We start from the raw sequence: 461,373 nt of genomic DNA on the forward strand, positions 1-461,373 counted from the left end.
AAAGCCCTTGAGAAAGAAGTAAGCCAACGCCTTAAAGCTGAATGGCAAGAGCAAAATGCTGAAGCTATCAATGCTTGCAACGAGCTCACTGAAAAGCATGGTCTATTTTCTGACTCTTACCGAGTATTCTAATGTCACAATTTGCGCTATACCAAAACAACGATAAGGGCACTGCAACTGCTTACCCTTACTTTGTTGATGTTCAGAGCGAATTACTCGATACACTGAACACCCGACTAGTCATCCCACTAACACCTGTTGAATTGTTAGAAAAGAAAGCACCTAGTCACCTATGCCCTGTGATACATATTGATGAAGGTGACTTCGTTATTTTGACTCACCAAATGGCAAGTGTACCAACTAAAATCCTACGTGAGCCTGTCAATGAACTCAGCACATTTAGAGACGAGATCATTGCCGCTATCGACTTTCTGATTACTGGCATATAGCGCCTTGCTCATGAGCGCGTTATGCGAAGCTACTTTTGGTGTAATAATGGGAGCTTGCGACCTTGCACCAAAAGTCGCTTAGAAAAATGAGTCTGCGTGCAGCAACTTAAACACTAAACGCAACGCATAACAAATCGGCTCGTGACAATTATCAATTTCGTCATATCACCCATGAACTTCGATGCTATCTTTAGGGGCTTCAGAGCGATGGTTTATACCATAGTCCCTCATAACACCTGCGACCCTCAGTCGATAGTCTTTAAATACTCCACCACGCCCTTTAGATTGTGCGTACCTGTGCGACTCTAATGCACGCCACTCTTGAATTGACTCTTCATTTTCCCAAAATGAAAGAGACAGGACTTTGCCTTCATTGGTAAGGCTTTGAAAACGCTCAACGGAAATAAACCCTTCTATCTCAAACAATTGTGACTTTATCTCATTGGCGATATCTAAGTATTCTGCCGTTTTACCCTCAGCAATTTGAACTTCAAAAATAACAGCTATCATATTTTATTCTCTTTGATCTGCTTGAATTGATATGAGCATTCTAACAAACTGATTTATTGATACTTGGTTCTAGGTCGAAGTGTGGTGGTATATAGGTTTAAATTCTGGTCTAGCTTGGAAATGCTGGGGAGCGCCATTCGCTCAAAGCGCACCGATAGAGGCTGGCGTATTGATGATCTCGCTTCAAAAGCTAATTTATCTCGTAGGACGATCATGAAGATTGAAAAAGGCGATACCAGTGTCACCTTTACCAATGTACTTGTCCTCATGGATATCTTAGGACTGTCGTTACGCCTTATCGACTTAAACTTATTTGTTCATCCACATAACCAAATAACCTCCCAAGGTGAAAACAGTGTGAGAAGCAATTCGGAACCGAAACAGAGTTCTCGTTCATCTATGAAGATGAATGGAAACACACTGGTGTCCCTATTTCACCACACATCCCTTTTGATGATCAGGCTTCGCCACGAAGTATCGAGAACTATCTCAGGGTCAGGTCTTGAATTTTGCTTTTGAAGGTTTTTGTGCAAAAGGAAAGACCTGACCCCATTTATTGCTTATTTGGCTTAAGCTAGTAGTTCAATCAAACTAAATTAACGTATTACCTTATCGCGACATGCCTCATCAGCCATGTGGTAGGTTGCAGTGAATCCAGAGAGATCAAATTTCGCTCCGTAGAGACTCACTCCACCAGTGAAGTTTTGTAGGTTGTCAATATCAACTCTTACACTGCTTTGGTGTTTAAATACTGAGATTAGATTATCTGGGATTGGATAAATTGAATACTCAACTTGTTGACCATATTGACCTTGGGATAGGGACTTTATTAAATCGATTTTGGCAGGAGCGGACGCTATTACACCTTTTTCACTAGTAAAGCGTAGCTGAACACTTTTTCTATAGATGTCTACATGGTCGGCCAGGTTTGCTTTGAGGGTTAACATAACAGTTCGGCTGTCACAATCGTCAAGTCGTCGCAGAACACCAAGAAAACTACCGTTGTTTGAGTTTGTCGCATTCATCATGACGTAGTTGTTAACAGAGGCTACACGCCACGCTTTGTATTCCCAAATTGGGACTGAGAGTTTTCCGGTATTTTCAGTTTTCTTGGTGGCTACAACTTTTGTTTCTGTTGCTGTCTCTGTTTGTATTTGCGGCTGGTTATCCCAAATTAAACTTACCTGATACCCAAAAGTACCGATAAGGATGATGATAAAATACCACTTTACTCGGCGCTTACTGGCTTCAATTCTTTTGGCTTTCTTGATAGCTTTGAGTTCGACCTTTCGCTGTTTTTCTTGTCTTTTCAGTTCGGCCTTTTGTTGTTTTTCTTGCCTTTTTTGTTCATGTATTGCGTTATACTGCTCAAGGCTCATGAAACTAGGCCTACCAAAAACCTTATTGGCAATAGCAAACCCTATGGTTATTTCGATAACCGCAGCACCCGCAAATATAATCCCAAAGCTGGCAGATGAAATAATGAACGCGATAGCGAACAGAGCTAGTATCCCTACTAAGAAGGGGTGATTTTCTACATTTGAATCTATTTTTTCTTCGCGCAGAAAACACCAAAGGACCACACCAAGTGTGATCCCAAATAAAACGCGTTCTATCATTTTGGATTACTCTTATCTTTTGCTATTCATGACTTTTTGTGAATCAAAGTCATGGTGTTAATTTTTTTTTGGGGGGTAAAGGTCATATGATTTCAAAAGCCATACATTCCATATACTCATCATTAACGATAACCTTACCAAACCCAATTTTATAAAGCTGTGTGGTAGTCAACAAATTCCGAACATCGTTTTAATCCAATGGCACATAAATAAGTTTTCCAATACACCCTGATTACAAATTAAAAGTGCAAACTTTAAACCTCAGCAGCATAAAAATGAGATTGATGAGCTCGTTCAGTATTAGCACGACTAAAGCGCAATACCTTGGCAGAACTACTCTCTTTTTATTTACTCGCTATTAAAAATAAAAAATGAGGCTTATTAATCAATAATAAGCCTCAAGTCTTATACGCTAATTTGCATTAAGCTGTGTTAGCTCAGCACTCTTAGTTTAAAGGAGTGAAGTTTTGTACAGACATTTCAGACGCTTCAGGGATTTCTAAAGACTGACCGTTTGCTTCTAGTTTCTTGATGTAGTTAATCAAAGAATCTGTGTATAGAAGACCAGTATCTTCACGACGGTCTGCATCTTCATATACTTGAACAAATGAGTCATAACTATCACCACCAGCGGCGATGAAGTCGTTTGTTACTACCACGTACTCATTATCTAGTTCAATGTCATGCCACTCACCAAATGTACCATCAGCGTTTTTACGACGAGCTTCTACATTGCTCAGACGTTCACCTTTGGTAGCGTTCATATCGACATCAAAACGCAAGTTCGCTGCCACAGGGAATGCGCCACTTGAGTTGTTTACCGCTACGTTATCAATCGCGTCTTCTAACGTGTTGATAATCTCTTGGCCTGTCATGTCTAAGTTCACTAGAAAGTTAGTAAATGGTACAACGTTGAATGCGTGACCAACAGAAACATCACCTGGTACGATATTCGTACGTACACCGCCACTGTTTTGAATAGCAAGGTCAGAACGCAAAGACATGTCAACAAATGCTTCTGCAACTACGTTAGCTATGATGCTACCGTGCTTGTTCATAAAGTCACGCTCAGTGGTGCCTTCAGGACACAAAGTACTACCAGAAGAGTGATAAGAACCAGGCGTACGCTCATGACATAGTAAGCCGTTGCTGTTGCCGATAATTTCAAGCATTTTTTCTTCAACTTGGTCAGCAAAATGCGCCAGTTTTTCAGAAGTGACTTCGTCTTTGTCAACAATACTTAGCTGTGGAGTATCTGCAATGTACGTTTCGATTGTTTCAATCTGCTCTGCAGTTAGAGTCCCGTCGCTCTCCTCGTCTGGGTTAGTGAACTCATCGCCTAGTAATAGGTGTGGAGTACCCGCACATTGGGTCACGTTACCAGCTTCATCAAAGCTGATGTTTAGCTCGCCAAGTACTTGCGCGTTATCCCAAGCAGTAACAATACATACATCTTCACCAGAAGCATTTGATACTACTGTTGGGTATTCACCTAATGGTTCACCGTAGTCAATTGCATCATAGAATGCTTCATCGCCCAGCAATGTGTGGCTGTCACCACCCACAATCACGTCAACACCAGTTAACTGCCTGGCCATTGCAACGTCATTATCGTATGTGTAGTGCGTAAGCAATACGATCTTGTCTACGCCTTTCTCTTGTAGGGTATCGATGTATTGTTGAGAAGTTTCTACTTCGTCTAGGAAAGTAGTGTCTTCTGAAGGAGAAGATGACACCTGAGTTTTAGCCGCGATATCAATACCGATAACGCCTACTTTCTGTCCTGCTACGTCAAAAATTTTGTACGGCGCATACATATCGTAAATAGGGTTAGTTGGAGGTACATCGATGTTAGCAGCAAGTACTTCTGTACCACATCCGTCAGTGCCATTTTGTAAAGTATCGATGAAGTGAGCCAGTTGCTCGTTACCATCATCAAATTCATGGTTACCTAATGCGAATGCATCAAAACACACTTGGTTCATCATTAGTGCATCAGGAAGCTCTTCACGGAACAAGCTGTAGTACATAGTACCTGTGATTGCATCACCCGCATGCAAACGAAGCGTGTTGTCGTTTTGCAGTTCGTTAAACTTAGTTACAAGGCGTGGGAAACCACCTACTTCAACTTCAGCATCAACACCACCAAGAGTCAACTCAACTGGACCTGTTGCATCTAGTTTTGAGTGATGATCGTTGATGTGCAAAATACGAAGGTCAAATGATTCACCGCTTTGCGCTTCATTATCTGAGCTAGAAGAATTACAACCTACTAAGCCAGCTACAACAGCTAAAGCTAATATTTTCTTGTTCATTTCAATTCCTATTTTTTCAATTTCAGTCTTGTGATGTTGAATATGCGATGCATCCTAAAGTTTATAAATTAAGGAATTATGACAATGATTAATTTGTCATGAATAATTACTTATTGGGGTTTAAATTGAGAACTAAAATATTAACTTACTATGACAGTTACACTTTAATTACATTGCAAAAGAGCATTTATTAGGCGTAATTAACTATAAATTACAGTAAGTTGAGTATTTATAATGTAGAAATGAATATATATATACTTATAAATAAACTCACTATTTTTATAAATTTATCAAAAAATATAAATGTAATATTTAATAATTAAGATTCCGGCCAAGCAAAACAACCTATATCAAGGAAAACAATGAACAAGATAAAAATGGCTTGGACTCTACCCTGCTTATTAGCAGCTGGCGGTGCAAATGCCAATATTATAATTTCAGAAGTGGTTGAAGGATCAGGTAATAATAAAGCCATTGAAATTGCCAACATTGGCGATAGTGCAGTTACTCTAGACGGCTATCTTTTGCAAAAAGAGCTCAACCTTGACGGCGTTTGGGGATCGAGCTTTTCACTTGACGGAATCACTCTACAGCCTTTCGAAACTTACGTTGTTGGAAATTCTAGTGCTGTAGCGGACTTAAAAGCACTATTTGATGACGTAGATAACACCCTTGTAAGCTTCAACGGTAATGACCCACTTCGTCTCGTATTGAACGGTGAAGTGATTGATTTATTTGGACCAAGTGGTGAGTCTGATCATAATTTTAATGATGAGAGGACTATGGTTCGCTGTGACTACTCAGCGAATGGCACTTGGAATGAATCACAGTGGCTAACATTCCCTCAAAATGACTGGAGCGACATAGGTAATATCGCAGCCAGTTGTGATTCGGGAGAAGCGCCTGAAGCACCCGTTGGTGAAGAAGCCACTATTGCACAGCTGCAAGGCGAAGGTCAGTGGTCACCGTACACAGATCCTGCAAACTATCAGTTTGAATCAGAAGAAACGTTTGTTGTAAAAGGCGTTGTCACTCACGTACAAAGTTCAAATCTAGATAACGATCTTCTTACTGGATTCTTTATGCAAGATCCAGCAGACACGACTACCAATGCTTCAAACGGCATTTTTGTTAGCGCTGCTGTTAGCAACATCAAGGTCGGTGACGAAGTTGCGGTTACCGCAAAAGTGCAAGAGCACTACTCTTGGACTCAGCTAGGTTCTACTTCAGCGCGCGCATTTGTTGAAGTGCTTGGCGAAGGTGAAAACATTGAGCCAACGACAATTACCGCCCTTGAAAGCGATGAAAACTTCGAACAAACGCTAGAGCGTTACGAAGGTATGTTGGTGCGTGTAAACGCTGAAACTGACATGCACGTTGCACGTACTTTTGGTTTTGATTACAGCGCATACCGCAACAACATGGTACTGGCTCATCAATCAGTTAACTACCATCCAAACCAACTTAACACGCCACTAACGGATGGCGCAGCTGAGCAAGATGCAAGCAACGCTGATCGTCGTCTATTTGTTGAATCATCAATGGATGCAGCAGATGGCGTTGTACCTTGGTACCCTAACTTTGCAAAAGACAACGGCACAGGCACTAGTGATGACTACATCCGTGTTGGCGCGCAACTTAGCGAAGAAGGTTTAACAGGCGTACTAGGTTACTCATATTCTGAATACCGCCTATACGTACACAACACAGCTGACAACAGCACTTTTGTTGAGAACGAACGTTCACAAGCACCTAACCTAGAAGAGGGAGACTTAGTGGTTTCTAGCTTCAACGTGCTTAACTTCTTCAACTCTCCATTTGGTGGTCGCGATAACCCAACCAACAGCAACCGTGGCGCAGAAAGCGTTGCTGAATTTGATATGCAATTAGAGAAAATCGTTAGTGCATTGGTTGCTATCGACGCTGACATCTACGGTCTAATTGAAATTGAAAACAACGGTTTTGACGAAAACTCTGCTATCCATGTTCTGGTTGAAGCGCTAAACAGTCGTCTAGACGAAGCTGACCAATACCAAATTGCTATGCCTAACGACCTTGAAGGTGAAGGCTTTGTCGGTACAGATGCAATCACTAACAAAATCATTTATCGCCCTAGCACTGCTACGCTAAATGACACTTACGTGATTGAACTGCCACAGCAGCACGTAACAGAAAATGGCAGCACTAAGAGCGCGTATCAGCGTGATGCATTCACTGCTTCTTTCGCTGTTGAAAATGCAGAAAAAGATCTGGTGATCTCGACCAACCACTTCAAATCAAAAGGTTCGACGTGTTGGGAAGATGAAGCAACGGCTGATCAAGAAGACGATGTGAACCTGCAAGGTAGCTGTGAGCACTTCCGTGTATCAGCGGCTTACCAACTGGCTCAAGAGTTGAACAAGATCGACGGCTACAAAGTGGTTATGGGTGACCTTAACAGCTACGGTCAAGAAGATGCTATCTTGGTATTGACCAACCGCGACAATGCACCAGCAGACTATGAAATCCACGCAGCGCGTAACACTTACATTGGTGGCGATGCAACAAACGGTACTCTACTGCACGGTGAAGAAGGCGCGTTAATCGAAGAATCATTTGATTACCTAGACATTGTTGAAGAGCTTAAGCCAAAGACTTACAGCTATTCATACAACGACACTATGGGTACGCTAGATTACGTGCTAGTTGATAATGAGCTTAAAGATTTCGTTGTTGATGCTGAAGTATGGTCAATTAACGCTGTTGAATCGACGTTATTTGAATACGCTAACCAGTACACTGGCGATCTAGTGAAGTTTAACGACGCATACCGCTCTTCTGACCACGATCCAACAATTGTTGTATTCGCATTCAACAACAATGACGAAGGTTCTGAAGACGGCGATGACAACCTACCTGAAGGTGATGACGGTTCTGAAGATGGAGACAACAATACTCCTGAAGGCGATAACGGTAACGACAACGATTCACAAGAAGGTGGCGATGTGCAAGGTTCAAGCGGTGGTAGCTTTGATTTCTTGACCTTAATGCTGATTCTATCTGGATTCTTTGTCCGCGGTCGCGCTAGAAGAAACGTCTAATCTAAAAGCAGCGCTTATGGCTACGAATTGCAATAGCCCGGCAATGTAAACTAGATAGATAAAAAGATAAAAGTAAGCCGACAAATTAAGATTTGTCGGCTTTTTTCATTCTCTGATGCAACAGATCTGTTCATTAAGATCCATTGATTTAAGCCCCATTTATTTAAGGTCTATTCATTCAAGAGCAACTCGATAAAGTGACTTAACGTTTTGACACGTCTGATTGGCCAAATAGTCGAGCAAATAAATTGATATTTAAATACTGAGCGCCATCATCTGCAGTTAACGGTGGTGTTTGCGTAGTAGGATCTGCATCTAATGCATTTGAATTACAATTAGAAACCCACACACCGTTTTGCAATTGGCCGTTGTTCAGCAAAATATCACAGTTGATATCGTTCATACCGCCTTCAGAAGTAATCGCTTGAACGTAATAAGGAATGTTGTTCGGCGTTGATGTATCTAGCGCGCCATCATGCGCATAACCAACAGTGTGAGTTAATTCACGCAGCAGCTGCGCCGCATTTTTGTGCAAATCAGCCGTTTTTTGCGCGGCACTTAAACTTACGTACAGCTTAGGCTCGCCTTGCACACTGTCAAACTGACCATTATTTGCCGTTCCTTTGTTCGATGCAGAAACATTAAATGCCACCATTTGATAAGTGGCATCGCTCCAAGACTGGATGCGATCATTCACAACATCTTTAAATGCCACGTAATTAGATGGGATAGTTCTCGCATCGCCACTACCTGAATGAAATGCACTCGCATCCATTTTTTCTAAACCTGCACTATCAAAGCGATCTGCAAATTCTTTTGTATTCACAATAAAGGCAATTTGCCCAAGCATACGACGAACGTTATTTTCGGCTTGGGTATCCCATTGCTGTGGCGTTTGAAGTGTGTTTCCCCAATCAGCAACAATTGCAGTAGTGGCAAAGTTAAACTTTACATCGGTAAAGATAGGGCTAGCAACTTTGGATACGTATTTAGCTTGCTCAAAATGGTGTTCAGTGACATAAACCGCATCATCGTGGCTAAGATGAAAAGTTTTTTCTAGTTTCGCTTCGACCTTCAGATTATTCAGTTCCTGCCCCGCATGATCTAGCGTCGTTTGCAGTTTATCTTGAATGTGATCCACTGTAGCGACGTCACAGCCGTTTAATACCAAAGCTGAAATACCCACTAATACGACACTTTTCATCTTCAAACTCATTACACACCCCTACTCATAAATGTATTCACAGGCACATTAATATGATTAATAACAAATCTAATGCGCTCAGTTGAATAATGGGGTGGAGTATGAACTAAGATAGCCAAACCCCAAAACCAAACTATGTTTTCAGTTATGGGTTTGCAAATATGGGTTTTCAGTTATGAGGTTTCAGTTATGAGGTTTCAGTTATGGATATTGCAAACATAGGGGACAGTTTTGGGTTTTCCCATTTTGCTTTTCAGAGATAAGTACCCAGATATGGGGCTTGCTGCCAAAAATATGGCAATGCAAGCCACTTGTAATGCAGTAAACCCTAGCGAATTAACTTAAGAATATTACGGACCGCTAAAACAATTCCGGAAATAACCGTAATTTTGAAGCAAATTTCAGACGCTTTATGAATCGATGAAAATGCCGCGCTTTGTGTAACCAAAGGGCCTCTTTCTTGCATATGAACGATTGCAGGTACGAAATAGAAAACGAATAATAATCCCGTCACCACCATCAAAATCATGCTGATCAAAGCCAACCAATCTGCACTTTTTTTCAGATATTGGAACAATTCATAAACCAGTGACACCAAACAAACCACAACTAAGGGGTAAGATAAGCGGACAAATACCGATGTCATCAACAAGCCTTCTTGGAAGCGGTTGAGTATGGGCTCCCCTAGGGATGTAATCGAGTTAAACAGTACAGGTGCCACAACAACACCGGAGAAAAGCGCAAAGCCCATAATGACTGACAGTAAAACAACATAAGAGATAGCAACAGTTTTCGTTATTAGGTTCATGATCCAATCGCATGCTTATACCAATCGTACTAAATAACGGGTCATTCTAGCTTGTGAAAATGCTCGATAACGGCGCTAGTTCTGATCACTTACTTAGTGTGATTGGTGTTAAAAGTTAATACCAAGCCCAACAGTCCTATTGGGCTATATCCATTGTTTACCCTCTATTAAACTACAAAATAGCCTTAACTAAATAGCTTTAAAATTCAAATTCGTCTGCAATATCAATACCTTTTGTCGCAAGATAGGCAAACAATGAATCAACGGTATTGTTCACCACACGCTGCGCTGGATAACCTACTTCTGTGATCAATGCTTTTGCGACATCAAAACGCCCTAAATCCCATGCATTGTGCGCGTCTGAGCCAACACTGATTGGCGCATCGTATTGTTTGGCTAGCGTCGCCAATATTTTACAGTTGCTATAACTGGCTTTTCTTGAATATAAAAAAGAGCTGTTATTTATTTCAAGGGCGACATTTTCTTTTGCGGCCAGTTTAACTATCTCTTCGATATGAATTGGGAAATTCGGGTTGCCGGGGTGCGTCACCACATGCACCTTGCCACTTTTAATGACGTTACTCATCGCCTCAGTGTTTGAATCGATATCTCGAGGGGCAAACACAGGTGGATGAAAGCCAGTAAGGATAATATCTAGGTTGCTACGGATAGACTCATCAATATCGATATTGCCTTGCAGATCTTTAATATTGCTCTCTATGCCACGTAAAATACCGACCCCGTCCACAACTCGAGGGAACGTCAGACTGTTTACGAAATGCCACTTATGAGGCGCATCTTCCATATCAGGGCCATGATCGGTATTGGCAAATAAACGTATGCCGCGCTTTGGCGCTTCACGCACATAATCATGTATGGTGCTGTAAGCATGATCACTTGCTAAGGTGTGAGTATGTAAATCCACTTCTAACTTGTAACTCATTGTAAAACCTCTTTTAAAACCCTATAGCTACCGAAATATCACAGGCTGTATGCAAACTTTGAACTGCCTACCATATACGACTTTGTTTAAACTTTCATGGCATAAATCAGTGCACTTTACACCTGCTAACAGTGTCAGTTGCAATATAAGGTTTGTATAAAACTGCCGTCATTTACGATGACTATACAATTCGTTACCCTCAGCAAAGCACTATTCAAAAATTATGAATAAAATGAATTTAATTCCTCTTTCATTAAGTGAATAAACTTCCTTCAATTATTTAAATTTATTCTTCTCTTATTATTAATAATAATGAAAATCCATTTATTGAAAATAAAGTAAAACATACTGAATTTAATAACACTTTTTATTTTAACCACTAAAAATGAAATATTACTTCCCATTCAAACACAAAGTTGATTGCGACCTAAGTCACGGATTCACAAGCACTTTACCCATAATTTAAATAGCAACCAATCAGCACAACAATAATATCACCGACAAAAATAAGACCTAGTTAATTATTGTATTATTTAATGCGTTAATATTTAAATAATGAAACAACCATTATTGTTGTTTCATTAACATGTCTACTGATTAGTAAATTCAATACAGGTGATTAATTGTATTACCTTATTAATAATAAAAAGAACATCTCCCCTACAAATTAATAAAAGGAAGTTACTGTGAAACATAATTTAAGTTTACTTTCGCTATCCATCATCGTTGCTTTAGGTGGTTTAACTGCGTGTAACGATAGCAGTGATAACACTACAGCGAAGGTTGAAAAAGCGGCGCCAACGGTAGCAGCAGAAATAACACCCGCCATTGAGCAGCAAACCCTATTGACACAAGCTCAGCCTAGACAGCTTGATGATTTAACCCAATATGTCGACCCCTTCATCGGTACAGGTGGCACAGGCCATACTCATCCGGGGGCTGTAGCGCCAAGTGGCATGGTGCAAATGACACCGATTGTCTACGATACTGGCACGGAAAAATGGAAAGTGTGTTCCGGTTACCATGATGACGAAACTGAGCTTATCGGCTTTGGGCACACAGCATTTAGTGGTACTGGGATCAGCGGTTTAAATGAGTTCCAAATGTTGCCATTTACCACTGAAACTATGCCAAAAGATGCGGATATCACTTCCTACCATCCGCATATTGATAAATCCACCGAAGAAGCGTCTCCGGGCTACTATCATGTGAAAATTAAAGAAAGCAATATTGATGTTCAACTCACCGCTACCGAGCGTGTGGGCTACCACAAATACACCTATCCTGATGGTGCCAAACCTAAGATCAACTTAGTGTTTACTGACTTCAATAAGCAAACAAACAAGGTCGACTACTCTATTGTCGATGATCACACCATACGTGTGACGCAGACCATTTCTTCATTCTACACACTGCGACAAGATACCTACTTCTATGTGCAGTTTGACCATAAATTTAAAGCCAACCCAGAGTTCCACCAAATCAAAGGATGGTGGGGACCAACTGAGTCTGGCACTTTAGTGCTCGACTTTAGTGGCGATGGTGATGTGCATCAAATCAATGCCAAAGTCGGTATTTCGTACACTAGCTTACAAGGTGCAGAGCAAAACTTTGATGTCGAAGGGACTCGCACATTTGAACAAGCCCATGCCTACACCAAAGGTTTGTGGAACAAAGAGCTAAACGAAGTCAAAGTGGAAGGTGGTACACCTGAAGATCTCACCACTTTCTATACCGCGCTTTATCATACAGAGCTAGCGCCGCATCTATTCCAAGACGTTGACGGACAATACCGCACCATGCGCCGCGGCGATTACACCATAGTCAAACACGCCGATGATCCTAACTCTAAAGTATTTAGTGTGTACTCACTATGGGATACATTCCGTGCCTTGCACCCACTTAAAACTATCATCGAGCCTAAACACGCCGTTGAATTAGCCAAAGACCTTATTCGAAAATATGAAGAAGGTGGCATTCTACCGAAATGGGAACTGCACGGTGACTATACCGGCACTATGGTGGGCTACCCTGCTGTTGCCGTTATTGCCGATTCTATTACCAAATTCCCTGACCAATTCACCGCTCAAGAAAAACAAACCGCATTGGCTGCTGCACTGCGCTCTGCTGTTTACAAAAGCGGTAACGAAGTGATGAAATTTGACCCAGGATGGAGAGTGTATGACGGCGTACAAAAAGAGAACTTAAAATTTGTTGATGGTTCTCGCAATAGCCTAGATGAACCAATGAGCACTGAATGTGATCCATTGGCACCGGCTAAAGATTCATTGTGTGGCTTTGTTCCAGCGCTAGGCCATGACCATGGTCAAAACGAATCGGTATCCTACGGCTTAGAAATGGCTAACTTTGACCATGCAGTGGTGATGATTGCTAATGCTGCAAACCGTGATGATGTTGCGAAAACATTTGAGCGCCGCTCCGAATACTGGCACAAATACTGGGATGCCTCTAACCCTGACAACCCAAGTGAAAACTGGAAAGAAAAATACAACATGACCGGCTTTATGCGCCCTGTATGGTCTGACGGTAGTTGGTTCACTTCTGATGATGGTGAATTCCACCCTTACAAAACCAACAGCGGTTCGGGTAACTACACTGAAGGGACTGCATGGCAATGGACATGGTTTGTGCCACAAGATGTGGAAGGCTTAAAAACTATCATGGGTGGCAATGACGCCTTCTTAAGCAACCTAAATGAAGTGTTCTCAAATGTGTGTGACAGTGCTAAGGATTCGACCTGTGCAACCACACCAGATATGACCGGTATGTTGGGACAAGTAGCGTTTGGTAATGAACCATCACAACACATTCCATTCCTATACAACTGGACGAGTGAACCTTGGCATACTCAAGAAGTGGTTGACCAAATTCAGCACACTATGTACGGCACAGATCGTGGTGACATAGTCGGTAACGAAGATGAAGGTCAAATGTCGGCATGGTATGTGATGTCTGCACTTGGGCTATACCAAGTCAGTGGTTCAGATCCTGTCTTGACGGTTGCACGTCCTCTGTTTGAGAAAGTGCAAATCCCTATGCAAGATGGCGTATTTACCATTACCGCAGAAAACAACAGCACAGCGAATAAATACATTCAATCTGTGACTATTAACGGCAAACCACTCAACAAAAACTTCACTTTTGATTTTGCAGATTTGAAGGCCGGTGGTGAACTGCACTTTGTGATGACTAATGACGTTAATCAAGCAATGAAAGCGGATCAACTAGCCAAAAGCTAAGCTCCCTTTTCATCCATCGCTAGGTAAATAAAAACGTTAGCTTGGTTCTTCGGAGCCAAGCTATTTTTTATATCTATACATAATGAAAAACAGTGACAATAAGTATTAAAAATCATTCCTTAACGGTAATTTCTTGGTTATTTACACAATAAGACATTATTAATTTTAAAGTGATTCAGACTCATTATTCATACACGTAAAAGTGCAATGTTAATTTTCATTTGGTGACGCGAGTCATTGCGATATAAGTCACGGATTCATAAGCACTTTAGCAATACTTTAGACAGCAATAAATCAACAAAAACATTATTCAAACTTGCTTCTAGATATATACTTACTTGTAGTATTTAAGGTTAAAAAATACTACTTCCCTTTCAGGACGCAATAATTAAAGCAACAGAATTAATTTGTAAAATTTATATTAAAAATAAAAACAAACATACCCTACAATTATTAATAAAAGGAAGTTACTGTGAAACATAACTTTAGTTTACTCTCACTATCCATCATTGTGGCACTCGGTGGCTTAACTGCATGTAACGATAACAGTGATAACACTCCGGCGAAGACGGCAAAAACAACTCCAGCAGCAAAAACTGCTGCGCATAAAGCACCCGTAGTAGAACAGCAGCAGCTACTGACCGCCTCTCAGCCTAGACAACTGGATGACTTAACTCAATATGTTGACCCTTTCATCGGTACAGGTGGAACAGGGCATACTCATCCTGGCGCCGTCGCACCCAATGGTATGGTACAAATGACGCCAATTGTTCATGACAAAGGTGGCAATGGATGGAAAGTCTGCTCTGGATACCATACCGACTTTACTGAACTACTTGGTTTTGGTCATACCGCACTAAGCGGCACCGGTATTGGTGGTTTAAACGAGTTCCAAATGCTGCCATTTACCAGTGAAAGTAAGCCAGCAGATATCGATATTACCGCTTATCATCCGCACATTGATAAATCTACCGAAGAAGCGTCTCCGGGCTACTACCATGTGAAAATCAAGGAAAGTAATATTGATGTTCAGCTCACCGCAACCGAGCGTGTCGGCTACCATAAATACACATTCCCTGAAGGTACCTCACCTAAAGTCGCCTTATCATTTAGTGACTTTAACAAGTTCATGAGCACCTTTGCCTACACCATTGTCGATGATCAAACCATACGCATTACGCAGACAATTTCTTCATTCAATACCATGCAACAATCCACTTACTTCTACGTGAAGTTTGACCATAAATTTAAAACAGGGCCACTTTATCACCCTGTCTCAGCATGGTATGGATACCAAGGTTCACTGGTGTTAGATTTCAGCGAAGATCCAAATGTACATGAAGTTAATGCAGAAGTTGCCTTGTCTTATACCAGTCGTCAGGGCGCTGAACAAAACTACGATGTAGAGGGTAATCGTACCTTTGACGAGGCTTATGCGTACACTAAAGGCTTATGGAATAAAGAATTAAACGAAGTCAAAGTAGAAGGTGGCACACCTGAAGATCTCACCACTTTCTATACCGCGCTCTACCATACCAATATTGCACCGCATATCTTCCAAGATGTGGACGGCCAATATCGTTCCATGCGTCGCGGTAATTTTGCTGTGACTAAAACAGCCACCGACCCAGACTCTAAAGTGTATAGTGTGTACTCAATATGGGATACATTCCGCGCCTTGCACCCACTTAAAACCATCATTGAGCCTAAACATGCGGTTGAATTGGCTAAAGATTTGCTCAGAAAATACACCGAAGGTGGCATCTTACCAAAATGGGAATTGCACGGTGACTATACTGGTGTGATGGTGGGATACCCAGCGGTGTCAGTAATTGCCGATGCCATCACTAAGTTCCCTGACCAATTTACCGAACAAGAAAAACAAACCGCGCTAGCTGCTGCACTTCGCTCTGCTGTGTATAAAAGTCAAAGTGCGGTGGCAGAATTTGACCCAGGCTGGAAAGTCTACGGCGGCGTACAAAAAGAGAACTTAAAATACGTCGATGGCTCTTACAACACCCAAAATGAACAAATGACCAGCGAATGTGACCCATTAGCTTCAGCCAAAGATTCGTTATGTGGTTTTGTACCTGCGTTAGGCCGTGACAATGGTCAAAATGAATCTGTTTCTTACGGCTTAGAAATGGCCAACTTTGACCATGCCGTAGTAATGATTGCCAACGCTGTTGGTCGTGATGACGTTGCCCAAACATTTGAGCACCGCTCCCAATACTGGCACAAATACTGGAACGCCTCAAACCCAGACAACCCAAGTGAAAACTGGAAAGAAAAATACAACATGACCGGCTTTATGCGTCCAGTATGGTCTGATGGTGAATGGTCTACCTCTGATGATGGTGAATTCCACCCTTACCTCATTAACCATGGTTCTGGTAACTATACCGAAGGGACTGCATGGCAATGGACTTGGTTTGTACCGCAAGATGTTGAAGGCTTGAAAACCATCATGGGGGGTAACGATGCCTTCTTGAGCAACCTAAACGAAGTGTTCTCTAATGTGTGTGACAGTGCTAATGATTCTACCTGTGACACCACCGATGATATGACGGGTATGTTAGGGCAAGTGGCATTTGGTAACGAGCCATCGCACCATATTCCATTCCTATATAACTGGACATCAGAACCTTGGCACACACAAGAAGTGGTGGATAAAATTCAGCACACCTTATACGGAACTGACCGTGATGACATAGTAGGGAACGAAGATGAAGGTCAAATGTCAGCATGGTATGTCATGTCAGCATTAGGTTTCTATCAAGTCAGTGGTTCCGACCCTGTACTTACTGTCGCACGACCTCTGTTTGAGAAAGTGCAGATTCCGATGCAAGACGGCGTATTTACCATTACGGCTGATAACAACAGCACAGCCAACAAATACATTGAGTCTGTCACTATTAACGGCAAACCGCTTGATAAAAACTTCACCTTTGATTTCTCAGAATTCAAAGCAGGTGGCGAATTGCACTTTGTTATGACTGATGATGTCAACAAAGCGATGAAATCTGTTCAGCTAGCAAACGGCTAATAGCAATCACAATAATTTAGTGAATATGCATAAATAAAAGCTTGGTTCTTTTGAATCAAGCTTTTTTATGCGCCCTATTAATTATATATTCAGGATAATTAATATCTCTAAATATATTAGAAAACTGGAATTTTACATTTCATTTAAAGTGAAGCCCCGTTGCGACCTAACTCACTAAAAACAAAGATATTTTAAGTTAATTTATGTACGCCAATTATTCTTAATATATAGATAATTATTACTTTCGCAATTGTATTATTTAACGTTATAAAACGCAGTTAAAATACATTTTCGAACAGCTGAAAATAATAAAAACACCCTACAATTAATAAAAGGAAGTTACAGTGAAACATAACTTTAGTTTACTCTCATTGTCCATTATTGTGGCACTAGGTGGCTTAACCGCATGTAATGATAATAGTGATAACACCGCAGCCAGCGTTGATAAAAATGCACCAGCAGTAGAAAAAACAACGCCAACTCCGACACCAACCCAGACACAAAACGTCGAGCAACAACTTCTTACCGCAGCTCAACCTCGACAACTTGAAGACTTGACTCAATATGTTGATCCTTTCATTGGTACCGGTGGCACCGGACATACTCACCCTGGCGCTGTGACACCCAATGGGATGATACAAATGACACCGATTGTTGACGATGAAGGCGTTGATTGGTGGACTAGATGCTCTGGTTATCATACTGATTTCACCGCGATTCTAGGCTTTGGTCATACCGCACTTAGTGGTACAGGTATTGGCGGTTTAAACGAATTCCAAATGCTGCCGTATACCACCGAAAGTATGCCTAGTGGTTCTAAAATTGAGACTTATCGCCCCCATATAGATAAATCGACTGAAGAAGCCACTCCGGGTTATTACCACGTGAAAATTCAAGAAGGTAATATCGATGTACAACTTACCGCCACCGAGCGTGTCGGTTATCATAAATACACCTTCCCTGATAGCGCTAAGCCAAAAATCAGTTTTGTTTTTGACCGATACAATAAGCAATTCAACTCTGTTGACTATCAAATTGTGGATAATCAAACCATACGCATCAAACAAACTATTGCCTCGTTCTTTACTCTGCACCAATCAACGTACTTCTATGTGAAGTTTGACCATAGCTTCAAAATGCCCCCAGAGTTTATTGAAATCCCGTCAACATCATCTTGGAGCCAAGATAAAAATGGCGTGCTAGAGCTTGATTTTAGTGGCGATCCTAGTGTCCACCAAATCAATGCCAAAGTGGGAATTTCATATACTGGCCCGCAAGGTGCAGAGCAAAACTTCGATATAGAAGGTACTCGTACTTTCGATGAAGCTCGCGCTTATAACAAAGGCTTATGGAATAAAAAACTGAATGAAATCAAGATTGAAGGTGGTACACCAGAGAATCTAACAACCTTCTATACTGCGCTGTACCACACCAATATGGCGCCGCACATCTTCCAAGATGCTGATGGTCAATATCGCAGTATGACTCGCGGTGATTACTCGTTTGTGAAAACCGCCACAGACCCTAACTCTAAAGTGTATAGCGTCTACTCATTGTGGGATACATTCCGTGCATTGCATCCGCTAAAAACCATTATTGAGCCACAACACGCGGTTGAATTAGCCAAAGATCTTCTTAGAAAATACCAAGAAGGTGGTCTGCTACCAAAATGGGAACTTCATGGTGACTACAGCGGCACTATGGTGGGCTACCCTGCGGTTGCAGTAATTGCCGATGCCATCACTAAATTCCCAGACCAATTTACCGATAAAGAAAAACAAACAGCATTAGCGGCGGCGCTGCGCTCTACGCACTATAAGAGCTACGCCGAAATATCTAACACTGATCCGGGCTGGAAAGTCTATGATGGCGTGCAAAAAGAAAACTTAAAATACGTCGATGGCTCGCACAACAGCTTAGGCGAACCAAGCAATACTCAATGTGACCCATTAGCGCCAGCAAAAGAGTCTTTATGTGGCTTTGTGCCTGCGAAAGGTCAGCAAAATGGTCAAAATGAGTCTGTCTCATACGGCTTAGAAATGGCCAATTTCGACCATGCTGTAGTAATGATAGCTAATGCTCTACATCGTGATGATATTGCGAAAACCTTCGAGCTACGCTCTCAGTACTGGCATAAATATTGGAACGCCTCTAACCCTGATAATCCAAGTGAAAACTGGAAAGAAAAATACAACATGACGGGCTTTATGCGTCCAGTATGGTCTAACGGCGAATGGTCTACCTCTGATGACGGGGAATTCCACCCATATAAAACCAACCACGGCACCGGCGATTACACCGAAGGTACGGCATGGCAATGGACTTGGTTTGTACCGCAAGATGTTGAAGGCCTAAAAGCCACTATGGGGGGTAATGACGCCTTCTTGAGTAACCTAAACGAAGTCTTCACCAATAAATGTGCAAGTGACGACCCTGCGCAATGTACGACAACCGCCGATATGACCGGGATGTTAGGACAAGTTGCGTTTGGTAACGAGCCTTCGCATCACATTCCATTCCTATACAACTGGACATCTGAACCTTGGCACACTCAAGAAGTGGTTGATAATATTCAGCACACCTTGTATGGCACGGCTCGTGATGACATGGCGGGTAACGAAGATGAAGGTCAAATGTCAGCGTGGTATATCATGTCTGCGATGGGCTTCTATCAAGTCAGTGGCTCTGATCCTGTATTTACCCTAGCGCGACCTCTGTTCGACAAAGTACAAATCCCAATGCAAGATGGGGTATTTACCATTACCGCAGACAACAACAGCGACACCAATAAATACATTAAATCAGCGACTATCAACGGTAAGCCATTAAATAAAGACTTTACCTTCGATTTTACTGAGTTCAAAGCAGGTGGCGAACTTCACTTTGTAATGACAGATGATGTAAGCCAAGCAATGAAACCGGATCAATTAGCGAAAAGCTAATACCCATTAAGGTTATCAATGCCTATATAGCTTGGCTCTTCGGAGCCAAGCTTTTTTATTTGCAGGCCATTTAAATACCATCCCAGCCACAACCACCCCATACTCCCGACAGACTGACTCTTCACTGTGATTGACGATAGAACGTCAGACAGTTTCCTTACAGCTTAAGGAGAGGCAACTTAAGACAAAGGCAGCTTAAGCTCAGCAAAAGTATTAACGCGATATCGATAGATAAACCACCAGCAAGCTTTCCCTTTGCATGGCCTTTTTATTGCCTAGCAGGAAAACACTTTAAAACTATCAGGCTGAATGACGATTGATTGCTCTTTAGAATACTTTAATCAACATCTATAGCCTTAAATATCCATGCCAAGAAATTAACTTGCACAGTGACACTTTCAAATACCAGAAAGTAAAACATCATGCGCTAAGAAGTGTGTCTTCTAAAAAACAAATCAATAAACGATATAGCACTAAAACGCGATGCATATTTAATAAATCTATTTACTAGAAGCTAGCCACACTTAAAGCAATCCTAACAATATAACTTACTCAGTAATATTAAAAGAGTATGGCTTACCTAGGGTGAGTTCTATTAGGATAAATTATCTATATAACGAGAAATATTATTCAATGAAATGATAAGGACTGACTAGCACTTTTCTATATGAGATTTGCACAGCGTCCATATTAACTTATATGAATACACTATTAAGACATCATTAATTGCGCAGAAACGAGTGTTTCATATACAGATATAGCCAATGAATAACGGCTATTAGTATTACTATTGTGGATATTAAGAAAGGAAAATAAAAAATGGGAAGAGAGCTCCGGCTATCTTCCCATGAGAACAATGCAGATTTTAAATAATAATCTTCAATATTGGACGCGTAATTTGAAGACTATTAAGGTCAAAACCTAAGCAAATAAACCTGCAGCGTTCTTAATAGCGTCTTTAGTTGAACATTCTACTGTTTCTAAGCTTGCAAAACGTTCAGGCTCTTTCACTTGGATATCGTGGGCTAAAATTACTTTCTTAGCATGTTTAATATCGTCAGCAGTAATACGGTTTTGAATGCCATCTTGGCCTTGAGTTTCAACTTTAATATTAATGCCCGCCGCTTTAGCCGCTTTTTCTAGAGCAGCCGCAGCCATAAAGGTATGCGCTACACCTGATGGGCAACAAGATACTGCTACGATATCAGGGTGGCCTGAGTTACCTGCTGGGATAGCTACGCTTGGAGCCGCTGTAGAATCTTTAACAGTTTCATCATCTTCAGTAACCACTGGTTTCCACAAACCAACAATTAACGCAGTCGTTAGTGAGCCGGCAATAATACCGATTAGGTACGAGGTACGGCCTTCAACAACAGGTAGTACAATCAATCCACCCCAAGGAGCATGACACAATACATCGGCCATGAAACCTATCACGTTACCTACGATACCACCGGCGACGATTGCTGGTAGCACGCGCAATGGATCGTTGGCAGCAAATGGAATCGCACCTTCAGAGATACCAATTGAGCCCATGATGACAGCCGCTTTACCCGCTTCTTTTTCATCAGAGTTGAATTTTTTAGGAAACAAGAAAGTCGCAAGAGCCATACCTAGTGGTGGAGTACAGATAGCGATTGCAACGCCACCCATCAACCATGGTTGAGTACCTACTTGAGTTTGTGCAAATAGAGTTGCCACTTTGTTTACTGGACCGCCCATATCAAATGCAGTCATACCACCAAGCAACGCACCAAGAGCCACTTTACCTGCGCCAGCCATGCTAGTAAGGCCTGCGTTCATCGCGCCCATACCCAGTTTGATTGGCTCACCAATACCCCACAATACGATACCTGAGGTGATTAACGTACCGACTAGAGGGTATAGGAAGAAACCACCTAATGCCTTCATATTGGCCGGTATTGGGATCTTTTTAAGCTGTCTTACTACATAACCGGCAATGAAGCCTGTCACGATACACCCTAAGAAACCACCACCAATATCAGACATTAAACCAGACGCAATCATCGCTGGAGCAAGAGCAGGTTTGTCCGCTAAAGAGTAAGCAATGTAACCACCAAGAATAATAGGGAATAGAACTAATCCTTTAATACCTATCGTCGATATATCGGCCAAAATACCACTGTCAGGCACAGCCCCTTTACCAGATAACATTACCGCGATGGATAATAACACCCCACCTGCCACAATGAATGGAAGCATGTGGGAGGTACCAAATAATAAGTGTCCTTTCAGACGGGAAAAAGTTTGAGTAGTCACGATATTAGTCCTTTTTTATTATATTTAGTGCATCTTGTGCAGAGTTTGCATTACACAAGTTAGTTACAAATTCTGGGTCAAACTTAACGAATAGGGCCTTCAGTATTTCAATGTGATAATCACTATCTGCCGGAGAAGCAATCATAAAGAAGACTTTGGGTTGAGGCTCATCATCGTCTTGATCGTATTCAATACCGTCTGGTGCTATACCGACTGATATAGCAGGCGAAATAACGGTTTCACTTTTACAATGTGGGTACGCAATTCCATCAGTTGTCGTTGTACACTGTGCTTCTCGAGTTTCAATTCCTTTAAGAAATACATCCAAATCTTTAATTCTCGACTCTTTCAGTAGCGGTGCAGCGAGTTCCTTGAAGAGGTCTTGTTTATTTTTAGAGACAATATTTACATTGATTAGCTCTACATTTATTAACTCTTCGAGCATAGGGTAGTCCTTATTATTTTTTCATGTAGGTAGGAATTGCTTTTTAAATTATTGGAAAATAGAGAATTAAAATGGCGAACAAGTCACATAATTAAATTTGAACGAGATCATAAAAATGGAATGTTACATTTCACGATAAATTAAATTTCCATGCGATATTAATCACAGAATAATTAGTAAATGAAAAATACTGTAAAGTAAGATTTGGAATTATATAAATAGCAGATATCAAAATATAAACTATTGATTTGTAAGACCATTATTATGTCATACAATTTGTATGTAATATTGCATTTAATGATGGCTAATATATTTTATATATCCATTAAGCAGCAATATTAAGAATAAATATCCATTTGTATTATCTTATTAACGACAGCACTATGAATATAAAATCAACAAAGGAAATACAGTGAAGCATAACCTCTATTTGCATTCATTATCCATCGTAGTAGTTCTTCGTTGTAATGGGGTCAGGTCTTGAAATTTGCATACCTTATGTAGAGCTAATCACGAAGATGTTGGTCAAATGTCGGCTTGGTATGTCATGTCAGCAATGGGATTGTATCAAGTCAGTGGTTCAGACCCTGTATTAACGGTCGCACGCCCGATCTTTGATGAGGTACAAGTACCAATGGGTGATGGTGTGTTCACCATTACTGCTGAAAATAACAGTGCGCAAAACAAATACATCAAGACAGTTACCATCAACGGTAAACCTCTGCATAAAAACTTCACCTTTGATTTCTCTCAGATGAAAGCAGGTGGTGAATTGCATTTCGTAATGACCAACGATGTGAATCAGGCCATGAAACCTGAGCAATTAACCAAAGGATAAGCTGCTCTCCCCCACAGCTAAACCAAAGACAAGCATGATTCTTTGAGCCACGCTTGTCTTTTTTATTAGAGGGGGTCAGTATGAGAGGGGGTCAGTATGAGAGGGGGTCAGTATGAGAGGGGGTCAGTATGAGAGGGGGTCAGTATGAGAGGGGGTCAGGTCTTGAAATTTGCATGGCTTGCGTGAGCAAGCCATGCAAATTTCAAGACCTGACCCCCAGAGAAGATTATTTAAGCCAAGATAAGTTGACCGTTACTTTCGCCGTTTTTAATGGATTCACTATCTGAGACACACCTAAGTCCGCACCCACACTCATCCAGCGACACGCAACATGCTCATCCAGTTGATGTTCAGAAATAAGATATTGGTGAGTCTTTTCAACCGCTGCCGTCGCCGCTTTATCAAGATCGGGATCAGATGCAATAAAGGTAAACAGCTCCCCATTTAATACCGAAGGAGTAGGCAATTGCGATTGCTTTAATACCTCAACAGAAAGGGTGACTTTACCTGAAATCTCAACACCCGTTCCAGAAAGCTCGCCATCCCCCATTGCCGCATGCAAATCACCAAGCGATAGCAGTCCACCAGCATGATTTACAGGCAAATACACGATAGATCCTTTTTTGATCTCTTTAGTATCCATGTTGCCACCATGCTCACCTGGGCTACCACAGGCAATCGCACCCTCTGCTGGCGCTGTGCCGATCACACCTACCATAGGAGACAATGGCACAGAAAGATTTGGCGCAATCTGTGCGCTTTCACCGATGATCTCAACAGGTTGTACAATCGAACCAGAAAGCTTATGTGAAAGGCTACCAAATAGATCTGAGGACACCATAGAGCCTATTGCTGCCAACTCAATATCATGAATAGTAATGGCAAGCACATCCCCTACTTCTGCACCTTCAATAAATACTGGGCCTGTAGCTGGGTTTACCTTTGCAAAATCAATCTCTTCGAGAATATAACCAGCCCCTTCCATTTGGTTACGAAAGCAATCGAAGGTATCAACAGAGAATGTTTGATTTTGTTGTACATGTGCAACGGCAGCGTTGTCTTTACTCATGGCGTACACATAATCTTTGGTGGTGATGTGAGTCATTGTTTTATCCTGTCTGCAGCGCCTCTCAAAACAATTAGAAACGCGGTGATAAATTAGTAATGTGAACCTAATATTTGAAAAATAGAAATTCCAAGCGGAATTATACCAATCGTACTAAATAACTGGTCATTCTAGCTTGTTAAAATACTTAATAATGGATTTGCAATTTTTGATTGTAAAATAAAGGCTTATTAACAAAATGGCATATCGTCAAGCATTGTTCAGAGCAACTTCTGAACCTTTCATTTCTGTGATAGGTATAAGCGATAACGAAGATAAGAAGGCTTGATCAAGCTTGCTTCTACTTTCTATAAGCTAACAGAGCTGTAGAGTGATGTGAGCGAAAAGAAAAAAGCAGAACTCAATATTCTGCTTTTCAGTGCATAGAAATGCCTCGCTATCTAGGCATCTAAGCCATCTAGGTGCGCCAAAGCACCTTCACGATGTGCCAGCCGAATTTTGTCTTCACCAAATGCGGTGTAATGGTTTCAGCGGTGAAAACCACTTTATCAAACTGAGGTACCATCTGACCTTTCTTAAACTCACCCAGATCCCCCCCTTTTTTCCCCGAAGGACAAGTGGAGTACTTGCGAGCTAATTCAGCAAATTTCTTGCCTTTTTTAAGCTGAGCCATGATGTCATCAGCTTTATCTTTATGCTTCACCAATATATGAAGCGCGTGCGCTGTTCTTGCCATTGTTGTTCCCTAGGGGTCAGGTCTTGAAATTTGCATGGCTAGATTTTATCTAGCCATGCAAATTTCAAGACCTGACCCCGATTAGATTAGTGACGTGTTGGACCTCTTCTTACAAGATCTTGCCCGTTCTGGAATACATCTTCTGTGACCCAACGAGAAAGTAGAAGCTGATGATTATCATCAAGTACCGCAACAAAGCGGCGACCGTCTTTATTGCTAGTGGCTAAAGCCAGTCCAGCCACATTGGTTAGGCTAAAGCCGCCATTTTCAACCGCAACTAAAAATGCTTCAAGCTCTTCTAACGTGGTAATAATGTCTGCATCATTGTTCATGGATATTTTCTCTAGTGAGCAAAGTGATAATGGCAGAATGGTGCGATATTTTATTCTAGAATGCAAATTTCAAGACCTGACCCCATTCAGTTTCATTAAATAGATTCTGCAAATTGAGGTACTTTTGAATCAGCATCGACAGATTGACCTAAGCGTATAGCTTCTTTCATCTCAGCTTGTTTTAGAATCGCTTTGGTTTCGTGGTAATCCTGAGCTACCGCTGTTTCAATAAACTCTACCTTTTCACTAGCAAATTCTTCAACCGCCTGTTTTATTTTTGTTAATTCGACATTAAAAAACTCCTTGCGTCGATTAACCATATTAAGACGTTTGTGATCAAACTGACGATGTAACTCTTTCTCCAATGAAGGGGCGTCTGAAGTATGAATCATGGCATGTACATCAAAACTAAAGGGGACAGAAGCATCACCTAACTCTTTCACTCTATCCAAGGGCTCTAATCGACGTGTCATACCAATTTTATACACATCCTCACCAAACGAACCTATGTTACTAATGACATATACATGTCCTTGCTTGGTCTGCTCGGCCATACTTTGTGCACGCTGATGCTTTTGTTCTGCTTGCTCTAAGTCTGATTGAAGTTGTGCTATTTGCGCCTCAAGGTTCGCTCTCGCTTCCTCGCTAGCCGATTCAAGTTGTGTTTGTGCAACTTTTAGGGCTTTCTGATATCTCGCTTCTTCTTTAATTGCTTCCTGCTCAGCCTTTTTAATTTCGGCTTCAATTTTAGCCTCTTCGCGCATCTGAGCTTTTATTTCAGCTTGTTCTTCTTTTTCTCGCTGCTTTTTCTCTTTATATTCATAAGTTAATCGAAGCTCTTTGAGTTTTAGCTCCAAGTATTGCTCTGAAATAACGATTCGATTAGATTCGTTGAGATTATTTATAGCCTCAAACGCTTTGGCAATACGCGCTTCCATTTTAACTGCATTTTTCCAAGTACAGTTTGCAATGGCTGCTTCACACTCATTATTAAACGCTCTAGCCGTTAATCGAATACCTCGATTAGTCATTTTACGGCCTTCCACTTTCGAATCACCAAGCGTCCACTGAGTGGTACAGTAGATAGCACCTGTAATATCCTTATCACGAACCAGACGCTTTTGATCTTCTTTGCATCTACGGATTTCATCTTTAAATTCTTCCGATGTTGCAAAATCAAAGTGAGATTCATAAAACCCTAGTTCAAGCAACTCTACGTCATCATTGTAAATGCCCACTTGATAGATAAGAGAGTCAAAAACCGTTTTCTTTTGTTTATACTGATTTCGAAGCTGTTCAATATCATCATTCACTTGTGAACGCTTATGTTCAGCCTCTGTTTGATAGGCTGCTAACTGACTTTCCCGTTCATCAACTTCTTTGTCAATATCAATAATATCAACATATTTTTCCTCATAGTCCGCTATAGCTTTATGGCTATGAGTTAACTCGTCTTTAACGGATAAAAGCTGTTTCTTGACTGAGCTGAGTTTTGCAACAACCACAATTATAATGACAAAAAGCAAGCCAGTAGCAACGATGAAAGGCATTGATGGTAATGATTGAAAGAGCGTTTCAGGCTAACTCCAAATGATTAATGATATACGAACAACTTATACTTCGTTTTTTGCTTATAGAAACACTCTGAGAGTAACCCACACCTAAGCTAGAATAAGGCTCGTTTTCACTCTCAAAACGCTAGATGGTTCTACCGCACTGTACAACAGTGCAAATTTCAAGACCTGACCCCGCTTAATTGAGTTAAGTATTTAACCCAATTGATTGTTGAGGGGGTCGAGTTTATTTGGTTTGCTTTTTGGGCGTGGCGTAGGGCGTTGGGGATGTCGCCTAGGCGGTAGTAGGCCTCAACGCTGGTGAGCTCGGTTCTTGAGCTGGTTTTTTGTTTTTTCAGTTGGGTTAATGCAGTTTTGTATTGCTTGTTTTGCATTAATAATTGGATATATGACCAGCGATATTTACTCTCTTTTTCGGTGGCTCTGGCCCAAGCTTTTAATGATTTGTCCCACTCTCTGGCTTGTTGCCAATATTGTGCTTCTATGGCGAGATCTTTTGCTTGAGTGTTGTCGGCTTTGTTTAATGCATGAAAGACTTCGGCTGCTTTGAAAGGGACATTTTGCTTAGAGTACAGTTGCGCCATCATGCGGCGTTGAGTTTCTGTTAAGGTAAAGCCTGCTCGCTGATACTGCTTCAATGCTGCCAACGCTTGCGGGTAGTCTTGTAGCTGCAAATAGAGATTAATGGTCTGTAGCCACCAACGCGTAATGTCAGGCTCGTATCCGCGCAGGGCTAAGGTGGTTTTTAAGGCGCTATGCCATTTTTGCAGCGACAGCTCTGCCCCTAAACGTAGGTTTAATACGGACACTTGAGGGGCTCCGCCCAATGCCACATATTTGTTGGTTGCATCAATCACTGGTTGCCACTGCTGCAACTGATAGTTGCCTTGTGCGATACGTAACCACACTTGTTGGATGGCGTTGATGGCAATAATTTTGTGCGTATTATTTTGCGCGATGATCTCATGATAAGTCTTGATTGCAGAGCGAGTGTGACCATTAGATAGCTGAATATCCGCAAGCATACGCAAGGTTTCAAGATGCTGTTCCACTGGTAAGCCATTGGCTTCTACGGCTTTAGAAAGTGCCGTTTCTGCCAGGTGCGTTTGCTTTTGTTGCCAATACAAAATACCCAACATTCTTTGTACGACAGAGGTATCGTAGACGCGGCTTGTTGAGATATTCTGTAAAATTTTAATCGCTTTGTCATTGTGATCATTGCTTTGCAATTCATAAGCTTGATACACGCGAGTAGCCACATTACGACTTAACGTTTGTGCTTGAGCTGTGCCCGCTATTAGGCTAATCATTAGGGCTAGAGCCAATAGTAAGTGCTTCATTTTTGCAGTCTAAACTCCAACTTCAAGGTTTGCCCTTTTTGCGCTGTGGCTTTGCCGTTAACCACCAGCGGTTGATACTTCCAGCGCTGTAATGCACGCATCGCTTCTCGGTCAAAAATACGTTTTGGTTTACTATCAACAATCTTAATATCTGTCGGTCGGCCGCGATCATTAATGGTAAAGCTCATCACCACATAACCTTCTATTTTACGGCTCAATGCACGGATGGGATAACGAGGTTCAATTCGTTGTAATGGCATGACTTGTTGATTTTGTCCAATACTGACCGGACCCGGATTAGCAATCGCCAAACCAGACACTGCGGTATCTACCGTCACTAAAGGCAAGTCAAATTTTTGCATGGTAAAAGGCGTATCCGATAGCTGGCTTGAGCTACTGGTTTGCATCTCTGGCGGCTTAGTCGGCGTTTGCGGAGGCTCTGGCAACTGGCGCTGGCGCCTTTGGGCGTGGCTATCTTGCTCTACTTGTAAGATATCAAAACGCACGATTGACTGCTGTTCAGGCAAAGGGCTTTTGCCTAAATTGACCAACCAAGTCATAAAGCCAAACACAAAAAATGTCAGTAATAGCGCAATCGGCAAAGCGATAAGTAATCGTTTCATCAACAGTCTCTATTTCGCCACAGTGGCAAGGGCAATTTTCTCGATACCTGCACCTTTTACGCCGTCCATCACTTCCACCACAGTGCCATTAAAGGCAAATTTATCGGCCTGAATCACCACGGATGCATCGGGTTTATCGATAAGTAAGTTCTCTAGCGTTGCTTGCACGCGCTCTATATCGATTAAACGTTTGTCGATATAAACCAAGTTATTGTCGGTAATTGCGATAAAAATGCCGGCATCTTGCTGACTAGTGGCATTGGCCGCTTGCGGGCGGTTCACTTCCACCCCTGACTCACGCACAAAAGAACTAGTCACAATAAAGAAGATCAACATGATAAATACGATGTCTAGCATCGAAGTCATATCCACTTGCGCTTCATCATTGCGCTGGCGACGTCGTCCTAATCTCATTTTAATAAACCTTTAAAAACTGGGTTAGCATTTGGCTAACCGGTGTGGGTGCGCAACAAGCGTTCTAAATGCAATTGCTTACGCTCTGCAAGCCCACACAATCTGGAATAAATAAACATGCTCACTAGCGCGGCCACCATGCCCGCCATAGTAGGGATGGTCGCCATTGAGATGCCAGCGGCCATTAAGCGTGGCTCACTATTGCCTTGCGCGGCCATCACATCAAAGACGGAAATCATGCCGGTCACTGTCCCTAATAATCCAAGCATAGGGAATAAAGAGATCAACACTTTCATCAGCGACAATGACTTATTTAAATTAAGTTCTGATTCCGATAGCCAAGCTTCTCGTTGCGACAGAGCAAACCATGAATGGCGGTCACTGCGCTGTTGCCACTTTGAGACCCACTGCTGTTGATACTTGGGAAACACCCACACAAAGTACATCACCCTATCGAGCACCAACACCCAAAAAAACAGCATCACAAAGGCAAGCCACCATAAAACGGGCCCACCTCGAAACATCAACTGCTCAATAGAGCCGTAAATGGGGAGATCCGTTAAGGTAGTCCAAAATGCCAATACGTCGCTCATTACGCACGAACCTCTTGACTAGCATCTTGCGCGTCAGATTTAGTAAGTTTTCTTAGCTGGGCATGCTCTGCTCTTTGGGCAACTAAGCCCACACCTTGCTTCTCAATGATATTGCGAATACCTTCTGACAAGCTAGACAGCATGTTGTGCACCAATAGTAATGGCATAGCCGCAATAAGGCCAAGTACCGTCGTGATCAATGCCATAGAAATACCGCCTGCCATAATACGAGGATCGGCGTTGCCAAATTGAGTGATGGTTTGGAAGGTATCAATCATGCCCGTTACCGTACCCAATAGCCCTAGCATTGGCGCAATGGCGGCCAATAACTTAACTGTGGAAATGCCTTTTTCTAAGTTTTCTTGCTCATCCATAACCGCTTCCAGCAGACGCAGTTCAAGAGCTTCAATAGTGGGGCTTTTATCCTCTTGATGGACCAAGATAACGCGACCTAGAGGGTTATTTGAGGTTGGATTATCTGTATGTTTTAGCTGTTTTGAAATCTTCGATTTAATAGAAATCAAAACAAGTGCGCGGTACAAACCAATAAGCAAACCAATCAATAGCAAACCGATAATGATTTTACCGACAATGCCGCCCTGCTCAATGCGCTGTAATAAAGTGGGATTGTTGGCAAGTTGCTCGAGTAACGCCCCGCGAGTAGCATCAACGGCAATCATTGGCGTGCCACTGCTAATGTCCATGCTCGACAGGAGCGGATGCTCAGGCTGAACGCTGTAACTGGTCGCCATCTGCTTAGCGGCATCCCAAGCCAAATAGCCATTTTCATCCGCCAACGCAAATGCGCCCATGCGCAGCACTTGTTTTTGGGTAATTTCACCCGCTTGGTTCACATAAGAGATCGTCACCCGTGTTGCCTGCGAGCTAACTTGTATTTGGCGAGCATAAGCGCGCCACAAACCATACAGCTCATCTTTTGCCGGAATGGATTTCGCATCGATAATGCCAGACACCAAAGCAAGATCGCTCTCTAAGCCAATCGAGGCCACTGAGCGCTGCTGTTCCATTTGTACATCTTTGGCCGCTTGACGTACCACGCCAAAGATCTCACCTAAACTGCCGGTGGCTAAGGTCAGTTGCTTCTCTTTATCGGCCAGTGTTTGCTCATTACTTTGGAAAGTATCGCTGAGCGTTTCAATCTCTTTATTAAGTTGAGTGCGCTTGGCTTGCAAGGCTTTTAACTCACGTTTCAGCTTGGCTTCTGTGGCTGCAAACTCACCTTCTCGCTGCTTATTGGCTTTTTGCTCAGCCGCTTTAGCTTGCGTGGTTTGATTAAGCAGGTTTTGGTTGGCATAACTTGGCGCCGCGCCCAATAGCATCGCCACGCTCAGTGTCATTATGGCTAGGTAGTGTTTCATTGATTACTTCTCCTGGCCTTGGGTTAACGATACAGGTAATTCAAGCAGCGACGGCGAGGCCTGCTTGGCGGCAATATCAAAGGCTTTATCAATGTCATGTCCGACACTGCTATTTTGCTCAAGCCACACTTTTTGATTGGCGTCCCATGCCCAATATCTTTGACGATCGTTAGAACGTGCCACCAAAGAGATGCGCCCTAGGTATAACTGCTCAACAATCATGGATTTACCTGCAAATTGAATCGCGCCTGTATAGGCCCCCATCTTAGTGCCGTAATCCATTTCAATTTGGTAGGCTTCCAAAATACGGCGATATTTTTCTGCGTCACTGATGTCTGCTTGCGTCATCATATGTTGCAGGCTAGTTAGTCGCTTCGCGCGCGCTTCTGTTCGGATAGGACGATCATTGGCACTGATGCCTTCAAGGCCCGCCAACATTTCATACATCAAAGGCACAATGCTCTGGCGCGTATCGTCAATTTTTGAGATTTGAGAATCGTAACTGGCTAACTCTTCGGTTTGGCTAGCAATCAAACCATTAAGATGCTGATGGTAGACCTCTAGGTTATGCACTTCACGTTTAAGAGCGGCAATGTCAGCTTCTAACTGAATGGCTTGTTGGCTGCTTTTAAGCACCTTTTTTTGACTGTTTGCCGCACTATTAGTGATTTGAGTCTCAATTTTTTGCGACTTTTGTAATGTGGCCTGCGAAGAGGCGAAAACGAGCGAGCTGAGCATAGATAAGCCCGCGACGACCAGAATTCGCACTGTATTGTGGTTCATAAGGTTCTCATTAAATCTTTGATTTAGCTTGCATTGAATACGGAAATACACTTTGAGACAAACGCTCAGTACTATTATTTAGTGGAGTTATATAATAATACCTGTCGTACAAACACTTTGATCTCACCCCATTGTTTACGAAAATATGTCTTCAACTCAGTCTAAAAAGTCAAAATTGTGACACAAACGCAAATGAGAAGCGGTATTGTTTACGATAAGTGGCCGCTATCTTAGAGATTGCCATCATTTGATGCAATAGAGATTTCACCTATCTGCTTATTTACACTACAAAATTTTCATATAAAGCCAACAAAACTATTTCTCTAGACCCAAAGTTGTCATCTTTAAGATTGTAGATAAATATCATTTTTTCTGTACGAACAAATTACGCTTTTATTAATTCAGTGATTTTCTTGACCCAATCCGTCGAAACAGTGTTTAATTGCGCCCCTTTCTAAAAAATAGACCTTTGGAGAACATTATGGCAATCGGCTTTGACTACGGCACAGCAAACTGCTCCGTCGCACACATTATCGATAACCAAGCCGTTCATATTCCATTGGACAACAATCAGAAATACATTTCATCAACTCTATGTGCACCCACCTCAGAATCCATATCTGAGTACCTGTTTCGTCGCAAAAATATCCGTCCAATCACCGAGCATGGTGAAGCTATCTTAAAGCGTGCTATCCGTAGCAACCAAGAAGAAGGGATAGACGTGATGGAAGAAGATATCTTGTTTGGTCAGGCTGCGCTCGACCTCTATTTGCAAGAGCCAAAAGATGTTTACTACATCAAATCACCAAAATCCTTTCTTGGCGCTCGTGGTTTAAAAGAGGTGCAACTCGCGTTCTTTGAAGATTTGGTGTGCGCCATGATGGAAAACATCAAATCTCAAGCAGAAACTTCACTTGAGCGCTCCATCACCGATACGGTTATCGGGCGTCCGGTTAACTTTTTGGGGCGAGGCGGAGAAAAATCCAACCAACAGGCTCAAGATATCTTACTGCGCGCCGCAACCCGAGCGGGCTTTAAAAACATTGAGTTTCAATTTGAACCTGTTGCGGCGGGGCTCGATTACGAAAGCACCTTAACCGAGAACAAAAACGTGTTGGTGGTGGATATCGGCGGCGGTACCACCGACTGTTCAATGATTCAAATGGGGCCAGATTGGCTCGGCAAAAGCGATCGCACACAAACCCTGCTTGGGCATACGGGTCAACTTGTGGGTGGCAATGATTTGGATATCCATATTGCCTATAAACAGTTTATGACTGAGCTAGGTAAAGGTGGACGTAAACTTTCTGGACTTGAACTACCTATCAGTCAGTTTTGGCATTCTATCTTGATTAACAACGTGCAAGCTCAGCGAGAATTTTACGCCAAAGAGAATCTACCCGTGCTTAAACAATTACAACGTGAAGCGGTTGATCCTGCCAAACTGGCGCGCATGATTGAAGTCCATCAAGGCGCGCTTGGCTACAGCATTGTCTCTGAGGCAGAAAAAACCAAAATTGCGCTTTCTGAAACCGATAATTATTCAGCGCAAATCAAACTATTATCCGAAATTATTGAAGTGCCGGTGCTACAGCGCGAAATGGAAGAAGCCATCAAGGTGCCACAAGAGAAAATCACTAAACTGGTGCTCGAAGCGGTGAATCAATCTCAAATTACCCCTGATGTGGTATTTATGACGGGCGGCTCTGCGCGCTCTACAACTCTGCAAAACGCCGTGAAATCAGTACTACCGAATATCCCGATTGTCAGTGGGAACTATTTTGGTTCAGTCACCGCAGGCCTCGCTCGTTGGGCAGATGTTTGCTTTAAATAAAAATAATGTTGTGATTTTTGCGTGCTTGCTCATTTGAGTCTACGATTATAGCAATTGTGTTCTGCCAGTTCGTATCAGAATAGGATTAGTAGTAACTGATTAGTAGTAACTGGACGGTTGATATTTGAGGGACGTATGAATATAAAGCCAATACAATTTGTTATCTTAGGTGTAATTGTCGGCTTCTCAATGAATGGTTTGTACGATATGGCGCAAGAAGCACGCTCTACCAGCATGGTACAGCAAAGCGCACAGCAGAAACCAAGTACATTTTCTAACTGTACGGTCGACGCTAAAAATTCATAAGCACGCTGACCTAGCGTGCTTTATCACATTAACCGCGTTGCTTATTTTGTAGCAGTCGTCGGCCAACTATCAGGGTCAGTAACCAAGCCCAAGATAGCGTCCCACCTGACTCTTCTAACAAACTAGAGGTTGAGTCGTCTTCTGGGGTGTAGTTTTCTCGATCAAATTCGGTGACCACGGTTTGCGGCGTTTCTCGCCCAGCTAATACGCTATCAATCCAATCTCGATACTCTGCAACTTCGGTGTACGCTGATGAATAATCCGCGCTTGGATCGCCGCATTGCGAAGGACCAAAACTGGTAATTCCGACTTGAATATACTCACTGCCGTTGTACCAAAACAACGGGCCGCCAGAATCTCCGCCACAGGTGGAATTGCGCAGTTGAGAATCTAGGTCAATATCACCTTGCAAACACAGCTGTTTATCACTGATATTGGCCGAATCACAAGCTGAGCTAGACAGTATCCTTTGCGTCACCCCTTGCAGGATATTATCGTTATCACTATTTGAGCGAGTATAACCGTGCCCAATGGAGAGCATTTCGGTGCCCACTACATTATAAGAACTGGCATCGGCTAGTGAAGCTAACTTTGTGTAGTCGGAAGACGATACCGGCATCGGCTGTTCCAGCTTGATAATAGCGATGTCATCCGGCCAACTTAAAGTCGCACTATCAATGAAAGTGCTAGGGTAATAAAACTCACTGGCTCGAATTAAATCCACCTTGGGCAGTAGACCAACCGCGCTTTTGACTTGCTGCTCATTTTGCAGTTGCGGCGCGACCGAGGTATAGGTGTAGTAATAAGAATCCCCTTCCACACAGTGCGCGGCTGTTAAAATATGATATTGGTCAAGGATAGTGCCGCCACAGTAGTTTTGATACAGACCTGACGTATCGAGCTGATCAAAGTACACACTGGTAAACGATGGGTACATTTGTACGGAAATGGGAGTGCCATTCACAATGTAAGTGCTTGCTTCGCCTTCAGTTGAATGCGCGGCAATAGGGCTCACAGCAAGTGCAGTAGCTATGGATAGTTGAGATAGGGATAATTGAAATAGGGATATTTGAGATATAGATAGGTTCGTTCTAGAGATCCTAGATATAGCAATTTGCAGTGATTTATACATATACGACTCCGTAAAATAGTGCCCCTACCTAATAGCAATCGCAGTAAATATGGTTCATCCGAGCTGATTAAAATGTAGGTCTTGCAAATCAGTCTCACACCAAATAAACATCATCGCAACAAATTTAACAGTTATTCATAAATATAGCGTTGCTCTTGCAGATTTGCACTACAGCTCCTAAGTTGTTTTACCCCTTTCCTCTTTTTTAAGATCAAAAAAACGCAGCGCCTTACAGCCACTGCGTTTTCGGATTATTAAAGCGAATTCTGCTAAACAGAAAGTACCTTTAATAGAGATTTATTTGTCAGCACGACCCATAAATGCTTTATCAGAAGTGTTCACGCGAACCTTCTCACCGCCAGCAATGTACTCAGGAACCTGAATAATAAGGCCTGTAGTCAATGTTGCAGGCTTAGTACGCGCTGCTGCTGATGCACCTTTGATTGAAGGGTCAGTTTCTACAATTTCCAATTCCACTACTGAAGGAAGCTCAAGTGCCACTGGGCTACCGTCAACAAGCAGTACGAACAGACCTTGTGTCTCTTCGTTAACAAATTGCAGTTCTTCTTCAATGCTTTCTTTATTGAAGCTGTATGGGGTGTAATCTTCGCTGTCCATGAACACATATTCATCGCCATCAACGTATGAGAAAGTCGATGGGTGACGGCTGAAATCAGCAAGGTTAATGATTTCATCGGCTTTAAAGCTTTCATCGGCTTTAGCACCTGTCGCTACGTCATACATACGCATGCGGTATAGGCTTGCTCCAGCACGACCACTTGGCGTTAGTTTGTTAATTTCTTTAACGAAGTACACTTTACCGTTGTGCTCAATCGCAGCACTTTTTTTGATTTCACTTGCCTTAGGCATTGTTATTCCCTTGTCTCATTTAAGATCTTTCAAGCCAGAGTATACAAGGTCAAAAAGGGTTGATCATCCTCTACGATCAAATTGTCAGAAATAGCGACAAAACCTGAACCTTGACGGGTATTGACTGGCTTATAGAACGAAAAAACGCTCGAATATCATTCGAGCGTTGATCTATTTATTATCGATGATGAAGCATCACTGATGAAGCAGCGCTCTCGATTAAAGAGTATCTAATCGGATATGGCTGTTTTTCAGATCATCTTGGCGAATGCCTTTGCCTTCATTCATGCTATTGAAGTGACGAAGTAGCTCAGTGATCGCTTCGATAGAGGCTAGCAAATCGCCTGTATGCGCAGATTCTGATGAAGTGTGCATATTACGGATAGGATAACCAATAGTGATTGCCGCGCTGTCTACGCCTGCAAGCGCTGCCGCCATGCCGTCTGTACCCATATCACGGCCAGAGAAGTCTAGTTGGCACGGAATGCCTTTTTCACGACATAGAGCATCCATAGTTTGCACTAAGTATTCAGATGATACTGAGCCGCGTCCAATGGTAAAGCCTGCGCCCATTTTCAATGGGTTCATGTTACGACTGCCAATGCCAGGCGCCGCTTCGTAATCGTGATTAACGTCAGTTGCAATCAGGATGTCAGGTTTTAGCTCGCCCACCACTTGTGTTGAACCAAAGCGACCAATCTCTTCGTGAGTGGCGATAGTGTAAAGAACGCGAACGTTATCTAGACCTTCTGCCGCTAGAGTGCGCGCAATCTCAGTCACAGAGAAACAGCCTAGACCGTTATCAAGGTAAGCGCCGTAAAAAGTGTCTGCCGCTACGCCACGTTTGATAGGACGGTCTAGCAAGATTGGGTCACCCACACGCAGACCTAACGCTTCAACTTGCGCTTTACGTTCTTCACCGTGCATTTGTAGCTCTAGGTAGATAGATTCAGGTTTAATGCCCTGAGTACCGCTACGTTGAGCAGGAGTAGAGAAGTGAATAGCGCCAAGTGCTTCAACGGTTGCGCCTTTGATCGTTTTGTAAGATCCAACATTTTCAGGATCTTGACAGAACACTTGTACTTCATGACCAATCAGTGTGGTTGGCAAGAAAGAATCGGTGTTGATCCACACTTTACCATCCGCATCAATTTTACGAACTTGCATGCGGATTTTATCAGCGTGACCCACGATCATAACGCTAGTTAGATCATCACGACCTGGATGAGAATCGAAAACAATGCTCGCGCTGCCTTTAAATTGATGAACGCCCCAGCCTTGTGGCATGAAAGATTCAAATTCTGGTTTGATCACGCCGTAGCTCATTGCCGCTTCAAAACCGATTGGTGAAGGAGCAGAAAGCACTTTAGACATGAACTCAAATTGTTGTTGTGGCATAGGCTGTGCCCATGGCTGACTTTGATTGTTTTCTGTAGTCATTGGTCATTCTTCTTTGGATTTACTGATGGCAGCTAAATTAATACCTGACGCCAATGAATTCAAGGGATTTACGCATAACTCACGATTTGATAAGCACTGTTATGCTTATAAATGACAATAGGGAATTGTTTGAAATTGGAAATAAACGAGGAGTAGAGCTGAAATATTAACTCAAAGCGTTCTGGATCACGAAAACGGCTTGAGTCCACATTTTTTACTATCAACTAATAACGATTAATTAGCTGACTTTTTTAAATTTTGAGCTAGTTTGAATACGCAGTTTTTGAAACCAAAAACGTTTGCGTCCAATAGAACGAGACATAAAATTTCCTTAAATATTGATTATCCTCTCTTTGCAGACGCAATAATGCCGACTGAAATTGATAGGTTGGGTTTTATTTATATTGATGTAGCGAAGAAAATAACTAACTAGACGAACATTTACAGCTTGCAGATGTGTGACAGGTTTTTACTTGCGGTGTTACGATATAAATGATTAATAGGTGTACAACGAAAAGTTAGCGTAGATGATCACAGACCATCTACGCCGACTAAAACCTAGATAGCTACAACGTCAGCAGCTTGAAGGCCTTTTTGACCTTGCTCAACTGTGAAAGACACTTTTTGGCCTTCAGCTAGAGTTTTGAAACCTTCAGAAGCGATAGCACGGAAGTGAACGAATACGTCCTGGCCGCCATTGTCTTGAGTTAGGAAACCAAAACCTTTCTCTTCGTTAAACCATTTTACGATACCAGTAGTTTTGTTAGACATAATGTGTCCCTTATTTTTAAAATCATATTTATTCGCGAAATTGCGAGACGCTGAAATTTTGAATTATTTAATGCTACGATGAAGCTAAGGAAACACTGAGGATGACTACACAAACGAAGGAATTCTGAGGGTTTTGCTTTTACTTTATATTTCATTAATAACTCTGAATCACAGAGTGAAATTGGATACTACACTAATTTATCAGGCTGTAAAGCCTTTAATTTCATCGTTATCGATGTTTTTTTAACTCATTCACATAAACACTCATTAACGAAGTCGCATTTTAGAATGCGCTATATTTTGCCATTCAAACTAAAAACCGTTCTATAAACAAGTTGTTAGTCGTTGCCCCATAGCATATGCAACTTACCGCTCATCACTAACCAAAATAAACCGATAGTGAATACGAGAAAGGTGTAAATATTTGTGTTTTGTATATCGCAGAAAGGAAAGAGCCTCAGAGAGAGGGTGAGTCACCTGAGGCCTTAGGGGATCAGAACTACTACTGCTCTGAAGTTTCTCTGCTAAAAGAACCGGTATTCCCTTGGTAAGTCTTACGTTCGACTGCTTACATAGGGAGGCCAACCTGTCGGTAAGAGACAACAAGCCAGCCTATTAACTGATACCAACTCAAGAGCGGACTCTCAAGTTGGTATAAATGAGTCCTAGGACTCTTAGTGGCGAGAGTGTGGGCCGGTAAGCTCCACAGCTCGCAACTGGGCAATGGCTTTCGCTAGTTCAAGCTGAGCTTGAGCAAAGTTAGCGTCCATATCGCCTTTATTGATGTTTTCTAATGCAGCTCGTTTTGCTTCTTCTGCGCGAGCACGGTCAATGTCTTTACCATGCAAAGCAGTATCTGCTAGAACTGTGACTACATTTGGTTGCACTTCCACTAAGCCGCCAGAAACATAAAGCACTTGCTCTTCTTGTTTCTCGCCAGTAACAAATACTGTTACCCCTGGCTTAATTTTGCTAAGAAGTGGCGAGTGACCTGGGCGAATACCCAGCTCACCATCAGCGCCTGAAACCGCAAGGGCATGTGCAGGCCCTGAAAACAGCGTACCTTCCGCACTTACGATGTTAAGTTGAAATGTATTCTCTGTAACTCCGATAGCCATAATGCACTCTGCCTCTTAGATAGTTTTCGCTTTTTCAAGCACTTCATCGATAGAACCACAGTACAAGAATGCTTGTTCTGGGATATCGTCGTATTGACCGTCTAGCAAGCCTTTAAAGCCTGACAGTGTTTCGCTTAGAGGTACGAACACACCTTTTTGACCAGTAAATACTTCTGCTACGTGGTAAGGCTGAGTTAGGAAACGTTCAATCTTACGAGCACGAGATACAGTTTGCTTATCTTCTTGAGATAGCTCATCCATACCTAGGATAGCGATGATATCTTTAAGTTCTTTATAACGTTGTAGCGTTGTTTGAACTTTTTGTGCCACGTTGTAGTGCTCTTCACCAACAACTAGAGGATCTAGCTGACGTGAAGTTGAGTCTAGTGGATCGATTGCTGGGTAAAGACCTAGCGCTGCGATGTTACGAGACAATACAACGGTTGCATCCAAGTGAGCAAACGTGGTTGCTGGCGATGGGTCAGTCAAGTCATCCGCAGGTACGTATACCGCTTGGATTGAAGTGATAGAACCTTGGCGAGTTGAAGTGATACGCTCTTGCAGAACACCCATCTCTTCAGCCAGTGTTGGCTGGTAACCTACCGCTGAAGGCATACGGCCTAGCAGTGCTGATACTTCTGTACCCGCAAGTGTGTAACGGTAGATGTTATCGATGAATAGTAGTACGTCACGACCTTCATCACGGAAACGCTCAGCCATTGTAAGACCTGTAAGCGCAACACGTAGACGGTTTCCTGGTGGCTCGTTCATTTGGCCGTAAACCATGGCAACTTTGTCTAGAACGCCTGCTTCTTTCATTTCGTAGTAGAAGTCGTTACCCTCACGAGTACGTTCACCTACACCAGTAAATACTGATAAACCTGAGTGAGCTTTCGCGATGTTGTTGATAAGCTCCATCATGTTTACGGTTTTACCTACACCAGCACCACCGAACAGACCGATTTTACCACCTTTAGCGAATGGACAGATAAGGTCGATAACCTTAACACCAGTCTCTAGTAGCTCAGTGCTGTTTGCTTGATCTTCATAAGAAGGCGCAGCACGGTGAATTTCGTAGTTTTCTTTCTGACCAATCTCACCACATTCATCGATAGGTTCACCTAGTACGTTCATAATACGACCAAGTGTTTCTTCACCTACTGGAACTGTGATTGGAGAGCCAGTGTTCTCAACTTCAAGACCACGACGTAGACCATCAGAGGTACCCATCGCGATACAGCGAACGATACCGCCGCCCATTTGTTGTTGAACTTCTAGTACTAGCGAACCAAGTGCATCGCCTCGTACTGTTAATGCGTCATAAACGCGTGGACCGTTGTTGTGGCTGAATTCGACATCCACCACCGCACCGATCACTTTTACTATTTTACCAACACTCATGTCTAAATCCTCAAATTCTTTTCCGAACCCTATACCGCTTGGGCGCCTGAGACGATTTCACTCAGTTCTTGGGTTATGGCAGCCTGACGCGCTTTGTTGTAAATCAACTGTAGGTTGTCAATCAGTTGACCAGCGTTGTCGGTGGCCGCTTTCATGGCTACCATTCGGGCTGCTTGCTCACACGCGATGCTCTCTACGATGCCTTGGTACACTTGCGACTCTACGTAGCGGTGTAGCAATTCAGAGAGAATGTCTTTTGGTGCTTGCTCGTAGATGTAGTCCCAGCGACGTGCTTGTTTAGCCGTTGCATCTGCTTCTACATCTGACGGGTGTGGCAGCAATTGTACTGTCGTTGGGTCTTGCACCATGGTGTTGACGAACTTGTTGTAAACCAAATACAAACTGTCGATCTTACCTTCATCATAGTGTCCCAACATCGCGTTAACAGTACCTAGGATATCTTCCAATTTTGGAGTATCACCTAGGCCAGCCGTTTGCGCTACGACGTTGCCAGCACGTTGGAAGAAGTTGATAGCTTTCGAACCAATCAAAGTGGTATCGACTTCTACGCCCTTCTCACGCCATTGCTGCATGTCATCCAATACTTTCTTGAACAAGTTGTTGTTCAAGCCGCCACATAAGCCGCGGTCAGATGAAATGATGATGTATGCAACACGTTTTGGTTCACGCTGTTGAAGGTACGGGTGTTGGTATTCCAACGAACCCGACGCGACATGAGAGATAACCTGACGCATGTTCTCAGCATATGGGCGAGTTTGCTCCATATGGTCTTGAACTTTACGCATCTTACTTGCCGCAACCATCTCCATTGCACTGGTGATTTTCTGAGTGTTACTAACACTGCCTATCTTGGTGCGAATCTCTTTAGTATTTGCCATTATCTGCTCCTAATTTGTTTCGATTTCTAGTCAACAAACCAGAGCTTTATAATGACTGAACTGAGATAAAGCCTTTCAGTATTTCGTGTAAACCCGCTTCAGTTTCGTCGTTGTAGTCGCCTGTAGCATTGATAGTAGCCATCAATTCTGGGTTTTGGCTGTTCGCGTATGCCAACAACTCTGTCTCGAAATAACCGATTTTAGAAAGCTCTACATCTGCCAAGTAACCTTTCTCTGCTGAGAAGATAACAACAGCTTGATCAGCCACTGACATTGGCGCGTATTGCTTCTGTTTCATTAGTTCAGTTACACGTTCACCATGGTCAAGCTGTTTACGAGTAGTCTCATCTAGGTCAGAAGAGAACTGTGCAAACGCCGCCAATTCACGGTATTGAGCCAATGCAGTACGGATACCACCAGACAGTTTTTTGATGATCTTACACTGAGCAGCACCACCAACACGTGATACAGAGATACCTGGATCAACCGCTGGACGTAAACCTGAGTTAAACAGTTGAGTCTGAAGGAAAATCTGACCATCTGTGATTGAGATTACGTTAGTTGGTACGAACGCTGATACGTCACCCGCTTGGGTTTCGATGATTGGTAGAGCAGTTAAAGAACCTGTTTTACCTTTCACTTCACCGTTAGTGAATTTCTCAACGTAAGCTTCGTTTACACGAGCCGCACGTTCTAGAAGACGGGAGTGGAGGTAGAATACGTCACCAGGGAATGCTTCACGGCCCGGTGGACGTTTAAGTAGTAGCGAAATTTGACGATAAGCTACTGCTTGTTTTGATAGATCATCATAAATGATAAGTGCATCTTCACCACGGTCGCGGAAGTATTCGCCCATAGTACAACCAGCATAAGGTGCTAGGTATTGAAGTGCAGCTGATTCAGAAGCTGATGCTACTACTACGATAGTGTTTGCAAGAGCGCCGTGCTCTTCAAGCTTACGTACTACGTTAGCAATAGTTGATGCTTTCTGACCAATCGCTACATACACACATTTGATGCCAGAATCTTTCTGGTTAATGATTGCATCGATCGCCATTGCTGTTTTACCAGTTTGACGGTCACCGATGATTAGCTCACGCTGACCACGGCCGATTGGAACCATTGTATCAACGGCTTTATAGCCAGTTTGAATTGGTTGGTCTACAGATTTACGTTCGATTACACCCGGTGCAATAACTTCTACTGGGTTTAGTTGGTCAAAGCTGATTGCGCCTTTACCATCGATTGGCTCACCAAGGGTGTTTACCACACGACCAAGTAGACCGTTACCTACAGGCACTTCCAAGATACGACCAGTACCTTTTACTTTCATGCCTTCAGAAAGGTCTGTGTAAGGGCCCATTACAACGGCACCTACAGAGTATTGCTCAAGGTTAAGTGCAAGTGCGAACTTACCACCTGGCAATTCAATCATCTCGCCTTGCATTACGTCTGCAAGACCGTTGATTGTGATGATGCCATCACGAACAGAGACGATAGTACCTTCATTGCGAGCTTCAGTGCTCACACTAAATTTTGCGATACGCTCTCTGATCAGATCGCTAATTTCGTTTGAATTTAATTGCATATCTGTTACCTATCTCGCGTGAAGTTGACTAGCTAGTCGGCTGATTGATGTGTTCACTGAACCATCGATGATTGTTTCGCCAGCTTGGACGACAATCCCGCCTACCATCGTGTTATCTAGCACTTGCTCTAGTTCAACTCGACGCTCTAATTTTTTCTCAAGCGCGGCAGTTAATGCCGTAACTTGCTCTTGTGTAAGTGATTCTGAGCTTGTGACAGTCACAGGAATAACACGTTCATGTTCATCCTTTAGCTCGGTAAACAGGTCATACAACTCTCTTACAACCGAAAGGCGGCCATTTTCTGCCAGGACTTTAATTAGGTTTACGACATGTTCGTCAACTAGTCCTTGGCAAACCTCAATCATGATATCGGCCAGTGTTTCGGCTTGCTGTGCGCCTGCACCTTGTGCTGAAGAAATTTCACTTGCGATGGTTTCTTCTTCTGCCACAGCTACAAGAATTGACAGCATTTGTTGCCATTCTTGTAACTTGTTTTCGCTCAAAGCAAAGTCAAACGATGCTTTGGCGTAGGGATGAGCAATACTTGTGTACTCTGACATATTGCCTCCGCTTAGATTTCACTTATCAATTGATCAACTAGAGCTCGGTTCGCTTCAGAATCCAGGTTCTTACTAATCAACTTCTGTGCACTTTCAATTACAGCGTCTGCCATTTTCGCCTGAAGTTCTTGACGTAATTTTTGACGCTCGCCTTCTAATTCGGCTCTACCTTGTTCTAAGATGCGTGCTTTTTCTTGTTCAGCTTCTTGCTGAGCTAAGCTAATGATTTCACTACGGCGTTTGTTGCCTTGTTCAACCATTTCAGTCACATTGCGTTTTGCATCTTCGATGAGTTGAGCGCCATTTGCTTTAGCTATTTCTAGCTCTTTAGCTGCATTTTCTGAATGGCGTAGGCCTTCAGCAATTTCTTTTTGGCGCTCGTCTAACATCGCTGTGAGAGGTGGCCATACATATTTCATACATAGCCAAACAAAGATCACGAATGAAATTGCTTGTCCGAGCATGCTTGCATTTAAGTTCATACCTTCACCACTAAACTAAATTTTGAATACTTATAAATCGTTCTTTTTTAAGCTTGTAAAATTTGAGTTAAGCTACTGCGAAGATGATGTATAGACCGATACCAACACCGATCATAGGTACCGCATCCACAAGACCCATCATGATGAAGAATTGAGTACGAAGCATTGGTGTTAGGTCAGGTTGACGTGCTACACCTTCAAGGTATTTACCTGCTAGGTTACCGATACCAGATGCTGCACCTGCCGCACCAAGACCGATCAGTAATGCACCTGCTACATATAAAACTGCGCTTACGATATCCATTTGTATCTCCGATATATAAATTTGTTAATTAAATCTGGTTAATAATTAGTGTTCTTCAGTTGCCATGCCTAAGTAGACGATGGTTAGAACCATAAAAATAAATGCTTGTAAGAAAACGATTAAGATGTGGAATAGAGCCCATGGAACACTTAGTGCCCATTGCATCCACCATGGCATTAATGCAATCAGGATGAAGATCATTTCACCTGCGTACATGTTTCCGAATAATCGTAAACCTAGTGATATTGGTTTTGAGATTAACGTTACTAATTCAAGAACAAGGTTTACTGGGTATAAAAGCGGATTATCAAATGGCTGAGTTGTTAACTCTTTAATAAACCCTTTCAGTCCCTTGTGTTTAAATGTGTAAGTTAAAAGCAGAATAAATACACCTAGTGCCATCGACATTGGGATATTTACATCCGCTGTCGGTAAGTCTCTAAAGTGTGTAAAGCCCATGGCTTGAGTAAGCTGTGAAATTAAATCGATAGGTAGTAAGTCGATTGCATTCATTAACAACACCCATACAAAGGTGGTTAATGCCAAAGGACCAATCAATTTATCTTCTGCCTGGAAAATCTCTTTTACTAGATTATTTACAAATTCAAACGTAACTTCGATTAAACATTGAAAACGTCCAGGAACGCCGCTGGTTCCTTTTGTTACAACATATCGAAAAGCGCCAATGAAAAGTAAACCTGTGATCCAAGACACCAACATAGAATCTATGTTCAATGCCCAGAAACCATCACCTGCAGTAAAGAAAGTTAAGTGGTGCTCTATATAGTCATGAGCAGTAGTAATATGTTCCATACTACGCGTACTCCGATGTATGTGAGCCGATAATAAACGGCGCAAAGAAATATCCAATCATAGTCACTACATACGCTTCTAAAATAACTGGGTTATCTAGTCCGAAGAATCGGAATGCAACGATAAACATTACAAAGGTATATATAAGTTTTACTACACGACTCATTTGCATAAGATCGCGCAAACTATAATTAGGATTTTTTTGAACCTTAAGGCTTGCATATATAAAACCGATTAGCGGTGGGATCATCGCAATAACGACACCCAATGCTGCAGATTCCATATCTACTTTATTACCGAAAATAACTTCAAATAAAACTACACCGACGGCTAATACTACTTGGCAAAGAACAACTCTTTTTGCAGCAACAAGAATGTCACCACTGATTCCATCCAGCCTCATAATAAACCTCGTATTTGGCAGTTAAACTTAATATAAAGAACAGTCGAAAATGACTCGTTATTAATAACTTGATTCTTGGCTGCTCTCTATACATCCCCACGAAATCTCGCCATATAAAACTCATTGGCTATAACTTCGATACCGTTAAGTTACGCCTAAAATTCCGTGATCAAAATACCAAATATCGACATCAATCATTCCATTTATGATAATCGTGTCACTTTATTATGAAACAAAGCATCTGACACTAGATGCGGTTATAAATAAACCAAAGTTATTCAAGCAGTTGCACAATAAGATAAGTTCAGGCTAATTAAGATAAGGATGCTTGCATTATTGAAAGGTAATAATTCATATATGAAAAATAGTAATTGGCGCAATTTAGTAGATATGGTCATCATCTTTGATCAACAAATTAACGTAAATTCAGTGGCTTAATAAGCAATAATAATCCAACAAAACCCACTATTTATCCAACCAGTTAAGGGGGGATAAATATATGCAACACATTGATTACAAATGAAAAATATTTTCTGATTCAGTGATCTTGTTCAAATACCATTTTTCGTTTCAATGTTAGTATCCGCCACAAAATAATTCACTTAATTTAACGCCCTATAAAGGTAGAAGCTCTATGGACACCCTCACATTAAATCGCATTCAAAATAAAGACCGCACTCTCGAAAGCGTATGTAAACAAGTCCTACAAAATAATAGCTTTTATAATCAAAGTGAATTGAGAAAAAGCTTAATTGAACATGGCTTTGAAGGGATCAGTCAGTCTACGGTATCTCGTTTACTGTGCCAGCTTGGTGTTATTAAAGTGGCTAATTCTGTTGGTAAAAAAGTTTACTATTTAGCCCCAGAAAGCAGCCCTATCCGTTTTAACTCCTCGATTGCCTCTCAAATAGAATCCATTGAGCACAACAAAGCGATGGTTGTAGTCAAAACTAAACCAGGTAGTGCACAGCTTATAGCGCGACTGATCGATTTTGACACCGACTCCTCTATCTTAGGCTCAATTGCGGGTGATGATACTGTTGTGGTTATTCCACAAGATGTCGACAATATCGAGATGTGTAAAACGGCGGTATTAAATATATTGGATTTTAACTAATCGTTTCGTTGTTCTTTATATAGTGCCGATTACGCTAGAGCCTGTTTTGTAAGTGCTAATACGATTAAAGTTAGGATAGCGCTTTAAATAGCAACTAAAATAAAGCTAAGTATTGCAGCAGCTTTTAGCAAAAAGGTTCATATACATGCTAAAAAACCGACGGCATTTCATCGGCACACTTATCGTGCTCATTATTGGGGTTGGTTTTTATTGGCAATCCCAGTCTCACGCGCCAGCAAGCTACCGTTCATCCGCCGATATTATTAAGCATACTTACGAGCGAGATCTGTTCACCTTATCGGCGTATAAAAAAGAGCACTATGGATTGCGTATGTTTAGGCAAACGCAAGACCCTAAATACCTGCCACTGGTTCGACAAAACATCGCCGATATTTCGATTAAGCTTAATCAATTGGCAAGCGATCTCACCACTAACCAATCATTAGATAGATACGCAGAGCAAAGATTGAGTGAGTACCGCCAAAGTAACGGCGAGCGCAGTCAAAGACGATTACAAGTCACCCAACACAAACCTGAGTATTTTTACCTAGGGTTAGATCTGCTGCATTACATGGCGCGAATTGACGGTTATGGATTACAGCACAAAGATGATGCGCTGTTTCGTCAGCAGTTAAAGGCCTATCCTTTTCAAGCGCTATTTACCGACCAAGATATGACCAAAGCATGGGCGGCGCAACTCGCCAACCAAGCGTATTGGTTAAAACAGTTACAGCTCGGTGATTATGTAGAGCTATTTACCCAAACTCTGCAGCGTACCTATCCCGATAAAGATGATAGCCAACTCACCACTCAGCAATATGAAAACAAAATCTATGGAATGACACATCTAATAATCGCCGACTCAGGCTACTATCAGCATCAGGTCAATGAGCAAGATCATCCTTGGATTTTTGCCTATTTCAAACAAAACATTGACGATATTATCGCTAACACCAAACAAGACGTGATTTCAGAAGTGGGTATCAGCCTTCTTTTAGCCGGATTAGACAATGATCCGGCAGTAGAAAAGGCGCGTCAGGCTATCCAACACTCTATCGATAAACAAGCAGGCTTAGTCCCTTCCGCCAAAGGCAGCACCGACTACAGCCACGGCGAACACCGCAACCTCCTTGCCATCCTACTCCTCGATTGGCACACCCCAACCCCCGGCCCAAACACCACCACAACCCCAGATCTATTCACCCCCCTCCCCTACGGTTTACAAAAGAAACCATAAAAGCGGGGTCAGGTCTTGAAATTTGCATAACATAAAGCGGGGTCAGGTCTTGAATTTTGCAGTGGCAAGCTTGCCACTGCAAAATTCAAGACCTGACCCCGCAATACCGACCCCGCAATACCGACCCCGCAACAACCCCACACACATTAGAAATCTTCGAATACATCATCAACGTAGCCAAATGCCACTATTGACTGGTTTAAACCGTAGAAAAAGTACTCGGCGATCATCAATACCATTAAAATGATGACCAGTAGCGTTGCACCTTGCTTAAATCCATTTATAAAACCCATTTCATAACGCATAAGCAGTTCAATCCTTTGAATTTGCTAATAATTTTTATGGATACTAATAGTTAATGATTGGTTAAAAAAGAGTTATAAATGAAATGTGTGATATGACCAGTTTGACCTTTATAAAGTCAAATCTGCATCACTTTTTAATGTAATAGATGCAATGAGGGGGTCAGGTCTTGAAATTTGCACGAGGCGCTAAAAGCGCCCCGTGCAAATTTCAAGACCTGACCCCCTTTAGAGGAAAAAATTAAACCAGCTTCATTTCTTGGATGATGTCAGAAGCGATTTCTGGTTTAGTGCTGGTTGGTTTTTCGTGTAGGTCTGATTTTAGTTGGCCTTTACGGTTTCTTAGGCCTACATCGAGTTTTTTAATTGCTGCTGTGATGGCTGGATACATCACATCGTTGGTGGACTTAGCGGAAACTCGGACACCTTCATAATTAGTGAATACTTCAACTTCGTGATGGCCGTGCTCTTTAGTAATAATGATGTCGCAGCTAATCAGTTGAGGAAAGTGGCTTTCTATCTTATCGAATTTGCTTTCTATTTCGACGCGTGAATCTTCGGTAATTGATACATGATGTGTTTGGATATTTACTTTCATTGTCGCTACCTTTGTTATCACTCTATGGTTTAAACTTAGCAAACAACAATGGCTTTCACCAAGAATCCTCGCAGACATCTGTGATTCACTTCTTTGTAATAAAAAATTCTTCTCTTCTACCCTTGAATATCCATTGTCATGACAGCATATTTTGGTCGCGAACAATTTATCTTGTTGCAATAAAGGGGTCAGGTCTTGAAATTTGCATATGCAAATTTCAAGACCTGACCCCTTTGCTAATAAGTGTAACAAAAAATATTCCTCCCTCCGCGTTCTGTGTTTACTATCATATGAAAAGTATTACTTATACTCACTGAATTTACTGATATACGAACGGCATTGCATTATGACTTGTAAGCAATACAAAACTAAGTGCGTATAGAAAATCAATAACATATCGCAGCAAAAACAGAGTTTTTTCAGTATATAGTAGGCAACATATAGACCACACATACTAGGCGCTATCTATTTGAAATAACCAATAGAAGTAGCAGAATAAACGCAATATTCTTTTTATCTTGAGTGGTAAAGAATATTCAGACCTGCGGTAGAGGTCACAAATTTGATCATTTCTTGAAATGGTAATCGAGATCATAACTTAATTGTATTACAATAAGGTTTATCAGATTTTTATTTGTTCCCCCAACACTACGATTTATTCACGGGAGTTCGTATGAGCAACGACAAAGCACTTGATGCTATCAGAAAGATGAAGCTAGAGAATGATACGTCAGCAGGTAACTTAGTAGACCTACTGCCTATCGAAGTACAGAAAAGAGACTTTGATCTATCATTCTTGGATACTCTTTCAGAAGCACGTCCACGTCTTCTAGTTCAAGGTGCTGACCTTGCAGAGTTTAAAGCTAAAGTAAAAGCCGATCCTTCTTTCTGTATGTATGATGATTTCATCAAGAACTCTACTGAAAAGTTCTATGACACTGAACCATACGACGAGCCTCAAGCATACCCACCAGAAACAGTAGGTAAAGCTTCTCTTTGGCGTCCTTACTGGCGTCAAATGTACGTAGATTGCCAAATGGCAATGAACGCGACTCGTAACCTATCTATTGCTGGTATCGTTAACGATGACGACGCTCTAATTGCAAAAGCAAAAGCTTGGACTCTAAAACTTGCTACATACGATCCAGATGGCGTGACATCTCGTGGTTACAATGACGAAGCGGCTTTCCGTGTTATTGCAGCTATGGCTTGGGGTTACGACTGGCTAAACGCACACTTCACTGATGAAGAGCGTGAAATCGTTAAGAACGCACTGATCACTCGTCTAGACGAAATCATGCACCACCTTAAAGTGACAGTTGATCTACTGAACAACCCACTTAACAGCCACGGTGTTCGTTCTATTTCTTCTGCTATTATCCCAACGTGTATCGCGCTTTACCACGATCACCCTAAAGCAGGCGAATACATTGCTTACGCACTAGAATACTACGCAGTACACTACCCACCATGGGGCGGTGAAGACGGCGGTTGGGCTGAAGGTCCTGACTACTGGAACACACAAACTGCATTCCTAGGCGAAGCATTCGACCTATTAAAAGCATACTGTGGCGTAGACATGTTCAACAAAACATTCTACGAAAACACTGGTGACTTCCCACTATACTGCATGCCTGTTCACTCTAAGCGCGCTAGCTTCTGTGACCAGTCTTCAATTGGTGACTTCCCTGGTCTAAAACTGGCTTACAACATCAAGCACTACGCGGGTGTTAACCAAAAACCAGAATACGTTTGGTACTACAACCAACTTAAAGCTCGTGATACTGAAGCGCACACTAAATTCTACAACTTCGGTTGGTGGGACTTTGGCTACGACGATCTTCGTTTCAACATCCTTTGGGATGCACCAGAAGAGAAAGCGCCTTCAAACGATCCATTGTTGAAAGTATTCCCAATCACTGGTTGGGCTGCATTCCACAACAAGATGACTGAGCGCGAAGAACACATCCACATGGTATTCAAGTGTTCTCCATTTGGTTCAATCAGCCACTCTCACGCTGATCAAAACGCATTCACTCTACATGCATTTGGTGAAACTCTTGCTTCTATCACTGGTTACTACGGTGGTTTCGGTGTAGACATGCACACTAAATGGCGTCGTCACACGTTCTCTAAAAACCTTCCACTATTTGGCGGTAAAGGTCAGTACGGCGAGAACAAGAATACTAAGTTTGAAGGTCACCAAGATCGCTACTGTATTGAAGCCGGTGGTAACATCACTGATTACGATACAGAATCTGATATTAAGATGATCGAAGGTGATGCAACTGCATCATACAAATTCTTCGTACCTGAAATCGAATCTTACAAACGTAAAATTTGGTTTGTACAAGGTAAAGTATTCGTAGTTCAAGACAAAGCGACTCTTTCTGAAGAGAAAGATATGACTTGGCTAATGCACACTACTTTCACTAACGAAGTGGCTGATAAATCATTCACTATCCGTGGTGAGAAAGCGCATCTAGACGTGAACTTCATCAACGAATCTGCTGACAACATCACTTCTGTGAAAAATGTTGAAGGCTTCGGTGAAGTTGACCCATACGAATTCAAAGATCTTGAAATCCACCGTCACGTTGAAGTGGAATTCAAACCATCTAAAGAGCACAACATTCTGACTCTTCTTGTTCCTAATAAGAACAACGGTGAGCAAATTGAAGTGTCTCACAAACTCGTTGGCAACACTCTTGAGCTAACAGTTGATGGCGAAACAGCAACTATCGAACTGTAATTATTTCGATAAGCTAAAGTAAATGTGAAAGGCTCTAGATATTGCATCTAGAGCCTTTTTTATTGCATAAGATTTACTAACTGAGTTAACCATCCGTTATGTTTCTATAACAGCCACTTTAAGAGCCCTCAACGAAACCCTTCAATATACATGTATACCTAAACAGGAATTGTATTAAAATTAACCAAAAGCACACATGCTTGCTCTAATACATCAATTTTCATTCGAAACTTGTGTATCTGTGATGTATGTTTAAAAACAGTCTGTTAGAAGAGGATGCAAGGAATCAAATGGCTAAGCACTTCGATAATTTTTATATCTTTTGCCAAGTAGTTAAATTAGGCAGTATGAAAGCCGCAAGTGAGGAGCTAGAAATCCCGCTATCAACTGTAAGTAGACGCATTTCGACCTTAGAAGAAGATGTGAATACGCGCCTTTTCATTCGCTCGAAGACAACGCTTTCGCCAACTAGCACTGGCACTCAATATTATCAACGACTCGCGCCTCACTTTCTTAATCTGGCAGAAGAAATTGATAATATCAATAACGATAAAAATGATATTTCAGGGCGTGTATCTATCGACTGTACTGACTTTGTTTATCAATACTTTATTAAAGACAAAGTGGAAGAACTGCTTCGAAAGTACCCAAAACTGAAACTCAAGTTTATCCCTGCTTCCGACACATCCACGTTAGATTCCGATGCCGATATTGGGGTACTGGTTGGCGATCTTCCAGACAGCAACCTTATTGCTAAAAAGCTAATGTCGATTAATGTCAAAGTGGTCGCATCCCCTGACTTTATTCAAACGCCGCCGACCAAATTAGCACAGTTAAAAGACATAGATTACATTGGGCATCTACAACATCAACTCATCACAGGTTACAACACCAAGACCCACAATCTGGAAACGGTAAAGCTGTACCCTAAAATCTCACTCACCGGCGCCGAATCGGTAGTGCAAATGGCAAAGAACAATTTTGGCTTTGCCTTTATTTCGGAATACATTGCCGAAAACGCCATCAAACGTGGCGAACTCGTAGAGTGGATGACAGACTATGAGTTCCCAAGCCGTGACATCTCTTTGGTGTACCGCTACAGGGCGCGTAAGACCAATGCCCAGCAGGTAGTCATCGACGCCATCGTTGCCGGTTTCAATGAATATAAAGAAACCCTAGCCAATCAAGACTAAGAGTTAGCATAAAATGACGCAGCAATAATTGTTTCATTTTATGCTAACTGTCTGATTTGCGAGCTAAGCTGCACACTTTCTCTTCAAATATAACTATGATTAAAGGGTTATTAATCGAAGGGGGTGACGTTATGAACTACAAACATATTCTAGTCGCACTAGAGCTATCTGAAGACAGTAAACTACTGATAGAAAAGGCTTCCGCTCTGGCAAAAACATTCGAGGCGGATGTTTCATTTGTCCATATTGATGGATCACATGGCGAGATTTATACCGAATTAGTGGATATATGTGTCGATGACCAAGAGCCACCAATCAAACGAGTCGCTATGGAGCAGTTAAAGCACTTAACCAGTGATGTTGATGTACCATTAAAGCACTTCCTTATTGGTACCGGAGATCTTGGCGACAAGCTTCCTAACACCATTGCCGACTATGGTTGTGACCTATTGATCTGTGGTCACCATCATGATTTTTGGAGCACTATCATCTCGTACTCCAAACACCTCATCCATAACTCTCCAATTGATATCTTAGTGGTACCACTAGAAGGCCAGTAATGTCTTTTAGCTTCATCCATTAATATCCGATACCAAGTAGACCAGCACGCTACTTGGTATCATATTCAACTCAGTATAAAACTCTGCTATCTGCATTACTTTCAAGCCCCTACCCACTAGTCAGTTTTCTATAAACCACCTAAGCTAAATAAGTTCCATTTAATTTATACAAACTTAATTTCAGCTTTAGCTAGCTATACCCAATATTGTTATTTCGTGAACATATTGCATAATGCCAACCACAGTAATTGAGCGTTTAGCAATAGCGCCGACAAAACTCGCATCCTTCAGGGGGAACAATGAAAGTACTGGCACGGATGATTACGCCGCAATATAGACTGATATGGGGCTGCGCCTTATTGTTCTCAGCTCTATTCAATTTAAGCTTCTTTAAACATTTTATGGATGCTTTTCCAATTGCAGACGGTAATACCGGCTTTGTGGTAAGTGCAGGCGTACTGTTAGTTGCAGTGCATGCTCTGTTCTTTTCTCTATTAGGCGGGCGATTTTTTACCAAAGCTCTGCTTATATTAGGTTTTTTCATTGGCGCAAGTGCCGCTTATTTCTCTTGGACGTACGGCGTTGTCATCGACAAAACCATGTTGCAAAACATGATACAAACCGACACAGCCGAAGCCTTTGGTTTGCTCTCCACGCAACTTGTCATAGTAATGGTTATCTTTGCGGTTGTGCCAGCATTACTTATTTATAAAGTCTCTTTAAATTACCGCTCTCTCTTTATTGAAAGCAGAGCTAAGCTAATTTCTATTTTACTGTCGGTGGTGATGATCCTGCTGACCTTACTTGCGTATTCAGCAAACTATGCCTCGTTCTTCCGTGAATACAAAAGCGTACGTTACTACTCAGCGCCTCTGTTTCCTATTTACTCAGCGGGTAAATATTTTAAGGGCGATCATAAAGATTTACTTAAACCTGCCGATCAAATGCAAAACGTAGCACCTGATGCCAAGATAGTGCATAAGGTAAAAGATACCCACGAACTGATCGTGCTTATTGTGGGCGAAACAGGACGCGCCGATCACTTTTCATTAAACGGCTACCCTCGCGAAACCAATCCGCTGCTTAGCAAACGCAAAGGTGTGATCAGTTTTTCTAAAATGACCAGTTGTGGCACCTCTACTGCGGTATCTGTGCCTTGTATGTTCTCGTCAGATACCCGTTCACAATTTAGCAGTAAGTCTATTTACAATAAGCTCAATGCGCTCGATACCCTCAAAGATAACAATGTTGCAGTGCTTTGGCGGGATAATAACTCCAGCTCTAAAGGTGTTGCTGAACGTGTTGAGTATCAGTCGTTCAAGTCACCAGACACCAATACCATCTGCGATCCAGAATGTCGTGATACAGGCATGCTTGTTGGGCTTGATGATTATGTTAGTCAGCATCCAAATCAAGACATAGTAGTAGTGTTACATTCAATGGGTAGTCATGGCCCTGAGTATTACAAGCGCTACCCTGCTCGCTTTGAGAAATACACCCCAGTGTGTAAAGGCAACCAGTTAAATAAGTGTTCCAGTGAAGAAATCATTAACGCGTATGATAATACAATGTTATTTACTGACTACTTCATCGACCAAAGTATCGATTGGCTAGACACTTATTCAAAACAGTATCGCACCGCTTTGCTATACATCAGTGACCACGGTGAATCACTAGGGGAAGATGATATTTATCTGCACGGCATGCCTTACGCATTTGCGCCAGAAGTACAAAAACACGTAGCGGCTATCACTTGGTTAAACGACTCCTCGCCCTTTAAATACAAGGATGTGGTGAAAAATAAAGACTTACCATTCTCACAAGATAACTTCTACTGCTCAGTGCTATCACTGCTTGAAGTTCAAACCGAAACTTGCCCACATGAAGCTTCTATTTTCATGAACAAAGGCAATTAAAGATCGAAAACTCAGGGGGTTAGATTTTACATTCTAACCCCTTTTTTCATTCCTCAGCCTTCACTCCATTTTGCATTTTTATTTCTAGTCTTTTAAAAACCCAACGATTTTTTTGCCGTAAGCCACAAATCAATTGTCACATTTCATTACACGCCCGTTCAAAACGTGATCAATCACCGTAAAAATTGAAGAAAAACCGCTCAATCTCACCGTTGCGAGAGTCAGATCCACAAATGGAGTTTATTTGTCATATAAGATTACTTCTGCAGTGCAAACAGACGCATACATTAGTTAATCCTAATAGGTGCATAAAATTCCCAAAAAAGGATATCAGGAATGAAAAAGTCTCTAATAACGCTTATTGCTTCATCAGTTCTATTCACCGTTGGTGCACAGGCAAAAACACTGACTCTTGGTCATGCAATGAACTTAAACAGTGCAGCGCATGCGGGTATGGTCATTTTTGCTGACAAGGTCAAAGAAAAATCCAATGGCGACATCACAGTTAAGATCTTCCCTAATGGCATGTTAGGTTCGGAACGAGATCAAGCTGAGCAAGTAGTGACCGGCGCCTTAGATATGGCAAAAATCAATGGCTCACTTGCTGAGTCTTTTGAACCGACTTATAAAGCGATTTCCATTCCTTATCTGTTCCGCAACTCAGACCACATGCACACTTTCATGCGCAGTGACGCAGCAGAGAAACTGCTAGCATCAAGTAAAGGCAAAGGCTTTATCGGCATCACCTTGTATGATTCTGGTTCTCGAAGCTTCTACAGCTCAAAACCTATCAACTCTCCAGACGATCTTGCAGGTCTTAAAATCCGTGTCCCTGAGTCCCCAACTATGATGGAAATGGTACGTCTACTTGGCGCTAAAGCTACACCAGTACCTTTCACAGAGGTATACACTGCACTACAACAAGGGGTTATCGATGCTGCAGAGAACAACATTTCTAGCCTAGTTGAAATGAAGCACTCAGAAGTGGCTAAGTTCTACGCAATGGATCAACACATGATGACACCTGATTTGATCATGATTTCAGAAGCGACTTGGGCTAGCTTGAACCCTGAACAGCAAAAACTGGTAAAAGAAGCGGCGCTTGAGTCTATGGAAGAAGAGATCAAGATTTGGGCTGCTACCGACGACAAAAACATGAAAATCGCTAAAGAATCTGGCGTAACTTTCATCGAAGTTGATACCAGTAAGTTCCGTGAAAAAGTCCTTCCTATGATCAACGATGCAAAGAAAGACCCTGCATTGAAATACTACATCGACGCAATCGAAGCGATGTAACCTCACCACTAAATAATATCAATCGTTTAATATCAATGCCCTCCCTTCGCGGAGGGCTTAATCAACCGCTGTTGACGTGGAGGAAGGATGTTCTCAGTTTTACGTCAGTTCAAGACTTTTCTAGATAAGGCTATTTTGACATTTTGCGGCATTGCAATTGTCACTTTAGTCATCACCGTAACTTGGCAAGTATTTAGCCGTTATGTACTCAACGACCCTAGCTCATTTACCGATGAACTGGCCCGCTACACCATGATTTGGTTTGGACTTGCCGGCGCCAGTTACTTGTTTGGTAAAAATGGTCACCTTGCCATTACTCTCTTTATTGGTTCTGTTAGAGCCAAACACCGTAAATACTTTCACATCGTCATCAACCTTATTTCAGTGGCTTTCATTAGCCTTGCGATGGTTAAAGGTGGCTTGTTATTGATGAGCCGCACTATGATGCAATTTTCACCGGCATTACAAATCCCTATGGCGTACGTTTATCTCATTTTGCCGCTATCAGGCGTTATCATGCTGACTTATATCCTATTGAGCACCCTTGAGATGTTTGCCCCAGCACAACCTGTTAAGGAAGGTGAATAATATGGATATTTCAATTGGCTTCTGGCTGTTGTGCTTGTTCCTATTTTTAATTGCGTTTAGCGTTCCCATCGCCATTGCGATTGCTATGTCGTCTTTGGTGATCATGTGCTCTATTCTTCCAAGTAACGTCGCCTTTATGACCGCAGGACAAAAGATAGTCACAGGTATAGATAGCTTTAGCTTACTTGCCATCCCCTTCTTTATCTTGGCCGGTAACATAATGAATCGAGGCGGCATTGCCGCGCGACTGGTGCAATTTGCCAAAATTTTAGTGGGTCGTTTGCCCGGCGCACTTTCGCATGTCAACGTATTAGCCAACATGCTATTTGGTTCGGTATCAGGCTCAGCCGTTGCCGCCGCTGCCGCAGTCGGCAAAACCTTAGAGCCAGAGCTAGAAAAAGAGGGATACGATAAATCGTATTCAACTGCGGTAAACGTCGCTTCTTGTCCAGCTGGGCTATTAATCCCACCAAGTAACTCTTTGATCGTATTCTCTGTGGTCAGTGGCGGCACTTCCATTGCTGCGCTATTTATCGCAGGTTACGTGCCGGGAATTCTAATGGGGCTCAGCTGTATGGTGGTGGCTTATATCATTGCCAAAAGACGCGGCTACCGAAGCGCAGCTGTTGAGCTGACAATGCGCGAAAAACTGATTATTACCTGGCGCGCCATCCCAAGTATGGGATTAGTGGTGGTGGTCATTGGCGGTATCATTGGTGGAGTGTTTACTGCAACCGAAGGAGCCTGTATTGCGGTGCTGTATTCGTTTGGTTTATCACTGTGTTATCGAACCTTAGGTTTAAAAGAGCTCAAAACCATTTGTGTTGAAACCGCTGAGATTACCGGCATCATGCTGTTCTTAATTGGCGCATCAACCATTATGTCTTGGGCAATGGCATTTACTGGCCTGCCGAGCATGATAAGTGAGTGGATGTTGTCTATTTCAGACAACCCAATCATCATCTTTATCTTGATGAACATCATCCTGCTCATTGTCGGCATGTTCATGGATTTAACCCCTGCGGTATTAATTTTCACCCCAATATTCATGCCGATTGCTACGCAGCTGGGCATGCACCCAATCCACTTCGCGATGATGATGATCTTCAATCTATGTATTGGTATTGCCACTCCGCCAGTAGGGACGGCATTGTTTGTCGGTTGTAGTGTCAGCGGTGCGAGGATTGAAGGGGTAATTCGCGCTATATTGCCGTTTTGCGCGGTGTTAATTGCGACTCTATTGCTGATTACCTTTATTCCGTCAATCAGCTTGGCATTACCAAGAGCATTTGGTCTGATTAACTAAGCTCGCGTTAGCTAAGTCAGTCTTAACTAGACAAGCAGAAACAACAGCTTAATCAAAACAAAAGGCATGCCGATTTTATCGTGCATGCCTTTTTAATCGATATGAACAGCGATTAGAAATAGCGTCCCTTCTTAACGAGCGCGTTGACCTAGCAACTGCTTACCAAATACATTAATCAATGCCCCAGTCACTATCAATCCGCCACCTAAATAGGTCCAAATTGATGGTATTTCATTAAATATCCATACCCCTAACAGCGCAGAAAAGACGATTTGTACATACGAATAAGCCGACGCTTTACCCGCTTCTTGGGTTTGCATTGCTTTGGTTAAGCCGTATTGACCTATCTGCGTAAATATACCCACCAAAATCAACAGGATAGTCATAAACACACTTGGCCAAACAAAATGATTCCAAATCAACACAATAGATACGGGCAGTGCCACCAGCGGGAAATACATAATAATCACCGAGCTATCCTCGGTTTGGCTTAACTTCCTGACAATTATGTAAGCAATAGAGCTGCCAAATGCTCCGCACAGCGCAATACCAATACTAAATAAAGGCACCTCACTTGTGCCCTCTGCCAAACTCGGTTGCACCATCACCAATAAACCTAATAAGCAAAAGCCAATACAGATCATGGTTGATTTTTGAATGCGCTCTTTAAGAAATAAGACCCCAAGCAACGCGGTCGAAACAGGATGCACATATTGTAAAATCGTCGCTTCCGCCAACGGCAAGGTCGTGACTGCATAGTAGACACACATCAAGGCAGATGTACCCACCACACCGCGCAACAATAGCAGCTGTTTATTGTTACCCCATGCCGAAATGCCTTTACGCTTTACATCGGCATAGCTAATAATCAAAGACACCAACGCCCTTGCCGCCACAATTTCAAATACCGGAATACCGTAATTGCTGATGTATTTCACGCAGGCAGACATAAACGCAAAACCCACCGCAGATAAAAGCATGAAGCGAACCCCAACAGGGATTGATGAGAAAGAAGACGCCGGCATAGTGTTTAGGTACCGTTAAAAAAGAAGACAACGAATCATATATTAATGTGCGCTAGTTCACCATTCTCTGCCAATAAAAGGCGGTAAGTAAAAATGATAGGCGTGAGTAAGAAATAGAAGTTGGAGATATGGAGATTGGGTGGAAAAAGGTCGATGGATTCCTAAACAGAAAAATCGAAATCCATCGACAATTATCATCAGCTTTTAGGCGTCAGCATGCCTTCGGTGATAATAAAATCTATGATGGTATTTAGGCCGACACTCTCTTTTAAATTGGTGAACACATACGGCTTAGTAGGGCGCATGCGCTGGGTGTCTTGTTCCATTACTTCTAGGGACGCGCCTACATATGGGGCTAAGTCGATTTTGTTGATGACTAATAGATCTGAACGGGTAATTCCGGGGCCGCCTTTTCGAGGGATTTTTTCACCCTCGGCGACATCAATCACGTAAATCGTTAAATCCGCCAGTTCAGGGCTAAAGGTGGCACTGAGGTTGTCGCCACCGCTTTCCACAAAAACCACATCGAGGTTTTTGTGCAGTTTTGCTAGCTCTTCCACGGCGGCTAAATTCATGGATGCGTCTTCACGAATAGCAGTATGTGGGCAGCCTCCGGTTTCGACGCCAATGATGCGATCTGGCGCTAGCGCTTCTGCGCGAGTCAGAATTTTTGCGTCTTCTTGGGTGTAGATATCATTGGTGACCACGGCGATATTTAATCTATCTCGGATCGCCTTACACAAGACTTCCAACAGCGCGGTTTTGCCCGAACCCACAGGGCCGCCAATACCTACTCTAAGAGGTTGTTTGTAACTTTCCATTGTCTTATGTCCTATTCATTATGAGCGGAATAACCGCGTGTATTGGGTTTCATGTAAGCTACTTGCCAGCGCAAGCGAAGGGGTAAAACTTGATATCATCCACTCTTCTGTGCGCTTAGCGCGTGCGATGGCGTCAGGAAAACACTCAGTGACCGACAGCAACACTCGCTGACCATCAGTTTGTCCAAGAGGGACTAATTTAACTCCCGCTGTGACCATGTTTTCCAGCCAGCTCCATAAATAGCCTTCGGTTAATTGTTCTAAATTGATCTGCCAGTGGTGAGCGGCAATGCACATACCTATCAGTTGATTGGGTGATTGCGTCATTTTGTCCACCACTGTCATATCCATATTGAGTTGCCTTAATAAGGTATTTAACGCTTTACCTCGCTGCACTTCTTCAGCTCGTAACTCTTTGGATTCACGACTGGCATACAGCACTTCACTCCAGTGATCGATAGATGCAATAGCCTCATCCGTCACCGCTCGGCTAGTGGTGTAATAGAATTTTTCCAGTATCGGCAACTCCAAAGTAGCAATGCTCGACATCACCACATTCATCAGCCAACTTTCAAATTCTTGCCTGTTACTCACCCAGCCTGCTTCTACTGCATATTCCAGCCCTTGAGAGTATGTAAAACCGCCTATCGGCAATGAGGGGCTAAACAACTGAAACAAGCGATAGCAAGCCAGGTTTTTATCTAACGCCATGCTTCACCCCTGCATTCATTGATGGTTCACCAAACAACACTAAGCGGCCACCATAAACAGCACGCTAGCCGAAGCCACACCGATAGAAAGCCACTTTGAACCAATCCAACGACCTGCCATACAACCTGCAGCTAATAGCATGCATGCCATCATGGTCATTCCTAGCGCAAATTGAGAAAGACTGGCGGCCGCTTCCACGCCATGTGCGTATCCGTGGAAAAACAGCAGTCCAATAGCTAGGCTCAGCGCAGCATTGACTTTAGTCGCCGACGGCGTCACCACATGCCACAAACAGACACTCATCACAAACAGTGATGCGATGATCATAGGTTCAATAAACGCGGCATAACCTAAGGCTTTGCCTGCTAGTAATCCCACTACTAACGATGCAACACCTGCCGCCAGCAGGGCAAATGTCTTGCCTTTTTTGAAACTTAACGTGCCGACTAACAAGCCAAACGCCAATAGCATAATCAAGTGGTCAACGCCGGTCAGCGGGTGTGTAAGACCCGAAAAAAAAGAGTGATCGGCATGTCCTGAGTGAGCAAAAGCGCTAATTGGGGTAAGCAGCGTCATGGCTAATGCGGCGGTTATTGATTTTGCAGACTTGTTTGCCGCCGCGCGTATGTTTAATAATGTATTCATTAAGTGATCCTTACTTTTAAACCGATAATTAACTGATAAATAAATGATTAGTGGTGGTGATGACCGCCGCCTGAGCGACCGCCATACGCGCCACTTTCTGGCTCTAATGGCGCAGATTCGACCGTCACTGTTGCGCCAAGCCCTTGTACCATTTCGTCCAATACATGGTCGTGTTGATAGCGAACCCAATCAGCGGTTACTTGCAAAGGAACGTGACGATTACCTAAGTGATACGCCACTCGCATTAGCAATAATGTGTCCGAGCAATGCACCGTTGAGACTGTCTCTGGTGCAGCTTTCACTTCCACTACCATGCCGCACTCACTGAGCAACTGTTCACCACCGCGCAAGATATGACCTCGAGGTAAAAACAGCCCTGCGTCTCGGCCATCTTCTAGGCTGACTTTTAAACGGCTCTTGATACGACTATCTATCGGTAAGCTAAGATAGCCATTGGGGTTGCTGACGGTTTGCGAATTGACTTTGGTCAGTTCAATCATGATTTGTCCTTACTACATGCTTAAAACAAGAAATAACGTTGTGCCATCGGCAATACTTCGGCGGGCTCACACTGTAATAGCTCACCGTCTGCTCGCACCTGATAGGTTTGCGAATCCACTTCAATCTTTGGCATCCAATCATTGAGCTTCATGTCAGCCTTGCTGATGTTGCGACAATCTTTGACCACGCCAATTAAGCTATTTAAGCCAAGTTGCTCAGCTATCTTGTTCTCTTTGGCCGCTTTGGACACAAACAACATAGAGGTGCTTTGACTCGCCTTGCCAGAAGCGCCAAACATAGCGCGGTAATGAACGGGTTGTGGCGTTGGGATAGAGGCATTCGGGTCGCCCATTGGCGCCATTGCAATCATGCCGCCTTTTATAATCACACTTGGTTTCACCCCAAAAAAGGCCGGTTTCCAAAGCACGAGATCTGCCAGTTTACCTTTTTCAATCGAACCGATTTCGTGGGACATGCCGTGAGTAATCGCTGGATTGATGGTGTATTTGGCAATGTAACGTTTTAGGCGAAAGTTATCACTGTAGTCAGAGTCTTGTTGCAAACTGCCACGCTGTACCTTCATCTTATGTGCTGTCTGCCATGTGCGAGTAATGACTTCGCCGACACGCCCCATCGCTTGAGAGTCAGAGGCGATCATAGAAAAGGCGCCTAAGTCGTGCAAAATGTCTTCGGCTGCGATAGTTTCACGGCGAATACGCGACTCTGCAAACGCCACATCTTCGGCAATCGAGGGCGATAAATGGTGGCATACCATCAACATATCGAGATGTTCATCAACCGTATTGACCGTGTAAGGTCGGGTTGGGTTAGTGGAAGATGGCAGTACGTTTGGCTCACCTGCGGCGCGAATAATATCGGGCGCATGACCGCCACCGGCCCCTTCGGTGTGATAGGTATGAATAACGCGATCGCCAATCGCCCCCAAAGTGGATTCGACGAACCCTGATTCATTCAAAGTATCGGTATGAATGGCAACTTGTACGTCCATTTCATCGGCAACGCTCAAGCAAGTATCAATAGAGGCCGGAGTAGTTCCCCAATCTTCATGCAATTTTAGCCCCACAGCGCCTGCCTCTACTTGCTCTCGCAATGCCTGTGGCTGGCTCGCATTCCCCTTACCCAGCAGACCAAAGTTCATCGGGTATTCATCCAGTGCTTCTAACATGCGGTGCATATTCCAAGGGCCCGGCGTACAAGTGGTTGCGTTTGTGCCGGTATTGGGGCCTGTGCCGCCACCAATCATAGTGGTGACGCCCGAGGCGAGGGCCTCTTCGATTTGTTGCGGGCAGATAAAGTGAATATGAGAGTCGATACCACCAGCGGTCAAAATTGAGCCTTCCCCCGCTAAAATCTCAGTGCCGGGACCAATCACAATATCAACCTCAGGCTGAACATCTGGATTGCCCGCTTTGCCTAAAGCGTAAATTCGTCCGTCCTTGATGGCGACATCGGCCTTTACCACTCCCCAATAATCGAGCACCACTGCGTTGGTGATCACTAAATCGGGAGTTTCGGCGCTCGGCCTTTGGCTTTGTCCCATGCCATCACGGATGACCTTGCCACCACCAAACTTGACTTCATCACCGTAAATGGTGAAATCTTTTTCTACTTCTAGCCACAATTCGGTATCAGCAAGACGCATTCGATCCCCAATTGTTGGACCAAACATTTCGGCGTACGCTTGTTTGGATATCTTTGCCATGACCTACTCTACCTTTCTCTATTAACTGCCTGTTTTTATTAGCAAGATTACGCGCTGCTAAGGTGACGGATGCGGTTGTTGCTCGGCACTTTGTTACTCAGCACTTTATTACTCAAGACTGCCCATCACTTTTCCTTGAAATCCATACACCTCAAGTTTGCCGGCGTATTTCACCAGTTCTACCGTTCGAGATTGTCCGGGTTCAAAGCGGGTGGCTGTGCCTGCAGGAATGTTTAAACGGAAACCTTTTGTGGATTCTCGGGGAAAAATTAAGGCGTTATTCGCTTCATAAAAGTGATAATGCGAGCCAATTTGAATTGGTCTGTCGCCGATGTTTTCCACTTTAATAGACAGCGTTTCACGGCCAACATTTAATTCAATGCTTCCTTGGCCTGCCTCTATTTCACCGGGGATTAATGTGCCTGTTTTTACTTTTGCTACTGCCATTTTTCCGTCCCTAAAATTGTGTTGCAGAACTCGTCCCTGAGTATGATGGGGGTGATGCCTTGGCTTATTACAAGCCTGATTTAGACAATGGGATCATGAACAGTGACTAACTTTGTACCGTCAGGAAAGGTCGCTTCCACCTGCACATCAGGGAGCATAGAGGCCACACCTTCCATAACTTGGTCATTGCTTAATATGGTGCGACCATAATCCATCAATTGCGCCACCGTTTTTCCCTCTCGAGCACCTTCTAAAATAGCGCTGCTGATCAAGGCGATAGATTCGGGATAGTTGAGCTTTAAGCCTTTGTCTTTACGTTGTTGCGCCAACATTCCAGCGCAAAAAATCAACAATTTATCTTTTTCTCTTGGTGTTAATTCCATGTCGTTATTCTTCCCTAACTCTTTTTTAGGTCGCCCAAATACGCGGTGGGGTTGGCGTCTCGCCTGTCCAATAATGTCGGACTTGTTGCCATACCAAAGTGAAGGCAGACAAGATATCTTCACTCCACTCACCCAAAGCGCGCACTACCATCAAGCCATCAATCTGAGTCACGCTTAATAGCAAAGGTTGTTGCTGACTAGATTGTTGATGACTAGATCGCTGACTCGTCGCTTGCCTTGCACCGGCGGCATCATTTGAGTTGTTCTCACTTACTATTGATAAAAGCAAACTCCGTACCAACTCCAATAATTCTTGTGAAACTTCACTCACATACAGTGTTCCCAGCATAGAGCGACCTAAAAGCCCCATATTTATCATGAGGTTATCTCCGCCATGGAAATTTATGCCTTCGACTAACAAGCGCTTCCCGTCTTGGAATATTTCAGTTTTCCCAACTAGATGACCCAACTCAAATCCCTCTTTCAGTGCAGGCCGTCCAAAACAGTGCATTTCCCAACCGATAAACTGCGCCCCTGACTCAAGGTGAATTTCAGTATCTAAACGACTGTAAGCATTAGGGAAAAAGATATTTTCTTGAGGAAGCCACTCTAGGCGAGCACCATTTTTGACCGACAGCACCTGCTTTTGGTGCGCATATTTACTGTCTGAGCGATAAAATTTGGTCGCGCCCGGCGTGGTAATTAAGGAGTGAGCACCCGAGTGTAAGGTCACGTTAATATTAAGAGTATCCCCGCCGACCACACCACCCGGAGGGTGCAGTAAATAGGTATGGCAAGGCTTGCCTTCTGGGTATAGAGGTCGCTGAATCGCTAACGGCCCTTGTTGACTGCGGTGCTTAATGACCGTTTTATCGCCTCTATCGACAAAGCTCAAACAGAGCTGAGCTTTCCAGCCCTGCTCTGTTTGATGTTTGATCTCTGCGCCCAAAGGCGATAGCGCATCCGCGCTATCTTGCAAAACAGAAGCCGCGTGCAAAGCAGAAGAAACACTCATACCGTTAGATACTCCTTAATCAAGCCTTCACTCAATTCTTGTATCTCTCCGGTCGCAACTTGCCTGCCTCTGTCTAAGATACAAAAGCAATCTCCGACCTTTCTAGCAAAAGGCAGCTTTTGCTCTACCAGCAATACGGTTAAGCCCATTTTTTCATTGAGCATTCGAATAATATCGCCAATTTCTTGCACGATATTGGGCTGAATACCTTCTGTTGGTTCGTCTAATATAAGTAATTTCGGATTGACCACTAGCGCACGCCCTATGGCGAGCTGTTGCTGTTGTCCTCCCGATAAATCGCCACCTCGTCGATGTAGCATCTCTTTTAATACAGGGAAAAGGTCGAAGATAAACTCAGGTATTTGGCGATCGCCCTTATCACGAATCGGCAGTCCCACCTCTAGGTTTTCTTGCACCGTCAACATAGGGAAAATCTGACGCCCTTGCGGCACATAGCCAATCCCTTTACGTGGTCGCTCTTCTGCATCTAAATCCAGTATCGACTCACCTTTTAGTAAAATATCGCCACTTTTTACCTTAACTAAACCCATCACGCATTCAAGCAAGGTGCTCTTACCCACCCCATTTCGCCCCATCAGCACAGTGCATTTTCCTTCTGGGATAGTGATATCTAAATCCCAAAGGGTATGACTTTCACCATAAAATTGGTTTAGCGATTTAATCTCTAACATCTTATTCTCCCAAATACACTTGCTTCACCTCAGGGTGAGCTTGCACTTGATCCATGGTGCCTTCCGCCAACACATGCCCTTGGTGAAGCACAGTGACGTGACTGGCAATCGAACGTACAAAATCCATGTCGTGCTCAACCACCACCACAGAATGATTGCCCGCCAATGAGTTAAGCAGCTCTGAGGTGCGATCCATCTCTTGATGCGTCATGCCCGCTACCGGCTCATCCACCAATAGCAGTTTGGGATTTTGCATCAGCAACATACCAATTTCTAACCACTGTTTTTGTCCGTGAGATAGGTTGCCTGCTAATAATTTAGCGTTGTCTTTCAAATGGATAAGCTCTAATACCGATTCCAACTTATCACGCTGCTGCGATGACATTTTGGCTCGGTATGTCCCCCATACCGAGCGTACGCCCGCCATAGATAACTCAAGGTTTTGCCACACAGAAATACATTCAATCACGGTCGGTTTTTGGAACTTACGACCGATGCCGGCATTGGCAATTTCAGCTTCGTTCATTTCCAATAAATTGATGTTTGAACCAAGCCAAACCTTGCCAGAATCAGGCTTGGTTTTACCTGTGATGATATCCATCATGGTGGTTTTACCTGCGCCGTTTGGCCCAATAATGCAGCGCAACTCTCCTTCACGGATATAAAGGTTCAGATCATTGATCGCTTTAAAGCCATCAAAGCTTTTGTTCACCCCTTCTGCGTACAGCAAAATGTTATGACTGGTATCAATGAGCGGGTGAGTTTGCGGAATCAAAAAAGGAAACACTTGATCGCGACGAGTAAATGAACGCACATTTTCCTTGAGAGTATTCATATTATCTAACGCACTCATAGATTGGCCTCCGCTGGCTTAGCCTCTGATTGACTCTGTTTGGCACCTTGTTGTTTGTTCGCTCTTTTAGCGTAAGTAAGTGCAAACTTGTCACTGATAAAGCCCATCACACCTTTCGGGAAATACATGGTTGAGAACACAAATAATCCACCCAGTGCGAACAGCCAAATTTCTGGAAATTCCACCGTAAACCAGCTTTTTGCGTAGTTGATGATCAAAGCACCAACGACCGCGCCCACTAAAGTGGCACGTCCACCTAACGCCACCCAAGCCACAATCTCAATCGAGTTAATTGGCGCAAACTCTCCCGGATTGATAATGCCCACTTGAGGTACATATAACGCCCCTGCAATACCTGCGATGACCGCCGATAACACAAAGATCCACAGCTTTACTCCGTCTACGTCATAACCCATAAAGCGAGTACGAGACTCTGTATCTCTTATCGCCAATGCCACTCGCCCTAAGCGACTAGTGACTACGGTTCTGCACAACACATAGCTGATAATGAGCGCAATGCCAGAGCAAACAAACAGCGCGATTTTGGTGCCATCTAGCTGCAAGCTAAAGCCTAAAATATCTTTAAAGTCGGTCAATCCATTATTGCCACCAAAGCCCATTTCATTGCGGAAGAACGACAACATCAGTGCGTAGGTTAAGGCTTGCGTCATAATGGACAGATACACTCCTGAAACCCTTGAGCGAAACGCCAAGTAACCAAACACATACGCCAATGCTCCCGGAATCAACACCACCATCGCCACGGCAAACCAAAACTGATCAAAGCCCTGCCAAAACCAAGGCAGATCGCTCCAATCCAAAAACACCATAAAATCGGGCAACAATGGATCACCATACACGCCGCGATCTCCAATCTGGCGCATCAAATACATGCCCATGGCATAACCGCCGATAGCAAAAAATGCGCCGTGTCCTAGACTCAAAATCCCCAGATATCCCCACACTAAATCCAGTGCCAGCGCCAACATGGCGTAGCATAGATACTTACCCATCAGCGAAATAGTGAAGGTCTCTACATGCAAAGGGTGCCCAGCAGGTAAAAGAGTGTTGGCTAGAGGAATTAACACTACAGCCGCTAGCAAGGCAAGAATGGTAATTTGCCCCGCTCTATCTCCGCTCATGGCGGAAAGTACAAACGATCTTGACTTCATGATGCTCTCCTTAGCTATCAGCGGCGCGGCCACGTTGTGGAAAGAGTCCACGAGGGCGTTTTTGAATGAATAAAATAATAAACACCAACACAATAATCTTCGCCAATACAGCGCCAGCCCAAGGCTCAAGGATCTTGTTGAACAAGCCTAAGCTAAGTCCTGCAACCAATGTGCCCCATAAGTTGCCCACACCGCCAAACACCACCACCATGAACGAATCAATGATGTAAGCTTGCCCCATGTTCGGACCAACATTGGTTAATTGAGAAAGTGCCACCCCAGCAATGCCCGCCACGCCAGAGCCCAAACCAAACGTCATGGCATCAACGCGCTCTGAGCGAATGCCCATTGCCCTTGCCATACCACGGTTTTGTGAAACAGCGCGAACTTGCAAACCTAATGGCGTTTTCTTTAACACCATCAGCAGTCCCATAAACACCAGCACACAAAACATAATGATGTACAGGCGGTTGTAGGTCAGCGATAGCATAGGATTTAACTGTAAAGCTCCCGACATAAAATCAGGTGTGCTTACTGAACGATTTAAAGGAGAAAATACCGAGCGCACGGCTTGTTGCAGGATAAGACTGATACCAAAAGTGGCTAACAGTGTCTCAAGGGGGCGCCCATATAAATGACGAATAACGCTTCTTTCAATAAGCACGCCGACTAGCCCTGACACGATGAAGGCCATTGGAATAGACAGCAACAACGCCAGTGCGGTGTTGTTGGGTAACAGCAGTTGCATCACATAGGTGGTGTAAGCACCTATCATAATCAGCTCACCATGCGCCATATTAATCACGCCCATTACGCCAAAGGTAATGGCTAAGCCTATGCCCGCTAGCACCAGCACTGAGCCCATACTAAGCCCAAAAAACAGCGTCTCGACCCCAGAGTACAAAGCCTGACTCTGTTGATACTGAGCGAGGGTGTAGTTTGCCGCCTCAATAATCTGCTGATTATCCGATGACGCTAAAACGCTTTGCATGGTTTTAAACACAATAGCGTGTTTTTCATCACTCAAAGAGTGGATAGCCGCCACACGTTTATCCGTCGCCGCATTCACATCTAATGCAGTATCAATTGCTAGAGCAAAATGGATCAGCTCAATCACTTGGTTGTCATTCTCAGTAGCTAAACGAGTTTGCAAGGCATTGATTATGTGGTCATCTGTTTGACCTAGCAGGGATTCCACCGCGCTGCGACGTGTAACAGGGTTAGGGTCGTTTAAGCCAAGGGAGGCAAGCTCTGCGCGAATTGCGCCGCGAAAACGGTTATTAACGCGCATTTTTTTAAATAAGGATTTCTTTTCTACAATTCGCTGTTCACCATCCCAAACCGAGGTCGCCGTTGAGCCTACTTTGTGGCTAGAGATTGTGTATAAAGAAAGGTATTTAGAATGCGACTTATCGTTAAAATAATATAAATCACCGTGTAGCCATGCATTCAATATTTGAGTGGAAGTCTCTGGAGTTTGGCTTGATACCAGCCAAGCAATCGCTTCTTGTTTACTTTGCGTATCGCGACCTTTCAGTGCTTGAGTAAAACTGTCTGAATCACTCACACTGGCCATTGCAAAGTTAATGCTAATCAGCAAGAACACGACAACTTTCAACCCATGATAAAAATGTCTCATGAACTGTGTCCTATAAAATAATGAGGCTGATAATCAAAGGTGATCATTCACCAAAAAAATATGCGCTCACTAAAGGTGTTAAAAATCACCTCCTTTTGCTCTTTACCGAACTACTGCTACGAAAAAGAGCAAAAGAAAGCCTCACAGAATGATTAATTTCCGCCAGAGCACTTTTTGGTTTCTACGTTAAATGCGCCACAAGAGAAAGGTTTTGACCAGCTTGAAAATAACTTGGCTGATTCAGGTAAAAAGTCTGACCACGCATCGCCTGCCACTAGACCTTTGGTTTCCCAAACAATGTCAAATTGACCATCGTCTTGGATTTCGCCAATCAATACTGGCTTAGTAATATGGTGGTTTGGCAGCATAGTTGAATAGCCACCAGAAAGGTTCGGCACAGCAACACCAATCAAGGCATCTTGCACCGCTTCAGGGTCTGTTGTGCCTGCGTTAGTTACCGCTTGCACCCACATGTTGAATCCGATGTAGCTTGCTTCCATTGGATCGTTAGTCACGCGTTTATCGTCTTTGATAAATTTATGCCACGCTTCCACAAACTCTTCGTTAGCTTGAGTATCGACACTCATGAAGTAGTTCCATGCGGCAAGGTGTCCCACCAATGCGGAGGTATCCATCCCGGAAAGCTCTTCTTCACCCACTGAGAATGCCACCACTGGAATATCTTCTGATGAGATCCCCTGTGCGCCTAGCTCTTTATAAAACGGCACGTTTGCATCACCGTTGATGGTTGAAACCACCGCAGTTTTCTTGCCTTCTGAGCCAAATTTCTTCACATCTGATACGATAGATTGCCAATCAGAATGACCAAATGGGGTGTAATTGATCATGATGTCTTTATCAGAAACACCTTTGCTTTTCAGGTAGGCTTCCAAAATTTTATTGGTGGTACGCGGATAAACGTAATCCGTTCCCGCCAGCACCCAACGCTCAATGCCAAGTTCATCCATCAAGTAATCCACAGCCGGAATTGCCTGTTGGTTTGGCGCGGCGCCAGTGTAAAAGACGTTTTTAGACGACTCTTCACCTTCGTACTGCACTGGATAGAATAGGATGCTATTGAGCTCTTCAAATACCGGCAGCATTGATTTGCGCGATACCGAAGTCCAACCACCAAACACCACATCAACTTTTTCTTTTTCAATAAGCTCGCGCGCTTTTTCGGCAAACAGAGGCCAGTTAGAAGCCGGATCAACGACCACTGCTTCTAGCTTTTTACCTAGTAGGCCCCCTTTTTTGTTTTGCTCATCAACAAGCATCAAAACCGTATCTTTCAATGTTGTTTCACTGATGGCCATAGTGCCTGACAGTGAGTGCAATACACCCACTTTGATGGTATCTGCGGCTTGCACCACGCCAGAGCCCAAAGTTAGTGCTAAAGATAAAACGGCTAATTTAGTGTTGAACGCCTTGTTCATAGTGAACATCTCCATATTATGATTGTTAACTCATATGAAAATATCCAAGATTGATGCCAAGTTTTGCATCAATAAAACAAGCAAGTTAAACGGTTGATTTTTAAGTAGATAACATATTAACGCACAATAAATGGGCAATAGCAGAATATTTGGATGGGTGATAACGGTGCAAACAAAGAAAGGATTGAACAATAAAAGAGCATACTTATCCACCTAAATGAGAAATAGTTTCACACTCATTGCTAATAGAGAAGTATGCCCAGTTGCATCACGCAGAGCGTTTGCTGATAAAGGTTATACTGTTAACCTGTAAAGACCGGATCTTCTGGATATTTAACTAAGGTTTTTTCAGGTCTTGCCAACATGTAGGCTAAGGTCAAAGGCCCAATACGACCAATAATCATCACCACGATCATGATGAGTTTTCCTGGCTCTGAAAGTTCAGCGGTAAGCCCGGCACTGACGCCGACCGTCGCAAACGCGGAAATGGTTTCAAAGATAATCACTTTAAATGGCGCTTGCTCGGTAATCATGAGTCCAAACATCGCAAAGAACAGCAAAATACCACTGACCACAATAATGGCTAAAGAGCGAGTCACCGTTTGACTGCCGATAGTGCGATGAAATAGCGCCACATGTTTCTTCTGACTCAAAAAGCTCCATGTTGCCAAGGTTGCCACAACAAAGGTCGATACCTTAATACCACCACCGGTAGAGGTTGAACCCGCACCAATTAACATTAACAGCATCATAAAGAGCATTGCAGGAGAAGTCAGCGAGGATAAATCAATGCTGTTGAAACCTGCGGTACGCGCGGTTGCCGATTGGAAAAAAGCGGCAAACCATTGCTCAGACGTAGATAAACTGCCTAAAGTGGCGGCGTTGTTACGCTCTAATAGCCAAAACATCAGCGTACCCACAATAAGTAGAATTGGCGTGCCCAATAACATGATTTTGGTGTGCAGTTGTAGGTGCCTAAAGCCTTTGTGTAAGTTCGCGGATAAATCTCCCACCACGGTAAAGCCCAATCCGCCGAGGATAAACAGCGATGCTAGACAACTGATTACAATCGGGTCGCCCACAAAACCTACTAGGCTATCTGAAAAGAGTGAAAAGCCAGCATTGTTAAAGGCAGAAATAGAATGGAATAAGGCGTAAAACATGCCTGTGCTCCAGCCCATATCCGGCACCCAGCGATAGCTGAGTATTACAAAGCCAACAAACTCAGCGGCTAGAGCAAAAATAATGATCTTTTTCACCAAGCTGTGCAAATTAATGCGTCGGTCTTGTCCTAGCGCTTCTTTGGCTAATGCTTGTTGTTGCAAAGACAGGCGCACACCAAACATATAAAGCAATACAGCAGAAAGTGTCATCTGACCAAGTCCGCCAATCTGCATCAAGATCATCAACAATATCTTGCCGCTGAGAGTGAAATGTTGACCAGTATCCACCACGCCCAAGCCCGTTACACTAATGGCAGAGGTGGCGGTAAACAGGGCATCAGTCATCGACAAACCTGAAACAGAAAACACGGGAAGCGTCAGTAGCACCGCAGATGGAAACAAAATCATAAGAAAGCTGAGAACAATAATTCTCGGCTCACCACCTTTGCCACCCTTTCTTTCAGGCCCTAGGCTATAGACTCGGCTTTGATGAATTCTTGGTATCATAATGTACGTAGTTTTTGTGCAAGTATGGCTTCAGGGCCAACAATAATAATCACATCACCAATCTCTAAGCTTTTTTTATAGCTTGGTGAAGAGATCACTTCTGGCCCACGCTTGAGAGCAATAACACTGACCCCTTCTTCGCGACATAGCGACATATCGGCTAAAGATTTACCCAGCATTTTCGCGCTCACAATCACTTCGGTTAATGCAATACCACTACCCAGAGGATGAAAATCCTTCACCCGCTTATCTATCATTTGGTTTGCAATACGAACGCCCATTTCTCTTTCTGGCATGATGACTCTATCTGCGCCAACCTTGTGCAGTATTCTGGCATGAAACTTATCGTTGGCTTTCACCCACACCGTTTTACAGTGCGCCTCTTTTAATACTAAGGTGGTCAAAATGCTGGCATTGATATCGCTACCGATAGCAATCATGACCATGTCATATTGTTCTAATTTTAATTCTGCGACCGTTTCTTCTTGAGAGCAATTAGCCACAATCACCTCGGTTGAAAACTCAACCGCACTTTTTACTCGGTCTTCATCAACGTCAATCGCCAGCACTTGTGCTCCTGCTCGGCTTAATTCCTTACAGACGGACAAGCCAAATCGTCCCAAACCTATCACTGCATACTGCTTTTTCGTCGATCTCATTTACTTTCTCCAATGACACTGTTCGGTCTAACTACAATCCTTGCGATTTCAGTATAGTAAACATCTGATTTACATAACGAAATATTGAATAATTAAAAGATAGTTATCAAAGTTCTAGCATTTTTAAAATAGAGTCAATTTACACTGTAAAGATGCCCCATGCTCACAGGGCTACAAATGCTGAATAAACCGCCACCAGCACCTTTGTCACCAAGAAAAAAGAAACGTTTTAATAACAAAAAGGTACATGTGTACGCTGAAAATTGCTATGCACGATATTGAATAATATTCCAACACTCAAAGATACATTTGAGTTAAAACCTTTATTCAGCTCTGTGTTTTTCACCCCTGAAAATGCGCCCCGTCACCGCTGGCTAAATGATACAAAATGTTAATAAAATGCACCCAATTGCTGAAAACAACCTGCATTTTAGTGTCTACTCCATCACGATCTTGAACGATAGTTTTCAGTATAGTTTGCTCTTTTTGTATAGATAACATTAATCTAACAAAGAACTCACTAATATGCAGAACGATTCAATGACCCAAACGTCACAACGATTTTTACTTTTAACCAAATATCAACAAGCGGAAGCAAAGAAGCGCCAGCAGTTTATCGAGAAGTACCTGACAGAAACCGAGCCTAAACACTTTCTAGAAGCAAGCCGTTGGGAAGTATTTTGTCAGAGACACTGTGTTGACATGCAGATAGCAAAACCAAAGCGCGAAGAGTTTGCCAAGTGGTGTTTTGATTTTAAAATGTGGCAAGGTGACCTGTTTGTGTTAGCACCGCAGTCAACCAATAATGACTACTACTCAGGAAAATGCGCTAACTCATAGCATTACCCTACATGACCGCTTTACCATAAACCCACCTCATACAACGGCGTAGTAGGCGTCACACCCCTTTTGAAGTTACGGGTAACCACCCCCTCTTCCCAAAAAAGTAAGCCTCATTTCACTCCCTTAAAATACGCACATCTTTTGCGCTACACAGCACTATAAATCCATCAATTTGGTCATTACTTAAATGATCGCAAATGCGGTTGATTTTTATTCAAGAAATCCATACACACCCCGACAGACATAACAAATATCAATAAAAACTTGAACTTAGCATTAATTTGGTGAATGAATGCTTGTTTTTCATTTTTAGGTGTGGATGATGTACATGCTAACGATAATGATTCGCATAACTGTTCAAAAACAATGAAATCTCCTTTTTCTTTAGCGAATAACTACCAATCACTCTGTCTATATCAAAAATTGTAGGATTTATGGATCGTTCTAACAAAATAACCACACTAGTATTAGGGATAATTGCCGCTTTGTATGGCGGATATGCTATCGCACAAACTCAAACTGACTCTGCAACAACAGAAGAAAATGGCGACCAAGAAATCGTCGTAGTTACAGGGACAGCGCTGACCATTGACCGTTTGGAATTAGAGCAATCACCAAAAGATAATCCAACGCTATCTGAAGCCATCAAGCATGAACCTCGAGTAGGTGTTGATGACGCGCAAGGAGCAATGCAAGGTGGCGATCTAACACCAGAAGAAATCTCGTTATCAGGTGCTAGACCTCATCAAACCAAATACACCATTGATGGTGTCGGCGTAAACAACAACACTACCTTTGGCGGTGCTAATGATTTACCTGGAAGCCTAAGTTCTGGACATACTTCTGGATACTTCATTGATACCAACCTCATTGATAGTATTGAAGTTTTCGACCATAACATTAAGGCGGAATACGGCGGCTTCACCGGTGGTGTCGTCAACGCACATGTGCGTAAACCAACCGATGAGTTTGTGATTGATTATAACTATCGTATGAATGATAGTTCTTGGAACTCCAAACAGAAAGTGGGCGTCAACTTCGCAGATGATTATGGTACCCCTATTGATGGTTCAGGTTACTACCAACCTAACTACCAAAAGCGCATGCACGCCTTGCATATTGGCGGGCCTATTAGTGAGACACAAAAGCTAGCGCTTAATATCAGTCATCAGGCATCGGATATTCCAATGGCGAATGGCAAAGATTCTGATCAAACCATGGACAACCTATTCCTTACCCATATTTGGGAATCAGGTGCATGGCAGACAACCACAGATTTTCGCTACACAGGTCATCATAAAAACACTTTCTTAAATGACGCAAACAGCAATGATGCCGTTCAAGAAGGCAGTGATTCAGTTGTTACTCACGCAGGCATGGGCGGTACATTTAAACTGGATTACATGTTTGACAGTGGTCACTGGCAAACCACGCTGGCCTACGATCACTTACTCGACGAACGTGAATCTGATCATGACTATTTTGGCTCGTTCTTTGTTTTCGGAGCGGATGGTCTAGAAATGTACAATCAGGGAAGCTACGGCAACCTGAAACAATCTCAAGACTCATACTTAGTTAAATCAGTCTATTATTCTGATCCAACTTACATCGGTAACTTAGAGCTTCAACCAAGTATCGGTATAGAAGCAACCCACCAGCAAAGTAACGTTGATCGCGCCAATGATTTTGTTGCCTACCAATATCTTGATTTTGGTAGTCCAAGCATTTCGACGTTAACTCGCTACAATGCCTCAAACTACGATGTTGATGCTCAGCAATACGGCCTATTTGCTGACAGTACAATGCAATTGGATCGTTGGAGCCTTTACTTAGGTGCTCGTGTTGATCACATGAGTGTATTTGAGCAAACCGTATTCTCCCCTCGTATTGCTACTAGCTGGGATTTCGATCTTGTTAACACTAACCGCATTACCTTGGGTGCTAACCGTTACTACAGCTCAAATATGCTTGGCTTCGCACTACAAGCGGAACAAGACAACTACCTTTCTCGCTCTAGTAGTTGTACGCCAAACGATGGTGATTGGAACAACCTAGACGAAAGTAACCTGACTTGTGCATCAACTGAAACATTCGATGGCGCAGCACTAAGCTCAGCAGATGTACCTTATTCTGATGAAGTTACTGCATCTTGGGATATCAATGTCAGCAACTTCGCTTTCGATACGACATACATCTACCGTATGCAAAGAGATGGCATCACCTTCTCTGAAGACTCAGACCTAGGCATAGCGACGATCCACAACAATATCGAAAGTGACGACCACATTATTAGCCTAGAAGTTGCCACTCGTAAACCATACGAAGTTGCAGGGGGTTACTTTAGTGCCAACTGGAAAATCGCTTATAACTACCGCCGTGGTCACGGTGACTTAAAAGGCACTTATGGAGCGGGTAATAACCTAAACGGTGGCTACCAAGATGAGTGGGTAATGGTTGACGGTGAGCTAGTTCGCTACAGCGAAATGGATGTGAGCGGTTACCAATCGCCACTAAAAAGTAGCTTAGATCTCAATATGTTCTGGGCGAACGCTGGCGTTGTTTGGAACAACCGCGTGAACTACCAGCAAGGCAAAAAAGACAATGTATATCTAGGTGTTGAATCCGTTGAAATTGATGGACAGCCAGAAACAGTCAATTCTTTGCAGTCTGTCGAGCTCGACGATCTTGTGACATGGGATATGGCCATTAACTGGACTCCAACTCAGCTTAATAACCACCTAATCCTAGGTCTAAGCGTAACCAACATTCTAAATACTCAAGAAGTTATCTCTACTTCAGGTATTCATGTTGATGGTGTCGTTGTCCCAGACGATTACTACAACTCAGGTCGACAAATCTGGCTAAACGTCAACCTGCGTAACTAAACCTAATGCCATTCATTTTCATCTCTTTTGAGCAATATCATCAATAACCAGGAGTTGGCGCGCTTTGCGCGCCACTATCGTATGAAATATATCCCCATTTTGATAGCCGCATGCATTGCTATAGCTGGCTGCCAACAAACTAAAACAGACATTGAAGATCCTCAGTTACCAATACGTCAGGATATGATCCAAGGCGAACTTGATAACGGTATGCGTTATATCTTAGTGGAAAATAACCGCCCGAAAGATCGCGTATCACTTCAGCTGGTTGTTAATGCTGGCTCTTTAGATGAAGACGATGACCAAAAAGGCATTGCTCATTTGGTTGAACATATGGCTTTTAACGGGACTGAGCAGTTTCCTGCCAATACCCTAATTGAACATCAACAAGCACTCGGTATGGTATTTGGGCGTGATGTCAACGCCATGACCGAATATTACACCACCTCTTACTTCCTACACTTACCAAATAGCTCAGAAGAGATGCTAAGTGAAGGTTTTAACATGCTTTCTCAACAAGCGAGCGCTCTGGTCTTCGATCAAGATGAACTAGAACGTGAACGTCCTGTTGTCGAAGAAGAATGGCGCAGCACTTTGAGTATGATGGCGCGTCTAGGCAAAGCCAATCGCCAAATTCTACTTGAAGGTAGTCGCTTTGGCGATCGTGAGCCTATTGGTGATATGGATCTAGTGCGCCATGTGGATGCTAGTCGCATCGAAGCATTTTGGCACGATTGGTACCACCCCAATAATATGACTCTGATTGTGGTCGGTTCAACCAACCAAGCTGAAGTGGAAAAAATGCTTAATCGCTACTTTGCGCCTCTGCCGGCCAAAGAGCTTCCACAACGTCCGCAATTAAACGTACCTTTAGACAATACTCTTGATCTAAAAGTGATTGCCGACAAAGAAATTACCACTGAAGTGCTCTCTTTTAACTTTAGAGATCATGAAGTGACGCCGCATACTGAATCTGAATTGCGCGCCAAACTGGTCAACGATATCACCATGCAAGTGCTCAACAAGCGCCTGCGCGAACAATACCAAGTAGAGAGCGACAACATCAGTAAATTGATGATGATGACGCGTCCAATGGCTGCCGGTTATCGCAACAACCGTCTCATGGTGATTTTGACGGGTAAAAACTACCTAGCGAGCACCGAAGAAGCATTTGAACAGCTCAGTCGTTTTGCCTCACATGGTTTTAATCAAGACGATCTGAATACTGAACGTCAATCCATGATCAATCGCTATTCGCAAATGGCTGACTCACTACGCAGCACAACTAACCGCCGCGAAATGATGTCTATCTTTAACCGTTTGCGCTCACAATCGCCACTGATCGATTCTGATCAATACGCTGTGGTGATTGAAAAACTGTCAAATAGCATCACCCTTGACGAAATCAATGCGCACCTCAAGCGCATGGTACAAACGCTCAATCCATTAGTTATTGCGCAAGTAAAAGTAGACAACCAGGCGCAATTGCCAAGCGTTGCCCAATTACAACAAGCATGGGAATACGCCAAGGCCAATCCTCCTGCCGCCATTGCGCCGGTTACCGTAAGCAAAAAGCTCGTTTCTGATGTGCCTGAAGCTGCCAAAATTGTCGCTTACAAAGAGCAACAAGGCGTAAAAATGTGGACGCTAGAAAATGGCGCTCAAGTTTGGTTTGAATACAGTGATGAGTCGAGCAATGAACTGCGCTTAGATTATCGCGGTTGGGGTGGCAGTCAGCATCTTCCTGCTGAGCAACGCTCAATTGCACTACTACTGCGTCAAATGAGCAAGTTTGGCTACGGCGACTTTAGCACTGACCAACTGGCAATGCTAAATGCTCCTTACTCAAACCGCATCAGCAGTTATGTAAACCAAAGCATGCACGGTTTTTCGGGTACTTCAAACCCGAAATCACTCGAAAACTGGCTACAAAACGTCTACCTACAAATCACACAACCGCAAGTGGATGAGGAGCTGTGGCAAGCCTCTAAACGCTTGATGGAGCGTGGTATTGAGAATCAAAAAACAAGCTCAAATGGTCAATTTAACACTGCCATCGATGCGATTCGTTATGTGAACAACCCTGAGCGCTTGCGTTTAACCAAAGAGCAATTAAGCAAGATTGAGACTAAAGATCTGTTCAACGCATGGAATATGCTGTTTTCCAATGCTAACCAACATCACTTGATTGTGGTCGGTAATGCCGATGCAAAACAGGTGATTGAACTTGCGCAGCGTTATATCGGCTCTTTACCATCAAGTGCAGAAGCTTACTCTCAAATTGAACTTCCGCCTCTAGGCAGCGGCAAGCATGAAGTTAGAATTGCCGCCGGCGAAGAGCCAATGGCAATCACAAGCTTGCTGTTCAATCAGGACTTTGCTTACAGCACGCAACGTGGTGATAAAGCGTATCTATTAAGCCGCATTATTTCTAATCGTTTACGTGAATCTTTGCGTGAAGATGCAGGCGGCGTGTATTCGGTGCGCTTTGCTATTCGACTAGACAGAAACCGCAACCAAGCCTTTGGCATGCTGAGCTATGGACATGATCCACTGCGTGGCGAAGAGCTAAGAACCAAAGTAACGGCTGTGCTAGACAAAGTATTAGAACAGGGCGTTACCCAAAAAGAGCTTTCCGAAATCATTGCTCAAACAAAGAACTCGCTCGCACCGGACAATATCTCAGATCGTCAGCGCCTAAATTATCTTAATGATGCGGCGCAATACGGAGATAGCCTAACCTCGGCCGCTGATTATTTGGCATGGGTAGACAGTGTCACTCCAGCTCAAATGGATGAAATGGCAAAGCAAATATTGGTCACTAACAATTGGATCGATGCCAGCTTAATGCCTGCTGAAAAAGCAGAAGATTAATAATTTTCGACATTAATACAAGCACATACGGCTTATACGCTGTATGTGCTTTAGTCATCTCAGGGAATGTATGTTAATCCTTAAACAATTTTATGCTATTGCAAAACCCTATTGGTCGAGCAAAGCCAGTCTCATGTCATGGTTGCTATTTGCCGCCACTGTAGCCCTATCTTTATTACTTGTTCAGGTGATGGTGAAACTGAACGTTTGGAATAAAGAGTTTTTTGATGCCTTGGCCGCATTAGATGGTCCGCTAATTTACGATCTGCTACTTAAATTTATCGGCTTTGTTGCCATCATCGTAGTGATGAAAGTCTACGCAAAGTGGCTACAACAATGGGTGGAAATACGCTGGCGTACTTGGCTTACTGAGCGCCTTGTCGGTCGCTGGTTGAGCAACCAAAACTTTTATCGACTCACACTTACCGAAGAGCCTGATAACCCAGATCAACGTATTGCTGAAGACATTAAATTACTCACCACCGATACCTTAACCCTGATTTTAGGCTTAATCCAAAGTGTGGCAACTCTATCTGCGTTCAGTATCATTTTGTGGAACCTTTCCAGCGACTTTTTGTTGCCTTTATTTGATGACATCAAAATATCCGGCTATTTGCTGTGGCTGGCGCTCATTTATTCGTTAGCTGGTGCGGGCGTAACTCACTTCTTTGGCCATAAACTGCATAAGCTTTACTACCAACAACAACAGCGAGAAGCGAACTTTCGTGCTCGACTGCTACGTAGCCGCGACAGTGCCGAGCAAATTGCTTTAATGCACGGTCAACAGCGCGAAAAATCCCAGTTAGACTCCACATTTGATGATATTTCATTCAACTGGAAGTCCTTAATGGGGCGCGAAAAAAAACTCGGTATGGTCATCAACACCTACCACCAAATTGCAACTATGGTGCCATACTTTGCCGCTATTCCTGCACTGATGGCAGGCGCAATTACCGTTGGCGGACTCTTCCAAGTGCGTATGGCCTTTATGCGTGTTTACAGCTCACTCAGTTGGTTTATCTTCCGCTATGACGACCTAACGTATTGGAGTGCCACAGTTGTCCGTTTAACCCAATTTATTGAAGCTATGGATAAGTGCGAAGCATTCTCACAAACCACGCCAAACAAAGGGGCTACTACCACTCATTCAGTAACAGAAGACAAACCTTTGGCTACACCTTACGGTTTATCTTGCGAGCAATTGAGCATACAAAAGCCAAACGGTCAGACGCTGCTTTCTAATATTTCATTGCAAGTGAAATCAGGAGAGTCACTGATGATCAAAGGGGCCAGTGGCTTAGGTAAATCGACACTACTGCGCACACTAGCTGGCATTTGGCCGTTTTATCAAGGTCAATTCCGCACCGATGATCACAACGTGTTGCTACTTCCTCAAAAGCCTTATCTGCCCAAAAGCAGTATGCGTGAATGTTTAAGCTACCCACAAGCACCAAACTCAGACGATGCGCCATATCAAACCGCTCTAGAGCAAGTTGGACTTAGCGCACTGGCAGAAGACTTGGACAATGAAACCGAATGGCAAATGAAGCTCTCGGGAGGCGAACAACAAAAGATTGCTCTAGCCCGCGCTTTAGTACAAAAACCTCAACTGCTGATTCTGGATGAAGCCACCAGTAGCCTTGATGAACCAAGTGCCTACGCCCTGATTGAGCAATTGCGTACCCTATTGCCCCACAGCACCATCTTGATGGTCAGTCACCAAAGCCACCTAACTGAGCTGTTTGAACGGGTAATGGAGCTAGGCACAGACAAGCACACCACAAAGCCATTGCTTTCAGCGAGTTAGATCCACTAGCTAAATACAGAAAGTAAACTGGCAAGAAAAAGGCCTGACTCCAATAGTGTATGGGAGTCAGGCCTTAATTTGCCTTTATAACGTCACGTTATTGAGTTATTTAACCTGTTTAAAATCACTAGGTTTCCATGAGTTATCAAACCATGCTTGCGTTGGGCCATAAACACGGAAAATCACGTTATAACCTTTGCCATCCACCGTTTGAACCCAATTTCCTGCAGCGCCTTGTGGTGCTTTAGGTGCAAAGTGGATAGTGGTTGAGCCGTCCGCGTTTTTCTTCACACCTTTGCTTAATCCATCGACCCCAGCCGCTTTTTGATCTGTCTCTAACATAGAGCGGGTTTGGTTGTCGTACACCATAAATGACCAGAACTTAGTTACAGGCACACCTGCTGGTAGCGTGACCGTATAGTGTTTTGAACCATCAAGCAGCTTGTCGTCTTGATCTCGAGTCGCTAGAAGGTAATCAGAGCCTTTACCCTCGGTTTTGGTCACCATATCTGGGGTGATACCTGTCGCCATAAAGTGGAACAATGCTCGATCATCGGCGTTAATCACGCCATTTTCATTGTCGATAAACTCATGACCATTTACCAATGGCGTAAACCACTTTCTATCTTGATAGCGAGTCACCGACTCGTCTGGATGGAAGTAATAACTGCGCGCTTCGGCGGTCGCGATCTTTGAGGCTTCTTTTAAAATGCCTTGCATGCGTGTATCTGGCGTAAATGGCTTGCCTTTTTCAATGCCTAAACGTTTTGCCATAGATAACCACTCTGCATCAAACACTGCTGATGGCTCATATTGGATCAACTCATTGATTTCCGAATAAAAAGACTCATCCATCGCGTGCACTGTGTTGTACTTAACGCCCGAGAAGTTTTTAAAGTTAGTACGTTCTTGCTTGCCGTATGGGTACAACTTCATGGTCTCTTTTAGCTTAGCAATATCACTGTCCATCGTTTGTGGCGTAGTAATCACACGCAGTAATAACCAGTGACGGTAACCCTCTGATTTAATGTGAATATACCCTTCAGGCAGCTCTCCCTGATACGAAGAATGGTAGAAGAAGTATTTTCCGCCGTTACCTTGGTCTTGTGGATGAGTTGCTCCAACACGTGCCACAAACTTAAAGGCTGCGTTATCTACTAAACCGAGGACGGGAGTGCCGACTTCAAGAACGACTGGTCCTTGTTTTAAGTCAATCTCACCTGATACATAAGGAGTGGTTGTGTTGGCGGTTAACCAGATACTTTTTGCATCCAATAAGTCCTCAGAAATACCTATAGTGCGGTTTGCCTCCATACCAATGCTTTGATGACCGGCTAGTAAACCTTGAATAGAAGCAACAGGGATGCCTGAAAGGAAAACACGAACCGCATCGGCTGTATCCACAAAATCACTCGCCTTATTGTGCGTATCAAGAGACGGCGCACCATCTGTGTACGAAAGCTCACCTAAATATTTTGACTCCACTTGATTAGGAGTAATGATTGAAGCGGGTACGTCGGCCTCGTAGGTTGCAGCATTCGCAGATGCAACTAAACCCAGAGTCATGATCGTAGCAATAAGTGTTTTTTTCATATATCCACCTGTAATTTCAACTAAGTCTAAGTATTTGCTGTTGCGTAAAGAATAGGCACTTGCCTTATTTGCGTCTAACGACTTATGCTTATAATTGATTATGACTTAAGTGAATAATAGGCTCGCATTTATGAACCGAAGCTTAGCTAGAGTGGATTTAAACCTGTTGGTGACAATGGATGTGTTGTTAAGGGAAAGAAATGTCTCTCGGGCGTCTGAAGTGTTGTTTGTTTCTCAATCTGCGGTCAGTAGAGCGCTGGCACGCCTACGCGCCACGTTTGATGATCCTTTGTTTACTCGCGTATCAACAGGGTTAGTGCCTACCGAAAAAGCGCTACTTATCGAAAAGCAGCTACTGGTATTGCTCCCTCAACTGCAGCAAGTGTTCGGTTCAGAGCAGTTTGACCCCTATGTTGCAGACAATAGTTTTGCTATCTCTATGCCTGCTTTTTTATCTAGTGCTCTATTTCCCAAATTAGTATTAAGACTGCAAAAAATCGCCCCCAAAGTGACCATCACTGAACACTCTGCCAAAGCTAACCCGTATCCTGCTATTGACCAAGGTTATATTGATTTTGCATTGCACTTTATCCAACCTGCCAATGCAAAATATGTGGCGACACACTTGGGTTCATTGAGACCTCAGTTATTCGTACGCAACTCTCACCCTTTGAGTAAGAATAAAGAGGTGACACTGCAAGATACGATAGCATTTCCTATGATTGGCATGGTCGTCGATGAGGATCAGCACCACTCCTTCAATGCACCCATTTTACAAGTCTACAAAGATATGATGCACGACAATCGCCCTATATTGAGAAGCTCACAGACTCAGGTGTTGGTCGATGTGCTGATTAAAACAGACGCCATATTATTTGGCACTAACAGCATCCAAGCCCTCCCCGATTTCGGCGAGCACTTTATTCAATTACCATCGCCAGAGTTAGATGGAAAAGAGGCGCTTGCGGTTCCGGCATACCTTATTCACCATCAAAGGTGTTCCAGCAGCGCAGCGCACCTATGGATGCAAACGATATTAATAGAAGAGTTGAGTGCATTGCTGCCACACAATAGCAACTTACATGATATTTGATGCTTAATTGTACATTGCTAACTAAAGCCAAATCGTATGAGAGCTCCATATTCTCGAGTTTGGCGATGATATTCCCCAATCACAAAACAATATGCACCAATACGACACTAAAAATAAAAGCATTTAAATTCAGTACCTTAAGTGCTATTTAATTTCCAAACTCATACTGGTAAACATTACATTCCATTTTTGCTAGTTATATCAAACCATTCGCACGACTATCATCAAGCCTACAAATTATGTCAATAACGATAGCAACTTAGCCATTTTCCTTAATTTTCGCTTCGTTGTTTGCTTGGCATCAAATTAAATTTAATCACCGTTAGGATAGATTCCGTATGAAAAAAAGACTTGTTGCCGTAGCCTTTGCTGCTAGCGTTGCTTCTTCATTTGCATGTGCACAAACACCTGTTATGTTTTCAACTATCGACATGAACGCACCACAAGATAATGTGGTTCACGGCGTACGTTTGGCGGTTCTACACGGTAAAGTATCTGAAGTTAAAGGTGTTGATTTCTCTTTAGTTGGTTTGTCTGAATCTGATCGTACTACAGGTGCAAACTTCAGCATCGCCTTTGGTGCAAACAAAGTTAACAAAGAAATGACTGGTGTCTCTCTTGGTTGGTTTAACTGGAACACAGGTAAAGCGACAGGTGCTAACTTAGGTTTAGCGAACATTACTCATGATGTGAATGGTCTTAACTGGGCAGCAGTAAACTACTCAACAGGCACAACAGTAGCCGATGTGGGTCTTGTAAGCCTTTCAAACAAATCTACTGTTCAAGTAGGTTTCTTCAACAAAACTAAACACATTGATGCGGTACAAGTAGGTTTAGTGAACTGTGCAGATAACGGATTTTTTAAATGTTTCCCAATCGTCAACTTCCCTAAATAAGCAAAGATGACGTTATAGCAATTACAACGCTAATATCACCACAGGTCTGAACCACTCAGACCTGTGGTCTCTTTCTACAATACCTTTCCCTCTCGCATTTTCACTGCCTGCTTACGCCTTCTTAGGGCATACACCAGTATTGACCAACCAATCACCTGCGCAATTAATAAGAAATATTGAGGCGTGACTTGAGAAAAGTCAGCCCCCATTTGATTCAGTTTTAAGAAACCTTGAATGGCCGGAGTGCTTGGGAATAAGTTGGACAACCAAATTAATGGAGTTGGGATAGCCTCAAGTGGCCAGATAAAGCCGGCGCTAAAGACTAATGGCATTGAACTCATTAGCACAATCACAGTCACTAACTCACGTCTCGGTACTAGCATGCCTAACAATAGCCCTATCATGCAGCCGGACAATAAAAAGGGCGTGCCGAAGATCAACAATTGCAATGGATGCGCTAAGCGAGCCACCGAATAAAAATCAAAGCTCCAACCAAAATAATAAGCGCCCAATACGTAATAAAACCCGGTAAAGCACACCACTCTCGCCAGTAACCTCTGCCACGACTCGCGCTGTTCTTTAGCATTCTGGGCTATGGTTGGCTGGGTAATGGTTGCCCCTACGATACCAACGCCCATCACTAGGGTTTGTTGCAGAATCAACACAAACACCGCAGGAACTACATAATTAACGTATCCGCCAGTCACGTTAAAGGTGGGCTTCATGTTCACATCAATTGACGCGTGGTGCTTGGCGGCGCTCACTAAAGGCTCCCCTTCCATAACCAGACGCGCCACTTTTGCTTTAGCGGCCAAAGTACCACCAGCTCGGGCTAACCCTTCCACAATGGTGCCGTATACAAGAAAATAGGAAGCATCACCGGCAAAGGATAAGGTCGGACTCTTGCCCAGCAGTAGATCGCGATAGAAATGCTCTGGAATGACTAAAATCCCTCGCACATCGCCATTTAAAAACTGCTGTTTCGCCTGTGCAATGCTGTGTGCTCGCTCCACAATCTGAATTTGCGAGGTAGCATCAACCATGCGTTCCAGATCAAAACTCACCTTGCTTTTATCTAGATTCACCACCGTAATATGTTGCTGATTCGGAATTTGTTTTGCATATGGCAGTGGGTATAAAAACGAATAGAATACAACGCCACCGAAGATAGTAAGTACTACCACCGGATTGGTTAAAATGGCTTTTAATTCAAGCTTAAATATGGACAGCCAATTCATGCTAACGCCCCTTTTATCTTTTTCGGAGCCAGTTTAGCCAGCACCAGTAGCAGAACTAAATACCCCAACATAGGAACGAGAAAACCTAATGTTTGCAAAGTAGAAGCGCCATAAGACACCTGACTCACCTGCGCCTCGATATAATGGCTTATTGGCAACAAACTGCGCCAACCTTGTGCCAGCGTCCCCATATCCGTTACCGGAAAAGTGATCCCCATAAAGGCAAAACCTGGGGCGGTAAATGCACCGGCAAAACTCAAGGCTCTGGCAGCATCAAAGGTCATAAAGAAGAATACTGCGCCGACTAATGTGCACGCCAGCACTGTGGCAAGTTGCGCAAAGATAAGCACCGCATAGCCGCCTTGCATCGGCCACTGCAAGTAGGCATAAAACCAAAGTAAAGAGCCCACACCCAGCGTCCAATAAATCGGAATGTAACAGGCTAATGTTTTCGTCATAGCGCCCACTACGCCCTGCTCAAGCCACTTATCCATAGTGCCTAGTCTCTTATGCATTGCTAACGTCAGCACAGTGCCCACTACAATCACAATTTGCCAAACGGCTGGCACAATCGCTGATACCAAAAACTGTGCGTAGTTGCTGTTTGAGTTAAACAGCGGCGTAATTTGCGTGCGCACCGTAACCGCTTTGCCTAACGCACTTTTAATGGTTGAGTTACCAGAGGCTAGCTTCTTCGCCGTTTGTATCTTCGCATCAAATGTTCCCACTGAGCGCAATACCGATGAATTAACCAGTTTCCCCACCAAAATGTACTGGCTGTTATAAAACACGCTCACTTGCGGTGGATTGGACAAGAAAATATCGCGGTCAAAATCTCTCGGGATCACCACATAGGCATAGATATCACTGCCACTGAGTGCCCTTTTGGCATCGTACTCACTTTGAAAGTGAGTGCTAACATACAAAGTTTCACTGGCATCAAGGTATCGAACTAACTCGTGTGACAAACGGCTTTGCTGATGATCGACGACTGCAATCGGCAGTGCACGCGCGATACCTTGTGAAAAGATCCACCACAGGCTCACTGCCAGCAAAATCGGCACCCAAGTAATGGAGGCCAATAGCCATTTATCTCGCCACAATCGTTGCCATTCGTCCGCTATAAAACGAAACATACGATTACTCTTTTTCGTCTAGCGTTAACACAACACTCATACCAATACGGAATTTATCCAAATCTTGCAGTGGACGAGCTTCCACCTCAAAAGTGCGTAAATCAAAGCCCTGACTGCTGTCTGTTGATCGCCATGTGGCAAAGTCGCCCATTACTGAGATATGCGAAATACGAAAACGAACCGTTTTATCCAACGCGGGAACAAACGCACTGATTTCAGCATCTTTTTGGAAATGTTTAAGCAGATCTTCGCGCACATTAAACACCGCCCAAGAATCTAAGGTATCAATAACGGTCACTACCGGGAATCCTTGCGGAGCAAGCTCACCGCTATGCAGTAGCACTTGTGAGACCTCACCATCAAACCAACTTTCAATATGGGTATCTGCCGCATAGGCTTCGACTTCTGCCACTGCGCCAGCTGCCATACGCGCTTTTTCACTGGCGGCTTTTTTGGTTTCAGAGCGTGCGCCTTCTTTGGCTAACAAGTACATTTGATGAGCAGCATTTTCTGTATATTTAGCCGCTTTCCACTGCGTGTATGCCTCGTCACGTTTTTGCTCGGCGAGTACGCCGTCTTGATATAAATTATCCACGCGGCGATAGGTTTTCTCCATCAACTCAGACGCAGCTTTAGCTTTACTCCATTGGTCGCGAGCGGCAGAAATTTGCTGAGTACGAGCGCCGTTTTCCGCTTCTTGAGCCAATGCACCGGCGGCTTCTTGGCCTGCGCGCGCCTGCTCTAATTTGGCATCAATTTCAGGGCTGTAGATGGTAAAGATAAGGTCGCCTTCCTTAACCTGATCGCCCTTTTTCACATTGATGCTTTCAATGCGACCCGGAACTTTAGAAGAGATGCTGTATTGCTGAGCGGTCATCTGTCCTTGAATGCGAATTGGCTGTGGTTGGTAAGCTTGATAAAAACCGTATCCAACAAGACCAATAAGGACTACTGCGACTAGAGCAATAGGGGTTTTAGCTGACATTGACTTCTCCTTTAGTGCCTACGCTAGCTTCATTGATAGCCTTGTTAGGACGGGTCTCATATTGATTAAAAGTGTTCATTTTGCCACTCAGTGCGAGCAGTTTATTCAGTGATATTAAGTAGTTAAAACGAGCAACATGCTGCTGGGTTTGAATGCTGGCAAGGTATAACTCCGCATCCACCACATCTAACGAGTTAGATAACCCTTGGCTAAACATTTTTCGACGTAAGCGTAGGTTTTCTTCGGCAAGCTCGATACTGGTCTCTAACCCTTTGACCTCTTCCATCGACTGCTCGGCTTCTAAATACGTTTTTTGTACTAACACCGAAAGATCTTGCTTCGCCTGAGCGCGCAAATGAGTGATTTGCAATACCGCGCTATGAGCGGCATCCAGTTGGCTAGAGCGTCCACTGGTTTCAAGTAGCGGAATGCTGACCCCTACCCCGACAAACCAGTCTGGCTTTAATTGCGAAGCTAACGAGTCATCTTCATACAGGTTGTAATCTCCGTATAAATACACATCTGGGTAGTACTTACTTTTTTGCACATCCGTCAGCCCTTTAGCTTGTTTCTCTTTAGCATCCAAAATAGACAGGCCCGGATAGGTCACTAACGTTTCGTTGGTATAGGCACTCAAAGGAGGAAGCGATTTATTGATGAAGAGGGGACTCACAGGGGTCACGGTTTGCGACTGATTTAAAATTTGCGTTAATGCACTGGTGGCAATTTCTAAATCTCGCTCTGCTTTTTTCCTATCTACTTTGGCTTTGGCGAGCGATGCATCCGCTTGTAATCTTTCTACTCGAGCAATCTGCCCTTGCTTTTCTAACTTGGCGGCAAAGCTGGCATGTTGCTCCAAGCCTTTCTCTACATTTTTATAGGTTTCAACCACTTGCTTAGACAGTACAACCCCAAAATAGTATTTGGCTAGGTCTTCGTATCGCGCTTGTCGCTCCATCTCTAGTTGCGCACGAGCTTCGTCCGTTTGTGCAGACGCAATAGATTGTGCCGAAATGATTTTACCCCCGGTGAAGATGGGCCAAATCGCTCGAATAGAAGAGGTAAATACGTCTTTTTCTGCAATAGTTGAATAAGAGCTGGCTAAGATTGGCAGAGAAATAGGCGGCAGTGCGATAGGGGTCGAAATACTATCGGCAATCTGTTGTCCACTGAGCTTAATGTCATCATCCAGACGGGTGTAGTTGGCATTTAAAGTGACCGACGGCAAATTTAAGCTCTGTTTGGCACTTTGCAGGTTTTTGTAACGGTCAACATTAGCTTGGCTAGCCGCCAGTGAATTGTTTTGTTGCTGTAACAACGCCCACGCTTGAGAGAAGGTCACAGGTTGAGCAACAGCAGGTAGCGCAAACCCACACATCAACGCAATGACAATACGTTTAAATTTCACCTTGTTCTATTCCTTGGCGATATCTGTCGATTAAAAATTAGAATATATACTCTATTTTATCTCGAATACTAAAACAATCAGACTACAAGTGTAGTGTGATATCACTGACTTAAAAGATAGATTTTTCATACAATTAGAAAAAATTACACGATTTGGCATACTCAAATACGAATAAGTCGCCTGCTACGATAATACTCTCTATTCAAACAAGATAAATATCAGATGGCATTTAACTGCAAATTTCTCTCCATCATCCCTTAATCCTATTAAGAACAGTGCCTTAACAAAGCGTATTCTCATTAAAACTCGCCACTATGAACCCATATTCTTTGACACAAATTGCAGATGCGACCATCATAAAAGAGTCGCTTTTATTGAGGATATGGATGTTAAATGAAAAAGTACGCACTGATTGCCTTCATCATCGCCTTTACTGGCTGTGGTACCTTCGTAGGATTAAATTTTGAAGCGCTGTTTGGCCCCGAAAAAGTTCAAGATAGAACCATCTCACATGACTTCTCACAAGCTCAGTATTTTATCGATGAGGTGCAGCCTATTCTCGATAAACGCTGCGTTGTCTGCCACGCCTGTTATGACGCTCCCTGCCAACTCAAGCTAACCTCTGCAGAAGGCATAGACAGAGGGGCAACCACAGCAATGGTGTATCAAGGTGCTCGCTTGACCGCCACCACTCCAACTCGATTATATGAAGATGCATTTTCCACCCAAGAATGGCGTAATCATGGCTTTTATCCTGTTTTGAATGAACGCCTACAACGCGCAGACGCCAATATAGAAGCGGGAGTAATGGCGCAGTTGTTAATTCAAAAAGAAGAGTTTCCGCTTCCGCAAGATGTCATTTTAGATGATGACGATTTTGATTTTAGCCTCGACCGCGCCTTTGTCTGTCCCACTTCAGATTCTATTCAAGCCTATAAAGAAGAATACCCGCTCGCCGGAATGCCTTATGGCATGCCCGCGCTTGCGAATGACGAACAACAAACCTTGCTTGCATGGCTACGCCAAGGGGCAAGCATGTCAGAGCCTGTGCCTCTCACCAAAGCGCAACTTGAAGATGTGGCTAAATGGGAGACGTATTTCAACCAAGATAGTCTAAAGCGTCAAATTACTAGTCGCTATATTTACGAGCATCTGTTTCTTTCACATATCTACTTCTCTGAGCATGAACAGACACGCTTCTTTAGTCTAGTGCGCTCGGCAACGCCTCCCGGTGAACCGGTAAAACGTATTGCGACGCGCCGACCTTATGGCGATCCACAGGTTGCACGTGTCTACTACCGCTTAATTGCAGAGCGCGAAACCATTGTCGACAAAACCCACATGCCATACGCGCTAAACCAAGAGCGCATGCAAAAGTGGCTAACATGGTTTGATAAAGCCGATTACACCATCAAAAAACTGCCAAGTTACGACATTGAAGTAGCATCTAACCCCATTCTTGCCTTTGCGGATATTCCTGTCGATTCTCGCTACAACTTCCTTTTAGACGAAGCGCAAAACACCATAATGGCCTTTATTAAAGGGCCTGTTTGTCGCGGACAATTGGCCCTAAACGTAATTAATGACCACTTCTGGGTATTCTTTACCAACCCAGGTCGCATGGACAACAAAGTGGCGACTGATTTCCTTAGATCTCAAGCCGAAAACATGGCATTGCCGGGGCAATTAGACAGCAATACCACACCTCTGTTTAACTGGGTTAAATTCTCTAAATCTCAGTCTATCTATCTGACAGAAAAGATGAACTTCATGAATGACCATTTTAAAAATGGCGAGCATCTAGACATCGATGTCATTTGGAATGGCGACGGCGCCAACCCTAACGCAGCCCTAACAATTTTCCGCCATTTTGACAGCGCAACAGTGGCAAAAGGCTTAGTCGGCAATCAACCCAAAACCGCTTGGGTTATCGACTATTCATTGTTAGAGCGTATTCATTACTTGCTCGTGGCAGGCTTTGATATTTACGGTAACTTCGGCCACCAGCTCATTACTCGTATGTATATGGATTTACTGAGAATTGAAGGGGAAACCAATTTTATCGCACTGCTGCCAAAAGAGTCTCGCCACGATATTTTATCCAGTTGGTATGAAGGACAATCTATTGAATTTACTGATTACCTAACGCGTAACGCCAAACCTTTTGATCAAGAATCAGGCATAGAATATCGCACCAATGACCCTAAGACAGAGCTACTGACACTGCTGACTGAACATGTTTCGGCAATCCTTGAGCCGCGCTATGAAATCGCCAATACACCGCTCAAGCGAGAAAGTGAGTTGTTATTACAGCAAATCAACAGCCTAGTAGGTGGAGGCATCGAAAACTTTCCACAATTGATGACCATCAACATAGAAGCAGATAACGGGCAACAGCACGTATTTACCTTAGTGCACAGCAACGCGCACACCAATATCTCCAGCTTATTTGCCGAAGAAGACAACCGTAAACCCGAAGAAGACACTCTCACCTTAGTAAACGGTATTTTGGGCAGTTATCCAGCGGCTTTCTTGACTCTGCAAGAGCGAGAGATCCCTGAGTTACTAAAACGCATTCGAGAAGTGGATGACGATGATAACTATGAAGAACTGCTGGATCGTTTCGCTATTCGCCGTACCGATCTTAGGTTTTGGCCATTTAGCGACAAGATTCATGAGTGGTATGCCAAAGATCAACCGATAGAAAACGGCCTACTTGACTACAACCGTTTTGAAAATAGATAACTCAGAAAAAGCAAATGCCCAAAGCCAATACCGAAAGTAACGCGCTTTGGGCATTTCTATAATATTGTTCTGAAACAGTCACTTAATCATACATCTCTAATCGATAACCCTTCTTTAGCCGTTCGTGCCAATCTTTCATGTTATAAGCTATATCCATTTCATATACGCAATCGACCACTTGGTACTGGCTTTCAGACGAGGATTTGGCACTATCTATATCATTCGAAAAAGTGAGCAAAGGGAACGCTGTTATGAAACCAATCTATATTTTACATGAGAACGCAGAATGGGTTGCTCCACTTCATGAAGCCTTTAAAAAGCTAAATGTCTCCGCCAAAGAGTGGTTCGTCAATGAAGGTCATATCGAGTTTGATTGCGCTCCAGAAGATGCCATTTACTACAACCGCATGAGCGCCTCTTCACATACCCGCGGGCACCGTTATGCGCCTGAACTGACTCGCGTTATTGATAAATGGCTTGGTTTGCACGACGTGACTGTGGTCAACGGCAGTGGCGTTATCGATTTAGAAGTGTGTAAGATTTCACAATACGCTGCCTTACAAAAAGCCGGCATTGCAACGCCAAAAACTCAAGCGGTAGTAGGTAGCGATTTAATCGTTGCCGCTGCAGAAAAATTCAACACTTGGCCTCTGATCATCAAACCAAACCGTGGTGGTAAAGGGCTTGGAGTTGAAAAATTCAACAGCCTTGATGATGTAAAACTCGGTCTTAGACGACTCAAAGCCGACGCACCTCTTGATGGTATTTGGTTACTGCAAGAATACGTAAAATCAACTCAGCCTTACATCATCCGTTGTGAATATGTCGGTGGTAAGTTCTTATACGCAGTTAAAGTCTCAACCGAAGGTGGATTTGAGCTCTGCCCTGCGGATGGTTGCTCTATTGAGGATGCTTTCTGTCCAGCATTTGCAGACAGTAAGCCTGCTGACAGCCAAGAAAAAGATAAGTTTGAAATCACCACAGCTCTGGATGATTCACCGTTGATAGAGCTGCATGAAAAGTTCTTAGCCAATAATCACATTGATATTGCAGGCATCGAAGTAATCAGTGATGAAAACGGCAACTGGTATTCTTATGATGTGAATACCAACACCAACTATAACTCAAAAGCCGAAATTAAAGGTGGCGTCGCAAAATCTGGCATGCAAGCTATCGCTGAATATCTGGTGCAGTTAGCAGATAATACCAACCGTACTAAATAACGGGTCATTCTAGCTTGTTAAAATGCTCAATAACGGCGTTAGAATTTTTGATTGTAGAATAAAATCTTAATTCACAGCCAAGAGCCCAAAACCAAAAAAGCCATTTTCCTCTTACTTATCAGGAAAATGGCTTTTTTATTGATATTCGTTGTTTCTCTTTAGCTATTTGATGCTTTGCTAGCTTTGATCGGCTCAGCTTTTTTCTCTTTTGATGCAAGCTCTACCACTTGCTCTTTTTCAGCCGGTTTAATGTCACCATTAAACTTACCGCCACGCTCAATGCTCAAGTCATCGGTAAAAATTGTGCCTTTCACCTGACCATTTTCTAAGATCTCTACTGAGGTAGCGTGACAAGTGCCTTCAATAATGCCATTGACGATCACTTTACCGGCAAAGATATCACCCGTAACTCGTCCAGATTGAGTGACCATAAGTGCTTGCTCTACGCTAACTTGCCCAATGACAACGCCATCGACATGCATATCACTTTCTAGTTTAAACACACCTTCAACTTGGCAGCCTTTCGCGATAAGCGTGGTAGCTGAATGTTTACTAGGTTTACCGTTACTTTGACCAAACAATCCCATTATTTACCTCTTGGTTATGCTGTGCAGTGTTAGTTGAAACATTCACCAAACCAATGTGAACGAAGTGCGATATTTTCCTCTATCACTGCCAGATGAACAACTTTTAACGGCATTGGAAGCACCAAAAGGTGACCTAAGATCAAAAACAAAGCGATAGTATGGAATAACACGCAAAACCTTAGCTAAAAACACAGCCAAAGACACACCAAAATAAATAACTTACTTTACAACAACTTAACAATATGTGGTTCACTACTACGAGCTGTGTTTTAACTCTCGCAACACCTCATTTAACGACGGTAAAATTCTATGCCCCAATGCGATGACCTCATCGGTTGGGGTCACTAGATCAGGAATTTGTACCATCTGTAAGTTTGCCGCAACTCCGGCTCTTACGCCGTTATTTGAATCTTCAAACCCTAAACAATACATAGGATCAATATTCAGTCGCTTAGCCGCTAATAAATAAATTTCAGGGTCGGGTTTGCCACACGTCACTTCACAGCCGCAAGTCAGGCTATCAAAATAATCATACAGACCGGCCAGTTTAAGTTTGATTGGGGCGAGGCGCTTATCGGTCGAAGTGGCAACAGCCATTGGGATCTGTTTACTTTTAAGCCACTGTAGAAGCTCAACAACTCCCTCTTTCACCGGAATAGCTTGATGCTCTGACACAGCATGATAATACTGCATCCACTGTTTGCGCAGCTTAGGATAATCAATATCCTTGGGGTATCCCGCTCGAATAGTGCGCTCAATCCCTTGCTCATTTTGCCCAATAATGGCTAAGTATTCCGGTTCTAAAAACTCGATACCTAAGGTATGGCAGGCTTTTTCAAAGGCTTGTAAACAAACGCGCTCTGTATCTAACAACAGCCCATCCATATCAAAAATTACTGCTTTAAACGTCATCGAGCTTTCTCGCCTACCTATTAACTTTATACCAATCGTACTAAATAACTGATCATTCTAGCTTGTTAAAATGCTCGATAACGGCGTTAGAATTTTTGATTGTAGAATAACTACTTATCGAAAAATTCTGCCTTGTTCTCGAGCATTTTTCCTGCGCTAGTTCTGATCACTTACTTAGTGTGATTGGTATTACTCATAAAATGGATGGCTAACTTATCATAAATTGGCGCCATTGCGGCGTTAGAAGAGTGCAATAAGTTTTGTTGTTCTTTTGGCAGAAATCTCAATAGTCACTTACCCGTCACTGAGTCTTTATACATTTTTGGGGTTAAGCCTGACACTCGCTTAAATGCACGAGAGAAGTGCGACAAATTGGCATAACCTAATTGACTGGAAACATAGGTTAAGGAGTGCCCCTCTTCCAATAGCTCACAAGCAACGGACAGCATTAGGTTTTCTTTTAGTTGCCTAAATGTGGTTTTCTCAGCTTTTAATTTTCGTTGCAAGGTTCTAACTGAGTAATCGAGTAACTGTGCCGCGTACTCAACGCTGAGATCTTTCTCTTTTACATAGGGCTTTAATACCTCAAACACATTGTCAGTAAAACTGGTGTGCCATTCCACAACCGCAGGTTTGGCGCTAAATGAGCCTGAAGCAAGATAAATGGGCTGTGCAAGGATATGCTGCGGAATGCGAATGGCTTTGTACTCTTGATCGATAAAGAGCTTGCATCCTGTTGGCAAAATAGACTGGATAATATCCGTCTCTGTGCCCTGAATTTTAATGCTGTCAGGTTGCCAGCGAGAGCGGGTCAGTAAGCTTATTAGCTCAATAATATACAAAATGGCAAACACCTCTGCCCACTGAAAATACTGGCGGTCTTTACCTGCCGAATTGACGCAAAACCAACTCTGTCCGTGCTCTTGTTTAAAGAACACATTACTACTGGGGGTATCGCTAGTAAAAATCGTATTCAAATGAGGTAGCGCCTCACCAATGGTTGAGTACGGCTTAAACTGATGCAGGATATAGGGAAGAATGCGGCGTTTAATCGCCAGCGCAATCACCTCAGTAAACTTGGTCATACCCAGCTGATTTGAACTTAAAAACAGGAGCCGTTTAATGGATTCAGAGGGAATAAAGTCACTTTCAGCCTGAAATAAATCTGCGGGTAGCCCAGATTCCTCCAATAATTTATGCAGATCAATGCCGTATTCAGTGCACACTTCCACCAAAATCTTAGCGTAATTAGTCTGCAGCACAGGCACATTAAATGCAGTCGAACTCATAAAATTCCCTTTTTATATAGTGACTTATACAGCATAGGTTCAATGCATTAAATTACTAGCTAGCCCAATAAGCAATGTGACGCCAAGACGTATCAGCACACTTAACACGAAGCACTTTCTTATCAGTGGCGTAAAGTGGTAAGCACTTTCTTTGCTAGCCATGCATACTTTTTGTTCACCAATCAAGAGGAAAGAAAGATGACCGTACACTCAAAAATCCAAGACATTCAAGAATTACCCGAGCACATCGATTTGGCCACTATGATTCGAGAGCAGCTCCTAGCACTGGATACACAAAAGTAAAATAGAGTATGTCTGACTTACTTTGTAGCGACTCAGCAAAACAAAAATGGAAAGCAAGCTTATTTAGTCTGCTTTTCATTTTGGCTTGCTTGATGATTGGATTAAGCGCGACGACAGAAAAGACGGTAAGCCTTAACTTGGAGGTATTAACAGCCATTACACTTAGTCTAGTGACTGCGCTTATTATCTATCGCCTTGAACGCCACAATCACTGCAAAGCACTGACACTGTCTGTTGCGGATAAGATGATGGGAGTGCTCATTTTAGATCCATCGCTAAAAGTCGAATATGTAAACAAACAGCTTTGTCACATCACCGGCTTCACCGAAAAACAGCTCACCAATATCACATTTAAAGAACTGCCTTTTGTGCAGCACACCGCGCTATTTGACACTGTAGTGGAAAAATTACGGGTAAGTGAACATTGGAGCGGTGATTTCAGTGCCAGTAACCCGTCTGGTGAAGTATTTAGCTGTTTGCTCCATGCGGGTAAACAGCTTGATAAGTGGGGCAAGACTCAGCGCATTGTCATCACTTTCACTGATATCAGTCACCTAAAAAGAGCGCAGCAAAAACTAATGACCTTAGCGGAGAAAGACCCTCTGACTAAGCATTGGAATCGTCGTCGCTTTGATAGTGCACTTAGCAAGCTCAGTAATACAGTGCAACAAGATCCCTCGTTTCATGCATGCTTGATCATTGTTGATATCGATTATTTTAAAGAGATCAACGATCGGCATGGTCACGATGAAGGAGACAGAGTCTTGATTGAAGTTGCCAATACCTTAGCCAATAACAGCCGAGACAGTGATCTAGTGTGCCGAATTGGTGGGGAAGAATTTGCCGTGCTCATGCCCAAAACAAATATGCTTGATGCCATAGAAGCTGCGCATCGATTAAAAGCCAGTATTTATCACAACCGCGACCTAAATGTGACCGTCAGCTGCGGCGTATCTCCTGTGCTTGAACAAGAGCTACAAACCTATCGCGAAGCTGATCAAGCGCTCTACCAAGCCAAACGAGCAGGGCGAAATCGAGTCATGAGTTCAGCCTGTTCAACACAAATATGAGCAGATTCACATAAGTTCTCAACTTATGCAGTGGTGAGATAAGCAATCTGTTTCTACACTTCTATTAATAGACTAAAAGTATCGTAATTTCATTGAGTTAAATGAGGAAAGAATGACTTCCAAACCTATAGTGCTTGTGGTTGATGATACACCAAACAATTTGGATGTGCTGACTGGCGTACTGGAAAATGACTACCAAGTGCGCGTTGCGATCAACGGCCGACTGGCAATCAATATTGCGCAAATGCAGCCGCAGCCGGATATCATTTTACTCGATATTATGATGCCAGAGATGGATGGCTATCAGGTTTGCCAAATTCTCAAATCTCAACCTAATACAGCGCCCATTCCTGTTATTTTTGTCACCGCCAAAATTGCCCCAGAAGATGAAGTAAAAGGGTTAGAGCTAGGCGCTGTCGATTACCTAACTAAACCGGTCACACCTGCGGTTGCACTGCGCCGAATCAAAACTCAATTGGCACTGCACGATCAACAAAAAGCCTTGTTTGAAAAAGTAAAAGAGCAAACTAAAAAGATCAACGAAGGTAAATTAGAAACCATACAAAGCCTTGGCCGCGCCGCTGAATTTAAAGACAACGAAACGGGCATGCATGTGATGCGTATGAGCCATTATTGCTACGTACTGGCATTGGCGGCAGGTATGACAGCAGAAGATGCGGAAACCTTACGTGACGCCGCACCTATGCACGATGTAGGCAAAATTGGCATTCCAGATGAAGTGCTGTTAAAGCCCGGCAAGCTCAATGCCGAAGAGTGGAAGATCATGCAAAGCCACGTCAATATTAGCGTAGAAATTCTAGGGCAATACAGCCACTCTGAGCTACTTAAAGTGGCCATTGATGTGGCGCAAAACCACCATGAAAAATGGGACGGTACAGGTTACCCAAATCAAACCGCAGGCACTGACATCCCTCTAGTGGGTCGCATTGCCGCTATCGCCGACGTCTTTGATGCCCTCACCTCAGCCCGCCCATACAAGCAAGCGTGGAGCGTTGAAAAAGCCATCGAACTGATCCGCAGTGAAAAAGGCAAACATTTTGACCCTATGCTGGTGGATCTGTTCATCGAAAACCTTGATGAGATTTTGCGGTATAAAGAGCAGTATCAAGATCAGTAGTGTGAGTTTTATCTCTTGGGTTAATCATTTCTCTTTGATTGCACTTGGTGTAATCAAAGGAAACCTTCTGATGATATAAAGCCTGCGCATATTAGTTCCTTGATTCGAAAACAGCACATATTCAAATCACAATGTGATTTGTTTAAGGCGTGTATTCATATCATTGACTCAAATTAGACTAAAAATATTGCCTACAGCGCTAAAAAATATACCGCAAATCATAATGCGATTATCGAGTGTTTTAATAAGCTAGGATTGATATAAAGTTGTGCTTTCATTAAAAGCTGGAGATTTAATGTTCACCAACGCAGTGGAACAAGCAATCAACAATATCCGATTAAAGTCTAAGGGAATCGATGAGCATTTGGATTGCGCCGTCACTATCAACTTTCATCCAGACCGAGTGACTGCTGACAACAAACCTCTACTGCAGGCCATTGCTGATGATGGCTTTTTAAAATCCCAATTTGAAACAGGCACCAGTAATGGCGGCTTAACCGCTTATGTTGGTGGAGAACGATGGTTGTGGGAACATAATGTCTTTGATGGAGCGTACGATGAGGCACCAAATAGTTTAAGGCCCAAGTATGGCGCTCTAAATTTCCGAAATTACGCTACAGGCGCTTCGCCTCGTTTCGGTTCTTCTTACTTTCAATTAAAAGCTCATGTCTTAGAGCGAACCACATTTTGTTATCCAGACAGTTTCTTTGCACCTGAAGACTTTGCTATTTTTAGCAAAGTGAAGACACTCATCGAGAAAGCAACTTCATCAAGCGCTGACTTGCTAGATGATTATATCGAAGCCCATATTCATGGGACTATTTCAGTCAAAGACGATATTGAATGTATCGTATTAGATCCCATTTATTCCGAGACTCAGATAGCAGAGCAAGCCTTACTACAGGGAGTGCCAATAAAATGGCACAATGGGTATGAGTTAAGCATTCAAGAAATGGCTCGCCACCCACAATATCGGGGACAAGAATATATTGAACTAGCCCGCAATTTAGCTCAAGAAGGTAAAATTAACGCCAAAATTCTGGGACGAGCCATTGTAGAGCAAGGTTACAGCGAGCAAGAGATAAAGAAAGTTTGGCACTACTTAGCTCGATTTGGATACCAAAAAGCCAAATCAGAATAGGGCTTACAACTGCCAAAACCCCTGCTCAATAGACCCTAGAATATAAATAGCAAACTGGCCTTTAGCTGGAATTTCCAGTGGCGGAACCGCAATTATAGCTCCTTGCATTTCAACCTCAGATACCGCTTTTTCAATGTCATCGACTAGCCAATATGGGCGAACAACTGGCGTTTCTGTTTCACGCAATGGAGCACGAACACCAATAATACTGCCATCAGACAACACACTTGTTCTCGCCCCACCTAGCAGTGCATCTGGAGCGCCAAAGCTGACATTTTGCGATAGTTCATACGCTTTACAAACAGACTCAACATCTGGGGTCACGATTTCGAGGTAATGTATCTTCATTATAATTCCGGTAGGGTCTGGTTAAGCTCAGACTTTGATTCTCGCCATTTGATAAACACTAACGTATTCACCGTTACGAAAAGCAAAAGCCTTAGACTCCCCTTCAATCGTGAAGCCGAACTTTTTGTATAAACTCAGCGCTCGCTCATTATCCACGTACACAGTCAGTTCTATTCTTTTTAAATCTAACCAATTATCAGCAAGATCAATAGCCGTTGCCAGTAGAGCGCTACCAACACCGTAACCTTGCATATGATCTTTCACACCCATACCAAAAGTAGCAACATGCCTACGCCTCGGATTGGTTTCCAACATAAGACCTAAATTACCGACAATTTCACCATCAAGCATAGCGACATAGGAATGAACATGATCCGGAATATTCGAAATGCGCTTTTCCCACAACTCAATTGAAGGGTGTGGTAGTTGCAAGGTGCCACTGTAAGCATTTTCAAATTCATATATTTCTTTGATTGCTCTTGCATCTGTTGCTTCTGAGCGGCGGATTTGTATTTCCATATTAGGTCTTACTCCTAAACGAACACGCCACATTAATAAGCTAACAATTAAGTAACTTATAATTTCACTTCATTGATATATAACAGCTTTCTTCTGTTTTCTCCAGAGAATAGAACATCCTTAAACATATTTACTCTGTAGTTATTTTGCTCTCCAAAGCAATAAAAACAAAAACTCTGCCCGATACACCAAGTGGCATAATATGGTAAAAGCCACCAGCGAATCTGGCCGATACTACACCTGTTCCGACGACAAACACTTTTAATTAAAACAGGTAATGTAATGAAGAAAATCGCTCTTAAAGTAATTGGATTAACAGTTTTGGCATCAGCACTCACGGGTTGTATTGGTAGCAATGCCATTACAGGCAAAGTCATGAAATTTAACGTTGAAGTTGTTGATAACCGATATGCGAGAGCGGGGGTGAACTTTTTACTAGCGCCAGTTTATGGCATTACCACTGCCGCCGATTATGTGGTGTTCAACTCACTAGAATTCTGGACAGGTAAAAACCCGATTAGTGGCTCGCCACACATCTTTGATTCAAAAGTGGAGACTCACTTTGAAATGAACGATGAGCTAGACCCAAGCCTTACTGATGCGCCTATAGGACCAATCTCTAATACTCGAACTATCGAAACAGGCGAGATGGTGCAAATTGACGAGAATACAGTGCAAATGGATATTCTGTACCAAAACGGAGATACGGCAACCCTAACTGGCATCAAGGAAGGGCAAAACGTGCGCTTTTATATGGATGGCACTTTAGTATCACAAACCACGATTTCGGAGCTTGAAAGCTTCCACTCTTAAGCTATTTCGCTCCCCTTTTTAGGGGAGCGTTTGTTATTTCAGCGTCATATACGTTAAGTCTATTCTGATTTCAGTAACTTAATTAGCTCAGCTGCCGAGATAAAGTCATAGCCATTTAGCGCATTATCCACTTCAATCAGTACCTTTCGTACATCGGCAGGTAGGTTCTTCTCGAGTAAGTCTTTACACTGAGTTTTCGCCTCACTACTAAATGCTAACAGCTGTGTTTGCAGTTGTTTTATCCCTTGCGCTACTTCGGCACTATTTTCTATCACCTCTGTTTGTAAATCCTCAGCGATTACCTCTGCTGTCTGCGGCGTTACTAGCAGAGGCTTAATCTCATTCATTACTTTTGCCAGTTCTAAGGTAATTTCATCGAGCTGACTCATTATTCGTTCGCTATCGGCCTTTAACTCAGCCGATGTTTCCAGCTCGGAGGCAAGCTGTTGCAACTGCTGTGCGCCTATATTGGCGGCATTAGCCTTTAGTGTGTGCGCAAGGCGGGTTGAATACTCCCAATCAAGTTCCGACCAAGCATTATTGAACTGATTTAAGAAATCGCTCTGCCCTTGAGTAAAGCGCAATAAAATGCGTCCATATAATTCTTGGTTTCCATTGCAGTAGGCAAGCCCTGCTTGTTGTGAAAGCGTCACATGCTGTTCTTTACTATCAATACGAACGTTATCACAACTATTCTGATTGATATCCGGCTCGACACTGGTGCTATTTCCTTTAGCAAACCAACGCGTGAGCACTTTGAACATCTCTGCGACATCAATAGGCTTAGAGATATAGTCATCCATTCCTGCTTGCAGGGCTTTCTCTCTATCGCCTGACATGGCATTGGCGGTCATCGCAATAATAGGTACAGTCACTCCCATCTCTCGAAGGTGTTTCGTGGCTGAATAACCGTCCATTAAGGGCATTTGTATATCCATTAAAATGCCATCAAAGCTACCCTGTTGCACTTTATCTAAGGCTTGCTTACCGTTAATGGCGACTTCAACTTCTATTGACTCTGCTTCAAGCAAGGTGACGGCGATTTCTTGGTTGAGATCGTTATCTTCAACAAGTAATAACTTAATCCCTGATAATGATACTTTTGCTTGAGACTCGATCGAGGCTTGCTCAAGCGTAGGCAGATCGCTATCGATTTGTGGCAAATCGACAATGGCATCAAATAAACTCGATGCGGTCAGAGGTTTACGCACCACAAAATCAACATAGGGGTTATTTTGCAAAACAGAGCTATCCTCTGTCACACTGGCGGCCACCATCAGGCAGGTATTTAGCTTCTTGTCATTGATTGATTTAAGTTGCTGGCTAGTTTCCACGCCGTCAAGTTGTGGCATGTCATAATCAATAATTGCTAAATCAAACCTGCCACCCTCTTTGTTACAAATATCTAGAGCCTGCGAACCGCTGCTAGCCACCGAAACATTGGCTCCCAAACTTTTGATCAAATCACGAATCACGCCAAGGGCGACGGGGTTATCATCGATCACCAGTACTTTCATGCCATAAAGGCTATAGTGCTCTTTGTTATCCGGTTTGCTTTGGTTGACCCCGACCCAAATATCAAACGTAAAGCAACTGCCTTGATCAGGCTTGCTCGTGGCGCTAATACTCCCTTCCATCAACTCAACTAGCTTACTAGAGATACTTAGCCCAAGCCCTGTGCCGCCATATTTTCTGGTGGTCGATGTATCCGCCTGAGTAAAAGATTGGAACAACTGCGACTGCTGTTTCGGCGTCATGCCAATCCCGGTATCTTGCACCGAAAATTGCAGTTGGCAGCGACTGCCTTGCCAAGTAAGCATTTTCACCGAGATCAAAATCTCGCCTGAGTGGGTAAATTTGACCGCATTTGAGCCTAGATTGAGCAGCACTTGATTTAAGCGTAATGGGTCCCCCTCAAGCTCTTTAGGAATATTAGGATCAACGTCAAACAGCAGTTCCAGTTTCTTCTCTTCCACTTTGAGTGAAAGTACATCCGCTAAGCTCTCTAAGATGTTGTCGAGATTAAAATTAACCCTTTCAACCACCAGCTTACCCGCTTCAATTTTAGAAAAATCAAGAATATCGTTAATGATCCTCAGTAGTGATTCAGCTGCGCCATTGACCTTGCTGATATAGTTTCGCGCTTTATCATTGAGCTCAGTTTGTAAGGCCAGATAAGACATGCCAATAATGGCATTCATCGGCGTTCTTATTTCATGGCTCATATTGGCTAAGAAATTAGATTTGGCATTGCTGGCCTCTTTCATGGCGTTGGCGGCGCTAATGAGCGAGGTAACATCCTGAATCGAGATAAGGGTAAAACGCCCGCTAGATAACAAAATAGGCGTTAACATGACCTTTAAGTAAACCAACTCACCACTAGAGGAATTTAAGGTCAGCTGTTGATCTTTTAGTAGCTCAATAGGTTCGTTTTTTAACCAAAACCTATCCATCGCTTCTTTGACTTTCTTTTCAATATCAGCAGAGAACAACTGCGCAAAACTGCTGTTAAGTAGCTCAGATTCTGATTTTTCCAAGAGCTGACTGGCGGCAAGGTTGACCTGAATGATCTCCCCCTTATCATCCTCCATCAAAATGGCTGACGGGGCTTCTTGCATCATGGCTTTGGTATTTTTCTCGGAAATAGAAAGCAGTTGCTGGTTTTGTTCAAGCTCTGAGGTGCGGGTTTGGACTAACTCTTCAAGCTCTGACTTAGATCGTTGTGAAAGCAGATAGGATCGACGGCCAACAAACATCATAAAAGAGGCAATCGCGATAATCACAATCAGAGCGATGATCAACAACCCCAGCAATACTTCTCGGGTGGCGTAATAATCACTGAACACTTCATCCATATCAATTTGTGCCACTATGCCTATCTCAACATCTGGGATCCAGCGCCATGATCCCATCACTTGTTTTCCTAGGTAATCTTGGTAATTCTCTAAGTTAGTGTCGTTTTCCACATCTAGCGGATGCAGGGCAAAAGTCTGCTCTAACAACTTAGAATCCATAGTAATGGAAAGAATGGAGGTCAGGTTATCACCCAAAATTCCATCTTCTAGTAGCTTAGATTCAAAGCGATTTCGGCTAAGCATGACGCCTTCACGGCTAATAGCAAATTGCTCACCCGTGCGCCCAATATTAGAAATACGAAATAGGTTAGAAAAGCCCGCTCTTGGGTCAATCCCCAATGCAAAGATTGCCACCACTCGCCCCGCACTATTGGCTATCGGACTTAGCAAAAACATCGCGGCATCAGGCGCACCCTCTATGGCTCCAGTCATAGACTGTAACTGTGTATGTACCGGAGGCACTAGCACCACCTCACCATCCCATACTCGCGCAAGTAAATTTGGCGCTTTTTCAAACAGTAAATTTGGCGTGCCTAAGTCGCTATCTCTGTCTGATGCTAGAGTAATGTTACCTTCGCCAATAACATAAAAGCCGGAATTGGATGACAATAAAGCGCGGTCATACACAAACTGACGAACCTTAGCCAACACAGGAGTTTCTCGGAGTAATGCAGCGCGCTCTACTTGATCATCGGTAATGGCTGATAACTGCCCTAAGATTTCAGATAAAATGGAAAACTCAGGGGTCAATATCAACTTAACTAAGGCGCGTTTTTCCGCAACCCATTCATATAACAAGTTTTTAGCGCCGTCTTGGGCAAGATCGAGCTGGATTTGATAATTTTCTATTTCACTTTGCTTTAGAGTATTTAAAGCCAAGGAGATAGAGACGATAAAAGCAATACAGATAGAAATAGTCAGACTGATAAAAATCTTAATTTGGTTTGCTGAGCCAAAGAACTCATGAAATAGTTTTCTTTTTTGTAGCCAAATGGTCCATATCAGAACGAACAGCGCAAGGGAGATGAACATGATAAAGAAAGTCCAACGCATCTTTTCAACGCGCCACAACGACTCATCATGATCAATGGTTTGTTCAAACAGTTGCTCGGAAGCGCCCAGTTTATTCGAGTACCATTTGCTTCTCATTTCTTCGAGTTTTGCTGCGCCTATTTGTTTAAGTCCCCAATTGATCAATTCGACCAACTCAGGAGCATCTTTACGCACGCAAAAAGTACTGACATCGGGAAGCGTATTAGGAAACGGAATGAACTGTACTGAATCTAAGCTACCGACCTTAGCCCAATAATGCATGCTCGATTGGTACGCAAGAAATACATTAATCGTGCCGTTGGCAACTAAGTTTACCGATTGCTCATTATCGACCGTGTAAGTGAGCTGAATTCTATCTAAGGCTGATTTAATGTGATTTTGTAGTGCGCTACCTTGTATGGTGCCAACAATGGTAGAACTGTCCCAATTATTGATATCCGCAAGTTGTGGCGAGTCTTTATTAATCAAAAAACCAGGGGCTTGCATGGCAATGGGTTCCGAGAATAAAAATCGACTCTCACGTTCATGGTTGCGACTACATACGGCTAAGATATCGGTTTGCCCTTGATCTAACGCCGCCAATTGTTGATTCCAATTGCGCGTATTATCGGCAATAAAACGTACTGGAAGTACCCTGTCTAATGCCGCATACAGCTCGCTAGCAAAACCGCTGTGTAGACCCTGCGCATTAATAAAATCATCCGGATGCAGATCAAATGATGGGCTATATCTAACCACTGGGTGTTTTTCGACCCACGGCACTAAGTGTGCAGGCAATTGTTCGCTTTCGCTAGCTCCGCTATCTTTTACCTGAACGTCATTAGCCTGTTTTTCATTAATCTGTTTCTCATGAACTTGTTTCTCATGAACCTGGGCATCAGAAAGCGCAGGAAACGAGCACCCAAACCAAACGACTACAAGAATCCATTGAATATATTTCGCCACGGACAGTCCCTTTCTCTGAGCACTAAAAATACTTGCTCATTTCATCCATAAATCAACTCAATATAGCTTAGTTCAAAATCAGCAAAGTATGAGCTTTCATGTTAATTTTCAAAGCTTTGCTACACTAATAAAACATGGACTGCTGTTGCATATATCAAAGAGGATGATCTGGTGACACCTACGCTAACATTGACCCACACATTAACGTTAACAAGGTTTCAATTTTCGACATTGACGTTGTCGATAGTCGCATTGCTATCGCTGTTTACATTAACCTTCAGTTTTCCTGCTTATTCTGACACAGCCCAGCCCAGCGAACTGTCCACCCAACAGCCACGCATCATACGCATGGCGCCAAAACAATCTGCAGAAGATGTCTCACACAGCTATCTGGTGTCACTGTTAGAAATTGCTATCAAAGAAACTGAACATGATTTTGGCCCTGCGAAATTAGACTTTATGCCAATACAATTGGGGCAAAATTTAGTGCTGCCATTGCTGGATATTGAAGATATTTTAGATACAGTCGCCTCAGCGCCAACCGTCAAACGAGAAGTGCAATTTCGCGCGGCTCGATTTCCCTTATTGATGGGACTGCTTGGTTACCGCATGATGTTGATTCGCCCAGAAGATGAAGCCAAGTTTTTAGCCATAAAACGCCCTGAACAACTCAAAGCACTAAAAGCCTGTCAGGGTTCAGCGTGGCCAGATTCCAAAATTCTCGAAGATCAGGGCTATAACGTCATTCGAGTAGACAAATTTGAAACCATGTTTGATTTTCTGAACAATGAAAGATGTGATTACTTTCCTCGCGCCATTACCGAGGGCTATGGTGAACTCAAAGCCTACAACGCAGCCAATCCTGATAAACCTTTACTGGCATTTGATAAAGTATTGCTGCACTACACTGTGCCGCTATTCTTCTTTACCAGTCATAAAAACTTCTTACTGGCTTATCGCATAGAAACAGGGCTGATCCGAGCCAATGAAAAAGGCTTGGTAGAACAACTGATGCGAACCCATCCAGTCACTAAATCGGCCTATCCTCTAGATAAATGGCAAGAATCCATTGTATTTGAAGTGGAGATCCCTGACTTGCTAAAAACCATCCCGATAGAGAAGAAGCACTACTGGCAACAGCTGCCTGCTCGCAAGCACTAAAAAAGGCCTCACAGGAAAGCCTGTAAGACCTTAAAATACACAATTACATAAGAACGCAGTTTATTGCGCTGCGGTTTCGTCAGTAGCTGCTGAGTTCGCTTTATAGGACTTATTCGAAGAGAGCTTAAGCTGATTGCTAGCTCGACTTTCTATTTTTGCCACCAAAGAATCCCAGCGGATGCCACGTTCTTTTTCAAAAAGCGATTCAAAGTTGTCGGCGCTCCATTCATGAAATGCTAGCGGATCAAGGGCGCGTCCCACAAAGCGAATTTCATAGTGAAGGTGCGGACCGGTTGAAAAACCGGTATTGCCCGAATAAGCGATCAACTGTCCTTTTTCGACAAAATCACCCGATTTCACTTTGAACTTTTGTAGATGAGAGTATGAACTTGAAAAACCGTATGAGTGTTGCAGTCTCAAGAAATTACCCGAGCCCACATCACTTGGCCTAACGACTTCAACCACACCATCAGCGGAGGCATACACAGGCGCCCCAGTATTCACCGCATAATCAATGCCGCGGTGTAAGGTCTTTTTGCCCGTTTTAGGGTGGATACGGTAGCCGTAGTGTGAAGATACTCGCACATCCCCAACAGGTGAGCCGTTAGGAATATTGTTCAACATATTAAGGCGAACAGATGAAGTAACTGCGGCGGCATCTAAACGACTTTCCAGCTCACCGTCTTTATCAGATACCCCAAGTACAACTTCTAAATCCCCTAACCTATCAGACACTTGCTGTAATCGTTCTTCACGAGCCCCCAGATCGCCTTCGAGTTCCAGTTTTAGATTTTGTAAATGTTCGACTTCTTCACTGAGTTTTAAAGAGCGGTTCTGCAACTCTGTTTGTTTAGAAACCGCAAATTCAACTTCGTTATTGAGATAATAAATAGACACACAGGCAGCAATAATTGCTGCCACCATGAAATAACCGAAGGTTTTAAGACAACGCTGTAATATTTTTCCTAGCTGGAAATGACGCGTACCATCCACAGTGGAGACGGTGACTATCACGTGCTCTTTCATTGATACCTTGCTATCTGATTATTTTTTAACCGGAAGCATATTTTACTTGAACCAATGAAATCAGCAAGTTTAAATCTCATTTTTGATAGGTTAAAAGTGATTAAAACTCTTTATCAGCAAAACCGGTTACTTCATCAACACGTAATGCTTTACCCAATTTAGTTAATGGGTGCACGACAACCAGTCCTTTCACACGACGCTTAAGTTGACCCATATCGGCCTGCTCTTGCTTAGTGATAGGGCGAGAAAATGGTTTGTCAGAAAGCTCTTTACGCTCTTTGTTAAGATCGTAGCTTTCTTTGTGCTTAAGCTGAGCAACTTGCTTTTCTAATTTCGCCATCTCTCTTTCAAATTGTTGAATGATAGATTGGTCGCGTCTTTCAATTGCCGCGGCAAGTTTATGTTTGTATTTATCGATTCGGTTGTTCAGGTTTTGGATTTCTTTTTTTGCAGACATTTGCCGCTCCTAGTAAAAAAACGTGCCGTCCTAGGACGGCACGTTAAATTTGATAATGGAAGTAATAGCTGAAGTATATAGTGTTTGCCGATGAAACAACAAATTGATTACTGTGCAATGAAGAATCAGCGCTTAAGATTCAGCTTGTTTACGAATTGCTTTTAGTAAAACTGAAGTGTCCATACGCCCTAGCCCATCTGCAGATAGTGCTTTATAAGCGTCAGTGCTGGCTTGAGTAAGAGGAAGGGTTAAATTATGTTGTTTTGCTTCTTCTAGGCAGAAACCCAGATCTTTGATCATCCAATCAATGGCAAATCCAAAATCAAACTTATCTTGCGCCATGGTTTGCGCTCGGTTTTCCATCTGCCATGAACCTGCCGCGCCATTTTTCAGGCAATCCACCAGCGTTTGCACATCCAAACCTGATTTCTCAGCAAGCAATAAGCCCTCAGATAACCCGGTTAACGCGCCAGCAATGCAGATTTGATTAACCATTTTAGCGCGCTGACCTTGCCCTGCTTTACCCATCAATACCGATGATTTCGCATAAGCCTCAAATACGGGCTGCATCGCATCAAAGTCTGATGCTTCGCCACCACACATCACAGTCAGAACACCATTTTCTGCGCCCGCTTGACCGCCAGATACAGGGGCGTCCATAAATCTTAACTGTGCTTTAGCGCAAGCCTCGAATAACTCTTCAGCAAGGTTGGCGGAAGTGGTGGTGTGATCGACGAGAATGGCGCCAGTTTTCATGTGAGCTAATGCGCCAGTTTCTGAGGTAGTAACACTGCGTACATCGTCATCATTACCGACACAGACTAAAACAACATCCGCGCCATCAACACACTCAGCAACAGTGGCAAATGCTTGCCCTATATAGTCAGTTTCATCAATATAGTCAGCAACCCATTGCTGAGCCTTGCTGGTGGTGCGGTTATAAACGCGCACTTCAAAACCGGCTTTCGCTAAATGACCTGCCATTGGGTATCCCATTACCCCTAAACCTAGAAAACTGACTCTCATAATTTGCTCCTGCTTATCGCTATAGTGTGCTTCTATTCAGGGTACCACGCGTATCAATAAAATTGATGCTAAAAAAAAAGAGCAAGCCAATAGCTTGCTCTACAATTCACAGTCTCCAATCCCATTACATTAGATCAAAGACGATTTACTTAAACTTGAACTATTACAGCTCAGCGTTGTGGTAAACCTGCTGTACATCATCACAGTCATCAAGAAGATCTTGGAACTTCTGGAATTTCTCTGCGTCTTCACCCGCGATTGGGGTTTGAGTTTGAGGTACGAAAGTGATCTCTTCCACATCCATAGTTAGATCTGGGAAAGCGGCATTTAATGCTGTTTTAGTCTTGAAGAACTCAGTATGCGGAGCGAATACAGTGATCACACCGTCTTCTAGCTCAACGTCAGTTACGTCAACGTCTTCCATCATAAGAGCTTCTAGAATCACTTCGTCGTCTTCACCTTTAAACTGGAATACCGCTTGGTGATCAAACATGTGTGAAACAGAACCTTCAACACCGATTTTAGCGCCTACTTTAACAAAACATTGGCGAACGTCTTGGAAAGTACGGTTGCCGTTATCGGTTAGACAGTCAACGATAACGCTTGTGCCGCCTGGGCCAAAGCCTTCGTAGCGTGCTGGTTGGTAGTCTTCACCACCGCCACCACTTGCTTTATCAATAGCTTTATCGATAACGTGTGCAGGAACTTGGTCTTTTTTCGCTTTAGCAATCAAATGCTTTAGCGACAGGTTCATATCTGGATCTGCACCACCGTTCTTAGCACACATGTAAATTTCTTTACCGTACTTAGAATATACTTTAATTTTTGCGCCAGCTGTTTTGGCCATTGAGGCCTTGCGCACTTCAAAACTTCTTCCCATCGGGATCTACTCTCTAATTCTATGTCTCAGAAAAAGTCACAGTCACCAGCACGCAGCTGGTAATCCAAAAAACTACCTTAACCAATCCTAGCAATTAACTGGGTTAAACTGCTGTGATTGGCTTTAAATTCATCATCTGTCGATATTTCGCAACAGACTCATCAAACCAAAGCACGTGTTGTTCGCTTTTAAGCTTGCTGCGTTGCTCTGAAATATCGAGTTCAGTACCCTGCGAGTTTTTGACTTTCCACACCAAATAAGATGCTTGTTTGTCTAACTCAACGCGGTATTTGTCTTCAGCAGGAAGTTTAGAAAGATTTATCGACATGTGAGGTTTTTTATACGAATTCGTGTTGCGTAATATAACACATTTTCAGAGGATGAAAAAACGAGAAAATTTACACTGTAAAGTGGCTGAATTTATAGGCAAAAACAGCATTCAAAAATGGCTTTCTCTCACGTAAAAACCGCAGCGATTTATTCAGTAATACTTTGATATATAAACAAAAATGCATACACTGCTTTCAACATAGTGTATGCATTTCAAGACCGTAATTAATATTGCGTCAATAATCACGGAACGCTTTGTCGCCACTGTGTACTTAATCTAATACGCGTCTAATCAAATTAAGTACCAACCTGGTGACGGGGTAAAATTAATGCAACAGCCCCAACTCTCGAGCTTCTTCCAGTGTCAATCCACTTTCCCTGATTTCACGCATTTGTTCTATTCGGCGTCTTGCCTCTGCAGATTTTAACTGTTTATTCGAAGTAGTTGCGCGGGTTGCGTTCAATTCATCCCACGAACCCGCGAGATCTTGCATCTCTTCTCGGCTTATAGAATTAATAGACATCGCTTTGCTCCTAGAATAACAATAATTTATAGGGTTTCTACCCTACTGCTAAGTAACAGAAACCCTCACTATTTTGCTTATTAGCTGAGTTCTTCTGACATCGACATTGATATCAATCTAGCCCCTTCCTGTTAAGAGTTTTCGAACCAAAATGTGATGCAGTTATCAAGCGCATTTTTGATTTATTGGCATAGACTGCATTTGACTACATTTTAACCGTTTTTGATTTACACTTATTATGAATATAGTCAAAGAGGACGGTTTTCGTGAATCAGCTCGATCAATGGCAACAGCAAGTGTCGCATTGGCATAAAGTACGTAAGCATGATCAAGTGGAAACCCTTGCTCAGCTTATCAATAATGCGCCTCAAGAATTGTGGGGGCCAGAAGTGTCGATAGAGCAAAGTCAGGGATTGGGGTATTGGTTAGACGGCTGTGCACGCATCTATCAGCATCATTTGGAGCAAGGGAACATCGCCGCTGCCTACTCTTATTTATGCTTAGCACAAGCTCGTTTAGAATCGGTGGTATGTCGCGCCGAAGTGGATCAAAACATTCGATGCAGTTGCTGTCGAAAATTAGAACAGGTGATGGTATTGATCTTTGAGTTTTGTAAAAAACAACATGATCAAGAGTGGCAAGTAGAGCTACGAAATCAAATAGAAATGCATATTAAATTTTTAACCCACTACCCTTTCAATGAATCTCCGTTACCAACGCTCAAGCCTTCGTCCAGTTAAACAATCCGCATAGATCTACTCGACATCACGGCGAGGGATTAAGATCTATACGGAAGCATGATCAAGAGCCTGATGCGATCTCTCTCAATACTCGCATAACGGTTTCATCGTAATGACCTTCGAAGATCTGGCGACATACTTTACGTCGCACCGCTAAACCTAAGATCAAACGCTCGATCGAAAGATGCACACCTTCAGAATCTTGATTATATAATTCGATGGTACGACTCAGCGCTTCATAGCTCACCACTTTGTCTTCCACTCTCAGCCAATCTAGCTTCTCTAAAAGCTCCTGACACTCTTCTCGGATAGATACAGGTGAATGACCTGTCATTGCAGACAAAGCCGTTATACTGCGTTCAAGAGCCTCTGGAGAGGTATATTTGGTTAAACTTATGGTGATCTCTTCTGCGTTGATCTCAACTAAGTGCTTACGCAATTTAACGCGACGACCTAAATGCCCTCTTGGAGAGGTTTTCTTGCGTTGAATTGGCTCAAACTCGCCATCGATGATTTCTGCTAATTCATCGAGTTTTTTCTTAGAAACCATTTCGTGGCGCAATGGGTTAGGCAAGGTAGGTGCCATGTTACGCTTACCGGCATTGGTAGTTCTAGCGCGAGCATAACGAATTACCTCTTCCGCGTTGCATTTGATATCAACTTGGTAGTCTTTCACTTTGCCTTTGGTTTCAAGAACGCTCAGAGTTAAGTGATAGCCCCATAGATTCACTACAAACAGTTCATCATTGCCTTTACCGTTGGACAGTTTCTTTAATTCTCGTAGCAAATCCATCGAAAAACGACGCCATTCAATGTTTCTGGCTAATTTTTGATTTAATTCGCTGAGTAACATGCTGTCGTTGGTGCGACGCGACATTCTGCTTCTGAAATACGAGTACAGTTGGAATACCAAAGTGTGCTGACGTAAAATTTCAGGCGGGAACAAGAAGAAATAATCACGCGTTAGCAACTCTTCATAAAACGACGGCTCCCAAACTAAAATATAGAGATTAGGTTTGATTTTTATCTCACCTGCTTCGTTCTCGGTTGGCGCTTCTTCAGAGGCGGTGATTGTTCGAGCTAAGAAACGAAAACGATCACTCTTAAAGCCCTCTGGCATGTTTTCGCTTAGCCACTGCCCCGTTAATTCATGCAGTTGAAAATCGGTGTATTCGATTCTGTCTATGCTGTCACGAATAGAATCACGCGCCGGACCACTGTCTTTTTTGCCCCTAAGAGACAAGATATCCGTGATATACAGTGGCGTTTTATTTGGTGCGATCTGAGCATTGATGTGATAATTATCTTGATGATGATCGTGGTATTGCACCGTTAGGGTAAACAGCGCAAACAAGGTCATGAGATCATCTACCGTCATAATGTGTTTGGAAGATCGAGTTTCGATCACCGCACGCGTTCCAGAGATTGAAACCATTGATTTTTGATAGTTTTTACGAGTTCTTGGTGGCGCTAATGCTTGATCAATAATCCCTGCCCAGTTGGTTGGAGAAACGACAAATTGATCGGCTTCGTCTAACATTGCGGGTGGATTGTTTAATCCATGTTCGCTGAGCAGTTGTTTGTTCACATGAGTTTGAGCAAGCGCTTGGGTTTTCTTTTTCTTGGCCGTTTTCTTACTGGTTTCGGTTTGTAGACTTCCGGTGCCTAAAGTTGTGATAAGCAGAGATGGGTTTACAAACTTGTGCAGCATGGTTTTTCCAGCAAGCCCTGTTTCAAAACGGACTGGAGTTTGTCCAAATAAACCTATGTTTACTGCTGCGCGTAAGCGTTGCTGAATGGCTGCACGGGTAATTTGTCCGTCTGTTGCGTCAATAAGCTCTGTGGTAGAAACTAATCCATCTTTGCTGCTCATGCCACGTAACGAAATGAGGTTAAGCAGTTCAATGATGCTTTTGGTAACACCTTTGAAATGTTGATACTGCTCAATCCATTCGATTGCTGCATCATTGACTTCAAATAAATGGCCATCTTTATGACTTCTAGGCTGTTTAATTAAGATCTTACTGTCTTTGGTCATTTATTATCCGTCTACATTCAATCGTAACTTAATCATTGTTCCGTATAGCTTAAGAAAAATTCTACTAAAAAGAAAGAAAAATTATAGAGGTTTTTTAAAACTGATCTTTCTGTTTAAAACTGATCTTATTGATTATGTGATCTAATGATCCGGGCTTTGATTTGCTTGTAAGTTATTGATTAACTAAGAGTAATTTTTAGAGTGTTTCGGAGCGATGATCAAGGTTACTTCGAAAGAATGATCATACAGAATACGTAAACATGATCAGTGATTTACGGAAGTGTGATCAACATAATGAATGAACCATGATCAAGTAAGCGACGAAAGCATGATCATTGAATGTAAACAACTTATCCACAGTGCTTTAGCGTATTTATTGAGCAGCACCCTAGTTCTAAGGTCTTGCTTGTTCATCATATTCTATTTTGGCTTGTTATAAACCTGCAAAAGCCTGATTTCTGGACGCTTTAATCATTGGAAGCATGATCATGAGTGTCATTGATCCATTGTTTCCCTCAATTCAATTCCGTCCAATTTGTTTCCATTGTTGGTATATCAATTGCCAGTCTGTCTTTGGGCGTTCTTTCTTTAGATTCGATATCGTTTTATTTTTAAAAAATAGAGGGAAGCATGATCAAGTAAATTGGTTTTTCTTGATTTGATTATGCATTGGTAAATGAATTGGGCTATTTTTGTACCTTATTTTCTGTAAATGCCCATTCTACTTGATGTTTCCCGTAATCTAGCGAGGAATTTACATGCTTCCGTGTTGAAATTACACTTGATCATCGATCCGAAAAAGATCCTGTAAAGTATCGGTAAACCTTGATCATATCGAATTGAGACTCTGCTCATCGGTTACCTTGATCATTGTTTCGAGTTTACGCAATTTTGCTGAGTTATCTTTATTTTTGCTTAGGAAGAATGATCAAGGTCTTCACTTGATCATTCTTCCGCTTTTAGTGGCGCACAGTCATTTGCCACTTCGTCAGCGTTGAGTGTAGAGCAAGGTGATTATGATTTGACCGGTTGCTGAATAATGTTAAAAAAGCACTGAGTTTTTAAAATATAACTCAATAATCATCAGCGTAGCTATATTGGGTTGCAAATGACCGTAATTCATACAGCTTTTATCATCGTTCCGATTATTGTGGTAAAAATGGGCTTGTGGGTGGCTATTTATCCTGCCCTACCCTATTTTGCGCTTTTTAGTCTGTTTACATTGTAAATAAGTGACTCCTGTAACTTTTAAAATCTATAAAGTTTTTCGACTAGTTATCGGTGTAAATCTGACGTCACTATGGCAATATTACAGGTTATTTATGTGATTCAACCCATTAATAAATGTTCAGCACTTAATTGAATTATCTCGTATTAGCTGTACAATTAACTTAGTCATACATTTATGGGAAGAATGATGAAAAGAGAATCAACGATAGATAATCTTTATCAATTAGCAGAACAAACAAAACAGGTTCAAGCTGATCGTATTGAAATTGTATTGGAAGAGCGAAACGATGAGCACTTCCCTGCAATGTCTAAAGCATTGATGGAAACTCGCTCTGGCTTGACTCGCAGAAAGCTAGACGACGCTATCAGCAAAATGGAAGCCAAAGGGCATCAATTTACAAAAAACAACGCCAATCACTACTCTATTTCTTTAGAGGAGGCTCATCATTTGATGGAGTCTGCCGGCGTTGAAATGTTTCACGAGCGCAAGCGAAATCAAAACAATAAGCCTTGGGTTGTCAATGTGCAGAACCAAAAGGGTGGCACAGGTAAGTCGATGACTGCGGTTCACCTAGCGGCTTGTTTGGCACTGAATTTAGATAAGCGTTACCGCATTTGTCTTATTGACTTGGATCCGCAAGGGTCACTACGACTGTTTTTAAATCCGCAGATCAGTATTAGCGAGCACGATAATATCTATTCAGCGGTTGATATTATGCTGGATAATGTACCGGAAGATACCGATGTAGATTTAGATTTTCTGCGTAAGAATGTACTACTTCCAACGCAGTATCCAAACCTGAAAACCATTTCAGCTTTTCCTGAAGATGCTATGTTTAACGCAGAAGCGTGGCAATCACTATCGCAAGATCAATCTCTTGATATTGTTAAGCTACTTAAAGAAAAGCTTATCGATAAAATTGCTGATGACTTTGACGTTATCATGATTGATACCGGTCCACACGTTGATCCATTAGTTTGGAATGCCATGTACGCATCAAATGCGTTATTGATTCCGTGTGCCGCTAAGCGATTGGACTGGGCGTCAACGGTTAACTTCTTCCAGCATTTACCGACGGTATATGAGATGTTCCCTGAGGACTGGCACGGATTAGAGTTTGTTCGTATGGTGCCAACCATGTTTGAAGATGATAATAAAAAGCAGGTATCGGTTCTGACTGAAATGAACTACCTGTTACAAGAGCAAGTGATGATGGCGACCATCCCAAGAAGTCGTGCATTTGAAACTTGTGCCGATACATATAGCACTGTGTTTGACTTAACCCCAGGTGATTTTGAAGGGGGCAAAAAGACACTTGCAGTTGCTCAAGATGCGGTTCAAAAAAGCGCATTAGAATTAGAACGTGTGCTTCATAGCCACTGGGCGTCATTAAATCAGGAGGATTAAGGTATGGCGATAAAAACATCCGACTTGAACGCTAAATTATTTGGTAAGGCTAATAAACGTAGAGCAACAACGCCTACAGAAGCGCAAACCGCAGCTAAAGAAAACGCGCAAGTGATTGAACTTGCGGTGGCAGGGCAGGATATGGTCTCCTTCCAGTTACAACGTATTCCTGCAGCGAAGATTGAAGAGCAGACAGTAGTTTTTTCTGACAATGCTCGTGAACAAACGTTTCTTAATGAACACGCGTTGTCGGATATTCTGGATACTCTCAAAGACCGTGGTCAGCAATACCCAGCGGTAGGTAGAAAGAATAGCCAAGGTCAAATCGAAGTTCTTGATGGTAGTCGTCGTAGAAAATCGTGTATTTTGGCGGAGAAAGACTTTCTCATTTACGTTGCTGAAGACATTAATAGCGAACACGCTAAGTTTTTATCTGACGTTGCTAATGCGCACAAGCCACTTTCTTTGTATGAACGTGGCCGTGAAATGCAAGCCAAGCTAGATTCTGCAGAAGTGAGTGACCAAAAAGGGCTCGCATCGCTCTTTAAATGCAGTGAAGCATTGGTGAGTGGGGCATTAAAAGCGGCCTCATTGCCATTACCATTATTGCAAGCGTATCCAAACGTAACCGAGCTTGGGCGTCCAACTATCGTTAAGCTACATAAACAGTTTAATGAGCTTGAGGAAGCCGCACAGCAGGGTATTTTAGATAAGTGTCAGCAAGACGGTGCTTACGTTTGGCAACGTTTTAGCGGTATTAGCGAAGCTAAGATCACCAAGCAAGTATCCTTGTTACTTGAAGGTTGGATTGCTGAGGTCAACGAAACCACGCATAAAGAAGCGAAAAAGCCTGTAGAGCTAGTAAAAGGCAAAGCGACTTACGTTCGTAAAGGTCAGTCTTTAGCGTTAAATTTGAAAAAAATCGATGACTCTTTAGCTCAAGAAATTATTCAGTTTATCGAAGCTAAATTGAAATAATCGCCAGTCGTTTATTTACTACAAAATAGAATGCAAAACGGGTATCAAGAAATTGATACCCGTTTTTTTATGCGTTAATCGAAGCATAAGGTTTGACGGTTTTAAGATCAAACTCTTTTAATATGGAGTAAATATGGTCAAATAAATCGGCTTGGGCGCGTTCATAATCTTTGATACTGGTTTTGTTTACGTAGCAATAGATTTCGATAGGTAGTCCGAAACGATTACTTTCTAGTTGGCGCACAACAATGGTTAAGTCCTGTATGACTGCGGGGTGTGTGGCGAGATAACTAGCAACGTATTCTCGAAAGCAGCCTAAATTTGTTAAACGTCTAAAGTTAATAGGATCGGCATCTTCAGGTAGGGTTTTATTGTATTGCTCGATTTCTTTTTGTTTACGCAATATGTGAGTTTTCAGCAATCTAAATCTTTGCATTCGCTCTAGCATATCAGCGTCTAAAAAATTAATACTCTCAGTATCAATAAACAAGGCTCGCTTTATGCGTCTTGCGCCCGTTTCTTCTACGCCATACCAGTTAATAAAAGGTTCACTGACTAAGGTTTGTGAAGGGATCATGGCAATGGTGTTATCCCAGTTTTTGACTTTAACGGTGGTGAGCGTCACTTCTTGTACTGTGCCATCAACATTGTGATTGTCGAGCTGTATCCATTCGCCTGTGGAAATCATTTTGTTGGCGGCTAGCTGAATGCCGGCAATAAACCCCATTATGGTGTCCTTCATAACAAAGGCTATCATCCCAGCCATTACACTGACTCCAGATATGAGATAAATAGGTGTTCTATCTAAGATATGCGATATGGTTAGCAACACAGCTAATGCAACGAAAGCGAGTTTGAAAAACTGTACTATGCCGTGTAGTGGTAAACGGTGGCCAAATTGCTTGGTGGCTAGAACAATTAAGCTGATATCGAAGATCACAAACAGCGCTCTTAATACGAGAATGGCTGCGCCAATTTCCAGAAAAGCATTGATGGTTTGGCCGAGAATCGTCACCTTAGGAATGATTAATTCAAAGGTCGACATCACCAAATAGTAAGGCAAGATTAAGGAAACCTTTTCTGGAAAGTGTTTTAGTTCAATGGCTCGTTTTATTTTTTCATCATAACTGCGGATACTTTTGCGCACAAAGGTGCGGGTAAACTGACGAACGATGAAGCAGGTAAGGGTTGAAAACAATAACGTGATCAGTATTAGCGATGCGTCAGCGAATAAATCGTACCGGTCAAAGGTAACGCCAAATAATGATAGGAAATCAATCAGTAGATGTCCTAGATGATCGGACACCCAAGTGCCGGATGTTTCGACTTGCTCCATTAGATAAACCTCCGTGTTCTATCTTTTTCTTATACTAAGCCTTTCATTTGGTGAGAGTAAAGCTGCAATGAATCTTACTTATCAGAAACCAAGCATCTTACTGATCTTTGCTGTGATATTCATTCATAGCTAAGCTCCGCTTAGCTTTTTATTCACATCAAATCTTTTCTCTATTCTGCTATTCTATGCCAATACTGGATTTGATAACTAATAACTAGTAATCAAACTTATAATCAAGAAAACAGGTGACTCCCTTGCCATACCATACTCACGCTCAACAGTTGATTGCGTTGCAAAATCAGGCTTTAGAAAGCTCACACCGAATTGCTGTGGTGTTGGCGGGCACTGTGCAGTGGCAACAACAGGTATTGCAGCAGTTGGGGGAATTGCACCACTATCAAGGGGCGTTAATCTTAGGTGAACGCAGCTTAAGTTACGCGCAAACTGTCTCATTTAAACAGGCTCGTCAAAAGTTAGGTCAAGAAAGCGATCTTATTATTGCCGATTTGAATGCCCCTTTTGATGCCAATGGTTTTACTGCTGTCTCAGGCACTTTAAAGGGTGGCAGTTTATTGGTTATTTTGCCAAATACTCAGCCGTCGACTCATTCTCAGTTATGGTTGGAAAAAGCTTGTCAGGCATTTATTCGTATTGAGCAAGCTTCTACGCGCGGCTTTGAGGTAAACGCCATTGAATCCATTGCTTCCTCATTTAGTGATACTAGCGACGGTAGTAATCGTTTCTTACAACAAACACAAGTTATAGACGCAATCCATAAAGTTTTGACTGGTCATCGCAAAAGGCCTTTGGTTATTACCGCGGATAGAGGACGAGGGAAGTCAGCGGCATTAGGGATAGCGGCGGGACAGATCATTAAAGAGTCCAATAAAACAGTATTGGTGACAGCGCCCAGTACACAAGCAGTAAAAACGTTATTCGAGCACGCCGCGAAGCAGTTAGGTACAGCGCCGCAAAAAGGTTATACGCTAAGTACCAACGGTGGCGGCACATTGCGTTTTATTGCGCCTGACGAATTACTTAGGGAAAACCCCAACTGTGATTTGTTGCTGATTGACGAAGCTGCCGCCATTCCTTTGCCTCTGTTGCAATCCATTGTTGAGCGTTATCACCGTACTTGTTTTGCGACTACGGTGCACGGTTATGAAGGTTGCGGACGAGGGTTTTCAATAAAGTTTTCGGCGTGGCTGAATCAACATCGTGTTGGTTGGAAGTCATTAAAGCTGACACAACCTATTCGCTGGAACGCAGAGGATCCAGTGGAAGCATGGTTATTCGACACTTTCTTACTTGATGCGGAGGTTGAATCTTTTGCGCTAAGCGATTATTCGAACGCCACACTGACTCTGATTGAGGTTGACGCAACAACAGAGTGTATCGCAGCACTGCGAAAAGCTTTCGGTTTATTGGTCAATGCTCATTATCAAACATCACCAAACGATGTGTTTCAATTGCTTGATGATCGCAATGTGTGCCTGTATCAGGTGTTACTAGAAGGAGATGTAGCCGGTGTCATTCTTGGCTATCGCGAAGGTGGTTTGAGTGAAGCTCAACTACAAGATATTCAGCTTGGGCGAAGAAGACCAGCGGGCCATTTAGTCCCAGTCTCTATGGTTGCACAACTTGCGAATAACGAACCGGCAACGGATTTAAGCCTTAGAGTGATGAGAATAGCAGTTCATCCGCAACTGCAAGGCAAAGGAATGGGCAGTTGGATGTTGTCGCAACTGGAGTCGTTACAGGGCAATGAGGTGGCATACCTCTCTACCAGTTTCGGTGTGACGGGTGAGCTCTTTAATTTTTGGCGTAGCAATGACTTCGATGCGGTTCGTTTAGGCAGTAAGCAAGACCAAGCCAGTGGCTGTTTTTCGGTGACTATGGTTAAACCATTGTACAGCCGCCTTGCATGGAGAGAAGAGGCCAAGACACAGCTTGTTATCAGCTTGCTTGATACCGCGTCAGATATTCATTTAAACCTTGCGACCGAAGTGTTGGTTGCGCTGTTAGTCGATGCTCCTTCAACGACCGAAGTTTTAAGCGAGCGTCTACAAAAATTAGTCTCGAACTATGTACAGGGCGGTTCTAGCTTTGAAGCGACGCGCGCTATAGTACAGCAGTTATTATTGGCTAAGCTAACTTCTGCAAAGGATTACGTTGCAGGTGATGACTTGAGTCACTTTGGCTTGAGAGAGTATGACTCGATTTATGTTATTGCTGAACTGTCGATCAAGAAGCTAAGTTGGGCGGCGCTTTGTCAGCAATACGGATTTACTGGCCGTAAACAAGCTGAAGCGCATTATCGCCAGGCTATTACAGCTTTAACGCCAATATCGCTTTGATTTACAGTGTAAATTGAGATGTTTTGCTCATTACCGACGATTTACACTGTAAATTCGAGAGCATTAACAGTCAGTCATTAAAAAGGTTCATCGCGGATTAGCGGGTTCTGAAAAACAAAAACGGTAGTTAATGGTATGGTTACATCGCCAAACACAACCTTCCAAAAACTACCGTCTTCATGCCAAATAATACTTTTCTATCTTCCTTCTGGGAAGGCTTTCAGATTATAAAGTCCCATAAAACTGACTCTTTAATTACAATTACCTTAAAGCCTAACGCCACTGCCACATGCCGATGTGGCCGCTCATCTGATTCGATTCATGACTATCAATGGCGAGTGTTCAAGGAAACCATGATGCTTGATATTCCTGTCGAGCTTTGTGTGCAAACTAGGCGGGTAAAATGCCCAGATTGTGGCGTAAAAACAGAGGCAATTTCTTGGATTGCTCCGTATGCGCGAATCACAAATCGACTAAAAAGCTATATCGAGAAGTTACTCCCACTTCTACCAATTAAGCATATCTCTGAGCTAACAAACGTGCATTGGCACACCGTTAAGCAGATTGATAAGCAACGTCTCAAGAGAGTCGTGCCTCCCGTGCATTGGAGTGACTTACGCCAACTGGTCATGGATGAATTTGCTATCTTTAAAGGTCACCGATATGCGACCGTCATTGCTGACGCACAAACTCATCAAGTGCTTTGGGTTGGTATGGGAAGAAGCCGAAAAGACATCCGTCCGTTCTTTTAGGAACTGGGAGAGCATGCGGTTAACATTGAAGCTGTGGCGATGGATATGAACACAGCTTTTGATCTTGAAGTACAAACACACTGCCCAAATGCTCGTATCATCTATGACATGTTTCATGTTGTAGCTAAGTTCGGTCGAGAGGTCATGGACAGAGTTCGCGTCGACCAAGCTAATCAACTAAAAGCTGATAAAAAAGCACGTCGCTGGATAAAACGCTCGCGCTGGGTGTTATTAAAAAACCGAGAGAATTTAAACGCAAAACAGCAGAGCTATCTTGATGAAATATTATCGATTAACCGAGACCTCATGATAACACACTTGCTAGGGGCTCTGCTGAAGGAGCTTTGGTACTGTGAGTCAGAGAAGCAAGCTCAAGGGCTATGGGAAGTATGGTGCCAGCAGGTGAGAGAAAGTGGCATACAACCACTAATCAACTTCGCTAGAAAGCTCAAGCCTTACCTTCACGGAATAGTAGCGTCAGCATCGTATCATCTGAATACTTGTACACTAGAAGGGATCAACAACAAGATAAAACTGATCAAGCGAATGGGGTATGGCTACCGAGACACAGAGTACTTCTTTTTAAAAATCAAAGCGGCCTTCCCCGGAAAACCGCGATGAACCATTAAAAAGGGCCACAACAGCAAATTGTTGTGGCCCTTAAATTTACAGTGTAAATCGTTATTGATTGACACTCTTTAAGTTTCCTTTCTTAAGTTCAGCTAGAACTTTCTCTTTCGGGCCATCCGCCACAATAGCGCCTGCACTCATTACGATTAAGCGATCCACTACTTCGAGCATAGAGGTTTTATGGGTGATAAGCACTAATGTTTCTTGCTGCGATAGATTTTTAAGTTCGGCTTTAATTAGGGCTTCGGAGCGGTTATCCATAGCACTGGTTGGCTCATCAAGCAAAAGTACCGGAGGTCTGCCCAGAAATGCTCGGGCAATAGCAACCGCTTGACGTTGTCCTCCAGAAAGCAGCTGACCACCTTCACCGACTTGTCTTTCTAATCCTGCCGGGTCTTTCATGGTGAAGTCCGTGACGCCAGCGCGTTTAGCCGCAAGTAACACCTCATCATCTTCGGCAAGTTGTTTACCGAGGGTGATGTTGTCGCGAATTGAACCGTAAAATAAGGTGATGTCTTGTGGTACACAACCTATGTTGCTTCTCACGTCAGTATGGTGCAATTGTTGGATGTCGGTATCGTCAACGCGAATATGTCCCTGTGTCGGCTTATACAGGCCCATAATGAGACGTTCGAGAGTGGTTTTACCCGAACCAATACGACCTATAATCGCCACCTTTTCTCCCGGACGAATAGTGACACTGAGATCTCGAATAGAAGAAACCGGAGAATCAGGGTAATTGAAGCTGACTTTATCGAGCTCAATTTTGCCTTGTAACACTGGGCGATGAATGTAGCGCTTATCAGCTTCTTGCTCATCAGGCATACTCATGACTTGTTCGATAATCGTCATTGATGACTTTGCTTGATTGTAGCGAGTCGAAAGCAGGGCCACCTGAACCAAAGGACCAATGGCGCGGCCACTGAGCATGGTGGCGGCAATCAAGCCACCCATGGTCAGTTCTCCTTCTGAGATAAGATAAACCCCCATTATCAACATACCCACATTGGATGCTTGTTGTAGAAATCCTGCTGAGTTTTGCACGCCGTCTGTAATGCGACGACTTTTGATGTTCCAGTTTGCCATGTGCGCCACAGCTTCTTCCCAGCGATATTGGAACTGACTTTGCGCGCCAAATATTTTTAGTGATTCTAATCCTGCTAGACTTTCGATTAAGTTAGCGTATTTTTGCGAAGCGAGGCGAGAGCCTTCTTCGATGCTGTTACGTAGCGGTCGTTGAATAATTAATGAGTGTAAGATCAGCAAAGTCACACAGACGATAGGTACCAGCACTACGTTGCCCGCAATCAACCAAATAACGAGTAAGAACAGCAAAGCAAAAGGCAAATCAATTAAGGCGGCTATTGTGGCTGAAGTAAAAAATTCTCGAATAGATTCAAATTCTTGTAGATGTCTGGCAAACGCCCCAACTGATGGCGGACGTGCTTCCATTCTGATTCCCATGACTTTGCTAAACAGCTTTGAGGAAATCAGAATATCTGATTTTTTACCCGCTACATCAATGAAATAGCTTCGAAGCGATTTAAGTAGTAAGTCAAAGATAAAAATGACCACGATGCCGCTCGCGAGCACCCATAAAGATTCAAAGGCTAAATTGGGAACAACTTTGTCGTATACGATTCGAGTGAATAGGGGAGTGGCAATGGCAAAGATATTGATCAAAATAGAGGCAATTAAAACATCACGATAAATAGAGCGCGATTCTTTCAATGTTCCCCAAAACCAATGCCCTTTGCGGGTTTTGAGTATTTCAGGTGAACGTTGATCAAAGCGGAACTGTTTTTTTATTAAAAAATAACGGCCGCTATAATCTTCCTCTAGTTCGGCAAGAGTCACGGTTGTGGCGACAAATCCTGTTTTAGGGCTGACAATTTCAGCTTGCCCATTGTTCTTGTCTACGCTGAGCAAGACACAGGCTTCGTTTTCTCCTGTCAGTAATATGGCAGGCAGTACTAATGTTGATACTTTCGATAAAGAAGCGGATTGCTCTTTTGCCACCAAACCTGCACGTTGTGCTGCGCGTGAGAACAAAATAGGGGTTAGCTTGCCGTCAGGGAGAGGTAATCCGTTGAGCAGTGCTTCTGGCGAGTTGGAGAGGCCGTAGTAGCGACTGATATAGATCAGTGAATGTAATAGTGAGTCTTTCATGCGTTGTTGTCATCCTTGGCAGCGTTATTGAGCCTTGATCATGCTTTCGTGCATTTACGGGTAAGTGTTTGTTTATTCGCGTAATGCGCGGCCTTTAGCACTTAACACTGGCTTTAGTAGATAGTCGAGCACGGTATGCTTGCCGGTAATAATATCCACCGAAGCTGTCATTCCAGGAATAATCGGTAATTGACCGTTGCTACCAAACTCTGTTTGTTCTGTGCGAACTCGTACTAGGTAAAAGCTATTACCTTCTTCGTCCTGAATGGTATCTGCACTGATATGGTCGAGCTTGCCTTGCAGACCGCCGTACTTAGTGAAGTCATAGGCGCTAAATTTTACGATAGCAGGCAGATCGGGTCGCAAAAATGCGATGTCTTGCGGGGCAATTTTTGCTTCCACGACTAGCGTATCTTCACTCGGCACTATCTCAACTAAATCCATGCCCGGCTGAATAACGCCACCGACCGTATTGGTGTATAGCTTTTTGATGGTGCCAGTGACAGGGGAGGTGACGACGGTACGGCTAACTCTGTCCTCAAGGCCCACGGTGCTTTGAGTCAGCGCCGATAATTCATCTTGGCTTTGATTTAATTTTTCTTGTTGCTCGGAGCGAAAATCAAGAGCGGCATCAACTCGACTGAGCAGTTTTTCTCGAATAGCGGCGTTAAGTACAGGGACTTGCCCACGAGCTGAATCAAGTTCTCTTTTAGTATCAATAACTTGACGTTTTAATTTAATAAATTCTATTTGCGGAACTATGCCTTCTTCTGCCAGAGGCTTCATTAAGTCATATTCTTTTTGTGCAAACTCATACGCTTGTCTAAGGTTAGAAATTCGACCACGGGTCTCATTCATGTCTTGGATTTTTTGAGCGATTCGCTCATCAATCACTTTTAGTTGGTTTTTTAAATTACCGAGATCTTGTCGATATTCTACTCGCTGTCTGGCTGCCAACTTGGGTTGATTCTCTTCAAAGTTAGTCGGATACACCAGTTTATTGGTGCTAATTATTACACTATCGCGCCAATTATTTAGGTTGACGTTATCTTTTACTTCAATGCTGGCGACCGAAGCGGAGAGTTGCAGAACTTTGGCGGTTAAGTTGTAGACTTGCTGTTCACGCTCTCTGAAGTCGGATTGAAAGCGTGTATCATCGATGAGCAATAGTTGCTGACCTTGCGTGACTTGTTGCCCTTCACGTACCAAAATGGCTTTAACCAAGCCACCTTCTAGGTTTTGTACCACTTGCAGTTGGCTTGAAGGAATCACCTTGCCGTTTCCTACTGTGACTTTGTCTATTTCAGCCCAGTGTGCCCATGCGACGGCGCAGCCAAAGAATAGCAACACTAACCACAGTAGCAGTCTGGCATTTGAAGGTGTATTTAACAGTAGCGCTGCGGTTTTATCATCAACGTATTCTAGCTCGGTTCGACCGAGGTTTTTTAGCTTTTCTTGACTCATAGGCCATCCATTTGCGCATTGAGTGATTAACAGTCCGTTGCTAGGGTGAGGGAACAATGACAACCGTTCGCAAAGACATAACCCTATAGTATGCCTGTTTGTTGTAAATGTTAAGTAAATGTACCTTACTATCGCTTGTCATGTAATGATTGGTGGGCATGTAGACGATTGAATTTTAAGTATAATTACCAAACTATGTATAGCGTCATTGGCGGTATGTCTAAATAGCTTAAAAAATGAGAGAAGAGTTAAGCTAAATGAATATACAGGTAAAACCTTCTTGAGATATTTATCTCGAAAGCGCAAAATTTAACAAAAGTCATTTGAGGATGTGAAATGAAGTTAACGGATATTCGTCGCGACTATACGCTGGGCGGTTTACGTAGGAAGAATTTAAAAGAAAACCCAGTAGATCAGTTTAATTTGTGGTTAGAGCAGGCGATTGAAGCAGAGTTGACGGATCCTACCGCAATGACAGTGGCAACCGTTGATGAAAACGGTCAGCCGTATCAACGAATTGTGCTGTTAAAAAGTCTTGATGACCAAGGTTTTGTATTTTATACCAATTTAGGCAGTCGTAAGGCACTTCATCTACAAGATAACAACAAAATCAGCCTGCACTTTCCGTGGCATCCATTAGAGCGACAAGTTCATGTGACGGGTGTGGCTGAAAAGCTGACTGCGGCAGAAAACTTTAAATACTTCACCTCTCGACCAAAAGGAAGTCAACTAGCGGCAATAGCCAGCAAGCAAAGCTCGCGCATTTCAGCGCGTGGAATTTTGGAAGGTAAGTTTTTAGAGCTTAAAAAGAAATTTTCTGATGGTGAAATACCTATGCCGTCATTCTGGGGTGGATATCGTATTAAGGTTGAATCTATCGAATTTTGGCAAGGTGGAGCTAATCGTTTACATGATAGATTTATCTATACTCGTGTGGGTGATGCTCAACAGTGGGAAATTGAGCGTCTTGCGCCATAATTTACACTGTAAATATCATACCAATCACACTAAGTAAGTGATCAGAACTAGCGCAGGAAAAATGCTCGAGAACAAGGCAGAATTTTTCGATAAGTAGTTATTCTACAATCAAAAATTCTAACGCCGTTATCGAGCATTTTAACAAGCTAGAATGACCAGTTATTTAGTACGATTGGTATAACTATTAGCACTAGAAAGGGCCTATGATGTCAGGAATTACAGAGTTAACTCAACTACTCGAATCAATGCAACCAGAGTTGCAAAATGATGAATTTGTATTTTGTACCGTACAAGGTGAGCTGCAAGATTTTGTCGCGTTAAATCCGATTGCCACTTTTATCGAATCTGAAGGGCTGACTTTAGTTGTAGAGAAACAAGCCGCAGAAAAAGCGCAGCTGGCATTTGATGGCAGTTTTAAAAAGATCACGTTAACGGTGCATTCAAGCCTTGAGGCGGTCGGCTTAACGGCGGCGGTTGCGACTAAGCTTGCACAAAAGGGCATTAGCGCGAATGTTATTGCTGCTTTTTACCATGACCATATTTTTGTGCAAAGCGCCAAGGCTGAGCAAGCGTTAGCAGCTTTGCTAGAATTTCAGAAGTAATGGGTAGACTGCTTACCAATCATTATTGAGGAATAAGCTCATTTTGAATTGCTTGCTGATTTATGGGATCTAACTTAGGTTAGATCCCATTTTTATGTCTAAGTAACACAACACCCGCTATGCTTCGGGTACGATTGTCCATTGTTTTACACTTTCTTCTGACTCATCACATTGAGTTAACTGTAGTGCTCTTTTTACCCACGGGCCGGCTTCTTCAGTGGTTGATACAACGGTTAAGCAGTAACTGGTATCGGCTTGCAGTCTAAAAGTTTTATCTTCTTTGTTGTAAACAAATCCCTGATGTTTAGCTTCACTGCATTCTAGTAGCGCCACCTCAGTTTTCCCTTTTGCTAGCAATGCCTGCATACATAAGCCTTCATAAGCGTAGGATTGAACCCTGTTGGTTTGAGCATCGTATTCAAATCTAACATCATGCCCTGAATAGTTTCGGGGTGAGCCTTCTGGCCCTTTAGGTTTACAGGAGTGAGTTTGCATTAGCTCTGATTGCCCTGGTCCATAGGTGTCAATGCAGAATCCATAACCGTTAGGCTCATCTAAATTGTCACTTAGTACAATGTATGGGGGAAGTGTTGGGACCTTGGGTGCAGCGGCAGAAACATGCGCGGCAAATAGGGTAAAGATGGATAAAACCGATACTTTAAAAAACGAACGATTCATTGGTATTCCTTTATTCTATGAATTTATCTTTTTAAAACAGCACAATATAACAATGCCTGCTATGCATAAGTGTAGTTCCTTTTATACGGGTATTGATTAGAAAATTGGTGAGCTTACGCAAAAATTAACTATCTAAATGCAATGCATTCGTTGTTATCTAACGTAAAATTCCAATTGGATGAACGCTAAATCTCACTGACCCTATCGACATGCTTACCCTATGTGAGAAGTTATCTTTACCTTCTGGAGTTGCAATCATTAAGGAGTAAGATGTGCGCCAGATAACATCCGTTCATTTTATAGACGAATGTAACGGATAAATTAGCATAGGAATAGCCATGAAATTTAGTAGTAAAGTTGCCTTGATGTTGGGAGTGGTATCTTCCGCTGCATTAGCAAACGAAATTGTAGCGCCATTGGATGGCGTTGAGGTGGTTACAACCCAATTGCCGACTCTATCGATTCAAAACATATCTAACGAGACGGTTTCAATTAATATTTATGGTGAAACACTGAAGTTAGCTCCGACTTCTGGCGTTCAGTATGCGTGCAAAGGCTACCATGATCTTGAATTGCAAGTGCTGAATAATGATCACGACTACTTTGAAGTGCCTTGTCAGTCCAAAGTGGTGTTTACTGAGCTATTTAAAAATCAAAGAAAGCAGGGCGAATAAGATGAAAAAGATATTTGTGTTATTGGCTGTTTGCTTGCTTTCATCGTGTAATGTGACCAATTCTGATGGTTCTTCAGTATTTACTTACTCTTCTTGTAAAATTACGGATTCTAATGCGCCATTTCGTTATCAACAACAGCATGATGAAAAGCAGTGTTGGAATGCCAAAGCCGATGGTTATACGAGTAAAAGCAGAGCAGTCGATTGGTGTGATGAGAAAGTACATGATTATGTTTCGGAGAAGTACCCGACAAATTACACGGTTGAATTTAAAGTTGAGTCTACTTACTGTAAATAGCCACTCTGTAAATACCTACCTTTGAAATATAAATAAGTGTCGCTGGTTCGGCACTTTTTGATTCTCAATCAATTGGTTTTAGCATAAAAAAAGGATCTGACATTGGTCAGATCCTTTTTTGTTTGGGTAGATTTTATCGCTTAGAAGCGGTAATCAATACCTGCGTAGTAGCTACGCTCTGCGCCTTTAAAGTACTCGTCAGTCATAAACGAGTTAGTATCTTTAGCAACCTCGTAATCTTCATCAAGCAAGTTGTTTACTTTAAATCTAGCATCTAGATTATCCGTGAAGCTATATTTTAGTGCGAAGTCTAACGTGATGTATGCATCCATCATGTTAGCGAATGCAGATGAGCTGTCAGGACGTTCGCCAACGTAGTTTGCGATTAATGACGTTTGCACATCTTGCCAGTTAGCCGTACCAATCCAAGAGTAATTTTGTTTCGCGCGGTTAACTAACTGCGAGTCATCTTCTTTGTTCTTCGGATCTTTCCAATCAGCAGAAACGGTGTGGTGAATTAGCCAAGTATCAAATTCAATGCTGGCTTCAATACCCTTGATTTGAGCTTTATTGATGTTCGCTGGCTGCCATTGACCTGATGCATTTGGAGCCCAAGCAATCATGTCTTTAATGTCAGTGTTGTATAGGGAAATGTTCCAAGAAGCCCAAGAATGGTAACCTTGTACGGTAAATTCAGTAGACTCTGAAGATTCAGGTTTTAGATCTGGGTTGCCACTACCTGGCCAGTAAAGGTCATTAAAGGTAGGCGCACGATAAGCAGTACCATGGCTTAATGATAAGGTGTACGTATCAGCAATAGTTACGCCTGCAGCTAAGTTCCAAGTGGTGTTACTTCCATATGAGCTGTCGTCATCATTTCGGATGCTCGCTTCAAGAATAAATGGATGTAAGTTCAGTGAACTTGTCGCAAAAATACCTCGGTTATCTCGGTCTGTTTTTTCATAGTTGGTTGTGTTTGAACCACTACGATCCACTTCTTCTTTGTAGTAATCAAGACCACCTGTCACATTTAACAGAGAGTTGAAGTTATAAGAGTTAATCCAAGATACTGTGTTTCTTTGAGCTTCTAGGATAGCTTCAGCGCGAGTTTTCGCTGCATCACGCGTACCTTGAGTATCATTACTGTGGCTTACTTGCAAAGAAGACTGGAAGTCATTGATTGTATAGTTAAGGCCGCCAGTTAGAGAGTAAAAATCTTGTGCTGTTTCGTCTTTGGTAGTTGCTTGAAACTCGCTGCTACTGTTTTGGTTGTAGCCAGAGAAGTTAGCGCTCCAGTTATCTGAAATATCGTGCTCTAGAGAGCCAAATACAACTTGAGATTTGTAACCGTAATCTTCACCTTCTGGAGAGTAGGTAGAGATGCTGTAGCCTTTAGAAGCTTCATTATTGACAACAAAAGAACCGCGAGTGCTGTCACTAATTTCGCCAGCGCTACGCCAACCTTCAGAATGGTAGTAGTTACTGCCGCCAGTCAATGACACTTCATGAACATTGTCTTTAGAAGTGGTCGTGATGCTGATAACACCACCTACCGCATCAGCGCCGTAGACAGACGCTTTTGGTCCACGTAGAACTTCAATTTTCTCAATGGCAAATGCAGGAATTAGACCGATTGAACCGCCACCAGATGTTGGTGAATTGATGCGTACACCATCGACTAAGATAAGTGTTTGAGCCGATGCTGTGCCTCGTAGGTAAATACTTGTAGTGTTACCTTTCGTGCCTAGCTGAGTCACTTCAACACCCGGAAGTGTTTTTAGTACATCAATGGCACTGTCCGCTTGGATAGCTTGAATGTCTTCACGTTCAATAACAGTGATATTAGCTAGAGTGGAAGTTTTAGGCTGCTCAAAACGGTTTGCGGTGACAACCATTGTTTCATCAGTTTGGGTTGCGTCAGCTTCTTGAGCGAAAAGAGTGGGTGCGTACAACGAAATGATCGCTGTCGCTAAAATTGTTTTTTTCATGTTAAGTCCTAAATACGCGTAGTGATAAAATGCTTATAGTGCATCTTTTGTTACTGGCAGGTATTCGGACTCATGAGCACTGTAGATACCTCTACAACCTAGCATCTCACTTCCCACAGTATATATTGCAGTGTGTGGGCGTAGTGGCCCATAGATGTTCGTTCTCAATTACCGCTGCGCGTCAGTTTTGGATTTACACCAAATTCCCTTTAAAGCATGAAATCGAAGATATCATGACACCAGCGATTGAGAGTCTATAGGGTGTTGCTGTATGTGTCTAGCACTGCGTAATATTTGTTAAATCCCAAGAAATTGAATGTTAATCACAACTGCTATTATTGTTAAGTGTCTGTAATCACATTTCTTTTATTCTTCCTTTTGTGCTGTTTGTTTTGCTCTGTAGGATTGTCGCCAACTTCATGGTGGTTTTATAGAGCTGAGGAAAAGCAATGTTTACAGCATCTAGTGTTTTAAATCCCGATTTCATCGATCAGCCCAAAGAGACGTTATGGTCTCTAATTTCACCTATGTATATGGTGGATGAATCGACTTGGTTAAAAGAGTTGTTAAAGCTCGCTACGCCGTTAGACGAGGAAAAACAGCGAATTAAACGCCAGACAACCTCACTGATTGAGGCTATTCGAGCGGATAAACGCTCAATTCAAATGATCGATGCGTTATTGTTGGAGTACAGTTTAGACACTCAAGAAGGCATCTTGTTGATGTGTTTAGCTGAAGCACTGATGCGCATCCCTGACTCAGAAACTGCCGATGCGTTAATTAAAGATAAACTGACGGTAGCAGACTGGAAGTCTCATTTAAGTCAGTCTGACTCTGTATTTGTGAATGCATCAACTTGGGGCTTAATGCTGACGGGGAAAGTCGTCGGTATTAACAATCCTGAAAAGACTAGCCCTAGCTCTGCCCTTTCAAAACTGATGAACAAAATGTCTGAACCTATCATTAGAAAGGCAATGCATCAGGCAATGAAAGTGATGGGGCATCAGTTTGTATTAGGGCGCAATATCGCCGAAGCGCAGAAAAATGGCGAGGCATTACGCAAAAAAGGTTTCACTCATTCATATGACATGTTGGGAGAGGCCGCGCTAACCGCTGATGACGGTAAGAAATATTTCAACGACTATATGATGGCAATTGAGTCTGTGGGAGCGAATAGAAAAGGCTCTGATTCTTTGCATGCCCCTTCTATTTCCATCAAGCTTTCTGCATTGCACCCTCGCTACGAGGTGGCAAATCGCGATCGAGTGTTGACTGAGTTGCATGATATTTTGATCAAGTTACTGACTCGCGCTATTGAGCTCGACGTTGCCATCACTATGGACGCTGAGGAAGCGGATCGTTTAGAGCTATCACTGCAGTTATTTGAAAAAGTGTATAGCAACGAAAAAGTGAAAGGTTGGGGTAAATTTGGTTTGGTGGTTCAAACCTACTCCAAACGCTGTTTACCTGTCTTGGTGTGGGTAAATGCACTGGCAAAAGAGCAGGGCGATCTTATTCCTCTGCGCTTGGTGAAAGGTGCTTATTGGGATAGTGAAATAAAGTGGTCTCAACAGGCGGGCTTAGAAAATTACCCAGTATTTACCCGTAAAGAAGCAACGGATATGGCGTACCTTGCTTGCGCTCGTTTTCTTTTAAGCCCAGGCGTTCGTGGCAATATTTTCCCACAATTTGCTAGTCATAACGCCCATACAGTGACTGCTGTTGCTGAAATGGCCGAACATACAGACTATGAATTTCAAAGATTGCACGGCATGGGAGACTCCCTGTATTTTCATCTACTGGAGAGATACGGACAAGCTATTCGCATTTATGCGCCAGTAGGCAATCACAAAGATCTTCTGCCTTATTTGGTGCGTCGTTTACTGGAAAATGGCGCGAACAGTTCATTTGTCCATAGATTGGTGGATGCTCGTTGTCCGGTTGCTGATTTGACTCATCATCCCGTCGATACCTTACTTGCCAACAACACCTTACATAACGATCAAATTCCATTGCCACCCCAGATCTTTGGTGAGCGTAAAAACTCGATCGGCATCAATATTGATATCGAAAGTGAAGCAGCGCTTTTTGAAAAGCAAGTACAGAGCTTTTTAAACAAGCAATGGCAAGGTGCACCGATCATTAATGGATCTCGTGTATCCGAAACGATGATCAAGGCAGAAGATGTGCTTGCGCCTTTTGATAGTGACTGCATTGTTGGCTCGATCTCCTTTGCCAACCTTGATCATGTTTCCGATGCTATTGCGGCCGCACAGTCAGGATTAGAGGATTGGCGAAATGCCCCAGTCGCTCGCCGAGCACAATGCTTGAATACCTTGGCTGATAAGCTGGAAGCGAACTTAGCTGAATTGGTAGCGCTTTGTCATATGGAAGCGGGAAAAACCATCCATGACAGTATTGATGAAGTGCGCGAAGCGGTCGATTTTTGCCGATATTACGCCAACAACGCCAGCGAGCTTGGCCCTGAATCCATTGCCGGCTTTGACGGTAATTTGCAGTGGTGTGAAAGACATGGCAGAGGCGTGTTTGTCTGTATCAGCCCGTGGAATTTCCCATTAGCAATATTCTTGGGGCAAATATCAGCGGCATTGGTAGCGGGTAATACGGTAGTCGCTAAACCTGCGGAGCAAACAAGTTTGATTGCCGCGCGCACGATTGAAATCATGCTGGATTGTGGATTCCCTGCCAATGTCATTCAATTTTTGCCGGGACGCGGCGCAGAAATCGGTGCTGCTTTGACCTCGCATCCAGCAATTGCCGGTGTGGCCTTTACCGGCTCTACAGCAACTGCAAAACGCATTAATTTATCATTGGCTGAGCGCGATAGCGATCCGGTGCCATTTATTGCTGAAACGGGCGGTCAAAATGCGATGATTGTCGATTCAACCGCATTACCAGAGCAAGTGGTACGTGATGTGTTGCGAAGTGCGTTTGCTTCCGCAGGGCAACGTTGTTCAGCGCTTCGCGTTCTGTTTGTACAGCAAGATATTGCTCCGCGCATCATCAATCTGATTCAAGGTGCCATGAAAGAGCTGCGAGTCGGCTTACCTTATTTACATCGCACTGATGTGGGACCGGTTATTGACCGCGCCGCACAGCAAAAATTGCACAAACACATTGAAGAGATGCGAAAAACACAAAAAGTGGTCGCAGAGGTAGAGTTGAGTGACGAATGTGCCAAAGGCATGTTTATTGCGCCAACGGCGATTGAAATTAGTGATATTTCAGTATTAAAAGAGGAGCAGTTTGGTCCGATTCTGCACATTGTCACCTTTAAGGCAAACCAGATGGCAGAGGTGGTTGAGACGATTAATGCCACGGGTTTTGGTTTGACTATGGGGATTCATTCTCGTAATGAGACGACCTATCGCTGGATTGAACACAATGCGCGAGTAGGTAACTGTTATATCAACCGCGATCAGGTTGGCGCTGTGGTTGGCGTACAACCGTTTGGCGGTCAAGGCTTGTCAGGTACCGGCCCTAAAGCGGGTGGACCAAATTATCTATACCGCTTTACCCAATATACCTGTAAAGAGCGCCATCAGTCCGACGTTACACCTGATACAGAGACTTGTGAGCCAACTACTAAAGCCAATGAGCAAGGAGTATAGAAATGAAAAATGCCTCTATTTGTTTCTCAGAAGCGCAACAAGCTTGGTCGTTATGGAATCAAGTACCTTATGCCACTCGTTATGAGTTGATGTTGGCGGCGGCCAATACATTACCGCTAAGTAATCTGAAAGTACCCTTGGAGTTTCATCATAAATATTGTGCTGAGCTGTTAAGCGAGCCTGTACTAATGCCGGGCCCAACGGGAGAAACGAACGAGTTATATACCGCAGGTCGTGGCGTATCGCTAATTATCGCTGATAGTCGTGTTGATGTGCCGGTGAGTAAAGCGTTTTATGCTCAGCTTTGTGTGTCATTGATGGCGGGGAACTGCGTGGTGCTTTGCGTGCAAGATAGTGATCTTGCTGAGCAAGTGCTGGAGTTAATTGAGTGTCTGGCGTTGCCTGTGGGTGTACTCAGCTTGGTTGAATATGACCAGTACGTACAATTGCTACAGAGTGATGTTCGTATTACAACCGTGCTGGGCGATGACGCTTTTGTCAAACAAGTGAACCGTAATCTAGCGCAAAAATCTGGCGCTATTGCCCCCTTAATCGCTGAAGTTGAATTAGCAAAAATGCCCGTAGCTCAAGATCCTAAGCTCGCGCTTCGTTATATTACCGAACGAACTCGCACCATTAATATTACGGCCGTCGGTGGCAATGCTACTTTGCTTGAATTGGGCAGTGCAGAGTATTAATAACAAGTTTTCCTCTTAAAACAGAATGCCGAGTTAAATCCTGAGTTGAATACTTAGTGGTTACTCGGTATTTTTGTTTGAAGTTCACTGAGGGAATAAGAATATGTTAACGGAGTGTACGGGTAAATATTCGTTAGTTGTGCAAGGTGGAGGGCAAAAAGGAGCGTTTGCTGCGGGAGTATTAGATACTTTTATTGCGGCAAACTATGATCCTTTTTCTTTATACATTGGCACATCCGCAGGGGCGTTAAACGTTTCTTCTTTTGTGACGAAACAGCCGGGTTTGGGCTTAGATTTCATCATCAATTACACCACCAAAAATCGCTTTTTCGATTTTCACCGACTGATGCATAAACAACAAGCCGCTATGGATCTTGATTGGGCTTTTCAGTTTGTACACAGCGGCGAGTTTCCACTAGATCTTAAGAAAGGCGCGCAAAATTTAGGTGCGGACAAACAAGCCTTAGCCTGTGTCACCCATGTTGAAGAAATGAAGGACTATTACTTTCCCATATTTTCTGAGCATTGGTACGACGTTTTGCGTGCGACATGCGCCATTCCCATGCTCTATCATCAAGAAATTGAAATCGATGGCGCAAAATGGGTGGATGGCGGTGTGACTGCGACCATTCCAGTGCAAGAGGCGTATCGACGAGGTGCTTGTAATATCGTGGCAATTACCACGGAAGCCATGATTGATGATACGCCAAAATCTCATTTTTCTTTATCCTCCGACAACTTAGATAAATTAAAGTTAGAGCTTTCTAAAGGCATTGAGCCATACATTCAGCGCTTTTCATCTCGAGCCGCCACAGCTGCGCCACATAAAACCACCCAAGGTGCTAATAAGGCAAAACAGATTAGTGAGCAGTTCTTAGCCAGAGTTAATCAACTTCAAGCACAGCATAATTTTCCGAAATTAGATTCGATTCCTAAAAATTGGCTTCCTGATACCGAAAAGCTATCGGAAATGTTGGCTCATCAATCGCAGAAAATTAATTTTAAAGCGCACACCCCGCGCACGGTGGAAATGCTGTTTAATCATTATATGAATCATTCCGCTATTTCTGGGTTTATGAATAAACCACCAGAAGGGGTTAATCTGTGGGAGATCACACCTCACAAGCCGCTTAGCTGTAGCGGTCTATTGAGCCATAAAGATGATATCCTTGCCGATTACGAATCTGGTGTATTAGCGGGAAAAGAGTTTTTATCTAATTCCAACCACACTAAGTAAACGCTCAGAAATAGCGCAGAAAAAATACTCGAAAACAAGGCAGGATTTTTTGATAAGTAGTTATTCTACAGTCAAAATTCTAATGCCGTTATCGAGTATTTTAACAAGCTAGAATGACCAGTTACAGAGTACGGTTAGTATAAGATGCTAGGTTGATGGCTTTTCTTTATTACGGTTTAATTTATGCAGTCCTCATATGACATTAGTTGGTGGAGCCTCTCCGCATTTTCTTCACTTCTTTTAATTCCGCTCGCCATCAATAAGCTTTACCGATTAGAGCTAGGAAAAGAGGTGCTAGTGTCAGTGGTGCGCATGGCTATTCAACTTATGTTGGTGGGCATTTATCTGGAGTTTTTGTTCTCCCTTGATAGCTTGTGGATCAATTTGGCTTGGATAGCCGTGATGCTTGGAGTCGGCGCAAGCACCATTGTGGGCAAGGCTAAACTTCCCCGTAGGCAGCTGTTTTTTCCCGTACTGGGCGGCTTGGTATTTGGCTTAGCGCCAGTGCTACTGTTCTTATTTTGGATGGTGGTGCAGCCAGAGCCGATTCATAGTGCACAATATGTCATTCCTTTAGCAGGAATGTTATTGGGCAATAGCTTGAGCGGCAATATTGTCGCTTTGCAGAACCTTTATAGCGCTTTTGAAGACCGCCGTGAGGAATATGAAGTGGCTATCGCGCTTGGAGCGCCTGCAGAGTACGCCACACTGCCTTTTGTACGTATGGCAATGCAAAAGGCATTTGCACCTATCTTAGCCTCTATGGCGGCCTCTGGGTTGGTGACATTGCCCGGGATGATGACCGGACAGATTTTAGGAGGTGCCTCGCCCATTCTTGCCATCAAATATCAAATCTTAATATTGATTGCCATCTTTGTGGTCATGACTATTTCTGTGACTTTAACGCTAAAGTTTAGCTTGCGCCGTTCGATTAATTCGCAAGGTAGAGTGCTGATTCATACCAATAGTCGGCAATAATGTAGGGTATAGCTTGGAGCTTGCGTGTCATTTTAAGTTCTTTTATATGCGCTCATTAGGTCTTTTTGTTAAAGAGTTTTTGCCCCTGAGTTTCTTGTTTAATAACCCATTTAATTTGTTCAACAAGCCATAAAATAAGCGCTGTATCTTTGTGTTTGGCATGGTAGTAAGCGTAGATGCTGTTTGTGTATGGTTCACCATTAATTAATGGCGTGATAGCCCTTAATGAAGGATAACGTTGGATTGGAAATAGGTCTGAATGGGGCATGAAAAAATCCGTATTTTCGATGACATCAACCACTGCCATAACGAATTCAGTACGAAAACCTATGCTTGGGTTTAAGCCTTCATTTTGCATAAGGACTGCGGCTTCAGTAAAGCCATCGTTATAACCAGGGGTTATCACGGAAGCGATCGGATAAGGTTCTAATTGTTGAGCGGTAACCGTATCACCGGTTAATGGATGATTATTGCGAACAATAACTTTAGCCTCTACCTCGGTGATTAATTCTAAGTGAATACCTTGGTTTGGTGATTGATTTAGGCTGACACCTATCGTGGTGTCATCATTTTGTATTTGATCTATAGAACTTGTTTTCCATGCGACCAATTCTAATGTGCAATAGGGGGCAACTTTAGCAAAATGACGATAGAGTGAGCCTGAAAGACAGGTGAGTACAATCGGCGCTACTGCTATTTTTACCGAAGACTGAAGAGATAAGGGGTCAAATTCTCGACCTCTATTTAATACCGTAGATATGCCATTTAGATGTGGAGTAAGGTCTTTGGCCATCTCTTCTGCAAAAGGCGTTGCCTTTAAACCAGTAGGTACTTTTACAAATAATGGATCATCAAGTTGGCTTCTGAGTTTTTGTAGAGATTGGCTGATTGCGGGTTGTGATACAAATAGGCGTTCTGCCGCTTTTCGTGTATTGAGTTCTTGAGATAGAACAAGAAAGGTTCTCAATAAATTTAAGTCCATACTGAAAAATAAATCTTTAGCCATCTAGTTAATTCCTGTTAATTCTTTTTCTATCCATGCCTCACCCGCCACATACCATGATAGGTATTTTTCCTCGACGCCCCATCTTATGCCTAAATGACAGTTCTTATTGCCTTAGCCTCCGGTAGATCGTTTACCTCTGAATTTTATTGTTAACTGATGTTCTCTTAAAAATAAATAGTAATAAGCTTAGCTTATTGCGATGAGAAGTAATAGTCATTAGAAACTTTAACGCAACATTTTCATAATACCCGCCAACAACAACGAGTTTGCATGGATTTGCAGATAGTAAAGACTCTGATTTTGTGGATTGGTTTTAGTTTTAATCGTACTCACCAAGCCTATGTCATTACGCCAAAGGAGATGGCTAAAGTTTTCCCGCTGACTTGCAATAAAAGTCAGTGAACTTAAATCGACCTTTAGGTAACACACAATGAATAAATGTTTTTTGGCGATAATTATGTCATCGACTCTGGCGTTGACCGGTTGTTCTTCTTCGGGCACTTCAAGCGGTGCTGATTCACAAACTCCTTCAATTCCAGATATGGATAACTCACCTGAGTGGGGGTTAGATATGGGTAGTACACCGGATCGTGACCCAGTTGATCCAAACTTTGGTCTTCCTACGGCATCAGTACCGGATAGATTGCCTCCAGTATGGGGAGGACCGGGCATGCCTGAGATAGATAATGGCCCAGAAGCTAGCTATACCATCTCTGGTAATACCATCACTGATGCTGATGGAAATGCCTACAGCATTACTAATGTTAACTGGCATGGTCAAACGATGACAGTGGAAGACAAAGATGGAAATGAATACTACGTAGAGGTGCTTCGTCAGGGCGAATTTGAGGGTGATTTTGGCATTATAGTTGATGGTGAATCCATAATAATTGGCCGTGATACGGTTCAAGGTGGACCAAGACCCTTGATGGAAAGTAGTGACAGTACGATTGAGCGTAGCGCTGTTCGTGATGCCATTCGCGCCCGTCTAAACTAATTCAATATCATACCAATCGTGGTGATTTTTGTTGGTAGCACAATGAGTTAATGCTATTTCTGAACGTTAATTACTGTGATTGGTATGAGTCCTAGCTCTTGGTTAGCCGATTTTCTTCCCTAGGTAAAACATGAAAACCATTTCACTTACTTGCAGCGCAATGATGCTCTGCACTTCAGCAATAGCTGGAATGGATCTCTCTATTGAAAAGGATGTTGTAGAAATCAGTGTCACCGCTTCGGTCACTGATAACTCGTACTTATATATTGGTGGCGATAGCGACAGTTGGGTCGCGTTAGGCGTGGGATACTATGCATATATTGATCGGAACTGGAAATTAGCCTCTTACTATGAGTATGGTCTAAAAGATGATTGGTTACTGGAAGAACTTGCGGGTATTGATGGTGTTAAAACAAACACTCACTTTGTTGAACTTTCTGCAACCCGATTTTGGGACGGGTATTCAGCCAAGGTTGGTGTGACCAGCGAGTTTGTACGCAATGGCTTCACTTGGATTACCGTTGATGACGCCAATAAATACTCCACCTATTTTGCGGTCGCTAAGTATTTTCAGCACACTTACCTAACTAGTCGCTTTGAATACCATTATGCAAAAGATAAATCCGATATGGTTGATTTTAACCAAGGCCAAGCTGGTGAGTGGGAAATATCATTAGGTACAATGCGTCCCATTTGGCGGGTGTATCCTTATGCAAAAGTGTCTGCTTTTAGCCCTAACGGAACCTACTATGGCATGAACAGCACTGAATATAGCTGGGGTGTGGGGGGAAGGTTATCATTTTAGATGTGAGTTTATGGTTGCCTTTCGCAAGATAGTGAATACCAATCGTACTTAAATAACTGCTCATTCTAGCTTGTTAAAATACTCGATAACTGCGTTAGAATTTTTGATCACTTACTTAGTGCTATTGGTATAAAAGCCCCGCGCATGCTAGTGCAGGGCTTCCTTTTTTTATGACTATTTTTGCTGTTGCGGCGTTAATAGAGGGTCTGGTGTTTGCTCTATTTTCAGCGTTTGAGTTGGGAAGGCGACGTCAGCATCATTGTCTTGGATGATCTGCATGATTTGCATCAGTACATCTTGCTTCACTTCATGGAACCTTGCCCAATTGACGGTTTTGGTAAAGGTATACACAAAAAAGTCTAATGAAGATGGACCAAACGTGGTGAAGTTGACCATCAGAGTTTGATTAGCATCGATATCAGGATGATTTTTTAGCATGTGCTGAACTTCACTGATCACCTTCTCAATTTTACTCGAATCACAATAGCGAAGTCCGATAGTTTCATAGATACGGCGATTGGTCATACGTGAAGGGTTCTCGACCACAATATTGCTAAATACTGAGTTGGGTACATACAAAGGACGTTTATCAAAGGTGCGAATCTTGGTCATGCGCCAACCGATGCGCTCTACTGTACCTTCGATGTTTCTATCTGGGGAGCGAATCCAGTCGCCGACTTTAAATGGGCGGTCGAAGTACAACATCATGCCGCCGAAAAAGTTAGACAGTAGATCTTTTGCCGCTAAACCTGCAATCAAACCACCGACACCACCGAAGGTCAGTAAGCCCGATAGGCTTAGGCCAAGGGTTTGCATGACCGTGAGCACACCAATAATGATCACTAATAGGCGCACCAACTTAGCGACAGCCTGTACTGTCGTTACATCTCGCCCTTGTCTTTCAAGGATTTGATTTTCAAAATTGGTGATGATGCGCGATAGGGCCCACACCACTATAAAGATGACTAAGATGAGCTTTGAAGAATATAGCCAATCAAATCTATGATCAAAATAGCGCTCCAGCACTAAGCCTAGAGATACTGTACCCGGCCATAGCCATATTAAGGTACTGATTGGGGTTTTGATGCCGTGTAATACCGCATCGTCCCACACGATTCGTGTTTTGTTTGCGATTTTTTCTAGGTGTCCGATCAAAATTGTCCAAGCAATCCAAAAGATCAAACTCAAGACGGTGATCAGCAGGATTTCATTAAAAATGGCACTATCGGTGATCTTAAAAAAATTGAGCCACTCGGTATTGGTTTGTTCCATTAGGGATTAGTTTCCTTGAGTTGATTATTTTGTACGGCATCGGTTACTAAAGACTGCAACCACTGTAGTTTATCATCATTTAATGGGTTGTCTTTCCACACCATGCTGATTGTAAAATCATTCACTTTAATGGCAGGCTCTGTGCGTGTTAACCCTTGCGCGATAAATGGAATTAATGACATCAGTTTGGGTACGATACAGATTAAATTACGCCCTTTAATTAACTGCCCAATCGTTAAAAAATTTCGCGAGATCACTTGCACTTGGCGTTGATGATTGAGTGTTGCAAGTTCTGCATCAATCGGGGTTTTCCAGTGACCATCGGCGCTGACTAAGGCGTGTGGCACCTTGCAAAAATCGTCAACACTGAGTGGCGCACTAAGGCCTGTGGTGTTGGCATCAAATAAACAAACATGGCTTTCTTGATATAAAGTCGCAGATCGAAAGCGTTCGTCTAAGTCGGGAAAACTGCCTATCACTAAGTCTAGGCGTTCTTTTTCTATAATTTCTGAGAAGTTATGTCGGTTAACATTAATAAAGCTGACTCGTACATGCGGCGCTTGTTGGGTGAGAGCATCAAATAGCACAGGAGCAAACACAAATTCAGCATAGTCGGTCATGCCGATGCGACAGGTTCCTTGAAAGGTTGCAGCGCAAAAGGCTTCCGGCTGTAAGATGTTGTTTTTAACGATCGCTAAAATCTGCTCAACATTAGAAGCCACAGACAATGCGCGCTCTGTGGGTTGCATGGTATGTCCTCGGCGATGGAACAAGGGGTCGCCCAACAATTTACGTAGTCGTGCAAGGGTATGGCTCATGGCCGACTGGCTAATATGCAGTTCGCTGGCCGCTTGCGATACGCTACGAGTTTTTAATAATACCTGAAAAGCAATCAACAAATTAAGGTCGACACCTTTCCAATTAATTTCGCTCACACACTGCTCCCTGAACCCTTGTTAGTGAATTATCTAATCCTATTTTGTTCATAGTATATATCAATACTATTAATTTGAATCATAGTGGTGGGTCGCATATTGTATGCCTGACTTTAATGGTGAGTGGTTAGGTATGTTGTCAATTTTTAAGATATTTTTTGCTTTAGGCTGGGTCAGTTTTGGCGGGCCTGCGGCTCATATTGGCTATTTTAGGAAAACCTTTGTTGAACAAAAGCAATGGCTAACAGATGCAGAATACGCTCAGCTGGTGGCTTTAAGTCAGTTCCTTCCTGGGCCGGGTTCAAGTCAGGTTGGCTTTGCTTTAGGGTATAAAAAAGGCGGCATCTCAGGCGCTTTTGCTGCATTTTTGGGTTTTACACTGCCTTCTATTTTGTTGATGATTGGACTGGCGTTGTTAAGTAGTAGTTTGTTAGAAACCTCTGTGTTTATCGCCATTATGCATGCCCTAAAACTGCTAGCGGTAGTAGTGGTGGCAGATGCCATCGTTGGCATGTATAAAAATTTCTGCCAAAGCAAACGCGCGATTACGCTGTGTTTGTTTGTGGCGGTTTCTATGTTGCTATTTAGCGGAATAATGGCGCAAGTGGTGACGTTATTGGTATGTGCCGCGTTGGGGTCGCTGTGGTTTAAAGAGCAGCCCCTAGAGAGCGCAACAGCAAGGCTTGATACAGGCAAGCTTTCTATCATGCCATTAGTTGTGTTTGCCACGGTATTGATTGTTGGCCCATTTGTGGCGTCACAAACATCGATATTGCAAATGTTCCATGATTTTTTCTATGCGGGCTCGTTAGTGTTTGGTGGCGGTCATGTGGTACTGCCTTTGTTGCAAAATGTGGCGGGAGAGCAACTGACCACAGATACTTTTCTAACGGGCTATGCGGCGGCGCAAGCGGTGCCGGGGCCTATGTTCACTTTTGCCACCTATTTAGGCTATGAGTTACTTCCGCAGCAACCTATCCTTGGCGCTGTAGTGGCAACTGCTGCGGTATTTTTACCGGGTTTTTTACTGATTTTAACGGTTATCAATAATTGGCAATCTTTAGCGTCAATACCGAGTGTTACGGCTGCGCTAAAAGGGGTGAATGCAGGGGTGGTTGGCTTATTGATAGCTGCGCTGTATCAACCAATATTTGTCAGCGCCGTTGTTGGAGCGCAAGATTTTGCCATTGTATTGATTGGGTATTTTTTGCTGAAGCAACTAAAACTGCCCATCGTTGCTTTGGTGGCAAGCTTTATTGGTTATGGTGTTTTGCTTTCGTTACTGTAGATTTTTAATGGATTAGGGTTTGCGGTTGTAGGTTACAACTGATTAACATCATTGGCTCGCTATTGATCTAGATCATTTTTTTGAATAGATATCTGAACTAAGGTGGAGTTGTTAATAAAGTGTGAACAAAGGAGTATTCGCATGGAACTAAAACAAGACCCTAGATGTTACACGGACGTATGCGTAGATGGACTTTGGTATCACTATGATCATTGCGGCACAAAAGCGTATATCTTAAAAGGTGGCGCAGCACCTGAGGTAGACTTTCATAAAGAGCCTAAAACGGAAGATGAATTAGTTGCACTGATCAAGGCACTGGGTAGCGTGAAATAGAGAATCACGACCACAACAAAGCGTGATAAGTGATAAAACAGAGACTGAATAAACAACGCCCTAGCACTAAGATTATCGTGCTAGGGCGTTTTGTTTTGCTTAAAGGGATTTATTAGTTCTGACGACGCAGAGCTACCGCATCAGCTAATTGATACAGCACTTTTTCAGTGTCTTGCCAGCCAATACAGCCGTCGGTAATAGACTGCCCGTACGTGTCCACTTTACCGTCAACCAGATCTTGTCGGCCTTCAACAAGGTGCGATTCAATCATGACACCGAAGATGGCTTGTTCGCCGCCAGCAATTTGCGCTGAAACGTCCTGACAAACGTTGATTTGGCGTTGGTATTGTTTACTGCTGTTGGCGTGACTAAAGTCGATCATCACCTTCTCACGCAGTTTAGAGGCGTTCAGCTGCCCCTTGATAGAAGCAACATGTTCTGCGCTGTAGTTTGGCTCTTTACCACCGCGTAAAATGATGTGGCAATCAGGGTTACCGGCTGTTTCTACAATTGCAGAATGACCAAACTTAGTCACTGATAAGAAGTGATGCTGGGCTTCTGCGCTACGGATAGCGTCGGTGGCGATTTTAATATTGCCGTCAGTACCATTTTTAAATCCAACTGGGCAAGAGACGCCAGAGGCTAGCTCGCGGTGTACTTGTGATTCTGTGGTACGTGCGCCGATTGCGCCCCAACTGATCAAATCACCCACGTATTGTGGTGTGATCATATCTAAGAATTCACCCGCAGTCGGAAGCCCCATATCTGTAAGATCTAAAAGCAGTTTACGTGCCATTCTTAGGCCGTCATTTAATTTATAAGTGTCATCTAAGTATGGGTCGTTGATCAGGCCTTTCCAACCGACTGTGGTACGCGGCTTTTCAAAATAGACGCGCATAACGATTTCAAGGCGGTCGCCAAGCTCATCACGCAATACTTTTAAACGCTCGCCATATTCCAGTGCCGCTTTAGGATCGTGAATTGAACATGGACCAACAATGACCAGTAAACGGTCATCTTGATCATTAAGAATATTATGAATCGACTGTCTAGACTCATAGGTGGTGCGAGTTGCGGTTTCGGTTGCTGGGAAGCGCTCCAAAATAGCGATAGGGGGTAGCAGTTGTTTTACTCGATTGATGCGAACGTCATCAGTTTGGTACATGTTTAATAATCCTTATTAATTGTCGCTATAGCATCTGTGCTTATTTTATGGGTGACTAAATACAGAAACGACGTCTTTTATTTATTGCTTCCATGCAACTTATCTAAGATAAAAATGACTTTCAACCACTTTTTTCAATGAAAAGCAATATATTGAAAGTAGAAAAAATTTACGAAATGCGTAAATAATTTCGTACATCAGAATGAATGTAGTGCCTTTATGTTTAAAGATAAGGATAAATTCGTTTATTTTTAATGACTTAAAAGCATTTGGTGTTCATTGTGTATGTAAATTTTTAACACCTATCGAACAGATTGTCGAGATTTATTGGTGCCGATATTACGCATTCGATTTTATACTTTCAGAGCTAGAACTTGCGATTACCTCAATAGTATTACGTCCTTTTTGCTTCGCTTGATACAAAGCTTTATCGGCATCACTAATTAATTGCAGTATTGAGCTTTCAATTGAAGGGACCATGCTAGCGATACCGAAGCTAGCAGTGAGGTAAGGACAGACTTCACTATTAGGGTGTTTTATTTTGAGTGATAAGATTTTATTCAGCGCTGTTTCAGCAATATGAGTCGCGCCTTCAATATCGGTATTAGGCAGTAGTAAGACAAACTCTTCACCGCCAAATCTAGCCACTAAATCGGCTGGTCGAGATAATGTTTCATTCAGTGCTTTAGCCACTAAAATTAGGCTTTCATCCCCTTTGATGTGCCCATAGTGATCGTTGTATTGTTTAAAAAAGTCCACATCGCACATGATGATAGACATAGGTTTTCTTTCGCGCTTCATTCTGCGCCATTCAATATCCGATACAGAATCAAATTTTAAGCGGTTGGCAATATTGGTCAAAGAATCCGTCATGGATAATCGCTTCACTTTACTTAATATTTCTTCTAGTTGAAGCTCTCGGTTTTCAATAACGTGCAACATTTCATTGAGTTGTTCAGACAGTTTACCTATCTCATCATTAGATTTTACGTGCGTTCGTTGCTGGTAGTTTTGTGTGTAAGTAATCGAAGTCGCACTGGCGGTTAATTGGGTGATAGGGGCAATAACAATCTTTTTAAGAATAAACCAAACCGCAATTAACAGCAGAATGCCAAGTAGCGCACTGATTATAATCGCGGATTGAATGGCCACTTTACCTTGTTGGCTAATGTCTCTTTGAAAGTAGGATTTCATTAGCATAATGGGAGTACCATCGCTAAAAAGATAACGCGACACTTCGAGTGTGCCGTTATTCAACTCATTAATCATAAACTGATCGTTTACGGGTATCGCTTTATTATCTACAGGGATAATTTGGAATCGAACTCGGGTTTCTTCAATAATATCGGACACAAACTCGGTATCGACATAACGCCCACGAACAATTAACCCTTTTGATGGGCCTTTTTCATTAGAGGTGAGGATGGGGCGTATGGAGTAAGCGATGGGTCTTTGGTTGAGTATAAGAAACCCCTTGTAATTGGCTTGGGGATTGATGGATGGAGAGGTAAAGTTCGTAAATTTAATCTGCAATCTGTCAACGACGCTCTGGGTAAAATTATCGTCAGAGATAAATGAGTTACTGTCGTTATCATAGATGCCATGCCATATAAGGTAGTGGCTTTCATCAAAGAAGAATAGGAAATCAAATTGTCCATTACGAAATGACTCTATGCCTAGATTCGAAGTAATGTATTTTGGGTTTTTTCCCTGAATAAATGAGTAAGTTTCGTCCCACGCTCCCCAATCTTTGTTGAGCAAGTCAAGGCTTTCAATGTCACTATTGAGGCTGGCGGCCACACGTTCAAAGTTGGTGATAGCGTCATTTTGTTCTAGTTGATGAAAGGTAGGTAGGACATATCGCCACTGACCATAAAAGCTAATGGCGATTATGGCGATTAGTAGTGGCAATAAGGTATACGTAATTTTTTTTGATAGTGACATTCGGTTCTTACATACTGAAGAATAGGTATAAAATGACTACGGCTATATACTTGAAAACATTCATCATTCAGTGAATATTAATCATAGTCTAATATGAGTAGTAGCGAATAATAATCACACATATATGCAATAGGGATCACAATGAGTAGAGTGAATGTTTATTCTAGCCAACCTGCTGCTTACAAAGCATTTTTTGCTGTTGAAGCATACTTAAAACAATGTGCCTTTGACCCGATCCTAGAAGAGCTTGTTCGAGTAAGAACATCGCAACTTAATGGTTGTGCATATTGTATTCATATCCATACCCAAGGAGCACTTGATCGTGGAGAATCTCAGCAGCGTATTTTTGCGTTAAGTGTATGGAAAGAATCAGTGTTATTTTCTGAAAAAGAGCGAGCTGTTCTATCCCTTGTAGAAGAAATGGTGCACATATCTGCTCAAGGAGTAACCGATTCTACTTATCTAACATTGCAAAAATATTTTGCTGAGGACGAAATTGCGCAGTTGTTGGTACTTTGCACCATGATGAACGCTTGGAATCGACTTGGAGTGGCCACGCATGCGAATGAGCAGACTAAGTATTAGTTATACCAATCGTACTAAATAACGGATCATTCTAGCTTGTTAAAATATTGGATAACTGCGTTAGAATTTTTGATTGTAGAATAACTACTTATCAAAAAATTTTGCCTTGTTCTCGAGCATTTTTCCTGCGCTAGCTCCGATCACTTACTTAGTGTGATTGGCATTAGTTTGCAGCGATTATTTGCTGTTGCGGTTATCAGTACGCTTTTAGAAGTTGCCCATAAAAAGAAAAACCCAAGCTGGATAGTCTTGGGTATGGAGAGAGGGTCTTAGATGTGTAAGTTTGCCAACTGATACAAAGTAGACCTAATGATATGAGGCTTTAGATAGCCTTTCTCAGAGTTACCAATTATTGATATTTATTATGATTACTCAATAAGCCTACCTGTAAATGCTTATTCATGCCAATAAGAAATAAAAGAATCAGTCTTTTATAACTCTTTTCTCAAGAGTTAATGGGCATTGAGTGGTGACAACAGTTAGGCATTAAAATGGGTGATGTATAAATATATCGTCGATCATACTCTCAAGTACGGCCTTATCATTGTTCATTTTTGCAAAGGTGCGCAGGCCAGTTATCTGAATTTGAATATAAGTGGCGAGATCCGTAGCACTTTTTTCTTTATCCAACTCACCCATTTGCTGGGCTTGTTCGATGAGTTTGATAAATTCATCCACCACTTGACTAAGGTGCGCTTTGGTCTCATCAAGTAATTCTTGATGTTCGCTAGTCAGTTCGCTTAAGGTCTTCGCTAACATACACACCCCATTGGGTGCTCCTTGTGCGGTTTCAATGACTTGCGCTTTTACAAAATCCTTTAAAGCGCCTAATGGAGAAGGGTTATTCTGACGGCATGCCTCAATGCTAGCCAATCCTTGCTGGGTGTAGTTTTTAAGTGCCTCTTTAAATAGGCCATCTTTACTACCAAAAGCGGCATAAATACTACCTGGGCGCATGTCAATTTCATCTTGAAGATTGCGCATCGAGGTCGCATGGTAGCCTTTTTTCCAGTATAGGTTGGTCGCTTTTTCAATCACTTCTTGACGATCGAATTGTGCCGTTTTTGCCATTGATAGTGCCCATTCTTTTGAACGTATGTTCAATCTTAAAGTGAATTTATTAACGGGTAAAGAAAACCTTTTCTAGAAAATAAAACTAAGAAGAAATGAGCTGAATTCAGTCTAGCTTTTTGTCGAAATGATCTGTTCGACGATCTCTAGCATGTTATTACCTTGTATCTCTGGTTTGAGATAGAGCGGATTATAAAAGGCCGCAGAGCGAGCGATATACGCCGCTTTTAGTCCTTGAGACATTGCGCCATGCGTATCCCAATCATGCGTCGCGACTAAACGTAAATTCTCGTTGGCAGCGCCAAGTTGCTCGGCGACAAATTGGTATACTTTGGCATCTGGCTTAAAGCTGCCAGTGCTCTCAACCGAAACCACCTCATCAAAATACTCAGCCAATCCCGCTTGGCTAATCTGCTGATTGATTAATGCCGACGATGAGTTAGAAAAAGCCACGGTTTTAAAGCCGCGCTGTTTTAATTTACTCAGTGCGGGTTTGATGTCTGAGTGGGCCTGTAGGTTAGCAAACCCTTTGAGTAATTCATTTTTTTGTTTATCACTTAAAGTGACTTTGTAATAAGCTGCTAGATTATCCAGTGTTATCGCCGCCAGTGTCGCAAAATCGCTACTGATTCCGGTGGCAATGCATACCGTAGAGGTGTGCAGTAGGCGTGAAAACCACAGTGGCAGAGCGTCTTGCTGAGCAAAAGCTTGTGTAAAACTGGGCTTAAGTGAGCTCAGATCCAAAACAGTTTCATTGATATCAAATAGAATAATTTCGGAATTCATGCTGTCTACTCGCTCTGTTTGGTTGTTATAACCATTTCGGTTTATTTTATAAGTTGTTGCAGTGCTTGCTTAAATGATTGCTGTGGGTGTGCGCCCGTTAACGCACTTTCTCGGTTAAATACTACGGTAGGAACGCCACTTACGCCCATTTGATGCCACTGCTCTTCAATAGCTTGAATGGATTTTTTGAGCTCTCTATCGTCAAGTGCCAAGCTTGCTCCTTGTTTAGCAATACCGACCGCTTTTGCTTCATTGAGCAAAACTTCGCGATTTGATACATCTTTGTGCTCAGTAAAGAAAGCAGAAAACAGACGCATTTTTAGTTCACTTTGTAACCCAAACTGCTTGGCGTGTTCTAAAAGAACGTGCGCATCGCGAGTGTTGACCATTTTCATCTCTTCAAAGTAATCAAACTTAAAGCCATATTGCGCTCCTTGCTCGGCGATATTGTTCCGTGCCTTATCACTGTCTTCGCGTGATGCGCCATATTTGCGTGCAACATGATCGCGCAGGTTTTCCCCTTCTGCTGGCATATCTGGATTAAGTTCAAAGGGTTGCCATTCGATATCAACGCGGTCTTGGATACCAAGCTCATTAATGGCCGCTTCAAGATGCTTGAAACCAACAATACACCAAGGGCAGACAACGTCAGAAATGATGTCGAGTTTGATTCTGTTGCTCATAATGAGTCTCCGCTTTGAAAGTATGCCGTGCTTTTAAGGTATTTAACTAAGTTATTTAAGTAAGCTATTTAACTACAAGCTATTTAACCAAGTTATTTAATCACGGAATAGCTAAAAGACTTTGTTGATGTGTCTTATCTTCTATTCCTTGTTTTCTATTATGTGTTTTAGACACACACTATTATGCTTTTTTAGTCCAAGCAAACTGCTCAAACATAGGATCTACCGGTGTTTTTGCAACGTGGTTTACGTAATTACTGATCACTTTTTGAGACAAACCAAGGATCACTTCAAGAACTTGTTGCTGACCATAACCTGCGGCAAAGAAGGCTTCCATTTGTGCGTCAGAGACATTGCCACGCTCACGTACCATAGCTAATGTGAAGTCATGTAGCGCTTGCAGTTTAGGCGTTGGCATTGCTTGTTGATTACGTAGTGCTTCGCTTAGCGCAGGATCAACCTTCATTGAATGTGCAATTGCGGTATGTGCCGGTACACAAAACTGGCATTCATGTTCTACGTTGATGGTTTGCCATACAACCGTGAGTTCTTCTGCATCAAATGAGGTGTTGGTGAAGAGTTGATGAATTTGTTGGTACGCTTGGAACGTTTCAGGAGACTCAGCCATTACCGCGTATAACCCAGGAATAGCGCCCACTTGTTTAATTGCGCCTTCTAGCATTGGCTTACTTTTTTCTGGTGCTGTCTCTACTGTGTGAAATTTGAATGTGCTCATTGTGTTACCCCAATATATTCATCGTGCTTGATTGCAGTGTCAGGCGTTGGATTAATAAAACCTGACTGATACCAATCGTACTAAATAACTGGTCATTCTAGCTTGTTAAAATGCTCGATAACGGCGTTAGAATTTTTGATTGTAGAATAACTACTTATCGAAAAATTCTGCCTTGTTCTCGAACATTTTTCCTGCGCTAGTTCTGATCACTTACTTAGTGTGATTGGTATGATAAGCGACGTGTTCCCGTCGATGAAAGAACTATAGTTATATTTGAGCGTTCGTTCAAGCTAATTATTGAGTGATCGTTCAATTATCTTAAGAGGTTTGCTCAGCGCATTGTTTTAAAAAGAGTTTTTAGAGTGGTCATCCAAAAAACAAAAGTAAAAAGAAAAGGCAAAGTCGTACGACTTTGCCTTATATCACTACATCATTTCTTGCAGGGAATAAATAGACTCTCACTCACCGGTTTTTTGAAAATCATACACACTGCCAAGGTTGAGTATTTGGGTCAGTTCATCAAGAGCGGTTTGGCTTTCGTTCAGCAGCATAGGGTCGAGCAGATCCTGAGCGGTGATAGAGTCGCGATAATGACGCTCTACCCAGTGGTTTAATTGAGTGAAAAGATCGTCAGTCATCATAACTGATTGATTCATTGCACTGAGTTCTTTAGGTGACAAGACCACACGCAAACGTAGGCATGCGGGGCCACCGCCGTTTTGCATGCTCTGTTTTAGGTCGAAGCACAATAATTTATCTATGCCCGATTGGCTTGAGATCAAAGAGTGTAAGTAATCCGATACTTGCGGGTTTTGTTCGCATTCTCTTGGCACGACTAAAGCGGTTTTACCATTTGGCAGAGTGAGCAGCTGACTATTAAATAGGTAGCTGTTTACCGCGTTTTCTACCGACACGGCGGATTGCGGCACTTCAATAATATTGAGCGGCTTCCCCATTGCTTTATTTAGGTTTTGATAAACGCTGTCTTTGTTTAAAAACGCCTTTTCATGGCAGAGCATGATATCGCGGTTACCAACGGCAATAACGTCGTTGTGAAATACGCCTGCATCAATCACATCAGGGTGTTGCTGGGCAAAGACTACTTTATCGTCGGCTAATGCGTGAGTGCGAGCAATAGCTGCGCTGGCTTCTAGAGTTTGTCTTGCCGGAAATTTTTTAGGTTTTGCTAGAGCGCGGTTAAAAGCACTTTCACCAAAAACAAAAAAACCAACCCCTTGTTCACCGTATTCGAGACAAAAACGGGTGTGGTTAGCCGCACCTTCATCACCAAAGTAAGGGCTTGCAGGCAGGGCGTCATGGTGAACAAAGTGGCTTGCATCATTAAACATGGCTTTTAAAATTCGCCCGGTTTGTGGATGCTCTATAGAGCGATGGAATTTGTTGATCAAATTTGCCGGAGTGAAATGCAGCTTGCCATCAGCGGTATCGCTACTTGGTGATACGGTAGCGGCATTGGCTGTCCACATGCTTGAAGCAGAGCAACAGGCTGCTAATAGTGCCGGAGAATGCGCGGCGGCTTGTTTGAGAACAGAGCTTGTATCTCCCGTAAAACCGAGCTGGCGTAGTGCACCAATATCGGGGCGAGCTAACGGAGCAATCACCCCTTGAGTCATGCCCAGATCATGTAGGGCTTTCATCTTTTTTAAGCCTTCTTTGGCGGCCAATTTAGGGCTAGAGGCTTTGGTTTTGTTGTTGTTTGAGGCAAGGTTGCCATCTGAAAGGCCGGCATAGTTGTGAGTAGGGCCGACAAGTCCATCAAAGTTGGCTTCAATGTATTGAGTTGAGTGTTTCATCTTCATTCCTTGATTGCGTTATTCTTGCTCTGACAAAGGGCCAAATAGAGGCACATACGTTACTGCGTCCCCTTCTTTTAATTGTAGAGTGTCGGCCAATTGTTCATCCATTAGCAGAGCATCATCTTCAATTTGTATCGCTTTGGTGGCTAAGGCTCGAAAGTGTTTAACCTGCCCATTACTGACTAAATAGGGCGTGTGTGAGTGGTTAATGTGCTGGGAGATTCGCACCTTTGCGGTTCGCTGTTCTTTGACGGCTCGAATGTCGGATAGTTGCGATTCCAACATGGGACCGGCATCAAAAATATCCACGTAATGATTAAAACGAAACCCTTCGGCTTCTAATAATTTTCTGGCAGGTAGCGTGTGCGGGTGAGTATGACCAATGACCTCTTGCACGGTTTCGGGCAGTAAGTTGGCGTAAATCGGATTTTTCGGCATCAATTCTGCGATAAACACTTTGTCATGCATTGACAGTTTATCGGCGATAGCAAAGTCTAAATTGAAGAAGTGTCTACCTAACCCTTCCCAAAACGGTGAGTTACCTTCTTCGTCACTAAAGCCTCGCATTTCAGCTATAACCGTTGAATCAAAGCGATTGGCATTTTGTCCCATAAATAAGAAACGGCTTTTAGAAAGCAAGTGGCCGTTGAAGCCTTTTCTAGAATCGGGCAGAAGAAACAAAGTGCAAAGCTCGGTGCATCCAGTGTGAAAGTTACTCAAGCTGAGTGTTTGGATTTTATTGTATACATCCAGCTCTCTAGACGAGTGCACAGTAGTATCGAGATGGTAGCTATAAAAAGGGTCTTGCAGACCTATGCCTGCTTGTATCGCGCAGGTCCCTACTAGCTGTTTTTGCGCTAAATCTTCGGCAACAAACAAGTAGTAGCCGTCTGGTAATGGCGTGTCGCTATTAAAGGCGGCACAGCCCTGTTTGACCATTTCATCTAGACGCTTAGGATCGTCCTGCATAGAGGTAAATCCAGTACCGGTTTGTCTTGCTAATTTCGCCAATCCTTGACGATCATCAGCGGTAATAGGGCGTATTAACAGCATAAATAATGCATTCCTTGCCATTTAATTATGCAGTCACAATACAGGCAAAGGCGGGGGGATCAAGCATGGGATATTCAATTGTTAGGTGAATTTATTGCATATATGCAATTTTTAGGTCTCTGATATTCGTTTTGTGTGACTGTGTATTCACTTCTTTAGTCAGTAACGTGGAATAACATTCCCCAGAGATGACTAATTATGAAAACAGGCTCATGATCGCCTTTGTTTTGTGACTTTTTATGAAGTGTGATCAATATCTAAGTTTAGTTGTTCATTTTCTTACGCTTTTTATTGTGGATTTTTTGCTTTCCGGCTTGCGAGTCTAGAGAAGCACCTATACTGATAAGTGTAAAATCAAATTCTCATTGAGTAACAAGAGGGCGATGGATGAAGATAGGGATATTAGTATGTGGGCACCTTTCAGACTCACTTGCCGCCGTGCATGGGCAATATTCAGATATGATTGAGACTGCGTTTCAAGCCGTCGATAACGAGATGATATTTGAAGAATATGCAGCGTTTAATCAGCAACTTCCCAACTTAGATGAGTGTGATGGCTATATTGTCACTGGCAGTGTGTGCAACGCGTTTGATGATGCGCCGTGGATTGTCGATTTAATGAATTGGGTGAAGCGTTGTGAAGCTCGTCGTATTCCATTAGTGGGCATCTGTTTTGGTCACCAACTGATTGCTCGGGCGCTGGGTGGTACAGTTGGTCGCTCCGAAAAAGGCTGGGGATTAGGCAGTTATGAGGTCAATATCGTGGCGCAAAAACGTTGGATGAATTTTTCAATTGATCGATTGCGCATGCTAGTTAGTCATCAAGACCAAGTGATTACTGTGCCCAAGGGGATGCGAGTCATCGCTTCTAGTGAATTTTGCCCTAACTTTATGCTCGCCAAAGACAACCATATTTTCACGATTCAGGGACACCCTGAATTTACCTTAGATTTTATGTCGCAATTTGTGGAGCAGCGCAAGCATCTTATTAGTGAAGAGCAGTATTTAGCGACATTTGAACAAGCCAAAGAGGTGCTTGATTCAGGCATTGTATTGCTCTGGATTGATTCATTTTTTGTGTTTAATACCGAGTCGATTCAAGACCCGAGCTTTGCTCAGTTAGTGTAAAGCGCTCTACAAATTAGTCATAAAAAAGGTTAGAAGCACAGCTTCTAACCTTTTTATTTTTAAACGCTTTTTAGTTGCTAACAGATAGCCTATTGCGCGATAAAGCCGCCAGTTTGATGCGCCCATAATTGAGCGTAAATGCCGTTACCTTCAATCAGTTCTTGGTGTGTACCTTGTTCCACCACATGCCCTTTATCTAGCACAATCAATCTGTCCATAGAGGCAATAGTGGATAGGCGATGGGCAATGGCAATCACGGTTTTACCTTGCATCAACTCATTTAAACTTTCTTGAATCGCTGCTTCCACTTCTGAATCCAGCGCGGAGGTGGCTTCATCTAATACCAAAATCGGTGCATCTTTTAGCAGTACCCGAGAAATGGCAATGCGCTGGCGTTGTCCACCCGATAGCTTAACGCCGCGCTCACCCACTTGTGCGTCATAGCCGACATTGCCAAACGGGTCGGTTAGAGTATCAATGAACTCATGCGCGTGCGCTTGTGTGGTCGCGGCAATAAGGGCTTCTTCACTGGCATCCGGGTTGCCGTACAAGATGTTGTCGCGAATAGAGCGGTGTAGCAGTGACGTATCTTGTGTCACCATGCCAATCTTGCTGCGCAATGAATCTTGGGTAATGGAGGCGATATCTTGGTTATCAATACTGATTTTGCCGCCTTCCACATCGTGAAAGCGCAGTAGCAAGTTCACCAGCGTCGATTTACCGGCGCCAGAGCGTCCCACTAAACCGACTTTTTCACCCGGTTTAATATTGAGGCTTAGGTTGCTAATAACCCCTTTATTTTCGCCATAGTGAAAGCTCACATCATCAAACTGTATGCCGCCGTGTTCAACTTTGATGGGTTTAGCATCTGGCTTATCTTGAATATCAATCGGCTTGGAGAGGGTTGCCATACCATCTACCGTTGTACCCATATTTTCAAATAGCGCACCCACTTCCCACATGATCCACATCGACATGCCGTTTAAACGCAGCGCTAAACTGATGGCGATGGCGATAGCACCCACGCTAATCGCACTTTCGGTCCATAGGTAGATAGAAATCGCGGCAATGGCAAACACCAGAATGTAATTGACCACTTCCACCATCACATTAAAGCCAGTCACTAGGCGCATTTGACGGTAAACGGTATCAAGGAAACCTTCCATACCTTCTTCAGCGTATTCGGTTTCTCGTTTGCTGTGCGAAAACAGCTTTACAGTGGCAATGTTGGTGTAGCTATCAACGATGCGTCCGGTCATGGTTGAGCGGGCATTGGCTTGCTCTGAGGAGACCTTTTTCAGGCGTGGCACAAAGTAGCACTGAATGCCGATATAGGCGAACAGCCACAACAACATAGGCAGCATTAAACGGTAGTCCGCTTGGGCTAGCAACACGATGATTGAGGTGAAGTACACGCAAACATACACAAACACATCTAGCGACTTCATCACGGTTTCACGTACCGACAGAGAGGTCTGCATCACCTTAGTCGCTATTCGGCCAGCAAAATCATCTTGATAGAAGGATAAGCTTTGCTTTAATAGGTAGCGGTGCGCCATCCAGCGAATCGACATTGGGTAGTTTCCTAACAATGTTTGATGCTGAATCAGCGAATGTAAAATCACCAGAATTGGCATGACAATGAGCACAAGAACGCCATAGATAATCAGCGTATTGGCGTTGTCTTGCATGAAAGTTTCAGGGCTACTTGAACCGAGCCAGTCAACCAGTTTACCCATCATGCCAAACAGAGAAACCTCTACAATCGCCACTATGGTACTTAAAAGCGCCATTAGTAGCAGAGGTTTCTCAAAACCTTTGGTGTAGTACCGACAAAAAGCGAACACAGTGTTGGGCGGTTGTTCGGGCTCTTGTTTAGGGAAGGCTTTAGTGAATCCTTCAAATAGTTTATACATGTATTGATCCTAAAATGTCGCCTTGCGAAGAGAAAGTGAGTAATAGCAATCACACTAAATCAGAGATCAGAAATAGCACATGACCCGTTATTTAGTACGATTGGCATAACTGCAAGGGCTTGATAGCTTGTTCCTGCGCTATTGCTGGACGCTAAATTACAGTGATTATTGTTATTAGCACCTTGTGAGATATAAGAAATATCGCACAAGATGCATCATTAGACTAGATGGTGACGTTCATGATGGTAAGGTTTTTACCTTTTTTCTTACTGCGGTCGGTGGCTTGTAGCGATGCGGCAAGGGTTTTATCGACAGAGTCTTGTAGCTGAGAGATACCAATACTTACCGTAAAGTGGATATCGGTTCTATCAAACTTAAAGCGATGCGTTTGGATAGCATCTCGTAAATCATCGGCCAGTGCGTAAGCCATCTGCTGATCATCAGCATGATACAGAACGCAGAACTCATCGCCGCTCACCCTTGCAGTAGACAAGGTGGAAGCGATTGGGAAATGCGAGTTCATTATATCGGTCATTTCTAAAATAAGCTGATCACCACAGGTATAGCCATATTGGTAATTAATGACTTTTAGATCATCCACATCCATGGTCAGTAAGTAGACATCTTTATGATCTTTATAGCGGTTGATTTTATTACGCAAAGTAAACAAGTTATCTTGGTTTGTTGCACTATCACGCAGTGATAATTGACGATGGAACAACACATTGCTTAGCGCTGTTTCAATATAGGTTTGCAACAACTTCATTAAACTGTTGTAAGTACGGGTGCGACTTTCGACAAAAATAACCCCAAATAATCCATTGTATCCTTGCAAAGGCAGGCGATAGAAAGGTTTGTCAATTTGAACTTGATTAGCAAGTAGGTCATCTTTGATGTGTCGAATATAGGTGACATCACTGCTAAGCAGGTTTAGTGCGTAGTCTTTATCAACGCTGATCGCGTGTTCTTCACCAGAATAGCCAATGCTATAAAAGGTATGACTGTCATGATTGTACAAGCACAGCTGGATTCGATTGTGTGAGCAAAATCTTGAAAGCAATACGTTTACTTGGTTTCTAAACTCAAATAAATCCGTCGATCTTGCCAGTTTGGTAAGCTCTACTTGCAGCTCTTTGTTGATAAAATTAAATACAAACACCACTAAAAGCAGTGTCGCGGCAAGCACCACAACTAATAACAGTGAATAGCTATGAGAAAACAGTGTCGAACGTGATGTTGACGAAAAATAGATCCAATTTAAGCTGTTTCTCGCATTATAAACCGCCAGTTTAGGATCATTTTTAAAGAAGTAAGTCACCTCACCGGATGGATGACTGTTAACAATATTGTCTTTAGTGTCAAACTTGTATGTTGGCTTATCGGCAAAGTAATAGCTAACCGGAGCGCTGCGATCATCTTGGATTACCTTTCCTGCTACCGCATAACGATATACGCTGGCACTTTTGCCGATACGATCAGGGTTTGGGTGCAAAATGATTTGTCCTGTCGTGCGATCCACCACGAATACGTTGCCGCTACTCATGGTCTGTAAGTCAATTAAAGTTTGGCTCATGTACCAAAGATCGAACTCGATAACGTATTGTTCTACACGCTTAGGGTGCTTTTCGCGCACAGCCACCACCCAGCGTTTATTTCGGCTTTGATACAGATTAGAGACTTGATAGTTGTTGTGCATGAAGTTCATGTCAGTCCAAGTCAACGCAGTGAGATCAATCGGTGCTGGATGACTGCTATTATGCTTGGCGACATCGATATCTGTTTCAGAGAGTGCGGTATGGTTTTTGTGGTTGTACCGAAGAATATCGTTATAGTTTTCAGTGCTATAGATAAGTTCAATTGCCAGTTGGTTCGCTTCGTTGGCGTCTTTTATTGAGAGTGTTTTATTTAAGGATGCAATGCTACTAAGGCTAGTATCTAATTGTCCTTGGATGAGTTTTGTCGCAGTCCGCAAATTGGCATGGGACTGAGTAATAATTTCGTTTTCAACTTTGTGGTAATGTTGATAAGCCACGTAAATTAGGATTGCAACGAGTCCAATTACGTAGGGACGCAAAAGACGGATAATTGTTCTTGGTAAAGCCATATATTTTGTTGTCTATTGTGTTCGACGCTTAACGTCAAAATATGAACCGGTTGTTTTTTGTCCAACGTGCAACGACTGGCAATAATATAGAGTTTTAATAGCTGATCAAGCTCTGTTTATTCCGATTGGCGCAAAATGATATTTACAATATCTAGAGTGCAATTGTATGCCATTTTGCCTGCTTCTCAACAATGATCTCAGCATTCCACTGAGATCATTGTTCGCTATTTTGTTAGGCTTCTAAAACTTGCTGTTTTACCGGCAAGATTTTAGCCGGCCCTTGCGCTTTTAAGATCACCATGGATTGAGGTTGCAATAGCATATCTCTATTAATATTCCCTTTCCCAACTTCCGCTTCGGCAGTATCACAAATGAGAGCCCAACGTTCGATGTCCCCTTCAGGCACTCTAAATCGAGCAGGCGTTTGTGATTGGTTTATATAGTAAAGCAACTCAGCCCCATCAGTGCCAATCCCGAGTTTTAAGGAAACCGCATTCAGCTGGTTCCAATCATTCATTTCCATTAAGTTGCCATCAGGGCGATGCCAACTGACTCGGTTGTCATTACGAGTTTCGCCACTAAATGCTTCAATAAAAGGAATCATATGTTCGCGGCGGGCGGCAACCATTTCAGATAACCATTTTTTGAAAGCTTGTTGATGCTCTCCCAAATCCCAATTTAACCAACTGATGGCGTTATCTTGGCAGTAGGCATTGTTGTTGCCTTTTTGCGTGTGAGAAACCACATCCGCTGTCAATATATGCGGGATGCTAAATGAGAACAGTAAGCTACTCATAAAGTTACGTTTACGCTTTTCTCTTAGTAATAGGGTTTCAGGGCATTGAGTTTCCCCTTCGATTCCTAAGTTATCTGAGCGATTATCACCGTGACCATCGTGGTTATTCTCACCATTTTCTTCATTGTGCTTGAGCTGATAGGAAACCAAGTCTTGAATGGTAAAGCCGTCGTGATAAGTGATGTAGTTGACGGTCATTTTATGGGGCCAGCGGCTGGCGCTGTAGATGTCTCTTGAGCCCATCATGCGAGTAGCAAACTCTTTTAAAAACCCTTGGTCGCCACGCCAAAAACTGCGCGTAATATCGCGGAATTTGTCGTTACATTCATTCCAACCATCAGGGAAATTACCCACTTGATAACCATTTGGACCAATATCCCAAGGTTCAGCAATCAGTTTGGTTTCTTTTAGTACTGGGTCTTGCGCGACTGCTTTGAAAAACGCTGCTTCACGATTAAAGTTATCGCCATTGCGTCCCAGTGTGGCCGCCAGATCAAAGCGAAAACCGTCGACTTTAAATTCTTGTACCCAGTAACGAAGTGTATCCATTACTAGTGTTAAAGCAGGCTGATAGTTCAAGTCGACCGTGTTACCACAACCGGTGAAGTTGGCGTAGTGACAGCCGTGTTTTAAGTAGTATTGATTATCGAGCAGTTTTAGATTGAATACTGGGCCACCATCACCGCTTTCTGCGGTATGGTTGTAAACCACATCTAAAATCACCTCAATGCCATTTTTATGTAGCTCTCGGATAGTGGTCTTTAACTCATGTACGGCATCGATTTCGGCATATCTTGGATCTGGCGCCATAAACACATATGGGTTGTAGCCCCAGTAATTAACCTTATCCATATTCAGCAAATGCGGTTCGTGCATACAGGCCGCAACAGGCAGTAGCTGTAAGCAATTGATGTTTTGCTCTTTATAAAAGCTCAGCATCTCGTCGCTGACTAAGCCAAGGTATTTACCTTGGTGCTGCATTGGAACGTTTTTATTGAGCTTGGTTAAACCTTTGGTATGCGTTTCAAACAGTACGATTTCAGAGCGAGTGAGACGAGGATGCTCCGATTGTTGCCAATCAAACTCAGAAGAGGTGACAACGGATTTTGCCATAGACCAGCTTTTGTCATTTGAAAACGGTGCTTGGTAAGTCAGAGGCTTGCTTATTGCTTTGGCATACGGGTCTGAGAGAAGGATTTTTTCATCATTTTGGTCATTGACGATAAAGCCGTATTCTTGGCCGTGTGTGACACCTTCTATATATATGTGTTTTATGCCCGCATAGCTATTGGTGATAGGGTAGGTTTCATATTCTCCATTCGTGTTAAAAAGAGCCAAAGAGATCTCTTTACAGCTTGGGGCATGAATAGAAAAGTTACATCCACATTTATCTAACTCGGCACCCAGCGGATAAGGGCGTGATTGATTACTACTCATTCTCTATTTATATCTTTTGTTTATTTTGTGAATGGTTTGAGTGATACGTTAAAAGGTTTAACTTATGAACGCAATAGGGATCGTGCTGTTGGCACTGTTCTAAGGGCTATTTTATTTAAAATATTGCGTTACATATCTCTTACTGCTCACACCGCAAGAATTAAGCTGATTTTTCTAATGTACATTTTTCTTTGTATCAATAATCGTCACTTGTTGATTATTGATGCTTAAACGATCTACATCACGGATTACACTTTTACGGCAACTTTGTGAAAAAATCAGGGAACTATTTAAATAGAGATCTGGATCTATATTTGTACTTTCGCCAGTGTGATCATTATCGTTAGAAAGCCGAGATCTCATCCTCAAAAATGTGAGCTAGACGACAAGCAGCTACAACTACGCCTTTTCGTGATTCTCTACTTCCCCCACCAATAAAAGGGAGGAGGAGGACTTAGTTAATACCAAACCGCATTACTATTATTTTGTCGAATCAAACAGTTTCACACTAATCATTCCAAATTGGCTGTATTAACAGATGGACTGTTAATCAATGAAGAATGAACTAGAAAAATAATAATCGTTTCGGGAGTTAACGAGAATGAAAAAGGTAAACCTACTAACAGCTGCAGTCTCTGCTGCCCTACTTTCAACGTCTGCACTTGCTGTAGATTTCAACGGTTACATGCGTGCTGGTACTGGTATCAGTGGTAACAGTGGTTCAGATGTTTCTGTAAACAAAAACGGTATTGGTCGTCTAGGTAACGAAAATGACAACTACTCTGAGTTTGGCCTGTCTCAAGACTTGCAAACAGGTGAAATAAACTGGCGCATTGAATCTATGATTGCCTCGGGCGCTCCTGGTGCTAATGGTTGGGAAGACGCTGACTTTAACGTGGCACAGTTTGCTGTGAAAGCAAAAGGTGCGTTAGCGTTTGATCGCGGCGCAACGCTTTGGGCTGGTAAAACTTACTACCAACGTAAAGACATCCACATTACTGACTTCTACTACCTAAACACATCAGGTACTGGTGGCGGTATTGAAAACCTATCAGTAGGTAACCAAAAACTGTCTCTTGCTTTAGTTCAAGATGGTGACAATACAACGGCTGGCACAGATCCAAACAATAGTGATTCTTCGGGTTATATCTTCGATGCACGTTTAGCAAATATTGGCCTATGGTCTGATGCAAGCTTAGAAATTGCATTGGCATATAACTTTGCCATTGATAAAGACACTGGCGGCGCAGTTTCTGAACAGGCTGATGATGGTTTACTTGCAACTGCAATTCTTCAACAAGGTCTAAGCAATGGCTTTAACCAAACAGTATTGCAATACGGTACTGCGGGTTACGGTGTGCAAGCGGCTAACTTCTGGGGTTCAGGTACGTACTACGCTCGTGGTACGGATCAATACAATGATTCAACCGGTTATCGTTTACTTAACTGGGGTGTGATCTCAATGGGCGACTCTTGGGAAATGGGTCACCAGTTAGCATACCTAGCAGGTCAAGATATCGGTGACGGCACAGGCCAGCAGTACGATATCGATCAATACTCTGTAGTGGTTCGTCCTATGTATAAGTGGAACGATACTATGCGCACTGTATTTGAAGGCGGTTATAACGCAGGTGAACGCCTAGGTAACGGTAGTACTGAAGACTTCGGTAATGCTAAATTCACTGTAGCTCAAGCTTGGGCGATGGGAAGCAGCTTCTGGGCTCGCCCTGAGATCCGCGTTTACGGTTCTTACATCCTAGATACTGAGAACGATGATGCGTTCGGTACTGGCAACGACACTGAATACGTTGTAGGTATTCAAGCGGAAGCGTGGTGGTAATCACAACGCTTTAATTTGAAATAGGTTGATGCGAAATAGCCGACATGTCGTCGGCTATTTTTTTAAGGGCTTTCGTGTGAAGTATTTGTTATAAAAGGCATTACCTCTAAAAGTCATTAAAAAAATAATAAAGGAGATACCCCATGAAATTTCAAGCTTTATTCTTAAGCTGCTGTGTGGCTCTAGCGGGTTGTGCTACTCAAGAAACCCTTCATCAAGTCGGGGCTGAACCTGTAGTGACATCAGTCGCATCTCTTAATAAATCCTCTTTTAAACTTGATTCACAAGCGCTAGTAACGATTGATAAAAACACTCAAGTGTTAAATAACAAGCTAATAGATAGCCCTGTGGTGGCATTTGATCTTCCGGCGAATCGTGGTCCGTTAGATATTTCAGTCACCAGTAATATGACCGACGAAGCGTTTTTTTCTCCTGAGATCTTAATGGTTGATAATAACGGCAACGTTATTGAAAAATACGACTCTTCTGCATTTGAATACCGACGTCCTCGTTTGGCGTGGGGCGATCGCTTAGTGGCTGAAGTTAGATTCACGCCGCCCGTGAATCAAGACACGGTGACGATGCTTATCTATACAACCAAAGATGAGCTTGGCAAAACAACTGACCGAATTCATCCAGCCAGAGCGATGGCTGAAGGTAAGGGCAACTATCTGCCAGAGGTGAAGGACATCCCAACGGCACATGCAAGCACGGGTAAATTGCTGGTGGAAGTGAAAGGTGTCAGCGCAAGTTTAGATGCTAATAATGATGCAAACAAACATCAACATGAGCTGGATGCAACGGTCGAAAAATCAACGCAGGATTATTACCACAACGCGATTCGTAAAGCCGTCGATGAAGATAATATGCCCAAAGCCCTTGCTCTGTTAGAAGAAGCTAAAGATTTGCAAATACAAGGTGCGCAACAGGTCTACATTGATGCTCTTGAACAGCATAGAAATAAGTAATATTGCTTAAACCAACATGACAAATTTGTTCTGTCCTATTAGCCAGAGAAGGGAAACCTTACTCTGGCTTTTTTTGTCTCGCTGATAGCTTGTACAAAGTATAAGCGTGCTTGAACTATAATAGATATGTATAGGTATGATTGCTATATACAGGATAGAGCAAGTGCATTGTCGTTGTGTGTCATTTAAGTTGCTGTTTTAGAAATAAAAAATAGCAAAATAGAGTCGCAAATGATGTTTGGCTAGGCTCATATGGATAGGGGTTTTGTATGTTAACAGTCACAGAAATGATGGCTTCAGGGATAGCAATTTTACTGTTCATGGCTCTGTTTTTAAGTATCGCGCGATGGTCAAGAAAACGTTCAGAGCGTGCTGAACAACGAAGATTAGAGGCGGAAGATCAGGCTAAGCAGGTTGAAGCCGAACGGGTGAGAGTTCATAAAGAGAAAATTGCATTGGCCGATAACGGGCATTTAACCACTCAGTTAGAACTGGCCGAAATGAACGAAAATAAGCATCCCAAAGAAGCGGTATATTGGTACGAAAGAGCGGCCGAACAAGACAGTATTGAAGGCATCAAAGGTATTCTTAGAGTGTGTGAGCACTATTCAGAGGAGCTTATTTCCCAAGACAAGCATCGCTATTGGAAAAATGCTTTTGACGCACACAATGGCGATGAGCAGGCGGAATATGAGCAAGGTATCGCCCTATTTGAAGGCTTTGGTATCACCAGCAATATGGACAAAGGCATCCAATTGATAGAGCACGCTGCCAATAAACGCTGCGTTAGAGCGCAAATGTTTTTAGCACAGTGGTATCGCTCATCGGAAAATCCTATGGCCGATAATGAAAAAGCACAAATGTGGGAAAGCAGAGCAGAGCGCATCAATCTAGATGGCGAATCAAAATAAGAGAAGCCCATACAACGCATGGGCTTCTCTTTATTGTTCACGTTATTTTCTAACGTACTTACCTGTTAATTAAATCACTCGTAAATGACTTCATCTAAGTAACGCAAGTACGCGTTTCTTAGACGAGTAGGGTTGTGTTCAAAGTAATTTGGGTTAAGTCTAGCTCTATCAAAATATTGTCGGTCTAAATTATGATAATTGCTGGCCGTTTTACCTAAGCCGGTATTGAGCTGATTGTGAGATTCTCCCACTCGAGTTTGCACGCTAAAGTTCCACTCACTGGTGCCTCGCACAGTGACCGGTTGTGGTTGCATTCCACGCCAGAAGGTAAGAGGGACAGAGACATTAAAGGTGACAAACTGCTCTCTTTCGCTGTTGAGATAGCTAGCGTCTAAGCGAGTATCACCAAGCCAATGGCTAGAGGTGGCTTTAACGCCTTGATCGCCACCCCAAAACTCACCGCCTTGTACTTGCATCTGCCAATTCCATTGTGCAACGGATAAGCGATAATGCGCTAATAACGGAGTACGCGCTTCTGGGTCGGTGCTTTCGCTAGCGGTAAAGTATCCCACTTCAAAGCCTAAGTTATGCATTCCTTGCGGGCTATACCATTGAGTCTCATTTTGTCCGCCATAATAATCACCACGAATTAAACCTAGGCTGAATTGGGTCATCATATCGGCCGGAAGGTTAAAGGCTTGATGAAGTAGAGCGCGGTCAATTTGGTTTTCCAGTGCACCTTGTGCGTAATAACCCTCATCATAATCATTGCTATTGGCAATGGGTAGGATATGACGAACATCGATAGCGCCGCCTTTCCATAGTGGCGTGTACAAATTGGTTCCTAGGCCAATGGAGTAGTCAAAAAATCCGTACTCGGTAGCTACGGCATAATTCATTACCGGTGCAAAAGTGATTTCGCTATAACCAAATCCATCGTTACTGACTTCATAGATCCAAGTGGTCATTGCTAGTTTATCGGTGAGGTTTTCAGTGGAGAATGCCGTGTGTGAGCACTCAGTGCCGACTTGCAGAAAATCACGATAGCATTGCAACTCTGTGTTGATTGCCAACATAGGTAATTTGTTTTTAAGTAGCACCAAATCTACTTTTTGCGCTTTGCTGGTGCCTCTTGGAAGGTCGGCAAATACCCCTTCACCTGCGTAGGTAGAAATAATCCCTAACGCGACTCCTGCACCGTCCATAGCGTTGTGTTGATAGCGTTTATTTTCCAAAGCGATCACTAGCGTATCGAGATTACTACCGACACTAATATTGACGAATCCTTCTTGCTCTAACTTGCCAATAAGTTGCGTGAGACTGCTCGCCTCGTTTTGTGCCAGTTGGCTTTGTACTTGTGTTTGAGTATCAGGTTTAACGTCGGAGTATTTTTGGCGAGTAAAGGTATCACCGAAAAAGGGTACTGACGCGCTGATACCCCATAAGGTTTGGTCACTATTTTCATGCCCGGAATAAAGCTGATATTGAGCCGCAAGTTGGGCGCCATAGGGCAGCATATCTGTTGGCGTCATCAGACGCACGGCGGCGTTAAATTCTTGAGCGTCATACTCACCAGTGAGTTGAATAAAGTCAAACGGTTGCCATTCAGCCCCGGCAAATGGCCCATCAAGTACCCCTAAACTGAGCTCAGACTTACCATAACCGCCACTAAGGCGAAGATTAAATGCGTCTATTTCGGTATCGGCAACCACAAAATAGGCATCAAAGTTACTGGCGGCTCCGCCAATATCTTGAGCGCCGAATGCTAGGTTAAACCCTAAAAATTCTTCTAAATACGGCATCTGAAGTTTAGCCGTCGCCGATAGATCGCGAATGCCGCATCCATCGGTAAAACAATTGGAATCGTATTCTTCGGTAACGATACGACTGCCTACTTCTAAATGAGGAAATACACCGGCATTGACATACCAGCTATCAAGCTCGGCAATGCTATTTTTATAAGGCACGCCTTGAGCAAATTGCGCACTGCCGCGACCTGTTGCTAACGTTTGTGCATTGGGCGTAAAAATAAGACCGCTAAAACCTTGTTGAGAAGGCAGAATATCCACTTGAGCGAACACAGGATAACTGAGCAGTGCGATTAGAGAGGTAGTGACTGTGCGAGAAACCTTTGCAGGGACAGAATCTGTGGGCATAGGAACATCCATATCCTAGGTATTAAATTGGTGTGTCGATGGAATAAATAACGCCTCTATTAAGAGGCGTTATTGCGGGGTGCGAGATTAGCCTTCGCTACCGCCAGTACCGCCAGTGCCTGGTGGCAGTTCTTCATCTACTGGTGGGATATCTGTTGGTGGCAATTCATCTTCGATGACTTCACCATCTTGTAGAGGATCACCCGCACCAGCGGCTGTGCTTGGTGGTAGAGGAGTCTCTGGGTTTGGTTCAGCATCTACGGTATCGTCAAAGGTGTCAGCGTCATCAAGATCTTCGGTATAATCTACATACGTTGGCTCACCCGCAGCATTGGTTGGGAAGTTATCTTGCGCCGCTAGCGAAGTCGCTAATGTTTTGGTGACATTGGCGATATCAGCAGAATCGCGTCCGCCTTGTGCTTCTGCGCCTACAATGGCATCAGACAGGATCATAGTCGATGCTTGCACGTTGGTTGACGTTGCCGCATCCATGCTATCAAGCGCCGCTTGTGGATCGCTCAGTAGTAGTGATTTTTGCTCACTAGATAGCGTTGTACCTTCAGGCAGGGTATCAGCAAACACTTTATCAATGATCTCAGCAACCGTTAGGCCAGAAGTATCTTCTTCAATCGCTTGTGCAACTAGCGTGGTATATGGCGTACCTGCAATCGGTTTACCTTTGGTGATAAGCTCTCCAGGAACCGTATACAAGACTTTGGTCATGTCTTTACTGTTGCTTTCATCGATAGCGTCATTAGTGCCACCACCACTACCAAAGCGAGATTCACCAAAGGCAATATCACATTGGGTTGGATCTTCATCAAATAGTGGGTAGTTCCCTTTACCGATATTGATAAGGCCTTTACCACCGGTTTCGCCAACGAACTCCCAACCGCCGCCAGCACAATCCATGTAAGTATCTAAGTATCGAATAGCGCCGTCGAATGCTTGTACTGATGTGCTAGTAGGCTCGACTCGGTTTTCGTTGTCACTGCCACATCCAGCGAGTAGAACGCCACTGACAGTTAATGCAATTAGTTTATATTTCACGATATTCCTCCTGTGTGAAATAAGTGCTATCCATCCATTTTGGAGAGCAATTAAATGGTATTTGTGTGGTGGTTAGTGCCAGTGGTAGATTGCTGCGATGCCGAAATAGTTAATATCGGGACCACCAACGTCGTTATACCACGTGTAATCTAAAGCGCCGGACCAGTGTTGGTTAAATTTATACTCTAGCCCCATGCCTAAATGAGGAGTCCATCCAGTATCACTCTCTGCGACGTTTGAGCCATTCGCATTCCAGTCATACCATTGCGTACCTACTTTTCCGTAAATCGAAATGTTTTCAACAACCGTATGAGAAAACTTAGCAGTAAAGTTAATAGTTTGCGCATCGTAACTTCCCGGAACGTCGGTAAGATCAGCTTCTCCAAGATTTTGGTAGCCTAATTCGAACGCAAGCCATGGAAGCGTATGTAGACCTACAAAGGCACCCCATGCAAAGTTAGGGTCATCGACACCGGTGACATCGGTAACACCAGCACCAAGTCCGCCCCAATTGGTCATACCCATGTTTACACCACCGTATAGGTGAGAGTGAAACCCAGTGTTTTCTGTAGCAAGTGAAGCTGTTGGTATTGCCAATATCAGTGAAGCAGCTAAGCAGAGTTTTTTCATCGGCTGAAATCCCTATCAGTAGATATTAAGTTAAGTAGTAATAAGAAAAAGTGCATATGTTGTGCGTTAATATTCATATTAACTTATTGTTAAACCAAAAGGTTTCATTAATTTTAATTATATGTGAAAACTGTAAATCAATTGTTTATAACTAGGACTCTCGTCACGTTTGTTGATTTTATGTCTACATTTTGTTGCATAAGATGCTTACCTAGATGAAATGTCGTATTCGATAGCGAGGAGCAAACTGAGCAAGAATCGGGTTGAGTATCGTTAGATTTGAACGCACACTCACTGCATCGTAATACATCATTCCTATTGGTTTTGCGTTACTTATTTTTTTATCCGAACACTATCGAAAGGCGACTTATTTTGACTATCCCAAGTATGTTACGACTGATATGCCTAGCGGCGATATGGGGAGGTTCATTTCTATTTATGCGGATCTCCGCCAATGCTTTGGGACCGGCTTATTTAATGGAGGCGCGGGTATTTTTTGCAGCCATCAGTTTGTTGCTGGTGGCGGTCTATATGAAGAAAAGCATCGATTTTTCATCGCACAAAAAACATTTCTTTATTATTGGATTTTTTAATACGGCGCTGCCTTTCCTTTTGTTTGCTTACGCGGCGCAAACTTTACCGGCTTCGATACTGTCTATTCTTAATTCAACAGCGGCAATTTGGGGCGCGGCAATTGCCATTGTATGGTCACGTAGTGTGCCAACTTTTAAGATTGTTATTGGTTTACTCAGCGGTGTGATTGGCGTGTTTATCTTAGTGGGCTTTGATAACAGTCACTTGGCACAAGGCTCGATGAGCGCAATGTTGGCTGGAGTGATGGCGGCATGTTGTTATGGGATTGCCAGCAACTATGCGAAGAATGCGCCCAAAATATCGTCGTTTGATAATGCACATGGCAGTATGTGGGCGGCGTGCTTGATTATATTGCCTTTGTTGCCCTTTATGCCCATTCGCGAAATGCCCGATTTTCAAATATCGATTTCAGTGATATTGCTTGGGGTTGTGTGTACAGGGTTGGCCTATTTACTGTATTTTCGATTGATTGAAGATGTAGGGCCGCCATCGGCATTGTCGGTGACGTTTCTGATTCCTCTCTTTGGCATTCTTTGGGGATACTTATTTTTGAACGAAAGCGTGGGATGGAACACCGCTTTTGGCGCACTCTTTGTTATTGTTGGCACTATGTTAGTCACCGGATTTTCAGTCAAAAATATGCTGAATTTACAGCGAAAGGAACAACATGAACATTAGTCAGCAGCGACACTACGACACTGTAGAAAAGGCCATTGTCTATATCAGGCAGCATTTACAGCGTCAGCCGAGTTTGTCGGAAATCGCTGAACACGTTCATTTAAGTGAATTTCATCTGCAACGTGTATTTACTGAGTGGGCAGGTATTTCGCCGAAACGATTTATGCAATCAATGACCAAGCAGCGTGCATTACAAGTGCTAAAAACCTCAGATACATTATTAGAAGTGGCGGATAACGTAGGTTTGTCTGGCACGGGGCGATTGCACGATCTATTAGTTTCCTGTGAAGCGATGACGCCAGGTGAAGCAAAAAATCTAGGCGCGGAATTGGTGATTAAATATGGCTGCGCAATAACGCCATTTGGCTCAGCGGTAATCGGCTGGACAGAAAGGGGTATCTGCTTTTTACAATTTGTTGAGCAAGGTGTATCCCAAACCGTCGCCATTTTGCAGCAGCAATGGCCACTCGCAAGTTTTCATCAAAGTGATGCTCAGCCAATATCGGAGTCGGTATTCTCAGGCTCAGGCAATAAAATTCACTTGATTGTAAAAGGAACCAATTTTCAGGTGAAAGTGTGGGAGGCGCTGGTAAATAGTCAATCAGGACAGCTACTTTCCTACGCTCAAGTGGCGCAAAAAATTGGTTCGCCTAAAGCATCCAGAGCGGTGGGTAGTGCGGTCGCCTCAAATAGCATAGGTTTTTTAATTCCTTGCCACCGCGTTATCCGTGGTGATGGTGATGTAGGACAATTTCGTTGGGGCAGCGATAGAAAAGTGGCGATACAAGGCTGGGAAGCAGCTCGTATGGATGCTAATAATTAATCTCGTAGAAAAAAGCAAAACGCCCGTATATCTTGCGATATGCGGGCGTTTTTTATAATGAAAGTATTTAAAAAATCAGATGCGCAACACCTGCAATTACGGGCAAGGTAATTAAAGTACGTAAAATAAAGATGATAAATAGCTCGCCAATATTGACTGGGATTTTACTGCCCAGTAGCAGTGCGCCTACCTCAGACATATAAATGAGCTGTGTCACTGACATAGCGGCAATCACAAAGCGGGTCAATTCACTATCGATAGAAGCAGCAAGAATGGCAGGGATAAACATATCCGCAAAACCAACCACGATAGTTTGAGACGCCGCCGCCGCTTCAGGGATAGCCAAAAGCTCCAAATAAGGCACAAATGGTTTACCCAAAATTGCAAATATTGCGGTGTATTCGGCGATAACTAATGCGATTGTGCCAAGCCCCATCACCACAGGTAATACGCCAAATACCATATCCACTGCGTTTTTCACGCCTTCTTTGGCAACTTTGCTAATTGAGGTCACTTGACCTGCTTTATAAAGCGCTAAATCCAGACCCCAAGAAAACGTGCTATGACCACTTGGGATCGCGTTTGCATCATGATCTGGCGCTGTGCCATCAATGAAAAGGTCTTTTTTGCGACTCAGTGGCGGTAAACGAGGGATAATCACCGCGGCAACTAGGCCAGCTAAACAGACTGCGCCGTAAAAAGGCAAGAACAGGTGTTCTAGTTCCACTTGCGCGATAACCACTAAGCTAAAAGTAATAGAAACCGCAGAGAAGGTAGTACCGACTACCGCAGCTTCTCGCTGGGTGTAGAATTTCTTTTCGTATTGTTTGCTAGTCAGCAAAATACCGACACTGCCATCTCCGAGCCATGAGGCCATACAGTCAATGGCGGAGCGACCTGGCAGATTGAAAAGAGGACGCATGATTTTACTCAGTAGCGTGCCAAACAGCTCAAGCAAGCCAAAGTTAAGTAGCAATGGCAGCAATAATCCAGCAAAAATGAACACAGAAAACAGCGTTGGCAGCAATCCATCTAAAACTAATCCGCCAGTATTTTCTTCCCAAATAGCTTCTGGGCCCATTTGGAAATAAGTCATAGTCACGGCTAGGCCACCAATCACTCTCACGGTTAGCCATAAAGGAGAAGGTTTAAACAACCCCTGCAGAAAACTATTTCCGGCAATAAAGCGCGGCGTTTTTATGGCGCACAGCAAAGAAGCAACGGCCATGCTGGCGATGATAAGCGTGATAATGCCAATTAAATGATCCTCTAACCCTGATTGCAGAGTTTTAGCGAGTACCGCAACCGGTATGGTTAGGTTTCCATCGTGGCTGATGGGAGCCATAAATAAAAATAACCCGATAATTGAGGGGATGAAAAACATCCAGAAGTTGCCTTTTTGAGGCGGGTTATCACTATTGTGTATCGATTGAGTATCGTTATTTGGCTGCATTATGGGGCTCACGCTGGGTACTGTTATTGGTGTGGAATCTTAGATTTACTTTTTGCATGGTTAGCATTGGGAGGATACGGTATTGGGTAGGTAAATAGCAATACTATTCAGTGGTAATATGTATTTATTCATGTCGAAGTTTCTGGTTTTTGCGACATATACGAGATTTTGTATTGATGTAAAAAATGTGCAACTTTGATGAAGAAAACCGAGTTGTGGCTCATTAAGGTGCAAGTTACGGTCAATTTAGCCACCATCTTACGAAAGAAAATACCTTAATAGCACGGGAAATTAGCCCAGATAAGGCATTAAAGCGAGTTATCAGAAATGTATATTTAGGCATTTATCTCGCAAATGACTACTTTGCTTGTAAGAGATCTCTCACAAATGCGTGAGATAATGAGACTATATTAACCAGAAAAAGACACTCAACTTGTTTAAGTTATTGAAATATAAGACTTTGGTTCTAATGGTAATAAAATGAGCAGGTTAACAAAGTCCTATGTCTATTGTGGGCAAGGCGAAAAAGAGCGAAACTTTAGTTGTCGGCAAGGAGCAGACATTAAGGAATCTTCAGGATGAAGAGCAACAGCTAGGAAGGTTGTTGAAAAGGATTTAGGACATTGTACGGACACAGAAGTTACTAGGATGGTAGCTTGCAAAGGACAGCAATGGACACCTCTAGGATAGAGGAAGGACAAACATCAGGATGATGTAAGGGACACCGCTCAAGGAACAAGTGAGTAATACCAGTAAGGATATTGGTCTGCCAGGATGGGGCTTTGGACACCGCTAGGAAGGCGTGAAAGGATTAAGCTTAGGATAAGCATACTTATCATGGAATAGATGCATGGAGCACTTTTAGTAGCTGGATTGCTGCAAGTAAGGTCACAACCCCGACGAGCGAAAGCTCTCGGGGTTTTTCTTTTGTATTTTTTGCTGTTTTTTAACAAGCTAGAATGACCAGTTATTTAGTACGATTGGTATAAATATTTTAGAAAATAAAAATGGTGAAGATTAAATCCTCACCATTTTGCTTTGTCACATCGATGTATTGCTAGTTACGCTTGATCCGTTTTATAGATATGTACGTCTCGTTGTGGGAAAGGAATGGTAATGCCATTCGCGTCAAATTGACGTTTTATCTCTTCGGTGACATCCCAATACACATCCCAGTAATCATCCGTTTTTACCCAAGGGCGCACAATTAGATCAACCGACGATTCATTTAATGTATGAACACGTACATTCAGTTCTGGGTGTTTAAGTACTTTGTCGTGGTTCTGCAGCACTTTTTTAGAAATTTCGATAGCAAAATCAAAGTCATCAGCGTAACCAATACCAAACACCATATCCACGCGGCGCACGCGTTCTGAGGTCATGTTATTAATGACATCGCCCCAGATTTTATTGTTTGGAATAACTAAAGTTTGGTTATCTAAGGTTCGTACTGTGGTCGAAACCAAGCTCATGTGACTGACTGTTCCTTGTATCCCCGCCACTTGCACTAAGTCTTTTACATCAAAAGGACGATAGATCAGAATCATCAAACCAGAAGCAAAATTAGACAGTGTATCTTGCAAGGCAAAACCGATAATGACACCCGCTACCCCAAAGCCTGTTAGTAGTGGGCCTAAGTTAATGCCGATTTGCGATAGGGCGATAAGCAGACCAATAAAGGTCACCGCTTTGGACACAATGGAAATGAAGAAATCTTGCATTAACACACTAAAATCCATTTTCGAGTGTGAAACGCTCTTTTTCACCAGTTTAGCGACCAGTTTAGACAGAATATGCGTAGCCCAAAGTATGCCCAAGAACACCAGTAGCTTCACCAATATGGACGGTGAGTTATCAAATGCCCAATCTTTAAAAGAATCTAACCATTCTTGAAATAAACCTAGCGCCACATTCACATCCAAAATATCAGCATTGATATCTCCAGTCATGGCAAATAGGGTTTGTTTATATTCCGTCACATCTAGCCCAAAATCGGACATAAGAGCCACGGTGTTGTTCATGCTAGAAAGCAGATAGCGTTGCAGTTGTGCTAAGGCAACGATTTGCTTTTCCAGTGCAGGTTTATCTTCTTCGGTGGTATATAGCTTTCGTTGATCGAGCGCTTTTTTGCGACTATCTAGATAAATAACAATGTCGTATAAAATTTCACTGCGCTTTTGTAAGTCTTGCTTAAAGCTCGTTGCATCCAATTTGATATTGAGCTTTTCTGCCCAGTCGAAAGTGGTGGCAAGTTCGGTGTAATAAATATCAACACTGCCCACACGCTGTTGAGCTAAAAATTGATATTCGGCTTTGTCAGCTTCATTGGCATCTCTTGCTTGCTTAAACAATTCTTGAGCTTGTCCATCGGCGTGAACAATTAAGGCTTGTAGCATGGCAGCTTGTGCTGGGATCAAAGTTTTTAATACGTCTGACTCTGGAGATTGAACCACTAAGTTGGCGATTTCATCTCGCAAAACGCCATTTTTTCGGCGTAATACATCTTCTAGAAATAGGGCTTGTTCGCCAGTTGAGTTTTCAATTTTATCGATCTGTTGTGAAAATTTATCTTGTTGTTTCAACAGGTGGTTAGTCTCAGCGGCGGTGGCGACACCGGCAAAGACGTTACACAGCAGTATCAGTAGCAGTAATCCTTTACTCATGTGGAGGTCTCTTAAAAGTGGTTTAAAAATATAGGGTTACAGATTTATCAATATCCAAATCAGTATAGTTAACAACCGTGTACTTTGCTGATGTTGAAATGTAATTTCACTGATTGCTTGATTGTTATTTAATCTAAACTAGCATTTATTAACATAAATGTAACATGGTGGTCTCGATAGGTTACTTAGATAATCGATAGAGCATGTGGGGGTTTTTAGGGTGCGCATACCTGATGATGGCCGTTCAGATATGCATTGAGGCAAATGAATTAGTTCACCAGGAGGGTGATACGCTAATGCATGACCACACAATAAGGCGATCATTTAAGCAAATCATCAGCAACCTAAAACTGCGCGCTTACAGTGTTGTGGGTATGCCATTGTTTTTGTTGGCATCTGTTTTTGCCAAAACGGCCCAAGCTTCTGAATCTTCTGCAACGGTCTCATCATCTTTCAACATGACTCAAGGCGTCACGGAAATAAGCGGTAAAGTGTTCCACTTACACATGCTTATTTTCTATATCTGTGTCGCGATTGCGGTGGTGGTTTTTGGGGTGATGTTTTACTCCATCATTAAGCATCGAAAATCAAAAGGTGCAGTTGCGGCCAATTTTCACGAAAGTACGAAAGTGGAAATTATTTGGACCGTGATACCCATCTTAATTCTCATCGGTATGGCCATTCCTGCCACCAAAACCTTGATTGAAATGGAAGACACCAGCGAGTCAGAGCTGACCGTTAAAATTACCGGTTCGCAATGGAAGTGGCATTACAGTTACTTTGAGCATGATGTGGAGTTTTTTAGTTACCTTTCTACCAGCAATGAACAAATCGAAGGTACTGATAAAAAAGGCGAACACTACCTACTGGAAGTGGATAACGCTTTGGTACTGCCTATAGGTAAAAAAATCCGCTTTTTAATGACCTCTGATGATGTGATTCACTCATGGTGGGTGCCCGATTTTGCAGTTAAGAAAGACACGATTCCGGGGTTTATTAACGAAGCGTGGACCAAAATTGATAAGCCGGGCATTTATCGCGGTCAATGTGCTGAATTGTGCGGACGTAACCATGGCTTTATGCCGATTGTGGTGAAGGCGGTAGAGGCTGATGAATTTGACGCTTGGATTGCCGATAAAGAGCAGCAGTTAGCAGAGCAAAAACGTCAGCAACAACAAGCATTACAAAAAACCTTGAGTATGGATGAGCTGATGACACTCGGAAAAGAGGTATACGAAGGGCGCTGTGCGGTATGTCATCAAAGCAACGGTTTAGGTGTAGCCAATGTGTTCCCCGCAATGAAAGGCAGCAGTGTGGTACTGGGTGACGTAAATGGACATATCGACATTATCGTCAATGGGGTGAGTGGCACGGCTATGCAAGCCTTTGGCACTCAACTCACTGCCGAAGAAATTGCCGCTGTGGTGACTTACGAGCGCAATGCGTGGGACAACAACACTGGCGATCTTGTACAAGCGTCCGATGTAGCAACGCTAATAAATACACAAACTAAGGTGGAGGGTGAGTGATGAAAGAGTACGACAAAGCCTCTACATACAAGAGCACTGCTAGTGATGAATTGCAAAGCGTTAGCGCAGGTACAACGGCCGATACCACAGATCATGATCATCACGGCCCAGCCAAAGGGTTAGCTCGCTGGATCTATTCTACTAACCATAAAGATATAGGTACGCTTTATTTGTGGTTTAGCTTGATCATGTTTTTTACTGGTGGCGCAATGGCAATGATCATTCGCGCCGAGCTATTCCAGCCGGGATTGCAACTGGTTGATCCGCAGTTTTTTAATCAAATGACCACAGTGCATGGGCTAGTAATGGTATTTGGTGCGGTTATGCCAGCCTTTACTGGGCTTGCAAACTGGATGATCCCGATGATGATCGGTGCGCCTGATATGGCATTGCCACGTATGAATAACCTCAGCTTCTGGATTTTGCCTTTCGCGTTTTTAATTTTATTAAGCTCATTGTTTATGCCCGGCGGCGGCCCTGATTTTGGTTGGACTTTTTACGCGCCGCTTTCCACCACTTATGGCCCTGACAGTACTGCACTATTTGTATTTTCGGTGCATATCATGGGGATCAGCTCAATTATGGGGGCGATCAACGTGATCGTGACCATTTTCAATATGCGTGCTCCGGGCATGAAATTGATGAAAATGCCGCTGTTTGTGTGGACTTGGCTAATTACGGCCTTTTTGCTCATTGCGGTGATGCCTGTGTTAGCGGGCGCGGTGACTATGGTGCTGACCGATAAATACTTTGGCACGAGCTTTTTTGATGCCGCCGGTGGTGGCGATCCGGTGATGTTCCAGCATATTTTCTGGTTCTTCGGCCACCCAGAGGTGTACATCATGATTTTGCCTTCGTTTGGCATTATCTCAGCAATCGTGCCGGCGTTTAGCGGTAAAAAGCTGTTTGGTTATCACTCTATGGTGTACGCCACTTGTTCCATCGCTTTGCTGTCATTTTTGGTATGGGCGCACCATATGTTTACCACAGGTATGCCGGTGTTTGCAGAGCTGTTCTTTATGTACTGCACCATGCTGATTGCGGTGCCAACCGGGGTAAAAGTGTTTAACTGGGTGGCGACCATGTGGCGCGGCGCACTCACTTTTGAAACCCCAATGCTATTTTCGATAGCCTTTATTGTGCTGTTTACCATCGGCGGTTTTTCTGGGTTGATGCTGGCAATTGTGCCTGCGGATTTTCAGTACCATGACACCTATTTTGTAGTGGCGCATTTCCACTATGTACTGGTTTCAGGGGCGGTATTCTCGATTATGGCGGCGGCGTATTATTGGTTGCCAAAATGGACCGGCAATATGTACAACCAGCGCCTCAGTTTATGGCATTTTTGGACATCAGTAGTATCGGTCAATATCTTGTTTTTCCCGATGCATTTCTTGGGGTTGGCGGGTATGCCAAGGCGTATTCCTGATTACGCGATTCAATTTGCCGATGTGAATCAGATAGTGTCAATCGGCGGGTTTGCCTTTGGCTTATCACAACTGCTTTTCTTGTGGGTAGTGATTAAATGTGTACGAGGCGGCGAAAAAGCGCCTGCCAAACCTTGGGAGCGAGCCGAAGGTTTGGAGTGGAGCGTGCCAAGCCCTGCGCCACACCACACCTTCTCTACGCCGCCGAAAGTGGACTGATTCGCTTATGTCTAAGGAAGCCTCAACCAAGCAACGCATGTCGAATAAAAAGCTCACATTAATACTGTGCGCAGCTACGTTAGGTATGTTTGGTTTTGGCTTTGCGTTAGTGCCGCTGTACGACATTTTGTGTGAACAACTGGGTATCAACGGCAAGACTTCAACCGTGGCTGCCGAGCAACCGAGCACGATGCAAGTGGATGAATCGCGCACGATCAAGGTGGAGTTTGTATCGCACATTCCTCCGGGGTTGCCCATTGCGTTTGAGCCGCAGAAAAAAGTGATGCACGTGCATCCGGGTGAAATTATTCGCACCGCGTACATTGCGAAGAATCAATCGCAACTGGCGCTAGTGGCGCAAGCTGTGCCGTCAGTCAGCCCCGGTTTAGGCGCGACCCATTTTAATAAAATTGAGTGTTTTTGTTTTAATCAGCAACCACTCAATGCTCAGCAACAAGCGGAACTGCCTTTAATTTTTTATGTAGAACATGAACTGCCCAATTCAATCCATACGCTGACTTTGTCTTATACCTTATACGACATCAGTGACAGCGTTGATGATCCTAAACTCGCGTCCTCTGCTGTATCGGGGCAACTGACGTCGTCATATGACACGCAAGGAGATGCGTTATGAGTGACAAGCACCAAGCTTATTACGTTCCAGCACAAAGCCAATGGCCACTTGTGGCAGCATTTGCTCTGTTTTTTATTGCCGTGGGAGCGGGGCTAACCGTACAGAGCATGCACGATGGAGGTTTGTTGGGTCCTTGGCTGTTGGCTTTAGGTTCTATTGCTCTTTTGGTGGTATTGGCGGGTTGGTTTACCAATGTAGTGCAAGAGTCGTTATCGGGCTATTACAGCGCGCAAATCACTCGCTCTTTTCGCCAAGGCATGAGCTGGTTTATCTTCTCGGAAGTGATGTTCTTTGGCGCTTTCTTTGGCGCGCTATTCTACGCTCGAATGTTATCCGTGCCTTGGCTTGGCGGCGCCGATAATAACGCGATGACTCACGAAGTATTGTGGCCCACCTTTGAGGCGATTTGGCCCTTAACCACAACACCTGCCGGAGACACCACTCAAGCGATGGGTTGGCAAGGATTGCCATTAAAAAACACCATCATCTTATTACTCTCTTCGGTCACTTTGCACATGGCGCATGTCAGCCTTGAACAAAATAAGCGCATGGCGCTGGTGGTATGGCTAGAGCTCACCATAGTGTTGGCAGGGTTCTTTTTATTCTTCCAAGCAGAAGAGTACATCCACGCCTATCAAGATATGGGGCTGACTCTGCAATCTGGAATTTACGGCAACACCTTCTTCTTGCTGACCGGCTTTCACGGCATGCATGTGTTTATCGGTACGGTTTTTCTGATTGTGCTTTTATTTAGGATCAGCAAAGACCATTTTACCGCCAAAGATCATTTTGGGTTTCAAGCAGGCAGTTGGTATTGGCACTTTGTGGATGTGGTGTGGCTGTGTTTATTTGTCTTTGTGTACGTGCTTTAGCCGTGCACTAATACGGCCTTGGATTAGGCATAACCCAGCCCATTTTTAGGGCAAGGATAAGAAAGATGATCACTACCGCAGATAACGCGACGCGGCGCCCTAAATAGTGGCTCATTGGCACTTTTGAATCAGCGTTTTCTCGCACCATACGCACCATTGCGAGAACCAAGTTGAAGATAATAAACAGCAACAACAGGATGATGATGGATTTGAAAAGCAGTGGTGACATTCAATCTCCTAAGCCTTCGTCTTTGAGTCTTAAAAGCGCGGTCTCTAACAAGGTAGCGTGCAAAGTGTTTTGGTTAACCGCGTCAGTATTAACTGTGGTTGTGTTTGTAGCATTGGTCAAATTGGGTTTCTGGCAATTATCCAGAGGCGAAGAAAAGCAACAGCTAGAACAGCAGTTGTTGGATAGACAGCAAATGTCGCCTCTTAGCGTAGAGCAGTTATCGGCTATGGACGCCGGACTCAATGTAACCGGTTTTCCATTACAAATAGACGTAAAACCGCAGGCGTTACCTTTGGTGTATTTAGATAACGTGACCCATGATTCCAAGGTTGGCTATCGAGTGTTGCAACCTATGGCGGTATTTCTGCAACGAGAAAAATATCTATTACTGGTGGAACTCGGTTTTGTGGTGGCATCCATGACCCGAGATGAGCTTCCTAAAGTGGCACCCATTGGGCAGGCGCAACGCTTTACGGGCAAGGTATATCAAAAAAGCACCAACCCTTTAAGCTCCGACGTCATGCTAGAAAATATGCCAGCGGGAATGCGCATTCAAAACTTAAATTTAAGAGAGCTTGCGATTGCGCTTGATGCGCCACTGTTACCGTTTGTGTTTCAGCCTGAGGTTATTGCCAATAGTGATTTGCCTATGCTGTGGTCACCGTATCCAATGACCTCTCAGAAACACTTTGGCTATGCATTTCAGTGGTTTGGCATGGCTGGAGTGTACGCGTTACTGGTGATTTTATTTGTGTTAAGAAAGAGAAAAGTTAAGGAATGACTATGCAAAGCCAAGCACTTTGTTCGCAAAAGGGAAAAGCCAAGCAGAATAAGACTAAGCAGAATAAAGATAAGCAGAATAAGGCTCGGCAAAAACAAGGTCGCGCAAAACTGCTGGCTTTGATTCTGATTTTTGCCGTGCCGGTTATTGCCGCGCATTTGATTTTGCATCAAGGCTGGTATCAATCTGGCGTAACCAATAAAGGCGTATTAATAGAGCCAAGGTTTACGTTTGAATCGGCAAATTTAGTTAACCCTGTTTCTGAGCGTTGGCAGTTGGTGTTTATCGTGCCAGATACGTGTGATGACGCATGTAATCAAAGATGGCATTTACTGAATCAAAGTTACATCGCCCTTGGCGCTTATAGCGAACGAGTGGTGGTCTCTCTTTACACTACGTCGACCTCAGATCAAACGTGGCTTGCACAAAATAGGCAAGAGCGACCAACCTTACTTATTGACCAGAAAAATGCTCCGGTGCATGCGCAAGATTATGTGCTTATCGATCCTTTAGGGCAGTGGGTGATGCGTTATTCCAATATTGGGGCAGACCAGCAAGTGTCGCAAAACAAAGGGCTTATCTCAGATGTTCGGAAAATCTTAAAGTTATCTAGAGTGGGGTAATTTTGTTATGCAAGGAAGCATCTCATTACAACGATTAACTTGGGTCGCGCTGTTTATGACTCTAGTGGTGATAGCGCTTGGCGCCTACACCCGATTGGCCGATGCAGGCTTAGGCTGCCCCGATTGGCCCGGATGTTATGGGCAAATCGGCGTGCCAATGCAAGCTGAAGACATCGCCAAAGCGCAGCAATTGTTTCCACAAAGAGCGGTTGAGCCAAGTAAAGCGTGGCTTGAAATGATACATCGCTATTTTGCGGGGATACTCGGGCTTGTGGTGTTTGCTCTGTCTTATCTGATATGGAAAAGCTCGGTCACGTATCATCCATTTGCCGTTGTGCTTAGCACCATCATTATTGCTCAAGCCGCCCTTGGCATGTGGACTGTCACCTTAAAGCTGATGCCAGTGATTGTCATGTTGCATTTACTTGGTGGTTTCACCCTGTTTAGCTTACTGGCATGGCTGATGTGCCATCTTCGCAGCGCTTCTTTTATGCAAAAACAGCGCACCGCAAACATCGATTATTTATCTACATCATCACTCAGTGTATTACGCGGCTTTACTGTCTTTGCCACCGCGGTACTTATACTGCAAATCATGCTTGGCGGCTGGACCTCATCAAACTACGCCGCCTTAATGTGTACTTCTTTACCCATCTGTCAGGGCGATTGGCAAAGCCATCTCGATTTCGCCAATGCGTTTAATTTTATCCAATCCGGTTTTGATGATTATGAATTTGGCGTATTGGATTACGGCGCAAGAATGACCATCCATGTGACCCATAGAATCGGGGCACTTATCACTACCTTAGTGTTATTACTATTAATGATACTGCTTTATAAAAGCGCCTTACCTGCGGCGAAAGCGTACGTGAAAGTCATTGCATTAGGCTTAATGGTGCAAGTATTACTTGGCGTGGCGAATGTCGTCTTTCATCTGCAGCTGCTCAACGCAGTCATGCACAACCTTGGCGCTGCGCTGCTACTGGTGATATTAGTCGCCACCAATCATTTTGTGTGGGTCAAAGTGCAATCTAGTCGCACGCAAGCTCATGATTCGAAAAGGGAGTATTCGGTATGAGTCATCTTATCGGTTCGCAAACACGTGTGGGCAGTAAGCAGCTATTACACAGCTACTACCAACTGACCAAACCTAAAGTCGTGGCACTGATGTTGCTAACCGCTGTGGTGGGGATGTGTCTGGCGATGCCGGGAGCATTGCCACTGCAACAATCTTTGCTAGGGCTACTTGGCATTGGCTTGATGGCAGGCTCGGCGGCCGCGTTTAACCACCTTATTGATCAGCGCATTGATGCGATTATGGCTCGTACTTATAAGCGCCCACTTCCCTCTGGAGAGCTCTCTTCAGCGAACGTATTTTTGTTTGCCACTAGTATAGGTTTAGCGGGTTTTGCCATTTTATTTGTTGGGGTCAATGGGCTAACTGCGGTGCTGACTTTTGCCAGTCTGCTAGGTTATGCGCTGATCTACACCTTATATCTAAAGCGAGCCACGCCACAAAATATTGTTATTGCAGGCATCGCAGGGGCAATGCCACCACTGCTGGGCTGGGTGGCGGTAACAGGAGAGCTGCACGCTAACGCTTGGCTATTAGTTATGATCATCTTTATTTGGACGCCGCCGCATTTTTGGGCGCTGGCTATTCATCGCAGAGACGATTATGCCAAAGCCGATATCCCGATGTTGCCTGTTACCCATGGCGTTGAATACACCAAAACCAGCATTCTGTTATATACCATTTTATTAGCTTTGGTCTGCGCTATGCCGGTGTTAGTGGGTATGAGCGGACAAATCTACCTAGCCAGCTCAACCATATTGAGTGCCGGATTTATTTATCATGCGTGGAAGCTCAAATACAGAGCCGATGCCAAACAAGCCATGCAAACCTTTAAGTTTTCAATCTATCACTTAATGTTGTTATTTATTGCTCTGCTGGTGGATCACTATGTGTGAATGTCCAAGTCATTCATTGCTAGACAAAAGAGTCATATTTCTGCACATTGAATCATCAATCGTTAAAAAGGAAGTGTATGTTTAGTCATGTAATGATCGGCACCAATAATATGGATGAATCTAAAGCATTTTATGATGCTGTTCTGGCAACGCTAGGCTATGAGGCTGGTGTTATTGATGAAAAGGGCCGCTGCTTTTATTTCTCAGATAGCGGTGTTTTTTGTTTAACCAAGCCTATCAATGGTGAAGCAGCGACACACGGTAATGGCACAACCATCGGTTTTAGAGCTGCCAGCCCAGAGCTGGTGAATAAGTGGCATCAAGTCGGCTTAAAAAACGGTGGTGTAGAGTGTGAAGATCCTCCGGGTATTCGCGGAAACACAGAGCGTCAACTGTACATGGCTTATTTAAGAGACCCGTCTGGCAATAAAATCTGTACTACTCACCTTATCTCTTAGTTGAGTAGAAATTAGCCAAAAAATTCAAGCCCCAGTGGAGTCTACCACTGGGGCTTTTGTCATCTTTTGGTCATTAAAAGTTAAGAAATATTTCATGCAGTAACCTTTTGTTGTCATATGCAATCTATAGATTATTCCCTGTTTCAAAAACTCGTAAATCAATCCTAAAATATCCCAATCTCACGGAGAAATAAGAATGAAACGCAGTGGATTAGTTTTGGCAACCATCGCTGGTTGCGCTTCTTTATCAGCTTATGCTCAATTGCCTCAGCAAGCTGACCAATGGTTTAAAGAAGGCCAATCAGCATTAGAGCAAGCAAAAAAAGTTAAACCAATTGTAGGTCCTGCAAAGAATGTAATTTTATTTGTTGGCGACGGTATGAGTGTCGGAACAATCACAGCGGCTCGTATTTATGCGGGACAGCAACAAGGTTTGAAAGGCGAAGAGTACAAACTAAGTATGGAAGCACTTCCACACATGGCTCTGTCTAAAACTTACAACACCAACATGCAAACGCCAGATTCAGCAGGTACTTCAACCGCTATGGTTGCTGGTGTAAAAACAAGCTCTGGCGTTTTAGGTGTGAATGAGAGCATTAAACGTGGTTTCTGTAACAATGTTGAAGAGAACAAAGTAAAAAGTGCTTTCCAATCAGCAGCAGAAAAAGGCTTGTCAGTTGGCTTTGTAACAACAACTCGTATTACGCACGCAACACCAGCGGCCGCTTACGCTCATAGCCCAGACCGTAACTGGGAAAGTGATTCTTCTATCTCAAGCTACAACAAAAATAACGGCTGTACAGACATTGCACATCAGCTGGTTAATTTTGACCACGGTGATGGCATCCAAGTTGTATTCGCTGGTGGACGCAGAGAGTTCATCGACAAAGATATGAAAGATGAGCAAGGCTTTGCAGGTAAGCGTAGCGACGGTAAAAACCTAATCGAAGAGTGGCAAAAACGCTACCCAGAAGCCAACTACGTTTATGATCGCGCAGGCTTTGAAAAGCTTGATGACAAATCTCGCGTAATGGGTTTATTTAACTCAAACCACCTTGAGTGGGAATTAGATCGCGTAAAAGAAAACATCGAACCTTCCATTGCTGAAATGACCAGCAAAGCGCTAGATGTACTATCAAAAAACAAAGACGGCTACTTGTTGATGGTTGAAGGCGGACGTATTGACCACGCTCACCACGCAGGCAACGCAGCACGTGCACTAGAAGATACCATCGCATTTGATAAAGCTGTTCAAGCCGCAATCGAAAAAACCGATCCTAAAGATACGCTAATCATTGTAACTGCCGACCACGCCCACAGCTTCGTAGCGAACGGCTACGCGGAACGTGGTAACGACATCCTTGGTCTATCTATGTCTGGCGGCAAACCAAACAAAGATCTAACAGGCAAGTCATACACCACGCTAATGTACGGTAACGGCCCTGGCGGCATCGAAGGCGCTCGCCCAGACGTAACTGCAAAAGAAGTGGCAAGCCCTGATTACATCCAGCAAGCCATGATTAAACTAAAATCAGAAACGCACTCAGGTGAAGACGTAGCCATCTTCGCCCGTGGCCCACAAGCATGGTTATTCCAAGGCGTTGTAGAGCAGAACTACATCTACCACGTTATTGCTGATGCGGTGAATTTGAAGTAGAGATAGGGGCGGGAAGTTGTTTATTTAAAACGGTACTCATTATCAGCCAACATTGATTAAGATATAGCTGTCAACCAGTACTAGGGCAAGCGAATACATGTTTAAGATTTGAACAGGTGAAGTAACTTAGCTTTTCAACAGTTAGATAATAACTGTTAAATTGAGTAAATGTTATATGATACCTGCTTGAAATACCAACTCAGACTGAGTGAAAACGTTCATGCGCTTGCCCTGCTTCAAGCATAAGTAGTTATTAAGGGTATACTTTTATTGAGGAATCGCTTTCATGGATAGAAATACTCAGATTATCGTCGTTAGTAATTCTTTTTAAAAAACTTAATATTGTTGTAGGGAAAGACATAACACGATTTTGTTGAATAATATAACCATCAAGATTTTTTAGATTGTGTAATGTTCTTGATTGTTCCATTGCTGCTGTAAACATTGTTCCTCGGTTTGGATTAAACCGATGAATTAATACAAATTTTATTTTTAGATTAAAGAATTCTTGTCGGCTAAGATCTGGTAAATAAGCTTGACAAAAAAAGAATAATGTTGAACCTGCTTCATGTACCTTTAATCTAATGTCTTCTTTCTTATGAGTTCCCTCTTTAAATTCAACTAGGTAAAGAGTATCTTTGTTAAAGAAAACAGCATCAGGAGATCTTTCCTTTTTCTGTTTTCCTTCTATAGTATTAATGTTATTAACAGTATCAAAATCGAAGCCTAATTTTTCACATTCAATAAAACTTCTACCATCAGAATCATTATAGCTGAGTTCTGTAATTTCTTTTAAAGATGTTGGGTAAGTTTCTACTAATTTATTAAAAATTAACTCTTCATTAGAAATCACTCATTAATTCCTCATTTAGTTCAAAAATTGGAGATGCTAAATCATTTATTACAGGCTCTATATTATTTGAAACATCAGAAAATTCTATGCCATCATCTCCAGAAAATGTTCTATAAAAGTGAGAGTTTAAATCATCCTTTTTTGAATATCCATAAAGTGCTTCAAGCATATATGGGCTATGTGTTGTTACTATGATATTGGCACCTTGATTTACAAGTTCGCAAATCATCTTTGCGTAAATAAGTTGCCATTTTGGATGTAAATGGACTTCAGGTTCGTCTAAAATAAGTAAACTTTCCTGCCCACATAAACCACTAGATATTAAAAGTTCTAAGATACCAAGGGATTTAATTCCTGTAGCAATATTAGAAGAAGATACTTTATGACTTCCTCTATCTAGAATAAAATCTGCTTTATCTTCATTATATTGTAGTTGGCCTTTATATACATCACTTAAGTTTATATCTAGACGATGATAACTATTAAAAAGATTCATATGAAAAACACTTCGTCTTAACTTATTTGAAAGATCTTTTATATGTAGTGGTACAGAAAGAATACTTCTTGTATCTTCGTCTAGTACGGTTCTAGATATTTCTATTAAGTCGTGGTATTGAATTATTGTTGGGCTATCAACAAAAGTAGCATCTTGATAGCCTAAACCTAAGTCATCATAAAAACAAATATTATTTACACCATTAATATCAAATCTAATATCAAGAACTTTAGATGCACCGTCTTTGATTGATACTATTGATTCTCCATTTACTTCTTTTCCAAGAGGGAATAGTTCACCTTTAAATTCGGAGTAGAGTGCTTTTATAATAGCTTTATTGATAACACTTTTTTTATCCGTAGGTTCTGATATTATTTTATCTATTGAATCTAAACTCTTAAGTATGAAAATCTTTGTTGACTCTTTTAACTTTCTTTCAGAATCTAAATCTATGTAATTTCTTCTATCTTCGATAGATGATAAATTAAGATTGATATCTCGGAAAAAAGTATCTGGTTGAAACAATTCTTTTAAGGTTTCATGTTCAGATAAATTAACTTGTCGTCTGAGAGTCAAATAGGTTTTATTGATGATAGTCTTTAGTTTTAAGTTCTTATCTTCCTGTAAATCTTCTTTATATCTAGAGATAGCTTTAACCAATGAGAAAAATATTTTTCCAACCGTACTTTTACCAGAGTCATTTTGACCTGCAATAACTGTAAGTCCTTCAACCTTTACAGTGCCACGCGCAATAAGACCAAAATTTTCTATTGATAGTTCCATTGACCATAACCCATTACTTATAACTATTGATAGTATACATACTTAGAAGAAGACTCTAAAGTGAAGAGTCTTCTTCATATGTGAAAAATGTTCGTGTACTTCATTTATCATAGACTATAACGCTTTGTAGTGGCTTTAACTGTTAAGTTGGATTGGTGATGGCATTGCCTTTCACTGAAAATTTTTTCTGATTCGATTGGAGGGTATGCCACTACAAGATTGTGTTTAATAACATAATTCGAAATTAGCTCACTCCACAATCAGAATAGACTGAGCAATGAGCGTAATTAGTTTATGGAAGCCATAGACAACAGTAAAGGCATTTTTAATCAGCAAATTTAACCAATCTTCACTATTTCACAGGCTTAATACCCTTACTCGGATCAATCCCTTTATACAAAAACTCAGTAGTAGGTGCATAGTGACGCACTAGCACGTTCCATTTTTGACCGTCTTTTAAGCCATCCAACGGAATGTTGTTCGCGCCGTATTTTTCTTCGTCACATCCAAAGTACACAGTGTATGTGCCGTCTGCATTTGGTTGTGCTACACCACTGTTAGCGCTTGCATCATCATTGAACATGAAGCCATCTTCGTTATATACGGTAAATGACCAAAAGCCTTTGTTTTTTGGGTCTTCAAATGTCACTGAGTGGCATTGGGTTGATTCAAAATTTGGTGAGTATTGGTAAATATTGTCTTTGAATGTTGCTCCGCCCCATCCGTAAGCGGCGCCTTGAATGCGTTTTTCGGCGGTGGTGTATTCACCAGTACCAAACATCTTCTCTGAGTCAGCCACACCTTCAGCGGCGATCTCCGTTAAAATCACTTTCTTCACTGGCTCAAGCTTTGCGGCGAGAGTAGGTAAGTCGTAGCCACCATAAATAGGGTAGTCATCTTTTGAGCCTGCGGTGATAACTAGCTGGTCTTGTAGCTTGTTAAGCTTGGCGATTTCTTGTTTGTCATGAATATTTGGCAGATAAGCTCGAACTACCACGAACATGAATTTTGTCGAGTCTGGCACTTCTAGGGTTTCATTGCCTTTGGTGTAAACCATGTCAAAGGTTTGGTGGTTTTCATCGGTAAATTGCACCATTACAAAGCGGTCACCAAAATCAGGTAGTGTCAGTGTGGCGCCTTTTTCTGTATCAATGACCGCTGTCGAGTAAATAGTGTCGCGGTTCATTCGCACGATAGGCTGATCTTCAGTTAACGGCGGAGTGCGAAAGTGTCTCCAACTGTTGACGCCATCAGTTGCTTTGACTTCAGTGACTGCAAAATACTTAGAGGTTTCTGCTTGAATATAGTTGTCTCGGCTAATGTTTACTTCAGCAGATGCCATGTTTGACAGGCCTAAGATGCTTACTGCGATTGGTGCTAGTAGAAACTTTTTCATCTATTCAATACCTCAATTCGTTCTAAGTAGGATGCAACCACTGTTGGTATTTTCAATATAGTAGTTGATTCAAATTTTATGCTTATCAATGAACTGCAATCATTGTCTTAGCAAGTACGAATGAGTTTATGGTGTACTGAGGGCAAGCACCAATGCCTATTTTTAATATCAATAATAACTCGTATGCATATCATTGGTTTGATATACGCTATTTTGGGTATGCCACTAACTAAAGAAACAAGTGTATTTGTAGGTCACGGATTAGCTTGGATTACATATGAGGGGCGAGGGGTTTTGGTTGGCTTTATCTTTGATTGACAGAGCTTTGCTTAAGCTCTGTCATTTGAGGTGTCGCACTGATTCTCTAAATTCTGGGTTTATGCTCTGCGTTTTTTGAAGGTATGCCATCCCGCGCTGAAAATGGTTTTTACTACAACACTAAGCGCACTTAATTTGGGGTCAGTATTTTTGCCATCGGCAATACGCCACATTTGGTGCTCGTACCATACCAATCCCACCATCGCCATTTTATCAAGCGCAGGCTTACCGGTTGTTGGTACGGTTAAAGGCATTCCATGGTTAGAGTCTTCGATGAGCTTGTTAGGGAAGTCGGGGTCTACCGCCATGGTGCGCGCAATGCCGATAAAGTCCGTCGCTGATGTACTTAAGGCTTCGTTCATTGCTGGCGCGGTTCTAAAACCGCCTGTGACCACTAGTGGTGTACTGACCAATTTTCTGACCTTAACCATATAATCCATAAAATAGGCTTCGCGCTTTATCGTGCTGGCTTTTACAGGCTCGCTTTTATTTTTAGCCCCCATCATTGACGGGCTTTCATAAGTACCACCGGAGATCTCAATCAGGTCTATGCTGTTTGCACTTAATGCCTGCACAACCTGCATCGACTCTTCTTCGGTAAAGCCACCTTTCATAAAATCAGCGCTATTGAGCTTGATTCCGACAGGAAAATCATCACCGACCTCTTTGCGAATCGCTTGGTATACTTCCAATACAAAGCGAAGTCGGTTTTCTAATGAGCCACCCCATTTGTCATCTCGTTGATTGTGGCGTGACGATAGAAACTGACTGACAAGATAGCCATGAGCACCGTGGATCTGCACTCCTGTGAAACCTGTTTGTTTGGCTAGTTTGGCGCTGGTTGTAAACTTAGCAATGATTTCGTAAATTTCGGCTTCAGTTAATGCACGCGGCGTATTAAAGCCTTTCTCTAGGCCACCGCCTAACGAAATAGCCGAAGGGGCAACGGGCTGATCACATAGAAACTTAGGAATTTGCTTGCCGGGATGGTTGAGTTGCATCCATATCTGCGAGTCATTTTGCTTTCCGGCATTGGCCCATTCAATAAATTGTGATAAGTCGCTTTGCTCATCTAAAACCACATTTTTGGGTTCACCAAGGGCATTTCTATCCACCATGACATTACCTGTCATCGATAGACCAATTCCGCCTTTTGCCCAGCGTTGATATAGGTTGGCTATGCCAGATTTTGGATTATGCTGCTTGTCACCAAGTTGCTCACTCATCGCTGATTTAAATAAGCGATTTTTAATCACTTGGCCATTGGTAAGGGTGAAAGGTTTGCTGAGATTGATTGAGTTCATGCTTGCTCTAACAATGAGTTTGTCTTGGTATGATGCGTGGCAGTATGCGTTATTTTGCTTAGAGTTCCGAGCATTTAGTGCCTAAACCCTGACAATTGGGTTATAGAAAAGCTTGAGATTGAGGCATAAAAATCCATGTGGATGCTTTGCTCCTTCGCCGAAAAATTTACGACAAAGGAGCAATACTCTTTTGGAAAGCCAGATAAAAAACGAGGTCAGTATTTGAAATGGATAACGTTGACTTGCAACTTAATTTGTCGGGTTAACCATAGCAAATACGTTGTTTAACCATTCTTCGTTATTTCTAGCGTAGCCATATATAGAGCTGTCTACATGGGTAGTGTTTTCATCTATATGCGTGTACTTTCTAACTTCACCAGCACTATCATAGGTTTCAAGAACGTTGCCAGTATTACTATAAACGATGGTCACTTCTGTCCCTGCAATATTATCTAACGCTCCAGTGCCCAACATCGGTCTTGTAATAATCACACGGTTAAAATCAATGGCACTGTTATCGTTATCACGCACGACGGAAGAAATTACGCCTCTATCAGCGCTGTTTACGTAATTAGAAATAGCCTGTTCATCATCGGCAACATTACCGTCATTAAATTTAATCACAGTGTTGCTTTCACTTTTCAATATCTGAGTGCCATCAGAGAAGAACGTTAATCCATGCTCTAACGAAGACTGAAACGTTGCTTGAGCGGCTGTGCTTGTCAAACCTAAACTTAATGCTGTCAACAACAGTGCAGGCAGTCGTTTTCTTCTAATCATTCATTGATATCCTTTTGATTTGTTTTAATCGGTAAGAGTGTTAGTAGTGCAGAGGTCTATAGGCGATGTGGCTGATCAGAGAGGGCGACATTGAACACATGCTTAACCCCGACAAAATCCCTTCACGCCTTCGATAGGAAATTACATTCACATGGTGAATATAATAGAGTGTGATTTATGTCTGTGGTATTAAATTTTTATGTTGATGATCAGTAGGTTGGGGTATGTCACAAAGTTTGTTGTGATTATTGATTTGGCTTCCTATGAGAGGAGTACAGGTTAATCTATCAGAAACGTTTGTTTCTGTTTTATGCATCAAATCATTGTTTCAAAGACGCTGATCAGGCAAAAAATATCTTTGTATTCTTCGGCTATTACTTTTTTCTTCTGTGTGTGCTTTTACAGGTTGCCCACTTTCTTTGCCTTCAAAAAATAAAATAACGTTTCATTTATAATTGAAATGCAGTTTCAAAAACTGTTATAGTAGCCTCATTAAAGAGACACCCACTAAAAATATTCTTCTTGAGGGCAGCAAATGATTCTCGATTCTTTTAGTTTGCAAGGCAAAGTCGCCATAGTGACAGGCTGTAATACTGGATTAGGTCAAGCGATGGCTATTGGTTTAGCTAGTGCTGGGTGTGATGTGGTTGGCGTAAATCGTTCAACTTCATTAGAGACTAAGCAAAGTATTGAGCAGCTTGGACGTAAATTTATTGAAGTGGAGGCCGATCTTTCTAAGCTCGATGATATTCCCACTATTATCGATCGCGCTGTGACTGAGTTGGGGCGAATTGATGTGCTGGTGAATAACGCTGGAATTATCCGCCGCAATGATGCTATCGAGTTTTCAGAGCAAGATTGGGATGATGTGTTAAATACCAATTTAAAATCGGTATTTTTTCTGTCTCAAGCGGTAGCAAAACAGATGATGGCTCAAGGTGATGGCGGAAAAATTATTAATATCGCTTCTATGCTTTCATTCCAAGGTGGCATTCGAGTGCCTTCTTATACCGCATCTAAAAGTGCGGTGATGGGGTTAACACGTTCTATGGCGAATGAGTGGGCCAGCCATAATATTAATGTCAATGCTATCGCTCCGGGCTATATGGCGACCAACAATACCGATGCTTTACGCGCTGATGAAAAGCGTAATCAAGAGATATTAGAGCGAATACCCGCAGGTCGTTGGGGCAAGCCCGAAGACATTGCCGGCCCTTGTGTGTTCTTAGCCTCGGCCGCCTCGGACTATGTGAATGGCTATACTGTTGCCGTCGATGGTGGTTGGCTATCTCGTTAAGTTTAGAATGATATAAGTAAAAAAATTTATCGCAGTTTACTGCAGGAGTAACAAATGAAAATCGCACTGATGATGGAAAATAGCCAAGCTCAAAAAAATGCCATGGTGGCAACCGAGCTCAATAATGTGGCTGGTGGTTTAGGACACTATGTGTTCAATGTGGGTATGACTGATGAAAACGATCATCACCTCACTTACATTCACCTTGGTATTATGGCGAGCATCCTGCTTAACTCAAAAGCGGTAGACTTTGTGGTCACAGGCTGCGGAACTGGTCAAGGTGCGTTAATGGCAAGCAACCTGCATCCTGGTGTTGTGTGTGGCTACTGTTTAGAACCCTCAGATGCCTTCTTGTTTAATCAAATCAATAACGGCAATGCCATTGCTTTAGCGTTTGCTAAAGGCTTTGGTTGGGCGGGTGAACTTAATGTTCGTTATATCTTCGAAAAAGCATTCACTGGTGCTCGTGGTGAAGGCTACCCAATTGAACGTGTGGCGCCGCAACAAGCGAATGCGGCGATTTTAAATGAAGTAAAATCAGCAGTTTGTAAGGATGTTGTTTCGTCATTGCGTGCTATCGACCAACAGTTGGTAAAACAAGCCGTAGGCAGTACTCAGTTCCAAGAGTGCTTTTTCAATAACTGCCAAGATGCAGACATTGAACAATATGTTCGTTCTCTTATCGACTAAGACAAACACAGTCTTTATGTGATTTTCAAAACACATGTGCTTATGGTGCATGTGTTTTTTGTTGGTTTAATTGTGAACAAATCGTAACTTTTTCATACTATTTTTGCCCCTGATTTTCCTAGTCTTTAAGATGAAGGATTGAACGAAAATAAAGGAAGGTGGCATGAAGTGCGCAAAAACAATAACTTGCAGCGTGATATTTCTTATTGCGGGCTGTCAAAGCATTCCTATCTATATCCCTGATCATACCGTTTTCGTTGATGGTGATACGCTCGTTTATGATGGCCTGATTTCAGGAGAAGCGGTGCTTGAAGCATTGCGAGCTGTTCGAGAAAGCAACACAAAAGTGAAAAAGCTAGCCATCACCAGTCAAGGTGGTGACATATCTGCGGGCATAGAATTGGGCTTCTTTATCAAAGAACAAAACTGGGATGTGGAAGTGAGAGAGTTATGCTTTTCTGCCTGCGCTAACTATGTGCTTCCCGCCGCCAAAAGCGTCACTATTGATGCGAATTCGTTGCTAGGTTGGCATGGCGGCGCAATGCAATCCGATGAATTTTGGGCTAACAGCATACCAAAGAGTTCGCGCGCGGTATTTATGGATTATATTTCTATATTGCGAGAAAAAGAAACGCGATTCTTTAACACTGTTGGCGTTGATCAGAACATTACTAGCTATGGACAAACCATAAAAAACAGCTGTCAACTGGCGCAAAAAACCGATGGCTGGTATTACTCTGTGGAAGATCTTAAGCGAATGGGGATTAAAAATATCACTATTAAAGGCGATGGCCTATTGAGTGAAATTGAATACGTCAACGACAGTACCAATAAAACAGATCCTACTACTCATACGCTCAAGTCTTGTTTGTTGGAAAATGTGTTTGAAAGTGGCTGATTGCACTCATTCTTAGCTCAAGGTTAAGGCCAGTTATAGCCATAGTGATTAACCTTGAGCTAAGCAATACCATTGCCGAGATAGGGCAATTAGATAGGTTGGTTCGTTTGCACCACTAACTTACCAAAGTTTTTACCTTCAAGTAGTCCGATGAAGGCTTGCGGGGCATTTTCTAACCCTTCGACTAGATGCTCTTTGTAGGTGATTTTACCTTCGCTTAACCATGTCATCATTTGCTGGGCAAATTCAGGGTAGCGATGGCCGTAGTCATCAAAAATGATAAACCCTTGCATCTTAATGCGTTTGACTAATAGTTGTCCCATCAGTGCGGACATTCTATCTGGGCCATCCGGCAGAGATGTGGCGTTGTATTGTGAGATTAGGCCGCATAAAGGAATGCGCGCACAGCTATTTAGTAAAGGCATAACGGCGTCAAAGACTTTGCCGCCGACGTTTTCAAAATACACGTCGATGCCTTGAGTACAGGCGTCAGTGAGTTGCTCGGCAAAATCATCCGCTTTGTGGTCGATACAAGCATCAAAGCCGAGTTTATCAACCGCAAAACGGCACTTCTCTTCACCGCCAGCAATACCTACCACGTGACAGCCTTTGATTTTAGCAATTTGCCCGACCATAGAGCCGACTGCGCCAGTTGCTGCGGCTACCACGACGGTTTCTCCCGCTTTAGGCTGACCAATATCTAATAGCCCCATATAGGCAGTAAAGCCGGGCATTCCCATCACGCCAAGGGCGAATGAAGGGTGCTCAGGATTCACTCCCAGTTTTACTAACCCTTGACCGTTAGACACGCCATAATCCTGCCATCCAGTGTATGCGAGTACCCACTCACCTACAGTAAATTCGCTATTGTTTGACTGCGTAACCTGACAAACAGTGCCACCCACCATGACATCATCAATGGCAACGGGATCTGCGTAAGATTTAGCATCGCTCATTCTTCCGCGCATGTAGGGGTCGAGAGATAAATATACACTGCGCAGTAGCACTTCGCCCTCACCGATTTTAGGTAATTCGGTGGTAACTAAACGGAAGTTTTCAGCAGTAGGGGCACCTACAGGGCGAGAAGCTAATACAAGTTGGCGGTTGGTCGCTGTCATGGGTTTAATGTTCCTTTTATGAGTTGACCTTCTTTTTAAGTCTAGTCAGTGTAAACCATTTCACTGATGCTCGGGATAACAAAGAGGATAAAGTTAATTTATCGAATATAGATAACAACTTAGTGCTATTTTGATTGAGAGGATGTGTGATTAATCTAGTATGAATACTGGCAAGATTTATCGTTTTTCGAATGTAGAAAACCCAATGTCATACTTGAGCATAGAAGGATCTAAAGTGGCAACTAAAGCGTATAAAAGTCAGCTCAGAATTATTGTTGCGATGCTCATTGTCGCTTTTTTATCTATTTTTGGTCATATCATATTGTCGCCGGTATTGGCGAAATTTGGTTGGGTGGAATATATCGCTGCTGCAATTCCATTCACCATGATGGCGCTGTGTGTTTGGGCGGTAAGAGATGCAGCTAAAGCGCAAGATTCAGAGGAAAGTTAAAGGCAATCTCGCGCTACAAAGTTAAGGCTGCGGGCAGTGATAGGCCGTACCAATTAAGGTGGCTGATGTTTTAAAATAATGCGGGCTTAGTAAAACGACGGTATTGGCTTGTATTTTGTAGGCGTTATTTTTGATGTCATTGATGGCTCCGCGAACCAGCACATCATTGCCGTAAAACAGGTACGAATACCAATGCCCCTCATTGCCCGTGACTTCGCCAACCCAGTTGCAGTTTTGAATTAACGGTGCATTGTTTGTTCTCACTTGTACCTGTTGCGCGCCATCTAACAATGTATTGCTAGGGGTGGAACAAGCGGTCAAAACGACAGACAACAAGCATACCAAGATAAACTTCATCTAAATCTTTGATCCATTAGGAAATTAGTTAAATAAATAATAGGTGATGAGATGGGATTGCGTAGAAGAATTTACCGAATTACCGTGTTTATTTCCAATCGCCCGCCGTTTGTTTGTGGTTTATTGAAACTTATGGTTTATTAAGACAGTCGCAAGCACTACAAGGCGCTTTCTAGTGAATATTCAAACCCCTCGCCTCAGTTTGTCTCTATTAAGTGTAGAGGATTGGGCAATATTTCATGATTTACATACTAATCAAGAAGTCATGGCACTGTGTTATGACGTGCCAAGCATTGAAGAGCTTCAAGACAAGTTTAAACTGCGCACCCAAGCGTGGATTAAGCAATCGACACATTGGTTGTGTCTTGTTATTACCGATAAACAAAGCAATGAAAAAGTGGGCGTAACGGGCTTTTGTTTGCAAGGTGATATTGCCGAAGTTGGTTATATGCTTCTGCCGCAATTTTATGGCTTAGGTTATGCTACGGAATCACTTCGGGCGGTGATTGATTGGGCCAGTAAAACCCAAAATATAGACATGTTTACCGCTGTCGTTACCGAAGGGAACATCGCCTCTGAAAGAGTATTAACTAAAGCGGGTTTTACGCTTATTCGCACCATTGCTGATGCCTCGACGATAGGTAATCAACGCTATGCCGATCATATGTATTATTTGGCATTAGATGCCGAAGAAGCCTAACTCATAGTTACGTTTTTATAGAGAAATACACCCGTAATGACTCGTCTATATTGAGCTTATCGAAGGCGAAGGTAGCGGTTTTTTACCATATGATCCGCTAGTCTTTGTGCTTGTATATGCTTAAATTGTAATGGCTTTTCAAGATTGCCAAATAAAGAAATGCCGCCGCCTAATAGCACTGGGATAGTAGTGACGATCAATTCGTCGATAAGGTCTTGCTCTAAAAAGCTTTGAACGGTTTTTCCGCCATCAATATAGAGATCTTTGTACCCTTGTTGTGCTAAATCACTAATGATTTTGTTCAGTTCTCCACTGATTAAAAACACCTTCTGTTGTAAGTTTTCAGGAACGGTTTTTAATGTATTGCTGAGTACAAATACCGGCTTATTATAGGGCCAATCAATACCAAAGCTCAGTACCATTTCGAAGGTATTACGCCCCATCACCAAAGCATCCACTCTGTCCATAAAATCGGCAAAGCCGAAGTCCGATTGCTCGGGATTAGGTACATCATGCAGCCAATCAATTTGATTGTTTTTGTCAGCGATATAACCATCTAGGCTAGTGGCGATGTAGACGATATTTGACATGTTTTGCTCTTGAAAATGGGTGATTAATTAAGAGTATAGGAAATCCTGTCAGTGCGAAACTTATGCATGTTATTGGTTCTACCATTGATGGGTGTCTCTATTTATTTTGCTCTAATCTTTGTTTTGTCTATTTGTTTTAGATACATGTTGTTTGAGGAAAGCTGTTGCCGTTTAAGGGGCATTTAAATGTGCAATGGATATCGCTAAAGAGTGGGTGTCCATGCTAGTTTTTAACGCATTTTCAGTGTGTTATGTGACATGTGTACGATTAAAGTTAAATCGTAATCAGCATCGAATCAACTAGTGGGTATACTCTTTCAAGGTGCTAATTATCTGCGTGCGGTTGCATTTGATGGTTAGCCTGACAAAAAGCTTGGCATACGAATTCGAACATGGACGAGGAATTAGATGCTAGAAATTAAAATGCTAGATATGTTTCTTTTACTAATGGAAACCCGCTCTACTTCTGCCGCGGCTAAGCGCAGTGGTTTTTCACAATCGTATGTATCTAAAATCTTAGGTCAGTTAAGAGAAGATCTAGACGATCCTTTGTTCATTCGAGATGAAAATGGGTTTAGCCCAACGGCGTATGCCATTGAAATAGAGCCAAGGGTGAGGGAAGCGTTAGCCGCTTTGCACAAGGCTGTCCAACCAAGGCTTTTTTCGCCAAAGAATATAGATACCATCACCATCCATATGATGGAGCCTTACATCATTGCTTATGGCAGGGATGTCATCAGCGCAATTCGTCAACACACTGATGCGCATATTGAATTGTTGCAATGGAATAAACAGAGTGAGCAGTTGATCCTTGATGAAGCGGTAGATATTGGCATCACAACAATGAATGGCAGGAACCAAGCCTTTCATGAGCAATATTTGCACTCTGGCACCGGTAGCATCATCGGCCATGAACAGGGTGAATTTGTGAAGTATCTTGTGCCCGGATTCAATGATTACACCAATTTGTATCAACAGTTGGCGCCAAGGCTTGAGCCCTCGATTGTTGTGGATAATCAAGTGCTTCTGACTCAGCTAATGGATGAGTATCAGACCTTGCGTTATCGGGTTTGCGATCCCACTAAAACCCCAAAAATTAAGCTTGATATGGCATTAGTGACCAAAGCAGCGACCAGACGCAGCGCCAAGATAAGATGGCTGACAACACTACTGCATCCCATTATCGAACAGCCTAGATCGGTCTCTGATTTATTTGACTAATCCTTACTCCCCTCAATCACTAATAGTGATAGTTGCTATTCCTGTGCTATGCCACAGTCTCGCCTTAGACTTAGCTCAAATATTAAGCAAAGCAGAGGTGGCAACATGAAAAAAGCAATTATGGTTTTGATAACGCTGAGTTTAGTGATTGGCGGGCTAGGTTCAGTCGCCTTGACCGAAGGTGGACAGCTTATCAATATGCCTCGTGATTGGGTATTTACCTTGTTTCAATATAAGGGATTGCTGACTGTTGCCATGTTACTGCTGGCTGTTGCTGCGCTGTGGTTGTCCACCCGTAACAAGGTGTTTAGCAAGATGGTGTTATCGCTCTATGTGGTTTCAATTCTTGGCTGTACCTTTCTGATTAACTGGTTTGCACCTGATTTTTGGCTGCGCTCACAGCAACATAATGCGACCTTTATGTCAGTAGAAGAAGCAGATTCGCGCTTGCAATCCAATGATGATGTTTTTGTTCTTGAGATTAACGGCGATGCGCGTGCTTATCCAAGAGATTGGATGCAACTGCCTCACATTGCCGGCGATGTGGTTGGTGGGCAAGATACGGTGATGACCTACTGCGCACTAAGTAACTTGCCGATGGCGTTTAATCCAAACATGAAAGGTCAACCGACAGATTTTAAGATTATTGCGCAGGTACACAACAACCTTATTTTTACTGATCGCAATAGTGGCGAATTGATTCAGCAAGTGACGGCAACGGCTGAATACAGTCAAACTGAACTGGAGCAATACCCGGTGCAGCGTATGCCTTGGGAGTCGTTTAAAGCTTTGTACCCAGAAGGGCAGGTATTTAATTATGAGCCAGTGTTATACGACCATGTGACATTAAAGTTATTTGATAGCGCGTTAGAGCCTCATTATGAAGGCGAGCCAATGTTCCCGACCTTGAGCTTAGAAGACGACAGATTGGCAACCGGTGAGCAAGTTTGGGGTGTGCAGGTAGGCAATGAATCTGTAGCCGTGACCACAGATGACTTTACCAAGAAAAATCAGTTGGTTGTTGAGCTATCAAATCAAAAGATTCTTTTTGTGAATTATGAAGAATACCAAACCGTCGCTGCATATTTTGTTGATGATAGCCGTGACTGGGAAATGACTGAGGTCGATCCGTACGGGTCATATACGTCAGGAAAACTTGAGCGCGTAAATTTATATTCAGGAATGCCGTGGATGGTTTGGAGTCACTGGTTTCCGGAAACACAATTAGTCAATAAACAAACTATTTAAAAGAATAATAAATTATTGTCTTTCTAGAAAATGTAAGAGGTAGTTATGAGTCATACTTTAAATTTTGTAAATAACGAATTTAACGGAAAAGAAATAAAAAGAATGCACATTATGGCGAAGCCAATTGGCGCCGTATGTAATATTGATTGTAATTACTGTTACTACTTAAGCAAACAAGGCTTGTTAGATTATAAAAAAGGCTGTTCGCCAGAAATCAATGACGAAACATTAGAGCACTATATTAAAAGCTACATATCCTCTCAGAATGCATCGCAGATTATATTTTCTTGGCAGGGCGGTGAGCCTACTTTGTTGGGAGTGAGTTTTTTTGAAAAAGTGGTGGCGTTGCAAGCGAAATATCGCCCTAGCAATGTTGAAATTCTCAATGATTTGCAAACGAACGGAACACTAATTGATGAGAAATGGTGTCAGTTTCTTAAAGCGAATAACTTTCTGGTAGGTCTGAGTATTGACGGCCCGCAAATGCTACACGATAGTTACCGCACCAATAAATCGGGGCGAGGAACCTTCAATAGAGTAATGCAAACGGTTGATTTGTTTCACCAGCATCAGGTGCAATTTACCACACTGACTTGTGTGAATAATTTGACCAGTCGTAATCCTTTGCAGGTGTATCGTTTTTTACGTGATGAGGTACGTTCGCCTATCATGCAGTTCATTTCTATCGTCGAAAAAAAAGACTTTCGAGAGTGTGCTCCGGATTCAGCTAATAGTGATTCTTTCATTCCAAAACAAGGGGATAAGGCGCTTATTCCGGGGAATGCACGTTCAATTGTAGAGCCTTGGTGTGTCAGTGATATTGCTTGGGGTAACTTTTTGATTGCGATTTTTGATGAGTGGTATCAAAAAGATATTGGGCGTGTTCATGTGCAATATTTTGAAGCGATTCTTCAAGCCTGGTCTGGTGGTCAGAACCCAATGTGTACTTTAGGGCCCGTTTGCGGCAAGGGCATGGCGATGGAGCCTAATGGGGACATTTACACTTGCGATCACTATGTATATCCAGAATATAAAACTGGTAATATTTTAGAAGATGATCTTGCGACGCTGGCGTTTGGCAGTCAGCAGGCATTGTTTGGCTTAGATAAAATTAATCAGCTGCCAGAAAAGTGTCAGCAGTGTGATTATCAGTTTGCCTGCTTTGGTGAATGCCCGAAAAACCGCTTTATAAAGACAGCAACGGGTGAAGCAGGTCTAAATTATTTGTGTGCAGGTTGGCATAAGTTTTTTAGTCATGCAGATAAAGACTTATCTCAAATACTTCGTACTCTTAAACAGCCTGTAGCAAACGGTAAACATATTCACGCCTAGCGATTATGTCTCATGATATTAATTATGAGACATGAAAATTAATCTAGTCGCAAATGGAATAGCCACTATCACTTAAATTAACAAGCATAAAATGCCAATATTCCATTGGTGTTTTGTGTGGTGATTATATACAGGGAATATTATATGTCACTTCAATATTAATATTTCAACTTGCAATAGGTATATAAATGATTATTTCAACAAATAAGCGGCTGAGTAAATTTAAACTGTTACCAATAGCATTATCTATACTTCCTTTTACCGCAACGGCTAATTCAAACGTAGTTCATGATGCAGAATATTATATTCTTGAAGCGCAAAATGGAAAGGTTTGGGAAGTTGAAGATAAAGACTTAGACGCCAAACTTGCGGAGCTAGCAGAGGAGTATGGAACACCGCCTAATATTGTTCACTTTATGTGGGATGACCAACCTATGGGGGCGATTGGTGTACCGGCTATTCAGCAATCACGAGGTTACGATACGCCAAATCTAAATCAAATGGCTGATGAAGGAATGCTATTTAGCCGCATGTACACTGAGCCATCTTGTACGCCAACGCGAGCGGCAGCCTTAACAGGGCAGCATCCTATTCGAAATGGCATGTATCGAGTGGGTTTCCCCGTTGAGTACCATGGCATTTCAGAAGAGTCAGTGACAACGGCGAATATTTTATCCGATGCGGGCTATGCAACAGGCTTTTTTGGAAAGGCGCACCTTGGCGATATAGAAGAGTCGTATATGCATAACCAAGGTTTTGACGTTGCTTTTGCCGCGATTTATAACCAAGTTGCCAGTATTTGGAACGAACAAGGTGAATCTGCGAATGCGACCATAGGGTTTAAAGATTCCGTGCTAGCTCCCGATCCTTATCATTTAGATGATACCTATATGAGTGACGATATTGTGCTTTTTTATGAAGGGCATAAGGGGCAACAAGCGAAAGAGTGGTGTGGTGTTTCATTAGATTGTTATAACCAATTTGATCAAGAAGCAGAGCGAAGAGCTTTAGAGTTTATCGAAACTAATGCCGCAGCCAAACAGCCGTTTTATGTTGCTTGGTGGCCACAGTGGGTCTCGTTTATTCCTGAACAGCAAAAATCATCTCGTCAGCGAGGCATAGTGGGGGACGCGTATCAGAATAACCTTGATCCATCGGCAGGCGCTTTAATGGATACATTGAAAAAAGCCGGTATTGAAGAGAACACCTTAGTCATCGCAATGGCGGATAACGGGCCAATGACGCACAATCCTCCTGCTGGACTAGGCATGGGTGAAGGCCTATTCCGAGGTGGTAAAGGAGACTTTACCGAAGGCGGAGTGCGAGTAACCGCTCAAGCATGGTGGCCGGGAATGATAGAACCAGGACAAACCGTTGGCGATATTATTCATGTGACTGACCTTTACACTACTTTTGCTCGATTAGGTAACGCGACAGAAAATATCCCAGATGACAGAGTGATTGATGGTATCGACCAAACCTCTTTGCTGATTAACGGTGATACGCATGGGCGTCGAGATTATGTTCATATTTATTCCGGAGACAAATTGGGTGCAACGGTCAAGAAGCATTACAAAATGCACTGGATAAATACCGACCCAACGGCAGCAAGTGGTATTGGTTCAACCTATTATGACCTGCTCAACGATCCAAGGGAGCAATCCCCACTGTTGGTGAATATGGTCATGCACGGCAATTCGTTTGCACGAATGAGAGAACGCCACGAAATGATGATGCAGAAATACCCGAACAAAGAAGCAGGCCAAGGACCAGCCTACACAGGCATGGAACTGCTGAATCCTGATACTAAGGAAATCAGTGAACCGCTTATTTTCATCGAGTAATATCGCAAAGGGCTACTTTATTATGAAGTAGCCCTTTTTTAGTTGGCTGGTTTTATCGAGACACCCATGATTTATCGTATCGTCTTTTGGTCTAAGTATGAGCTGTGAGTGAAGCACCTTTGAAGATCATTAGATGCATTGATTCTGGATTTAATTATGGGTGTCCACATTATTTCCACACTACATCACATCGCTATGGCTAAAAAACAGCCTGCACATCCGAAAATGAAATATTTGATTTAAAATTCAAGTATATACAGTGAACCCACTCAGTTTGATAATTAGATGGTCATCTAATTATCAAACTGAAAATCATGCAAGATATCTTTGAAGCATTATCTGATCCCCATCGCCGTAAGATACTCGACATGCTAAAGCATGGTGAGCTGTGCTCTTCTGACATTGCTAGTCAACTAGAGATCACGCCAGCATCGGTTACTCACCATTTAAATAAACTCAGATCAGCCAATTTGATTATTAAGACAAGGAAAGGAAGGAATATCTACTACACGGTACACACCTCCTTAATGGAGGATGTTCTCACGTACATGTATTCATTAATTGATACTAAGGTCCTCAAATGATTAGAAATATCATATGCGCTGCAATTCTTTTTTTAATGTTATTTATCAGCTATTTATCATATTCTTCATTGCCAGATATGCTGGCAATGCGATATACCTTAGATGGGGTGGGATACCAATATGTAACCAAAAACGTGGCCACAATATTTTTACCGACTACCTATTTGGCGTGTATTCTCTTAACGGTGCTGTACGTTAAACTGCGCCCGACAAAATTGAATTTAGATAATAGTACGTTCGCAACGAAAGAGGCCATTATTGCGATAGGTGTCCTAATGCTGGGCTATCACTACGCAAATCTTACGCAATACCATGAGATGGCTGAAAATATGGCAGGTTGCCAAACAAAGGTCTGTTCTATTGCACTATTTTTTATCATATCGAGTAATTTCTGGGGAAAGATAGAACCCAACTACCTCTTTGGATGCAAACTACCTTGGACATTGGCCAGTACCAATAATTGGAGATTAACGCATAGGCTCATAGCCAAAGTTTCTGCTGTGACTGGCATCTTGCTGTTATTAACTACCCTCATATATCCTAGTTTCTATATTTGTTTAGTCGCACTACTGCTATTTGTATTGATCCCATCTTTCTACTCATATTGGTTGTTTAGGTATCGCGGGATTTAATTGACTGAATGCTGATTTTAAAACAATGCCAACCGAGCTTAGGTTGGCATTGTCATTTTTGTCTTTTAGATATGAAAAATACAGACTGAAAAATCGCTGCCGATCCACTTTTGATTATTTGTGGGTGTCCACGTTGTTTCGTTGCTTTTCACATTATGTTTATCATGGGTGTCCACATAATTCTTACATAACCCAAAGTTAAAACTTATTTTCCGAGTCACTAAATACAGCACTATTCACACCAACCACATGCGCCGTAATAGCGCCTAAATCTGGATGATGTTACCGCTCTGCATGAGTAAAAGTTGGCATTATTTTGCCTATCGAGCATGAGCCTTTTGCACAACAAGACATCAATTATTTCAGTAGCATATGATCAAAAATCGAACAGTTATTGGTGATAGATACAAGGTTGATATCACCATTGCATATCAGTCGAAGTGGCGAAGTTTTGTATATATGGAACATCTCGTAGAAGGCATAGCTAAGCAGTTTGAGCGATTTGATAGTGGCAAAATAAAACTTGATTTGAATCAAATACGATATAACATGTATTTAAGATGCAACTTATGTGCATATTAAACATCCTCATTCTCTGTTGCCATGATGCGTAGCGAATGAAAATCAATTTAAGACGAGAGCCGTATTATGACATTTTCAGTAAAAAAACTATTTGATAAGAAAGACGATCAAGCAACAAACGCTGCATTACAAGCAGAGCAAAAAACACAAGAAAATGCAGAGAAAGAAGCGCCTAAGAAAAAACACGGTGAACCAGGTGTTTGCTGTGGCTCTTGCTCATAATTGCTAGCTGCTTGGCAGATTAAAGTGATAAACCAAAGCCATTTGGCTTTGGTTAGCCTTTTGATTAAAGGTAAAATTAATCAAGACACCCACTGTTACAGCCCCTTAGTTCTACAAATGATGGAACTGCAAATTACTCCCCCTTAGTTTTTCTGACTAAAAATATTAAACCCTATAATTCATTGTCTTACATTAAAACTCTAAAAATAAAACACCTTAGATTAAACGAATGGCAATCAAAATGTAACCAAGACACCCATAGTTTTTCGCCCACAGTTTTCCATACCAATCCCCATACAATTTCCTGCCATTCTCACCCCATACACAAAAGCCCCACAAGTCAGAAACCTGCAGGGCTTGATCATCCATATCTAAAGATATAAATACCTTAGATTAGATCTATCACCATAGAAGCAAAAAGCTTTCTTCTAGGCTAAAGATCTGAAAGAGTTCTTCAAACATGAGACTCCCTATAGATTGATATCTTCGATGTTGATTTCCATCGCTTTAGCAAGACCTTCGCCGTAAGCTTTGTCCGCTTGTAGTGCGTGGTTGATGTGCTTGTGTTTGATTGGTAGCGATACGCCAGTCATTGCGCGCGCCGTGTTTTCAAACAAACGTTGTTGCTCATCAGCGGTCATGATGCGGAACAGATTACCTGCTTGGGTAAAGTAATCATCATCTTCACGGTGATCCCAATGTGTCGCAACACCTTGTAGCTCAAGAGGTGGCTCAGAAAACTCAGGTTGCTCTGCCCACTCTTTGTGTTGGTTTGGTTCATAACCGATGGTTGAACCATAGTTACCATCAGTACGCATTGAGCCATCTCTGTGGTAGCTGTGCACAGGGCAACGAGGTGCATTTACTGGGATTTGGTGGTGGTTTACACCTAGACGATAACGCTGAGCATCACCGTAAGAGAATAAACGACCTTGTAGCATGCGGTCCGGTGAGAAACCAATACCAGGTACAACAGCGGCAGGGTTAAATGCAGACTGTTCTACTTCAGCAAAGAAGTTTTGTGGGTTTTTGTTTAGTTCAAACACACCAACATCATGCAGAGGGTAGTCGTCATGTGGCCATACTTTAGTTAGGTCAAATGGGTTGTAAGGTACTGTTTCTGAATCTTTTTCAGGCATGATTTGAACTTGTAGATTCCATTTAGGGAAATCACCGTTCTCAATGCTTTCGTATAGATCTTTTTGATGGCTCTCGCGATCTTGACCAACTAAATCTTGTGCTTCTTGGTCAGTTAGGTTTTTGATGCCTTGCTGAGTTTTGAAGTGGAATTTAACCCAGTATCTTTCGTTGTCAGCATTGATGAAGCTGAACGTGTGGCTTCCGTAACCGTGCATGCAGCGGTAGCTTGCTGGAATACCACGATCACTCATTACGATAGTGATTTGGTGAAGTGCTTCTGGAAGAGAAGTCCAGAAATCCCAGTTGTTTTCTGCGCTACGCATGTTAGTTCTTGGATCGCGTTTAACCGCATGGTTTAGATCTGGGAATTTTAGAGGATCACGCAAGAAGAACACAGGAGTGTTGTTACCAACAAGATCCCAGTTACCTTCTTCAGTGTAGAATTTTAGTGCGAAACCGCGAATATCACGCTCAGCATCGGCAGCGCCACGCTCACCTGCAACCGTTGTAAAACGAGCAAATAAGTCCGTTTTTTTCCCGATTTCTGAGAAGATTTTAGCTTTTGTGAATTTGGTGATGTCGTGAGTAACAGTAAATGTGCCGTATGCACCAGAACCTTTTGCGTGCATACGACGCTCTGGAATTACTTCACGATCGAAGTGTGCCAGTTTCTCCAGAAACCACACATCTTGTAGTAGTTGAGGGCCACGTTTGCCTGCAGTCATCACATCTTGGTTATGAGCAACAGGGCAGCCAGCGGCAGTTGTCAGTTTTTTAGTCATCATCATTCCCTTTGTAGATATAAGCAAAGCCAGTATTCATCTATTTATATAAACATAATTAACACAAATAGATAACCGACCAATTATTGATACAATATATCATTATGAGTTTTTATTGTATGGTTTTTTACACACGAAAATAGGAAAAGTTAAGCAAGATCAATTTATCCTAAGCTATTGAATTAACTATTTTTTAGTTTATGTATAAAAATCTTTTAAGTATTCAAATTCTGACTCATATTACGCATAAATCCTTATTAATTATAAGTCTTTTATAGAGGTAAAATTGTTACAAGTCTGTGATGATCAAGGCTATTTTGGATTAGCAGTGCAATTAAGGTTAAAACTGAGAGTTAGAGCGATTCTTATTTGTCTTTATGCGTGGTATTTGTGACTTTTTTGGAGGTATTCCGTTGGTTAATATGGATAAAAGGGGCTATTGCTTGAAAAGTCAGCGTTTAACTTGAAATTCCCTCATGTTGTTGCTGAATGTTTTTCACTACCTACTCAGTCAAAGATTGTATTTAATATAAGGTTTCCAGTTAAAGTTGTATGGAACCTTCAAAATGAAAGATTTAACTATTCTAGATGGTGGAATGGGGCGTGAGCTAAAACGAATTGGCGCACCCTTTTCACAACCATTGTGGAGTGCTCAAGCACTTATCGAGTCACCTCAACATGTGTCCCAAGCTCACCAAGGTTTTGTGGATGCGGGAGCTCAAATTCTCACAGTCAACAGTTATGCGTGTGTCCCTTTTCATCTGGGAGAAGAGCTTTATTCAACACAAGGTTTTGAACTGGCAAAAAAAGCATCTGAGATAACAAGAGAAGTTGCTGATAAAAGTGTGAAAAAAGTGCTAGTTGCTGGCTCTATTCCTCCTGCTTTTGGTAGTTACCGCCCTGATTTGTTTGAAGTTAATGAAGCTCGCGTTATTTCTCAAACGTTGTTTGATGCGCAAGATAAAAATGTAGACCTATGGCTGGCAGAAACCGTTGCGAGTATTGCTGAGTTTGAGATGATCAGTGAGGTGCTTTCGGCAACAGACAAGCCTTGTTATTACTCTTTCACTTTGCAAGATGACGCCTCAACAGATGCAAAATTACGCTCTGGTGAATGGGTTGTTGATGCAACCAAAGCAGCATGTAATGCCGGCGTTGACGGTATTTTCTTTAATTGCTCCGTTCCAGAAGTGATGGAAAAAGCCATTGCGATAACGCAAAGCGTGATTAAAGAAACTGGTGTTGATGCAGTGATTGGCGTTTTTGCTAATAGCTTTACTCCCATCACAGAAGGGCACGAAGCTAACGATACTATTCAATCGATGCGTGAACTTTCCCCTGCGGATTATCTAGAGCTCGCTAAATCTTGGTATCAAGCAGGAGCCACAATTATTGGAGGATGCTGCGGCATTCAACCTTCTCATATTGCCGCGCTAGCTAAATGGAGAGATGACAGTGAAGAATCTTAATTTTGGCTTGGCGATTCCTGCCATTATTCTCGTGATTGTTTTGCTGTTTGTTTCGGCTTTGTTTCCTGAACAATCCCAAGCAATGGCAGGTGGGGCGATGACTTTTGTGACTAACTGGTTTGGCTGGTTAGTTCAAATTGCCAGTTTAGCTCTGGTTGCCTTTCTACTTTGGTTAGCGTTTTCTAAGCACGGCAGTATTAAATTAGGTGACGATAAACCTGAATACAGCAACTTTACCTACGGCGGCATGATTTTTACAGCCGGTGTTGGTGCGTCGCTGATTTATTGGGGTATCGGCGAGCCGATGTATTATTTGCAGGCTCCGCCTTTATTTGCTGAAGCCAATAGTTTCTCTGCGGCGGCGTGGGCGGTGACTTATTCAATTTTCCACTGGGGCATTACTGGTTGGTCAATTTATTGTTTCCCTGCGATTCCGTTTGCTTATGCATTTTACGTTAAAAAACAGCGTACTCTCAAGTTATCGACTCTGTGCGAATCGGTTGTGGGTACTAACCCTGTAGTGGCAAAAGCGATTGATTTACTGGCAATTTTTGGCACTTTGGCCGCGTTTGCTAGCTCTTTGTCTTTAACCGTCACGCTGTTAAGTACTGGTGCGGCGGATCTTTTCGGTATCGAAAATGGCTTGTTGTTGCAAGGCGGCATTATCTTACTGTTTGTGGTGGTACTACTGTGCGTAATGTTGGTGGGCTTCAACAAAGGTATCAGTAAAGTTTCAGACTATACGGTATTGATGGCGATTGGTTTTGCGTTGTTTGTGCTGTTTTCGACTAATCCGCAGTTTATATTGAACAACTTTACTGATTCACTTGGCGTGATGTTCGATAGCTATTTCAGAATGTCTATGTGGACTGATCCTGTACAGCAAAGTGGTTTCCCACAAAGTTGGACCCAATACTACTGGTTCTGGTATTACGCTTACCTCATTATGATGGGTTTATTTATCACTCGAATATCGCGCGGCCGTACTATTCGCCAAGTTATTTTGTCGACTATTTCTATGGGGTCGCTAGGTTGTGCTTTCTTTATCTCAATCTTTGGTGGCTATGCAGTTTGGGCGCAAATGTTGGGTGGATTACCTGTTCAACAATGGATGAGTGACGGTGGATTGACCTTTGCGGTGGTTTCACTGATTAAAACTTTACCGGCTAAATCGTTTATTTTAGGTCTGTTCCTCATTATTCAGTTCTTCTTGATGTTGACAACAATGTCGAGCGCCAGTGTGGCAACGGCAATGTTGACCACTAATAGACTTGAGCTTAATGGCGATCCGGATAATAAAGTGAAGTTATTGTGGGCAGGTGCAATTGCTTTAATTAGCTTTAGCGTTTTCTTAGCGGGCGGCGGCATTAACACCATTAAATCACTGTGTGTGGTGGCGGGGTTACCAATGATGTTTATTTATGCCATTTTGGTTAAACATCTACTGCACGAGCTTGGAATATTAAAAACAGCAGAGCAAACTAAGCAGGCGTTGTCTGTGCAGGAAACTGTGCAGGAAACTGCGACTGAGTAAGTTTATTTTTAAATAACTTAAATTTAGAGCTTTAAATGACCGCCTCAATATTGTTTATTATCGGCGGTCATTTTGTATCTGGATGAGAGACTCTAAAGATCAGAGGATCTCTTGTCTAAGCTGATTTAAGTATTGGCGCATAAAAATCACCCGCTTATTCGCTTCTTTTTGCCCAGCTTTGGTATTCATTGTTTTGGGCAATTTAAACAGCTTTGTAAAGAAATGGTCGATGGCATAGCGATGATCATCTAACTCTCTTTTTTCTGCAAAAGGGTCGTTATCAGAATATAACTGCCCTTCAAAACTGCTACTGACTTGAATACAGCGCGCAATCCCTATCGCGCCAAGTGAATCTAAGCGATCTGCATCTTGTATTATCTGTGCTTCTAGACTGGTTGGCACAATATCAGCGCTAAAACTGTGCGCAACAATGGCATGATAAATTGCTTGATAAGTGTGAGCGGGATAGTCGATAGAGATCAAAAATTGCAGCGCTTTATCAGCGGCAAGTTGTGAACTGAGATGACGCTCAGCGTGATTTTTAGGGTAAGTAAAACAGTCGTGTAAATAGGCTGCGGGTATGATTACCCACAGATCGGCTTGTTCTTGTTTTGCTAACATTTTTGCGGTGCTGACTACCCGTTTGATATGCGACATATCGTGGGCAAGATCATGGGTGGCACTATTAATTAGGAAGTCTTTAAAGACGGGTTCGAAATCTGTGGCTAGTGTCATCTATTGCGCTCGGTTAGATAGGTTTTATCATCATAGCTTAATTGAGTGGGCGCTGTTTATAGCAAGAAGATGATTTCGATATTGAGATCACGCAAGCATAAGAGTGGTTTACATTGGGTTGTATTGGTGAGTTTAAAATAGCAAAGGCCTGGCATTGAGTTATGCCAGGCCTTTTACAGTTGAGGATTGTTGATAGTAATTGCTTACTTTTGCTCTCGGTTATTATGCAGTTTCAGTATTTTTTACCGGTGCTGGGTTGCGAATCAGGTGGTCAAATGCACCTAGGCTGGCTTTTGCACCTTCTCCCATAGCGATGATAATTTGCTTATAAGGAACGGTAGTCACATCACCGGCTGCAAAAACACCTTTCATTGAGGTTGCGCCATGTGCATTGATTTCTATTTCGCCGCGTGGAGATAGCTCAACTTTTGTCTCTTTTAGCCATTCGCTGTTTGGCATTAAGCCAATTTGTACGAAGATGCCGGCAAGTTCAATTTGCTTAAGCTCATCAGTATTGCGATCTTTGTATTCAAGACCAGTTACGCGGTTTCCATCACCAAGCACACGAGTTGTTTGTGCCATTTTTATGATTTCAATGTTTGGCGTCGAGTTTGCTTTGTCGATCAATACTTGGTCAGCGCGCAATGTATCGGCAAATTCCAGAACCGTAACGTGCTTAACAATACCTGACAGGTCGATAGCCGCTTCGATACCTGAGTTACCGCCACCGATTACGGCCGTGCTCTTGCCTTTGAATAGTGGACCATCACAGTGTGGGCAGTACGCGACGCCTTTGTTGCGGTACTCTTGTTCACCCGGGACGTTCATTTCACGCCAGCGTGCACCTGTGCTAGTGATCACTGTGCGTGCTTTTAGTGTTGCACCACTTTCTAGCTCAACATGGATGTAGCCGTCTTCAGTTTCTTGCGCATCGATAATATTGGCGGCACGTTGCTCGGTAATCACTTCAACGCCGTACTCTTTCACATGCTCTTCTAGGCTTGCGACAAGTTTAGGACCGGTCGTGGTTTTGACCGAGATAAAGTTCTCGATTGCCATAGTATCCATAACCTGACCGCCAAATCGCTCTGCAACGACGCCAGTACGAATGCCTTTACGCGCAGCATAGATAGCCGCAGAAGAGCCAGCAGGGCCGCCGCCGATCACCAATACATCAAATGGAGCTTGTTTATCTAAGCTTGCTGCTTTTTTCTCTGCTGCGCCCGAGTCTACTTTGTTTAGTATTTCAGCAAGAGACATGCGTCCTTGACCAAATAGTTCGCCGTTCACAAATACGCTTGGCACTGCCATGATATCGCGAGACTTCACTTCCTCTTGGAAGGCAGCGCCGTCGATCATAGTGGTTTTCACTAATGGGTTTATTGCCGACATCATGTTGAATGCTTGCACCACTTCAGGGCAGTTTTGACATGATAGTGAGATGAAAATTTCAACATTAAGCGGTTGATTAAGCTCTTTTATTTGCTCAATAGTTTCTGCATCTAATTTGATTGGATGATTACCACTGTGCAGAAGTGCCAACACGAGAGAGGTAAATTCATGCCCCATAGGTAGACCAGCAAAACCAATGGCTGTGCCTTTTTCTGGGTTGACCACTTGCATGATTGGCTGGTGAGTACTCGCATTATCATCACGAACAATTTCAATTTTGTTAGTCAGTGAAACAATATCTTCTGCCAATGCTTGAAGTTTGTTAGCGGTGTCACTGTCATCAAGACTAAGTACAAGCTGAACGTTTGTTTTTAGGTTTTCTAAGTATGCTTTGAGCTGTTGCTTCATTGCTTGATCTAACATAATTGTGCCTACTCTAAAGTTGGTAGCTTAAGGTGTCATACCTTCTTGCTAAAAAAGGGAAATATAAAAAATGGGGTGCAAGATGGTTAATAGGGTAAAGGTGGCACGCTTTGAACCTTTAGTAGATAAGCCAAAGCGTGCCGGTTGAACTCTAATATTATTTAGGTTCGAATCTTAGATTTTGCCTACTAGGTCAAGAGAAGGTACTAGTGTTTCTTCGCCTTCTTCCCATTTAGCTGGGCAAACTTCACCAGGGTTAGCTGCTACGTATTGTGCTGCTTTAACTTTACGTAGTAGGTCACCAGCGTTACGGCCAATGCCTTCAGCTGTGATTTCCATTGCTTGGATAACGCCTTCTGGGTCAACTAGGAATGTAGCGCGGTCTGCAAGACCTTGACCTTCACGCATTACGTTGAAGTTGTTTGTGATAGCGCCTGATTGGTCACCAACCATGAAGTAGTTGATTTTGCCGATTGTGTCAGAACTTGCGTGCCATGCTTTGTGAGTGAAGTGAGTGTCAGTTGATACTGAGTAAACTTCTACGCCGCGGCTTTGTAGTTCTTCGTAGTGGTCTGCAAGATCACCGAGCTCAGTTGGACAAACAAAAGTAAAATCAGCAGGGTAGAAGAAGAAGATTGCCCATTTACCTTTTACGTCTTGCTCTGAAATTTCTACGAACTCACCGTTTTTGAATGCTGTAGCTTGGAATGGCTTGATTTCTGTGTTGATCATTTTGTCACTCTCTTTACTTGATTTAGTGGTTAACGCTGTATTGCGTCGATGGAGTTATATTGCCTCAAGACACGGCGCAGATAAATTTGAACGTTTCTATCATTACAATAGGAAAAACCTATCAAAAGAAATGACGTATCGTTTTGTTTTATTTATGGGTTACGAGAGTGGTGGGGTTTTGCTGTGTGTTTTTATTTTTAACAATGGGTGTCATGTTATCGGGCGGGGGGAGAACGGATAGATTGGGGTTTTCAAAGGATTTGTTATGTGGGTGGCACGTTACTACGGCAAGATTTGTGGCTGTGCTCTAGGTTATTTCAGACGGTTTTAACAATGGGTGTCATGTTAGTGAAAGTGGGGAAGAAGGGCTAGATTGGGTTGTTCAAAGGGATTTTCCTGTAGGTGGCACGTTACGGAAAGATCTTTGGCTATGCTCTTTTGGAACTGTTCTAGGTTATTTTATGAAGGCTTTTAACAATGGGTGTCACGATTAATTTGATTAATTGATAGGGGGTTTGTATGGGTGTCTCGTTTAATAAGTTAAAAAAGAAAGGTCTGACGCTATGCATCAGACCTTTTGTGTGAGGGTTTTGGACTTTATTTTAAATCTTCGCCGTAAATATCGAAGTTAAAGTATTTAGACGCAATTTTGTCGTAAGTACCATTGGCACGAATAGTCGCGATAGCTTTGTTAAATTTCTCTGCTAAGGCTTTGTCTTGTTTTCTTAAGGCAAGGGCAGTGCCTTCACCGATGTAAGCTTTGTCTGTCACAGCTTTGCCTTTAAATTCAAAGCCTTTACCCGCTTCTTTATCTAGGAAAGCAAGCATAAGTTGGTCAGCATTACCAAAGGTGACGTCCAAACGACCATTTTGCATATCTAAGTAAACTTCATCTTGGCCGCTGTAACGTTTTATCGTTGCGATTTTACCAAATTTATCAGTCACATAACGGTCGTGAATAGTACCTTGTTGTACACCAATCACTTTACCTTTTAGACCTTGCTCATCCATGCTGATGTTACTATCTGCTTTGGCTACGAAGCGTGCTGGTGTTTGGTAATATTTATCAGTGAACAATACGTGTTTTTTACGTTCTTCAGTGATACGCATAGAAGCCATGATGACATCTGATTTACGAGCTAATAGGCTAGGAATAAGCGCATCCCAGCTTTGAGACACCCATGTACAATCAAGTTTTGCTTCAGTACATAACGCGTCTGCAATTTCAATATCAAACCCAACAGGTTTGCCATCTGCATTTTTGTAGTTAAAAGGTGCGTAGGTAAAATCTGACGCTAGACGAACCTGTTTAGCCATAACATTAGCAGAACAGAGTGAGGCGGCAAAAGTAAGTGCAAGTAGGAGCTTTTTCATTCTTATTTCCCTTCTTAGAGCGATGAAATTGAGTATTGGTTTATGAGTTGAGCGACTTCTATCATCGACTCTGACGAGCCTATTGTGATTCTGACGCAGTTGTTTAGTGCTGGTTCATGTGATTGATTACGAGTAACAACCCCATTTTCTTTTAAGTAGTTGAAAAGCTGAGCTTTTGAATTTGTGCGAATTAAAACAAAGTTAGTAGAAGATGGATAAATATGCTCAATCCATTGATTGTTTTTGATTGCTTCAATAAAAGTATGTTTGGTTTTAATGACCTCTGAGGTACTTTCTAACGCAATATCAATACCTTCTGGTGATAGAGCATCTAGGACAATTTTTGCTGAACAATCAGGCATTGGATAAGGAGGAATAAGTTTCAGTACGTATTCCATAATGTCTTCGTTTGTTAGGATGAAACCGCAACGAACTGCAGCAAGTCCAAACGCTTTGGAGAGTGTACGAATCACGACTAGATTTGGGTAGGTAGCAATAAGGTCAATGACTGTTTCTGCTAGTTCAAACTCGATATAAGCTTCATCAATAACAACTAAAGCATCGTGTTGTGTTCCCTCAAGTACTGAAACTATGTCAGTACGTGATAATAGGTTTCCAGTAGGGTTATTTGGAGAGCATAAAAAGACAATTTTTGCTTGAGGTGCTTTTTGAATAATACCTTCGACATCTAATTGAAATTCTTTACCTTTTAACGGTACATCAATGGTTTCTACTGCCATTGCATCTGCACAGAATTCATACATTGCGTAGGTTGGTGAACTGATAAGTATTTTATCTGCGCCAGGTTTACAGAAAGTTCTTACAAGTAAATCAATGGCTTCATCAGCGCCACGTACAGCTACAGCAGGAACATTGGTTTGGCAATAATTTTGATACGCGACTGCAATGTCATGAGGCAAAAAGTCTGGATAACGGTTGTAGTCTTCAGTGTGTGCAGCATAGTGAATACCATGCTCTAATTCGTTGGCATTTAACCACAGTCTACCTTCACCACCAATGCGACGAGCAGACTGGTAAGGTATCAGTTTTTTTATGCTTTCAGGAGCGAGTTTTGCGGCTAAAGATGTCATGGGTTAAATGCTCATAATGAATGTTAAATTATTAAAACTGCCTAACAATTCAGTTTTTAGTGTTTATGTGGCTAATTTAATCAAAAACCGTTTGAGTAAGTATCGAAATAAATACATACTAGCCATGCATTTAAATCATGGTTAATTGTTATGAATACTAGACTACCCTCAACGAAAAGTTTGCAAGTTTTCCTTGCCACTGCGGAGTATCTGAACTTTACACATGCTGCTCAAGCGATGAATATGACTCAGGGCGCTATCAGTCGCCAGATACAGTCATTAGAGGAGTTAACGGGTGTTGCTTTGTTTTATCGTCAGGCTAGGGGGTTAGCGCTAACTGTAGAGGGCAGTAAGTTTGTCCCGTTGGCTGCAGACATTGTAGATCGTCTGAAAAAGGCTGTGGTAAAGGTTGCAGAGCGTTCCAACAGAATAAAGCTCAATGCTCCTAGTTGTGTGACCTCATGGCTATTACCAAGGTTGATGTCATTTCAACAGGGCCACCCAGACATAGAAGTTGAGTTGACATCCAGTATTAAGCATCAACATATCCCGAATTTTGAATCATTTGATTTGGTCATAGTGTACGGAAGACCACTTCATTCATTATCAGTGTGTGAGCACGTACTTTTTGAAGAAAAACTGACACCCATTTGTGCTCCACAACTTTGGGATAAAGTAGTCGGGAATCAGCCTCGGTGGAATGATAGTGATCTATCTAACTTTACTTGGCTACATGCTAACCCTTCCCATAGTGATTGGGCTCTATGGTTGGAAAAATCCAACAATACCGCGCAAAAAGGTCAGCGAAATCAAATCTTTTCAACATTAGACCAAGCAATGAATGCCGCTCAACAAGGTTTTGGTATCGCAATTGGGGACATCACGCTTGCCGAGGAAGACTTAAAATTAAACCGTCTAATGCGCCCATACCCTAACCATGTTACTTCGGGTCAGAGCTATTATTTACTAAGGCCAGCAGAAGCGAAAGCACCTGAAATAGATGAGTTTATTGAATGGTTGCTTCCTGAGTGATCTTTATTATTTTTAATCATGCCACCCATTGTTTTGTTATTGTTAGTATTGCCACCCACTGTTAATAATGTGATTAATGAATAGTATTTTTGCTTTTAGTTGTTGGAATCGTGCAATTGCCATTAGGAGTGAGCGTAAATTCTGTCATCAGCTAAGAGTTGTGAGGATTTGAACTAGAAATTTATTTCAGAAACGTAGTTAACTGACCTATAGCCTCATTCTGCTATAAGTAGAAATATAAGGTTAGGGCATTGGTTAACTAACGTGAAGGTACTGGCAGCAGGTTAAAAAGTGACGCCTCTTTTTCTCTAGGTGTCCACAGTAGCAGGTCAGTTCCTCTAGCGTACCGACTGGGCCGTGGAAGATTTTGCCAAAATCTGATGTAAGCTTTAGCCAATTATCATGAGATATATTTAATTTTGTCAGCAAGTGAACACTTTTTTCATCAATTGCTCCGCGCTTTCCTTCTTGAAGCATACGGCCTGTAGTATCAACTAGTCGGAGATACTCTTTCAGTGAAAATGAAATCCCCTTTGGTTGATGATTAAATTCACTTTCTATAAAGGGCAATAGAGGTTTGGGCTGTTCTCCTTTTAGCGCTGAACGAATACGAAGCTGAATACTCGTATGCTCTGAGTCTTCTAAGGTTTTGGCTAATTTAGCTCTGATGGGATTTAAATCTACATAAGCCATACACGCGAGAAGTGCAGCATCATCAAGTAACGCTTGTGACTTAAACCGGCCTTCCCAAAATCGTCCAGTACATTCATCTTCTTGATTTGCTCGTCTCGCTATTGGTTCATTAAGGCAGCGCATAAACCAACTAATATCACACAGGCGGCTACGATAGGTTGCAATTCTATGTTTGAGAGTGGTTATTTCAAACTTCTCTATTAATGCACCTTTGGTGAATTTATGAGTCAATTCATCACCTTTGAATAGCTTATGCCATTGTTCCACTACCTTTTGGTCACTCCAATTGTTGACCATATCGACATCAATTCGCAATATAACGTGCAGGTGATTCGACATAACAGCAAATGCCGCGACATCAATGGCGAATATACTAGCAAGTTTGATTAGCCGCGATTCAACCCATGCTCGCCTGTGGTCATAATTTCTTCCTGAATAAGAGTCATGACCACAAAGATAGGCTCTGCGGACCACTCGGCTACAGCAGTGATAATAAGGAGTGTCTTCGATACTTATTTGGGTTCTGCGAGGACGGGGCATCATATGACTCCAATATCGATAATTTATTGCAGTCTAGGTGAATAATGGAAAACCTGTTATCCATTGTAGAGTGATTTAAGTATGGTTTTTATAGTGGGTGGCTTAATTAAGTCCGCAACCGGGCTTATTTATATGCGGGCTTTGAAAGGTTTGATTAGGTGTCCTGATAAAAACCGCCCTCAAATGAAGGCGGTAATCAATAGATAATAACTAAAGTCGAGCAAGAGCATCTTCTTTATTACTTCCGTTACTTTCAGCATTTTTAATCATTTTGATTAGCGTAGAGCTGTCCCATTCTTTCGAGTCTTTTCCTATTAACGCTTGATTCATAAGAGCTATTTGCATTTTTATTGCGAGTGTATCTTTTTGCTTAATATCTTCAGCTTTTAGCCAGCGCTCTAGTATATCTTGAGCTTTTATAGAATCGCCTTGTTGTATCGCCTTTATAAGCTGACGTTGTAGATCACCTTCGATGTGGCTTGTATCAGATGGCTGTTTAGGAGTTGAGTTGTATTGTCTAGCTCGTAGCCACATGATGGTGGAAAATAGCCATAACACAGCAAATAGAGCGGTTAATAATTGCCATAATCTATTGTCGTTGGTGTGGGTGTCCATATTTTGTGGATGCGCGGCTAAGTTTGCATCTAAATTCATGGGTGGCCTTGTTGTGGGTTGAGGCTGTACGGGCAGAGTTTCTGGGTTGTCGCCAGGGTTTACCTTTATATTTAGTCCATCAACATGACTTGTTTGTGCTTGCTTAGTTGTTGAGTTCCACCATTGTACGGTGACGTCTGGCAATGTGTATTCGCCACTTTGTTTGGAGATTAATACTTGCTTGGTGTTCATGGTAACGCTACCGTCATCATTTTCTACAAAGCTTGGTTTTTCACTATATACACGAAAAGCGTTTGGATTTTCTATGGTTAGATTTGGTAATTGCGCAGAGGTAAGCCCTGTTGCTGTCAAGCTAATAGTGCGGGTTAGTGAGTCACCAGCGTCGATCGTAACTGATTGACTATTGAAGGTTTTGTTATTGTCTAATTGCCAATTTTGAGATAGAACCAATTTAGATGTTGGCAGCCATTGCCCATGATAGTTATCAGGAATAGGCAGTACTTTAATCGCTATCTGCTTAGGTTTGTCATCTAAAGATATAATGTGGCTGCTACCTTGGCGGTTTCCATAACGTACTGCGCCAGAGAGTGTTGGTGCATTGATCGTAAACTCACCACTTGTCGTGCCTGTCACACGAAATGCTTGATCTATGATAAGTACTTCCACACCATCAACAACCGCTTGATATTGCTTAGGTTCTGCCAATGCTTTTAATTGCAAACCAGATGCCTTTGGCGGCGTTAAATTAGGGTTTTGCAAAAGGCGAGGATCAACTTTAACAATAATTCGAGTATTTAAGGTGGTGCTTTCATTTGGATAGAGTTCTTTTCTATCTAACTTAGTACGAACCTCAATAAGATCTTTAGTATCAGGTGTTTGTGCATTTGCCGTAACTTTTAAAGTAATTGACGCCGTTTTTTCGTTCTCGATATTAAAAGCAGGAATGGTCAGTGTTCCCGTTTTACGTGGCGCGATAGATACCGTCCATACGCTACTATCGGTACGTTTACCATTCATGATATTTACAGACGAGCCAAAGCTTGGTCGGCTGACATAAAAATTATCAGATAAAATATTTAGATTAATGCTGTCACTATCGAGCTTTTCATCTGCTGCTACTTTTAGTTGAATGATTTCATCTTTGGTGACTGTCGTTTTGCTGACACTTGCGGTGACACTAAGAGCCCACGACGAAAAGCTACAGAGTAAGCCTGTAGTAAGTGCGAACGTGGAAATAACGGATTTAAATTTAATCATTATCGCTACCAACTTTTCCCATTTGATGCCGGTGTTTCTTTATGTTTTGCTTGAAGTAGCATCTGTGCTTTAAGCAAATAACTCGGGTCTCGAACACTTTCTACTTGTTCTAATTTTCTCATATCTGGATCAACTTTCTGTTGCTGAGCTTTTCCTTTGGATGCTGAAGACAGCGGCTTAGTCTTTTTACCTTCAGGAGTCGACTTTTCGGGTTCCTTAGCCTGCTGACTGTGCTTCACTTGAGCTTGTTTTTGCTGATCTTTTTCCGATTTACTTTTCTGTTCAGCTTTTTGCTCAGACTCCGATTTTTTACTTTTTTGTCCCTTATCTAAATCCTGCTTTTGGGGTCTAGATTGAGGCTTACTAGATGCCTGATTTTGTTCAGATTTCTGGCGATTATTATTATCGGTTTGACCGTTATTTTGTTGGTCTTTAGATTGACTCTGCTGTGACTTATCGCCAGACTTTTGTTGCTGTTGCTGTTGCTGTTGCTGTTGCTGTTGCTGTTGCTGTTGCTGTTGCTGTTGCTGTTGCTGTTGCTGTTGCTTTTTGACAAGATCAAGATTGTATTTCGCATCAGCATGATCAGGGTTTTGTTTAAGCACAGCTTCATAGCTTTCAATCGCCTTATCCAAGTCACCATGTTGAGCGTACGCATTCCCCAAATTGTAAATAGAGTCGATATCCTTAAATCCCTTTAAGCTATCAATCGCCCCCGCATAATCGCCCGCATTATATTGAGCGGCAGCTTTCCATTTAAAGTCTTTAAATGAGTGGGTGGCACCAGAAAAGTCTTTTTTCTGAAAGGCAGCATATCCGCGTTGGTTTGAATTTGAGAAGGCGTTATCTAAGGTTGATGCTTGAGCATTATTAGTGTTCAACCCTAGGCCGATAAAGAGTAGCGCGGAGGAAAACACTAAGCCTTTGCGAAATAAAGGTAGCAAGCACAATAGAGCGAAAGGCATCAACCAAAAGCCGTTATTGATCTTTGCTTCTATCTGCTGTTTTTTATGGGTGTCTCCCGTTTTTGGGGAGGTTAAGGTATCGAAGGTTGAGTTTGTGACTAGGTTGGCGATGTCTTGGTTGTCGTGGCGATATTGGGCGAAGTGGCCGTTTCCTATGCTGGCGGCGGATTTTAAGTGGTTGAATTGTGTTTTTGCGATAACAGTGGCGCCAGTTGAGGTGGTTAATAGTGAGCCATCAGCTTGCGGAATTGGTGCGCCGTCTGTGGAGCCAAAGGCTAATACAGATAACGACCATTGACCGTGGTTGAGTAACTCTTTGATATTGTCTAATTCACTTTGATCAAGATCATCGGCAAATAACAGGATTTCACCTTTGTTAAGACCTGCTTGCTTCATCATGGTAATAGCTTGTTTTACTCCAAGATCGGCTCTTGCTCCCTGAATGGGCATAATGTCGGGAGATAGATTGTGTATCAAATTAGCCAATGTTGCGGCATCAGTGGTGAGAGGACTCAAGGTATACGCGTCACCTGCAAATGCCACCAATCCAGTTTGCCCTTGCTTAAATAAAGGCAAAATATCTTGCGCTTTGTATCGGATTTGGTCTAAACGGCTTGGTTTTATATCGTTGGCATATACCGAACGAGACATATCTAGCACTAACACGCGTGCATGAGCAGATTGAGAGGCCGGAATGTTTTGTTTTTCAAAGCTTGGGCCTGCCAATGCGATGATCAACAGCGCAGAAAAAATCGAAGGCCATACATACGACCATTTTTTTTGTGGCACTTTATCTCTCATCGCGTTGGCTAAATGTTTTGCGATCATTTGCGAGCTTGCCGAACTACTTTTAATCCAAGTAAGTAGGATTAGCACAGGTATTACAAGCCAAAATGCTTGCGGATAAAGAAATTCAAAATTAGACATCATTTCTCCTTATCACAACAGTGACCATGACCAGCAAGAAACCAATGAGTGCTGGCCACATAAACCACTCGTTTCTTGGGCGCCAAGATTGAGTAGCTTTTTGGATAGGTTGTAAGCTATTGATTGTGTCGTAGATATGTTCCAAATCTTTTGCGTCACGGGCTCTAAAGTATTGCCCGCCCGTCATTTCTGCAATTTTGGTTAAAGATTTTTCATCTAGGTCTTCAGCGGTATTTACGGTGCGAGTCATAAAGAAATCTTGCACTTGCATTTTGCCTGCACCTACGCCGATGGTGTAAATCGTCGCTTTATATTTCTTGGCAATTTCAGCTGCTTGAATAGGGTCTAATACCCCAGCATTGTTACTGCCATCGCTGAGTAAAATCATGACACGTTGCGGCGCATCGCTATCGACAAAGGTTTTGGTGGCAAGCCCAATCCCGTCCCCAATCGCAGTTTGAGTGCCGATTAGCTTCAGAACCGTTTGATTTAGCTGCTCTTTTACTGTTTCTCTATCGAAGGTTAATGGTGTTTGCAAATAAGCATGATCGGCAAAATAAACCAATCCTAAGCGATCCCCTGAACGCTTATCAATAAAGTTTGAAACCACATGCTTAACCGCCGATAAACGATCAATGTAGTCATTACCCTGCTGCATATCCTCTTGACTCATAGAGTAAGAGAGGTCAATAACCAGCATCATATCGCGATGTTTAGGGTGTATTTCGATAGGGTCACCGTACCAAACAGGTCGCGCGCTAGCGGTAACTAATAAAACCCATGCCAAAATAGCGAGAATTTTAGCCAGTCGGGTACTTTTGTCTTGTACCGTCGCGGTTTGTGACAGGTGTGGTAAGACAACGAGTGCGTTTGCTGGTTGTTCTTTTAGAAAGCGAAATGCGAGATAAGGCAGAGGTAATGCAAAGAACATCCACCACCATTCAAAGGTAAAACCGCTCATGATTCATTCCAATTCCGATATTTTCTTTTAGGAGGAAGGGCATGCTCAAGCCAATAAGCACAGTCCTCGATTAGCGCAAGGTTAGTGTGGTGTTCATTCACACCAGAAGAATAAAGTCCTATTTGCCATTGTTCGTTTTTAGCCATAAAGCGAGGCGTTGATAACTGCGAGTCTAAGAAGGACAGCCATTCATCGCCGGTCAAATTAGCGATATCTTCTCGTGGAAAGTAACTCAATGCTGCTTGGCGCAATAACTCTTGTGCTTCCGAGATAGTGAGTTGATGCGCGGGTTGATTGAGTATGAGTAAAGCCGCCTTTTTAGCTCGATTACGGTTGCGTATTTTCTTATGCGTAATAAAAGCGGCCAGCAGCACAATCACAACTAACGCCAATACCCCCCAATATCCCCAAGCCAAAGGCCAAGCGCTTGGCTCGGGTGGTAGGTGAAGTGATTTAAGAGGGAGTGTGTGTGCTTGGTTGGTTTGGGTCATGGATAATTACTTAAGTGAATGATGTAAAAGTTGTTGTAAAACCGGTGTACCGCTTGAAATCTGAGAAAGTGCGATACCGTACTGACTTAATTGCTCAGTCAATAATTGTTGCTGCTGTTCAAACGCATTTTTAATGGCATTTTTGGCTTTATGACTGGATAAGTTAACAGAAACGATATGCTCTTTTGCTTGCAGTTTTTGTACGCCTTTAGCATGGGTGTCCCCCATTTCTATTGGGTCGTATATTTGGATTGCTCTTACTCTGTTGTGGGCTGATATCTGGGTGACCAGTTTAATGTCAGCTTCAGAGAAGGCAGAAAAATCGCTTAAAATGATTAATTCACTGCCTTTTTTGCAGCGATTGGCGATAACTTGCATAGAATCGTTTTGTTCAGGCTTGACGTTATCAAGCTGACCAAATAGTCCTTGGTTATGCACTTCACACAGTTTATTGAGCAGTTGCAGTAGGGCGACTTTAGAGGTGGATGGCCTTATTTCTGTGATGTGGTTGCCGCAGCGGATGAAAGCGCCGACGCGATCTTTGTTGGCGATGGCTATCCATGCTAATAAGCTGGCAAGGTGACACATTTGTACTGATTTAAGCAGTAGTTGTGTGCCTGTGAACATGCTCGGGGTTAAATCTAGAAATAAAACTACGGGACGTTCACGCTCTTCGGTGAACAGTTTGGTGTGCACTTTTCCTGTGCGTGCGGTTACGCGCCAATCTATTTGGCGCACATCGTCGCCTGCTTGGTACTGACGCACTTCCGAAAACGTCATTCCGCGTCCTTTGCGTGAGCTAGAATGTTGCCCGTTGAGTTGTGACCATAGGCTTTTGGCTGGTGGTTGCCAGCGTTTTCCATGCAGTTGATAAAAACTCAGTTCATCAATACTGACGGTTACGCCATTGGTGCTATCGGGCAGGTGAGCAGACGATAACGTCTGCTCTGTTTTATGCGAACGATGGGCACTCGCGCCCCAAAAAGCATGCGCTTTTAAACCTTCAAACATGCTTGTTGCCTTATGCTGATGCTACAGTGCGCAGAAGCTCTTCGATGACTTTATTGCCGTTGATGCCTTCTGCTTGAGCTTGATAAGTCAACAATAAGCGATGACGAAGCACTGGGTAGATGACGGCATGGATGTCTTCTGGGCTAACAAAGTCGCGCCCTGAAAGCCATGCATTGGCACGAGCCGCACGGTCGAGTGCAATGGTGGCGCGCGGGCTTACGCCCATTTCTATCCAGTTGCTGAGCTGTTCGCTATAAGCGCTTGGCTCACGGGTCGCCATAATCAAACGTATGATGTATTTCTCGATGGTTTCTGCCATGTGAATAGACAGTACCTGACGACGCGCTTCAAAAATATCTTGCTGTGACAATTTGTGGGTAAAGGTACTCACTTCACCCAAAGCTTCGCCGCGGTTTAAGCGCAAAATATCCAACTCGCTTTGCGCATTTGGATAATCCACTTCTAGGTGCAGTAAAAAACGGTCTAATTGTGCCTCAGGTAACGGATAGGTACCTTCTTGCTCGATTGGGTTTTGCGTTGCCATCACTAAAAACAGTTCAGGCAGTGGATATGTGGTTTGTCCGACACTGATTTGTTTTTCAGCCATAGCTTCAAGCATGGCCGCTTGTACTTTAGCTGGAGCACGGTTCACTTCATCCGCTAGGACTAATGAATGAAAAATAGGGCCGGGCTTGAACTGAAATTCCCCTGTCTCTGGACGGTAAACATCGGTACCTGTTAAATCTGATGGTAGTAAATCTGGGGTAAATTGAACTCGATGAAAACTCCCTTCAATACAGTCAGCCAATGATTTTACGGCGCGAGTTTTTGCCAATCCAGGAGGTCCTTCTACCAAAATGTGACCATCGGCGAGAAGTGCGACAAGCAGTTGTTTAACAAGATTGTCCTGACCAATAACTTGGGTTTCTAAGTAGCGTTGTAGTTGCTGGAAAGACTGCGCTGGCATGTAATTGTTCCTTGTTGCGAGCAAAGCGATAAATAATAGATGAAAGATCCGAGAAAAAGTTCCCTAGTTAGGTCATTGTTTTATCGATAATAAAAATTAACCTAGTTTCTATATCTTAGATTTGGGCACATCAGGTTCAGTTCAAGGGTTTGATACCAATCGTACTAAATAAGTGATTGGTATTAATTAGCTAATCACTCCCGTCGATGAAAAACTAGACATGCAAGATATCATTGCAATGTTGGAAAGCAGTCAACTAATGCGAGGTAGTTGGTTTCCGTGCATATATCAAGTTAACGGCTACGTAAATGGGAAAGTATTTACATTTATTGGTCTGATGTGTTGCAATGGTTTACTGATGTAATAAATGCATATGAAAGTGTGAGCCACGTTAGGTTTTGTTTTTATTGCCTTTTTTATAGGTTAAATTAGCTAAGTGCATAGTTAGCTAATGATTTTATATTCATGTTTTTCTTACACTTAGTTACATAGTTGTTTGTTAACGTGGTTAGATAAGTGAGTTTCGTTAATTTATTTATTATTTGGTTTCGTTATTATTGCCGAGTCATTAACAACAACAATAAATGGATACGACATGAAACTTAAGTCTATAATTGCACTCGCTTTATTAGCCCCTTGTAGCGCCCTTGCTGATCACGATAACACCGTTATTAATGGCCTAGATTTTGGACCATTAGCTCAGTTTGTCGGTACTTGGAAATCAGTGGAAAGTGGTGGTGTTGATATTTCCCCTGCACAAGAAGGAACAACTCAAGGTAAGGGGGCTCCTGCAATTACCCCTTTCTATGAAGTAATGACTTTTGAAGTCGCGGCTGATGCAAAAAATGCTAGTGAGCAATATCTAGTAGCACTTTACTACAAGCAAGAAGTTTTCCGTAAATTAGATGATACAAAATTCCACGACCAGCGTGGATACCTAATTTACGATAAAGACAACCAGATGGTTTACAACTCTTACTGTGTGCCTAGAACCACTTGTGTAACAGCTGAAGGCCCTGCGGGCAACGAGATGACTCTAAAAGTAGCCGCTCGTGGTATTGCTGAGTCTAACTACATGACGGCAAATGCATCAACGACTGATTTTACGATGAATATTAAAATCGACGGCGATACTTTAACTTACTCGCAAACAACTGCACTCGATATTTACGGCAACGCTTTTGCACATACCGATTCTTCTGTCCTAGAACGAGTAAAAAAATAATCACAGCTAGTGAGTTTTAGGAAAAGGTCTTAGCAAACTGCCCTACAACAAGACCTAGATTGCTTAAAGTTTCCGCTAATAAAAAACCCCAAAATTTCTTTTGGGGTTTTTCTTATCACTTAATGTGACGTTTTCTCAATATCAATTCTATTTGATATTAATGTTGCGATCTCGCTGGTCGTACATATCTGGAGTGGTGTGCACGCCGCCTGCATAACCTGCTTTTTCAAGAGTTTCCCGTACCTCTTTGACATCTTCTTCTGAAACGACAATGTCTCTTGCCCCTAAGTGGTAGCGAACAAAGGTGATCAGTTCAGCCAGTTTTTGATCAGAGAGTACATCTTCAAAACTCACCATTGGCATAAAGTTTTTATCTTCTACCAAATAGGTCGGCTCTAGTCCGCGCACGGTGACCGCTATGGTGTTAAATGGGTCGCTGTGCATGATAATGCCGTTATTAAGCAGTGCCGGTGCAATTGGATCGCGTCCTTTACCATCAGCGCCATGACAGGCTCCACAGGTTTGCTGATAGATAGGGTAGATGTCTGAATTGTAGGCGCTTTCATCAAAGCCTTTCGGTTGTAGAGGTTTTGCATCCGCGCTAACAAAGTTATTGGTGTCACCTTTAATGAGGTAATACGCCATCGCTTCAACATCATCTCGGGTCATCAAGCTCAAACTGTTTTTCACCACATCGGCCATACCGGCAAAAGCGGTTCCTTTATCGGAGTGTCCAGTGTGTAAGAAGTCAGTAAGTACTTGCGTATCCCAGCCATCGATATACAGCTCATTGGCAGTGATATCCGGTGCATTCCAACCATCAATGATATTACCTTGGAAGATACGATCGCTGATGATAGCTTGTGCAAGGTTTCGAGGTGAATGACATTCAGAGCAGTGCCCTAAACCTGCCACCCAATATTTGCCTTGTTGCCATTTTTCAACATCATCAACGCTGCCTTTGATTTCTGCCGGCACTTCATATTTAAGTGGTGCGGTATCCATAAAGACAATATTCCAACTCAATAATCCAAGTCGAATGTTGGATGGGAACATCATGCTGTTGTCGTCATTGCGTCTTGCTACCGCAGTGATCGACTGCAGGTATTCCCACATATCTTGCATGTCTTGTTCTTTGACGTATTGATATGAGGTGTAAGGCATTGCTGGATATAAATAGCCATGACGACCTTTACCGTCAACCAATGCTGCTTTAAAGTCTTCATAGCTGTATTCACCAATACCTTCACTTGCATGAGGGGTAATATTGGTCGAATAAACGGTGCCAAATGGCGTTACAAACGGCAGTCCGCCTGCAAAAGGTTCACCACCTTCGGCGCTGTGACAAGCCACACAATCTCCGGCATGAGCCAAGTATTCACCACGCTTAATTGCCTCACTATCTAGGCTAGCAATATGCGCATCCGCATCGATTCGAGATTTAGTTAGCATGGCGCCAATGGCTAAAATCTCGTTGCGAGTCAGTTGCTTATTAAAGGCCGGCATCACGTTGTTCAGACCAAACTTAATCGTATGCTGGATCTCTTCAATGCTACCACCGTGTAGCCAGATATCATCAGAGAGCACTGGTACACCAATATCAAAGTTGCCTTCAGAGCCATCGCCATGACAAGCCGAACAATATTGTTTAAACAGCTGTTTCCCAAGTTCTACTTTTACGGGCGGAACATCGGTATGACGTTGATTCAACGACGCTAAGAAGTAAGAAAGCTTTGATATTTCATCTTCATTGAGTATTTCGTTGTAGCCTGCCATCGCGCCATTACGGCCTTTTTCGATGGAGTGAAGAATAGCTTCATCGCTACCACCATAGAGCCAATCATTGTCGATTAGGTTAGGGAAGTGCTTCTGACCTTGAGCGTTGTCTCTATGACACGCGGCACAATGGGTTTGAAACAGTATTCGCCCTGAGTCTGTAATGTCACTGTTTTGCGCCAGGCTAGCCAGTGAAGTATCGCTTACTGAGGCAAACTGTTGATCAAGGGTAGTGGTTGGTGAGCTTAATTTGTCATCGCTTTGCTTCCAACCCATTAGCCCTTCCCAGTTACCAAGACCGGGATAAAGCACTAAAAACCCGACTGATAAACAAAAAGCCACAAAGTAACTAATAAACAAAAGTTTAGGCGGAGGGGCGTCATTTTCATCGATACCATCAAAGGTACCGAGTGCCTTATTGGCATCAGCGTCATGGTTTTTTCGCCAATATTTGACGATGATACTGACCATTAATAGCAAAAAAACAATCGTGCAGATAACAGCCCATAGATTCCAGAAATTACTCATTATTGGATCTCCTCTGCTGTATCAACCCCTAAACTTTGTAGATAATGAATAAGCGCTTCGCCTTTGGTTTTACCGCGAACTTGCAGACGAGCATCGGCAATTTCGTTGTCGCTATACGGCACCCCAAGGGTGCGCAGCGTGCGCATTTTGTCGGTAATATCATCACCGGAAAGCTTTTGCTCAAACAGCCACGGATAGGACGGCATAATTGAGGTTGGGATAACGTCTCTTGGATTCACTAAATGCAAAACATGCCATTGGTCAGAATATTTTCGACCTAGGTTAGTTAAGTCAGGGCCAGTACGTTTTGAGCCCCAAAGGTTTGGAAACTCATAGATGTCATCCGGTTCTTGGTTGGCGCGGCCATTACGTTTTACCTCAGGCTCTATAGGGCGCACCATCTGCGTGTGACAAACGTGACACCCTTCGCTGATGTAGATATCACGTCCCGCTACTTGAATTGCGGTCAGAGGTTTGGCTTGGCTATTTGCCGCCAACTCTGGGCCTCTGACTATGTTTGGCACAATCAGAACCAAGATAGAAAACGAGGCTACCACTATGGTGGCAATGATCAGAATAAAAACTGACTGTGTGAAATCCTTACTCATTATGATGCCTCCCTTTTAAGTACAAACTTTGGTGTAGTGACGGTCTTATACAGGTTGAACACCATCAGGAATAAGCCAAGTACAAACAAGGCACCACCAAAGAAGCGCAGGAATAGCCATGGCGCTTTAAAATTCATCGCCTCTACGAAGCTGTAAATCAGTTCGCCATTTTCATTTTGAGCAAGCCACATGTAGCCCTCACCAATGCCTGCCACCCACAATGCAATGGCATAAATTGCCACCCCGGCATGGGCTAACCAAAAGTGCCATTTGATCAGTCGAGTAGACCAGAGCTTGTCTTTATCCCACAATTTCGGGATGAAGTAGTAGAACACCGCAATGCCTGACATGCCCACCCAGCCTAAAGCGCCTGAGTGTACGTGGCCGATAATCCATTCGGTGTTATGTGCCATCATGTTAAACCAACGAATTGCCAGTAACGGGCCTTCAAAGGTCGCCAAACAGTAGTAAAGGATGGCGGAGAAGAAAAACATCATGATGTAGTCGTTTTTCAGTTTTTGCTTATTTTGCAATAGGGTCATGGCACTGTTAAATGCGCCACCCCAAGATGGCAGCCATAAAATCAATGACATCACGATGCCAATGTTTTGCACCCAAATAGGCACAGAAGAGTAAATAAGATGGTGCGTGCCTGCCCAAGTGTAAAAACCGACTAATCCCCAAAAGTGAATCACAGAAAGGCGATAGGAATAAATTGGTCGCTCAGAGACTTTAGGTATGAAGTAGTAGTTCATACCGATAACGCCAGCGGTCAGCAAGAAGCCCACTGCATTGTGTCCCCACCACCATTGCACTATGGCATCTTGCGCGCCAGCAAACACCGAGTATGATTTGGTGAGTGAGGCCGGTAGCGCAAGGTTATTGATGACAAAGATCAGTGCAATCACAATAATAAATGCGGCAAAAAACCAGTTTGCAACAAAGATGTGATTGACCTTTCTTTTGGCTATAGTGCCAAAGAAAAGGATGGCGTACAGCACCCAAACTAATACGATAAGAAGGTCGATTGGCCATTCAAGCTCGGCATACTCTTTTGAAGTGGTGTAGCCCAGAGGTAACGATAATACAGCCAGTAACAGAACCAACTGCCAACCCCAAAATACCATCCATGCTAGGCTTTTATTAAATAGCCCACATTGCCCAGTGCGCTGCGCAATATACAGCGAAGCACCCATCAAAATATTGACCACAAATCCGTAAATTACCCCCGAGGTATGTAAGGGGCGCAGTCGACCAAATTGAAAATATTCAGAATCAAAATTAAGTACCGGCCAATACAGTTGCGCGGCAAGTACCACCCCAACAATCATACCTATGATTGACCATGTGACGGACGCCACTACAAAATATTTGACGACCTTGGTGCTGTACACCGTGGTTTCGTTTTCCATCAGTTAATCCTTTACTGCTGAGGTTCTTGACCGATCTTTGAGAAGAAGTACGAAATGTCTTCAATGTCTTGATCAGATAGCGAGTCAGCTTGTTGCTGCATTAAAATGGCTAGGCCACTGGTTCGCTCTCTGGCTTTATAATCTTTAAGGGAGGAGATCAGATACCCAAGCTTTTGACCACGAAGGTTAGGGTAGGGATCTAAGGTTGAAATGCCGTTTTCACCATGGCACGTCATACATACTTTTGCCTTGGCTTTACCTACTTCAAATTGGGCATCTTGTGTTGTGCCATCATCTTGTGCAAAGACACTGGCACTAAACCCTAAAATTGCTAATACAAACAGTCTCATCGGTATAAATCCTTTTCCGAGCCTCCATACTGCGTGTTGGAGGAAATGTAACGTTATGCAAAAGTATAGTTAAGTATTCTGATAAGGCATTGCTTTGCTTGAATATATTAAGCAATTAGGTGATTAATATATAAGATAAAAATGAGATTAATTATCAATAGCATTTAGTGGTAATTAATCTCATTTTTTAGATAAGTAAAATAACGCCAAAATCTGTCAGTTTATACGGGTGTTAATTGAGCCTTTTTTAGGCTCGATGTATGAATGATTTCGTTGGCTTCGATTAACGTTAATGGCTGATTAAATGCCTGTTTAATCTCTTCTATTTCATTGTTATTAAAGCTTTTTTGTACGCAAAGCAGTTGTGTTGGACGCTCTTCATTTAAAGTGATCCAACGCGCTCCCTCTTGGCTAGATTCATTGCTGATGTGTCGCAGATTTTGAGTTTGCAAATGTGGTTTTAATAGAGAAGCTAATTGGCTCACTGAGCTGCGAGATTCGATACGATACAAATAACCGTTTGCTACTTTTTGTTTTACCCAATAATCCACGCCGCTTAATGAAATAGTTTTATTGGAGATAAAAATGGCGCAACTGCGGCTTATAAATGGCGCAATAGTGACCGCGGAGTGTTTAAATTCGGGTTGCCCAGAAATAGCATCTGTGGTGTTGGAAATTAGAGTGCAAGGCTTACTATTTTTAGCGGTGGTGTCATTCCAATGAATCGGCATAAATAGTTGCTGAGTTGAGACATCAGTAGTGACACAAGCGCGCACTAAGCTCTTACCTTGTGCATTGGCAACCCAAGCCAGTTGCCCATCTTGAATGGCAAATTTGACTGCGGTATCTGGGTGAATTTGCACATAAGGTTCGCTGGTATGTTCGGCAAGTTTTGCTGACAGACCGGTACGACTCATGGTATGCCAGTGATCGCGCGCGCGCCCGCTGTTTAATATTAAAGGCGCTTGCTTGTCTGTTGTAGCGATAGGGGATTTAAAAGCAACCGGGATAAATCGCGCTTTTTCATCTTCGGTATAAAAACGGCCATCACTAAACAGCCTTTGATTAACGATTTGTTGTTGCTGATTACTAACAGGCCACTGCTGCGGGGTTAATTGGCTATAACCCTGATCGTTTAAGCAGGTTAAGCCAATCAGATTCAAATCTCGCTGACCTTTGTCGTTATCCACACACGTTAATTGGCTATATTCTCGAAAAATCTCGCCTTCGTGTTGGTAGTTAAAGGCATGCTGATAACCCATTTTTGTTGCCACTTGGCTGATGATCCACCAATCTGGTTTGGCTTGTCCCGGGCTTGGAAGAATGCGTCTCTGCCTAGAGATGCGACGCTCCGAGTTAGTGACTGTACCCGATTTTTCACTCCAACCTTGCGCAGGCAATACGATGTCAGCCAGACGTGTGGTTTCAGTATCAGCAATACAGTCGGACACCACCACTAGTGGACATCGGCTCAGCGCGGATTTAATTTTGGCTGAATTTGGCAGGCTAACCATAGGGTTGGTCGCCATGATCCAAACTGCTTTTATTTTGCCAGAATCAATGGCGTCAAACAGTTCAATGGCCTTTAAACCGGGCTTTGTCGCTAAATTATCGGTATCCCAAAAATCACTTACCAAACGAATATGTTCTGGGTTATCAAATTCCATGTGCGCGGTGAGCGTGTTGGCAAGCGCGCCGACTTCTCGGCCACCCATCGCGTTTGGCTGACCAGTCACAGAAAAGGGACCACTGCCTGCTTTACCTATTTTGCCAGTCGCAAGATGACAATTAAGAATGGCATTTACTTTATCCGAACCACTACTGGATTGGTTCACCCCTTGTGAGTAAATCGTCACCACGCGCTCGGTATTGGTGAAGTCCTGGTAAAAGTCTTCCAGCTGTTGGGAGCTTAATTGAGTGATTTGTTCAATATCCGATTGAGCATGCGCCTTGCTTACTGCGCTATCAAAACCAGAGGTGTGCGAGGCAATAAAGGCATCATCTAGAGCCTCGTTTTTAGCAAGGTGGGACAACAGTCCATTAAAGAGTGCAACGTCTGAGCCTGATGCCAGAGCCAGATGAGTATTGGCTATATCGCAGGTGTCGGTTCTTCTTGGGTCGATAACAACGATATTGAGCGCTGGATTGGACTGTTTTGCGGTGCGTAATCGCTGAAATAACACTGGATGACACCACGCAAGGTTTGAGCCTACTATCACTACCATTTCCGCTTGTTCAAGATCTTCGTAGCAAATCGGCACAGTATCGCTACCAAAGGCTCGTTTATGCCCCACGACAGAAGAGGCCATACATAGACGTGAGTTACTGTCGATGTTGGCGGTACCCATAAAACCTTTGATGAGCTTGTTAGCGACGTAATAATCTTCAGTCAACAGTTGTCCTGAGACATAAAACGCTACCGAATCTGCGCCGTGCTCTTGTATGGTGCGAGCAAAGCCTGCTGCGACTTTTGTAGTGGCTTCGTCCCAAGTGATTGCTTGATCACCTTGCTCTGTTTTTAGGGTGGGAGAGAGTAAGCGTCCGTCGTGAATGACCGTCTCCCCAAGGGCAATGCCTTTAGTACAGAGCTTACCGTAATTGGACGGATGGGATTTATCGCCTCTTATTTCAAGCTCGCCAGACAGTTTAGGCCTTGCTTCTACTCCGCAGCCTACACCACAGTATGCACAGGTCGTTTTGATCCATCCTTCATCTTGCGAAGTCATAGCTAATCCTTAATTGGTATCTTTATCTCTATTGGTTAACAAGCAAAAATCAAACCAAGTTGCTAAAATTCAATAAATATAAAAATAACACTTTATTATCAAATGCTTGTAAATGCACCTACTACTAAAGTGGTATTGTTTTTGAGTTATAAATAATGAGGTTTACTTTTATATGCACCAAGTTGAGTCTTATTGCACCGCAAAGGGTCATTTTTTGTTGTTCTGGATGTTTGTTGATTAGTTTTGTTGGTTTGGTTAATGAAATGTACGCCCTGTAACTCATTGTTTATTAATGGCTTATTAATTTATTTTTGACTGTTTATTTAATGTTGGTATCTAAATTGCAAGCTCCCTCTCAGAAGCACTGACAAAATTAGTCGTTTTTAAATAAGCGATACGCGAAACAAGATGCGGTGAAGAGATTGAGGAGCAATATGATGCAAAGACAAGCAAATTATGTAGGGCGTGTAACCCTAGTTGGAGCAGGCCCTGGTGACCCAGATCTTCTCACAGTAAAAGCATACCGAGCGATCACCCAAGCTCAATTTATTATGTATGACAATCTGGTCAGCGAACAAATTAGAGCCTTGTTTCCTAAAAATGCAAAGACCGTTTTTGTCGGCAAAGCAAAGGGCAAACACAGTGCGACTCAGCCAGATATTAATGATTTGCTATTGGATGCAGCCTTAAAAGGTGAGCACGTTTGCCGAGTGAAAGGCGGTGACTCGTTTGTGTTTGGTCGTGGCGGTGAAGAGATGCTAATGCTGGCCAAGCAAGGTGTCGAAGTGGATGTTATTCCCGGTATTACTGCCGCGTCGGGCTGTACTAGCTATGCCAATATTCCTTTAACGCATCGCGGTTTGGCGCAAGGCTGTACTTTTATTACCGCGCATGCAGATAAGAAGTTAGATATTAATTGGGATGCTTTGGCGCAGCTCAAGCAAACCTTGGTTTTTTATATGGGCCTAAGTAAAACCGATATGTTGATGGAAAAACTGGTGTCGGGCGGGATGAGTAAAGAAACGCCGGTTGCTTTCATTGAAAACGGTTGTACCCCTAAGCAGCGCGTACATATTGGCAAACTGGATCAGCTCACCGCACTTAAAACTCAACATCAAATTCAATCCCCAGCGCTGATTGTGGTGGGTGAAGTCGTGTCTATTGCAGAGCAGATGAATTGGCTTAGCCAGCTGACTCAGCACCAGTTACAGCAAACTAAACGCAAACAAGTGTTGCCATTGACGGCGTAACCTCGCGCTCAAGTGAGATAAATTTAGATTTCAAGGAATGAAAATTATGAATAAGCAAAGAGTAGTCGTTGTTGGTAACGGAATGGTTGGCCACAAATATATCGAAAACTTGTTACAGCAAAAAAACGATGATTTGGACATCATTACCTTTTCCGAAGAGCCACGTCTTGCCTATGACCGCGTGCATCTTACTTCTTATTTTACCGGCAATGGCGCGCAAGAGTTGATGCTTGCTGACGAAGGGTACTACAACGAAAACGGGGTTAAATTTGTCGTCAGTGACAAGGTGGTAAAGCTTGATACGCAAGCTAAGCAAGTCATCACTGAGAGCGGCCGAGTTGAGCCTTATGACACCTTAGTGCTGGCGACAGGTTCTTACCCATTTGTGCCACCGATTCCAGGTAACGACAGTGAACACTGTCATGTATACCGCACTTTAGAAGATCTAGATGCTATTGAAGAGTCGAGCAAGTTAAGTCAAAGCGGCGTGGTCGTGGGTGGTGGTTTGCTCGGGCTTGAAGCGGCCAATGCTATTAAAGAGCTTGGACTACAAACACATGTTGTTGAATTTGCTCCAAGATTGATGGCAGTGCAGTTAGACGCTGGCGGCGGCGCACTGCTGCGCAGAAAAATCGAATCGTTAGGCGTTTCGGTGCACACCGAAAAAGCCACCACTGAAATTGTGGCAGGAGAAAACGCCCGTTATCGTATGAATTTTGCCGATGGTACGCATCTAGAAACCGACATGATTGTGTTTTCGGCAGGTATTCGTCCGCAAGACGAATTGGCAAGACAAGCCGATATTGAAATTGGCGAACGTGGCGGGATAGTGATTGATGATTACTGCCAAACCAGTGCTAAAGATGTGTATGCAGTAGGTGAATGTGCCTTGTGGGATGGCAAGATTTTTGGTTTGGTCGCACCGGGTTATCAAATGGCGAAAGTGGCTGCTCAGCATTTATTACAAGATGAGAAAGAGGCTGATAGCACAGCATTTACTGGCGCGGATATGAGCACCAAGTTGAAATTACTGGGCGTAGATGTAGCCAGTATTGGTGAGGTGCACGACCAAACTGAAGGCGCTCAGTCGTACACCTTTAGTGATGAAATCGATCAAATATATAAGCGTTTAATTGTCTCTGAGGATGGCTCAAAGATCATTGGCGCAGTGCTGGTGGGCGATGCTGAGGCGTATGGCACGCTATTGCAGATGAAACAAAATGATATGCCTTTGCCTGCCAATCCATCGGTATTGATTTTACCCAATGTCGCGGGCGAAGAGTCTGCGGGAATGGGCGTGGATGCCTTGCCTGATAGCGCGGTGATTTGTTCGTGTTTTGATGTCACCAAAGGCGATATCAAGCAGGCGGTGCAGGCGGGTTGTAACACTATGGCTTCGCTTAAAGAAACCACCAATGCCTCAACAGGTTGTGGTGGTTGTAGTGCACTGGCAAAACAAGTGTTAGATGCAGAACTGCTGAGCTTAGGTGTGGAAGTGAATAACGACCTTTGTGAGCACTTTGCCTATTCGCGTCAAGAGCTTAGCGACATTGTTCGAGTCAATCAGATCAAAACCTTTGAACAGCTTTTAGCCCAGTATGGCAAAGGCCATGGCTGTGAAGTGTGTAAGCCAACCGTGGGCTCAATATTAGCCTCGTTTTGGAATGACTATATTTTGCAAAACGAGCATATGGAGCTGCAAGACACCAATGATATCTACCTAGGCAATATGCAAAAAGACGGTACTTATTCAGTGGTGCCACGCATTGCTGGAGGAGAGATCACTCCAGATCGCTTAATTGTGTTGGGACAAGTGGCAAAAGAGTTTGATTTGTACACCAAGATCACCGGTGGTCAACGTGTGGATCTATTTGGTGCGCAGCTCAATGATTTACCGATTATTTGGCAAAAACTGGTAGATGCTGGCTTTGAAACCGGACATGCCTACGGAAAATCCGTACGTACTGTGAAGTCTTGTGTAGGTAGCACTTGGTGTCGTTATGGCGTGGGCGACAGTGTACGTTTAGCCATTGATGTAGAGAACCGCTACAAAGGCCTGCGCTCTCCTCACAAAATCAAATTTGCGGTCTCTGGCTGCACCCGAGAATGTGCTGAGGCTCAGTCTAAAGATGTCGGCATCATAGCCACCGAAAACGGCTGGAACTTGTATGTGTGTGGTAATGGAGGCATGCGTCCGCGTCATGCTGACTTACTGGCGACCGATTTAGACGAAGCCACCCTGATTCAATATATCGACCGCATGTTGATGTTTTATATTCGCACCGCTGATCGCTTGCAACGTACTTCGGTATGGATGGAAAACCTTGAAGGCGGTTTAGATTACCTAAGAGAAGTAGTTGTTGACGACAAACTGGGCCTTGCAGCAGAGCTTGAAAAAGAGATGGCAAACACTATCGATCAGTACCAATGTGAGTGGAAAACCACTTTGCAGTCTCCAGAAAAACTGAAGCGATTTAGCCATTTTATCAATAGTGAGCAACGCGATGACACGCTGAGCTTTGTGTCGGAACGTGAGCAGCGATTCCCTAGTAGCACTGTTGATTCCTCATCCAATACCCAAAGTAGTGAACAAATTATCGATGTGGTTGAGGTGAACTAGTGGCTAAAACCGACAATATAAATTTATGCGAAATAGACGTCATTTTTATCAAGGAGAGAGAATATGAATAATTGGCAAACGATCTGCGATATACAAGATATCGCACCTAATGTCGGAGTCTGTGCTCTTGTTAATGGCAGACAGATAGCGGTATTTAATTATCAGCGCACCAACACGCTGTACGCTATTTCAAACTATGACCCAATTGGTAAAGCGCAAGTGCTTTCACGAGGCATCATAGGCTGCTTTGAAGGTGAGCCTTGCGTGGCGTCTCCTTTGTACAAACAGCACTTCAATTTGCAGACGGGGCAATGCATTGAAAAACCAGAATGCACGATAAAAACCTACCCAGTGCGTCTCATTGATGGAGCAATTCAAATTCAGGTCAGTGAAGCGGTGGCGGCGTAATGCCTGTCACTGCAGCGCCTTTCATTGTAATGAACGGCGAGCAAGTAAATTTTTCACCATTTAAGCAGGAAGCTGTCGCTTAAATTAAGCAACAAAAAAAGGATTTATATTATGGATAACAGTAAATTTTCTCTGTTTTCGTTTAGCGGAAAAATGAAAGTCTTACATTTAAGTTGGATGGCTTTTTTTATTACCTTTGTGGTTTGGTTTAACTTTGCACCTTTATTGCAAATGGTAAAAGAGACACTAGGGCTGAGTACTCAAGAGATCAAAACCTTATTGATTTTAAACGTCGCCCTAACTATACCGGCGCGTGTGGTTATCGGTATGCTAACCGATAGGTTTGGCCCAAGATTGGTCTATTCAGCGCTACTGGCGGTGTGTTCCATCCCGTGTTTTATGTTTGCCTTTGCCGACTCCTTTATACAGGCTGCAATTGCCCGTTTCTTACTCGGCTTTATTGGTGCAGGCTTTGTGGTTGGTATTCGCCTAGTCTCAGAATGGTTCCCGCACAATGAGTTGGGTACCGCTGAAGGCATATATGGCGGCTGGGGTAACTTTGGTTCTGCCGCTGCGGCATTTACTCTACCGACAATCGCTATCTTGTTTGGCGGTGATGAAGGTTGGCGCTACGCGGTAGCAATTACAGGCCTAATGAGCTTAGTGTTCTCAGTTATCTTTTATCGTTCAGTTTCCGATACACCAAAAGGCTCAACTTACTTTAAACCTAAGCATGTGACCGCGATGGAAGTGACTTCAAAAGGCGACTTCTTCTTCCTATTGATCATGAAAATCCCAATGTATGCGGTGTTAGGTTTATTGGCATGGAAACTGTCTCCTAGCGGCATCGGTATGCTGTCAGACTTTATTGTAAACTGCATCTATGCAGGCTTGGCGGCGCTTTATTTGTTGGAAGTGAGCCAAGTATGGAAAGTCAATAAAACCGTATTTGAAAAGCCTGTAGAAGAGATCCACCAATATAAATTCAAGCAAGTAGCGGTGCTGAACGTGCTGTATTTTGCAACTTTTGGTTCTGAGTTAGCCGTGGTTTCTATGCTGCCGCTATTCTTTGCTGAAACCTTTGAACTGACTCCGGTACTTGCCGGTATGGTGGCATCGGCGTATGCCTTTATGAACTTAATGTCGCGTCCAGGTGGCGGTTGGATTTCCGATAAATTTGGTCGTAAACCAACATTATTAATCCTTACAGCAGGTCTTGCGGTTGGGTACTTCTTGATGGGGCAAGTGGGCAGTCACTGGCCAGTATGGCTTGCAGTAGCCGCGGCTATGCTATGTTCATTCTTTGTACAAGCGGGTGAAGGTGCAGTGTTTGCAACGGTTCCTCTAATTAAACGCAGAATGACAGGTCAGATTGCCGGTATGACAGGCGCGTACGGTAATGTGGGCGCGGTGACTTATTTAACCATTCTCTCTTTTGTTGATTATCAAACCTTCTTCTACGTGATTGCGGCAACGGCGGTACTAGGCTTTGTAACTTTGATTTTCATGGAAGAGCCGACTGGTAAGATTGCTGAGGTGAATAAGGACGGTAGTGTGACCTTAATTGACGTCTCTAACTAGACAGGAATCTAACTAGGTAGGAAAGAGTTCAATCTTGGTGGATAGCGGCTATATTTTAACGCATGCTTTCACATCAAGGTTGGGCTCAATGCGAATAAGTGATTATTGATGAATATGCCAATCTCTACACTTAAATTACAACATGCAGGGACGTCGTTAGTCGGCGCTCGCACGCAAAATCAGGACGCTATTTTATTAAAGATTCCTGACCGCGCTGACGAACTCACCCACAAGGGAATCGTGGCCTGTATTGCCGACGGCGTGAGTTGTAGTGATCACAGTCAAAGAGCGAGTCATACCGCCGTGGTGCAGTTTGTGAATGATTATTTCGCTACCCCAAGTAGTTGGAGTATCAAACATTCAGCAGGCAAAATCTTAACGGCTATTAATACGTGGCTGTATGAAGAAGGGAGCAAGCAAGCACTAACTCACAACGGATTAGTGACAACCTTTAGCTGTGTAGTCATTAAATCCAATACCGCTCATCTTTTCCATGTAGGGGACACGCGTATTCATTTGTTCAGAGATGGACAACTGCAACTTCTCACCAAAGATCACCAAAGAACCAACTTAGCCAATCACGCATACCTGACCCGAGCTTTAGGCATGGATTCTAACCTTGATGTGGACTACCAGAAGGTGAGTTTACAAAAAGGAGATAGATTTATCCTTACCTCAGATGGGGTACATGATACTATTGATATCAGTCCCTTAGCCAGTTCGAGTCAATATACACCACAAGAAATCTGTGACTTACTTTGTTACGACGCCTTTGAGCAAGGCAGCCAAGATAACTTAAGTGCATTGGTGTTCGATGTGAAAGATTTACCTGCGCACACCTTACCGGAACATCAGTTTTCTATGCTGGCACGCTCGATTCCTCCTGTTTTGCAAGAGGGCAATAAACTCGATCAATTTCGAGTGCTTAAGGTGTTGTACTCAGGTTCGCGTAGTCATGTGTATTTGGTTGAAGACGAATTGACGAGCAAGCGACGAGTATTAAAAGCGCCCTCTGAGCACTATCGCGATGATCTTGATTATCTAAAAGCTTTTGCCAATGAGCAGTGGGTGGGGACTCAGCTCAAGAATACGCGAGTGATGCGGGTTTATCCAAGCCCCAACGACAGTCGTTTTGTCTATCAAATATGTGAGTATATTCAGGGGATTACCTTGCGCCAGTGGATGTACGATAATCCGAAAGCAAGCTTACAAGAAACCCGCACTCTGTTAGATGAGATTATCAAAGCACTGCGAGTTTTCCAGCGTGCAGATATGGTGCACCGAGATCTTAAGCCAGAAAACATCATGATTACCCCCGCAGCCGAGGTGAAAATTATTGATTTTGGCGCGGTAAAAGTTAAAGGGCTAGAAGAAATTACGCCCGAATCCCGAGATTCTACCCCTTTGGGCGCAGTCAATTACATTGCTCCTGAATATATTGATTCGGGTAAAGCGAGCATAGTGTCAGATCTGTTTTCAGTGGCGGTGATTGGTTTTGAAATGCTAACCGGTGAGTTGCCTTATAAACCCACCACCAGTCAAAACTTACAAGCGGCAAGGCACACCAAATGGGAATATCGTTCTTTAGCTGATTATCGAAAGGACATTCCATCTTGGGTCGACTTAGTGTTTCGTAAAGCCACTCATCACCTTCCCCATCGACGTTATCAAGTGCTTGGTGATTTTATTGCCGACTTGTATATGCCTAACAGTGTGTTGCAAAAAGAGTTAAAAGATAGCCCACTAATAAAGAGAAACCCGCTGCTGTTTTGGAAAACCATCGCTTTGTTAGCAACGGTGGTGGCAGTAGCGGAAACACTGTGGCTGATTTCTAACTAGCATAAAAAAATGACCGCTCAAAGAGCGGTCATCATGTTGATAGAGGTTATTGGTGTTGGGATTATTGACCTGCGATGGTGATGATTTGTCCCAAGTGATAATCTAATGTCCTAATGTCATTTTGATTTTTATCTACTTTACCCATATCAGCGGTTAAGCTTATGTGGATATCCGACGCTTTGTTGACATATTCTAATAAATTAATAGGAAGGCTACTTTTCGTATTTGTATATTCGTCTTTTAATTTCTCAATAATTGGGTCTGACATGTACAAAGTAGTAGTTACAGTTCCATATATATCTCCCGATTTCGGAAGTGAAACATTGATATTAGATGAACTATAAATTTTTCCATTTGTACCATTCAATCTCAATTCGTTTGCAAGTGATAATTTATTGGTTGTCACGTCATATAGTTTATCAATTACAAGCTTTTGTTGTATTGGGATATAGGTCATTTTTGTTAAATAATCACCGCTTTGAATAGTATAAGCAATTAGGCTTTGACCATTATCTGTAACTACAGAAGTTTTACAAGATGAAATAGCAAAAGCCAACTCTTTATCATCTGTCTTACAAAGATCATAAATATCATCTGCGGTAAATCCTGCATCTTGAAATACTGCTGTAATTTGTGGGTGAGCAGCTATCCACTTGTTTCTAGCTGGAGTTTCTGGTTTTTTCTTTGCTAATGAAACGGTTTCCTCATGCGTCTTTTGTTTATTTTGACTTATATTATATAGAGGTTTGGTATATTTACTGCTTTGATAGGATATCTTAGGTTTAACAACCTCCTCGCTAGTTTGTTTTTCATGCGTTGGAACACTAATACTATCTTTGCTTTTCTGCGATGTTGAGGCGTCAGTATGATCTATAATTTGCTGGATATTATTATCACTAGAGTTTAACCCTTCATTTATAGCTTTCGAGATATCATGGTCACTAGAGCTTGAACCGCCACAGCCTGTCAGAAGTACAGGTGTTAAAGCTAATGCAAATAAAGTGTATTTCATGTTGTCTGCCTTTAAAAATTCTCAGTGTCTATACAAGACGACCTTTCTTTGTAGAGAGAATAATCTTCATACAGAGAAAAAACATGAACACTTGTTTTGATAGTGTGCCACTTTTAGGTTGAATTTTAAGCAGTAGTAAAAGGAAATGATGGCAATATAATGCCGAAAGTATCAATTGAAGCCAGAAGATACCTATAAAGTACAATGCATAAGGTAAAATTTAAAATAGTAAAAAGTAGAATAAGGTGAGGTTAACGGCGAGGTGGCTATTTGAGTGAGATCTTATATTTAATATTTAGTGATTAGACGAAACAAGGAGTACAACTAGATTACACTCCTTGTTCGCGGAGCAAATTATGGTTGAGTGGCTTTGGTTGCAAACATATTCAGCGCTTTACTTATTTTGCCGATGACTTCATCGCAACCCATGATGTTGTGTCGCGCTTTTAAGTAGTTGGGGTCGTTGTAAGTTAGCCAAACCAAACCATGCTCATCTTCCGAAATAAGCGCTTTTTGTGGTAGGTCGATAGCCGCGCTTTGCTGGCAGACCATTAGCGGAGAACCTACCTTGGGATTGCCAAATAACACAAGTTCGGTCGGGCGCAGCGTTATGCCGACGTTTCCGGCTGCTTCAGAATGCTTAATTCGTGCAAAGGTGGTCATGCCTTTTTCTTTGAGGGCATCAACCAATCTATCGGCAGTAGTGGTAACGTCGTAATGACTTTTCATTGAGATAAGTCCATTATCTATTGGCACTTGATTACTTGCGTGTGCAGTAAAGCTGATTAAAAGCATCGCACAAAGGCTAAGTATTACTTTTTTCATAGTCATTGCCTTATCCATTAATTAAGGTAATTAGTTCAATAATTTAACTCGCATACGATAGTAATTATTGAGTAGACGACAAGTTAAGTAAAGAAAGTGTGGCGCTAAATGTTAATAATGTAAATGTCGACGGCAGAGTTTGTGGTTTACTCACGAATGTGTATTTTAACTAAAGCAGTTTGATTAAGCGGAAGGTTTCGGTGTTGTTAGAAAATTCAAAACAAAATCAAAAACACAAAATGCAGCTTTGGCGTTCGAAGATAAGCGATGTTGCTGCAGATGTTACTGCACATAATGCTATCGCCCCCATATTGGTGATGCTGTTTGTTTTGTTATCCGCTAATGCGCAAGCGGCAACGGGTTTTCTAAAAAGCAAAGACACCCAAGCATTTACTCAGGTATGTTATTACGACGTGTTGGGAGATACACATAGCCTAAATATAAAATCAACGGACTTGTGCCCGCTGACTTATGAGTTTGATACGCTACCAAAGCTGAGTAAACCCGCCCCAAGCGCTAAGAAAACGGGTTTCTTTAAAGATGATGAAACGTCTGGATTTAGCCGATTGTGTTCATATGATGTGTTAGGTGATACCTACGTTCTAACCATTGGCAGCACCGAAATCTGCCCGTTAACCTATCAGTTTTAATCAGCGTGAGCGGAGTGACTATTCGCTGATTGTCACCTTTTCAATAACAACAGACTCAATAGGAAGATCGTCCATACCAAATAGTGAATGCGTTTTCCGTTTTGCAATGGCATTGACCACATCCATTCCCGCAGTGACTTCGCCAATGACCGTATAACCCCAACCTTGGTTTGTTGTGGCGGTGTAATCAAGAAAGTCATTATCATCAAGGTTAATGAAAAATTGCGAGGTAGCGGAATGCGGCGCATCGGTGCGAGCCATCGCGACGGTACCTAGCTTATTTTTTAATCCTCGGTTTGCTTCATTCACGATAGGAGCGTGGGTTTCTTTTTCGAGTAACTTTTCGCTGTACCCGCCACCTTGAATCATAAAACCATCGATCACGCGGTGGAAAATCGTGCCTTCAAAGAAGCCTTCTTCGCAATACTTTAAAAAATTTTTAGCACTCACGGGCGCTTTGTCTTTGTTGAGAGCGATAGTGATATCACCTAGGTTGGTCGAAAGTACGATCATCTGTTTATCCTATAAAATTAATTTAGGGCTAAGTATACATTCTTGGTGTGGGTTCAAGAGGTTAAATTATTCAGTTGTTAGAGACTGAGACGACAGCTTCGCTTTGCGGTAACATGGAGCACTTATCGCAGACAATAATTGGCTGACTTAGTGAGTCAAAACTTGTTTGTGGTGATGGCGGTAATTCAATAGCAAATGGCAGTGTGTATGAGCTTTAATGACATTCAACAAAAACTACAATCTTTCACTTCTTTAGAGCAAGTGTTTGAGTATTTTGAAGTCGACTTTGAGCGCCAATGCATCGAAGAGTATCGCTTGCCGCTGCTAAAAAGGTTTAATGGTTATTTGCTGTTGGAAAAACCCGATGATTGGTTTGCAGCGCGCAGAGTGCTAAGAAATGCGTATTGTAAAATTCAACGGGGAAGGTTAGATCCGGCTACTCGCTCAGCGTGTCGTGGTTGCACCTCTTGCTTGCGCCGATAAGGTGAGGCATTTCTCTCTATGCATCTCTTTTATTAACATTTCTTTGACAACTCGCAGTGGTGTTGCTTAACTGGTACGACAAGTTCATTCTCGGTGACCGTTATGCTTTCTACATTACAAAAAGCCAACCTATATCTTGCCTACTTTGGCTTTTTTAAAGTGCCCTTATTATGGTTAAGTCGACCTAAAATAATCACCATGAATGAAGAAATGGTAGAGATAAAAATCCCCTTAAAAAGGCGCACTAAAAATCATTTAAATAGCATGTACCTTGGCGCATTAGTGGTTGGTGCTGATGTGGCTGGTGGATTTCTTGCGGCCATGAAAGCGAAAGATCAAGGACGAAAAATATCGTTAGCATTTAAAGGACTTAATGCTGAGTTTTTCATGCGTCCTGAAAGTGATGTGCATTTTATTTGTCATGATGGACCGCTGATTGACCAAATGCTTGCAGAAACCATAGCGACGGGTAAACGGGTGAATAAAGACATGCGTGTTATCGCGCTTTGCCCAACATTGCATGGTGATAAGCCAATGGCGCAGTTTGATATTATGCTTTCGTTAAAAGCAAAATAATTGACATGCAACAAAGGGTGATTTAATTCATCAAAAACTTTGAGCTTGCTCTCCTTTTTAATTCCCAGTACCTGCCTTTACAACCGCATTTATATTACTGGATGTGAATTTCCCAAGAAGTATATGGATCAAGTCACATAAGTAAGATACTGTTTCCTTTGATTTTTATTTGCACTATCTATTCAATAAGGAAGTTGTTTATGCAAGGCTTAGTAGATTTCTTGAACGGGGTTATTTGGAGTCCCTTTCTTATCTACCTCTGTTTAGGCGCGGGATTATTCTATTCCATCCTAACTCGATTCGTTCAAATCCGTCATTTCTTCGAGATGTGGCGACTGTTGTTATCGGGTAAAAGCTCAGATAAAGGTATTTCGTCATTTCAGGCATTAGCGGTTTCATTATCTGGGCGAGTGGGCACAGGTAATATCGCGGGCGTTGCTGCGGCCATTGGTTTTGGTGGCCCTGGGGCGGTCTTTTGGATGTGGGTTGTGGCATTTTTTGGCGCCGCGACAGCTTATGCAGAATCGACATTAGCTCAAATTTATAAAGAAGAGGACGAAGGTCAGTTTCGCGGTGGCCCTGCTTACTATATAGAGAAAGCAATGGGACAGAAGTGGTATGCATGGATCTTCGCCATCGCCACTATCTTTGCCTGTGGCGTGCTATTGCCGGGAGTGCAGTCCAATAGTATCGGCAATGCAGTTGAAACAGCGTTTGGCTCTGGGCCAATGATTGAAACTGCCATGGGGACATTCAGCTTTGCGAAAGTGGTTACAGGTACGTTCATTTCAATCATACTTGGCTTCATCATCTTTGGCGGCGTGAAGCGCATCGCTAACTTTACACAGATTGTGGTGCCATTTATGGCGCTGGCTTACATTTTAACGGCGTTTGTCATTATTTTACTGCACATCACTGAAGTACCTCATATCTTCGCAATGATCATCGGTGATGCGTTTACACCTATGGCGGGCTTTGGCGCGGCAATCGGTTGGGGCGTTAAGCGTGGCGTATATTCTAACGAAGCAGGTCAGGGTACAGGCCCACATGCAGCGGCTGCGGCAAACGTTGATCATCCAGCACAGCAAGGTTTAGTACAATCCTTCTCAATTTATATCGATACGTTGCTAGTGTGTTCTGCAACGGCATTTATGATCTTAATTACTGGAATGTACAACGTTCAAGGCGCAGAAGAAGGCGTGTTCATTGTGCAAAACCTAGCGGCAAATATCGGCGCAAATAGCCCAGCATTTACCCAATTGGCTATCAATAGTACCCTTCCAGGAATTGGTAAGCCTTTCATTGCCGTGGCATTGTTCTTCTTTGCCTTTACTACAATTTTGGCTTATTACTACATTGCAGAGACCAATATTGCCTACATACGACGTACCTTTAAAATTAATGGCTTAAAATTCTTACTCAAATTAGTCATTATTGCCTCGGTTTTTTATGGCACGGTTCGAGCGGCAAACTTAGCATGGGCAATGGGTGATGTTGGGGTAGGCTTGATGGCTTGGCTTAATATTATTGGTATTTTGATTATTTTCTTTATGTCCAAACCTGCTTTAAAAGCACTGAAAGATTATGAAGAGCAGCAAAAGCGTGGCGTATCGGTTTATACGTTTGATCCAGTAAAGCTTGGCATTAAAGGTGCGACTTATTGGGAGAAACTGATAGATAAGTCGTCGAAAAAATAAACGTTGCAATACTTTGCATAGGGCTTAGATAGGTAATATCTAGGCCCTTTTTTGTATTTGAACACTCAGTTGTCATATGCCTTTTATATTATTATCGATGAGTTTAAATCTTATACGCTACTATTTGTATATCAACGAATAATCATGGAAAATAGATAAGCAAGCAATTGCTTATACTGTAATTTAATTATGAAATAAAATTACAGTATAATTTTAAAGTGTGATCGCTATCACTTATTTTGCTATTTGCGTGGTAATTAATGACCAAAAATGTGAAAGTGCCCACGGTATAAGTTTATTTGTATTACTATAATTCTTTTGGTTGTTTTGTCTTGTTATTTGGAGTGCTATTTTGTCTTGGCCGATTGTTTTTGATTTGATGAGTGTGCTATTGCTAGTAGTTTTAGCTGTCGCGGCTAGAAAATCTATGCAGTCTTTAAAAAATGGCATTGCATCGGCACAAAGAAATGATGTCTCAGATAAACACATCCGTAAAAACTTCGCTAAACTAAGCTTAAATAGAGCGATTCTTGTTCTAACCATCGCCACGATTGTGATTAAGTCTGCCTTGATTTTGGGTCAAATATTAGACTTTGATTCAATCGATAAACACGGCTTACTTGATGAAGACGTTGTTCAATATATTGTTGTTGAATAAACCGAGTAGTTGAATAAATCCCGTTGTCGAATCAATCTAGGTAGCGGCCTACTTATCTCTATAAAATCCTCGTGCTTATACACAACTGTAGCTTGAGTCGCGCCTATTAAGTAGATAAAATCAACTTCGAGCGTGATTGATGGAATTTAAGGGTAAAGTATGGACAAGAATACAGTTTCAGAAGCGATTTTTAACATCGTTCACTCATATCGAAATGCCATTCGTGCTGAACTGCAAACCCAACACTCTGCCCTAAATGGAATGCACGCACGTTGTCTTTCTTACATCGGGCAACACAAGCAATGTACCGCCAATGATATTGTGCTGCACTTTACTCGTGATAAAGCGCAAGTAGCCCGCTTAGTCAAAGAAATGATCAATAACGGTTGGTTAGTCAAATCGCCCAATCCTGAAGATAAACGCAGTCAGTTACTCTCTTTAACTGAGCAAGGCATCGCCTTGAGCCAGCAAATATCCACTGCTCAACAAAAAATCCAAGATAAGATGCAGCAAGACTTGAGCGACCAAGAGCTAGAAACGTTTGTCAGCGTTATGGAAAAGCTTGCTAACAATCTCACTCGCTAATTGAATTAGTGCTCATAAGTTTCTGTAAATATTGGCAGCATGTTTTGGAGACTGTTCTAAATTCTGTGTAATGGCTTAACCTATTCCCTTTTATATTGAAAACGCTTTTTTGAGTAACCCTCCTTAATTACTCAAAAGGATAGAGACCTCTAAATCTGTGTAAAATCTCACTTTTTTGTTTATAGCGTATATAGTTATTGTTATGTGATTCATCATTATCTATCTTTTGGACTTCTTAATGGAACTGAGATGTTTTTCCAAAGCCGCTGTCATCATTGGCACTTCTTTTGCCCCTTTTTATTCATCTGCGACATCATTTGAACTGCCGATCTGGAAGTCAGAAGCGGAAGAGCGTGGTTATGTTCTGCCCAAAGCATTTGGCATCAGTGTTGGATACATGCGAGTTGAGCAAGGCATTAGTGTCGACTCTATTTCGTTTGATGGGTTAAAAACCCCTGAGATAACCATTCCGGGCATACCTCCCACAGTCATACCAGAGCAGCCTATCCCCGCTGAGCTTATTGGCATAGAGACATCCCCCGGTTTCCAGCGCAGTGACGTATTTACCCTGCGAGCAGATATGTGGTTATTCCCCTTTTTAAACTTCTACGCCATTGCGGGGAAAATCAGCGGTTATTCCGAAACCAATATCAGTGTCGATATTGGTGGAGTGGACTTAGAAGATATACAAGATGAAAGATTCCTGTTAGACCTAGATGGCAATATGTACGGTGGCGGCTTAGTGCTAGCGGGTGGCTATAAAGAATGGTTTACCATCATAGATGCCAGTTACACCAAGACCAATTTAACTGTCATCGAAGGCGGGATTGATTCCATCGTCATAACCCCAAGGCTTGGCTACGACTTTACCAATCATGGCGTGCCGATACGAGTATGGGGCGGCGCGCAATATCAAAATATCCAACAAACCCTAAAAGGCAAAATTAGCGACCTTGAATTGCCCTCCGCTTTAGAAGGCTTATTGGATTTCGTTAACGGCGATGATGAAGGACGCTTCATCGTAGAGCAAAGCCTAGCCAACGAATGGAACGCCGTTGTTGGTTTTAATTATGTGATTAACCCTACCTTTAATATCATCGGTGAATTCGGCTTTGGCGATCGTCAAAGTGCCTTGATTTCGTTGGATACACGGTTTTGATTATGTCATAGAGTGAGGTTGAATAAGAAAAATAGAGTCTAAATTCAGATAGATACAAGAAAGCAGTTGCAATTATCGTATTTGAAAGTTCATACAATGTATCTGTGGTACTGCTCATTATTCAATGGGACGTTAGTTTCCTTATCAATACTTTTCAATAGATCATGTCCAATTTACTGTACAACTATGTGAGTGAATACTATACTTGTCCCATTAAATGTACATGTGGAGATTCTGATGAGAATAGTATCTTTTACTGAGGCTAGAAATGGCCTTAAAGCGGTTTTGGACGGTGTAGTTAATGATGCAGACACAACCGTTATTACACGCCGTGATTCTGAAGATGCTGTGGTTATGTCTTTAGATTACTACAATAGTCTTATGGAGACAGTTCACTTACTACGCTCTCCTCAAAATGCTGAACACCTAAACCGTTCGATAGAACAGTATCGTGCAGGCAAAGCAACCACACGCGAGTTAATTGATGAGTAGCAGTCAACGTTTACTGTCGTGGACGGATGATGCTTGGGGTGACTACTTGTATTGGCAAACCCAAGACAAAAAAACACTCAAGCGCATCAACAAACTCATTAACGATGTTAAGCGTTCTCCTTTCGAGGGTATTGGTAAACCTGAACCATTAAAAGAAAATTTATCTGGTTTTTGGTCTCGTCGTATTGACGACACTAATCGACTTGTTTACGCAGTCGATGATCAAGTCATAACGATAATTTCGTGTCGTTATCATTACTAAAATTAGGTTCAACAAACTGGCATCTAATAAATAAAGATTAAGCGTTGCGTCGCCAACTCATAATTTCGATTGTTGAAGTCTCACCATATATCGTGAACCTGTTGTATTACTACATGTACTTACTAAAGAGCCTCAATCAGCTATCAGAGCACTTCCGTAACCAAACATATAGAAATAATTATGTCGTCAATAATGAAATTTTGAGACTGTTCTAACTTAGTTATCTGTGAACAACACCAAAGATTACAGATGACTAAGGTGAAAACTCCAGCACTTCGCGGCAAATGAAGGCAGAAACTACTACTTGATATAGCCCTTTCTTTAAAGTAATTACTCAGTTTGTAAAACCCTAATCGTACTTTGTAAATCGCGAAACAGTGTGCTATTAATTTAGAATATAAAGTTATGACTATAGTGTATGGCCTATTTTCTGAATATTTTCAATGGGCTGTAGGGTTACGGGTACCGTCACAATGAATGGTACAGATTGATTAGTGAATGTGTCGCTCTTTGACCAACGAGCAACACATTCAATTATTTTTATTATTCTTGAGCTTCGTTTAAGTTAATACTCGTCTGAGGATAAAAGTTGTACCAAACACCATAAAATATCCCAGCTTTAACCGATTCTACACGTTTCAGTTGACCTAAATTAGACTGACCAAAAAAATCAATATTGGTTACATGTTCTTCCGTTGGATTATACCAAACACCAACTGATTCAAATTGCTCATCGTAGTGGATAACTAATTTCTTCCCACCTACTACAGTATTAACAAGGTTGCCATTAGATTTAAGAAAAGCCATATCGTAACAAGTATATATGTCCCCCACATTAAGGCCCCATACGTGTTCTTTTTTATGCAGTCTTTGGTCTGGATCGATATTCTTGCAAGTGTTGAATAAAAATTCTTCATTATTTCGCTGCTTTGTCACGTGCAAGTAAAAAAGACCATCCATTACCACTTCGTGGAAGAACCCTAGTGGATTTCGGTAGAAGGACGGGCGAGACTCGATAAATACTTCACCCTCAGGGTAGGCTTCACAAAACTTCTTGTAAGGCATTTTAAAGGTTGGAAATTCTTCCATTGTGGCATTTAAATCACATTCACGTGCCATACTGAGTTGTTGAATAGGTTCACCTGTATTCTTATCTTCCATTAACAAGTTGTTCTCTAGTTGTGTCGCAACATGTAAATTTAAGCGTTCTCCATCTATGTATGGGCGTACACCGACACAAACGTTTGATAGCGAACAATAGGTCATTATAATATCTTCACCGCCAAGACCGTTATTTTTGTTACCAGCGATATGTGGACGCCACATCTCAAAGTCAGCGTGCGCACGAGCGTGTCCATTATTGACCATTACCATAACTTCGTTGTGTGGACGAATTTTTTTTGCTCCTTCTCTGATGTTGACAAACTGACCATCGTCCATCTTCTGCGGCATCATAAAGCGAGGGTTAATTAGACCTGCGTAATAAAACAAAAAGCCGATTGCGAGAATTATGCTTAACATTGACCATGGCATAATGTTAGCTATGTGATTCGTTGCTATCGCGACCAAACCCCCGAAGATAGCGACATACTTTAATGTGTTTCGCATATACCAAGTTTTCATAAACGTAGTACGTGGAAAGACGCGGATATTAAGCAGTTGGCTAAAGTCAGAGAGATCCCAAAAAATACGAATGTTTGCAATCATTGCTGTTGTGAGAGCGAACCAAAATATATAACTCATACGTTGTTCCTTTTAGCAAAAGTGAACTTTGGTTCACTTTTGCTGTGTTTGTGGGTTAGTGGCTGTGAGCGTGGTGAGAATCTTCATTGATGAGTATTTCATCTTCAATAAATGAGCCATCAATGGTCTGTGCAAAGTCATTGAGCTTAACTAACATTGGTTGACAGTAGTTTGCATAATGATTGCTCAATATTTGCTCGCCTTGAGACACAATAACGCCCGTCTGACCAAGGCCCACACCTTCGACAATGCCTATTTGTCTTTCGGTGGCATGTGCGTTGTCAGTTATTGCTTTTAGGGCGCTATAAAAAATGTTGGTTTCGTTGGCTTTTCCGGGCAGTTGCAATGATGCCGCCGCACAAAAAGCAATAGTTTGGGTGTTGTCGGACTCTAGTGAGAACTCATCGTCATGTCCTGGGCCAGCAACACTATGTGCTGAAAAAAGCAGTGATAATATTAGTGTGTTAATAGAAATATATTTTTTCATGTTGATTATCCTTTGATATAAGAGGTAGCGTGCACTTCGTATTAAAATGAATGAGCGTTACTTGGTTTCTTTGTTTGCTTTATTTTCAAAATACTCATTACGTTTCTGTTGCAGATCCCAATTGGCACCCATTGATTTGCGTAATGTTTCTGGCAACATCTCTTCTGGGACAACAAGATCACCATCAACAGGCCATTCTAAAATCATGTCTGGCATCATGCCTTCGGGATAATATTTTGCGGGGTCAATATGTTGTTCACGAATGAACGACTCTTGGATGTCCACTTGCTTTCTTGGTGGTTCAGGAATAACCAATTGTCCATTGGTGAAATCAAATTGTGGTGGTTTCGAGTTTGGGTATTCAGGTAAGATGCCCTCACGTACCCAAACCGAATCTTTAGTCATGTTGACCACAATTCCATCTGGAGCACCGAAGTGATATGGGCCTTCCCAATGCTCACGCACTTCTGCTACGGTTTCTTCTATTTGATAAGGGTCGTAACTCATATGCGTGGTCATAAACATGCGAGGTTGGATCTCATTAGCTAAATATCCAGCGCCGTAAGCCGGTGTGTGATGCGTATCTATGGTGTAGCGTGTTAAGAATGGTGGTACGCCTTGCACTGCGGAGCCAATTTCAACTAATTCTGTTTGTAGTTCGGTGATAAATAGATCACAGCCTTCTGCGTATTTAATATCCAACTCAGTAGGACGACCATCTCCCGTCCAAGTGAAACACATGTCATTCCAATCTAAACGGTATGCTGAAGAGCCGTCTTTACCGTGCGAGCGCTGCCAGTGAGTAACTGTTACCCCGTTTTCGTCATAAATGACGCCACCATTATTTCGAAAATCAAATTCGTTCACTTGTAAGTCGTGTCCTGAGCCTACAGGAAATAAACTGAATGAATCCTTATGCCATGCAACCATATCAGTCATGCCATTGACCATAGCCTGTGTTCCGTATTGAGGTTCACTTCCGCTTGGGCCATGCACTGTCAAAGGGTCATGCCAACCACCGTTCCATGTACCAAACATCCAGAGATAAGGCAGACCACCAAAATGGTCGACGTGTAAATGTGTCAGGAAGACATGTTTGATTTCGTTGAGTGCGACGCCCGCAGCCACATAGTTAGCAACCGAACCTTCACCAATATCAAAAACAAAATTGTCACCATTACCTAGCTCGACATAGATTGAAGTATTCATTTGCCCAGGACGAATCATTGGCGAGGTTCCCATGAAAGTCACTCGCATTTCTTCAGGTTGAACTTCTTCGGTACCTGGATACCAGTTAGCCGCAGATTTTAGCCATGGCATTGGTGCTACGCCCTCGTACATTAACCCTTCAGTCCAACGGTCTCCTGATATACCACCAGATAGGACTGATTGTATAACCTCTGGTGAAGAGGGTGTTTGCACTGGAACAGGAACTGAGTTTGCAAGTGCACTACCTGAAATGACAGGTAGCAACGTTGCCAAAAGTGTTTTTGTTAAGTTATTCATATTCTTTTCCTACACATCAATTTTTGAAATTACTTAATAGCCTTGGCTATTTGATGTAGGAATTATGTAGCACTAATGGATTTCTAACTATAATGCATAAGGAATGTGATACATTTATATTTTGAATGTTTGAGCTGGTGTGGAGTAAGACAAATGCATAAAAAAATAGACTGGAATCTACTCTCTGTGTTTATGGAAGTGTATCGACTAAATTCAATAACACAGGCGGCGGAAGCATTAGATACCACGCAACCCGTTGTCAGTAATATTCTTCGAAGGTTAACTGAGCAATTGGACGAACCATTATTTACACGGGAAGGAAGGGGGATTCGCCCAACAGCGGTGGCGGTTAAACTTGCGAATGATATTCAGCCACTCATGTATGGCATTAGTAGTGCTTTAGATAATATAAAAACTTTTGATATCCATAAGCCACGCTTGTTTACGGTGTTTGTTACCGAACCGATTCTTTTATTGCTTCAACCGCTGATTAATAAAGACACCGCATTAGGTGCATGCAACATTCAGTTTATTTTAGCGCCCGCTGATCAAGATGAAATGTTAGAGCAAATTAGCCTTCAAAAAGTAGATTTGGCGATAACGGTAGGGAGTGTGAATCACCACTCTTTTAATGTCCAACCCATACATAAAGACAGAATGTTACTGACTTGCTCTAGAGATCACGAAAGAATTCAAGGAGAGATAAGTTTAGATCAGTATTACGAAGAGGTGCATGTCGGAATTAAAGTTCGTCGCTCAGGATTGCACGAAATTAATCTATTAACCGAAGAACGATTAGAAGAGCGTAAAGTATGGGTCAAATGTGACTCCATCATTTCTGGATTAGCCCTTGCGAGTAAATCAGACATCATTTGTTTAGCGCCAGAGTCTATTGCGAAAGAATACGGCGAGTTATTCAACTTACAAATACTCGAATTACCTTATAAGACGCATCCTGTCATACATAATATGATTAGTCATAATCGAACAATGAAGAATCATGCTCACTGTTGGTTAAGAGATAAACTTAAGCAACATTTAAGTGCCTGTTAGTAGAGTATTTATCGTGTAATTTAGATTTGATTGAATAGGGCAACTCCATCTGCCTACTTGGTGTTTAGATTAGAAATTGTAGGATAACCCTAGTGTCCAAATGCTGTCGTTCTCGAGTGCAAATGAAGGCGAGGTGTTGATACTGATAGAGTCTGCATTGGTGTTTAAATATGTATACTTAATATACGGAGTGAAGTTATCGATAGTCTTGGAAAAAATCACCTCGTGTTCATTCGAGCGGTAGTCGCTTTGTGAAAAAGAAGTACCACCATCAGTTGTGCCGTTCGAACCATCACTATTCGAGTGAGTATATTTATAGTTAAGATCAAAGCCAGAAATACTCATGGTTGTACCAGCAATAAATTGATTGGTATTGATTACTGTATCACTTAGTTTTTCAGGTACTTCTCCGGAGCGGTTATAACCATAACCAGTAAAGAGGCTAATATTATCGTTTAAATCAAAATTGACGATACCCTCAATTAAGATTTCTTCACCAGTATCCCATTTGCCTATCTCACCGTATAAATTGAAGTCTACATTATCCGAAATATTAAAATCATACCCATAACCCGCAGCTAGCCAACCTTGGTCATCAAAACCAATGTAGACTTGACCATTGTCCGAGACATCAATGTAAGCCCCTGCTTCTGTAGAGTAGATGCCATCATCAGTAGCATTTGATGCAATATTTTGTTCAACATATAGTGATGTTGAGTTAGCAAAAGTAGTGACACTAAAAGTTGAAGCACATAGAAGCGCTAAATAACGTAGTTTCATATTAATTCCCACATGTTTTTTATTGGTTAAATCGGAGCCATTTCAATCAAATGTTTTCCTCAAAATATTTCATTTAATTGTGCTAGCTAATCGAGACAGAATTATGGGTGACGTTACCATTTTGAACCATAATGAATTTGAAATATCTTACATGTTGAAATTAAATGCTTAAGGTTGATTGTGTCGACGGGTAGGCCTCTGTGCGGTTATGAGATGTCAAATTAAATGCCGCGCAGGAATAGTGAGGTAATCTATTTAGAGTTATGGGCAAGAAAGATGATCTTTATTAGCGATCCCGAAGGCCTCCGAGAAATGGACAATGCTAATCAGAAAATGGTGACAAGCCCTGAATCGCTTTGTGATTATGTTCGAAGACCGACCAACTGAATATATGTAGTAACCCTGATAGTTACTCAGAATTATTTATAGGGTCTTAGTGACCAGAAAAAGGCGAACCAAACGGTTCGCCTTTTGTTATTCAAGTCAGTTTCCAACTTAGTTATCGGTAATCAACACCAATCACTCTTCCACATACTCATCAATACTTGGACAAGTACAAATCAAGTTGCGGTCACCATACACGTTGTCAACGCGGTTTACGGTTGGCCAGTATTTCCAAATGCTTTGTGATTTGGATGGGAAGGCGCCAATTTCGCGTGAGTATGGGTGATCCCATTCGTTGCTGGCTAGGTCAACTTGGGTGTGTGGAGCGTTAACTAGTGGGTTGTTGTCTAGTGGCCATTCGCCGTCGCGGACTTTGTTCATCTCTTTGCGGATGGCGACCATAGCGTCACAGAAACGGTTTAGCTCTTCTAAGTCTTCTGACTCAGTTGGCTCAATCATTAATGTGCCGGCTACAGGGAATGACATGGTCGGCGCGTGGAAACCGTAGTCCATTAGGCGTTTTGCGATGTCTTCTTCGCTGATCCCTGTCTCTTCTTTTAGAGGGCGGATATCGATAATACATTCGTGTGCAACACGGCCGTTTTTACCACGGTACAATACAGGGTAGTAAGGCAGTAAACGTTCCATCACGTAGTTGGCGTTTAGGATCGCAACTTCTGTGGCTTTGGTTAAGCCTTGCTCGCCCATCATGGCGATGTATGCCCAAGAGATAGGTAAGATGGAAGCGCTGCCCATATCTGCTGCAGAGATAGAGTAATCTTGACCGTGTTCACCGTTTTCGATGTGACCCGGTAGGAATGGGGCAAGGTGAGATTTAACACCGATTGGACCCATACCAGGACCGCCGCCGCCGTGCGGGATACAGAATGTTTTGTGTAGGTTAAGGTGCGATACGTCAGAGCCGATAAAGCCTGGGCTGGTAAGGCCAACCTGTGCGTTCATGTTTGCGCCATCTAGGTACACTTGACCGCCCGCGGCGTGCACCATTTCGCAGACTTCTTTTACTTGCTCTTCAAACACGCCGTGTGTTGAAGGGTAAGTGATCATGATGCTAGATAGGTTATCAGCGTGTTTTTCGATTTTAGCGCTTAGATCTGCCATATCGATGTTGCCATCGTCATCACATTTCACAACAACTACTTTTAGCGACACCATAGAGGCTGATGCTGGGTTTGTGCCGTGCGCAGAGCTTGGGATCAAGCAGACGTTACGATGGCCTTCGCCGCGTGATTGGTGGTAACGCTGAATGGCAATTAGACCGGCGTATTCACCAGAAGCGCCTGAGTTTGGTTGCAAAGAGAAATCGTCGTAGCCGGTGATTTCACACAGCTTAGCTTTAAGATCTTTTGCCAGTGCAGTGTAACCTGCGGCTTGCTCGGTAGGAGCAAACGGGTGAATTGAACCAAATTCTGGCCAAGTCACTGGAATCATTTCTGCGGCAGCGTTGAGCTTCATAGTACAAGAGCCCAGCGGGATCATGCCGTGCGTTAACGAGAAGTCTTTGTTTTCAAGTTGTTTTAGGTAACGCATCATCTGAGTTTCACTGTGATAAGTGTTGAACACAGGGTGCGTTAGGAAGCTTGAACTACGGCGACAATCTTCAGGGATTGCGGCAAATTCGTTTTGTGATACTTCGTTGCTTAGCGCTTCAATTGATTCGCTGACTTGGAAGACACTAAACAGTGCAACAATGTCGGCAACGGTTGTGGTTTCATCAAAACTTACGCCTAGCTTGCCATCCAGTTTGCGAAGGTTGATGTTATCGCGTTGCGCTGCGCCATAAAGCGCGTCTGTTCTATCACCCGTTGCGATAGTCAGCGTATCAAAGAAAGAATTGTGGCAAAGCTCGTAACCTTGTTTGGTTAAGCCAGCAGCCAAAATTGCAGTCATGTGATGGGTGCGACGAGCAATGGTTTTTAAACCTTCACAGCCGTGGAATACCGCATAGAACGCCGCCATGTTAGCCAGCAATGCTTGCGCGGTACAAATGTTTGAAGTCGCTTTTTCGCGGCGGATGTGTTGCTCACGAGTTTGCATTGCCATGCGCAGTGCTTGGTTGCCGTTTTTATCGATAGACACACCGATAACGCGCCCCGGCATAGTACGCTTGTGTTTGTCACGCGTAGCCATAAATGCCGCGTGAGGACCGCCATAGCCCATAGGTACGCCAAAGCGCTGAGCTGAACCGATGACTACATCTGCGCCCATTTCGCCAGCTGGCTTTAACAGCGTTGAAGCGAGCAGGTCGGTCGCAATAGTCACTAAGGTTTTATTGGCTTGTGCTTGGCTGATGATATCCGTGAGATCGCGAACTTCGCCTGTAGTGTTTGGGTATTGAAGTAGTGCGCCAAATACATCTTGCTCAGGTAAAGAGTCCGTTGCGCCAACTACAACGTCAAAGCCAATAAACTCTGCGCGAGTTTTTACAACTTCAATTGTTTGTGGGTGAACATCATCGGCGACAAAGAAGGTTTTGCTTTTGCTTTTGCCGGCACGTTTACAAAGAGTCATCGCTTCAGCGGCGGCTGTCGCTTCATCCAGTAGAGAAGCGTTCGCAATCTCCATACCGGTAAGGTCGATGATCATTTGTTGGTAGTTCAGTAGGGCTTCAAGACGACCTTGAGAAATCTCTGGCTGATACGGCGTGTATGCTGTGTACCAACCTGGGTTTTCTAGTACGTTGCGTAAGATAACGTTTGGCGTAAAGGTGTTGTAGTAACCTTGGCCAATAAAGGTACGCTTGACTTGGTTTTGCTGAGCAAACTTTTTCATCTCTTCTAGCATGCCTGCTTCGCTAAGCGGCGCGTCTAGAGTCAATGGTTTTTCCAGCTGGATTTGCTGCGGCACGGTTTGTTGCACCAATTCATTTAGGCTTGTCGCTTTAATGCGCTCAAGCATTTTTTGTTGGTCAGCTAAGTTGGGACCGTTATGTCGTGAAACAAACTCGTTGTCTGTACTTAAACTGCGTAGTAGATCAGTCATAATTCCTTTATACCTTACTTGAAGCCTTACTATGAGACTTTAGGTGTTAGTCAATTTCCTAGATGCATAAGCAAAGAGTGTTAATAGCCCGCTGTGGATATGCAGTGATGTCGCTCTGTTACTTTTACGTGTCTCTAAATGGCAAGATCCCCGCAATCGCGGGGATTTTTTGAATTTATTGTTTTTACTCAATAAACTCGGACTACAGCTTACTCGTCTTCGATGCTCGCTAAGTAGTCTTCTGCGTTTGTTAAGTTGTCTAGCTCTGAAGGATCTTCAAGCTTCACTTTAACAATCCAACCGCCTTCGTACGGTTCTTCGTTGATCAATTCAGGGCTGTCTTCTAGCTCTTCATTAATTTCAACAATTTCACCCGTAATTGGAGCGTAGATGTCAGACGCTGCTTTTACAGATTCAACAAGAGAGAAGCTATCACCTGCTTCAATGCTGTCTTCTACTTCTGGTAGGTCGACAAAAACAACATCACCAAGCATTTGTTGAGCGTGCTCTGAAATACCGATTGTCACAGTACCATCACCGTTGTCTTTCACCCACTCATGGCTATCAGCAAACTTTAGAGTGTTGTCCATTTTGAATCTCCAACTTAATCAGATTGAAATTAATAAAAATTTTGTATTGAAGATAAAATAAACTGAGTTGTGTACATTCTCAAGTCGAAATTTCCTATTGGAAACAAAAAATTCAACTTTGCTACTTATTTCTCACTAAATCTTCTCTTATGCTCTTCATACGAAGGCGCTTTTAAGGCACACTTTTTCATAAGATATTTTTATTAATTTTATGTGAAGGGCCTCATGAAAGAACCGACATTGGATGAATATCCATCGCTTAGCGTAGAGAAGTCCTCCGTTGAAAACAGTGTAGAGCCACTAAAGCTAGGCGAAAAAATCAAAACGATTCGTAGCCAGCTTGGTTTGACATTGGAAGAGGCGAGTCAGCGCACTGGCTTGGCTCGTTCAACGTTAAGTAAAATTGAGAATGAACAAATTAGCCCGACGTTTCAGGCGATGCAAAAATTAGCCAATGGCCTAAATATTGATATGCCTCAATTATTCGCACCGCCCGAAAATAAAGGCGCGAGCGGTCGTCGAGACATTACATTGAAAGGCATGGGTAAACCGCATCCAACCGTGACCTATGAGCATGAATTGCTTGCTACTGAAATGTCGCAAAAGAAAATGATGCCGTTTAAATCTTTGATTCATGCACGCAGTTTTGATGAGTTTCAAGGTTGGGTTCGCCATGATGGAGAAGAGTTTTTATTGATACTTTCTGGTGAAGTTCTTTTCTATTCAGAATTTTATGAGCCTTTAGTGCTTGCTGAAGGCGATAGCGTCTATTACGACGCAAACATGGGACACGCATTGATTTCACGCAGTGAACAAGATGCACAAATCCTATGGGTAACAGCCAAATAAACCACGGCTAATGTAGTGGTTGTGTTAAGAGATGAAGTTTCCTATAGTGACAGCAAACGTTTGCTTTGATTAAGAAACAGAATCAATCATAAAGAATATGTTGCTCTAAACCACATCAACAATTGGGATTAGAGCGCGACTAAGGAGAGACAATGACTGAAGCTTTACTAAAGACCCCGCTGCATGCTTTACATGTAGAACACGGTGCAAAAATGGTGCCTTTTGCCGGCTACGATATGCCAGTGCAATATCCATTAGGGGTTAAAAAAGAGCACTTACATACGCGTGATGCGGTCGGTCTTTTCGATGTTTCCCATATGGGACAACTGCGCCTAATAGGTGAAAATGCGGCGGCAACACTAGAAGCTTTAGTTCCGGTAGATATTATTGATTTGCCAAACGGTAATCAGCGTTATGCCTTCTTTACCAATGAACAAGGCGGCATCATGGACGATTTAATGGTGGCTAACCTTGGCGATCATTTGTTTGTGGTAGTGAATGCGGCGTGTAAAGAGCAAGATATTGCACACTTAAGAGCCAACCTTTTAGACGGTGTTGAGCTAGAAGTGCTTGAAGATCGCGCTTTGCTTGCACTGCAAGGGCCAAAAGCGGTAGATGTATTAGCCACTTTAAACCCTGCGGTTAAAGAGATGGTGTTTATGGATGTAGCGCGACTTGAGCTACTGGGTGTTGAATGTATCGTCAGCCGTTCAGGTTACACGGGCGAAGATGGCTTTGAAATTTCAGTGCCAAGTGAGCAAGCAGCAGCGCTTGCTAACACGCTAACGGATTCTGATTTAGTAGAATGGATTGGTTTAGGTGCTCGTGATTCACTTCGCCTTGAATGTGGTCTTTGTCTTTACGGTCACGATCTTGATACAACCACGACACCTGTTGAAGCAAGCTTGCTTTGGGGTATTAGTAAAGTCCGTCGCGCTGATGGTCAGCGTGCAGGCGGTTTCCCTGGCGCCGATATCATCCTTGAGCAAATTGCGACAAAAGACGTAAAACGTAAACGTGTCGGCCTAGTTGGGCAAACCAAAGCGCCAGTACGTGAAGGCTGCAAGCTGTTTGATGCCAACGATGTTGAAGTGGGCATTGTAACCAGTGGTACAGCGGGCCCTAACGCAGGTAAGCCGGTGTCTATGGCTTATGTGCGCAGTGATTTGATGGCAGTAGGCACAGAGATCTTCGCCGAAGTACGCGGTAAAAAACTGCCGATGACGGTTGAGAAAATGCCGTTTGTACCTCAACGTTACTATCGCGGATAATCACCGTTATGGCTAAGGTGATATTGTCAGGCTACATCATTGTGCCTGACAAAGACCTTGACGCCGTTCTCCATGCTTTGCCTGAGCACATTCGTTTGACTCAGGCAGAGTGTGGCAATATAACTTTTCGTGTTCAACAATCAGCGGACACACCACAACGCTTCGATGTCTACGAAGAGTTTATCGATAAACCCTCCTTTGAATTTCATCAACGCCGAGTAAAAAACTCTTTTTGGGGCAAGGTTACTGCCGATGTTTCTCGACACTATGATATTGTTATAAAAGCCGAATAATTCAGATATAAGGGTTTCAAAGTATGCCATTAAATACGGTTCGCGCTCTAAATCAAATTTATACGCCAAGTAAAATTGTCTGTGTTGGCCGCAACTATGTGGCTCATATTGAAGAGTTAGGAAATGAAATCCCTGAAGATATGGTGGTTTTCTTAAAACCTAATTCATCAATTAGTACAACTTTACACGGCGATAAAGGTGAAGCACTGCACTATGAAGCCGAGCTGAGCTTTTTGGTGAAAGAGGGCGAATTTAAAGCGGTGGCATTGGGGTTAGATCTTACCAAGCGTGAGAGTCAAACTCGCCTTCGAAATAAGGGCTTGCCTTGGGAGCGTGCGAAAGCATTTGATGGCTCGGCGTTATTTTCCGAATTTGTGCCGTTTGATCCCGCAGGCCCCGATTTATCTTTGCAGCTTTGGATTAATGACACTTTGATTCAACAAGGCGGAGTTGAGTTAATGCTGTATCCACCAAAGGTAATAAAAGAGCAGCTTGCTCAGTTTATGACGCTTGAAGAGGGTGATGTAGTGATGACAGGCACACCAAAAGGTGTAGGGGTTGTGAATAAAGGTGATTGCTTTGTAGGGCGAGTCTTACAAGGTGAACAATGCCTAGTTGAACACACTTGGGTAGCCAAATAACGCCTTTGCTATTTGCTTTTGATATTTAATATTCATTATTAATGCATTGCTTATAAAATAAACCCTACTAAAAGTAGTAGGGTTTATTTTTTTGTTTATGCAAATGATTCTTAGTGTTAATTCAACAATAAACCATTTGAATTATGTATGTATTTAATGAATTTTAATGTCATTATGAAAACTTCAAGTTGTTGTATATTAAATGTTTTATGATATATAAATAAAAAGCAAACGTTTATATGTTTCAAAATAAATTGACTCTGTAATTTATATCACCATAATATTGTCCGTTTGTGTGAAATTTACACATATACGGTCTTTTGGTTTATGTAGTACGGAGATAAAAATGGCAAGCGACAACAATTACAGTCTTGGTCCGGTTCCGGCGAATGCTCGAAAGGGTATGGCATCACTTACAATGGTGATGTTAGGGCTTACTTTCTTCTCAGCAAGTATGTGGACAGGTGGCTCACTAGGTACAGGGCTTAACTTTAACGATTTCTTCCTCGCCGTGATTATCGGCAACCTTATTCTAGGTATTTACACTTCTTTTCTTGGCTACATCGGCGCTTCTACCGGACTTTCCACTCACTTATTAGCTCGCTTCTCTTTTGGTACTAAAGGTTCTTGGTTGCCGTCGGCACTACTTGGCGGAACTCAAGTGGGTTGGTTTGGCGTGGGTGTGGCTATGTTTGCTATTCCTGTGCAAAAAGCGACTGGCATTGATACCAATGTTTTGATTGTTGTATCTGGCCTACTAATGACGGGTACAGTTTACTTTGGCATTAAGGCACTAATGGTGTTATCAGCTATCGCCGTTCCTGCTATTGCGGTATTAGGTGGATATTCGGTATTGACTGCGGTGCACTCAGTGGGCGGTTTAGACCAATTGCAACTTATTCAACCTGAAACACCAATCGATTTCTCGGTTGCGTTAGCTATGGTTGTGGGCTCATTTATCAGTGCGGGTACGTTGACTGCCGATTTTGTGCGCTTTGGTAAAAAAGCCTCTGGCGCTGTAGTGATCACTATGGTGGCATTCTTTATCGGCAACTCTTTAATGTTTATCTTTGGCGCGGCAGGCGCAGCTGTGACCGGCCAAGCCGATATTTCTGATGTGATGATGGCTCAGGGCTTATTGCTTCCTGCAATTGTGGTATTAGGTCTTAATATTTGGACGACTAACGAGAATGCGCTCTACGCGTCTGGCCTAGGGTTTTCGAACATTACTGGCCGCTCAAGCACCATGCTTTCTATCATTAACGGCTTGATTGGTACTGTATTTGCTTTATGGCTGTACAATAACTTTGTGGGTTGGTTAACCTTCTTGTCGTTGGCGATTCCACCGATTGGCGGCGTTATCATTGCCGACTTTGTGATGAACAAAGAGCGTTACAAAAATTTCGCGAAAGCTGAGTTTGTCACCGTTAATTGGGCAGCAATTATTGCGGTAGCGATTGGCGTGGCTGCGGGTGCATTTATCCCAGGCATCGTACCTTTAAATGCGGTATTGGGCGGCGCTATTTCTTATGTGATATTAAACCCAGCATTAAACAAAAAATCACTTGATAAACAAATGGCGTAACGGTGCATTATGACTTCACTATTAATTAATAACGCTCACTTGGCGGATAACAGCGATCTGCAACAGATTTTAATCGAAGACGGTAAATTTAAACGCATTGCTGATGCGAACTCGATTACTGAATTTAATGGCAAAACGCTAGATGCTGAAGGTGGATTAGTGGTCGCTCCTTTTTGTGAGCCACATATCCATTTAGATGCTACGCAAACAGCGGGTGAGCCTAGCTGGAATATCTCAGGTACTTTATTTGAGGGGATTGAGCGTTGGGCTGAGCGCAAGCAAACCCTAACCATTGAAGACGTAAAATCTAGAGCAAAACAAACCTTAAAATGGCAAATAGCCAATGGTATTCAGCATGTTAGAACTCATGTTGATGTCTCTGATCCTACGTTGTTGGCACTGCGCGCTTTAGTCGAAGTACGTGAAGAAATGAAGCAATGGGTAGATATCCAAATTGTGGCATTTCCTCAAGAAGGCATCTTGTCTTACCCTAACGGTAAAGAGCTATTAGAAGAAGCCGTACAGCTTGGTGCAGATGTCATTGGCGCTATTCCACACTTCGAGTTTACTCGTGAATATGGGGTGGAATCGCTGCATTTTGCTTTTGAATTAGCGCGTAAATACGACTGCTTGATTGATGTGCATTGTGATGAAATTGACGATGAGCAATCGCGATTTGTCGAAACTCTAGCGGCATTGGCCCATAAATACCAAATGGGCGATAAGGTGACGGCAAGTCACACCACTGCAATGGGCTCATACAATGGGGCTTACGCTTCTCGTTTGTTCCGCTTGCTTAAAATGTCAGGCATTAGCTTTGTGGCAAACCCACTAGTGAATACTCATTTGCAAGGTCGATTTGATGACTATCCTAAGCGTCGCGGTATTACCCGAGTCAAAGAGATGCTAGAAGCGAATATCAACGTCTGTTTTGGTCACGATGATGTGTTTGACCCTTGGTATCCATTGGGCACCGCAAACATGCTTCAAGTGCTGCATATGGGGCTACATGTCACGCAAGTGATGGGTTACGATCAGATAAACCAATCATTAGATTTGATCAGCACCAACTCTGCCAAGGCGTTAAATATTCAAGACCAATACGGCATTGAAGAGGGCAAACCTGGTAGCCTTCTTATCCTTCCTGCAGAAAATGGTTTTGACGCTGTGCGTCGCCAAGTTCCTGTGCGTTATTCTGTTCGTCACGGACAGGTGATTGCAGAGACGAAACCTGCACAAACTTCTATTCACTTAGATGAAAGTGAAGAAGTGACTTATAAGCGTTAATACTTAACTAGTGGGCGCAACCCTTGGTATTTATTGAAGGGTTGTGCCTGCGAAAAGACTTCTTTAGACCGCTACAAATACCACTGAACATTCAAGTTGTTATTTCACTTCGAATACCCTGTAATTCTTTTTATTCCAACTGTTTACCAATCTTCAGACATTACTCTTGTCTGTATGTCGCTTTCTTTTTATAGCCATAGTTATATTAGGTTCTGCATTGCTGAGCTACGCTGGTAGGATGGCTTACTTATAATGCCTCTTCTTAATATTACCCATCTATAAATGGCGCATAAAAACCACCAAGTAAAGCGTTCGCTTCCTGATAAGCCATAGCTCTATAATCAAAATATTCAACGCTGTTGCTACGCTAGGACCTACAATTGATGACTAGGGTTGCTATAAACAGAGTCTATGACTGTTTTGCAGAAGAGTAGTACTAAGGGCTGGGAAGTAGTAGAAGACAATGAGCTTTAATAAGCTAGTAGGGCAATAGTGATAAGAATAAAGTGACAAGAGTAAAAAAAGGCACCTCATTTGAGGTGCCTTTGGCTAGTTATAATTAACTAATGATTATTTATTAGTTTTTTGGAGCGTTTTGGTCAGTACGAGTAGCTAGACGTACTTCGTCAAAGTTTGCAGTTAAGTCGTCACTTGCTTTCGCTTGGTAAGTAAGAGCAAAGTGGTCGATACGAACTTCAAGTTTGCCATTAGTGTAGTTGCTATTAGCTTTAACTTCATCGCTAGTTAAGCTTTGATCGATGATTAAGTTAGCGAAGAGTTCAACACTACCATTGTCACCAGTGTTAAAGGTTGTAGATACATGTTTGAAGCAATCTTTGTATGTGCCTTTCGCAGCATCGGCTAAGTCTTTATTGTGAGCAACGGATTGGCCAAGAACAGCACCTTGTAGTGATTTAGCAGCTACAGTTTTAGCACCAAAGCCAAGGCTTGCAATAGAGTTGTCACCCATTTTGTCACAGTAGTACATAGAGAAAGTAACGTTTGTGTTGGTTGGCAATCCATCAACAATTTGGCTTACACCAGGTTGGTCTTGGAAGTTATTAGTTGCATCATCGTCAAGTTTAAAGCGTAGACGCATAGAACCTTTTTCAGTGAATGCGCTGTCGCTTGAAGAACCTACATCACCACTTTCTTTATGGATAATCCAGCTACCAGCATCTTTGTGATAGTAGTTAGTGAAGTCAGGGTCAGCAACTGGTGCGTTGACAGTCACATACTCAGGAATGCTTAATGATAAATCTACACTTGTTGCTGATTCAGAATCATAAGGCACAGTTACCCATTTGTATTGGTCGCCAGATACAGCACCTTTAGTCAGTTCTTTACCATCAATAGACAATGCATAGTTACCTTTTACAAAGGCACTTAGCTCGTAGTGATGATTTGGTAGAACATCAACTTTTTGACTAATAGAACCGTTGTTAGCAAGTTCTAGTGTTTGACCAGAGAATGCATTTTGACCAGTAACTGTGTAGTAGTCGCCTTGACCGTTATCCCAGTCAGTTAACCAGTTTTCAAAATTACTATTTTTAATCGGTGCAGTAATCACAATTGCAGCAGGTTTTGGAACTGTGTAGCTTACAGGACCTACATCAGCGAAAGTTAATGGTTTAACAGTACGAACTGATTGATCAGTCACTTCATCAGCACCGATACTAGTAGTACCGCTACGTAATTGACCATCCATATCATATACAGATTTAAGAGCTTGAGTTGCTTGCATTGCTACAGTTAGGTCTGGACTGTTCACTGTTGGGCGGAACAAGTTGTCATCACCACCACGAGCTAGAACTGCTGATTCAAATCTGTTTTGAGATGCTAAATCAGATTGTTTGATACCATCGCTATCTGCAACTTGTTGACCAGAGAATAGGTTACCAATAATTTCTGAATTTTCTGGTAAACCACGGTCAGAGCTTTTGAATACTGGACCAATCGCTTGTTCAACAATGTTGTGGTCAATGAAAACACGATTTGGTTGATGTGATTTACCACCACCATCTAGGTTAAAGCTATTTACACTATCTACAATGGTGTTGTGAGAGACATGAACATCTTGAACTAATTGGTAGCCATTGCCGTTACCATTGCCATCTTTAGTTGCTTTATCAGAACCTAATAGAACAATACCACCGTGGTGAGTTGAGCTTAAGTAACGTGCACCTTCGATGTAGTTGTTGTTTACTTGATGGTCTGAGTCACCGATACGAATACCACCCGCTAATGGATAACCTTCACCAAGAATGAAGTTGTTTTCAATGGTGTTGGCGTGACCGTGACGGTTGGTAAGAGAACCATAACTATTACGGATGGTGTTGAAACTAATGGTGTTGTGACTGGCTTTGTTAGAGATAACTTCAGCTTCACCTTGAATGTTTTCAAATAAGTTAGCAACAACAAAAGAGTTACTGTCTTCACCATGGGTTTCACTTAAACCAGTACGAATGGCTTCGTAGTCGTTGTCTTTAGAGCCCGCATAGATTTTGCCATCTGCTGGTGGACGGTTTGCAAAGTAGTTTTTGTAAACAACAATTTTGTGTGCACGTTGTTCTGTTGATAAACCTTTTTCACGAACCAATGAAACCATAGGGTTTTTAATTGTTTTACCACTGAAAATATTATGGTCTAACAAAGTACCGCCACCGTAAACTTTAACTAGGTTACCGTATTCATTTTCGCCTACAGCGTTTAGTACCGATACTTCAGAAATACGACAGTCTTGACAAACATCACTACTGCTTAGACGAGTATTAATTAAAGCACTGTCAAATTTCACGCCTTCAAGAATGAAACCTTGGAATTGACTATCATGACCACCCATAGCAACGGATACTTCACCGCCTTTAAGGGTTACTTGACCTGAGTTTTCTGCAGCAACTTTAAATCCAGAAATTTTTAGTTCAAGGTCCTTATTTTCATAAGTACCGTCAGCTAAACATAGAGTTGTATTTGCTGCAGGTTGTGTTGGGTTGTCTTTGTCTTTAAGTGCACTAACAAGATCTTCAGCAGCATCTTGTAGTTTACCTACTGATTGAAAAGTTTCGGTACAATTAACAGGAGCAACATTGATTACGCTGTCAGGAATACCAGTTGATTTATACGCTGCATCATCAGCTTTCAATTCGCCAATTGGCAAAATTGGACTTTCACTAACTTCTTGAGCACCAGTTAAAGATGATGAATCTATTATAGATGGAGTAATTTTAGAAGCATCGGTAACTTCAGTTGCAGGGGTGATTTTTGCGGCTGCAACACCTTCGGTTACGACTGGCTGAGAAGCAGTTACTGGCTCTTTAACTTGAGTTTGAGAGGTGGAGTTTGTATTGGATTCGCTGTTACACCCAGCGAGTGCCAATCCTATTAAAATGGCGAGTGCATGTTTGTTCATTATTTTCTACCTCTTGGTAATATCTATGGACAAAAGCTTACTCTTAGAGATGTTTCAAACAGTGATTCAGATCTTGTTTTTAAGTGCTGTTTATTCGCAAAACACGATTCAAAACATATTTTTCGCCTAAAAATATGTTTTGAATCAGTGGCTTACGAGGCTCTATTTATCATTGAATATTATTGTATTATTTAACGATTCGTGTGATGGGGATCTCTATATTTTGTTACACTTTATTTTGAGTTTTATCTTGCTTGCAGAAAATCAAAGCACTTAGTTTCATATTGATATGAAACTAAGTGCTCGTTATTTCGACAATAAAATAACCTAGATTGTTGGCCTTATTGGTCAGTAATAGAAGCTATAGATCTTGATAGTCGTAATGACGAGTAACAAGGTTTACAAATCTTCGCATTGACAGAGATGGGTTAGATTAATATGTATTAGGAAGGGATATTTGCGCTGTCGGAGGCGATAATTTGTACTAAGCATAGAGTAGCTAGGAAAATAAGTGAGATCATAGCGATCGTTCTACAGCTATAGGCTCGGTGAAAGTGCTGAGAAGTTACCAAGATCATTGATAACGAGATCGTCAACGCCCCTTGGTAGTGAACTAACAAAGGGGCGCTATTGGCTAGCGTTTATTATTTTACGATGACATGTTTATGTGTGCGAACACTCGCTACCGCCATATAAATAGCAGTACTCATCATAATCGCTAGCAAATAGGTCATCAGACCTTGTGTGCTACCCATAAACCACCCCGCGACTAAGGGACCAACAACAGAGCCTAGACTGTAGCTAAACAGCATCACTTGGCTTGCAGAGACGATACAGTTTTTATTTAACTTATCGCAGCCCAAGTTGATAGCAATAGGGTAGAGAGCAAAACTTGTCATGCCAATCAACAATAAGCTAATTGCGAGCACATTTAGGCGGTTACTTAGAATGATTAAACCTACGGCAAAGATACCAAGGATGCAGAACAGTCCCATCAAAGGTGTACGTCCAGAAACTCGTATTAGTTTGGGAATAATGGCTTGCACTAACATGCCACCCACAATGATCAGTGCCATTAAAAGGCTAAGATCAGTTTGTGATATGTCGCGATTGGAAAGTTCAATTGGCATCAATCCATAAATAGAACTTTGTATTAATCCAGCGACAGTACAACCGATAATCGCGGAGTGGTTGAGATGTGAAATTTTTCTTAATGATAAAGTGACAGAATGTTGAATCAAGGGCGGTTGGGTTGGAACGAGCAACATGACCAACATTGAGATAAATAATAGCGATAGTATAACCACAAAAGGTAGCGCGCCTTGCACGCCCACAAAACCAATGCCTAATTGCCCAAGTGCAACACCGCCAGTGAAAGAACATACATATAAAGCAAAACGTTTTGCTCTATTGGCTTCGTCCCCTGCAAGTAACCAAGATTCAACAACCACAAATAATCCCGCCACTGCAACACCCGCCACAAAACGAGCGATAAACCATACTGCCACTATTGGCGCCAGTGGAAGGACGATAATAGTGGCAATGAATAATAATAAGCAGGTGATGAAAGCCAAACGATATCCAATGTAGGTAATGAGCGACTTAATTGATGTTACGCCGACAAACAAACCTAAATAAAACACACTCGCTAACCAACTGGCATTGCTGTCATCGATGCCGTATTTACTGAGTAACAGTGGTACGAGAGTCATGAGGTAAGCAGAAGATATTGCATAAAGTGATAGCGCCGCAATGGGCACTTTAAAGCCTGTTTTTACTTGCAAATCCGTTGTGGTTTCCACTTTATCACCTCATCAATCAGCCATGTGACAAATAGATTTAAATCTCTATTTTTAGCGAATATGAGCTTTTGAGAGAGGGGAGTAAAACGAAAAAGTTTTATCTTCACGATAAAGAAAATTTATCGAAAGAATTGGGATAATTTTTCATAGTCTTAGACTGAATCAAATCGAGAAAACCAAAAACATTTTGTCGTCTCAATCATTAAATATTACTATGTTTTATCAGCAATAATCAGAGATATAAATATGGATGTAAAAGTATTCCAGACCTTCCTTGAAGTGGCGAAAGAGAAACATTTTGGTCACGCGGCAGAGAATCTTTATATCACTCAAGCTGCGGTGAGCGCGAGAATCAAACAACTGGAATCCTTCTTTGATACGCGTTTGTTTACCCGCGATAGAAATGCAATAAAACTCACATCTGCAGGTGAGCGTTTAGTCGGATATGCGGAAGTGATGGTTTCTTCCCTCAAGCAGGCAAAATTTGAGTTGTCATTAGAAAAAGGCAAAGCACTGCAACTGACTATCGGTGGCACGCCGACGATTTGGGATGCATATTTACAAAACTGTCTAAGCGTAGTGACAGATGCATTTGATGGCTATGGCTTTATTGCCGAAGCGTTATCCAGAGAACAAATTAATAGACAACTGCTAGAGCGTACACTCGACATGGCATTTGCCTTAGACCCAATCAAGTCTGACGAACTGGCTTGCCAACATATTGCTGATTTTAACCTTACCTTAGTATCAACCGAGCCCTGCCATGAAGAGCAAGCGTTCGACAATAAATACGTTTACATAGATTGGGGAACCCGCTTCGCCTCGGAACATGCTGAGCGCCATCCGAACATTCCAGCTCCTTTTTTGAGAACATCGACCGCCAGAATTGCCTTAGATTTTGTTTTGGAAAAAGGCGGAACAGCCTATTTACCCACCTCTGTGGTAGAGCCTTTTGTGGCAAGTGAACAATTATATAAAGTGGATGACAGTAAAGGTTGGTGCAGACCCATCTACCTTAGCTACAGAAAATCCAGCAACTCTATAGACGCGATAAAACAGATAGAACGCTTGATAGCAGAAATTGATCCACTTACCGCCTACAGTCTCCAACAAGCAGGAGAGCAATTATCTTAATTTTAGGTAGGGTTAAAGCCTGTACGAGGCGAGTTATCACGGTGGAACATCGATAAATTGCATAGGAATATAGGTGACTACAGCCTGCCTCTTTTTTATGCATATAGCCTGAAAAGCACGCAAACAGATTGGAAATCCTTAATAATCTGAAATTAGAGCTTTTATTTTCAAATTATTATGGCATATTAACTTTCGTCAACACGATGTGCGTGCATCGTATAATGGCTATTACCTCAGCCTTCCAAGCTGATGATGCGGGTTCGATTCCCGCTGCACGCTCCAATCTCTCTCTCTATCAAATCTCTTGCTTAATTATTTAAAATAACACGCTTTGTTGCGTGATTTTTTGTGTCTGAAATTTACAGATTCAGAGAGACTCTCAAGATCTTTCTATCGTTTTTATCAAAGTGAAATCACGGCATTCAACAGCAAAGTGAATGGTCTAATGCTGAGTAACAGCGTACAAAAAAGGCTGCCTAATTAGCAGCCTTTCTACTCTACTGAAGCTATTTATTTTAGTGCGGCATCACTTGATTTGTGTGGTGACTCAAGCCCAGCGTTAATATCTAGGATGTCTTGCTCGGTTAGGCTACCTGCCGCTAACTTCACGCGAAGTCCTGCAGTAATGTAGTCATAGCGTGCATCGGATAAGCTGCGTTGCGCTTCAAAAACGCGGCGCGAAGAGTTGAGAACATCCACAATGGTGCGGGTGCCAACTCGGAAGCCAGATAGTGTGGCTTTGTGTGCAGCTTGCGCTGATTTAACCACTTGTCTGTAGGCTAGAATAGCGCTGTAAGCTGCGGAAACGTTGTTGTTATAGGCGCGGATGTTGGCGTCTACTTCACGGTATTTATTTTCAAGGCTTTGGCTGGCGACAATGTACTGTGCTTGCGCGGAATCTGTTTTAGCCGAAGTAGCACCACCATTGTATACAGGAACAGATAGCGTCAGTCCTGCACGCAGGTCGTTACCATGGCTGTGATCCACTGGCGAGCTACCCCATGCATTTTGGTAGTCTTCATTACCATAGGAAGCATTGAAGTGCAGGCTAGGTAAATGGCCTGAATTAGCAGACTTAATGTTATCTTGCGCAACATCTTTTTCGATACGTGCGGCCAGAAGCTCAAGGTTTTTCTCGTGGGCTTCATTGATAAGAGCAGTAGAATCGGTGTTGTTTTTAGCGGGGCTAAAACGCTCTGAGTCTAGAGTGTCAATTTCATTATAAGGTTGGTTGGTGATCTTGCGTAGCTTTTCATAGCTGTTGGTGAGATCATTTTGTTTCAATACTTCCGTTGCTAGCACAGTATCGTATTGAGCTTCGGCATCATAGACATCTGTAATAGCGGCAAGTCCTGCACGATTACGTTGTTTTGCTTGATCCCATTGCTTTTTCGTAGCCTTTTTTTCCGCTTGAACAGATATCAACTCATCTTGCGCTTTTAATACGTCAAAGTAAGCCTGAGCAGAGCGCATGATCAGCTCTTGCTGGGCAGCGGCGTAATTGGCATCAGCTTGGCGGGCTTGTTTCTCGGCAATGCCCAGTTCAATCCAACTAGAGCGAAGATATAAGTCTTGATCTAAGACGATCTTAGCACCTGTAGTATATCCATCACTATACGGTTTGTTACCAGGGGCCTGATAATAATGATCGCCTAATTCACCCTCAGCAGTACCAACTAAGTTAATTTGTGGTAGTAGTGGTGCGCGTTTTGCATCCACATTGGCAAAGGCGGCGTCTTTATTTGCTTTGGCTGTTTGTACCACAGTATCGCTGATTTTAGCCTGAGAATAGACTTCTGACAGGTTGGTTGCGGCTGCAAGATGTGGCAAGCCAACAAGGCCTGAGATAAGTAGGGATAATGGAATTCGTTTCATAGCTTCAACGGAAGATCGCAAGTAAAAGTGATTAATTTTTAATTGGCATATATAATGCCTAGTTGTTTATTGTACACGTTAATTTTAATATTTGAACGACTCATTAAAAATGAGGATCGTTTTTATTTCGTTCTTATAGAAACTGGGATTGGTATAAATTCAAAAAATTGCTTAATAAACAGGATGATATCTTCGGATTAATTCGATAGAACTTAGGTCAATTATTATTTAATGCATTTGGGCGCATACAACCAATGAAACGAAATTTTCGACTTTTTTTTAATCGCGATAGCAGTTTATTTTTTCTGCTACTAATTTCTTTATTTATTAATATCTTATCATTGGCAATGCCATTTTCTCTGTTGCATACCTATGACCGAATATTGCCGAATCAGAGCTACGACACTGCGACTATTCTATTTGTTGGAGTAGTAACTGCGGTACTTCTGGAAGGTTTCCTACGCTATTTTCGCAGTTGGATGATGGCCTCTGCCGCCGCTAATTTCGAGCTCAAAGTGTCTAAAGAGGTAGTGACGTCTCTGTTCAAAAGTGATTATAAACTCGTTGCTAATATGAATGTCGGCCGAATCTTTAACGGCGTCAGTGCCATTGGACACATGCGTGATATGTATTCCGGTCAGGCAAAAGTTGCCTTAATCGATCTCCCTTTTGCATGTTTGTTCCTATGGCTGGTCTATTTTATCGGTGGCAATCTAGTCTTCATCCCTATTGCGGTGTGGGTAGTAGTGACCTTGATGATTCTTTTCTTGGGTCGCAAGTTGACTAAGCTAACCAAATCTCTTTCGTTAACCGAAAGCCAACGTACACGTATTTTTATTCGTGTTTTTTCTGGCCTGACAAGCGTGAAAGCCCTTGCGCAAGAAGCGCATCTTTCAGCCTCTTTTAGAACAACCAACTATCAATTGCAGCAACAGCAAAAGCGCGTTGATTGGCTCTCTATCCGACTTCAAGAATGTATCGGTGGAGCATCACAGGCAACAACACTATTAATCATTATGCTTGGTGCGCTTCTTGTTATTGATGGTCATATGACCACAGGGGGGCTGACTGCATGTTCAATTCTGGCAGGTCGCGCCGTTGCCCCGCTATCGGCAATTATTGGCTTATATACACGAGTTGCGTCTGCAGAAGTGGCTAAAGAAGAAGTTCTTGAATTAATTAATATTCCAGAGGCTAAGTTTAGCGGCAAAGTGAAACTTGATGAGCGACTAAAATCAGATGTTATCTCTTTTGATGGCGTAAAAATGCCAGTCGCGAGCAAGCTATTGTCGCTAGATGATATTGCATTGCCTGAAAAATCACTGATTCAGGTTACATCCGATTCACTGTATTTTGCCAGTGAAGCATTATCTATGATGGTAGGGCTTGAGCCACCGACGGAAGGTGAAGTACGTATTGGTGAGAATAATATTTATGATCTTGAATATGAAGCTTACCGTGATGGAGTGGTGTTGGTATCCGCATGGCCAAATTTATTCTCAGGTACCCTGCTTGAAAATATGACCATGTTTACGCCAGAGTTAGAGGCTGATGCTATGCAAATGGCCGATAGATTAGGCCTAACAGCCACACTTGCAGAATTGCCTTCCGGTTATCAAACTCGAATTGATGAAAGTGGTATAGAAACCTTTAATAAAGGCACCATTAAGCTTATCGCCTTGGTACGAGCGTTAGTACAAGACCCAGCATTTTTAATGCTTGAACAACCCTTTTTATCATTAGACATTCCCTCTGCAGAATTAGTCGCACAAGTATTGCAAGAGGAAAAACATCAACGCAGTATTTTCACAACCGGCTATTTGAGTCCACAGAGCCTGCAATATGATCACATATTGAGAATTGATGCAACAGGTGAGGGCAAACTGCTCACAAACCCTGCGATAAATGAGCAAGGAAACGCATAAGATGACGACACAATCTGGAAATACATTGCGCAGTATTGCAGGCAGTTTCTTAAAGCAAGTGGGTATGCATGCACAGGCGCGCAATATTGCAAAAAATCCGCATCTTGAACACATGTCACCGCTAGATTTGGTAGAGCAACTAAAAAAGTTTAACGTTACCTATACCATTGATATCCCAAACCAAGACCAGCTTGAGGATACCCATTATCCGTTTATTGGTATTACGTCAGGGCGTGAAGAGGATGGTGAGTATCATGCTATTTTGTTTCGTCGCAGCGGTAAAAAATTTCAAAAACAAGTGCCTGGACATCGCCGCTGGCAAGATGCTGATTTTAGTGAAATACAACAGTTTAGCCATATTGTGGTACTGGAATCGATCCCAAGTAAGCAATTATCAGTTCGTACTTTTATCAAGGAAGTGAACCTGCGTAAAAAATGGTATTGGCCAGTCCTTGTTTTAACCTTTATGTCGACGGTTACTGGCCTATCCATTCCACTGTTTACTATGTCTGTTTATGACAAAGTTATTGGTGGACACTTAGTTGAGGTGTTGCCTGAACTTGGTATGGGTGCGGCGATTGCAGTCTTTATTTATGTGAGTGCGCGGCTAGTTCGTGGCTATATATTATCTAAAGTTGTGACTGAGTTTGTACGTGAAATATCAAACACGACGTTACATCGATTAATCCATATGCCCCTCACTTTGCTTACGCGAGTGGGGATCACTAACCACATTAACCGTATGAGAAATACAGAGCGTGTACGTTCTATGTTAGCGGGTACTGTGGGTGGCGGTATGTTGGATCTGCCTTTTGTCATTATTGTATTGATTACCATCGCACTGCTGGCAGGTTGGTTAGTGTTAGTACCGATTATTATGATACTGCTCCATAAACTCGTCTCTTCTTTGTTGACTAAATTTACCAATGCGGCCTTGCCGGCTATCTATAATGAACATCAAGACGGCATTACCGAATTATCGAAAAATATTCTGTTTTTAAAATCGGGCGGTAATGCCAAAGGCTGGATTCAGCGTTTACATCGTTTAAATCGTGAAAATAGCCGTCAAAACTTTATGTTTGCTAAGCGCAATGGATTGTATGGTGCGGTAAGCCATGTAATGACCATGGTTACAGGCCTAGTCACTATCTTTGTCGGCATCTTTTTGGTGCTAAACCACAGCATTACCTCCGGTGCTTTGATTGCTTGTGTGATGCTTATTTGGCGCATTACAGGCCCGGCAGCTATGGCGTTTTCGTCATCACTTAAAATTGATATGTTAAAGAGCGCGGTGACTCAATTTGATGGTTTTTTAACAGTGCAAACGGAAAATAATGAATTGCGTTTGGACATTCCGCAAATGGATAAAGCCCCTGAGGTTAACTTTAAAGGAGTGACTTTGCGCTATGATGCTGAGTCTGCTCCAGCTCTTTATGGTATTGAGTTTGAGGCGCTCGCGGGTGAAAGCGTTGCTGTATTAGGGCCTAATGGCTGCGGAAAATCCTCTTTGCTGATCACTACGTTAGGTGTTTTAGAGCCTCAAGCAGGCTATATTTCATTAAATGGACGAAATATCCGTCAGTATGATCCACAGGTGTATCGAACTTGGTGCAGTTATGCCCCTGCAGAAACACAGCTAGTTGAGGGCTCACTGGCGGATAATATTCGTTTGCAAAAGCCGTCAGCAACGGATGAAGAAATCATTGCTGCGCTTAAACAAGCAGGTGGACAAGCACTGCTTGATTTGGTTGAAGGTGACATATACGCAAGCATGTTTGAGGCATGCAATATCATGCTACGTTCGGTCGATGCTGAGGCTATCGCATTGGCTCGCGTTATCATCTCTGACTCAAACTTTATTTTGATGGACGAGCCGGTTGCAGGTGGCAACCCTAAAGTGAAGGCCGCTTTTGTTAAATTTATTCAGTCTTGCAAGGGCTCGAAAACCCTGATTTTCTCGACGCATGATCAAAATCTTCTACCGCTGGTGGATAAGGTTGTCGTGCTGGACAAGGGCGCAGTGGCCTTTGCCGGTCCTTTACCACAGCAACCTGCTGTTGAACCACAAGGAGAAGCCGATGCGTAATAGCCGAACGCCACATAACGATGATTGGCCAGACTATGAGTTTTCTAACAGCATAGAATCCTCTAAAGATCGCCGACTGATTCGTCGTGTGGCACTGCTGATTTGTTTTGCAATTGCGATTTTATTGTTGTGGTCGACTCAAGCTACGGTTGAAGAGATCTCAAAGAGTAAGGGACAAATTATTCCTTTGGGCCATAAGCAAGTGATTCAATCTCAGAGTGGCGGCACCATTGCATCGGTTGATGTTGAAGAAGGGCAAATGGTGAAAAAAGGTCAGCATTTGGTGCACTTTGTTTCCGAGAAAAATCTATCAACTAAAGATGAATTAGAAGTTAAGCGCGCTAATTTTGAGATGAGAATCAAACGCTACGATGCTTATATCAACAAACAAGCGTTAGATCTTACGGAGTATGCCACCAAGTACCCCAAGCTGACGGCCAACCACATTGAAGCTTTTGATAAAATGAAGGAAAAGCGTGAAGCCAGTGAAAAGGTGATTGAATCGGAGATTCAAAAGACCAATGCCGAATTAAGTGGGGTGTTGGAAGAATTACCTTCGCTCCGCAATCAGCTAAAGGCTTCACATCGAATGTATTTATTGATGAAAGAGGCGGGGCAGAATCAGTCTATATCTGAAGTGAAGTTCTTAGAAACCAAGCAGAAATACGATTCGTATCAGCAACAAGTGAATTCGCTTAATAGTCGCTCTAAGGTGCTGAAACGTTCATTGGATAATTTAAATAAACAGCTTATTCAAAAAGATATAGATTTGGTTTCAGAGGTATCTGAAAAGCGTACCGAAGCACAAACTGACTTAATTGCAACTAATGCTCGCCTGCGCTCTAGTGCAGCTGATGTAAAGGATGACGTGGTTAAAGCGCCAGTTGAAGGGGTGATTCAATCTATTCCAACCACTTCTGCAGGAAGTGTGGTTAAGCCCGGTGGTATGGTCGCGGTCATTGTGCCTGTGACCAAGCAAGGTTTGATGGAAACCAAATTATCGCCTCGTGATATTGGTTTTGTGCAAGTGGGTGATTTGGCGAGAATTAAGATAGATGCGTTTGATTATTCTCGTTATGGTTCCTTAACTGGAGTGGTTAAAAGTATTTCACCGACAACCGACCAAGATCAACGGGGTGGCGTCTACTATAAAGTTAAGATTTCCATTGCTAAACCCTATTTTGAAAAGGATCCTGAGTATCTTAAAACTATCCCCGGCATGACCGGTGAGGCCGATATTATAACGGGTAAAAAAACCGTATTTGAATATTTATGGAAACCTGTATTTACCAATATGACAAGTGCTTTTAGTGAACGCTAAGTTTTCAAAAATAAAAGTCTTAACTTAATGTTAATGTTTTAAAATATCGCATTAAGTCATTTAACGGCTGTATAAGAATTATTAACCCTGATATTAAAATATCAGGGTTTTTTTTATATCTAGATAATTAATTGGTATTATGTGCCGTAAGAAAGAATCACTTTCTAACTATTGAATTAGTGCCAGTTGTTTATTCTATTGATTCTTCAATAAGTTAACGAAATATTTTGTGAGCATTTTATTTTAAATACCACAGTAAAATAATGCATAGGAACCACCCATGGCTAAGAAACCTGAAGTAAAACCTGTCGACCCAACTATTGCAAAGGCTAAAGAGCAGCAAAAACAAGCAGAAAAATTGCGTGCTTCTGAACTGCGCTATCAAGAGGGTGATACAGAACTACCTATATCAGATTTAGTCATGGCAGAATCTAACGCTGTGTTTGCTCACAATGCGCCGCAGCATTCTCATCATCAACAAGTTGTTGAGAATACAGAAACACATGCTGCGCCGCATCAAGGGCTAGATATCATGCCACCCTTAGCGCCGCATCAGCCCCATCATGTATCCGATGTTAAACCAATATTTACTGGTAAAGTGGTGGCAAATAATGAGCATGCACAACAATTTGTAGCTGCACGTACTGAAACGACCCACGGTATCGTAGAAGTCGCTTCAACGGGTGCCTTGAATATTTTTACTACTCCAGGAATCTTAGCTTCTGGCGGTGGTGTTTTTATGGCCCGTCAAGTGGTAGATGGGCACGAGATTAACCACCCAATCACGTTTACAACAGGTTCAGCTGGCGCTGTGGTGATCTCTGGTGATAGTGCGGCAGTGCTAACAGAGGATGTGGACGTTAAAGCGGGTGATTTGGTGGCTTCCGGTGCCTTGGTTGATGAAACAGAAGGCCCATCTGCGTTCCAAACATATCAGCACGACGGCAAGTATGGACATCTAAGCATAGATAGCGATGGTCAATGGCAATATCATGCCGACGATCATCAAATGGCTATTCAGTCATTGAAGCCGGGTGATTCGATTACCGATACATTTACGGTTGCAACCAATAGTGGCATCGATTCTAGTGTGACGGTTGTGATTAAAGGGGCCGAAGATAAAGCCATTATTGCGGGCGTACACACTGGTGATGTTACCGAGGATGTGCAGGTTCAAGATGGTAAGCTCAATACTGAGGGTCAATTGTTCATTACTGATAATGACCACGATGATGCCTACTTTATTCCGCAAACTATTTCTACTAACCATGGTGAATTCACCCTTGATAACCAAGGCCACTGGCACTTCACTGCAAATAATGCCGACCCTGCCATTCAGCAACTTGCCGCTGGTGAAACCTTTACTCAAACCTTTACAGCTGTTTCAAAAGATGGTGGTACAACGCAAGAAGTTGTCGTAACTGTACACGGCACCAATGATTTACCTGTTTTGACCGTTACCCAAAATTCAACTAAATCAGGTCAATTGCACACCACCGATATCGATGTAACTGATACACATATTTATGGAGTTGTTGGAGGCTCAGCGGTTGGGCAGACAGTTATAGCTAATGGCGTCTATGGTGATTTAACCCTAGATTCTATTACTGGTGAATACGGGTATAAGATCCATACTGATGCTATTCAGAATGGTCATGGCATGAACTATGATCCTAAAACGCACACCTATTCAGGCCAGGATAGTTTTGAAATCTCGACTACAGATAATCATGGTGGGTCAGCAACTCAACATTTAACATTTTTCCCAACAGCAACACTGTCTGTACCGACAATTTCAGGTGCTAAGCCGTCAATTCATTATTCAGTGCCAACGCAGACACAAGTTTCCCCAGTTCCACCAACGACGCCAGTAAAAACGCCAGCTCAGCCGACAGTGACCATTGATGGTTTAGATCCAACTACCGATTCAGGTCAGGATCATACTGATGGCATTACTAATAACCAAAATCCAACGGTAACAGGGGTTGCAGGCGTTCCTTTTTCACACGTTAGCATTGTAGATGGTAAAAATTCAGATGGCACAGATAAGATTGTCGGATCGGGTTATGCTGATGTAAATGGTCACTATCAAATAGTTGTTGGCTTAGGACAATCGCCAACAAATTCTGGTACACATCATGATTTAACTGCAACAGTCACTGACCCTTCAGGTCAGGACGGCTCGACAACATCATCAACACCGATTTTGATTGACCAACATACCGCTCAGCCAACGGTTGATTTGAATGCGACTTCAGACAGTTTTGGTGGTACGGGCACCAATACTGACAACATTACCAATATCGCTAACCCGACTTTAACATTGGGTAATATCGATACAGACGCTCAACAAGTTGAAGTGTTTGTTGATGGACATTCTATTGGCAATGCCATCAACCAGAATGGTGTGTGGCAGGTTACTGTGCCTAAATCTTTCATGGATGAAGGCGATCACGATATTACTGCAACAGTGACTGATGTGGCGGGCAACACCAGTACGTCAAATGCTTTGACTGTGACGATTGATCAGCATGTTGCTGCGCCAGGCGCCACAGGTATCGTTACTGAAGATACCAAAGTGACCGCGACGGGTGATGTGAATCCGCAAGGTGAAGTGGGCGACGTAGTCACTGTCATCAATGCTGATGGTAAGCATGGTCATTTTGATGTGAAAGCGGATGGAACCTATACTTATACGCTTGATAACAACGCGGCTCAGCATCTTGCTCAAGGTGAATCTGAAACAGACAGCGTTAAGTACACAGTGACTGATACGGCGGGCAACACCAATACGGGTGACATTACCGTTACTATCCATGGCAGTAATGACGTTCCTGATTTGCATATTACGCAAAGCACGAATACTACCGGTACGCTCAGCACAAAAGATGCCGATACAACCGATACACATACCTATGACGCAGTCGGTGGCACCACCACAGGCAGCAGCGTTGTGGCCCACGGCACATTTGGTGATTTAACACTGGATAATGCAACAGGCGTTTACAGCTATACTATGCACGCCGATGCCATTCATCAAGGCATGAACTACGACGCGAACTCCGGAAAGTACACGGGGCAAGATACCTTTGAGGTCAGCACCGACGATCATCATGGCGGCAAAGACTCTCAGTTCTTAACCTTCGACCCAACGGCGACATTAACGGCGCCGTCAGTGGTAGGTGCTCAGCCAACCGTAACTAATAGCGTACCAACCCAAGCGCAATTGACGCCAACAGCGCCGACAGCTCCAACGTTAACACCGGCCACACCAACAGTGACGCTGAAAGGGCTTACTATAAACACCGATACCGGTATCGATCACACCGATGGTATTACGTCGAGCTCAACACCCTCAATCACCGGTAGCACTGACATTCCATTCTCACAAGTCGATATCATCGATGGCAAAAATGCCGATGGCAGCGATCATATTGTCGGCTCAGGTTTTGCTGATGGGAATGGCCAATTTGAGATTGTGGTGGACTTAGGCAACTCCACAACAGTTGATGGTACTCATCATGATTTGGGTGCGAAGGTTACTGACCCATCAGGACATGATGGACAGACAATGGCAACTACAGCGATAGTGGTTGACCAGATTGTTGCTGCGCCGGATGCCACAGATACCGTCACTGAAGATACCAAAGTGACCACTACGGGTGACGTTAACCCGCAAGGCGAAGTGGGCGACGTAGTCACAGTCATCGATGCCGATGGCAAGCATGGTCACTTTGATGTGAAGGCGGATGGGACCTATACCTATACGCTGGATAACAATGCGGCTCAGCATCTTGCTCAAGGTGAATCTGAAACAGATAGCGTTAAATACACGGTGACTGATACAGCTGGCAATACCAATACGGGTGAAATCACCGTTACTATCCATGGCAGTAACGATATCCCATCCCTGCAGATCGCTCAAAGTGCCAATACCACAGGTACACTCAGCACAAAAGATGCCGATACAACCGATACACATACTTATGGTGCAGTCGGTGGTACCACCAAAGGCAGCAGCATTGTAGTCCACGGCACATTCGGTGATTTAACGCTTGATAATGCAACAGGCGTTTATAGCTATACCATGCACGCCGATGCCATTCACCAAGGTATGAACTACGACGCAAACTCCGGTACGTACACTGGACAAGATACCTTTGAGGTCAGCACTGACGATCATCATGGCGGCAAAGACTCTCAGTTCTTAACCTTTAACCCAACGGCTACATTAACGGCGCCGTCAGTGGTCGGCGCTCAGCCAACAGTAACTAATAACGTTCCTACTCAAGCGCAATTGACGCCAACAGCGCCGATAGCTCCAACGTTAACACCGGCCACACCAAGTGTGACGCTGAAAGGGCTTACTACAAATACCGATACCGGTATCGATCACACCGATGGTATTACGTCGAGCTCAACACCCTCAATCACCGGTAGTACTGATATCCCATTCTCACAAGTCGATATCATTGATGGCAAAAATGCCGATGGCAGCGATCATATTGTCGGCTCAGGTTTTGCTGATGGGAATGGCCAATTTGAGATTGTGGTGGACTTAGGCAACTCCACAACAGTTGATGGTACTCATCATGATTTGGGTGCGAAGGTTACTGACCCATCAGGACATGATGGACAGACAATGGCAACTACAGCGATAGTGGTTGACCAGATTGTTGCTGCGCCAGATGCCACAGATACCGTCACTGAAGATACCAAAGTGACCACTACGGGTGACGTTAACCCGCAAGGCGAAGTGGGCGACGTAGTCACAGTCATCGATGCCGATGGCAAGCATGGTCACTTTGATGTGAAGGCGGATGGGACCTATACCTATACGCTGGATAACAATGCGGCTCAGCATCTTGCTCAAGGTGAATCTGAAACAGATAGCGTTAAATACACGGTGACTGATACAGCGGGCAATACCAATACGGGTGAAATTACCGTTACCATTCATGGTACTAATGACATCCCTGATCTGCATATTACACAAAGTACGAATACCACCGGTACGCTCAGTACAAAAGATGCAGATACAACCGACACTCACACCTATGACGCAGTCGGTGGCACCACCACAGGCAACAGCATTGTAGCGCACGGCACATTCGGTGATTTAACACTGGATAATGCAACAGGCGTTTACAGCTACACAATGCATGCCGATGCCATTCACCAAGGTATGAACTACGACGCGAACTCCGGAACGTATACAGGGCAAGATACCTTTGAGGTGAGCACTGACGATCACAATGGCGGCAAAGACTCCCAGTTCTTAACCTTTAATCCAGCAGCGACATTAACGGCTCCGTCAGTGGTCGGCGCTCAGCCAACCGTAACTAATAACGTTCCTACTCAAGCGCAATTGACGCCAACAGCGCCGATAGCTCCAACGTTAACACCGGCCACGCCAACAGTGACGCTGACAGGACTTACTACAAATACCGATACCGGTATCGATCACACCGATGGTATTACGTCGAGCTCAACACCCTCAATCACCGGTAGTACTGATATCCCATTCTCACAAGTCGATATCATTGATGGCAAAAATGCCGATGGCAGCGATCATATTGTCGGCTCAGGTTTTGCTGATGGGAATGGCCAATTTGAGATTGTGGTGGACTTAGGCAACTCCACAACAGTTGATGGTACTCATCATGATTTGGGTGCGAAGGTTACTGACCCATCAGGACATGATGGACAGACAATGGCAACTACAGCGATAGTGGTTGACCAGATTGTTGCTGCGCCAGATGCCACAGATACCGTCACTGAAGATACCAAAGTGACCACTACGGGTGACGTTAACCCGCAAGGCGAAGTGGGCGACGTAGTCACAGTCATCGATGCCGATGGCAAGCATGGTCACTTTGATGTGAAGGCGGATGGGACCTATACCTATACGCTGGATAACAATGCGGCTCAGCATCTTGCTCAAGGTGAATCTGAAACAGATAGCGTTAAATACACGGTGACTGATACAGCGGGCAATACCAATACGGGTGAAATTACCGTTACCATTCATGGTACTAATGACATCCCTGATCTGCATATTACACAAAGTACGAATACCACCGGTACGCTCAGTACAACAGATGTCGATACAACCGATACACATACCTATGACGCAGTCGGTGGCATCACCACAGGCAGCAGTGTGGTGGCCCACGGCACATTCGGTGATTTGACGCTAGATAATGCAACAGGCGTTTACAGCTACACAATGCATGCCGATGCCATTCACCAAGGTATGAACTACGACGCGAACTCCGGAACGTATACAGGGCAAGATACCTTTGAGGTGAGCACTGACGATCACAATGGCGGCAAAGACTCCCAGTTCTTAACCTTTAATCCAGCAGCGACATTAACGGCTCCGTCAGTGGTCGGCGCTCAGCCAACCGTAACTAATAACGTTCCTACTCAAGCGCAATTGACGCCAACAGCGCCGATAGCTCCAACGTTAACACCGGCCACGCCAACAGTGACGCTGACAGGACTTACTGGAAATACCGATACCGGTATCGCTCACACCGATGGTATTACGTCGAACCCAACACCATCGATCACTGGTACTACTGACATCCCATTCTCACAAGTCGATATCATTGATGGCAAAAATGCCGATGGTAGCGATCATATTGTTGGCTCAGGTTTTGCCGATGCTAAGGGCGATTTTGAAATTGCTATAGATCTGGGTAAATCATTATCGGTTGATGGCACTCATCATGATTTAGGTGCGAAGGTCACTGACCCATCTGGACATGATGGACAGACAACGACCACTACGCCGATTTTGATTGACCAACATACTGCTCAACCAACGGTTGATTTGAATGCCACTTCAGATAGTTTTGGTGGTACGGGTACCAATACTGACAACATCACCAATATCACTACCCCGACTTTAACGCTGGGTAATATCGATACAGATGCTCAACAAGTTGAGGTGTTTGTGGATGGTCACTCTATTGGTGATGCTGCTATCCAGAATGGTGTTTGGCAGATTACTGTGCCTAAATCTTTCATGAATGAGGGCGATCATGATATTACTGCAACAGTGACCGATATCGCGGGTAACACCAGTACGTCAAATGCTTTGACTGTGACGATTGATCAGCATGTTGCTGCGCCAGACGCCACAAATACCGTTACTGAAGATAGTAAAGTGACCGCGACGGGTGATGTGAATCCGCACGGCGAAGTGGGCGATGTAGTCACTGTTATCGATGCTGATGGCAAGCATGGTCACTTTGATGTGATGGCGAATGGGACCTATACCTATACGCTTGATAACAACGCGGCTCAGCATCTTGCGCAAGGTGAGTCTGAAACAGACACCGTTAAGTACACTGTGACTGATACGGCGGGTAATACCAATACGGGTGAAATTACTGTTACCATTCATGGTACTAATGACGTTCCTGATCTGCATATTACGCAAAGCACGAATACCACCGGTACGCTCAGCACAATCGATGTTGATACAACAGACACACATACCTATGGCGCAATCGGTGGAACGACCACTGGCAGCAGCGTTGTAGCCCACGGCACATTCGGTGATTTAACACTCGATAATGCAACAGGCGTTTACAGCTATACCATGCACGCCGATGCCATTCATCAGGGCATGAACTACGACGCGAACTCCGGAACGTACGTAGGGCAAGATACCTTTGAGGTCAGCACCGACGATCATCATGGCGGCAAAGACTCTCAGTTCTTAACCTTCAATCCAACAGCGACAGTAACGGCGCCGTCAGTGGTCGGCGCTCAGCCAACAGTAACTAATAACGTTCCTACTCAAGCACAATTGACGCCAACAGCGCCGATAGCTCCAACGTTAACACCGGCCACGCCAACAGTGACTCTGACAGGGCTTACTGGAAATACCGATACGGGTATCGATCATACTGATGGTATTACGTCGAACCCAACACCATCAATCACCGGTAGTACTGATATCCCATTCTCACAAGTTGATATCATCGATGGTAAAAATGCCGATGGCAGCGATCATATTGTCGGCTCAGGTTTTGCTGATGGAAAGGGTGATTTTGAAATTGCTATAGATCTGGGTAAATCATCAAAGGTTGATGGTACTCATCATGATTTAGGTGCGAAGGTTACTGACCCATCAGGACATGATGGACAGACAACCGCGACTACAGCGATAGTGGTTGACCAAAATGTTGCCGCGCCGGATGCCACAAATACCGTTACGGAAGATAGTAAAGTGACTACTACGGGTGATGTGAATCCGCAAGGCGAAGTGGGCGACGTAGTCACTGTCATCGATGCCGATGGCAAGCATGGTCACTTTGATGTGAAAGCGGATGGGACGTACACCTATACGCTTGATAACAAAGCCGCTCAACACCTTGCACAAGGTGAGTCTGAAACAGACAGCGTTAAGTACACAGTGACTGATACGGCAGGCAATACCAATACGGGTGAAATTACCGTTACCATTCATGGCAGTAACGATATCCCATCACTGCAGATCGCTCAAAGTGCCAATACCACCGGTACGCTCAGCACAACAGATGTCGATACAACCGATACACATACCTATGACGCAGTCGGTGGCATCACCACAGGCAGCAGTGTGGTGGCCCACGGCACATTCGGTGATTTGACGCTAGATAATGCAACAGGCGTATACAGCTACACAATGCACGCTGATGCCATTCATCAAGGCATGAACTACGACGCAAACTCCGGAACGTACACGGGACAAGATACTTTTGAGGTGAGCACTGACGATCACAATGGCGGCAAAGACTCTCAGTTCTTAACCTTTAACCCAACGGCTACATTAACGGCGCCGTCAGTGGTCGGCGCTCAGCCAACCGTAACTAATAACGTTCCTACTCAAGCGCAATTGACGCCTATGGCGCCGATAGCTCCAGCAATAACACTGACCACACCAACGGTGACGCTAAAAGGGCTTACTGGAAATACCGATACCGGTATCGATCACACCGATGGTATTACATCGAACCCAACACCATCAATCACCGGTAGTACTGATATCCCATTCTCACAAGTCGATATCATCGATGGTAAAAATGCCGATGGCAGCGATCATATTGTCGGCTCAGGTTTTTCTGATGGAAAGGGTGATTTTGAAATTGCTATAGATCTGGGTAAATCATCAAAGGTTGATGGCACTCATCATGATTTAGGTGCGAAGGTTACTGACCCATCTGGACATGATGGACAGACAACGACCACTACGCCGATTTTGATTGACCAACATACCGCTCAACCAACGGTTGATTTGAATGCCACTTCAGATAGTTTTGGTGGTACGGGTACCAATACTGACAACATCACCAATATCACTACCCCGACTTTAACGCTGGGTAATATCGATACAGATGCTCAACAAGTTGAGGTGTTTGTGGATGGTCACTCTATTGGTGATGCTGCTATCCAGAATGGTGTTTGGCAGATTACTGTGCCTAAATCTTTCATGAATGAGGGCGATCATGATATTACTGCAACAGTGACCGATATCGCGGGTAACACCAGTACGTCAAATGCTTTGACTGTGACGATTGATCAGCATGTTGCTGCGCCAGACGCCACAAATACCGTTACTGAAGATAGTAAAGTGACCGCGACGGGTGATGTGAATCCGCACGGCGAAGTGGGCGATGTAGTCACTGTTATCGATGCTGATGGCAAGCATGGTCACTTTGATGTGATGGCGAATGGGACCTATACCTATACGCTTGATAACAACGCGGCTCAGCATCTTGCGCAAGGTGAGTCTGAAACAGACACCGTTAAGTACACTGTGACTGATACGGCGGGTAATACCAATACGGGTGAAATTACTGTTACCATTCATGGTACTAATGACATCCCTGATCTGCATATTACGCAAAGCACGAATACCACCGGTACGCTCAGCACAAAAGATGCCGATACAACCGATACACATACCTATGACGCAGTCGGTGGCACCACCACAGGCAGCAGCGTTGTAGCCCACGGCACATTCGGTGATTTAACGCTAGATAATGCAACAGGCGCCTACAGCTATACAATGCACGCCGATGCCATTCATCAAGGCATGAACTACGACGCAAACTCCGGAACGTACACGGGACAAGATACCTTTGAGGTCAGCACCGACGATCACCATGGCGGCAAAGACTCTCAGTTCTTAACCTTCAATCCAACGGCGACGTTAACGGCGCCGTCAGTGGTCGGCGCTCAACCAACCGTAACCAATAGCGTGCCAACCCAAGCGCAATTGACGCCAATGGCGCCGATAGCTCCGGCAATAACACTGACCACGCCAACGGTGACGCTGACAGGGCTTACTGGAAATACCGATACGGGTATCGATCACACCGATGGTATTACGTCGAACCCAACACCATCAATCACCGGCAGCACTGATATCCCGTTCTCACAAGTCGATATTATCGATGGCAAAAATGCCGATGGCAGCGATCATATTGTTGGCTCAGGTTTTGCTGATGGGAATGGCGATTTTGAGATTGTGGTGGACTTAGATACATCCTTATCGGTTGATGGGACTCATCATGATTTAGGTGCGAAGGTTACTGACCCATCCGGACATGATGGACAGACAACGACTACTACAGCGATAGTGGTTGACCAAAATGTTGCTGCGCCGGATGCCACAGATACCGTTACTGAAGATAGTAAAGTGACCGCTACGGGTAATGTTAATCCGCAAGGTGAAGTGGGCGACGTAGTCACTGTCATCGATGCCGATGGCAAGCATGGTCACTTTGATGTGAAAGCGGATGGGACGTATACCTATACGCTGGATAACAAAGCCGCTCAACACCTTGCACTAGGTGAATCTGAAACAGACACTGTTAAGTACACGGTGACTGATACGGCAGGCAATACCAATACGGGTGACATTACCGTCACTATCCATGGCAGTAACGATATCCCATCACTGCAGATCGCTCAAAGTGCCAATACCACCGGTACACTCAGCACAACAGATGTTGATACAACCGACACACATACTTATGGCGCAGTCGGTGGCATGACTACTGGTAGCAGCGTTGTGGCGCACGGCACATTCGGTGATTTAACGCTAGATAATGCAACAGGCGTTTACAGCTATACCATGCACGCCGATGCCATTCATCAAGGGATGAACTACGACGCGAACTCTGGAACGTACACGGGACAAGATACTTTTGAGGTGAGCACCGATGATCATCATGGCGGCAAGGACTCTCAGTTCTTAACCTTTAACCCAACAGCGACATTAACAGCGCCGTCAGTGGTCGGCGCTCAGCCAACCGTAACTAATAACGTTCCTACTCAAGCGCAATTGACGCCAATGGCGCCAATAGCTCCGGCAATAACACTGACCACACCAACGGTGACGCTGACAGGGCTTACTGGAAATACCGATACCGGTATCGATCATACCGATGGTATTACGTCGAACCCAACACCATCAATCACGGGTAGTACTGATATCCCATTCTCACAAGTTGATATCATCGATGGTAAAAATGCCGATGGCAGCGATCATATTGTCGGCTCAGGTTTTGCTGATGCGAAGGGCGATTTTGAAATTGCTATAGATCTGGGTAAATCATCAACCGTTGATGGCACTCATCATGATTTAGGCGCTAAGGTCACTGACCCATCCGGACATGATGGACAGACAACTGCGACTACAGCGATAGTGGTTGACCAAAATGTTGCTGCGCCGGATGCCACAGATACCGTCACCGAAGATACTAAAGTGACCACTACGGGCAATGTTAATCCGCAAGGCGAAGTGGGCGACGTAGTCACGGTCATCGATGCCGATGGCAAGCATGGTCACTTTGACGTGAAAGCGGATGGGACGTATACCTATACGCTGGATAACAATGCGGCTCAACACCTTGCAAAAGGTGAGCCTGAAACAGACAGCGTTAAGTACACAGTGACTGATACAGCTGGCAATACCAATACGGGTGAAATCACCGTTACCATTCATGGTACTAATGACATCCCTGATCTGCATATTACACAAAGTACGAATACCACCGGTACGCTCAGCACAAAAGATGTCGATACAACCGATACACATACTTATGGCGCAGTCGGTGGCATGACTACTGGTAGCAGTGTTGTGGCGCACGGTACATTCGGTGATTTAACACTGGATAATGCAACAGGCGTTTACAGCTATACAATGCATGCCGATGCCATTCACCAAGGTATGAACTACGACGCAAACTCCGGAGCGTACACAGGGCAAGATACCTTTGAGGTCAGCACCGACGATCATCATGGCGGCAAAGACTCTCAGTTCTTAACCTTCGACCCAACGGCGACATTAACGGCGCCGTCAGTGGTAGGTGCTCAGCCAACCGTAACTAATAGCGTACCAACCCAAGCGCAATTGACACCAACAGCGCCGATAGCTCCAACGTTAACACCGGCCACGCCAACGGTGACGCTAAAAGGACTTACTGGAAATACCGATACCGGTATCGATCATACTGATGGTATTACGTCGAACCCAACACCATCAATCACCGGTAGTACTGACATCCCATTCTCACAAGTCGATATTATCGATGGCAAAAATGCCGATGGTAGCGATCATATTGTCGGCTCAGGTTTTTCTGATGGGAAGGGCGATTTTGAGATTGCTATAGATCTGGGTAAATCATCAAAGGTTGATGGCACTCATCATGATTTAGGCGCGAAGGTTACTGACCCATCTGGACAAGATGGACAGACAACGACCACTACACCGATAGTGATTGACCAGAATGTTGGTGCGCCAACAGTAGATTTAAATGCCAGCTCCGATAGCTATGGTGCAAAGGGTACAGATCATGATGATCTCACTAACGATACCACGCCAACGTTTACGTTAAATGGTGTGGATACGGATGCCGCTTCTGTTGAGGTATTTATCGATGGTAAATCAGTAGGCAGTGCAGCCCACAACGGTACTGACTGGACATTCACATCAGCGGCTCTAGCTGATGGAGACCATACAGTGACCGCGGTGGTTACCGATAATGCAGGTAACACCAGCACAACGTCTCCAGCGTTGACGGTAACGGTGGATACTCATGCTGCTGTGGATGCGGGTTTCACCGATACGCTTATTGGCAGTGGCGAGCAAGCAAAAACAGTTATTACCGGTCACGTAGAAGCAGGTGCTCACCTTGATACCTTAGTGGTTAAGGACAGTGCAGGTCATCACCTTGATGTACCGACTTCGGGTATTACCGTTAAGCCTGACGGTAGCTTCACGACAACCGTCGATTTAACAGCTGGCAACTTCACAGATGGTGCGTTAACGGTTACAGCATCTTCAACAGACAAAGCGGGTAATACCGCGACCTCCACACCAACGCACAGCACATTAGATACGGGCATTGCAACGCCAGCGGTCGATCTCAATGCGACTTCTGATACTCATGGCGCGAATACCACAGGTACAGATACGGATAATCTGACCAAAGACACCACGCCAACGTTTACGTTAAATGGTGTGGATACAGACGCCGCTTCTGTTGAGGTATTTATCGATGGTAAATCTGTAGGTCATGCAAGGGACAATGGTACTGACTGGACATTCACGTCAGCGACTTTAGCTGATGGAGACCATACAGTGACCGCGGTGGTTACCGATAATGCAGGTAACACCAGTGCGGCGTCTCCAGCGTTGACGGTAACGGTTGATACTCAGACTGCTGTGGATGCAGGTTTCACTGATAACCTGATTAGTAATACTGAGCAATCAACGACGGTCATCACCGGTCACGTAGAAGCAGGTGCTCACCTTGATACGCTAGTGATTACGGACAGTGCAGGTCATCATCTAGATGTACCGACTTCGGGTATTACAGTGAAAGCTGATGGTAGCTTCACGACAACCGTCGATTTAACAGCTGGCAACTTTACCGATGGCCAGCTCTCAGTTACGGCATCTTCAACAGACAAAGCGGGTAATACCGCGACCTCTACACCAACGCACAGCACATTAGATACAGGCGTTGCGACGCCAGCGGTAGATCTCAATGCGACGTCTGACAGTCATGGCGCGAATACCATAGGTACAGACACCGATAATCTGACCAAAGACACCACACCAACCTTCACGTTAAATGGCGTGGATACGGACGCCGCCTCTGTTGAGGTATTTATCGATGGTAAATCTGTAGGCAGTGCAGCCCAGAGCGGTACTGACTGGACATTCACGTCAGCGGCTCTAGCTGATAGCGATCATACAGTGACTGCGATAGTCACCGATAATGCAGGCAACATCAGTACGACGTCTCCAGCATTAACCATTACAGTTGATACTCAGACCACAGTGAATGCTGAGTTAACGGACAAACTGATTGGCAGTAGCGAGCAAGCAAAAACAGTTATTACCGGTCACGTAGAGGAAGGTGCTCACCTTGATACGTTAGTGATTACGGACAGTGCAGGTCATCATCTAGATGTACCGACTTCGGGTATTACAGTGAAAGCTGATGGTAGCTTCACGACAACCGTTGATTTAACAGCTGGCAACTTCACAGATGGTGCATTAACGGTTACAGCATCTTCAACAGACAAAGCGGGTAATACCGCGACCTCTACACCAACGCACAGCACATTAGATACAGGCGTTGCGACGCCAGCGGTCGATCTCAATGCGACGTCTGACAGTCATGGCGCGAATACTACAGGTACAGACACCGATAATCTGACCAAAGACACCACACCAACCTTCACGTTAAATGGCGTGGATACAGACGCCGCCTTTGTCGAAGTCATTATCGATGGAAAATCAGTCGGTCATGCAACGAACACCGGTACTGACTGGACATTCACGTCAGCAGCTCTAGCTGATGGCGATCATACAGTGACTGCGATAGTCACCGATAATGCAGGCAACACCAGTGCGACGTCTCCAGCGTTGACGGTAACGGTGGATACTCATACAGCTGTGGATGCGGGCTTCACCGATACGCTTATTGGCAGTGGTGAGCAAGCAAAAACAGTTATTACCGGTCACGTAGAGGAAGGCGCTCACCTTGATACGTTAGTGATTACGGACAGTGCAGGTCATCATCTAGATGTACCGACTTCGGGTATTACCGTTAAGCCTGATGGTAGCTTCACGACAACCGTTGATTTGACAGTTGGCAACTTTACCGATGGCCAGCTTTCAGTTACGGCATCTTCAACAGACAAAGCGGGTAATACCGCAACTTCCACACCAACGCACAGCACATTAGATACAGGCGTTGCGACGCCAACAGTAGATCTTAATGCTAGTTCGGATAGCCATGGTACTAATACCGCAGGTACAGACACCGATAACCTGACCAAAGACACCACGCCAACCTTCACGTTAAATGGTGTGGATACAGACGCCGCCTCTGTTGAGGTATTTATCGATGGTAAATCTGTAGGCAGTGCAGCCCAGAGCGGTACTGACTGGACATTCACGTCAGCGGCTCTAGCTGATGGCGATCATAAAGTGACTGCGATAGTCACTGATAATGCAGGCAACACCAGTACGACGTCTCCAGCATTAACCATTACAGTTGATACTCAGACCACAGTGAATGCTGAGTTAACGGACAAACTGATTGGCAGTAGCGAGCAAGCAAAAACAGTTATTACCGGTCACGTAGAGGAAGGTGCTTACCTTGATACGCTAGTGATTACGGACAGTGCGGGTAACCATTTAGATGTGGATACCACAGGCATGACAATCGATGGGCATGGTGACTTTAGCATTGCTGTGGATTTAACTAAGGGTGTGAAAGATAAGTCAGGTGCGGCGACTCAGTTGGTTGATGGCGACTTAACCGTTAGTGCATCGTCAACAGATAAAGCCGGTAATACGGCAGCGTCCACTCCAACGCACAGCACTTTAGATACGAGCGTTGCGACGCCAGCGGTCGATCTCAATGCGACTTCTGATACTCATGGCGCGAATACCACTGGCACAGATACGGATAATCTGACCAAAGACACCACGCCAACCTTCACGTTAAACGGTGTAGATACGGACGCAGCCTCTGTCGAAGTCCTTATCGATGGTAAATCTGTAGGTCATGCAAGGGACAATGGTACTGACTGGACATTCACGTCAGCAGCCCTAGCTGATGGTCACCACAAAGTGACTGCTATCGTGACGGATACCGCAGGCAACATCAGTACGACGTCTCCAGAATTAACCATTACAGTTGATACTCAGACCACAGTGAATGCTGAGTTAACGGACAAACTGATTGGTAGTGGTGAACAGTCGGCTACCGTCATCACAGGTCATGTAGAACCTGGTGCTCACCTTGATACACTAGTGATTACGGATAGTGCAGGTAACCATTTAGATGTCGATACCACTGGAATGACAATCGATGGCCATGGTGACTTTAGCATTGCTGTGGATTTAACTAAGGGTGTGAAAGATAAGTCAGGTGCGGCGACTCAGTTGGTTGATGGGGACTTAATCGTTACGGCATCTTCAACAGACAAAGCGGGTAATACCGCGACTTCCACACCAACTCACAGTACGTTAGATACAGGCGTTGCGACGCCAGCGGTAGATCTCAATGCGACGTCTGATAGCCATGGTGCGAATACCGCAGGTACAGACACGGATAACCTGACCAAAGACACCACGCCAACCTTCACGTTAAATGGCGTGGATACAGACGCCGCCTTTGTCGAAGTCATTATTGATGGCAAATCAGTCGGTCATGCAACGAACACCGGTACTGACTGGACATTCACGTCAGCAGCTCTAGCTGATGGCGATCATACAGTGACTGCGATAGTCACCGATAATGCAGGCAACACCAGTGCGACGTCTCCAGCGTTGACGGTAACGGTGGATACTCATACAGCTGTGGATGCGGGCTTCACCGATACGCTTATCGGCAGTGGCGAGCAAGCAAAAACAGTTATTACCGGTCACGTAGAGGCAGGTGCTCACCTTGATACCTTAGTGATTAAGGACAGTGCAGGTCATCACCTTGATGTACCGACTTCGGGTATTACCGTTAAGCCTGATGGTAGCTTCACGACAACCGTCGATTTGACAGCTGGTAACTTTACTGATGGCCAGCTCTCAGTTACGGCATCTTCAACAGATAAAGCGGGTAATACCGCAACTTCCACACCAACGCACAGCACATTAGATACAGGCGTTACGACGCCAGCGGTCGATCTCAATGCGACGTCTGACAGTCATGGCGCGAATACCGCAGGTACAGACACGGATAACCTGACCAAAGACACCACACCAACCTTCACGTTAAATGGCGTGGATACAGACGCCGCGTCTGTTGAGGTATTTGTCGATGGTAAATCTGTAGGCAGTGCAGCCCACAAGGGTACTGACTGGACATTCACGTCAGCGGCTCTAGCTGATGGCGATCATAAAGTGACTGCGATAGTCACCGATAATGCAGGCAACACCAGTGCGATGTCTCCAGCATTAACCATTACAGTTGATACTCAGACCACAGTGAATGCCGAGTTAACGGACAAACTGATTGGTAGTGGAGAACAGTCGGCTACCGTCATCACAGGTCATGTAGAACCTGGTGCACACCTTGATACGCTAGTGATTACGGACAGTGCGGGTAACCATTTAGATGTGGATCCCACAGGCATGACAATCGATGGCCATGGCGACTTTAGCATTGTTGTGGATTTAACTAAGGGTGTGAAAGATAAGTCAGGCGCGGCGACTCAGTTGGTTGATGGGGACTTAATTGTTAGTGCATCTTCAACAGATAAAGCCGGCAACACGGCGACCTCCACACCAACGCACAGCACATTAGATACAGGCGTTGCTTCTCCAACCGTTAGCTTTGAAAGCACAGGTAAAGATAGCATTTATAACATTGTTGAAGTCGGACCTGATGGCACAGTGACTGCGACTATCACTCCTAATACAGATGCGAAGGTAGGCGATACTCTGACCTACACTGTAGCGAGCGGAGTGAAGCAAGCACATACACTGACTGCGACAGACTTAACTCAAGGCGTAGATATTGAAGTTCGTCCAGGAGATACAGTTACGGCTACGGTTACCGATGCAGCGGGTAACACTTCAAAGGATGCATCCGGAACAGCCGCAGGATCAGATCTTGTCGTCAGTACTCCTACAGTTGATTTAAATGCGACTTCTGATACGTACGGCATAAATACGGCAGGTACTGATACAGACAACATCACCAAGGATACAACCCCGACCTTTACGTTAAATGGTATTGATACTGATGCTACTTCAGTAGAAGTGTTTGTTGATGGTAAGTCTGTAGGCAATGCAATGCGTTCTGGCACCGACTGGACGTTTACTGCTGCACATCTAGCTGATGGAGATTATAAAATCACTGCTAAGGTGACAGATTATGCAGGGAATACGAGTAATAGTTCCCCTGAGCTGACAGTCACTGTTGATACCGATATCAATCCAGTCACGCTTACACTTCAAAATAGTAGTAATTCGGGTGATAAAACGGATCACCTTACTCATGGTGAAAACTTTAATGATAAGACGCACCCGGGGCAGGGAGATTTGATCTTTGACCTAAGTGCTGTCGATAAAGACATTGATCCGTCCAATGGTGGGGTTGTTGTTAAAGATGCTACTGGTTATGAAGTTACGGGTAGCTTTATACAGGTGAATGGTCAGTGGGAATTCCATACTACTACCTCAGAATTACCAGATGGCGATCACACACTTTACACCGTTGTAACAGATATAGCAGGAAACAGTGTTGAAGGTGGTTCAACTCTAGTTACTGTTGACACAAGTGCATCTGCCACTATCTCTGTTGGAAGCATTAATGGCGGTAATCCAATCAACGAGGTGGATGCCAAAGGCAAAATTCAGGTATCAGGAACAGTTGGCGGAGATGCTAGTGTGGGAGACCATATTAGTATCGAAATCAATGGTCATGTGCACAACAAAGTGTTGGTCGAAAAAGGCAATGTCTTTAATTTAGATGTTGATGGCAGTGAGTTCACGACAGATACCAATGGTCAAACGGTCATATCGAGTGAAGTGAATGCAACGGTCACAGGCACAGATGCTGCGGGTAATTCGTTTACGGCAACGAACCATACGCCAGCAACGGCCGGTGGCCCGTCAGTACATAGTGGTCAATTTAGGGTTGATACACATGCAGGCACAATAGCAGTCGATAAAGGCCTCACAGCCGATAAAGATGACGTACTAAACCTTGCAGAGCAAGGTCAGGACTTGGTCATTAGTGGCAGCACCACGGGCATTGAAGACGGTCAGTACGTCACTGTGGAGTTTAATGGTCATAAATACGGCGATGCGGCTTCAGGTGCACCTATTGAAGTGCGCGGCAGTCAGTGGACATTGACTGTGCCCCATGCCGATCTTGTTGGTATCAAAGATGGCGCATCACTTGAGATCACCCCTTCAGTCAGCGATAGGGCAGGTAACCCTGCGACTGTAACTGACGGTCATTTAACAACGGATTTGCATGCGGATGCGGGTATCACCATTAATAGCATCAATGGTGGCAATGCCATCAATGTGGCTACGAAAGGTGATGTTGACGTTATCGGCACATTAACCGGTGATGTTGATCCTACGTCAAAAGTTGATGTTGTATTTAATGGCCAACACTACCCCGGTACGATTACAGGCAGTGCAGGTCATTATGGCTTTACGGCTAAAGTGCCATCGTCGGAGCTTAAGAGTCACAGTGGTGACGTTACAGCGACCGTGACAGGTACAGATAATCACGGCAACCCATTCACTGGAACAGACAAGAGTGCTCCGTTAGTTGATACAGCAGCAGGCACCATTGCAGTCGATCACCACCTAACGGCACTGAAATCTGATGATATTGTCAATGCCACTGAGCATGGTCAAGAGTTGGTTTTATCGGGCACCACCACCGGTATTGAGGCTGACCAGGAGGTGACGGTTCACTTTAATGGTCAAGATTACACGGCTAAAGTAGTGTTAAATACTGGTAGCCAGACTGATGGCACGTGGCAGGCAACCGTGCCGGCTACGGATGTTACTCATCTTATTGATGGTACGGACTATCCTGTAACCGCAGAGGTCAGTGACAAGGCAGGCAATGCGGCAACAATGGCAGGTACGGCCGAGTCTATTCATGCCGATTTACATGCGAGCGCAGGGATTACCCTGAATAGCATCCATAATGGCGTAACCATTAATGCGGGCTTCACTGGCGATCAAAATGGCAATCTTGCGGTTACGGGTACAGTCAGTGGTGATGCTAAAGAGCACGATCCTGTCGTATTGGTAGTCAATGGTCATCAGTTTATAGGAGAAGTGGACGCTACTGGTCAAGGCTTCTCAATAGACGTTCCTGTTAGCGAATTTAAAGCTGGGTCAGGAGAGGTGCAAGCGCGAGTTTCAGTGACCGATGTGGCAGGCAACACGGCGTTAGCCTATAACAATGGTCAATCTGCATTTACTCATGCGATATCAGGTACAACGCCAGTGGGTCCGACTTCAAGTGCGACACACAACGGCCAATTCAGTGTCGATACGCAAGCAGGCACCATTGCAGTCGATCACCACCTAACGGCACTGAAATCTGATGATATTGTCAATGCCACCGAACATGGTCAAGAGTTGGTTTTATCTGGCACCACCACCGGTATTGAGGCTGACCAGGAGGTGACGGTTCACTTTAATGGTCAAGATTACACGGCTAAAGTAGTGTTAAATACTGGTAGCCAGACTGATGGCACGTGGCAGGCAACCGTGCCGGCTACGGATGTTGCTCATCTTGTTGATGGAACGGACTATCTTGTAACCGCAGAGGTCAGTGATAAGGCGGGCAATGCGGCAACAACGGCGGGCACGGCCGAGTCTCTTCATGCCGATTTACATGCGGACGCAGGGATTACCCTGAATAGCATTCATAATGGCGTAACCATTAATGCGGGCTTCACTGGTGACCAAAATGGCAACCTTGCGGTCACGGGTACAGTCAGTGGTGATGCTAAAGAGCACGATCCTGTAGTATTGGTAGTCAATGGTCATCAGTTTACGGGGGAAGTGGACACTACCGGTCAAGGTTTCTCGATAGACGTTCCAGTCAGCGAATTTAAAGCTGGGTCAGGAGAGGTGCAAGCGCGAGTTTCAGTGATTGATGCGGCAGGTAACACGGCTTCAGCCTATAACAATGGTCAATCTGCATTTACTCGAGCGATATCAGGTACAACTCCAGTGGGTCCGACTTCAAGTGTGACACACAACGGCCAATTCAGTGTCGATACGCAAGCAGGCACCATTGCAGTCGACACAGGCCTCACAGCCAATAAAGATGATGTACTAAACCTTGCAGAGCAAGGGCAAGACTTGGTCATTAGTGGTACGACAACAGGCATTGAAGACGGTCAGCATGTTACCGTAGAGTTTAACGGCCATAAATACGGTGATGCTGCTTCAGGTGCACCTATTGAAGTGCATGGCAACCAGTGGACATTGACTGTGCCCCATGCTGATCTTGTTAGTATCAAAGATGGCGCATCACTTGAGATCGCCCCTTCAGTCAGCGATGCAGCAGGCAACCCTGCGACTGTAACTGACGGTCATTTAATAACGGATTTGCATGCGGATGCAGGTATTAGCATTAATAGCATCAATGGTGGAACCACCATTAATGCGGGCTTCACTGGCGACCAAAGTGGCAACCTTGCGGTCACGGGTACAGTCATTGGTGATGCTAAAAATCACGATCCTGTAGTATTGGTGGTTAATGGTCATCAGTTTACGGGGGAAGTGGACGCTACCGGTCAAGGTTTCTCTATAGACGTTCCAGTCAGCGAATTTAAAGCTGGGTCAGGAGAGGTGCAAGCGCAAGTTTCAGTGACTGATGCAGCAGGTAACACGGCTTCAGCCTATAACAATGGTCAATCTGCATTTACTCAAGCGATATCAGGTACAGCGCCAGTGGGACCGACTTCAAGTGTGACACACAATGGCCAATTCAGTGTCGATACGCAGGCAGGCACCATTGCAGTAAATACAGGCCTCACAGTCAATAAAGATGACGTCCTAAACCTTGCAGAGCAAGGACAAGACTTGGTCATTAGTGGCCGCACAACAGGGATTGAAGACGGCCAGCATGTCACTGTGGAGTTCAATGGGCATAAATACGGCGATGCGGCTTCAGGTGCACCTATTGAAGTGCACGGCAACCAGTGGACATTGACTGTGCCCAATACCGATCTTGTTGGTATCAAAGATGGCGCATCACTTGAGATCACCCCTTCAGTTAACGATGCGGCAGGTAACCCTGCGACTGTAACTGACGGTCATTTAATAACGGATTTACATGCGGATGCAGGTATCACCATTAATAGCATTAATGGTGGAAACACCATTAATGCGGCCTTCACTGGCGACCAAAGTGGCAACCTTGCTGTCACGGGTACAGTCAGTGGTGATGCTAAAGAGCACGATCCTGTAGTATTGGTCGTCAATGGTCATCAGTTTACGGGGGAAGTGGACGCTACCGGTCAAGGTTTCTCTATAGACGTTCCAGTCAGCGAATTTAAAGCTGGGTCAGGAGAGGTGCAAGCGCGAGTTTCAGTGACTGATGCGGCAGGTAACACGGCTTCAGCCTATAACAATGGTCAATCTGCATTTACTCAAGCGATATCAGGTACAACGCCAGTGGGGCCGACTTCAAGTGTGACACACAATGGTCAATTCAGTGTCGATACGCAAGCAGGCACCATTGCAGTCGATCACCAACTAACGTCCCTGAAGTCCGATGACATTGTCAATGCCACTGAGCATGGTCAAGAATTGGTTTTATCGGGCACCACCACCGGTATTGAGGCGGATCAAGAGGTGACGGTTCACTTTAATGGTCAAGATTACACGGCCAAAGTGGTGTTAAATACCGGTAGCCAGACTGGTGGCACGTGGCAGGCAACCGTGCCGGCTGCGGATGTTGCTCATCTTATTGATGGTACTGACTATCCTGTAACCGCAGAGGTCAGTGACAAGGCGGGCAATGCGGCGACAACGGCGGGCACGGCCGAGTCTCTTCATGCCGATTTACATGCGGACGCAGGGATCACTATTGATAGCATCAATGGTGGTGCCACCATTAACGCGAGCACGGGTGATGTTACGGTCTCGGGCACGGTATCAGGGGATGTGGCGACGGGCGAAACCGTCACTTTAAATATCAACGGCCGTAAGCATACAGCGGTGGTAGGTACAGGACATACCTTTACCGCAACCGCAATCCCAGCGGCCGACTTTGCAAAAGATACATCAGGTAAAGCGGTGACTTCTGGTGAGGTGACTGCGACTGTCACGGGCACTGATGCCGCGGGTAATTCAGTGACAGTGACGAACCATGCGCCTACATCAACAGGTGGCACGCCAGTGCACAATGGTCAATTCAGTGTTGATACATATGCAGGCACAATAGCAGTCGATCACCACCTAACGGCACTGAAATCTGATGATATTGTCAATGCCACCGAACATGGTCAAGATTTGATTTTATCGGGCACCACCACCGGTATTGAGGCTGACCAGGAGGTGACGGTTCACTTTAATGGTCAAGATTACACGGCCAAAGTGGTGTTAAATACTGGTAGCCAGACTGATGGCACGTGGCAGGTAACCGTGCCGGCTACGGATGTTACTCATCTTATTGACGGTACTGACTATCCTGTAACCGCAGAGGTCAGTGATAAAGCGGGCAATGCGGCGACAACGACAGGCACAGCCGAGTCTATTCATGCCGATTTACATGCGGATGCGGGGATCACTATTGATAGCATCAATGGCGGTGCCACCATTAACGCGAGCACGACTGATGTTACGGTCACGGGCACGGTATCAGGGGATGTGGCGACGGGCGAAACCGTCACTTTAAACATCAACGGTCATAAGCATACAGCTGTGGTGGGGACAGGACATACCTTTACCGCAACCGCAATCCCAGCGGCCGACTTTGCAAAAGATACATCAGATAAAGCGGTGACTTCGGGAGAAGTCACCGCAACGGTAACGGGCACTGATGCCGCGGGTAATTTAGTGACGGTGACGAACCATGCACCAGCATTGGCAGGTGGCACGCCAGTGCACAATGGGCAATTCAGTGTCGATACGCAAGCAGGCACTATTGCAGTCGATCACCACTTAACGGCACTGAAATCTGATGACATTGTCAATGCCACTGAGCATGGTCAAGATTTGGTTTTATCGGGAACCACGACTGGTATTGAGGCTGATCAAGAGGTGACGGTTCACTTTAATGGTCAAGATTACACGACCAAAGTAGTGTTAAATACCGGTAGCCAAACTGATGGCACGTGGCACGCAACCGTGCTGGCTGCGGATGTGGCTCATCTTGTTGATGGTACTGACTATCCTGTAACCGCAGAGGTCAGTGATAAGGCGGGCAATCAGGCAACAATGACAGGCACAGCCGAGTCTATTCATGCCGATTTACATGCGAGCGCAGGGATTACCCTGAATAGCATCCATAATGGCGTAACCATTAATGCGGGCTTCACTGGAGACCAAAGTGGCAACCTTGCGGTCACAGGTACAGTCAGTGGTGATGCTAAAGAGCACGATCCTATAGTATTGGTCGTCAATGGTAAGCAGTTTACGGGAGAAGTGGACGCTACTGGTCAAGGCTTCTCTATAGATGTTCCAGTCAGCGAATTTAAAGCTGGGTCAGGAGAGGTGCAAGCGCGAGTTTCAGTGACTGATGCGGCAGGTAACACGGCTTCAGCCTATAACAATGGTCAATCTGTATTTACTTATGCAATATCAGGTACAACGCCAGTGGGCCCGACTTCAAGTGCGACACACAACGGTCAATTCAGTGTCGATACGCAAGCAGGCACCATTGCAGTCGACACAGGCCTCACAGCCAATAAAGATGATGTACTAAACCTTGCAGAGCAAGGGCAAGACTTGGTCATTAGTGGTACGACAACAGGCATTGAAGACGGTCAGTATGTCACTGTGGAGTTTAATGGCCATAAATACGGCGATGCGGCTTCAGGTGCACCTATTGAAGTGCATGGTAACCAGTGGACATTGACTGTACCCCATGCCGATCTTGTTGGTATCAAAGATGGCGCATCACTTGAGATCACCCCTTCAGTCAGCGATGCGGCAGGTAACCCTACGACTGTAACTGACGGTCATTTAACTACGGATTTGCATGCGGATGCAGGTATCACCATTAATAGAATTAATGGTGGCGTTATCATTAATGCGAACACGGGTGATATTACAGTCACAGGTACAGTATCCGGGGATGTTAAGACGGGTGAAACCGTCACTTTAGACATCAACGGTTATTTACATACAGCAGTAGTAGGTGCAGGACATACCTTTACCGCAGCTGCGATCCCAGCAACTCATTTTACAACAGATGCATCAGGTCAAGCAGTGACCTCGGGTGAAGTGAAAGCGACGGTAACAGGCACTGACACAGCGGGTAACTCAGTTACCGTGACGAACCATACGCCAGCATTGGCAGGTGGCACGCCAGTGCACAATGGGCAATTTAGTGTTGATACTGATATCACGCCAGTGACTCTTACGCTTCAAGAAAGTAGTAATTCTGGTGATAAAGCGGATCACCTTACTCATGGTAACCGCTTTGATGATATGAATCATAAGGGTGATTTAGTATTTGACCTAAGTACAATTGATAAAGATATCGATCCAAAAAACGGTGGCATTGTAGTAAAAGATAGTGCTGATCACATTGTAAACGGCAGTTTAAAAGAAACTAATGGCAAGTGGGAATTTCACACCGATACTACAGCATTGCCAGAAGGTGATCATACACTTCATGTGTCTGCAACAGACACAGCAGGTAATAACGTTGATGGTAGTGTGACGGCAGTAACAGTCGATACACAAGCGGGCATCAGCATTACGCACGTAGCTAAAGATGACATCATTGACAGTTCTGAAATCACCAATGGTTTTGATATCTCAGGTACGGTTGACCACGTAGAAGCAGGTCAGCAAGTGGTCATCACTTGGAAAGACCAAAGTGGCTCCACACACACCGTGATCGATGCCAACGCAACAACGCAGGTAGCGGCAGGTCAAACCGCAGGAACTTGGAATGCGCATATTCCAGCATCGGAGCTGAGCGGCGCCAATCTTCCAGATGGCTTTACGCCAACCTTTACCGCAACGGTTGTGGATGTCGCGGGTAACAGCGTTCAAAACACTTCTACACCAACAGTGGACAGTCATGTTGATGGTGTGTCATTGACACTGCAAGCAGGTAGCAACTCAGGGATAACCACAGACAGCATCACTCACGGTGATGGTACGGGTCAGTTGGTATTTGATTTAGGTTCGGTTAACTCAGATGTTAATCCAGCTACAGACGTTGTGGTGAAAGACAGTCAAGGTCATAAAATTGATGGCACCTTTGCTAAGAATAACGGTCAATGGACCTTCACGACGACGAGCAAGCTAACCGACGGCGATTATGCGTTGCACACCGAGGTGACGGACAGTCATGGCAACACTGCCACAGGCACACCCACTAATGTCACCGTCGATACAAAAGCCGGCATCAGCATTACGCACGTGGCAAATGATGACATCATAGACGGCTCTGAAATTACCAATGGCTTTACTATCTCAGGTACGGTTGACCACGTAGAAGCCGGTCAGCAAGTGGTCATCACTTGGACAGATGACAAGGGCACTACGCACACCGTGACCGATGCCAACGCAACAACGCAGGTAACGGCAGGTCAAACCGCAGGAACTTGGAATGCGCATATTCCAGCATCGGAGCTGAGCGGCGCCAATCTTCCAGATGGCTTTACGCCAACCTTTACCGCAACGGTTGTGGATGTCGCGGGTAACAGCGTTCAAAACACTTCTACACCAACAGTGGACAGTCATGTTGATGGTGTGTCATTGACACTGCAAGCAGGTAGCAACTCAGGGATAACCACAGACAGCATCACTCACGGTGATGGTACGGGTCAGTTGGTATTTGATTTAGGTTCGGTTAACTCAGATGTTAATCCAGCTACAGACGTTGTGGTGAAAGACAGTCAAGGTCATAAAATTGATGGCACCTTTGCTAAGAATAACGGTCAATGGACCTTCACGACGACGAGCAAGCTAACCGACGGCGATTATGCGTTGCACACCGAGGTGACGGACAGTCATGGCAACACTGCCACAGGCGCACCCACTAATGTCACCGTCGATACAAAAGCCGGCATCAACATTACGCACGTGGCAAATGATGACATCATAGACGGCTCTGAAATTACCAATGGCTTTACTATCTCAGGTACGGTTGACCACGTAGAAGCCGGTCAGCAAGTGGTCATCACTTGGGCAGATGACAAGGGCACTACGCACACCGTGACCGATGCCAACGCGATAACGCAGGTAACGGCCGGTCAAACCGCAGGAACTTGGAATGCGCATATTCCAGTATCAGAGCTGAGCGCCGCCAATCTTCCAGATGGCTTTACGCCAACCTTTACCGCAACGGTTGTGGATGTTGCGGGTAACAGCGTTCATGATACGTCTACGCCAACAGTGGATAGCCATGTTGATGGCGTGTCATTGACACTGCAAGCGGGCAGTAACTCAGGACTTGTGACAGACAGCATCACTCACGGTGATGGAAAGGGTCAGTTAGTGTTTGATTTAGGCTCGGTCAACCCAGATGTTGATCCAGCCAAAGACGTTATTGTTAAAGACAGTCAAGGTCATAAAATTGATGGCACCTTTGCTCAGAACAACGGTAAATGGACCTTCACAACGACGGCGAATAAGTTAACCGACGGTGACCAGTCATTGCACACTGAGGTGACGGACAGCCATGGTAATACCGGTCGAGGTGGTGATACCGACGTTACGGTCGATACTCAAGTTTCGCCACTGTCAATTCAACTTACTCATGACACTTACACTCGTCATAATGCAGAGGAACACGATTTACGTACTTCGGATACGCATGTCTCGGTTACTGGTGCGGAGTCTGGTGCCAAAGTGGAATTTAGCTATGACGGCGGTAATACATGGACGACGGATAAACCAGGCGTACATACCTTTACCGAAGGTGTCCACGATATAGTGGCACGTCAAACAGACGTTGCCGGTAATGTGTCAGCCTCAAGTAATGTACTGCATATGTACTACGATCCGGAAGCGCATGTAACCAATGATAACGAACATGTGATGCTAGGCTCTCAAGACTTAAAGGCAGGAGAGCATACGTTAACGGATGGTTCTAAGTTCAATCACGATGGTGAAACTGGCATTCATGGCAATGTGATGGATAACAACTTGGATTCTCCAGGCAGTAGCGCCCAACGAGGTAAAGTTGCAGCTAATGGGGATTATGAAGCGGTTAAAGATGTCCACTGGAATGATGGTACTGCAACTCATGATTTGCATCTAGGTAAACTCATGAATCCTATACAGGGCCATTATGGTAAATTCTATTTGCAGCAAGGTGGTGAATACATCTATGTGGTGAATACCAATAATAATGAGGTTAAAGCTCTACAAGCGGGTCAGAGCCTACACGAAGTGTTTACATTAAATACTGTAGATACAGCGGGTAATCACCATGATGAGACACTTGATATTCGTATTGATGGTCAATCAGCAAATCATGCTCCAGATGTTAATTTAACGACAGATACAGGTATCAATCCGCACGATTTAGTGACCCAAACGGATGGTCTAACCGTATCTAACCTAGTTAATGGTGCCACGGTGCAGTTCTCAACGGATGGTGGTAAACACTGGACGGATGTAGCTTCTGGTTCAAATATTACAGGTGCAATGTTGCATCATTCTATTGATGGTCATTACACGGTTGATGTGCGTCAAAAAGATCCATCTGGGCATATTTCTCCACAAACTACCTTGACGTATACGCTGGATACGCATGCAGGTATTAGTATCAAGCATATTGCAACAGACGACGTGATTGAGCTTGTGGAACAAAAAGCGGGCTTTAAGGTTGAAGGCACCGTTGGTCAAGTTGATGATGGGCAAGTAGTCGCTGTAACGTGGCACGATACCAATGGTAATCACTCAGTAAACGCAGTGGTTAATCAAGGCGTATGGCATGCCGATATTCCTGCTGCTGAATTAACGGGCCTGAAGCAGGATGAGATGCCAAAATTCACCGCTACGGTGACGGATTTGGCTGGTAATACCGCTACGGATGCTCATATTGCAACTGCTCAGTTGGATTCCCATGTTAATCCAGTAACGCTCGATCTAACCGATGGTACGGATTCGGGTATAAGCCACAAAGATAACATCACCCATGGCGATGCCAATGGCAAGCTCGTATTCAATTTGGGCTCTGTTGATCCTGATGTTGACCCATCTGCCGGTGGTGTGGTGGTTAAAGATGCTACCGGTAATATTATAAAGGGTACCTTTAGCTCGATAAAAGGTAGCCATGGTACGGTGCAATGGACTTTCCATACCGATATCAAAGAATTGCCAAGGGGTTTGCATACTTTGCATGCAGAGACGATGGATATGCATGGCAATACATCAACAGGTGCTTCTATTAATGTGACGATTGATACCAGAATTTCAGCTGAGGTTGAGATTGATGATGGGGTCAACCCTGCCCATCAAAATACTCACTACCACAGTGATGGTATGATCAATGAAGCAGAGCTTACAACTACTCGTATTAGTGGCTATATCGATGCAGGTACGACTCTTAATAGCATTACTCTAAAGGGCTCTGGGGATAATGCCCATACAGAAACAATAAGATTTACTCATTTGGTGAATGATGGCAAGGTACACACAGAAGTTGTAAATGGCATAAAAGTGACACTTGATGCGCAGGGTCATTATGAGTTTGTTAAAAATGTAACTTCATTTGCAGATGGTTTATTGACGGCCAGTGCGCATGTGTCAGATGCTGCGGGTAATAGGTTAGTTAAAACTGCGCATTCTCATATTAATCGCCACCCTGAACTTGATCCATATTTTAATACTGATTGGACGGCAAAGGATCATTCTCAACCACTAGCTCAAGCCGAGCACTATATACTTGAACGTTTTGTCAGTGAGCACCATACACATGGTCTACCTATCGATAATACACATGGACATAAAATCAATACCAATACTTCACGTATGTTTATGCAGATGGACCTTAAAGATCCAAATGGAGTGATGGATGTAAAACACACGGATATGGTTATAGGTGGTAAAACTTATCATCTAGGGGCCAATGGTGAGTTCATGATTGAAAGCCCGTACGGTTGTGTTCGTGTTCGTATAAACCAAGGGGTTTTAACTGTTTCTGAAGTACATTCAGGCACACATTCGGGCGTAAAACAGTTTATTCATTATGATTCAGGTCATGATCCAGCTCATGGTGTTCGCACATATGACACATCAGGTGTTGGTCATTACAACCCAGACCAATCGGCACTTTTATTTGGTGAAAAGGCGGATTTGGGTAAGTTTGAAATCAAGTTAATTGACTCAGCGGGTAACAGTTATAGCTCAAGTTTTGAAATCAATTTATATGGGAATAAACTGCCAGAAGTCGCGGCACATTTGACGCATGACACTGGAACAGTAGGTGATGGGGTTACCACTGATGGTAGTTACACTGTTGATGCACCTCAGCCTGGTGCGCATCTTGAATATTCGACAGATGGTACTCATTGGTCAGCGACTAAGCCCGCTACGCATATCGGTAAAAATCATATTCATGTGCGTCAAACTGCGGAAATACCAGTACATGATCACCAAGGACAAATTGTTGTAGGTCAAACACGCCAGATTACTTCGGCGGCAACGATAATGGATGTCACGGTAGAAGCGCCTAAACCTGGCTCGGGTATACACCTTGTCGAAGATGTTACGTTCGATACAAACAACGGTCATATGTTAACCGCGTCGGCTGATATCAATGGTGTAATAGCGCAGGGCGGAATTAACCCTAGCGATAGTCATTTAGCTTTCCAAAAGCAGATTATTCATGGACGCTATGGTGACCTTGAACTCCAAAAAGATGGCACTTGGGCATATCATGCCAACAATGATCAACGTGCAGTTCAAGAGTTAAATGCGGATGCGGAGATTGATAAATTTATTTCTTCACATCAAGGTACAACACACTCAACCTACCAGATAACAGAAGAGCTTTTACAATCAGGGCTTATTGATGAAGGTAAGAATGCCTTGGTTGAGCATTTTGAAGTTGTAAGTAACTCGGGTGTTAAAGTGCCAATTGATGTACTTATTACTGGTAAGGATGAACCCGCAAATCCTACCTTTAAAGATCAGGCTCTTATTTATGATAGTGGAACTATGGGTGGTGATGCTAACAATGCAGACGGCAGCAATGATTTGAAGAGTACTAAATATCGCCATGAAAGTTATGCCCATGTGCAAGGTGGTGATACCTATTGGCGTTTTGATTTAGGTCAATCAGTGCACTTACGTCATCATGTAGATGGAGTTCAGTATCAGTTTATTATTGATAGCGAAAATGATGGTACAACACCTAATACAGAGGTTGGTTATTTTGATGATCCTATAGCTCATACTGGTTGGCATCCCGTATTGACAACAGATGGTAGTGGTCATATTTCAGGTAAAACTGTAACGCAAGCTGATATAGCGCATGGTCTGTTTGTACATACGACAGGTACAACGCAGGATAAATTTACTTTCCATATTACAGTGCATGCCTTGGATCGTAATGGAAACGATTTGACCAATCCACTGTCAATTTATCTGAATAAAGATTCAGGTGAGGATATGGCAAAAGGTCAGGTTAAAGATACTAAACATAATGATGGATTACCGATTAGTGCTAGCGACGAACCAGACGACGTCCCAACTATCACCATCACAGCGCCAGAGCAGCACGACGCGCCTGATGATATGCCAAGCGTCGCCACAACAACTCATGACCAACATGACGCTTCAACCCATAGTACAGCGGCAACAAGCAACCCATACCTAGATATGGTACAAGCACATGCACAACCTGCGCAGCAGCATCATGATACGTCTGCGGCATCTCCTGCCCCTGTGGCAAGTCACACGCAAGGCGCAAGCGTATCAGACAGTGCGAGTCACTATCTGAATATGGTGGGTGTTGATGCGAAAGATGTGAAGATTGAGCATAACAAACATGGGGATGATCATCTTCATACCCATAAGCATTTTGCGCACAATCCATTGGCGGATGATTTCCAAGATCCAAAACATGCTCAGCAACACGGGCATGATGCTTTTGCTAATCCACTTGAGGATAAGCATGATCATAAGGTTCATAAACATAATCATGATGCCAAACATCACGATCTGGCGGATACAGGTAGCCAAGATGGTAACCATAATGCCCACGATCAGATGGACAACCACTTAGTGGATCCAATTACCCATCATCACAACAGTTAGTTCTGAGTATTAGGGTATGACAAACAAAAACCAGTCTGAAAAGGCTGGTTTTTGTTATGCTCGCAACCTATAAGTCATCACTGTAAGTATTATCAACTTACTCTAACTTACCGTTAACCTCTTTCTAGGCGCACGTTCGTTAGCTCGCTTAGTTTGGCTAGGTAACTCGCCAAACATGCTGAAATAATCTTCGCTTAATTTTCCCATATGCCAAAAACCACACAAGCTAGCCGTTTGATAAATTTTTTGCTCAGGGTGCGAAATGAGCATTTTTCTAAAGGCATGCAGTCTAAGCGCAATGATGATAGTTTTCGGTGAGGCCTGAAATTTCTCTTTAAAACATCGATCTAGAGTGCGTAAACTGGTGTGGGTGATTGCGCAAATCTCGCTGAGGTTAATAGGGGAGTGAATATTTTCCAGTATATAATCGAGCGCACGTTTAATGACTTTATCTCTTGGAGTTTTACTCGTTCTTTGCTTAAAAACGGTTTTCGTTTCTAGCTGCAAAAGCAAGTCGTTGGTTAAATCTAACACGGTTTGGGTTTGCGCAAGGGGAGACTGATGGCTAAATGTTTCGCTAAGCATATGCGAAAATATTCGAGTTAACCCATCAATATATTGAGGTGTACAAAGGTGTATTTGGTGGGAGTTTAATAACAAATCACAATCAATTAATAGCTTACTTTTTTCAATATAACTCTCAACTACGCTTTTGTGCACCGAGAAAGTGTACGCCTCAAACCCTGCGGGGGAAATTACGTCAAATCCATCGCTACTGCTAAAAACCTCTAACGTGTCTAACTGGATTGGCGCGTTGTTCCAACAAATAGGCCCAGTGTGTTGGGTCATTATTCCAATATTTAAACACTCAGCGGGGGCGACGCCTCGTTGCCAAACTTGTTTATCAAACGAAATTTTTTGTAATACCGCTTGTGGCAACTGCAGTTGCGTTAAGTGAGTATGAAAAATGCCTTTTTCTAATTGAATAAAATCAAGCCCCCATGGCTTGAGGGATTCATTCAATAACTCAACGCTTGGAATGGCGATTGAGTGTAAAAGTGGCGTCGTTTGTGGCTGCATAGCGCCTCTAGAGCAAAGTTGGCAGATTAATGATATTTCATTTCATATTCTAATATAGAATGTTAATACAAGTAATTGGTTTGTTAAGAAAAAAACACTCATTATTACAATTGATCTGTGCAACAGTTAGCCGAGGGAATAAAAATGAAAATACAGGGAATGTTAACGTTGAGTTGCTTGTTGGCAGGCAGCACAGCGGTAATGGCGAAAGGGATTGTGTACGATGCGCAATTCGGGGTTTTAGAAGCGCAACACGGAGAAAAGTGGCAAGCACAAGATAAACAGATCGAGGCGAAACTGGCTGAAATCCGTGAGAAGAATGGCGGTAAACGTCCCAATATCATTTATATGCTGGTTGATGATTTGAGCTATGGCCAAATGGGCAACCGCAAAATGAACCATGTGATGGGAGTGAACACCGAAAACATTAACCAATTTGCCAACGAAAGTTTGTCGTTGGAGCGTATGTACACCGAGCCATCTTGTACACCAACACGCGCCGCTATGATGACGGGGCGTCACCCAATCCGCAGTGGTTCAAGTGAAGTAAAAGTGACTTTAGTTGGCGAAGGGTTATCAAAAGAAGAAGTGACCATTGCCGAGGTATTATCTGAAGCCGGTTACAGCACCGCGCACATTGGAAAATGGCACCAAGGAGACATAGAGCAGTCTTTCCCTCATAACCAAGGTTTTGATTTTGCTGCATTTCCTGCGCATCAACAGGTACAGCTTTCGCTAATGACCAAAGAAGCGTCAAAAGCGAATAATCTGTTTGGCTGGCATGATTCAATGCAAAACAACGATTTTATTATTGATGACACCTTCCGACCAAAAGGCATGCTTACTGGGCTTGAAGCTTACAAAGGTCAAAAAGCCAGAGAAGTACACATGCCGGCAGGACATGAATGGTCGCAAGCGGATTATCACGCCATGAACGTTCGCTATCAAGAGCAAGCAATAGATCAGCTACAACAACTTTCTAAAGCAGACAAACCTTTTTACTTGCAATACTGGCCACTGTATCCGCTGAACTTTGTGCATGACAATGAACAAAATGTATCTCGAAATGGCGGTTATATGGCGGAAAAACTTCAGCTACTAGATACGTGGTTTGGTGAGTTTTTAACCGAGTTAGATACATTAGGCATTGCCGATAATACACTGGTGATCCTAATGGCTGATAACGGCTTAATGTACCATTACGGTGGTCCATCAGGGTTAAGTGAGCTGATTTATCGTGGTGGTAAAACCGATTTCCTAGAAGGTGGTATCCGCACCGATGCTTACGTTCGTTGGCCTGCCGCGATTCCATCTAACACTGCTGCCAGTGACATTATCCATGTGAGTGATTTATACACTACCATCGCCACGATTGCTCAAGCAACGGAGTATATTCCTCGTGACCGCGTCATTGACGGTATTAACCAGACCGCTCTTTTGCTAGAGGGTGAAAAAAATGGTCGCCGTGACTATGTGTATGTTTACCAAGGTCCGCGTTTAGCGGCGGTAGTGAAAGACCAATTCAAAATGCACATGCCAGCGCCGGGCATGCCAGGTGCGGCCGCGCCGGTATTTAATGTCTATCGCGACCCTCGTGAAGAAAACCCACATATCGGTATGGCATTGTGGTCTGGAGCATCTTTCCAAGACATGATGAAACGTCACATGTTAACCATCGAAAAATACCCTCATTTACCGTTAGGCAAGGGTGCGCCTTACTCTGGCGTAGAAAACTTGCGACCTGAAACGAAGAAACTGGTTGCTGACTTTATGTCTTGGCAAAAATAATCACTCATGGCGCTGAGAGCAATCTCAGTGCCAATCACTACCAAGGGAAGTGTAATGAAAAAGAGTGCTTTTATATTAGCGATTATCAGCTTGCTAGTGGGGGCGTTTGGTGCAATTGCCCTTACCGAAGCAGGGCAAATGATAAATATGCCAAGGGAATGGGTATTTAGCTATTTTGAATATCGTGTTGCGCTAAATGTCTTTATCGTGGCATTAGCAGTAGTGGCAATTTATCTACTCCTGAAAGGGGCGTTGCTAGGTAAAAAATGGATTGGGTTATATGGCCTAGCCATCGTTGCCTGTTTATTTTTTATCAATATTTTTGCGCCCGAGTTTTGGTTAAGAGCTCAGCAATATGGCGCGGAATTTATGTCTGTTGAGCAGGCCGATCAAAAGCTTAGTAATGATAGCGATGTCTTTGTGCTAGAGATCAATGGCGATGCACGTGCCTACCCAAGAGATTGGATGCAATTGCCCCATATTGTGGGTGATAAAATAGGCGGCCAAGAAACCGTGATGACCTATTGTGCATTAAGTAATTTGCCGGTGGCATTTAATCCTAAAATGAACGGTCAAGAAACGGATTTTAGAGTTATCGCGCAGGTTCATAATAACCTTATTTTTACCGACCGAAACAGCGGCGAGCTTATTCAACAGGTGACGGGCACGGCAGAATACAGCCAAACTCAGTTGCAGCAATATCCAGTGCAACGAATGACGTGGCAAGCATTTAAATCCTTGTATCCAAAGGGACAAGTCTTTAATTACAAACCAAATGCATTTGATCAGCTAACCCTTAAATTATTTGATACAGCACTGATCCCGCATTATGAAGGCGTAGCCATGTTTCCTACTCTGAATGACCCAGATCCAAGGGTGGAATCAGGCGAGCAAATATGGGGTGTAACCATTTATGGTAAATCCGTTGCCGTGACTCAAAGTCATTTTGATAAGCAGCAACAGTTTGTGGTTCATTTACCCGCGCAAGATGTGTTATTTGTGCAATACCCTAAGTTTGACACTGTAGCGGCTTACTTAGTCGATGACAGTCGAAATTGGCAAGAGGTGAACGTCGACCCATACGGGAAATATGATGGCGGGCAGTTATCTCGCGCCAACTTATATTCTGGTATGCCATGGATGATTTGGAGCCACTGGTTCCCTGAATCTGAGATTTATCAATAGCAAATATAGGTGGGGCAACCCACCTTACTTAACGGTTGAATTCCCAATGCTAACCGCTGTTTTTCGTGTTTTTTTACTTCTATTCTTCTGCTCTTCATCGATGTTATTTGCATCGGAATATGTTGGAAGTGATGTTTGCCAATCTTGCCATGTACAAGAGCATGAGCAGTGGAAAACATCACAACATTTTGATGCTATGGCAGAGGCAAATAGTCAAACAGTAAAAGGTAACTTTGATAATCAGACCGTATTATTTAAAGGCGAGAAATATCATTTTAGTATTGAAGATGGTCAATATTGGGTGACATTAAAAGATCAACAAGGGCAATTTAATAAATATAAAGTGAGCTATACCTTTGCTATTTATCCCTTACAGCAATATATGGTGGAGTTTGCTGATGGTCGCGTGCAATTAATTCCCTTTGCATGGGATACCCGCGATAAAAGTGACGGTGGACAGCGTTGGTTTCATTTATATCCTGAGTTTGATAAACCCAGCGATGACTTTTTTTGGTTAAACCATGGGCAAAATTGGAATTACATGTGCGCCGACTGCCATTCAACCAATTTGCAAAAAGGGTATGACTCAAAACTTAATCGTTACAATACCACTTGGTCAGAAATTAATGTTGGCTGTGAGGCGTGCCACGGGCCTTCTGCGCAGCATGTTAAAGACAACAAAGTCGCCACGCCCTATGACGTAACCCGTCGAGATATTAACAGCGACCCCGTTTGTGCGCAGTGCCATAGTCGTCGTATTCAACTTAATGAAGACGGTCTTCATCCGCAATTTTCACAGCGACACAAACTTAATTTAATCAGCTCGGACTTGTATTATCCCGACGGGCAAATTTTTGATGAAGACTATGTCTACGGCTCTTTTCTACAATCGAAAATGCATAAAGCAGGGGTAACTTGCAGTGATTGCCATAATCCGCACACCGCCAAGATAAAACTGCCTGAGCCTCAGCTTTGTCAGCAATGCCATAGCGCAGAGCAATACAACGCCGAAAAACATGCACATCACCCAATAGGGCTAGAAACCGAACAATGCTCCAGTTGCCATATGGTCGAGCAAAATTACATGCAAGTAGATTGGCGAAAAGATCATAGCTTTCAAATCCCTAGACCTGAACTGTCGGATAAAACTGGCGCGCCGAATGCCTGTACGAACTGCCATCAAGATCAGAGTAATCAATGGGCAAGTGAGCATCTTAACCAGTGGTTTGAGCGCGATGAAAAGTTAACGAATAGTCATTTTTCGTTAGCTTTTTCTGAAGCAGAAAGTGGCAACAATAGCACCAACCAAGCACTAGCTAATATTGCGTTAGATGAAGAGCAAGCGTTCATCATTCGAGCGTCAGCGCTATCAAGAATGCAGTATTTTGCCGACTCTTATAGTCTCAATGCCATTAAAAAATTGTCCAATCACCCCAATCAATACATGCGTCAAGGTGTGTTAGATGCGCTGATCCCTCAGCCAGTTGCGCAACAAAAATTGGTTTTAAAACAGCTGCTAAATGATCCAGTGTTGCTGATTCGCAGTGAGGCTGCCGCTTCGCTTATCTATCTTGATAGTAGCGAGTTATCAAAAGACCCATTGCTCAATCAGGTGTTATCTGAATATCTGGAAATACAAGAATACCTTAGTGATCGCGGCGCAAATCGCAGCAATATCGGTGATGTGGCGTGGTTAAAAGGAAACTTAAAAGACGCGGAGCAACATTATTTGCAAGCGATAATCGTCGAGCCAAATTTTGTTGCTCCGTATTTAAAGCTCAATAATGTATATCGCACGCAGAATAAACAGCAGCAAGCGACGTCCATATTAGCTCAAGGGCTAAAGCGTAAACCTAACAATGAACAATTATTATATCAATATGGGTTGGCGAATATCCGACTACAACAACTAGATGTGGCAATTGCCTCATTTGAACAGTTATTAACGGTTGCGCCAAATAATGCCCAGTATCAGTTTGTGACCGGTCTTGCTTATGAAAGCGTCAATCTAGAAAAAGCGATCCAACATATTGGCAATGCCTACCAAATTAGCCGAGACGTTAAATATATCGAAGCTTATTGCGCCGTTTTACAAAGAAATAACCAAGCGCTACCCAATCAGTGTTTTTTACAATAATGAAAGGAGTTAACCATGAACAAGTATGTTCGTATTGTTAGTTTTGCGGTATGTAGTGTGGTCAGTACTAGCAGTATTGCCAATGAAAGTGAAGATTGGCAATTCTCTCTGGCCCCCTTGTTTGTTTGGGGATCAAACTTAAATGGTAATGCCGAAGCGGGATCGAGTTCATTACCTCTTGATCTTGATTTTAAAAATGACCTGCTAAGTAATTTAGATGCGGTATTTACTTTCCACTTTGAAGCACAAAAGAAGGATCTGATACTGTTTGCTGAGTATCAAAATATGACCCTAACACCATCCTCTACAACTCCATTTGGCGGCACAGTTGATGTCACCTTCAAGAATCAAATGGGCGAACTGGGTGTCGGCTATGTTGTGGGGAAAATGGACAATACAAACTTTGAAGTATTGGCCGGCGTTAGGCGTTTAGAACAAGATATTTCAATGGACATTACCGGTGCGCCGTTACCTTTCCCTACCAGTTTTAGCACAGGTGACACTTGGTACGATGGTTTTGTTGGTGGCCGCGTGAAAACCCAATTTGCGGATAAATGGCAGTTTGTGTTTAGAGGAGATGTGGGCGGCGGCGGCTCTGACTTTATTTGGAATACATCAGCAATCGTTGATTACCGCTTCATGGATTGGGGCTCTGCATTTTTTGGCTATCGCGCGATGGGCTATGATTTTGATAATGGTAAGGATGATTCCAATAAATATGCCATTGATGTGGTGATGCAAGGTCCATTAGCGGGCCTAAACATCCACTGGTAATCGTCGGTTATTGCACCATTATCGATGATTTTAGTTATGACATGCCGTTATTAATAGCTAATAGGGCATGTCATAACGGCATAAATTTATTGGAAGCGAGATTTATTTAAAGCAGGGATGAAATATTTTAAATGGATTTATCAATGTATAAAACTATGAGCGTATTGCTACTTTTTCCTACCAGCATCATGGCAGGCGAAGTAGACAACTATTACGCGTGGGGGAAAACAATAAAAAGCAGTGAGGCAGTGTTTAATGACTACCTTAATCAACATATTGAAAGTAGCTTGCAACAACTGAGCAATAAACAGCAATCACTCACTTGTGAGCAGGTTGCTCTAGTGGTCATGAAAGACCTTGGCGCAACACGTTATCCCTTAAAGCACCGAGGAGCGCTCAATACCGATATGGAACTATGGGCGCAGCAAAGTGAGTTAATTGACCGCCAACCAGACGATAATACATCGTTAGACGAATATGCAGAGCACAGTATCTATTCACCGGTAATGCGCACCGCTGGCGTTAAAACAGATTTAGATCATGTGGTGAATGTCGCAGGTGTCTATTTTGGTACGGATAAAATCAGCCATTTTTTAGGCTCTGGATATGAATATTATGCGCGTTATTTAAAGGCTATACAGAAAGATAGCCAAGAGTTTTCACAAGCAAAATCGATTATTTGGGCAACCAAAATGGAAGGAGGCTTGCTCGGCATCAAAGTGGTCGGCGTGTACTCTTACGCGGATTTAGAAGCCAACTACCAAGGCTTTGAAATGGCACGTGATTTGTGTCGACTACAACACATTGAGAATGCTGGTGGCTGGTATCTTAGTCGTCCTGTTGATATGCGAAAATACGTAAACCCCAATTGGGATGAATCATTTTATTTATCTACATACAGTGACAGCCGCGCTAAAAAAGTAAAACAGAACATGCAGTTACACGAAGGTGTTTGCGCTAATCGCCAACAATTGTGGGTAAAACAGCAGCGCCAATCTTATTTGCAATGGGAAAGTGACTATCCACCCTTTGATCAAGAGACTCTCAATAGCAGCTTCTCAACCTATTTGCTGACTTTAGCTCAACATTACGCCCATCAAGCATCCTATGAAAACGACTCAAGTTTAAAAGCGCACCTTAAAACACTCTCTCTGACGATGGAGGAGTTTAATTACTTTATTGGCGAGGCGAAGGTGCCACAACAGCAAGGTTTTAGCCTGCAGGAGTTGTGCTCATGAGCCGTCAATTAATAGTGTTTGTTATATCCCTGCTTGTTCTGATGGGGTGTTCCTCTTCTCGCTACGATTTAAAAGCGGGGGTAAGTGAAGATAGAGCCCTATGCGTCACGCGATTAACGCAGTGGCAAGATGAGCCAACTTTATATTATGACTCGCAATCTTGGCTAAAAAACGACTTACTAAAGTATAAAGGCGTAAACGAACAGCTATTGACCGAAAGGCAATCACTGTTGGCAAGTATTAATGCGTATTATGAAAGCGGTGACGAGAAGCCGATTCCATCGAAACTAACAAATCAAATCAATGACATTATTGCCAAAGAAAGCCAGCAGTCTGAAGTGTTAGAATCATTGGTCGCGGCGAATGAATGTTGGTATCAAGTCACTTTTAAGGAAAATAATCAGTTCACCTTTACCGCTTTTAGTCTGGAATTAGCCTCTATTTTAGCTTTATATGATGCTTACTTTAGCGCCGCCAACATTACCAACAATGACGTAGAAATCCGCCGTGCTTTTAACCGAGAAGACAAAGGCTACGGCAAACAAGAAAACGCACTTGAAGCCTATGCGGCCTACGCCTTAGATCTATCCAATATTCAACGTATTCGCGAGCAAATTAACTATTTTAACCTCAATATTGAAGCTTATCGCCCGCAAATCACGGATAAAGATATTGAGTATTTATACCTTTCAATAGTGCAGAGCCCATCCTTTAAGGCATTGCCACGCTACACTCCCGAAGAACTTATAAGCCAACGCTCTCAGCAGCGCCGTAACAGCATTCGTGATGGGGTAAACTCCACAAACAGTGCTGCAGTGAATGGATTAAGTCAATTCTTCGGCAATGTGACTGGATTATTTGAATCTAGAAAAGGCTATCTATACCAAAACGAACCAGTGGAACAATCCATTAAAAGCCAACTCAAAGCCGGCGACATTCTGCTAGAGAAAACACCGTTTCGCTTAACTGACAAAATGATTCCTGGCTATTGGGGACATGCCGCCATCTGGATTGGCACTGAACAAGACATCAAAGACTTAGGCATCTGGGATCACCCTGTTGTGAGTCAATATCACCAAGAAATTAAACAAGGAAAGTTAGTCGCCGAAGCCCTGCGCTCAGGAGTCGCACTCAACTCCCTACAACACTTCATGAACATTGATGACCTACTGGTGATTACTCCCACACACCGAAGTGATGAACTGCGCAGAACAACCATCATCACCACCTTGCGACAAATTGGTAAGGAATACGACTTTAACTACGACATAGAAACAACCGATAAAATAGTGTGCTCGCAACTGGTTTATATTGCCTACGACGACATAGACTGGCCACACGAAAGGGTCATAGGGCGCTACACCATTAGCCCAGATAACATAGTGACAGAGGCACTGCAAAACGAAGATCTAGAGCCTTCGATATTGTATTTGAATGGCAAAGAAGAAGGTGTTGATGTAGAGAAAATTAGGCAGTTAAGCCGCGAACAAGCATGATCTATATAACGTAAAGTGTGTCTCATCGGCTTGTTCAAGTCGATGAGAGCACAAGGCTATTTAGCGTTCGAATTCTTTCACTTCTTACAAACGGAATAAACCAAATCAGCCAGCCCCGCGATTGTAGAGTAATCATAATGAGTAAATGGCTGTTGTGGCACCTAGCATGCCTTTGTATTGCATAGCGTATAAAGCACAGGCTCAGTCTATATTGGTTAGCTAATAAAGCAATTACGGCATTTCAACCATGGTTTTGTTATGCACAGATAACAGGCCCTTTGGTGTTATTTGTGTATTGTTTAAATATTGCGTGGGCAATTTTGTTTGCGCCGTATTTTGATGGTTCAATCGGCGAAATTGGTGCGTAGTCATCGATATGAGCACAAATCACTCTTAGGTCGAGTACTTGTAATTGGTGTTCGGCCGCTTCTCTTAAAATCACTTCATTAAATATTGCCAATGCCGTTTTCTCAGCGATTGATAAGGTTGGAATATTATCGTAGATGGTACAAACAGTAAGCTCTGGGAATGTTTTCAGGGTGACACTGAGCATGTGCTTATATTGCTGACGAAAATGCTCTCGCACGTCGTGTAAGGAAGAGAGTGCCTCCCCAATATTGTTAGAGGCAATACTCAGTAAACCGGATGCGTTGTAACCCAGTAAATCATTGCCACCACAGGAGAGAAACGCATATTCCTTATTAACAGGGAATTTGGATTGTGCTCGTGCTATTTGACCTTCTACGTTAGACATTACGTGTCCATCAACTGCCAGTAGGCTCACTTTTGTTTTGTTTGCATCGTCAAGTTGATGAGTCTCTTTGGATGCAATTATTGCCTTTAATTGCTCTGTAACAGATTCACCCTGTTCAACATAAGGCGAATTATCAAAGATAGAATCACCGAGCAAAACTATGCGGTTAGGAAAATATTGTGCGTTGGTTTCATTAATTGCGTTATTCATAGATAGTCACCTGCTTTCGTATTGTGAGGCCACTTTACTGGGCAAACTATCGATGCGGAAGTGTCATAAAATGATACATGTACCATTAGATAACAGTGGGCCTATGTAGGGCTATTGCTATGGCTCGCGCATTCGTTCATTACATTCAAAACCCGCCTCATCGACAAGTATCTGCTTAGATGAGGTGCTTTTCTTAATTGACTACTCTTAACGAATTACTTTGGTCCGAATTCAGATAAGAATTGCTACGCGAGACCAAAGTAGTGCTTGTTAAAGAGATCTCAGCACTATGTTGGGTCAGTCGATAGTTTAAAAGCGGTCAAGTCTTTGTTGTTTCTCTATCTTTCTAGGTGTAATGCGGTCATAGCGTGTTGTTTAGCATTACTAAATGCCGATCAGAAATTAAGAAAACTTGTTTAATAGTAATGAGTTAGAAAAGAACCACTTAACTAATTATAAGAAACGATTGCGCTCGATTAATAGAGTTAATACTTTAATTAGTAATATTCCAAAACAGATTTAAAAATGTGACATAAGTTTTGTTGGGCACTTCTAGAAATATAAGAATATGTTTTCTAATGATTTTTAATCCATTTATATATTCAGTATTAATAAATAGTAATACTGTACTTGGCATATGATTGATATTAATAATCACGTCAAATAAACATAAAAATTGCTTAAAAATAATAAACTTCCTTATGAATGATTATATTAAATAAAGATTAGATTTCATTTTTGATATGCTCGTGGGTATTTTTTGATCAAAATCAAAAGTATAAATAATTAAACAATAAAAGATCTTTATTAAGATCCAAGTCACACTTACTATATGGACAGTGGTGTCCTTCTCAAGGTATGTTAAAAACAGATAAGTTATTTAATGATGCAAAAAATCATTAGGACTACTCTGTCCAATAAGTTTTTTATATATCTTAAGGGGAATGATGTGAAAAAGTATATTGTTGTTTTATCTGCGTTATTTGCCATGAATGTCCATGCGGGTGAAGGCTTTCATGGGATGGTTATTAGTAATCTAACTTTCCAAAAAGCAAATAATAAAATGTTAAGAGGGTTTGAAGCACCTTCTTTTGAAAATGGAAATGTAAAGTTTAATCCTGTTATTGCAGACAGTGCAGGGCGTGTACAAAATGCTTTCATTGCGAATTACACGATTAATCATTGGACTGCATCTATAGATTATCTCGATCTAAGGAGCGTGGGGGACGCGTACAGTTTAACTAATCCATTTAGCTATGGTGTTAATACGTTCGAATCTAATAATTTTCCTGGATCAGCTAAAACAGTCGATTATTTATCAGGTGTTTATGAGTTAAACCTAAGTTATAACAATGAAGGTAACTCATTGATAATTGGTAAGATTGATACTTCTCTCTATTATTTAGGCGACCCTGTTTTTGCAGGTGATCTAACCAACGGTGTTGATTATGCGAATGCTGCAACACGAGTGGTTGCGCCACCGTTCCCGTCGCTTGCTGTAGTAGGAAAACATCAATTTGAAAACTCAAATTGGAGTGTTACAGGGATAGTCGGTGATGCATTTGGCGATCGTGAAACCGTTGATGCAGGTAAAAACATTGAAAATGGCGATTTATCTTATGTCGTTGAAGCCGACTATTACGCAGCGAAAAAACACTTTCAAATAACACTGAACCATATCGATAGCTATAAACATATGGATAAAGATGTTACTGCAAATAATCCATCAGTTGATGCCGCTATTTTAACGGCTAGTGATTGGGTTAGCGATGATGTCGCTTTATTTAGCCGTGTAGGTATGAGTAAAGGTGACGCTCAACTTGAAAACTTTAATGTTCTATTTGGTTCTAAGTATAAATTTGGCAATTGGTCATTACTTGGTTCTCAATCCGCTACCCGCGTAGCAATGGATTCAATGGGGTCAGAATCTAAAAAAGGCGATTATACGTTTATTACAGAAGCTGTCCTAAATTACAACTTTACTCCAGTTACATCATTTGCACTGACTTATGATCATTACGAAACATCAGGTGATGCACTATTAAATAAAGATGGTGGTATTGGTGGTAAAGACTCAAACAATGTATTCGGTATTCGATTTACTCATTTCTATAATATTTGAGGCTATATATGAAATTTTTTAATCCAACAGGCACAAAGAAAAACATTGGCTTAAAACCATTAAGTCAACGTTTAGCAACAGTGCAAGATAAGTCAATTGTATTTTATTACTCTTGGCAAGACGGATCTCTATACGATGGTCAATTCTCAGATATTTTAGCTGAGATGTTTAAAAGCGCTGGAGCAACAGTTACTCAAATTTATAAAAGAAAAGCATTCGATCAGAATGATGTAGAAGAGCGTAAAAATATTGGTAAGCATGATGCTGTGATTTATTTCGGCGCTTCATCATGTTCAACCTCAAAATTTGCAACAGTGTATGGTGGTTTGATCGACTCTGAAGAACAGACTCCAACAGTAGTTGTTACTTACAATACGTTTAAAAACGACTGTATTCATGCAAATTATGAAAATGGTACAAAAACGCGTTGTGTCTACACCGATTATCCTGGCGACTCTTTATCATCAGATGCTATTTCAATAGCTTTTCAAAGTATTTTAGAAGCTCTACAGCAGCAATTAAGCAGCACAGAAATGGAATCTGGCGAATTTTCTTTCCCTAAAGAGCCTGAAATTATTGAAGTAGATAACGACCCGTACAAATGGTTAGTTGATAACCACAAAACAGATTGCTCGCCTGTCATTATTCCTACTATCGAAAATGTAGAGCAGATGCTAACCAGGGTGAGAGCATGAGTGTTCGACTTTTAATCAGTGCTCAAATTACCAACTAAAATTTGTTCCAGATACTCGATTTCCATCGCAGCCATTTTAGTCTTTCTTCGAATACTCGCTTTTCTTGTGGTCTCATTCCGCAGCATATTAATTGCCATATGGCGAATAGCAGCAAGTACTTCGGCAGCATTGTCACGGTAGATCTGACAAGCATCCTCACTAAATGCTGTGTCTAGTACCCAGTGAAGACTATTTTCTATTCCCCAATGCTCTCTAACACCAATCGCAAAATCCTGCGCACTCAATGCTCTAGAACTGATGTAGTATCTGTACTCCAAAGAACATTTCTTGCCCGACTTATCGTACCTAAAACTCATAGCTTCACCGATGCAGTTGATGCTAGGCCAATCACAAAATGGCTTGGATTTTGGCGCAGGTAAAACTCGATATTCTCGCACCTCTACCCGACCATGTTTCGTCTCGGTTTTGGACTTGACCACCTCACCATCAGCGCTCTTTAGCTCTGACTTTACGGCCTCAAAAAGCTTTTCTTGATTGCCTTTTACAGCGAGCAAATAGTCACCGCCGTCTTTAACTATCGCTTCTGCGATACTCTTCTGGCAGGCAATTGCATCTATGGAAATGAGGCAACCCTTTATATCTAATAGCTTAAGTAGCTCTGGTATCGCCGTGATTTCATTTGACTTTACGTCGGTTTTTACCTGACCGAGTACCAGTTTATTCTGAGCACAAAACGCACTCACCATATGTATAGTTGATTGCCTTGAGCTTCGGTCATATGAGCTTCTTAGAGCTTTACCATCAATGGCTATAAACCGACCTTCAGTCGCTTCACAAAGACTGTTAACCCAGCGCGTGAAGCACTCTTGAAACTGCTTAGCATCGAGGCGTGAAATCACACGAGCTATCGTATCATGCACAGGCAAACCTTCTTTAAATAGCCCTTTATCTTGTAACCATCCGAGATGAGCACGACCAAAGTCCTCTATATCTTCCCAGCCTTCTGCACCAGTGATAACGGCGCAAACAGTTAAGAATAGGACATCAAAAAGTGGGTAACTCACCTTTGCTGATTGCCTTGGGTCTTTCAACGTGCTGAAGTGCTTTGTAAAGGCGTCGTGCATCACTATCTCCCAAAAAAGAGAGTATATGATCACAGCTAAATGTGATCGTCAAATCGATCGTTCTGAGTGGCTAAAAATCGTTCACGATCTCACCCTGAGATGCTAACCGGTACAAGTCTTAACCGAGAAACCGTTGTCTCTGAAAATGCATACCCTAACAAATCGATTGTGAATGTGCTGCAAGTCGCAACCGTTGCTGTTATGGCAGGCTTAACCCCTAGACATTTACCTTACGCATTAGCGCTGGTGAATGCTTATGGTAAAGCGCCACTGCATGCCTGTGTAATTTCGACTAACTCGTTTGGTTTCTTACCTATCGTGCGTACTTCATCGCCAGATTTTTACGGCTTTAACTATAAAGAGCATGCGATCTCTGGTGTTCCAAACGCCTATAACGCGCCTTTTGGACGTTTTTTACGACTATTCCAAATTGCCCTAGGTGGTTGGATGCAGGGTGAAAACTGTTTCGGGGTTATTGGTTCACAGTCGCTAGGTGCGCCAGCAATCGTCGAAAATCCAGATTACATTGAAAATACAGGTAGCGATACCGTCAGTCTTGCGATGGGCTTTTGTTCTCAAATTGGTAATTTTATGAATATGCCATTTGAACGAATGATGGATATTGCTAAGCGCTTTGATTATCAAACTGGGTTGACGGTGATTACGTCACCAAAACGTGCCGAAGAATTAATTGCAAAATATGGCAGCCTTGAAAAGGCCGGAGAACATTTTCAACAAACTTCGTGTATTCCTCTTAAAAAGTTTTGGGAAGAATGGCATTTAATTTTTACCAAGCCACAGCTTGAATTTGGCGCAGGTAAAGATGAACTGCAAGGTTATCCAAAAGATTACTTACGTTACTTTGATGATGAAAGTACTGGAGATGATTTAGTCCCAGCATTTCCGAAAAATTCAATCAAATTTATCGTGTCAGGTGGTTCGGCTTCTAAAATGATGAAGGCTTTCCAAGCGTCAATTGTAACGTCATCAAATATTGACGACTTTAAGTAATTAGGAAGCTTGTATGGAAAATAATAACGTTAGCGTAGGCAAGCGATTCACACTGTTATTGTGTGGCGTATGTACGGTAGCAAGTGGCGCAATGATTGCGCCTATCTTACCGGACATAGCCAAACATACAGGGAGTGAGCAACTTGCCCCTTACGCAATGCTTTTACCTAATTTAGCCATGATGATCTTTGCTCCTTTTATTGGCAAGTTGCTTGATAAATATGGACGACTGGTCTTTATGAGACTAGGGCTATTAGGGTACGCAATATTGGGCGCCTCTGGTTATATCATGGTAGATAATATTTATTATTTACTTGGATTGAGGTTTGCATTTGGTATTTTTACTGCTTTAAATATGACCGCAATTAGTACATTGGTTGCAGATTATTTTAGTGATGATCCTCAAGGTCGGGCTCAATTTTCTGGTTATCAAGGTACATTTGCATCATTGTCTGCAGTTGTAGTTATCCAACTAGGAACATTCGTCGCGGCGTCTGACTTTAAAAATACGTTTTTAATGTATTTTGTCGCGATCATATTCTTAGTTCTAACTTACCTATTTTTAAATGAACCAGAAAGAGACAACAAAGGCCCAGCAAAAGCCACTCAGGAAAAACCAAAAGAAAAAGTACTAACGAAAGATGTTCTATCAATTCTAATCACATTAGGTCTAGGCATGGCTGTATATTATGCAGCAATGGTTTATACCCCATTTGCGATCAGTAAATTTGGCGCATCAACAAGTAAAACTGGCATTGCAATCAACCTAGTGACGGCGTTGTCAGCGTTATCGGCTTTTTTCTACGGCAAGTTAAAAGCAAACAAATCTTTTGATTATATTTATATGATTTGTTTTGGTCTGATTTTCATTGGCTATGTATTAATGGGTATGGCACCAAACATTATTACATTTTTCATAGGCTGTATTATTTCAGGCTTGGGCGTAGGTTTACTAATGCCTAATTCGGCCGTACGTCTAATGTCAACTGTGAATCCAGTCGTTATGGGAACCGCTATGGGTATATTAATTTCTACGGTATTTGGTGGGAATTTCTGTGCTGGATTATTAGCTGCGCCGATTATACCTATCTTAGGCTACGGCGGTGTATTTGTTGTCTTTGGCGTTATTTCAGCGTTAATAGCATTGTTTTACTGTATTAAAAATATAAGATCATAAGGAATTAGTAATGAAAAAATTAATTATTGCTAGCTGTATGCTTTTATCTATGAATGCGTTTGCGGCTCAGGTTAAAGTTGCCGCGCTTTCTGCTCCTAGCCACTATTTAAACCCAAAACAATCTACCAGTGATTTAGTTCAATGGATGAAAAAGGCACATAATGACGGTATTAAAATTTTAAGTACCCCAGAAGCCTATATTGGTGGTTACCCTCTTTGGAACTATGTCGAAAAAACAATAGATATAGCTGCCGGAGAAAAACACAAAGCAGCATTTATTGAAGGTTCAATTTATTTGAATGGACCTGAAGTGAAGAAAATTAGTGCAGCCGCAAAAAAATATAATATGGGTGTAATTCTTGGCGCTAATTTACGTGGAGAAGATGGCAATCGTAACACCGTTTATAACGCCATTATATTCATAGATGAACATGGTAAGGTGGTAAACGTTCACCGCAAGACTTCTGGATCACACACCAGGGTGAGAGCATGAGTGTTCGACTTTTAATCAGTGCTCAAATTACCAACTAAAATTTGTTCCAGATACTCGATTTCCATCGCAGCCATTTTAGTCTTTCTTCGAATACTCGCTTTTCTTGTGGTCTCATTCCGCAGCATATTAATTGCCATATGGCGAATAGCAGCAAGTACTTCGGCAGCATTGTCACGGTAGATCTGACAAGCATCCTCACTAAATGCTGTGTCTAGTACCCAGTGAAGACTATTTTCTATTCCCCAATGCTCTCTAACACCAATCGCAAAATCCTGCGCACTCAATGCTCTAGAACTGATGTAGTATCTGTACTCCAAAGAACATTTCTTGCCCGACTTATCGTACCTAAAACTCATAGCTTCACCGATGCAGTTGATGCTAGGCCAATCACAAAATGGCTTGGATTTTGGCGCAGGTAAAACTCGATATTCTCGCACCTCTACCCGACCATGTTTCGTCTCGGTTTTGGACTTGACCACCTCACCATCAGCGCTCTTTAGCTCTGACTTTACGGCCTCAAAAAGCTTTTCTTGATTGCCTTTTACAGCGAGCAAATAGTCACCGCCGTCTTTAACTATCGCTTCTGCGATACTCTTCTGGCAGGCAATTGCATCTATGGAAATGAGGCAACCCTTTATATCTAATAGCTTAAGTAGCTCTGGTATCGCCGTGATTTCATTTGACTTTACGTCGGTTTTTACCTGACCGAGTACCAGTTTATTCTGAGCACAAAACGCACTCACCATATGTATAGTTGATTGCCTTGAGCTTCGGTCATATGAGCTTCTTAGAGCTTTACCATCAATGGCTATAAACCGACCTTCAGTCGCTTCACAAAGACTGTTAACCCAGCGCGTGAAGCACTCTTGAAACTGCTTAGCATCGAGGCGTGAAATCACACGAGCTATCGTATCATGCACAGGCAAACCTTCTTTAAATAGCCCTTTATCTTGTAACCATCCGAGATGAGCACGACCAAAGTCCTCTATATCTTCCCAGCCTTCTGCACCAGTGATAACGGCGCAAACAGTTAAGAATAGGACATCAAAAAGTGGGTAACTCACCTTTGCTGATTGCCTTGGGTCTTTCAACGTGCTGAAGTGCTTTGTAAAGGCGTCGTGCATCACTATCTCCCAAAAAAGAGAGTATATGATCACAGCTAAATGTGATCGTCAAATCGATCGTTCTGAGTGGCTAAAAATCGTTCACGATCTCACCCTGGATCACACACAGAGCGTCAATATTGGAGTGAAGGTGAAGCTTCTACAATCAAAAATGTCACTATGCAAGGCATACAGGTGAGTGCTGTGCAGTGTTGGGAAGCAAGAAACCCATTAACTGTATCTCAGCTAGCGTTAAATGCGCCTGACGTTGTGTTCTTGCCAACTGGTGATTTCTACAATGAAAAATTTGGTGGTCTATACACAGTTGAAATGCGCTACATAGGTCGTAACGTCCATTCATACGTGCTCTCTAGTAGCATAATGTTCAACTGGGATTCCCTCGCTAAGTCCGATAAAGACTTGATGGCAGCATGGAAAAAATTCATGCCACCTCAAGCTCCAGCCGCAGGTCTAGGAGGCGGTGCTGCCGTCGATCCACATGGTAAGGTTCTTGATATTACTAAACCATTTGAGACTCGTTTAGTGACTGCTGTAGTCGATACAGATCAAATTGAGGGTTCACTTGCTCTTCATTCAATCACTGATTCATATCGCCTCAAAGGTGACTACACCTTATATGTTGACGGGAAAAAAGTCACAGGTAATGGCGTAGACAGTATTTATTAATTATCGGTAAATAAAATCATTCATCTCTTTATTATAAAGGGATGAATGATTATTGAATAAATTAAACATTCAAGCATTTTATTAATAACATAACCGTTTAATAGTCGTCTTTTTCGATTAGATATTAATTTAATATTAAATATATCTGTGTGCTCAATAGTATTCAGATTTATTCAATATTAGATTCAATTTTTAGAAGGATAAATCATGAGTAAATTGATTGATGAAGTTGTATTTCAATCCAATGCTTCTCTAAAAAACCGTATTGTTATGGCACCAATGACGATTCAAAGTGCTTACTTTGATGGTGGCGTTACGCAAGAAATGATTGACTATTATGCTGCGCGATCCGGTGATGCTGCAGCAGTGATTGTTGAAAGTGCTTTTGTTGAGAACTACGGACGTGCATTTCCTGGCGCATTAGGTATTGATGCCGATAATAAAATAGAAGGCCTTTCAAGATTAGCGAATGCAATCAAAGAGAAAGGTTCGAAAGCTATTCTACAGATTTACCATGCTGGTCGTATGGCAAATGGTGAATTTAATGGTGGACATACTCCAATTTCAGCAAGTGCGGTAGCAGCGCTACGTGATAATGCCGAAACTCCAATAGAGATGACTGAGCAACAGATCGAAGATATGGTCACTCATTTTGGTGATGCTGTGAATCGTGCGCTAGTGGCAGGTTTTGATGGTGTTGAAATTCATGGAGCAAACACATTCCTTATTCAACAATTCTTTTCCCCGCATTCAAATAGAAGAAATGACAAGTGGGGCGGTGATATCGATAAGCGAACCGCATTCCCTCTCGCTATTCTTGAAATCGCAAAGCAGGTTGTAGCCTCTCGTGAGAAACCTGATTTTATTATTGGTTATCGTTTCTCCCCAGAAGAAATAGAAGAACCGGGCATTCGCTTCGAAGACAATATGTATCTTTTGGATAAGCTAGCGAGTTGTGGATTGGATTATTTCCATTTCTCTATGGGCAGCTGGCAGCGCAGTTCAATCGTTAACCCTGATGATAAAGAACCATTAATTAATAAGTATCACCAACTTAAAAGTGAAAACGTAGCCAAGATTCCGCTTATTGGCGTTGGTGGTATTAAACAGAAATCGGACGCAGAACAGGCAATTGAAAGCGGCTATGACATTGTTAGTGTAGGGAAAGGCTATTTAGCTGATCCAGTATGGGCATCTAAAGCTCTTAATGGTGAGCAGTGTGAAGAATTAGTGGATTTTGCTCAGCAGCAAGAACTAAAACTACCAACGCCGTTGTGGGACATCATGGAATACATGATCGTCGATAAAGCTGCCGAAGCCGCGAAACAACAACGCATTCAAGAGCTGCAAAATGTTGAGATTACTTTTGAGCCTGGTGAGTATACCGCTTTTGGCTACGGTCATAATGGGCAGCTGCCTGTAACAGTGACTTTCTCTGAAGATCAGATCTTAAATATTATCGTAGATTCTTCAAAGGAATCCGACGGTATTGCAAACCCTGCCTTTGAGCGTATTCCTAAGCAGATTATTGAAGGTCAAACGCTCAACGTGGATGTCATTTCTGGCGCTACTGTGAGTAGTCAGGCTGTTATTGATGGCGTAACGAATGCGGTTGATTTAGCCAACGGAAACTCAGAAGCACTGCTGTACAAGGAAAGAGTTGCTGTTGAGCAATCAACAGAAGTCATTGAAGAAACCGTTGATCTTGTGGTTGTTGGTGGTGGGGGTGCTGGTTTAAGCGCAACCTTAACCGCTCTCGATCAAGGCAAGTCAGTTATTTTACTTGAAAAATTCCCTGTCATTGGTGGTAACACGGTACGCACCGGAGGCTGGGTTAATGCAGCAGAGCCTATTTGGCAAAATGATTTTAGCGATCTACCGGGTGAAGTTGACTATTTAAAAGCGATTGCGAAAACCCCAGAATCAGAATTTGTGACTGAATATCTAGAGGATTTTAAAACGCTGAAAGCTCAGCTTAGTGAGTACTTTAAAGATGTAGACAACGGCAAACATTACTTGTTTGATTCAGTCGAATTACACCTTGTGCAAACCTACCTAGGTGGTAAGCGTACGGACCTAAATGGCAACACCATTTATGGACGTTATGACTTAGTGAAAACTCTGACCAATAGAGCGATGGAGTCTATTGATTGGTTGAGTGAGAAGGGGATTGATTTTGACCGAAGTGTGGTGGAAATCCCTGTGGGCGCACTGTGGCGCCGAGCTCATAAACCTAAGCGTCCAAAAGGCGTGGAGTTTGTCGATAAACTGCAAAAACGTATCAAAGCACAGGGCGGACGCATAATGACGGACACTCGTGCTACTGAATTGATTGTTGAGCACGGGAAAGTAGTTGGCATCGAAGCGCAACAATCAGATGGCACTAAGCTAGTACTTAGAGTCAATCATGGTGTGGTACTCGCTTCCGGCGGCTTTGGCGCAAACACCAAAATGCTGAAGCAATACAACACTTATTGGAATGAAATTGCCGATGACATCAAGACAACTAACTCCCCAGCACTTGTGGGTGATGGCATCAAGATTGGTGAAAAAGTTGGCGCTAATTTGGTGGGTATGGGATTTGTGCAGTTGATGCCAATCGGTGATCCAAACTCTGGTGCACTACTGACAGGGCTTATTGTTCCGCCGGAAAACTTTGTCTTTGTAAATCAGCAAGGTCAGCGTTTTGTTGATGAGTGTGAGAGTCGCGACGTACTTTCGGAATCATTCTTTAATAATGGTGGCTTGATTTATATGATTGCCGATGATGAGATTCGAAAAACTGCCGCAAACACGTCAGACGAAAATATAGAAAGAGAGATAAAAGAAGGCATTATCATCAAGGCCGATACGCTTAGCGAACTGGCCGATAAGATCAATGTTCCACGTGAGAATTTTATCAAGACTATTGAAAAATATAACTCTTATGTAGAGCAAGGGCATGATATTGAATTTAATAAAGGTGCTCTGGGTCTGAAAGTAGAGAAAGGACCTTTCTATGCGACGCCTCGTAAACCTTCTGTGCATCATACAATGGGCGGATTGGAAATTGATACTAAGGCACGTGTTATCAATAGCGAAGGGGCTGTTATTCCAGGGTTGTATGCGGCAGGCGAGATTACCGGTGGGATTCATGCGGGTAATCGCTTAGGGGGAAATGCTCTTATTGACATCTTTACCTATGGACGAATTGCGGCTAACAGTGCTGTAGAAATGGCATAAATTAACGTTTAATGAATAGAGAGAAATTGCCTTTCTCTCTATTTTTATACCAATCACTTATTTAGTACGATTGGTGTTTGTATAAAAAGGTCGACTAATCATGGCTTGTTATTCCACACGTTTTGAATTAATGGGGACTTTTATCGACCTAATTGTTCATCATGAAAAGGGTGAGCATCTTATTAAAGAAGTATTTTTACAGCTTAATCAGTATGCCCAGCGTTTTACTGTGAACCAAGATGATTCTGAATTAATGAAAGTTAATCAGTTTGCTGGTATTAAGCCAGTTACGGTGCAGCCTGATCTCTTTTACCTTATAAAAAAAGCGACTCAAGTGAGTCTAGACATGAGCAATCCTTTTAACATTGCCGTAGGCCCATTAGTGAAAATGTGGCGTATTGGTTTTAAGGATGCAAAGTTGCCAACAGACAACGAAATCACCCGAGCATTAGAGTTAGTCAATCCTAAAAATATCATTTTAAATGAGCAAAACCAGTCAGTATTTCTATCACAAGTGGGTATGAGAATTGATCTTGGTGCGATAGCAAAAGGGTACTTTGCTGATGAGATTAAACGTTATCTGGTTAATGCTGGTGTAACGCAAGGAATCATTAATCTTGGTGGCAATGTATTGTCTATTGGGGGGGCTCCAAAAAATGCAAACCAATCTTGGAATATTGGGATACAAAATCCTTTATTGCAGCGAGGTGAGATATGTCGGGTCGTGCCTTTGAAAGACCGTTCTATGGTGACTTCTGGGATAAATGAGCGATTTTTTCAATTGAATGGTAAGCGATATCACCACCTACTTGACCCGAATACAGGAAGACCGATCTCAACCGATATCGCGAGTGTTACCATTATCTCTGAGCGGTCAATTGATGGTGAGATATGGAGTACCGCAGGCTTTTTATCTTCAACCAAACAGTCATTAGAACATTTTAATCAACTGAGTTCACAAGCAGGTATTGAAGCTGTTATTATTTCACAAAAAGGGGATATTAATGTGAGCAAAGGGTTAATAGATGATGGTCAACATATAATGTTGCGTTGAGGTAGCAAGCTTTTCATTAATTATTTTACCGGTTTGTTACAAGAAAGGGTTGTTGGTGTGTGTAAAGTATAAATATAAAATAATAATGATATTCAGGGTTATTGTTTTGGTTGAAATTAAGATTTTTTGTTCTAAAAACTACAGGTGTCAGTCTAATTTACTTCAATTGATTTAGGCCATGATGTGGTTTTTATGTATAATCGGTAAATAATTATTTGACAGTTTAGGTGTATCGTGACGTTTTTTAAAAATGACTTTATTAAGCAAAAATTGATACAAACAGCAATTGATGAAATTGCCACACATGGTATCCAAGCATGTAATGTAAGAGGTATTTGCTCAAAGTCAGATATTGGTAAAAGTACGTTTTATAATCGATTTAGTGATAAAGATGATTTATTAATTAATATAAGAGAGTACTTAAATTTTAGAATTGAACGTGAGTTGTTCAAAAGCTGGAATGAAGAAGATTCATTCGATGAATGTTGGTATAAAATTGCAAAATCTACTTGGGATTTATGTATTGGATACAAATCCACCGTTATCGCAGGTCAGTTAATTAAAGAATATTTTCATGAAATGGACAACGATGTTGGCATTGATGAACTGAGTTTATGGCTCAATCGATTGAACCAAGAGAAGGCACAAGGCAATACGATTAACATGCCGACAGAGTACTTAAATATTATGACTTTGGGTGTGGTAGTCAATCTTGCGGTCAATGTGTCTAAAGGAAATGCTCCAAAAATTGATGACAATGAAGTCCACACTCTATTTATGACTATTGTTAATTCAATAAAAAAATAGCGTATTTTTAAAGACTATTTATGTAGCAAATATATAAAACAAGTCTATTATGGTTACTTCTCTGATAACGAACGAAGAATGATGATTTTTAATTATTCAAATACATCATCCAATAATATAAGCAATCAGAGAAGCATGCCGCAGCCTGCGAGCTTATAACAAATTTAGATGAGCTTCATGTCGGTAATACAAGTTAAGTCGGTTTTACCGGTAGAAAGTATTTTAGTCGCTTTTTTCCCAGCGTAGGTTATTTCCACTTTTAAATTCTCCCTATCCTTTGGCAACCAAAGATCTATAAAGCCGTTCGGATTGGTTTTCAACATTTTGTATATCAACTGCTTATTAGTAGTTTTGTCATATACGGTCACTCCTACATTTACTCCTTTTAATTCACCAGTACAGCCGGTTGGAACATGAAAATCGCACGGATGATTGTGAGTTATAAATGGAGCAATCGAAATTAAGTGCTTATCCTTAATTGGCAGTGTTGCTTGACTGCCATCGGCAAATTTCGCAGACATGTATGTTGGAAATACCTGTACAGAGGCATCATGGCTGCCATACCATTTATTTGCTTGGACTAAGGCTTGTTGCGGTGTGAGTTTCTCAAAGTCACTGCCTTGACTTGCCATCGAACTAAAACTTACGAGCAAAATCGCTGTGCTTGAAAGGTAACTGATGATTCTCATTTTAAAACTCCAGATTATTCGTGTGTATGCCAAATAAATAGAAGCTTAAAAGCTATGCCTTGCACCTAGGTCAAGGGGTAATTTGAGAAATAATAATCTTGACCTTGGTCTAGCACAAAGGTTTTAAACTCACGAATACTGGCTAGATATAAAATGGTAGAGATATATGAGTTGCTGTAACAAGGCCCCAAATGGTGGAAGTGATGATCCTAAGTTATTGCTTAAACTAATCACGGTACTTTTTGTCATTATATTCGCATTGGCGTTTGTTTTTGGTTAGACACGATATGTGATTTTATTAGGCTCCAACTAGGAGCCTAAAGCATCTTTTCATTTAAGCTACAACTAAGTTTCTTTTCGCACTGCGCTCAGCCAACAAAAAGAAGAACAGCGCAAACAAAATAAAGGTCGAGATAGTGTAGTAGTAAGCGTTATTGCCAGCGCCCGATAAGCTAGCGGCAACGGTAGCTCCGGTAATTGAGCCTATGATCCCAATAAAAGACATAAAAGAAGAAGCCGAGCCTTTATTTGTACTTTGTTTGTTTAAAATAAACTGTGTTAAAGGTGGGTTGAGTATTCCGCGGAAAAAGCTAAATAACGCCATTGGCACAATAAATAATATTGGCGCACTTAAATGGGTAAATATAGTGACTTCGGAGGAAAGCTGACTATGAACTTGTATATATCCTAAGAAAACAAACAGTGGGATCAGCGAAGATGAGCAAAACATCATGCGATACACGGTTTTAGTGATGTCCTTAGTGATATATGCAGAGAGAAAGTTGCCTAGCATTAGGCTCAACATGACAGGTACGTTGTACAGTACAAACTCTGCCTCAGACAACCCAAGGTTTGAGCACAACATGGATACGCCTGCTGTAATCCACACCAAAAAAGCCGCGCCACTAAAAGCTGAACTGATAGAGATCAGTAAAAAGTCACGCTCACGGCTCATTTTAAAAATTGCCCAGATATTTTGACGTAAAGAGGGCGTACTGCCGTTTTCTGCAAGTTTGCGTGTTTCCGGCATATACCTGTGTAATAGAGCAAAAATAAACACCATAAACAAAGAATTCGCCCAGAAAGTGAATTTCCATCCACCGATTTTCATTAATGCTAGGCCGATAACGGGGCCAACCATAGGTGCAAATATCACAATAGTGGCAGACAGCCCGAGCGCCTTGATGGCATCAACATTGGTATAGTATTCGTTGATAGCAGCAAAGCCTGCCGCAAAAATGGCGCAAATGGAAAGCCCAGTCACTGCGCGCCAGAATAGAAACCATCCCACGCTTGGGGCAAAGGTGACCATAGAATTGGCAACAATAAACAGTAATGCACCGAGCAGCAAAGTAGGGCGGCGACCAAACCTATCTGAGAGGGGGCCTGCGATAAGCTGAAAGGCCATAGTGAGCCACAAAAAGGCCGACACACCTAATTGGACTGTGCCATAGTCACCATCAGCAAAACCAAAATAATGAGCAATATCAGGGATTGCGGGTAAAAAAGAGTCGTTACTCACGAATACCGTAAAAGTATAAAGTGAGGTGAGAACATAAAACTTACGCTGAAAAAAGCTTCGTATCATAAGGCAAGGTGTCTATAAATGGTTGAGTCAGACGAGATATGACGCTTTAATTTAAAAAGAGTGGTTCTTTTTACTCAAAGTGGTTAATCCGTGATGAAAATCACAATTGGTGATTTTGTGCGCCATATTAGCAATCCAATCCTCAAACACAAGGAAAGGCTATGTTGCATTTTTGTGAGGTGGTTTGATTTGCTCAAAAGTCGGCATAGTCTAGGCACAGTTTAGGCATTTTAGGGGGGGATATTTATGGACAATAAAACCAACAGCACACGCCCAATATGGGCGTATGGTTTATCTCCGTTATCGTAAGTAAATACTCACTTGTGTCTAGTGCTGTAGTAGCCGATTACGAAGATTTAAATCATTCATCGATAATGTAAATGCTTGAACGCTAAGCAAATTCTTTTTGTAGATAAGCGATGATATCTGAAGATTCATACATCCACACTTCCTTACCTTGTGATGTGATTTTTAAGCAGGGTACTTTGATGTTGCCACCGCCGTTTTGTAACTCTTCACGTGCTTGGTGGTTATTTTTGGCATCTTTTAGTTCGATAGCGATTGATTGGCGTTTCATTTCGCGTCGCACTTTGACGCAAAAAGGGCAGGCTTCAAATTGATATAAGGCTAAATTTTTGGCTTTAGTATCAGCGTGTTGCTGCGCTTCACTTGTGCGTTTGATTCCTTTTGGCGGGAAAAGAAAGTTAAGCAGTAAGATGATCTTACCTAAGAGAATACGGATGACTTTCATGATTAGACTCAGTCTTTAAAATAGTGAACATCATGCTGAATCAAAAATTGATCATAGTCAATTTATCTCATAGGGTTTTGGCTCACATTTCAATGATTTATCTGAGTTCTTTGAACAATAACTATTGAAGTCTATAAAAAAATTTACAGTGTAAAGAGGCATTTGTTATGACTCTTCACACTTAAACCTATAGGGAGTCTGCTTTGTGGGTTATAGAGTTAGTCAGGCGAGTAGCGTAGCAAGGCTACAAAGTTGAAAGCTACTTTACGTGTTGACTGATGAATGAGTGCAGAGCATTTTTACTGGTTTTTGATAGTTTTTGCATAAACGCGAACTCAGGGTTGGCAATGCCTTTACTGCGCAATTCTTCTAACATCACCATCCATAGTCGGGCGGTCATTTCCGAATCCGCTAATGCACGGTGAAACACGCCATCATGTTCAATATTCTTATAACGAATCAAATCGCCGAGCTTATGCGTGGGTGCATTTTGATACAAGCGTCGTGCAATGAGCATCGAACAAGCAAATTGTCCAGAATACTGAATATCTAGCAGTTCAAGCTCAGCATCTAAAAAGCGTTTATCAAAAGAAGCATTGTGCGCCACCATATTGCTATCGCCGACAAATGTGGAAAATTCAGTCATAACCTCGGCGCAACTTGGCGCGCTGCGCAACATGTTATTGGTGATACCAGTGTAGCTTTCGATAAATGAACTGACGCGAAAACCTGGATTCATTAACTGCTGAAAAGTGTCGACTACTTTGCCGTCCATTAACTTAACGGCACCAATCTCAATGGCTCTATCACCCATATTCGGTGAGAGACCTGTGGTTTCAAAATCGAGAACAATAACGGAATTGGCAGAAGAAGACATAAACACTCTGAGAAATAGAATTAAAACGACGGCATTCTAACATGATCGCTTATGAGTTTCTTGTCGCTATTACTTGGAAAGTGACGCAACAATCAGTAGGGTATGAGCGTCAACTTATCCAAGGAAATCTCATGCACGGAAATACTTTTATCAATGATGGTTGTTGCTATCAAAATCATACTTTTGAAGTGCCACTTAGCTATAGCGATGCAAACTCTCAAACATTGTCACTTTTTGCCAGAGAAGTCCGTTTAAATGGTGACGAAAATAGCGCGAAACCTTGGCTGTTATTCTTTCAAGGTGGCCCCGGTTTTCCGTCTCCTAGACCCAATGGGCATTCGGGGTGGCTAAAAGTTGCATTACAGCGATATCGCGTATTGCTGCTAGATCAGCGCGGTACAGGCCACAGTAGCGTGATCACTCATCAAACTTTAGCTCATCTCAATAGCGAGCAACAGGCTGAGTATTTAGCGCATTTTCGTGCTGATAACATAGTTCGTGACGCTGAAACCATTCGTGAGAAACTAGGCATCGACAAGTGGGCGACATTAGGGCAAAGCTTTGGTGGCTTCTGCACATTAACTTATCTTTCACTGTTTCCAGACAGCTTATTGCAATGTTATGTCACCGGCGGTATTTCCTCCATAGACAGAACAATTGATGATGTTTATGAAGCAACCTTCAAGCGCACAGCGCAAAAAAACAAAGCCTTCTTCAGACAGTTCCCGCAAGCACAACCACTATGCCAAAAGATTGCCGATCACCTGATTACGCATGAAGAATTCTTGCCAAATGGGCAAAGATTTACTGCTGAGCAATTTCAGCAGATTGGCATAAACTTTGGCATGAGCGATACCTTTTTACCAACCTACTATCTGTTAGAAAGCGCCTTTGTAGAGGTAAATGGTAGGCAGGTTCTGAGCTATGAGTTTTTAAATGCCATGCTCTCAGAGCAAGCATTTCAAACCAACCCTATTTATGCCATCTTGCACGAATCTATCTATTGCCAAGGTTTTGCTTCGCAGTGGAGTGCGCACCGAGTTAGACAAAATCACCCGCAATTTAACTACCAAGCAGGCCAAGCGTTTTATTTCACCGGCGAGATGACATTCCCGTGGATGTTTGAGCAATACAAAAACCTCAAACCACTGCAAACAGCAGCAACTCTGTTGGCGGACAAAACAGATTGGCAACCACTATACGACGCTGAAGTATTAGCCAATAACAAAGTGCCATTAAGCTGCGCTGTGTATGCCGATGATATGTTTGTAGAAATGGCATTCAGTTGTGAAACGTTAAATAGAATCCCTAACTCACAAGCATGGATCACCAACGAATACGAGCACAACGGCCTACGCCTAGACGGTGAACGAGTGTTAAGTAAATTGTTTGCTATTGGGGAACAGACGTTGGCAACGTTGGTGTAATCAACACATTCGAGACAAATCCACAGAGTGATATATTGCTCACTCTGTAGACTTATTACATCGTAGAGACAGTACATTGAACAAAACAAAGATTTTTCTGCTTAGGCATGGTCAAACACAATGGAATGTTGAGGGGCGACTTCAGGGACAGAAAAATTCGCCATTGACTGAGATGGGTGTACAGCAGTCTATTCAGGCGCGAAAGTTATTAGAGCAATTTGAAATACATAAGGCGTATGTCAGTCCGTTGCTGCGTGCAGTGGATACGAGTGAAATACTGTTAGAGGGGCGTGGTGTTGATGTTTCAACTTCAGAATCGCTCAAGGAAATACACTTAGGAGCATGGGAAGGTAAGCTAAGAGCAGACGCTGAGAGCGCTAACCCTGAGCAGTATCAATTGTTCTTAAACAGCTCTGAGCAATTTGAATTGCAAGGTGCTGAAACTTTTCAACAGCTTCAGGCTAGGTTGGTGGCAGAGCTGGAAGCTATTTTTGCCAAAGAGAAGCATAAAAATATTATGGTGGTGTCGCACTGGATTGCCATAAAAACCATACTTGCCCACTATTCTGGTATTCCACTAAGTCGTTTGAGTGAGATCTCTGACCCTGATAATGCCACGTTAATTCAATTAGAAAAAGACGATAGTGGTGCAACTGTTGTGAAGTAATGTATTCATTAAAGACACATGATAGCAGGATCTTTTTTGATCTTGCTATATGCCAATAATTCAAATTAAAAACTTCGTAATTAAGACAAAATATTGCAAATGCTATTGGTAATCGTTATCATTAATGGGTTATCGAGAGCAAAGGTGCTGAATATGAACGCGAAGAAAGCACTAAAAAAGCTGAAAAAAAAGTCACAGAAGAAAATCAAGAAGCAGGGGATAGAGCAACTTAAAAAACTCAAACTGGATGCGAGTAAAGTTAAGGCCAGTAATGAGGGACAGCTCTATTTCAGTGATGCTTTGAAACAGGATATTAACCAAGGGGTCAATCAAGTCATTGCTGATGTGGCTTATGAATTGGCAACACCTTTACTGCCGGTGTTATCTTGGTTTAATGACCACCAACACAATATTGATATTGTGGAAGCGCCTTTGCGAGAACAGCTTAAAAAGCCAGCATCTCTTAAAGATGCCACATCTTCTGCAAAACCAATCTCAGTAGAAAGCCCGCGCTCATCTTCAAAGCGACAATCGCGCCCAACAAAATCTATTTTACATGTCGCGCTTAAATCACCACCGTGTAAACGATGCCCTGCTTTGCAAAACGGAATATGTAAGTGTGCGGCGAAGCGTTATAAGCTCTCGGCATAGAGTTGAACTTACAGGGTAGACCTTAAACTTGTAGGTTAGGTTTTTAACTTACAGAATAGATTTTTAACTTGCAGGGTGAGTGTCAAACTAGCGATGCAGTTTGGTAGGATGATTATTCGTGGACTAGGGCGTGCGTTACTTAGGCAAAGTTTAATATTGCGCGACTAATAGACGGGCCGACTAAGCGACTTAACGCAATGCCTGCAATGCTCTTAGCTAATGTTTTCGTACCCGATATGGCTGCGTTTTCAATAAACGAAGGCTTCTGCGTACTTTGCATCCAATTATGACTTTCTAGAATTTCGATTAAGCTCTCACAATCAAGCTCTTTGTCATCAAAATGAATGGCAACGGAACCTGCATGTTTGCGGTAGGTTATTTTATTGATCGCATCAATTTCTTCTAATTGCTCTAAGAGGCTCATCACTGTTTTTGGATGATTTCTAATATAGTCAGATCTTACCCTAACTCGTTGATTTGTTTTGTGAATATAAGTATTCATAGTAATCGCACACCAAATGATAATCATTTACATTAGCAATGTTACCACTCCCCCTTAATGAGTGCAAAAAAAACCGATTCAACTTGTAATTGAGCGCACAATTAGGGACACTAAATTCAAACATATATTGTATTACTTTTTATGTAACGATATATGTCATTTGTTTGAAATCATGGGTTAATGGTTATGAATCAATATGTTTCAAGAGTATTGAAATTAAGAAAATGGGTTAAAATTAGCCACCATATACCTGGTCGGGTACGACTTAAATATAAGCTTGGAATTATTGCGCAGCTAAGCACATTTAAAAGCCAAGATATTGAAAAAGCACTTCAATCAGTACCTGCATTTAAGAATTATCAGCTCAACCCTAAAACAGGAAGTATTCTCATTGAGTATGATCCAATCGCGATTGAGCCTGATTGGATAGAATCATTATTTTCCGATAACGAATCCGATGTAGAAGCAGCCTGCCACAAAATTGCTGAGCGCGTAAATAACAGCGGAGATTGTTAATGGAAGATAAACACCCCTCTTCTGATCCGTATGAAGCGTATTTTCATGCGATGTTAGAAATGCAAAAAGAAATGGCAAAGTCTTATGTTGCTATGCAGCAGCAATTGGGCGGAAATATGCCACCAATGATGCCACCAATGATGCCACCAATGATGCCACCAATGATGTCACCTTATATGGCTTCACAATATCCACCCAATATGATGCCACATCAATATTATGGCCATCCGCAGATGCCCGTACAGCCGCACCAACAACAGCCGTATCAGCATCAGCAACCTCAGGTGCAACAGCCTCAGGCACAACAACAGCCGCAACAAGCTCCAGAATCCTCAGACAACCATGACGCTCTTTTTGCGCAAGCACAGGTCATGTTGGATGATGCTTTAGGTGAAGATGCGGGAACGTTTAAAGAAATATTAGGAACTTTTGGTATGAGTGATAAAGAATTTTGGAAAGGCGCAATGATTGGCGCAGCGGCAGCTATGTTACTTGGCAATGAAAACGTTCGAGGCAAACTAATGGGTCTCGTTTCTGGTGCTGGTGGCATGCTTAAAACTGGCACAGAAGGCGTAAAAGATACTGCGGTTAACACAGCATCATCAGTAAAAGAAAACATCAGCACTGGCAGCGAAATTTTCAGAGATACAGTGAGTGCAGGTAAACAAGGTTTCCAACAGTCTGTAGAGAAGCATAAAGCTGAACCAGAAGTAAAAGAAGAAACTGCAGAACCTGAAGAAACGAAAGAGCAATAAGCCTATGAGTAACTCAACAAATCGATTGAGTTCGGCTAATAGAGCTATGTTGGTCGGTGCTATCGCAGGTGGCGGTGGCACCATTATCCATCAATGGAACCAATATAAAGACGGCTCTCTCTCAACCAATGAATTGGTAGGAAACGCAGCCAAAACCGCTCTTAAAACCGGGATTGCTTCTGGCGCTACAACTTATGTCGCAGAAAAAATGGCAGGACGTCCTGCTCTTTCTATGTTGACTATCTTGAGCGTTGGAGCGGCGGGTTTGTATTTATTAGATCAATCATCAGGATCAAAAAATGGCAATTAATCCATTTGCAAGTAGTGCTCCAGCAGATCATGCGCAGCAACCACAGACTGCACAAAACGAGACTACTCAATATAAAAATCAAAATACTAAGACCCACTTTGCTATGGGCCTAGCAGCAGGTGCTGCGGTTGCTTATTTGCTAACAAATAAGAAATTCAAGCAAGGCGTTGTGACTACTGGCGAGAAAGCTTGGTCAAGCGTGCGCGGTGAAGTTGAAGAATTAAAAGAGCGTTTGGAAGATACCCAAGCTGAGCTTGAGTACTACCGTAATCTGCATAAGGGTGAAGAATGAACCCCATTAAATTAAAGCATCACGTCCCCGGACGAATTCGCTTTAGGGTTCCTAAACTAAGACACTATTCTGATATAGGTTCTTGGATTAAAACCAGTTTAATGGCTATTCAAGGAATCTCACTGGTTCGTGTTAACGAGGTTGCCTGCTCTATTGTCATCGAGTATGAAACAGATATTCTCGATTACAGTATCGTTGAGCAGCGTTTATCTCAGCTAGATTTTTCAGAAGCAACAACTGAAGAAAGCGAACATGAGTTCACCCGTGGTGATATAGCAATGAATGTCATTGGTACTATATCTGCCGCACTATTGCCTCAAAAATGGGGCGCAGTGACAACTGCAACTTTGATTGCACCAACTTTGCTAGAAGGTGTGAAAGAGTTAAAAGACAAAAAAGTATCGGTTGAAGTTTTAGATGCTATCGCTGTTGGGCTTTCGGCTTGGCGTGGTGACTACAAAACGGCAATGATGACCCAAAGCTTAATCAGCCTTGGTGAATATATGGAGCAGAAAACCAGTCGTAATAGCGATGAGCTATTGGCTGATTTAATGCGCCCTAAAGATACTATTGTTTGGCTCGTGAAAGACGGAGTTAGAACGCAAGTTAATTCAAACACGTTGCAAGAAGGCGATGTGATTGAGCTAGCGCCTGGCGTGCTTATTCCTATCGACGGTACGGTAGTTAAAGGCGCAGCCTTGATTAACCAGTCTTCATTGACCGGTGAAAACGTGCCAGTACGTCGAGAACACGACGCGAAAGTTTACTCTGGTACCTTAGTTACTGAAGGCACTATTCTTGTCCGTGTAGATAAAGTGGGCAGTGAAGCGACTACCGCGCAAATTGCGAAACTTATCTATGACTCTTTGAGCGAGAAAAGTGAAATTCAGCGTGTGACGCAAGATATGGCGGATCGCCGCGTGAAAATTACCTTAGGTATCGGTGCTGCTGTGTTTGCCCTTACTCAAGATATTAACCGCGTAGCTTCGGTATTCTTGGTGGATTACTCATGCGCCTTGAAACTCAGTACGCCGGTGACCTTTAAATCAATAATGTATCGTGCGGCTCAGCAAGGTATTTTATTTAAAGGCGGTAGCGCTATTGAGAAGTTGATTGGCATAGATACCTGTGTCTTCGACAAAACAGGTACTTTAACGCATGGCGATATGGAAGTGACTGATGTCATTCCTTTATGTTGCCAAAAAAATGCGCGTGATTTACTGGCAATAGCAGCTTCGGTTGAAGAGCACAGTAATCATCCATTGTCACAAGCTGTGGTTAATGCGGCTAAACACAATGAATTGCCGCACATTGAGCACGGTGAAGTTGAATACGTTATTGCACATGGTTTAAAAACCACTTTGAATGACAATCAACTGGTAATGGGAAGCCGTCACTTCCTTGAATCGCATGAAAATGTCGATTTTAGCCGTGTTGAAGACGTTATTCAGCAATATGAAGCGGAAGGTCGTCACCTGATTTATATCTCTAACGAGGGTAAATTAATTGGCATGATCGGGCTTCGTGATCATCTACGTGAAGATGCGCTACAGACATTGACTGATCTGCGTAAACTTGGCGTGAATGAGCTGATAATGATCACCGGTGACAGTGCTTACAAAGCACAGATTTTAGCCGATGAATTGCAGCTAGACCGAATGTACGCACAAACAGTGCCTTCTGAGAAATCGTCGATCATTGAATCGTTGCAACAAGAAGGTAAAAAGGTCATGTTTATTGGTGATGGTGTGAACGATGCACCCGCCTTAACCGCGGCCGATGTGGGTGTGGCAATGTGCCGAGGCACTGAGCTAGCAAGGCAAGTGGCTGATGTGGTGTTGTTGAAAGACGGATTACATGGCGTGGTCGAAGCAAGAGAGTTAGCGAATATCGCCATGCGCGTGATTCACTCTAACATTAAGCTGGCTGAGTACGTCAACAGCGGCATCATGCTTGCCGCTGCGTTAGGCTATTTAAACCCGACAATGAGTGCATTACTACACAATGGTACAACACTCTCTATTTTAGGGCGCTCTGCCGCGTTACGTCGTTACTAAAGTGATAGTTTAATAAAGGCAAAAGATTGACGATCTTTTGCCTTTATTTTGTCTCTTCACAGCCATTCTTTTTTGCTTATTAATTTCCGCTCATCAATCTTAGCTATAAAATAGTATTTCGTTCTATTAGGCGTAGTGAAAAAGATAAGGTATGGTTAGGTTTTTCAGTCATATTAATCCCTTATGCCCTCTGAACATTCTTTATTTAATACTTTGCAATCAATAGGTTTTTCTCTTCCTGAAGGGCAGGACGGTATTGCGGATCAACAAACGCAAATACTAGCACAACTCAATCAATTGAGTGATGCACTCTCACCTTTATTTGAGCGTTCTAAGGCAAAATACCCTGAGCATACGGATCAGCAATTGTTGCTCGGTTTATTTACTCTGCACCATGAAAAACAGTTGCAGCAATTGCGCACGCAACAGCCAAGTTTATTGGCGATGCAAAAAGTTATAGATGATTCTCTGGATAAACACCACGCACAGGCGTTTAAGTCTCCGTTAATCGTCGAAATCTGGCTCACTATGCATTTGTGGCTGTTTGTACAAGGGCAATCAAACATCGACTATTCATTAGCTTATGATTACGCCAATGAAACCGCCGAACTGCTGAGCCCATTTTCATCTTCTTCATCTAGTCAATTACGTAGTGAATGGCTTAAATCGTTTTACGTGGGCAAAGAGAAAATGTCGAAACAAAAGAGGGGAATATGTTATTGGATCACGCGTCTATTAAGAAAAAGTAACCAGTGATGATGAACTCTGTTAGCTAATGGTTTTCAGTAAATGAAAAATATCGTTTTTTCAAGTCACGCAAACGTTTGCTCTTTACTTATTATAAAAATTCTTTAAGATTTCCGCCCATATCAGATTGTCTTTTTATCCCTCCAGAGGACCATATGCTGTCGGACATTGAAATCTCACGATCTACCCCCTTACGCCCCATTTCAGATGTCGCAACCGCAATAGGGTTGCACAGCGACGAGATTCAAACTCACGGTCAACACAAAGCAAAAATTAGTCTCAAAGCTTTAAAACGTCTTGAAAACAAAAAGACGGGTAAATTGATCGTTGTTACTGCCATTACCCCAACGCCATTGGGCGAGGGTAAAACAGTGACTGCCATTGGACTTGCGCAAGGTTTATTCAAAGTAGGTCAGTCTGTAATGACCTGTATTCGTCAACCTTCTATGGGGCCGGTATTTGGCGTCAAAGGTGGTGCAGCAGGTGGCGGTTATTCTCAAGTCGCGCCTATGGAAGAGCTAAACTTGCACCTGACGGGTGATATTCACGCTGTTACGGTTGCGCATAACCTAGCGTCTGCGGCTATTGATGCTCGTATTTATCACGAGCAGCGCAAAGGCTATGACGATTTTGAAGCTCGCACAGGGCTTAGCGCACTACGCATTGATGCGGACTCTATCGTTTGGAAACGCGTCATTGACCACAACGATCGCGCACTGCGTAAAGTGACAGTAGGTATCAATGACGAAGGCAAAACCATTAACGGCTATGAGCGTGAAGATGGTTTTGATATTTCAGCTGCTTCAGAGCTAATGGCAGTACTGGCACTGGCTAGCGATCTTAAAGATCTACGTCAGCGCATTGGCAAGATTGTGATCGGTTACAACCTTGAAGGTAAAGCGGTGACAACTGAAGATCTTGGTGTTGCCGGAGCAATGACAGTGAGTATGCGCGAGGCGATTGAGCCAACGATGATGCAGACTCTAGAAGGCATTCCAACACTGATTCATGCTGGACCATTTGCCAATATTGCGCACGGTAACTCTTCAATTATTGCGGATAATATTGCCACAAAACTGGCTGACTTTACCGTTACTGAAGGCGGTTTTGGGTCGGACATGGGCTTTGAAAAAGCCTGTAATATCAAAGCGCAAGCCTCTGATAAAGCGCCGGATTGTGCGGTGATTGTCGCTACCTTGCGCGGATTAAAAGCAAACTCTGGATTATACAGCTTAAAACCGGGTCAACCGATCCCTGACAGCATGTACGAAAAAGACAGCGCGGCATTAGAAGCCGGTTTTGCGAACTTAAAATGGCATATTGAAAACGTGACTAAGTATGACGTTCCTGCCGTAGTTGCGATTAACCGTTTCCCGCAAGATACTGATGAAGAGTTGCTACAACTGAAGAACATGGTTGAAGCACTGCCGTATTCTGTAGAAGTCGCCATATGTGAAGCCTTTGCAAAAGGTGGCGCTGGCGCGGTTGAGCTTGCCAATAAAGTGGTTGAGCAGTGCCATAACACTCCGACTCAATTTACTCCTTTGTATCGTATGGATCAGCCTCTTGAAGAGAAAATCATGGCGGTGAGCGAAATTGGCTACGGCGCGGCGTCTGTTACCTTGAGTGACAAAGCGCAATCGCAACTGGCTCAATATAAAGCCTTAGGCTTTGATAACTTAGCTATCTGTATGGCAAAAACGCCTATGTCCATTTCAACCGATGGTTCAGTGAAAGGCGCACCGTTACAGTTTGATGTGCCGATTCGTGAGCTGCGACTTTGCGCCGGTGCAGGCTTTATCTACGCACTGTGTGGCAACGTAATGACCATGCCGGGGCTTCCTGATAAGCCAGCCTTTATGAACCTTGATATTGATGAAGACGGTAACATTACAGGCTTAAGCTAACTTTCCAATGGTAGCTTAGAGCAAATATTAAAAAGGCATACTCTATATAGGTATGCCTTTTCTATTTGGTTTTTACTAAGTGATTGGCTCGTTACTCACAAGGCGGCGCAAGATGAATCATTGCCAAGCCACCTAATGAGGTTTCACGGTATTTCTTGTTCATGTCTTTACCGGTTTGATACATGGTATCGATGACATCATCTAGCGAAATCAAACATTTACTAGAGCGTCTTAATGCCATACGTGAGGCGTTAATCGCTTTCATTGCGCCCATAGCATTGCGCTCGATACACGGCACTTGTACTAGCCCGCCAATCGGATCGCAAGTCATGCCTAATGAGTGTTCCATGGCAATTTCTGCCGCAATACAAATTTGCTCATTACTGCCACCGCGAAGCGCGGTTAATCCAGCCGCCGCCATGGAAGATGATACTCCCACTTCGCCCTGACAACCCACTTCTGCGCCAGAAATAGAAGCGTTGGTTTTGTATAAAATACCAATCGCGCCAGACACCGCCATAAAATCTTTAAGCTGTTTAGTGTCGAGCTGTTTGATAAAGCGATGGTAATACATCAGTACCGCAGGGATAACACCAGCCGCACCGTTAGTCGGTGAGGTGACCACTTGACCGCCAGCGGCGTTTTCTTCACTCACGGCAAAGGCAAATAGATTTATCCAATCAAGGATTTCCATTGGGTCATTTTCCACCAGAACATTGGCTTCTAGCTTTTTCAATAAGTTAGGCGCGCGGCGCGTGACGTTTAATCCGCCGTCTAAAATGCCTTCAGTCTCAAAACCGCGCTCCATGCACAGACGCATCACTTTCCAAATCTGATCAGCTTTGGCATCAATTGCCGACATGTCTTGGAACACTTGTTCATTGCGTAGAATCATGCCGCCAAGGCTGAGCCCATTTTTCTCTGCTTGTGCCAGCATTTGTTCGGCGCTATTAAAAGGGAAAGGCACGTCAATATCAGAGGATTTTTTGCCTTGTTGCAGCTCTTTTTCGGTGGCAATGAATCCGCCACCAATGGAATAGTAAGTCTCAAAGCCAATGCGAGAGTTTTGCTGATCAAATGCTGAAATAGTCATGCCATTTTCATGTAATGGCAGATTGTTGCTGTGAAATAAAATGTCTTTATCGTAATCAAAATCAATCACATGGTGATTAGCGATGTTGAGCTTTCCATCTTCAATCGCACTGTGCATTTGCGCATTGGCGCTGGCGATTTTGATGGTATCGGGACGGTTTCCCAACAAACCTAAAATAGAAGCGCGGTCGGTGTGGTGACCTTTACCCGTTAATGACAGCGAGCCGTATAAATCAATTTGAATGCGCGCGACTTGTGCCACATTTTGCTGAATAAGTTGCGTAAAGTAATAGCCCGCTAACATTGGGCCGTTAGTATGCGAACTAGAAGGACCGACACCTATTTTGTAGATATCAAAAATTGAGTACATAATCTTTACCTATTACAACATTATGGCTAATCGCCAATTAGGAATAACAAAACACAGTGCGAAAGACGTTGTCGCATGACAACATGCTGATTATAGGTTCGCGAGTCCGTGTTTGTTGTTTGATGAAGTCCTTTTACTGCGGAATATAGTGTTCCTATTGAGTGCTGATTGCCGCTTCAATATCAAGCAAACGAGGCCAGACAAACTAGGATGGCTCATCCTTTCAGTATGGCTGATATCAATGCTTATATCACTAAGTATACTGCCAAATGTCATGCTTTCCTTTTTCTATCAATGATAAAGTGACAGAAGTTAATATTTTTATTTAAGGTTTGAGAAGATGCTCTATTGTCCGGCGTGTGGCGCGCAACGTTTAGCCGTTCACGGCAACCAGTTTATTTGCAGTGATTGTGACTTCACTTTCTTTCAAAATATGGCTGCTGCGGTGATGGCGGTGGTGATAAAACAAGACTCACAACAACGCACTCAGTTGTTGGTTGCTACTCGCTCGCGCGATCCCGGTAAAGGGCTATGGGATTTACCGGGTGGATTTGTTGATCCCGATGAAAGCGCGGAGTTTGCATTGCACAGAGAGTTAAAAGAAGAAATTGGCGCAGAGCTCGCCTCGGCGCAATACTTAACTTCTTTTCCCAATACTTACCCTTATAAAAACGTCACCTATAAAACCTGCGATATGGTGTTTATCGTGACATTGACCGAAGGTGCCAAGGTTGTGGCGAATGATGATGTTGAAAGTTTACAGTGGTTGCCGTTAGCAGAGATAGATCTGTCTCAGTTTGCGTTTGAATCGACCAAGCGGGCGGTGTCGGCGGTGCAAGATAAATTGCTTGCCAGTGAAAGGGTGCAATAACCCATAACTCAAGTGATTCAATTACGTCATTTAAAGGGATGCGCTAAACCTTGCCTCAAGCATGTGGCGCATCCTTTTTTATGAGCAATATCAGTATTCGCAATAACAGCGATCTACTGCCACATCACCAATACCGCTGCGCAGGCGACCAACACTAGCGCGAAGATATCCTTTCTTGGAATGCTTTCTTTGAGATAAAAGTACGACACTAGCATAGTGAAGAAAATCTCCACTTGTCCCAATGTTTTTACATAAGGCACAGTTTGTAACGACATGGCGCTAAACCAACCAAAAGAGCCTATAAAACTGGCTAAGCTGGTCATAATCACAAGTTTAGGTTTGCTAAACATCTGTTTGAGTGTATTACGATCTTTTATGAGTAAGTAGCCTGTCAGCAAAAGGGTTTGTAGCAAGATAACAATGAATAGCACCCATGCTGCGCGGTGTGGAAATGGCAAGCTTAGACTTAAACTTGCCTCTCGTATCCATAATGACGTCAGTGCGAATGCGGTGCTACAGGCTAAACCTAACGCCGCTGTATTGAGCGAAATACCTCGAAATCCTTTAGGGCAACTGAGGATCAAAACCGCGATACCGCCCAGCATAACGCCCACCCAACCTAAAAAGGTCAAGCTAGTACCAAAAAACAGCACTCCTAAAAATGCGGCCACAGGCGCTTCTGATTTTGCCAGTCCTGCGCCAATCGCAAAGTTGTTTTGTTTAAACAGCAGTACCATTAACGCAGTGGCAACAATTTGCATGATGGCTGCCGCAATCAGAAAAAACCATGAATAACCGGTAAAGGTTGGCATAGCCGCCGGTTGCCATTGATAGAGGGCGACTAAATACAATAAGGCGAGGGGGCTTGCCCATAGAAAACGTGCCAGTGTAACGCCACTGACATTTAGGGTTTTACTCAATTGGTTTTGAAAAGCATTGCGCCATGATTGGCTAAAAGCGGCCAAAAAGGTGAAAAAGATCCAGCTCACGTTCGTCCTTAGAATGAGTCTTTAATAGAGAGAACCATCCTACAGACACAAAGCGTCAAACCATAGGGTTTTATCCATCCTTCCTTTTTTGTATGCGGTATCTTGTGTGCAGTAACCTTTTGTATAGAGCTTGGTGTAGCCATCTACTGACTGCCACACCAAGCAGACTTTACTTATTTAAAACATGAAGTTATATAGATAACCTGCGCCCATTGCCATCCCTAAGATCACTACTAAAAATGCCGCAATTAATGGGTTCTTAAATATAGATTTAAGCAAAATAACCTCGGTTAAACTTGCGCCTGCACTGCCAATAATCAATGCCATTACTGACCCTAGCGCCATGCCTTTTTGCACCAATGCCGCACTTAAAGGAATCACAGCTTCTGCGCGAATATAAAGGGGAATACCAATAATGGCGGCAATAGGAATGGCGTACCACACTTTGTCACCGGCGTATTTTGCAATTAGGTCAGTTGGGATGAAGCCATAAATGAATGAACCAATCAAAATACCGATCAACAAGTAAGGAAGTACTTGCTTAAAGTCTTTCCAAGTGGATGCCCAAATGCGAACCCAGCGGCTTAGCTCTGTTTTTTGTAGTGAAATTGTGCCATCACAGTTGGTGTTTAATTGCAGTGTTGGTTCTGGTTGTTGTGTTTTATCGGCATTTGCCTTGCCTGAAGTACAGCAAGAAGTACTCGCTATCATTGGTTCATTAGATTCACCACAACTTTCACTACTGCTCTCAGCACAGGTATTTGTTGCAGAGCAAGAGCTTTGCGCACTGTCTGCTTGGTAAGCTTCTTGGCGTACATACTTTTCAAAACCTAACTTTTCCAGTACATAACCAGAGACTACGGATACTAACATTGCGATAGCAAAATAAAATATCGCCACTTTAAAGCCAAAGGTGACCACAAATAGCCCAATAATGACCGGATTAAGTAACGGGCTGGCGAATAGGAATACCATCATAGGCCCAAACCCTGCGCGAGCTCTTAGCAAACCTTTTAAAAAAGGAATGGTTGAGCAAGAACAAAACGGCGTTATTGAGCCTAAAAGTGCGGCAACAAAGTATCCTCGTCCATTTTTTGAGCTCAGGATCGATTGGATCTTTTGCGGTGTAATGAATTCTTGTAGTACTCCTACCAAATAACTAATGGCAAGAAATAAAACGGTCAGTTCTGCGGCTAAAAATAGGAACATATGTCCTGCTTCTTGCGCCATGCTTAATAATTGGTTGTTCATTGTGTTGCTCTCTATATTTCGACAATATTGGAATTATAGAAATATGAGTCGCTATTACAAGTATTTATTTCTATAAAAGTCGAAATATAAACTAATGCGTTGAATTTTAGTGAAATTTTATTTTGATTCGCTGAGGCAATATTCGTCTAGGCAACATTCGTCTTGTAGGAAATCGATAACCTGTTGCAGATTTTCGTACTGAGCAATGCAAAATAAGGTGCGACCTTCACGTCTTTGAGAAAGCAATCCGGCAGAAGATAAGTTGGAAATATGATGAGAGAGCGTGGAGCTAGGGATATTCAATTGTTGCTGAATATCACCAACAGGCACACCTTGATGACCGGCTTTTACCGCCAATTTATAAATACTGAGACGTGTGGGATGACCAAGTTCTTTTAGTGCTTTGGCGACGTGTTCTAGTTGCATGCTTCTCTCCTGATAATAATTCCATGCTAGTGGAAGTATCTAGGTGAAGCAAGCATGCATTGCCTTATAGAGCCCAGTTTAATGCTGGCCAGCCATTGATGTGCGCGGCTACGGAAAGTTGCGGGCAAGGGTTGACCACAAATGTGCTATCGGCACGTAAACACATGGGCTTATCGTTAATAGAATCGGAATAAAACACGATGTGATGCTCTTTAAAGCTAGGATGCTGTTCTAGCCATTGCTCTAGGCAGGTGACTTTCCCTTCACGAAAAGTCGCAATGCCTTTAATTTGGCTTTGCAGGTAAGACTGATTGCTTTCTAGTTGAATGCCGTAGGCGTGTTTTATACCTAGCATTTTGGCAATCGCTTGCACCAGATAATCAACGGTGGCTGAGATAAGCACCACGGTAGTGTTTGACTGCTGTAAATTATCCAGCAGATCTTTGGCTTGTGGAAAAACCAAAGGCGCAATGCATTGCTGAGTAAAGTTATCGGCGAGCACAGCCAGATCAGCTTGTGTGATCTTGGTCAGTGGCGCAGTAGCAAAATCTAAATATTGCTGCATATCCAGTTTGCCTTCGGCATATAAGCTCATCAATCTTTGGTCTTCGGCTAAAAAATTAGGGTCTTGAATGATGGCATGTTCGACTAGATATTGATGCCAGAGCATAGCGCTGTCTCCATCGATAAGGGTATCGTCTAGATCAAAAACGTATAGAGACTGAGTCACTGTGTATCCTTTTTTTAAAACGGGGTCATTGAGGGGAGAAGGCGTCACGCGCAGCAGCGGACGCCTTATTTGTGCTTACTAATTTAAGGGCGTTCGCCAGCGGCTAGTCGGCGCTCGATATCAGCGACAACTTCTGGAAAGTCTGCAATAGTATCAATCAGATAGTGAGGCTGACTTTTTTCTAGCTTAGCTTTGGCTTTTTGGCGGGCTAGAGCAAGAGTTTCTTCGTCTGCATTGAGGTATTGCTCTAAAGTAAGGCCTGCTTCATTGCCAGAAAGTAGCAGTCCTACTGTCCACATACCGGCGTTATTGCCTTCGTCGATCCCCGGCGCGGCATCATCGACTTTAATGCATTGACGCACATCAGTAACGCCCAGTTCAATGACGTTTTGCAGTGCCATAAATGGAGCAGGGCGTCCGCCTTGTGGTAAATCATCGGTAGCGATCACGCAATCAGGATGATAACCATAATCTTTGGCTGAATTGACCAGTATATCCATCACTTGTCGAGGGTAGCCCGAACACGAACCAATCTTAATGCCTTTTTGTTTCAATGCGTTGACAACTTCTAACGCATGAGGAATAGGCTCTGCGTGATCGGCAACTTTCGCTTTTTGCAGTGGCATAAAGGTTTGGTAGATGCGATCAATATCTTCGCTACACATGGCACTGCCAAAACGTTCAATCCAACGTAGCTTAACCGATGGAATGCGCCCAACAGCTTGGATATGATCCCACTTACCTAGACCCATTGGCTCTCTGGCTTCATCAAGAGATAATTCGAAATCGAATTCACGCTTGAACGCTTCAACAAAAATAGTAGTAGGGGCAAATGAGCCAAAATCGACAATGGTTCCCGCCCAATCGAAGATGACAGCTTGAACAGTTGAATTAGACATAGTGAAAGTCCTTAGATACTTTTTTAATGGCATTTTCGAAGAGGGTTAACGCTTCGGTAAGTTGTTTTCGAGTAATGATTAAAGGCGGGCTCAATTGAATAACATTGCCTTGTGATACTTTGAAGCTCAAACCATTATTAAGGCATTGGTAAAGTACCGCTTCTGCCTCATCAAAGGCTCTTTGTTTGGTGATAGGGTCACACACTAGTTCAACGCCCCATAACAGGCCGATGCCTCGCACATCGCCAATTAGCGCATAGCTTTGTTGCATTCTTTCTAGTTTGCGCTGCATAAATTGCGCATCTTGACGCACTTTTGGTAGTAGGGCTTGTTGCTCTATTTCATTGATAGTGGCGAGCGCCGCGGCACATCCGAGGGGGCTTTTCTCATGGGTGTAGTGTCCTAAAGAGACCTTAGCCGCCGTGTTGTACTTATCTTGAGTGACCATAGCGGCAATAGGCACAACGCCGCCGCCAAAGCCTTTCCCGATACATAAAATATCCGGTTCAATGTCGTACGCTTGGTAGGTAAACCATTCGCCACAGCGGCCCATACCATTGGGGATATCATCGATAATCAGCATCACGTTGTGTTTGTCACAGATTTCTCTGACGCGCTTCCAATATGCTTTGCTTGGTACTTGTACGTCGGTGTTGCGCACCGCTTCTGCAATAAATGCGCCTACGCCACCTTCTTTTTCAATCACATATTCAAGGTAGTCTGCATAGTGCACATCACTGCCGTCAGGCGAGGGCAGTGCGCCGCGATAACTTACCGCTGGTGGAATGCGTTCAACGCCCGCCATTAAAGGCCCCATGCCTTCTCTAAAGCAGGCTTCTCCGCCAACCGAAATTGCGTCTAATGAAGCGCCATGAAAAGAATCCCATAACGAAACCACTTTGTAGTTTTTAGTTACGTGACGGGCCAGTTTCAACGCCATACCAATGACGGAGGTGCCACCGGGAGCAAACAGCACTCGGTCTAGGTTTCCACCACAGATTTGGGTCAGTTTTTCCGCGCACTCAATAGCCGTAGAGTGGGTGAAGCGTCGCGGAGCAAAAGGTAGTTGTTGTAATTGTGTTTGAATAGCATCAATCACCGCTGGATGACCATGGCCTAATTGATGAACATTATTGCCATGAAAGTCCATATATTGCTTGCCTTGCGCATCTTCAATATAGATGCCTTTCGCGCCAACTAACGCATCAAGACAAGGCGTCGACATTGCCTGATGCAGAAATACTTGGCTGTCACGTGCCAGTAACTCATCGGTACGTGCGTGTTGTAAACCTCTATTCCACTGCTCACGGGCATCTGTGGTATTGATATCTCCCTCACTTCTAAAATGCGAGGATGGGGCATCAGTAAACGTCGTCATGATCAGTTCCAATACATTGCTTTTTCTACAGCATTAATGAGCCGATGAATATCATCAGGAAAGACGTCACCAATATTACCAATGCGGAAACAATCTGCATTTGACACTTTGCCTGGGTAAATTACAAACCCTTGCGCTTTAAGGCGGTCGTAGAATTCTTTAAATTGATACTCACTGTGCGAAGGTGAGTAAAATGAAGTAATAATCGGCGAATGCAAAGGCTCATCGAGCAAAGGCTGGAACCCTAATTGACGCATACCTTGCACCAAAATTTGTTGATTGGTGGCGTAGCGATGGGCTCTAGCGGAAATTCCGCCTTCTTCTTCTAGCTCAAGCAGAGCTTGATAGAATGCTCGGACAGTGTGCGTCGGAGAGGTAAAGCGCCATTTACCATGGTTCTCTTGCATGCATTGCCACTGATCATATAAGTCTAAGCTCAGCGAGCGAGCTTGACCTTGGCACAGTTCTAATTGGGATTGTTTAGCAATGACAAAGCCAAAGCCGGGTACGCCTTGAATGCATTTATTAGCAGAGCTGATCATAAAATCGATATCCATGTCGCCAATATCCATTTCAATTCCGCCAAAACTCGACATAGCGTCCATAATGACCACTTTGTTGTAACGTTTTGCCAGTGCCACAAGCTCTTGTACCGGATTTAACATCCCAGTGGTGGTTTCACAATGCACGATAGCAAAGTGAGTGATATTAGGGTCGTTAATGAAAATTTGTTCTACTTGCTCAATAGAGGGAAAAGTGGTCTCACTTGAGCTCATTACATGCTGATCAATATGCAAATATTCGGCAATTTGTGAGATGCGTGCGCCATATGCGCCGTTATCAATAACAAATAGCTTTCCGTTTTTCGGAATCGCGGAACCGATAGTCGCTTCAACCGATGCTGTGCCGCTCCCTTGCATTAATACACTCGTATAACCAATGCGCGAGGTGGCTAATTTAACCAGTTTGCGGCGGATCACTTCTACAACGTCTTTATTGTAGTCATCATCCCACGTACACCAATCTTTGAGCATTGCTGAACGTACTGATTCTGAGGTTGATAGTGGACCTGGAGTAAGTAGTAGATATTCGTTTTTCATTTCATTTTGGACTATACCATTGCTTTGTTTTTACTTTAACACGTCAAAACTTACTCGCAAGTTTGTTTCGAGTAATTCATAAAAGTTTCATGTTAAGCCGTGATTTGCTCGTTATTACGACTAATTATCGTAAAAGTGCCATTGTTTGTTCATTGATTCGTCATCTTTGATGCTTAATCTACGCTTAAATTAACTGGTGCAGACCAAATTGTATTTTAACAAGGGAAAAGAGATGAATAAGCGTTTTATTAAAGGCTCATTGGCAACAATGATCGCGATGTTGTCAACCAACGTATTGGCCGCAACTGAAGTGACGGTTTACACTGCATTTGAAACAGATATTCTGGCGAAGTATAAGAATGCATTTGAAAAGTCTAACCCTGATATCAAAATTAATTGGGTTCGTGACTCTACGGGCATCATGACGGCTAAGCTATTGGCAGAAAAGAAGAACCCGCAAGCGGAAGTAGTGTGGGGCCTCGCAGGTTCATCTATGGCACTGCTTAAAGAAGAAGGCATTTTAAAGTCGTACACGCCACAGGGCTTAGATAAGTTGCACGCTGAACTTAATGACCCTCAATCGTCTCAAGCTTGGTATGGCAACGACGCATTCTTCAACGCGATTTGCTTCAATGAAATCGTAGCGAAACAACAAAACCTGCCTAAGCCAACTTCATGGGAAGATTTGACTAAACCTGTTTACCAAGGCCACATTGCCATGCCTAACCCTGCTTCTTCAGGTACTGGCTACATGCAAGTATCAGCATGGCTACAAAACATGGGTGATGACAAAGGTTGGGCTTACATGCAAAACCTACACAGCAACATCGCACATTACACGCACTCAGGTTCTAAGCCTTGTGTGCAAGCGGGTATGGGTGAAGTGGCTATCGGTATTTCCATGGCAAGTCGCGGCGCTAAATTAAAGACTCAAGGCGCACCATTGGATGTGATTACTCCTGCTGGCATCGGTTGGGAATCTGAAGCAGTTGGTCTAGTAAAAGACTCAAAAGCGGCGCAGCGCGTAGTGGATTGGTCTATTTCAAAAGAAGCGAATGAGCTGTACGTTGAAATGTACCCAGTGGTAGGACACAAAGACGTGAAAGCTGTAGTTGCTAACTTCCCTAACGTACAACAGAAAATGGCGAAAATGGACTTTGCTCGCATGGGCAGTGAGCGCGCAGATGTCCTAAAAACTTGGTCTGACAAGTTTGATGGTAAATCAGAAGCGAAGTAAGACTTTTTAGTTGGGCTTTTCGCTGAATAAATGGCGCCAAGTGCAATCATTTTAGAAAGACTGTAAATGAAACACTCAGGCTCAAACCGCTAATTGAATCTGGGTGTTTTTGTTTATCAATTTACCGTTATCTGCTAGTTGTGACGATCAATTTACATTGTAAATTTCCTAATCTCTCTTCATCTGTCTTGCAAATTTCAACACTACTTATGTTTGTCATTATTCTCTAACACAGGTGTAATCTCATTGTCATAGTCTCACTCTATTATTGGTATATACCATTTGGAGGGTGTTATGAAAACCAACCAAAACTATTTGAAAATCAATAACGTAGTGAAACAGTTTGGCCAGTTCACGGCTTTAAATGATATATCGCTAACGATCGATAAAGGCGAGTTTGTTTGCTTTTTGGGCCCTTCAGGCTGTGGCAAAACAACGCTGCTACGCGCTATTGCAGGATTGGATTTGCCGACTTACGGTCAAATAGAACAAGCCAGCAAAGACATTACTTTTTTACCCCCAGAAAAACGTGACTTTGGGATCGTGTTTCAGTCTTATGCTCTGTTTCCAAACTTAACGGTGGAAGAGAACATTGCGATTGGGCTTAGAAACCAAGGTGCTTCAAAGGCACAAGCTAAAGAAACGGTTTCACAATGGCTTGAGACCATTGCACTGCCAACTTCAAATACCAAATACCCAAATCAACTTTCTGGTGGTCAGCAGCAGCGTGTTGCTCTGGCTCGCGCATTGGCGTTATCTCCAGGAATGCTACTACTTGATGAGCCTTTATCTGCGCTCGATGCGAAAGTACGTACTCACCTACGTGAAGAGATTTGTCAGCTGCAACGCAAGCTAGGCATCACTACTATCATGGTGACTCACGACCAAGAAGAAGCTCTGTCTATGGCCGACAGAATTGTGGTCATGAACCACGGCGTGATTGAGCAAGTAGGGACGCCGCAAGACATTTATGAAAACCCAGAAACTCGCTTTGTGGCGCAGTTTGTGGGAAGCATGAACTTTTTGCACGCACAGCGATTAAATGACACGCAAATTAAGGTACATGAGCACACTATCAATGTGGAATGTGCACGATACATGCAGCAAGACTTAGGGCAGGAATTTGAACTCGCTCTGCGTCCTGAAAGCCTGTTCTTTACAGAATCTGAATACAACACATTAGCAGTCACGATTGAAATCATTGAGTTTCAAGGTGCTTACGTTCGCGTTGATTGCCGCTTAAAAGGGCATCCAGAATTGCCATTAATTGCTGTAGATGTTCCGGTTCGTGAAGCTCGCAAGCTGAATTTACAACTGGATCAAGAGCGTCGCATCGAACTCGTGACCAAGCATATGCATGCTTACCCGCTACCAAGCGCAGTTATCCGAGAGGTCGCATAATATGAAAACCGCAGTGGCAAGTGTCAACGAGGAGACGATTTTGAATCAGAACTCTGTTCCTAGTCCGAATATATGGACGTTTTGGCTGAGTAAAATGAGCCGTGACAACGTAATGCTGTTAGTTATTTTGGCATTGCTGTCATTGTTCATGATGCTATTTGTCGCTATGCCATTGTGGGCAATGCTGACCAAAAGTGTACAAAACTCGAATGGTGACTTTGTTGGGTTATCCAACTTTATCACTTACTTTTCATCACCTAGCTTGTGGTATTCACTGACCAACACTTTAACCGTTGGGCTGTTGGTGACTGTGATTGTTGGCGTGTTAGCGTTTGGTTATGCCTTTGCCATCACTCGCTCTTGCTTGCCGTTTAAGACCTTTTTCCAAGTGCTGGGTATGGCGCCTATTTTAGCGCCATCACTATTGCCTGCAATTAGTCTTATCTTCTTGTTTGGCAACCAAGGTGTGTTGAAAGAGTGGTTAGGTGGCTCGTCCGTTTACGGTTTGATTGGTATTACCATGGGGTTAGTGTTTTGGACTTTCCCGCACGCCTTGATGATATTAATTACCTCTTTGCGCACCTCGGATGCACGTTTATATGAAGCAAGCCGAGCGTTAAAAACCTCACCATTAAAAACTTTTTTTATCGTCACGTTGCCTGCAGCGAAATATGGCGTCATTAGTACCTTAATTGTGGTCTTTACACTGGTGGTGTGTGATTTTGGTGTGCCGAAAGTGATTGGCGGTAGCTACAACGTATTGGCAACCGATATCTTCAAACAAGTTGTTGGCCAGCAAAATTTTGCCATGGGTGCCGTAACTAGTATTTTGCTACTACTGCCTGCGGTATTTGCGTTCGCGGTGGATCGCTGGGTGCAAAAGAAACAAAAGAACTTATTTGATACACGTTCTGTCGCCTATGAACCAAAACCTCATGCGCTACGTGACGGACTGTGTTTGCTGTATTGCATCACCATCAGTATTGCTGTGTTGGCCGTTTTGGGAATGGCAGTGTACGGCTCTTTAGTTACTTTCTGGCCGTGGAATAAGGCGCTGACTTTAAGTAATTATAACTTTAGCGAACTGAGCACTTATGGCTGGAGTCCTTATTACAACTCCCTTACTTTGGCAGGTTGGGCTGCAATTATTGGTACGGTGATTATCTTCATTGGTGCTTATTGCATTGAAAAAGGACGCGGTTTTGCGCCTTTACGCCAAGCAATGCAAATGGTCAGTGTTATTCCTATGGCTGTACCAGGAATGGTGCTGGGCTTGGGCTACATCTTTTACTTTAATGATGCGAATAACCCGTTAAACTTTTTGTATGGCACCATGGCATTTTTGGTGGTGAATACGGTGGTTCACTATTATACCGTTGGGCATATGACCGCGATTACAGCATTGAAACAAATTCCTGCTGAAATTGAATCAACCGCAGCATCGGTTAAATTACCGCAATATAAATTGTTTTTTAAGGTGACACTTCCAGTTTGTTTACCTGCGGTATTAGATATTGCGATATACTTATTTATCAACGCTTTAACCACGACCTCGGCGGTAGTATTCTTATACTCTACCGACACCATCCCAGCGTCTGTTTCAGTGTTAAATATGGACGATACCGGCCAAACTGGCGCAGCGGCGGCAATGGCAGTAATGATCATGATTTCAGCCGCAGTGGCAAAGCTAGTACATATTGGCTTGGATAAGTTACTAGGAAAGAAAACACAAGCCTGGCGAAAACGATAAAAGGAAAATCAGTGCAGTACGTAAAAATTAAAGACGTTATCGTAGAACAAATTGAGTCAGGACAACTTAGCCCAAGACAAAAATTGCCCGCTGAGCGAAAGCTTGCTGAGCTTTTTGATACGACTCGCGTGACGTTGCGCGAGGCTTTATCTCTGCTTGAAGCTGAGGGCAGAATATACAGAGAAGATCGTCGAGGTTGGTTTATTTCACCTGCGCCATTGCGCTATGACCCAACGCTTGCGCTCAATTTTGCCGATATGGCGAAATTACAAAACCGTGAGCCATTGACCGAATTGATCAGTGCCAAAAGTGTGCTGGCAGATAAACATGTGTCGGCATTGCTAGGTTTACCGGCATTTTCTGATGTATTTCAAGTAGAGCGTGTGCGTTATTTAGAGCAGCGTCCGGTTATGTTTGTGAAGAACTATGTGATACCAGCACTAACACCAACCTTACTCGACTGCGATTTATCATCGTCTTTGACTGATATTTATCGTGAGCAGTTTGGCGTACGTTACGCAGAGATCCGTTATCGGGTGAGTACAACCTCATTGTTTGGCAACGTGGCACAAAAACTCAGAGCCACAGCGGGAACGCCTGCGATGTTAGTGCAACGTCTTAACTATGATAAGCACGCTGGTTTGATTGATTGCGATTTAGAATATTGGCGACATGATGCTATCTGCATTGAGTCGGCATCTAAGCTAGTGGATTAATATTGTTGAAATAATCGCTGGCTTTTAAAGACCCGTAGGCTTCCACACGGAAGCCTTTTTTACGCCTATACCAAGGCGATTCGACTAAAAATCATACCAATCACGCTAAGTAAGTGAACAGAGCTAGCGCAGGAAAAATGCTCGAGAACAAGGCAGAATTTTTTGATAAGTAGTTATTCTACAATCAAAAATTCTAACGCCGTTATCAAGTATTTTAACAAGCTAGAATGATCAGTTATTTAGTACGATTGGTTTTACTCAAATGTAGGTACAACATGTCTGTAGAAACACACCCATGTTTTTGGATTACTGAAGCAAAGCAACAACCTGATTGGCAAGAATCTGAATCTCTGCATCAAGATATTGACGCAGATGTTTGTATTGTTGGCGGCGGATACACCGGACTTTGGACATCGATTCTTATTAAGCAACAGTCACCACAAACCAAAGTTGTGGTACTAGAGAAGAGTTTTTGTGGCGCAGGTGCATCTGGCGTCAATGGCGGTTGTATGCTGACTTGGGCGGCTAAATACTCTTCAATGTGTAAGATGTTTGGTGAAGAGCAAGCAAAGTTTTTGGTCTTAGAATCCGAGCAGGTGATTTTTGAGATTGAAGCGTTTTGTAAAGAGCATGGCATAGACGCAGGTCTTAGAAGACACGGCACTTATTACACTGCCACAAATTCAGCGCAATGTGGCGCGCTAGATTCGACATTAGAGAAACTCGATAAAGAAGACCTAAATAGCTGGCGGAAAGTATCCACCGAGCAGCTCAATCAAAATACGGGCTCTGCTCGTAATATAGAAGGGCACTTCTCGCAAGCTGCCGGCAGTGTTCAGCCTGCATTATTGGCAAGAGGGCTTCGCCGCGTGGCACTGTCGTTAGGCGTCGAAATCTATGAAAATAGCGAAATGACACGCATCGAATATGGTGAACCTGCAACTGTGTATACCCATGAAGGCTCAGTAAAAGCAGGTAAAGTTGTGTTAGCGCTAAACGCTTGGATGGTGGACAAATTTAAGCAGTTCAAAAACAGCATAGTGGTGGTGTCATCAGACATGGTGATCACGAAACCTTTGGGCGATAAGCTTGCGCAGTCGGGACTTTCGGACGGGGTTACGGTTGTTGATTCTAGAATTTTTGTGCATTACTACCGAGATACAGTAGATGGACGTTTGATGCTTGGCAAAGGGGGCAACCGTTTCTCTTTTAATAACCAAGTTGAACCTATGTTTAATTGCCAAAGTCATTATTTTGAGCTGTTACAAGGCGCTTTTGATCGACTGTTTCCTAACTTAGGTCGTGAACAGATTGAGTTTAACTGGACAGGAGGCTCTGATCGCTCAACAACGGGTTTCCCATTCTTTGGCAATATCAAAAATCAGTCGAATATTTTCTATGGTTTAGGTTACTCCGGCAATGGCGTCGCTCAGACTCGTATCGGCGGCAAAATCTTGTCTGCCATGGCATTAGGGATGGAAGATGAGTACGCAAATTGTGCTTTGACGGGCGGCCCTAGAGGTCATTTTCCACCTGAGCCAATACGCTGGATGGGCGCTATGATGGTGCGAGATGCGGTTCGACGTAAAGAAGGAGCTGAAGATGACGACCGCTCACCACTTATTGTTAACCGATGGCTTGCAAAATTAGCGGGGCCAGCAGGAAAAGCCGATAAATAATACTTTCCTGCGCTAAGACATTTTTGCTCTCATTTAACCTTCACAACCCATACTCTTTGGCGGGTTGAAACTTGTACATTTCTTAACGGTGCTCTAGCCTCATATTTAAAGAGGCAAGAGCACATCCTCACCAATACATCGTTCTATATTTCTCATTTTTACATTTTTTTATTTGCTCTCATTTATCTAAGATACTGAAAAATAAAAGTATTATGGTTTTTCATGAAAGTGAGCATCTCTATTGGAATGCAAGTGTAGCACTCAATGATTCCTAGGTTTAATGCGTTGTTATTAACATGAGCTATTAACATGAATAGAGAAGCGGTTGAGCAACTGAAAGTTAGTTTGTAAAAACGAGGGCTGTATATGGGCAATGTTTTCTATATAGTAGGAGGATCATCAACTAAATGTAACTAATTGTAATGCGAGCATTCAAAATAATGCGCATACTTTTAGCTGACTGAATTAAAGAATTTTATGAGGCGAGACTACATGAACTTTCATTCGAAAGTTATTTCTAGATGTAGTTTTGTGACATGGCAATGAATTTTATCGCAGACCCTCTGGGTGCGATTAGTGACGGAAAAGTAAATGGCTGATTTAGGTAAGAGTAACAAAGTTACGGAAGTATCAAATAATCAAAGCAAACCAACGCGCACAAAGAAAGTGCGCCGCTTTGTTTTATCACAAAGTTATATTGCTCGTAATGATGCTAACGCATTAATTCTTCCTTCTTATCATTACACCGCTACCACAGAGCATGAGAAGGGTATTAATTCTGAAATTACTCATCATGTGTCGCCTGTAACAGCTGGTGACGAATCACCTTATGTGCCGGTTGAAACCAAAGGGCATCAAGTTGTTAATCCCACTCCGGTCACACATGCCGCAGTAAAAACTGTAAGTGATGAGTTTGAGCCTAAACATCAAACAGAAAACAACGGCAGCCATCACTACCATCATACTAGCCAATTTGGCAATCAGGTGACGCCTATTGTCGCCGTCGTTGGTGCGTTTAACCACACCTATGGACAGCATACCGATACATCAACACCAACCGTCACCTCGCATACCGTAGCTGGAAATCAAGACAGTTCAGGTTTAACGCCTCCAGTGGTAGGGCTTCCTTCTGCAGGTACTGTGGTCGAAGATACAACATTAGTCACAAGCGGCACTTTAGACAGCCATAGTGCGCAAAAGGGCACTTCACTAACATTTTCGCCAGATAACTTACACGGTAAGTATGGTGACTTTAGCCTCAATAAAGACACAGGTGAATGGAGCTATAAATTAGACAATAGCCACCACCAAGACCTAGCTCAAGGTGAAACTCATACCGAAGTTTTACATGTCACAGTGACGAGCGCTGCAGGTGCCTCTGCGCATCAAGATATTACCGTAACCGTTCAAGGTACTGACGATGCGCCTGTCATTACTAGCCAAGCGCAAAACGCCATTACCCAAGAAGACGGCAAGCTTTCTGCACAGGGACAAGTGACCGCAACCGATGTCGATCATGGCGCTGTCTTAACCTATACACCAGACAATACTCAAGGTCACTACGGCTCATTTACCATAGATCCTAATTCAGGTGAGTGGCAGTACACTTTAGACAATGCGCACCATCAAGATCTGGCTGAAGGCGAAACTCACACCGACAGCATGTTAGTCACAGTCACCGACGAAAAAGGGGCTAGCACATCAGAAACAGTAAAAATCACAGTGCTAGGTACTAACGACGCACCTGTGATCAATCACATCACGTCAATGACCACAAATGAAGGCCAGCCGATTGTCCATGGCAATGTGATAGCGACAGACATCGATCATGGCGATACCGTCACTTATGGTACCCATTATCAGCATGCTGGCTTTACTCTTCATAACGATGGCTCATACACGATAGATCCTGCGGATAAAGCATTTGACCACCTTGCGGTAGGCGAGCACGAAACGCTAATTATTCCTGTGGTTGCAACTGATAATCATGGCGGGCAAAGCCAACCACAGAACTTGATTATTCGTATTGACGGCACCAATGATAAGCCGGTTGTGAGCCATATTGCTTCACAAGTGGTGAATGAAGGTGATGCGGCTATTTCTGGTCAAATTACTTCAACCGATCTAGACCATGGTGATACAGCGACTTACAGTACCACGTTTAAGCACGCAGGGTTCACCTTAGATAACGATGGCACTTATCATCTCGATCCAGCGGACGCGAGTTTTGACCACCTTGCGGTAGGCGAGCACGCGACCTTAGTTATTCCTGTTATTGCAACTGATAACAACGGCGGTCAAAGTCAACCTCAGAACCTGATCATCCGTGTTGATGGTACAAACGATAAACCAGTGGTCACTCACATTACTTCACAAACTGTGAATGAAGGTGATACAGCTATCTCTGGTCAAATTACCTCAACCGATTTAGACCATGGTGATACAGCAACTTACAGCACCACCTTTAAACACGCTGGATTTACGCTAGACAACGATGGTACATATCATCTTGATCCAACGGATGCGAGTTTTGACCACCTTGCGGTAGGCGAGCACGCGACCTTAGTTATTCCTGTTATTGCCACTGATAACAATGGCGGTCTAAGTCAACCTCAGAACCTGATCATACGTGTTGATGGTACAAACGATAAACCAGTGGTCACTCACATTACTTCACAAACTGTGAATGAAGGTGATACAGCTATCTCTGTTCAAATTACCTCAACCGATTTAGATCATGGTGATACAGCAACTTACAGCACCACCTTTAAACACGCTGGATTTACGCTAGACAACGATGGTACATATCATCTTGATCCAACGGATGCGAGTTTCGATCACCTAGCGGTAGGCGAGCACGCGACCTTAGTTATTCCTGTTATTGCAACTGATAACAACGGCGGTCAAAGTCAACCTCAGAACCTGATCATCCGTGTTGACGGTACCAACGATAAACCAGTAGTGACTCACATTACTTCACAAGTTGTGAAAGAAGGTGATGCAGCCATTTCTGGTCAAATTACCTCAAGTGATTTAGACCATGGCGACAGTGCAACTTACAGTACAACGTTTAAACACGCAGGGTTTACTTTAGATAATGATGGTACGTATCATCTCGATCCAACCGATGCGAGCTTCGACCACCTTGCGGCAGGTGAGCACGAAACGTTAATCGTGCCAGTGGTAGCGACCGATAATAATAAAGGTCAAAGCCAACCTCAGAACCTGATCATCTGTGTTGATGGTACTAACGATAATCCAGTGGTTACTCACATCACTTCACAAACTGTGAATGAAGGTGATACGGCTATCTCTGGTCAAATTACTTCAACCGATCTAGACCACGATGATAAAGCTCAGTACAGCACGACATTCAAGCACGACGGATTTAGTCTAGACAGTGATGGTACATATCACCTTGATCCAACAGACGCGAGCTTTAACCACTTAGCGGTAGGTGAGCATGAAACGTTGATCGTGCCAGTTATTGCGACGGATAATAACAAGGGTCAGAGTCAGCCACAGAGTCTAGTGATCCGTGTTGACGGTACAAACGATAAACCAGTGGTCACTCACATTACTTCACAAGTTGTGAAAGAAGGTGATACGGCTATTTCAGGTCATATTACTTCAAGTGATTTAGACCATGGTGATACAGCAACCTATAGCACTACGTTTAAACACGCTGGATTTACGCTAGACAACGATGGTACATATCATCTTGATCCAACGGATGCGAGTTTTGACCACCTTGCGGTAGGCGAGCACGCGACCTTAGTTATTCCTGTTATTGCCACTGATAACAATGGCGGTCTAAGTCAACCTCAGAACCTGATCATACGTGTTGATGGTACCAACGATAAACCAGTGGTCACTCACATTACTTCACAAACTGTGAATGAAGGTGATACAGCTATCTCTGGTCAAATTACCTCAACCGATTTAGACCATGGTGATACAGCAACTTACAGCACCACCTTTAAACACGCTGGATTTACGCTAGACAACGATGGTACATATCATCTTGATCCAACGGATGCGAGTTTCGATCACCTAGCGGTAGGCGAGCACGCGACCTTAGTTATTCCTGTTATTGCAACTGATAACAACGGCGGTCAAAGTCAACCTCAGAACCTGATCATCCGTGTTGACGGTACCAACGATAAACCAGTAGTGACTCACATTACTTCACAAACAGTGAATGAAGGTGATACGGCTATTTCAGGTCAAATTACTTCAAGTGATTTAGATCATGGCGATACAGCGACCTACAGCACCACGTTTAAACATGCTGGGTTTACTTTAGATAATGATGGTACGTATCACCTTGATCCAACGGATGTGAGCTTCAACCACTTAGCGGTAGGTGAGCATGAGACGTTAATCGTGCCAGTTATTGCTACCGACAATAACAAGGGTCAGAGTCAGCCACAGAATCTAGTGATCCGTGTTGACGGTACAAACGATAAACCAGTGGTCACTCACATTACTTCACAAGTTGTGAAAGAAGGTGATACGGCTATTTCAGGTCAAATTACTTCAAGTGATTTAGATCATGGCGATACAGCAACCTACAGCACCACGTTTAAGCATGCTGGGTTTACTTTAGATAATGATGGTACGTATCACCTTGATCCAACGGATGCGAGCTTCGACCACTTAGCGGTAGGTGAGCACGAAACATTGATCGTGCCTGTTATTGCGACCGACAATAATAAAGGTCAAAGCCAACCACAGAACTTGGTTATCCGTGTTGATGGCACCAATGATAAACCAGTAGTGACTCACATTACTTCACAGACAGTGAACGAAGGTGATAAAGCGATTTCGGGTCAAATTACTTCAACGGATTTAGACCATGGCGACAGTGCAACTTACAGCACGACGTTTAAACACGCTGGGTTTACGCTAGACAACGATGGTACTTACCATCTCGATCCAACCGATGCGAGTTTTGACCATCTTGCGGTAGGTGAGCATGAAACGTTAATCGTGCCAGTTATTGCGACCGATAATAATAAAGGTCAAAGCCAGCCTCAGAACTTGATTATTCGTGTTGATGGCACTAATGATAAGCCGGTTGTGAGTCATATTGCTTCACAAGTGGTGAAGGAAGGTGATGCGGCTATCTCTGGTCAAATCGCTTCAACGGATTTAGACCATGATGATAAAGCTCAATACAGCACGACATTCAAGCACGACGGATTTACTTTAGATAATGATGGTACATATCATCTCGATCCAACCGATGCAAGTTTTGACCATCTTGCGGTAGGTGAGCATGAAACGTTGATCGTGCCAGTTATTGCGACGGATAATAACAAGGGTCAGAGTCAGCCACAGAATCTAGTGATCCGTGTTGACGGTACAAACGATAAACCAGTGGTAAGCCACATCAGTTCACAAACAGTGAAGGAAGGTGATGCAGCCATTTCAGGTCATATTACTTCAAGTGATTTAGACCATGGTGATACAGCAACCTATAGCACCACGTTTAAACACGCAGGGTTTACTTTAGATAATGATGGTACATATCATCTCGATCCAACCGATGCGAGTTTTGAGCATCTTGCGGTAGGTGAGCATGAGACGTTAATCGTGCCAGTGGTAGCGACCGACAATAACAAAGGTCAAAGCCAACCTCAGAACCTAATTATTCGTGTTGACGGTACAAACGATAAACCAGTAGTGACTCACATTGCTTCACAAGTTGTGAAAGAAGGTGATGCGGCTATCTCTGGTCAAATTACCTCAACCGATCTAGACCATGGTGATACAGCGACCTACAGCACCACGTTTAAGCATGCTGGGTTTACTTTAGATAACGATGGTACGTATCATCTCGATCCAACGGATGCAAGTTTTGACCATCTTGCGGTAGGTGAGCACGAGACGTTAATCGTGCCAGTGGTAGCGACCGATAATAATAAAGGTCAAAGCCAGCCTCAGAACTTGATTATTCGTGTTGATGGCACTAATGATAAGCCGGTTGTGAGTCATATTGCTTCACAAGTGGTGAAGGAAGGTGATGCGGCTATCTCTGGTCAAATCGCTTCAACGGATTTAGACCATGATGATAAAGCTCAATACAGCACGACATTCAAGCACGACGGATTTACTTTAGACAATGATGGTACGTATCATCTCGATCCAACGGATGCGAGCTTCGACCATCTTGCAGTAGGTGAGCACGAAACGTTGATCGTGCCAGTTATTGCGACTGATAAGCAGAATGGTCAAAGTCAGCCACAGAACTTGGTTATTCGTGTTGATGGCACCAACGATAAACCAGTGGTCACTCACATTACTTCACAAACTGTGAATGAAGGTGATACAGCTATCTCTGGTCAAATTACCTCAACCGATTTAGACCATGGTGATACAGCAACTTACAGCACCACCTTTAAACACGCTGGATTTACGCTAGACAACGATGGTACATATCATCTTGATCCAACGGATGCGAGTTTTGACCACCTTGCGGTAGGCGAGCACGCGACCTTAGTTATTCCTGTTATTGCCACTGATAACAATGGTGGTCTAAGTCAACCTCAGAACCTGATTATACGTGTTGATGGTACTAACGATAATCCAGTGGTCACTCACATTACTTCACAAGTTGTGAAAGAAAGTGATGCAGCCATTTCAGGTCATATTACTTCAAGTGATTTAGACCATGGCGACAGTGCAACTTACAGTACAACGTTTAAACACGCAGGGTTTACGCTAGATAATGATGGTACGTATCATCTTGATCCAACCGACGCGAGTTTTGACCACCTAGCGGTAGGTGAGCACGAAACGTTAATCGTGCCAGTTATTGCGACTGATAAGCAGAATGGTCAAAGTCAGCCACAGAACTTGATTATTCGTGTTGATGGCACCAACGACAAACCAGTAGTGACTCACATTGCTTCACAAACTGTGAACGAAGGTGACAAAGCGATTTCAGGTCAAATTACTTCAAGCGATTTAGATCATGGCGACAGTGCAACTTACAGCACCACGTTTAAACACGCAGGGTTTACTTTAGATAATGATGGTACATATCATCTCGATCCAACCGATGCGAGTTTTGACCATCTTGCGGTAGGTGAGCATGAGACGTTAATCGTGCCAGTGGTAGCGACCGACAATAATAAAGGTCAAAGCCAACCACAGAACTTGATTATCCGTGTTGATGGGACCAATGATAAACCAGTGGTCACTCACATTGCTTCACAAACTGTGAACGAAGGTGATACGGCTATTTCGGGTCAAATTACTTCAAGTGATTTAGACCATGGTGATAGTGCAACGTACAGCACAACATTTAAACATGCTGGATTTACGCTAGACAACGATGGTACGTATCATCTCGATCCAACGGATGCGAGCTTCAACCATCTTGCAGTAGGTGAGCACGAAACGTTGATCGTGCCAGTGGTAGCGACCGATAAGCAGAATGGTCAAAGTCAACCTCAGAACTTGATCATCCGCGTTGATGGTACCAACGATAAACCAGTGGTCACCCACATTGCTTCACAAGTAGTGAAAGAAGGTGATGCAGCCATTTCTGGTCAAATCACTTCAAGCGATCTAGACCATGGTGATAGTGCAACGTACAGCACAACGTTTAAGCATGCTGGGTTTACGCTAGATAACGATGGTACATATCATCTTGATCCAACAGATGCGAGTTTCGATCACCTAGCGGTAGGCGAGCACGCGACCTTAGTTATTCCTGTTATTGCAACTGATAACAATGGCGGTCTAAGTCAACCTCAGAACCTGATCATACGTGTTGATGGTGCTAACGATAAGCCAGTGGTTAGCCACATTACTTCACAAACTGTGAATGAAGGCGATACGGCTATCTCTGGTCAAATTACCTCAACCGATCTAGACCATGGTGATACAGCAACTTACAGCACCACCTTTAAACACGCTGGGTTTACGCTAGACAACGATGGTACGTACCACCTTGATCCTACAGATGCGAGCTTCGACCATCTTGCGGTAGGTGAGCATGAAACGTTGATCGTGCCTGTAGTTGCTACAGATAAGCAGAGTGCTCAAAGTCAGCCACAGAACTTAATTATCCGCGTTGATGGTACGAATGATAAACCAGTGGTCACTCACATTACTTCACAAATTGTGAACGAGGGTGATACGGCTATTTCAGGTCAAATTACCTCAACCGATCTAGATCATGGTGATACAGCAACTTACAGCACAACGTTTAAGCATGCTGGGTTTACTTTAGATAATGATGGTACATATCATCTTGATCCAACAGATGCGAGTTTTGAGCATCTTGCGGTAGGTGAGCATGAGACGTTAATCGTGCCAGTTATTGCGACCGACAATAACAAGGGTCAGAGTCAGCCACAGAATCTAGTGATCCGTGTTGACGGTACAAACGATAAACCAGTGGTCACTCACATTACTTCACAAGTTGTGAAAGAAGGTGATACGGCTATTTCAGGTCAAATTACCTCAAGTGATTTAGACCATGGCGACAGTGCAACTTACAGTACAACGTTTAAACACGCAGGGTTTACTTTAGATAATGATGGTACGTATCATCTCGATCCAACCGATGCGAGCTTCGACCATCTTGCAGTAGGTGAGCACGAAACGTTAATCGTGCCAGTTATTGCGACTGATAAGCAGAATGGTCAAAGTCAGCCACAGAACTTGATTATTCGTGTTGATGGCACCAACGACAAACCAGTAGTGACTCACATTACTTCACAAACTGTGAACGAAGGTGATGCAGCTGTTTCGGGTCACATTACTTCAATCGATTTAGACCATGATGATACAGCGACCTACAGCACCACGTTTAAGCATGCTGGGTTTACGTTAGACAACGATGGTACATATCATCTTGATCCAACGGATGCGAGTTTTGACCACCTTGCGGTAGGCGAGCACGCGACCTTAGTTATTCCTGTTATTGCCACTGATAACAATGGTAGTCTAAGTCAACCTCAGAACTTGATCATACGTGTTGATGGTACAAACGATAAACCAGTAGTCACTCACATTACTTCACAAACTGTGAATGAAGGTGATACAGCTATCTCTGGTCAAATTACCTCAACCGATTTAGACCATGGTGATACAGCAACTTACAGCACCACCTTTAAACACGCTGGATTTACGCTAGACAACGATGGTACATATCATCTTGATCCAACGGATGCGAGTTTTGACCACCTTGCGGTAGGCGAGCACGCGACCTTAGTTATTCCTGTTATTGCCACTGATAACAATGGTGGTCTAAGTCAACCTCAGAACCTGATCATACGTGTTGATGGTACTAACGATAATCCAGTGGTCACTCACATTACTTCACAAGTTGTGAAAGAAAGTGATGCAGCCATTTCAGGTCATATTACTTCAAGTGATTTAGACCATGGCGACAGTGCAACTTACAGTACAACGTTTAAACACGCAGGGTTTACGCTAGATAATGATGGTACGTATCATCTTGATCCAACCGACGCGAGTTTTGACCACCTAGCGGTAGGTGAGCACGAAACTTTAATCGTGCCAGTTATTGCGACTGATAAGCAGAATGGTCAAAGTCAGCCACAGAACTTGATTATTCGTGTTGATGGCACCAACGACAAACCAGTAGTGACTCACATTGCTTCACAAACTGTGAACGAAGGTGACAAAGCGATTTCAGGTCAAATTACTTCAAGCGATTTAGATCATGGTGATACAGCAACGTACAGCACCACCTTTAAACATGCTGGGTTTACTTTAGATAATGATGGTACATATCATCTCGATCCAACCGATGCGAGTTTTGACCATCTTGCGGTAGGTGAGCATGAGACGTTAATCGTGCCAGTGGTAGCGACCGACAATAATAAAGGTCAAAGTCAACCACAGAACCTAATCATTCGTGTTGATGGTACTAACGATAAACCAGTAGTGACTCACATTACTTCACAAACAGTGAATGAAGGTGATGCTGCCATTTCAGGTCAAATCACCTCAACGGATAAAGATCACGGTGATAAAGCTCAATACAGTACGACATTCAAGCACGATGGATTTAGTCTAGACATTGATGGTACATATCACCTTGATCCAACAGATGCGAGCTTTGACTACCTAGCGGCAGGTGAGCACGAAACGTTAATGGTGCCAATCGTTGCGACCGATAAGCACAATGGTCAGAGTCTGCCTCAGAACTTGATTATTAAGGTAATGGGTACTAATGACGCACCGGTGTTAACTTTCTCTGAAAGTAAGGCGTCTCATTCTCAAGGTACTTTGGATAATACAGATGTAGATATTAATGATACGCACACTTACGCTATTGGAGATAAAGCATCAGCAAACCCAACCGATACCATGCAGGGTCAGTTTGGTGAGTTAGTACTCGATACCGCGACGGGTAAATACACCTACACGCCAGCGGCTTCGGTTGCGGGTATGACGGTAGATAGCAATGGTGTGTATCATGGACACGACGTCTTTACTGTCAGCACCATTGATAATCATGGCGCAATATCAACCAAATATTTAGAGTTCGATCCACAAGTCACGGTGACTGCACCAAGTACAGATGGCGATCCAGCGGTACTAACGCCAAGCGTACCAACACCGCCACAACTGCTCGATACTCAGCCACCGGTTGCAACGCCTGTGACACCTGAAACCAACAGTATCACGGGCATGCAGCTGACTGATGCAACCGATAGCGGTCCTGACCAAACCGATGGTATTACCAATATCGCGAGTCCAGTGATAGAAGGCAGCACGCATGTGCCATTCTCAGTGGTAACCTTTACTGATGAGCACGGTAATGAAGTCGGTCGTACCACTTCTGATAAAGACGGTCATTTTAATGCGTCACTACATAATCTCACGGGTAGTGTTGATGGCACTCAATACCACATAACAGGACATGCCATCGCCCCATCGTCGACGGGTGCAACCGATACGCCAACACCGTTATTGGTGACTATTGATAGTAGTGTTGCCGCGCCGGATGCGAATGTCGACGCACACGAAGACCAAACAGTATTAAGCACAGGCAATGTCTTGCTTGATATCCATAACGAAGCTTCTGCAATCGTTACCACTGTTGGGGATATTCAAGGTCAATACGGCACCTTTAATCTGCATCAAGACGGCAGTTACACGTACTCACTCGACAGCACCAAACCGGGCATTCAAGAGTTAAGTGAAGGCGGTCAACCGCTGACCGATACGATCAGCTATAGCGTGACCGACCAAGCCGGTAACACCCAAACAGGCAGCTTAACCGCGACCATTGCAGGAACCAACGATCTGCCTGAGCTGACGGTGAACCCGACGGATAATAGTCACGGCTCGTTAGAGTTTATCGATATCGATAAAGACGATACGCACACTTACGCCATAGGGGATATAGCGTCTACCAACCCAACTGATACCGAGCAGGGTCACTTTGGTGAGTTGGTACTTAACACGGCAACGGGTGAGTACACTTACACGCCAGCGGCTTCCGTTGCGGGTATGACGGTAGATAAGACCGGCGTGTATCATGGACACGACGTCTTTACGGTCAGCACCATTGATAATCACGGCGCAATATCGACCAAATATTTAGAATTCGATCCACAAGTCACAGTGACTGCACCGAGTAAGGATGGCGATCCTGCGGTGCTAACGCCAAGCGTACCAACACCGCCACAACTGCTAGATACTCAGCCACCGGTTGCAACGCCTGTGACACCTGAAACTAACAGTATTACGGGTATGCAGCTGACTGATGCAACCGATAGCGGTACAGACCATACTGATGGCATTACCAATATCGTGAGTCCAGTGATAGAAGGCAGTACGCATGTACCGTTCTCAGTGGTAACTTTTACCGATGAGCACGGCAATGAAGTCGGTCGTACTACTTCCGATCAGCATGGTCATTTTAATGCGCCGCTTCATAGTCTTACAGGCAGTATTGATGGTACTCAATACCACATAACAGGACATGCTACGGCGCCATCGTCGACGGGTGCAACCGAGACGCCAACGCCGTTGTTGGTGACCATTGATAATAGTATTGATACACCAGTGATTTCACCAATCGCACCAAGTAATGATTTAACGCCAGCTTTGCACGGTACGGGTGAGCCAGGTTCTACCATTACCTTCACCGATGGGACGAACACGTTAGGCCAAACAGTGATGGGTACAGATGGTACGTTCAGTTTCACACCACACACTGATTTGCACGAAGGCAGTCACATCACAGCGACTGCTATTGATAACGCAGGAAACAAGTCTCCGGCGACAACGGTTGCGACCAACATTGATACCACCATTGCACAGACCACCGTTGACATGACGGATGGTAAGCCAGATACGCCAGAGCAACCTAATCATGCGATCAGTGCTTCAGAGCTCAGCTCGGTGACCATCAGCGGCACCATTGACCGCACTGATGGCACGGGTCAGTTAACGACAGTGACAGTAAGCGATGGCACAACCACCGTTCCTGTAGCTATAACGCACGCTAACGTCAATTCAACGACAGGCGACTTTACATTAAGTGGCGTGGATTTATCGGGTAAAGGCTTGAAGGACGGTCCATTGACCGTGACAGCCACAGCGACCGATGGCGCAGGCAACATCAGTACAGGCACAGGGCACGCGACGCTAGATGCCGATGTGCCAGATGCGCCAGTATTGACCGCACCTTCGCCAAGCAATGATTTAACGCCAACAGTGCACGGTACGGGTGAGCCAGGCACAACCATTACCTTCACTGATGGAACGAACATGTTAGGTCAAACCGTGGTAGGTACAGACAGTACGTTCAGTTTCACACCACACACTGACTTGCACGAAGGCAGCCATATCACAGCGACAGCTATTGATAATGCGGGAAACAAGTCTCCAGCGACAACGGTTGCGACCAACATTGATACTACTATCGCACAGACCACTGTTGATATGACCGATGGCACTGTGGGTAGTGTAGATCATCCTAACCATGACATTGACGCTACTGAAATGAGTTCAGTCAGTATCAGTGGCACCATTGACCACACAGATGGTACAGAGCAGTTGACCTCACTGAGCATCAGTGACGGAACACATGTCATGACCCTCGATCCTAAGCCAATCACAGTCGATCCACAAACGGGTCAATTTACGTTAGATAAGGTGGATTTAACCGGTCATTCGTTTACTGACGGCACGCTCACCGTGACAGCGATTGCTACTGATGCGGCAGGCAACACCAGTCCAGCATCTGCCACTGTCACATTAGATACCTCAGCGCCAATAGCGCCGACGGTAGACGCGATTTTACCGGGCAATGATTTAACGCCAACCATTACGGGTACAGGTGAGGTAGGCAGTACGATCACCTTTACCGACGGTACGAATGAGTTGGGTCATGTGGTGGTGGGAAGCCAAGGTACGTTCTCCTTTACGCCTTCTACGGATTTGAAGGAAGCTGATCACATTACGGTGACGTCTACGGATAAAGCGGGAAATACGTCGCCTGAAGTTAAGGTTGCGACCAACATTGATACCACACCAGGTTCAATTTCTTTTGACAAGAATATCTCTGGTGACAACGTGCTTAATCATGTTGAGCAGGGTCAAGACTTGGTGATTTCTGGCACAACAACGGGTATCGAAAATGCGCAAGTTGTTACAGTGCACTTTAGTGGTCAGGATTATCAAAGTACGGTAACCGACGGTAAGTGGAGTGTGACGGTAGATAAAACTGAATTAACCGGCTTCAAAGATGGTGAATCTCTTTCTATTACTGCGGATGTGAAAGACGCGGCAGGTAATGTGGCCCAGCAAGCAACACATTCATTAGCAGTCGATACTAGTGTGAATGCCCCGACTATTCACTTTGAAAGTACGGGCACCGACAGCGTGTACAACCAAGCCGAAGTGGGTGTGGATAACACGATTACAGCGACCATTGATTTACCAACGGATGCGGTGGCAGGAGATACTGTCACCATTGACCGCACCGCACATGTATTAACTGCAACGGACATTACTGCTCAACATATCACTAAAGAGGTGTCGCCAGGCGCACCAGTTACTGCCAGCATCACAGACCAAGCGGGGAACGTATCGGCGTTGACCACCGAGACGGCGGCCAGTGCGGATGTTCTCGCTGGCACTATTGCCATTGATTCAAAAATTGCTGTTGATGATGTTCTTAATAAGCTTGAACAAGGTCAAGCTTTGACTATTTCCGGCACCACATCGGGTATCGAAGACGATCAAGTAGTGACAGTGCACTTTGCCGGTCAGGATTATACGACGCAAGGTGCCGGCAATGTGCACGGTGGCGCGTGGAGTGTGACCATTCCGACTTCGGCACTGGCGCAACTGACTGACGCTCAAGCTGTGGACATTACCGCAGACGTAACGGATGCGGCGGGCAACCCAGCACCGCAAGCGACGCATCATTTAGACGTTGATCTGACGGTTGGCTCGCCAGTGGGGCATGTTCCGACGCCAACAAGTGCCAGCGGTGAATACAATGCTGTTGACGTGAGTGCAAATGGCACCATAACGGCGACCATTGATTTACCGACGGATGCGGTAGCGGGCGATACGTTAACCATTGACGGTACGGATCGCGTGCTCAAGCAATCAGAGATTGATCAGCAGCAAACCAGCACAGAATTGAAACCTGGCACAAGCGTCAGTGTGACGCTGACAGACCAAGCGGGTAATGTGTCAGCGCCAACTCAGATAACGGTTGCCAAGGCCGATACAACGGCGGGCAGCATAGCAATAGAAGACAAAGTTTCCGGTGATGATGTGCTAAACCTTGCCGAACAAGGCAAAGATTTAGTCATTTCAGGGACTACCCAAGATATTGAAGACGGCCAAGTGGTGACAGTGCACTTTGCTGGTCAGGATTATACGACGCAAGGTGCCGGCAATGTGCACGCCGGCGCGTGGAGTGTGACCATTCCGACTTCGGCACTGGCGCAACTGACTGACGCTCAAGCTGTAGACATTACCGCAGATGTAACGGATGCGGCGGGCAACCCAGCACTGCAAGCGACGCATCATTTAGACGTTGATCTGACGGTTGGCTCGCCAGTGGGGCATGTTCCGACGCCGACAAGTGCCAGCGGTGAGTACAACGCTGTTGACGTGGGTGCAAATGGCACCATAACGGCGACCATTGATTTACCGACGGATGCGGTAGCGGGCGATACGTTAACCATTGACGGTACGGATCGCGTGCTCAAGCAATCAGAGATTGATCAGCAGCAAACCAGTACAGAATTGAAACCTGGCGCAAGTGTCAGCGTGACGCTGACAGACCAAGCGGGTAACGTGTCTGCACCAAGTCAGATAACGGTTGCCAAGGCTGATACAACGGCGGGCAGCATAGCAATAGAAGACAAAGTTTCCGGTGATGATGTACTAAACCATGCCGAGCAAGGCAAAGATTTAGTCATTTCAGGGACTACCCAAGACATTGAAGACGGTCAAGTGGTGACAGTGCACTTTGCCGGCCAGGATTATACGACGCAAGGTGCCGGCAATGTGCACGGCGGCGCGTGGAGTGTGACCATTCCGACTTCGGCACTGGCACAACTTACTGACGCTCAAGCTGTAGACATTACCGCGGACGTAACGGATGCGGCGGGCAACCCAGCACCGCAAGCGACGCATCATTTAGACGTTGATCTGACGGTTGGCTCGCCAGTGGTGCATGTTCCGACGCCGACAAGTGCCAGCGGTGAGTATAACGCTGTTGACGTGGGTGCAAATGGCACCATAACGGCGACCATTGATTTACCGACGGATGCGGTAGCGGGCGATACGTTAACCATTGACGGTACGGATCGCGTGCTCAAGCAATCAGAGATTGATCAGCAGCAAACCAGCACAGAATTGAAACCTGGCACAAGCGTCAGTGTGACGCTGACAGACCAAGCGGGTAATGTGTCAGCGCCAACTCAGATAACGGTTGCCAAGGCCGATACAACGGCGGGCAGCATAGCAATAGAAGACAAAGTTTCCGGTGATGATGTACTAAACCATGCTGAGCAAGGCAAAGATTTAGTCATTTCAGGGACTACCCAAGACATTGAAGACGGCCAAGTGGTGACAGTGCACTTTGCTGGTCAGGATTATACGACGCAAGGTGCCGGCAATGTACACGGCGGCGCGTGGAGTGTGACCATTCCGACTTCGGCACTGGCGCAACTGACGGACGCTCAAGCTGCAGACATTACCGCAGATGTAACGGATGCGGCGGGCAACCCAGCACTGCAAGCGACGCATCATTTAGATGTTGATCTGACGGTTGGCTCGCCAGTGGGGCATGTTCCGACGCCGACAAGTGCCAGCGGTGAGTACAACGCTGTTGACGTGGGTGCAAATGGCACCATAACGGCGACCATTGATTTACCGACGGATGCGGTAGCGGGCGATACGTTAACCATTGACGGTACGGATCGCGTGCTCAAGCAATCAGAGATTGATCAGCAGCAAACCAGCACAGAATTGAAACCTGGCACAAGCGTCAGTGTGACGCTGACAGACCAAGCGGGTAATGTGTCAGCGCCAACTCAGATAACGGTTGCCAAGGCCGATACAACGGCGGGCAGCATAGCAATAGAAGACAAAGTTTCCGGTGATGATGTGCTAAACCATGCCGAACAAGGCCAGGATTTAGTCATTTCAGGGACTACCCAAGATATTGAAGACGGCCAAGTGGTGACAGTGCACTTTGCTGGTCAGGATTATACGACGCAAGGTGCCAGCAATGTGCACGCCGGCGCGTGGAGTGTGACCATTCCGACTTCGGCACTGGCGCAACTGACTGACGCTCAAGCTGTAGACATTACCGCGGACGTAACGGATGCGGCGGGCAACCCGGCGGCACAAGCTACACATTCGTTGTTAGTCGATACGAACGCGAACGCACCAAGTATTCACTTTGAAGATCCTGGTTCAGACGGTATTTATAATGCGTTGGAAGTGGCAAAAGGCAACGCTAATACAATTACCGCAACTATCCAACCGGACAGTGATGCGAAGGTTGGTGATGTGCTGCATTACACCATAAAAGGTAATTCGCCTGTTGAACACACACTAACTCAGAATGATTTGACCGATGGGGTCACAGTGGAAGTTCATCCTGGGGATGACGTGACTGCGACAGTTACAGATGTAGCAGGCAACGTTTCAAGTTCAACTAGTGAAACTGCTCCTACCGCTGATACGGATGCAGGTAGTATTTCGATTACTCCGAATGTATCAATTGATAATATTATTAATCATGCTGACTTGTCTTCCGAATTAAAAATTAGCGGTAGTACAAGCGGAATTGAAGTAGGCCAAGTAGTTGATGTTGAGTTTAATAACCATCATTACACAGCAGATGTTAAAGCAGATCATTCATGGACTTTGAACGTTCCAATTGATGACCTGGCGCTATTACATGACGGTAATGTACAGACAATCACTGCGAATGTGAGCGATCATGCAGGTAATCCAGCAACTCCGGCGACGCATAATGTAGATGTGGATATTTTCGCTGGCGCCCCTTCTATTAACTTTAGTGATAGTGGTGCTGACGGTATTTACAACGCCGCAGAACTGAATCCAGATGGAACGGCAACAGCGACAATCGACTTGCCAAAAGATGCGACAGTAGGGGATACATTAAAATTATCTATTGTTCTGGGATCGCAAGCTACTGTCGATGGGCATTATGCTCTGACAGCGCAAGATATTTCAGCAGGTCATGTTGATTTTGAAGTGCAGCCTGGTTCAAAAGTGAGGGCGAGTATTACTGATAATGTTGGGAATACATCAAATGAAGCTACTGCGACAGCAGCGACAGCTGATATTACGTTACCATCAGCGGCAATTCATGTAGAAGCACTTACTGTTGACAATACCATTAATAGTTTCGAATCTCGTCAGGATGTTTCTGTTGTGGGGCATGTGACTGGTGATTTTAAACAAGGTGATACGGTCACTGTTACTATAGATAAACAAACATACACAGGTACACTCGAAGATAAAGGGAACTTTAATGTAAAAGTTCCGGGAAGTGTTCTTAAAGACCACACTAGCTTTGAAGCGCGTATAGATACGACTGATCTTGCCGGCAATAAAGCTCATGCAACAACTACGCATGATTACAGTGTCGACACACAAACTGGTAAGCCGTCTATTAGTCTCGAATCTGCAGGTTCTGATCATACTTATAATATCCAAGAAGTAGGTTCTGACGGGACTGTAACTGCAACGATTGATATTCCGCATGATGCCGTTGTTGGTGACGTATTAACGATTAATAATGCGCACCGCATGTTAACTGCAACTGATATTTCTACTCGTCAGGTGATGACAGAAGTTAAACCAGGTTCAACAGTGACGGCGAGTATTACAGATAAAGTAGGGAATGTATCTGAGCTTGCCACAGTGCAGGTAGCATCTGAGAATCTGGAAACACCTAAAGTAACGATAAATGTAGATAGCATTACTAGCGACAATATTATTAATCAAATTGAAGCTGGTTCTTTGGCTGATATAAATGCAGGAACCTCGACTCAATTAATTACAGGTACAGTTCAGGGGGACTTTAATAGCGGCGATATTGTAGTTATTGATAATATTCCTTCAGCCACTGGCATCGTTGATTCATCGGGTAAATTTAGTATTCCAGTTCCTACTAAAGAGTTGCTAGGACAGACCAGTCTTCATCTTCATATGGATACTCAAAATGCTGCCGGAAATCCTGGTCATGGAACGGCGGTACATGACTACAGCGTAGATACACAAGTTGGCTCTCCAATTATTACCTTTGAAGGGCAACAGGGTAATCCTCACATATATAATGCAAATGAAGTTGGTCCTGATGGAACAATTAAGGCGACGATAATGTTGTCTCCAGATACAACTATCCAGGATACCCTAACTGTAAATGGCAAACCTGTGCCTCTTACTCAAGATATTGTTAAGTCAGGGGAAGTTGTTATTGAGGTTCAGCCTGGAGAAAGGGTCGAAGCTAGTATTACAGACAATGCGGGAAATGTTTCTGCGACAGCCCATGAAATAGCGCCGATTGTTGATCTTACACCAGCAACACCGATTGTAGCTTTGAAAAACGACACTGGTTTTGATGGTGACAGGTTAACTAATGACGGTACGTTGGATGTGACAGGTATCGAAGTAGGTGCCACAGTTGAATATTCAGTTGATGGTACTCATTGGACCAATAGTTTTACTGCAACTGAAAAATTAAATAATGTATATGTTCGCCAAACAGACGCAACTGGCAACGTATCTAAGTCAAATTACTTTCAGTTTGTGTTAGACACTAAAGTTGATGAACCAACAATTCATTTTCAAAAACCGAGCGCAAGCAATATCTACAACAAAAACGATGTGGACTCTGATGGAAAGGTTGCAGCCACAATAGATCTACCACATAGTGCAACGTCTGGAGATATTTTAACTTTCGACAGTTCAGATCATGTTTTGAGTATTGCTGATATCCAAGCAAAATGTATAACTACTCGAGTTAAACCAGGTACTGCTTTGAGTGCGACATATACAGATCAAGCTGGAAATGTTTCTAATGTTGTAACAGAGACTGCTCCTGATGCGGATATAAAGCCACCTTCAGTTCATATTCATGTAGATAGTGTAGCAACAGACGATATCATCAATAACAGTGAATCTCAGCAAGTAACTGTACCTATTACAGGGGAAGTAACAGGCGAATTTAACTCGGGTGACACGGTTACAGTATCTTTTGCTAAGAATTCATATTCAGGTGCTGTAGATAGCTCTGGTCACTTTAGTATTGACGTACCAAGTAATGACTTGATAGGTCACACCAGTCTTGAAGCTAAAATTGCTACTACTGATGCGGCTGGAAATACAGGCTCAGACACAGATACCCATACTTATACTGTTGCGACAGATATACCTATAGTCACGTTAGGCTCAATTGCTTTCGGTAATGATCCGCGTCCGGCTATTTCTGGTCATGTTGATGTTAAGTCGTCGGTACTTATTCCTGTGGGTACAGAAGTAGAAATTCAGATAGTAGGTGATTCACATACATACAAAGTAACAACAGATGCTCATGGTGATTTTGTATTAGCAAAAGGGGCATTACAACAAGATTTACCTGATGGTCAAACTGATATTATTGCAACCGTAACAGATGTAGCCGGTAATGTAGGGAAAACATCTGAGCAAGTTGACGTTGATACTACTGCGCCAACGCCACAAATCTACGTGGATGATATTACTACGGATAATTATATAAATAGCTCGGAGTCAAAAGGGGATGTACTTGTAACTGGAAAAGTAACGGGATCATCTCATAGTGGTGCTGCTGTAACTCTGACTGTGCATGGAAAAGAATTCCATGGAACTACAGATGCTCAAGGTATTTATAAAATAAAAGTTTCAGGAGCAGATCTGAAAGACGATACCAGTATCGAGGCTAAAGTTGTAGCAACAGATAAGGCTGGCAACCAAGGCTCCAATACGACAATACACTCTTATTTCGTTGATACAACACTGCGTACACCAGTAATTTCTTTAGATCCAGCTTCAGATACATATGGGCAAGATCCTGCATCAAGTGCTATTCATATTGGCAGTGACTCAGATAATATTACGAAAGATGTGACTCCTACGTTCTCTATTACAGGAGTAGATGTTGATGCTAAGTCCGTTGAGATATTTGATGGAAAAACTTCGCTTGGGTTTGCTCAAAGGGATGGGAAAGGGCTTGAACATTGGAGTTTTACTCCGCCAAAAGGTGTTGAGCTGACAAAAGGTATTCATCATATTACGGCAGCGGTTACTGATAAGGCTGGTAACCATGCATCGTCAATAGTATGTGATGTGACAATTTATACTGAAAATCCCAAGCCAACACTATCTGTACACAATGCTAATAACGACAATGCTAGTCCAATACTAACAGGGACTGCGGAAGCGGGCTCTATAGTAGTTATTAAAGATGGTAAAGGTGAGATCGGTTCTGTATTGGCGGATAAAAATGGCAATTATGAATATGATATGTCTAGCAAAGCGCATGCTCATACATTAGGAGAGGGGACACATGAGTTAGTTGCGGAGGCGATAGATGAAGCTGGCAACGCTCATGATTCTGATAGTGTGAGTACAACAATTAAACCAGAGCCTAAATTAGTTTATGCAGGTCCTGGAGAAAATACAAATGCTCAGGGTGGTACGCATTTAATTTATGGGACATTAGATACCCACCAAACAAGTGCCCCTGTTGATCATGATATTCACCTGACGATTGATAAGCATGAGGTAACTATTAAACAAGATGGTACGATTGTTGCTCCTGGCTTAACGATTGACGATGCGCATCAATTTTTAATTGACCACCCCAATTCAGGGAATGTAAATGGTGGTGATAATCATATAGTTTCATTTACCGGAGTGGATGATATTTTAGCCCATACTTCGAATACGAACCTACAAAAGGGTGTGCAATCAGTTAATGGTGATGGGTATTATTTATACCTTCCTGGTAAATCATCGGACTACACATTAAACAGTGAAATTACCGGTAGCGGTAGTAAATATAATATTAGTGGTGGTTTGCATGGGCATGGTATAGATATCACTAGTATGAATGGTGTGAGAGGGATTATTTTCAGTAACGGGGAGACACTTTTAGCAAGTTCTGAGCAAAAGTTATCACAAGGCTCTTTGTCACAATCGGTAACAACTGAAACATTCCACATGAATACTGATACATTTTTGCATACAACATCAGATGTTGCAGATAGTCATAGAGTGGTTGTCTTAACAGGAAATGAAGAAGAATCTAATCATTGTTCTACAGAGTTTAAGATAATTGCTGGTGATGGGACTGTGATAGCAACAAATGAAAACCTTGATCAAGGCGATAATATTGTCATTCATGAAAATCAACTTAAAGGTCTGCATATTGAAATTCCAAAAGGTGGAAAAATCAACTTGCATTTTGAGGGACACATTGAACAGAATGGTCAGCAAATTGGTGATACTTTAGGTTGGCATTTTGTTGTTGCTAAGGATGGTCATGTTGGGAGAATTGAAGAATTTGAATATCATTCATCATCAAGTTCAAGTTCCGACGAACCTGCTCAAGACATCCCAGAAATTGATCTAAATGCCTTAGCCGACAGTTCATCAGATCACCATAGTGCTGGAGCTAGTGCTTATTTAGAACAGCTAGGAATTGATGCTCAGCATCATGCGCAAGCTCATGATCAACCGAGTGATATTGATGTTGTTTTAGGCCATGATCCAGCAACTAGTGTTGATGACCATGGCGTACCGGTGGTGGATCATTCAATTCAGCCTGATCATACTCAGCATCAAGACGATGACGACCCAACGAAGCATCATCACCATACTGATACTGTTGATTGGGGATCTAGCCACCATTAATAATCAATAGAATACCGAGTCTTTATGGCTCGGTTTACAACACTGACTGAAATGCCAGTTATTTATGTAACTCCTTATTTTACATTAGGTTTTACATAGGTAACTGGCATTTTTTATATCTAATACCAGATGCCGTCATCAAATGAACGGAAGAAAATGGTGTGTGAATTATTTACTGCGATTTATTTAAATTTAGTAGAGACACCAGAATGATGTAAGACGTGGGGCTGTTACTCATATAACAAACAGCGAACATTATTTTTGTTGCATATCTATAGGTAAATCTAATTTTGTAAAACTGAAACTAGTGCCATAGGCAATTAAAATGATCTGTTACAAAGTGTGAATATCGATAACAGATAGTGGACAACACTTAACATCATTGAACTCTCAAAATGCCTGATGAACTTCATCAGGCATTTTTAACAAGATAGGGCAGGGTTTATTACTAGCAGCAATCATAGTCTTATGATTTTTGAGCGAATATTCCTCAAATTAGTAGTAATGAACCATACTTTAACTATGTGCAAAAAGTGACGGTAAAATTAATGACAGATTCAGGTAAGAACAAGAAAGCGACAGAAGTATCAAAGAGTGAGAGCAAGATTAAGCGTGTAAGGAAAACACGTCGTCTTGTCATTCCACAAACCTACGTCTCACGTAGTAATACTATGGCTCTTATTTTGCCGTCATATCATGTGGTTGATGCAGGGAATACTGGTGCAGAGGGCGTGGCAGACAGCATCCATCATGCTGAGTATGCAGAACCCATTCAACAGCAAGATTATGCACAAACAGAAACGAAGGGTAAGCAGTCAGTCAACCCTCAACCAACAGCTCAACCGGAAACGGTAACGGATGAATTCCAACCTCAGCAACATACTGAAAATACCGGAAGCCATCATTACCAGCATACTAGCCATTACGGAAACCAAATTACCCCATTAACGGCGGCGTTAACTGCTGGACATTTCACCGCTGCCACTGTTACCACTACTGGTTCTCATACAGTAACGGATAATTCTGAGCTCATACCCAACACTTCTTACTTGACGCCTCCTGTCATTGGCGTTCCAGAATCGGGTATTGTTAAAGAAGACACCACATTGGTCACTAGTGGACAAATTGATGCTCATAGTGCGCAGAAAGGTACAGGACTTACTTTTGCGCCTGACAATGTGCATGGACAATATGGCGATTTTTCTTTAGATAAAAATAGTGGTGAATGGAGCTATACCTTAGATAATAAGCATCATCAAAATCTCACTTTAGGTGAGACACATACCGAAATTCTGCACGTTACGATTACCAGCAATTCGGGTGTTTCTGTACATCAAAATATTACAGTTACTGTGCAGGGTACCAATGATATTCCGGTAATTACTAGTCAGGCGCAACACGACGCGACTAAAGAAGGTGGAACGTTATTTGTTCAGGGACAAGTAACAGCGTCAGATGTAGATAGTGGTGCTGTACTAACTTATACGCCAGATAATCTAGAAGGTGATTATGGTGTATTTAGTGTAAATAAAAATTCAGGAAACTGGCATTACACCTTAGATGATGATGCTCATCAAGATCTTGCTGAAGGTGAGTTACATACTGAAACATTACTCATCACAGTCACAGATGATGTTGGTGGTACAAACACACAACAAATTACGGTTACCGTTGAAGGTACCAATGATAAGCCTGTTATTACCAGTCATGCACAATTAGAAGCTGTTAAAGAAGATGATGTACTGGTAGCTGATGGACAAGTGACCGCAACAGATGTCGACCATAATGCTGTATTGACTTATACACCTGATAATTTGAAAGGTACTTATGGCACCTTTACTTTGAACTCAAGTTCAGGGAAGTGGCACTACACCCTAGATAATGACGCGCATCAAGTTCTTGCCGAAGGCGAATCACATACTGAAACTATGTTAGTCACGGTAACGGATGATCAAGGAGCCACCACCACTCAGCAAGTGAATGTGACCGTTGAAGGTACTAATGATAAGCCTGTTTTGCATCCGGACACTCATATAGGAAGTGTCAATGAAGACGGTACTTTGTTTGTACGTGGGCAAGTGCTTGCCACTGATGTCGACCACAACGCCAAACTGACTTACACCGCAGACAGCGAGCACGGTATCTATGGTGATTTCACTTTAAATGCCGATGCGGGCACGTGGACTTACACATTAGATAATGAGCATCATCAAGATTTAGCCGCTGGCGAAACTCACACTGAATCTATGCTAGTAACGGTTACTGATGATAAAGGTGCAAAAGTCACTGAAACGGTACAAATCACGATTACGGGCACCAATGATAAGCCTGTTTTACATGCTGATACACACGTAGGTAGTGTGAATGAAGACGGTACGTTATTCGTACGTGGGCAAGTGCTTGCCACTGATGTTGACCACAACGCCAAACTGACTTACACCGCAGACAGCGAGCACGGTATCTATGGTGATTTCACCTTAAATGCTGACGCGGGCACGTGGACTTACACATTAGATAATAAGCACCATCAAGATTTAGCGGCAGGTGAAACACATACCGAATCTATGCTAGTGACGGTGACCGATGATAAAGGTGCAAAAGTCACAGAAACCATACAAATCACTATTACCGGTACTAACGATAAGCCGGTCATTACCAGTCATGCTCAAGCTGAAACGGTGACGGAAGATGATGTACTGTTTGTTGACAGTCAAGTGACCGCAACGGATGTTGACCACAACGCCGTGCTGACCTACACGCCATATAACTTACAAGGTACTTACGGCACTTTTGTCTTAAACCCAAGCTCAGGCAAATGGCACTACACCCTAGATAACGATGCACACCAAGCACTTGCCGAAGGCGAGTCCCATACTGAAACTATGTTGGTTACAGTGACAGACGATCAAGGTGCCACCACCACTCAGCAAGTGAGTGTGACGGTTGAAGGTACAAACGATAAGCCAGTCTTGAGCGCCGATACGCACATGGGGAGCGTCAATGAAGACGGCACGTTGTTTGCTCGTGGTCAGGTATTAGCTACCGATGTAGATCACAACTCTAAACTAATTTATACCGCCGACAGCGAGCATGGCACATATGGTGATTTCACCTTAAATGCTGACTCTGGTACTTGGACGTATACATTAGATAATGAGTACCATCAAGATTTAGCGGCAGGTGAAACTCACACTGAATCTATGTTAGTGACAGTGACTGATGATAAAGGCGCTAAAGTCACAGAAACAGTACAAATCACTATCACCGGTACTAACGATAAACCCGTTATCACCAGTCATGCTCAAGCGGAAACCGTAAATGAAGATGGTGTGTTGTTTGTTGATGGTCAAGTAACGGCAACGGATGCAGACCACAACGCAGTACTGACCTACACACCGGATAACTTGCAAGGGACGTACGGCACCTTCGTTTTAAACCCAAGTTCGGGGAAATGGCATTACACCCTAGATAACGATGCGCACCAAGCGCTTGCCGAAGGCGAGTCGCATACTGAAACCATGTTGGTGACGGTGACAGACGATCAAGGTGCGACGACGACTCAACAAGTGAGCGTGACGGTTGAGGGCACTAACGATAAGCCTGTTTTACATGCAGATACGCACGCAGGTAGTGTGAATGAGGACGGCACACAATTCGTTCGTGGTCAGGTATTGGCGACGGATGTGGATCATAACTCTAAACTGACTTATACCGCAGACAGCGAGCACGGTACTTACGGTGAGTTCACTTTAAATGCAGATGCGGGCACGTGGACCTATGCATTAGATAATGAGCATCATCAGGATTTAGCGGCAGGTGAAACGCATACCGAATCTATGCTAGTAACCGTCACCGATGATAAAGGCGCAAAAGTCACAGAAACCGTACAAATCACTATTACCGGTACTAACGATAAGCCGGTCATTACCAGTCATGCTCAAGCTGAAACCGTGAATGAAGACGGCATATTGTTTGTGGACGGTCAAGTGACTGCTACTGATGCAGACCACAATGCCGTACTGACTTACACGCCAGATAACTTACAAGGTACTTACGGCACTTTTGTCTTAAACCCAAGCTCAGGCAAATGGCACTACACCCTAGATAACGATGCACACCAAGCACTTGCTGAAGGCGAGTCGCATACTGAAACCATGTTGATCACAGTGACAGACGATCAAGGTGCCACCACGACTCAACAAGTGAGTGTGACGGTTGAAGGTACAAACGATAAGCCAGTATTGAGCGCCGATACGCACATGGGGAGCGTCAATGAAGACGGCACGTTGTTTACTCGTGGACAGATCTTAGCAACTGACGTCGATCATAACTCTAAACTGACCTATACCGCAGACAGCGAGCACGGTACTTATGGTGATTTCACCTTAAATGCCGACTCTGGTACTTGGACGTATACATTCGATAATGAGCACCACCAAGATTTAGCGGCAGGTGAGATACACACAGAATCTATGCTAGTCACGGTGACCGATGATAAAGGTGCGAAAGTCACTGAAACGGTACAAATCACCATCACCGGTACTAACGATAAACCCGTTATCACTAGTCAGGTTCAAGCCGAAACCGTGAATGAAGACGGCGTATTATTTGTTGACGGGCAAGTGACGGCAACGGATGTCGACCACAATGCTGTGCTGACGTACACGCCAGATAGTTTGCAAGGTACATACGGTAGTTTTGTCCTAAATCCAAGTTCGGGGAAATGGTATTACACTCTAGATAACGATGCACATCAATCACTTGCCGAAGGTGAATCGCACACTGAAACCATGTTGGTCACGGTAACTGACGATAAAGGTGCGACCACCACTCAACAAGTTAGCGTAACGGTTGAAGGTACGAATGATAAACCTGTTCTGCATGACGATACACACACGGGTAGTGTCAATGAAGACGGTACATTGTTTGCTCGTGGACAGATCTTAGCAACTGACGTCGATCATAATTCTAAACTGACCTATACCGCAGACAGCGAGCACGGTACGTACGGTGAGTTCACTTTAAATGCCGATGCGGGCACGTGGACTTACACATTAGATAATGAGCACCATCAAGATTTAGCCGCAGGTGAAACGCACACCGAATCTATGCTAGTGACGGTGACCGATGATAAAGGCGCAAAAGTCACTGAGACGGTACAAATCACTCTTACTGGTACTAACGATAAGCCGGTCATTACCAGCCATGCTCAAACTGAAACCGTGAATGAAGACGGTGTGCTGTTTGTTGACGGTCAAGTGACGGCAACGGATGTTGACCACAATGCTGTATTGACGTACACGCCGGATAATTTACAAGGGACGTACGGCAGTTTTGTCCTAAACCCAAGCTCAGGAAAATGGCACTACACGCTAGATAACGATGCGCACCAAGCGCTTGCTGAAGGCGAGTCGCATACTGAAACCATGTTGGTCACGGTGACAGACGCTCAAGGTGCGACTACCACTCAACAAGTGAGTGTGACGGTTGAGGGCACTAACGATAAGCCTGTTTTACATGCAGATACGCACGCAGGTAGTGTGAATGAGGACGGCACACTATTCGTTCGTGGTCAGGTATTGGCGACGGATGTGGATCATAACTCTAAACTGACTTATACCGCAGACAGCGAGCACGGTACTTACGGTGAGTTCACTTTAAATGCCGATGCGGGCACGTGGACCTATACCCTAGATAATCAAGGCCATCAAGATTTAGCCGCAGGTGAAACGCACACCGAATCTATGTTAGTGACAGTGACTGATGATAAAGGCGCTAAAGTCACAGAAACAGTACAAATCACTATTACAGGTACTAACGATAAGCCAGTCATTACCAGTCAAGTTCAAGCGGAAACGGTGAATGAAGACGGTGTGTTGTTTGTGGACGGTCAAGTAACGGCAACGGATGCAGACCACAACGCAGTACTGACCTACACACCGGATAACTTGCAAGGGACGTACGGCACCTTCGTTTTAAACCCAAGTTCGGGGAAATGGCATTACACCCTAGATAACGATGCGCACCAAGCGCTTGCAGAAGGTGAGTCGCATACTGAAACTATGTTGGTCACAGTGACGGATGACCAAGGTGCGACAACGACTCAACAAGTGAGCGTGACCGTTGAAGGTACGAATGATAAACCTGTTCTGCATGACGATACACACACGGGTAGTGTCAATGAAGACGGTACAATGTTTGCTCGTGGACAGATCTTAGCAACTGACGTCGATCATAATTCTAAACTGACCTATACCGCAGACAGCGAGCACGGTACTTATGGCGAGTTTACCTTAAATGCCGATGCGGGCACGTGGACCTATGCATTAGATAATGAGCATCATCAGGATTTAGCGGCAGGTGAAACGCATACCGAATCTATGCTAGTAACCGTCACCGATGATAAAGGCGCAAAAGTCACAGAAACCGTACAAATCACTATTACCGGTACTAACGATAAGCCGGTCATTACCAGTCATGCTCAAGCTGAAACCGTGAATGAAGACGGCATATTGTTTGTGGACGGTCAAGTGACTGCTACTGATGCAGACCACAATGCCGTACTGACTTACACGCCAGATAACTTACAAGGTACTTACGGCACTTTTGTCTTAAACCCAAGCTCAGGCAAATGGCACTACACCCTAGATAACGATGCACACCAAGCACTTGCCGAAGGCGAGTCCCATACTGAAACTATGTTGGTTACGGTGACAGACGATCAAGGTGCCACCACCACTCAGCAAGTAAGTGTGACGGTTGAAGGTACAAACGATAAGCCAGTCTTGAGCGCCGATACGCACATGGGGAGCATCAATGAAGACGGCACGTTGTTTGCTCGTGGTCAGGTATTAGCTACCGATGTAGATCACAACTCTAAACTGACTTATACCGCAGACAGCGAGCATGGTACGTACGGTGAGTTCACCTTAAATGCCGATGCGGGCACGTGGACTTACACATTAGATAATGAGCACCATCAAGATTTAGCCGCAGGTGAAACCCATACTGAATCTATGTTAGTGACTGTCACCGATGACAAAGGTGCGAAAGTTACTGAAACGGTACAAATCACCATCACCGGTACTAACGATAAACCCGTTATCACCAGTCATGCTCAAGCGGAAACCGTAAATGAAGATGGTGTACTGTTTGTGAATGGTCAAGTGACGGCAACAGATGCAGACCACAATGCCGTGCTGACGTACACGCCAGATAACTTACAGGGGACATACGGCACCTTTGTCTTAAACTCAAGTTCAGGCAAATGGCACTACACCCTAGATAACGATGCACACCAAGCGCTTGCTGAAGGTGAGTCGCATACTGAAACCATGTTGGTCACGGTGACAGACGATCAAGGTGCCACCACCACCCAGCAAGTTAGCGTGACAGTTGAAGGTACCAATGATAAGCCAGTCATTACCAGTCATGCACAAATAGAAACCGTGAATGAAGACGGCATATTGTTTGTGGACGGTCAAGTGACCGCAACGGATGTTGACCACAACGCCGTGCTGGCTTACACGCCAGATAGTTTGCAAGGTACATACGGTAGTTTTGTCTTAAATCCAAGTTCAGGCAAATGGCACTACACTCTAGATAACGATGCACATCAAGCACTTGCAGAAGGTGAGTCGCACACTGAAACCATGTTGGTCACGGTAACTGACGATAAAGGTGCGACCACTACTCAGCAAGTGAGCGTAACGGTTGAAGGTACGAATGATAAACCTGTTCTGCATGACGATACACACACGGGTAGCGTGAATGAAGACGGTACATTATTCGTACGTGGGCAAGTGCTTGCCAGTGATGTCGATAATAACTCCAAACTGATCTACACCGCAGACAGTGAGCAGGGCACTTATGGTGATTTCACCTTAAATGCCGACTCAGGTACTTGGACTTATAAACTAGATAATGAGCACCATCAAGATTTAGCCGCAGGTGAAACCCATACTGAATCTATGTTAGTGACTGTCACTGATGACAAAGGTGCGAAAGTCACTGAAACGGTACAAGTCACCATCACCGGTACTAACGATAAACCCGTTATCACCAGTCAGGTTCAAGCCGAAACTGTGAATGAAGACGGTGTGTTGTTTGTTGACGGTCAAGTGACGGCAACGGACGCAGACCACAACGCAGTACTGACGTACACGCCAGATAGTTTGCAAGGTACGTACGGCAGTTTTGTTTTAAACCCAAGCTCAGGGAAATGGCATTACACCTTAGATAATGACGCCCACCAAGCGCTTGCTGAAGGTGAGTCTCACGTTGAAACTATGTTGGTCACAGTGACAGACGATCAAGGTGCCACCACTACTCAACAAGTGAGGGTGACTGTTGAAGGTACTAACGATAAGCCAGTATTGAGCGCCGATACACACATAGGCAGTGTCAATGAAGATGGTACATTATTGGTACGCGGGCAAGTGCTTGCCACTGACGTCGACAACAACGCCAAACTGACCTACACAGCAGACAGTGAGCACGGTACTTATGGTGATTTCACCTTAAATGCTGACTCTGGTACTTGGACTTATAAACTTGATAATCAAGGCCACCAAGATTTAGCCGCGGGCGAAACCCACACTGAATCTATGTTAGTGACCGTCACTGATGACAAAGGCGCTAAAGTTACCGAGACCGTAGAAATTACTATTACGGGCACCAATGATAAGCCTGTTTTACATGCAGATACACACATAGGTAGCGTGAATGAGGACGGAACATTATTCGTTCGTGGTCAGGTGTTGGCAACCGATGTGGATCATAATTCTAAACTGACTTATACCGCAGACAGTGAGCACGGTGCTTATGGTGATTTCACCTTAAATGCTGATTCCGGTACTTGGACTTATCAACTTGATAATCAAGGCCATCAAGATTTAGCGGCAGGTGAAACCCAAACTGAATCTATGCTAGTGACGGTTACCGATGATAAAGGCGCAAAAGTCACAGAAACGGTAGAAATCACCATCACCGGCACCAACGATAGGCCGGTTATTACCAGTCAAGCTCAAGCTGAAGCCGTGAAGGAAGATGGTGTAGCGTTTGTTGAAGGCCAAGTGACCGCAACCGATGTAGATCACAATGCAGTATTAACTTATACGCCAGATAACTTGCAAGGTACATATGGCACATTTGTTTTAAATCCAAGCTCAGGTAAATGGAACTACACCCTAGATAACGACGCTCATCAAGCGCTTGCGGAAGGCGAATCTCACGTTGAAACCATGTTGGTGACAGTGACTGACGATCAAGGTGCCACCACTACTCAACAAGTGAGGGTAACTGTTGAAGGTACTAATGATGTACCAGAACTGCAGGCTGATACGCACACAGGTAGTGTGAATGAAGACGGTACATTATTAGTGCGAGGACAAGTGCTTGCCAGTGATGTCGACCACAACTCGAAACTGACTTACACCGCAGGTAGTCAACATGGCATTTATGGTGATTTTACACTAAATGCTGACTCAGGAACTTGGACTTATAAACTAGATAATAAGCATCATCAGGATTTAGCGGCAGGTGAAACCCAAACTGAATCTATGCTAGTGACGGTTACCGATGATAAAGGCGCAAAAGTCACAGAAACCGTAGAAATTACCATTACGGGCACCAACGATAAGCCGGTCATTACCAGTCAAGCTCAAGCTGAAGCCGTGAAGGAAGATGGTGTAACGTTTGTTGAAGGCCAAGTAACCACAACCGATGTCGATCACAATGCACTATTAACTTATTCGCCAGATAACTTGCAAGGTACATATGGCACATTTGTTTTAAATCCAAGCTCAGGCGAATGGAATTACCAACTAGATAACAAAGCTCATCAAGCGCTTGCGGAAGGTGAATCTCACGTTGAAACCATGTTGGTCACGGTGACTGATGATCACGGTGCTACCACTACTCAACAAGTGCGCGTGACAGTTGAAGGTACCAATGATGTGCCTGTTCTTCATGCTGATACTCACACAGGTAGTGTGGAAGAAGACGGCACGTTATCTACAAATGGACAAGTAATTGCGACAGATGTAGACAATCATGCGAAATTAACCTTTAGCGCAAATGAGCTGCATGGTACCTATGGTGAGTTTACTCTTGATGCAGATTCAGGCGAATGGACGTATAAGTTAGCCAATGACCAACATCAAGACCTCTCCGAAGGTGAAACACATAAAGAGTTGATGTCGGTAACCGTGACAGACGACAAAGGTGCTAAGGTTGTTGAAACAGTTGAAGTTGTAGTAACGGGTACCAATGATCTGCCAGTACTTACTTTTACAGACCAAGCTAGTGATCACACTCAAGGTACGCTTTCATTCACCGACGTAGATACATTAGATACGCACAGTTATGCGGTTAGCGGAGGTACTGACTCTGGTGATACGCAAACGATTGTCGGTCAGTTTGGTGATCTTGTTTTAGATACGAAAACAGGAGAGTACACTTATACCCAACACCAATCTGTTGCTGGAATGAGCATCGATGCAAACGGTGTTTATCATGGTAAAGAATTCTTTGAGGTTAGTACCTCTGATAACCATGGTGGTACGTCAACAAAATACCTCACATTTGAACCAAGTGTTGCTGTTAATGCGCCAAGCACAGACGGTCAACCGCCTATATTGACTCCAGAGCTTACTCAATCCCCTGAGTTGCTAGATCAGCAACCTGTGATTGCGCCAATCGTTCCACCGACTAATCAATTGAATCCGCTTACTATAGATCCGTCAAGTGACACTGGTGCTAGTCAAACGGATGGTATTACAAGCGTCGTAACTCCTAGTGTGACAGGTCATACCGATATCCCATTCTCAGTGGTCACTTTGACTGATGAAAATGGCAATGTGGTAGCACTTACTACTTCAAATGAACATGGTGATTTTACTGTCGCATTAGCTCAACTGTCCGGTAGTGTTAGTGGTGATGTACATCAGATTTCTGGCACAGCGGTTGCGCCATCAGCCACAGTCTCTGTATCGACGCCAACGCCATTACAATTGACGATTGATACCGACATTAATCAACCAACAGTCGATATTACGGATGGAAAGACTCAGACAGCATTACATCCAAATCATATTATCTCAGGTACAGAACTAAGCCATGTAGATATCTCTGGGGTCATTGATCACCAAGGGGTTGAAACTGATTTAACTGGGTTGACGGTGACGGATACCCAAGGAAATGTGGCTCCTTTAGATCCAAGTCAAGCGACAGTCGATCCTGCAACGGGTGTGTTTACACTTAACAATGTCGATCTATCTAAATTTGGACTTGTTGACGGCACTCTTACAGTTCATGCCATCGCCACCGATCTCGCAGGAAATACTAAAGAAGGGACATTCACTGCAACTTTAGACACACAGCCGGGCACTATTGCCATTGATGGAACTTTGGGTGGTGACAATGTCATTAATGCCGTTGAAACTCAGTCACCATTAACCGTGTCGGGTACCACAACTGGTATCGAAGAAGGACAAGTGGTGGCCATTAAGTTTAATGGTCAATCATATAGCGCTGTTGTCGGTAAGGATGGCACGTGGAGCACTGATATACCTGTATCGGATCTGGGTAAATTAACCGATGGTACGACACCTGTAATTACCGCTTCGGTGGATGATAAAGCGGGTAACGTTGCGACACCTACCACACATGACATGCAGGTGGATACGCATATCGATACCACTACGGTGGCGCTCAATGACGGTGGAGTAGGTGCAAACTTTGACGGTGTTATTAACGCTGCGGAGCAAACTCATGCGGTCATTACTGGCACCATAGATCCAACTGCGACGTTAACACTGCTAACGATCAGTGACGGAACAGACACGATCCCAGTACCGCTGGCTTCGGTATTAGTCAGCCAAGATGGACATTTTACAGCGACAGGTGTGGATGTATCTTCACTCTCTGATGGCCAACTAACGGTTACTGCAACCGCGGTCGACCCAGCAGGAAATGAGTCGTCAAATACAGGTAGTGCATTATTGGATACTGCGCCGCCAAATGCGCCGCAGTTGACGCCAATTCCAGTGGGTCATGATAAAACGCCGCCTCTTTCAGGCACTGGTGAGCCGGGCAGTACCGTCACTTTCATTGATGGTCACGGCAATATTATTGGTAGTACTGTTGTGGGTTCAACCGGTTCGTTTACTTACACGCCGAGCACAGATTTACCCGATGGCGGCACGATAAGCGCCACGTTAACCGATATTCATGGTAATACGTCAGCGTCAACGACGATTCAAACCAATATCGATACACATATTGCGCCAACCACAGCCGATATTACTGATGGCACAGTGGGTAGTACGCAGCACCCGAACCATCAAATCAGCGCTGATGAACTGCACTCTGTACTTATTACAGGCAGCATTGATCGCACCGATGGCACTGAAAAACTGACCTCATTGACGGTAACAGACAGTGCTGGAACTCAGGTTAATCTTGATATTAAGTTGGCTACTTTCGATTCAAGTACCGGCAAGTTCAGCATCAAAGGCCTTGATCTGAGTGGAAATCATTTTGTATCAGGGGCATTAACCGTAGAGGCCACTGCTCAAGATAGCGCTGGCAACATTAGTCTCGGACATGGCACGGCAACTTTAGATATTGAGTCTGGGGAGTTATTCTTTGACAACGTATTGTCGGGTGACAATATCGTTAATGCGAAAGAGAGCCAGTCACCACTGACGATTTCAGGTACGACTACTGACATTGAAGCAGGGCAAATTGTAGATGTAACGATTGCAGGTACGACTTATCATGCCACTGTCGATGCATCAGGTCACTGGGCTGCGATCATGCCACAAACTGACGTGGCAAAACTGCCTGATGGCGATGTAATCATGCAGGCAACCGTACACGATTTAGCCGGTAACAGCACCGACATTACGTCAAATCAACTGTCAGTTGATACTAAGGTTAAAGCGCCAACAGCGATTACATTTGAAAGCACCGGTCAAGATAATCTTTACAATATTGATGAACTTGGCCCTGATCATACGGTGACCGCAACGATTGGCTTGCCAGACGATGTGAAAGCCGGTGATATCTTAACCATTAATGGGACAGCTCATACGCTAACCGATCAAGATATTGCACATAACTATGTCACCTCTGAGGTTTATCCAAATACCAAGGTGACGGCATCAATCACCGATCAAGCTGGCAATACCTCTCAAGATATTTCCAATACGGCAGCAGATGCTGATTTAACACCGCCATTAGTGCCGGTGCTATCACCGATCCCTAATGCCGATCACAACAATGATAATACGCCACCAATTACGGGGATCACCGAACCAGGCGCTGTGGTTGAAATCTTTATTGATGGCACATCAGTTGGTACCGTTAATGCAAATCCGAGTGGTTCGTTTACGTATACGCCGCCGGCTCTTCCGGATGGCCCACATAGCTTTACCGCAAAAGCGACAGACCATGCAGGTAATCCGTCAACATTAAGCGCGGCAGTACACACAACAATAGATACAACGCCTCCAGCGCAGTTAGACGTGAGTTTGACCACAGATACAGGTAAGTCAGATTCAGATTTGATCACGCAAACAGGCACGCTACATATTGAGAACCAAGAAGCGGGCTCTCATATCTTGTATTCAATAGATCACGGCACTACTTGGAGTAGCAGCTTTACCCCTGTAGAAGGCGATAATACGGTTACTGTAAAACAAGTTGATCAAGCAGGAAACGAATCGCCGACAACTAGCCTAACTTTCACTTTAGACACACAGCCGGGCACTATTGCCATTGACGGAACTTTGGGTGGTGACAATGTCATCAATGCCGTTGAAACTCAGTCACCATTAACCGTGTCGGGTACCACAACTGGAATCGAAGAAGGGCAAGTGGTAACCATTAAGTTTAATGGTCAATCATATAGCGCTATTGTCGGTAAAGATGGCACGTGGAGCACTGATATACCTGTATCGGATCTGGCTAAACTAACTAATGGTACGACACCTGTAATTACCGCTTCGGTGGATGATAAAGCGGGCAACGTTGCAACACCTGCCACACATGATATGCAGGTGGATACGCATATTGATACCACCACAGTGGCACTTAATGATGGTGGAGTAGGTGCAAACTTTGACGGTGTTATTAACGCTGCGGAGCAAACTCACGCGGTTATTACTGGCACTATAGATCCAACTGCGAAATTAACACTGCTAACGATCAGTGACGGAACAGATACTATCCCAGTACCGCTGGCCTCGGTATTAGTCAGCCAAGATGGACATTTTACAGCGACAGGTGTGGATGTCTCTTCCCTGTCTGATGGCACGCTAACGGTTACTGCAACCGCAGTCGACCTAGCAGGTAATGAGTCGTCAAATACAGGCAGTGCATTATTAGATACTGCGCCGCCAAACGCGCCGCAGTTAACCCCAATTCCTGTCGGTCATGATAAAACGCCGCCTCTTTCAGGCACGGGTGAGCCGGGCAGTACCGTCACTTTCATTGATGGTCACGGCAATACTATTGGTAGTATTGTCGTGGGTAAGACCGGCTCGTTTACTTACACGCCGAGCACAGATTTACCCGATGGCGGCACGATAAGCGCCACGTTAACCGATATTCATGGTAATACGTCAACGTCAACGACGATTCAAACCAATATCGATACACATATTGCGCCAACTACAGCCGATATTACTGATGGCACAGTGGGTAGCACGCAGCACCCTAATCATCAAATCAGCGCTGATGAACTGCACTCTGTACTTATTACAGGCAGCATTGATCGCACCGATGGCACTGAAAAACTGACTACATTGACGGTGACAGACAGTGCTGGAACTCAGGTTAATCTTGATATTAAGTTGGCTACTTTCGATTCAAGTACTGGCAAGTTCAGCATCAAAGGCCTTGATCTTAGTGGAAATCATTTTGTATCAGGGGAATTAACCGTAGAGGCCACTGCTCAAGATAGCGCTGGCAACATTAGTCTCGGACATGGCACGGCAACCTTAGATATTGAGTCTGGAGAATTATTCTTTGATAACCTATTGTCGGGCGACAATATCGTCAATGCGAAAGAGAGCCAGTCACCACTGACGATTTCGGGTACGACGACTGACATTGAAGCAGGGCAAATTGTAGATGTAACGATTGCAGGTACGACTTATCATGCCACTGTCGATGCATCAGGTCACTGGGCTGCGGTCATGCCACAAACAGACGTGGCAAAACTGCCTGATGGCGATGTAATCATGCAGGCAACCGTACACGATTTAGCCGGTAACAGCACCGACATTACGTCAAATCAACTGTCAGTTGATACTAAGGTTAAAGCGCCAACGGCGATTACATTTGAAAGCACCGGTCAAGATAATCTTTACAACATTGATGAACTTGGCCCTGATCATACGGTGACCGCGACGATTGGCTTGCCTGATGATGTGAAAGCCGGTGATATCTTAACCATTAATGGGTCAGCTCATACGTTAACCGATCAAGATATTGCACAAAATTATGTCACCTCTGAGGTTTCTCCAAATACCAAAGTGACGGCATCAATCACCGATCAAGCTGGCAATACCTCCCAAGATATTTCCAATACGGCAGCAGATGCTGATTTAGCACCGCCATTAGTGCCGGTGTTATCACCGATCCCTAATGCCGATCACAATAATGATAATACGCCACCAATTACGGGTATTACCGAACCAGGCGCTGTGGTTGATATCTTCATTGATAACACTTTAGTTGGTACCGTTAATGCAAATCCGAGTGGTTCGTTTACGTATACGCCGCCGGCTTTGCCAGTTGGCCCGCACAGCTTTACCGCAAAAGCGACAGACCATGCAGGTAATCCATCAACATTAAGCGCGGCAGTACACACAACAATAGATACAACGCCTCCAGCGCAGTTAGACGTGAGTTTGACCACAGATACAGGGAAGTCAGATTCAGATTTGATCACGCAAACAGGCACGCTACATATTGAGAACCAAGAAGCGGGCTCTCACATCTTGTATTCAATAGACCACGGCACTACTTGGAGCAGCAGCTTTACCCCTGTCGAAGGCGATAACACGGTTACTGTAAAACAAGTTGATCAAGCTGGAAACGAATCGCCGACATCGAGCTTAGCTTTTACTTTGGACACCAAAGTAGCGGCGCCTCAGGTCAAATTGAAACTAGATAGCGGTTCAAGTGCTATCGATCACATCACCAATACCGCTGAATTAGACGTTACAGACGTTGAGTCTGGCGCTCATGTTGAGTATTCCGTCGATGGTGGTCAGCATTGGCTAGACAGTGTTGGTCATCAAATTGATGGTGATTACACAGTATTAGTACGTCAAACCGATGTGGCAGGTAATGTGTCAGGTAGTGCAACAATCAGTTATACCTTAGATACTCAAACCCATGTGGATGTGGCGATTGCCGATATTTCAACAGGAGCTGTGCATGGAAATCATTTCTTAAATGATTATGAAATTGTACATAACGAAAATGAAATCACAGGGAAAATCGAACTTTCTGGGGATTTAACCAAACTGGTCATTTCCGATGGCAATCATGAGGTGACTGTGGATCTGAGTAAGGTTAACCTGCACAACCATGGTACCTATAGCAGCTTTGATATTTCACACACAGATTTATCCAGCCTTGATGACGGCACATTAACGGTTACAGCAACCTCGAAAGATACGGCCGGTAATACTGATACTCAAAGCTCGACGATTTTCAAAGATACGCTCAATGAAGCGACAGATGTTACCGCGTCAGTTAAAGAAGAATCGAAAACAAGTGTATCGGGTCATGTCAACATGGAGCCAGACGCGCATGGTGGTTCTAGTTACGCTTTTGGTAGTAGCTCATTGTCGGGAGATATTGACGGTACTTATGGCACGTTGCATCTCAATAGAGACGGTACTTATACCTATGATTTACACAACGCAAACCCTAAGGTTCAAGCGTTAGGTGAGGGTGCCACACTGCAAGATATTGTTACTTACAAAACCACAGATCCTGCAGGAAATGAAAAAGAATCGCACTTAACTGTGACCATTACTGGTACCAATGATCAGGCGATTATTGCGGGTGTGGATAGTGGTGATGTGATTGAAGACAAAGTGTCAGCAACCGAACATTCACTTCTGAAAACCGATGGTCAACTTACCATTGATGATATTGATACCAATACTCTTACCGCTGGTGGTGAAGAGCAGTTTGTATCCAAAGTCACGCCAGCTGCAAATGCGCATAACTTAGGCAGCTTGAGCATTGATAAAGACGGTCACTGGCATTATCAAGTGCGTAATGACAATCAACATGTTCAAGCGCTACAAGAGCAAGACACGCATGTCGATCAGTTTATCGTGCACTCTATTGATGGTACAGCTCATACAATATCGGTCACTATTACAGGTACTAAAGATGCCCCAAGCATAGAGGTGAAAGCAGGCGCTGATCATGGTGCTGTGGTAGAGCAAGGCTCCACTAGCAGTGGACACGCTATTGCAGGGCAACAAACGGCCACAGGTCACTTAGTGGCTCATGATGTAGATACTGCGGATACTCAAGCGTGGACTATTGTGGGTTCGTCCGATGGTAGCTATGGACATATTAGTGTGGATGCGAATGGCGAATGGACTTATACACTAGATAACGCTCGCGCCGCCACTCAAGGCCTAACGCAAGATCAACACGTGACGGAAAGTTTTACCGTCAGAGTCACGGATAGCACAGGTTTAACCGCTGATCAGAAAGTGGTGATCAAGGTTACTGGTAGTAATGACCAAGCCCAAATAGCTGGCACTGATGCAAGATCTGTGAAAGAAGATACCAATGTAGTCGGTAGCAAACATCAATTACATACCGATGGTCAATTAACCATCTCAGATGTAGATAGTGGTGAGGCTCATTTCCAAGCCAGTACTATGGTTGCAGGGCAGGATGGGCATCTTGGCAGCTTAAGTATTGATGAAACAGGTCACTGGGATTATGTAGTAGATAATTCGTTACACGCAGTTCAACAGTTAAAAGAGTCGGATCATATCGATGATGTGTTTACGGTTTTAGGTGCTGATGGCACAGAACACACCATCACAGTAACGATTAATGGTACCAATGATTTACCTGAGATAGCCAAAGGAACGGGCGATACAGGAGCTGTCACTGAGGCAGGTTCTCATGCCAATAATTACCATAATAAGGTTGTTGATCACGGTCATAGTTCGACTAGCGGTACTCTCTCAGCCACCGACCGTGATGCAGGTGATCCTGCTCACTGGCAAGCAGCACATCCTGATGGTACCTATGGTCATTTATCCCTAAATGCCCAAACAGGCCACTGGGTTTATACGCTAGATAATGCCAAAGCAGACAGTTTACATGCCAAAGAAACGGTAACAGAGACTTTTGCTATTACAGATACAGATACAGATTCCTCAAAAAACCCTGTATCAACGGAAATAGTCATTACTATCACAGGTAGTAATGATGTTCCTGTGATCACTGGAAGTCATGTTGGAGCGGTAACGGAGGCAGGAGGTACATCAAATGCCCGCGCTGGAGTTGCAAGCATTGACGGAACATTAATTGCTACTGATCCTGACAATAATGATGCGACATTAGTTTGGTCAGTGCAGAGTGCAACCTCTGGTACGACGGTCAAAGAAGGCACTTATGGTTCCATTAGCATTGATCAGCATGGACATTGGGTTTATACGATTGATGATAGTAAAGATGCGACTCAAGCACTGACCGGAAGACAGAGCCCGAAAGAGCACTTCACTTTCCTAGTGACGGATTCCTCAGGCAAGGCAATTAAACAATCCGTAGAAATTACCGTGCATGGTCGTAACGATAATCCAGTGCTATCGGCATATACACCAACAACATTTGCTGAAGATTCAACGCCCGTTCATGGGCATAGCCACATTCAGACTGTTGCCTTACCTAAGGTAACTGATGTGGATGATTCAGCTTTCACTTATAGCATTGATTCACACCCTGATCATGGCAATCATAATCACCAATGGATTACGATAGACAGCCATACCGGGGTAATTTCGGTTCACACTGATGCAAAAGATTTACAGCATTTGTCGGTGGGCGCCTCACATACTGAAGATGTTGTAGTCACAGTAAAAGATGCTCAAGGCGGTACTACCCAGCAAACCCTACACCTTACCATTGCGGGTACTAATGATGCGCCGACGATTACAGAAATAGATGTCACATCCTTAAAACATAGAGTGGATGATATTTCCGCTGATACCGGTAAATCTACAGGTACGTCAACCGATCAAGTTGAGCACTCTTCGGCACTGATTAAAACACATACCAACTTGCAAGATGTGCTGAATGTACAAGAAGATCGTATTGTTGAAGGCGATATTAAATTCAAAGATATCGACGATCATAAAGATGCTTCGCATTCACATGGTGACACCTATACCTTCTCTGCCACCGCAACGGTTGATGGGAAAGCGGTGTCGATTAAAGACTCAGGCTTTAGTATTGATAACGATGGGCACTTTGTTTTTGATGCACATTCTGAACTTTATCAAATGCTACAAGCTGGACAAGATGCCGATGTCCGTATTCAAGTCACGGTAGAGGATAATCATCAGGCACAGGGCGTACAAGAAGTTCATTTTGTGGTGCATGGTGAAAACGATGCGCCAACGGCTACCCGTGTGACTCCAATCAATATTGATGAAGACCATACCCTGCAATTTACGTTAGGGCATGACGATACCAATTGGGGGGAGAGTCTAACGACGCTTATTGACCCTGAATCAGATAAACTGGATATTTCTAATCCGAGTGTTGATCCTAAATACGGAACCATTGTCGATCACGGGATGGGACGATTTACCTTCACTCCTGTAGCCAATCAAAACGTGGAGACTTATGGTTTAGTCCCTGTCACTTTTGAGGTTGATGATAACCATTATGCTAAGGCGACTCGCACGGCTTATATTCATGTAAACCCAGTTAATGATGCGCCAACTGCAGGTGTAGTGACTTTAGCTGGAATTGATGAGGACAGTGGTTCTATTCATTTCACTCGAGCTGATTTGTTAGCTCATACCAATGATATTGATAATACCAAAGCGGAATTAGCTTTAAGTGATGTAGTATTGTCAGATGCCAAAGCGGGTACGTTGAGCGGTGATGAGCAGCATGGCTGGACATTTACGCCATCACAAAACTGGAACAGCAACTGGAATAAAAATGACTTTAATCATGACATTCAAGTTGTATTTAAGGTCACCGATCCGCAAGGTTTATCAAGTGCTGGTGGATCCACATTACCTGTGAACCCAACTCCTGATGCCGCTGTAATAACAGAAGATAGCAGCAAACAACAAGATCATGCGGTACATGATGGAGAGGGAAGTCATGCTGATATTCATGCGCAAGGTTATTTGCACATTGAAGATCCGGATTTGGGGCAAGATTCATTCCAAGTATCAAGTTCCATTGGCGGTCAGCATGGCTTCTTGAGCATTGACGCTAATGGGCATTGGCAGTACACATTGAACACTAAAGATCCTGTAGTGTTGGCATTAGGTGATGGAGAATCGACAACTGACACTATTACTGTGCATGCACAAGATGGTACAGCGCACGATATTACAATATCTATTACGGGTAAAAATGAAGCTCCTGTGGTCACACAGACCAGCGATATTCATGCCAAAGAATTTAATGCCGATGCGACTCATACCGTCAGTGTTATTTCTGGGCAGGTGCACGTAACTGATAGCGATTCGACAGATACATTAAGTTATCAACTTGAGCAACCAATAGCTGGATTCCACTTGGATCAAAAAACGGGTAAATATACCTTCGATTCATCTGTCCAAGAATATAATCACCTCAGTGAAGGTGAGGTTGTCAACCTTCAAGCCGTTGTTCTTATTAGTGATGGACATGGTGGTACGGTCAAAGACACTGTGGCAATTGAGCTTACTGGTACCAATGATGAGCCTCATGCTGTAGCAACCAGTTTGCCATCTGTGCAAGCTGGCGAAACTTTACATTTTACCGATGCGAGTTTACTTGCTGGTGTAATGGATCCCGACTCAGGTGATGATGTACATATATTAAAACTCAGCGCCACACATGGTCAGCATACACTGACCGAAGTACATTTGACTGATAAAACCCTTGGACATCTGACTCAAGATGGTAAAGGCGGGTATGACTTTACTCCAAATAAAGGAATTTCTGGGGATGTAGAAGTTCAATATAGTGTTACCGATGGCATTGCAGTGGTAGATGGTCTTACTACGATAATCCATGTAACTCCAGCACCTGCGAGTACGCCGACAGGAGGCGATCAACACTCAACACATACTGGGAATCAAAATCCAGATAACTCTCATCCACAACCGATAACAGTTACGCCTGCTGATACACACGCTACTATCGATGAAAGTGGCACTTCAGTGTCGGGTCAGTTGCATGAGACTCACTCTGATACTGGCAGCCAACATCATAATGCTCATGCTTATGGTTTGAATCATGCTACGGGTTCATACGGTTATATAACCATGACTTCTGATGGTAAATGGACCTATACATTAGACCCACACACCTCAGATAGTGATGTGGTGAATCAACTGAATGAAAATGAGCAATTGGTTGATTCAATCGAGGTGAATGGCCCGCACGGTAAGACGACGATCAGCGTGACTATTAAAGGCAGTAATGATAAGCCGGTGATTACTGGCACCACTCAGCATATCTTTGATAGTAAGAGCGGACATGAAAACCTAGGTTCTAAAGCGGCAGCTGAAGTTGATATGACCGAGGTTCATGGCTTAATTACTGCAACCGATGTCGATCATAATGCCAAGCTAACGTATTCATTGCCAAGCGACTCTGCACAGAATATTGATGCCAGATATCTCGAAAATGGTCATTTGGCTGGCTTGCATGTTAACCCTGATGGTAGCTATGAGTTTAAACCTGATAGTGCACATTTTGGTGATATTCCCCCTGGCACCATTAAGAAATTTAAGGTATCTGTCGAAGTTACCGATGAGCACGGTGCTACAGCCCATCAAGTGATTAGTCTGGCGGTACAAGGTCATAACCGTCCGCCAGAGGTTGCGCACACCGACTTACATTTAGCCAATGCTAAAGAAGATTTTGGTACTCTGACGCTGACCACCGATCAATTACTGAAACAAGCAGGAGCAACGGATCCTGATGGTGATACGTTGCACATCATTAACTTTAAAGTCACGGATAACCAAGGCAAAGCTGTCAGTATTCATGATGATGGTCACGGTAATTTTGTGTTTACTTCGGCGCAAGATTTAAACGGCCAAGTGCATTTAAGTTTTGAAGTGACTGATGGTATGTCTGCGGCGCAGCAAATTACTGCGAGTATGGATATTACGCCTGTTAATGATAAACCTGTCGCGAGTAGTTTTGCGTTAACCAGTGTTGCAGAGTCTACAACGAGCAACCCGACGCCAACCCATGTCTTTACCAAACAAGATTTCTTAGCTCACGCTTCGGATGTAGATATTACAACCAACCATGATGCACTGCAGTTTGTCGGTGAGCCAGAATTGGATAGCGCAAGTAAAGCTCATGGTCGTTTGATTAAAGTGAACGGTGGATATGAGTTTAAACCATCGGATCCAAACTGGTATGGTTCGGTATCAGTTCATTACACAGTTAAGGATTTAGCCGGAGAAGAAGCCACAGCTACAGCCACTATTACTGTAACACCAACTAACGATGCAGCTGAAATCAAAAACCCGAACCCAGGTCATGCAGTAGAAGATCAAGCGCACAATGCGCAAGTCACGGGTCAGTTAACGATTAGTGATGTTGATGGTCCTAGTGAAGAAGTGTTCCATGCGAATAGCCATATAGGCGGTAGGTTTGGTTATCTACAATTGGATGACAAAGGCGAATGGAAATATGTCTTAACTCGCGGAAGCCGAAGGGGTGTGCAGCAACTGGGCGATGGTGATAAATTTACCGAACGTTTCGCTGTTACCTCACAAGATGGCACTGCATACGAGGTGCGCGTGAATATTTTGGGTACTAATGATGATGCTGTCATCACTGGTACTGACACTGGCACAATGAATACTGAAGTTACGCCAAGCGTGACCGAACAACTCGGCAGTTCGGCTACTGCCACCGCGACTCCAGATGAGATTACGACTACAGGAACATTGACCGTACAGGATGTTGATAAAGGTGAGGCTGGCTTTAAAGCCGAAACACTAAATCCAACAAACACGGGACACCACTATGGCACTTTAACTATTCAACAGTCAGGTGCATGGACCTATGTGGTTGATAATAATAATCGAGACGTACAAGCACTTCATGAGGGTGAGCAGATACAAGAGCACTTTACTGCGACCTCTATTGATGGCACTGCGACACAGGATATTACTGTTACTCTAGTCGGTAAAAATAATGCTCCTGTCATTGCGCACGTGACAAGTAAACCGGCCATAGAAGCAGGGGCTAAGCTCACAGGTCAGCTACACAGTAGTGATATCGATAATGATCATGCAACGGTGACTTACAGTCTGCAGCAGGGTACAAGTGCTCCAGATGGATTCGTATTGCAGGCAAATGGTCACTACAGCTTTGACCCAACAAATAAAGCTTACAATGCGTTATCAGCGGGAGAAACAACAACGGTCGTTGCGCATGTGGTGGCAACAGATTCACACAATGGTGTGAGTGAAGCTAAAGATATTGAATTTGTCATTACAGGTACTAATGATGCCGCGACATTCAGCGGTTCAAGTACAGTGCATGTACAAGATTCACCAAGTCTGCACAATAATGCCGCTTCCGCGCATAGACAATTGCATGTCACCGATGTTGATCATGGTGAGAGTCACTTCATCGCGGAGAACTCCATACTTCCAGACCGTAGCCATCCTTCACAAAGTGGTTTACCTACAAGTGCTTACGGTCATTTGTCAATTACCGACAATGGGCAGTGGCAATATCATGTTGATCATGCGGATAGAGTAAAAGCCATTCCAAACGGTCAACATGTGACAGAAACATTTACGGTCCATTCTACTGATGGAACGCCACATACGGTGACCGTGACCTTAGACGGTAGAAATGAAGCAGCAACATTTAAAGGAGATTTCTCTGGTGAAGTCACTGACGGGCAAAGTGCATCCGTTACAGGTACAGTACAGGTAGCCGATGTCGATTACGGCCAAGCGGGGCTTACCAAAGCGCAGAGTCATTTGGCACCATCGAAAACTGATATTCAGCACCATACCGGGCTTTCAACTGATGCTTACGGGCACCTTTCTGTCGATAGTCATGGGCATTGGGCGTATCACATTGACGATACTGCGGCGTTCAATTCGATTGCTGACGGCCAAAAGGTGATCGAAACCTTTGCCATAGCAGCCAAAGATGGCACTCATCATAATATTGTAATTACTTTGATGGGTAGCAATGATGCGCCAACGGTCTCAGGCGCTGTGGCGATGCAGCAACGTGGCACTGAAGATAGAACCATTACCTTAAACCAAAGCCAACTATTGTCACATGCTGTCGATGTTGATAATGCTGATCATTTAACGGTGGTGAATGTTCAGGCGCAGCACGGCACGATAAAAGTAGACCAGCACGGGAAAATACTTTACACGCCAAACGCAAATTATCATGGCTCTGAGACCTTTACTTATGATGTGCAAGATAGCCAAGGTGCCACAGTGCATACCCAAGCTAGCATGCAAGTTAATTCGGTAAACGATGCGCCAACTGTGGCTCATAGCGTGACTTTGACAGGCATTAACGAAGACACTCATAGCAGTATTGATGCTTCGGCGTTATTGGCAGGTGCAAGTGATGTTGACCGTGATCGCCTTTCGATCTTGGCTAACTCGGTCACCGCTGAACATGGACAGATACGTTATGATTCGCATAGCCATACGTACTTATACTATCCAGATCATAATTTTAATGGTCAAGATACGCTGCATTACAAAGTGTCAGATGGACACGGAGGGCAGGTTGTGCAAACAGCAACAATAGATGTTGCTAGTGTGAACGACGCGCCAACAGTCACAGCGCCGGTGTCTTTACCTGATCATGCAGAAGACAGCACAGTGACCATCACCTCGGCGCAACTGCTTACACATGCTCAAGATGATGATGGTGATTCACTAAGTATCAGTGACCTAAAAGTGAATCATGGCAAGTTAGTTCATCATCACAATGGCACTTGGAGCTATACGCCAGATCATAACTACAATGGAAAAGTGATACTTAATTATCAAGTGAACGATGGGCACGGTGGGCATGTTCAGCAACAGGCGTTGATGACAGTCACTCCTGAAAATGACGCAGCGCATATTGATGCTCCAGCTGTTATGTATGTGGATAATGGACACAATTCATTTATCATAGATACCTTGTCTATCTCTGATGTGGATGGGCGCGCTGAAGAAAAATTCATTGCGGAAACGGGCTTGCAAGGGCAGTTTGGCGAGCTAGAAATCTCTGAAGATGGACAGTTCAAATACGTTCTGAATTCACATTTGCCAGTCATCCAACAAATGATGGATGGGGACACTAAAACAGATACTGTAACTGTACACTCTGTTGATGGCACAGCATATGATGTGCAAATTCATATCGGAGGGCACACTAATCACGCCCCTACAGTGAGTCAACATACCCCAATTGTTTTACAAACCAATGAGCATCATCAGTTCTCTACTGCAGACTTTTTGTTTAGTGATACAGATGGTGATTCACTGGATCATATTACCATTACTCAATTGCCGACTCATGGAGAACTGACCTTAGAGGGTCATCATGTTCAGGTCGATCAATCTATTAGTGCAGACGATATAGACAAATTGTCCTTTACCGCCGATAGCCATGATAGTGGTCCTGTCACATTTGATTTTACTGCTAATGATGGTAGAAGCGATTCGGCTGAGGTGAGTATGACAATATCTGTTGCTCAGCCAACTTCTCAGTCATTGACGCCTCACTCGACAAGTCATATTGCTGCATCTAGCACAGCATCTTTGACCGGGGCATCTGATGAGCCTGTGTTGGATACGCCGGTTGAAACCGTATCTTTAGAGGCACTGGCATCCAATGATGAAAGTAGTCATGTTGGCGGAGCACAAGCATACTTAGATCAGTTAGGTGTCAATGATGATAGTGCCTCTGAGCAATCTGTTGCGGCTCATCAACCAGCAGCAGATTTAGACCTAGTGTTAACGGAAGCGTCGCTTCCTGTATTAGATGAGCACGGACATGTCATTGAACCGGTGAGTACAGACGCGGCGGATAGTCTTAGTGATGATGAGCATATACTTCATGATGAATTGCATCATCAAGACCCGAATTATCAATGGGATGATCATCATGGTTGATCACACACTATAGAGCGAAATGGCTTTGAATAAACATCGTAGGTAGGAGTATCTACGATGTTTATATTGTTAGCTTTTCATGCTGACGTGATGACAGTGATTAGCATGGTAGGAAAGCCTATATAGCTAAGTACCTAAACAAAAAAACCGCAATAGCGTCGGTGCTATTGCGGTTTTTATTTGCTTGTTTCTCTGGATATCAGATTTAGGCGCTTGCCATTGCTCTAGATCTATCTCTCACCAAACGCATGACTCACGTTGGTGTAAATTGGTTTCCATAAGTATTGGAAGACTGTTTTTTCACCGGTTGTGATATTTGCTTCACCTGTCATACCTGGGATGATTCTAAAGCGAGCAGGGTCGTCGCCAAAGTAGCCTTTATCCAGTTCTACAATGACATCGTAATAGATTTCGCCACGTTGAGTTTGGCTGGTGGTAGGGGATATTTCAGAGACTTTGCCCTGTAGCGCGCCAAAACGGCTGTAGTCAAATGCATCTACTTTGACTCGCGCCGCCTGTCCTACTGAGACAAAACCGACATCACGAGGTGATAGCTTCGCTTTGAAAGAAGAGGTACCGTCTATCGGAACAATTTCAACCACAGTACCGCCAGGTTTGATTACGCCACCATTACGAGTTGTAGGTAGGCTTTGAACTAACCCTTTTACCGGCGAGGTCACCAGCGTATTTTCGACTTTGGCTCTTCCTGAACGTAAACGTGCATAAAGTGCTGATAACTCAGACACGGCTTTGGCACGCTCTTTACTGACTTCAAGTTTTCCAGTGGCTTTTAGCTGTTCTTCTTTACTTTTGTTCGACTCAGCTTGTTTGATCAGTACCGCTTTTTTGGATTTTGATTGCTCGTATTCACTTTCTAATGCGGCAATTTTTTGGCGCATTTCTAAAACACGAACCTGAGAAATATTACCAGTTTTCTGCCCTTTTAGCAGGATGTCTAATTCTTTTTGTGAAGATTCAAGTTGTCGCACTTCAGCAGGTAACTGACTAATTACCCCTTTAAGCTCTTCATCAATTCGCTCACTTTCTTTTTGTAAAACGATGCGTTTTTTCAAAAATAGCGATCTCGCCGCTTTTAATTGTGCACGCTGCTCTGCCACAACATCCGGATAGTCTTTTTCATATTGAGAAAAATCAGGTTCTCGCTCTTCAATAAATGCGGTTTTACGTTCAATTCTCAAACGCAAAGTCGCTTCTTTTGAATGTAACTCTTCTAGAGCCGTGGTCTGGAAGGTTGCGTCGAATTCAACGATAGGGTCGCCAACATTCACTAACTGTCCACGTTTAACGAAAATATGTTTTAGCTTACCACCCAACTCACTTTGTATTACCTGGCGCTCACCTTCTGGAATGACTGCACCCTTGGCTTTTGCTATTTCATCGACTTTAGTAAACACCGTCCAGCCAATAAAAAGAATGATACACGCACCAATAAGTAAGCTACTTGTGGTGAGTAGGCGACGGGTAATACGAGACTCAATCACTTCCACTGATGAATTATTCATGCTTATCCCTCGATGACTTGAGTAGGTTGATCGGGTTGAATTTGTTGTTCAGTTTCATCTGGAATAGGCCCTGCATAGCTGACATTCCCTGCATTTAGCACAACCACCTGATCCGAGAGTTTAATCAGCTCTGTATCATGAGAAGTAAATATAATGGTGCTTTTACCTCTATTCGCTGTGAGCCACTGAATGAACTTTTGTTTCGCTTTGTTGCTAGTTACCGGATTATCCAATAGAACGAGCGGATACTGGTTACACAGCAATTTTGTTTGCGTGAGCAAGGTGGCTTCATAGTCAGAAAATGGATGTGACATAGACTCAATTTGGTTTAAGTGAGTTTGTAACCCGTCAGGTAAACTGTTCACCCAGCTTAAAGCCCCTTTTTGCTTCAGTATCGCTTCAATAGTTTCTACCGGAACTTCATGTCCATCGGAGATAAATTCTTGAATCGTAATTGGCACCATCTCAGGCAGATCGGAATAATAGCCAAACCACTGTCTAAGCAGTTGTGGGTCGTATTGCGATAAATTAATGCCGTTGAGCTTGATTACACCATTTTGAGCAGGAATTAATCCAGCAATAACCTCTAACAAAGAGGTTTTCCCCGAAGCCATAGGGCCTGTGATCGCAATTACTTGTCCTGCTTCTGCTTTGAAGCTAACGCCCGATAAGGCTGGTTTTAACTGATTGGCAAAACGTAACGTAACCAATTCGAGTTCAACACTCGGCGCTTTGTCAGTAAGCTGATGATGTTGATAAGAAAAGTCACCTTCTGCTTTATGATTAATGGATTGGTTAATTTGCTGTTTGGCTTGCTCCATGTGATGCAGACGCGAGTAACTATTGGCGAGCATTTGTGCCGGGCTTGTGACTCGAGAAATTAACATCATAGTGGCGATTAGGCCACCGGCGGTTAATACATGCCCAAATATCAGCCCAATACCTAAACCAATGACCGCCAACGTACTTAGTAGACTGATGGCGTAATAGATAGAAGTGTACTTAGCCTGATGGTTAAGATGACTAAAACTATTTTTAGAGGCTAGGGTATTGGCCTTTTCAAAACGAGACATCCAATGCGGCAGAATATCGCTTGAACGCAGATAGTTCAGCTTGCCATTTAGCTCGTACAAAAGAGAAAAGCGCGATGTACCCGATATAGTCACTTGATTGCTCAGTAATCGCTGTTGTCTTTGACTGCGTTTTGCCAGTAACCAGTACAGTGCCAGCGTTATGATTGGCACAATCACTAGCCAACCTCCGAGCATGCCAATAGCCACAATAAAAATAATCACGAACGGAAGGTCAAATAAAGCGCCGCCTAATGGGCCTTGCGCAACGCTTTTAAGGCTTTCTGCGGTAGTGATACGGCTCATTAAGGTTGAAGAGCCTGCCATTCGAGTCAGATTTAGCTGACTAAATAGAATTTTACGTAATACTGATTCGGAAACTTCACGACTGATACGATTGGAAATGGTAGTCAGTAGTTGGCTACGAATCACCTTCAATAACAGCATCATGGAAAAGAGCAAGATAGCGCCAACTGAAATGCCGACCACTTCGTGCCCTGCATCACCACCGATGACATGGTCATAAACCGACATGGTGATAAATGGTATGGACAGTGCAAACAGGTTAGCAATAAAGCTAACCAGCAACAGTTTTGGAATGAGCGGTTTAAAATTGCTTAACTTACTGGCAAGCCAATCGACTTCGTTTCTTTCTTGGGGCTGACCATGAATAAGAATAACAACGTCGTTTATTGAATGATTGACTGTGGCAGGGACAAGCTCACCATCTTGATATTCTGTATATCCAGTTAAGCCATAGCGACACACTGTGCCAGAGTCTGCGTTGACTCGGATAGCCACTAAATGATCGATAGATTTCAGTTTGCGATTTGCCGGATGAACACTGTAAGGAACCATTAAACGGTCGAGCAGGGTAAAAATATCCTCGGCATCGTACATTGGATTACTTTGTATCCACTGGTTAGCAAAGTTCTGTACGCCTGATTCGACTTTGATAATAGAGAGAACATCTAATACGGAATCTGAATAGCTTTGATTCATTGTGCGTCCCCAATTGCCTGAATTTTAATTTGTTGTGAAGTCAGATTAACCAGTACTTCGCTTTCGGTGTTTATCACAAAAGCACGACCTTGAGACAAATAGTACTTAATGACATCACTGAGTCTGTTTAGAGATTCAATATCAAGATCTCTTTCTGGCTGATCTAACACCACAATCGGGGTCTCTTTAGCCAGTTGAGCAACAAGAGCCACAAGTTTGGTTGCGCCTCGGCTAAGGCTTGCGCCAATGTTATAGCCAACCTTAGTTTCCATGCCATCGGCTAAATCAGAGATAACGCGGTTTAAGCCAAGCGCGCCGACCAGTAAATTGGCTTCTTCTAATCGGTCATTATTAAACCCACAAATATTATCTATTAAAGAGCCAGAAATAAGTTGTGGATTAATGGGTACGAAACTTACTTGATGACGCCAAGAAAATTGGTCACTACTAAAAGGCGTATCGTTCCAAGTGAAATCACCAGATACGGTTGGCTCTAAGCCTGCAAATACTGAAATTGCGTTACTGCTGAGATCGTAATCTTCATGGTGTAGGGTTACGGCTTCGCCTTTGCTTAGCTGTAATGAATAGCGAAATTGTTCGTTGAAACGTTTAAAAACGACCTGAGTGGCATCAAGGCGTTCAAATTCATCAAATGCAAGATGATCATCGGTCGGGTTTTTCAGCTCTTTCAATAAGTCAGTAACCGATTCATTGGCAATTAAAAATGAGCTGTAACGCAGACGCAGGCCCATCAATGCGCTCAAAGGTGCTACGGCTCGACCTGACAAGATTGAACAAGCGGCGAGGCCACCAGAGGTGAGGTCGCCAGCTAACACGCTTAAACTGCCGATCAATACCACAGCAACGGATGTGCCCATTGCGGCGATTTGAATCAACTCTTGCGCAATGGCGACTTTGCGTTCAGATTCTGCCATGGATAAATAACGTTTTTCGTTAAGATGACGAAAGTAAGCATAAGCTTTTGATTCGAAGGCGTGCTTCTTAACTCCGCAAAAGAAAGAAAATACCAGAATGAGGAAGTTCATACGGCTCTGTTCAAACAAAGACGCTTCTTTGGAGTGGCTACTGGATTTTTGAGTAAAAAGCCAAACAAAAGCAAAAGTTATCGCCCAAACCACAATAGGGATGAAGACCAATTCCCCACCCACATAGTAAATAAGCGCTAAGAAAATAATAGCGAATGGGACGTCGATAAGCCCGCTAATGAAACCGCCAGAATAAAAGTCTTTAATTAAGCTAATGCCCTTCAAACTCTCTTGCAGAATGCCAGGTTTTAGGTGTTTCAATTGCGCAGAGGTTGCTCTATTTAAGTGCTGAATGATTACTTGGTAGGTTGAGTGTTCGGTGTTGACAGCAGCAGCCCCTAACATCCAAGTTCGGACATAACGTAAAAAGGCGTCTAAACCGATAGCAATGGCAGAGCCCCCTAGTAAAAGGAAAGCCGTACCGTAACTTTGGTTGGGCAAAATTCGGTCATAGATCTGCAGAATCACAAGAGGGATAACCAGTGATAAGAGATTAATGAGTAACGAAGAGGGAAGAACACGAAGTATAGTAGTCCGCTTGGACGTCTGACTATTTAATACATTGTTCATTACGAGTTTTTGTCCTGTTTAGGCAATTTTAACGAAACCTATATGAAGTACATTTAATAAATGTAATAGGTGATCCTATAATTTTCCATAACCAATTGTTTTTATGGTCATTTAGATTGCATATTTGGCATCTAGTGTAATAGCTTAGTTTTAAAGGAAAAAATTAACTATATTGTGAAAAATGAGAAACATTGGCCTTATCAAAAGGTTCGCCTAATTCTATTTGAGTATTCATTGGTGTTGTCGCAAGGGTCACGTGCATTGCTCTATGGTATTCTTCTATTTATCGTCTACTACCGTTTCAAGATGCAGTGAATTCTACTTTGTAGCATTTTGAAACATATTAATTATATTGGATATTTCTGTGACAGTACATAAAGAATTTTTTGCAAGCTTTTCACAACTCACCCCTGAGCTTTGGGCCAAGCTGTATAACGATATCAGTGAATTTCGTCAGTTATTCAATTTGCCAATCAATACTGGTATAGAAAGTGAAAAACTGTGTCATCTGCATTCAAACTTGATGATTGAAGAGCTAACGGAATTAGCGCGAGCCACGAATAAAGAAGATCAAGCGGATGCCATCACCGATACCGTGTACGTTGCGGTGGGTCGTGCGGTGCATGCCGGACATCAAGCGTTGCGCGATACTACGATTGCTCGCCAAGTTGATGTATTGCTAAACGTGGCAAAAACGTTACAAATTCCTTTTGAGCAATGTTGGGATGCTGTGCATGCCAGCAATATGAGTAAAGCGGCGTTAAATGAGCAACAAGCGAAAGAGACGGTAGCTGTGTATGCGGATAAGGGCGTAAGTGCGGATTATCAGTTAAAAAATGGTAAATATATCGTGTTTTGTAATAAAGACTCTGTTGCCAATGACGGAATCGTTATTAAAGAAGGTAAGATATTGAAAAACAAATACTATCAAGCCGTAGATTTGAGCTTTGTAGGCTAGTTCTGATCACTTCACTTACTTAGTGTGATTGGTATTATTCGCCTCATTTAAATCGAATATTGAATGTTCGTTTTAAATGAGGCGTTGTTAATCACGATCTAGCTAGTCGTGATTAACAGATAAGCTTTTGATTTTCTCGCTTAGATTCGTCTCTAGCTCGTCCAACCAAGCATAGCGTTTTGTGTATAGACGACGTTTAGTTTTCTTGAGTTCAGACGGATCTTTACGCTCTGGATTAGCTGGGATCAGGTAGCGATATTTATCGGCTTTTTCTGCGCCGTATTCTGCCCACAACTCATCATAATCAAATGTCACAGATTTACTTTTAGAGCCTTTATAACGTAAGGCTTGGTAAATGTGTCCGCGATTTGATACGCCCACAAATTTGTTGATGCCCAAAGACTTACCAAACATTAACGCCACTTCAACCATTAACGCTTTTGGTCGTAGACCGTGGAATGAGCGAGTTAAGGTTTTGATGACTTGGTTTCTATCTTCAATTTTCTCACTTGGTCCTTTTAGCGCCCCAACATGTAAAGTTGGTTCAGGATCAGTTGATAGATTGAACGTAATAGAATAAATGGTTTGGTTTAAATCGTTGATTAAGCGCAAGCCCAATGAACCTTCACGCATCTCACCATCAAACAAAATCAGAGTAAATTGATTGCCTTTAGAATCGGTTAGGTCAACCAGAGGTAAACCTTTACCGAAGACTTGATTAATCTCAGTATTGAACGTGGAGTTAAGCAAATCAAAGTGCTGCTCAATCAACTTCATTCGTTCATTAACCGGTAAATCAACAAACAGATACGGCTTTAATGCCTTTTCAATTAATCGCGGCTTTTGTTCAATCGCACTACGGAACACATCGTTGTTATTTGATAGTGATTCGATACGAGTGTAAGTGGCGTGATACATCTTACTTAGTACGTAAAATCGAGCTTGAAGCCAAATGTGTTTGAGTTTTTTATCTGAAGAAGAATGCAAGGATGCCAGCTCCATGTTAACTGTGATGCGAATTTATGTCTTAGCGTAAGAGATAAAGATTTTTGCGTGAGCAGTTGTTGCGATGGGTGTGTATCACAATAGACTGCAATCAGTGGCATTAAATGTAACAACACAATGGTATGATTTATAGGAAACTTGCTGAGAAGTAATTATTCGTTTTTGAGTGTAATTGCTGAGTGGCTTAGTGGTGAATAGTTTAGCTAAGGCTCCAACATGAGTAGAGAAAAAGTAGGAACCTTAATTATTTCAATCTATTAGATAGCAAACTGCTGCTGCATCTTTTCTATAAAATCATCTAGCTGGCTTTCCTGTAGTGCGTTAATGCCCGCCGCAGCCTTTCTGCCACCACCGCTTGGAAATTGACTGCAAAGCTCATCTGCCCCTTCACGACGATTCAACGGGCTTCGTACGCTTACGGTATAAGTTTCTTGCTCTGGGTTTGCTGTAATTACCGCGATGGCTTGGTCTGGGTATTGATTGGCAAGCCAGTTGCCAAAGGTGCCGCTGATGCGTCTTGCCCATGCTTGGTTTGGCAATAGATACACCGCAATGTGCGAGCTGCTATGGTAATGCTCGATGCTTTGTACTTGCGCCCAATCTGAATCAAAGCCTTCTTTTAGTTGATAGAAGACGCTGCTTTTATCGTTTTGCAGGGCTAAAGGAGAGGGATAAGAATAGAGCTTTTGATACAAGGTTTGCGGATGAAAGTGCAAATCTTGGATGCTGTGACCGTAACCATTGTAATTAATTAAAGTGCCAAGCTGATTTAAAAACTCAATCTCATCATCGGTCAGTCCATGCTGCTGGCCTAGTGCGGTCGCTTGAGTAATCAGATTATCACCAAAAGCGCCGGTACAGGCCCATAAATATTGAGCGCCGCTCAGGTATTGATTGATCAGAAGGCTAGTGCAAGTCTCGGGAGAGGTATCTATTTGCGTGGTTAAATACGTCGACTCTGGTATAGCGCCCGTCCTGTGGTGATCGCAGTAAAAAGTTGCAATATCGCGTTCGAGTAGCGATTGTAGGGCGGCTTGGTTTTTCTCCATCGAGATATCCAGTACACACACAGAATCGATGTTTTCCGAGTGGATGATGCTTTGCAATAATTGAATATCGCGCTTTACGCCAGTGATCAGTTGTCCATCCATTGGCGTTGTTTTACGCAATTGTAGCAGGGCGCAAATACCATCGGCATCGCCATTAAAAACGTCAAAATGTGCTACTGAGCTAGACATAACCGTGATCTCGTAAATATTGAACGACTTGCTCGGCAGTTTGCTCTATAGAGAATTGGTCGGTTTTAAGGTGCACTTCTGGCGCGATAGGCGCTTCGTAATCTGATGTGATCCCAGTAAAGTGTTTTATTTCGCCACTGCGCGCTTTTTTGTACAAGCCTTTTGGATCGCGCGCTTCACATACGGCTAAGGGCGTATCCACGAACACCTCGATAAAATCCCCTTCTGGTAATAGTGCGCGAACCTGTTCTCTATCTTGAATAAACGGAGAAATAAATGCGGTCAGTACCAGAGTGCCAGAATCGACAAACAGCTTCGCCACCTCGCCAATGCGTCGGATATTTTCAACTCTATCGTGATCGGAAAAGCCCAGATCGCGGTTTAAACCATGTCGAACATTATCACCATCAAGAAGATAGCTGTGCATTGCCAGTTGATTGAGTTTCACTTCTACGGCATTGGCAATAGTGGATTTACCCGAGCCACTTAACCCAGTAAACCAAAGCACTGCCGACTTATGCTTTTTTAGCGCTTGTCGCTGACTTGCCGATACTGAGGCTTGATGCCACACAATATTTTCCGTTGTCATAGTAAAAAGTTACTCCTTGTCGTGGTGCAGATGGTTCACAAGAACCATCTTACAAGCCAAAAAAATGTTCGATAGCAAAAATAGCGGTAAAGCTGTAAATAATGCTGATTGGCGCGCCTATTTTTACAAAATCTGAGAGCTTATATTGACCTGCGTTAAACACCATTAAGTTGGTTTGGTATCCATACGGGCTAATAAAGCTAGCACTGGCGCCAAAAGCCACCGCCATGACAAACGCAATCGGGTTGGCATTTAAGCTCAGCGCCAGCGAATAAGCGATAGGGAAGGTCACCGCCGCCGCCGCATTATTAGTCACCAATTCAGTCAGTAGCAGCGTTGAAATAAATACAATAATTAGCGCCACATGCGGGCTTAATGTCAGGTTATTACTGACTAATATGGTGTCTAAATACTGAAATAAGCCACTGTTTTGTATCGCAAATGACATCACAATCGCTGAGGTGATGATAAGCCAAATATGATAAGGAAAGCGCTGAGTGACATCATTTAAAGTGAGCACGCCAAAGCATAATAGAGCGCCAAACAGCAGCAACATGGCTTTGAACAGAGAGACAATGCCGATTGATGCGCACACTAACGCAATCACGAAGCTACATAAGGTGGCTTTTTCGCCTAGCCCTTTAAGTTTATTTTCCACTTCAATATCGCTAAGCAAAATAAAGTGTTTTTCAAAAGCGGGCGCAAGCGAAGGCGGCTCACCGGCGGTAAGCACCAGATAGTCTCCGGCTTTCAGTTTGACTTCACCTAACTTGCCGGATAATCGCACGCCGTTGCGCTTAATCGCGACCACGCCTGCGTTAAATTGTTGGCGGAAATTACACTCTTTTAGAGAGCGGTTCACCAAGTTACTCTGTGGTAATAAAATAGCTTCAACAAAGCTTTTTGAAGCCAATCCTTCTTTTTCGGCAAAAATTTCCAACCCATTGTAATGGGTCAACTGCGAGACTTTGGATACATCGCCGTTAAAAAATAGACGATCGTTCGCTTCTAGCACTTCGGTAGGGGAGACAGGGCTGATAATACTGCCTTGTCGCTCCATCTCAATTAAAAACAAAGACTCCATATGACGCAGACCGTTTTGATTGATGTCTTTGCCAATTAAGCTTGAACCATTAGAGACGCTCGCTTCAATAAAATAGCTGTCGCTAACTGGGGTATCAGTTTCATTGTTGGGTAAAAAGCGCAGCAATAGCGTGAGCATTAAGCCACAAGCGACCACCACACATAACCCGACCGCAGTGAAGTCAAAGAAGGAGAGCGGGGGTAAATCGGTATCGAGTAATAAGCTATTGACGATCAAATTGGTGGAGGTGCCAATTAAGGTCAATGTTCCGCCTAATATGGCGGCATAAGAAAGAGGTAATAACAGCTTAGTCGCGCTGTGGTGAGGGTTGTTGCGTATTGGCGATAATAGGCTTGAAACTACGGCTGTGTTATTAAGAAACGCTGAGAAAACAACAGTAAAGCCAAATAGGCGAGCGAATGTCTCGCCATAGCTTGGGCGTATTACGAACTGTGCCATAATTCGTAATACGCGCGTTTTTTCCAGAGCAATAGAGCACAGCATTAGCAGAATCAGGGTTAATAACCCTTCATTGGAGCCAGCATTAATGACTTGTTCATTGGTGACAAGATTCAATGAAAACAAGGTCAATAATGCCAGACCAAACACCCGTGCTGGGTGTTTCTGAAAACGAATTAAAGCAACAATTGTGGTCACAAAAACCAGCAATACAACGCCGCTTTGAAGGCTCGTGCTCATGGGTTATGCCTTACCGAGTAGGTCTTTTGCATCCCAATGCGGGAAGTGCTTACGAACTAACTGGTTTAGCTCAAGTTCAAACTCAGAATAAGCATGAGTGGCTTTTTGTTGATTCTCTAGTGCGCCTTGCACCATACCGGCACCAACTGTTGCGTTGGTAAAGCGGTCAATGATGATGAACGCACCCGTAATACGGTTATTGTCGTAAGAATCAAAAATCACTTTTTCGTTAAAGTCTAAGTGACACTGACCAATCTCATTCAGATTTAGCTGAGTCGCCGGCAGTTTTTGCATGCTGTTTACGTCAACACGGTGAGCAATTTTTGATACTTGCCCTGTCACGGTTTTAGTACCGATTTTGATCAGATATTCGCGATTTAACTGCAACGCATCTTCGTTCATCCAAACGATATTACAATCTAGCGCATTACTGTGATGAGGCTGTTGATCAGGGCGCACTAATACGTCGCCGCGACTGATATCCACTTCATCTTCTAGGGTTAGGGTAATGGCTTGCCCTGCAAATGAAGAAGTCAGATCGCCATCAAAGGTAACAATCGACTTCACTTTGCTTTCTTTGCCCGATGGCAATACTTGAATGCGATCGCCTACGCGAATCTCACCGGACACCACCGTGCCACAAAAACCACGGAAATCGAGGTTAGGGCGGTTAACGTATTGCACAGGGAAGCGGAATTCGCCTTCAATTTTACCTTTGTTGGTTTGCGCAGAGTTAAGTAGACGCATCAAGGTAGAACCTGGATACCAACCCATATTTTTACTTGGGAATACCACGTTATCGCCATGCAGTGCAGAGACAGGCACAAACTGGATGCTGTCAAAATTTAGCGCCTTGGCAAACTCACGATATTCTTTTTTGATCTCTTGATAACGTTGCTGGCTGTATTCAACGGTATCCATTTTGTTTACCGCAATAATGGCGTGTTTAATGCCCAGCAGTGAACAAATGAATGAGTGACGGCGAGTTTGAGTTTGTACGCCGTGACGTGCATCAATTAGGATAATCGCCAAATCAGAGGTAGAAGCACCGGTCGCCATGTTGCGCGTGTACTGCTCATGTCCAGGAGTATCCGCAATGATGAATTTACGTTGGTCTGTAGTGAAGTAACGGTACGCGACATCAATGGTGATGCCTTGTTCACGTTCAGACTGCAAACCATCAACCAGTAAGGCTAAATCGAATTCTTGGTCAGTGGTGTTGTATTTTTTTGAGTCTTTTTGAATCGCAGATAACTGGTCTTCAAAAATCAGCTGATTGTCGTATAGCAAGCGACCGATCAAGGTTGATTTACCATCATCGACACTGCCACAGGTGATAAAGCGCAACAGATCTTTGTTTTCGTGTTGTTTTAGGTACTCTTCCACATCGTATGAAAGTAGATTTGAAATTGTGTTCATCGGTAATCCTTGTCAAATATTTCCGTTTTTGGCTTACGCTATGTAGCTGGCTTACGTGTTATCGAAATGGGGCTTAGAAATAGCCTTCCATCTTCTTCTTCTCCATCGAACCGGAGGAGTCGTTATCAATTACGCGCCCTTGTCGTTCGGAAGTCGCCGTGAGCAACATTTCTTGGATAATTTCAGGAAGTGTTTCAGCTTTTGATTCGATAGCACCAGTAAGCGGGTAACAGCCTAAGGTACGGAAACGGACTTTTTTCATTTGCGGAGTTTCGCCCGGTTCTAACGGCATACGTTCGTCATCAACCATGATCAGTGTGCCGTCACGTTCCACAACAGGACGCTCTTTAGCAAAATACAGCGGAACCATGTCGATGTTTTCTAAGTAGATGTATTGCCAGATATCCAGTTCAGTCCAGTTTGATAGTGGGAATACACGGATGCTTTCGCCTTTATCTACGCGAGCGTTATAGATTTGCCAAAGTTCAGGACGTTGGTTTTTAGGGTCCCAACGATGATTTTGATCTCGGAAAGAATACACACGCTCTTTAGCGCGAGATTTCTCTTCATCACGACGAGCACCACCGAAAGCAGCGTCAAAGCCATGTTCATTAAGTGCTTGCTTTAGACCTTCTGTTTTCATGATGTCAGTGTGCTTAGCACTGCCATGAGTGAAAGGGCTAATGTCCATATCTAAACCACGTTGGTTTTTATGCACAATCAGATCAAGCTCGTATTTTTCTGCAAGCTCATCACGAAATTCAATCATCTGCTTGAATTTCCAGTTGGTATCGACATGTAAAAGCGGGAATGGCACTCGAGCTGGATAAAAGGCTTTTCGTGCAAGATGAAGTAATACAGAAGAATCTTTACCAATAGAGTAAAGCATTACTGGGTTTTCAAACTCAGCAGTCACCTCGCGGATGATCTGAATTGATTCAGCTTCAAGGGCTTTTAAGTGGGTAAGTCGAGCGGTATCCATAATAGATGTCTATCCCTGTTATTAAGATGTGATAGCAAGCTAACAACAATCTATAGCTTTGGCTCATAACTAAGCTATCTAAGATAGGCAGAGAAGGACTAAGGGAAAATCCTCTGATGTGATTGTGTTGGTAATATTTATATTTATCAATGGTTTATGTGTTATTTGTTGTCGTAGAAATAATCTTTTAAATACCCATAGGTTTAAAGCATAAAAAGAACATACTTATAACTAAAATGAATATGTCGGAGTTTTAATAACATTCGCTCTGCAGAGTCTTGGTTGTAAAAAATAACCGAGCTCACAGGTGCTCGGTTATTTTGTGTTTAATCTGCCTGTTTAACAGTCAGGTTTGGCTTAAGGATTGAGCTGCCAATTAAAAGCGTCACTATGAGGTTTGGATTGGTTACTGAGCACAGCATTGAGTAGCGTTTTTGCTTGCTGTGCGCTTAACGGTGACGTTTTTGTCGCATCACTAAACGAATCACTGAGCAATTGTTGCCAGAGTTTGGTCGCTTCTTTATCCAACTTTTCATTAAATGTGCGGTTACCTGCGATCTTATAAAGATGGTCTACAGCCTCGGTAAAGTGCTGTTTTTCAATGGCGCAGTGATAGTGTTTAATCTCTGATTGAATGTCAGTTTTTACCGGTGATTTTGCTAAAGGCTCTGCTGTCGAGCGACGTGTGTATCGAGCGATTATCGCGGCGCTAATGATAGCGATAATGACAAGCACAAGGATAAGTTTGCCGTATTCAGAGAAAAACTGAGCAAGTACTTCACTGCTGTTATTTTGCGTAAGCACGGCACTGCTATCACCAATTTGTAGCTGCATAGGCTCTGTAGTCAGGCTTTGCAGTTGATTGGACTTGGTATCCCACCATTTTATTGTTTGCGGCGGTATGACAAGTTTACCGGCTTGTTGAAACACCACAGTGACATCTTGGGTTAATACGGCGGTATTTCGTTTACTTAAACGATCAAACACATTCTCTTTTGCGGGCGGCTTGCTATATGCCTCTACGCCTGAAATATCGGGCATTACCAAATCAGGCAGTAGCATCATGTGTGAATTTTTTACTTTTAATTGATAGGTTAACACGACCGCATCGCCTACCGCGTATGGGTCCGAATCACTGTTAGGCGTATCGGTGGATAAGCGAAAAGTGGCGGCTGTGCCTGTTATAAAGTCAGTAACACCTTTTAGTGCAGCAGGCATTGCAACGTTAAAAGTGGCTTCTTTTGATGTGATGCTACCGGTTAATTGGGCATCACTACTCTCGCCATTTTTAAGCGACACATCGACCTTAAAGCTTGGTATGGTGAATTGCCCCTTAGTGAGAGGATAAATATAGAGCTTGGCCGTTTGTGTGTACCATTTTTCACCAGCTATGGTTTTTACTGAGCGAGCGATTTTCTGTTCGTCTTTTATTACAACCGCGTTCGCAATATCAAAATAGGGCACCACCATTTCATTTTCAAACGGCTGACGACTGCTGAGTATGACGTTTGCCAATACTTGTTGTTTAGGGGCAAGATTGTCATTTTCATGAGCGATTTCCACCGACAAGGTCAAAGTGTTGTCGTCGATAAATGCTTGAACATCATTGGCGTATGACGAGCCAGTTGCGATTAGAAGCGTTAGTGCCAATACCCATAATCGCCATTTGCTCATGGAGCTTTGAAAAGTGAGATTATTCGTTTTCATTGGCAAATTCCTGTTGAAACTTTTGGCGTAAGAATTTTGATGGATCTTGACGAACCTGCTTTAACCAAACTTGATTGGAAAGCTCAGTGGGCTTACCTAGCGTGGCTTCTTCATCGCTGGTGGCTATGCTCCTGTCATCAATTTTCTTGTCTCCTTCTTGCTTCTCTAAAGGGGCGTTTTTTTGCTTGTCGATGGCTGCGTTTATGATTTCGATATTCTGCTTCATTTCAGCTTGCAGTGAAGGTTCGGTACTTTTTGCCATATATAGCGCAGTGTAGAGCGCTTTTGCTTGCTCAAACTGATTTGAATAGGCCAATGCGTTGGCCATTAAGTATCGAGCTCTATCATCATTAGTCTCTTGTAATAGGGTCAGGACACTTTGAAAATCTCCCGCAAGATAAGCGCTATGAGCTTTCCAAGCAGGGGATTCAAACGAGGCTTGAGCCTGCGCGTAATCACCTTGTTTAAAATGCACATAACCTTGCTGATCTTTAGTCAGCCAAAAGTTCATAAATTGATTGGGCGATAGCACTCCCCACGCTGTTACACAAAGGGCGAGTAGCAGTAAGTATTGCCAGTATGCTCTGCTTTTTAGCCAGCCTAGACTCATGCTTGTTGTTTTAGTTGTCACTACACTTACCATTGCAAAGTCCACCCTTTTCTAAACCACATTAGTTGGATAGGTAACAGTAAAAATAACAGCGGATAACCTGAATCTACCCAAGGCTGTGCTTTGTCATTCACCGCAAACAGGTTACTTTGAATATCTTGATACACTTGCTCAACGTCTGTTGAGTCGTGGGTAAATAGGGTCATTGAACCGTGCCCCGACTTAGCTAACGCATCTAAGTTTTGGATTTGAGTGTCAGATAAACCTTGAGCACCCTCGCGTCCACTTTCTGGATTTTCTCCCATCGCCCATATCAAGACTTGATGCGATAGTGATGCAAATTCTTGCTGCATTTTTTCTATCGCTTGTGGGTCGGTTTTATCGGTGACAATTAGCACAGTCGACGGCACTTTGGATTCTTTAAGCAAAGCCACGATAGGCTTAATAACCGATTCGGGTTTACTTTGATTATCAGGCAATAAGCTAGGATCAAGTGCGTCTAAAAAATAACGAAAGAGCTCTCTGTCCTTAGTGACGGGCATAGCAATATGCGCACTGCCGCCGTAAACCACTAAGCCAGTTTTAGCATCACCTCTTAGATCTGCTAACTGAGAGATCTTTTGTTTAGCGCGTTCCAGTCGAGAGGGCTGAATGTCGGTGTTAGACATAGACTCCGACACATCAAGGGCCACAATCAATTCCGCATTATCTTCAAAAAAGGGTGACGCTTGTGTTTTCCATGTCGGGCCCGCCATCACCAATGTTGATAATATGGAAAAGAGTAAGAACAGCTTAATTGGCGTCATCCAAGTGCGGCTTTGCTTGTTTAGGGTCAGCTGCTCAATGATGTTTTTCGACATCACCGATTGCCACTGAGTCACTAAATCGTCTTGTTTTGCCATTGAGCGTTGTATCGCCACTAAGGGAATTAACGCCAGTAACCACCATGGTCGAATAAAATGGAAATTGCTGAGATTCTCGAAAAGTCCCCAGTCAAATAAACTATTCATTTGGCCCCTCTTTTACTTGGCTAAGAAGCGCTTTTTGGCGCTGGTTAGTGTGGAGTTTTTTACTAAACACCCATAGCGCGGCCAGTAAATTAAATAAAAAGCTGACGCCAAATGCCCAATGATGCAGGCTGTGACGAGGTCGGTGTGTTAACAACTCAAACTCTTGTTGTTCTAGCTCGTCAATGGCTTGGTATGCTTGATCAAGCTCGGCGCGATTCATGGCATGGAACATTTGACCACCGGTTACCGCAGAGACTTTTTCTAGGGTAGGGAGATCCATTTTGTAACGCCCTTCAGTGCTAGGGTCGCCAATGGCGATGGTGTAAATCTTCACGCCATATTTGGCCGCTATTTCTGCAGCTTTAACGGGAGGCATTTTAGAACTGGTATCGTCCCCGTCGGTTAATAGAATCATCACTCTTTGGCGACTGTTCTCTTGTTCGAATACCGCAATGGAGAGTCCGATAGCATCGCCAAAGGCGGTCTGAAATCCCGCGTAGCCAAGCTCGACACTGTTTAATAGTGCCAACCAAGTATCGATATCTTCAGTAAACGGCGCTTGAACGTAGGCGGCGTCGGCAAACAAAATAAGGCCCAATCGGTCGTGTTCACGACGCTTGGCAAAATCGGCAAGCACTTGCTTAGCAACGTATAAACGGTCATGTGTTGTGCCTTGTTCATCGGTAAAGTCTTTTTCTGACATCGAACCGGATAAATCTAAAGCGACCATAATTTCTCGCGCCGATTTCTTTTGCTCTATTGGCTCGCCCACCCACATAGGTTTGGCTATTGCGATTATCAAACTCAGGTAGCTGATAATAACCAGCGTCCACTGCACCTTGTTACGATGCAATAAGGTGGCGCTGTGTGAAGGCTTGTCGTCAGATACTGAAACTAAGCGTTCAAAGAAAGGCACTTGCAGTGCACTTTTAGATTCTTTGTACGCCGGCAAAAAGCGATAAACCAGCAATGGCAATACTACAAGCAGCAATGCCAATGGATATTCAAATTCAATCATGACTCACCTCGTGATGTTTGATCCAATGCGCTGTTTGGGCAATCAGATTGTGCGCGGTGTTCTCATTGATAGAGGCGTTAGGCGCATACGAAAGCGTGGCTAATAAGCCGCTTAATTGCGACGAAAATTGGCTATCTTTGCATTGCTCATCGAGCCATTTTTCCCATTCATTGCCCAGCAAAGGTGAGACTTGATGGCGTGGATACGCATTAAGCGCTGTTCTGCGTAGCAGTTGCGGAATCAGGCGCAGTCTGTCTTTATCTAAAGATTGCAGCTCAAGCAATGCCATACGACGATACGCATTAGCTTGGTATTGACGATATGCCTTAAACCCACGATAGATAAGCCAGATGGCAATGATGAGCAGTACAAGATACCAACCCGGCGCATTCGGTATCCATGAAATAGGCGTAGGGAGGCTTGGCTCGCCAAGCCCTGATAGCATCGCATTCATGCTGGCGGGTTTTAATGTTTCGGTTGTGCCATTCATACTAGGCTCCAAGGGCTTTTCGCAGCTGTTGATCCGCTGGCTGAAGCGTATTAATTTCAATCACCGGAATGCGGTATTTCTTCGCCATATGTGCAAAATTTTCTAGCGCTTGAGTGACGTCATTAGCAAAGCGTTCTTTTGTTTGGGCTTGGTTATGGGTGACGGCCAGTTGCAGGTTGCCGTCAGTGAGCACCATTTTGTCCAGCTTTGCTAGGTTATGTTCTAACGGGTCGGTGACATGGCACAGCACTACATCGTTGTGCTTACAGAGCGTTTTGATTTGCTCTTCGCTTTGCTCACGATAGCCGTAACCATCGGTAATTAAGATGATTAACGCATCGTGTTTAACCAAGCGTTTGGCTTGATGAAATAATTGAGCAAATGAATTGCCTTGAGAATCTTTTGCTTTACCTACGCTGAGCTGCTGATTTTTAATCACTATCTCATTTAAGATCTTTAATACGTGATTGGCACTGCGTTGCGGAGCTATTGGCACTGCGGTGGTGTCGTTATAAATGATGGCACCCACGCGATCGGTTGAGTCCGTCACTTTCCATGCAATAAGAGCTGCAATTTCGGCGGCGATAACCGATTTCATCTTTCCGGTACTTCCAAAAAACATATTGGTTCTTTGGTCAACAAGTAGGTAAACATTACGCTCACGTTCTTCCGAGAAAATCTTTACATGTGGCTTGCCGGTACGCATGGTGACCTTCCAATCCATAGTGCGGATATCATCCCCAATCTGGTAATGACGCATCTCTTCAAAGTTTAAACCTCGGCCACGCAGCTTGGATACGTGACGCCCAGTTAATAGACTGTTGACAGGTTGCGGTGGTAAAAAATCAAAGCCTGTGGCTTTGTATTTCATGAGGCGCAACGACTTTAAATCGGTATAGATTTGTGGGTCGAGTTGCGATGTTTTTTGCTTGATAGGATTGGAGTTCGCCATACCGTGCTCTCTTACGCGACTGCGACTTGAGATAAGATTTCGTCAATCACTCGATCTGAACTTACGCCTTCGGCCAATGCATCATAGGAAAGGATAAGACGATGTCGAAGTACGCCGTGTACCACTTGCCTGACGTCATCAGGGTCAACAAAGTCTTTACCTTTTAACCACGCCATAGCGCGCGCGCATTTGTCTAGCGCTATGGTTGCCCTTGGGCTTGAACCTACTGCAATCCAGTTTGCCAGTCCAGAATCTGGGTATTTCTCGGGCTGACGGGTAGCGATAATGATCGACACTAAGTATTTCAATACCGCATCACTGCAATAGATCTGTTGAATTTCTTCTCGCGCGGCAAAAATGCAAGCGGGATCAATCGGCTCTGGCTTATATGACGAAGGCTTTTCTTCTCCGCGCACCATCTTGATAATTTGTTCTTCTGCATCCGCGTCTGGATAGTCCAAATTGATTTTCATTATGAAGCGATCCATCTGTGCTTCTGGAAGCGGGTAAGTCCCTTCTTGCTCTACTGGGTTTTGGGTGGCAAGGACCATAAACAAATCAGGCAACTGGTAAGTTTTGCCGGCTACGGTGATTTGACGCTCTTCCATTGCCTCTAGTAACGCCGCTTGCACCTTAGCGGGAGAGCGGTTGATTTCATCGGCAAGCAGTAAATTATTAAACACTGGGCCAGGTTGAAAGGTGAGGGTAGGTTTACCATCGACATCCTGATACACCTCTGTGCCGGTCACGTCAGATGGAAGCAGATCAGGTGTAAATTGAACTCGACCTAGGTCAACGGATAAAGCAGAAGCCAATGCTTTTATCGAACGAGTCTTAGCCGTTCCAGGTAGCCCCTCAAGCAAAACGTTGCCGTTGGTCAGTAGCGCGACCAACAAGGTATCGACCATATGTTGTTGTCCGATGACCGATTGCTCCATCTGCTTCTTAAGTTGCATTACTGATTCTAAATTAGAATTCATGTCGTCACTCTCTAGCTGTTATAACGTGAATAAATACAATTAGTTAAAGATAGTTTGTAATTGAGGAAATAGCGGAACATTTTTATTTTAAAAAGTGTGTCTTTATTTCAACGCTTATAAATATAGAGACTATTATTTGTTATGTAATATGCTTTTGGCGGATATCACATATGAATCAAAGTCAATAGCTTTGCAGGGACCAATCATTAAACTGTGAAACGTGAAAGGCACAAATCAAGTCAATTTCTAAGGGAAGCATTCGTTGGTTTGAAGTGTTCAATTTAAATGACAAATATAGGAAACCCATCATGAAAAAACTGGCTCTAAGTATTGCTCTAGGTCTTAACATTGTTGCACTACCAACGTTTGCGGCTACTGAAGTAGCGACCCTTACTGACTTCTTTAGTGATAAAGGCGAAGTGACCACTGAAAAGAACTATGCAATCTACGAAACAGCGCGACAGTATCTGAAAGTTCAAGAAAAGGTGGGCGTGAATAACTTTGAACATAAGCGCGTTCTCACTCCGACCGATCAACAACCCGTAGTGCGAATGAACCGAGATACATACTATTCGATGGCCGTTGTTAACGTTTCACAGGGGGCAACGATTACGCTTCCAGAAATTCCAGAAGGCAAATACATGTCTATGGAAGTGATTACAGAAGATCACCGCATTCAAGCAATGCAATACGGTTCGGGTACTTTTGATCTTTCTACTCATGCTGGCGACCATGTGTATGTGATTGTTCGTACCGATGCGACATTCACCGAAGATGAAGTGCATGCGATTCAAGATAAAATGACCATTGACGCAAAAGCGAGCGCAGAATTTAAGGCGCCACAAGTACAAAAAGGCCCTTTTGAAAAGGTAGAAAAAGAGCTGAAAGCAGAGATGCCAACCATATTAAAACGAGATGGTGCTCAGGCAACTGCAGGTATGTTTACCGATCCGCAAGATGAATCCAAAGAACTATTTACAGAAGAGAAGTATGCGGTAGGTGCTGCAATTGGTTGGGGCGGGGCGCAACTGCAAGATAATATTTATGAAGTATCAGGTAACTTCCCAGCAGATACTTGTCACCAAGCGACTTTTGAAGACCCAGAAAATCAGGCGTTTTGGTCAGTAACTGTATATAACAAACAAGGCTTTATGTTTAACGATGTGGCAAATGTCAGCTCGAATACGGCGACTAAAAATGCCGATGGTACTTATACTGTGAGCTTCGGTTGTGGCGATGATGCGCCAAACAATATCGCGACTAAGAACGACTCTGGCGTATTTAACCTAGCGTTCCGTCACTATATGCCAAGCCAAAAGATGCGCGATGGCTTCCGAGTATTGCCTTTAGTTAAAGCGGTTAACTAAGTAGAAAAAAAGCACTAGTTTTACATCATTAGTCTATAAATCGGAGTGTTTGTGAATTCAAAGCCCCGTTTCTTATTGAAGCGGGGCTTTGTTAGGTATTGCATGAAGCGTTCTTATTTATTTATCTACTTATTTACGACGTTACCAAGCTTCAACCATGTATCGATAACCGTATCTGGGTTTAGTGAAACAGAGCTGATGCCTTGTTCCATTAACCACTTCGCTAGGTCGTCATGATCAGATGGGCCTTGGCCACAAATACCTACGTATTTACCTGCTTTGGTTGCTGCATCGATCGCCATTTTCAGCATCGCTTTCACAGCAGGGTCACGCTCATCGAATAGGTGTGCCACATCACCGGAATCTCGGTCTAGGCCAAGTGTCAGTTGTGTCATGTCGTTTGAACCGATAGAGAAGCCATCAAAGTACTTCAAGAACTCGTCAGCCAAGATTGCATTCGATGGTAGCTCACACATCATGATAACTTTTAGACCTTGCTCGCCACGGCGAAGGTCATACTTAGCCAGAATGTCAATAACCGACGCTGCTTCGCTTGGAGTGCGAACGAATGGAATCATGATTTCAACGTTTTTAAGCCCCATTTCGTTACGAACGCGTTTGATCGCTTGAGTCTCTAGCTCGAAGCAGTCTTCGAATACCGGTGAGATGTAACGAGATGCGCCACGGAAGCCCAGCATTGGGTTCTCTTCATGCGGTTCAAACGTTTTACCGCCGACTAGGTTGCTATACTCGTTCGACTTAAAGTCAGACATACGTACGATTACACGCTTAGGCCAGAACGCAGATGCGATAGTCGCGATGCCTTCTGTCAGTTTGCTTACGTAAAAATCGATTGGATCTTTGTAGCCGCGGATACGTTCGCTGATTTCTGCTTTTAGCTCGTCAGTTTGGGCATCGAAGTTCAATAGGGCTTTCGGGTGAATACCGATCATCTTGTTGATGATGAATTCAAGGCGAGCTAGGCCAACACCTTCGTTGGGGATTTGTGCGAAATCGAAAGCGCGATCTGGGTTACCCACGTTCATCATTACCTTGGCGGGTAGCATGGGTAGCTCATCAACCTCAGAACGTTTGATTTCAAAGTCAAGTTCGCCGTTGTAAACGTAGCCTGTTTCGCCTTCTGAACATGACACTGTTACGGTATCGCCATTGTTTAGGCTGCTTGTTGCGGTACCACAACCAACAATCGCAGGGATACCAAGCTCGCGAGCAATGATTGCAGCGTGACAAGTACGGCCGCCACGGTTAGTGACAATAGCAGACGCTTTTTTCATCACAGGTTCCCAGTCTGGGTCTGTCATGTCTGTAACCAGTACGTCGCCTTCTTGTACCAGTGACATTTGCTCTAGAGAGTCAACCAAACGAACTGGGCCTGAGCCGATACGTTGACCGATAGCACGGCCTTCAACTAAGACATCCGCCTTGTTGTTTAGCTCGTAACGCTCGATAACGTTTTGGTCGCTTTGAGAACATACCGTCTCTGGTCGAGCTTGAACAATGTATAGCTTACCGTCGATACCATCTTTAGCCCACTCAATGTCCATCGGACGTTGGTAGTGCTTCTCAATGATCATCGCTTGTTTTGCCAGTTCTTTGATCTCTTCATCGTTCAGTGAGAACTCGTTACGCTCTTGCGTGTCGGTATCGATGATATCAACTTGCTTGCCAATCTCTTGGTTGCTTGAGTAGATCATCTTGATCAGCTTAGAACCAAACGTTTTCTTAACGATTGGGTAGTGACCGGCTTCTAGCATAGGTTTGTGAACGTAGAATTCATCTGGGTTCACCGCGCCTTGTACAACCATTTCGCCGAGACCCCAAGAAGAAGTGATGAACACGACTTGGTCGAAGCCAGACTCAGTATCTAGCGTAAACATCACGCCTGAAGAGGCTTTGTCTGAACGAACCATGCGTTGAATACCCGCAGACAGTGAAATGCCACGGTGGTCAAAGCCTTGGTGTACGCGGTAAGAGATAGCACGGTCGTTAAACAGTGACGCGTAAACGTGCTTGGTTGCTTCTAGCACCGCGTCGATGCCTTTCACGTTAAGGAAGGTCTCTTGCTGGCCGGCGAATGAAGCATCTGGAAGGTCTTCTGCGGTTGCAGATGAACGCACAGCTACAGACAATTCTTGGTTGCCTTCAATTAGCTCGCGGTAGTTATCACGGATGTCTTGTTCTAGTGATTCTGGGAAAGGTGCATCTAGAACCCATTGTCGAATCGTTGCACCTGTCTTACGCAGTGCGTCAACGTCTTCAACATCAAGTTCATCAAGTAGTTGATGAATGCGCTCATCGAGACCTTTGTAGTCAAGAAAGTCGTTAAACGCATACGAAGTGGTAGCAAAACCATTAGGAACAGAAACTCCGGCATTGGACAGGTTAGAAACCATCTCGCCCAGTGAAGCGTTCTTACCGCCGACTTTGTCGACATCTTCCATGGATAGGCCATTGAACCATAGAGTATTATTTTGCATTTATTTCTCCAGAAACATAGCAAGCATTGTAGGGATTTAAAGGCAAACGATTACGTATCAGTTTAAAAAAATGTAAATTATTTTTTAAAGCTGTGGGGGACGTAATAGTCAGCAGGGGTTTTTTATATATATTATGATCCCATCCTACTCAAAATAATTTTAAATATTAAACAAAAAATGCAAATTGATATTCAAAGTCGTGATGTATTCTATGTTTCTGATGGAACGGCCATAACATGTGAGACTTTAGGGCATGTTGTTCTAGGTCAATTCCCTTTCAAAGCCAATGAGAAAACCTTTCCGTTTGTGGAAAGTGAGGACAAGCTTGCTGATTTATTAAAAGAGATTGAAATTTCGTATCGTGATACCGGGTTAGAACCGTTGGTGTTCTTTTCGATTGTGATACCTGATATCAAGGCAAAGTTGCTAGGAGCGCCTGCGCACTGTTATGACGTGTTAGAGAGCATCGTGCAGAAAGTACAGGATGACATTCAGATGGCTCCTGTTCCTAAATTGCAGCGCTCTCGCAGTGTAAACAAGGATTCGGCTAAGTATTTCGATCGTATTGCCGCGATAGAGTATACGCTCGCACACGATGATGGCATCACGCTAAAAGGGCTGGAAGAAGCCGACGTCATCTTGTTGGGTGTTTCTCGAAGTGGCAAAACACCAACAAGTTTGTATATGGCGATGCAGTTTGGTTTACGCGTAGCAAACTACCCATTTATCCATGATGACTTAGCGCGCTTAAAGCTGTTGCCAGAATTTGAAATCTACCGACACAAGCTGTTTGGTTTAACGATTGAAGCAGAAAGGTTGATGGAGATTCGAGAGAACCGCTTAGCAGGCAGCGAATACGCCAGTGACTCACAATGTTTGTATGAATTACAAACGGTAGAGGCGATGTTCCGCAGAGAAGCGATACCTTACATCAATACCTCTTCACTATCGGTTGAAGAAATTTCGACACGCATCTTGGAGCGAACGGGTTTACGACGCCGCGTACTTTAAGTGGGTAGTTGATGAAACTTATGTTTTTGTTGCTCCTGCTAAAAGGAGCAACAAGGTGATCTTGTCCGTGATTCCTACCTATTGTTTAAGGAACGGTTAGTGAAATGGATGACAGGTTTTACGGATTGAACGCTCTCTAGATTTAGTGAAATGAATATCTAGTGAGCCGACAATATGACCGGATGCTGCTGAGTAGGGTGTGGCATAACTTGTGTTTGCCAACTATACACCTCTTTAATGGTTTCAGAGGTCAGCACTTCCCAAGGCGTGCCGTCTGCGACTATGTTGCCTTGGTTGAGGACCACAATTCTATCAGCGTATTGCGCAGCCAGGTTTAGGTCGTGCAGTACGGCGACCACACAAGCGCCTTGTTTAGCCTGTTGCTGAGTAAGTTGCAAAGTGTTGTGCTGGTGGCTTAAATCTAGCGCCGAGGTGGGTTCATCCAAAAACAGTATTTTGCTGTGCTCAATGGAGTCTAGTTGGGTCAGCACTCGCGCTAGGTGCACGCGCTGTTTTTCACCGCCAGATAAGCTAGGATACAGGCGCTCGGCTAGGTGTAATACCCCGGTTTCTTCCATTTTTCTTGTTGCTACGCGAGTGATGTTCTTCTGCCCGCCCGATAAAGTTAACCCGCCTAATTCAACCACTTCTTGCGCGGTAAAATTAAAGGTTAGTGAGCTCGATTGAGGCAGAATTCCGAACCGCTTAGCCAGCACTTTTTTATCCCAATCTCGTAAAGGTTTACCCATGATCAGGTGCTCGCCTGAGTAGGGCATTTCATTGCTGAGCGTTTTTAATAAAGTGCTTTTGCCTGTGCCATTCGGGCCAAGTAACACGGTAAATTCATGAGAATGAAATTCGATATTGACCTTATCTAAAATGGACTTTTTACCGATATTGACTGAAATATCGCTGCATTTTACTACTGGAATACGCATTAAATTCGTCCCTTTTGCGAGATAAGTAACCAAATAAAGAAAGGGGCGCCTAATACCGCGGTAATGATCCCCACTGGGATTTCTAAGGGAGCAATTAAAATGCGCGATAACATATCAGAGATAAGCAGCAGCAGAGCGCCTAATACCATAGCCAGAGGCAACAAAGTTTTATGATTTGGGCCTGAAATCATGCGCCCAATGTGCGGCACTATTAGGCCGATAAAACCTATCATTCCCGCCAGAGAAACGGTTACCCCAACGCCTGCGGCGGTAAGTAGAATCAATCGACCTTTCAGTTTTTGTACGTTAATGCCCAGATGATTTGCCTCAGCTTCGCCTAACAATAAGGCATTTAAATTCTCGGCGTCGCGGTAAAATAAAAGGCCAAGAATAACGAGCACGCTAAAGGCAAATATTACGCCCGAGAAATTGGCACCCGCAAGCGAGCCCATGGTCCAAAGAGACAAGTCTCTAAGGGCTTGGTCATCGGCAAAGTAGTTTAAAAGCCCCAACATAGCCCCTGAAAGTGCGCCAATCGCCACCCCCGCAAGTAGCATCATAGTGACTGAGGTTCCCGTGGGTGAGGTGCCAAGCTGATAGACCAATAAAGTGGTGATTGCGCCACCTAAAAACGAGAACATAGGCACAGTGCCAAACATCAACAGTTGCGGATAGCTTTGCGCCAACGAGCCAAATACCACAATTGCCAGCGCCGCGCCTAGTGCTGCGCCTGCAGAAACGCCAATAATGCCAGGATCGGCAAGAGGGTTTCTAAATAGCCCTTGCATTACCGCACCACAAATCGCCAATATGCCACCTATGGCGATGGCCAGTAGGGTTCGAGGCAAGCGCACTTGCTGCACTATCATATGAATATGCGCAGGCAGTGCCCCATCATGCAGATCCAAAAACTCAACATTGGAGGCTAAGGCTCTCATGCTTTGACTAAAGCTGATCTCCATAGGCCCAACACTGATGGAAAGCACGCTAGTGAAGCAAACACAAATCAGCGCAATACTGAGTAAGGTTGGCGTTGATAGTTTAATTGAGGGTGCAAAGTTCATAATTAGTCGCGCTGGAAGGTGTGATAAAGAGTTCGGCTCAACTCAATGCTTTCAATACCAAATCCGCCAATAAGAGCGCTGCCCGGTACTGGAATAATTTGATTGTTGGAAGCGGCGGAAGTGGCTGCTAGCAGAGGGAATTTTTGCAGAATACCTTGCTGGCCGCCCATCGCATCCCAGGTGCGTTGTGGCACTAAAATGTAGTCGGGTTGGATATTGATAATGGCTTCAAAAGACATGGATTTATAAGAGTTAAAGTCTTGATTTGCTGGGTTTTTACCACCGGCAAGTTGAATGATTTTGTCTACAGTCGTTTCAGAGCCCGCAATCGTGGCAGGGCGACCTTCACTTAACATAGCAAAAATAGCTTTAGGGTGATGCTTAGGATCAAGCTTGGCTAGATTTTCCATTTGTTGGTGAAGTTTATCTTTTAGCTCAATAGCTTGCACTTCTTTGCCTGTGACATTGGCTACCGTATCAATACGTGCATCTAAATCAGCTTCACTGTTGCCCGCAGGAACAGTAATTACCTTTATGCCCGCAGATTTTAGTAAGGCAAGAGCAGTGTCAGGGCCCATCTCGTTCGAGCCGATAATATGAGTTGGGTTTTGCGCCATTAATCCTTCTGCTGACAGTTGACGATGATAACCCACCTGCGGCAATTCGCCGGCAGGATCAAAATGTTTACTGGTGATATCAATCGCTACCAATTGATCTTTAGCATCTAGCGCGTATAGAAGTTCGGTAACGCTAGAACCGACGCTGATGATTCTGTTAGGTTCGCTTTGCGTGTTAGCCAAAGTGAACGAGGAGAAAAACGCTAGGGTGATGAATAAAAGTGTTTGTTTCATTGGGTACTCTCTTCCATGACAATGTTTGTCGCATCAATATTGTTGGTTTGTAGCCAAGCGAGCAGTTTTAGCATCGACTCCACATCGGCAGATTTATCGGGCGAGATAATCAAATCTCTTTCTGGTGACATTGTCACTTTTTCTAATAAGGTACGGGTAAAAGCATTCCAATTGGCAAAGCTCTCCCCATCAATGGCCCACTTAGGATCGGAGGTTAAAATATTCACGGTAATCACCGTTTTATCCTGATCACTGAGCACCTGCGCATCTTCTGTTTGCGGAATGGCGACCTCCATTGTTTTAATGGTGATATTGGCCGTTAATAGAAGAAACACCATCACGATAAAAATAATATCGAGTAGGGGGGTCAAATCAGGTTTAAATTCTTCATCAAACAGAGAAGACTGAGACTTGATCATGCAACGACCTCTTCACATGACTTGGCATTGTCCGGACACTCAATAGAGATGCCTTCAATGTGTAAATTGCTGTGATTTAAGGTGTATTCGATAGTCGCTAAGGTTTTTTCAATCCACATGCTAAGCAGTTGCGCGCCGGTAATGGCAGGCAAAGCAATTAATAGCCCGACCGCAGTGGTCGACATTGCCAAGCCTAAGCCATCGGCCAAAACCGATGGAGAAATAGAACCTGAGGTCAGTGCTAAGCCTTTAAACATTTCAATTAGGCCCAATACTGTGCCAAGCAAACCAATCAAAGGGCTGATAACACCTATGATAGAAAGAGTACGTATGCCTGATTTATATTGCTGACGCTTTTTAAATAACCAGATGCTAACGGCTTCTTCTCGGAGATCTTTAGTAAAAGAGCGATGACCAAGTAACATGCGCATCGCTTGAAACATAATGGTTTTACCTTGCAGATCGCGTTCAATGAACTTTTCAACTTGCTCAGAATTTGAAAAATCAATGCGGTGCACTTTGGACAATATTTGTGAGGTGTGGGTTCTGCCATTAAAAAGCATATAAATAGTGCGTTCGATGATGAGCATAAGCGTGAGAGCTGACAAAACGGTCAGTGGTATGGTCATCATTCCTAATTGGCTGTGAAGCGTAATCAAGGTGTTCATAGTGAGCTCGTGTTAAATCTAGTTGAGTTGAAAGTTAATAGGCACTTGCACGCGATAAGCCATGCGTTGCCCTTGTTCATTACGGCGTTGGAATTTCCATTTGGTGACTGCCTTGACCGCCGCAATATCTAAAATTTCATGACCTGAAGAGTGCACAATTAGCTGTTTCATTTGCTGGCCCTCTTCATTTATCCAAATCTCTACCAAGGTGTTACCTTGCCAACCACGTCGCTGTGCCAGTTTGGGATAATTCACCGCTGTTGGTTTGGCAGAGAACGTTGGCTTGCTGATCATTTTCGGTTTTGCGCTTTCACTGGCTGTTGTAGTTTCAGTCGCTTTAGTAACCGCGACGTCATCTATTTTTACCTTGTCATCTAAGTTTTCTTTTACTACCTCTGTTGTTTTCTTTGGCGCAACTTTGGCCACTTCTTTCGGCTCAGGCTTAACTGGCTGTACTTTCTTTGGCGGTTTAGGCGCTACAGGTTCAGCGGTTTTCTTAGCTGTGGTAACTGGCTTTTGAACAGGTTTAGGCACAACTGGTTTTGGGGTTACCTTCTTCGGTTCAGGTTTCTTCTGTACAACTTTCTTAGGCTTTTCTACGGGCTTAGGTTTAGTTACGGGTTTAGGTTTTGGCGGTTGAACCTCTTTTTTTACTTCTTGCGGCAGTGGCTTTTCTATTGCCTGTGGAGCTTCTTCCACAGGCGCAGGTTTGCTTTCAGTCTCTTGACGAGTGGCTTCTTTTTTAACTTGTGCTATAGAGATAAATTGAATGTTAAGTGCTTGACCTTGCAGATCATTGGCAAGGGTTATCTCTGGCTTTGGTGCAGGGAATGAGAGTGCAACTCCATGAGTTAAAAGGGAAATAGCACTTGCTATTAGATATCTATACTTCTTCACTGTCGTCAAAATTGTCATAAATTAAGCCTGAATAAATGCGAGTATACATAACGCCGAAACAAGAACAATAATCATTTATATTTCGATTTAAGTTCGTGATCTTAGTCACGAATCGGTGTGAATGAGATTTATTATCATTAAAAAGTATGACAATAATCCGCCAAATCGTTATTTAGAATATGGAAAGTAAGAAGTAGATATGAATCTTGAATTGGACAATTTAGATATCATAGGCAGGCATACACCTGATCCGTTGCGATTTGCCTTTGAGAAGAAAAAGGGCGCGCACGCTGGAGGAGTGGCTAAGCCGGTATCTCCAGATCTGGTGCAGTCTACATTAACCAACGCCTTCTCAAAATCTGGGGAAAAGACGCCACGTTGTTTGTATATCCATATCCCTTTTTGTCGTGTGCGTTGCACTTACTGCAACTTTTTCCAATACGCGTCTAGCACTCAGTTAATTGATCGCTATTTTGCTGCTCTAAAAAAAGAGCTGATGTGGAAGGCGAGTATGCCTTGGAGTCAAGACTACCCATTCCAAGCGGTTTACATTGGTGGTGGCACGCCTACCGATCTCAGCGCAGCGCAAATTAAAGAACTGGCTCAGCTGGTGCATCGTCACTTTCCATTAACTCCAGATTGCGAGTTCACCCTAGAAGGTCGTATTAATCGTTTTGACGACCACAAATTTGAGTCGGCACTTGAAGGCGGTATCAATCGTTTCTCTTTTGGCGTGCAAAGCTTTGATACTAAGGTGCGCCGCAGTGCTAAACGTCTTAATGACGGCGATGAGGTGCTAGAACGTTTACAACATTTTGTAAGTTACAACAGTGCACCGATTGTGATTGATCTTTTATATGGATTGCCACATCAAACCTTAGATACATGGGCGAAAGATCTAGAACTTTACCTAGAAAGTGGTGCCAATGGGGTCGATCTGTATCAATTAATCGAAATGCAGAATCTGCCGATGGGACGTTTGGTCGCACAAGGTAAATTACCCCAGCCAGCCAATACACAAACCAAAGCCAGCATGTTCCAAATGGGTGTTGAGTTTATGGCTCAGCATCACCAAACGCGTCTAAGTGTCAATCACTGGAGTTCGGGCAACCGCGAGCGTTCAATTTATAACAGCTTAGCGAAAACCTCCGCACAAGTAATGCCTTTAGGTGCAGGCGCTGGTGGCACAGTAAATGGCATTAGCTCAATGCAATATCGTGATATGGACAAATATATAGCCGCTGGTGAAGCGAATGAATTTGCCGCGGCAATGGCGTTTCATCGCTCCCCGAACGCGAACATTGAAGCCATCATTAAAGCGGCCTTTGATCGCGGTGTATTAAGTGCGAATGCCCTGCCAAATGGGATGTTTGAACGCCTTCAGCCTCTTTTCCAAGCGTGGAAAAAGAACGGTTTAGTTGAGCTGGCTAACGGCTATTTATCATTAACTTTAGCGGGGCAGTTTTGGTCTGTCACGCTAGCGCAAAACCTTATTCAGGTTGTCTCAAGCAACCAACCACAACCACATAACAAGAAAATAACACAAGCTGCATAATTGATTTTAGGGGAAAAGATGTATAGCAAATTAAGCAAACAACAAGTATTAGAAGCTGTCGCTACTTTGATGGAGAAGGATGACTCGGTGCCTGTCTCTGAAATGTCGACGCAGCTAGGTCTAACCGAAGGTGAGATCTCTTTTGTACTGCCTTCTAGCATGATGACGGCTATTTCCGGTGAGCATGCACAGGCTATTTTAGAAGCTCTACCTGCATGGGGCAAAGTAACGACTATTGTGCATTCATGTGGTTCGATATTTGAGTACAAAGCGCCTTTTCCTAAAGGTAAGGTGGCGCACGGCTATTACAACCTAATGGGGCGTGAAGGTGAATTACATGGGCATCTGAAACTGGAATTGGTTAAACATATTGCCGTCGTTTCAAAACCATTTCATAAGATGGAAAGCCACTATATTGGCTTTTTTGATGAGAGTGGCGAGTGTGTGTTCAAGGTCTATTTAGGCCGTGACCAAAAGCGTCAATTATTCCCAGAACAACTAGAAAAACTAGCTCAACTTAAAAAGGAATTCGCACAATGAGTGCCCATGATCAAGATGGAAAGAGTCGCGCAGAAATAAAGCAGGAGCGCCTACAGGGTCGTTTAGGACCTGAAGTTCAAGAATTTCGTGATGCTTGCAAGAGTTTACAGCTAGCAACTATCACCAAAGATGGCTTACCGCACGTAAGCTACGCGCCTTTTGCGTTTAATAATGCCGGTTATTACATTTTGGTCAGTGATCTTGCGGCACATGGTAAGAATCTAAAATCGAATAAGAATGTGTCGATTATGATGGTAGAGGATGAAGCCTCTGCCAACAATGTGCACGCCAGAAAGCGCCTGACATTTGATACTACCGCTGAGCACCTAGATAAAACCTCTCAGCAAGGTATTGAAGGGGTGCAAGCATTACAACAACGTTTTGGTGAAATGGCGCAAAACTTAGCTAAGTTAGGTGACTTTAACCTCTACAAATTAACGCCAAGTAACGGGCGTTACGTAAAAGGGTTTGGGCAAGCGTTTAATGTATCAGGTAATGATCTAGTGGATTTTCTGCACTTATCTGAAGGGCATGGGCATGGACAGCATGAGAAACAAAGCGCTGAGAAACAAAGCACTGAGAGCCAAAGCATTGCACAACAGGGCGTTGATCATAAAAGCATAGCTGAGCCAATACCTGAACAAAACTAATCTCTAGCTCTCACATATAGAGAGCAAAAACGATAAGCACTCTTCATGCTGACTTTGAGCATTCTTAGTCGGTAGGGTTTTTACAACTTTATAAATGGATTTTTGGTCTAATCATGTATAAAAAAACAACTTTAGCCGTTGCCATCAGTGCAATTGTGGCCTCGTCAGCAGTGTTTGCTGAGGAAACATATACGTTTGATGAAGTGGTCGTTTCAGCGACAAAAACAGAGCAAAATAAAAGTGATGTATCTTCATCTGTCGCAACGGTAAGTCGCGATGACTTAGATTCGCAGATGAACAATAATTTAAAAGATACCCTGAAATATACCCCAGGCGTTCAAGCGCAAGGCAGTGGTCGCTTTGGTGTTTCAGATTTCAATATTCGTGGTATGGATAATAGCCGCGTAAAAGTGATGGTGGACTCGGTACAACAGCCATTCTCATACAACCCAGGTTCAACCCAACAACGTAAATACCCAAACACCATTGAAACCGACACTTTAGCGGGTATTGAAGTGAGTAAAGGTTCGTCGTCTAGCCTGTATGGTTCAGATGCGATTGGTGGCGTGGTACTAATGCGTACCAAAAATCCGGATGACGTATTAATCACCGATGGCGATGAAAATCGTTTTGGCATTAAATCTGGCTATTCATCAGTAAATAATGAGTTTAAAAACACCGCTACTTGGGCAATGCGCCAAGGTAAGTGGGAAACATTGACCATGTTTACTTACGCGGATGGTAATGAGCATCAAACACACGGTGACGGCGCTGATATTGAAGGCGAAGATCGCGGGGCTGCGGATCCTGCTGATACAGAACTATACAACGGTTTGGTTAAAGCATTTTATCAAGTAAATGATGCGCACCGAGTGGGTTTGACGTTTGAATACTTTGACCGAACTTACGATGAGACAGTACTTTCTCAAGAAGGGTGGGAAATATTCCCAGGCTTCCAGTATTCAGACGTTAGCGCTAAAGACAATACCACTCGAACTCGTATTGGTTTAGATCATGAGTGGGCGCTAGATAGCGTGATAGCGGATGATTTGAAATGGACGGTGTCATACCAGCTTTCTGAATCACACTCAGATAACTACGATACGACAAATTACACGGCGAATGGCTTCCCAATTTTCCAAGATCGTATTCGTAACCGCCAAAGAGTGGCAAGCGATGACTCCATCCAGTTTGATATGCAGTTTAATAAAGTGATTGTTGCAGATACGCATTATCATGAACTGACCTACGGTGCGAGTTTCTTACACAACGACTTTAGCTTAGAGAACACCGATCACTTTATTCAAAGTGGCACAGGTGCTCCGCCAAGCTCAGCTCCGGGTAGCACTGGCTTACCTGATGCAACGGTTCAGCAGTGGGGCGTATTCTTCCAAGATCAAGCCTTCTTGATGGATGAAAAATTGGTGTTAACGGCAGGCGTTCGTTACGACTCGTTTAAAACAGACCCTGAAGCAAACGATGGTTACGCTGATACTCATGCAAGTAACTCTGATGATGCCTTTACTGGCCGTGTAGGTGCTGTGTACCACGTTGCGGATGCATTTAGCCCTTATGTTCAAGTGAGCCAAGGCTTTAAAGCGCCAACGGTTTATGACCTTTATTACTTCTACAACCAAGGCGCTATCTTCTATGGTAACCCAGATCTGAAAGCAGAAAAGAGTCTTTCTTATGAGCTAGGTTTCCGTGGGAAAGGTAATATTTATCAGTATGAAGTCAGTGGTTTCTACAATGAATACGATGATTTCATTACCACAGAAAAAGTGGGTACTGATCCTGCAACCGGACGTGATATTTTCACTTCAGTTAACATCGATGAAGCGCGAATCTATGGTGCAGAAGCGTCTGGTACGGTGCTTGGACCAATGGGTACTTACACTAAGTTAAGTGTGGCTTACGCGTATGGTGAAGATGTGAATACTGGTCGTGAACTGGATTCTGTTGCACCGCTAACGGGTGTGATTGGCTTAGGTTATGACAGCGAAAACAACATGTTTGGTGGTTTGATTAACTTCACTATGGTCGCAAGTAAAGACGAGTGGACAGAAGAAGATAACGTTGAAGCGCCAGCATATAACCTACTTGATATCACCGCTTACTACCGTCCAATGAACGATCTGACACTGCGTGCTGGTCTATTTAACGTAATGGACGAAAAGTACTGGTTGTATGAAGATTTACGAGGCAACACCGAGAAAACTGACTTTGAAACACAAGCCGGTCGTAACTGGGGTGTGAGCTTAGAATATTTCTTCTAACTTGATTTAATCTATTAACACTCTACTGGGCGTCTAGCTTAGTAGAGTGTTTGTTGTTTATATTGATGATGATTTTTATCTGCGCCTCTCATACCAATCTTATACCAATCACACTAAGTAAGTGATCAGAGCTAGCGCAGGAAAAATGCTCGAGAACAAGGCAGAATTTTTCGATAAGTAGTTATTCTACAATCAAAAATTCTAACGCCGTTATCGAGCATTTTAACAAGCTAGAATGACCAGTTATTTGGTACGATTGGTATTAATGCCTCATCTAGATTGAACTATCCTTTCTATGACTAAACTTCATTTCAATACATACTGCAATGTATACAGCAAGGCATACAATGAATGCAATTTGTCATCGATTTACTACCTCAAATAAGAAGGATCTTGCGTGATAAAACAAGACGTTGGCACTGCGCCGACACTCAATAAGCAGTGGTTATATCAACAAGCATTGAAACACAAAAAAATGCTCATCTACGCCAATGTAATCGCCTTTCTAGCTACGTTAATCAGTGTGCCTATTCCGCTTTTGTTGCCGCTTATGGTTGATGAAGTGCTGCTGAATAAACCCGCACAAGGGTTAGAGTTTCTAAATCGCTTTTTACCGCAAAGCATACAAACCGCATCAGGCTATATAGTGACTGTTCTGCTGATGATCATCGTGATGAGGATTGTGAGCCAAGCACTGAATATCTTGCAAACTCGCCAATTTACTTTGGTCTCAAAGCGTCTCACTTGTCAGCTTAGGCAGTGGATTTTGGACAAGTTGGGTCGCGTGTCGATGCAACAATACGAAGAAAAAGGCAGTGGCGGGCTCACATCGCACTTAGTCACCGATATTGAAACCATAGACAAATTCATTGGCTCAACACTGAGCCGATTTGTCATTAGTGTATTAACGGTTATCGGTACGGGCGGAATTTTATTGTGGCTCAATTGGCAGCTGGGCTTGTTCATTATTTTGATGAACCCAGTGGTTATTTATTTGTCTCGCCACCTTGGACAACGAGTTAAACATCTTAAAAAGAAAGAAAACCAAGCATTTGAACGTTTCCAGCAACGTTTAGTTGAAACCTTAGATGGCATCTATCAGTTGCGAGCGGCAAATAGAGAGCAAGAATATCTAGGGCGATTAAAGCAAGACGCAGAATCGATTCGTGTGGATGCAGACAAATACGCATGGCAATCTGATGCGGCCAATCGCTTGTCGTTTTTAATGTTTTTAATCGGCTTTGAGATCTTCCGAGCGGCCGCTATGTTAATGGTGCTGTTTAGTGATTTAAGCATAGGGCAAATTTTTGCTGTATTTGGCTATCTATGGTTTATGTTGTCGCCAGTGCAAGAACTGCTCAGTATCCAATATTCATGGTATAGCGCATCAGCGGCCATGAAACGCTTAAATGGCATCCTTGAAATGCCTGAAGAGTACCGACCAAAAGCCAGCGTCAATCCGTTTACTCAAGGCGACCCGATAGAGATCGAGTTTAAAAATGTCAGCTTTGCTTATGATTCTGAGCGCAATATTTTGGATGATTTTTCGCTGATCATTCCCAAAGGAAAACGGGTGGCATTAGTGGGCGCTTCAGGCGGAGGGAAATCCACCTTAATTCAGCTTTTATTGGGGATTTACCAAAAAGATAGCGGGCAAATATTGGTCAATGGACACAGTATTGAAACGGTCAGTTACGAAGCGTTGCGTCAAGAGTTAGCGGTCGTGTTACAGCAACCGATGATTTTCAACGATACCTTACGTCAAAACCTCACTTTAGGTAAGGACTACCATGAAGATGAACTTTGGAGTGCTCTTGAGGTAGCGCAACTTAGCGATTTACGACATACATTACCCAATGGATTAGATTCGCATATAGGTCGACAAGGGGTGCGTTTATCCGGCGGTCAGCGACAAAGGCTTGCCATTGCAAGGATGGTATTGAGTAACCCTGAATTGGTTATTTTAGATGAAGCGACCTCAGCGCTGGATACGTCAACAGAAGCGCAATTACACACGGCATTAAATCGTTTTTTGAAAAATCGAACTACTTTGATTGTGGCGCATCGTTTATCGGCTGTAAAACAGGCCGACCTTATCTATGTATTAGAAGATGGCAAAGTCATTCAGTCGGGTACGCACTTAGATTTGATTGAAACGGATGGTTTATATCAAACCTTATATGGCAGTTTACAAGCTGGCTAAGAAAAACAAAGCAAGGCTAACGAACATTAGCCTTGCTCATCTGGTGATTATTGAGCTTGAGGCATCTCTTTAAGCATTGAATCTACGTAGCCTTTTATTTGGTGAGTGTCTCTTTCTTGCTCAGCGCCTGCTTGAGCAAGAGAGCGCCAACGCAGTTCCATTAACGGGTAACTGTACATGGCGATGACAATCGTGCCTTTTTGTTCACTATTGCCAAAATCTTCTGCGGGTATGCCTGTTGCAAGATGGGTTTTATTGAAAATTTCATCGTCGCTAAGCTCAGATTCAATGGCAACGCCATAGCCAACAATAAAGTGCGGTTGTTGCGACATTGGCACTCGAATATAGCCTTTCTCGGCAAGGCTTTTGCCTATGGCTTCATTAAACATATTTTGCACTGAGCTTTTATCGGCATCTTCATCGATATACGCTTGCCCAGATTTAGGATGCCATGCATAGGTTTTTGCACCAGACTGAATAAATTGAAAATCGCCACTGCTAACAATGCCAATGGCAAAGTTATTATTATGCTGTGGGGTTGTGGTACAGGCAGATAAAAACAGGGCAAAAACAATTGCAAAAAACCACTTCATGAACACCTCTAAGCGTTTCTAAAAAACATTTAATATGCACAAGAGTGCATTGCATAAAAACAGCATAAACGAGCCTGCAACAGAAAGTCCAGTGAAAACGAGAGGGCAGATAAGATGAGTTTTTATGTGATAATCAGCGATAAACAAACGGCTAGAAATTAGGCATAAAAAAATGGTTCATGCCAGTAGCATGAACCATTGCTTGTTTAGGTTTGAGAAAAAATGGAATTAAAAGAAATGTCCCAAACCATGTAGTGAAGATATGATGCTAGGTAATGCAACCAAGCCTAATTTTACGGCTATGATGATTCCAACAAATCGCCAAATATTATGCGTGGCAGCTTTGTTGATCTCTTCTGCATGTTGGCTATATATCATGATAACACCTCAGGAGTTAATGGATATGTATTCAACTTACTCGCTATTGTGATTATAAAAAGAACAGTAGGGCAAAAGTATGAGCTAGGTCTACGACTATGTATGGTTTTATGATGCCAACCACACTATGGAAAAACGTGCGTGATAATACATTATGGGTGAGGTTTCATATCTGTGCTGTTATTTTGTTGTGATTTAAGCACGTAAAATCCGCATATAAGGATGATGACTTTACTTAGAAATGCGCTATAGGGATGTATTGATTGAACTTATACTTATTCTACAATCAAAAATTGTAACGCCGTTATCGAGCATTTTAACAAGCTAGAATGACCAGTTATTTAGTACGATTGGTATTATCGCCGCAAAATACTTAATTGAGCGTAAATTTGTCACCATAGCGACTAATATTCATCTATAATCATCGACCATATTTTTGGTCAGCCGCTGTTTGTGTTCTTTCGTTTGTGAAAGTGTGCACAATAGCCAACTGCTATTAGGAACAAAGAATGTCATTTTCGTCACAAGGTTTTTCATCTGATATTGTGCGCGCACTAACTGAGTGTAGTTATGAGAAACTCACTCCGATCCAACAACAAGCTATTCCGCACATTCGTCGTGGTGATGATATCCTTGCGCATGCACAAACGGGTACAGGTAAAACTGCCGCGTTTTCTTTGCCGATCATTCAGAAATTTGTGGACAATCCTAAGCCGCACAGCCGAGCTAACGTACGTGCACTTATTTTAGCGCCTGCTCGTGAACTGGCTGACCAAATTGCCAATAATATCCAGAGCTTTGCTAAATATACCGAGGTGTCTGTGGCCGCTGTTTACGGCGGGGCAAAAATGTCCTCTCAAGAGCGTAAATTGCAAGGTGGCGTGGACATTTTAGTAGCCACACCGGGTCGTTTAATTGAGCATCTAGAGCTCGGTAATGTCAGCCTAGCCAATTTAGAAGTGTTGGTATTTGATGAAGCTGACCGAATGTTAGATATGGGCTTTATTGGCGCAATCCGCACCATTATGAACGGTCTATCTACGCATCCACAAACGCACCCACAAACAATGTTGTTCTCTGCAACATCATCAGCGCAAATGAACGCGCTTGCTCAAGAATACCTACGTAAACCGAAACGTATTATTGTAAATGCGGAAAACTCGACCGCGTCTACGGTGGCGCATGTTGTTTACCCAATTGAAGAAGAGCGCAAGCGTGAATTGCTTTCTGAGCTAATCGGCAAAAAGAACTGGAAGCAAGTGCTGGTCTTTGTGAACTATAAAGAAACCGCGAATGAAGTGGTTAAAGAGCTCAAGTTAGACGGCATTAAAGCGGTGTTGTGTCACGGTGATAAAGCGCAAAGTGCTCGTCGTCGCGCCCTTGATGAATTTAAAACCGGCAAAGCGAGAGTGTTAGTGGCAACAGACGTTGCTGCGCGAGGTCTAGACATTCAAGGTCTGCCACATGTTGTGAACTACGATATGCCATTCTTAGCTGAAGACTATGTACACCGAATTGGTCGTACAGGGCGTGCAGGGCAACAAGGACATGCGGTTTCGTTTGTCAGTCGCAAAGAAGAGCTGACACTGGTTCAAGTTGAAAAACTGATTCAGCATCGCATTCGCCGCGTGGTATTAGAAGGTTATGAGCCAGAAAGTCGTGATGCGCTGCTAGTGAAGATGCACAGCAAGCCGGCTTACAAAAATCGTCAAGGCCGTACTAATAACGCCAACGAGAGTAGCGCTGAAAGCCAAAGTAGCGCTGAAGGTCGAGTTCGTTTAATGCGCGCATTAAAGCGCAGAACCAAAAAATAACCGATTAAAAATGATAAACCCAACGCATTGCGTTGGGTTTATTTTTTCTGCTAACGATATCTATTAGCTCAGCCGATTAACTAAGTCTGTTAACAACGGTTATTAGTTGGTTTCTTCTTTATCGGCTGTGATAGACAGTAGCCAGATACAAATTACTGCCACAGCAGTAAAACCGCCTAAGATAATCACAGGCATGGCACTGTAACCTAGTACGTGCCAAATGATGGATTCTAATTGACTCATAATTCTCCCTTACCAACCTTCTACGCCATGCATGTCGGGTAATTTGTGTGCAATACCTTTGTGGCAATCTACGCAGGTTTTATCACCTGAAGCCAGTGCCGTCGAGTGTTGTTTGACACTGCGTTCGCCTTGCTCAGAAAAGTCCATATAATCGAACTCGTGACAGTTACGGCACTCAAGAGAATCATTGGCTTTTAAGCGCGCCCACTCACGTTCAGCAAGATGACCACGACGAGCTTGGAACTTTTCGTCAGTATCAATGATACCTATGATATGCCCAAATACCTCTTTAGATGCCTGAACCTTGCGGACAATTTTATCTGTCCATTTATGTGGAACGTGGCAATCAGAACAGATGGCTCTTACACCTGAGCGGTTAGAGTAGTGTATTGTTTCTCGGATCTCTCTGACAATTGGCTCATGACATCCAGCACAAAACTCTTCGCTGTTGGTGTACTCCATTCCTGTATTGAATGCGCCCCAGAAGAGAAGACCGCCTGCAAACCCCATGAAAAGAACGATGCCTGCGGCCGCCTTACTAGGTGTTGAGAGTCTTTTCCAAAACGCTTTTAAAAATTTCATAAATAGCCTCTTATGGTAACAACTAGCAAAGCTTATTGAAGTGAATCAACACGTTTGAATTCGTTCTCTACCAGCGGTTTAGCATTGGCTTGAGGGACGTGACACTGCAAACAGAAATAACGTCTTGGCGATACATCCGCAAGCACCGCATCTTCACGACTCACGTAGTGAGTCACGCTGACTTTTGTTGCGCCCATCTCTTTGGCGTTTTTCCAGCTATGACACGCCAGACACTTGTTAGCATTGAGCGACACTTCATAACCACGGATATTGTGGGGAATAAGCGGTGGCTGATAAACATAATCACTGCTTAGCACTTGCTCTCTTGGGTATTTTTTAAAATCGTCGGCAGCGCGCGTTGCTTCAAGTTCACTTGCGCCACGTAAAGAGTGAACACCCCCAATGCCACCAGGGTTATGCAGTTCAGCTTGAGCCACACCTGCATTTTCAGCTTTTTCTAAATCTGTTTGTTCAAGCATGCCATCGTCAATTTCGTGGGATTGATGGCTGACGCCTTCAACCTCAGTCTGTGCAATTGCTACACCTATGGCACTAATTGATAACAGAGCAATCAATAGCTTTTTCATTATTATTTCTCCGCCTATTGGCTAATTAGCAGGGGCTATGGAACTAGCCCCAAATAACGGTCAAGGCCTTAGGCCACTTTAGTGATTTTAACTGGACACTTCTTAAAGTCGGTCTGCTTCGACAGTGGATCCGTTGCGTCCAAAATCAGTTTATTGATGAGTATCTTCGCATCAAAGAATGGGATAAACACCAAGCCTTTAGGTGGACGGTTACGACCGCGAGTTTCTACGCGGACACGAATTTCACCTCGTTTGTTTGAAATCAGCACTTCTTCACCACGACGTAGATCTTTCGCCTTAGCATCAGCAGGGTGCATGTAACACACAGCATCCGGCACCGCTTTGTAAAGCTCTGGTACGCGACGAGTCATAGTACCTGTGTGCCAATGTTCGAGTACGCGACCGGTACAAAGCCACATATCAAACTCTTGATCTGGCATTTCTGGTGGCGCTTCATACGGCGCGGAGATAATCCACGCTTTGCCATCAGGTTTACCGTAGAAGTCCCAATCAGAACCTTTTTTCGCGTAAGGATCTGAGCCTTCTTTAAAGCGCCATAGAGTTTCTTTGCCATCGACAACCGGCCAGCGTAAGCCGCGAACAGCATGGTAAGTCTCGTAAGGGGCTAAATCGTGTCCATGTCCACGACCAAATGAGGCGTACTCTTCAAAGAGACCTTTTTGCACATAGAAGCCTTGCGCATGCGCATCGTCGTTAAGATCTTTTGCTTCAGTGATAGGGTATTTATCGACATGTCCGTTTTTAAATAGGATGTCGTACATGGTTTTGCCACGAAACTCAGGTGCTTTGGCAAGCAGATCTTCAGACCAGACATCTTCAATCTTAAAGCGTTTAGAAAATTCCATGATTTGCCAAAGATCCGATTTAGCTTCGCCAACCGTTTCTACTTGCTGATACCACGCTTGAGTACGACGCTCGGCATTACCATAGGCACCTTCTTTTTCTACCCACATCGCGGTAGGCAGAATAAGGTCGGATGCTTGAGCTGTTGCTGTAGGGTACGGGTCTGAACAAACAATGAAGTTTTCAGGATTACGGTATCCCGGTAGACGCTCCGTATTGATGTTTGGACCGGCTTGCAGGTTGTTATTACACATGACCCAGTAAGCATTGAGCTTGCCATCATGGAGCATACGGTCTTGAACAACTGCGTGGTAGCCCGGTTTTGCAGGAATAGTGCCTTCTGGAAGTTTCCAGATTTTTTCAGCTTTCGCACGGTGTTTAGGGTTTGCAACGACCATGTCAGCGGGAAGACGGTGTGAGAATGTACCCACTTCACGCGCCGTACCACAAGCGGATGGTTGACCGGTAAGTGAGAATGGTGAGTTACCCGGAGTCGAGATTTTACCTAACAACAAGTGAATGTTGTAAATCAGGCTGTTCATCCATACGCCACGAGTATGTTGGTTAACCCCCATAGTCCATAGGGACATTACTTTGGTGTTTGGATCGACATATTGCTCAGCTAACTGAATCAAATGCTCTTCTGATACGCCAGAAATTTCACTGGCTTTAGCCGCCGTATAAGGGGCAACAGACTTCGCGTATTCTTCAAAGCTGATTCCAGACATTTTGCCTGAGTTTGGATGGGCAGCTGCTTTTTGCAGCGGATCATCATCGCGCAGACCGTAACCGATATCGGTTTCAGCTTGCTTAAAGTGAGTGTGCTTATTCACAAACTCAGTGTTTACTTTGTCATTTTGAATGATGTAGTTAGCAATAAAGTTGGCAATCGCTAAGTCACTTTGCGGATGGAAGATATAGCCATGGTCTGCCAATTCAAAAGAACGGTGATAATAGGTCGACAGAACATTAACTTTAACGTGTGGGTGACTTAATCGGCGGTCAGCAATACGTGTCCATAATACTGGGTGCATCTCTGCCATATTTGATCCCCAAAGGACAAATACATCGGCATTTTCGAAATCATCGTAACAGCCCATAGGTTCGTCAATGCCGAAGCTACGCATAAAGCCACCTACCGCAGACGCCATACAGTGACGTGCGTTAGGATCGATGTTATTCGAACGGAAACCCGCTTTCATTAATTTAGAAGCCGCGTAACCTTCCATTACCGTCCATTGACCTGAACCGAACATACCTACGCTAGTTGGGCCACTTTTCTTCAACGCCGCTTTAAATTTGTCAGCCATGGTATCTAATGCAACGTCCCAAGAAACAGGCGTAAAATCACCATTTTTGTCGTACTTACCATCGGTCATTCTGAGTAATGGTTGGGTAAGACGGTCTTGACCGTACATGATCTTCGACAGGAAATAACCCTTAATACAATTAAGGCCTTTATTCACTGGCGCT

322 protein-coding genes, 1 tRNA gene, 3 pseudogenes and 1 riboswitch (2 of these 327 running past the window's edge) are annotated in these 461,373 nt (G+C 43.4%); of the genes and pseudogenes, 151 read left to right on the forward strand and 175 right to left on the reverse strand.

Features of this window, described 5'->3' with window-relative positions:
• Nucleotides 1–132: the 3' portion of a type II toxin-antitoxin system CcdA family antitoxin gene (locus OCU38_RS13050; RefSeq protein ID WP_152820370.1), read on the forward strand. Its footprint begins 114 nt before the window's first position; 132 of the gene's 246 nt are visible here — the last part of the coding sequence; its start codon lies beyond the left edge, outside the window; it ends in the stop codon at nucleotides 130–132.
• The gene (locus OCU38_RS13055) at nucleotides 132–449 is read left to right on the forward strand and encodes a CcdB family protein (protein WP_261824680.1); all 318 of its coding nucleotides are present in this window, start codon (nucleotides 132–134) and stop codon (nucleotides 447–449) included. The genes OCU38_RS13050 and OCU38_RS13055 overlap by 1 nt, the downstream gene beginning before the upstream one ends.
• Nucleotides 450–614: 165 nt before the next feature.
• On the opposite strand, the gene OCU38_RS13060 is transcribed toward OCU38_RS13055, so the two are convergent.
• Nucleotides 615–959, reverse strand: a complete 345-nt coding sequence (locus OCU38_RS13060) for an antibiotic biosynthesis monooxygenase family protein (RefSeq protein WP_261824681.1) — start codon at nucleotides 957–959, stop codon at nucleotides 615–617.
• Between the two features lie 120 nt (nucleotides 960–1,079).
• Between OCU38_RS13060 and OCU38_RS13065 the strand changes: the two are divergent.
• Nucleotides 1,080–1,334, forward strand: a pseudogene (locus OCU38_RS13065) (helix-turn-helix domain-containing protein); the annotation flags it as partial.
• A gap of 221 nt (nucleotides 1,335–1,555) precedes the next feature.
• On the opposite strand, the gene OCU38_RS13070 reads toward OCU38_RS13065, so the two are convergent.
• Together OCU38_RS13070 and OCU38_RS13075 are read right to left on the reverse strand one after the other, a co-directional pair.
• Nucleotides 1,556–2,578 carry a CGR1 family protein gene (locus tag OCU38_RS13070; RefSeq protein ID WP_261824682.1) on the reverse strand — a complete coding sequence of 341 codons (1,023 nt, stop codon included), beginning with the start codon at nucleotides 2,576–2,578 and terminating at the stop codon, nucleotides 1,556–1,558.
• Nucleotides 2,579–3,024: 446 nt separating this feature from the next.
• Nucleotides 3,025–4,893 (reverse strand): bifunctional metallophosphatase/5'-nucleotidase, encoded by a 1,869-nt coding sequence (locus OCU38_RS13075; protein ID WP_261824683.1) that lies wholly within the window; start codon nucleotides 4,891–4,893, stop codon nucleotides 3,025–3,027.
• Between the two features lie 362 nt (nucleotides 4,894–5,255).
• Between OCU38_RS13075 and OCU38_RS13080 the strand changes: the two genes are divergently transcribed.
• A complete protein-coding gene (locus OCU38_RS13080) occupies nucleotides 5,256–7,973 on the forward strand; it encodes an ExeM/NucH family extracellular endonuclease (protein WP_261824684.1) in 2,718 nt (905 codons plus the stop codon).
• 202 nt (nucleotides 7,974–8,175) lie between these two features.
• Here OCU38_RS13080 and OCU38_RS13085 read toward each other — a convergent pair whose 3' ends face one another.
• The 3 genes from OCU38_RS13085 to OCU38_RS13095 form a co-directional block, all read right to left on the reverse strand.
• Nucleotides 8,176–9,189, reverse strand: a complete 1,014-nt coding sequence (locus OCU38_RS13085) for a hypothetical protein (RefSeq protein ID WP_261824685.1) — start codon at nucleotides 9,187–9,189, stop codon at nucleotides 8,176–8,178.
• 316 nt (nucleotides 9,190–9,505) lie between these two features.
• A complete protein-coding gene (locus OCU38_RS13090; RefSeq protein WP_023403340.1) occupies nucleotides 9,506–9,985 on the reverse strand; it encodes a DUF4149 domain-containing protein in 480 nt (159 codons plus the stop codon).
• A gap of 199 nt (nucleotides 9,986–10,184) precedes the next feature.
• A complete protein-coding gene (locus OCU38_RS13095; RefSeq protein ID WP_023403339.1) occupies nucleotides 10,185–10,928 on the reverse strand; it encodes a phosphatase in 744 nt (247 codons plus the stop codon).
• A gap of 686 nt (nucleotides 10,929–11,614) precedes the next feature.
• On the opposite strand from OCU38_RS13095, the gene OCU38_RS13100 reads away from it, so the two are divergent.
• The 3 genes from OCU38_RS13100 (at nucleotide 11,615) to OCU38_RS13110 (ending at nucleotide 20,176) form a co-directional block, all read left to right on the forward strand.
• Nucleotides 11,615–14,188, forward strand: a complete 2,574-nt coding sequence (locus tag OCU38_RS13100) for a GH92 family glycosyl hydrolase (protein WP_261824686.1) — start codon at nucleotides 11,615–11,617, stop codon at nucleotides 14,186–14,188.
• A gap of 472 nt (nucleotides 14,189–14,660) precedes the next feature.
• Nucleotides 14,661–17,234 carry a GH92 family glycosyl hydrolase gene (locus OCU38_RS13105; RefSeq protein ID WP_261824687.1) on the forward strand — a complete coding sequence of 858 codons (2,574 nt, stop codon included), beginning with the start codon at nucleotides 14,661–14,663 and terminating at the stop codon, nucleotides 17,232–17,234.
• 344 nt (nucleotides 17,235–17,578) lie between these two features.
• Nucleotides 17,579–20,176 carry a GH92 family glycosyl hydrolase gene (locus tag OCU38_RS13110; protein ID WP_261824688.1) on the forward strand — a complete coding sequence of 866 codons (2,598 nt, stop codon included), beginning with the start codon at nucleotides 17,579–17,581 and terminating at the stop codon, nucleotides 20,174–20,176.
• A gap of 921 nt (nucleotides 20,177–21,097) precedes the next feature.
• Here the strand turns inward: OCU38_RS13110 and OCU38_RS13115 are convergent.
• Both OCU38_RS13115 and OCU38_RS13120 read right to left on the reverse strand, forming a co-directional pair.
• Nucleotides 21,098–22,459: a fructose-specific PTS transporter subunit EIIC gene (locus tag OCU38_RS13115; RefSeq protein ID WP_390625281.1), complete on the reverse strand. Its 1,362-nt coding sequence runs from the start codon at nucleotides 22,457–22,459 to the stop codon at nucleotides 21,098–21,100.
• A 1-nt stretch (nucleotide 22,460) separates the two neighbouring features.
• Nucleotides 22,461–22,901, reverse strand: a complete 441-nt coding sequence (locus tag OCU38_RS13120) for a PTS sugar transporter subunit IIA (RefSeq protein ID WP_261824690.1) — start codon at nucleotides 22,899–22,901, stop codon at nucleotides 22,461–22,463.
• A gap of 511 nt (nucleotides 22,902–23,412) precedes the next feature.
• Here OCU38_RS13120 and OCU38_RS13125 point away from each other — a divergent pair.
• Nucleotides 23,413–23,739 (forward strand): annotated as a pseudogene (locus OCU38_RS13125) (glycoside hydrolase domain-containing protein); the annotation flags it as partial.
• Between the two features lie 226 nt (nucleotides 23,740–23,965).
• Here the strand turns inward: OCU38_RS13125 and OCU38_RS13130 are convergent.
• The 10 genes from OCU38_RS13130 to OCU38_RS13175 form a co-directional block, all read right to left on the reverse strand.
• Entirely contained in the window at nucleotides 23,966–24,844 is an 879-nt protein-coding gene (locus tag OCU38_RS13130; protein ID WP_261824691.1) for an acetamidase/formamidase family protein, read from the reverse strand.
• A 418-nt stretch (nucleotides 24,845–25,262) separates the two neighbouring features.
• The gene (locus tag OCU38_RS13135) at nucleotides 25,263–25,541 is read right to left on the reverse strand and encodes a peptidylprolyl isomerase (protein WP_023403327.1); all 279 of its coding nucleotides are present in this window, start codon (nucleotides 25,539–25,541) and stop codon (nucleotides 25,263–25,265) included.
• Nucleotides 25,542–25,627: 86 nt separating this feature from the next.
• Nucleotides 25,628–25,873, reverse strand: a complete 246-nt coding sequence (locus OCU38_RS13140) for a hypothetical protein (protein ID WP_021714543.1) — start codon at nucleotides 25,871–25,873, stop codon at nucleotides 25,628–25,630.
• A gap of 95 nt (nucleotides 25,874–25,968) precedes the next feature.
• Nucleotides 25,969–27,423 carry a DUF4041 domain-containing protein gene (locus OCU38_RS13145; protein ID WP_261824692.1) on the reverse strand — a complete coding sequence of 485 codons (1,455 nt, stop codon included), beginning with the start codon at nucleotides 27,421–27,423 and terminating at the stop codon, nucleotides 25,969–25,971.
• Between the two features lie 185 nt (nucleotides 27,424–27,608).
• On the reverse strand, nucleotides 27,609–28,787 hold the full coding sequence (locus OCU38_RS13150; RefSeq protein WP_261824693.1) for a tetratricopeptide repeat protein: 1,179 nt from the start codon (nucleotides 28,785–28,787) through the stop codon (nucleotides 27,609–27,611).
• Nucleotides 28,784–29,410, reverse strand: a complete 627-nt coding sequence (locus OCU38_RS13155; protein WP_261824694.1) for an energy transducer TonB — start codon at nucleotides 29,408–29,410, stop codon at nucleotides 28,784–28,786. The genes OCU38_RS13150 and OCU38_RS13155 overlap by 4 nt, the downstream gene beginning before the upstream one ends.
• Before the next feature lie 9 nt (nucleotides 29,411–29,419).
• On the reverse strand, nucleotides 29,420–29,824 hold the full coding sequence (locus OCU38_RS13160) for an ExbD/TolR family protein (RefSeq protein WP_023403324.1): 405 nt from the start codon (nucleotides 29,822–29,824) through the stop codon (nucleotides 29,420–29,422).
• Nucleotides 29,825–29,859: 35 nt separating this feature from the next.
• Complete coding sequence (locus tag OCU38_RS13165) at nucleotides 29,860–30,417, reverse strand: MotA/TolQ/ExbB proton channel family protein (protein ID WP_023403323.1); 558 nt, start codon at nucleotides 30,415–30,417, stop codon at nucleotides 29,860–29,862.
• On the reverse strand, nucleotides 30,417–31,796 hold the full coding sequence (locus tag OCU38_RS13170; RefSeq protein WP_261824695.1) for a MotA/TolQ/ExbB proton channel family protein: 1,380 nt from the start codon (nucleotides 31,794–31,796) through the stop codon (nucleotides 30,417–30,419). Before OCU38_RS13170 ends, OCU38_RS13165 begins: the two co-directional genes overlap by 1 nt.
• Nucleotides 31,797–31,799: 3 nt before the next feature.
• Nucleotides 31,800–32,579 (reverse strand): DUF3450 domain-containing protein, encoded by a 780-nt coding sequence (locus tag OCU38_RS13175; RefSeq protein WP_261824696.1) that lies wholly within the window; start codon nucleotides 32,577–32,579, stop codon nucleotides 31,800–31,802.
• A 481-nt stretch (nucleotides 32,580–33,060) separates the two neighbouring features.
• Between OCU38_RS13175 and yegD the strand changes: the two genes are divergently transcribed.
• Nucleotides 33,061–34,413 carry a molecular chaperone gene (yegD, locus tag OCU38_RS13180; protein ID WP_261824697.1) on the forward strand — a complete coding sequence of 451 codons (1,353 nt, stop codon included), beginning with the start codon at nucleotides 33,061–33,063 and terminating at the stop codon, nucleotides 34,411–34,413.
• A gap of 135 nt (nucleotides 34,414–34,548) precedes the next feature.
• Complete coding sequence (locus tag OCU38_RS13185) at nucleotides 34,549–34,719, forward strand: hypothetical protein (protein ID WP_261824698.1); 171 nt, start codon at nucleotides 34,549–34,551, stop codon at nucleotides 34,717–34,719.
• A 28-nt stretch (nucleotides 34,720–34,747) separates the two neighbouring features.
• Here OCU38_RS13185 and OCU38_RS13190 read toward each other — a convergent pair whose 3' ends face one another.
• The 13 genes from OCU38_RS13190 to OCU38_RS13250 form a co-directional block, all read right to left on the reverse strand.
• The gene (locus OCU38_RS13190) at nucleotides 34,748–35,851 is read right to left on the reverse strand and encodes a S1 family peptidase (protein ID WP_261824699.1); all 1,104 of its coding nucleotides are present in this window, start codon (nucleotides 35,849–35,851) and stop codon (nucleotides 34,748–34,750) included.
• 297 nt (nucleotides 35,852–36,148) lie between these two features.
• Nucleotides 36,149–36,721, reverse strand: a complete 573-nt coding sequence (gene efpL, locus OCU38_RS13195) for an elongation factor P-like protein EfpL (RefSeq protein ID WP_023403317.1) — start codon at nucleotides 36,719–36,721, stop codon at nucleotides 36,149–36,151.
• Between the two features lie 219 nt (nucleotides 36,722–36,940).
• Nucleotides 36,941–38,161: a M20/M25/M40 family metallo-hydrolase gene (locus OCU38_RS13200; protein ID WP_023403316.1), complete on the reverse strand. Its 1,221-nt coding sequence runs from the start codon at nucleotides 38,159–38,161 to the stop codon at nucleotides 36,941–36,943.
• A gap of 558 nt (nucleotides 38,162–38,719) precedes the next feature.
• Entirely contained in the window at nucleotides 38,720–38,932 is a 213-nt protein-coding gene (cspE, locus tag OCU38_RS13205) for a transcription antiterminator/RNA stability regulator CspE (protein ID WP_021714528.1), read from the reverse strand.
• A gap of 674 nt (nucleotides 38,933–39,606) precedes the next feature.
• Nucleotides 39,607–40,050: a F0F1 ATP synthase subunit epsilon gene (locus OCU38_RS13210; protein ID WP_023403315.1), complete on the reverse strand. Its 444-nt coding sequence runs from the start codon at nucleotides 40,048–40,050 to the stop codon at nucleotides 39,607–39,609.
• 15 nt (nucleotides 40,051–40,065) lie between these two features.
• Complete coding sequence (atpD, locus tag OCU38_RS13215) at nucleotides 40,066–41,451, reverse strand: F0F1 ATP synthase subunit beta (RefSeq protein WP_023403314.1); 1,386 nt, start codon at nucleotides 41,449–41,451, stop codon at nucleotides 40,066–40,068.
• Nucleotides 41,452–41,480: 29 nt separating this feature from the next.
• Nucleotides 41,481–42,350: a F0F1 ATP synthase subunit gamma gene (atpG, locus tag OCU38_RS13220; RefSeq protein ID WP_261824700.1), complete on the reverse strand. Its 870-nt coding sequence runs from the start codon at nucleotides 42,348–42,350 to the stop codon at nucleotides 41,481–41,483.
• Nucleotides 42,351–42,396: 46 nt separating this feature from the next.
• Nucleotides 42,397–43,938 (reverse strand): F0F1 ATP synthase subunit alpha, encoded by a 1,542-nt coding sequence (gene atpA, locus OCU38_RS13225; protein WP_023403312.1) that lies wholly within the window; start codon nucleotides 43,936–43,938, stop codon nucleotides 42,397–42,399.
• Between the two features lie 9 nt (nucleotides 43,939–43,947).
• Entirely contained in the window at nucleotides 43,948–44,499 is a 552-nt protein-coding gene (locus OCU38_RS13230) for a F0F1 ATP synthase subunit delta (protein WP_023403311.1), read from the reverse strand.
• 11 nt (nucleotides 44,500–44,510) lie between these two features.
• A complete protein-coding gene (locus OCU38_RS13235; RefSeq protein WP_023403310.1) occupies nucleotides 44,511–44,981 on the reverse strand; it encodes a F0F1 ATP synthase subunit B in 471 nt (156 codons plus the stop codon).
• Nucleotides 44,982–45,048: 67 nt separating this feature from the next.
• On the reverse strand, nucleotides 45,049–45,285 hold the full coding sequence (gene atpE, locus OCU38_RS13240) for a F0F1 ATP synthase subunit C (RefSeq protein WP_004730405.1): 237 nt from the start codon (nucleotides 45,283–45,285) through the stop codon (nucleotides 45,049–45,051).
• 45 nt (nucleotides 45,286–45,330) lie between these two features.
• Nucleotides 45,331–46,098 carry a F0F1 ATP synthase subunit A gene (gene atpB / locus OCU38_RS13245; protein WP_023403309.1) on the reverse strand — a complete coding sequence of 256 codons (768 nt, stop codon included), beginning with the start codon at nucleotides 46,096–46,098 and terminating at the stop codon, nucleotides 45,331–45,333.
• Between the two features lies 1 nt (nucleotide 46,099).
• The gene (locus tag OCU38_RS13250) at nucleotides 46,100–46,501 is read right to left on the reverse strand and encodes an ATP synthase subunit I (protein WP_023403308.1); all 402 of its coding nucleotides are present in this window, start codon (nucleotides 46,499–46,501) and stop codon (nucleotides 46,100–46,102) included.
• Nucleotides 46,502–47,135: 634 nt separating this feature from the next.
• Between OCU38_RS13250 and OCU38_RS13255 the strand changes: the two genes are divergently transcribed.
• Both OCU38_RS13255 and OCU38_RS13260 read left to right on the forward strand, forming a co-directional pair.
• Nucleotides 47,136–47,618 carry an arginine repressor gene (locus tag OCU38_RS13255; RefSeq protein ID WP_261824701.1) on the forward strand — a complete coding sequence of 161 codons (483 nt, stop codon included), beginning with the start codon at nucleotides 47,136–47,138 and terminating at the stop codon, nucleotides 47,616–47,618.
• Nucleotides 47,619–47,763: 145 nt separating this feature from the next.
• Nucleotides 47,764–48,855 (forward strand): DUF3541 domain-containing protein, encoded by a 1,092-nt coding sequence (locus tag OCU38_RS13260; RefSeq protein WP_261824702.1) that lies wholly within the window; start codon nucleotides 47,764–47,766, stop codon nucleotides 48,853–48,855.
• 146 nt (nucleotides 48,856–49,001) lie between these two features.
• On the opposite strand, the gene OCU38_RS13265 is transcribed toward OCU38_RS13260, so the two are convergent.
• Together OCU38_RS13265 and hpf are read right to left on the reverse strand one after the other, a co-directional pair.
• The gene (locus tag OCU38_RS13265; RefSeq protein ID WP_023403305.1) at nucleotides 49,002–49,160 is read right to left on the reverse strand and encodes a hypothetical protein; all 159 of its coding nucleotides are present in this window, start codon (nucleotides 49,158–49,160) and stop codon (nucleotides 49,002–49,004) included.
• A 238-nt stretch (nucleotides 49,161–49,398) separates the two neighbouring features.
• A complete protein-coding gene (gene hpf / locus OCU38_RS13270) occupies nucleotides 49,399–49,755 on the reverse strand; it encodes a ribosome hibernation-promoting factor, HPF/YfiA family (RefSeq protein WP_023403304.1) in 357 nt (118 codons plus the stop codon).
• A gap of 673 nt (nucleotides 49,756–50,428) precedes the next feature.
• On the opposite strand from hpf, the gene OCU38_RS13275 reads away from it, so the two are divergent.
• From OCU38_RS13275 to OCU38_RS13305, 7 genes are all read left to right on the forward strand, one after another.
• The gene (locus OCU38_RS13275) at nucleotides 50,429–52,507 is read left to right on the forward strand and encodes a DUF4962 domain-containing protein (protein WP_261824703.1); all 2,079 of its coding nucleotides are present in this window, start codon (nucleotides 50,429–50,431) and stop codon (nucleotides 52,505–52,507) included.
• A 290-nt stretch (nucleotides 52,508–52,797) separates the two neighbouring features.
• A complete protein-coding gene (locus OCU38_RS13280) occupies nucleotides 52,798–53,700 on the forward strand; it encodes a LysR family transcriptional regulator (RefSeq protein ID WP_261824704.1) in 903 nt (300 codons plus the stop codon).
• Between the two features lie 131 nt (nucleotides 53,701–53,831).
• Nucleotides 53,832–54,260: a universal stress protein gene (locus OCU38_RS13285; protein ID WP_023403301.1), complete on the forward strand. Its 429-nt coding sequence runs from the start codon at nucleotides 53,832–53,834 to the stop codon at nucleotides 54,258–54,260.
• Between the two features lie 299 nt (nucleotides 54,261–54,559).
• Complete coding sequence (locus OCU38_RS13290; RefSeq protein WP_023403300.1) at nucleotides 54,560–56,176, forward strand: phosphoethanolamine transferase; 1,617 nt, start codon at nucleotides 54,560–54,562, stop codon at nucleotides 56,174–56,176.
• A gap of 336 nt (nucleotides 56,177–56,512) precedes the next feature.
• A complete protein-coding gene (locus tag OCU38_RS13295) occupies nucleotides 56,513–57,472 on the forward strand; it encodes a TRAP transporter substrate-binding protein (protein ID WP_023403299.1) in 960 nt (319 codons plus the stop codon).
• An 87-nt stretch (nucleotides 57,473–57,559) separates the two neighbouring features.
• The gene (locus OCU38_RS13300; protein ID WP_261824705.1) at nucleotides 57,560–58,060 is read left to right on the forward strand and encodes a TRAP transporter small permease; all 501 of its coding nucleotides are present in this window, start codon (nucleotides 57,560–57,562) and stop codon (nucleotides 58,058–58,060) included.
• Nucleotide 58,061: 1 nt separating this feature from the next.
• On the forward strand, nucleotides 58,062–59,366 hold the full coding sequence (locus OCU38_RS13305; protein ID WP_261824706.1) for a TRAP transporter large permease: 1,305 nt from the start codon (nucleotides 58,062–58,064) through the stop codon (nucleotides 59,364–59,366).
• Between the two features lie 131 nt (nucleotides 59,367–59,497).
• Here OCU38_RS13305 and OCU38_RS13310 read toward each other — a convergent pair whose 3' ends face one another.
• From OCU38_RS13310 to OCU38_RS13385, 16 genes are all read right to left on the reverse strand, one after another.
• Nucleotides 59,498–60,391 (reverse strand): DMT family transporter, encoded by an 894-nt coding sequence (locus OCU38_RS13310; protein ID WP_261824707.1) that lies wholly within the window; start codon nucleotides 60,389–60,391, stop codon nucleotides 59,498–59,500.
• 197 nt (nucleotides 60,392–60,588) lie between these two features.
• Nucleotides 60,589–61,212, reverse strand: a complete 624-nt coding sequence (gene ureG, locus OCU38_RS13315; RefSeq protein ID WP_023403289.1) for an urease accessory protein UreG — start codon at nucleotides 61,210–61,212, stop codon at nucleotides 60,589–60,591.
• A gap of 18 nt (nucleotides 61,213–61,230) precedes the next feature.
• Nucleotides 61,231–61,923 carry an urease accessory protein UreF gene (locus OCU38_RS13320; protein ID WP_261824708.1) on the reverse strand — a complete coding sequence of 231 codons (693 nt, stop codon included), beginning with the start codon at nucleotides 61,921–61,923 and terminating at the stop codon, nucleotides 61,231–61,233.
• A 39-nt stretch (nucleotides 61,924–61,962) separates the two neighbouring features.
• Nucleotides 61,963–62,568 carry a HupE/UreJ family protein gene (locus tag OCU38_RS13325; RefSeq protein WP_261824709.1) on the reverse strand — a complete coding sequence of 202 codons (606 nt, stop codon included), beginning with the start codon at nucleotides 62,566–62,568 and terminating at the stop codon, nucleotides 61,963–61,965.
• A 47-nt stretch (nucleotides 62,569–62,615) separates the two neighbouring features.
• A complete protein-coding gene (gene ureE, locus OCU38_RS13330) occupies nucleotides 62,616–63,068 on the reverse strand; it encodes an urease accessory protein UreE (protein WP_261824710.1) in 453 nt (150 codons plus the stop codon).
• Between the two features lie 20 nt (nucleotides 63,069–63,088).
• The gene (gene ureC / locus OCU38_RS13335) at nucleotides 63,089–64,792 is read right to left on the reverse strand and encodes an urease subunit alpha (protein WP_152820270.1); all 1,704 of its coding nucleotides are present in this window, start codon (nucleotides 64,790–64,792) and stop codon (nucleotides 63,089–63,091) included.
• 108 nt (nucleotides 64,793–64,900) lie between these two features.
• On the reverse strand, nucleotides 64,901–65,239 hold the full coding sequence (locus OCU38_RS13340) for an urease subunit beta (RefSeq protein WP_261824711.1): 339 nt from the start codon (nucleotides 65,237–65,239) through the stop codon (nucleotides 64,901–64,903).
• A gap of 80 nt (nucleotides 65,240–65,319) precedes the next feature.
• Nucleotides 65,320–65,622 (reverse strand): urease subunit gamma, encoded by a 303-nt coding sequence (gene ureA, locus OCU38_RS13345; RefSeq protein WP_261824712.1) that lies wholly within the window; start codon nucleotides 65,620–65,622, stop codon nucleotides 65,320–65,322.
• A gap of 25 nt (nucleotides 65,623–65,647) precedes the next feature.
• Complete coding sequence (locus OCU38_RS13350) at nucleotides 65,648–66,637, reverse strand: urease accessory protein UreD (protein WP_261824713.1); 990 nt, start codon at nucleotides 66,635–66,637, stop codon at nucleotides 65,648–65,650.
• Entirely contained in the window at nucleotides 66,634–67,329 is a 696-nt protein-coding gene (urtE, locus tag OCU38_RS13355; protein WP_261824714.1) for an urea ABC transporter ATP-binding subunit UrtE, read from the reverse strand. The genes OCU38_RS13350 and urtE overlap by 4 nt, the downstream gene beginning before the upstream one ends.
• 1 nt (nucleotide 67,330) lies before the next feature.
• Nucleotides 67,331–68,182 (reverse strand): urea ABC transporter ATP-binding protein UrtD, encoded by an 852-nt coding sequence (urtD, locus tag OCU38_RS13360; RefSeq protein WP_023403280.1) that lies wholly within the window; start codon nucleotides 68,180–68,182, stop codon nucleotides 67,331–67,333.
• Nucleotides 68,179–69,354, reverse strand: coding sequence for an urea ABC transporter permease subunit UrtC (urtC, locus tag OCU38_RS13365; RefSeq protein ID WP_261824715.1), 1,176 nt, complete (start codon nucleotides 69,352–69,354; stop codon nucleotides 68,179–68,181). The genes urtD and urtC overlap by 4 nt, the downstream gene beginning before the upstream one ends.
• Before the next feature lie 10 nt (nucleotides 69,355–69,364).
• Entirely contained in the window at nucleotides 69,365–70,993 is a 1,629-nt protein-coding gene (urtB, locus tag OCU38_RS13370) for an urea ABC transporter permease subunit UrtB (RefSeq protein ID WP_261824716.1), read from the reverse strand.
• Nucleotides 70,994–71,145: 152 nt separating this feature from the next.
• On the reverse strand, nucleotides 71,146–72,429 hold the full coding sequence (gene urtA, locus OCU38_RS13375; protein ID WP_023403277.1) for an urea ABC transporter substrate-binding protein: 1,284 nt from the start codon (nucleotides 72,427–72,429) through the stop codon (nucleotides 71,146–71,148).
• Between the two features lie 302 nt (nucleotides 72,430–72,731).
• Nucleotides 72,732–74,099, reverse strand: coding sequence for a TrkH family potassium uptake protein (locus OCU38_RS13380; protein WP_261824717.1), 1,368 nt, complete (start codon nucleotides 74,097–74,099; stop codon nucleotides 72,732–72,734).
• Nucleotides 74,096–74,758: a potassium channel family protein gene (locus OCU38_RS13385; protein WP_261824718.1), complete on the reverse strand. Its 663-nt coding sequence runs from the start codon at nucleotides 74,756–74,758 to the stop codon at nucleotides 74,096–74,098. Before OCU38_RS13385 ends, OCU38_RS13380 begins: the two co-directional genes overlap by 4 nt.
• A gap of 525 nt (nucleotides 74,759–75,283) precedes the next feature.
• Here OCU38_RS13385 and OCU38_RS13390 point away from each other — a divergent pair.
• The 4 genes from OCU38_RS13390 (at nucleotide 75,284) to OCU38_RS13405 (ending at nucleotide 83,167) form a co-directional block, all read left to right on the forward strand.
• Nucleotides 75,284–75,598 carry a hypothetical protein gene (locus OCU38_RS13390; RefSeq protein WP_261824719.1) on the forward strand — a complete coding sequence of 105 codons (315 nt, stop codon included), beginning with the start codon at nucleotides 75,284–75,286 and terminating at the stop codon, nucleotides 75,596–75,598.
• Between the two features lie 437 nt (nucleotides 75,599–76,035).
• Nucleotides 76,036–78,486 (forward strand): TonB-dependent receptor plug domain-containing protein, encoded by a 2,451-nt coding sequence (locus OCU38_RS13395; RefSeq protein ID WP_261824720.1) that lies wholly within the window; start codon nucleotides 76,036–76,038, stop codon nucleotides 78,484–78,486.
• A gap of 81 nt (nucleotides 78,487–78,567) precedes the next feature.
• Nucleotides 78,568–81,360: a M16 family metallopeptidase gene (locus OCU38_RS13400; protein ID WP_261824721.1), complete on the forward strand. Its 2,793-nt coding sequence runs from the start codon at nucleotides 78,568–78,570 to the stop codon at nucleotides 81,358–81,360.
• Nucleotides 81,361–81,493: 133 nt separating this feature from the next.
• Entirely contained in the window at nucleotides 81,494–83,167 is a 1,674-nt protein-coding gene (locus OCU38_RS13405; RefSeq protein ID WP_261824722.1) for an ABC transporter ATP-binding protein/permease, read from the forward strand.
• Between the two features lie 105 nt (nucleotides 83,168–83,272).
• Here the strand turns inward: OCU38_RS13405 and OCU38_RS13410 are convergent, their stop codons facing one another.
• Nucleotides 83,273–84,760 carry a DUF1254 domain-containing protein gene (locus OCU38_RS13410; RefSeq protein WP_261824723.1) on the reverse strand — a complete coding sequence of 496 codons (1,488 nt, stop codon included), beginning with the start codon at nucleotides 84,758–84,760 and terminating at the stop codon, nucleotides 83,273–83,275.
• Nucleotides 84,761–84,890: 130 nt separating this feature from the next.
• Between OCU38_RS13410 and OCU38_RS13415 the strand changes: the two genes are divergently transcribed.
• Together OCU38_RS13415 and OCU38_RS13420 are read left to right on the forward strand one after the other, a co-directional pair.
• Nucleotides 84,891–85,853 (forward strand): LysR family transcriptional regulator, encoded by a 963-nt coding sequence (locus OCU38_RS13415; protein ID WP_261824724.1) that lies wholly within the window; start codon nucleotides 84,891–84,893, stop codon nucleotides 85,851–85,853.
• Nucleotides 85,854–86,191: 338 nt separating this feature from the next.
• Nucleotides 86,192–86,749, forward strand: a complete 558-nt coding sequence (locus OCU38_RS13420; RefSeq protein WP_261824725.1) for a VC2662 family protein — start codon at nucleotides 86,192–86,194, stop codon at nucleotides 86,747–86,749.
• Between the two features lie 74 nt (nucleotides 86,750–86,823).
• On the opposite strand, the gene OCU38_RS13425 is transcribed toward OCU38_RS13420, so the two are convergent.
• Genes OCU38_RS13425 through OCU38_RS13440 form a run of 4 tightly spaced genes read right to left on the reverse strand, consistent with a single transcriptional unit; the run spans nucleotide 86,824 to nucleotide 91,486 of the window.
• Nucleotides 86,824–87,987, reverse strand: coding sequence for an ABC transporter permease (locus OCU38_RS13425; protein WP_261824726.1), 1,164 nt, complete (start codon nucleotides 87,985–87,987; stop codon nucleotides 86,824–86,826).
• A complete protein-coding gene (locus OCU38_RS13430) occupies nucleotides 87,984–89,123 on the reverse strand; it encodes an ABC transporter permease (protein ID WP_261824727.1) in 1,140 nt (379 codons plus the stop codon). The genes OCU38_RS13425 and OCU38_RS13430 overlap by 4 nt, the downstream gene beginning before the upstream one ends.
• Nucleotides 89,124–89,127: 4 nt before the next feature.
• Nucleotides 89,128–90,108: an HlyD family secretion protein gene (locus OCU38_RS13435; RefSeq protein WP_261824728.1), complete on the reverse strand. Its 981-nt coding sequence runs from the start codon at nucleotides 90,106–90,108 to the stop codon at nucleotides 89,128–89,130.
• On the reverse strand, nucleotides 90,098–91,486 hold the full coding sequence (locus OCU38_RS13440) for a TolC family protein (protein ID WP_261824986.1): 1,389 nt from the start codon (nucleotides 91,484–91,486) through the stop codon (nucleotides 90,098–90,100). The genes OCU38_RS13435 and OCU38_RS13440 overlap by 11 nt, the downstream gene beginning before the upstream one ends.
• 423 nt (nucleotides 91,487–91,909) lie before the next feature.
• Between OCU38_RS13440 and OCU38_RS13445 the strand changes: the two genes are divergently transcribed.
• Together OCU38_RS13445 and OCU38_RS13450 are read left to right on the forward strand one after the other, a co-directional pair.
• Nucleotides 91,910–94,261 carry a fatty acid cis/trans isomerase gene (locus OCU38_RS13445; RefSeq protein ID WP_261824729.1) on the forward strand — a complete coding sequence of 784 codons (2,352 nt, stop codon included), beginning with the start codon at nucleotides 91,910–91,912 and terminating at the stop codon, nucleotides 94,259–94,261.
• 251 nt (nucleotides 94,262–94,512) lie between these two features.
• The gene (locus tag OCU38_RS13450) at nucleotides 94,513–95,484 is read left to right on the forward strand and encodes an ATP-grasp domain-containing protein (protein WP_261824730.1); all 972 of its coding nucleotides are present in this window, start codon (nucleotides 94,513–94,515) and stop codon (nucleotides 95,482–95,484) included.
• Between the two features lie 158 nt (nucleotides 95,485–95,642).
• Here OCU38_RS13450 and OCU38_RS13455 read toward each other — a convergent pair whose 3' ends face one another.
• The 3 genes from OCU38_RS13455 to OCU38_RS13465 form a co-directional block, all read right to left on the reverse strand.
• Nucleotides 95,643–96,071, reverse strand: a complete 429-nt coding sequence (locus OCU38_RS13455; protein WP_261824731.1) for a bactofilin family protein — start codon at nucleotides 96,069–96,071, stop codon at nucleotides 95,643–95,645.
• 255 nt (nucleotides 96,072–96,326) lie between these two features.
• A complete protein-coding gene (locus tag OCU38_RS13460) occupies nucleotides 96,327–96,983 on the reverse strand; it encodes an HAD family hydrolase (RefSeq protein ID WP_261824732.1) in 657 nt (218 codons plus the stop codon).
• A 290-nt stretch (nucleotides 96,984–97,273) separates the two neighbouring features.
• Nucleotides 97,274–98,272: an AraC family transcriptional regulator gene (locus tag OCU38_RS13465; protein ID WP_261824733.1), complete on the reverse strand. Its 999-nt coding sequence runs from the start codon at nucleotides 98,270–98,272 to the stop codon at nucleotides 97,274–97,276.
• Between the two features lie 311 nt (nucleotides 98,273–98,583).
• Here OCU38_RS13465 and OCU38_RS13470 point away from each other — a divergent pair, with 311 nt between their 5' ends.
• The 3 genes from OCU38_RS13470 (at nucleotide 98,584) to OCU38_RS13480 (ending at nucleotide 101,924) form a co-directional block, all read left to right on the forward strand.
• On the forward strand, nucleotides 98,584–99,645 hold the full coding sequence (locus OCU38_RS13470; protein ID WP_261824734.1) for a sensor domain-containing diguanylate cyclase: 1,062 nt from the start codon (nucleotides 98,584–98,586) through the stop codon (nucleotides 99,643–99,645).
• Nucleotides 99,646–99,757: 112 nt separating this feature from the next.
• Nucleotides 99,758–100,783 (forward strand): HD domain-containing phosphohydrolase, encoded by a 1,026-nt coding sequence (locus tag OCU38_RS13475; RefSeq protein WP_261824735.1) that lies wholly within the window; start codon nucleotides 99,758–99,760, stop codon nucleotides 100,781–100,783.
• A 295-nt stretch (nucleotides 100,784–101,078) separates the two neighbouring features.
• On the forward strand, nucleotides 101,079–101,924 hold the full coding sequence (locus OCU38_RS13480; RefSeq protein WP_261824736.1) for a DUF3626 domain-containing protein: 846 nt from the start codon (nucleotides 101,079–101,081) through the stop codon (nucleotides 101,922–101,924).
• 3 nt (nucleotides 101,925–101,927) lie between these two features.
• On the opposite strand, the gene OCU38_RS13485 is transcribed toward OCU38_RS13480, so the two are convergent.
• Together OCU38_RS13485 and OCU38_RS13490 are read right to left on the reverse strand one after the other, a co-directional pair.
• Nucleotides 101,928–102,272: a VOC family protein gene (locus OCU38_RS13485; protein WP_261824737.1), complete on the reverse strand. Its 345-nt coding sequence runs from the start codon at nucleotides 102,270–102,272 to the stop codon at nucleotides 101,928–101,930.
• A 27-nt stretch (nucleotides 102,273–102,299) separates the two neighbouring features.
• Nucleotides 102,300–102,791, reverse strand: a complete 492-nt coding sequence (locus OCU38_RS13490; RefSeq protein ID WP_261824738.1) for a GNAT family N-acetyltransferase — start codon at nucleotides 102,789–102,791, stop codon at nucleotides 102,300–102,302.
• 282 nt (nucleotides 102,792–103,073) lie between these two features.
• Between OCU38_RS13490 and OCU38_RS13495 the strand changes: the two genes are divergently transcribed.
• The gene (locus OCU38_RS13495) at nucleotides 103,074–103,604 is read left to right on the forward strand and encodes a DUF3332 domain-containing protein (RefSeq protein WP_261824739.1); all 531 of its coding nucleotides are present in this window, start codon (nucleotides 103,074–103,076) and stop codon (nucleotides 103,602–103,604) included.
• A 59-nt stretch (nucleotides 103,605–103,663) separates the two neighbouring features.
• Here the strand turns inward: OCU38_RS13495 and OCU38_RS13500 are convergent, their stop codons facing one another.
• Nucleotides 103,664–108,457: a response regulator gene (locus OCU38_RS13500; RefSeq protein WP_261824740.1), complete on the reverse strand. Its 4,794-nt coding sequence runs from the start codon at nucleotides 108,455–108,457 to the stop codon at nucleotides 103,664–103,666.
• Between the two features lie 348 nt (nucleotides 108,458–108,805).
• Between OCU38_RS13500 and OCU38_RS13505 the strand changes: the two genes are divergently transcribed.
• A complete protein-coding gene (locus OCU38_RS13505; protein ID WP_261824741.1) occupies nucleotides 108,806–109,618 on the forward strand; it encodes a hypothetical protein in 813 nt (270 codons plus the stop codon).
• Nucleotides 109,619–109,678: 60 nt separating this feature from the next.
• On the opposite strand, the gene OCU38_RS13510 is transcribed toward OCU38_RS13505, so the two are convergent.
• From OCU38_RS13510 to OCU38_RS13535, 6 genes are all read right to left on the reverse strand, one after another.
• Complete coding sequence (locus OCU38_RS13510; RefSeq protein WP_261824742.1) at nucleotides 109,679–110,644, reverse strand: M23 family metallopeptidase; 966 nt, start codon at nucleotides 110,642–110,644, stop codon at nucleotides 109,679–109,681.
• A gap of 100 nt (nucleotides 110,645–110,744) precedes the next feature.
• Nucleotides 110,745–111,101 carry a YibL family ribosome-associated protein gene (locus tag OCU38_RS13515; protein WP_261824743.1) on the reverse strand — a complete coding sequence of 119 codons (357 nt, stop codon included), beginning with the start codon at nucleotides 111,099–111,101 and terminating at the stop codon, nucleotides 110,745–110,747.
• Between the two features lie 132 nt (nucleotides 111,102–111,233).
• Nucleotides 111,234–112,127, reverse strand: coding sequence for an NAD(P)-dependent oxidoreductase (locus tag OCU38_RS13520; RefSeq protein WP_261824744.1), 894 nt, complete (start codon nucleotides 112,125–112,127; stop codon nucleotides 111,234–111,236).
• A gap of 163 nt (nucleotides 112,128–112,290) precedes the next feature.
• On the reverse strand, nucleotides 112,291–113,007 hold the full coding sequence (locus OCU38_RS13525; RefSeq protein ID WP_261824745.1) for a YebC/PmpR family DNA-binding transcriptional regulator: 717 nt from the start codon (nucleotides 113,005–113,007) through the stop codon (nucleotides 112,291–112,293).
• Nucleotides 113,008–113,110: 103 nt separating this feature from the next.
• Nucleotides 113,111–113,335 (reverse strand): DUF3283 family protein, encoded by a 225-nt coding sequence (locus tag OCU38_RS13530; RefSeq protein WP_021714478.1) that lies wholly within the window; start codon nucleotides 113,333–113,335, stop codon nucleotides 113,111–113,113.
• A 328-nt stretch (nucleotides 113,336–113,663) separates the two neighbouring features.
• A complete protein-coding gene (locus OCU38_RS13535; RefSeq protein ID WP_152820205.1) occupies nucleotides 113,664–113,861 on the reverse strand; it encodes a PA3496 family putative envelope integrity protein in 198 nt (65 codons plus the stop codon).
• A gap of 266 nt (nucleotides 113,862–114,127) precedes the next feature.
• On the opposite strand from OCU38_RS13535, the gene OCU38_RS13540 reads away from it, so the two are divergent.
• Nucleotides 114,128–114,601 carry a hypothetical protein gene (locus OCU38_RS13540; protein ID WP_261824746.1) on the forward strand — a complete coding sequence of 158 codons (474 nt, stop codon included), beginning with the start codon at nucleotides 114,128–114,130 and terminating at the stop codon, nucleotides 114,599–114,601.
• A gap of 61 nt (nucleotides 114,602–114,662) precedes the next feature.
• Here OCU38_RS13540 and OCU38_RS13545 read toward each other — a convergent pair whose 3' ends face one another.
• A complete protein-coding gene (locus OCU38_RS13545) occupies nucleotides 114,663–116,639 on the reverse strand; it encodes a replication initiator protein RctB domain-containing protein (protein ID WP_261824747.1) in 1,977 nt (658 codons plus the stop codon).
• 1,417 nt (nucleotides 116,640–118,056) lie between these two features.
• Between OCU38_RS13545 and OCU38_RS13550 the strand changes: the two genes are divergently transcribed.
• Together OCU38_RS13550 and OCU38_RS13555 are read left to right on the forward strand one after the other, a co-directional pair.
• Nucleotides 118,057–119,277, forward strand: coding sequence for an AAA family ATPase (locus OCU38_RS13550; protein ID WP_023403245.1), 1,221 nt, complete (start codon nucleotides 118,057–118,059; stop codon nucleotides 119,275–119,277).
• A 3-nt stretch (nucleotides 119,278–119,280) separates the two neighbouring features.
• Entirely contained in the window at nucleotides 119,281–120,255 is a 975-nt protein-coding gene (locus OCU38_RS13555; protein WP_261824748.1) for a ParB/RepB/Spo0J family partition protein, read from the forward strand.
• 67 nt (nucleotides 120,256–120,322) lie between these two features.
• Here OCU38_RS13555 and OCU38_RS13560 read toward each other — a convergent pair whose 3' ends face one another.
• Nucleotides 120,323–121,591, reverse strand: coding sequence for a mechanosensitive ion channel family protein (locus tag OCU38_RS13560; RefSeq protein WP_261824749.1), 1,269 nt, complete (start codon nucleotides 121,589–121,591; stop codon nucleotides 120,323–120,325).
• Nucleotides 121,592–121,845: 254 nt separating this feature from the next.
• Between OCU38_RS13560 and OCU38_RS13565 the strand changes: the two genes are divergently transcribed.
• Together OCU38_RS13565 and OCU38_RS13570 are read left to right on the forward strand one after the other, a co-directional pair.
• A complete protein-coding gene (locus OCU38_RS13565) occupies nucleotides 121,846–123,948 on the forward strand; it encodes a tRNA(Met) cytidine acetyltransferase TmcA (RefSeq protein WP_261824750.1) in 2,103 nt (700 codons plus the stop codon).
• A 179-nt stretch (nucleotides 123,949–124,127) separates the two neighbouring features.
• A pseudogene (locus OCU38_RS13570) lies at nucleotides 124,128–125,321 on the forward strand (ISL3 family transposase).
• 60 nt (nucleotides 125,322–125,381) lie between these two features.
• Here the strand turns inward: OCU38_RS13570 and OCU38_RS13575 are convergent.
• Together OCU38_RS13575 and OCU38_RS13580 are read right to left on the reverse strand one after the other, a co-directional pair.
• Nucleotides 125,382–127,499 (reverse strand): type I secretion system permease/ATPase, encoded by a 2,118-nt coding sequence (locus tag OCU38_RS13575; protein ID WP_261824751.1) that lies wholly within the window; start codon nucleotides 127,497–127,499, stop codon nucleotides 125,382–125,384.
• Nucleotides 127,500–127,571: 72 nt separating this feature from the next.
• Entirely contained in the window at nucleotides 127,572–128,963 is a 1,392-nt protein-coding gene (locus OCU38_RS13580; protein ID WP_261824752.1) for an HlyD family type I secretion periplasmic adaptor subunit, read from the reverse strand.
• A gap of 336 nt (nucleotides 128,964–129,299) precedes the next feature.
• On the opposite strand from OCU38_RS13580, the gene pdxH reads away from it, so the two are divergent.
• Nucleotides 129,300–129,941, forward strand: a complete 642-nt coding sequence (gene pdxH, locus OCU38_RS13585) for a pyridoxamine 5'-phosphate oxidase (RefSeq protein WP_023405696.1) — start codon at nucleotides 129,300–129,302, stop codon at nucleotides 129,939–129,941.
• A gap of 206 nt (nucleotides 129,942–130,147) precedes the next feature.
• A complete protein-coding gene (locus OCU38_RS13590) occupies nucleotides 130,148–130,543 on the forward strand; it encodes an ACT domain-containing protein (protein ID WP_261824753.1) in 396 nt (131 codons plus the stop codon).
• A 117-nt stretch (nucleotides 130,544–130,660) separates the two neighbouring features.
• Here the strand turns inward: OCU38_RS13590 and OCU38_RS13595 are convergent, their stop codons facing one another.
• Nucleotides 130,661–131,221, reverse strand: coding sequence for an RICIN domain-containing protein (locus OCU38_RS13595; protein WP_261824754.1), 561 nt, complete (start codon nucleotides 131,219–131,221; stop codon nucleotides 130,661–130,663).
• Between the two features lie 338 nt (nucleotides 131,222–131,559).
• Here OCU38_RS13595 and OCU38_RS13600 point away from each other — a divergent pair, with 338 nt between their 5' ends.
• Nucleotides 131,560–131,895: a hypothetical protein gene (locus OCU38_RS13600; RefSeq protein WP_261824755.1), complete on the forward strand. Its 336-nt coding sequence runs from the start codon at nucleotides 131,560–131,562 to the stop codon at nucleotides 131,893–131,895.
• Nucleotide 131,896: 1 nt separating this feature from the next.
• The gene (locus OCU38_RS13605; protein WP_261824756.1) at nucleotides 131,897–132,193 is read left to right on the forward strand and encodes a hypothetical protein; all 297 of its coding nucleotides are present in this window, start codon (nucleotides 131,897–131,899) and stop codon (nucleotides 132,191–132,193) included.
• Between the two features lie 140 nt (nucleotides 132,194–132,333).
• Here OCU38_RS13605 and OCU38_RS13610 read toward each other — a convergent pair whose 3' ends face one another.
• Nucleotides 132,334–134,181, reverse strand: a complete 1,848-nt coding sequence (locus OCU38_RS13610) for a TonB-dependent receptor domain-containing protein (protein WP_261824757.1) — start codon at nucleotides 134,179–134,181, stop codon at nucleotides 132,334–132,336.
• A 38-nt stretch (nucleotides 134,182–134,219) separates the two neighbouring features.
• Nucleotides 134,220–134,440, reverse strand: a riboswitch (cobalamin riboswitch).
• Nucleotides 134,441–134,630: 190 nt separating this feature from the next.
• On the opposite strand from OCU38_RS13610, the gene putA reads away from it, so the two are divergent.
• From putA to OCU38_RS13630, 4 genes are all read left to right on the forward strand, one after another.
• Entirely contained in the window at nucleotides 134,631–137,813 is a 3,183-nt protein-coding gene (gene putA / locus OCU38_RS13615; protein ID WP_261824758.1) for a bifunctional proline dehydrogenase/L-glutamate gamma-semialdehyde dehydrogenase PutA, read from the forward strand.
• 2 nt (nucleotides 137,814–137,815) lie between these two features.
• Nucleotides 137,816–138,511, forward strand: a complete 696-nt coding sequence (locus OCU38_RS13620) for a hypothetical protein (RefSeq protein WP_261824759.1) — start codon at nucleotides 137,816–137,818, stop codon at nucleotides 138,509–138,511.
• A 103-nt stretch (nucleotides 138,512–138,614) separates the two neighbouring features.
• A complete protein-coding gene (locus OCU38_RS13625; protein WP_261824760.1) occupies nucleotides 138,615–139,748 on the forward strand; it encodes a patatin-like phospholipase family protein in 1,134 nt (377 codons plus the stop codon).
• Between the two features lie 183 nt (nucleotides 139,749–139,931).
• Nucleotides 139,932–140,726 carry an ABC transporter permease gene (locus OCU38_RS13630; protein ID WP_261824761.1) on the forward strand — a complete coding sequence of 265 codons (795 nt, stop codon included), beginning with the start codon at nucleotides 139,932–139,934 and terminating at the stop codon, nucleotides 140,724–140,726.
• A 55-nt stretch (nucleotides 140,727–140,781) separates the two neighbouring features.
• Here OCU38_RS13630 and OCU38_RS13635 read toward each other — a convergent pair whose 3' ends face one another.
• On the reverse strand, nucleotides 140,782–141,732 hold the full coding sequence (locus OCU38_RS13635; RefSeq protein ID WP_261824762.1) for a LysR family transcriptional regulator: 951 nt from the start codon (nucleotides 141,730–141,732) through the stop codon (nucleotides 140,782–140,784).
• 430 nt (nucleotides 141,733–142,162) lie between these two features.
• Here OCU38_RS13635 and OCU38_RS13640 point away from each other — a divergent pair, with 430 nt between their 5' ends.
• Both OCU38_RS13640 and OCU38_RS13645 read left to right on the forward strand, forming a co-directional pair.
• Nucleotides 142,163–142,729: a hypothetical protein gene (locus tag OCU38_RS13640; RefSeq protein WP_261824763.1), complete on the forward strand. Its 567-nt coding sequence runs from the start codon at nucleotides 142,163–142,165 to the stop codon at nucleotides 142,727–142,729.
• Nucleotides 142,730–142,859: 130 nt separating this feature from the next.
• The gene (locus OCU38_RS13645) at nucleotides 142,860–143,534 is read left to right on the forward strand and encodes a hypothetical protein (RefSeq protein ID WP_261824764.1); all 675 of its coding nucleotides are present in this window, start codon (nucleotides 142,860–142,862) and stop codon (nucleotides 143,532–143,534) included.
• A gap of 174 nt (nucleotides 143,535–143,708) precedes the next feature.
• On the opposite strand, the gene OCU38_RS13650 is transcribed toward OCU38_RS13645, so the two are convergent.
• Together OCU38_RS13650 and OCU38_RS13655 are read right to left on the reverse strand one after the other, a co-directional pair.
• Nucleotides 143,709–144,806, reverse strand: coding sequence for a mechanosensitive ion channel family protein (locus OCU38_RS13650; protein ID WP_261824765.1), 1,098 nt, complete (start codon nucleotides 144,804–144,806; stop codon nucleotides 143,709–143,711).
• Entirely contained in the window at nucleotides 144,806–145,741 is a 936-nt protein-coding gene (locus OCU38_RS13655) for a LysR family transcriptional regulator (RefSeq protein WP_261824766.1), read from the reverse strand. Before OCU38_RS13655 ends, OCU38_RS13650 begins: the two co-directional genes overlap by 1 nt.
• 133 nt (nucleotides 145,742–145,874) lie before the next feature.
• Here OCU38_RS13655 and chrA point away from each other — a divergent pair, with 133 nt between their 5' ends.
• On the forward strand, nucleotides 145,875–147,029 hold the full coding sequence (gene chrA / locus OCU38_RS13660; RefSeq protein WP_261824954.1) for a chromate efflux transporter: 1,155 nt from the start codon (nucleotides 145,875–145,877) through the stop codon (nucleotides 147,027–147,029).
• A 141-nt stretch (nucleotides 147,030–147,170) separates the two neighbouring features.
• Complete coding sequence (locus OCU38_RS13665; RefSeq protein WP_023405114.1) at nucleotides 147,171–147,362, forward strand: thioredoxin domain-containing protein; 192 nt, start codon at nucleotides 147,171–147,173, stop codon at nucleotides 147,360–147,362.
• Between the two features lie 112 nt (nucleotides 147,363–147,474).
• Here OCU38_RS13665 and aroG read toward each other — a convergent pair whose 3' ends face one another.
• The gene (gene aroG / locus OCU38_RS13670) at nucleotides 147,475–148,527 is read right to left on the reverse strand and encodes a 3-deoxy-7-phosphoheptulonate synthase AroG (RefSeq protein WP_023405113.1); all 1,053 of its coding nucleotides are present in this window, start codon (nucleotides 148,525–148,527) and stop codon (nucleotides 147,475–147,477) included.
• 339 nt (nucleotides 148,528–148,866) lie between these two features.
• Nucleotides 148,867–150,471 (reverse strand): sensor domain-containing diguanylate cyclase, encoded by a 1,605-nt coding sequence (locus tag OCU38_RS13675; protein WP_261824767.1) that lies wholly within the window; start codon nucleotides 150,469–150,471, stop codon nucleotides 148,867–148,869.
• Between the two features lie 141 nt (nucleotides 150,472–150,612).
• Between OCU38_RS13675 and OCU38_RS13680 the strand changes: the two genes are divergently transcribed.
• On the forward strand, nucleotides 150,613–151,056 hold the full coding sequence (locus OCU38_RS13680; RefSeq protein WP_261824768.1) for a carboxymuconolactone decarboxylase family protein: 444 nt from the start codon (nucleotides 150,613–150,615) through the stop codon (nucleotides 151,054–151,056).
• Nucleotides 151,057–151,542: 486 nt separating this feature from the next.
• Here OCU38_RS13680 and OCU38_RS13685 read toward each other — a convergent pair whose 3' ends face one another.
• The 6 genes from OCU38_RS13685 to astA all read right to left on the reverse strand — a co-directional run bounded on the left by OCU38_RS13685 (nucleotide 151,543) and on the right by astA (nucleotide 157,202).
• The gene (locus tag OCU38_RS13685) at nucleotides 151,543–152,127 is read right to left on the reverse strand and encodes a TetR/AcrR family transcriptional regulator (RefSeq protein ID WP_261824769.1); all 585 of its coding nucleotides are present in this window, start codon (nucleotides 152,125–152,127) and stop codon (nucleotides 151,543–151,545) included.
• Nucleotides 152,128–152,238: 111 nt separating this feature from the next.
• Nucleotides 152,239–152,913, reverse strand: a complete 675-nt coding sequence (locus OCU38_RS13690; RefSeq protein WP_261824770.1) for a haloacid dehalogenase type II — start codon at nucleotides 152,911–152,913, stop codon at nucleotides 152,239–152,241.
• A gap of 41 nt (nucleotides 152,914–152,954) precedes the next feature.
• Nucleotides 152,955–153,596 (reverse strand): DsbA family oxidoreductase, encoded by a 642-nt coding sequence (locus OCU38_RS13695; protein ID WP_261824771.1) that lies wholly within the window; start codon nucleotides 153,594–153,596, stop codon nucleotides 152,955–152,957.
• Nucleotides 153,597–153,777: 181 nt separating this feature from the next.
• Nucleotides 153,778–154,332: a carboxymuconolactone decarboxylase family protein gene (locus OCU38_RS13700; protein WP_261824772.1), complete on the reverse strand. Its 555-nt coding sequence runs from the start codon at nucleotides 154,330–154,332 to the stop codon at nucleotides 153,778–153,780.
• A gap of 458 nt (nucleotides 154,333–154,790) precedes the next feature.
• Nucleotides 154,791–156,146, reverse strand: a complete 1,356-nt coding sequence (gene astB / locus OCU38_RS13705; protein ID WP_261824773.1) for an N-succinylarginine dihydrolase — start codon at nucleotides 156,144–156,146, stop codon at nucleotides 154,791–154,793.
• Nucleotides 156,147–156,164: 18 nt separating this feature from the next.
• Entirely contained in the window at nucleotides 156,165–157,202 is a 1,038-nt protein-coding gene (gene astA, locus OCU38_RS13710) for an arginine N-succinyltransferase (protein ID WP_261824774.1), read from the reverse strand.
• A gap of 387 nt (nucleotides 157,203–157,589) precedes the next feature.
• On the opposite strand from astA, the gene OCU38_RS13715 reads away from it, so the two are divergent.
• The gene (locus OCU38_RS13715) at nucleotides 157,590–158,330 is read left to right on the forward strand and encodes a type 1 glutamine amidotransferase (RefSeq protein ID WP_261824775.1); all 741 of its coding nucleotides are present in this window, start codon (nucleotides 157,590–157,592) and stop codon (nucleotides 158,328–158,330) included.
• A gap of 89 nt (nucleotides 158,331–158,419) precedes the next feature.
• Here the strand turns inward: OCU38_RS13715 and OCU38_RS13720 are convergent, their stop codons facing one another.
• From OCU38_RS13720 to glgX, 3 genes are all read right to left on the reverse strand, one after another.
• Nucleotides 158,420–160,246, reverse strand: a complete 1,827-nt coding sequence (locus OCU38_RS13720) for an ABC transporter ATP-binding protein (RefSeq protein WP_261824776.1) — start codon at nucleotides 160,244–160,246, stop codon at nucleotides 158,420–158,422.
• 223 nt (nucleotides 160,247–160,469) lie between these two features.
• Nucleotides 160,470–162,278 carry a sensor domain-containing diguanylate cyclase gene (locus OCU38_RS13725; RefSeq protein ID WP_261824777.1) on the reverse strand — a complete coding sequence of 603 codons (1,809 nt, stop codon included), beginning with the start codon at nucleotides 162,276–162,278 and terminating at the stop codon, nucleotides 160,470–160,472.
• Between the two features lie 304 nt (nucleotides 162,279–162,582).
• Nucleotides 162,583–164,583, reverse strand: coding sequence for a glycogen debranching protein GlgX (glgX, locus tag OCU38_RS13730; protein ID WP_261824778.1), 2,001 nt, complete (start codon nucleotides 164,581–164,583; stop codon nucleotides 162,583–162,585).
• A gap of 601 nt (nucleotides 164,584–165,184) precedes the next feature.
• Between glgX and lamB the strand changes: the two genes are divergently transcribed.
• The 3 genes from lamB to OCU38_RS13745 all read left to right on the forward strand — a co-directional run bounded on the left by lamB (nucleotide 165,185) and on the right by OCU38_RS13745 (nucleotide 168,302).
• Nucleotides 165,185–166,423 (forward strand): maltoporin LamB, encoded by a 1,239-nt coding sequence (lamB, locus tag OCU38_RS13735; protein WP_261824779.1) that lies wholly within the window; start codon nucleotides 165,185–165,187, stop codon nucleotides 166,421–166,423.
• Nucleotides 166,424–166,566: 143 nt separating this feature from the next.
• Nucleotides 166,567–167,391, forward strand: coding sequence for a MalM family protein (locus tag OCU38_RS13740; protein WP_261824780.1), 825 nt, complete (start codon nucleotides 166,567–166,569; stop codon nucleotides 167,389–167,391).
• A gap of 269 nt (nucleotides 167,392–167,660) precedes the next feature.
• On the forward strand, nucleotides 167,661–168,302 hold the full coding sequence (locus OCU38_RS13745; protein ID WP_261824781.1) for a tetratricopeptide repeat protein: 642 nt from the start codon (nucleotides 167,661–167,663) through the stop codon (nucleotides 168,300–168,302).
• 74 nt (nucleotides 168,303–168,376) lie between these two features.
• Here the strand turns inward: OCU38_RS13745 and OCU38_RS13750 are convergent, their stop codons facing one another.
• The 3 genes from OCU38_RS13750 to OCU38_RS13760 all read right to left on the reverse strand — a co-directional run bounded on the left by OCU38_RS13750 (nucleotide 168,377) and on the right by OCU38_RS13760 (nucleotide 172,138).
• A complete protein-coding gene (locus OCU38_RS13750; RefSeq protein ID WP_261824782.1) occupies nucleotides 168,377–170,458 on the reverse strand; it encodes a YjbH domain-containing protein in 2,082 nt (693 codons plus the stop codon).
• Nucleotides 170,459–170,545: 87 nt separating this feature from the next.
• Nucleotides 170,546–171,508 (reverse strand): hypothetical protein, encoded by a 963-nt coding sequence (locus OCU38_RS13755; RefSeq protein WP_261824783.1) that lies wholly within the window; start codon nucleotides 171,506–171,508, stop codon nucleotides 170,546–170,548.
• A gap of 72 nt (nucleotides 171,509–171,580) precedes the next feature.
• A complete protein-coding gene (locus OCU38_RS13760) occupies nucleotides 171,581–172,138 on the reverse strand; it encodes an outer membrane beta-barrel protein (protein ID WP_261824784.1) in 558 nt (185 codons plus the stop codon).
• Nucleotides 172,139–172,510: 372 nt separating this feature from the next.
• Between OCU38_RS13760 and OCU38_RS13765 the strand changes: the two genes are divergently transcribed.
• Entirely contained in the window at nucleotides 172,511–173,410 is a 900-nt protein-coding gene (locus tag OCU38_RS13765; protein WP_390625269.1) for a DMT family transporter, read from the forward strand.
• Entirely contained in the window at nucleotides 173,400–174,233 is an 834-nt protein-coding gene (locus OCU38_RS13770) for a methylated-DNA--[protein]-cysteine S-methyltransferase (protein WP_261824785.1), read from the forward strand. The genes OCU38_RS13765 and OCU38_RS13770 overlap by 11 nt, the downstream gene beginning before the upstream one ends.
• A gap of 67 nt (nucleotides 174,234–174,300) precedes the next feature.
• On the opposite strand, the gene OCU38_RS13775 is transcribed toward OCU38_RS13770, so the two are convergent.
• Together OCU38_RS13775 and OCU38_RS13780 are read right to left on the reverse strand one after the other, a co-directional pair.
• The gene (locus OCU38_RS13775; protein WP_261824786.1) at nucleotides 174,301–175,686 is read right to left on the reverse strand and encodes a YjiH family protein; all 1,386 of its coding nucleotides are present in this window, start codon (nucleotides 175,684–175,686) and stop codon (nucleotides 174,301–174,303) included.
• A gap of 1,061 nt (nucleotides 175,687–176,747) precedes the next feature.
• The gene (locus OCU38_RS13780; RefSeq protein WP_261824787.1) at nucleotides 176,748–178,349 is read right to left on the reverse strand and encodes a mechanosensitive ion channel family protein; all 1,602 of its coding nucleotides are present in this window, start codon (nucleotides 178,347–178,349) and stop codon (nucleotides 176,748–176,750) included.
• A gap of 374 nt (nucleotides 178,350–178,723) precedes the next feature.
• On the opposite strand from OCU38_RS13780, the gene coxB reads away from it, so the two are divergent.
• The 4 genes from coxB to OCU38_RS13800 are packed head-to-tail and all read left to right on the forward strand — an operon-like array spanning nucleotide 178,724 to nucleotide 183,030.
• Nucleotides 178,724–179,878 (forward strand): cytochrome c oxidase subunit II, encoded by a 1,155-nt coding sequence (gene coxB, locus OCU38_RS13785; RefSeq protein WP_449357922.1) that lies wholly within the window; start codon nucleotides 178,724–178,726, stop codon nucleotides 179,876–179,878.
• Entirely contained in the window at nucleotides 179,878–181,524 is a 1,647-nt protein-coding gene (gene ctaD / locus OCU38_RS13790) for a cytochrome c oxidase subunit I (protein WP_261824789.1), read from the forward strand. Before coxB ends, ctaD begins: the two co-directional genes overlap by 1 nt.
• 37 nt (nucleotides 181,525–181,561) lie before the next feature.
• A complete protein-coding gene (locus tag OCU38_RS13795) occupies nucleotides 181,562–182,158 on the forward strand; it encodes a cytochrome c oxidase assembly protein (RefSeq protein ID WP_261824956.1) in 597 nt (198 codons plus the stop codon).
• Nucleotides 182,155–183,030 (forward strand): cytochrome c oxidase subunit 3, encoded by an 876-nt coding sequence (locus OCU38_RS13800; RefSeq protein WP_021713844.1) that lies wholly within the window; start codon nucleotides 182,155–182,157, stop codon nucleotides 183,028–183,030. Before OCU38_RS13795 ends, OCU38_RS13800 begins: the two co-directional genes overlap by 4 nt.
• A gap of 7 nt (nucleotides 183,031–183,037) precedes the next feature.
• Here the strand turns inward: OCU38_RS13800 and OCU38_RS13805 are convergent, their stop codons facing one another.
• Nucleotides 183,038–183,259 carry a DUF2909 domain-containing protein gene (locus tag OCU38_RS13805; protein ID WP_261824790.1) on the reverse strand — a complete coding sequence of 74 codons (222 nt, stop codon included), beginning with the start codon at nucleotides 183,257–183,259 and terminating at the stop codon, nucleotides 183,038–183,040.
• Between the two features lie 64 nt (nucleotides 183,260–183,323).
• Between OCU38_RS13805 and OCU38_RS13810 the strand changes: the two genes are divergently transcribed.
• The 6 genes from OCU38_RS13810 to OCU38_RS13835 all read left to right on the forward strand — a co-directional run bounded on the left by OCU38_RS13810 (nucleotide 183,324) and on the right by OCU38_RS13835 (nucleotide 188,749).
• Entirely contained in the window at nucleotides 183,324–184,040 is a 717-nt protein-coding gene (locus tag OCU38_RS13810) for an SURF1 family protein (protein ID WP_261824791.1), read from the forward strand.
• 2 nt (nucleotides 184,041–184,042) lie between these two features.
• Entirely contained in the window at nucleotides 184,043–184,663 is a 621-nt protein-coding gene (locus OCU38_RS13815) for a hypothetical protein (protein ID WP_261824792.1), read from the forward strand.
• Between the two features lie 7 nt (nucleotides 184,664–184,670).
• Nucleotides 184,671–185,741, forward strand: a complete 1,071-nt coding sequence (locus OCU38_RS13820; protein WP_261824793.1) for a COX15/CtaA family protein — start codon at nucleotides 184,671–184,673, stop codon at nucleotides 185,739–185,741.
• Nucleotides 185,738–186,634 carry a heme o synthase gene (gene cyoE, locus OCU38_RS13825; RefSeq protein ID WP_261824794.1) on the forward strand — a complete coding sequence of 299 codons (897 nt, stop codon included), beginning with the start codon at nucleotides 185,738–185,740 and terminating at the stop codon, nucleotides 186,632–186,634. Before OCU38_RS13820 ends, cyoE begins: the two co-directional genes overlap by 4 nt.
• A 77-nt stretch (nucleotides 186,635–186,711) precedes the next feature.
• Nucleotides 186,712–187,092, forward strand: a complete 381-nt coding sequence (locus tag OCU38_RS13830) for a VOC family protein (protein ID WP_261824795.1) — start codon at nucleotides 186,712–186,714, stop codon at nucleotides 187,090–187,092.
• 196 nt (nucleotides 187,093–187,288) lie between these two features.
• Nucleotides 187,289–188,749, forward strand: a complete 1,461-nt coding sequence (locus OCU38_RS13835) for an alkaline phosphatase (RefSeq protein WP_152820161.1) — start codon at nucleotides 187,289–187,291, stop codon at nucleotides 188,747–188,749.
• A gap of 253 nt (nucleotides 188,750–189,002) precedes the next feature.
• Here the strand turns inward: OCU38_RS13835 and OCU38_RS13840 are convergent, their stop codons facing one another.
• The 5 genes from OCU38_RS13840 to OCU38_RS13860 form a co-directional block, all read right to left on the reverse strand.
• Nucleotides 189,003–189,602, reverse strand: a complete 600-nt coding sequence (locus OCU38_RS13840) for a hypothetical protein (protein ID WP_261824796.1) — start codon at nucleotides 189,600–189,602, stop codon at nucleotides 189,003–189,005.
• The gene (locus OCU38_RS13845; RefSeq protein WP_261824797.1) at nucleotides 189,592–190,881 is read right to left on the reverse strand and encodes an ATP-binding protein; all 1,290 of its coding nucleotides are present in this window, start codon (nucleotides 190,879–190,881) and stop codon (nucleotides 189,592–189,594) included. The genes OCU38_RS13840 and OCU38_RS13845 overlap by 11 nt, the downstream gene beginning before the upstream one ends.
• 352 nt (nucleotides 190,882–191,233) lie before the next feature.
• Nucleotides 191,234–192,277, reverse strand: a complete 1,044-nt coding sequence (locus OCU38_RS13850) for a DUF1254 domain-containing protein (RefSeq protein WP_261824798.1) — start codon at nucleotides 192,275–192,277, stop codon at nucleotides 191,234–191,236.
• A 377-nt stretch (nucleotides 192,278–192,654) separates the two neighbouring features.
• Nucleotides 192,655–193,899, reverse strand: a complete 1,245-nt coding sequence (locus tag OCU38_RS13855) for an NADH:flavin oxidoreductase/NADH oxidase family protein (RefSeq protein WP_261824799.1) — start codon at nucleotides 193,897–193,899, stop codon at nucleotides 192,655–192,657.
• Between the two features lie 249 nt (nucleotides 193,900–194,148).
• Entirely contained in the window at nucleotides 194,149–194,679 is a 531-nt protein-coding gene (locus OCU38_RS13860; RefSeq protein ID WP_261824800.1) for a hypothetical protein, read from the reverse strand.
• A 535-nt stretch (nucleotides 194,680–195,214) separates the two neighbouring features.
• On the opposite strand from OCU38_RS13860, the gene kduD reads away from it, so the two are divergent.
• The 3 genes from kduD to OCU38_RS13875 all read left to right on the forward strand — a co-directional run bounded on the left by kduD (nucleotide 195,215) and on the right by OCU38_RS13875 (nucleotide 197,564).
• Nucleotides 195,215–195,976 (forward strand): 2-dehydro-3-deoxy-D-gluconate 5-dehydrogenase KduD, encoded by a 762-nt coding sequence (gene kduD / locus OCU38_RS13865; RefSeq protein WP_261824801.1) that lies wholly within the window; start codon nucleotides 195,215–195,217, stop codon nucleotides 195,974–195,976.
• Nucleotides 195,977–196,030: 54 nt separating this feature from the next.
• Nucleotides 196,031–196,666 (forward strand): RpiB/LacA/LacB family sugar-phosphate isomerase, encoded by a 636-nt coding sequence (locus OCU38_RS13870; protein WP_261824802.1) that lies wholly within the window; start codon nucleotides 196,031–196,033, stop codon nucleotides 196,664–196,666.
• A 163-nt stretch (nucleotides 196,667–196,829) separates the two neighbouring features.
• Nucleotides 196,830–197,564 (forward strand): hypothetical protein, encoded by a 735-nt coding sequence (locus OCU38_RS13875; protein ID WP_261824803.1) that lies wholly within the window; start codon nucleotides 196,830–196,832, stop codon nucleotides 197,562–197,564.
• An 89-nt stretch (nucleotides 197,565–197,653) separates the two neighbouring features.
• On the opposite strand, the gene OCU38_RS13880 is transcribed toward OCU38_RS13875, so the two are convergent.
• Nucleotides 197,654–198,682 carry an NADP-dependent oxidoreductase gene (locus tag OCU38_RS13880; protein ID WP_261824804.1) on the reverse strand — a complete coding sequence of 343 codons (1,029 nt, stop codon included), beginning with the start codon at nucleotides 198,680–198,682 and terminating at the stop codon, nucleotides 197,654–197,656.
• Between the two features lie 160 nt (nucleotides 198,683–198,842).
• Between OCU38_RS13880 and OCU38_RS13885 the strand changes: the two genes are divergently transcribed.
• The gene (locus OCU38_RS13885; protein ID WP_261824805.1) at nucleotides 198,843–199,133 is read left to right on the forward strand and encodes a hypothetical protein; all 291 of its coding nucleotides are present in this window, start codon (nucleotides 198,843–198,845) and stop codon (nucleotides 199,131–199,133) included.
• 21 nt (nucleotides 199,134–199,154) lie between these two features.
• Here the strand turns inward: OCU38_RS13885 and OCU38_RS13890 are convergent, their stop codons facing one another.
• The gene (locus OCU38_RS13890; protein WP_261824806.1) at nucleotides 199,155–199,490 is read right to left on the reverse strand and encodes a DUF4156 domain-containing protein; all 336 of its coding nucleotides are present in this window, start codon (nucleotides 199,488–199,490) and stop codon (nucleotides 199,155–199,157) included.
• Between the two features lie 175 nt (nucleotides 199,491–199,665).
• On the opposite strand from OCU38_RS13890, the gene OCU38_RS13895 reads away from it, so the two are divergent.
• The gene (locus OCU38_RS13895; RefSeq protein WP_261824807.1) at nucleotides 199,666–200,190 is read left to right on the forward strand and encodes a GNAT family N-acetyltransferase; all 525 of its coding nucleotides are present in this window, start codon (nucleotides 199,666–199,668) and stop codon (nucleotides 200,188–200,190) included.
• 56 nt (nucleotides 200,191–200,246) lie between these two features.
• Here the strand turns inward: OCU38_RS13895 and OCU38_RS13900 are convergent, their stop codons facing one another.
• Nucleotides 200,247–200,780, reverse strand: a complete 534-nt coding sequence (locus OCU38_RS13900; RefSeq protein ID WP_261824808.1) for a dihydrofolate reductase family protein — start codon at nucleotides 200,778–200,780, stop codon at nucleotides 200,247–200,249.
• Between the two features lie 408 nt (nucleotides 200,781–201,188).
• Between OCU38_RS13900 and OCU38_RS13905 the strand changes: the two genes are divergently transcribed.
• The 7 genes from OCU38_RS13905 (at nucleotide 201,189) to OCU38_RS13925 (ending at nucleotide 208,445) form a co-directional block, all read left to right on the forward strand.
• Nucleotides 201,189–202,001 carry a LysR family transcriptional regulator gene (locus tag OCU38_RS13905; RefSeq protein ID WP_261824809.1) on the forward strand — a complete coding sequence of 271 codons (813 nt, stop codon included), beginning with the start codon at nucleotides 201,189–201,191 and terminating at the stop codon, nucleotides 201,999–202,001.
• 105 nt (nucleotides 202,002–202,106) lie between these two features.
• Entirely contained in the window at nucleotides 202,107–203,249 is a 1,143-nt protein-coding gene (locus OCU38_RS13910; protein WP_261824810.1) for a DUF3179 domain-containing protein, read from the forward strand.
• 45 nt (nucleotides 203,250–203,294) lie between these two features.
• Nucleotides 203,295–204,581, forward strand: coding sequence for an anaerobic sulfatase maturase (locus OCU38_RS13915; protein ID WP_261824811.1), 1,287 nt, complete (start codon nucleotides 203,295–203,297; stop codon nucleotides 204,579–204,581).
• Nucleotides 204,582–204,769: 188 nt separating this feature from the next.
• Nucleotides 204,770–206,425, forward strand: a complete 1,656-nt coding sequence (locus OCU38_RS13920) for a sulfatase-like hydrolase/transferase (RefSeq protein ID WP_261824812.1) — start codon at nucleotides 204,770–204,772, stop codon at nucleotides 206,423–206,425.
• Between the two features lie 368 nt (nucleotides 206,426–206,793).
• Complete coding sequence (locus OCU38_RS17105) at nucleotides 206,794–207,009, forward strand: metalloregulator ArsR/SmtB family transcription factor (protein WP_390625272.1); 216 nt, start codon at nucleotides 206,794–206,796, stop codon at nucleotides 207,007–207,009.
• 329 nt (nucleotides 207,010–207,338) lie between these two features.
• A complete protein-coding gene (locus OCU38_RS17110; RefSeq protein ID WP_390625273.1) occupies nucleotides 207,339–207,641 on the forward strand; it encodes an SdpI family protein in 303 nt (100 codons plus the stop codon).
• Between the two features lie 648 nt (nucleotides 207,642–208,289).
• Entirely contained in the window at nucleotides 208,290–208,445 is a 156-nt protein-coding gene (locus OCU38_RS13925) for a CCGSCS motif protein (RefSeq protein ID WP_261824813.1), read from the forward strand.
• Between the two features lie 470 nt (nucleotides 208,446–208,915).
• Here OCU38_RS13925 and OCU38_RS13930 read toward each other — a convergent pair whose 3' ends face one another.
• On the reverse strand, nucleotides 208,916–210,367 hold the full coding sequence (locus OCU38_RS13930; RefSeq protein ID WP_261824814.1) for a catalase: 1,452 nt from the start codon (nucleotides 210,365–210,367) through the stop codon (nucleotides 208,916–208,918).
• A 566-nt stretch (nucleotides 210,368–210,933) separates the two neighbouring features.
• Here OCU38_RS13930 and OCU38_RS13935 point away from each other — a divergent pair.
• Together OCU38_RS13935 and OCU38_RS13940 are read left to right on the forward strand one after the other, a co-directional pair.
• Nucleotides 210,934–211,836, forward strand: a complete 903-nt coding sequence (locus OCU38_RS13935) for a homocysteine S-methyltransferase family protein (protein WP_261824815.1) — start codon at nucleotides 210,934–210,936, stop codon at nucleotides 211,834–211,836.
• Complete coding sequence (locus OCU38_RS13940) at nucleotides 211,823–213,370, forward strand: BCCT family transporter (RefSeq protein WP_261824816.1); 1,548 nt, start codon at nucleotides 211,823–211,825, stop codon at nucleotides 213,368–213,370. Before OCU38_RS13935 ends, OCU38_RS13940 begins: the two co-directional genes overlap by 14 nt.
• Before the next feature lie 99 nt (nucleotides 213,371–213,469).
• Here the strand turns inward: OCU38_RS13940 and OCU38_RS13945 are convergent, their stop codons facing one another.
• The 5 genes from OCU38_RS13945 to hisC all read right to left on the reverse strand — a co-directional run bounded on the left by OCU38_RS13945 (nucleotide 213,470) and on the right by hisC (nucleotide 219,117).
• Complete coding sequence (locus tag OCU38_RS13945; protein ID WP_261824817.1) at nucleotides 213,470–214,105, reverse strand: HD domain-containing protein; 636 nt, start codon at nucleotides 214,103–214,105, stop codon at nucleotides 213,470–213,472.
• Between the two features lie 222 nt (nucleotides 214,106–214,327).
• Nucleotides 214,328–215,920, reverse strand: a complete 1,593-nt coding sequence (gene ahpF, locus OCU38_RS13950; RefSeq protein ID WP_261824818.1) for an alkyl hydroperoxide reductase subunit F — start codon at nucleotides 215,918–215,920, stop codon at nucleotides 214,328–214,330.
• 174 nt (nucleotides 215,921–216,094) lie between these two features.
• Nucleotides 216,095–216,652, reverse strand: a complete 558-nt coding sequence (gene ahpC / locus OCU38_RS13955; RefSeq protein WP_023404232.1) for an alkyl hydroperoxide reductase subunit C — start codon at nucleotides 216,650–216,652, stop codon at nucleotides 216,095–216,097.
• Between the two features lie 597 nt (nucleotides 216,653–217,249).
• Nucleotides 217,250–218,026: an ABC transporter substrate-binding protein gene (locus OCU38_RS13960; protein WP_261824819.1), complete on the reverse strand. Its 777-nt coding sequence runs from the start codon at nucleotides 218,024–218,026 to the stop codon at nucleotides 217,250–217,252.
• Between the two features lie 14 nt (nucleotides 218,027–218,040).
• Nucleotides 218,041–219,117 carry a histidinol-phosphate transaminase gene (gene hisC / locus OCU38_RS13965; RefSeq protein ID WP_261824820.1) on the reverse strand — a complete coding sequence of 359 codons (1,077 nt, stop codon included), beginning with the start codon at nucleotides 219,115–219,117 and terminating at the stop codon, nucleotides 218,041–218,043.
• Between the two features lie 150 nt (nucleotides 219,118–219,267).
• Between hisC and OCU38_RS13970 the strand changes: the two genes are divergently transcribed.
• Nucleotides 219,268–220,149 (forward strand): LysR substrate-binding domain-containing protein, encoded by an 882-nt coding sequence (locus tag OCU38_RS13970; protein WP_261824821.1) that lies wholly within the window; start codon nucleotides 219,268–219,270, stop codon nucleotides 220,147–220,149.
• Between the two features lie 255 nt (nucleotides 220,150–220,404).
• Here the strand turns inward: OCU38_RS13970 and OCU38_RS13975 are convergent, their stop codons facing one another.
• The 7 genes from OCU38_RS13975 to OCU38_RS14005 form a co-directional block, all read right to left on the reverse strand.
• Nucleotides 220,405–221,181 carry a transposase gene (locus OCU38_RS13975; RefSeq protein ID WP_261824822.1) on the reverse strand — a complete coding sequence of 259 codons (777 nt, stop codon included), beginning with the start codon at nucleotides 221,179–221,181 and terminating at the stop codon, nucleotides 220,405–220,407.
• Nucleotides 221,182–221,592: 411 nt separating this feature from the next.
• Nucleotides 221,593–223,254: a BatD family protein gene (locus OCU38_RS13980; RefSeq protein WP_261824823.1), complete on the reverse strand. Its 1,662-nt coding sequence runs from the start codon at nucleotides 223,252–223,254 to the stop codon at nucleotides 221,593–221,595.
• Nucleotides 223,255–223,259: 5 nt separating this feature from the next.
• Nucleotides 223,260–225,146 (reverse strand): VWA domain-containing protein, encoded by a 1,887-nt coding sequence (locus OCU38_RS13985; protein WP_261824824.1) that lies wholly within the window; start codon nucleotides 225,144–225,146, stop codon nucleotides 223,260–223,262.
• Nucleotides 225,139–226,107 carry a vWA domain-containing protein gene (locus tag OCU38_RS13990; protein WP_261824825.1) on the reverse strand — a complete coding sequence of 323 codons (969 nt, stop codon included), beginning with the start codon at nucleotides 226,105–226,107 and terminating at the stop codon, nucleotides 225,139–225,141. Before OCU38_RS13990 ends, OCU38_RS13985 begins: the two co-directional genes overlap by 8 nt.
• Nucleotides 226,104–226,598, reverse strand: a complete 495-nt coding sequence (locus OCU38_RS13995; protein WP_261824826.1) for a DUF4381 domain-containing protein — start codon at nucleotides 226,596–226,598, stop codon at nucleotides 226,104–226,106. Before OCU38_RS13995 ends, OCU38_RS13990 begins: the two co-directional genes overlap by 4 nt.
• Before the next feature lie 6 nt (nucleotides 226,599–226,604).
• Nucleotides 226,605–227,609: a DUF58 domain-containing protein gene (locus OCU38_RS14000; RefSeq protein WP_261824827.1), complete on the reverse strand. Its 1,005-nt coding sequence runs from the start codon at nucleotides 227,607–227,609 to the stop codon at nucleotides 226,605–226,607.
• Between the two features lie 10 nt (nucleotides 227,610–227,619).
• The gene (locus OCU38_RS14005) at nucleotides 227,620–228,576 is read right to left on the reverse strand and encodes an AAA family ATPase (protein WP_023404222.1); all 957 of its coding nucleotides are present in this window, start codon (nucleotides 228,574–228,576) and stop codon (nucleotides 227,620–227,622) included.
• A gap of 595 nt (nucleotides 228,577–229,171) precedes the next feature.
• Here OCU38_RS14005 and OCU38_RS14010 point away from each other — a divergent pair.
• The gene (locus OCU38_RS14010) at nucleotides 229,172–229,801 is read left to right on the forward strand and encodes a heme-binding beta-barrel domain-containing protein (protein ID WP_023404584.1); all 630 of its coding nucleotides are present in this window, start codon (nucleotides 229,172–229,174) and stop codon (nucleotides 229,799–229,801) included.
• A 147-nt stretch (nucleotides 229,802–229,948) separates the two neighbouring features.
• Here OCU38_RS14010 and OCU38_RS14015 read toward each other — a convergent pair whose 3' ends face one another.
• From OCU38_RS14015 to OCU38_RS14035, 5 genes are all read right to left on the reverse strand, one after another.
• Nucleotides 229,949–232,105, reverse strand: a complete 2,157-nt coding sequence (locus OCU38_RS14015; protein WP_261824828.1) for a c-type cytochrome — start codon at nucleotides 232,103–232,105, stop codon at nucleotides 229,949–229,951.
• Nucleotides 232,105–232,716: a cbb3-type cytochrome c oxidase subunit II gene (locus tag OCU38_RS14020; protein WP_174375522.1), complete on the reverse strand. Its 612-nt coding sequence runs from the start codon at nucleotides 232,714–232,716 to the stop codon at nucleotides 232,105–232,107. The genes OCU38_RS14015 and OCU38_RS14020 overlap by 1 nt, the downstream gene beginning before the upstream one ends.
• Complete coding sequence (gene ccoN, locus OCU38_RS14025; protein WP_152820125.1) at nucleotides 232,713–234,125, reverse strand: cytochrome-c oxidase, cbb3-type subunit I; 1,413 nt, start codon at nucleotides 234,123–234,125, stop codon at nucleotides 232,713–232,715. The genes OCU38_RS14020 and ccoN overlap by 4 nt, the downstream gene beginning before the upstream one ends.
• An 11-nt stretch (nucleotides 234,126–234,136) precedes the next feature.
• On the reverse strand, nucleotides 234,137–234,475 hold the full coding sequence (locus OCU38_RS14030) for a c-type cytochrome (protein ID WP_261824829.1): 339 nt from the start codon (nucleotides 234,473–234,475) through the stop codon (nucleotides 234,137–234,139).
• A 221-nt stretch (nucleotides 234,476–234,696) separates the two neighbouring features.
• Nucleotides 234,697–237,201: a molybdopterin oxidoreductase family protein gene (locus tag OCU38_RS14035; RefSeq protein ID WP_261824830.1), complete on the reverse strand. Its 2,505-nt coding sequence runs from the start codon at nucleotides 237,199–237,201 to the stop codon at nucleotides 234,697–234,699.
• 437 nt (nucleotides 237,202–237,638) lie between these two features.
• Here OCU38_RS14035 and cobA point away from each other — a divergent pair, with 437 nt between their 5' ends.
• The 5 genes from cobA to OCU38_RS14060 all read left to right on the forward strand — a co-directional run bounded on the left by cobA (nucleotide 237,639) and on the right by OCU38_RS14060 (nucleotide 244,899).
• Nucleotides 237,639–238,451 (forward strand): uroporphyrinogen-III C-methyltransferase, encoded by an 813-nt coding sequence (gene cobA / locus OCU38_RS14040; protein WP_261824957.1) that lies wholly within the window; start codon nucleotides 237,639–237,641, stop codon nucleotides 238,449–238,451.
• A gap of 46 nt (nucleotides 238,452–238,497) precedes the next feature.
• A complete protein-coding gene (nirB, locus tag OCU38_RS14045) occupies nucleotides 238,498–241,071 on the forward strand; it encodes a nitrite reductase large subunit NirB (protein WP_261824831.1) in 2,574 nt (857 codons plus the stop codon).
• Nucleotides 241,072–241,134: 63 nt separating this feature from the next.
• Complete coding sequence (gene nirD / locus OCU38_RS14050) at nucleotides 241,135–241,479, forward strand: nitrite reductase small subunit NirD (protein ID WP_152820121.1); 345 nt, start codon at nucleotides 241,135–241,137, stop codon at nucleotides 241,477–241,479.
• 111 nt (nucleotides 241,480–241,590) lie between these two features.
• Nucleotides 241,591–243,060, forward strand: coding sequence for a NarK family nitrate/nitrite MFS transporter (locus OCU38_RS14055; protein ID WP_023404575.1), 1,470 nt, complete (start codon nucleotides 241,591–241,593; stop codon nucleotides 243,058–243,060).
• 108 nt (nucleotides 243,061–243,168) lie between these two features.
• Complete coding sequence (locus OCU38_RS14060; protein ID WP_261824832.1) at nucleotides 243,169–244,899, forward strand: bifunctional protein-serine/threonine kinase/phosphatase; 1,731 nt, start codon at nucleotides 243,169–243,171, stop codon at nucleotides 244,897–244,899.
• A 61-nt stretch (nucleotides 244,900–244,960) separates the two neighbouring features.
• Here OCU38_RS14060 and OCU38_RS14065 read toward each other — a convergent pair whose 3' ends face one another.
• On the reverse strand, nucleotides 244,961–245,911 hold the full coding sequence (locus OCU38_RS14065) for a hypothetical protein (protein ID WP_261824833.1): 951 nt from the start codon (nucleotides 245,909–245,911) through the stop codon (nucleotides 244,961–244,963).
• A gap of 354 nt (nucleotides 245,912–246,265) precedes the next feature.
• Nucleotides 246,266–246,742 (reverse strand): DUF302 domain-containing protein, encoded by a 477-nt coding sequence (locus tag OCU38_RS14070; protein WP_216643770.1) that lies wholly within the window; start codon nucleotides 246,740–246,742, stop codon nucleotides 246,266–246,268.
• Between the two features lie 194 nt (nucleotides 246,743–246,936).
• Between OCU38_RS14070 and OCU38_RS14075 the strand changes: the two genes are divergently transcribed.
• Nucleotides 246,937–247,386 (forward strand): hypothetical protein, encoded by a 450-nt coding sequence (locus OCU38_RS14075; RefSeq protein WP_261824834.1) that lies wholly within the window; start codon nucleotides 246,937–246,939, stop codon nucleotides 247,384–247,386.
• Between the two features lie 18 nt (nucleotides 247,387–247,404).
• On the opposite strand, the gene OCU38_RS14080 is transcribed toward OCU38_RS14075, so the two are convergent.
• The gene (locus OCU38_RS14080) at nucleotides 247,405–247,899 is read right to left on the reverse strand and encodes a peptidylprolyl isomerase (protein WP_261824835.1); all 495 of its coding nucleotides are present in this window, start codon (nucleotides 247,897–247,899) and stop codon (nucleotides 247,405–247,407) included.
• A 207-nt stretch (nucleotides 247,900–248,106) separates the two neighbouring features.
• On the opposite strand from OCU38_RS14080, the gene OCU38_RS14085 reads away from it, so the two are divergent.
• From OCU38_RS14085 to OCU38_RS14120, 8 genes are all read left to right on the forward strand, one after another.
• Nucleotides 248,107–248,382, forward strand: coding sequence for a nitrogenase-stabilizing/protective protein NifW (locus OCU38_RS14085; RefSeq protein ID WP_039970782.1), 276 nt, complete (start codon nucleotides 248,107–248,109; stop codon nucleotides 248,380–248,382).
• A 102-nt stretch (nucleotides 248,383–248,484) separates the two neighbouring features.
• Nucleotides 248,485–248,958 carry a DUF4442 domain-containing protein gene (locus OCU38_RS14090; protein ID WP_261824836.1) on the forward strand — a complete coding sequence of 158 codons (474 nt, stop codon included), beginning with the start codon at nucleotides 248,485–248,487 and terminating at the stop codon, nucleotides 248,956–248,958.
• Nucleotides 248,959–249,158: 200 nt separating this feature from the next.
• Nucleotides 249,159–250,655 carry an alanine/glycine:cation symporter family protein gene (locus OCU38_RS14095; RefSeq protein WP_261824837.1) on the forward strand — a complete coding sequence of 499 codons (1,497 nt, stop codon included), beginning with the start codon at nucleotides 249,159–249,161 and terminating at the stop codon, nucleotides 250,653–250,655.
• Between the two features lie 352 nt (nucleotides 250,656–251,007).
• Nucleotides 251,008–251,313, forward strand: a complete 306-nt coding sequence (locus tag OCU38_RS14100; RefSeq protein ID WP_261824838.1) for a hypothetical protein — start codon at nucleotides 251,008–251,010, stop codon at nucleotides 251,311–251,313.
• A 159-nt stretch (nucleotides 251,314–251,472) separates the two neighbouring features.
• Nucleotides 251,473–251,898, forward strand: coding sequence for a MarR family winged helix-turn-helix transcriptional regulator (locus tag OCU38_RS14105; RefSeq protein WP_261824839.1), 426 nt, complete (start codon nucleotides 251,473–251,475; stop codon nucleotides 251,896–251,898).
• A 238-nt stretch (nucleotides 251,899–252,136) separates the two neighbouring features.
• Nucleotides 252,137–253,057: a hypothetical protein gene (locus OCU38_RS14110; RefSeq protein ID WP_261824840.1), complete on the forward strand. Its 921-nt coding sequence runs from the start codon at nucleotides 252,137–252,139 to the stop codon at nucleotides 253,055–253,057.
• A gap of 237 nt (nucleotides 253,058–253,294) precedes the next feature.
• A complete protein-coding gene (locus OCU38_RS14115) occupies nucleotides 253,295–253,549 on the forward strand; it encodes a type II toxin-antitoxin system Phd/YefM family antitoxin (RefSeq protein ID WP_261824841.1) in 255 nt (84 codons plus the stop codon).
• Nucleotides 253,542–253,811 (forward strand): Txe/YoeB family addiction module toxin, encoded by a 270-nt coding sequence (locus OCU38_RS14120; protein ID WP_261824842.1) that lies wholly within the window; start codon nucleotides 253,542–253,544, stop codon nucleotides 253,809–253,811. Before OCU38_RS14115 ends, OCU38_RS14120 begins: the two co-directional genes overlap by 8 nt.
• A 543-nt stretch (nucleotides 253,812–254,354) precedes the next feature.
• Here OCU38_RS14120 and OCU38_RS14125 read toward each other — a convergent pair.
• From OCU38_RS14125 to gntH, 3 genes are read right to left on the reverse strand one after another with little or no spacing between them, the layout of a single operon-like run.
• Nucleotides 254,355–255,554, reverse strand: coding sequence for a DUF3179 domain-containing protein (locus tag OCU38_RS14125; protein ID WP_261824843.1), 1,200 nt, complete (start codon nucleotides 255,552–255,554; stop codon nucleotides 254,355–254,357).
• A 55-nt stretch (nucleotides 255,555–255,609) separates the two neighbouring features.
• Nucleotides 255,610–256,041, reverse strand: a complete 432-nt coding sequence (locus OCU38_RS14130) for a hypothetical protein (protein WP_261824844.1) — start codon at nucleotides 256,039–256,041, stop codon at nucleotides 255,610–255,612.
• Nucleotides 256,042–256,098: 57 nt separating this feature from the next.
• On the reverse strand, nucleotides 256,099–257,547 hold the full coding sequence (gntH, locus tag OCU38_RS14135; RefSeq protein ID WP_261824845.1) for a guanitoxin biosynthesis MBL fold metallo-hydrolase GntH: 1,449 nt from the start codon (nucleotides 257,545–257,547) through the stop codon (nucleotides 256,099–256,101).
• 153 nt (nucleotides 257,548–257,700) lie between these two features.
• Between gntH and OCU38_RS14140 the strand changes: the two genes are divergently transcribed.
• On the forward strand, nucleotides 257,701–258,600 hold the full coding sequence (locus tag OCU38_RS14140; protein ID WP_261824846.1) for a LysR family transcriptional regulator: 900 nt from the start codon (nucleotides 257,701–257,703) through the stop codon (nucleotides 258,598–258,600).
• Between the two features lie 69 nt (nucleotides 258,601–258,669).
• On the opposite strand, the gene OCU38_RS14145 is transcribed toward OCU38_RS14140, so the two are convergent.
• The 3 genes from OCU38_RS14145 to gcvH all read right to left on the reverse strand — a co-directional run bounded on the left by OCU38_RS14145 (nucleotide 258,670) and on the right by gcvH (nucleotide 263,357).
• Entirely contained in the window at nucleotides 258,670–259,380 is a 711-nt protein-coding gene (locus tag OCU38_RS14145; RefSeq protein WP_261824847.1) for a hypothetical protein, read from the reverse strand.
• Nucleotides 259,381–259,899: 519 nt separating this feature from the next.
• On the reverse strand, nucleotides 259,900–262,767 hold the full coding sequence (gene gcvP / locus OCU38_RS14150; RefSeq protein WP_261824848.1) for an aminomethyl-transferring glycine dehydrogenase: 2,868 nt from the start codon (nucleotides 262,765–262,767) through the stop codon (nucleotides 259,900–259,902).
• Between the two features lie 209 nt (nucleotides 262,768–262,976).
• A complete protein-coding gene (gcvH, locus tag OCU38_RS14155) occupies nucleotides 262,977–263,357 on the reverse strand; it encodes a glycine cleavage system protein GcvH (RefSeq protein WP_021713911.1) in 381 nt (126 codons plus the stop codon).
• Between the two features lie 225 nt (nucleotides 263,358–263,582).
• Between gcvH and OCU38_RS14160 the strand changes: the two genes are divergently transcribed.
• From OCU38_RS14160 to OCU38_RS14185, 6 genes are all read left to right on the forward strand, one after another.
• Complete coding sequence (locus OCU38_RS14160) at nucleotides 263,583–264,206, forward strand: helix-turn-helix domain-containing protein (RefSeq protein ID WP_152820110.1); 624 nt, start codon at nucleotides 263,583–263,585, stop codon at nucleotides 264,204–264,206.
• Between the two features lie 152 nt (nucleotides 264,207–264,358).
• Nucleotides 264,359–265,477, forward strand: a complete 1,119-nt coding sequence (gene gcvT / locus OCU38_RS14165) for a glycine cleavage system aminomethyltransferase GcvT (RefSeq protein ID WP_261824849.1) — start codon at nucleotides 264,359–264,361, stop codon at nucleotides 265,475–265,477.
• An 8-nt stretch (nucleotides 265,478–265,485) separates the two neighbouring features.
• The gene (locus OCU38_RS14170; RefSeq protein ID WP_261824850.1) at nucleotides 265,486–265,770 is read left to right on the forward strand and encodes a putative quinol monooxygenase; all 285 of its coding nucleotides are present in this window, start codon (nucleotides 265,486–265,488) and stop codon (nucleotides 265,768–265,770) included.
• A gap of 23 nt (nucleotides 265,771–265,793) precedes the next feature.
• Nucleotides 265,794–266,411, forward strand: coding sequence for a fumarylacetoacetate hydrolase family protein (locus tag OCU38_RS14175; RefSeq protein WP_261824851.1), 618 nt, complete (start codon nucleotides 265,794–265,796; stop codon nucleotides 266,409–266,411).
• 346 nt (nucleotides 266,412–266,757) lie between these two features.
• The gene (gene codB / locus OCU38_RS14180) at nucleotides 266,758–267,996 is read left to right on the forward strand and encodes a cytosine permease (RefSeq protein ID WP_261824852.1); all 1,239 of its coding nucleotides are present in this window, start codon (nucleotides 266,758–266,760) and stop codon (nucleotides 267,994–267,996) included.
• Nucleotides 267,997–268,005: 9 nt separating this feature from the next.
• Nucleotides 268,006–269,283 (forward strand): cytosine deaminase, encoded by a 1,278-nt coding sequence (locus OCU38_RS14185; RefSeq protein ID WP_261824853.1) that lies wholly within the window; start codon nucleotides 268,006–268,008, stop codon nucleotides 269,281–269,283.
• A 577-nt stretch (nucleotides 269,284–269,860) separates the two neighbouring features.
• Here OCU38_RS14185 and OCU38_RS14190 read toward each other — a convergent pair.
• Both OCU38_RS14190 and OCU38_RS14195 read right to left on the reverse strand, forming a co-directional pair.
• Complete coding sequence (locus OCU38_RS14190; RefSeq protein ID WP_261824854.1) at nucleotides 269,861–272,692, reverse strand: polysaccharide lyase 6 family protein; 2,832 nt, start codon at nucleotides 272,690–272,692, stop codon at nucleotides 269,861–269,863.
• 644 nt (nucleotides 272,693–273,336) lie between these two features.
• Nucleotides 273,337–274,494: an MFS transporter gene (locus OCU38_RS14195; protein WP_261824855.1), complete on the reverse strand. Its 1,158-nt coding sequence runs from the start codon at nucleotides 274,492–274,494 to the stop codon at nucleotides 273,337–273,339.
• A 246-nt stretch (nucleotides 274,495–274,740) separates the two neighbouring features.
• Here OCU38_RS14195 and OCU38_RS14200 point away from each other — a divergent pair, with 246 nt between their 5' ends.
• Both OCU38_RS14200 and OCU38_RS14205 read left to right on the forward strand, forming a co-directional pair.
• Nucleotides 274,741–275,628 (forward strand): LysR family transcriptional regulator, encoded by an 888-nt coding sequence (locus OCU38_RS14200; RefSeq protein WP_152820103.1) that lies wholly within the window; start codon nucleotides 274,741–274,743, stop codon nucleotides 275,626–275,628.
• Nucleotides 275,629–275,835: 207 nt separating this feature from the next.
• A tRNA-Gly gene (locus OCU38_RS14205) sits at nucleotides 275,836–275,910 on the forward strand.
• A gap of 228 nt (nucleotides 275,911–276,138) precedes the next feature.
• On the opposite strand, the gene OCU38_RS14210 is transcribed toward OCU38_RS14205, so the two are convergent.
• Nucleotides 276,139–277,503 (reverse strand): TolC family outer membrane protein, encoded by a 1,365-nt coding sequence (locus OCU38_RS14210; RefSeq protein WP_261824856.1) that lies wholly within the window; start codon nucleotides 277,501–277,503, stop codon nucleotides 276,139–276,141.
• 347 nt (nucleotides 277,504–277,850) lie between these two features.
• Between OCU38_RS14210 and OCU38_RS14215 the strand changes: the two genes are divergently transcribed.
• The 4 genes from OCU38_RS14215 to OCU38_RS14230 all read left to right on the forward strand — a co-directional run bounded on the left by OCU38_RS14215 (nucleotide 277,851) and on the right by OCU38_RS14230 (nucleotide 315,311).
• Complete coding sequence (locus tag OCU38_RS14215; protein ID WP_261824857.1) at nucleotides 277,851–279,428, forward strand: ABC transporter transmembrane domain-containing protein; 1,578 nt, start codon at nucleotides 277,851–277,853, stop codon at nucleotides 279,426–279,428.
• Between the two features lies 1 nt (nucleotide 279,429).
• Complete coding sequence (locus tag OCU38_RS14220; RefSeq protein ID WP_261824858.1) at nucleotides 279,430–281,514, forward strand: peptidase domain-containing ABC transporter; 2,085 nt, start codon at nucleotides 279,430–279,432, stop codon at nucleotides 281,512–281,514.
• The gene (locus tag OCU38_RS14225; protein WP_261824859.1) at nucleotides 281,507–282,835 is read left to right on the forward strand and encodes an HlyD family type I secretion periplasmic adaptor subunit; all 1,329 of its coding nucleotides are present in this window, start codon (nucleotides 281,507–281,509) and stop codon (nucleotides 282,833–282,835) included. Before OCU38_RS14220 ends, OCU38_RS14225 begins: the two co-directional genes overlap by 8 nt.
• A gap of 280 nt (nucleotides 282,836–283,115) precedes the next feature.
• Entirely contained in the window at nucleotides 283,116–315,311 is a 32,196-nt protein-coding gene (locus OCU38_RS14230; RefSeq protein ID WP_261824860.1) for an Ig-like domain-containing protein, read from the forward strand.
• A 102-nt stretch (nucleotides 315,312–315,413) separates the two neighbouring features.
• Here OCU38_RS14230 and OCU38_RS14235 read toward each other — a convergent pair whose 3' ends face one another.
• The gene (locus OCU38_RS14235; RefSeq protein ID WP_261824861.1) at nucleotides 315,414–316,391 is read right to left on the reverse strand and encodes a helix-turn-helix domain-containing protein; all 978 of its coding nucleotides are present in this window, start codon (nucleotides 316,389–316,391) and stop codon (nucleotides 315,414–315,416) included.
• Nucleotides 316,392–316,535: 144 nt separating this feature from the next.
• On the opposite strand from OCU38_RS14235, the gene OCU38_RS14240 reads away from it, so the two are divergent.
• From OCU38_RS14240 to OCU38_RS14265, 6 genes are all read left to right on the forward strand, one after another.
• On the forward strand, nucleotides 316,536–318,179 hold the full coding sequence (locus OCU38_RS14240) for a sulfatase-like hydrolase/transferase (RefSeq protein ID WP_261824862.1): 1,644 nt from the start codon (nucleotides 316,536–316,538) through the stop codon (nucleotides 318,177–318,179).
• Between the two features lie 54 nt (nucleotides 318,180–318,233).
• Nucleotides 318,234–319,364 (forward strand): DUF3179 domain-containing protein, encoded by a 1,131-nt coding sequence (locus OCU38_RS14245; protein WP_261824863.1) that lies wholly within the window; start codon nucleotides 318,234–318,236, stop codon nucleotides 319,362–319,364.
• Between the two features lie 100 nt (nucleotides 319,365–319,464).
• Entirely contained in the window at nucleotides 319,465–321,501 is a 2,037-nt protein-coding gene (locus tag OCU38_RS14250; RefSeq protein ID WP_261824864.1) for a multiheme c-type cytochrome, read from the forward strand.
• A 15-nt stretch (nucleotides 321,502–321,516) separates the two neighbouring features.
• Nucleotides 321,517–322,275, forward strand: coding sequence for a hypothetical protein (locus OCU38_RS14255; protein ID WP_261824865.1), 759 nt, complete (start codon nucleotides 321,517–321,519; stop codon nucleotides 322,273–322,275).
• A gap of 143 nt (nucleotides 322,276–322,418) precedes the next feature.
• A complete protein-coding gene (locus tag OCU38_RS14260) occupies nucleotides 322,419–323,513 on the forward strand; it encodes a hypothetical protein (protein WP_261824866.1) in 1,095 nt (364 codons plus the stop codon).
• Complete coding sequence (locus OCU38_RS14265; protein WP_261824867.1) at nucleotides 323,510–325,009, forward strand: YiiX/YebB-like N1pC/P60 family cysteine hydrolase; 1,500 nt, start codon at nucleotides 323,510–323,512, stop codon at nucleotides 325,007–325,009. Before OCU38_RS14260 ends, OCU38_RS14265 begins: the two co-directional genes overlap by 4 nt.
• Nucleotides 325,010–325,265: 256 nt before the next feature.
• On the opposite strand, the gene OCU38_RS14270 is transcribed toward OCU38_RS14265, so the two are convergent.
• The gene (locus OCU38_RS14270) at nucleotides 325,266–325,973 is read right to left on the reverse strand and encodes an SGNH/GDSL hydrolase family protein (protein WP_261824868.1); all 708 of its coding nucleotides are present in this window, start codon (nucleotides 325,971–325,973) and stop codon (nucleotides 325,266–325,268) included.
• Between the two features lie 949 nt (nucleotides 325,974–326,922).
• Here OCU38_RS14270 and OCU38_RS14275 point away from each other — a divergent pair.
• Complete coding sequence (locus OCU38_RS14275; RefSeq protein ID WP_261824869.1) at nucleotides 326,923–328,095, forward strand: hypothetical protein; 1,173 nt, start codon at nucleotides 326,923–326,925, stop codon at nucleotides 328,093–328,095.
• Nucleotides 328,096–328,103: 8 nt separating this feature from the next.
• A complete protein-coding gene (locus tag OCU38_RS14280; protein WP_261824870.1) occupies nucleotides 328,104–328,790 on the forward strand; it encodes a hypothetical protein in 687 nt (228 codons plus the stop codon).
• A gap of 11 nt (nucleotides 328,791–328,801) precedes the next feature.
• On the opposite strand, the gene OCU38_RS14285 is transcribed toward OCU38_RS14280, so the two are convergent.
• A complete protein-coding gene (locus tag OCU38_RS14285) occupies nucleotides 328,802–329,917 on the reverse strand; it encodes an ISAs1 family transposase (RefSeq protein WP_261824559.1) in 1,116 nt (371 codons plus the stop codon).
• 63 nt (nucleotides 329,918–329,980) lie between these two features.
• Between OCU38_RS14285 and OCU38_RS14290 the strand changes: the two genes are divergently transcribed.
• Genes OCU38_RS14290 through OCU38_RS14300 form a run of 3 tightly spaced genes read left to right on the forward strand, consistent with a single transcriptional unit; the run spans nucleotide 329,981 to nucleotide 332,595 of the window.
• A complete protein-coding gene (locus OCU38_RS14290; protein ID WP_261824871.1) occupies nucleotides 329,981–330,925 on the forward strand; it encodes a hypothetical protein in 945 nt (314 codons plus the stop codon).
• Nucleotides 330,926–330,938: 13 nt separating this feature from the next.
• Nucleotides 330,939–332,102 (forward strand): MFS transporter, encoded by a 1,164-nt coding sequence (locus OCU38_RS14295; RefSeq protein ID WP_261824872.1) that lies wholly within the window; start codon nucleotides 330,939–330,941, stop codon nucleotides 332,100–332,102.
• Between the two features lie 10 nt (nucleotides 332,103–332,112).
• Nucleotides 332,113–332,595 (forward strand): nitrilase-related carbon-nitrogen hydrolase, encoded by a 483-nt coding sequence (locus tag OCU38_RS14300; protein WP_261824873.1) that lies wholly within the window; start codon nucleotides 332,113–332,115, stop codon nucleotides 332,593–332,595.
• A gap of 11 nt (nucleotides 332,596–332,606) precedes the next feature.
• On the opposite strand, the gene OCU38_RS14305 is transcribed toward OCU38_RS14300, so the two are convergent.
• Nucleotides 332,607–333,722, reverse strand: a complete 1,116-nt coding sequence (locus OCU38_RS14305) for an ISAs1 family transposase (RefSeq protein WP_261824559.1) — start codon at nucleotides 333,720–333,722, stop codon at nucleotides 332,607–332,609.
• A 63-nt stretch (nucleotides 333,723–333,785) separates the two neighbouring features.
• Here OCU38_RS14305 and OCU38_RS14310 point away from each other — a divergent pair, with 63 nt between their 5' ends.
• The 4 genes from OCU38_RS14310 to OCU38_RS14325 all read left to right on the forward strand — a co-directional run bounded on the left by OCU38_RS14310 (nucleotide 333,786) and on the right by OCU38_RS14325 (nucleotide 339,468).
• On the forward strand, nucleotides 333,786–334,385 hold the full coding sequence (locus OCU38_RS14310) for a nitrilase-related carbon-nitrogen hydrolase (RefSeq protein ID WP_261824874.1): 600 nt from the start codon (nucleotides 333,786–333,788) through the stop codon (nucleotides 334,383–334,385).
• A gap of 207 nt (nucleotides 334,386–334,592) precedes the next feature.
• The gene (locus OCU38_RS14315; RefSeq protein ID WP_261824875.1) at nucleotides 334,593–337,607 is read left to right on the forward strand and encodes an NADH-dependent flavin oxidoreductase; all 3,015 of its coding nucleotides are present in this window, start codon (nucleotides 334,593–334,595) and stop codon (nucleotides 337,605–337,607) included.
• A 100-nt stretch (nucleotides 337,608–337,707) separates the two neighbouring features.
• Nucleotides 337,708–338,661, forward strand: coding sequence for an FAD:protein FMN transferase (locus tag OCU38_RS14320; protein WP_261824876.1), 954 nt, complete (start codon nucleotides 337,708–337,710; stop codon nucleotides 338,659–338,661).
• 234 nt (nucleotides 338,662–338,895) lie between these two features.
• Nucleotides 338,896–339,468, forward strand: coding sequence for a TetR/AcrR family transcriptional regulator (locus OCU38_RS14325; RefSeq protein ID WP_261824877.1), 573 nt, complete (start codon nucleotides 338,896–338,898; stop codon nucleotides 339,466–339,468).
• Nucleotides 339,469–339,632: 164 nt separating this feature from the next.
• Here OCU38_RS14325 and OCU38_RS14330 read toward each other — a convergent pair whose 3' ends face one another.
• From OCU38_RS14330 to OCU38_RS14345, 4 genes are all read right to left on the reverse strand, one after another.
• On the reverse strand, nucleotides 339,633–340,157 hold the full coding sequence (locus OCU38_RS14330; protein ID WP_261824878.1) for a CueP family metal-binding protein: 525 nt from the start codon (nucleotides 340,155–340,157) through the stop codon (nucleotides 339,633–339,635).
• A 334-nt stretch (nucleotides 340,158–340,491) separates the two neighbouring features.
• Nucleotides 340,492–341,679: an MFS transporter gene (locus OCU38_RS14335; RefSeq protein ID WP_261824879.1), complete on the reverse strand. Its 1,188-nt coding sequence runs from the start codon at nucleotides 341,677–341,679 to the stop codon at nucleotides 340,492–340,494.
• 457 nt (nucleotides 341,680–342,136) lie between these two features.
• Complete coding sequence (locus OCU38_RS14340; protein ID WP_261824880.1) at nucleotides 342,137–342,496, reverse strand: glutaredoxin family protein; 360 nt, start codon at nucleotides 342,494–342,496, stop codon at nucleotides 342,137–342,139.
• A 259-nt stretch (nucleotides 342,497–342,755) separates the two neighbouring features.
• Nucleotides 342,756–343,373, reverse strand: coding sequence for a 3'-5' exonuclease (locus OCU38_RS14345; RefSeq protein ID WP_261824881.1), 618 nt, complete (start codon nucleotides 343,371–343,373; stop codon nucleotides 342,756–342,758).
• A gap of 131 nt (nucleotides 343,374–343,504) precedes the next feature.
• Between OCU38_RS14345 and OCU38_RS14350 the strand changes: the two genes are divergently transcribed.
• The 3 genes from OCU38_RS14350 to OCU38_RS14360 all read left to right on the forward strand — a co-directional run bounded on the left by OCU38_RS14350 (nucleotide 343,505) and on the right by OCU38_RS14360 (nucleotide 346,118).
• Entirely contained in the window at nucleotides 343,505–344,800 is a 1,296-nt protein-coding gene (locus tag OCU38_RS14350) for an alpha/beta hydrolase (RefSeq protein ID WP_261824958.1), read from the forward strand.
• 76 nt (nucleotides 344,801–344,876) lie between these two features.
• Nucleotides 344,877–345,467, forward strand: a complete 591-nt coding sequence (locus OCU38_RS14355; RefSeq protein ID WP_261824882.1) for a histidine phosphatase family protein — start codon at nucleotides 344,877–344,879, stop codon at nucleotides 345,465–345,467.
• A 153-nt stretch (nucleotides 345,468–345,620) separates the two neighbouring features.
• The gene (locus tag OCU38_RS14360) at nucleotides 345,621–346,118 is read left to right on the forward strand and encodes a hypothetical protein (RefSeq protein WP_261824883.1); all 498 of its coding nucleotides are present in this window, start codon (nucleotides 345,621–345,623) and stop codon (nucleotides 346,116–346,118) included.
• A 139-nt stretch (nucleotides 346,119–346,257) separates the two neighbouring features.
• Here OCU38_RS14360 and OCU38_RS14365 read toward each other — a convergent pair whose 3' ends face one another.
• A complete protein-coding gene (locus OCU38_RS14365; RefSeq protein ID WP_315972569.1) occupies nucleotides 346,258–346,647 on the reverse strand; it encodes an HMA2 domain-containing protein in 390 nt (129 codons plus the stop codon).
• A 159-nt stretch (nucleotides 346,648–346,806) separates the two neighbouring features.
• On the opposite strand from OCU38_RS14365, the gene OCU38_RS14370 reads away from it, so the two are divergent.
• The 7 genes from OCU38_RS14370 to OCU38_RS14400 all read left to right on the forward strand — a co-directional run bounded on the left by OCU38_RS14370 (nucleotide 346,807) and on the right by OCU38_RS14400 (nucleotide 353,204).
• The gene (locus tag OCU38_RS14370) at nucleotides 346,807–347,136 is read left to right on the forward strand and encodes an HMA2 domain-containing protein (protein WP_261824885.1); all 330 of its coding nucleotides are present in this window, start codon (nucleotides 346,807–346,809) and stop codon (nucleotides 347,134–347,136) included.
• The gene (locus OCU38_RS14375) at nucleotides 347,136–347,891 is read left to right on the forward strand and encodes a YtxH domain-containing protein (RefSeq protein WP_261824886.1); all 756 of its coding nucleotides are present in this window, start codon (nucleotides 347,136–347,138) and stop codon (nucleotides 347,889–347,891) included. The genes OCU38_RS14370 and OCU38_RS14375 overlap by 1 nt, the downstream gene beginning before the upstream one ends.
• 4 nt (nucleotides 347,892–347,895) lie before the next feature.
• Nucleotides 347,896–348,201, forward strand: coding sequence for a hypothetical protein (locus OCU38_RS14380; RefSeq protein WP_261824887.1), 306 nt, complete (start codon nucleotides 347,896–347,898; stop codon nucleotides 348,199–348,201).
• Nucleotides 348,191–348,493, forward strand: a complete 303-nt coding sequence (locus OCU38_RS14385; RefSeq protein ID WP_261824888.1) for a YtxH domain-containing protein — start codon at nucleotides 348,191–348,193, stop codon at nucleotides 348,491–348,493. Before OCU38_RS14380 ends, OCU38_RS14385 begins: the two co-directional genes overlap by 11 nt.
• Nucleotides 348,490–350,550, forward strand: a complete 2,061-nt coding sequence (locus OCU38_RS14390) for a heavy metal translocating P-type ATPase (RefSeq protein ID WP_261824889.1) — start codon at nucleotides 348,490–348,492, stop codon at nucleotides 350,548–350,550. The genes OCU38_RS14385 and OCU38_RS14390 overlap by 4 nt, the downstream gene beginning before the upstream one ends.
• 183 nt (nucleotides 350,551–350,733) lie before the next feature.
• Nucleotides 350,734–351,306, forward strand: coding sequence for a hypothetical protein (locus OCU38_RS14395; protein ID WP_261824890.1), 573 nt, complete (start codon nucleotides 350,734–350,736; stop codon nucleotides 351,304–351,306).
• Between the two features lie 146 nt (nucleotides 351,307–351,452).
• Entirely contained in the window at nucleotides 351,453–353,204 is a 1,752-nt protein-coding gene (locus OCU38_RS14400) for a formate--tetrahydrofolate ligase (protein ID WP_261824891.1), read from the forward strand.
• Nucleotides 353,205–353,295: 91 nt separating this feature from the next.
• Here OCU38_RS14400 and OCU38_RS14405 read toward each other — a convergent pair whose 3' ends face one another.
• Nucleotides 353,296–354,666, reverse strand: a complete 1,371-nt coding sequence (locus tag OCU38_RS14405) for an L-serine ammonia-lyase (protein ID WP_261824892.1) — start codon at nucleotides 354,664–354,666, stop codon at nucleotides 353,296–353,298.
• Nucleotides 354,667–355,006: 340 nt separating this feature from the next.
• Here OCU38_RS14405 and OCU38_RS14410 point away from each other — a divergent pair, with 340 nt between their 5' ends.
• Nucleotides 355,007–355,537 carry an NUDIX domain-containing protein gene (locus tag OCU38_RS14410; RefSeq protein WP_261824893.1) on the forward strand — a complete coding sequence of 177 codons (531 nt, stop codon included), beginning with the start codon at nucleotides 355,007–355,009 and terminating at the stop codon, nucleotides 355,535–355,537.
• A gap of 113 nt (nucleotides 355,538–355,650) precedes the next feature.
• On the opposite strand, the gene OCU38_RS14415 is transcribed toward OCU38_RS14410, so the two are convergent.
• The 7 genes from OCU38_RS14415 to phnW all read right to left on the reverse strand — a co-directional run bounded on the left by OCU38_RS14415 (nucleotide 355,651) and on the right by phnW (nucleotide 362,310).
• Nucleotides 355,651–356,526: a DMT family transporter gene (locus OCU38_RS14415; RefSeq protein ID WP_261824894.1), complete on the reverse strand. Its 876-nt coding sequence runs from the start codon at nucleotides 356,524–356,526 to the stop codon at nucleotides 355,651–355,653.
• A gap of 177 nt (nucleotides 356,527–356,703) precedes the next feature.
• Nucleotides 356,704–357,777 carry a permease gene (locus tag OCU38_RS14420; protein WP_261824895.1) on the reverse strand — a complete coding sequence of 358 codons (1,074 nt, stop codon included), beginning with the start codon at nucleotides 357,775–357,777 and terminating at the stop codon, nucleotides 356,704–356,706.
• Between the two features lie 117 nt (nucleotides 357,778–357,894).
• Nucleotides 357,895–358,203, reverse strand: coding sequence for an ArsR/SmtB family transcription factor (locus OCU38_RS14425; protein WP_261824896.1), 309 nt, complete (start codon nucleotides 358,201–358,203; stop codon nucleotides 357,895–357,897).
• A gap of 64 nt (nucleotides 358,204–358,267) precedes the next feature.
• Nucleotides 358,268–358,933, reverse strand: coding sequence for an HAD family hydrolase (locus OCU38_RS14430; RefSeq protein WP_261824897.1), 666 nt, complete (start codon nucleotides 358,931–358,933; stop codon nucleotides 358,268–358,270).
• Nucleotides 358,934–359,016: 83 nt separating this feature from the next.
• Complete coding sequence (gene phnX / locus OCU38_RS14435) at nucleotides 359,017–359,832, reverse strand: phosphonoacetaldehyde hydrolase (RefSeq protein WP_261824898.1); 816 nt, start codon at nucleotides 359,830–359,832, stop codon at nucleotides 359,017–359,019.
• Nucleotides 359,825–361,210, reverse strand: a complete 1,386-nt coding sequence (locus OCU38_RS14440; protein ID WP_261824899.1) for an aspartate aminotransferase family protein — start codon at nucleotides 361,208–361,210, stop codon at nucleotides 359,825–359,827. The genes phnX and OCU38_RS14440 overlap by 8 nt, the downstream gene beginning before the upstream one ends.
• A 2-nt stretch (nucleotides 361,211–361,212) precedes the next feature.
• On the reverse strand, nucleotides 361,213–362,310 hold the full coding sequence (phnW, locus tag OCU38_RS14445; RefSeq protein WP_261824900.1) for a 2-aminoethylphosphonate--pyruvate transaminase: 1,098 nt from the start codon (nucleotides 362,308–362,310) through the stop codon (nucleotides 361,213–361,215).
• A 232-nt stretch (nucleotides 362,311–362,542) separates the two neighbouring features.
• On the opposite strand from phnW, the gene OCU38_RS14450 reads away from it, so the two are divergent.
• From OCU38_RS14450 to OCU38_RS14480, 7 genes are all read left to right on the forward strand, one after another.
• On the forward strand, nucleotides 362,543–363,547 hold the full coding sequence (locus tag OCU38_RS14450) for a putative 2-aminoethylphosphonate ABC transporter substrate-binding protein (protein ID WP_021713962.1): 1,005 nt from the start codon (nucleotides 362,543–362,545) through the stop codon (nucleotides 363,545–363,547).
• 294 nt (nucleotides 363,548–363,841) lie between these two features.
• Nucleotides 363,842–364,948, forward strand: a complete 1,107-nt coding sequence (locus OCU38_RS14455) for a putative 2-aminoethylphosphonate ABC transporter ATP-binding protein (protein WP_261824901.1) — start codon at nucleotides 363,842–363,844, stop codon at nucleotides 364,946–364,948.
• A 37-nt stretch (nucleotides 364,949–364,985) separates the two neighbouring features.
• Nucleotides 364,986–366,698 (forward strand): putative 2-aminoethylphosphonate ABC transporter permease subunit, encoded by a 1,713-nt coding sequence (locus OCU38_RS14460; protein WP_390625274.1) that lies wholly within the window; start codon nucleotides 364,986–364,988, stop codon nucleotides 366,696–366,698.
• An 11-nt stretch (nucleotides 366,699–366,709) separates the two neighbouring features.
• Nucleotides 366,710–367,414 (forward strand): phosphonate utilization transcriptional regulator PhnR, encoded by a 705-nt coding sequence (phnR, locus tag OCU38_RS14465; RefSeq protein WP_261824902.1) that lies wholly within the window; start codon nucleotides 366,710–366,712, stop codon nucleotides 367,412–367,414.
• A gap of 275 nt (nucleotides 367,415–367,689) precedes the next feature.
• The gene (locus OCU38_RS14470) at nucleotides 367,690–369,093 is read left to right on the forward strand and encodes an FAD-dependent oxidoreductase (RefSeq protein WP_152820080.1); all 1,404 of its coding nucleotides are present in this window, start codon (nucleotides 367,690–367,692) and stop codon (nucleotides 369,091–369,093) included.
• Nucleotides 369,094–369,684: 591 nt separating this feature from the next.
• On the forward strand, nucleotides 369,685–391,539 hold the full coding sequence (locus tag OCU38_RS14475; RefSeq protein ID WP_261824903.1) for a VCBS domain-containing protein: 21,855 nt from the start codon (nucleotides 369,685–369,687) through the stop codon (nucleotides 391,537–391,539).
• A 548-nt stretch (nucleotides 391,540–392,087) separates the two neighbouring features.
• Nucleotides 392,088–417,950 carry a VCBS domain-containing protein gene (locus OCU38_RS14480; RefSeq protein ID WP_261824904.1) on the forward strand — a complete coding sequence of 8,621 codons (25,863 nt, stop codon included), beginning with the start codon at nucleotides 392,088–392,090 and terminating at the stop codon, nucleotides 417,948–417,950.
• A 230-nt stretch (nucleotides 417,951–418,180) separates the two neighbouring features.
• On the opposite strand, the gene OCU38_RS14485 is transcribed toward OCU38_RS14480, so the two are convergent.
• Genes OCU38_RS14485 through OCU38_RS14495 form a run of 3 tightly spaced genes read right to left on the reverse strand, consistent with a single transcriptional unit; the run spans nucleotide 418,181 to nucleotide 423,059 of the window.
• On the reverse strand, nucleotides 418,181–419,473 hold the full coding sequence (locus OCU38_RS14485) for an HlyD family type I secretion periplasmic adaptor subunit (protein WP_261824905.1): 1,293 nt from the start codon (nucleotides 419,471–419,473) through the stop codon (nucleotides 418,181–418,183).
• A 2-nt stretch (nucleotides 419,474–419,475) separates the two neighbouring features.
• The gene (locus OCU38_RS14490) at nucleotides 419,476–421,545 is read right to left on the reverse strand and encodes an ABC transporter transmembrane domain-containing protein (RefSeq protein ID WP_261824906.1); all 2,070 of its coding nucleotides are present in this window, start codon (nucleotides 421,543–421,545) and stop codon (nucleotides 419,476–419,478) included.
• The gene (locus OCU38_RS14495) at nucleotides 421,542–423,059 is read right to left on the reverse strand and encodes an ATP-binding cassette domain-containing protein (protein ID WP_261824907.1); all 1,518 of its coding nucleotides are present in this window, start codon (nucleotides 423,057–423,059) and stop codon (nucleotides 421,542–421,544) included. The genes OCU38_RS14490 and OCU38_RS14495 overlap by 4 nt, the downstream gene beginning before the upstream one ends.
• Nucleotides 423,060–423,525: 466 nt before the next feature.
• On the opposite strand from OCU38_RS14495, the gene OCU38_RS14500 reads away from it, so the two are divergent.
• Nucleotides 423,526–424,119 carry a nucleoside triphosphate pyrophosphohydrolase family protein gene (locus OCU38_RS14500; protein WP_261824908.1) on the forward strand — a complete coding sequence of 198 codons (594 nt, stop codon included), beginning with the start codon at nucleotides 423,526–423,528 and terminating at the stop codon, nucleotides 424,117–424,119.
• Nucleotides 424,120–424,221: 102 nt separating this feature from the next.
• On the opposite strand, the gene OCU38_RS14505 is transcribed toward OCU38_RS14500, so the two are convergent.
• From OCU38_RS14505 to OCU38_RS14565, 13 genes are all read right to left on the reverse strand, one after another.
• Nucleotides 424,222–425,106 (reverse strand): VirK/YbjX family protein, encoded by an 885-nt coding sequence (locus OCU38_RS14505; RefSeq protein WP_253912531.1) that lies wholly within the window; start codon nucleotides 425,104–425,106, stop codon nucleotides 424,222–424,224.
• Between the two features lie 275 nt (nucleotides 425,107–425,381).
• Entirely contained in the window at nucleotides 425,382–426,362 is a 981-nt protein-coding gene (locus tag OCU38_RS14510; protein WP_261824909.1) for a DHH family phosphoesterase, read from the reverse strand.
• The gene (gene cysC / locus OCU38_RS14515) at nucleotides 426,355–426,951 is read right to left on the reverse strand and encodes an adenylyl-sulfate kinase (RefSeq protein ID WP_021713593.1); all 597 of its coding nucleotides are present in this window, start codon (nucleotides 426,949–426,951) and stop codon (nucleotides 426,355–426,357) included. The genes OCU38_RS14510 and cysC overlap by 8 nt, the downstream gene beginning before the upstream one ends.
• A 49-nt stretch (nucleotides 426,952–427,000) precedes the next feature.
• A complete protein-coding gene (locus tag OCU38_RS14520) occupies nucleotides 427,001–428,734 on the reverse strand; it encodes an SLC13 family permease (RefSeq protein WP_261824910.1) in 1,734 nt (577 codons plus the stop codon).
• Nucleotides 428,735–428,737: 3 nt separating this feature from the next.
• Nucleotides 428,738–430,153, reverse strand: a complete 1,416-nt coding sequence (gene cysN / locus OCU38_RS14525) for a sulfate adenylyltransferase subunit CysN (RefSeq protein ID WP_152820071.1) — start codon at nucleotides 430,151–430,153, stop codon at nucleotides 428,738–428,740.
• Between the two features lie 73 nt (nucleotides 430,154–430,226).
• Nucleotides 430,227–431,135, reverse strand: a complete 909-nt coding sequence (gene cysD / locus OCU38_RS14530; protein WP_021713596.1) for a sulfate adenylyltransferase subunit CysD — start codon at nucleotides 431,133–431,135, stop codon at nucleotides 430,227–430,229.
• A 357-nt stretch (nucleotides 431,136–431,492) separates the two neighbouring features.
• On the reverse strand, nucleotides 431,493–432,842 hold the full coding sequence (locus OCU38_RS14535) for a BatD family protein (RefSeq protein ID WP_261824911.1): 1,350 nt from the start codon (nucleotides 432,840–432,842) through the stop codon (nucleotides 431,493–431,495).
• Nucleotides 432,829–433,473, reverse strand: coding sequence for a hypothetical protein (locus tag OCU38_RS14540; RefSeq protein WP_261824912.1), 645 nt, complete (start codon nucleotides 433,471–433,473; stop codon nucleotides 432,829–432,831). The genes OCU38_RS14535 and OCU38_RS14540 overlap by 14 nt, the downstream gene beginning before the upstream one ends.
• Before the next feature lie 5 nt (nucleotides 433,474–433,478).
• Nucleotides 433,479–434,462 (reverse strand): VWA domain-containing protein, encoded by a 984-nt coding sequence (locus OCU38_RS14545; RefSeq protein ID WP_261824913.1) that lies wholly within the window; start codon nucleotides 434,460–434,462, stop codon nucleotides 433,479–433,481.
• The gene (locus tag OCU38_RS14550) at nucleotides 434,455–435,480 is read right to left on the reverse strand and encodes a vWA domain-containing protein (protein ID WP_261824914.1); all 1,026 of its coding nucleotides are present in this window, start codon (nucleotides 435,478–435,480) and stop codon (nucleotides 434,455–434,457) included. Before OCU38_RS14550 ends, OCU38_RS14545 begins: the two co-directional genes overlap by 8 nt.
• Nucleotides 435,473–435,970 (reverse strand): DUF4381 domain-containing protein, encoded by a 498-nt coding sequence (locus tag OCU38_RS14555; protein ID WP_261824915.1) that lies wholly within the window; start codon nucleotides 435,968–435,970, stop codon nucleotides 435,473–435,475. Before OCU38_RS14555 ends, OCU38_RS14550 begins: the two co-directional genes overlap by 8 nt.
• A gap of 1 nt (nucleotide 435,971) precedes the next feature.
• Nucleotides 435,972–436,922: a DUF58 domain-containing protein gene (locus tag OCU38_RS14560; protein ID WP_261824916.1), complete on the reverse strand. Its 951-nt coding sequence runs from the start codon at nucleotides 436,920–436,922 to the stop codon at nucleotides 435,972–435,974.
• 11 nt (nucleotides 436,923–436,933) lie between these two features.
• Complete coding sequence (locus OCU38_RS14565; RefSeq protein ID WP_261824917.1) at nucleotides 436,934–437,902, reverse strand: AAA family ATPase; 969 nt, start codon at nucleotides 437,900–437,902, stop codon at nucleotides 436,934–436,936.
• 308 nt (nucleotides 437,903–438,210) lie between these two features.
• Between OCU38_RS14565 and OCU38_RS14570 the strand changes: the two genes are divergently transcribed.
• Nucleotides 438,211–439,269: a DUF1254 domain-containing protein gene (locus OCU38_RS14570; RefSeq protein ID WP_261824918.1), complete on the forward strand. Its 1,059-nt coding sequence runs from the start codon at nucleotides 438,211–438,213 to the stop codon at nucleotides 439,267–439,269.
• Between the two features lie 125 nt (nucleotides 439,270–439,394).
• On the opposite strand, the gene ppsA is transcribed toward OCU38_RS14570, so the two are convergent.
• Entirely contained in the window at nucleotides 439,395–441,767 is a 2,373-nt protein-coding gene (ppsA, locus tag OCU38_RS14575) for a phosphoenolpyruvate synthase (protein ID WP_261824919.1), read from the reverse strand.
• 177 nt (nucleotides 441,768–441,944) lie between these two features.
• Between ppsA and ppsR the strand changes: the two genes are divergently transcribed.
• Nucleotides 441,945–442,778 (forward strand): posphoenolpyruvate synthetase regulatory kinase/phosphorylase PpsR, encoded by an 834-nt coding sequence (gene ppsR / locus OCU38_RS14580; RefSeq protein WP_261824920.1) that lies wholly within the window; start codon nucleotides 441,945–441,947, stop codon nucleotides 442,776–442,778.
• 158 nt (nucleotides 442,779–442,936) lie between these two features.
• On the opposite strand, the gene OCU38_RS14585 is transcribed toward ppsR, so the two are convergent.
• Genes OCU38_RS14585 through OCU38_RS14610 form a run of 6 tightly spaced genes read right to left on the reverse strand, consistent with a single transcriptional unit; the run spans nucleotide 442,937 to nucleotide 447,633 of the window.
• The gene (locus OCU38_RS14585; protein ID WP_261824921.1) at nucleotides 442,937–443,716 is read right to left on the reverse strand and encodes a heme ABC transporter ATP-binding protein; all 780 of its coding nucleotides are present in this window, start codon (nucleotides 443,714–443,716) and stop codon (nucleotides 442,937–442,939) included.
• Nucleotides 443,716–444,780 carry a FecCD family ABC transporter permease gene (locus tag OCU38_RS14590; RefSeq protein ID WP_152820067.1) on the reverse strand — a complete coding sequence of 355 codons (1,065 nt, stop codon included), beginning with the start codon at nucleotides 444,778–444,780 and terminating at the stop codon, nucleotides 443,716–443,718. The genes OCU38_RS14585 and OCU38_RS14590 overlap by 1 nt, the downstream gene beginning before the upstream one ends.
• 2 nt (nucleotides 444,781–444,782) lie before the next feature.
• Nucleotides 444,783–445,631, reverse strand: coding sequence for a heme/hemin ABC transporter substrate-binding protein (locus OCU38_RS14595; RefSeq protein ID WP_261824922.1), 849 nt, complete (start codon nucleotides 445,629–445,631; stop codon nucleotides 444,783–444,785).
• Nucleotides 445,628–446,050, reverse strand: a complete 423-nt coding sequence (locus OCU38_RS14600; RefSeq protein WP_152820065.1) for an ExbD/TolR family protein — start codon at nucleotides 446,048–446,050, stop codon at nucleotides 445,628–445,630. Before OCU38_RS14600 ends, OCU38_RS14595 begins: the two co-directional genes overlap by 4 nt.
• The gene (locus OCU38_RS14605; RefSeq protein WP_261824923.1) at nucleotides 446,047–446,718 is read right to left on the reverse strand and encodes a MotA/TolQ/ExbB proton channel family protein; all 672 of its coding nucleotides are present in this window, start codon (nucleotides 446,716–446,718) and stop codon (nucleotides 446,047–446,049) included. The genes OCU38_RS14600 and OCU38_RS14605 overlap by 4 nt, the downstream gene beginning before the upstream one ends.
• Before the next feature lie 18 nt (nucleotides 446,719–446,736).
• Nucleotides 446,737–447,633 (reverse strand): TonB family protein, encoded by an 897-nt coding sequence (locus OCU38_RS14610; protein WP_261824924.1) that lies wholly within the window; start codon nucleotides 447,631–447,633, stop codon nucleotides 446,737–446,739.
• A 181-nt stretch (nucleotides 447,634–447,814) separates the two neighbouring features.
• Between OCU38_RS14610 and hutW the strand changes: the two genes are divergently transcribed.
• From hutW to OCU38_RS14635, 5 genes are all read left to right on the forward strand, one after another.
• Nucleotides 447,815–449,170 carry a heme anaerobic degradation radical SAM methyltransferase ChuW/HutW gene (hutW, locus tag OCU38_RS14615; RefSeq protein ID WP_261824925.1) on the forward strand — a complete coding sequence of 452 codons (1,356 nt, stop codon included), beginning with the start codon at nucleotides 447,815–447,817 and terminating at the stop codon, nucleotides 449,168–449,170.
• An 18-nt stretch (nucleotides 449,171–449,188) separates the two neighbouring features.
• Nucleotides 449,189–449,710, forward strand: a complete 522-nt coding sequence (gene hutX, locus OCU38_RS14620) for a heme utilization cystosolic carrier protein HutX (RefSeq protein WP_261824926.1) — start codon at nucleotides 449,189–449,191, stop codon at nucleotides 449,708–449,710.
• Nucleotides 449,707–450,360: a heme utilization protein HutZ gene (gene hutZ, locus OCU38_RS14625; RefSeq protein ID WP_261824927.1), complete on the forward strand. Its 654-nt coding sequence runs from the start codon at nucleotides 449,707–449,709 to the stop codon at nucleotides 450,358–450,360. Before hutX ends, hutZ begins: the two co-directional genes overlap by 4 nt.
• A 113-nt stretch (nucleotides 450,361–450,473) precedes the next feature.
• On the forward strand, nucleotides 450,474–452,636 hold the full coding sequence (locus tag OCU38_RS14630; RefSeq protein ID WP_261824928.1) for a TonB-dependent hemoglobin/transferrin/lactoferrin family receptor: 2,163 nt from the start codon (nucleotides 450,474–450,476) through the stop codon (nucleotides 452,634–452,636).
• Between the two features lie 475 nt (nucleotides 452,637–453,111).
• Entirely contained in the window at nucleotides 453,112–454,839 is a 1,728-nt protein-coding gene (locus OCU38_RS14635; RefSeq protein WP_261824960.1) for an ABC transporter ATP-binding protein, read from the forward strand.
• 47 nt (nucleotides 454,840–454,886) lie between these two features.
• Here the strand turns inward: OCU38_RS14635 and OCU38_RS14640 are convergent, their stop codons facing one another.
• A complete protein-coding gene (locus tag OCU38_RS14640; RefSeq protein WP_261824929.1) occupies nucleotides 454,887–455,432 on the reverse strand; it encodes a DUF4136 domain-containing protein in 546 nt (181 codons plus the stop codon).
• Between the two features lie 887 nt (nucleotides 455,433–456,319).
• On the opposite strand from OCU38_RS14640, the gene OCU38_RS14645 reads away from it, so the two are divergent.
• On the forward strand, nucleotides 456,320–457,624 hold the full coding sequence (locus OCU38_RS14645) for a DEAD/DEAH box helicase (RefSeq protein ID WP_261824930.1): 1,305 nt from the start codon (nucleotides 456,320–456,322) through the stop codon (nucleotides 457,622–457,624).
• A 102-nt stretch (nucleotides 457,625–457,726) separates the two neighbouring features.
• Here OCU38_RS14645 and OCU38_RS14650 read toward each other — a convergent pair whose 3' ends face one another.
• The 4 genes from OCU38_RS14650 to napA form a co-directional block, all read right to left on the reverse strand.
• Nucleotides 457,727–457,867 carry a TIGR02808 family protein gene (locus OCU38_RS14650; RefSeq protein WP_261824931.1) on the reverse strand — a complete coding sequence of 47 codons (141 nt, stop codon included), beginning with the start codon at nucleotides 457,865–457,867 and terminating at the stop codon, nucleotides 457,727–457,729.
• Nucleotides 457,868–457,876: 9 nt separating this feature from the next.
• Nucleotides 457,877–458,449 (reverse strand): NapC/NirT family cytochrome c, encoded by a 573-nt coding sequence (locus tag OCU38_RS14655; protein ID WP_261824932.1) that lies wholly within the window; start codon nucleotides 458,447–458,449, stop codon nucleotides 457,877–457,879.
• A gap of 32 nt (nucleotides 458,450–458,481) precedes the next feature.
• Entirely contained in the window at nucleotides 458,482–458,928 is a 447-nt protein-coding gene (locus tag OCU38_RS14660) for a nitrate reductase cytochrome c-type subunit (protein ID WP_261824961.1), read from the reverse strand.
• Between the two features lie 176 nt (nucleotides 458,929–459,104).
• A protein-coding gene (napA, locus tag OCU38_RS14665) for a periplasmic nitrate reductase subunit alpha (RefSeq protein WP_261824933.1) crosses the window boundary here: on the reverse strand, nucleotides 459,105–461,373 show its 3' portion. It continues 221 nt past the right edge of the window; 2,269 of the gene's 2,490 nt are visible here — the last part of the coding sequence; its start codon lies beyond the right edge, outside the window; the stop codon is at nucleotides 459,105–459,107.

Origin of the sequence: Vibrio neonatus (assembly GCF_024346975.1) — a bacterium.
GTDB classification, from domain to species: domain Bacteria; phylum Pseudomonadota; class Gammaproteobacteria; order Enterobacterales; family Vibrionaceae; genus Vibrio; species Vibrio neonatus.

Bases quoted from the DNA above. Each gene is read 5' to 3' on its own strand.
- OCU38_RS13055 (WP_261824680.1), top strand. From the start codon at position 132: ATGTCACAATTTGCGCTATACCAAAACAACGATAAGGGCACTGCAACT.
- OCU38_RS13060 (WP_261824681.1), bottom strand. From the start codon at position 959: ATGATAGCTGTTATTTTTGAAGTTCAAATTGCTGAGGGTAAAACGGCA.
- OCU38_RS13070 (WP_261824682.1), bottom strand. From the start codon at position 2,578: ATGATAGAACGCGTTTTATTTGGGATCACACTTGGTGTGGTCCTTTGG.
- OCU38_RS13075 (WP_261824683.1), bottom strand. From the start codon at position 4,893: ATGAACAAGAAAATATTAGCTTTAGCTGTTGTAGCTGGCTTAGTAGGT.
- OCU38_RS13080 (WP_261824684.1), top strand. From the start codon at position 5,256: ATGAACAAGATAAAAATGGCTTGGACTCTACCCTGCTTATTAGCAGCT.
- OCU38_RS13085 (WP_261824685.1), bottom strand. From the start codon at position 9,189: ATGAGTTTGAAGATGAAAAGTGTCGTATTAGTGGGTATTTCAGCTTTG.
- OCU38_RS13090 (WP_023403340.1), bottom strand. From the start codon at position 9,985: ATGAACCTAATAACGAAAACTGTTGCTATCTCTTATGTTGTTTTACTG.
- OCU38_RS13095 (WP_023403339.1), bottom strand. From the start codon at position 10,928: ATGAGTTACAAGTTAGAAGTGGATTTACATACTCACACCTTAGCAAGT.
- OCU38_RS13120 (WP_261824690.1), bottom strand. From the start codon at position 22,901: ATGCTCGAAGAGTTAATAAATGTAGAGCTAATCAATGTAAATATTGTC.
- OCU38_RS13130 (WP_261824691.1), bottom strand. From the start codon at position 24,844: ATGACTCACATCACCACCAAAGATTATGTGTACGCCATGAGTAAAGAC.
- OCU38_RS13135 (WP_023403327.1), bottom strand. From the start codon at position 25,541: ATGGCAAGAACAGCGCACGCGCTTCATATATTGGTGAAGCATAAAGAT.
- OCU38_RS13140 (WP_021714543.1), bottom strand. From the start codon at position 25,873: ATGAACAATGATGCAGACATTATTACCACGTTAGAAGAGCTTGAAGCA.
- OCU38_RS13145 (WP_261824692.1), bottom strand. From the start codon at position 27,423: ATGCCTTTCATCGTTGCTACTGGCTTGCTTTTTGTCATTATAATTGTG.
- OCU38_RS13150 (WP_261824693.1), bottom strand. From the start codon at position 28,787: ATGAAGCACTTACTATTGGCTCTAGCCCTAATGATTAGCCTAATAGCG.
- OCU38_RS13155 (WP_261824694.1), bottom strand. From the start codon at position 29,410: ATGAAACGATTACTTATCGCTTTGCCGATTGCGCTATTACTGACATTT.
- OCU38_RS13160 (WP_023403324.1), bottom strand. From the start codon at position 29,824: ATGAGATTAGGACGACGTCGCCAGCGCAATGATGAAGCGCAAGTGGAT.
- OCU38_RS13165 (WP_023403323.1), bottom strand. From the start codon at position 30,417: ATGAGCGACGTATTGGCATTTTGGACTACCTTAACGGATCTCCCCATT.
- OCU38_RS13170 (WP_261824695.1), bottom strand. From the start codon at position 31,796: ATGAAACACTACCTAGCCATAATGACACTGAGCGTGGCGATGCTATTG.
- OCU38_RS13175 (WP_261824696.1), bottom strand. From the start codon at position 32,579: ATGAACCACAATACAGTGCGAATTCTGGTCGTCGCGGGCTTATCTATG.
- yegD (WP_261824697.1), top strand. From the start codon at position 33,061: ATGGCAATCGGCTTTGACTACGGCACAGCAAACTGCTCCGTCGCACAC.
- OCU38_RS13185 (WP_261824698.1), top strand. From the start codon at position 34,549: ATGAATATAAAGCCAATACAATTTGTTATCTTAGGTGTAATTGTCGGC.
- OCU38_RS13190 (WP_261824699.1), bottom strand. From the start codon at position 35,851: ATGTATAAATCACTGCAAATTGCTATATCTAGGATCTCTAGAACGAAC.
- efpL (WP_023403317.1), bottom strand. From the start codon at position 36,721: ATGCCTAAGGCAAGTGAAATCAAAAAAAGTGCTGCGATTGAGCACAAC.
- OCU38_RS13200 (WP_023403316.1), bottom strand. From the start codon at position 38,161: ATGACTACAGAAAACAATCAAAGTCAGCCATGGGCACAGCCTATGCCA.
- cspE (WP_021714528.1), bottom strand. From the start codon at position 38,932: ATGTCTAACAAAACTACTGGTATCGTAAAATGGTTTAACGAAGAGAAA.
- OCU38_RS13210 (WP_023403315.1), bottom strand. From the start codon at position 40,050: ATGGCTATCGGAGTTACAGAGAATACATTTCAACTTAACATCGTAAGT.
- atpD (WP_023403314.1), bottom strand. From the start codon at position 41,451: ATGAGTGTTGGTAAAATAGTAAAAGTGATCGGTGCGGTGGTGGATGTC.
- atpG (WP_261824700.1), bottom strand. From the start codon at position 42,350: ATGGCAAATACTAAAGAGATTCGCACCAAGATAGGCAGTGTTAGTAAC.
- atpA (WP_023403312.1), bottom strand. From the start codon at position 43,938: ATGCAATTAAATTCAAACGAAATTAGCGATCTGATCAGAGAGCGTATC.
- OCU38_RS13230 (WP_023403311.1), bottom strand. From the start codon at position 44,499: ATGTCAGAGTACACAAGTATTGCTCATCCCTACGCCAAAGCATCGTTT.
- OCU38_RS13235 (WP_023403310.1), bottom strand. From the start codon at position 44,981: ATGAACTTAAATGCAAGCATGCTCGGACAAGCAATTTCATTCGTGATC.
- atpE (WP_004730405.1), bottom strand. From the start codon at position 45,285: ATGGATATCGTAAGCGCAGTTTTATATGTAGCAGGTGCATTACTGATC.
- atpB (WP_023403309.1), bottom strand. From the start codon at position 46,098: ATGGAACATATTACTACTGCTCATGACTATATAGAGCACCACTTAACT.
- OCU38_RS13250 (WP_023403308.1), bottom strand. From the start codon at position 46,501: ATGAGGCTGGATGGAATCAGTGGTGACATTCTTGTTGCTGCAAAAAGA.
- OCU38_RS13255 (WP_261824701.1), top strand. From the start codon at position 47,136: ATGGACACCCTCACATTAAATCGCATTCAAAATAAAGACCGCACTCTC.
- OCU38_RS13260 (WP_261824702.1), top strand. From the start codon at position 47,764: ATGCTAAAAAACCGACGGCATTTCATCGGCACACTTATCGTGCTCATT.
- OCU38_RS13265 (WP_023403305.1), bottom strand. From the start codon at position 49,160: ATGCGTTATGAAATGGGTTTTATAAATGGATTTAAGCAAGGTGCAACG.
- hpf (WP_023403304.1), bottom strand. From the start codon at position 49,755: ATGAAAGTAAATATCCAAACACATCATGTATCAATTACCGAAGATTCA.
- OCU38_RS13275 (WP_261824703.1), top strand. From the start codon at position 50,429: ATGAGCAACGACAAAGCACTTGATGCTATCAGAAAGATGAAGCTAGAG.
- OCU38_RS13280 (WP_261824704.1), top strand. From the start codon at position 52,798: ATGGCTAAGCACTTCGATAATTTTTATATCTTTTGCCAAGTAGTTAAA.
- OCU38_RS13285 (WP_023403301.1), top strand. From the start codon at position 53,832: ATGAACTACAAACATATTCTAGTCGCACTAGAGCTATCTGAAGACAGT.
- OCU38_RS13290 (WP_023403300.1), top strand. From the start codon at position 54,560: ATGAAAGTACTGGCACGGATGATTACGCCGCAATATAGACTGATATGG.
- OCU38_RS13295 (WP_023403299.1), top strand. From the start codon at position 56,513: ATGAAAAAGTCTCTAATAACGCTTATTGCTTCATCAGTTCTATTCACC.
- OCU38_RS13300 (WP_261824705.1), top strand. From the start codon at position 57,560: ATGTTCTCAGTTTTACGTCAGTTCAAGACTTTTCTAGATAAGGCTATT.
- OCU38_RS13305 (WP_261824706.1), top strand. From the start codon at position 58,062: ATGGATATTTCAATTGGCTTCTGGCTGTTGTGCTTGTTCCTATTTTTA.
- OCU38_RS13310 (WP_261824707.1), bottom strand. From the start codon at position 60,391: ATGCCGGCGTCTTCTTTCTCATCAATCCCTGTTGGGGTTCGCTTCATG.
- ureG (WP_023403289.1), bottom strand. From the start codon at position 61,212: ATGGAAAGTTACAAACAACCTCTTAGAGTAGGTATTGGCGGCCCTGTG.
- OCU38_RS13320 (WP_261824708.1), bottom strand. From the start codon at position 61,923: ATGGCGTTAGATAAAAACCTGGCTTGCTATCGCTTGTTTCAGTTGTTT.
- OCU38_RS13325 (WP_261824709.1), bottom strand. From the start codon at position 62,568: ATGAATACATTATTAAACATACGCGCGGCGGCAAACAAGTCTGCAAAA.
- ureE (WP_261824710.1), bottom strand. From the start codon at position 63,068: ATGATTGAACTGACCAAAGTCAATTCGCAAACCGTCAGCAACCCCAAT.
- ureC (WP_152820270.1), bottom strand. From the start codon at position 64,792: ATGGCAAAGATATCCAAACAAGCGTACGCCGAAATGTTTGGTCCAACA.
- OCU38_RS13340 (WP_261824711.1), bottom strand. From the start codon at position 65,239: ATGGCAGTAGCAAAAGTAAAAACAGGCACATTAATCCCCGGTGAAATA.
- ureA (WP_261824712.1), bottom strand. From the start codon at position 65,622: ATGGAATTAACACCAAGAGAAAAAGATAAATTGTTGATTTTTTGCGCT.
- OCU38_RS13350 (WP_261824713.1), bottom strand. From the start codon at position 66,637: ATGAGTGTTTCTTCTGCTTTGCACGCGGCTTCTGTTTTGCAAGATAGC.
- urtE (WP_261824714.1), bottom strand. From the start codon at position 67,329: ATGTTAGAGATTAAATCGCTAAACCAATTTTATGGTGAAAGTCATACC.
- urtD (WP_023403280.1), bottom strand. From the start codon at position 68,182: ATGAGTGCGTTAGATAATATGAATACTCTCAAGGAAAATGTGCGTTCA.
- urtC (WP_261824715.1), bottom strand. From the start codon at position 69,354: ATGAAGTCAAGATCGTTTGTACTTTCCGCCATGAGCGGAGATAGAGCG.
- urtB (WP_261824716.1), bottom strand. From the start codon at position 70,993: ATGAGACATTTTTATCATGGGTTGAAAGTTGTCGTGTTCTTGCTGATT.
- urtA (WP_023403277.1), bottom strand. From the start codon at position 72,429: ATGAACAAGGCGTTCAACACTAAATTAGCCGTTTTATCTTTAGCACTA.
- OCU38_RS13380 (WP_261824717.1), bottom strand. From the start codon at position 74,099: ATGATACCAAGAATTCATCAAAGCCGAGTCTATAGCCTAGGGCCTGAA.
- OCU38_RS13385 (WP_261824718.1), bottom strand. From the start codon at position 74,758: ATGAGATCGACGAAAAAGCAGTATGCAGTGATAGGTTTGGGACGATTT.
- OCU38_RS13390 (WP_261824719.1), top strand. From the start codon at position 75,284: ATGCAGAACGATTCAATGACCCAAACGTCACAACGATTTTTACTTTTA.
- OCU38_RS13395 (WP_261824720.1), top strand. From the start codon at position 76,036: ATGGATCGTTCTAACAAAATAACCACACTAGTATTAGGGATAATTGCC.
- OCU38_RS13400 (WP_261824721.1), top strand. From the start codon at position 78,568: ATGAAATATATCCCCATTTTGATAGCCGCATGCATTGCTATAGCTGGC.
- OCU38_RS13405 (WP_261824722.1), top strand. From the start codon at position 81,494: ATGTCATGGTTGCTATTTGCCGCCACTGTAGCCCTATCTTTATTACTT.
- OCU38_RS13410 (WP_261824723.1), bottom strand. From the start codon at position 84,760: ATGAAAAAAACACTTATTGCTACGATCATGACTCTGGGTTTAGTTGCA.
- OCU38_RS13415 (WP_261824724.1), top strand. From the start codon at position 84,891: ATGAACCGAAGCTTAGCTAGAGTGGATTTAAACCTGTTGGTGACAATG.
- OCU38_RS13420 (WP_261824725.1), top strand. From the start codon at position 86,192: ATGAAAAAAAGACTTGTTGCCGTAGCCTTTGCTGCTAGCGTTGCTTCT.
- OCU38_RS13425 (WP_261824726.1), bottom strand. From the start codon at position 87,987: ATGAATTGGCTGTCCATATTTAAGCTTGAATTAAAAGCCATTTTAACC.
- OCU38_RS13430 (WP_261824727.1), bottom strand. From the start codon at position 89,123: ATGTTTCGTTTTATAGCGGACGAATGGCAACGATTGTGGCGAGATAAA.
- OCU38_RS13435 (WP_261824728.1), bottom strand. From the start codon at position 90,108: ATGTCAGCTAAAACCCCTATTGCTCTAGTCGCAGTAGTCCTTATTGGT.
- OCU38_RS13440 (WP_261824986.1), bottom strand. From the start codon at position 91,486: ATGTGTGGGTTTGCGCTACCTGCTGTTGCTCAACCTGTGACCTTCTCT.
- OCU38_RS13445 (WP_261824729.1), top strand. From the start codon at position 91,910: ATGAAAAAGTACGCACTGATTGCCTTCATCATCGCCTTTACTGGCTGT.
- OCU38_RS13450 (WP_261824730.1), top strand. From the start codon at position 94,513: ATGAAACCAATCTATATTTTACATGAGAACGCAGAATGGGTTGCTCCA.
- OCU38_RS13455 (WP_261824731.1), bottom strand. From the start codon at position 96,071: ATGGGATTGTTTGGTCAAAGTAACGGTAAACCTAGTAAACATTCAGCT.
- OCU38_RS13460 (WP_261824732.1), bottom strand. From the start codon at position 96,983: ATGACGTTTAAAGCAGTAATTTTTGATATGGATGGGCTGTTGTTAGAT.
- OCU38_RS13465 (WP_261824733.1), bottom strand. From the start codon at position 98,272: ATGAGTTCGACTGCATTTAATGTGCCTGTGCTGCAGACTAATTACGCT.
- OCU38_RS13470 (WP_261824734.1), top strand. From the start codon at position 98,584: ATGTCTGACTTACTTTGTAGCGACTCAGCAAAACAAAAATGGAAAGCA.
- OCU38_RS13475 (WP_261824735.1), top strand. From the start codon at position 99,758: ATGACTTCCAAACCTATAGTGCTTGTGGTTGATGATACACCAAACAAT.
- OCU38_RS13480 (WP_261824736.1), top strand. From the start codon at position 101,079: ATGTTCACCAACGCAGTGGAACAAGCAATCAACAATATCCGATTAAAG.
- OCU38_RS13485 (WP_261824737.1), bottom strand. From the start codon at position 102,272: ATGAAGATACATTACCTCGAAATCGTGACCCCAGATGTTGAGTCTGTT.
- OCU38_RS13490 (WP_261824738.1), bottom strand. From the start codon at position 102,791: ATGGAAATACAAATCCGCCGCTCAGAAGCAACAGATGCAAGAGCAATC.
- OCU38_RS13495 (WP_261824739.1), top strand. From the start codon at position 103,074: ATGAAGAAAATCGCTCTTAAAGTAATTGGATTAACAGTTTTGGCATCA.
- OCU38_RS13505 (WP_261824741.1), top strand. From the start codon at position 108,806: ATGGCGCCAAAACAATCTGCAGAAGATGTCTCACACAGCTATCTGGTG.
- OCU38_RS13510 (WP_261824742.1), bottom strand. From the start codon at position 110,644: ATGAAAGAGCACGTGATAGTCACCGTCTCCACTGTGGATGGTACGCGT.
- OCU38_RS13515 (WP_261824743.1), bottom strand. From the start codon at position 111,101: ATGTCTGCAAAAAAAGAAATCCAAAACCTGAACAACCGAATCGATAAA.
- OCU38_RS13520 (WP_261824744.1), bottom strand. From the start codon at position 112,127: ATGAGAGTCAGTTTTCTAGGTTTAGGGGTAATGGGATACCCAATGGCA.
- OCU38_RS13525 (WP_261824745.1), bottom strand. From the start codon at position 113,007: ATGGGAAGAAGTTTTGAAGTGCGCAAGGCCTCAATGGCCAAAACAGCT.
- OCU38_RS13530 (WP_021714478.1), bottom strand. From the start codon at position 113,335: ATGTCGATAAATCTTTCTAAACTTCCTGCTGAAGACAAATACCGCGTT.
- OCU38_RS13535 (WP_152820205.1), bottom strand. From the start codon at position 113,861: ATGTCTATTAATTCTATAAGCCGAGAAGAGATGCAAGATCTCGCGGGT.
- OCU38_RS13545 (WP_261824747.1), bottom strand. From the start codon at position 116,639: ATGACCAAAGACAGTAAGATCTTAATTAAACAGCCTAGAAGTCATAAA.
- OCU38_RS13550 (WP_023403245.1), top strand. From the start codon at position 118,057: ATGAAAAGAGAATCAACGATAGATAATCTTTATCAATTAGCAGAACAA.
- OCU38_RS13555 (WP_261824748.1), top strand. From the start codon at position 119,281: ATGGCGATAAAAACATCCGACTTGAACGCTAAATTATTTGGTAAGGCT.
- OCU38_RS13560 (WP_261824749.1), bottom strand. From the start codon at position 121,591: ATGGAGCAAGTCGAAACATCCGGCACTTGGGTGTCCGATCATCTAGGA.
- OCU38_RS13575 (WP_261824751.1), bottom strand. From the start codon at position 127,499: ATGAAAGACTCACTATTACATTCACTGATCTATATCAGTCGCTACTAC.
- OCU38_RS13580 (WP_261824752.1), bottom strand. From the start codon at position 128,963: ATGAGTCAAGAAAAGCTAAAAAACCTCGGTCGAACCGAGCTAGAATAC.
- pdxH (WP_023405696.1), top strand. From the start codon at position 129,300: ATGAAGTTAACGGATATTCGTCGCGACTATACGCTGGGCGGTTTACGT.
- OCU38_RS13590 (WP_261824753.1), top strand. From the start codon at position 130,148: ATGTCAGGAATTACAGAGTTAACTCAACTACTCGAATCAATGCAACCA.
- OCU38_RS13595 (WP_261824754.1), bottom strand. From the start codon at position 131,221: ATGAATCGTTCGTTTTTTAAAGTATCGGTTTTATCCATCTTTACCCTA.
- OCU38_RS13600 (WP_261824755.1), top strand. From the start codon at position 131,560: ATGAAATTTAGTAGTAAAGTTGCCTTGATGTTGGGAGTGGTATCTTCC.
- OCU38_RS13605 (WP_261824756.1), top strand. From the start codon at position 131,897: ATGAAAAAGATATTTGTGTTATTGGCTGTTTGCTTGCTTTCATCGTGT.
- OCU38_RS13610 (WP_261824757.1), bottom strand. From the start codon at position 134,181: ATGAAAAAAACAATTTTAGCGACAGCGATCATTTCGTTGTACGCACCC.
- putA (WP_261824758.1), top strand. From the start codon at position 134,631: ATGTTTACAGCATCTAGTGTTTTAAATCCCGATTTCATCGATCAGCCC.
- OCU38_RS13620 (WP_261824759.1), top strand. From the start codon at position 137,816: ATGAAAAATGCCTCTATTTGTTTCTCAGAAGCGCAACAAGCTTGGTCG.
- OCU38_RS13625 (WP_261824760.1), top strand. From the start codon at position 138,615: ATGTTAACGGAGTGTACGGGTAAATATTCGTTAGTTGTGCAAGGTGGA.
- OCU38_RS13630 (WP_261824761.1), top strand. From the start codon at position 139,932: ATGCAGTCCTCATATGACATTAGTTGGTGGAGCCTCTCCGCATTTTCT.
- OCU38_RS13635 (WP_261824762.1), bottom strand. From the start codon at position 141,732: ATGGCTAAAGATTTATTTTTCAGTATGGACTTAAATTTATTGAGAACC.
- OCU38_RS13640 (WP_261824763.1), top strand. From the start codon at position 142,163: ATGAATAAATGTTTTTTGGCGATAATTATGTCATCGACTCTGGCGTTG.
- OCU38_RS13645 (WP_261824764.1), top strand. From the start codon at position 142,860: ATGAAAACCATTTCACTTACTTGCAGCGCAATGATGCTCTGCACTTCA.
- OCU38_RS13650 (WP_261824765.1), bottom strand. From the start codon at position 144,806: ATGGAACAAACCAATACCGAGTGGCTCAATTTTTTTAAGATCACCGAT.
- chrA (WP_261824954.1), top strand. From the start codon at position 145,875: ATGTTGTCAATTTTTAAGATATTTTTTGCTTTAGGCTGGGTCAGTTTT.
- OCU38_RS13665 (WP_023405114.1), top strand. From the start codon at position 147,171: ATGGAACTAAAACAAGACCCTAGATGTTACACGGACGTATGCGTAGAT.
- aroG (WP_023405113.1), bottom strand. From the start codon at position 148,527: ATGTACCAAACTGATGACGTTCGCATCAATCGAGTAAAACAACTGCTA.
- OCU38_RS13675 (WP_261824767.1), bottom strand. From the start codon at position 150,471: ATGTCACTATCAAAAAAAATTACGTATACCTTATTGCCACTACTAATC.
- OCU38_RS13680 (WP_261824768.1), top strand. From the start codon at position 150,613: ATGAGTAGAGTGAATGTTTATTCTAGCCAACCTGCTGCTTACAAAGCA.
- OCU38_RS13685 (WP_261824769.1), bottom strand. From the start codon at position 152,127: ATGGCAAAAACGGCACAATTCGATCGTCAAGAAGTGATTGAAAAAGCG.
- OCU38_RS13690 (WP_261824770.1), bottom strand. From the start codon at position 152,913: ATGAATTCCGAAATTATTCTATTTGATATCAATGAAACTGTTTTGGAT.
- OCU38_RS13695 (WP_261824771.1), bottom strand. From the start codon at position 153,596: ATGAGCAACAGAATCAAACTCGACATCATTTCTGACGTTGTCTGCCCT.
- OCU38_RS13700 (WP_261824772.1), bottom strand. From the start codon at position 154,332: ATGAGCACATTCAAATTTCACACAGTAGAGACAGCACCAGAAAAAAGT.
- astB (WP_261824773.1), bottom strand. From the start codon at position 156,146: ATGAAACACTCAACTCAATACATTGAAGCCAACTTTGATGGACTTGTC.
- astA (WP_261824774.1), bottom strand. From the start codon at position 157,202: ATGCTGTTAATACGCCCTATTACCGCTGATGATCGTCAAGGATTGGCG.
- OCU38_RS13715 (WP_261824775.1), top strand. From the start codon at position 157,590: ATGAAGATAGGGATATTAGTATGTGGGCACCTTTCAGACTCACTTGCC.
- OCU38_RS13720 (WP_261824776.1), bottom strand. From the start codon at position 160,246: ATGTATAAACTATTTGAAGGATTCACTAAAGCCTTCCCTAAACAAGAG.
- glgX (WP_261824778.1), bottom strand. From the start codon at position 164,583: ATGAGTAGTAATCAATCACGCCCTTATCCGCTGGGTGCCGAGTTAGAT.
- lamB (WP_261824779.1), top strand. From the start codon at position 165,185: ATGAAAAAGGTAAACCTACTAACAGCTGCAGTCTCTGCTGCCCTACTT.
- OCU38_RS13740 (WP_261824780.1), top strand. From the start codon at position 166,567: ATGAAATTTCAAGCTTTATTCTTAAGCTGCTGTGTGGCTCTAGCGGGT.
- OCU38_RS13745 (WP_261824781.1), top strand. From the start codon at position 167,661: ATGTTAACAGTCACAGAAATGATGGCTTCAGGGATAGCAATTTTACTG.
- OCU38_RS13750 (WP_261824782.1), bottom strand. From the start codon at position 170,458: ATGCCCACAGATTCTGTCCCTGCAAAGGTTTCTCGCACAGTCACTACC.
- OCU38_RS13760 (WP_261824784.1), bottom strand. From the start codon at position 172,138: ATGAAAAAACTCTGCTTAGCTGCTTCACTGATATTGGCAATACCAACA.
- OCU38_RS13770 (WP_261824785.1), top strand. From the start codon at position 173,400: ATGAACATTAGTCAGCAGCGACACTACGACACTGTAGAAAAGGCCATT.
- OCU38_RS13775 (WP_261824786.1), bottom strand. From the start codon at position 175,686: ATGCAGCCAAATAACGATACTCAATCGATACACAATAGTGATAACCCG.
- OCU38_RS13780 (WP_261824787.1), bottom strand. From the start codon at position 178,349: ATGAGTAAAGGATTACTGCTACTGATACTGCTGTGTAACGTCTTTGCC.
- coxB (WP_449357922.1), top strand. From the start codon at position 178,724: ATGCCATTGTTTTTGTTGGCATCTGTTTTTGCCAAAACGGCCCAAGCT.
- ctaD (WP_261824789.1), top strand. From the start codon at position 179,878: ATGAAAGAGTACGACAAAGCCTCTACATACAAGAGCACTGCTAGTGAT.
- OCU38_RS13795 (WP_261824956.1), top strand. From the start codon at position 181,562: ATGTCGAATAAAAAGCTCACATTAATACTGTGCGCAGCTACGTTAGGT.
- OCU38_RS13800 (WP_021713844.1), top strand. From the start codon at position 182,155: ATGAGTGACAAGCACCAAGCTTATTACGTTCCAGCACAAAGCCAATGG.
- OCU38_RS13805 (WP_261824790.1), bottom strand. From the start codon at position 183,259: ATGTCACCACTGCTTTTCAAATCCATCATCATCCTGTTGTTGCTGTTT.
- OCU38_RS13815 (WP_261824792.1), top strand. From the start codon at position 184,043: ATGCAAAGCCAAGCACTTTGTTCGCAAAAGGGAAAAGCCAAGCAGAAT.
- OCU38_RS13820 (WP_261824793.1), top strand. From the start codon at position 184,671: ATGCAAGGAAGCATCTCATTACAACGATTAACTTGGGTCGCGCTGTTT.
- cyoE (WP_261824794.1), top strand. From the start codon at position 185,738: ATGAGTCATCTTATCGGTTCGCAAACACGTGTGGGCAGTAAGCAGCTA.
- OCU38_RS13830 (WP_261824795.1), top strand. From the start codon at position 186,712: ATGTTTAGTCATGTAATGATCGGCACCAATAATATGGATGAATCTAAA.
- OCU38_RS13835 (WP_152820161.1), top strand. From the start codon at position 187,289: ATGAAACGCAGTGGATTAGTTTTGGCAACCATCGCTGGTTGCGCTTCT.
- OCU38_RS13845 (WP_261824797.1), bottom strand. From the start codon at position 190,881: ATGGAACTATCAATAGAAAATTTTGGTCTTATTGCGCGTGGCACTGTA.
- OCU38_RS13850 (WP_261824798.1), bottom strand. From the start codon at position 192,277: ATGAAAAAGTTTCTACTAGCACCAATCGCAGTAAGCATCTTAGGCCTG.
- OCU38_RS13855 (WP_261824799.1), bottom strand. From the start codon at position 193,899: ATGAACTCAATCAATCTCAGCAAACCTTTCACCCTTACCAATGGCCAA.
- OCU38_RS13860 (WP_261824800.1), bottom strand. From the start codon at position 194,679: ATGATTAGAAGAAAACGACTGCCTGCACTGTTGTTGACAGCATTAAGT.
- kduD (WP_261824801.1), top strand. From the start codon at position 195,215: ATGATTCTCGATTCTTTTAGTTTGCAAGGCAAAGTCGCCATAGTGACA.
- OCU38_RS13870 (WP_261824802.1), top strand. From the start codon at position 196,031: ATGAAAATCGCACTGATGATGGAAAATAGCCAAGCTCAAAAAAATGCC.
- OCU38_RS13875 (WP_261824803.1), top strand. From the start codon at position 196,830: ATGAAGTGCGCAAAAACAATAACTTGCAGCGTGATATTTCTTATTGCG.
- OCU38_RS13880 (WP_261824804.1), bottom strand. From the start codon at position 198,682: ATGACAGCGACCAACCGCCAACTTGTATTAGCTTCTCGCCCTGTAGGT.
- OCU38_RS13885 (WP_261824805.1), top strand. From the start codon at position 198,843: ATGAATACTGGCAAGATTTATCGTTTTTCGAATGTAGAAAACCCAATG.
- OCU38_RS13890 (WP_261824806.1), bottom strand. From the start codon at position 199,490: ATGAAGTTTATCTTGGTATGCTTGTTGTCTGTCGTTTTGACCGCTTGT.
- OCU38_RS13900 (WP_261824808.1), bottom strand. From the start codon at position 200,780: ATGTCAAATATCGTCTACATCGCCACTAGCCTAGATGGTTATATCGCT.
- OCU38_RS13905 (WP_261824809.1), top strand. From the start codon at position 201,189: ATGCTAGAAATTAAAATGCTAGATATGTTTCTTTTACTAATGGAAACC.
- OCU38_RS13910 (WP_261824810.1), top strand. From the start codon at position 202,107: ATGAAAAAAGCAATTATGGTTTTGATAACGCTGAGTTTAGTGATTGGC.
- OCU38_RS13915 (WP_261824811.1), top strand. From the start codon at position 203,295: ATGAGTCATACTTTAAATTTTGTAAATAACGAATTTAACGGAAAAGAA.
- OCU38_RS13920 (WP_261824812.1), top strand. From the start codon at position 204,770: ATGATTATTTCAACAAATAAGCGGCTGAGTAAATTTAAACTGTTACCA.
- OCU38_RS17105 (WP_390625272.1), top strand. From the start codon at position 206,794: ATGCTAAAGCATGGTGAGCTGTGCTCTTCTGACATTGCTAGTCAACTA.
- OCU38_RS17110 (WP_390625273.1), top strand. From the start codon at position 207,339: ATGGCAGGTTGCCAAACAAAGGTCTGTTCTATTGCACTATTTTTTATC.
- OCU38_RS13925 (WP_261824813.1), top strand. From the start codon at position 208,290: ATGACATTTTCAGTAAAAAAACTATTTGATAAGAAAGACGATCAAGCA.
- OCU38_RS13930 (WP_261824814.1), bottom strand. From the start codon at position 210,367: ATGACTAAAAAACTGACAACTGCCGCTGGCTGCCCTGTTGCTCATAAC.
- OCU38_RS13935 (WP_261824815.1), top strand. From the start codon at position 210,934: ATGAAAGATTTAACTATTCTAGATGGTGGAATGGGGCGTGAGCTAAAA.
- OCU38_RS13945 (WP_261824817.1), bottom strand. From the start codon at position 214,105: ATGACACTAGCCACAGATTTCGAACCCGTCTTTAAAGACTTCCTAATT.
- ahpF (WP_261824818.1), bottom strand. From the start codon at position 215,920: ATGTTAGATCAAGCAATGAAGCAACAGCTCAAAGCATACTTAGAAAAC.
- ahpC (WP_023404232.1), bottom strand. From the start codon at position 216,652: ATGATCAACACAGAAATCAAGCCATTCCAAGCTACAGCATTCAAAAAC.
- OCU38_RS13960 (WP_261824819.1), bottom strand. From the start codon at position 218,026: ATGAAAAAGCTCCTACTTGCACTTACTTTTGCCGCCTCACTCTGTTCT.
- hisC (WP_261824820.1), bottom strand. From the start codon at position 219,117: ATGACATCTTTAGCCGCAAAACTCGCTCCTGAAAGCATAAAAAAACTG.
- OCU38_RS13970 (WP_261824821.1), top strand. From the start codon at position 219,268: ATGAATACTAGACTACCCTCAACGAAAAGTTTGCAAGTTTTCCTTGCC.
- OCU38_RS13975 (WP_261824822.1), bottom strand. From the start codon at position 221,181: ATGTCGAATCACCTGCACGTTATATTGCGAATTGATGTCGATATGGTC.
- OCU38_RS13980 (WP_261824823.1), bottom strand. From the start codon at position 223,254: ATGATTAAATTTAAATCCGTTATTTCCACGTTCGCACTTACTACAGGC.
- OCU38_RS13985 (WP_261824824.1), bottom strand. From the start codon at position 225,146: ATGTCTAATTTTGAATTTCTTTATCCGCAAGCATTTTGGCTTGTAATA.
- OCU38_RS13990 (WP_261824825.1), bottom strand. From the start codon at position 226,107: ATGAGCGGTTTTACCTTTGAATGGTGGTGGATGTTCTTTGCATTACCT.
- OCU38_RS13995 (WP_261824826.1), bottom strand. From the start codon at position 226,598: ATGACCCAAACCAACCAAGCACACACACTCCCTCTTAAATCACTTCAC.
- OCU38_RS14000 (WP_261824827.1), bottom strand. From the start codon at position 227,609: ATGTTTGAAGGTTTAAAAGCGCATGCTTTTTGGGGCGCGAGTGCCCAT.
- OCU38_RS14005 (WP_023404222.1), bottom strand. From the start codon at position 228,576: ATGCCAGCGCAGTCTTTCCAGCAACTACAACGCTACTTAGAAACCCAA.
- OCU38_RS14010 (WP_023404584.1), top strand. From the start codon at position 229,172: ATGAAACTTAAGTCTATAATTGCACTCGCTTTATTAGCCCCTTGTAGC.
- OCU38_RS14015 (WP_261824828.1), bottom strand. From the start codon at position 232,105: ATGAGTAATTTCTGGAATCTATGGGCTGTTATCTGCACGATTGTTTTT.
- ccoN (WP_152820125.1), bottom strand. From the start codon at position 234,125: ATGGAAAACGAAACCACGGTGTACAGCACCAAGGTCGTCAAATATTTT.
- OCU38_RS14030 (WP_261824829.1), bottom strand. From the start codon at position 234,475: ATGAGACTGTTTGTATTAGCAATTTTAGGGTTTAGTGCCAGTGTCTTT.
- OCU38_RS14035 (WP_261824830.1), bottom strand. From the start codon at position 237,201: ATGACTTCGCAAGATGAAGGATGGATCAAAACGACCTGTGCATACTGT.
- cobA (WP_261824957.1), top strand. From the start codon at position 237,639: ATGCAAAGACAAGCAAATTATGTAGGGCGTGTAACCCTAGTTGGAGCA.
- nirB (WP_261824831.1), top strand. From the start codon at position 238,498: ATGAATAAGCAAAGAGTAGTCGTTGTTGGTAACGGAATGGTTGGCCAC.
- nirD (WP_152820121.1), top strand. From the start codon at position 241,135: ATGAATAATTGGCAAACGATCTGCGATATACAAGATATCGCACCTAAT.
- OCU38_RS14055 (WP_023404575.1), top strand. From the start codon at position 241,591: ATGGATAACAGTAAATTTTCTCTGTTTTCGTTTAGCGGAAAAATGAAA.
- OCU38_RS14060 (WP_261824832.1), top strand. From the start codon at position 243,169: ATGAATATGCCAATCTCTACACTTAAATTACAACATGCAGGGACGTCG.
- OCU38_RS14065 (WP_261824833.1), bottom strand. From the start codon at position 245,911: ATGAAATACACTTTATTTGCATTAGCTTTAACACCTGTACTTCTGACA.
- OCU38_RS14070 (WP_216643770.1), bottom strand. From the start codon at position 246,742: ATGACTATGAAAAAAGTAATACTTAGCCTTTGTGCGATGCTTTTAATC.
- OCU38_RS14080 (WP_261824835.1), bottom strand. From the start codon at position 247,899: ATGATCGTACTTTCGACCAACCTAGGTGATATCACTATCGCTCTCAAC.
- OCU38_RS14085 (WP_039970782.1), top strand. From the start codon at position 248,107: ATGAGCTTTAATGACATTCAACAAAAACTACAATCTTTCACTTCTTTA.
- OCU38_RS14090 (WP_261824836.1), top strand. From the start codon at position 248,485: ATGCTTTCTACATTACAAAAAGCCAACCTATATCTTGCCTACTTTGGC.
- OCU38_RS14095 (WP_261824837.1), top strand. From the start codon at position 249,159: ATGCAAGGCTTAGTAGATTTCTTGAACGGGGTTATTTGGAGTCCCTTT.
- OCU38_RS14105 (WP_261824839.1), top strand. From the start codon at position 251,473: ATGGACAAGAATACAGTTTCAGAAGCGATTTTTAACATCGTTCACTCA.
- OCU38_RS14110 (WP_261824840.1), top strand. From the start codon at position 252,137: ATGGAACTGAGATGTTTTTCCAAAGCCGCTGTCATCATTGGCACTTCT.
- OCU38_RS14115 (WP_261824841.1), top strand. From the start codon at position 253,295: ATGAGAATAGTATCTTTTACTGAGGCTAGAAATGGCCTTAAAGCGGTT.
- OCU38_RS14120 (WP_261824842.1), top strand. From the start codon at position 253,542: ATGAGTAGCAGTCAACGTTTACTGTCGTGGACGGATGATGCTTGGGGT.
- OCU38_RS14125 (WP_261824843.1), bottom strand. From the start codon at position 255,554: ATGAGTTATATATTTTGGTTCGCTCTCACAACAGCAATGATTGCAAAC.
- OCU38_RS14130 (WP_261824844.1), bottom strand. From the start codon at position 256,041: ATGAAAAAATATATTTCTATTAACACACTAATATTATCACTGCTTTTT.
- gntH (WP_261824845.1), bottom strand. From the start codon at position 257,547: ATGAATAACTTAACAAAAACACTTTTGGCAACGTTGCTACCTGTCATT.
- OCU38_RS14140 (WP_261824846.1), top strand. From the start codon at position 257,701: ATGCATAAAAAAATAGACTGGAATCTACTCTCTGTGTTTATGGAAGTG.
- OCU38_RS14145 (WP_261824847.1), bottom strand. From the start codon at position 259,380: ATGAAACTACGTTATTTAGCGCTTCTATGTGCTTCAACTTTTAGTGTC.
- gcvP (WP_261824848.1), bottom strand. From the start codon at position 262,767: ATGACTGATCTACTACGCAGTTTAAGTACAGACAACGAGTTTGTTTCA.
- gcvH (WP_021713911.1), bottom strand. From the start codon at position 263,357: ATGGACAACACTCTAAAGTTTGCTGATAGCCATGAGTGGGTGAAAGAC.
- OCU38_RS14160 (WP_152820110.1), top strand. From the start codon at position 263,583: ATGAAAGAACCGACATTGGATGAATATCCATCGCTTAGCGTAGAGAAG.
- gcvT (WP_261824849.1), top strand. From the start codon at position 264,359: ATGACTGAAGCTTTACTAAAGACCCCGCTGCATGCTTTACATGTAGAA.
- OCU38_RS14170 (WP_261824850.1), top strand. From the start codon at position 265,486: ATGGCTAAGGTGATATTGTCAGGCTACATCATTGTGCCTGACAAAGAC.
- OCU38_RS14175 (WP_261824851.1), top strand. From the start codon at position 265,794: ATGCCATTAAATACGGTTCGCGCTCTAAATCAAATTTATACGCCAAGT.
- codB (WP_261824852.1), top strand. From the start codon at position 266,758: ATGGCAAGCGACAACAATTACAGTCTTGGTCCGGTTCCGGCGAATGCT.
- OCU38_RS14185 (WP_261824853.1), top strand. From the start codon at position 268,006: ATGACTTCACTATTAATTAATAACGCTCACTTGGCGGATAACAGCGAT.
- OCU38_RS14190 (WP_261824854.1), bottom strand. From the start codon at position 272,692: ATGAACAAACATGCACTCGCCATTTTAATAGGATTGGCACTCGCTGGG.
- OCU38_RS14200 (WP_152820103.1), top strand. From the start codon at position 274,741: ATGGATGTAAAAGTATTCCAGACCTTCCTTGAAGTGGCGAAAGAGAAA.
- OCU38_RS14210 (WP_261824856.1), bottom strand. From the start codon at position 277,503: ATGAAACGAATTCCATTATCCCTACTTATCTCAGGCCTTGTTGGCTTG.
- OCU38_RS14215 (WP_261824857.1), top strand. From the start codon at position 277,851: ATGCCATTTTCTCTGTTGCATACCTATGACCGAATATTGCCGAATCAG.
- OCU38_RS14220 (WP_261824858.1), top strand. From the start codon at position 279,430: ATGACGACACAATCTGGAAATACATTGCGCAGTATTGCAGGCAGTTTC.
- OCU38_RS14225 (WP_261824859.1), top strand. From the start codon at position 281,507: ATGCGTAATAGCCGAACGCCACATAACGATGATTGGCCAGACTATGAG.
- OCU38_RS14230 (WP_261824860.1), top strand. From the start codon at position 283,116: ATGGCTAAGAAACCTGAAGTAAAACCTGTCGACCCAACTATTGCAAAG.
- OCU38_RS14235 (WP_261824861.1), bottom strand. From the start codon at position 316,391: ATGCAGCCACAAACGACGCCACTTTTACACTCAATCGCCATTCCAAGC.
- OCU38_RS14240 (WP_261824862.1), top strand. From the start codon at position 316,536: ATGAAAATACAGGGAATGTTAACGTTGAGTTGCTTGTTGGCAGGCAGC.
- OCU38_RS14245 (WP_261824863.1), top strand. From the start codon at position 318,234: ATGAAAAAGAGTGCTTTTATATTAGCGATTATCAGCTTGCTAGTGGGG.
- OCU38_RS14250 (WP_261824864.1), top strand. From the start codon at position 319,465: ATGTTATTTGCATCGGAATATGTTGGAAGTGATGTTTGCCAATCTTGC.
- OCU38_RS14255 (WP_261824865.1), top strand. From the start codon at position 321,517: ATGAACAAGTATGTTCGTATTGTTAGTTTTGCGGTATGTAGTGTGGTC.
- OCU38_RS14260 (WP_261824866.1), top strand. From the start codon at position 322,419: ATGTATAAAACTATGAGCGTATTGCTACTTTTTCCTACCAGCATCATG.
- OCU38_RS14265 (WP_261824867.1), top strand. From the start codon at position 323,510: ATGAGCCGTCAATTAATAGTGTTTGTTATATCCCTGCTTGTTCTGATG.
- OCU38_RS14270 (WP_261824868.1), bottom strand. From the start codon at position 325,973: ATGAATAACGCAATTAATGAAACCAACGCACAATATTTTCCTAACCGC.
- OCU38_RS14280 (WP_261824870.1), top strand. From the start codon at position 328,104: ATGAAATTTTTTAATCCAACAGGCACAAAGAAAAACATTGGCTTAAAA.
- OCU38_RS14295 (WP_261824872.1), top strand. From the start codon at position 330,939: ATGGAAAATAATAACGTTAGCGTAGGCAAGCGATTCACACTGTTATTG.
- OCU38_RS14300 (WP_261824873.1), top strand. From the start codon at position 332,113: ATGAAAAAATTAATTATTGCTAGCTGTATGCTTTTATCTATGAATGCG.
- OCU38_RS14315 (WP_261824875.1), top strand. From the start codon at position 334,593: ATGAGTAAATTGATTGATGAAGTTGTATTTCAATCCAATGCTTCTCTA.
- OCU38_RS14320 (WP_261824876.1), top strand. From the start codon at position 337,708: ATGGCTTGTTATTCCACACGTTTTGAATTAATGGGGACTTTTATCGAC.
- OCU38_RS14330 (WP_261824878.1), bottom strand. From the start codon at position 340,157: ATGAGAATCATCAGTTACCTTTCAAGCACAGCGATTTTGCTCGTAAGT.
- OCU38_RS14340 (WP_261824880.1), bottom strand. From the start codon at position 342,496: ATGAAAGTCATCCGTATTCTCTTAGGTAAGATCATCTTACTGCTTAAC.
- OCU38_RS14345 (WP_261824881.1), bottom strand. From the start codon at position 343,373: ATGTCTTCTTCTGCCAATTCCGTTATTGTTCTCGATTTTGAAACCACA.
- OCU38_RS14350 (WP_261824958.1), top strand. From the start codon at position 343,505: ATGCACGGAAATACTTTTATCAATGATGGTTGTTGCTATCAAAATCAT.
- OCU38_RS14360 (WP_261824883.1), top strand. From the start codon at position 345,621: ATGAACGCGAAGAAAGCACTAAAAAAGCTGAAAAAAAAGTCACAGAAG.
- OCU38_RS14365 (WP_315972569.1), bottom strand. From the start codon at position 346,647: ATGATTATCATTTGGTGTGCGATTACTATGAATACTTATATTCACAAA.
- OCU38_RS14370 (WP_261824885.1), top strand. From the start codon at position 346,807: ATGAATCAATATGTTTCAAGAGTATTGAAATTAAGAAAATGGGTTAAA.
- OCU38_RS14375 (WP_261824886.1), top strand. From the start codon at position 347,136: ATGGAAGATAAACACCCCTCTTCTGATCCGTATGAAGCGTATTTTCAT.
- OCU38_RS14380 (WP_261824887.1), top strand. From the start codon at position 347,896: ATGAGTAACTCAACAAATCGATTGAGTTCGGCTAATAGAGCTATGTTG.
- OCU38_RS14385 (WP_261824888.1), top strand. From the start codon at position 348,191: ATGGCAATTAATCCATTTGCAAGTAGTGCTCCAGCAGATCATGCGCAG.
- OCU38_RS14390 (WP_261824889.1), top strand. From the start codon at position 348,490: ATGAACCCCATTAAATTAAAGCATCACGTCCCCGGACGAATTCGCTTT.
- OCU38_RS14395 (WP_261824890.1), top strand. From the start codon at position 350,734: ATGCCCTCTGAACATTCTTTATTTAATACTTTGCAATCAATAGGTTTT.
- OCU38_RS14400 (WP_261824891.1), top strand. From the start codon at position 351,453: ATGCTGTCGGACATTGAAATCTCACGATCTACCCCCTTACGCCCCATT.
- OCU38_RS14405 (WP_261824892.1), bottom strand. From the start codon at position 354,666: ATGTACTCAATTTTTGATATCTACAAAATAGGTGTCGGTCCTTCTAGT.
- OCU38_RS14410 (WP_261824893.1), top strand. From the start codon at position 355,007: ATGCTCTATTGTCCGGCGTGTGGCGCGCAACGTTTAGCCGTTCACGGC.
- OCU38_RS14420 (WP_261824895.1), bottom strand. From the start codon at position 357,777: ATGAACAACCAATTATTAAGCATGGCGCAAGAAGCAGGACATATGTTC.
- OCU38_RS14425 (WP_261824896.1), bottom strand. From the start codon at position 358,203: ATGCAACTAGAACACGTCGCCAAAGCACTAAAAGAACTTGGTCATCCC.
- phnX (WP_261824898.1), bottom strand. From the start codon at position 359,832: ATGTCTAATTCAACTGTTCAAGCTGTCATCTTCGATTGGGCGGGAACC.
- OCU38_RS14440 (WP_261824899.1), bottom strand. From the start codon at position 361,210: ATGACGACGTTTACTGATGCCCCATCCTCGCATTTTAGAAGTGAGGGA.
- phnW (WP_261824900.1), bottom strand. From the start codon at position 362,310: ATGAAAAACGAATATCTACTACTTACTCCAGGTCCACTATCAACCTCA.
- OCU38_RS14450 (WP_021713962.1), top strand. From the start codon at position 362,543: ATGAATAAGCGTTTTATTAAAGGCTCATTGGCAACAATGATCGCGATG.
- OCU38_RS14455 (WP_261824901.1), top strand. From the start codon at position 363,842: ATGAAAACCAACCAAAACTATTTGAAAATCAATAACGTAGTGAAACAG.
- OCU38_RS14470 (WP_152820080.1), top strand. From the start codon at position 367,690: ATGTCTGTAGAAACACACCCATGTTTTTGGATTACTGAAGCAAAGCAA.
- OCU38_RS14475 (WP_261824903.1), top strand. From the start codon at position 369,685: ATGGCTGATTTAGGTAAGAGTAACAAAGTTACGGAAGTATCAAATAAT.
- OCU38_RS14480 (WP_261824904.1), top strand. From the start codon at position 392,088: ATGACAGATTCAGGTAAGAACAAGAAAGCGACAGAAGTATCAAAGAGT.
- OCU38_RS14485 (WP_261824905.1), bottom strand. From the start codon at position 419,473: ATGAATAATTCATCAGTGGAAGTGATTGAGTCTCGTATTACCCGTCGC.
- OCU38_RS14490 (WP_261824906.1), bottom strand. From the start codon at position 421,545: ATGAATCAAAGCTATTCAGATTCCGTATTAGATGTTCTCTCTATTATC.
- OCU38_RS14510 (WP_261824909.1), bottom strand. From the start codon at position 426,362: ATGTCTAGCTCAGTAGCACATTTTGACGTTTTTAATGGCGATGCCGAT.
- cysC (WP_021713593.1), bottom strand. From the start codon at position 426,951: ATGACAACGGAAAATATTGTGTGGCATCAAGCCTCAGTATCGGCAAGT.
- OCU38_RS14520 (WP_261824910.1), bottom strand. From the start codon at position 428,734: ATGAGCACGAGCCTTCAAAGCGGCGTTGTATTGCTGGTTTTTGTGACC.
- cysN (WP_152820071.1), bottom strand. From the start codon at position 430,153: ATGAACACAATTTCAAATCTACTTTCATACGATGTGGAAGAGTACCTA.
- cysD (WP_021713596.1), bottom strand. From the start codon at position 431,135: ATGGATACCGCTCGACTTACCCACTTAAAAGCCCTTGAAGCTGAATCA.
- OCU38_RS14535 (WP_261824911.1), bottom strand. From the start codon at position 432,842: ATGAAAACGAATAATCTCACTTTTCAAAGCTCCATGAGCAAATGGCGA.
- OCU38_RS14545 (WP_261824913.1), bottom strand. From the start codon at position 434,462: ATGAATAGTTTATTTGACTGGGGACTTTTCGAGAATCTCAGCAATTTC.
- OCU38_RS14550 (WP_261824914.1), bottom strand. From the start codon at position 435,480: ATGATTGAATTTGAATATCCATTGGCATTGCTGCTTGTAGTATTGCCA.
- OCU38_RS14555 (WP_261824915.1), bottom strand. From the start codon at position 435,970: ATGAATGGCACAACCGAAACATTAAAACCCGCCAGCATGAATGCGATG.
- OCU38_RS14560 (WP_261824916.1), bottom strand. From the start codon at position 436,922: ATGGCGAACTCCAATCCTATCAAGCAAAAAACATCGCAACTCGACCCA.
- OCU38_RS14565 (WP_261824917.1), bottom strand. From the start codon at position 437,902: ATGAATTCTAATTTAGAATCAGTAATGCAACTTAAGAAGCAGATGGAG.
- OCU38_RS14570 (WP_261824918.1), top strand. From the start codon at position 438,211: ATGAAAAAACTGGCTCTAAGTATTGCTCTAGGTCTTAACATTGTTGCA.
- ppsA (WP_261824919.1), bottom strand. From the start codon at position 441,767: ATGCAAAATAATACTCTATGGTTCAATGGCCTATCCATGGAAGATGTC.
- ppsR (WP_261824920.1), top strand. From the start codon at position 441,945: ATGCAAATTGATATTCAAAGTCGTGATGTATTCTATGTTTCTGATGGA.
- OCU38_RS14585 (WP_261824921.1), bottom strand. From the start codon at position 443,716: ATGCGTATTCCAGTAGTAAAATGCAGCGATATTTCAGTCAATATCGGT.
- OCU38_RS14590 (WP_152820067.1), bottom strand. From the start codon at position 444,780: ATGAACTTTGCACCCTCAATTAAACTATCAACGCCAACCTTACTCAGT.
- OCU38_RS14595 (WP_261824922.1), bottom strand. From the start codon at position 445,631: ATGAAACAAACACTTTTATTCATCACCCTAGCGTTTTTCTCCTCGTTC.
- OCU38_RS14600 (WP_152820065.1), bottom strand. From the start codon at position 446,050: ATGATCAAGTCTCAGTCTTCTCTGTTTGATGAAGAATTTAAACCTGAT.
- OCU38_RS14605 (WP_261824923.1), bottom strand. From the start codon at position 446,718: ATGAACACCTTGATTACGCTTCACAGCCAATTAGGAATGATGACCATA.
- OCU38_RS14610 (WP_261824924.1), bottom strand. From the start codon at position 447,633: ATGACAATTTTGACGACAGTGAAGAAGTATAGATATCTAATAGCAAGT.
- hutW (WP_261824925.1), top strand. From the start codon at position 447,815: ATGAATCTTGAATTGGACAATTTAGATATCATAGGCAGGCATACACCT.
- hutX (WP_261824926.1), top strand. From the start codon at position 449,189: ATGTATAGCAAATTAAGCAAACAACAAGTATTAGAAGCTGTCGCTACT.
- hutZ (WP_261824927.1), top strand. From the start codon at position 449,707: ATGAGTGCCCATGATCAAGATGGAAAGAGTCGCGCAGAAATAAAGCAG.
- OCU38_RS14630 (WP_261824928.1), top strand. From the start codon at position 450,474: ATGTATAAAAAAACAACTTTAGCCGTTGCCATCAGTGCAATTGTGGCC.
- OCU38_RS14635 (WP_261824960.1), top strand. From the start codon at position 453,112: ATGCTCATCTACGCCAATGTAATCGCCTTTCTAGCTACGTTAATCAGT.
- OCU38_RS14640 (WP_261824929.1), bottom strand. From the start codon at position 455,432: ATGAAGTGGTTTTTTGCAATTGTTTTTGCCCTGTTTTTATCTGCCTGT.
- OCU38_RS14645 (WP_261824930.1), top strand. From the start codon at position 456,320: ATGTCATTTTCGTCACAAGGTTTTTCATCTGATATTGTGCGCGCACTA.
- OCU38_RS14650 (WP_261824931.1), bottom strand. From the start codon at position 457,867: ATGAGTCAATTAGAATCCATCATTTGGCACGTACTAGGTTACAGTGCC.
- OCU38_RS14655 (WP_261824932.1), bottom strand. From the start codon at position 458,449: ATGAAATTTTTAAAAGCGTTTTGGAAAAGACTCTCAACACCTAGTAAG.
- OCU38_RS14660 (WP_261824961.1), bottom strand. From the start codon at position 458,928: ATGCTTGAACAAACAGATTTAGAAAAAGCTGAAAATGCAGGTGTGGCT.